The sequence below is a fragment of the Microbacterium sp. ISL-59 genome (assembly GCF_018613945.1).
GTDB lineage: Bacteria > Actinomycetota > Actinomycetes > Actinomycetales > Microbacteriaceae > Microbacterium > Microbacterium oxydans_B.
Map to the genome: position 1 here is coordinate 1 of NZ_JAGGPG010000002.1, position 457,071 is coordinate 457,071.

Sequence of the window (457,071 nt, forward strand, 5' to 3'; positions counted from 1 at the left end):
TTCGAACCCCGATAACCCCAGTTCAGAGCAATATTCTGGAACACGCGAGACGTCGACAATCCCTCCACGGAAACGACGTCAGGGCACTTGTCCACACTCGCCGCGAAACACCCGCGCCGCGAAACCCGCCCGAGCACCCTCACTCCCGCGTGTAGTCCTCGAAGATCAGCGTGGTCCGGGTCGAGCGGATGGAGGGGATCGCCTGGATGTCCTCGAGCACGATTCGACGCAGGTCGCGGGCGTCGTTGGCGCGCACCAGCAGGATCACGTCGAAGTCACCGCCGACGAGCGCCATGTGCTCGATCTCGGGGATCGCGCGCAGCCGGTCGCTCACCGCCTGCCACGTCGCCTGCTCGATGGCAAGGGTCACGTAGGCGCTCGCATGGTGCCCGAGCAGGACGGGATCCGTGCGGACCGTGTATCCCGTGATGACACCGGCGTCCGTGAGGCGCTTGATCCTCGCGTGCGCACCGGCACGCGAGATGTGCACGGCATCCGCGATCGCCGTCATCGACGAGCGCGCGTCGCGACGCAGCTCCTCGAGGATCGCTCGGTCCGTGTCGTCCAACGCGATCATGACACCCCTTCCTCGGGCCAGAAAATCTGACACTTCGATCAAGAATGCCGCATCTGCCGCTCCTTCATCCAATATTTCGCGGATGATCTTGGATGACTGTCGCCTACGGAGGCAAGCTGTCCCCACCGAGTTCGCCAAGGAGGACGAGCGCATGCTGCACACCGACATGCTTCCGCGAGACACCGCGGTGCAACTGATCGATGCGGACGGACAGCCTGTCGCGGACGAGCACTACGCGCTCCCCGACGGCGACACCCTGCTGGCCGCCTATCGCGGCCTCGTCGAGGGCCGGCGCATCAACGACCAGGCCGGCGCGCTCGTGCGTCAGGGACGCCTCGCCGTCTACCCGTCGTCGCACGGGCAGGAAGCGTGCCAGATCGCCGCCGCGATGGTGCTCGGAGGCACGGACTGGCTGTTCCCCACCTATCGCGACTCGGTCGCGGTGATCGCCCGCGGAGTCGAACCCGCCGACGCGATGGTGCTCCTCAAGGGCGACTGGCACTCGGGCTACGACGTGCGCGCCCACCGGGTCGCGCCGCAGGCCACTCCGCTCGCCACCCAGCTGCTGCATGCGGTCGGCTTCGCGCAGGCGGCCAAGCATCGCGGCGAGGACACGGTCGTGCTCGCGCTGTGCGGCGACGGCGCCACCAGCGAGGGTGACTTCCACGAGGCGATGAACTTCGCCGCCGTCTTCCAGGTGCCGGTCGTCTTCTTCGTGCAGAACAACGGGTTCGCGATCTCCGTCCCGCTCTCGCGGCAGACCGCGGCTCCGTCCCTCGCCCACAAGGCGGTCGGCTACGGGATGCCGGGACAGCGTGTCGACGGGAACGACGTCGCCGCCGTGCTTGCCGTGCTCGGCGAGGCGGTGGATCGCGCGCGTACCGGCGGCGGCCCTTCGCTCGTCGAGGCGCACACCTACCGGATGCAGGCGCACACCAACGCCGACGACGACACCCGCTACCGGGAACGCGATGAGGTGCAGGCCTGGATCGCCCGCGACCCGCTGCTCCGCCTGCGCGCCCACCTGACGGACACCGGAGCCCTCGACGCCGACGCCGAGGAGCGGTTCGCCGCCGGAGCCGAGGAGATCGCCGCGGCCATGCGGACCGCGCTGAACACCGACGCGGACCTCGACCCCGAAGACCTGTTCCGCTTCGTCACCGCGACACGCTCGCCACAACTCGACGAGCAATGGCACCTGCTGCGGGACGAGATCGAACGCTCTCGCCTCGCCGATGCGGGCGCCGGTACCACCTCGGACGGAGGCCACCGATGACGATCACACACGACGACACCCGCGCCGAGGTGGAGGCGGGCAGCGTGACCACCATGACCATGGCCGCCGCGCTGAACCGGGCTCTCGCCGACGCCATCGAGTCCGATCCGGACGTGGTCGTCTTCGGCGAGGACGTCGGGGCGCTCGGCGGCGTCTTCCGCATCACCGACGGCCTCACCGCGCGGTTCGGCGAGGAGCGCTGCTTCGACACCCCCCTGGCCGAGTCCGGCATCGTCGGCACCGCGGTCGGCATGGCCATGAACGGGATGCGCCCCGTAGTGGAGCTGCAGTTCGACGCGTTCGCACTTCCGGCATTCGAGCAGGTCGTCAGCCATGTCGCCAAGCTCGGCAACCGCACACGCGGTGGGATGCGGATGCCGCTGGTGATCCGCATCCCGTTCGGTGGCGGCATCGGCGGCGTGGAGCACCACTGCGACTCGTCCGAGGCCTACTACGCGCACACCCCCGGCCTCACGGTCGTCAGTCCGTCGACGCCGCAGGATGCCTACTCGCTGCTGCGCGCGGCGATCGCATCGCCGGATCCGGTGATCTTCCTCGAACCGAAGAAGCTGTACTGGTCGAAGGGCGAAGTCGACACCTCAATCACCACGGAGCTCGGCAGCGCCCGCATCGCCCGTCACGGCACCGACGTCACGCTCCTGGCCTACGGCGCCTCCGTGCCGCTCGCGCTCGAGGTCGCCGATGTCGCCGCCGCGGAGGGGCGCAGCGTGCAGGTGGTCGACGTGCGCTCGCTCTCCCCGTTCGACGATGCGACCGTGACCGCCGCGGTGAAGTCCACCGGCCGCGCCGTGGTCATCGCCGAGGCCCCCGGATATGTGAGCGTCGCCTCGGAGATCCAGGCCCGCGTGTTCGAGCGCTGCTTCGAATACCTCGCGGCCCCGGTGCGACGGGTCACGGGGTTCGACACCCCCTACGCACCCCCGAAGCTCGAACACTGGTACCTGCCCGACGTCGACCGCGTGCTCGACGCGATCGACACCCTGCACTGGGAGGACGACGTATGAGCGCCCCACTGAAGCCGGCCGCGCAGGTGTTCCGCCTGCCCGACCTCGGCGAGGGACTGACCGAGGCGGGCCTCGTGCAATGGCTCGTCGCGGTCGGCGACACCATCACGATCGACCAGCCGATCGCCGAGGTCGAGACGGCGAAGAGCGTGGTGGAGCTGCCGTCGCCGTTCGCCGGTGTCGTCACCGCCCTCCATGGCACCGCCGGCGACACGATCGACGTCGGCGCGCCGGTGCTCGAGGTCGCCAACGCCGGATCGGCTTCGGAGGTGGAGCCGGCGACTCCGGATGCTGCCGGGACCGCGGCATCGAGCTCCCCCGAGCACGAGGCGTACCGCGAGGAGGAACGCGCCGGATCCGGGAACGTGCTGATCGGCTACGGCACCACGGCGCACACGACGAAGGGGCGTCGCCGGCCACCCGTTGCGCCGGTTCGGACCGACCGCCCGACCTCGGCGACAGCGGCATCCGCACCCGCACCCGCACCCGCATCGGCATCCGCACCGAAGGCAGCCGCCGTCACCGTCCCCGACGCGACCCTCGCCGCCGCGTCCGCCCGCCGCCCCGTGGCCGTGCGCTCCCCTCTCGTCCGTCGCCTCGCCCGCGACCTCGGTCTCGATGTGCACACGATCGCCGCGACCGGCCCGGACGGGGCGATCACCCGCGCCGACGTGCTGCAGGCCGCGGTCGAGAACGCCGTCGACGGCGCCGCCGCGCATCACCGCGCCGCGAACGGGTCCGGAGAGTCGGTCGACGGGCTCGACGTCGTCTCCCGAGAGCGGATGTCGCCGCTGCGGCGCGCGGTCAGTGCGAAGCTCACGCGCAGTCGAACCGAGATCCCCGAGGCCACCGTCTGGGTCGACGTCGATGCCACCGCGCTGTGGGACCTCCGCGCGCAGATGGCCCCGGAGGGCGGCAAGGCCCCCTCGGTCACGGCACTGCTCGCGCGCTTCGTCCTGCTCGCCCTCGAGGACTACCCGGTGCTGGCCTCGCGACTCGACGAGAGCGGCGAGGAGCTGATCTCGTTCGACGGTGTGAACCTCGGGATCGCCGCCGACACCGAACGCGGACTCCTGGTCCCCGTCGTCCCCCGTGCGCACGCGCTCACCGTGGAGCAGCTCGATGCGTCACTGCGCGAGCTCGCCGCCACGGCCAGGGCGGGCACGATGCCGCCGGAACGGCTGCGCGGCTCGACCTTCACCCTCAACAACTACGGCGGGTTGGGCGTCGACGGCTCGGCGGCGATCATCAACCACCCGGATGTCGCCATCCTCGGCATCGGACGGATCATCGAGCGACCGTGGGTCGTCGACGGGGCGATCGTCGCGCGTCGCATCGTGCAGCTGTCGCTCGCGTTCGACCATCGCGTCTGCGACGGCGGGTACGCGGCGGGATTCCTGCGGCGTGTCACCGACCTCATCGAGCATCCGCTGCGGGCGTTCGTGCGGGTCTGAGACCGCCGGCGCACCTCGGGCCGACGCGGCGCCTGTGCCATAATTACCATACGATCGGTCAGTAATTCCTGGCCAGGCGAGAGGGCGACGAGCCCCCGCTGAGACGACGAAGTCAGGAGATCCGCATGACCGAGGCATTCCTCGTCGGAGGGGCGCGCACCCCGGTCGGGCGCTACGGCGGCGCGCTCGCCACCGTCCGCCCCGACGACCTGGCCTCGATCGTGGTGGCCGAGGCCGTGCGCCGGGCCGGCATCGATGCGACGCAGATCGACATCGACGAGGTGATCCTGGGCGCGGCGAACCAGGCCGGTGAAGACAACCGCAACGTCGCGAGGATGGCGGTGCTGCTCGCCGGGCTCCCCGACAGCGTCCCGGGCATCACGGTGAACCGGCTGTGCGCTTCGGGCATGTCCGCCGTGACGATGGCCGCACAGGCGATCCGCGCCGGAGATGCCGACCTCATCGTCGCCGGCGGCGTCGAGTCGATGACCCGCGCGCCCTGGGTGCAGGCCAAGCCCGAGAAGGCCTGGTCCAAACCGGGCGCGGCCTTCGACACCTCGATCGGCTGGCGTTTCCCGAACCCCCGTCTCCTGGCCCGCGACAAGGCGACCTTCACGATGCCGGAGACCGCGGAAGAGGTCGCCCGTCTCGACGGGATCACCCGCGACGAGGCCGACGCCTTCGCCCTCCGATCGCAGCAGCGCGCCGCCGCCGCGATCATAGCCGGAAGCTTCGCCCCCGAGATCGTCGGCGTGCCGACGGCGGCCGGAGAGGTGCGGGTCGACGAGGGTCCACGGCCCGAGACCACGCTCGAGGCACTCGCCCGACTGCGCCCCGTGGTCGCCGGCGGCCAGGTCGTGACGGCTGGGAACTCCAGCGCCCTCAACGACGGCGCCTCGGCGATCGTCGTGGCGAGCGCCGAGGCGGTCGAGCGCCATGGTCTCGTGCCCCGCGCCCGGATCGTCGTCGGCACCAGCGCCGGTCTCGCACCGGAGGTCATGGGCCTCGGCCCGGTGCCCGCGACGCAGAAGGCGCTCCGCCGCGCCGGACTCACCATCGACGACATCGGCTCCGTCGAGCTCAACGAGGCCTTCGCCACGCAGTCGATCGCCTGCATCCGGCGTCTCGGCCTCGACGACGAGCGCGTCAACGCCGACGGCGGTGCCATCGCCCTCGGCCATCCGCTCGGCTCGTCCGGTTCCCGCCTGCTGATCACACTGCTCGGGCGCATGGAGCGCGAGGGCTCGCGATACGGACTCGCGACGATGTGCGTGGGCGTCGGTCAGGGGGCGGCCGTGATCCTGGAGAAGATGTGATGCCGGCCCCGACGAATCCCGAAGAGCCGCTGCTCGTCGAGCGGCACCCCGACCGTGTGGTCGCGACCCTCAACCGTCCGCACAAGCGCAACGCGATCGACCAGTCCACGATCGATGCCCTGCACCTGCTCTGCGACGAGCTCGAGGAGGCGCCGCGGACCCTGATCCTCGTCGGCGCCGACGGCGTCTTCGCGGCGGGCGCCGACATCGCCGAGCTGCGCGAACGCCGGGCCGCCGACGCGCTGCGCGGCATCAACGCGCACGCCTTCGTCCGGGTCGCCGAGCTGCCGATGCCGGTCATCGCAGCGATCGACGGCTACGCCCTGGGAGGCGGTGCCGAACTCGCCTACGCCGCAGACATCCGCATCGCCACGCCCTCGCTCGCGATCGGCAACCCGGAGACGGGCCTCGGCATCCTCGCCGCGGCCGGCGCGAGCTGGCGGCTGAAGGAGATCGTCGGCGACGCCAGGGCGATCGAGATGCTGCTCACCGGACGCACGGTGAAGGCCGAGGAGGCGCTGCGCATCGGCCTCGTCTCGGCGATCCACGACCCCGAGGAACTGCTGGCTGCGGCCGAGGCGATCGCCGACCGGATCGCCCGCAACGACCCGGCCGCCACCATCGCGACGAAACGGGTGTTCCGCGAGCCCCGCGACCGCCACCCCGCCGCCGATCTGGAAGCCCAGGCCGAGCTCTTCGAGAGCCCGGAGAAGTTCCGACGCATGACCGACTTCCTGGAACGGAGAGACCGATGACCGAGGCCACGCCCCACGCTCCCGCGCACGTAGGAGTGCTCGGCGGCGGGCGCATGGGCGCCGGCATCGCCCACGCGTTCCTTCTCGCGGGTTCGCGCGTGACGGTCGTCGAACGCGATGCGGATGCTGCCGCGGCAGCCGCCCACCGCGTGCTCGAATCCGTCGACACCTCGATCGCCCGCGGCACCGCGGCCGAACCGGGAGACGCCTACCGTTCACGCTTCGAGACGGGCACGGAGGTCGCGCTGTTCGCTCCGTGCAACCTCGTCGTGGAAGCCGTGCCCGAGGATCTGGCCCTCAAGGTCGACGCCCTCACCCGCGTCGAAGCCGAGCTCGGACCCGACGCCGTCCTCGCCTCGAACACGTCGTCGATATCGATCGATGAGCTCGCCGCAGTGCTGGATCGCCCGTCGCGCTTTCTCGGCATGCACTTCTTCAACCCGGTGCCCGCGTCCACCCTCGTCGAGATCGTGCGCGGCGCGGCCACCGCTCCCCCGCTCGTCGACGATGCGAGGGTCTGGGTACAAGCCCTCGGCAAGACGCCGATCGTCGTGGCCGATGCCCCCGGGTTCGCGTCGTCGAGACTCGGCGTCGCGATCGGCCTGGAGGCGATCCGCATGCTCGAAGAGGGCGTCGCCTCGGCCGCAGACATCGACGCCGCCATGACGTTGGGCTACAAGCATCCGGTCGGGCCGCTCCGCCTCACCGACATCGTCGGGCTCGACGTGCGGCTCGGCATCTCCGAGTACCTCGCCGCGAACCTCGGCGAGCGCTTCGAACCACCGGCTCTGCTGCGCCGGCTCGTCGCCGAAGGACACCTCGGACGCAAGAGCGGCCGCGGCTTCTACGAATGGGACGCCTCATGAAGGGAACTGACATGACCGAGATCCTCCCCAGCTATCTGCAGGGATCCTGGTGGTCGCCGGATGCCGACGCCGAGGCGACCGAGGTGCACGACGCCTCGACGGGCGAGATCGTCGCCCGCGTCTCGACCGACGGCATCGACCTCGCGGCAGCTCTCGCCTACGCCCGCACCGCGGGGCAGGCGTCGCTCGGCGAACTCACGTTCCACCAGCGCGCGGTGCGCCTCAAGCAGCTGGCGCTCGCGCTCACGGAGCGCAAGGCCGAGCTGTATGAGATCTCGAGCCGCACGGGCGCGACCGCGCAGGACTCGTGGGTCGACATCGACGGCGGCATCGGGGTGCTGTTCGCCTACTCCAGCAAGGGCAGGCGAGAGCTGCCGAATGCGAAGGTCTACGTCGACGGCGCGGTGGAGAACCTGTCCAGGGACGGCTCCTTCCTCGGGCGCCACATCTACACCCGGCTCCCCGGCGTCGCGGTGCAGATCAACGCCTTCAACTTCCCGGTCTGGGGCTCGCTGGAGAAGTTCGCACCCGCTTTCCTGGCAGGTGTGCCGACCGTCGTGAAGCCCGCGACCCCGACCGGGTACCTCGCCGAGGCGATGGTGCGGATCATGGTCGAGTCCGGCCTGCTGCCCGAGGGCTCGCTGCAGCTCGTCTCGGGCAGTGTTCCCGGTCTCTTCGACGAACTGCGGCTGGGCGATCTGGTGGCCTTCACCGGATCGGCGTCGACCGCCGAAGGGCTGCGCGCCCACGATGCGGTGCAGACCGGTGGCGTGCGTTTCACGAGCGAGACCGACTCCATCAATGCATCGATCCTGGGGACGGATGCCGTCTCGGGCACGCCCGAGTTCGACGCGTACATCAAGCAGCTCGTCGCGGAGATGACCAGCAAGGCCGGACAGAAGTGCACGGCGATCCGACGCGCGATCGTGCCGGTCGGTGCCGTCGGCGACGTGATCAGCGCCGTGCGCGCACGGCTGTCCGAACGCATCGTGCTGGGCGACCCGCGGGCAGAGGGCGTCACGATGGGCCCGCTGGCCTCGACTGCCCAGCGCGACGAGGTGCTGCGCCAGGTGGCACGGCTGCAGGACGGCGGTGGTGAGTTGGTCATCGGCTCGACCGATGCTCCGGACGTGCGGCACGGCGACGGAACGGAGGGGCCCGCTCCGGATGGCGCCTTCCTCGCGCCGATGCTGCTGCGTTTCTCCGACCCGGAGAGCGCGGCGGTCAACGAGATCGAGGCGTTCGGCCCGGTCTCGAGCATCGTCGGCTATCGCACCCTCGACGAAGCGAGCGCCCTGGTCGCCCGGGGCGGTGGCTCCCTGGTGACCAGCGTCGCCACGCACGACCCCGAAGTCGCCGTCGCGCTCGCCACGGGCATGGCCGCCTACAACGGACGCGTGCTGTTCCTCGATCGCGACGACGCCCGCAGCTCCACGGGTCACGGCTCGCCGCTGCCGAACCTCGTGCACGGCGGCCCCGGCCGCGCCGGCGGTGGCGAGGAGCTCGGCGGCATCCGCGCGGTGCTGCACCACATGCAACGCACCGCGGTGCAGGGCTCCCCTGCGATGCTGACCGCCCTCACCGGGGTCTGGCATCAGGGCACGGTGGCGCGTCCGTACCAGGAGAGCGGGGGTGTGCATCCCTTCCGCAAGTCGCTGGCCGAGCTGCGCATCGGCGATCAGGTCGCCAGCGGCTCCCGCACGGTGACGCTCGACGACATCGAGACGTTCGCGGCCTTCACCGGCGACACCTTCTACGCGCACATGGACGAGGCGTCCGCCGCCGCGAACCCGTTCTTCCCCGGTCGCGTCGCCCACGGGTACCTGCTGGTCTCGTGGGCCGCCGGCCTCTTCGTCGACCCCGCGCCCGGACCCGTCCTCGCCAACTCGGGCCTGGAGAACCTGCGCTTCCTGACCCCGGTCTCGCCCGGCGACGAGATCCGCGTCGAGCTCACCGCCAAGCAGATCACCCCGCGTGAGACGGACGAGTACGGGGAGGTGCGATGGGACTCGGTGCTGAAGAATCAGCGCGACGAGATCGTCGCCACGTACGACGTGCTCACCCTCGTCGCGAAGGAGCAGGACGCGGCGGCCTGAGTCACCCCGCGGGCGCGCCGGTCAGGAGACCGGGGCGCTCGCGGGATCGTCGGCGCGCCGGCGCAGGCCGTCGAGGGCGATGGCGACGACGTCGTCGGCGAGACGGTCCGCGCCCTCGCGTCCGCCCGGTCGGTACCACTCCACGATCGAGTTGATCATGCCGAACGCCAGGCGGGCCACGACGCTGGCGTCCATATCGGCGCGCAGCGCGCCCTCGGACTGTGCTTCCGAGACGAGTGCGGTGATCCGGCGGTCGAATGCGCGACGGCGGGTGAGTGCTCGACGCTCGACATCGGTGTTCCCGCGCACCCGCAGCAGCAGCGTCACGGCGGGGAGCTGGTCGACGAGCACGTGCACGGCCCCGCGGAGGACGTGCTCGAGGCGGGTCACCGCATCGGTGTCCTCCCGGTCATCCGCAGCCGGCAAGGGGTTCTGCACCACGGCCTCGAGCCCGCCGAGCGCGGCGTCGAGGGCGAGCTCGAGCATCTCGTCCTTCGAACCGAAGTGATGGTAGATCGCCGACTTCGACAGGCCGAGCCGCTCGGCCAGCATGCCGATCGAGGTCGCGTCGTACCCGTACTCGTTGAACGCGGCGACGGCGACCGCGAGGATGCCCTGCTGGTCGTAACCGGGGCGGCCTCGTCGCGTGCTCTGCATCTCGGACATCCCCACAGTCTCGCATCGGATCACGCTGTCGGCCGGGAGCGGCAGCGCGAGGTCAGAAGGTCTGGTCGGTGGTGCGCGAGCGCCCACGGAACTCCGCGACAGGATCGCCGAGTTCGTCGACGACGGTCACGTCGTAGATGCCGGAGCGGCCGGTGCGGGTGCGTCGCACGGCCGTCGCGGTCAGCGTCTGTCCGGATACGGTCGACTTCAGGAACGAGATGTCGGCGCCGGCGGCCACCGTGACCCGGTCGTCCTCGTTGCAGGCGATCGCGAATGCCGTGTCGGCCAAGGCGAAGACGAAGCCGCCGTGCGTGATGTGGAACCCGTTGGTCATGTCGTCGCGCACGCGCATCGAGACCACGGCATATCCGGGATCGTCACGTTCGACGACGAGGCCCAGCGAGGCGGAGGCGCGGTCGCGCTCCATCATGGCGCGGTTGGGGCGCACCGCGTCCGTGGCCTGCGGCGTCGCATCCGTCATCGTCGACCTCCTCGTCGCGCGGATGCCACCGCAGCAGCGCCCGACAGGCCCATACTAACTGACCGCTCGGTCGGTAAAGAAGGGCTGCACGGGGCCGGCAACCTGCGCGCGGCTCAGCCGAAGATCAGCGGCTTTGCGAGCGTGGCGTCGTCGACCGTGATACCGGTGATCACCGCGGCGGGGTCTGCCGTCGAGTCGCGATCCAGGCGGAACCGCATGACGACCCCCTCGCGGCTGGACCACTCGTAGAAGTACTCGCCCGACGAGATGATGCGCAGTGCCGTCCCCTCGGGGAAGGCAGCTGCCGCGGCGCTGACCGGATCTCCGATTCGCACACCACCGGCGGACGGAAGCGACGCGCCCTCATGAGTCGGCTCGCCCGCGACGTTCCCGACGCCGACGGACACGGCGGAGACGACGCTCGTGCCCTCCTGCGTCCAGAGCAGCAGCGAGGCCGATTCATCGGGCGAGGTCAGACGCGTCGTCCCACCCACCCACTCGGGCTTGTCGACCCGAGCTCCGGGGACCGCGGCGATCGCCTCATCGAGCTCGACGCCCAGGCGCACGGGGCCGACCCCCGCCGTCGTGATCTCCCACTCGCTCCAGGGCGCCGCGGAGTCAGCTGCGGGGACGTCCACCGGAACCGGCGGGTTCTCCGTCAGCTCGTCGATCAGCTTCGCCCTCGCCTCGCTCGCGCGATCGCGCAGCTGGGCTGCAGCGGCCTCGGTGTCGAACGCGGGTTCCCCCGTGAAGGGCTGCCACATCTCGACGACCACGTTTCCAACCGAGGAGTAGGTCTTGTAGAGGGAGTGACCGTCGCCGCCCGGGTAGGTGAGGATCAGGGATCCGGCGATGGCGCGGACGCCCCCGTCGCCCTCTGCCGTCGACGAGGCGAAGGAAGAAGGCGCCCCGCCGAAGGTGAACTCGCCGCACTGCTCCGCGGCTTGGGCGTACTGGTCCATGCGCGCCGTGGCGGCCGCTTCATCGGCGAACTGCATCACGTGGAGCCAACCGTCTCGCCCTTCGGCAACGGTCGTCGTCCACGTGACGGACCGTGCACCGATGGAGCCCAGCGAGGCTTCGGCGTAGACCGCGTTGCAGATGGTGGGATCCGGCTCGTAGCCGCCCCCGTCGGACACCTGGATCAAGGAGGGCACCGCCGGGCTGACATCACCCACATCGGGAAGCAGGCCGGAGATATCCTCGGCGCTCATCAGGAACCAGTCCAGCTCGTCGCCGACGAAGGCGATCGGTCCGGCGTACGGATCGGGTGCCGGGGATTCCGGCGCGGCCGTGGGCTGGGGGGTGGGCGTGGACTGCGGAGTCGGAGCGCACCCGGAAAGAGCCACCAATGCCCCGACCGCGAGCACACCGATCAGGCCCCGCACGAACGTCCTCGACTGCGACATGTCCCACTCCGATCCACACTCGGCGCCGACGTCGGTGCCCCCCGTACAGCCGAGCCTAGAGCTTCGGCCCGGAGACACGAGGCGCATGCTCCATGTCGAGATCAGAATGAAATTCTGAGCATGCCGAAGCACGCATATGCGACGCGATCAGCGGGCAGCGGCACGCTGCAGAGCGGCGGCTCCCACGGCCCTGGCCTCCTCCGCGGTGGCGGCCTGCAGCACAGCCTCGGCAGCGTGGCGGCACTCGTCCTCGGTCACATCGCGGAGCGCCTCCGCGACTCGTCCGAGCGACCGCGGGGTCATCGAGAGCGACGTCGCTCCCAGTCCCACGAGCACCGGAGCGAGGGCCGGGTCCCCACCTGCCTCGCCGCAGACGCCGACCGGTTTCCCGGCCGCACGCCCCGCCGCTCCGACCATGCCGATCAGGCGCAGCACCGCGGGCTGCCACGGATCGTTCAGATCGCCCAGGTCGCTGAGCAGCCGATCGGCGGCGAGCGTGTACTGCGCGAGGTCGTTGGTTCCGAGGCTCACGAAGTCGACCACCTCGAACAGCTCGGCGGCGAGAAGTGCCGCCGACGGCGTCTCGATCATGATGCCGACGCTGCTGATCCCCGCCGCACGCGCGAGATCGGCGAACTCCCTGGCCTCGTCGACGGTGGCCACCATCGGGGCCATCACCTCGACCTCGGCCGACTCCGCGGTGGCGGCGAGCGCGAGTGCACGCAACTGGTCCGCGAGCAGCTCCGGCCGGCGGCGCGCGATCCGGAGCCCCCGCACGCCGAGCGCCGGATTGTCCTCGTCGTCGGAGTTCGCGAACGGGAGGGGCTTGTCGCTCCCCGCGTCCAGTGTGCGCACGACGACCTTGCGATCGGGGAATGCGGCCAGGACACCGCGGTAGGCGGTGGTCTGCTCCTCGACCGTCGGTGCTTCGGTCCGGTCGAGGAAGCAGAACTCGGTGCGGAACAGACCGATGCCCTCTGCTCGCGCTGCGGCAGCGTTCACCGCGTCCGGAGCACCGCCCACATTCGCCAGCAGCGCCACGCGGTGGCCGTCGGCGAGCCGCCCGGATCCGTCGAACTCGACGACGGTGGCGGCGGCCTGGGCGTCGGCGACGCGGGATGCCGGCGGATCGACCTCGACCGTGCCGCGCCCGCCGTCGACGAGGAGCGTCGAGCCGACCGGGATGCCGACCGCGCCGGTGACGCCGACGACCGCGGGAAGACCGAGCGATCGCGCGATGATCGCGGTGTGCGAAGTCGGCCCGCCCTGCTCGGTGACGAGGGCGACGCAGTGCCCTCCAGCGAGGGCTGCGGTGTCGGCGGGCGCGAGGTCCGTCGCGACGAGCACGAACGGCTCCTCACGCTCGGGCACCCCGGGCATGTCGACCTGGAGTATCTCGGCGATGATCCGGTCGCGCACGTCACGGATGTCGGCGACGCGCTCCGCCATCCGGCCACCCAGCGCGGCCACGGCTTTCTCGTGGGCGGCCGCGGTCTCCCAGATCGCACGCGCCGCACTGCGGCCCTTCGACCGGACGAGTGCCGTCGCCTCCGACACCAGCTCGGGGTCGGAGGCCAGCAGGCGAGACGCATCGAGGATTGCCCTGGTCTCCCCCGTCGCCTGCGACGTCCGCGCACGCAGCTGATCGGCCACGGCGACGGCGGCCCACTCGATCGCTGAGACCTCGGCGTCGCGGTCGGCCGAATCAACGACCGCGCCCGCTTCCGGCTCGCCGACCGCCGGTGCGAGATGCACGAGCGGTGCGGCCACCCGACCGGGACTGACGCCGCGGCCCTTCAGCACCGCGCCGGACGCGATGACGGTCGGCGGGACGTCCGGGCGCGGGCCCGTCGATTCCGAACCCGCCGCAGCCGCCGTCGGCGCCGCGTCATCCGTCCCCTCCCCGAATCCGTCGTCGAACAGGGCGGACAGCTTGTCCAGCACCGCGTCAGCTTCCGGGCCGCGCGCGACCAATTCCAGTTCGTCGCCCTGCCGAGCGCCGAGGATCAGGAGTCGCGAGAGGCTCGCGGCCGGCGCGTCAGGACCGTCCGGAAGACGCCGCAGCCGCACATCCGCCCCCGCCGAAGCCTCGGCGATCAGGGCGGCGGGGCGCGCATGGATGCCGAGCGGATTCCGCACCCGCACCCGCCGGACGACCTCCTCGCCGACCGACCCGCCACCCCCTGCGGCGCTGCCGTCGGTGGACTCGGCGTCGGACGACGGCGCAGCGTCATCAGGAATACCGAGCTGCCCGGTCTTCGCGCCGAGCGCAGCGGTCGCCTCCGCAGCGACCGCATCCAGTCCGCCCCCGGCCGCCGCCGACACGACCGCGGCGAGCAATCCCTCCACGAACGGAGCAGGCACGAGGCGCACGGGCACGTCGCTCGCACGCAGCTCGAGTGCGAGCTCGGCACTCAGCACGGCCGATCCGAGATCCATGAGGACGAGGACGCCGTCGCAGTCCGCCGCGAGCTCATCGATCGCTGCGGCCACCGCCACTGCATCCGTCCCGAGGATCGGTGTGCCGTCGCCGTCCACGCCCGCACCCGCCGCGACCTGCACGCGCACCCCTGCGCCCTGCACCATCTGCAGGGCAAGCTCCAGTGCCGCCTCCCCGAGCCGTGCGCTGTGGGAGACGGCGACGATGCCGATCATCCGGCGCCGCCCTCCACGGCCGCAGCGAGCGTGTCGAACAGGATCGCCGTCGATGCGGCCCCCGGGTCGAGATGCCCGGCGCTGCGTTCGCCGAGATAGCTGGCCCTGCCCTTTCGAGCGACGAGCGGGAGTGTCGCGTCACGGCCGGCCGCCGCCGCATCCGCTGCAGTCCGGGCGGCAACGGCGACGGACGCGCCACCGGCGAGCGCGTCGTCGAGCGCGTCGACGGCCGGAGCCATCGCGTCGAACATCGTCTTGTCGCCCGACTCGGCCTTGCCTCGCGCCACGATGCCGTCGAGGCCCGCGCGCAGGGCGGCCGCGAGCGCCGGCCCGTCGAGTTCGGGCACAGCCCCAGACGCCATCCCCATCCGCAGGAAGAAAGTGCCGTAGAGCGGCCCGCTGGCTCCGCCCACGGAGCTCACCAGCGTCATCCCGACGGTCTTCAGCAGCTCATCGACCGTGGCCGGGGTTCCTGCCGCGAGCTTCTCGCTCACCGCACCCATCCCGCGGGCCATGTTCGCGCCGTGGTCGGCGTCGCCGATCGCCGAGTCGAGTTCGGTGAGCCAGTCGCGCTTCTCCGTGACAGCCGCGCCGAAACGGGAGACCCAGTCGGCGAGCACAGCGGTGTCGACAGCCGCCATCACGCACCCCACCGCAGGCCGGGGGTGTTCACCGGGGCATCCCACAGGCGCAGCAGCTCGTCGTCGGCCTTGAGCACCGTGACCGAGCAGCCCGCCATATCGAGCGAGGTGATGTAGTTGCCGACCAGGTTCCGCGCGATCTGCACCCCGGACTTCTCGAGGATCGCCGCGACCTCGGCGTACATGAGGTACAGCTCGATCAGCGGTGTCGCCCCCATGCCGTTGAGCATCACGATCGCCGGACCTGCCGCATCGATGTCGGCGAGGATCGGCTCCACCAGCTGCCGGGCGATGTCGGATGCCGGAGCGAGCGGTTCGCGATGACGACCCGGCTCACCGTGAATGCCGATGCCGATCTCCATCTGGTCGTCGGGGAGGTCGAACGTGGGCTTGCCCGCGGCGGGAACCGTGCAGCTGGTGAGCGCCATGCCCATCGAGCGGCCCTGGCCGTTGACCTTCTTTGCCAGCTCCACGACGGCGGCGAGGTCACGCCCCTCCTCGGCGGCGGCTCCGACGATCTTCTCGAGCAACACCGTGAGTCCCACCCCTCGGCGACCGGCCGTGTACAGCGAATCCTGCACGGCGACGTCATCGTCCACGGTGATGCTGCCCACCTCGATCCCCTCCATGGAGGCGAGCTCGGCGGCCATCTCGAAGTTCAGCACGTCGCCGGTGTAGTTCTTCACGATGTGGAGCACACCGGCTCCACGGTCGACGGCCTTCGTGGCGACCTGGACGCGGTCGGGCGTCGGAGAGGTGAACACCTCGCCGGCGACGGCGGCATCCAACATCCCGGTGCCGACGAAGCCGCCGTGCAGGGGCTCGTGCCCCGAACCGCCGCCGGACACGATCGCGACCTTGCCCTGCGCCTTGGGCGTCGCCCGCGTGATGACGTGGTTCTCCAGGTCGACCGAAAGCTCCGGATGAGCGAGCGCGACCCCCTTCAGTGATTCGACGAGAACGTCCTCGGGGGCGTTGATGAGCTTCTTCATCGTTCGATCTCCTTTGATCCTCGGGACTTCTTTCGCGAAATCCGAAAGCAATTCGTTAATGTCGAATATGCTCGGACCCTGCCGGGTTGTCAAGATCATCCTGAAGACCGGCACGGCATACGCACCGGCTCGACGACGCACCGGAAGGAGGCTCCCCCGTGATCCAGGCGATCGACCGCGCGGCGAAGATCCTCGAACTGCTCCAGGGAGCACGCCACCTCGGCATCACCGACCTCGCTGCAGCCCTCAGCCTGCCGCCGTCGACCGTGCACGGGATCGTGAAGTCGCTGCGCTCGCACGGCCTCGTCGCGAAAGAGCGCGGTGGACAGCGCTACATGCTCGGACCCACGCTGCTGCGCCTGAGCAACGTGTACCTCGACACGCTCGACGTGCGTGCACGGGCCATGCGCTGGACGCAGGAGCTCGCTCGCCGCACCGATCTCTCGGTACGTCTCGGCGCCCCGCATTTCACCGACGTGCTCGTGATCCACCACAATCTGCGCCCCGATGACAGCCAGCAGATGCTGGAGACGGGCGTCGCCATCCCTGCGCACGCGTCCGCGATGGGCAAGGTGCTGCTCGCCTACGACCAGGGCTTCCAGCAGAGCGTCTTCGAGCAGCCGCTGCGCAGCCTCACGGGTGACACGATCACCGACGTCGCCCGCCTGACCCTGGAGCTCCCCGCGATCGCGGAGCGCGGCACCGCGGGCGAGTTCGACGAGGCCGTGCTGGGCGAGTCCTCGCTCGCCGCACCCGTCGCCGACGCCTCGAACGACATCGTCGCGGCGGTCGCGGTGGTGCTGCCGACCTCGCAGACGCCGGCATCCGACGCCATCATGAACGCGTTGCGCGAGACCGCCAGGAACATCTCGCGGGAGCTCGGAGCGACCTCGTGGCCGCCCCGCATCGCGCCCGCCGACGACTGAAGCCGCTCCGGCCCTGACTCAGCCGCGCAATGCCAGCGCGAACGGCAGCACCTGAGTCGCACCGGCCTGCCGCAGCACCCGGGCGGCCACCGTCATCGTCCACCGACTGTCGACCAGGTCGTCCACGAGAAGCACCGGTCCTGCGGGCACATCGAGGTGCTCGGCACTGAACCGGTCCCAGAGGCCACCGAGGCGGAAGACGCTGTTGCCGCCCGGTTGCCCGGTAGGACCACCGCCGACCGGTTCGAGCGCCCCGAGATAGGGCAGTCGTCCGACGTCGGCGAGGCCGCGCGCGAGCGAGTCGACGAGCAGCGGATGCGACCGCGACGGCAGGGCGACCACGGCCACCGGCCGCTCGTCCCAGCCCCACCCGGCGAGCACACGGATGCAGGCTTGCAGCAACTGCGGCGTCACCGGGGCATCCGTCGCCCCCGCAGCGAAGAGCTCGCGCAGCGCACCGCCCCACCCGAGGTCTGTGAGTCGAGCCAGCGCCCGTCCCTCTCCCGCCTGCTCGTCGGCGGGGATGCGGCCCTTGACCGGCACCTCCAGGCGATCGGCACCGGTGGGCCAGGCACGACGGGGTTCAATCGGGACACCGACCCGGTCGAGCGACTCCGCGGCCTGCGTGGTCGCGGACTCCCCGATCTCGCGCGGGAACCATCCGCCCGCGCAGTTATCGCATCGCCCGCACGGCGCGGCCGTGTCGTCATCGAGCGCGCGCTGGAGGAACTCCATGCGGCATCCGTCGGTCTGCTCGTAGTCGATCATGTGCTGCTGCTCGGCGAGGCGCTCGGCGGCGATGCGCTCGTAGCGCTCGGCGTCGTACGCCCAGGGCTCGCCCGTCGCGACCCAGCCGCCCTGCACGCGTCGCACCGCACCGTCGACGTCGAGCACCTTGAGCAGCAGCTCGAGCGGCGTCCGCCGGATGTCGACCATCGCCTCGAGTGCCGGCGTCGAGATCGGGGCGTCGCCGAGTGCACCGATCACCCGCTCCGCCCGCTCCCGGTCGGGCATCGACGCGGTGGCGAAGTAGTGCCAGATATCGCGGTCTTCGACGCCGGGGAGCAGCAGCACGTCGGCGCTCTCACTCGCGCGACCGGCACGGCCGACCTGCTGGTAGTAGGCCACGGGCGACGACGGCGCACCGAGATGCAGGACGAAGCCCAGATCGGGCTTGTCGAACCCCATACCCAGCGCACTGGTCGCGACGAGCGCCTTGACCTCGTTGCGCTTGAGCATCCCCTCGGACTCCGCGCGCTCGTCGGTGTCGGTCTGCCCGGTGTAGGCGCGGACGTCATGTCCGTGATCGCGCAGCAGCCGGGCCGTGTCGACCGCCGCGGCGACGGTCAGCGTGTAGATGATGCCCGACCCCGGCAGGTCGTCGAGGTGGCTCAGCAGCCACGCGAGCCGGCTCGCCGAGTCGCGCAGCCGCAGCACCCCCAACCGCAGCGACGTGCGGGCGAGCGGGCCGCGGATCGTGAGCACGGGTGCCGCGTCGCCCTCGGTCGTCTCTGCGGCCTGGAGGCTGCCGAGCTGCTCGGCGACATCGGCCACGACGCGGCTGTTCGCGGTCGCGGTGGTCGCCAGCACGGGCACATCCGCGGGCATCTGCGCGATCAGGTCACGCAGCCGCCGGTAGTCGGGGCGGAAGTCGTGCCCCCAGTCGCTGATGCAGTGCGCCTCGTCGACCACGAGCATCCCGATGCGACGCACGAGTGCCGGCAGCTGCTGTTCGCGGAAGGCAGGATTGTTGAGCCGCTCGGGCGAGACCAGCAGCACGTCGACCTCGTCGCGATCGAGCTGTGCGAGCACGTCGGACCACTCGTGCGCGTTGGTGGAGTTGATCGCGACCGCGCGTACTCCCGCCCGCTCGGCGGCGGCGATCTGGTCGCGCATGAGCGCCAGCAGCGGCGAGACGAGCACGGTCGGTCCCGCGCCCTGACGTCGCAGCAGCAGCGTCGCCACGAAGTACACCGCGGACTTGCCCCATCCCGTGCGCTGCACCACGAGCGCACGCCGCCGCCCCTCGACCAGAGCCTCGATCGCCTCGTACTGGCCGTCGTGGAAGTCGGCATCCGGTCGGCCGACGAGCTCCCGAAGGGCTGACAGTGCGGCATCGCGGGTGTCGGCAGGAGCGAGGGAGGTCATGCCTCCACTCTGCCTCACCCCGCCGACACGGCCGGCCCCTCATCCCCAGCCCGCTCGCATCCCGGGCGCGCATCCGTCGTCTAGCGTGAAGGAATGATCACTCGCGAGCTCGCCGTCACCCTTCGAGAGGCCGGACTCGTCTGGCACCCGGCGGAGGGCGACCGCTTCCAGCTCGATCTGCCCGACGAGGTCGAACTCGAGGCGGAGGCCGAGATCTTCACGGTCAGCGAGATGACGATCGAGGCCAGGCAGACCCCGAGCGGAACCGACCTCGCCTTCAACGGCACGACCGAGTGGGCGCTCGACGCGGTGACGCTCGCCGACGCGGTGTGGCTACCGCGGGAAGACCAGCTGCGCGAGCTCCTGCGCGGCACCTTCCGCTCACTGACGCGTGTCGAGGATGCCTTCCGCGTCGAGATCGAGATCGCGGACACCTCCGAGATCTTCGAGCATCCGGACCCGTCCGAAGCATATGGTCGCGCTCTGCTGGAGTTGATCTCCCGCTCGCACTGACCCGCGCTCGGGGGACGTGTTGAAACCGGCCATCCTCTGTGTCAGAATTACCTAACGATCGGTCAGTAAAGATGGCCTGATGCCGAGGAGTCGATGATGACCAGTCCCGCAGACCTGTCCCTCGTGGGCGAGATCTCCGATGAGGAGCGTCTCTTCGACGAACTCATCGCGAACGAGCAGCGCATCGAGCCGCGCGACTGGATGCCCGACGCCTACCGCAAGACCCTGGTGCGCCAGATCTCCCAGCACGCGCACTCCGAGATCATCGGCATGCAGCCCGAGGGCAACTGGATCACGCGCGCCCCGAGCCTCAAGCGCAAAGCGATCCTGATGGCCAAGGTGCAGGACGAAGCGGGCCACGGCCTCTACCTCTACTCCGCCGCGCAGACCCTGGGCACCACTCGCGACGAGATGATGGACCAGCTCATCAGCGGCAAGGCCAAGTACTCGTCGATCTTCAACTACCCGACCCCGACCTGGGCCGACATGGGCGCGATCGGCTGGCTCGTCGACGGTGCGGCGATCTGCAACCAGGTCCCGCTGTGCCGGGCGTCGTACGGCCCCTACGGACGCGCGATGGTGCGGGTCTGCAAGGAGGAGTCGTTCCACCAGCGCCAGGGCTTCGAGATCCTGCTCTCCCTGATGCGCGGCACCGACGAGCAGCGCGAGATGGCACAGGATGCCGTGAACCGCTGGTACTGGCCGAGCCTGGCGATGTTCGGGCCGCCCGACGACCAGTCCCCGAACTCCGCGCAGTCGATGAAGTGGAAGATCAAGCGCTTCACGAACGACGAGCTGCGTCAGCGCTTCGTCGGGATGCTCGTGCCGCAGGCCGAGATCCTCGGCGTGACCCTGCCCGATCCCGACCTGCGTTTCGACGAGGCGACCGGGCAGTACGTGATCGGCGAGATCGACTGGGACGAGTTCTTCGAAGTGCTGCGCGGCAACGGTCCGTGCAACGCCGAGAGGCTGGAGCGCCGTCGCACCGCGCATGAAGAGGGCGCCTGGGTGCGGGAGGCCGCGGCCGAGTATGCACGCAAGCAGTCCCTGAAGACGAAGGCGGTGGCGTGATGGCGACTCCGGGTGCCGACGAACGCGAACCCTGGCCGCTGTGGGAGGTGTTCGTCCGCGCGAACCGCGGACTGAGCCACGTGCACGTCGGTTCGCTGCACGCCCCGGATGCCGAGATGGCGATCCGCAACGCCCGCGACCTCTACACTCGCCGCGGCGAGGGCGTCTCGATCTGGGTCGCACCGGCAGAGGCGATCACGACGAGCGACCCCGACGCCAAGGGCGCCTACTTCGAGAGCCCCGTCGGCAAGAACTACCGCCACGCCGTGTACTACACGGCCTCCGAGGGGGTGCCGCACCTGTGAGCACCGCGCACCCGAACACCGCGCACGAGGACATCGACGTCCACGGCGACGTCTCGGTCGACGAGCTCCGTCTCTCGCAGGAACTCTCGGGCACCGGCGCCGTCGCCGCATCGGCCGACATCGCGGAGTATGCGCTGCGCCTCGGTGACGACGCGCTCATCCTCTCCCAGCAATTGGGCGCCTGGATCTCCCGCGCCCCCGAACTCGAAGAAGACGTCGCCCTCGGGAACATCGCCCTCGACTTGCTCGGGCACGCGCGCTCCTTCCTGCACTACGCGGGGTCGTACGACGGGCGCAGCGAAGACGACCTGGCCTTCTTCCGCGACGAGCCCGAGTTCCGGTGCGCCTGGATCGTGCAGCAGCCCAACGGCGACTTCGCCCAGACGATCGCCCGGCAGTTCGTGGTGGCGACATACATGTTCGAGCTCTATTCGGCCCTCCGGGCGAGCAGCGACGAGACGTTCGCGGCGATCGCGGAGAAGTCCCTCAAAGAGGTCGACTACCACCGGGATCACGCCGTGCAGTGGATATTGCGCCTCGCCGGGGGCACCGAGGAGTCCCGTACCCGGATCATCCGTGCGATCGGCGACGTCTGGCCGTATGTCGATGAGATGTTCCGCGACGACGACCTGATCGATCGTCTCGGTGATGCCGCGGTGCGCCCGTCGAGCCTCCGAGCCGGATTCGACGGCGTGGTCGACACGGTCTTCGCCGAGGCGGAGCTGTCAGTCCCGGCGGTCGCGGCATCCTCTGCCGGCGGACGGCACGGTGCCCACGCGACGCCGCTCGGCCACATCCTCGCCGAGATGCAGGTGCTCGCACGCCGGCATCCGGGGGCGTCATGGTGACCCTCACTCCGACCCAGGATGCCTGGCGCATCGCCGCTGCGGTCCCCGACCCCGAGGTGCCCGTCCTCACGATCGAGGACCTCGGTGTGCTCCGCGCGGTCGAGGCGGACGGCGATCGCGTGCGGGTCGACATCACCCCGACCTACAGCGGCTGCCCAGCGATGGACACGATCCGCGACGACGTCATCCTCGCGCTCACGGCGGCGGGATACGACCGGGTCGAGGTGCGCCTCGTCCTCTCCCCCGCCTGGACGACCGACTGGATGTCGGATGCCGGTAGGGCCAAGCTCGCCGCCTACGGCATCGCCCCGCCGTCCGGCCGCGCCGCGGTGTCGACCGGACCGATCCGGCTCTCGCTGAGCGTGCGCTGCCCGCGGTGCGGCTCCCTCGACACCCGTGAGGTCTCCCACTTCGGCTCCACCTCGTGCAAGGCGCTGTTCGAATGCCGGGCCTGCCTCGAGCCCTTCGACCACTTCAAGGTGCACTGACATGTCGCTCTTCACGTCCGCGCCGGCATCCGTCCCCCGCGCGACGACCGCCCGCGAGACCGCTCCTCGAAAGCGCGCCCGCTTCCACACGCTCACGGTCGAGGACGTGCGTCCGCTCACCGACGACGCGGTCGAGGTCACGTTCACGGTGCCCGCCGCCCTGGCCGCCGAGTACGACCATCTGCCCGGCCAGTACGTCGCCCTGCGCACGACCCTCGACGGGGTCGAGGTGCGGCGTTCCTATTCGCTGTGCCGCGCGCCGGAGCACCGCGATGACGGGCAGGACACGCGCCTCAGCGTCGCGGTGAAGCGCGACGAGGGCGGGCTGTTCTCGACGTGGGCGCAGACCGGACTCCAGCCCGGATTCGAGATCGACGTGATGAGCCCGCAGGGCACGTTCACCTCGGCGCTTCCCGACCTCGACGACCGGCACGTGGTCGGGATCGCCGCCGGCTCCGGCATCACGCCGCTGATGGCGCTCGCGCACACGGTGCTCACCCGGTCGGACACATCGCGGTTCACGCTGCTCTACACGAACCGGGCGACGCTGGACGTGATGTTCCTCGAGGACCTCGCCGACCTCAAGGATCGATACCCGACGCGGCTCGTGCTGCACCACGTGCTCTCCCGCGAGCAGCGGGCGGCCCCGGTGATGTCGGGGCGGATCGACGACGCGAAGCTGCGCACGATCCTCGGCACGCTCATCCCGCCGTCCACCGTCGACGAGTGGTTCCTGTGCGGACCGCTCGCCCTCGTCGACCTCTGTCGCGAGGTGCTCGCCGACCTCGGCGTCGACCGGTCGCACATCCGCTTCGAGCTCTTCACGACCGGCGACGAGCCCGCGCGCGCGGCCCGACCGGTGCAGGTGCGCGCCGGCGAGAAGACTGTGCGGATCGAGGTCACCCTCGACGGTGTCTCGTCGACGGTCGAGAGCCCGGTCGACGCGCACGAGTCGGTGCTGAACGCCGCGCTGCGCGTGCGCCCCGATGCGCCCTTCGCCTGTGCGGGTGGGGTCTGCGGCACCTGTCGCGCGCGGGTACTCGAGGGCAGCGTCACGATGACCGAGAACTACGCCCTGGAGCCGGACGAGCTCGAACGCGGGTTCGTCCTCACCTGCCAGTCCCACCCGACCAGCGACCGTGTGGTCGTCGACTACGACGTCTGACCAGGAGCCCTCATGATCGACCTCACCGTCGCCGACGACGTCGCGACGATCGTGCTGAATGCGCCGGCGAAGCTCAATGCTCTCGACGAGCGGGCGCTGGCCGAGTTGGATGCCGCCTACGGGGCCGCGGAGGTCGCCGGCGTGCGCGCGCTGGTGCTCCGCGGTGAGGGGCGTGCGTTCTGCGCCGGCCGGGACATCTCGGGCGTCGACCCGCGGAACGACGATGTACTCGGCTACCTCGGCGGGCTCGTCACCCCGCTGCTGCAGCGGATGGCGCGGTTCCCTGCGCCGACCTTCGCGGTCGCGCACGGCGCCTGTCTCGGCGTCGGCCTCGGCCTGTTGATCGCGACCGATGTCGTCTACGTCGCCGAGTCCGCGAAGATCGGCTCCCCGTTCGCCGCGCTCGGTGCGACCCTCGACTCCGGCGGCCATGCGCTCTTCCTCGACCGGCTCGGGGCGCACAAGACGCTCGACCTCATCTACACGGGACGTCTGATGAGCGGAGCGGAGGCCGTGGCATCGGGCCTGTTCTCGCGGGTCTTCCCTGACGACGAGGTCGTCCAGGCGACGACGGACGCCGCCGCGACGGCCGCCCGCGGCGCCACGGCGGCGTTCCTGGCGAGCAAGGAACTGATCGCCCGCATCCGCGACGAGCGGCTCGCGCTGTGGGACGCGGTCGGCATCGAGAACGCGGCGCAGGCCGCCCTGTGCGACACCGATGACTACCGCGAAGGGTTCGCCGCCTTCCAGGAGAAGCGGAAGCCCGAGTTCCGCGGCCGCTGAGACGCGGCACCGACCCGATGTCGGAGGCCGGTGCGAGAATGCTCGGATGAAGCTCGCAGAGCTCGTCACCACGACCGACCGCGTCGGCGCCACATCGTCCCGGCTCGCCAAGATCGATGCTCTCGCCGAGCTCCTCGCGCGCGCCGATACCTCCGAGCTCCCGATCGTCGTGGGTCTCCTCCTCGCGGCACCGCGCCAGGGCAGGCTGGGCGTCGGATGGCGCGGGCTCTCGGCCATCGAGATCGCCCACTCCGACGACTCCACCCTGACGGTCGGCGATGTCGACGACTCGCTCGATGCCCTCGCCTCGACGTCCGGTTCGGGCTCGGCGGCGGGCCGCACCGGCATCCTCATCGATCTCGGCTCACGAGCGACCGCGGCCGAGTGGGACTTCCTGGTGCGTGCGATGCTCGGCGAGCTGCGCACCGGCGCACTGTCGGGCGTCCTCCTCGACGCGATCGCCCGGGCGGCCGACCGTCCGGCGGCTCTCGTCCGACGGGCGGCGATGCTGTCGGGCGACCTCGGTGAGACCGCGCGCATCGCCCTCACGGGGGCTGAAGGCGACCTCGAGGCGGTCGGGCTCCAGGTCGGGCGACCGGTGCTGCCGATGCTGGCGTCGACGGCGGCGACCGCGTCGGAGGCGCTGCAGGTCACCGGTGAAGCGTCCGTCGAGTACAAGCTCGACGGGGCCCGGATCCAGGTGCATCGTCATGGCGACGAGGTCGGCGTCTATACGCGGAGCCTCGCCGACATCACCCACCGCGTGCCCGAGATCGTCGAGATCGTTCAGTCACTGCCGGTGCACGACATCATCCTCGACGGCGAGACGCTGTCGCTCGACGAAGACGGCGGGCCGCGACCGTTCCAGGAGACCATGTCGCGGTTCGGGGCCGAGGTCTCGCGGGAGCTCGTGCTGCGGCCCTGGTTCTTCGACGTGCTGCACGTCGACGGACGCGACCTGCTCGACGAGCCGCTCTCGACGCGGCTGTCCGAGCTGGAACGCGTGGCCGGCGAATGGCGGATGCCCGGCATCGTCACGGCCGATGCCGATGCCGCCGAGCAGCTGTCACGCGACGCCCTCGCCGCCGGACACGAGGGTGTCGTGGTCAAGGCGATCGACGCCCCCTACGCCGCCGGGCGCCGCGGCAAGTCGTGGGTCAAGGTCAAGCCGGTGCTGACCTTCGACCTGGTGGTCCTGGGCGCGGAGTGGGGCTCGGGGCGTCGTCGGGGCTGGCTCTCGAACCTACATCTCGGCGCGCGCGACCCCGACGGCGAGTTCGGCGACCCCGGCGGGTTCGTCATGGTGGGCAAGACGTTCAAAGGACTCACCGACGAGCTGCTGCGGTGGCAGACCGCCGAGTTCCCCGAGCACGAGTCGCACCGCACGGCATCCGCCGTGTTCGTGCGCCCCGACATCGTCGTCGAGATCGCGATCGACGGTGTGCAGCGCTCCCCGCGATATCCGGGTGGCATCGCGCTGCGCTTCGCCCGGGTGAAGGGCTACCGTCCGGACAAGACCGCGGCCGAAGCCGACACGATCCAGACGCTGCGGTCGCTGCTGCGGGGATGAACCGACGGGTGACCGTGGCTCAGGCTGAGGGTGCGAGCCCCAGATCCTCTTCGCGCACCGTGCCCTGGAACGACCACGGGAAGTTGATCCACAGGTCGGTGTCCTTCCAGGCGAAGTCGGGCTGGATGATCGTCGAGGGCTTGGTGTAGATCGTGACCGACCGCACATCGGCGCCCTTCTCCTGCAGCAGCTGCACGGCCAGCGCGAGCGTGCGCCCCGAGTCGGCCACGTCGTCGACCAGCAGCACCCGGCGCCCGTCGAGGTATGCCATGTCGAGCTCGGGCGGAAGCACCTCGGGCGCATCGAGTACCGTGCCGATCCCGGTGTAGAACTCGACGTTGATCGCTCCGCAGTTCTTGGCACCGAGCCCGTACGCGATGGCTCCGGCCGGGAGCAGGCCGCCGCGTGCGATCGCCACGACCACCTCCGGCTCGAAGCCGGTGGCGAGGATGCTCCGCGCCAGCTCTCGTGTCGCTGCTCCGAAGCCGTCCCAGGTCAGTGTCTCGCGCTCGAGCGCCGCATCCGTCATCTCTGCATTCTCTCGCATCCTGGTATGCACTCTCGCCGCTAGACTGAGCGGGTCCGGCCCGGCCGGTGCCTGAAAAAGAGGCACGAAGCACTTCGCGAAGACGCGGAGGCGAGACACATACGGATCCGCATTTCCTCCGTCCCTGTCTCGAAAGGCTTTCGCATGCCCACCGTCTCCGCGCACGTCGCCCTCACTCTCGCTCAGCACATCGACTCCGTGTTCGGCGTGATGGGCAACGGCAACGCCTACTTCCTCGACGCCATCGAGACGCAGACGGATGCCTCCTTCACCGCCGTCCGCCACGAGCAGGGCGCCGTGGTCGCCGCCGATGCCCACTTCCGCGCGTCCGGGCGCATCGCCGCGGGCACCTCGACGTACGGCGCCGGGTTCACCAACACGCTGACTGCCCTGGCCGAGGCCGTGCAGGCGCATGTCCCCCTCGTGCTCGTGGTCGGCGACGAGCCCACGTCCGGCCCGCGCCCGTGGGACGTCGACCAGATCGCGCTCGCCTCCGCCGTCGGCGCCCGCACCTATACGGTCGGCCGAGCGGATGCCGCAGCCACCACGATCATCGCCATCGAGCACGCCCTGACCTACCGCGTCCCGGTCGTCCTCGCCATCCCCTACGACGTCGCGGCGCTCGAAGCCGGCGACGTTCCGGCGGCCCCGTCGCCGCGGGTGCCCGCTCCGCTCGCGCCGCGTGGGGAGTTCGCCGAGGGGATGCTCGACGAGATCGCTGATGCTCTGCGCACCGCCCAGCGCCCGTTCCTCCTCGCCGGCCGCGGCGCATGGCTCTCCGGCGCCAGCACGTCGCTGGGCGAGCTCGCCGCGGCGACCGGCGCGTTGACCGCGTCCTCGGCTCTCGGACGGGGTGTCTTCCCCGACACGCAGTACGACCTCGGCGTCACCGGCGGCTTCGGCGCGGACGGCGCGATGGAACTCGTGCGCACAGCCGATGTCGCCGTGGTGTTCGGCGCCTCCCTGAACCAGTTCACGATGCGGTTCGGCGAACTCTTCGCGCCGGGGACGCGGGTCTTCCAGGTCGACATCGCCCCCGCCGCCACCCATGCCCACGTCGGCGGATTCGTACGCGCGGACGCCCGCCTGGCCGCCGAGGCTCTCGTGTCCCGGCTCGGTGGTTCCCTGTCGTCGAGCCCGTGGCGGGAGAGCGTCGACGTCGCGGCGGCCCGCATCTACGACGCCGGCGACGAACTCGCCACCGATGGACGCCTCGACCCGCGGTCGGCCGCGCGTCGCATCGCCGAGCTGCTTCCCGAGGACCGCATCGTGGTGTCCGATGGCGGCCACTTCATCGGCTGGGCGAACATGTACTGGCCGGTCGCCGCCCCCGACCGCATGATGATGATCGGCACGGCATTCCAGTCCATCGGGCAGGGCTGGCCGAGCGTCGTCGGGGCCGCTCTGGCCAGGCGCGAATCGACCGTCGTACTCACCTCCGGCGACGGCGGCGGGCTGATGGCGATCGCCGACCTCGAATCTGCGGTCCGCGCGGCCGGTGGCCGGGGCATGGCCGTCGTCTGGAACGACGCGGCGTACGGCGCCGAGGTGAACCTGTACGGTCTCAAGGGCCTGGCCGAGGGCCCCATGCGCATCCCCGAAGTGGACTTCGCCGCGTTCGGCGCCGCCGTCGGCGCCGAGGGAGTGGTGGTGCGCACGCTCGCCGACCTCGACAGGCTCGAGAGCTGGGCCGCCGAGGATGCCTCCACCCGCCGCTTCCTGCTCCTCGACCTGCGTATCTCCGGGGATGTCATCGCGCCCTACCAGCAGGAGATCATCCGCGTGAACTCCTGACGCGACTGGCAGACTCGGATGATGCCGGGTCTCCATCACGTCGAACTGTGGGTCGCCGACCTCGATGCCGTGCGCAAGGAATGGCGCTGGATCCTCGATCGTCTGGGCTTCACGCTCGACAGCGAATGGTCCGACGGGGAATCCTGGGCTGCGGGCGGGACCTACCTCACCTTCACGACCTCGCCGAACCTGTCGGATGCCGCGCACGACCGCCGCCGCGCCGGGCTCAACCATCTGGCGTTCCACGGTGGCGACTCCGCTGCTGTGGATGCGCTCATGGCCGAGGCCCCGATGCACGGTTGGCTCCCTCTCTACGCCGAGCGCTACCCGCACGCCGGCGGCGAACAGCACTACGCGGGTTGGCTCGAGAACGCCGCGGGCTTCAAGGTCGAGGTGGTCGCCGATGTCGCGTCGACACGGACGCAGACGCCGGCGACCACCGCCGTCTAGCCCTGAGCTCCGTAGTCGGGCAGTTCCTGCAGCGTCCAGGTATTGCCGTCGGGGTCGTCGAAGGACACGAACCGCCCCCAGTCCAGGTCTTCCACACCTTGCGCCTCTACGCCGAGACCTCGCAGGTGCGCCAGCGCCTCATCGGCGTCGGGCACCACGACCTGGATCGTGTTCTGCTGCCCCGGTTCCAGATCGTTCCCGAGGCCCGTGCCGAAGGCGATCGAGCAGGCTGAGCCCGGTGGAGTCATCTGCACGAACCGCAGCCCCTCGACGGGCGTCTGGTCATGGTCGGCGTTGAAGCCGATCTTCTCGTAGAAGGCCTTCGACCGGTCGACATCCGAGACCGGGACGAAGATGAGTTCGATCTTCCAATCCATCACGCACTCCTCCTGTCGGGCGCCGTCGCCCATCGGCGTCCACGGTACGCGCGGCCACCGACATCGCACCAGAGCGGTCGGTGACCGATACTGGTCGGGTGACGCGACGTCGAGAGCATGACCGGATGCCCCTGATTCTCGACGCCCTCTGCCTGGCACGTAACGACGCCCCCGTGCGTCGCCTGATCGATGCGTTCGGCGGCGACCCCGTGGCGACCACCGAGCGCCGGATCGGGGAGCCCGCCGTGCTCTCACAGCATCTGCGGTTCGAGTCGGGCGGAGAGATCGTGCTGCACGACGACGCGGTGATCGCCGTGATCCTGCATCTCACGCCGACGCCGTTCGCTCCGCGTGGCCTCGACGCCGCGGAGTGGATCCCGGGGGTCGACAACGATGCCACCTTCGCCGAGTTCAAGGCGATCTTCGACGTCCCCTGGAGGTTCGCCGACGGGGACCGCTACTTCGTCCTCGAGGCAGCGTATCTGCGCCCGGAGTTCGTGAAGCACGGGGGCCGTCGAGCCGGAGACCTGCAGCGGGTGGCGTTCACCCTGGACGATCCGAAGGAGACGTGCCGTCCGGCCGACGAGGACTGCCCGGTGTGCCGCAAGCTGATCGTGCGCACCGGCGATGGCTCCTTCGATGTGGACGGCACCGTCGACGCTCTCGTGGCCGGGGTCGAAGCAGGAGTCCTCAAGGAGTCCAGCGGAGCGGTCAGCCTCGCCGACCTCCGCCTGCTGCACGCCTCCGCCCTGATGGAGCGGGTGGAGAGCCAGGTCGCGTGCACCGCGTGCGGCCGGGTCGCCTGCCTCACTCTGTATCGCGACGCCCCTCCGACAGTCGGGTACCACCCGCTGGATGCCGCGATGCAACGGCCTCTCGAAGCGATCCCGCCCGTCGAGGAGTGGGGCGACGCTGCTCGCGTCGCCGAGGTGCGCGATGCGATGCGCTACGTCGATCATGAGCCGGGCCTGTGGTTCCTGGTCGAACAGCACGACGACCTGTACCTCGACTCCCGGTACACGATCACCTCGATGGCCGACGACTCGTGCCTGATCCGCCTGGATGAGGCCGAGCGCAAGGAGTACCGCGAAGCCGGCCGCGACAGCCTCACCGACCTCGCCCGGCGCATCGACCGCAGCGGGCCGCACCGGGAGGAGTCTCCCTTCCACGGGAGGAACCTCTTGCGTCACCCGGACGGCGGAAGAGACTACTCCGCCGAGGTCAGGGCCGCGATCGCCGGCCACACCTGGCTCGCACGGCAGAAGCAGGCCGCGGCACAGCGCGCACAGACGGCATCCGCTGCAGACGGCTGAGCGTCAGATCCAGCCCTTGTCGAGTGCGATCCGCACGGCCTGCGCCCGGTTCGCCGCGCCCGTCTTCCCGATCGCCGCCGAGAGATGGTTCCGCACGGTTCCGGCCGACAGGAACACCTCCGCCGCGATCGCCGCGGCCGGCCGGCCGTCGGCAGCCAGGCGCAGCACCTGACGCTCCCTGTCGCTCAGCGGATTCGCGCCGTCGAACAGGCTGTCGGCCGCGAGCGCCGGATCCAGCACGCGCAGCCCGGAATGCACCCGGCGCACGGCCTCCGCCAACTGCTCGGCAGGAGTGTCCTTCACGATGAACCCGCTTGCTCCGGCATCCAGCGCCGAGCGCAGATAACCGGGGCGCGCGAAGGTGGTCACGACGAGGATGCGCGTCTCCGCGCTCACCTCGCGGATGCGGCGCGTCGCCTCCACACCGTCCATGCCCGGCATCTGGATGTCCATCAGACACACATCCGGCCGAAGCTCTTCCGCGAGCCGCAGCGCCTCCGCACCGTCGGAGGCCATGCCGATCACGGTGAGGTCCGGCTCCAGATCGAGCAGCGCGCCCAGCGCCCCGCGCACCAGCGCCTGGTCATCCGCGATCAGCAGCCGGATGCCGCCGACCTCCCCGGCGGTCGTCACCACGTCACCTCCACGCGGGTACCCGACGCGCCTGTTTCCCGCGCCGCGGCGATCACGAAACCGGCACCCGCCTCCGCGGCGCGTTCGCGCATGCCGCGGATGCCGTTGCCGGTGCCATCACCCGCGCCCTCCGCCACGCCGATTCCGTCGTCTTCGACCACCAGGCGCCCCGGCGCCAGCAGCACCCGCACCGTGCGGGCCCCCGAATGACGCAGCACGTTGGTCGTCGCCTCGCGCAGGATCCAGCTCGCGGTGATCGCCTGCACGGGTGACAAGGCCGCCGGCTCGCCGTCGACTCGCAGGTCAATGTCCGCCGCACGGAGCGAATCCCGCGACGAGGTGAGCTGCTCGACGAGCGTCGTCGCCCGCGCACCTGCCACCGACGACCGCACGCCGGCGATCGCCTCCGCCGTCAGCCGCTCGATGTCGGCGAGCTCGGCCTTGGCGCGCTCCGGATCGGAGTCCATGAGGCGGCGCACGAGCTGCGCCTTGAGTCCGACGACGGTCAGCGAGTGGCCGATCAGGTCGTGCACGTCGCGAGCGACGGCTTCACGCCCTTCGCTCGTGGCCAGCTCGAGCCCCAGCTCTTCGGCCTCAGCGGAGCGGATGATGAGCCACGTCGACACCGTGTTCACCACGCCGAGCAGCCCGATGATCGCCAGCACCGAGAGGTAGCTGAGGCCTCCGGGAAGGAGGAACACACACAGAGCCGCGACGATCACGGCTGCGGCTGTCGTGATCCAGTGCCACACGCGCGTCAGCCCGTACGAGGCGAACGACATGATGAACGGCAGGAAGCTGAGCGCCGATCCGCCCTCGGCCGGCACCGAGACCAGCACGCAGACGATGAGGACCACGAACGTGGCCCACTGTCGTGTCGACGGCGGCCTCCCCAATCCTCCACCGCCCCGCATGCCGTGCATGAAACCGGTCACGTACAGCACGACGAAGACGACCAGTGCGATCCAGCCGACGACGATCCACGCGAGCGGCGCCTCGGAACGCAGCAGTGCGATCACCGGGTACACGAGGAAGACCAGCCAGATCACGGCCATCAGCCAGCCGAACCGCGCCCAGGGATCCTTTCCCACCGGCCCACGCGGGGCCCGCGCACCGGGAGCCGACCACGCGGCCGGCGGTGCTCCCAGGGCGGCGAACCGCCGGGCCTCCTCGGATGCTTCCGAGGAGGCCCGCTTCGAGTGCTGCGTCATCCGTCCAACCTACTGTCGTCGCCCGATCCGGCCGGCGTCTTACTGCCGCGCCCGGGAGCGCTTCATGCCCATGGTGACCAGCAGTACGAACAGTGCGAGCCACACGGCGACGTTGAGGAACAGCATCCACAGCTCATCCGTCTGTCCCGTGGTGAGAGTGCCGTCGGTCAACGGCCAGCGGCTCAGGGCGACGAAGCCGTAGAGAGGTGTGAACCGGGCGATGTCGAGCATCACCCCGTCGAGGGGCATGAAGACGTTGCCGAAGAACGCGAAGAACGTCATCGAGATCGAGGCGAGCGCCGCGGCCGAGTCGGAGCTGAAGAACAGGCCGACACCGAGCCCGAACAGTCCGTACATCAGGCCGATGCCGAGGATGATGCCCGCGGTCGCCACCCAGCGCCAGCCGTCCTCGACCTCCGCGCCGGTCATCATGCCTGCGGCGAAGACCGCCACCAGTGCCAGCGCCGCGAAGGCGACGGAGGTGAGCAGTTTCGTCAGCGCATAGCCCGCGGTCGTCAGCGGCGTCATGGCGAGTTGGCGCCCCCAGCCCTGCTTCGCCTCGGTCGCGGCGAGCGAGGTCAGAGAGCTCATCGCGACCGCCGTGCCGTACGCGGCCATCGAGGTCATCACGTAGAACGAGACGTTGCCGTGCCCGGCCGAGAGCGAGCCGAAGCCCATCCCGGCTCCGAACAGCAGGTACATCGCGACCGGCATCGCCAGGGTGAACGCGAGCGTGTAAGGGTTGCGCAGCTGGCGGACGCCTTCGATGCGCAGCATGGTGGGTGAGACGAGCATGTCAGTTCTCCGTCAGAGCCGTGAAGGCGGTTTCGAGGGTGGGTGCGGCGATCTCCAGGTCGTGAGCGCCGTGTTCGAGCAGGATGCGGGCGGCGGCGTCGGAGTCCGCGGCCCGCAGGCTGAGACGATCTCCGTCGAGCCGCACGTCGACCACGCCTTCTGTCGCGCTCAGCGTCGCGACGAGCGCCGCTCCGTCCTCTCCGACCGTCGCGGATACGCTCCGCTCCCCGAGGCTCGCTCGCAGCAGCGCGGTGGGCGCATCCGCGACGACGGCGCCGCGGTGCATCACCACGGTCCGACGGGCGAACTGCTCCGCCTCCTCCAGGTAGTGCGTGGCGAAGATGATCGTGCGTCCGGCATCCGCATCGGCCCGCATCACGTCCCAGAAGTGCCGCCGGGCCGTGACGTCCATCCCGGCCGTGGGCTCGTCGAGCACGAGGATGTCGGGGTCGGACACCATCGCGAGCGCGAACTTCACCCGCTGCTGTTCTCCCCCCGAGCACTTGGACACGCGGCGGCGGACGAGGTGTTCGAGGTCGGCGCGGGCCATGACCTCGGGCACCCGGGCGGCCGCTTCCGCTCCGTACAGCGAGGCGATGAGGCGCACGGTCTCGCCCACGGTCAGGTCGCCCAGCAGGCCGCCGGTCTGCAGCACCGCGCCGATCGCTCCGCTCGAGGTCGCCTGCTCCGGCGTGACGCCGAGCACCCGGACGCTGCCGCTACTGGGCTGCGTGAGCCCGAGGAGCATGTCGAGAGTCGTCGTCTTGCCCGCGCCGTTCGGTCCGAGCAGCGCGACGACCTCGCCGCGGCGGATCGACAGGTCGACCCCGCCGACGGCCTGCACACGGCGGTCGCCCGAGCCGAAGTGGCGCGTGACGCCCTTCAGTTCGAGGACGACCGGATCATGGTTCGGGGCTTCGGATGCCGGACGCGCGGTGACCCGCGTCGCCGACCCGTCCACGGAGGAGTTGTTCATGCCTCCAGCCTCGCGGGATGAGCATCACGACGCCGGAGGGAGGTGTCATCTCCTCGGCATGACACGTGTCATGCCGAGGAGATTCAGCGCGCCGGGAGCAGTGCCCCGTCGAGGAAGCCTGCGAACTCGTCCACCGCATCCAGCGGCAGGACGGCGGCGACGTACTGGTCGGGTCGCACGACGACCACCACGCCGTCACGTGAGAGCTCACGTGCCGCGAAGATGTCGGTCTCGCACCACTTGCTGGGGCCCGCCGCATAGACCTTCTCCCAGTCGGTGAGGCCGAGCGGACCCGTCTTCGGCTGGAACAGGGCCGGCGCCGAGGTGACCTCCACCTCCTCGAAGGACTGCTGGTACACGGCCTTCACATCGAACACGGCGTCGACGTCGGCATCCGCGGGAGTGAAGCGCGCGAACAACGGAGCGGCCTCCGCTGCCCAGGCGGCGAGCGCCTCGCCGGTGCGGTCGCCGAAGGCGTAGACGCGCCAGCGGCCGTCCGCCTTCGCGTGGTGTCCGAGGTGGGTGACGTTACCGTCGCCCACGCGCATGACCTCGGCCGACTTGAAGCGCTTGCCGAGGGGGTAGCCGACGGCGAGCGCCTGGTGGGCGTCGGCGCCGGTGATCATCGACGAGGTGTACTGCGTCATGAAGCCCGACGGGAACTCGGCCGTCGCGAGGTAGTAGGTCGCGAGGTCGCCGGGGTCGGAGATCTCCTCGGGCTTGCGCGCCATCAGGCTCGACCATTCGCGATCGAAGTCGATGAGCTGCTGCGCCACCGGACGTCGTTCCGCGCCGTACGTCGCCAGCAGCGCCTCCGGGGCGCGGCCGGTGAGCACCGAGCCGAGCTTCCAGCCGAGGTTGAAGCCGTCCTGCATCGAGACGTTCATGCCCTGGCCTGCCTTGGCGCTGTGCGTGTGGCAGGCGTCGCCGGTGAGGAACACGCGCGGTGTGCGTCCCGACTCGTCGATCACGTCGTCGAACCCGTCGGTGACGCGGTGGCCGACCTCGTAGACGCTGTGCCAGGCGACCTCGCGCACATCGAGGGTGTAGGGGTGGAGGATCTCGTTGGCGCGGCGGATGATCTCCTCGATCGGCGTCTGCCGCACCCGGTGGTCGTCGTCGGCGGCGACCTCGCCCAGGTCGATGTACATGCGGGAGAGGTAGCCGCCCTCCCGCGGGATGTGCAGGATATTGCCCGCTTCGGAGTTGATGGCGCACTTGGTCCGCCAGTCCGGGAAGTCGGTGTTGACGAGCACGTCCATAACACCCCACGCGTGCGCAGCGGAGGCGCCGACGTGCGTGCGCCCGATCGCCTGTCGCACGCCGCTGCGAGCGCCGTCGCACCCGGCGACGAACTTGGCGCGGATCGTCCGCTCCTCCCCTGCGCGCTCGCCTGCGACGTAGCGGATGCGCACCTCGACCGGGTACTCACCCTCCTCGTGCACGGTGAGCCCCACGAACTCGACCCCGTAGTCGGGGGCGATGCGGCCGGGGCCGTTCGCGGCCGCCTCGGCGAAGTAGTCCAGCACGCGCGCCTGATTGACGATCAGGTGCGGGAACTCGCAGATGTCGTAGGCGTAGTCGGCGGTGCGCGAGGTGCGGACGATCTCGTCGCGCTTGTCGGGGTTCGGGCCCCAGAAGTTCATCCAGCCGATGTTGTAGGCCTCGGCGATGATCCGCTCGGCGAATCCGAACGCCTGGAAGGTCTCGACACTGCGCGGCTGGATCCCGTCGGCCTGTCCCAACGGGAGGCGGCCGTCGCGCTTCTCGATGATGCGGGTGGAGATGCCGGGGTACTGCGACATCTGGGCGGCGAGGAGCATCCCGGCCGGTCCGGAACCGACGATCAGCACGTCGATCTCATCGGGGAGGTCGGTCGGCCGGTCGAGCCCGACGCCGGCGGCGTCCTGCATGCGGGGGTCTGCGGAGACGTAGCCGTGGTGGTGGAACTGCATCGTCGTCGATTCCTTCCGGACTTCTTCGTCGGTCCTGCGCTACGGGTCTTGCGCTCAGGGGTGATGTGTTCTATATTCGAACACACTGTTCTACTATTGAACACAGCTTAAACCGCTGTGCCGGTGATCGCAAGGGAGCGCACGCATGCCCGAGACGCCGAGCGCCTCCCCCGCCTCGCAGACACTGAGTCGCGGCATCCGCATCCTCGAAGTGCTCGCCGACGCCCGCGGCCCCCTCACGATCGATGAGATCGCGACCCGTCTCGGCGTGCACCGCTCGATCGCGTATCGCCTGCTGCGCACTCTCGAGGATCACGGGCTCGTCACGCGGGATGCGGCGGGGGCGGTGAGCCTCGGCGCCCGCATGGCGGCACTCGCGGCCGGTGTCGCGCACGATCTGCAGGCCGAGGCGCTCCCCGAGCTCACCGCGATCGCCAACGAGCTCGGGATGACGTGCTTCCTCGCCGTGCTCGACGGCGCCGAGTGCATCACGCTGGCCAGCGTCGAACCGCGGCACGCCGTCGCGAGCGTCGCCCAGCGCCCCGGCGCTCGGCATCCGATCACCGTCGGCGCTCCTGGCAAGGCGATCCTCGCCCAGCTGCCGAGCGCCGAATGGCCCGCCGAAGCTCCCGCGTCACTGCCCGCCGACGTGGAGGCCACCAGAATCCGCGGCTATGCCACCAGTCACGACGAGGTCATCCCCATGGTGCAGTCCGTGGCCGTGCCGCTGGTCCTGCGGAGTCAGCGCCTGGCCGCGATCGCCGTGGTGCATGTGGCGACGGATCTCGACGACGCCCAGATCGCCGCGCGACTGCACCGCTCGGCCGCCGTCATCCGCGAGGCGCTCGACGGCTGATCACCCGGTCGCGGCGGGGGCGGAACGACGAGAGCGTGCGCCCACTCGGGACGCACGCTCTCGATCGGATGCCGCGAGCAGCCGGCTCAGGCCTTCGCGAGTCCGTAGATCGGGCTGACGGACTGCTCTTCCTCGTGATCCGGCCCGAGCGGGATGCCGGAGCGGTCGCGCAGCAGGAGCGTGGCGACCAGGCCGATCAGCGTCATCCCGGCGAGGTACCAGGTGACGGCGTCGGTCGAGCCCGTGGCGCTCACGATGGCCGTGGCGATGGTCGGCGCGAAGGCCCCACCGGCGATGGCACCGATCGCATACGAGATGGAGACACCCGAGAACCGGATGCTGGCGGGGAACAGCTCGGCGTAGAGCGCCGCCTGCGGACCGTAGGTGAAACCAAGGCCGATCGTCAGGATCGCGAGACCCGCGAACAGCAGGCCGATCTCACCGGTGTTCACGAGCGGGAACAGCGTGAACACGCCGACCAGCTGCAGCACCCAGCCGATGACGTACGTCGTGCGGCGCCCGATGCGGTCGGACAGCCAGCCGGCCAGGAGTGTCGTGAGCAGCCATGTCACCGCGGAGCCTGCGACAGCCCAGAGCACCGGACCGCGCTCGAGGCCGATCGACCCCTCCGGGTTCGTGGCGTAGCCCTGGATGTACCCGCCCGTGGTCATGTAGCCGACCGCGTTGTTGCCGGCGAACACGAGCGCGGCGATGATCACGAGCAGCAGGTGCTTGCGGAACAGCTGCGCGATCGGCATCCGCGCCTTCTCCTTGCGCGCGGCGAGCTCGGTGAAGACCGGGCTCTCCTCGACCTTGCGGCGTACGTAGTACCCGACGAGGATCAGTACCACGCTGAGGAGGAACGGCACACGCCAGCCCCAGATCGCGAACTGGTCGCCGGGGGCGATCACGGTCATCAACGCCATCACGCCGGAGGCGAGCAGCAGGCCGAGGGGAACGCCGATCTGCGGCGAAGCCCCGAAGATGCCGCGCTTCTTGCGCGGTGCGTGCTCGACGGCCATCAGCACGGCGCCGCCCCACTCGCCACCGGCCGAGATGCCCTGGATGATGCGCAGGAGCACCAGCAAGATCGGCGCCATGATGCCGATCGTCTCGTATGTCGGGAGCAGGCCGATGAGGGCGGTCGCCGCACCCATCAGGATCAGCGTCCACATGAGCACGGTCTTGCGTCCGAGCTTGTCGCCGTAGTGTCCGGCGAGGAACGCGCCGAGCGGCCGGAAGAGGAAGCTCACGCCGACGGTGGCGAAGGCGATGAGCGCACTGTCCGCGCCGAGCGGCTCGAAGAACAGCTGGCCGAACACGAGTCCGACCGCCGTCGCGTAGATGAAGAAGTCGTACCACTCGACGGTGGTGCCGACGACCGTGGCGAAGACGACGCGGCGCCGATCGGCCGCTGTCGCGATGGTTCCGGTGGGTGTGAACCCATCCTGTGACTGCCCGCTCATGGGGTGTCTCCTTTGGTTGTGACCGCATTGTCACGGCGTGCAGCGGATGCGGATCCGGAGTGCTTGCCGAGGGGTGAACCGATGATATATGATTTCGAATACGACGCACAAGGCGTCCTGCACGACCACGCAGACGAGCGCGAGGAGGCGCCCCGTGACGGATACCATCGACCGCCCCGGCAAGATCATCGCGATTCATTTGAGCTATGCCTCCCGCGCCGATCAGCGCGGCAGGCGTCCCGCCGCCCCCTCCTATTTCTTCAAGCCGGCCAGTTCCGTCGGTGTCTCCGGCGGCTCGGTCGAGCGTCCCGTCGGCACCGAGTTGCTCGCCTTCGAGGGTGAGGTCGCCCTCGTCATCGGCACCGCCGCCCGGCGCGTCTCCCTCGACGACGCCTGGTCCCACGTGGGGTGGGTCACCGCTTCGAACGATCTCGGACTGTACGACCTGCGCGCGAACGACAAGGGCTCGAACGTCCGGTCCAAGGGCGGCGACGGCTACACCCCTCTCGGCCCCGACCTGATCGATGCCCGCACCGTCGACCCCACCGCCCTTCGCGTGCGCTCCTGGGTCAACGGCGAACTCCGCCAGGACGACACCACGGCAGGGCTCATCTTCCCGCTCGCGCAACTCGTCGCCGACCTCTCCCAGCACTTCACGCTCGAGCCGGGCGACGTCATCCTCACGGGCACCCCCGCGGGATCCTCGGTCATCGTCCCCGGCGACGTCGTGGAGGTCGAGGTGGATGCTCCCGATGCTCCCGGCGCACCGACCTCCGGCCGCCTGGTCACCACCGTGACCCAGGGCGACGTCCCGTTCGACGGCGACCTCGGGTCGCTCCCCGCCGTCGACGATCTGCAGCGCACCGAGGCGTGGGGCTCGGCCGAGGCCGCCGGGCTCGCGCCCCCCACCGGTGAGGGGTCGCAGAATGCCCCGCCCACCCCTGCCGACGCGGCGATTCCTGACCCTTCACGCCTCTCCCCCGAGCTGCGCGCCCAGCTGCTCGAGGCTCCGACAGCGGGACTCTCGGCCCAGCTCCGCAAGCGCGGACACCACTCCTGCTTCATCGACGGGGTGTCGGTGAACATCCCCGGCAGCAAGATCGTCGGCACCGCGAAGACCCTGCGGTTCGTGCCGTTCCGCGAAGACCTGTTCAAGGCCCACGGCGGCGGGTACAACGCCCAGAAGCGGGCGTTCGACGCTGTGGATGATGGCGAGATCATCGTGATCGAGGCCCGCGGCGATGCCACCACCGGCACACTGGGCGACATCCTCGCCCTGCGCGCGAAGGCCCGCGGTGCTGCCGGCGTCGTGACCGACGGCGGGGTCCGCGACTTCGACGCGGTCGCTGAGATCGGACTCCCCGTGTTCTCGCAGGGCGCGCACCCGTCGGTCCTCGGCCGCAAACACGTGCCGTGGGACGTGGATGTCACCATCTCCTGCGGGGGCGCGACCGTGCAGCCGGGCGACATCATCGTCGGCGACAGCGACGGCGTGATCGTCATCCCGCCGGCCCTGGCAGCCGAGGTCGCGGCGGACGCGGTCGCGCAGGAGGTCGAAGACGCGTGGATCGCCGAACAGGTCGCCGCCGGCCACCCGGTAGACGGCCTGTTCCCGCTCAACGCCGAGTGGCGCGCCCGCTACGAGGAGGCCACGGCCCACCGGAGCTCCCGATGACGATGACGACGGCCAGCAAGTCCGAGGTCGCGTACGAGTGGATCCGCTCGCGCATCACGGGACACATGTTCAGCCCCGGCTACCGGTTGGTGCTGGGCTCGATCGCCGAAGACCTCAAGATGAGCGTCGTCCCTGTGCGCGAGGCGATCCGCCGCCTCGAAGCCGAAGGTCTCGTCACCTTCGAGCGCAACGTGGGCGCGCGGGTGACACTCGTCGACGAGAGCGAGTACGCCCACACGATGCAGACGCTCGGCCTGGTCGAGGGGTGCGCCACCGCGCTCTCCGCTCCCCTGCTCGACGAGGCCGCCCTCGACGAGGCCGCCCGCATCAACGAGCGCATGGCGCAGATGCTCGACCACCTCGACGCCCACGCCTTCACCGAACTCAACCGCCAGTTCCACTCGGTGCTGTTCGAGCCGTGCCCCAACCCCCATCTGCTCGACCTCGTGCACCGCGGCTGGTCGCGGCTCTCCGGCATCCGCGACACGACCTTCGCGTCGGTCCCCGGGCGCGCCAGGCACTCGGTCGAGGAGCACACCCAGATCCTCGAACTCATCCGCGCGGGCGCCGACCCGCTCGAGATCGAACTCGCTGCCCGCAACCACCGCTGGCGCACGATGGACGCGTTCCTCGACGCCCTGCACGCCCGTTCCGCCCCGACGACCGGAGAAGACTCATGACCGATTCGCGCATCCCCGCAGACCTCCCCGACCACATCCAGCACTACATCGACGGTGCATTCGTCGATTCCGTCGACGGCGACACCTTCGACGTGCTCGACCCGGTCACCAACCAGACCTACACGACGGCCGCCGCCGGCAAGAAGGCCGACATCGAGCTCGCCGTCTCCGCCGCCAAACGCGCGTTCGACGAGGGGCCCTGGCCCCGGATGCTCCCTCGCGAGCGCTCGCGGGTGCTGCACAAGATCGCCGACCTGGTCGAGTCCCGCGACGCGCGCCTCGCCGAGCTGGAGTCATACGACTCCGGCCTTCCGATCACGCAGGCGCTGGGCCAGGCCCGCCGCGCCGCCGAGAACTTCCGCTTCTTCGCCGACCTGATCGTCGCGCAGTCCGATGACGCCTTCAAGGTGCCCGGGCGCCAGATGAACTACGTGAACCGCAAGCCGATCGGCGTCGCCGGCCTCATCACCCCGTGGAACACGCCCTTCATGCTCGAGTCGTGGAAGCTCGGCCCCGCGCTGGCGACCGGCAACACGGTCGTGCTCAAGCCCGCCGAGTTCACTCCGCTGTCGGCCTCCCTCTGGGCCGGCATCTTCGAGGAGGCAGGCCTCCCCCAGGGTGTCTTCAACCTCGTGAACGGCCTCGGCGAAGACGCGGGCGACGCGCTCGTGAAGCACCCCGACGTGCCGCTCATCTCGTTCACGGGCGAGAGCTCGACCGGTCAGCTGATCTTCGGCAACGCCGCGCCCTTCCTCAAGGGCCTGTCGATGGAGCTCGGCGGTAAGTCCCCCGCCGTCGTCTTCGCCGATGCCGACCTCGAGGCCGCGGTCGACGCCACGATCTTCGGCGTCTTCTCCCTCAACGGCGAGCGCTGCACGGCCGGATCCCGCATCCTCGTCGAGCGTTCCATCTACGAGGAGTTCGTCGAGCGCTACGCCGCACAGGCGAAGCGCGTCAAGGTCGGCTACCCGCACGACCCGGCCACCGAGGTCGGCGCGCTCGTGCACCCCGAGCACTACGAGAAGGTGATGAGCTACGTCGAGATCGGCAAGAACGAGGGGCGTCTGGTCGCCGGCGGTGGTCGCCCCGAGGGCTTCGACGAGGGCAACTTCGTCGCACCGACCGTGTTCGCCGACGTCTCCCCCGACGCCCGGATCTTCCAGGAGGAGATCTTCGGCCCGGTCGTCGCGATCACACCGTTCGACTCCGACGAGGAGGCGCTGTCCCTCGCGAACAACACCAAGTACGGGCTCGCGGCCTACATCTGGACCAACGATCTGAAGCGCGCACACAACTTCGCGCAGTCGGTCGAGGCGGGCATGGTGTGGCTGAACAGCAACAACGTGCGCGACCTCCGCACCCCGTTCGGCGGTGTGAAGGCCTCGGGCCTCGGGCACGAGGGCGGCTACCGCTCGATCGACTTCTACACCGACCAGCAGAGCGTGCACATCACGCTCGGCGGTGCCCACAACCCGACCTTCGGCAAGAACTGAAACCCGTCTGCCCGATCACGCAAGGACGCTGACATGACACACCGCGAAGACATGACCCTGACCTCCTCCGGCTTCTACGTCTCCCAGGAGGCGCCGATCCACCCGGAGAACCCCGTGGCGACGCCGAAGAGCACGCCGCCGGACATCCTCCGCTGCGCGTACATGGAGCTCGTGGTCACCGACCTCGCGGCCTCCCGTCAGTTCTACGTCGACGTCCTGGGTCTCTACGTGACCGCAGAGGACGACGAGGCGATCTACCTGCGCTCGACCGAGGAGTTCATCCACCACAACCTGGTGCTGCGCAAGGGACCGATCGCCGCCGTCGCCGCCTTCTCGTACCGGGTCCGCACGCCGGAAGAACTCGACCGCGCGGTCGAGTTCTACACCGAGCTCGGCTGCGACGTGCGTCGGAACGAGAACGGCTTCGTGAAGGGCATCGGCGACTCCGTGCGCGTGGTCGACCCGCTCGGCTTCCCGTACGAGTTCTTCTACGCCACCGAGCACGTCGAGCGGATGTCGTGGCGCTATGACCTCCACATTCCCGGCGAGCTGGTGCGCCTCGACCACTTCAACCAGGTCACCCCCGACGTGCCGCGGGCCGTCGGCTTCATGCAGGACCTCGGTTTCCGCGTCACGGAAGACATCCAGGACGAGGAGGGCACGGTCTACGCCGCGTGGATGCGACGCAAGCCCACCGTGCACGACACCGCCATGACCGGCGGCGACGGGCCGCGCATGCACCACGTGTGCTTCGCGACGCACGAGAAGCACAACATCCTCGCGATCTGCGACAAGCTCGGCGCGCTCCGCCGCTCCGATGCGATCGAGCGCGGCCCCGGCCGCCACGGCGTCTCGAACGCGTTCTACCTGTACCTGCGCGACCCCGACGGACACCGCGTCGAGGTGTACACGCAGGACTACTACACGGGCGACCCCGACAACCCGGTCGTCACGTGGGACGTGCACGACAACCAGCGCCGCGACTGGTGGGGGAACCCCGTCGTCCCCTCCTGGTACACGGATGCCTCGCTCGTGCTCGACCTCGACGGCAACCCGCAGCCCGTCGTCGCCCGCACCGACTCGAGCGAGATGGCGGTGACCATCGGCGCCGACGGTTTCTCGTACACCCGCGCCGAAGACGACAAGACCATGCCCGAGTACAAGCAGGGCGAGTACAAGCTCGGCCACCAGCTCTAGGAGGCACGGATGCTGTCAGACGAGACCATCTCGGCGATCGCGGCAGAGCTCGCCGAAGCCGACCGCACGCACAGCGTGATCCCGCGCATCACTGCACGCTACCCGGAGGCGACGGTCGAGGACTCGTACGCGATTCAGGGCGTCTGGCGAGACCAGAACCTCGCGGCCGGCCGCCGGCTCGTCGGGCGCAAGATCGGGCTGACGTCCAAGGCGATGCAGCAGGCGACGGGCATCACCGAGCCGGACTACGGCGTGATGTTCGACGACACGGTCTACGAGTCCGGCGCCGAGATCCCGGTGGACCACTTCTCGAACGTGCGCATCGAGGTCGAGCTGGCCTTCGTGTTGAAGACGCCGCTGGAAGGCCCCGACTGCACCCTCGAGGATGCTCTCGCGGCGATCGATTACGCCGTCCCGGCGCTCGAGGTGCTCAACTCCCACATCGAGCTCGAGGGTCGCACGATCGTCGACACCATCAGCGACAACGCCGCCTACGGTGCGATGGTGCTCGGCACGGAGCGTCGACGTCCGGACGAGATCGACCTGCGCTGGGTACCGGGCGTCCTCTCCCGCAACGGCGAGATCGAGGAGACCGGCGTGGCCGCCGGAGTCCTCGGCCACCCGGCGACCGGTGTCGCCTGGCTCGCGAACAAGTTCCATCAGCACGGCGCGCGTCTCGAAGCAGGCGAGATCATCCTGGCAGGATCGTTCACGCGCCCGATGTGGGTGTCGCGTGGCGATGAAGTGCTGTGCGATTACGGACCGATGGGAACAATCGCATGCCGCTTCGTCTAGACCCCTCCTTCCGCGAACAGCTCGCGGACTCCGATCGCCCGTTCGTGGGCATGTGGGTCTGCTCCGGCAGCCCGCTTCTCGCGGAGGTCGCCGCAGGGTCTGGGCTCGACTGGCTGCTGATCGACATGGAGCACTCGACGAACACGCTCGAGTCCGTGCTGCAGCAGCTGCAGGCCGTCGCCGCCTATCCGATCGCCCCGCTCGTGCGGGTGCCGTCGAACGACACGGTCGCGATCAAGCAGATCCTCGATCTCGGGGCACAGAACCTGATCGTCCCGATGGTGTCTTCCGCCGATGAGGCCCGCGCCGCCGTGGCTGCCACCCGCTACCCGCCGGAGGGTGTGCGCGGAGTGGGAAGCGCCCTGGCCCGCAGCGCCCGATGGAACCGCGTCGACCGGTATCTGCAGGAGTCCGCGCAGCATGTCTCGCTGACGGTGCAGATCGAGACGTCCGCAGGGGTCGAGGCCGCGGCCGACATCGCCGCGGTCGACGGCGTGGATGCCGTTTTCGTCGGACCGTCCGACCTGTCGGCATCGATGGGGCTCCTCGGTCAGCAGACGCATCCCGATGTCACCGCTGCGGTCGAAAAGGTCTTCGCTGCGGTGAAGGCTGCGGGCAAGGCCGTGGGTGTGAACGCGTTCGATCCCGCCGCCGCCGACGCGTACCTCGCAGCAGGCGCCGACTTCGTGGCCGTGGGCGCCGACGTCGCCTTGCTGGCCAGAGCATCCGAGGCCCTGGCCGCCCGCTTCATCGCCGCGGATGGAACGGCGCGCGCCAGCTACTGAACTGCTCACACGAACGGTGCGCGAGCTAGCGGATTCATAGCATTTGCCGCGAGACTGTCGGCATGACCTTCGCCGCGCTCCAGCCCCTCGCCGACCGTGCCGCCATCTTCGTGGCACTCCGACAGGACGCCCTCTCCGCCGCCGCCGACGCCCTCGGTGAGCACCGCTGGGACGCGGACATGGCCGCCGGCACGCTCACCTTCACGGCGAACGACGACCCCTCGAGGCAGCTCGTCGCCCGCGCGCACCTGATCGCGACGATCGCGCCGGGCCCCCGTTCGCTGCTGTGGGCCTGGGCGCACCCCAACGGCGATCCCCAGGGCGTCGCCGCCCAGCTGCACGCATACGGCACCGAGCACGGCATCGCGGCTCTGACGACCTCGGAGTTGCCGTTCCCCGAGGGCGCCGGCGACGACGACTGGATCGCACAGGCGGCGCACACCATCGGCGGGGTCGCCGTCGAACTGACCGGACGCTCTCCGTACTACTCCGCCCCCGTCGGCAACGGCACCCGCGCGGTCTTCCTGCTCGACGCCCCGCTCCCGCCGCTCACCGTCGCCGACGCGGTCGTCGCCCTCCCCCGTGTGCTCGCCGGAGCAGACCTGCCCGACGCCCGCACCGCGGTGTGGGACCTCGCCCGACTCGCCGGCTGGACGCTGACCTGGACCGACGAGGCCTTCTCGGGCGCGTCCGTGTCGGACACCACCGGCACGGCGACGTTCCGGTTCGACGAGCAGGCCCGCATCAGCGGCATCGAGAGCACGCTGCACCCACAGGGCTGACCGCACGGGGCGCCCGCTCCGCATCCGCGTCACCGCGATCTGTGGGATTCTGGTCGCATGAAGAACGGAATCGTCCGGTTCGCGGCGCTCTACGTGTTCAATGTCGCGGTGCTGCTGCTGATCGGTCTGCTGCTGCCCGGCGTCTCCGTCGGGTTCAATGCCCTGTGGGCATCGGTCATCCTGACCCTCGCCGCACTCTTCGTGAAGCCGCTGATCGCCGGCGCCTTCCGCAAGTCCGCCGCGAAGTCGGCCGCCGAACGCACGAAGACCGGCGAGAAGATCGTGCAATACGTGCTGGTCTACCTCGTCGAGCTCATCGTCTGGGTGCTCACCGTGTGGCTGAGCGGCGTGCGCGCATCCGGTTTCTGGGCGTTCGTGCTGCCCCCGCTCGCCCTGCTGTTCGGCTGGATGATCTACGACCAGATCGACGACAGGATGCGGGCCAAAGCCGGGGAGATCTACGACTCCGTGCAGGCGCGGGTGAAGGGCGGGCGCGCGAAGCCCGCACCCGCGACGACCACCGCCACACGCGCCGCACCGGAGTCCCCCGAGACGACCGCGGCACGCGACGAGCTCGCCGACGGACTCACGCCCGAGCAGCGCCGGATGCTCGACGAACTCGGCTGACCGCCCCTACGTCGCAGGTATACGACGATGTCGCAGGAATCTCACGGATTCCTGCGACATCGTGCGTATCTGCGACGACCCGGGGGGCTACACGACCCGCTCGGCTGCCTCCACGACATTCGTCATGAGCAGGGCGACCGTCATCGGCCCGACACCGCCGGGGTTCGGCGAGATGTAGCCCGCGACATCCGCGACCTCGGGCGCCACGTCACCGAAGACCAGGCTCTTGCCGGTCTCCGGGTGCGTCTCGCGCGTCACGCCCACGTCGAGCACGGCGGCACCGGGCTTGACGTCCTCGGCGCGGATCAGGTGCTTGACACCGGCCGCGGCCACGATCACGTCGGCCTCGCGCAGGTACCGCGGCATGTCGACGGTGCCGGTGTGCGTCAGCGTGACCGTCGCGTTGAGGTCGCGGCGGGTGAGCAGCAGCCCGATGGAGCGGCCGATGGTGACGCCGCGCCCGACCACGACCACGTGCTTGCCCTTGAGGTCGTAATCGTTGCGCAGCAGCAGCTCGATCACGCCGCGCGGCGTGCAGGGCAGCGGCGTGTGGATCGGACCGTTGACGTTCAGCACCAGACGCCCGAGGTTGGTCGGGTGCAGTCCGTCGGCATCCTTCGCCGGGTCGATCCGCTCGAGGATCGCATCCGTGTCGAGGTGTTTCGGCAGCGGCAGCTGCACGATGTAGCCGTGGCACGCGGGGTCGGCGTTGAGCTCGTCGATCAGCGCCTCGACCTCGGCCTGCGTCGCATCCGCCGGCAGCTCGCGCTGGATCGAGTTCATCCCGATCGCCTCGGACTGCCGATGCTTCATGCCCACGTACAGCTGCGATGCCGGGTCTGCACCCACGAGCACCGTCGCGATGCCCGGGGTGACGCCCCGCTCCTTCAGCGCCGCGACGCGTTCCGTGAGTTCGGCACGGATCGCTGCCGACGCTGCCTTCCCGTCGAGGATCTTCGCGGTCACTGCTGGAGGTCCGGGTAGAGCGGGAACGCGGCGGCCAGCGCGTCGACGCGGGCGCGCAGCGACTCGACATCGGCACCGGGGAGCAGCGCGAGGGCGATGATGTCGGCGACCTCGGTGAACTCGGCGTCGCCGAAACCGCGGGTCGCGAGCGCCGGCGTACCGATGCGCAGACCCGAGGTGACCATCGGCGGACGCGGGTCGTTCGGAACGGCGTTGCGGTTCACGGTGATGTGGATGTCGTGCAGCAGATCTTCCGCCTGCTTGCCGTCGATCTCGGCGTCGCGCAGGTCGACCAGCACCAGGTGCACGTCGGTGCCGCCCGAGCGCACCGCGATGCCGGCATCCTTCACATCCTGCTGCGACAGGCGCTCGGCGATGAGCTTCGCACCGCGCAGCACGCGCTCCTGGCGCTCCTTGAACTCCGGAGTGCCGGCGAGCTTGAACGCGGTCGCCTTGGCGGCGATCACGTGCATGAGCGGTCCACCCTGCTGGCCCGGGAAGACCGCGGTGTTGATCTTCTTGGCGAGCTCGGCGTCGTTCGTGAGGATGAAGCCCGAGCGGGGGCCGCCGATCGTCTTGTGCACGGTCGACGAGACGACGTGGGCGTGAGGAACCGGGTTCGGGTGCAGACCCGCGGCGACCAGACCGGCGAAGTGCGCCATGTCGACCCAGAGCAGCGCGCCGACCTCATCGGCGATCTCGCGGAAGGCCGCGAAGTCCATGGTGCGCGGGTAGGCCGACCAGCCGGCGATGATGACCTTGGGCTTGTGCTCGATCGCGAGGCGACGGACCTCCGCCATGTCGATGGTCGAGGTCGCGGGGTCGACGCCGTACGCGACGATGTCGTAGAGCCGGCCGGAGAAGTTGATCTTCATGCCGTGCGTGAGGTGGCCGCCCTGGTCGAGGGAGAGGCCGAGCAGCGTGTCGCCGGGGCGGGCGATCGCGTGCAGGACAGCAGCGTTCGCCGAGGCGCCCGAGTGCGGCTGCACGTTCGCGAACTCGGCGCCGAACAGGCTCTTCGCCCGCTCGATCGCGAGGGACTCCGCGACGTCGACCTCTTCGCAGCCACCGTAGTAGCGGCGGCCGGGGTAGCCCTCGGCGTACTTGTTCGTGAGCACGGAACCCTGCGACTGCAGGATCGAGACGGGAACGAAGTTCTCCGAGGCGATCATCTCGAGGAAGGTCTGCTGACGCTTCAGCTCACGGTCGAGGACCTGCGCGATCTCGGGATCGACCTCGGAGAGCGGGGCGTTGAAGTAACGGTCGGTCATGGTGACATGCTCCTCTGACTACGGATTCGAAAGGGGTGTTCCTATCGGCCCAGGCGCGCGGTCGAATTCCGTGGTCAGTCGCTCCCCGGTGGTAGTCCACCCAGACGCCAGTCGCGACGGTTACGAGCATAGCGGATGCCCGAGGCGGCGAGCGCGGTCGTTTCGACGACCGCCGCAGAATCGATTCGATTCCCCGTTCCGCTGAGAGGCCACGGCAGGTAGGTTTTGTTCATGGTCCTTCCTCATCCTCTTCCTCTCGTGCCCGTGCCCGTGTCCGCCGCCGCACGAGACGGGCGGATGCCGGTCACCGCGACGACGCGCGTGCTCGGCTCCTCCCCCGCCGCCGCCCAGCTGATCGACGCGGTCGAGCGCCGCACCGGCATCCGCCTCGCCGTCGCCGACGAGCCCTCCGCCGAGATCGAGCTGTTCGTCGACCCGAACTCGTCGGCACCGGAGGGCTACACGCTCGAGATCGGCGAGCGCGCCGTCGTCATCGGCGCCGACGAGGCAGGGCTCTTCTACGGCGTGCAGACACTGCTGCAGCTGCTCCGGCAGGACGACACCGGCTGGACGCTGCTCGGCGCCGACATCGCAGACTCTCCCCGCTTCGCCCGGCGCGGCGTGATGCTCGACGTGGCCCGGCACTTCTTCGGCGTCGACGACGTGAAGAAGTTCATCGACAGCACGAGCGCCCTCAAGCTCAACCACCTGCACCTCCACCTCAGCGACGACCAGGGATGGCGTGTGCACATCGACTCCTGGCCGCGGCTCACCGAGCTGGCCGCCGGCACATCGGCGAACGGCGACCCTGGCGGCTTCTACTCGAAGGACGACTACCGCGAGATCGTCGAATACGCCGCCTCACGCCACATGATCGTGATTCCCGAGATCGACCTCCCCGGCCACACGCACGCGATCGGCGTCGCCTACCCGGAACTCGTCGAGGAGCCGGTCATGAACGACAACCTGATCGCGGATTCGGTACGCCTCGGCCAGGCGCTGCCGGTCGCCGGCGCAAGCTACCTGGGCTGGGGGGTCGGGCACTCCAGCGTGCGCATCCACGAGGAGCGCACGTACGACTTCGTGCGCGATGTCGTCCGCGAACTGGCCGAGATGACCCCCGGTCCGTATATCCACATCGGCGGCGACGAGTCGCTCGGCACCCCCCAGGCCGACTTCGACCTGTTCGCCGAACGCGCCACCGCGATCGTGGTCGAAGCCGGCAAGACCCCCGTCGCCTGGCACGAGATGGGGTCGGCGGCGAACATCGCCGAGGGCACGATCGGGCAGTACTGGGGCAAGACGACCCCCGAGGGCACCCACGCCGAAGAGGCCGCGCACTTCGTCGAGCGCGGCGGCGCACTGATCATGTCCGCGGCCGATGTCACCTACCTCGACATGAAGTACACCGAGGACTTCCCGCTCGGACTCACCTGGGCCGCGATCATCGACGTCCGCTCCGCGTACGAGTGGGAGCCGACCGCGGTCCTCGACGTGCCGGATGCCGCGATCCTCGGCGTCGAAGCGCCGCTGTGGTCCGAGACCACGCGCACTCTCGGCGATGTCGAGCAGCTGGTCTTCCCCCGCGTGGCCGCCCAGGCCGAGGTCGCCTGGTCGCCGCGACGGGCGCCCGAGCGCGTCTGGGAGTCGTTCCGCGTGCGGGTCGGGGCGCTCTCACCGCTGTGGAAGGCTGAGGGGATCGATTTCCACCCCGCAGACGAGATCCCCTGGAGCGAACGTTGAGCACCCACTCCTCCGCGACCGGTTCGCTGGTCGTCCATTCGGCCAGGATCGTCGATCGCGGCGAGATCACCGAAGACGGCTGGCTCCGCATCGAGAACGGCACGGTCACCGCTCGTGGCACCGGCGCCGACTGGTCGCCCGCCGATGAGGTCATCGACGCCGCGGCGGTTCCCGGTCCCGGCGCCCTGCTCACCCCGGGGTTCGTCGACATCCACGGACACGGCGGTGCCGGTGCATCGTTCGACGACGGGGTGGAGGCGATCCGCACCGGGCGCGATCTGCATCGCGCGCACGGCACCACCCGGGCAGTCGTGTCGCTGGTGACGGCGTCGATCGACGATCTCGCCCGCAACGTCGCCACGATCGCCGACCTGACCGAGACCGACGCGGACATCCTCGGTTCGCACCTCGAAGGACCTTTCCTCGACCCGGGCCACCACGGCGCGCACGAGCCCACGCTTCTGCGCCACCCCGTCGCGGCCGACGTCGCGCGCCTGCTCGATGCCGGGCGCGGCACTGTGCGCCAGGTGACGATCGCTCCCGAGCTTCCGGGAGGACTCGATGCGATCCGGCAGATCGTGGCCGCCGGATCCGCGGCAGCCGTGGGACACACCGATGCCGATGCGGCGATGGCGGTCGCCGCGTTCGAGGCCGGCGCGTCGATCCTCACCCATGCGTTCAATGCCATGCCCGGCATCCACCATCGTGCTCCCGGGCCGGTGCTCGCCGCGGCGGCAGATCATCGCGTGGTGCTGGAGGCGATCGCCGACAACGTGCACCTCGACCCGCACGTCATCAAGCTCGTGTTCGACTCCGCGCCCGGTCGCGTGGCCCTCATCACCGACGCCATGGCCGCGGCCGGAAGCGCGGACGGCCACTACGACCTCGGAGCGGTGAGCGTCACCGTCGAGAACGGCGTGGCGCGGGCCGATGGCACCGGGTCGATCGCCGGTTCGACCCTCACCCAGGATGTAGCCTTGCGTCGGGCGGTGGCCGCGGGCGTGGAGCTCGCTGAGGCCGTACGGGCCCTCACCGAGACACCGGCACGGGCGATCGGCCGCTCCGCCGCACTCGGCGGACTCCGCATCGGCATGCTCGGCGATGCCGTGCTGCTGGATGCCGAGCTGCACGTCGCACGAGTGTGGTCTGGACCACGGCTGCTCGCCTAGAGGCAGCAGAACATCGCGCGACGCGCAACCCTGCGCTCTCCGGTCATTCAGGTTCGGGTGGGGGGCCGCCGGTCCCCAGATCGACGGCCCCGTTCCCCTCTCAGAGCCGGTGGCCGGGGTCTCCTCCCCCGAGGATCCCGACCGACCGCTGCCTGAATCCCGCCCCCCGGAGGGATTCGTACGGCTGTCTCTATGGGATGAGACGGCATCCCCACCGATTCATTACGCGACTTCTCGAAAATCTTCGAGAAGTCCCTTCGGTCCGAAAACCGACCCACGCGGGAGGCCGCCGGTCCCCAGATCGACGGTCTGTTCCTCGTGTGCAGAGATGGGGGGCCGGGGTCTCCTCCCCCGAGGATCCCGACCCGCCCGACCGGTGCATGTCCTTCACACCAGCACCTGAACTCCGCCCCCCGGAGGAGTTCGTACGGCTGTCTCTATGGGATGAGACGGCGACCCCACGAGTTCATTACGCGACTTCCGAAAAAACTTCGTACAACCGTGCCCATACGAGCCGTCGACTTCCGGTCGACCTGGCGGGAACCCTCATATCTGTTCAGAATCCGCAGGGAAGGGTGGCTTAGCTGGGAGATTCGCGAGAGAATGATGAAGTCGCGTGATGAGCGGCGCCCTCACGCGTCTCCCCCTGTAGAGACGTACATGCGCCCGCGACAGATGGATGATTGTGCACGAAGAGAACACGACTCACGACGAACCGATCGGCGACGCCGACCTGATCCTGCGCGCCCGCTCGGGCGACACAGGCGCGTTCGGCGAACTCTGGCGTCGCCACTACCCGTCCGGCCTCGCAGTCGCTCGCTCGGTGACCTCGTCGATCGACCCGGACGACCTGGTCCAAGAGTCGTACACCCGCATCTACCAGGCGATCCTCAAGGGCGGCGGCCCCAACGGCTCCTTCCGCGCCTACCTCTTCACGAGCATCCGCAACACGGCCGCAGGATGGGGTCGTGCCCGCCGGGAGACCGCGATCGATGAGCTCGATACCGTCGCCGACCCCGACACCACCGACCAGGCCGCGAACGAAGCGCTCGATCGGAGCCTCACCGCGCAGGCATTCCGCAGCCTTCCCTCCCGTTGGCAGGAGGTGCTCTGGTACACCGAGATCGAGCAGATGAAGCCGCAGGAAGTCGGACACCTGCTGGGCATGAAGTCCGGCGCGGTGTCGCAGTTGGCCTTCCGCGCCCGCGAAGGTCTCCGCGAAGCCTGGATCCAGGCCCATCTGCGCAGCGCCGACGAAGGCTCCGAATGCCAGTGGACGATCGAACATCTCGGCGCGTACTCGCGCGGCAACCTCAGCACCCGTGACCACAAGCGCCTCGAGCTGCACCTCGACGAATGCGCCCGATGCATGATCGTCGCGGCCGAGGCCAAAGACGTCTCCAAGCGCCTCGCCCTCGTCCTGCTCCCCCTCGTACTGGGTGTCACCGGCGCGGCGGGATACCTTGCGACCCTGCAGGGCGCCGGCACGCCCATCGTCGCGCTGGCTGCCATGCCGTCCGGCATCCCGGGAGCCGTGTTCGCCGGAGACCCGACGGGTCAGGCGGCGACGGGCATCGCCTCCTCGAGCGGCGGGACGACCGGGTCGGGCGGAGCAGCCGGCGGAGGCGGTGCGACCGCAGGAGCGGGCGCGACCGGCGGTGTCTTCACGGGAATCGGTGCGCTCGTCGGTGCCGGCTCCGCAGCTTTGGTCGTCGCGGGCGTCGTCGCCGCGGCCACCATCATCCCCGGACTCGCCGGGGCGGACCCGGCCACATCGCAGCCCAGCGCCGGAGACTCCGACCCGTCGTCGATCACTTCGCAGGTCGGGCCCGACGCCTCATTGAACCTCGACGAGCCGATCGTCATCGATGAGCCGGAGACCGTGCCGGATGAGACGCCCGTCGTCCCCCCGGTGGAAGACTCCTCGCGGGAGCAGCCTCTGGAAGACGCCGGTCCAGTCGTCGCTCCGCCCGTTCCTCCCGCGAATTCCGTCGACCCCGTGGACCCTGTCGACCCCGTAGATCCGGTGGACCCCGTGGACCCGGTCGATCCCGTGGACCCGGTCGATCCTGTCGATCCCGTGGACCCGGTCGACCCCGTCGATCCCGTGGACCCGGTCGACCCCGTCGACCCCGTGGACCCCGTCGACCCGGCTATCCCGACGGAAGCACCCACCTGGTCCGGTGCGAGCATCTGGTTCAGCGGTTTCACCATCCACTACAGCGTGCCGATCACCGGCGCACCGGGAACCACCGTCGAAGCGCTCCTCGATGGCAGCGGCGGCGGTGGCGACAGCATCGTCCTCGACGACGCGGGCACCGGGACGATCGATCTTCGCCCGAGCTTCCGGCAGGTCTGGAATGCCGACACGACTGTCATCACGTTCCGGTACGTCCTGGCCGACAAGGTCGGTCCGTCCGCCGACACGACGCTGCTGGCACTCGAATCCGGTGCCGCCGTCGAGGCCGTCCTGCAGGAGGCGGAGCAGGCCCTGGGGGGCGACGACACCACGACGGCTGTCACCGCCGCGGAGGCAGAGCCGGCCCCCGCAGAGCCCGCACCCGCTGCACCGGCACCCGTCGAGCCCGCCCCGGCACCCGCACCCGTCGAGCCTGCACCGGCACCCGTGGCACCCGCACCGGCTGCACCGGCGCCTGTCGCACCTGCTCCCGAGGAGCCGGTCGATTCCGCCCCCGCCGCCGAGGCTCCCGCCGCCGACACCGTCGCCGTCGCACCGGCCGAGGACGCTCCGGCCGCCGAATAGACTGGATGCATGTCCTCGGATCCCGCACCCGTTCCCGGCGTCGAGCGCCCGACCATCTCCGCCCTCGACGTCGTCCGCACCGTCGTCCTGGTCGCTGCCGTCGCCTCTCTCGCCCTGTGGGGTTTCGCCAGCTGGGACCTGCCATGGAACATCATCCTCGGCATCGGCGCACCGGTGATCGTAATCCTCATCTGGGCGCTCTTCCTGTCGCCGCGCCCGGTACTGCGCGTGCACCCGTTCCTCCGCGCCGCCGTCGAGCTGCTGATCTACGTCGGCGTCACGATCGCCTGGTGGTCGATGGGTCAGGCGCTGATCGGCACCGCGTTCGCCCTGGTGGCCGTCGTCGCGGGCGTCCTCAGCGGTCGGCGCGCCCTGTCGTGACCCTGCCGTCGAGCGCGCGGCCATGAGTGTCCTGACACTCCTGAAGGAGTCGCTCGGCGCGCTCGTCGACACCGACGAGGCGGTTCTCGAGCAGGCCAGAGCGGATCGCTCCGGCCATGCCGCCGCCGGACGCCCGATCGCCGTCGTCCACGCGGAACGGGTCGAGCACGTCCAGCAGACCATGCGCATCGCGTCGCACACGCGCACCCCTGTCGTGATCCGCGGAGCCGGCACCGGACTCGCCGGTGCGGCCAACGCCGGCAGTGGCGAGATCGTGTTGTCGCTCCGCCGGATGACCGCGATCCGCGAGGTGCGACCGGACGATCTGCTCGCGGTCGTCGAACCCGGCATCCTGAACGCCGACCTCAACGCCGAGCTCGCGCGACAGGGGCTGTGGTGGGCGCCCGACCCGGCCAGTCGCGACATCTCCACGGTGGGCGGCAACATCGCCACCGGTGCCGGCGGACTGCTCTGCGCCAAATACGGTGTCGTCCGCGATGCCGTGCTCGGCGTCGACCTGGTGCTCGCCGACGGACGGCTGCTGCACCTCGGACACCGCAGCGTCAAGGGCGTCACCGGCCTCGACCTCACCGCGCTGGTCGTCGGCTCCGAAGGAACGCTCGGCGTGGTGGTGGGAGCGACCCTCAAGCTGCGCAGGCTCGTGCCGGGTGAGACCTGCACGGTGGTCGCCACCTTCCCCGACGTGCGTGCTGCTGCTGCCGCGTCCGCCGCCGTCACCGCCGCAGGGGTGCAGCCGGCGATCATGGAGCTGATGGATGCCGCGAGCCTCACGGCCGTGCACGCGCTCCTCGGGCTCCCCGCCCCGACGCCGGGAGCGGCCCAGCTCACCATCCAGACCGACGGCCCTGCCGCCCGCGCCGAGGCCGACGCCATCACGGAGGTCCTTCGTTCCCACCACGGTGTGACGGTGGTCTCGCACGATCGTGCCGAAGGCGAACGGCTGCTCGCGATCCGCCGATCGATGCACGCAGCGATGGCATCGCTGGGCACCACGCTCATCGAAGACGTCTCCGTGCCGCGCAGCGCGATGCCCGCCATGTTCGACGAGATCGCGCGCATCGAGCGCGAACACGGGCTCACCATCCCGACGGTCGCGCACGCCGGCGACGGCAACCTGCACCCCAACTTCCTCTTCGAAGGCCCGGACGTGCCGCCCGGGGTGTGGGCGGCGGCCGACGAGTTGTTCCGCGCAGCGATCCGCCTCGGCGGGACGCTGACCGGAGAGCACGGCATCGGCGTCCTGAAGCGTCGCTGGCTCGCCGAAGAGCTCGGTGACGACCAGTGGCAGCTGCAGCGCCAGATCGCCGCGGTGTTCGATCCCCTCGGCATCCTCAACCCGGGAAAGGTGTTCAGCCCCGATGCCTGACATCCATGTGAGCGCGGCCGTGATCGTCGATGCCGAAGGCCGGGTGCTGGTCGTCCGCAAGCAGGGCACCACGCGGTTCATGCAGCCGGGAGGCAAGCCCGAGCCGGGCGAATCCGCGGCGCAGACTCTGATCCGCGAACTCCAGGAGGAGCTGGGGCTCACGCTCGACGAGAGTGAGCTTCACCCGCTCGGGACCTTCATCTCCGAGGCCGCGAACGAGCCGGGGCACCGTGTCGTCGCTGCGGCCTTCGCGACATCCGTCGACCCCGGAGCCGTCACGGTCCAGGCGGAGCTCGCCGAACTGCGATGGATCACGCCGGCAGACGTCGCGACGCTCCCCCTGGCGCCCCTGAGCGTCGAGCACCTGCTGCCGATCGCCTGGCCCACGCCGGCGGGATGAGCGCGCCGAGCAGGCGTCAGATGCCCTGCCAGGCCGGCTTGTTCGCGAACGTGTAGCGGTAGTAGTCGGCGAGTTCGAGTCTCGAAGCCGCAGCCTCGTCGACGACGATCGTCGCGTGCGGGTGCAGCTGGATGGCGGAACCCGGGAGGAGCGCGGTGAGCGGCCCCTCGACGGCACCGGCGACCGCCTGGGCCTTGCCTTCGCCGAACGCGAGCAGCACCAGGTGTCGCGCCTTCAGGATGGTGCCGAGGCCCTGCGTGATGCAGTGCATCGGCACGTCGTCGATCGAGTCGAAGAAGCGCGCGTTGTCCTCGCGGGTCTGCTCCGTGAGCGTCTTCACACGGGTGCGCGAGGCGAAGGACGACCCCGGCTCGTTGAAGCCGATGTGTCCGTCGGTGCCGATCCCGAGGATCTGCAGGTCGACCCCACCGGCCGCATCGATGGCGGCCTCGTAGTCGTCGCCGGCGTGCTGGATCGTCGCGAGAGCGCCGTTGGGAACGTGGATCCGCTGCGGGTCGAGTCCGAGCGGTTCCACAACCTCGCGCGTGATCACGGAGCGATAGCTCTCCGGGTGCGCCGGGTCGATGCCGACGTACTCGTCGAGGGCGAAGCCGCGCACCTGCGAGACGTCGCGACCCGCGAGCTGCGTGCGCAGCGCCTGGTAGACGGGGAGCGGAGTGGATCCGGTCGCCAGCCCCAGCACCGCATCCGCCCGGCGTTCGATCAGCTCGACGATCTCGGTGGCGACCAGGGCCCCTGCGGCCTCGGCATTCTCGACGATGACGACCTCAGCCATGCGGGACGATCTCCTTCTCGGTGATGGATGCGCCGACCAGTGCGGCGCCGAAAGCGGCAGCGGGAGACCCGGCCGGAAGCAGTTCGATTCTCTCATCCAGGCGGAGGGACCGCATGAACGGCGACGCGTCGGCGCCGGCATGGAGTGCCGCACGGATGCCGGCCTCCAGACGGTCACCGAGAGCCGTGAGCCCTCCTCCGATGACGACGGTCTCGACGTCGGCCGAGAGCACGAGCACCCGAACCGCGGCAGCGGCGCCGTGGAAGAGGTCTGCGCGGAGTGCGAGAGCGAGCGGATCGCCGGCGTCCGCGGCGTCGAAGATGTCTCTGATCGGCAGCGCGCCCGGGCGGCCCCACGCCTTGGCGAGCGCGCCGCCACCGCAGAACGTCTCGACGCAGCCATGCTGACCGCACCCGCACAGGCGTCCCTTCGGGTCGACTGAGAGGTGTCCCACCTCCCCGGCCGTGCCACGGGCCCCGCGCCAGATGTGGCCGTCGATCACGATGCCCGCGGCGACGCCCGTGCCGAGGTTGAGATACGCCATCGACCCGGTGACCCCGCTCAGGGCCGCCGCTCCGAGTGCCGCGGCCTTCACGTCGTTCTCCACTCGGAACGGCATACCGAGCGCCTGTTCGGCCCGATCGGCGAGTTCCAGAGATTCCACGCCGAGGTTGACCGCATGATCGACGCGCCCGGCGTCGGCATCGACCAGCCCGGGGATGCCGATTCCGACGGAGCCGATGTCCGACAGCGACAGGCCGACTTCATCGGCGAGCGCGCTGACGGCCGTCACGATGCTCTCGACGACGGCATCGTCGCCCCAGCCGGTGACCCGGCGGAGTCGCCCGATGATCTCCCCGGAGGAATCGACGGCCACGGCGTCGATCTTGGTTCCGCCGACGTCCAGGCCCACTCGAATCTGCCGACCGGTGGGGTCGGCAGCACTCGCACCGCTCATCGGATGCTGCTCCCCGCGGTCTCGGCGGTGGCGGTGAGGATCGTCACGACACGCCCAGCTGGCCGGAGAGCACCATCACGGCGGCACCGCGCAAGACGATGTCCTCCTGATGGGTCCGGCGCACGACCACGTCCTCGAACACGCCCTCGAGCGTGCGGGCATGCAGGGTCTCGATCGCGGCGTCGATCAGGATGCCGTCGAGCAGATCGGCGGGACCGGAGAGCACGACCTCGGAGAGGTCGAGAGCAGCGACGATCGGAGCGACAGCGATCGCCATCCGCGTTCCGGCATCGCGCAGGATCTCGTCGCGGGCATCGGGTTCGGACTCCAGCGCCGCACGCAGGCGGCTGACGCTCAGCCACGCTTCGAGACAGCCGTCCTTGCCGCAGGCGCATCGGGGACCGCCGTCGGTGCCGACGACGACGTGCCCGATCTCCCCCGCCGCGAAGCGGCTGCCCAGCAACGGCTGGCTGCCGGTGATGAGACCGGCACCGACGCCCTTGCCGATCTTGATCAGCATGAAGTCGGCCTTCGCGTCCCCGAACGTGTACTCGGCGAGCACTGCGGCGTTGGCATCGTTCCTGGCGAGGACGGGCAGGTCGAGGTCGATGCCGAGCTTCGCCTCGAGAGGGAAGTTCGTCCAGCCGAGGTTCGGCGAGCTCAGGACGAGCCCGTCGGGGCGCACGACACCCGGCGTACCGATGCCGACTCCCAGCAGCGGCTGCGTCGAGGCGGCGACCAGGGTCCGGGCGAGTTCGTGCAGGGCCGCATACGCCGCTTCGCCGTCGGGCGAGTCCGGGCGCGGCACCTCGCGTCGTTCGAGCACGTCGCCGTCCAGGCTCAGCACGGCACCGGTGAAAGCACTGGGACCCGAGAGATCGAGACCGAGGATCTGATGGCCGACGCGGTCGATGTCGATCAGGATCGGCGGCTTGCCCGGACCGACTGCCTCGCGGACGCCCATCTCGACGACGATGCCGTCGGCGATGAACTCGGCGACCAGGTCGGAGATCGTGACTCGGGTCAGCCCGGTCTCGCGCGAGAGATCCGCACGGCTCATCGCACCGGCGTGATACAGCGTCTGCAGGACCAGTGCGCGGTTGTGCCCGCGCGCGTGCTCGGGGAGCACTTTCGCTCGCGAGCGCAGGTGGCGCCCCGGGCCGAAGGCATGCGTGTTCGCGCCGAGGTACTCTACCGGCGGCGCGGGACGCTGTTCATCCGAAACGGACATGTTTGTTAGTAGACCTTACGAACAAAATTTGTGCAACCTCTCCCCGCAGTGGGGCGACGAGGGTTACCGAAACGTTACATTACTTTCGAAGCTCTGCGGAGGCATCCTCCGAACGCTCGAGAAGTCGCGTCACCAGGCCGGCGACGATGAGCTCGCGCGCCTCGACCGTGAGAGGTTTGCCGGGCACCCCGGGACGACGCTGATCGGGTGCAGGTCCGTCCAGTGGACGATACCGCACCCCCGCCGCGCGGAGGCGGCGCAGCTGCGTCGGCAGACGTCGCCCGAAGTCCGCATACGGTGCCGGGTCGCCACCCTCCCAGAGCCGCTCGGCGATCGCCGACAGGCGGGGGAACATCGCGAAGTCGACCCGATCACGGGTGGGCAGATGCTCGCTCCAGACGTTGGCCTGCCCACCGACGGCACCGTCCTCGACGCGCAGTGTGTAGGCACGCTCGATCGTCAGCGGCGGCCCGACCCGGATGGGCTCCTCCGCGGACTCGGACTGCGGGTAGTCGAGGTACGCCTCGAGGTCGGGGCAGGCCACGACCTCGATGCCCTGCGCGAGAGCCGCGCGCATCGCGACCGGGCCCCGCCAGGCGAGGATCCGGACGCCCTCGGGCACATCACCCTCGAGCACCTCGTCCCACGCGAGTGCCGTGCGACCTCTGGCGCGCACGTGGGCGACGAAGTGGGCCGTGAACCACGGCTGCACGTCGTGCGCGGTGGCGAGCCCGAGCTCCTGCATCCGCGTGGCGGCTGCAGCGCTCTGCGCCCATTCGGTCACCGGAACCTCGTCTCCGCCGATGCCGATCCACTCCGAATCGAACACGTCGCACAGCGCGTCGATGGCCGCACGGCCGAATGCCAGCGAGGCCTCGGTCGGCGCGAGCGTGCGCGGGTTCACACCGAACCGCTCCCACGGAGACGCGACCGGGTCTCCGACATCGATGTTCCCGAGTTCGGGATAGGCGGCGAGCGCGGCCTGCACGTGACCGGGGAGTTCGACCTCCGGGACAAGTGTCACGAAGCGTTCGGCGGCATAGCTGACGAGATCACGCAACTCGGCCGTCGTGTAGAAGCCCTCATGGACGCCGGGCTCGACGGTCGCGAGCGGACCGTGGCCGCGCTGCGTCGCCGCTCGACGGGCACCGACCTCGGTGAGCCGCGGGAAGCCCGGCACCTCGAACCGCCAGCCCTGGTCGTCGGTGAGGTGCAGGTGCAGGACGTTGAGGTGGTGGTCGGCCAGGAGGTCGATGAGGCGACGGACCTCGTCGGCGGTGCGGAAGTGACGTGCCACGTCGAGCATCGCGCCGCGCCACGCATAGGCGGGCGCTCCCTCCCACACCCCGGCAGGAATCGGCGTCGCCGCTCCGTCGGGGTCGCGGAGCTGCCGCAGCACGGTGGTGCCCCGGTACACGCCGGCGGGACTCGCACCCCGGACCTCGATGCCCGATGCCCTCACCGTCACGCGGAACGCCTCGGTGGCGATGCGCCCCGCCGCTGCAGCATCGGCGCCGAGCATCTCGTCGACCACGAGGCGGATGCACGGCTGTCCGTCGTCGCGACCGACTCCACCCAGCCGGCCCGCGACGGTGGCGAGCTCCGCGGGGGCGAGCACGGGGGTCTTCTCCGACCAGGCGAACCCGGGTGCCACCGGGTCGACGCGTGCGTCGATGCGCGGCACCGTGGCCCGATGGGGCGCCGGCGGCATCCGCAGAGCCCGCCCCGGAGTGGCACCGGTGGGCTCGCCGTCGGAGACCACGGGCACTCCGCCGACCAGCACCTCGACGATGCCGAGCGGTGCGGTGAACGGCGTGTCGAAGGTCGCGCCCGCGGCGATGGTCTCCGGATCGAACAGCACCAGGTCGGCGGTCGCACCGGAGCGGATGACACCGCGCGGAGCATCGTCGCGGTCGAGACCCAGCCGTCTGGCCGGCGTGCCCGCCAGGTGCTGCACGGCTTCCTCCAGCGTGAGGATGCCGAGCTCGCGCACATAGTGCCCGAGATAGCGCGGGAACGTGCCCCGGCCACGGGGGTGCGGCCGCGCGCCGATCAGGATCCCGTCGCTGCCGGCCGCATGCTGCGGATGGCGCATGATCGCGCGGACGTTCTCCTCGTCACCGATGTGCATCAGGATCCCGGTGGCACCGGCGTCGGCGACGATCGTGTCGAGCACCACGTCGACGGCTCGGCGCCCCGTGGTCTCGGCGATCTCGGCGACCGTCCGACCGACCAGGTCGGCGAGGGCAGGATGGGCCGTGCCCGAGATCTGGATCTGCGTCCAGTCGGCTCTCTCGCCGTGGAAGCCGTCACAGCCGACCTCCTCGAGCTCCACGCGGACCGCCTCCCGACCGGCCGCGTCGAGCTCGGCGACGGCACGCAACAGGTCGCCCGTCGCGGCGAGCCTGCTCGGCAGCAGTGCGGCGAGCGTGGTGGCTCCCGGCAGGTAGGGATAGGTGTCCAGGGTCACGTCGACGCCATCCGCGATGGCCTCATCGATGAGGGCGAGGAGTTCCGCTGCCCGCCCCCGGTTCGGGGTGAAGTTCATCGTGGCGTGGGTGAGGTGGATGGGGCACCCGGTGCGGCGGCCGATGTCGAGCGCCTCCCGATAGGCGTCGAGCGCTCCCCCGCCGTAGCTGCGCGTGTGCGGCGCCCAGTAACCACCCCGTTCCGCGACCACGCGGCACAGCGCCTCGAGCTCCGCCGTGTCGGCGTACATCCCGGGCGTATAAGTGAGGCCGCTCGACATCCCGTACGCACCGGCATCCAGCGCCACGCCGAGCAGGTCCGCCATGGCGGAGATCTCGGCCGACGTCGCCGGGCGGTTCTCATGCCCGACGACCATCATCCTGAGGTTCCCCTGCGGCACGAGTACTGCGGCGTTGGCCACCGCTGCGGCATCGATCGCGGCGAGCAGGTCGTCCATGGTCCGCCAGGGCACCTCGGCGGGCATGCCGTTCCATCCGGCGATCTGGCCGGGGATCACGGCGGCCGCGTGGTCGTCGAGCGGGGCATAGCCGAGGCCGTCCTGACCGAGCACCTCGGTGGTGACGCCCTGCCGGATCTTCGCCTCGTGGACAGCGCCGCTCAGCACGGCGAGTTCGCTGTGCGCGTGCATGTCGATGAATCCGGGCGCCAGCACCAGGCCGGCCGCGTCGACCTCGACCGCCCCCTCCGGAAGCTCGAGGCTCTCGGTGGCTTCCTTCGGCAGGACCGCGGCCACCCGCGCGCCCTCGACCGCGACATCGGCGACGTAACGGGCCGCCCCGGTCCCGTCGACGACGGTCGCTCCGCGGTAGACCCGCACCAGGCCCGCTGCGGCCTTCTCCGCGCTCAGAAGCATGTCGCGACCGCCCCGATCACGCGCGGATCCTCGGCGTCGGGGTCGTCGATCACGGCGACCACCCGCCACTTGTCGAACGCCGTACAAGGGTGCGAGAGCCCCAGACGCACCACGTCGCCGACCGCCGCCGAAGCGCCGTCCGCCAACCGCAGGAACGCGTGCTGATCGTTGAGCGCCGTGATCTCGCCGTCGACCGACTGCGGGACCGGCAGATCGAGATCAAAGGGCACGTCCCGACGGCCCGCATCCAACAGGGCGAGGCCCTCTTCCGGCGCCGAGACGACACGCGACCAGGCATGCATCGCGGAACGGAGCGACGCGGTCCCGGTCAACGGGCCGAACGGCGACATGCGGGCGTAGAACCCGTCGTCGTGGATCTGGAAGGCACCCGAACGCAGCACGACGTCGGCATCGGCGCCCTCGGGCGCGAGCACCGCTGCCGCTCGATCGGGGAACGAGCTTCCACCCGCGCTGAGCACGGGACGGATGCCTTCGGGGTACACCAGGCGCGTGTGCAGCTCGACAATGGTCCGGAGATAGGCGTCGACGGCCGCGACGGAAGCGTCGCTGCGATCCGGCCCGAACGGACCTTCGTACCCGGCGACACCGGCAAGTCGCAGCCCGGGAACCTCCGAGATCGCCCGCGCGATCCGCTCGCCCTCCTCCACGCTGCGGGCGCCGGTGCGGCCCTGCGCGCCGCCGAGTTCCACCAGCACGTCGAGCGGCCGCACGGCACCGCGCATCCCGTCCGCCAGGATCGAGACGCCGGCGAGAGAGTCCGCCCAGCACAGCACCCGCAGCCCGTCATCGGCGGCGAGCAGTGCGCTCAGGCGGCGCACCGCCGCTGCATCCGTGACGCCATTGGCGATCAGCACCGTCGGGACACCGGCGTCGACGGCGACCTCGGCCTGCCACGGTGTCGCGACCGAGATGCCCCACGCGCCCGCATCGAGGAGCCGCTGCCAGAGCGCCGGCGCCATCGTGGTCTTACCGTGGGGCGCGAGCAGCACCCCCTGCTCCCGCGCCCATGCGAAGACGGTTCCCTCGTTGTGCGCGAGTGCGCCCTCATGCACCGTGAGCACCGGAGTGACCAGGTCGGAGAGGTGCAGACCGGCGCCGGCCACCTCCGAAAGAGGGAGTCCCCCAGCATGCGCCGGGAAGCCCTTCGTCCAGGCGCCGAGAGCGGGATCCGGAATTTGTAGAGGCATCTAACAAGGCTACTAGGCTGGATGGCATGACCGCGAAGACCCGAGTTTCCACCGATGCCGCCCCCGCTCCCGCACACACCTTCTCGCAGGGTATCCGCAAGGGCCCGTTTGTCCAGGTGTCCGGCCAGGGACCGGTCGACCCGCAGACGAACGAGTACCTCTTCCCCGGTGACGTCGCCGCGCAGACCACCCGCACGCTCGAGAACGTCAAGGCCATCGTCGAAGCATCCGGCGCGACGTTCGACGACGTCGTGATGCTGCGCGTGTATCTCACCAAGCGCGAGGATTTCACGATCATGAACGATGCGTACGGCGCCTTCGTGACCGCGAACACCCCCAGCGGAGTGCTCCCCTCCCGCACCACCGTCTTCACCGGTCTCCCCCGCGAGGAGATGCTCGTCGAGATCGACGGCATCGCCATCGTCGACTGACCGGACGCGGGGAGGGACGATATCACGGACCGTTGCCTCCCCGTTACCTCCCATCCCGTACCATTGGACGTCAGGACACGTTTGAGATCCGGGGGGTGAAGTTCGTGACCGATCTGATTTCTGCGCCGGGCGCAGCAGCCGAGGCGCACGGCGACGACGCCACGCCCACCTCCGTACTCACGCCGCAGGAGTCGGCCACCGACGCCGTCCCACCCACCACGGGCGAGCAGCCGTTGGCTTGGGCCCCCGTCGAGCCGGCCCCCAAGAAGCGTCGCCTCGGCCTCTGGATCGGGCTCGGACTCGGCGTCGTCGCCCTCGGCGCAGGAGCAGCCTCGCTGGTGCTCATCGCCCCGGGAACCACCGTCGCCGGAATCCCGGTCGGCTGGATGACGCCCGGTGCCGCAGCCGAAGCGATCAGCACGCATCTCGCCGAGACCGAGGTCACACTCACCGGCGACGGAGACGACGCGGTACTGACCGGGGCCGACCTGGGCGCGTCCCTCGATGCGACCGCTCTCGCCGATGCCGCCTTCGCCGCCCGCCCGCTGTGGAACCTCGGCATGTGGATGGGCGACCCTGTTCCCGCCGACATCGCCCTCGACGCCGAGAAAGCCTCCGCGGCGTTGCGCAGCGCCGTGCCGACGAGCTTCCAAGACCCGGTGGACGCCGGTGTCGCGTTCGACCCCGCCAGCGGGAAGTACATCGTCACGGCCTCGGAGCCCGGCACCGGAATCGACGTCGACGACCTCACCGTCGCCTTCACCGATGCGGTCGCCGAGGGGAAGACGTCTCTCGAATACCCCGGCGGTCCTGCCGAGGCCCTGCCTGCCGTGTCCGACGACGATGCCACCGCCACCGCCACCGAGCTGAACACGATGCTCGGGACGATCGGCTTCTACGTCGGTGACGAGCGCACCGTCCCGGTCAAGCCCGCGGTCGCAGCCACCTGGCTCACCGTGGTCGACGAAGACGGACAGCTGCGCATCGAAGCCGACCCCCAGGCCATCCAGGCCACCGTCGACACGCTTCCGGGTCTCGTCGACCGGGCGCCGGTGAACGCCACGAACATCGTCGACTCCGCCGGCACCGTACTGCGCGCCGAGCAGGAAGGCGTCGTCGGCCGTGCCGTCGGCGACACGTCGGGCATCGCCGATCAGTTCGCACAGCAGCTCGCCGCCGGCGACGGGGTCTTCACGCTCACCGTGGGCGAGACCGCTTTCGAGACGGTGAACCTGTTCCGCCGCATCGAGATCAACCTGAGCTCGCAGCGCGCCTACCTGTTCCAGAACAACGAGGTCGTCCAGTCCTGGGCGGTGTCGACCGGCTTGCCCGGCACGCTGACCCCAGCCGGCAACTTCAAGGTGTTCGCGCACACGGCCATCCAGGACATGGGTTGCTACGAGGGCGCGCCGTACTGCACCGAAGACGTCCCGTGGATCACCTGGTTCGCACCGAACATCGGTTTCCACGGCACCTACTGGCACAACAACTTCGGCCAGCGGATGAGCCACGGCTGCGTGAACCTCCCGATCGATCTCGCCAAGTACGTCTACGACTGGTCGCCGGTCGGCCTCGAGGTCTCGGTCTACTACTGAACCGCTCTCCTGCGGACATGAAGAAGGGGGTGGATGCCGAAGCATCCACCCCCTTCTCGTGTGTCAGCGCAGTGCGTCGACGATGCCGTTCAGCGTCTCGGACGGACGCATGACCGCGGCGACGAGATCCTCGTCGGGACGGTAGTAGCCGCCGATCTCCACCGGCTTGCCCTGCACCGCGTTGAGCTCGGAGACGATCTTCTCCTCGTTCTCGGCGAGCGTGGCGGCGATCGGGGCGAACGCCGCTGCGAGCTCGGCGTCCTTCGTCTGCTTCGCCAGCTCCTGCGCCCAGTACAGGCCCAGGTAGAAGTGGCTGCCGCGGTTGTCGATCGTGCCCAGCGCGCGGCCCGGGGAACGGTCCTCCTCGAGGAACGTGCCGGTCGCGGCGTCCAGCGTCTCCGCCAGCACGCGGGCCTTCTCGTTGCCCTTCCGGTCGGCGAAGTGCTCGAGCGAAGCCGCCAGCGCGAAGAACTCGCCGAGCGAATCCCAGCGCAGGTAGTTCTGCTCGACCAGCTGCTGCACGTGCTTGGGTGCCGAGCCGCCCGCGCCGGTCTCGAAGAGACCGCCGCCCGCGAGCAGCGGCACGATCGAGAGCATCTTGGCACTCGTGCCGACCTCGAGGATCGGGAACAGGTCGGTCAGGTAGTCGCGCAGCACGTTGCCGGTGACCGAGATCGTGTCGAGCCCGTGGCGGAGGCGCGCGAGCGTGTAGCGCGTGGCCTCCTCAGGAGCGAGGATCGTGATCGTGAGGCCCTTGGTGTCGAGCGTCGCCAGCCCCTGGTGCACCTTCGCGATGATCTGCGCGTCGTGTGCCCGGTTGGCGTCGAGCCAGAACACGGCCGGCACACCGGACGCCCGTGCGCGGGTGACGGCGAGCTTCACCCAGTCCATGACCGGGATGTGCTTGGTCTGCGTCGCCCGCCAGATGTCGCCGGCGCCGACCGTGTGCTCGATGAGCACCGTGCCCTCGCTGTCGAGCACCTGGACGATGCCGTCCGCCGCGATCTCGAACGTCTTGTCGTGGCTGCCGTACTCCTCGGCGGCCTGTGCCATGAGCCCCACGTTCGGGACTGTGCCGATCGTCGCCGGGTCGAGCGGACCGTTCGCGATCACGTCGTCGATCACGGCCTGGTAGACGCTCGCGTAGGAGGAGTCGGGGATCACCGCGAGGGTGTCCGCCTCTTCCCCGTCCTTGCCCCAGAGCTTTCCGCCGTTGCGGACGAGCGCGGGCATCGATGCGTCGACGATCACGTCGCTCGGCACATGCAGGTTGGTCGTGCCCTTGTCGGAGTTCACGTACGACAGGCGCGGGCCCTCGGCGATGGCCTTGTCGAAGGCCGCGGCGATCTCCTCGCCACCTGCGACGTTCGCGAGGCCTGCGAGGATCGAGCCGAGGCCGTCGTTCGCGCTGAGCCCGGCTGCGGCGAGCTTGTCGCCGTACTGCGCGAACACGTCGGCGAAGAACGCCTTCACGACGTGACCGAAGATGATCGGGTCGCTGACTTTCATCATGGTCGCCTTGAGGTGCACCGAGTACAGCACGTCTTCGGCCTCGGCCGTCTTCAGCGTCTCGGCGAGGAAGGCATCCAGCTCCTTGGCGGAGAGGAAGGTCGCGTCGATGATCTCCCGCGGCAGGACCTTGAGGCCCTCCTTCAGCACGGTGACCGTTCCGTCTTCGGCCGTGTGCCGGAAGCTCAGCACGTCGTCGTGGGCGGCGACCCAGGAGCGCTCGTTGTGCTTGAAGTCGTCGTGCCCCAGAGTGGCGACACGCGTCTTCGATCCCTCGGCGAACGGCTTGTTGCGGTGCGGGTGCTTCTTCGCGTAGTTCTTGACGGCGAGCGGCGCACGGCGGTCGCTGTTGCCCTCGCGCAGCACCGGGTTCACGGCGGAGCCCTTGATGCGGTCGTAACGCGCGCGCACGTCCTTCTCTTCGAGCGACGACGGCTCGTCCGGGAAGTCGGGGATGTCGTAGCCCTGCTTCTGCAGTTCCGCGATGGCGCCCTTGAGCTGCGGGATCGATGCCGAGATGTTCGGCAGCTTGATGATGTTCGCCTCGGGGAGCGTGGCCAGGCCGCCCAGCTCGGCGAGCGCGTCGCCCACCTGCTGCTCCGGCGTGAGCTTCTGCGGGAAGGCGGCCAGGATGCGGCCGGCCAGCGAGATGTCACGGGTCTCGAAGTCGATGCCCGCCTGACCCGTGTAGGCCTGGATGATCGGCAGGAACGAGGCGGTGGCCAGTGCCGGCGCCTCGTCTGTGTGGGTGTAGATGATGGCTTCGTCGGTCACCGGGAGGTTCTCCGCTCTTGTGGTCTATTCGTCTCGATACCAAGATACCTGAGTGGCTTCGAGGCCGTTGCCCCGGCCTCTGCCCGGCGTCCGGTGAGTGGTGACGATCGGCCAGTTCTGGACGAAAAGTTCGACCGAGACGTGTCGGTTCCGGCCCGAGGGGTTAGCCTGGGTCCATGTCCGAACTGCGCATGGTCGAACTCTCCGCTGCGACGATCGTCGCCGTGAACAACCTGTCGCTCAAGCCCGGGCAGGAGCAGTTCCTCGCTCCCGTCTCGTACGGGATCGCAGCCACAGTCATCAACCCGCAGACGTCCTGGCAGCGGGTGATCCTCGATCGCAACGAGGTCGTCGGCTTCGTCAGCGCGAACTTCGATCCCGAAGCGCCGGAGGAGCACTTCCGCTCCGTGCTGTGGCGCATCAACGTCGACGCCGACGATCAGGGTCGCGGCGTCGGTCGCTTCGCCGTCGAGGCGCTGGTCGAAGAGGCCAAGGCGCGCGACGTCGACCACGTCAACGTCATCTACGAGGCCGGCGAGGGCGGGCCCGAGAATTTCTTCCACCGCGTCGGCTTCACGCCTGTCGGCGAGACCGCATACGGCGAGGTCATCGCCGAGATCCGCGTCACGTCCTAGGCCGGCGGCGGGGTCTCGAATCCCCTCCCCCATCGAGACCTCGTCGCCCCTGATCGCGGGATCGCTCCCACGGTCAGGGAAGTGGATTTGTTGCGCGTGACCACAAAAGGCTTGCGTCGACCCCCGGGTCGTGCCTATCATCGCTGGAGAAGCGTGAGCGAAGCGCTTCGACGATTGCTTTCCCCACGATGACGATGGAGTCCCGATGACGACGATCCATGAGGTGGCACGCGCCGCCGGTGTGTCGATCAGCACGGTCTCCTACGCACTCAGCGGCAAACGCCCGGTGTCGGAGAAGACCCGGATGCGCATCGAGGATGCCGTGCAGGCGCTCGGCTACGAGCCCGATGCCGGTGCACGCATGCTGGCCGGCCGCCGTACGCACATCTTCGCCCTGACCGAGCCGCTGCGCGCCGACACGCATGCCCCCACCCACATGGCCTTCGTGCTCGCGACCGCGGTCGCCGCACGGCGACAGGGCTTCGACATCCTTCTCCTCACCGACGAACAGGCGTCCGAGGGGATGAACCGCGTGGCGGCGAGCAACCTCGTCGACGCAATCCTCGTGCTCGACGTCGCTCCTGACGACGAGCGCGTCCCCATCGCCCGCTCGGTCGGCACGCCCACCATCTTCATCGGCCTGCCCGACGACCGCGAGGGTCTGACCTGCGTCGACCTCGACTTCGAAGCGGCCGGTCGGCTGGCGGTCGACCGTCTCGCCGACGTGGGTCACCGACGCATCGCCCTGCTCGGTCAGACCGAGGTCTCGTACCGCAAATCGAACTTCCCCCGCCGTCTGCTCCGGGGCGCGCAGGAACAGGCAGCCGCCCGCGACGTCACTCTCGACTGGTCAGCCTCCGGTTCGGCGGTGACGGATGCGTCCGCCGTGCGTGCGTGCACGGAGACCGCGCTCGCCCGCGGAGACCGCGCGTTCATCGTGCACGCCGTCGACGACGTGCACCAGGTGCTGCTGTCCGTGCTCGCCGAACACGGACTGCGTGTCGGCGACGACGTCTCGGTGATCTCCGCCGCCGCGTCCTTCGACACCGCGGCACTGCCGGTCCCCGTCGACACGATCCCACTCGTGCCGCAGCGATCGTGCGAACTCGCGGTCGACCTGGCGGTTCGCCGCCTGGACGACCCTCTCGCCCCCGCCGAGATCCACCTCATCCCGCCCGAGTACCGCTCGGTCGGCTCCGTCTCCCCCGCCCAGGACTGATCGTCCTCCTCACCCCTGCACAGGCATGTTCGCGGTCGAAACGCTTCGACGATGCCTCGCTCACAACTGAACAATCCGACCCAGTGAAGTGTCCGGCCCATGGGGCCATTGAGAAAGGAGTGCCGACGATGGCACGCAGCACCCGCAGGACGAAGGCGCTGGCCCTGGTGGCCGCGCTCACGACGACCGGCATCGCGCTGAGCGGCTGTACAGCCGGTTCGGGCGAAGAGGGCGGCGACGGTCAGACCCTCAAGCTCTGGCACTACGAGGGCGCCGACAGCGCGATGGGCAAGGCCTGGGCCGAGTCCATCAAGATCTTCGAGAAGGAGACCGGAGCGAAGGTCGAGTTCGAGGAGAAGTCCTTCGAGCAGATCCAGAAGACGGCGAGCCAGGTGCTCGACACCGACGCCGCGCCCGACCTCATGGAGTTCAACAAGGGCAACGCGACGGCAGGCTTCCTCGCCTCCACCGGCCTGATCGCCGACATCTCCGACGCGGTCGAGGAGTACGGATGGGACGAGAAGCTGGCGCCGTCGCTGCAGACCACCGCCAAGTACTCGGAAGACGGCGTGATGGGCGGTGACACCTGGTTCGGCGTTCCGAACTACGGCGAGTTCGTCGGCGTCTACTACAACGAGGATGCCTTCGCCGCAGCAGGGCTGGAGATTCCCACCACGTACGAGGAGTTCGTCGACGTGCTCGACGCCTTCGTCGCTCAGGGCGTCACGCCGCTCGCGGAAGCCGGCGCCGAGTACCCGCTGGGACAGCTCTGGTACCAGCTCGCGCTGCTCGAGGCCGACCGCGGCTTCGTCGACGACTACCAGCTCTACAAGGAGCCCGTCGACTGGCAGGGTCCCGAGGTCACGTCGGCGACGGAGACCCTGAAGGAGTACGTCGACAAGGGCTACATCGCCTCCGACGTGTCGTCGGTCAAGGCCGAGGACGCCGGCGTCTCGTTCATCAACGGCTCGTCGCCGATCTTCGTCTCGGGCTCGTGGTGGTTCGGTCGCTTCGTCGCCGAGGCCACCGGCTTCGACTGGTCGATGGCCGCGTTCCCCGGAGCAGACCTCTCGCTCGGCTCGTCGGGCAACCTCTGGGTCGTTCCCGAGAACGCGTCCAACAAGGACCTCGCCTACGAGTTCATCGACATCACGATGCGCCCTGAGATCCAGGCGATCATCGGCAACAACGGCGGACTGCCCGTCGCGGCCGACACCGCCGACATCACCGACGAGAAGAGCGCGGCCCTCATCGAGACCTTCAACGGGGTCCTCGACGCCGACGGCCTCTCGTTCTACCCGGACTGGCCCGCGCCCGGTTTCTACGACGTGATCGTGCAGGAGCTGCAGGGCCTCGTCACCGGCGTGCAGGACGTCGAGACCACGAACAAGAACCTCGGCGAGCAGTACGACGAAGGCACCGCCGACTTCCGTTGATCGACCTGCGGGGGCGGCATCCGCACGGACGCCGCCCCCGCACCTCCTGGAGATGAACATGTCACTCGCCACCCGCCGCGAGGGCCGCACGAAGCTGCCGCCCGAACAGCCGTCGATCCCGCAGCGCCGCGGTGGGACCGGGGCCTACTGGATCTACCTGCTCCCCGGCTTCCTGCTCCTGCTCGTCGTCGTGATCGTCCCGCTCATCTGGAACGTGTACCTGACCTTCACCAAGTGGAAGGGGGTGCGCACACCGGAGTTCATCGGCCTCGAGAACTGGCAGAAGATCCTCACCGACGACGACTTCTGGACGTCGTTCACGAACTCGGTGTGGATGATCATCGCGATGGTCGTGGTGCCCACGATCGTCGGCCTCATCGTCGCCGCGCTCCTGTTCGACGTCGTCGGACGCAAGTTCGGCGGCAAGGTCGGCAGCTTCCTCCGTGCCACCTACTACCTGCCGCAGATCCTCCCGATCGCCGTCGCCGGCATCGTGATCGGCTGGATCGTGCGCCCGGGCGGCGACGGCGCCCTCAACCAGATGCTCGGATGGTTCGGGCTGCCCGCCTACGACTGGCTCGGCCAGATGCCGTCGGCGCTCATCGTGCTGATGGTCGTGATGGTGTGGGTGCAACTCGGCTACCCCGTCGTGGTCTTCATGGCCGCGCTCCAGCGTGTGGACCCCGAGCTGTACGAGGCCGCCGAGCTCGACGGCGCGAACTGGTTCCAGCGGTTCTCGGCGATCACGATGAGCATCATCCGCCCCGAGATCTTCGTCGTCACCCTGACCTGCACGATCGCGGCGCTCAAGGTGTTCGGACCGGTCTACATCATCACCCGCGGCGGCCCTGCCGGTGCCACCCTGGTGCCCGCCTACTACGCCTATCAGGAGTTCTTCACGAAGCGGAACGTCGGCTACGGCGCCACCATCGCGACGGTGCTCACCATCGTGGTCGTGATCGTGTCGATCATCTTCATCCGCGTCCAGAACTCCCTCGAGCGCAAGGAAAGGGCGGGTCTGTGATGCACGCCACCACCGCCATCGTCACCGGAAAGCCCGTCAAGACGCGCCCGCGCGGCGGCATGACCAAGAAGCGCCCGATCGACTGGCTGCTGCTCGCGCTCGTCATCGTCGGCGCGCTGCTCGTCATCGCGCCGTTCTACCTGGTGCTCGTGAACTCGTTCAAGTCGCCCGTCGACTACGCCACCTCCGGTCCCCTCGCCCTCCCCGAGACCCTCGACTTCGGCGGCATCGTCAAGTTCTGGGAGCGGGTGAACTTCCCGGAAAAGGTGTGGAACTCGATCTTCATCGCCGGCATCGTGTCGGTGCTCGCGGTCGTCATCTCGATGCTCAACGCGTTCGCGATCGGCATCGGACGCATCCGCGGTCGCAGCTGGATCGTGCTGCTCTTCCTCATGGCGAACCTGCTGCCGCAGGAGGCCCTGCTCTACCCGCTGTACTACATGTTCAAATCGGTCGGCCTGTATGACAACGTGTGGTCGGTCATCATCGTGTTCACCGTCATCCAGGCGGCGTTCGGCACCTACCTGCTCTCGTCCGTGTACGGCACGTTCCCCAAGGAGATCCTCGAGGCCGCATCGCTCGACGGTGCGAGCCGCTGGCAGATCCTGTGGCGAGTGATCTTCCCGATCAGCCGTCCCACGCTCTCGGTCCTGCTGATCTTCTTCTTCATCTGGACGTGGAACGAGTTCCTGATCCCGCTGACGTTCCTCGCGTCGAACGCGAATCAGACCGTCCCCGTGGCCATCAGCGTGCTCCAGGGCGACCGCCTGATGGACGTCACCACCACGAGCGCCTCGGCCCTGCTCGGCATCATCCCGACGCTCATCTTCTTCCTCATCTTCCAACGCACCCTCACCAGGGGCATCACCGCAGGAGCAGTCAAGTAATGAAGTTCACCGACGGGTTCTGGCAACTGCGTCCCGGAGTCACGGCGCTCTACGCCCAGGAGGCGTACGACATCGCCGAGACCGACGAGACCCCCGACGGAACCGGCATCGTCATCACCGCACCCACGATGGTCATCGCGAAGCGCGGCGACACTCTCAACCGGCCCGTACTCACCACCACCCTCTCCTCCCCCGCGGAGGGCGTCATCCGCGTGCGGATCACGCACCATGCCGGTGGACGCTGGCACGGCGGCTTCTCGCTGCCGGGCGCGAGTTCGGGAACGGCCTCGATCTCCATCGGCGACGAGGGCGGCGTGCTGGACGCCGGGTCCCTGGTCGCCCGCATCGCCCCCGGCGATCCGTGGGATCTCTCCTTCGAGGTCGACGGACGCCGGGTGACCGGCAGCGGCCACAAAGCGCAGGGCTACATGCGGCTGGCGGACGACGCGCAGGTCGATCGCGGGATCGTCGGCAACGGACGGCAGGGCGGCGCAGCTCCGCGCGCATCCGCCTACGTCCACGAGCAGCTCGACCTGGGCGTCGGCGAACACGTCTACGGACTCGGCGAGCGCTTCGGACCGCTGGTCAAGAACGGTCAGACCGTGGAGATCTGGAACGCCGACGGCGGCACCTCCAGCGAGCAGGCCTACAAGAACGTCCCGTTCCACCTTTCGGACCGCGGCTACGGTGTGCTCGTGAACGACCCGGGCCATGTGTCGTACGAGATCGGCTCGGAGTCCGTCGAGCGTGTGCAGTTCTCGGTGTCGGGCGAGGTGCTCGAGTACTTCGTGATCGCCGGCCCGACGCCGAAGGACGTGCTCGGTCGCTACACGGCCCTCACCGGTCGCCCGCCCGTGGTCCCCGCCTGGTCGTACGGGCTGTGGCTCTCGACCAGCTTCACGACCGACTACGACGAGCAGACCGTGAACTCGTTCATCGACGAGATGTCCGCGCGGGAGCTGCCGGTCTCGGTCTTCCACTTCGACTGCTTCTGGATGCGCGAGTTCCAGTGGTGCGACTTCGAGTGGGACCCGCGCGTCTTCCCCGACCCCGAGGGAATGCTCGGACGCCTGCACGACAAGGATCTGCGGGTCTGCGTGTGGATCAACCCCTACATCGCGCAGCGCTCCCCACTGTTCCGGGAAGCCGCCGATCAGGGGTTCCTGGTGAAGCGCGCCGACGGCTCGGTGTGGCAGTGGGACCTCTGGCAGGCCGGTATGGGACTCGTCGATTTCACGAACGCCGACGCCACCGCCTGGTACCAGTCGAAGCTGCGGGGCCTCGTCGCGCAGGGCGTCGACTGCTTCAAGACCGACTTCGGCGAGCGCATCCCCACAGATGTGGTGTGGGCCGACGGCGCCGACCCCGAGCGCATGCATAACCTCTACACCGACCTGTACAACCGCGCGGTGTTCGACGTGCTCACCGAGACACGCGGCGCGGGCGACGCGGTGCTGTTCGCCCGGTCGGCGACCGCCGGCGGCCAGACCATGCCCGTGCACTGGGGCGGCGACTCCACCTCGACCTACACGTCGATGGCCGAGACGCTGCGCGGAGGCCTGTCGCTCGCCCTCTCGGGCTTCGCCTTCTGGAGCCACGACATCGGCGGATTCGAGGGCATGCCGGATGCCGGTGTCTTCAAGCGCTGGACGGCCTTCGGGCTGCTGGGCTCGCACTCGCGCTTCCACGGCTCGAGCTCGTACCGGGTGCCGTGGGCATTCGACGAGGAGGCCGTCGACGTGACGCGACAGTTCACGCACCTCAAGATGCGCCTCATGCCGTACCTGTACCAGCAGGGGCTGGATGCCGCGGCGACGGGGGTGCCGCTGATGCGTCCGATGTTGCTGGAGTTCCCCGAGGATCCAGCCACCGCCTACCTCGACCGGCAGTACATGCTGGGCTCCGACCTGCTCGTCGCCCCGGTGTTCACCGAAGACGGAGAGGTCGAGTTCTACCTTCCCGCCGGCGAGTGGACCTCGCTACTGACGGGTGAGACCGTCACGGGCGGCGGCTGGCGGCGAGAGAAGCACGGATTCGACTCGCTGCCGCTGTACGTGCGGCCGGGCACGGCGCTCCCCTGGGGTGCTCGGGTCGATCGCCCGGACTACGACTACCATGACGGACTGCGGCTCCGGGTCTTCCCCGGCGGCGCCGGCAGCACCACGGTCACGGTCACGGACCCCGATGGCCGCGCCGAGGACTACACCGTCGACCTCGAGGAGATCACCGTATGACCAGCCTGCTCACGCCCCGCGATGACTACCGCGGCTCCGGCCTGGTGTTCCCCGAGGACTTCACGTTCGGGTCGGCCACCGCCTCCTACCAGATCGAGGGAGCCGCCGCCGAGGACGGGCGCACCCCGTCGATCTGGGACACCTTCAGCAAGACGCCGGGTCGGGTCTGGAACGGAGACACCGGCGACGTCGCGTGCGACCACTACCATCGCGTGGACGAGGACCTCGATCTGATGTCCGACCTGGGGCTCGAGGCCTACCGGTTCTCGATCGCCTGGCCGCGCATCGTCCCCACCGCATCGGGCACGGTGAACCAGGCCGGGATCGACTTCTACTCCCGTCTGGTCGACGGGCTGCTCGAGCGCGGGATCCGTCCGGTGGCGACGCTCTACCACTGGGACCTCCCGCAGTACCTCGAGGATGCCGGCGGCTGGACATCGCGGGCGACGACCGACGCCTTCGAGCGCTATGCCGGGATCATGGGCACGGCACTCGGCGACCGCGTGCACACCTGGACGACCCTCAACGAGCCGTGGTGCTCGGCCTACCTCGGCTATGGCCAGGGCGGCCACGCACCGGGCCGCCACGAACCGGCGTCGGCGCTGTCTGCCGTGCACCACCTCAACCTCGCCCACGGACGCGCGGTGCAGGCGCTTCGCGCGACCTCCACCGGCGACCCGGACTACTCGGTCACCCTGAACTTCCACGTGCTGCGCGGCCAGGGAGACGGCGCCGCGGAGGCGATGCGCAGGATCGACGCACTCGCCAACCGCGCGTTCACCAGACCGATGCTGCGCGGCGAATACCCGGCCGATCTGCTCGAGGACACCGCGTCGGTCACCGACTGGAGCTTCGTGCAGGACGGCGACCTCGCCACGATCGCCCAGCCGATCGACGTGCTCGGTGTGAACTACTACTCGACCGCGACCGTGCGCCTCTGGGACGGCGTCTCGCCGAAGCAGCAGAACGACGGCCACAAGGGTGCCGCGGGCGGAACAGCCTGGCCCGGCAGCGACGAGCTGGTCGAGTTCGTCGAGCAGCCCGGCCCGTACACGGCCATGGGCTGGAACATCGCTCCGGAGGGACTGGAGGAGCTGCTGGTGTCACTCTCCGAGCAGTTCCCCGAGCAGGCGCTCATGGTCACCGAGAACGGCGCCGCGTTCGACGACGAGGTCACCGGCGACGGTGCCGTGCACGACGTGGAGCGCACCGACTACCTGCGCCGGCACTTCACCGCGGCGCACCGGGCGCTCGAGCGCGGCGTCGACCTGCGTGGGTACTTCGTGTGGTCGCTGCTCGACAACTTCGAGTGGGGCTACGGCTACGCCAAGCGCTTCGGCATCGTCCGGGTCGACTTCGACGACCTGGCACGCACCGTGAAGGACTCCGGCCTCTGGTACCGGGAGCTCATCCGCACCCGCACCGTGGAGGCCTGACCGCGCACCCGGGCTTCGCCGGGCGACCGTCAGGGGCGGTTGTCCGGCTTGCCGGGCTTCTTCCGGTTGGTCCAGGCGGCGATGGCTGATGCCGCCGCACCGGCAGCACGGTCGATCGCCTCAGCCGAGCGGCTGAGCATGTCCTGCGCCGCATCCTGCCAGGCCGCATTCGGCGGGGCCTCGCCGGCCTGGACTCGCGCGGCGTGCTCCGCCGCCTCGAAGGCGCGCTCGAGCTCGGCGACGGCGTCGCGGTAGGCCGCGAAGTCGCCCGGGGTGGTCTTGCCGGAGACCGCGCGCCGCATCTCGGCCGCGTGCCCGGCTGCCCGCAGGTACGCCGCCGTGGCGGGGAGCTTGACGTCGGTCATCGCGGGATAGGCGATCTGGAGCGCGGGGTCGGTCTCGTACCGCATCCACCGGACCGTCACGGCATCGTGCGCGGCATGCAGCCGTTCCACGGGGCCGGGCTCCGAGGCTGTCGGCACCGCCGCACGCGCGGCGTTCAGCCGGACCTGCCGGGCGCGCACATCGGCCGAGGCCGCCTTGGCGTCGCGTTCCCGTTCCTTGAGCATCCGTCGCGCTCCGGCCACCTGCTCGGCCGTCGCGCGCTGCGCCGCACGTTCGGCCGTGACGCGGGCCAGATCGGCGCGGGCGATCTTCAGGGCGATGCGTCGCTCGGACGCGATCCGCTGAGCCGTCCTGAGGTCGTGGCGCGCCGCGTCTACCTCGAGCCGGCGCCCGCTCATCGTGCTGCTCCGGCGACGCAGACCCATCGCACCGGCCGTTCCCGCAGCGACGGCGGTCGGCGCGATCCACCACCACTCGGTGGCGAGCAGCAAGGGGTCCATGATTCGATGCTACCCAGGCCCGGCGACGGACGGATCCCCCGAGCCGAACTGCCGGAGCCGATCCTCACCTCTGCGAGCACGGGGAGGTCCCGCGCCCGCAGAGGTGAGGTGATCGGCATCATCAGACCAGTGTCTCCTGCCAAGCCGCATGCAGCTGAGCGAACTTGCCCGTGCCGCCGATGAGCGCGGCCGGGGTGTCGTCCTCGATGATCTGTCCGTGCTCCATCACCAGCACCCGGTCGGCGATCGCGACCGTCGACAGGCGGTGGGCGATGATGATCGCGGTGCGGTCCTTGAGCAGGGTCTGCAGCGCATCCTGGATCAACCGCTCCGACGGGATGTCCAGCGACGCGGTGGCCTCGTCGAGGATCAGCACCGCCGGGTCGGCGAGGAACGCCCTGGCGAACGAGATGAGCTGACGCTGACCGGCCGAGACCCGTCCACCGCGCTTGTTCACATCGGTGCCGTAGCCGTCGGGCAGGGACGAGATGAACTCGTCCGCTCCCACCGCACGCGCGGCCGCCCTGATCTCGTCGAGCGACGCATCCGGCTTGCCGAGCGCGATGTTGTCGGCGACGGTTCCGCTGAACAGGTAGGCCTCCTGCGTGACCATGACGATCGCGCGGCGGAGGTCCTTCGGGTGCAGCGAGCGCAGATCGATGTCGTCGAGCGTGACCCGCCCCTCGGAGGGGTCGTAGAACCGCGAGATGAGCTTGGCCAGCGTGGACTTGCCCGCGCCGGTCGTGCCCACCAGGGCGATCGTCTCGCCGGCGGGGATGTCGAGGGAGAAGTTCGGGAGGATCGTCTTCTCGCCGTTGTAGCCGAAGGTCACCTCGTCGAACCGGATGTGACCGCGGGACTCCCACAGGTCGACCGGCTTCTCGGGATCCGGAACCGTGGGCACCTCTTCGAGCACGCCCGACACCTTCTCCAGTGCGGCCGTGGCCGACTGGTAGGAGTTCAGGAACATCGCGATCTCCTGCATCGGAGCGAAGAAGTTGCGCACGTACAGGACCGCCGACAGCAGCACACCCACGGTGAGCGCGCCCTCGGACACGCGGATGCCGCCCCACAGCACGACGATGCCGAGCACCAGCGCGGCGACGCCCATGAGACCGGGCTCGAACGTGCCGAACAGCAGCATCGAGCGGCGGTTGACATCGCGGTACTCGCCCGCGATCTCCTGGAACGCCTTGTCGTTGCGCGGCTCCTTGCGGAACGCTTTGACGGCGCGGATGCCGGTCATCGTCTCGACGAACTGCACGATCACCTTCGCGCTGATCACGCGCGACTCGCGGTAGACCAGCTGCGAGCGCGAGTAGAACCACTTCATCAGGAAGAACAGCGGCACGCCGCCGATCGCGAGGATCAGGCCGGACTGCCAGTCCCAGAAGCACAGGGCGATGAAAGTGAAGAGTCCGAAGAGCACGCCGGAGACGAGCTCGTTCAAGCCTCCGTCGAGGAGCTCCTTGATGGAATCGAGGTCACTCGTCTGGCGCGAGATGATGCGACCCGACGTGTAGGACTCGTGGAACTCCAGGCTCAGGCGCTGGGTGTGCAGGAAGATCCGCTTGCGCAGATCGAGCAGCACGGCCTGCGTGAGCTTGGCGGCGATGATGACGTACCAGGCGATCAGCACGGCGGCCAGGATGCCGGCGGCCAGATAGATGCCGCCGATCATGAAGGTCGGCATCCAATCGGCGTTCTTCAGCACCGCCGGTAGTGCGCGGTCGAGGCCGATGCTGATCAGGATCGGACCGGCGACCTGCAGCGCGGTCGATACGACCAGCACGGCGGCGGCCAGCACGATCTGCGGCTTCAGCGGGCGCACCAGCGAGCCGAGCAGTCGGAGGGACCGACGACGGATCTCCCTGCTCTCCTCGCGGGTGTATTCGGAACGATCCTCGTCCTGGGTTCCGGTGATGGCGGAGCTCATCGCTGCACCTCCTTCTCGGTGATCGGGTCTTCGTCGGCGGCCTCGGCTCTGCGGCCCTCACGGACCTCGTCTTCGACCTGGAGCTGTTCGTCGCGGATGATCGGGATCGCCCCGGTCCGCGCCGCTTCCTCGGCCTCGAGGCTGGAGATCACGTGGCGGTAGTGACGGCTGGTCTTCAACAGCTCGGAGTGGGTGCCCACCGCAGTCACACGACCGGCCTCGAGCAGCGCGACGCGGTCGGCGAGCGCGACGGTCGAGGGACGGTGCGCGACGATCAGGGCCGTCGTCTCGGCGAGAACGTGTCGCAGCGCCTCTTCGACGAGCGCCTCGGTGTCGACGTCGAGCGCCGACAGCGGGTCGTCGAGCACGAGCACCTTCGGCGCCGCCGCCACCGCGCGGGCGAGGGCGAGACGCTGACGCTGACCACCGGAGAGGCTGAGCCCCTCCTCGCCGATCACGGTCTCGACGCCGTCGGGCAGCGAGTCCACGAAGGATGCCTGCGCCACGTCGAGTGCTTCGCGCAGCACGCGCTCCCCCTCTTCGCTGTGCACGTCGAGGTCGGCGCGGCCGAGCAGCACGTTCTCGCGCACGGTCGCCGAGAACAGCGTCGCGTCCTCGAACGCCATCGCGATGTGCTGGCGCAGCTCGGACAGCGTCAGATCGCGCACATCGACGCCGTCAAGCGTGACCTTGCCACCCGTCACGTCGTACAAGCGGGTGGGCAGCGTCGTGAGCGTGGTCTTGCCGCTGCCGGTGAGACCGACGAGCGCCATGGTCTCGCCGGGGCGGAGGACCAGGTCGATGCCGTCGAGCAGGTCGCGCTCGTGCCCACCCGCGTCCTGGTAACGGAAGTGCGCGTTCACGAACGCCAGCTCTCCGCGCGGGCTCTCGATGTGCACGGGGTTCTCCGGGTCCGTGATGCTGTTGGTCTCGGAGAAGATGTCGAACACGCGGTCTGTCGCCGTGCGGGCGTCGAGCATGAACGAGAACAGGAAGCCGATCGACTCGATCGGCCAGCGGAGCACCACGGCCATCGCGAAGAACGCGAACAGCTGCGCTTCGTCGATCTGCCCCTGCGAGATCAGCCAGATGCCGGAGATCAGGCTGAGGCCGAACGCGATCTGCGGCATCATGTCGAGCCAGAACCAGATCGACGCGATCGCGCCGGCCTTGCTCATCTCGGTCTCGCGCAGCGTCTCGGCCTGACGGCTGAAGCGGCTGAGCGCGTGCTTGCCGCGGCCGAACGCCTTCAGGACGCGGATACCGTGCACGCTCTCCTCGACGCTGGTCGCGAGGTCGCCGGCCTGGTCCTGACTGCGGCGGGTGAGCGCGCCGTAGCGCTTCTCGAACAGGTAGCCGCGGATCCACAGCGGGATCGCCGTGACCAGGAAGATCGTGCCGAGCAGCCAGTGCCAGCGGAACAGCAGCACTGACCCGATGATGATGGTGAGGACGTTGACGACGAGCAGCACAAGCCCGAATGCCAGCCAGCGGCGGATGAGGCCGATGTCCTGCATCATGCGGCTGAGCAGCTGACCGGAGCCCCACCTGTCATGGAAGGACACCGGCAGCGTCTGCAGGCGCGAGTAGAGCTCGGTGCGCATCTTGTACTCGACCTCGGTCGAGGGGTTGAGCACGAACTGGCGACGCAGCCAGACCATGAGCGCCTCGCCGAGGCCGAGCGCGAAGACGGCGAGCGCGCCCCAGACGATCGCATTGAAGTCACCGGAGCGGACCGGTCCGCTGATGATCTGCTCGAGGACGATCGGGATCATCAGCGCGATGATCGCGGCGATGAGCGCGCTGGCAGCACCGCCGGCGAGCCGCCAGATGACCGGCTTGACGAAGGGCTTCAGCCGCCACAGTGCGGCCGGAGTGGACAGGGTGGACGAGGGATTCTGCGCGGAAGGCGAGGAAGACATGTCTCTCAGACGAGTTTCGTATGGAATGCGGTTGCGGAAGGGGACGGATGCGAGAGCGGACTCACAGAGTCCGGCATCCGGTGCAGAAGGGGCGGGGTGGCTCTAAATGAGCGGACGCGCCGGGGTCGAGCCGAGAGCTGCGATCCGCGCGGTGGCGATCGTGGTCATGGTGTCCTCCTCAGGGGCTCGGCTGTGTCGTCCGGTTGGCGCGACAGCCCACCAGCCTATTGCTGTGAACCAGCTGAAAGCAAGACTCATTCCCGATTTGTTCGGCGTCTTTCGCGGCGATCCCCTATCGCCCTGCCCGCGCACGCATCCGCCGCGCCGCCGGGGATCGGTGACGCGGCGAAGTGCAGTCGTTCAGGCGGCGATGCTCTCGCGCGCGAGCAGGCTCTCCTTCACGTCGAGCCCCCAGGCGAAGCCGCCGAGGCTGCCGTCGGTGCGCAGCACGCGGTGACACGGCACGAACAGCGCCGGAGCGTTCCGCGCGCAGATCGAGGCGGCCGCGCGCACGGCGTTCGGGTTGCCGAGCCGCGCCGCGAAGCCGGTGTAGGTGAGCGGTGCGCCGGGTTCGATCGCCCGCAGCGCCGACCATCCGGCGAGCTGCAGCACGGTGCCCGACTGCTTCACCGTGACCGCGTCGATCGCGGACAGATCGCCCGCGTAGAAGGCCAGTGCGGCGTCCGCAGCGTCCGTCTCCGCCTCGCGGAGCTCGACGGGGCTGTTCGCCGGAGACAGTCGCGTGAGGATCGCCTCCACGTCGGAGGTCCACCCCGACGACAGCACCCGCTGGCGCTCGTCGGCGAGGATCGTGAAGGCCCCGTCCGGGGTCTCGATGGTCTGGATGAGAGCGGTCATGAGGTCTCCTTCGATGTCGTGTCAGCTGTGGTGGCAGCGCGGGCGGTGGATGCCGCGCGCCGGGGCCCTGCCGGTCGCACCGGGGCGGCGCGCCAGAGATGCGCGCTCAGGTAGCTGCGCCAGGGGGCGGTGCGTTCCGCCCAGGCTGTGAGCGGTCGCGCCTCTCCCGGCAGCCCGGAAGCCGCGGCGCCCGCACGCAGCGCGACGTCGCCGGGAAGCAGGATGTCGGGGTCGCCGAGCACGCGCATGCGCACGTAGTCGGCCGTCCAGGGGCCGATCCCCGGCATCGCGAGGAGAGCTTCGCGCTGCTCGATACCGTCGTCACCGACCGTGAGCGTCAAGGAGCCGTCGGCGAGGGCCGCGGCGCCACCCGTGATCGCGCGGATGCGGGCGGCGGGTCCGCGCAGCACCTCGGCGCCGTGCTCGGCGATCGCGGTCATCGTGGGGAAGAGCAGCCCCTGCGCGGTGCGCTCCCCCAGTGCCTCGGTAAGCGCGATGAGGGCCGTGCGGGCGGCGACCACGGTGATCTGCTGCCCGACCATGGCGCGGATGAGCATCTCGTGCGGGTCGGCGGAGCCGGGAACCCGGATGCCGGGTGTGCGGGCGACGAGCGGCGCGAGCTCCTGGTGTGCGGAGAGCGCCTCGTCGATCGCCAGCGGATCGGCGTCGAGGTCGAAAATGCGTCGCACGGTCGACACCAGCGGGGCCAGGTCGCCGAGGCGCGCGACTCGAGCGCGCAGGTGCAGGCGCTCGGTCGCATCTTGACTCACCTCGAACCAGGCGGGACCGCCCGCCATCCGCAAGTGCCGGGAGAACGACGTGGCCGTGGTCTCTTCGACGCCGGGCACGGCGCGTGCCGCCATCCAGGTGAAGATGCCGCTCGCGTCGAGCGGACCCCGGTACGGCAGGACCAGGTCGATGGCCCCGGGCACCGCGGAGGCCGGCAGCCGTCGACGCGCCCGGAGCTCGCCGGGGGTGAGGCCGAAGACCTCGCGGATCGTGTCGTTGCACTGGCGGATGCTGGCGAAGCCGGCCGAGAAGGCGACGTCGGAGATGGGCATGTCCGTGCCGACGAGCAGCATCCGCGCCGTGTGCGCGCGATGCGCCCTGGCGAGGGCGAGCGGCCCGGCGCCGAGCTCTGTGGCCAGCAGACGGGTGAGGTGCCTGCTCGAATAGCCGAGGCGTGCGGCGAGCCCCGGCACGCCCTCGCGCTCGACGACGCCGTCGGAGATGAGGCGCATGGCCCTGGCCGCGACGTCGCCGCGGATGTCCCATGCCGGAGACCCGGGGGCGGCTTCGGGGAGGCAGCGCTTGCACGCGCGGTACCCGGCCTCGTGTGCGGCGGCGCTCGTCGGATAGAACGTCACGTTCTGCGGCTTGGGCGTGCGGGCAGGGCAGCTCGGACGACAGTAGATCCCCGTCGAGCGGACGGCCGTCACGAACTGCCCGTCGAAGCGGGTGTCGCGCGCGCTGATCGCACGGTAGCGCTCGTCGAAGTCGATCACGGGGAAGCTCATGCCTCCACCCTGCCACGCACCACCGACCTCGACTGGCGGAAATCGGACATCGCTGTGGGGAGCCCCCGGGGGGGGGCTGCCACCGCTCAGCCGCGGAGGTAGACCGTTGCCGTCTCGGTGAAGAACTCCCTGGCCGCCGCGCCCTGCTCCTTGGGGCCGAGGGCGCTCGACCCGCTGCCGCCGAAGGGGACGTGCAGGTCGGCACCAGCGGAGGCCGAGTTCACGTGGACGACACCCACGCGGATGTCCTCGATCGCGGCGAGCGCCGCCGCCAACCCCGTCGTGAAGACCGCGGTGGAGAGGCCGTATTCACTGTCGTTCACGAGCGCGATACCCGCAGCGGTGGACGAGACACGTCGGACCCCGAGGACCGGACCGAACAGCTCTTCGGTCCACAGCTCGCCCGGTTCCTCTTCGTCGAGCTCGAAGATCGACGGCGGGATGAAGTACCCCTCGGCGAGCTCGCCGGCGGAATACGGATCCGGGGCGACGACCGCCTTCGCAGAGGAGCGGGCGCGGACGAGGGCGGCCGCCACGCGGTCCCGGGCGCCGGCATCCACCACCGGCCCCACCTCCACTCGCTCGTCCTGCGCATCACCCACGACCATCCGCTCGGTACGGATCGCGAGTCGCCGCAGGAACTCGTCGGCCACGGCCTCGTGCACGATCACGCGCGAGGTCGCCGTGCATTTCTGTCCGGCCGTGCGGAACGCTCCGAGCGCCACCTGCTCCACCGCCACGTCGAGATCAGCGTCGGCCAGGACCAGGGCCGCGTTCTTGCCGCCGAGTTCCCCCTGGAACGGAACGCCGCGCGCCGCGAGCTGCGCCGCGATGATGCGCCCGACCTTCGTGGACCCGGTGAACGTCACGGCATCCACCTCCGGGTGCGACACGATCGCCTCCCCGACGGCGGCAGTTCCGTTCACGAGGTTCAGCACGCCGCGGGGCAGTCCGGCCTGCTCGAGCGCCTCGGCGAAGCGCATCGCCAGCACGGGGACGAAGGTCGCAGGCTTCCAGACCACCGTGTTCCCCCAGACGAGGGCCGGGGCGAGCTTCCACGCGGGGATGGAGATGGGGAAGTTGAAGGGGGTGATCGCCCCGATCACCCCGACCGGCCGACGGATCACGAGGATGCGCTCCCCCGGGCTCGGCGACTCGAACAGGCCGCCGCTCTGCCGCTCGACCTCCTGCGCATGGAAACGCAGGATGTTGGCGGCGTGCCCGGTCTCGGCGATCGCCTCGACGAGCGTCTTGCCCTCCTCGCGCGCGAGCTGACGTCCCCACTCGTCACGGTGGGCTTCGATGATGTCGGCCGCCCGCAGCAGGATGGCGGCGCGCGAGCGCGCGGGGGTGCGGCGCCACCCGTCGAACGCTGCCCGAGCGGCCGCGTAAGCGCGGTCGACATCCGCATCGGACGCTCCCGGGCCCTCGCCGACGACGTCGCCTGGGCGGCTCGGGTTCACGTCGATGAGCTGGTCACCCGAGCCCTCCACCCATGCACCGTCGATGAAGTGCCGGATTTCGAATGTGGTGGTCATCATGCTCCCTGGGAGGCGGTGCTGCGGAAGGCGGAGAAGCCGGTGATGTGGGCGCCGAGGACCAGCGTGTGGACCTCGTCGGTGCCCTCGTACGTACGCACGGACTCGAGGTTCGCTGCGTGGCGCAGCGGTGAGTAGTCACCCGAGATCCCGTTGCCGCCGAGGATCGTCCTGGCCTCGCGGGCGATCGCGATCGCCGCGCGCGTGTTGCTGAGCTTGGCGACGGAGATCTGGTGCGGTTGCAGCCTGCCGGCATCCTTCAGACGACCGAGCCGCAACGCGACGAGCTGCGCCTTCTCGATCTCGACGGCCATGTCGACGAGCTTCTGCTGGGTGAGCTGGAACGCCCCGATCGGCTGGTTGAACTGGATGCGCGTCTGCGAGTAGGACAGCGCCGTGGCGTAGCTGTCGCGGGCGGCGCCGATCACTCCCCAGCCGATCCCGTAGCGCGCCTCGTTCAAGCACGAGAAGGGGGCGCGCAGTCCTCTGGCCTCGGGCAGCTGGGCCTCCGCGGGGAGCCGCACGTCGGTCAGGGTGATGTCGCATTGGATCGAGGCCCGCATCGACAGCTTCGGGGCGATGGGGGTCGCCACGAACCCGTCCGAGTCCGTCGGGACGAGGAACCCGCGCACCCCCTCGTCGGTCTGCGCCCAGATGATCGCGATCTGTGCGATCGAGGCGAGACCGATCCAGCGCTTGGCGCCGTTGAGCACCCAGCCGTCGCCGTCGCGTCGTGCGAACGTCGTCATGCTCGACGGGTCCGAGCCGGAGTTCGGTTCGGTGAGGCCGAAGCAGCCGATGACCTCGCCCCGCGCCATCCGGGGCAGCCACTCCTGCTTCTGCGCCTCGCTGCCGTGCTTGTGGATCGCGCTCATGGCGAGGGAACCCTGCACCGAGACGAAGGTGCGGAGTCCCGAGTCGCCCGCCTCGAGCTCCAGGGCTGCCAGCCCGTACTCGACGGCGCTGCGACCGCCGCAGCCGTATCCGTCCAGGTGCATGCCCAGCACGCCGAGCTCCGCCAGCTCCGGGACGAGCTCCGTCGGGAAGACCGCCCGGTCGTACCAGTCGGCGATGTGCGGACGCACTCTCTCGTCGACGAAGGCCCGCACGCGGTCGCGGGTCGCCCGCTCCTCGTCGCTCAGCAGCTCGTCGAAGTCGAGCAGATCGGGAACGGTGCTCATGCGGCGGCCTCCTCGGCGGCGACGGAACGGATGGACGCGACGAGGATCTCGAGGCCCGCGTTCAGGACAGGCTCTTCGATCACGAGGGGCGGCAGCAGTCGGATGACGTTGCCGTGGGTGCCGCACGTGAGCGCCAGGACGCCCGCCGCATGGCAGGCCGCCGCGATCCGCTGCGCGAGGTCCGACCGCGGGGCGAGGGTGCCCGGGTCGGCGAACTCGACGGCCATCATGGCGCCGCGTCCGCGGACCTCGGCGACGGCATCGATCTCGGTGAGCAGCGGTTCGAGGTGCCGGCGAATGGTCTGCTCGATGCCGACCACCCTCGGCAGGAGGCCAGGCTCGTCGAGCACATCGAACACCGCGAGGGCGGCCGCGCAGGCCAAGGGGTTGCCCGCATAGGTGCCGCCGAGCCCGCCGGGGTGCGCGGCATCCATGATCTCCGCACGACCGGTCACCGCGCTCAGCGGCAGCCCGCCGCCCAGCGCCTTGGCGGTCAGCGTGATGTCTCCGGCCGCGCCTTCATGCTCGCTCGCGAACAGTCGGCCGGTGCGGCCGAGCCCGGACTGGATCTCGTCCACGACCAGGACGATCCCGTGGTCGTCTGCGAGACGCCGGAGCCCGGCGAGGAAACCCGGCGCGGGGACGACGAAGCCGCCCTCCCCCTGGATCGGTTCGACGACCAGGGCGGCGAAGTGCTCGCGGCCGTGCTCGACGATGAGGCGTTCGACCTCGGCGAGCGCGGACTCGGCCCCCTCTCCGCGCAGCGGGTTCGCGTTGGGTGCGCGCACCACGGCGTCGGGGAACGGGCCGAACGAGGTCTTGTACGGGTGCTCTTTGGCCGTCATCGCCATCGTGAGGAGCGAGCGCCCGTGGTAGGCCTCGTCGATCACGAGCACGGCAGGGCGACCGGTGTGGGCGCGTGCGATCTTCACGGCGTTCTCCACCGCCTCGGCGCCGGTGCTGAACAATGCCGTGCGCTTCTCGAAGTCGCCGGGGGTGTGCTCGTTGAGCCACTCGGCGACGCGCACGAAGCCCTCGTACTCGGTCACCATGAAGCAGGTGTGGGTGAAGAGCTCGAGCTGCGCGGCGACGTTGGCGCGTACCTGCGGGTTCGCCGCCCCCACACTGGTCACGGCGATGCCGGACGCCAGATCGATCAGGGTGTTCCCGTCGACGTCCTCGAGTGTCGAGGTGCCCGCCCGCGCGATGAAGACCGGGAGGGTGATGCCGAAGCCGGCGGCGACCGCGGCTTCGCGCTGAGCGTGGAGCTCGCGCGACCGCGGTCCGGGGATCTCGGTGCGCAGGAGAGGAACTGTCGTCATGGGGACGACGCTAGAAGGTGCAGGACTACTGCGGGTGAACACTTCGCCCAGTCTTGTCAGATTCACTATGCATCACGCACACTGAGGACATGGTCTCCCTCGGCGAACTCGTGCGCACGGCCGGCACCTCCTTGCGTCCTCTCGCTCCGTTCGACGCCGCCAGGACGATCACCGGCGTGCACGTGTCGGAACTCGACGACCCCGGCCGCTATCTCGACGGCGGCGAGCTGCTGCTCACCACCGGCATCCCGCTGCACGGCAGACCGGTCGACACCTACGTCGACAGACTCGAGGCGCAGGGCATCGGCGCGATCGGGATCGGGCTCGGCGAGGGTTGGGACGATGCGCCCGCCGCCCTCGTCGAGCGCTGCCACGCGGTGGGGATTCCGGTGTTCGCCGTGCCGGACGGCGCACCGTTCCTCGATGTCTCCCGGGCGTTCTGGTCGATCACCGGACGCAGTGGTCACGACGAGGCACTGCGCACCGCCCACGCGCACACGCGGTTGGTGCAGGCCGCGACGGCCGCCGATCCGATCGCCGGGATCGTCCGCCAGATGGCCCAGGCGATCGGCGGGTGGGTGGCGTGGCTCCCCTTCGATCCCGGAGCATCGGGCGGGACGCTACATCCTGCGTCGTTGGCGGGACTGCTGCCGACGGTGCGGGCGGATGTCGAGAGATCGCTCCTGCGCTCCGGCGTCGAGGCCGCGTCGTTCGTGTCACAGGGTTCGGTCGTGATGGCCCACGCGGTCACCGACGGCGAGCGCACCCGCGGTGCCCTGGCGCTCGGAGCCGGCAGGCCGCTGGCGAACGCCGACCGCCAGCTCGCGCTCACGGCCACCGCTCTCCTGCGACTCCTCACCGTGCGGGCGAATACGACGCCGGACGCCGGAGGGTGGTTCACGGCGCTCGCGCTCCGCGGTGATGCCACGGCCGCGCGGGCTCTGGCCGCAGTCGCCGCTCTCACGCTGCCCCTCGAGTTCCGCGTGCTCGTCGGTGTCGAGGCCGTGACGGGATTCGCGGTCGAGCAAGCGGGTGTGCCGGTCGGTCTCGTGCCCGCCGATGTGGACCCCGACGCCGAGATCCGGGCGAGCACCGGCGTGCTCAGCGCTCCCGTCGCGCTCGAGGATGTTCCGGCCGCCGCCGCCCGAGCGCTCGCCCTGCACCAGAGCGCGCCGGGGGCCGCGCTGGTGATCGAGTCCGAATCGAGGGCCACCCGCTGGGCTGCCACGCTCGCCGACACGGATCCGATGTTGCAGCGCACCGTGATCTCGTATCTGCGAAACCGTCAGCAGGCCGAGCGGACCGCGCGCGAGCTCGGCGTGCACCGCAACACCGTGCGGCCGCGCATCACAGCGGCCGAGCATCTCCTCGACGTCTCGCTGGACGACCCGGACGTCGCCGCCGAACTCTGGCTCGCGCTGCGGGATCACGCGGTCTAGGCGGGTTCGTCGAGCCAGGCGCGCACGCGCTCGTCGTGCTCCCCGAGGCGGGGCGGGGCGGCCACCGTCACCGGAACCTCGGGGATCCACGTGAGCGGGGATCGAATCTGGCGCGACCGCCGACCGTCATCCCCCACGCTGTCGCGGACGGGGTCGAGGCCCAGGCGTTCGGCGAGAGCGATGCCCTCCCCCACGCTGTTCACCACTCCGGCCGCGACGCCGATGCGGTTCAGACGCTCCGCCCAGGCCGCCGCGGTGTCGCCGATCAGCGCCGCCTCCAGCTCGACCACCAGCTCCTCGCGATTCGCGACGCGGTCGGGGTTACGGCGGAAGCGCTCATCGGCGGCGAGTTCCCGACGTCCGAGTTCCGCGACCATCTTCGCGAACTGGGCGTCGTTCCCGCACGCGACCGCGATCGGCGCATCCGCGCACCGCAGCGACTCGTACGGGGCGATCGACGGGTGCCTGTTCCCGAGCCTGCCCGGCTCCGTGCCGGCTCCGAGATGGGCGGACACCTGGTTGACGAGCGCGGCCTGGAGGCTGGAGAGCAGGTTCACCTCGACCCTGGAACCGCGTCCGGTCAGCTCGCGACGGCGCAGCGCGGCGAGGATGCCGATCACCGCATCCTTGCCGGTGAGCACATCGACGAGGGCGACGCCGGCCTTCATCGCCTGGCCGTCCGGCTCGCCCGTGATGTGCATGAGCCCGCCGACCGCCTGTGCCACGAAGTCGTAGCCGGGGAGATCCGCACCCGCGCCGAGACCGAACCCGCTGACCGACACGGAGATGAGTCCGGGGTGGGCTGCGGAGAGGTTCTCCCAGTCGAAGCCGAGCCGGGCGAACAGCCCCGGCCGGAAGTTCTCGATCACCACGTCGCTGCGCGCGATGAGCTCGAGCGCCCTGTCCCGATCGGCCGGGTCGGTGAGGTCGAGCGTGACCGACTCCTTGCCCCGGTTCGCCGACTCGAAGTACGTGGTCATGCCGGATTCGGCATACGGGGGTCCCCACGCGCGCGTGTCGTCACCGGTCTCCGGTCTCTCGACCTTGATCACCCGCGCACCCAGGTCGGCCAGCGTCATGGTCGCCAGCGGGCCGGCGAGCACGCGCGAGAAGTCCGCGACGACGATGCCGTCGAGGGGCGCGGTCATGCGCGCACCCGCAGCGGATGCGCGGTGGAGTCCCGCGCGACGACCGCGATCGGGAACTCCACGTCCGTTCCGGGCTCGGCCCGCCCCTCGAGCAGATCGATGAGCAGCTCTGCACAGGCGACGCCCGAGTCGCGCGGACGAAGGTCGATCGAGGTGATCGAGGGGGTCAGGAACGGCAGGGAGGGGTGGTCCACGCAGGAGACGACCGTGATGTCCTCGCCGATTGTCCGCCCCTGTCGACCGAGGACGGCAGCGACCTCGATCGCGCTCGAGTCCGGACCGCAGATGATCACGTCGGTCTCGGGGTGTGTCTGCAGGACGCGCTCGGTGGCCGCACGCACCGCGGGCCATGACGCCTCGAACGACACGGGAGCGATGACCGGTTCGAGGCCGCGCGCCGCACAACCCGCGCGATATCCGGAGACGAGCTGACGCGACCAGTCCGTCGCATCCGGGGCGACGAGCAGGGCGGGATGCCGCGCGCCGGTGACGTCGATCTCGTCGAACAGCCGCAGCATCCCGGCTTCGTGGGAGGACCAGACCACGCCGGCCGGCATACCCGCGACGTCTTCGGGCAGATGCTCCTGCGTGACCACCGGGATCCCCGATTCCATGAGCGAGGGCAGGCCGGGATCGCCGGACAGCGGGTCTCCGATGATGAGCCCGTCGGCGCGGATCGGTCGCGATCGTCCGGAGGACACGGAGGGGCTGACGATGGTCACGTCGATGTCGTGGGCGGCCGCGCTCGTGACGATGCCGAACGTGAACGCCATGTAGTACGACGAGCGGGAGACGACTTCGGGAAGCACGATCCCGATCGTTCCGATACTGCCGCCGCGCAGGTGCCGGGCGGCGGTGTTCACGGAGTATCCGAGCTCCGCCGCCGCCGCCAGGACCGCCTCGCGCGTGGCCGAAGACACGCGCCCACCGCCGCTCAGCGCATCGGACGCGGTGGTCTTGCCGACCCCTGCGCGCCGTGCGACGTCGATCAATCGGGCGCGCCGTGGCTCTTGCATGCGGCCGAGTCTAACCACACACAGCGAGCCGTAATCCACTCGAAACAGTTCGGGTCTTGCGCTGTAACACGTTCATCGCATACTTTTGCCGGAACGTTCCGGCACACAGACGTTCCCGAACCGACATCCGATGGAGACTCCATGAACTGCAGCTGTTCCCCGTCCGACCACACCTCGCGCTCGCGCTCACTCGGCGACGAGTCCGGTGCGCCGTACGCGACGCTCTCGGCGAGCGAGCTGCAGCGGGTCGCCGAGACGCTGCGTGCCCACGGCGCGCTGGACGAGGCGCACCGGATCGCGTACGTCGGACTCGACGAGCCGAACCGGGCCGAGGTCGCCGCCGGAGGACCCGTCCCCCGTCGCGCCCGGGTACAGCTCCTCGAGACCGACACCGGGCGCGCCCGCGCGATCTCGGTCGACATCGGCACCGGCGAGCTCGCGACGGACGTCGACATCGACCCGGAGCGCGACGGTCAGGTGCCGCTGCTCCAGGAGGAGCACGCGATCATCCGCGAGCTGATCGGCGCCGACGAGCGCTGGGCCACCGCCCTCGCCGCCCGCGGCATCGACGACCCGAGCACGGTCGCGTTGGCCGGGCTCTCGGCCGGCCGCTTCCCGATCGAAGGAGAGAGCGGTCGGCGACTCGCGCGCGTGCTCGGTCATCATCAGCCCACCCCGCAGACCATGCCCTGGGCACACCCGATCGACGGACTGGTCGCCTATGTCGACGTCGCGAGCCGCACGGTGGTCGACGTCATCGACGTGGGCGTCATGCCGATCCCCCAGGAGACCGGCGACTACCATGTGCCCGGCACCTTCGGTCCGGAGCGGACCACCCAGAAGCCCATCGTCATCACGCAGCCCGAGGGTCCGAGCTTCTCCTTCGACGGGGACGTGATCTCCTGGGAGAAGTGGTCGCTGCGCATCGGCTACGACATGCGCGAAGGGCTGATCCTCCACGGCATCGGCTTCGAGGACGACGGACGCGTCCGTCCCATCGTGCACCGCGCGTCGATCGCGGAGATGCTCGTGCCGTACGGCGACCCCGGACCGGTGCGGTTCTGGCAGAACTACTTCGACACCGGCGAGTACCTGCTCGGCCGGCTCGCCAACTCGCTGGAACTCGGCTGCGACTGCGTGGGCGACATCACCTACCTCGACGTCCCGATCGCCGATGCCCGCGGCGACGTGAAGGTCCTGCCGAACGTGATCTGCATCCATGAGGAGGATGCCGGAGTGCTCTGGAAGCACACCGAGCAGTTCACCGGATCGAGCGACGTCCGCCGCCAGCGCCGACTCGTGATCTCGTTCTTCGTCACCGTGGGCAACTACGACTACGGCTTCTACTGGTACCTCTACCTGGACGGCAAGATCGAGTTCGAGGCGAAGGCCACCGGGCTCGTGTTCACGGCCGCCTACGATGAGCGCACCAGCAGGTTCGCGAGCGAGCTCGCCCCTGGCCTCGCCGCCCCGTACCACCAGCACCTGTTCTGCGCCCGACTCGACATGGCGGTCGACGACGGTCCCGCCGTGATCGACGAGGTCGACGTGCGCGCACTCCCCGTCGACGACGACAACCTCCACGGCAGCGCGATCGGCTTCACGAAGACGCGACTGCGCAGCGAGCTCGAGGGTCGACGGCGGGCGGATGCGCGGGTCGACCGGACATGGCGGGTGAGCAGCGCGACGGCGACCAACCGACTCGGCCGCCCCACCTCCTACGTCCTGACCCCCGAGAGCAAGCCCGTGCTCCTCGCGCAGCCCGAGTCGGTCATCGCCTCGCGTGCGCGCTTCGCGACCGCCGACCTCTGGGTCACGGCCTACGACCCGGACGAGCGCTACCCCGCCGGCGATGTCGTCAACCAGTCCGCGCCGGAGCAGGGGCTCCCCGCCTTCGTCGCCGACGACGCCTCCCTCGACGGTGCCGACCTGGTGCTCTGGCACACGTTCGGCCTCACCCACTTCCCGCGCACGGAGGACTGGCCGATCATGCCGGTCGACTCCTGCGGGTTCACACTGAAGCCCCACGACTTCTTCGACCGGAACCCGACCCTCGACGTCCCGGTCTCCCCCCGCGCATGCGCCTGCGATCACGCCGGCGTCGGCGATGCACCACCCGAGCACCATCTGCATCACCTCTCTGTCCGCCCGTCGTCGCACGACGCCTGACCCGGCGTCGTCCGACATCCCGAAGGGAAACACCGACATGCACACAGCAGCTCGAGCGGGAGTGGCCGCCGCCACCGTCGCGATCCTCACCCTCACCGGATGCGCCGCCGGCGCATCCCCCGACGCCGAACCGACCCAGGACGAGGTGGCGCCCGGCTTCCTCGCCGTCGCCGACGAGGGGTTCGACGCCGGCGGCGACCTCGTGGTCCAGGTCGACTACGACACCGCCGAAGCGAGCGGCCTCGACCCGCAGGGGGCCGCCACGGCGCGGTCCTGGATGCTCGAAGGCCTCTCGTACGAGACGCTCACCACGATCGACGAGAACCTCGACGTCGCCCCGAAACTCGCCACCTCGTGGGAGACCCCGAGCGACACGGAATACGTCTTCACACTCGCCGACGACGCCGTGTTCTCGAACGGTCGCCCGATGACCGCGACCGACGTCGTCGGAAGCCTGCAGCGCCTGGTCGACACCCCGACCACGTGGACGGGACAGCTCGGTCCGATCGCCTCGATCGAGGAGACCGGGGACCTCGAGGTGACGGTCACCCTCTCCAGCCCGTACGCCCCGTTCCTCGCGGCACTCGCCAACACTCCGGCCGCGATCCTGCCCATGGCCGAGATCGAGGCCGGCGAGATCGACATCACGACCGAGATGGTCGGAACGGGGCCGCTCGTCGTGACCGCGCACCGTCAGGACGAGGAGTGGACGTTCGAGCCGAACACCCACCACCCGGATGCCGATGCGCTGGGCTTCTCGACCCTCACGATCGACATCGTCGGCGACGAGGCGACCCGTGCCGCAGCCCTCCGCGACGGATCGGCCGACTTCGCCGTGCTGAACTCCATCGACTCCGCCGAGCTCCTCGCGAATGCCGCGGACGTCACGGTGGTCGGACAGCGGAACACCGACTTCCACTACCTGATGATCAACTCCCTGAACGGAGACGAGGCGCTGCAGGATCAGAAGGTGCGCTTCGCGATCAACACCGCCATCGACCGCGACGCGATCAACGAGCTCGCGTTCGGCGGAGCGACGGCGGCGACCGGGGTCACCCCCGCCGGCCTGCCGGATTCCTGCACGGCGGCGGACCTGCCGTCGGCAGAGCGCGACGTCGCCGCGGCGAAGGCCGTGATCGACGGGGTCGGCGGACTCGAACTCGATCTCGTCGTGTACACGGACGAGCCGGTGCTCGCGCAGATCGCCCAGGTGATGCAGCAGAACCTCGCGGAGATCGGCGTGAAGGTCGAGATCCAGCAGGTCGACTACGCCACGTACTCCGACCAGGTGTACGGCAGCCCGGCCGACTTCGACCTCGCGCTCAGCTGGTTCGCCGGCTACGCGGACCCGGCGATGGTGACGACCTGGTGGAACCCCGAGGTCGCCGGATTCTCGGCGGTCTTCATGAAGGGGAGCGACGAGCTCGACACCCTCATCTCCGACGGGTACACCACCGCGCCGGGCGAGGACCGCGCTGCCGTCTTCCAGGACCTGTGCGCACTCGCCGACGAGCAGAGCGAGATGGTTCCACTGGTCCTGCGCCCCTCCACGATCGGGTGGAACACCGAGTCGCTCTCCCCGACGCTCAGCAGCGACGAGGGCTACGGCGACTTCCTCCGCTACATCACCGAGTTCCGCGCCAACTGACATGGCCGTCGCTCTGTGGTCCCTCCGGCGCATCGGCGCCGCACTGCTGACGCTGGTCGTCGTCTCGGTGCTGATCTTCGCGTCGGTCCGTCTGATGCCGGGAGACTACATCGACCTCGTCCTGGGTCCGCTCGCCACCGAGGCGCAGCGGGCCCAGGCGGTGGCCTCATCCGGGCTCGACGATCCGGTGGTCGCGCAGTACTTCCGGTGGCTCTTCGGCGTCTTCACCGGCGACCTCGGCTTCTCGTTCGTGTCGAATGTCTCGGTGTCGGAGGAGTTCGGCGCACGGCTCCCCGTCACCGCGACGATCGCGCTGCTGACGATCGTGGTGACCCTGCTCGTGGGGATCCCCCTCGGCTTCGTCGCCGCGCTCCGCTCCGAGGGATCGGCCGGAGCGATCGGCCGCATCGTCAGCGCGCTCGGCATCAGCATCCCGGAGTTCCTGCTCGCCGGACTCGTCGTCTTCGCCGTGTCGACTCTGGGACTCGGGGTCTCGGTCGGGCGGTTCGCCCCGTTCGCCGTCGACCCCGCGCGATTCTTCGGCGCGCTCGTGCTCCCGGTGACCGTGCTCGCCGTGGGCTGCGTGGCCGTGGTCGCACGGAACACCCGGGATGCGGTCATGAACGTGCTCGTCGAACCGCACGTGCAGGCGGCGGTGGCACGCGGCGAGACGCCCGGTTTCATCGTCCGCCACCACGTGCTGCGCAACGCGGCAGCGCCGATCCTCACGATCGTGGGCGCGCTCGTCGCCGTCCTGCTCGGCGGGACGGTCATCGTCGAGTTCGTGTTCGACATCCCGGGCATGGGCTCGTACCTGCAGACCGCCCTCGGCAGACGCGACTACGCGATCGTGCAGAGCGCGGTGCTGCTCGCCGCCATCGTCTTCATCGTCGCGAGCCTGCTCGTCGACCTCATCGCCAACGCGCTGGATCCCCGCCTGCGCCTCACCGGAGGGAGCCGCCGATGACCATCGCCCCCACGGCCACGCACCGCATCCGCGCCGCCGGAGAAGCGTCCAGGGGCGCGTGGCGCCGCAGCGACGCGGTCCTGCGCACCGCCGTCATCGTGCTGGGCGTCATCGTCGTCGTCACCGTTTTCGCGGTGCTCACCGGACTGACCGGCTCCACGGATGCCACCGTGGCCGGCCGCCTCGAAGGCCCGTCCGCACTCGCCCCGCTCGGCACCGACAACCTCGGCCGCTCCCTGCTGCCGCGGCTGTTCCAGGGCACCGCGACGACGCTCGTGGTCTCCATCGTCGCGGTGCTCTGCTCCGCGGTGGTGAGCACCCTCCTCGGAATGCTCGCGGGCTACTACGGCGGAGCGGTCAACGAAGCGGTCATGCGCGTCGCCGACGTCCTCTACGCCTTCCCCGCGCTCGTGCTCGCGATCCTCGTCTCGGCGCTCCTCGGCCCTGGACGACCGGCGGCGATCATCAGCATCGTCGTCATCACGATCCCCCTCATGACCCGGGTGGTCCGCATCGCGACGCGCGCGGTCGCCGAGCGGGACTTCATCGTGTCGGCGCGCATCAGCGGCGTGCGCACACCGGTGATCTTCGCCCGCCGACTCCTGCCGAACATCTCCGGCACGATCGCGGTGCAGGCGAGCTACGCCCTCTCCGTCGCGATCCTCGTCGAGGGCGGGCTGAGCTTCCTCGGATTCGGCGTGCAGGTGCCGGAGGCCTCCCTCGGCCTGCTCATCCAGCAGGGCATGCTCTACATGACCCAGGCTCCGCAGCTCGTCATCATCCCCGGCGTCGTGCTGGTCGTCTCGATCCTGTGCATCAACATCATCGGCGACGGCCTCCGCGACCGATTCGAACCGCGAGAGACGAGGTCCCTCCGATGACCGCCGTACGCATCAGCGACCTGGCCCTGGACTTCACCGGGGCGACGACCGTCCGCGCCCTCGACGGAGTCGATCTCGACGTCGCCGCCGGCAGCTCCGTCGCCATCGTCGGCGAGTCCGGATCGGGCAAGTCCACCCTGGCCGCGGTCATCGGCCGGCTGCAGCCCCGATCGGCGCACATCGTGCGTGGTGAACTCGAGGTCGACGGGATCGATGTGCTCGGACTCGGGCACGAGGCGCTGCGCACCTATCGCCGCGACACCCTGGCCTACATCGCACAGGACCCGATCGGCTCGCTCGACCCGACGATGCGGATCGGCGCGCAGCTGAAGCTCGTGCTCCGATCCGTCGGCGACGACGGCTCCCTGCCGCGCCAGATCGAGCTGCTGGAATCGATGCGCATCACGGATCCCGCCCGAGTGGCGCGGCTCTTCCCGCACCAGATCTCCGGCGGGATGGCGCAGCGCGTGGCGATCGCGATGGCCATGTGCCGTCGACCGAAGCTGCTGATCGCCGACGAGCCCACCGCCGCCCTCGACAGCCAGGTGCGCGAGGAGGTGATCCGGCTGCTGTTCACGCAGGCGCGAGAGCAGGGGACGACGATCCTCTGGCTGAGCCACGACCTCCCCGCCGTCGCCCGCTGGTGCGACGAGGTGGCCGTGATGTATGCGGGTCGCGTGGTGGAACGCGGACCCGCAGCGGCGGTGCTCGGCAGCCCCGTCCACCCCTACGCCCGCGCCCTGGCCGCCACCGATCCTTCCCGGGCCCGACGCGGCGAGCGCCTGTCGAGCATCCCTGGCTCCCCGCCCGTGTTGCACGGCGAGTCCGAGGGCTGCGCCTTCGCCGCGCGCTGCGCACACCGCATCGACGCGTGCGACGTGATCCGCCCCGAACCGGTGTCACCACGGCACAGCCTGTGCATCCGCACGGCCGAGCTCGTCGACGCCGACCGCCGGGCGCGCCTGCTGCCCGAGGAAGAGGTCTCCGCATGAGCGCTGCCGACGCCGTACCCGCACCCGTCATCGAGCTCGACGATGTCAACGTCGCGTTCACCTCCGGCTTCGGAGCAGGGCGCCGCGAGGTCAGAGCCATGTCGCACGTCTCCTTCTCGGTGGGGCCGGGAGAGACCCTCGGCCTCGTCGGCGAATCGGGATCCGGGAAGACGACCACGGGCACCGTGGTGCTCGGCCTGCAACGCCCCGACTCCGGGAGCGTGCACTTCCAGGGCGCGCCGCTCGCCCGCAGCCTGCGGTCGCGCGCCGGCCGTATGCAGGCCGTCCTCCAGCATCCGCGCTGGGCGCTGGATCCCCGATCCACGGTGCTCTCCTCGGTCCTCGAACCCGTCCTCGTGCGTGAGCGTCGCAGCGCCGAGGTCGAGGAACGCGCCCTCGCCATGCTCGACCGGGTCGGACTCCCCGCATCCTTCGCCGCCCGCCGACCGCACCAGCTGTCCGGCGGTCAGCTGCAGCGCGTGAGCGTCGCGCGGGCACTCGTGACCCATCCGGCGTTCATCGTGTTCGACGAAGCGGTCAGCGCGCTCGACGTCTCGGTGCAGGCACAGATCCTCAACCTCATCCAGGATCTGCAGGCCGAGCACGGCTTCGCTGCCCTGTTCATCTCGCACGACCTCGCTGCCGTGCGGTACATCTCCCATCACGTGGCGGTGATGCGCGCCGGCGAGATCGTCGAGCACGCGCCGACCGACGTGTTCTACGACCTCCCCAGCCATCCCTATTCGCGTCAACTGTTCCAGGAGCTCTCATCGTGACCGACACCCACCGCCTCGCCCCCGTCCTCCCCGCGGGCCCCCGTCGCTCGAACGGCGACTACGCCCTCTCCCCCGTGCACGGCACCGATCGCGGGCAGGTCGAGTACGACTTCCCCGGGGTGCTGCTCGGAACCGCCGAGTACGCCGAGGGACCGACCGGGGCGACAGTGGTGTCGATCCCCGCGGGCGCTCGGACGTTCTCCGACCGACGCGGTGGTGCGGTCGGCGCGAGCGGACTCTACGGCTACAACCATGCGATCTGCCTCGCGGGCGGATCGGTGTACGGGCTCTCGGCGGTGGCGGGCGTGTCGGAGGCCCTGTTCGAGCGGGCGGACCACCGGTCCGGCTTCGATCAGCTCCAGCTCGTGTCGGGCGCGATCATCTACGACTACTCGGTCCGCGACAACTCGGTGTTCCCCGACACCGCACTCGGGAAGGCCGCTCTGCAGGCCGCGCGTCAGGGCGTCGTCGAGGTCGGCCGCGTCGGCGGTGGCGCATCGGCCTCATCCGGCAAGGTCGATCCCGCCCGCGTCGAGTTCACCGGGCAGGGTGTGGCCTTCCGCCAGGTCGGCGACGTGAAGGTGCTCGTGGTGACGGTGCTCAACCCCTACGGCGTGATCCTCGACCGGGACGGCCGCATCGTCCGGGGGAACTACGACGACTCCACCGGCGAGCGCCGCCACCCGGCCCGCGACTACGAGGAGGCGATCGGCGAATCGCGCCTGCTGGACTCGATGTCCGGCAACACCACGATCACGGCCGTCGTCACGAACGTGCAGCTCTCCGACGTCGAGCTCAAGCAGTTCGGCCTGCAGGTGCACAGCTCGATGCACCGCGGCATCCAGCCGTTCCACACCCCTCTCGACGGCGACACCCTGTTCGCGCTCACGACCGACGAGGTCGCGCTGCCGGAGGACCCGGGCACCTCGCGCGGTCGACTGTCGCTGAACTCGACGGCGGTGGCCACCCTGGCGGGCGAGACCGCGTGGGACGCGATCCTCTGCGCGGCGGGCTGACCGTGTACGAGTTCGAGAAGTATCTCGCCCCCTCGCAGCACGAGGTGAACGAGCTCGTGCGTCGCCATCCGTTCGCGCTCATCGTGTCCAACGGCGGCGGAGAGGCCGGAGCACCGACGGTGACGCACACGCCGGTCATCATCGAGCGGATGGCGGACGACGGCGGTTTCGTCGGCGGCGAGCTGCTGGGGCACATCGCGCGCAAGAACCCGCAGTGGCAGCAGATCGCCGACGGCGACGCGGTTCTCCTGGTGTTCTCCGGGCCGCACGACTACGTCTCCCCGACGACCTATGCCGACGACCCGAACGTCCCCACCTGGGACTATGCGGCGGTGCACCTCACGGCGAGAGTGACCGTGCTCGAGGACCCCGCCGATGGCATGCATGTGGTGACCCGCACCGTGGCGGAGCTGGAGAGCCTCGAGCCCACCGCCTGGGACATGACGAGCTCACTCCCCACGTTCGAGCGCATCGTCGGGGGGATCGTGTCGTTCCGCTTCGAGATCCTCGAGCAGCGCGCCGTGTTCAAGGTCAGTCAGGACAAGCCGCGCGAGGTCCGTCAGCGCGTCGCGGCCGCCTCGCGCGCACGCGGCTGCCCCTACGGCGACGTCGCCGAGCTCGTCGAGCGCATCGGAGGAGAGGCGTGATCGTCCACGAGTGGACCTCCGAGACCGCGGACCAGCACGAGGAGGGCCGCCGACTCGGTGCGCACTGGGCGCCGCAGCTGCTCGCCGCACGAGACTCGTACCTGCGACTGTTCCTGCAGTCGGGCGTCTCCGCGGAGATGGCGCGGAGCATCGCCGAGGAGTGCCGGACGATGACCGAGACGCACGCTCCGGACGTCGCGGAGGAGTTCCGCGGCGTCGCCGAAGGAAGCGGACTGCCACTCACCGACGTGCACCTGCTCACGGCACGCACCGAGATCCTCGCGCGGATGACGCCGTCGATGGAGTGCTCCACCGTCGTGTACGTGCCGGATGATGCCACGCCGCCGCGCACGATGCAGACCTGGGACTGGCACGAGACGCTCTCGAACGAGACCGTCGTGCGGAGACTGCACTCGGCGTCGGGCGCCCGGGTGGTGACATTCTCGGAGTTCGGCCAGCCGGCGAAGATCGGTGTCAACGACCGCGGCCTGGGCCTGCACTTCAACATCCTCCACCATCGCAGCGACGGGTCTCGGGCGGGAGTGCCCGTGCACGTCCTCGCGCGGATGATCCTCGACGGGGCGCGCACCGTGGCCGAGGCGGTGGAGATCTCCCGGTCCGTGCCCCTCGCCGCCTCCAGCGTCCTCACGGTCGTCTCGTTCGACGGGACGACGCCCGAGGCCGCCGCCGTCGAGGTATCCCCGGCCGGCGTGGCCGTGCTGTCCGCCCCGCGGGGACGCACGCTCGCGCACACGAATCACTTCCTCGACGAGACCCTCGCCGCCGGCGAGTACTCCCCCTATGAGACGACGAGCGTTCCGCGGTACCGGTGCCTGACCGATGCGGGAGAGCTCGCCCGCATCGTCGACGACCGAGATCGGGCGCTCGCCTTCGGTGCGATCCCGGGTGCCCCGATCTCGGTCCGCGCGCGGCCGGAGCAGCCCGAGCATCTGCGCTGGGAGACGAAGCTCACGGTCGCACTCGACGTGGCGCACGGGGCACTCGCCTTCGCCGCGGCCGCACCGGCCGATGTCGCTGTTGCGGAGTGGCGGCGGGTGGGCATGGCGGACGAGCTCATGTCAGCCGGGCGGTGAGCGGCCTCCTCCACCTCGCCGCGCTCGTCCCCGCCGCGATCGGGGTCGGCGCCCTGGTCGGGATGCGCAGAGACGCCGGTCGAGCGGAGCTCCTCGCGGCCGCACTGATGCTCGTGGGCATGACCGACGTGATGACCGTGTCGCTCGTGCCGCCGGTCGTGTGGTTCGCCGCCCTGATCGCGGCCGGTCTCGCCCTCGCCGCAGGTCGCCGCGTGAGCCCGGTGGCGACGGCGCGGCCGGGCACGATGCTCTCCACCCACCTCGCCCTCGGCGTGATCTCGACCGCGGCGCTCATCCTCCTCATGCCCGCGATGCCGTCATCCGCCCCTGCCCTCCTCGTGTCATCGCACGAGCACGGTGCGAGCTCGACGATGCCGCAGCTGGTGGGAGCCGGCCTGGCGCTGGGCACCGTGGCCCTCGCCGTGGTCGCGCTGCGCGCCGAGCGCTCCTGGATACATCGGCTCCACCACGCGACGATGGCCGCGTCCACCGTCGCGATGTGCGCGATCGTCGCCACCTGAGGCTGCGGCGCCGCCCCGGCACCGCGAGACCCCGACACAACCACGAGACCCCGGCCTGCACACATCGGCAGGCCGGGGTCTCGGCGAGAAGCGGGGGTGTCGGCGCGGACGCCGGCCGCTCAGTGGAAGAAGTGGCGCTCCCCGGTGAAGAACATCGTGACGCCGGCCTTGCGAGCAGCATCCACGACCTCGCCGTCGCGCACCGAGCCGCCGGGCTGCACGATGGCCGTGACGCCGGCGTCGATCAGCACCTGGGCGCCGTCCGCGAACGGGAAGAACGCGTCCGACGAGGCGACCGAACCGGCCGCGCGGTCGCCGGCGCGCTCGACCGCGAGGCGGCACGAGTCGACGCGGTTGACCTGGCCCATGCCGACGCCGACCGTGGCGTTGTCCTTCGCGAGCACGATGGCGTTCGACTTGACGGCACGGCAGGCCTTCCACGCGAAGATGAGATTCTCCATCTCCTCGTCGCTCGGACGCTCACCCGACACGAGCTCCCAGTTCTTCGCGACGGAACCGATGTCGTCCGGGAAGCGGTCGGCGTCCTGCAGCAGCAGTCCACCCGAGACCAGGCGCACGTCCATGCGCTCCTGCTGCCAGTCCTGCGGCAGCTGCAGCAGGCGCAGGTTCTTCTTCGCCTTGAACACCTCGAGGGCGGCGGGCTCGAACGACGGCGCCACGATGACCTCGGTGAAGATGTCCTTGAGGTTCTCGGCCATCTTCAGGGTGACCGTGCCGTTCGCGGCGATCACTCCCCCGTAGGCGGAGACCGGGTCGCACTCGTGCGCGCGCAGGTGGGCGCTGGCGATCGGGTCGAGCGCGTTCGGGGCGGTCGTGGCGATCCCGGACGGGTTGGCGTGCTTGATGATCGCGACGGCCGGCTTGACCATGTCGTACGCGGCCCGCAGCGCGGCATCCGCGTCGACGTAGTTGTTGTACGACATCTCCTTGCCCTGCAGCTGCGTGGCCTGGGCGATGCCGTGGCCGCCGGCGCGCGTGTAGATCGCACCGCGCTGGTGCGAGTTCTCGCCGTAGCGGAGGGTCGCGAGACGCTCGGCCTGGATCGTCAGGTGTGCGGGCAGGTCGCCGGGTTCGGTGAGCGTGCCCTCGGCGAACCACTGCGCCACCGCGGTGTCATACGCGGCGGTGTGCGCGAACGCACGGGCGGCGAGCTCGCGGCGCTGCGCGACCGAGGTGCCGCCGGCGGCGACCGCGTCGACGATCGCGGGGTACGACTGCGGCGACACGACGATCGCGACGTTGGCGTGGTTCTTCGCCGCGGCGCGCACCATGGCGGGTCCGCCGATGTCGATCTGCTCGACCACGTCGTCGCCGACCGCGCCCGAGGCGACGGTCTCGACGAACGGATACAGGTTCACCACGACGAGCTCGAACGGCGCGATGTCGAGCTCCTCGAGCTGACGCTCGTGCTCCTCGAGGCGCAGGTCGGCCAGCAGGCCGCCGTGGACCTTCGGGTGCAGGGTCTTGACGCGACCGTCGAGCATCTCGGCGACCCCTGTGACGGCCGCGACGTCGGTCACGGTGAAGCCGGCATCGCGGATGGTCGCGGCGGTCGACCCGGTCGAGACGATCTCCACCCCGGCCTCGGCGAGAGCCGCAGCGAGGACGAGCAGGTCGGTCTTGTCGCTCACCGAGACGAGCGCGCGCCGGATCGGCACGGTGTCGCGATCGCGGTAGAGCGTGGGGTCGTGGCGGGGGCCGGCCATGATGGGCTCCTTCGTGCGGGGGCGTCGGGTGGGGGTCAGGAAGAAGGCGTGAGGGTGAGCTCGCCGGTGGCGATCCCGCGGACGACATCGATAAGCAGTCGACGTTCGACGGGCTTGATGCGCTCGTGCAGGCTGTGCTCGGTGTCGCCGTCGAGCACCGGGATGCGCTCCTGGGCGAGGATCGGCCCGGTGTCGACGCCGTCGTCGACGACGATCACGCTGGCACCGGTCTCGGAGACGCCGGCGGCGAGCGCATCGCGGACGCCGTGCGCTCCGGGGAACTCCGGCAGGAACGCGGGGTGGGTGTTGATGAGGCGCGGTGTGTACCGCGCGACGAGAGACGCGGGCAGCAGACGCATGAGTCCGGAGAGCACGACGAGGTCAGGATTCCAGACCGCGAGCTGGCGTCCGAGTTCTTCGCCCCACGCCTCACGGCTCTCGTGCTCGTGCCACGGCACGGTGAAACTGGGGATGCCGAACTCCTCGGCGTGGGCCAGCCCGTCGGCTTCGCGGTCGGCACCCACGACGATCACCCTGGCGGGGAAATCGGGATGACGAGCGGCCTCGAGGAGGGCGCGAAGGTTCGAGCCGGTGCCCGAGATGAGAACGGCGACCGTGAGCACGCGCCCAGTCTACCGGGGTGTGCATACTGCTCCCGCCCGGTGTCCGGGGCCGAGCGGACCCCGCCGTCAGTCGCGCGGTTCCGCCGGATCACGCGGCGGTGCGAGGAACCCGCGCACGTCATCGAGCGGCGCCGTGTCGTCGGCGGCTGACACGTCCGTGAAGGGCACAGCGGATGCCGCTCCCGCGCCGGCGACGACGACAGCATTCGGGTCGAGCTCGGTCATCTCGGCGATCCACCGGTCGGTGCGCTCCTCGGCGAGCTCATCGCGGTTCCGCGGAGACAGCAGCAGGATGGCCGCGCCCACGAGCACCTCCGCGCCGAGCGCGAGGGCGAACGGATAGACGGCCGGTCCGACGACGGCCAGTCGCCCCGGACCCATCGAGCCGTTCGCGAGAGCGGCCGCGAGCCCGCCGACGCCGGCGCTCAGGCCCGCGATCCCGACGGCGATCACCGCGCGCTGCAGCATCCCGAGGGGCGTGCCCTCCCACACGAGGCGCGAGCGGACCGCCCAGCCCGCGAACGCACCGGCGGCGATGGGGATGAGCACGACGATCAGCATCCAGATCGAGCTGTTCTCCGGCAGCAGCCCGAACACGGGGATGCCGGGGACGACGCCGAGCTGTGTGCCCGCGGGCGACACCGCTGTGCCGGCACCGACCGCGAATCCGGGACCGGCGAGCCAGGCCGCCGTCCACACGAGCATGGTCGGCAGGTAGGCGAGCTGGCCGAGGGTCATCACCGTCGCGCCGAGCGCGTCGACCCTGGCGGCCTGGAACAGCGCCACGACCTCTCCCCCGCGGAGCAGGGTGGTGACGGCGAGCGCGAGGGCGGACGCACCGACCACCCCGACGAGCGCGAAGGCCGCGCCGCGCACGATCGCCGCGGGAACGGGCGCCCAGTCCTCGCGGGCGTCCAACCAGTCGTGCAGTCGGTCGAGGATGCCGCCGTCGCCGTCTTCCCACGCGATGCGCACCGCACCGCAGAGCACACCGACGAGGTAGACCGCGGCAGGGAGGATGATCGCCGGCGCGAACGGCGTCTGCGCCGCGTCGAGTCGTGCCGTCAGCGCGACGCCGACGGAGATCAGGGTGAACACGGCGGCTCCGGTGAGCGAGCCGAGCAGCCACGCGCCTGCCTTCGCCGCTCGGCTGCCCGAACGCGCAGCGAAGAGCAGAGTGAACACCAGGAACGCGAGCGGTGTGATCGACACGACGAAGTTCGCCGCCGCCGGTGGGATCGCGAGGGCCACGAGGAGCGCATCCGGGATCGTGATCGTCAACGGAACCCCGTGGCCGAACTCCCAGAGCGTGCCGGTGAGCGGCCAGAGCGCGCCCCAGTCGGCCGTGATGCCGAAGGCGACGGTCCACAGCAGGGTCAACGGCGCGAGCAGCACGACGAGGCCGACTGCCGCGGCGATGGCGGCGTCGAAGGCGGCGAGGAGCGCGACGAGGAGGCGTTGCATAGCGTTTCGAGACTACGACGAGTTGCCGACGAAGCCCTGGGGGCGCGCGTGGGGTCGGCGACACGATAGCGTTTCTCCGGAGGTTTCCCGATGACAACTGCCCCGCCCGCCCCGGCACCCACCGAGCCCAAGAACTCCCTGGACCGCTTCTTCGAGATCAGCAAGCGCGGATCCACGATCGGCACCGAGATCCGAGGGGGTCTGGTGACGTTCGTCACGATGGCCTACATCGTGATCCTGAACCCGATCATTCTGTCCGGCAAGCCCGACGTCGCCGGGAACATGCTCGAGTTCAACGCCGTGGGAGCGGCCACCGCGCTGACCGCCGGTGTGATGACGATCCTGTTCGGACTCGTCACGCGTCTCCCCTTCGGCTTCGCCGCCGGCCTCGGCATCAACGCCTTCGTCGCGTTCTCGGTCGTCGGCCAGGTGACGTGGCCCGAGGCCATGGCGCTCGTGATGATCAACGGTGTCGTCATCGTGCTGCTCGCCGCCACCGGGCTGCGGAAGGCGATCTTCGACGCCGTGCCGTTCCAGCTGAAGATCGCGATCACGGTCGGCATCGGCCTGTTCATCGCCTTCATCGGCTTCGTCAACTCGGGCTTCGTGACCGCGACCGGCTCCTCGTCGCCGCCCGTGGGTCTCGGTGTCAACGGCTCGGTCGCGACCGTGCCGACGCTGCTCTTCGTGATCACGCTCCTGCTCACCGGCATCCTCGTCGCCCTCAAGATCAAGGGCGGCATGCTGATCGGCCTCATCGGCGGCACCGTGCTCGCCGTGATCGTCGAGGCCATCTGGCACATCGGAGCCCGCGGCTTCGACGACGAGGGCAACGTGGTCAACCCCGGCGGATGGGGACTCACCGTCCCCGCGCTGAACGGCTCCCCCGTGGGCATCCCCGACCTCAGCCTGATCGGCGCGGTCGACTTCAGCTTCGACCTGAGCAAGGTCAGCCTCGTGGCGATCGTGATGATCGTCTTCACCCTGCTGTTCACCAACTTCTTCGACGCCATGGGCACCATGACCGGCCTCGCGAAAGAGGCGAACCTCGCCGACGACAACGGCGACTTCCCGCGCATCAAGTCGGCGCTGGTCGTCGAGGGTGTCGGTGCGATCGCCGGTGGCGCGACCTCGTCGTCGTCGAGCACGGTCTTCATCGAGTCGGGTGCCGGCATCGGCGAGGGCGCGCGCACGGGTCTCGCGAACGTCGTGACCGGCATCGTGTTCCTCATCGCGATGTTCCTGACCCCGCTCACCTCGATCGTCCCGACCGAGATCGCCGCCGCCGCGCTGATCATCGTCGGAGCCATGATGATGGCGCAGATCCGCTTCATCGACTTCATCGACTTCCGCGTACTGCTGCCGGTGTTCCTCACCGTCTCGGTCATGCCGCTGACCTACTCGATCGCGAACGGCATCGGCGCGGGCTTCGTGAGCTGGGTGCTCATCCACGCCTTCTCCGGTAAGGCCAAGACCATCAGCCCGCTGTTGTGGGTCGTCGGCGCCGGCTTCCTGATCTTCTTCGCCCGGGGGCCCATCGAGGCGCTCTTCGGCGTCGGGATCTGACCCGAGGCTGCACGAGAGGGGCGGATGCTGCGGCATCCGCCCCTCTTTCGTGTCGATGCGACCTTTCGTGTCGATGCGACCTTTCGTGTCGATGCGACGCGGACGATGAGCCTCAGATGCAGGCGAGCGACTGAGGAGCCTGGACCATCATGTCGGCGTTCTGTCGCTGTCCGCCGCTGACGTAGGCAAGCGTGAAGGTGTACGTGAACAGCACGACTCCCGAGGCAGACGGCGTGAACGACACGACCGGCGACTGCGATGCCGCCAACGGCGCATATCCGCTGACTCCGGCGGGCTCGATGGAGATCGACTTCGTCCCGGCGAAGCCCTGCACAACACCGTCGAGCGCCACTCCTGCACCTGAGATCGACACGTCGAGGTATTGGGTGCCGAGGTAGCTCGCCGCCGTGTAGATCGGCAACGCGAACTGGTACCCCGTCCCCGAGGTCACCTGGACGGCGAACTGCAGGGTCACGGTCGTGGCGATCTCGGGAGCGGCGTCGGTGTTGTTGTTGTCGTCGAGCGACAGGAAGCCCGCACCGCTGACATCGCCGCCGCCCTGCCACCAGCTGGCGGGCGCAGGTGCGACCGCGTGATCGGTCTGCACGAATCCCTCGGACCAGTTGCCACTCGGCGCCTTCGCCGGGGTCCACCCCGTGCCGAAGTTGCCGTCGGCAGTCGGCGAAGTTCCCAGGGCGCCGTTGCTGCTCAAGGTGTTGCCGGCGATCTGGAACGCTCCGACCGGCACGACGACGCACTCGTCGGCCCGACCGACCGACGCCGCGGCCAACGGTGTGGCGACGGCGACAGCGACGACAGGCAGCGACCATGCGGCCGCCTTGAGCGCCGTGCGTCGGCCGATCCCACGATCAGATCCGCTGTGCGCGGGCGCGTCGAAATAACCCATTTTGTCCTCCCCAGACATGGAAATGCGGTCCCCGGGACGCGAAGATGGCGCCGCTCGACAGGACCGCCCAACCAGCCTACCGGTGTCACGCGCAGGGTGAGGCGCGCGGGTCGGCCGTCGGGGCGGCTGTGCTCTCACTCCCGGAACCGCGCATGACCGGGGACCCGGGCATGAAAGAAGGCCCCGGAGTGGAGTCCAGGGCCTTCAGATCAAGCGTAACTCAGATCAGAGCGACTCGATGATCGCGCGCATCAGGTCTGCCGTCTCGGACGGTGTCTTGCCGACCTTGACCCCGGCAGCCTCGAGGGCCTCCTTCTTGGCCTGAGCGGTTCCGGCCGAGCCGGAGACGATCGCACCGGCGTGGCCCATGGTCTTGCCCTCGGGAGCCGTGAAGCCCGCGACGTAGCCGACGACCGGCTTGGTGACGTTCGCCTTGATGTAATCGGCCGCACGCTCCTCGGCGTCGCCGCCGATCTCACCGATCATGACGATGGCCTTGGTCTCGGGGTCGGCCTCGAACGCGGCGAGCGCGTCGATGTGCGTGGTTCCGATGACCGGGTCGCCGCCGATGCCGATGGCAGTCGAGAAGCCCAGGTCGCGCAGCTCGAACATCATCTGGTAGGTCAGGGTGCCCGACTTCGACACGAGGCCGATCGGTCCCTTGCCCGTGATGTTCGCCGGCGTGATGCCGACGAGCGCCTCGCCCGGCGTGATGATGCCGGGGCAGTTCGGGCCGATGATGCGGGTCTTGTTGCCCTTGCTCTGCGCGTAAGCCCAGGCCTCGGCCGAGTCGCCGACGGGCACGCCCTCGGTGATGACGACGAGCAGCGGGATCTCGGCGTCGATGGCCTCGATCATCGCGTCCTTCGTGAAGGCGCCGGGGACGAAGGCGATCGACACGTCGGCGCCGGTCTCCTTCATGGCCTCGGCGACCGAGGCGAAGACGGGCAGCTCGACGGCGTTGCCGTCCTTGTCGGTGTGGGCGACCGTGGTGCCGGCCTTGCGGGCGTTGACGCCGCCGACGACCTGGGTTCCGGCCTTGAGCATCAGCGCGGTGTGCTTGGTGCCCTCGCCGCCGGTGATGCCCTGGACGATGACCTTGGAGTCCTTGTTGAGGTAGATCGACATTCTTCTAGTCCTTCAGTCTCAGGCGTTGGCGAGCTCGGCGGCCTTGTCGGCGCCCTCGTCCATCGTGGCGGCCAGGGTCACGAGCGGGTGCGCGTACTCGGCGAGGATCGCGCGACCCTCGTCGACGCGGTTGCCGTCGAGGCGCACGACGAGCGGCTTGGAGGCCGTGGCGCCCAGCGTCTCGAGGGCACCCTTGATGCCGTTGGCGACGGCGTCGCACGCCGTGATGCCACCGAACACGTTGACGAACACGCTCTTGACCTGCGGGTCGCCGAGGATGACGTCGAGGCCTGCGGCCATGACCTCGGCCGAGGCGCCGCCGCCGATGTCGAGGAAGTTGGCCGGCTTCACGCCGTTGTGGTTCTCGCCCGCATAGGCGACCACGTCGAGCGTGGACATGACGAGCCCCGCGCCGTTGCCGATGATGCCGACCTCGCCGTCGAGCTTCACGTAGTTGAGGCCCGACTTCTTGGCCTTGGCCTCGAGCGGGTCTGCGGCGTCCTTGTCCTCGAGCGCCTCGTGCTCGGGGTGACGGATCTCGGAGGCGTTGTCGTCGAGCGTGACCTTGCCGTCGAGCGCGATGATGTCGCCCTCTTCGGTGCGGACCAGCGGGTTGACCTCGACGAGCGTCGCGTCCTCGCCCTTGTAGACGTCGAAGAGCTTGACGAACACGTCGGAGACCTTCTCGACGAGGTCTTCGGGGAAGTTCGCCGCGCGAGCGATCTCGACGGCCTTCTCCTTGTCGATGCCCGTGAGCGGGTTGACCTCGACGCGCGCGAGCGCCTCGGGACGCTCCACCGCGAGCTCTTCGATCTCCATGCCACCCTCGACCGAGCAGAGGCTCAGGTAGGAGCGGTTGGCGCGGTCGAGCAGCACGGAGAAGTAGAACTCCTCGGCGATGCGCGCACCCTGCGCGACCATGACGCGCTTGACGACGTGGCCCTTGATGTCGAGGCCGAGAATGGCCTTCGCTGCTTCGTACGCCTCGTCGGGGGTCTTGGCGACCTTGACGCCGCCCGCCTTGCCACGGCCGCCGGTCTTGACCTGAGCCTTGACGACGACCACTCCGCCGATCTTCTCGGCGGCCGCCCTCACCTCTTCAGGGGTGTCCGCGACGATGCCGGCGAGGACCGGCACTCCGTACTTTTCGAAAACGTCTCGTGCCTGGTACTCGTACAGATCCACTGTGGTTCCTTCACTGGGCTGCTGTCTGGTAATTCTCTCGATGTCGAGACATCGACCAGTCCCCCAGCCTACTACCTCGGCCTGGACGCTCCTGCGGCAGCGGCAACGCCGGGTCAGCGGAGCGTCGGCACACCCCAGCGCCTCGCCGGCAGCGCGGCAAGACGGAGCTGTCGCGAGATCACGAGCGGGACGACGACGAGGGCCGCACCGACGGCGACGACCACGGGTCTCACCACGAGCACCGGCAGCGAGCCCCACAGGGCGATCAGGATCGAGCCGACGAGGACAGCCACGAGCACGAGTTCGGTGACGAGGAGCTGTCTGCGCACGGTCGCGCTCTCCACCGCCAGCGTGGTCGTCCGCCCTCGCACCGCGATGTGCTCGGTCCAGCGCGAGCCGTCCCACCACCGCAGAGTGCCGCGACGGCGCGTCTCAAACCATCCGGCCGCAATCCCGCGCTCACTCACGCTCCCAGTATGACGGCCTCACCTCGGCGTCTCCGCCCGCCGAGGTCTAGGCTTTCGCCATGCACGAATCCGCAGAACTGCGCACCGGCGTCGTGGCCGCAGCGCTCGAACTCTTCAGCGCCCAGGGGTTCGACCAGACCTCGGTGGAGCAGATAGCCAAGGCCGCCGGCGTCTCACGCTCGACCTTCTTCCGCCAGTTCGGCGGCAAGGAGGACGTGGTGTTCGCCGACCACGAGGTGCTCCTCGAGCAGCTCAGGGAGTTCCTCGACGAGGGGCACGACGACCCGTGGGGCGCGGTGTGCGCGGCATCCGAGTCGGTCTTCGCGCATTTCGCGCACGACCCCGAGCTCGCCCGCCGTCGCTACCAGATCGTGCGTGAGGTGCCCGTGCTGCGCGAACGCGAGATCATCACGGTCTTCCGCTACGAGAGGTTGTTCGACGAGTACCTGCGCGGTGCGCTACCCGGCGTCGACCCGCTGGATGCCGTGGGCTTCGCCGCCCTCGTGACCGCCGTGCACAACCACGTGCTGCGCCAGCTGCTGCGCGGGCGCAAGAAGGTGCCGCTGTCGACTCTGCAGACGGCACTGGCCGACGTACGCCGCCGCTACGGTGTGGCCGGCGAAGCCGCCACCGCCCCGGACGACATGGTCGTCGCGGTGTTCCCTCGTTCGATGCCGATCGCCGAGGTCAGCCGCCGCCTGCAGTCGGAGCTCGACTAGCCGCTCGAGGGTCGTGGAACCGAGTATCGAGGAGTACGATACTCAGGTCCACGAAGGAGCCCCATGAGCACTGCAGCCACCCCGTTCCCCGGCGAGCGGGTCTCGTCGTACGACATCACCGCGCGTCAGGACAGCGACTACTACGCCGTCTTCACCGACATCCCCGCCGCCGACCGCGAGGCGTGGGACCGGGCGAAGTCGTACGTCGACGAGGTCGCCCCGCAGATGGCGGATGCCTGGGACCGCGCGGAGTACCCGCTGGAGGCGGCCCGTCGGATGGGCGAGATGGACCTCGTCGTCGACGGCGTCCAGCACCCTTCACTCACGAGCCTGTCGCCCCTGGCCGCCGGGCTCGTCAACATGGAGATCTCCCGCGGCGACGGCTCACTGGGCACGATCCTCGCCGTGCAGGGCGGGCTCGCCCTGCGCACCCTCGCCCTGTTCGGCTCCCCGGATCAGCAGGAGAGGTGGCTCACCGCTCTCGCCGACGGCTCGGTCCTCGGATCCTTCGCGCTGACCGAGCCCGACCATGGCTCGGACTCCGTCTCCCTCGAGACCGTCGCCCGACGCGACGGCGACTCGTGGGTCATCCGCGGCGCGAAGAAGTGGATCGGCAACGGCGCGTCCGGCGGCATCACGTTCGTGTGGGCGCGGATCGACGACGAGGGCGCCGACGAGCACGGCGCGGTCCGCTGCTTCCTCGTCGAGCAGGACACTGCGGGCTACACCGGCAGCGTGATCCGCGGTAAAGCCTCGCTGCGGGCGATCCACCAGGCCCACATCGTCCTGGATGACGTGCGCGTGCCGCTGGACGCCGTGCTGCCGGGGACGAAGAGCTTCAAGGACGCCTCGACCGTGCTGTACGCGACCCGCTCCGGCGTCGCCTGGTCGGCGCTCGGACACGCGACCGCCTGCTACGAGGCCTCACTCGCCTACGCGACCCAGCGGGTGCAGTTCGGCAAGCCGCTCGCGAAGTTCCAGATGGTGCAGGAGCGCCTCACCCACATGCTCGAAGACCTCACCGCCATGCAGCTGTACTGCCGGCGGATGGCAGATCTGGAGACTGCGGGCGAGCTGCGGCCGACGCAGGCGTCGCTCGCGAAGTTCCACAACACGCGCGCCGCGCGACGCATCGCCTCCACCGCCCGCGACCTGCTCGGCGGCAACGGCATCCTGCTCGAGAACGGCGTCATCCAGCACATGGCCGACATCGAGGCCATCCACACCTACGAGGGTACGGAGAGCGTGCAGGCGCTCCTGCTCGGGCGTGACATCACCGGGATGAGCGCGTTCGCCTGAGACGCGACCCTGCGGGCCGGATCACCGACGGCCGGCGCGCACGTGGCGCTCCCGGCTCGCCGCTGCCCCGGCCACGGCCTGCACGCCGAGAAGCAGGACCAGCGCCGCGACGGGCACAGCCCATCCTCCGACGGCGGCGTGCAGGATGCCGAGGCCGATCGGCCCGAGACCCGCCAGCAGGTAGCCGATCCCCTGCGCCATGGTCGACAGATGCGCCGTGTGCCTTGCATCGGGCGCGCGGAGCACGATGTACGTCAGCGAGAGGGCGATGGCCGCTCCCTGTCCGAGCCCGAGCAGCGTCATCCATACCCAGGGCGCAGCTCCTCCCGGCGCGACGAGAAGACCGATCAGCCCGGCTGCGCACAGGAGTGCGGAGAGCACGACGGGAAGCCACGTCGGTCGGATGCGGCGCAACATCGTCGGCACGAGCAGCGCCGCCGCGATACCGGGAAGGCTCGAGTACGACAGCAGCAGGCCGGCATCGGACACCGGCACGCCAGCGTCCTGCAGGATCGTCGGGATCCAGGTCAGGGCCGCGTAGTAGCTCAGGCTCTGCAAGCCCATGAATCCCGTCACCGCCCACGCGACGGGGTCGCGCAGCAGCGCAGACATCCGCGGCTCGTCCCGTGGTTCCACGATCGCGTCGACGGGGGCACCGGGCGCGGTCGCTGAACCGGTGATCGCGCGCATCGCCCGGGGCAGCCAGATGAGCAGAGCCAGCACGGCGGGAATCGCCCAGATCGCCAGAGCACCCCGCCACGATCCGTCGAGCGCCGTCATGAACGGCACGGTCAGGGCGGCGGCCGCCGCGGCGCCGAGGAACAGCGCCGTCGAGTACAGCCCCATCATCAGGCCGAGACGGTGCGCGAAGTCCTGCCTGATCACGGCGGGCATGCAGACGTTGGCGACCGCGATGCCCGCCCCGACCAGCACCGTGCCGCCGAAGAGCGCCAGCGGAGAAGGAAGGAGGCGAATGCCGATGCCGAGTGCCACGACCACCATCGTCAGCGCGAGCAGCCGATGCAGTCCGATCCAGCGTGTCAGCGTCGGGGTGAGGAACGCGAAGGCTCCGAACGCGAACACCGGGATCGTCGTCAGGAGTCCGGCGGCCGCCGCGGGGATGCCGAGGTCGTGCTCGATCGCGGGGAGCACCGGTCCGACCGACGCGACGCCCATGCGCAGGTTCAGGGCGATCATCAGCAGGCCGATGCCCACGTAGATCCCGGTGAGGACGCCGCCGCGGCGAACGGACGGCGTGGTCAGCGGGGTCGGGGCGGTATCGAACGGCTCCTGCATCGTGGTCATGCCTCGAGTCCAGCATCCGGCCTACCCATCAGGAAACACGTAAACTACATCTCGATGTCGAATACTCGCCAATCCTCTCGACTGGTCGATCTGAAGCTCGTCGACTTCGATTCCCTCGGAACCCTTCCGATGGAGGGTGCCTACCGGTTCGCGCACGCGGAGACGTCGCCGCGCCACGTGCACCCGCTCGGGCACCTGGTGCACGCGGCCTCAGGAGTGTTGTCGCTGCTCACCGACGAAGGCGCCTGGATCGCGCCGTCGACGCGCATGGCATGGGTACCCGCCGGCGCCGAGCATCGTCATCGGGCGCACGGACGCACGGACATGCGCATCGTCCACCTGACCGATGAGCTGGCCGCCCTGTTGCCCACGTCCCCCGCCGTGCTCGTCGCGACGCCGCTCGCCCGCGAGGCCGTGCTGGCGATGACCTCCGACCGCTCACGCGCCGCGAGCGCGCTGGACCACCTGCGCCGTGTGATCGTCGATGAGGCGATCACCGCGCCGGAACAGCCACTGCACCTGCCCGAACCCCAGGATCCGCGTCTGCGTCGCGCGGCCCGCATCGTCGAAGACGACCTCGCCCTGCCGGTGAGTCTCGGCGAGCTCAGCGCGCGCACCGGCACGACCGAGCGGACGCTGAGCCGGCTGTTCCCACAGGAGACCGGCATGGGATATCGGCAGTGGCGTCTCCAGCTGCGCGTACACCGGGCGCTCGTCCTGCTCGCCGACGGCACCTCGGTGACCGACACGGCTGCCGCGTGCGGGTGGGCGACGACCAGTCAGTTCATCGAGCAGTTCACCCCGCTCGTGGGGATGACCCCCGGCCGCTATCGCCTGTCGCAACTCCTGCCGTGAGCCGGCGCTCGCGTCGGTGGCGGCGCGGGGCTCGCAGCCGGATCAGACCGGGCGCACCATGCACACGAGCCGCTCCCGGTCATCCCAGGACGGCACGCGCTCGAAGCCGCGCGATTCGTAGAGGCGCAGAGCACCCTGTCGCCAGTCCCAGACGGACAGCCGAACTTCGGTCGCGCCTGATTCGGCCGCCGCGTGCACGGCACTGTCGAGCAACGCCGACCCCACACCGCGGCCGCGGGCTGCAGGAACCGCCCAGAGACGTTTGATCTCCGCGATCCCGTCCCGTTCCGAGAGCACGACCACACCGACGACGCGTTCCGCGAGCTGCGCGATCAGCACCCGATATCCGGCGTAGGCGGCGGAGGGGTCCTCGACCTCACGGCGATAGCGTTCCGGGAGAGGGGCAGCAGGGTCCGGAACGGTCCCTTCCTGCTGGTGTTTCTCGAGCTCGGTCTGCAGCAGATACGCCCGCACGGCGGAGCCGACCTCGATCGAATCGGGGCCGGTCAGATCGGCTACGCGGATCACCGGTCGCTCGAGCGGACCCTGCGTGCCGGCGCTCACCGTCAGTCGCAGCCGCAGCCGCCGGCGGGGGTCTTCACCATGAAGCACACATCGCACACGCCGTACTCGCGCTCCTCGACCGGCTTCGGCGCCTTCCCGGCGCGGGGCGCAGAAACGCGAGGAGTCGTCGTGCGCTTGGCCGCGCGCGGTGGGGTCAGCGGGATGAACTCGCTCGGGTGGCTGACGTAGAAGTAGGGCGCGCGACCCTCGCTCGGCTGCAGACGAAGCGGAGCGGAACCGACGACGAGTCGTTCGTCCTCGGTGAAACCGTTCGTGTAGGTGCGTCCGATGTGCAGCGCGGCGCCCTCACCACGACGGATGGCCTCGATGTAGCGACCACGGTCGATGAACGAGCTGATTCCGATCGTCTGGGTGATCTCCGCGATGAACGCGTGGTTCGACGGGTCGATGCGGTGCGCGCGCAGCGCTTCCTGGAGCGAACGGTATGGACGGGAGGTGCCTGCGGGGGTCGGCCCTTGTACTTCTTTCATTTGTTCCAGGATCGCACGCCGCAACCCCCTCTTTCGACCACTCTGCCCGTGCGAGACTGGCCGCATGGCACGCGCGACGATCATCGGATCCGGACCCAACGGCCTCGCCGCCGGGGTGGCACTCGCCCGCACCGGCTATGAGGTCCGCGTTCTCGAGGCCGCCGACACGATCGGCGGCGGGCTGCGCACCCAGGAAGGGACACTTCCGGGCTTCCGCCACGACGTGTGCTCCGCCGTGCATCCGGCGGCGGTCTCCTCGCCGTTCTTCCGCGCCTTCCGGCTCGACGAGCGCATCGAGTGGATCCGTCCGGACATCTCGTTCGCCCACCCCCTCGACGGCGGCCGTGCGGCCGTCGCCTGGCGGGACATCGAGCGCACCGCCGCGGCCCTGGGAGTCGACCGCCACGCCTGGCTGACCCGGCTGCGCCCGCTCAGCACCCACATCGAAGGGGTGACGGATTTCACCGGTAACCAACTTCTTCGGATACCCGCGGACCCCATCACCGCGGTGCGCTACGCGATCCGGATGCTCGACCAGGGCACTCCTCTCGCCCGCGCCTCGTTCCGGGCCGAGGAGGCCGCCGCCCTGATGTCGGGAGTCGTGGCCCATGCGAACTCCCCGCAGCCGACCCTTGCCGGGGCAGCGGCAGGGCTCCTCCTCGCCGCTCTCGCACACGCGGGAGGCTGGCCATACCCGCGCGGCGGTTCGCAGACCATCGCCGACGCCCTGGTGGCCGACCTCGAGGCGCACGGCGGAACGGTCGAGACCGGCGCGCGCGTGAACGACCTGCGCACCCTCGACGCCGGCGACCCCTCACGCGGGGATGTTCTCCTCTTGAACACCTCGCCCCGGCTCGCGCTCACCCACCCCGACGTGCCGACCGGATATGCCAGAGCGCTGCGCGGGTACCGCTACGGCGCCGCCGCGGCCAAGGTGGACTTCGCGCTCGACGGCCCGATCCCCTGGTCGAACCCGGAGGTGCGGAACGCCGTGACCGTGCACCTCGGCGGCACCCGCGACGAAGTGTGGGCGAGCGAGAACGCCGTGGCCGCCGGGCGTGTGAGCGAACGCCCCTATGTGCTCGCCGTGCAGCCCTCCGTCTTCGACCCGACGCGCGCGCCCGAGGGCAAAGCCGTCCTGTGGGCATACATCCATGTGCCGAACGGCTCCGACCTCGATCCCACCGAGCTCATCACGGCGCAGGTGGAGCGCTACGCGCCCGGCTTCCGGGACTTGATCCTCGCTCATCACGCGGTTCCTGCGTCGTCTCGGGAGGCCATCAACCCCGGGGAGATCGGCGGCGACATCTCCGGCGGCGTGTTCGACATCCGGCAGGCGGTGCGGCGCCCCGTGCTGTCTCCGGCGCCCTGGCGCACCCCGATGCGCGGGGTGTATCTGGCGTCGGCGTCGACTCCGCCGGGACCCGCCGTGAGCGGCATGGCCGGGTGGCACGCGGCCCGCACCGTGCTGCGCGACGCGGGGATGCCGGCCGGGCTCGACGACGTGTTCGGCTGACGCTCGATCGGCGGCGACGCCGGGGTACCGGAATCGATGCCCCGCGGCCAGGATGGGACCATGCGCTACGAGATCCCCGCGCCGATGCTCGCCAAAGCGGTGCCGGCGGTTCCGGACCCGGCGAAAACCTCCGGTGGGCTCCTGTTCGAACCCAAGTGGGACGGCTTCCGCGGCCTCATCGCCTGGGACGGCGAGACCGTGGAGATCGGCTCTCGGGGCGCGAAGCCGCTGACACGGTACTTCCCCGAGCTGGTCGAGGCGATCCCCGAACTGCTGCCCGGACCGTGCCTGCTCGACGGGGAGATCGTCGTCGCCACCGGACCACTCGGCTCGCAGCGCCTGGACTGGGAGGCGCTGAGCCAGCGCATCCACCCGGCGGCCTCGCGCGTCGCGAAGCTTGCGGCGGAGACGCCGGCGATGTTCATCGCCTTCGATCTGCTCGCCCTCGGCGACGACGATCTGCTGACGCAGCCCTTCGAGACCCGACGAGCCCGCCTCGAAACGCTCATGGACGGCGTCGACCATCCGCTGCACATCACCCGCACGACCCGAGACCGCGACGCGGCCGTCCGCTGGCTCGCCGAGTTCGAAGGGGCCGGGCTCGACGGCGTCGTCGCCAAGCCCCTCGACCAGCCGTATGCGCCGGGGAAGCGGACGCTGTTCAAGATCAAGCACGCCCGGACGGCCGATGTGGTGGCGCTCGGCTACCGCATCCACAAGTCCGGGTCCGGCGTCGGGTCGCTCCTGGTCGGTCTGTACGGCGACGACGGCGTGCTTCGGCAGGTCGGTGGCGTCGCCGCCTGGAGCGACGCCCGACGGCAGGAGCTCGTCGAGGAGCTCGCTCCCCTGGTCGAGCGCGACGACAGCGGCGAAGCGGTGACCGCAGAAGGCGAGCGGTCGAGGTTCAGCGGCGGCAAGGACGTCTCGTTCGTGCGGCTGCGTCCCGAGCGGGTGCTTGAGGTGCGCTACGACCAGCTCGAGGGCGCCCGCTTCCGCCACACGGTGCAGTTCGAGCGCTGGCGGCCCGACCGCGACGCCCGCTCCTGCACCTACGACCAGCTCGACACGGTCGCGGGCTACGACCTCGCCGACATCCTCCGCTGACGGGGTCGCGCCGGCTCAGTCCTTCTCGGCAGGGGTGCCGTCTTCGTCCCAGTTGGCGGCGACCTTCTTGCTCGGCTGCACGCGGGGCGGCTCCCCCGGCATCTTCGGGAACTCCGGTGGGAACGGCAGCTCTCCCAGCCCGTTCTCCCTGTCGCGCTCCCACCACTCCAGCAGGGTGTCGATGCGGCCGGGAGAAGCCTGCATGGTCGCCCAGGGGTCGCCGACCTCCTCGAGGCGCTTCGGAATGCTGCGCACCGTGAACGTCCGGGGGTCCAGGCCGTCGAGCTCGTCCCACTCGACCGGCGTCGAGACCGTCGCCCCCGGCAGCGCGCGCGGGCTGTAGGCGCCGGCCATCGTCCGGTCGCGGTTGGCCTGGTTGAAGTCGACGAAGATCCGCTCCCCGCGCTCCTCCTTCCACCAGTTCGTGGTGACCTGCTCCGGCATCCGTCGCTCCAGTTCGCGCCCGGCCGCGATCACGCCGTGCCGCACATCCAGGAACTCGTGGGTCGGCTCGATGGGCGCGAAGACATGCAGACCGCGATTGCCGCTGGTCTTGGCGAACGCCTCGAGCCCCGCCTCGCGCAGCACCTCGCGCAGCGTGTGCGCCGCAGTCACGGCATCCGCGAAGTCCGTACCCGGCTGCGGGTCGAGGTCGATGCGCAGTTCGACGGGGTTGTCGGCGTCGGTCGCCAGCGACGCCCAGGGGTGGAACACGATCGTGTTCATCTGCACAGCCCAGACGATCGCGCTCGCCCTGTTGAGCACGATCTGCGGATGCTGACGACCGCTGTTGTACGTGACGGTGACGGCGTCGACGAAGTCGGGCGTCCCCTTGGGCGGGTTCTTCGAGAAGAAGCCCTCGGCACGCGGTCCATCGGACGCGCCGACGCCGTCGCGGAAGCGCTCGAGCGACACCGGACGGTTGCCGTTGGCCGCGAGGAAGGGAACCGCGACGAGCTGGGCGTACTCGGCCAGCTCCGCCTTCGTGATGCCGAGATCGGGCCACACCACCCGGTTCGGGCTCGAGAGGGCCACATCGCGCTCTCCGTCGGAGTCGGCGATGGTCAGGGTCACACGTTCTGAGGCCATGCTCCGACCCTAGAGCGATGCCCCGACCGACGGAACCCCGCGCCGGTAGGGGCGACGGGCTCCGGTACCGCTCAGTCGCCGAGGGCGACAGCCAACGCGAGAACCGGGGTGAGCGCATCCCGCTCGACGACGATCGACGGACCCGCGGAGTCGACGATCACGCCCGCCATGTCGGAATGACTCGACAGGACCTTCGCCAGCTGCTCCGGCTCGAACGGGAGCGGACGGTCGCCGCGGCCCAGCGCGATCACCTCGAGGGGGTGGGAGAACAGCTGCAGGAAGCGGCGCCCGTCGGTGGTCTGCGCCTCAGCGATGCCCGCCTGGCCGCTGCCGTCGCCCTCGTTCACGGCGACCCACATGCGCTTCACCGCGAGCGCTTCGCCGACCTTGAGCGTCGAGTCCTGCTCGCGCGGAGCGGCGAGGATGCTCTTGACCGTCATGTCGACGTCGGCCTGCTCGAGCGTCTTCTGCAGCAGATCGGTGGGGAACACCACGCGATGCGGGGCGGAGGCGTTGTCGACGATGAGGCCGGCGAAGTCACCGGACACGACCTGCTGGAGCACCGAGGTCACCGGCTGCGCGACGGCAGAGGTCGCGGCGGGGTCGGCCTCGAGCTGTACCGAATCGCGCACGGCACGGGCCGAGCTGAAGGCCAGCATGAACTGCCGGTCGTCGTTGTCGCGCACGACAGCGACCGACAGCGGCTTTCCTTCGCTGATCTGCGCACGCGCGTCGCCGTTCACGCGGATGTAGAGGTGGCCCTGGAGCGCCTGACGCATCACACCGAGGAGCTGGTCATTGCTCGCGCCCGCCTCGATCTCGGTGAGGGCTTCGCGGAGCAGGACGTTGTCCTTCATCCCGGCGACGGTCTCGGTCTGCTCGGGCGGCAGGGGCGAGGCGAGCGGAAGACGCCTTTCCTCGGGAGCTGCGGGCTGCGCGGAAGCAGCGGGCTGCGCCGGACGCGGGTCCGCGGCTGCCGCCTCGGGCTGCGCATCGGAGGTCGGCAGCGCGACCTCGGGACCGGCCTGGGCACCGACGCCACGGAACGCCTGCACCGAGATGCCGATCGACGGCGCCTCGACGGGCTGCTCGGCCTCGGTCGTGCCGTGATCGGCGTTCACGGCATCCGACCCGGTCGCGGTCTCCTCCGCGTCGGGGGCGGGGGCGACAGCATCGTCTGCGGACTTCTTGCGGCGGGAGAAGAGGGCCATAATCAGCCAGCCTAACCGGCATTCCCCTGCGCGCTCCGCCGTTGCCGGGCGCGCGGCGCGGGCTAGATCTTCTCGATCGGCGCGACCTTGATGAGCAGCTTCTTCTGCCCTGCCGAGTCGAACCGCACGTGGGCGATGCGCTTCGCGCCCTCGCCAGTCACGGCATCCACCCGCCCTTCGCCGAAGTCGACGTGACGGATGCGGTCGCCCGCAGTGAGCTCGAGGTCGCCGTTGTCGCGCATCTTGGCCGTGACCCGGTTGGGGAACTTGTCCATCGCGGTCGAGAGCGGCTTGAGGGAGTCGCGACCGGGCAGCGCCTTGACGGCGAACCGGTCGCCCGAGCCGGAGCCGCCGAAACCGCCCTGGCGACGGGCGTTCAGTGCCCGCGACTGCATGCCGCCGCGGGAGTTCACGTCACCGGGCGACTGCCTCCAGTCGATGAGGTTCGCCGGGATCTCCTGCAGGAACCGGCTGGGCATCGCCACGGTGACCTCGCCGAACTGCGCTCTCGTCATGGCGAGCGACAGGTGCAGCCGCTTGCGGGCGCGAGTGATGCCGACGTAGAAGAGTCGTCGCTCCTCCTGCGGCCCACCGGGCTCTCCCGCCGAGATGCGGTGCGGGATCAGGTCTTCCTCGACACCCGTGACGAACACGGCGTCGTACTCGAGGCCCTTCGCCGTGTGCATGGTCATCAGAGAGACCGAACCGGACTCGTCGTCGAGGTCGTCGGCGTCGGACACCAGCGCGACCTCGGTGAGGAAGTCGACGATCGTGCCCTCGGGGTTGTTGCGGGCGAAGTCGCGGGCGACGGCCACGAACTCGTCGAGGTTCTCGACACGAGCCTCGTCCTGCGGGTCGCGGCTGGCGCGCAGCGCGTCGAGGTAGCCGCTCTTGCCGAGCAGCACGCCCAGACCGTCGGCCACGCTCGTGGGAGGCGGCACCTCGCCGGTGGCGGGAGTCAGGATCGCGGCAGCCTCGGCGAGCACGGCGTCGAGCTGTCCGATCGCGGCCTGGATCTTCGGGCCGACGCCGAGCTGCCCCGGCATCGACAGCGCGTCGCGGAAGCTGATGCCATGCTCTTCGGCGAAACGGGCGATGGCCGTCTCGGTCACATCTCCGATGCCGCGCCGCGGCCTGTTCAGGATGCGTCGCACCGACATCTCGTCGGCCGGGTTCGCGACCGCCACCAGGTAGGCCAGCGCGTCCTTGATCTCGGCGCGGTCGTAGAACTTCGTGCCGCCCATGATCTTGTAGGGCACGGCCGAGCGGATGAAGATCTCTTCCAGCGCACGGGACTGCGAGTTCGTGCGGTAGAAGACGGCCATCTCGGAGTACGGCATGCCCGCACGGTGCAGCGCCTCGACCTCGTCGGCGACGAACTGCGCCTCGTCGTGCTGCGAGTAGCCGGTGAAGCCGATGATGGCGTCGCCGTCGCCCTTGTCGCTCCAGAGCTTCTTGTCCTTGCGGTCGAAGTTGTTGCCGATCACGGCATTCGCGGCGGAGAGGATGTTCTGCGTCGACCGGTAGTTCTGCTCGAGCAGCACCACACGGGCGCCCGGGAAGTCGCGTTCGAACTCGCTGATGTTGCGGATGTCGGCACCGCGGAAGGCGTAGATCGACTGGTCGGAGTCGCCGACCACGGTGAGCGAGGCGCCCGGTTCGCCGGCATCCGCCGTGGGCGCGGGATCGGGCTCGAAGATCATCATGCCGTTGGAGGCATACGGGTCGGGGGCCGTGCCCGCAGCACCGGAGACGGGGCGGGTGAGCTCGTGGATCAGCGAGTACTGCGCGTGGTTCGTGTCCTGGTACTCGTCGACGAGGATGTGCCGGAACCGTCGGCGGTACGTGTCGGCGACCTGCGGGAACGCCCGGAACAGGTAGACGGTCTGACCGATGAGGTCGTCGAAGTCGAAGGCGTTGGCCTTCTGCAGCTGCCGCTGATAGTCGGCGAAGACCTCGACGAAGACCCGCTCGGCCGGGTCGCTCATGTTGGCCTGCCGGGCGTAGGACTCGGCGTCGGACAGCTCGTTCTTCAGCTTGGAGATTCGCGACTGCACGGATGCCGGGGTGAGCCCGTAGGCGTCGGCCTCGTGCTCCTTGACCAGGCGCTTCAGCAGCGCGCGCGAGTCGCCGGAATCGTAGATCGTGAACGATTTCGTGTAGCCGAACTGCTGGGCCTCGCGGCGCAGGATGCGGACGCAGGCCGAGTGGAACGTCGAGATCCACATGCCGCGCGCGGCGTCGCCGATGAGGCCTTCGACGCGCTCCCGCATCTCGCCGGCGGCCTTGTTGGTGAAGGTGATCGCGAGGATCTGGCTCGGCCAGGCTTCACGCGCGCGGAGCAGCGAGGCGATGCGACGGGTGAGGACGCTCGTCTTACCCGATCCGGCACCCGCGACGATGAGGAGCGCGGGGCCGCGATAGGTGACGGCCTCGAGCTGTTGCGGGTTCAGGCCGGCGAGGAGATCGTCCTGCCCCGGGGCCCCGGAGGAGCGGGGGCCGACGGATCCGGGGACGATGAGAGGAGCTTCGGTCATGGCCTTATGAGTCTAGGCGTCGGCACCGACATTGCGGCACGAGCAGGCAGCGCCCACGACTGCTGCGGAGGGGTGTGCGGGCGAACCCGCGCACCCCTCCGATCTCAGACGGTGCGCGTGCGGCGGCGGACCGCCACCCCTCCCGCGACCAGGAGCATCAGCGCCAGCGCGATCGCGGCGACGGGGAACTCGGCACCGGTCGCGGCGAGCCCGCCCGCGCCCTCCGAGATGCGGATGTCGGCCCAGCCCAGCAGCGCTCCATCGGCGTCGTACACCGCGATCCGGTGCGCACCCAGCGCGGCATCGGTCGGGACCGTCACGGTGATCGACCCTGCCGCGGACAGCGCGCCTGTCGCGAGCTGCACCGGGTCGGAGTACATCCACACCGCGATGTCCTCCCCCGCCGCGTCCGCGCCGACGGTGACCGTGACCTTCTGACCGCGGGTGGCGACCGCGGGATCGACCGTCACGCCGTTGCGGTTGCCGTCGACCAGGTCCGTGCCGGGCAGCGGCGGGTTCTCCCCACCGGGGTTCTCGCCACCGGGGTTCTCGCCGTCGACGCTCGGCAACGTGCCGGTGCGCAGCGACTCGGAGGCGAAGCCGTCGGCGAACCACCACACCGGACGCTGACCGTCGACCGAGAGCGAGGCCGGCGCGGTCGCGAAGCCCTCGTTGTTGATGTCGGGCATGCCGGCAGGACGCGCGTACTGGACGATGCCCGGCTGGGCGGTGCCGTTGAGGGTGATCTCGGCCGAACGGCCCTGGCAGCCGTCGTCGCAGACGGCCCAGAGCGTGCCGCGCACACTGTCGTAGTCGAGAGCCATCACGCCGGCGAGCCCGGGAGCGACCTCCGAGACCAGCGTCGCGGTCCCGTCACCGCCGAGGGCGAAGGCGTACACGTGGCCGTTGTCCTCGACCGCGACCAGGAACAGCCCGCCACCGTGGCCGGCATAGTCCGTGGGCTTGTACGCCGCACCGGTGTTGTCGTCGAAGAGCTTTCCGGCGAGCGCGGCATCCGGCACCCACTGCACGGCCTCCATACCGAGGTTCGCACCGACGGAGGGCAGCAGCGCCGTGAGGTCCCACTCCTGCTGTGCGACGAGGTCGCCGTTCGCCGCCTCGGGGTCGACCTTCAGGACCTTGTTCTGGTTCACGCCCTTGGCGCTGTTGTCACGTTCCGAGGCCACGTACACGAAGCCCTCTCCGTCGACCGTGATGCCCTCGGTGTCCGGGCCTGCGGCACCCGCGTCTGCGGCGTCCTTCTGGAACCGGACCCGCTTGCCCGCATCCCAGCCGTCGACCTTCTCGACCGAGCCGTCGGCGTGCGCCTCGAGCTTCCAGATGCGGCCCTCGCCGTTGTCGACCGCCCAGAGGAACGCGCCGTCGGCGGTCTCCTGCACGTCGAGCCCCGAGCTGTCCTCGAGGAACGTCGGGATGCTGTCGAGCACGCGGACCTCGGCCGATCCGGGCCACGGCGAGACGGTGACCTCGCCGGCGCAGACGTTCGCGGCACCCTTCGTGGACTCTGTCGTCTCGGCGAACGCACCCGTCGTGTCGGGGCAGCGCCCCCAGGTGATGGCCGCGTGGCCCTCGCCCCAGCTGGTCTCGTCGACGAGCAGCTCGCCGTCGAACAGCCGCACCGCGTCGCCGCCGCCCAGGCCGAAGCCGAGCTGCTCGCGCTCGATGACGAGGTACTCCCCCGCGCCGATGCGGGTTCCGGCCGGGATCGAATACGCGTGGGTGTCGTCGTCGTCCTTCACCACGATGCCCGAGACGTCGAGGGCCGCGTCGGTCGGGTTCACCAGCTCCACCCAGTCGTCGGGCGAGCCGCCGTCGGACTCGACCTCGTTGATGCGCACCGGGTTGCCGCACGCGTTGCGCAGTCCCTTGGTCGAGACCGCGACATCGACGAAGTCGCCGGAGCCGTCGGCGCAGCGCGCCAGCACGCCCGCGGCGTGAGCGGTGTACACATGCTCGTCGACCGTGTTGCCGTTCGCATCGCGAACCGTCACGGTGTCGCCGTTGCCCAGACCGAAGACGAAGTTCGCGGGCTGGTCGAAAACGAAGTACGCGCCCGGCTGCAGCGTCGTGCCGGCCGGCAGCGGGGTGGTCTCACCCGCGTGACCGGTCGGGTCGTTGTCCATGACGGTCCAGCCGGACAGGTCGACGGCCGTGCTGCCGGTGTTCGTGACCTCGACCCAGTCGGTGGTGTCGCCGTTGGAGTCGATCTCGTTGATCACGACGTCGGGCATGACGCACGAGTTGGCGGCTCCGGGGGTCGAGTGCGCGAGAACGAACGCGCCGACGCCGTCCGGGCAGCGTGCGAGCGTGGCGGCGGAGAAGTCTCCGTCGATCGCCGCGTGCCCCTCCCATGGGAGGGTGTCGTCGATCTGCGTTCCCGCCGCGTCGAACAGGCGGATGCGGTCGGCGCTGCCGATGCCGATCGGGTCGCGGAAGGCCGCCTCGACCCCTCCGACGAGACCGATCGTGCCCTCGTCGACCACGAGGAACTCGCCCGCTCCGATCTGCGTGCCGGCCAGGAACCGCCAGCGGTGATCGTCGGAGTTGTCACGGATCTCGTAGCCCGAGATGTCGAGCGCCTCGGTTCCGGGGTTGTAGAACTCGACCCAGTCGGCGGGCTGCGAGTCGACCTCGTTGATCACGATGGATCCCGACACGGGTGCGATCGAGCAGTCGTTCGCCGCGCCAGGGGTCGCTGTCGTGGCATGCGCCCACTCGCCCGTGCCGTCGGCGCACCGCGCCCACACCGACAGCGGCGCGGTGTTCTCGTAGGCGTAGGAGTCGGCCTCGGCGCCGCTCGGATCGAAGAGCACGACCTCGTCGCCCTTGCCGAGACCGAACGGGAAGTCGACGTCCTTCACGAGCACGAGGAACTCACCGGGGGCGAGCGACGTGCCCTCGGGCGCCGCGCCGAAGCTGTCGCGCTTCTCGTCGGCGACCTTCCAACCGGCGAGATCGACCGTCTCGGTGCCCGCGTTGTAGATCTCGATCTGGTCGGCGAGACCGGTCGCCGCGTCGTCGTAGACGATCTCGTTGAGCACGAGGCTTGGCGCGGCCGAGACTGTCTCTGCGGGGCGGATGCCGGGATCGGCACCGATGGCGGCGGCGGGAGTGGCGAGCAGGGCGGCGGCGCTCAGTGCGCACACCGCCGCGACCGCGGCTGCGGATTGCAGGCGGGGCATGGAGGACTCCTGGGGGTCGGCCGGCAGGCCCCAGGCGGGGCCCGACCGGACTCAGTCGGGTACCAGCCCAGACCACCGATCCCGCGTGGCCGCGAAGAATCCCTCCGGTGCACGGAAGGTGAACGGGAGGTGGCGACTTCCCGTTCCCCCTTCCGTTCTCACGTCCTCAGGCGATGCGGGTGCCCGGCGGCAGACGCTTCGCGGGCGTCCGCGTACGCGCCCATGCTCCGGCGAACAGCGAGCCGGCGATGACGATCTGCACGCCGAGTCCCACGAACCAGCTGGGCACCGACGAGTCCATGATCTCCTCCGGCGTGCGGTAGCCGCCGTTCGGGTCGCACTCGTCCCAGCGCTGTTCGAGCGGCGACTGCTGCGCGCTGCGCACGCCGAGCTTGATCTGGCCGAACAGGTCGACCGGGTAGCCCTCGGGCGAGAACTCCGTGGGCGTCGCATCGGCGAGCACGACGAACGGGTTGGCCGACAGCGCCCACCAGACGTAGTCGAACCGCGGCACCTCGTAGGTGGTGCCGACCTCCCATTCGTCGCAGATGGGGGCGCCGTTCGCGTCGTACGGGCGCGAGTACGTCGTCGCCTCGCTACGCACGGCCATGCCACCCAGCCCGAAGGCGATGAGCGTGCCGAAGACCAGGCCGGCGACCACGAGATACGTCGCCGCGACCGAGAACAGCGGGCGGGCGATGAGTCCGCTCAGGCCGACGCCGATGGCCGCGACCACGATGATCTCGACCGCGAGCACGAGCAGCGAGACCAGCAGCACGAGCGCATCCGCTCCCCCGCCCAGGAGCGACAGGGCGAGGAACGGCACGGCGACGAGCAGGAAGGCCCCGCCGGTCGCGATGGCGGCGAGGAGCTTGCCGAGCATGATGTCGCCGGTCGACGCCGCGGTCACCTGGACCGCGGCGAGGGTCGCGGCATCACGGTCGCCGTTGATCGCGTTGCCGCTGAGGGTCGGCGACACCAGCACGACCAGCAGCAGCACGATGTTCACGACGATCGAATAGACGCCCGCACCGACGAAGTCGCCCCAGGAGTACACGGCGAACGCGAGCCCGGTGACCCCGAGCAGGATGAGGGCGAAGACACCCAGGAGGACGTACCAGCCGACGCTCCGCAGCCGCTGGGTCAGTTCGAGTCGGGCGATGATCCCGATGTTCGCGAGGCTCATGCTCCCGCCTCCGTTCCGGTCGGTGCCGCGGGGGCGGGTGGTGCTGGTGGTGCGGCCGGCGGCGCAGGATGCGGCGGGGCGGAAGCGGCGGCCTGCGGCGAGGGCGCATGCGGCAGGTTGAGGAACGTGTGCTCCAGGTCGCTCTGCGCGGGGGCGAACTCCGCGACCGGCAGGCCCGCCTCGACGAGCCGGCGCAGCGACTGCGCCGCAGCATCTTCACCGGCGAATCCGACCAGCACCGCACCGCGATCGGTGGCGAGGGAATCCGGCGAGAGACCGAGGTTCGACGCCACCTGCCAGGTGTCGGCGTTCAGACGCTCGGGAGTCGCGCCCGCCAGCCGCACGCGCCATGCGCGCACAGAGGTCTGCAGGGGAGCGGCGTCGACCACCGCTCCGGCCACGAGGAAGACGGAGTCGTCGACGACCTCTTCCAGCTCCGAGAGGATGTGGCTCGAGATCAGCACCGTGCGCCCCTCGGCGGCCAGACGACGCAGCAGCTCGCGGAGTTGGACCCGCGCCTCGGGGTCGAGTCCGGATGCCGGCTCGTCGAGGAGCAGCACCTGCGGATCGTGCACGAGCGCGCGCGCAAGGCCGAGCTTCTGCTTCTGCCCTCGCGACAGCACCTTCGCGGGCGAGTCCGCCAATTCCCCGAGCCCGACGAGCGTGAGCAGCTGCTGCGCCCGCGCGGCGGCATCCGGCTTCTCGATGCCGTACAGGCGGGCGGTCGTGACGATGGTCTCCCGCGCGGTGAGCGAAGGCCAGGCGCCGAGTGCGTCGGGCATCCAGCCGAGCAGACGCCGTGCAGCGAGCGGATCGACCGACGGATCGACGCCGCCGATGCTGATCGTCCCGCTGTCCGGGGCCAGAAGTGAGGCGAGCATGAGGAGCAGCGTCGTCTTGCCCGCTCCGTTCGGCCCGACCAGTCCGGTCACGCGGCCCGGCTCGGCTCGCAGGGTGGCCCCTCGCACCGCCTGCACCGTCCCGAACGCTCTACTGACGTCTTGCACCACGATTCCGGTCATGCGGTCAGTCTGGCATCCGGACCGCCACGCGCCCGGGACCTCGGGGCGGATGCTCAGACACCGAGCCGCGCGGGTGACACAATCTCCCCATGCGCACGATCCTCAACATCATCTGGGTCATCCTGGCCGGATGGGCCCTCTTCCTCGGGTACGTCCTGGCCGGCATCCTGCTGTGCATCCCGATCATCACGATCCCGTGGGCGATCGCCTCGTTCCGCATCGCCGCCTACGCGATCTGGCCGTTCGGTCGCGAGGTCATCAGCAAGCCGACGGCCGGCGTCGGCTCTTTCCTCGGCAACGTCCTGTGGGTGATCCTCGCCGGCTGGTGGCTCGCGATCGGCCACATCGTCTCCGGCATCCTGCTGTGCATCACGATCATCGGCATCCCGATGGGCATCGCCGACTTCAAGATGGTCCCGGTCTCGCTCATGCCGCTCGGCAAGGAGATCGTCTCCACCCGTCGCGGCGCCTTCGACCGCACCCTCTGACGCGGCCCCTGCCTACACTGGGGCGATGGATGCCGCCCGCCTGATCGCCTGGGATCACGAGCTCCGCTCGGCACACTCCCGTCTGCGCGCGGCACTCGCCGCCACCCGCGAGGCCCTCGAGCAGGGCGAAGCGGCACCGGACGCCACCTCCGAGCTCGTGCTCTACTGCATCGGCTTCTGCACGGCGCTCGACGGCCACCACGGCGCCGAGGATCACGCGCTCTTCCCCGCACTGCGCGCGGAGCATCCCGAACTCGGCGGTGTGATCGACAAGCTCATGCAGGACCACTCGATGCTCGCCCACCTCCTCGGCTCGCTGCGCACCGCAGCCGAGCGCGGAGACGATGCGCGCGCGATCGCCGGACACCTCGACGGCATCGCCGCGATCATGGAGTCGCACTTCCGGTTCGAGGAGCGCGAGATCCTCGAACCGCTGCGCGCACTCGCGCTCGACGGCGACGTGAAGACCGTCCTCGGTCCGCTCTGACCCGCGGCGGCCGGAAGACACCTCCGCTCAGCTGCGGAAGAACGCGACGCCCAGATCGGGGTGGTCCACGAACACGCCGTCGATACCCTGGCGCGCGATGACGCCCCACTCCGACTCGTAGTCCCCGAACGCCGAGCGTCCACCCGAGCCGCGGAACTCCGGCGACAGGAACGCGTTCTCCGGCCGGCACGTCCAGGTGAAGACCTGCAGGCCGCGCGCATGCGCATCGGCGACGATCGTGTTGCCGCGGTCGAGCAGCATCTTCTTGCTGACGCTGATGCCGTCGACACGGCCCACCAGACCGTCGAGCCCCTGCGGAGTGACGGTCGCCTTGTACGTGAGCGCCTGCTTCCCCTCGGCCACCAGCCGGTCGTACGGGCGGCCGGTCGCCTCGATGAGGTAGATGTACGACGCCGCGACGCCGCGCTCGCGCAACTGTCCGAGCACCGTCGACTCGAAGCACTCGATCACCAGGGGCAGCTCTCCGTCGGCCCACCCCGCATCGCGCAGCTCACGCTCGATCAGCGGAGCCAGGTCGAGGCCGATGCTCGCGAAGTACGTGGCGTGCTTGACCTCGAGCACCACACCGATCTCCCGGCCGTGCTCGACCGAGCCGTCGCGCACGATGTCGAGCACATCGCGCAGGCGGAGGATGGCCTGCGAATCGTCGAAGCTCGCGCTCGACACCCGCACCTCGGGCAGGCGCTCGCGCCCGCGCAGAGTCGACAGCTCCGCCCAGGTGAAGTCCTCGGTGAACCAACCGGTCAGCGCCTGTCCGTCGACGCGCTTGGTCGTCTTGCGGTCGGCGAACTCCGGATGCAGAGCGACGTCGGTCGTGCCCGAGATCTCGTTCTCATGCCGCACGACGAGGACGCCGTCCTTCGTGGCCACGACGTCGGGTTCCACGGCATCCACGCCCATGGCGAGCGCGAGCTCGTAGGAGGAGCGGCTGTGCTCCGGTCGATAGCCGGGCGCACCGCGGTGCCCGATGACGAGGGGTGATTTCCTGGGCACGCTCTCAGCGTAGAACACGCCTGGAGCGCCATCGCCCGAGTATCGTGGAGGAAAGAGACCTACAACCCCCTTTGGAGTGAGGCCCACCAATGAGCAACTTCGCTTTCAACAACCCTGCTTTCCAGCAGCAGGACCCGCGCAATGTCGCGACCTACCCGGGCGGACCTCAGGCTGCTCAGGGCGCGCAGAACGCCTCGCTCCAGCACGGGGCGATGGATGTCGCGGCCAACGCGCAGCTCGAGGGCATGTACGCCGCCCCGCCTGCCGGTGCGATCGAGACCGACCGGATGTCCGTCGAGGACACCGTCTGGAAGACCGCCGGCCTGTTCGCCATCCTGCTCGTCACCGCAGCCATCGGCTGGGTGTGGACGCTCGGTGGGATCGATGCTCCGCCGTACAACCCCCAGAACCCGGCGCCCGTCAACATGATGCCGTGGATCATCGGTGCGCTCGGCGGCTTCGTGCTCGCGATGGTCATCACCTTCACCTCACGCAAGAAGGTGCGCCCCGCGCTCATCTTCGGCTACGCCGCGCTCGAGGGCCTCTTCATCGGTGGCATCTCGGCGTTCTTCGAGGTCATCTACCCGGGCATCGTCTTCCAGGCGACCCTCGCGACCGTCTCGGTCGTCGGTGTGACCCTGGCCCTCTTCGCCAACGGCAAGATCCGCGCGTCGAAGAAGGCGACCAAGATCTTCATGATCGCCATGATGGGCTACCTCGTCTTCTCGCTGCTGAACCTGGTCCTGATGTGGACCGGCGTGCTGCCGCAGGACCAGGCGTTCGGCATGCTCAGCGCCACCATCATGGGCATCCCGCTCGGCGTCATCATCGGCGTCCTCGTCGTGATCATGGCCGCGTACTCGCTGGTGCTCGACTTCGACCAGATCCAGCAGGGCGTCCGCAACGGGGCTCCCCGCCAGTACGGCTGGCTCGGCGCCTTCGGCATCATGGTCACGGTCGTGTGGCTCTACGTCGAGATCCTCCGCATCATCGCGATCGTTCGCGGCAACAACTGACGCGAACCGTCTTTCGAAAGGCCCGTCTCCCCCTGGAGGCGGGCCTTTTGGCATACCCGGGGAGGTGTGCGCAAGGGGTTGTCGTGCGGTCTCGAAGAGCGGCAGTGTGGGTGTCACGAAGCCCTGGCACCCCGGGGCTCCCGACACATAGGAGCTGACCATGAGTTTTCTCGGCTTTCTTCTCCTCGGCCTCATCGCCGGGGCCATCGCCAAGCTGATCCTGCCCGGCAAGCAGGGTGGCGGGTGGTTCATCACCCTCCTTCTCGGCGTCGTCGGCGCCCTGCTCGGCGGCTGGCTCGGCAGCCTGATCCTCAACCGTCCGCTGACCGAGTTCTGGGATCTGGGCACCTGGCTCCTCGCCATCGCCGGCTCGATCGTCGTGCTGCTGATCTACGGTCTGATCGCCGGTCGCGGTCAGAAGGTCAACGACTGACGCTTCCCCGAAGTCCCACACGCCCGTCCCCTTCGGCAGCCTCGTGCTTCCCGAAGGGGGCGGGTCATTTCTCTGTCCCGGCGGCCTTCCGCTCGAGCAGCGACCGTTCGCGATCGTTGCCCGCGAGGCCGGCCGCGACGGCGAACTCGCTCCGTGCCTCCTCCTCGCGCCCGAGCCGGCGCAGCAGCTCCCCCCGAGTCGCGGGCAGCAGGTGGTACCCGCGCAATACTCCCGAGCTCGAGAGCTGATCGATGATGCGCAACGCGGATGCCGGGCCGGTCGCCATCGCGACCGCCGCCGCGCGGTTGAGCTCCACCACCGGCGAGGGGGCTATCCGTCCGAGCGCCTCGTAGAGCAGCACGATCCGGTCCCAGTCGGTGTCGTCGACGGATGCCGCCACGGCATGACACTCGGCGATCGCGGCCTGCAGGCAATAGGCACCGCGACCGCGGCCGAGCGCGTCGGCCGTCGCCAGCGCCGCTCGACCGCGGGTGATGCGCCCGCGATCCCACCGCCCACGGTCTTGATCGGCGAGCAGCACGGGATCGCCGTTCCGGTCCACGCGCGCGGCGAACCGCGCCGCGGTGAGCTCCATCAGCGCCAGCAGGCCGTGCACCTCGGGCTCGCGCGGCATCAGCGCCGCGAGCACCCGGCCCAGACGGATGGCCTCGTCGCTCAGCTCGGGCCGCATCCATTCCGGGCCGCTGCTCGCCGCATGCGCCTCGTTGAAGATGAGGTACAGCACGCCGAGGATGGCACTCAGACGCGCTGCATGTTCCTCGCGGGGCGGCACCTCGAAGGGAGCGTTCGCCGCGGCGAGGGTCTTCTTCGCCCGCACGATCCGCTGCTGCACGGTCGCCGTCGGCACGAGAAAGGCGCGGGCGATCTCCTCGCTCGACAGACCGCCGACCACCCGCAGCGTCAGGGCGACCTGCGCTTCCTTCGACAGCACCGGGTGGCAGGCGATGAAGATCAGACGCAGCACGTCGTCGTCGACGGCATCCGGGTCCCACAGCACGTCCGGCGACTCGGCCTGCTCCCGCTCCAGGTCGTGGGCGAGGGCGGCGACCCGAGCATCCAGGCGCTCGGCGCGGCGCCACCCGTCGATCGCCTTGCGCTTGGCGACCGCCGTGAGCCAGGCCCCCGCGTTGCGCGGCACCCCCTCGACCGGCCACTGCCGGAGCGCATCGACCAGCGCCTCCTGGGCGAGGTCCTCCGCGAGCCCGAAGTCGCCGACCATGCGGGTGAGCGCCCCCACGATGCGCGCGGACTCGATACGCCACACCGCGGCGACCGCACGCTCCGCCGACCCGTCCTCGGGGGCGGAGCGCGCCGTCTCGTCGTTCGCGGATCCGTCCATCACTGCTGGGCGCGCTGTGCCGCTTCCTCGCGCCAGCCGGCTTCCTTCTCGATCCACTCGTTGTCGGCCGGGAAGTCCTCCACACCGGTGACACGACGCACTTCGAGGAACGATCCGGCGCCCAGGGGTGCGCGGCTCGCCCATTCGGCGGCTTCCTCGCGCGACGAGACCTCGACGATCCAGAAGCCGTTGAACAGCTCTTTGGTCTCGCCGTAGGGGCCGTCGGTGATGAGCGGCTTCTCGGCGCTGAAGTCGACGACGAATCCCTCGGCGGCGTCGGTCAGGCCCTCGCCCGCGACCAGCACGCCGGCCTTGATCATCGACTCGTTGTACTTGCCCATGGCCTCGATGACCTGCTCGAAGGGCATCTCCTTGTATGCCTCGACGGCGGTGTCGTCTGCGCGCATGATGAGCATGAACTTCATGTTGTTCTCCTTGTTCGAAGGGCCGTCTCTCGACCCTCTCACTTCAGACGTCGAACGGGAACGGCCCGGATCGACATGCTCCCGGAATTCATTCTGAAAAGGTCAGGAGAGCGGAGACGAATCCTCGATGATCGCCTCCGCGGCGATCTCGACGAGCCGATGGTCACGGCTCTCCTCATGGGCTGTGATCGTGATGACCGCCTCGGAGTGCTCCGCCAGGTAGACGTACTGGCCGTACAACCCGTCGAGACGCCAGCCCGCCCGAGGACCGGCCCATGCGGCCATCCCGTACTGCGCGAAATCTCCGTCCCCGCCCGTGAGGTTCCAGGCCGAGTGCATGCCGTCGATCCACGACGCGCCCACCAGCTGATGCCCGCGCCAACGACCGCCATCGCGCAAGACGCGACCGATTCGGGCGAGCTCCTCGGTGCGCAACTCGAGCCCGCTGCCGCCGATGATCCAGCCACGCGGGCACCGATGCCACTGCGGATCGTCGATGCCGAGCGGGTCGAACAGTCGTGGGAGAAGCCAGTCGCGCACGTCGCCGACGAGAGCGCCGAGCATCCGCATCGCGACGTAGGTACTCGCGTCGGAGTATCGGAACCGTGATCCCGGCTCCCGGGCGGGGTGACGCAGCATCTCCTGGGCGAGGTCGGGCCACGGAGCCTCCTGACCGCCGAACCACTCGAAGTCGATACCGCTCGTCATGGTGAGCAGGTGACGCAGCGTCACGTCCTCGACGCCGCGGCCGAGTCGCAGGTTCGGCAGCGTCTCTGCGACGCGGGTGTCCAGTGTCAGAATCCGCTCATCCACGGCCATCCCGGCCGCCAGCGCGCTCACCCCCTTGGAAACCGAGTAGACGTTCACTCGGTCATCGCTGCGCCAGCGGTGCTGCGCCTCGTCGGCGCCGACGAGCACATGCACGCCATACGCGTGGAGCTTCTCGCCATCGATCGCCGAGACGATCCGGGCGAGGACGGATGCTGCGGGGGTCACGCCTCGAGGCTAGCCGCGATCGTCGCGACGGGAGGGGCGCCCGGCGACGTCGGCGATCACGGAGGCGAGGGCGTCGAGCGAGCGCTCCGGGCTCCAGGCAGCGGCGACCATCGGCGCCTCGGTGCTCAGCGCCGCGAGTCGATCGGAGTCGGTGAGCAATGCGCGGATCGCGTCTCCCAGCGCCTCGATGTCGCCGTCCGGGACCAGCACTCCCCCGCCGGCGCCGAGGACGTCGCGGATGCCGTAGCGCACGTCGTACGACACCACGGGCGTGCCGTGGAGGAGCGATTCGACCACGCCGAGCGGCTGCCCCTCGAACGCCGTCGAGGTGACGAGGAGCGATGCGCGATCGAGGACGGTGCCGGGGGTCTGCGTGTAGCCGGCGAGGACGACACGATCCCCCGCCGCGAGTTCCTCGATCAGCGCCTGCAGTCGTCCCTGCTCGGGGCCACCACCCCAGATCTCCATCCGGGTGCCCGGCACGTCGGCCGCGAGGAACGCGCGGATCGCCTGGTCGACGCGCTTTCCGGGTGCGAGGCGTCCGAGCATGATCACGAGGCCGTCCTCGCGCAGGTCGTCGCGGGCCTCCACCGGAGCGATGGGATTCGGCACCACGACGTGCGACGCCGCGTCCCCGAACCGGGCCACCACATCGTCACGCTGGGTGACGGTCGGCCAGACGACCGCGTCGAAGCGGTCGGCGAGACGGAACCAGCGGGTCCAGAGCGTGTTCATGGTCGCGTCCGGCGTGTACGGCGCCTCGACGTGCATGGTGTGAATGGTGTGGACGATGCGCACGCGCGGGTCATCCCAGTCCACGATGAGCTCTCCGAGCTGGCGCGACTCGCAGATCACGATGATGCGACGTTCGCCGAACGCGGCCGTCACGTGGTCGAGCCAGGCCCGGTACAGCCCGCGGAAACCGTGCAGGGCGCCGCCGACCTCACCCGCCGCGTCGTACACGAGTACCGGTTCCTCGGTGAGATGCCAGTCCGGGTTGCCCGGGATCACCGGGAGCGCCGCGAACGGTCGGCCCTCGGCATCCGTCAGCACGCGGTACTCGACGTCGGGATCGGGGGTCACCGCGGCGTCGGCGGCAGCGCGCAGCCAGCCTGCCGCTCCGCCATCCGGCTGTACCGCCTCGTCGAAGAGGTTGCGCATCCGCGACGCGTCGAGAAGCGAGCCCTGCTCGACGAACGTCCCGCGGTGCGCGGCATGGTCCGCCGCGGTACCCGGGTCGAACGTGAGCAGCTGCGGGCCGGCACCGTCGGCGACACCTGCGCCCGCCAGCTGACGGGCGCGCGCGAGCGTCGCGATCGTGTACCCGCCGTCCAGGCCCGGGATCAGCCGGCTGGACAGCACCAGGTACTCGGCGTCGGGCAGAGCCGGCGCCGCATCGGGGAGCATGGTGCTCCCTACTCCCACTCGATCGTCCCCGGCGGCTTCGACGTGACGTCGAGCACGACGCGGTTGACGTCGCGGACGCCGTTCGTGATGCGGTTCGAGATCTTCGACAGCACGTCGTAGGGCAGGCGCGTCCAGTCGGCGGTCATGGCGTCTTCACTCGACACCGGGCGCAGCACGATCGGGTGGCCGTAGGTGCGACCGTCGCCCTGCACGCCCACCGAGCGCACGTCGGCGAGGAGTACGACCGGGCACTGCCAGATCTCCTGGTCGAGACCGGCCTTCGTCAGCTCCTCGCGGGCGATGGCGTCGGCCTCACGCAGAATCTCGAGACGGTCAGCGGTGACCTCACCGATGATCCGGATGCCGAGGCCGGGCCCCGGAAACGGCTGACGTCCGACGATCGCCTCGGGGATGCCGAGCTCGCGGCCGATGGCACGGACCTCGTCCTTGAACAGGGCGCGCAGCGGCTCGATCAGCTCGAAGTCGAGGTCGTCGGGAAGGCCGCCCACGTTGTGGTGCGACTTGATGTTCGCGGTTCCCGCACCACCACCGGACTCCACCACGTCGGGGTAGAGCGTGCCCTGTACGAGGAACTTCACCGGAGCGCCGCCCGAGGCCTTGGCCTCGGCGACGAGGTCGAGCTGCACCTTCTCGAACGCGCGGATGAACTCGCGGCCGATGATCTTGCGCTTCTCCTCGGGGTCGGTCACACCCTCGAGGTGACCGAGGAAGGTCTCCGCCGCGTCGACCGTGATCAGACGCACACCGGTGGACTCGACGTAGTCGTTCTCGACCTGCTCGCGCTCACCCTTACGGAGGAGGCCATGGTCGACGAAGACGGCGGTCAGCTGGTCGCCGATCGCCTTGTGCACGAGTGCCGTGGAGACCGCGGAGTCGACGCCGCCGGAGAGAGCGGAGATGACGCGGGCGTCGCCCACCTGCTCGCGGATGCGCTCGATCTGCTCGGCGATCACGTTGCCGCTGTTCCAGTCGGACGCGAGCCCCGCGCCCTTGTGCAGGAAGTTCTCGATCACGCGCTGACCGTGGTCGGAATGCTTGACCTCGGGGTGCCACTGCACGCCGTAAAAGCCGCGCTCCTCGTTCGAGAACGCCGCGACCTTGGTCGCATCCGTCGTCGCGAGCACGTCGAAGCCTTCGGGGGCCTTCGCCACCTGGTCGCCGTGGCTCATCCAGACGTTCTGCTCCGCCGGCTGGCCGCCGAGCAGTGTGCCGCCGTCGCCCGAGATCACGGCATCCGTCGCGCCGTACTCACGGAGTCCGGTGTGAGCGACCTCGCCGCCGAGCGTCTGGGCCATGTACTGGAAGCCGTAGCAGATGCCGAGCGTCGGGACGCCGAGGTCGAAGACCGCCGGGTCGAGCTTCGGTGCGCCCTCTTCGTATACCGACGAGGGACCGCCGGAGAGGATGATCGCGACCGGGTTCTTGGCGGCGATCTCTTCGGCCGTGGCGGTGTGCGGCACGATCTCGCTGTACACACCCGCTTCGCGGACTCGACGGGCGATCAGCTGCGCGTACTGCGCGCCGAAGTCGACGACGAGCGCAGGACGCTGCTGGGTCTCGGACTGTTCGGTCAACGGACACCTTCCGGGGCGGGGGTGGAGGCCTCGGCGGCCTCTCGGGTGGCGAGATAGGTCTTGACCTCACGGGCGACGACCGCCTCCATGAAGAACGACAGCAGCGGGATGACGCCACCGAGCGCGAGGAGGATGAAGCGCGGGAAGCGCCAGCGCATCAGGCTCCACATGCGGAAGCACGCGAACAGGTAGACGACGTAGAACCAGCCGTGCGCCACCAGGATGAACAGCGAGAGGTTGAACCCGTCGCCCAGCGAGGTCATCTCGCAGGAGTTGGTCATCGGGGCGAACAGCGACCACCACTGGCAGTCGGGTCCGGCGAGCACGCCGGCGAACCACAGCGGTCCTCCGGAGCCTCCCAGGAAGAGCTCGAGGTGGATCGGCGTGTACTTCAGCACCATCTCGGTCAGCAGCAGGAGCAGCATGACTCCTGTGATGATCGACGCGATCTGGTAGAACTTCAGCGCACCGCGGATCGCCGGAAAGCTGGCGACTTTCGGTTCGGGCATGCGTCCAGTCTAGCCGCCGGGATTCGCCGCTCGATCCCGCGCGATCGGCCTCACGACGCCGGGGGCCGCGCGATCAGGAGCTCGGCATCGCCGCTGACCTCGATCGTGCCGGCGGCGGCCGGGATGAGGACTGCGGCGCCGGTCGGCAGCACCTCGCCACGGAGGTCGACGGTGCCGTCGGAGACGATCACGATCGCGAACCCGGTTTCGATGACCGACGGTCCGTGCACCGGACGCCGCTCGAGTCGGAAGTACCGATCCGCCGCGCGCGGGAAGACCGAACCTGACCGCCGCGCCGGATGCACGAGGACGGCGAGCTCCGCCGGGCTTCGCGCGGCGGTCGTGACGGCGGCGAGTGCGAGATCGAAGCCCAGCCCGAGGTGTCCCTCGCCGGGGCCGTCGATGGCGAAACCGTCCCACTCCAGCAGGATCGACAGGTCCTCCGGCTGCTGCAGTTCGAGCAGCAGCACCCCGGCACCGATCGCGTGGAGCTCACCCGGTGGCACCCAGACGACATCGCCGGGGCGGACCTCGACCTCGTGCAGCAGGCCGAGGAGCGCCGTCACATCCTGGCGCGAGACCAGATCGGCGAGCGCTTCGACCGTCGTCTCCTCGCGCAACCCGACGTGCACGGTCCCTCCCTCGAGGATGTACCAGGCCTCCGCCTTGCCATGCGCGCGGCCGAGATGCGAAGCGGCGAAATCGTCGTGCGGGTGCGCGTGCACGGGAAGCCGCTGTCCCGCGTCGAGGAGCTTCACCAGCAGACGCGTGTCCGCTCCCCACCGCTCGGCATGCACGGACCCGAGCCACGAGACGGGATCCTCGGCGATCGCATCGCGCAGGATCGTCCCGTCCGGGAGCGTCGTCAGCCCGAGCACCTGCTCGCCGCGGATCGTCGTGGTCGATCCGACCCAGTCCTCGGGCTCACGCGGTGCGGACTCGCGCTCCCCGCGGAAGGCAGAGATGCGGGCACCGCCGCGGTAGAAGCGTTCGGCCGGACGGTTCGACGCGAGCCGGATCGGTTTCACGGGTACTCTCCGTCCTGGGCATGGGCGGCGAGGAACCCGCCCACGAAGGTGTCACCGAGGCCGATCGTGGTCGGGTGTTCGACCTCGAGGGCGAATGCCGGGACGCCGACGGCATCCGGCACGGCCGCCGTGACGGCAGCGACGAGGGTGGCTCCCTTCCCGTGCCGGGGCATCCGGGCCGTCTCGGCTGCTTGCGCCGCCGTGAATCCGTCACCGAGCCGATAGCGGGTGGCCGCCACGCGCACGGCGCTCTCCAGCGCGACGCGGTGGCGGTCGGCCTCGGCTCCGATGGCGAGCGCCCAGTACCGCGTATGCACGACCAGCGCGGGGACGGGAATGATCCGACGGACGTCGGCCAGGGCGCGGATCACGTCTGCCGGATCGAGCAGGTCTACCGGCCGCCCGACGTACTCCTGCAGTTCGTCCTCGTTCATGCCGTACACGTCGATGCCGGGGAGCAGCCGGATGCGTACCGTCTCCGCGAAGGCGCGCGTGTAGAAGCCGGCGTCCTCGTAGTAGACCAGCGCATCCTCGGGCAGCCGGAGCATCGCCTCCTGGAGCTGCTCCAGGCGCTGCTCGAGCAGGGCATGGTCCTGCATGGTGTTGAAGCCGGAGACGAGGAGCACGGAGGCGGTGGCCAGCGTCTCCCCCAGCTCGGCCGCGAGCCGCATCTCACGGTTCGGCGGATCGTTGGCGAAGATCAGCCGATTGGGTCCCGGCGAGAAGACATCGCCGTCATGAAGTCGTATGCGTGCACCGGCCGGATACTGCACGATCAGGTGCGGATCCAGGGTGTCCTGCGTCGCCGAGCACACGAAGGACACCCCGGGAGGCAGCAGCCGGCGCACATTGTCGTCGATGCTCACCAGATGCTGGATGCTGGGGATTCCCAGGCTGTCCAGGACGAGCCCGGCCCGCACGCCGGTACCGCCCAGGGTCACCGCGTACTCGAAGTGCGAGGAGAACGCCTCGATCACATCGGATGATGCGACGAAGCGCTCCGCGCCCGTACCGGCGTCGACGAGGGCGAGGACGGCGACCAAGAGCGATCGCTCGTCGACGATGGGCGCCGTCGAGGTCAGCTCCTGCCGCCGCACGTGGTGCGCGGCGGCCAGCCGTTCGAGTACGGCGGCATCCCACCGCAGTTCGTAGTCGACCGTTCCCCCGAGCCCGAGTACGAGCCGCCTGTCCTCGCCAGCGCTCATCCGCCGATCGCCCTCCCCTTCGAGATCTGCCGTCCGGTCAGTACAGGTCGGCCTTGCCGTCTGCGCCGAACAGCTCGATCTTCTCAGCCGCCGTGGCCTTCAGTGCGGCCATCGGCTCGGGCTGGATCGCGTTCGGCTCGCGCAGGCGCTCGTCGGTGCCGAGGATCTCGCGCATGCGGTTGTGGTACGAGACCTTGATGTCGCTGGATATGTTGATCTTGTTGATACCGAGCTCGACCGCGCGGCGCAGCTCGGAGTCGGGATTCGCCGATCCGCCGTGCAGCACCAGGGGGATGCCGACCGCGGCCTTGATCTCCTGCAGGAGGTCGTGACGGAGCTCCGGGTTCTTCTCTGCCGGGTACAGCCCGTGCGAGGTGCCGATCGCGATGGCGAGGCTGTCGACGCCGGTCTCCGCGACGAAACGCACGGCGTCGGCGGGGTTCGTGTAGATGATCTCGGCGGCGCCCGACTCGCCGTAGCTGTCATTCGCGCCGATCGTGCCGAGCTCTCCCTCGACCTGGATGCCGACCGCGTGGGCGGCATCGACGACCTTTCGGGTGAGGGCGACGTTCTCGTCGAACGGCAGCAGGGAGGCGTCGATCATGACCGAGGTGAAGCCCGCCTTGATCGCGGTGATCATCTGCTCGTAGCTGCCGCCGTGGTCCCAGTGGATGGCGACGGGGACGCTCGAACGGTGCGCACGGGAGTGCATCGCGGCGATCAGGTCGGTGGTGATGTGCGAGACCTCGTCGGGGTGGATCGCGATGATGACCGGGGCGGCCTTCTCCTCGCTGATGTCCATGACGCCGTTGAACATCGCCCAGTCGCTGATGTTGAACGCGGGGATCGCGAAGTTGTTCGCGTTCGCGACGTCGAGGATGGATTTGCCGGTGTAGAGCACTTGTATCTCCTGTTTCGTGGTGGTCGGAGCCCCGGACGGGACGTCGTTCAGCTCTTCACGGACCCGGCCGTGAGGCCGCTGATGAAGTACCGCTGGAAGAAGAGGAAGAGGATGAGCACGGGGATCGACCCGAGCACGCTCATGGCCATGATCTGGTTCCACTCGTAGGAGTGCTGGCCCATGAGGAGCTGGATGCCGATCGGCACGGTGCGCATGTCGATCGTGCGCGTGAGCGTCAGCGCGAACAGGTACTCGTTCCACGCGATCATGAAGGTGTAGATGCCGACCGAGACGATGCCGGGCACCGAGATCGGCACCAGGATGCGCCAGAGGGCCGTCATGGATCCGGCACCGTCGACCCGCACGGCCTCGTCGAGCTCCTTCGGGAGCGTGTTGAAGTAGCCGGTCATCATGATGATCGCGTAGGGCAGGGTGAACACCATGTAGGTGAGGATCAGCCCCGCGTACGAGTTGTAGAGGCCCAGCCCGACCATGAGCCCGAAGTACGGGATGAGCAGAGTGATGGGCGGCACCGCCTGCACGCTCACGATCACCACGTTCAGGATCCGCTTGCCCCGGAACTCGAAACGGCTGAACGCATAGGCGGCCTGGATCGCGACGATCAGCGTGAGCACGGTGACGGAGCCGGCCACGATGTAGCTGTTCAGGAAGAACCGCATCGTCTCGGCATTCGTGAAGATCGCGACGTAGGCGTCGAACGAGAACGTGTCGGTCAGCAGCCGCGGCGGCAGTTCGAAGATCTGCGTGTTCGACTTGAACGAGCTGGACAGCATCCACAGCACGGGCCCCGCGGCGAAGACCGCACCGATGAGGAGTCCGATCATGAGGCCGGTCTTGCCGACCCGACGCTGGTTCCGGGCGGTGAGAGCCATGGTCAGTCCCTCGCTTTCTGATGACGGACGTAGAACACGGCGAGCACCATCGACATCAGCAGCACGAGCACGGCAGAGGTCGACGCGAGCGAGAAGTCGTATTTGGCGAAGGCGAGCTTGTAGGTGAAGGTGCTGAGCACCTCGGTGACGTCGATCGGGCCGCCACCGGTGGTCATCCAGATGAGGGCGAACTGCTGCGAGGTCCAGATCAGGTCGAGCAGCACGAGGCTCACGATGATCGGGCGCAGCTGCGGGATCGTCACGTTCCAGAAGCGCTGCGTGGCGCTCGCACCGTCGACGGTGGCCGCCTCGTGGAGTTCAGCGGGAACGCCCTGGAGCCCGGCGAGCAGGCTCACCATGAAGAAGGGGTACCCCGCCCAGATGTTGATGAAGATGATCGTGCCCAGAGCGAGCTGGGGCGAGGCCAACCACTCGATGTCGGTGTTGAGCAGGAAGTTGACCACGCCGTTCGGGGCGAGCAGCATGCGCCAGAGGACCGCGATGACCGCGACCGTGAACAGCCACGGCAGCACGTAGAGGGCCCGGAAGAGCGACCGCGAGAACCGTCCGAGGAGCGGGCTGTTCAGCATCATCGCGAAGGCGAGGCCGAGCACGAGGTGAGCGGCGACGCTCGTCACCGTGAAGAGGATGGTGTTGCCCGTCGCCTTCCAGAAGCGCGGGTCGGACAGGATCTCGACGTAGTTCGCGATACCGACGAACTCGGGCGACTTGTTCAGGATCACGTTGTCCTGGAACGAATAGCCGATCACCATGACGATCGGCACGATCATCAGCACGAACAGCAGGATGACCGTCGGCGAGAGGAAGGCGTACGACTCGCCGGTCTTGCGCAGCTGCCGTCGGCGCCGCGAGAGTGCGACTCCGGTGACGATCACCTCGGTGTCGTCGGTTGTTCTGAGACTCATGGGAACTCGAGCTCCTTGGTTGGTCGGGTGCCGCATCGCGATCGCGATGCGGCACCCCGTTCAGGCGGGGAGACGGGAGGTCAGAACTCCGCTTCCCACGAGGCCTGCGCCTTCTTGAGCGCGTCGGGGATCGACTGCTGCCCGTCGAGCGCGGCCTGGAGCTGCTCACCGAACTGGCGCATGAGGTCTTCGGCGACCGGGAGGCCCGTGAACTCGTTCGCCGGGTAGCCGGCCTGGTAGATGTCGAACGCCGTCTTGAAGAGCTCGTCGTCGTTCACGAAGTCCGGGACCGACTTCGAGTTTCCGGGGAAGGCCTTGGCCATCGTGGACAGCTCGGAGTTCGTCTGCTCGCTCATCAGGAACGACACCAGCTTGAACGCCGCTTCCTTGTGCTCGGAGTTCTCGGCGACGCCGATGCCCCAGGAGGCGTAGGGAATGCCGCGTTCGCCGTCGTAGCCGTCCTCGGCGGGGATCGCCGAGATCGAGAACTTCAGATCGGGGTTCGTCTCGCGGATCAGGTTGATGTGCGCGAGCGAGTCGATCATCATGCCGGCGCGGCCGTTGGTGAACTCCTCGACCTTGTCCTGCTCCTTCATAGTGAAGGAGCCCGAGGCGATGACGCCGTCGTCCCACAGCCCGCCGATGTACTCGACCGCGGAGGTCACGTCGTCGTTCGTGAGGTCGGGCTGACCGTCTTTGAGCATCGAGCCCCCGGATGCCCAGACCCACGACATGACGTCGTTCTGCACGCCGTTCGGCGATTCGAGGGACAGCGGGAGCACCCAGCCCGAGACATCGCCGCCGAGCGCCGACACCTTGGCCGCCGCATCCGCGAATTCGGTGCGGGTCTGAGGGGGCGCGCTCACCCCGGCCTGGGAGAGCAGGTCGTCGTTCGTGAACATCGGGTAGACGAAGTTCACGACCGGGATCATGTAGGTGCTGCCGTCGACCTGGATCTGGCTGGCCAGCTCGCTGTCGTCGTAGTCGTACTCCTTCATGAGCGCGCTCAGATCGGCGATGACGCCCTGAGAGGCGAAGTCGTTCACCCACGCGCCGTCGAGCCCGACCACGTCGGGCATGGTGCCGGATGCCGCACCGGCGAAGAGCTGCTCCTTGGTGGACGCGTACGGGCCGCTCACCAGGTCGACGGTGATGTCGGGGTTCGCCTCCTCGAACTCGTCGATGAGTGCGCGGAACTCGCCGTCGGGCAGCTCCGGCTCCCACCACTGCGCGAATTCGATGGTGACCTTCCCGTCACCGCCGCTGTCGCCATCCGAGCCGGGCGTGCAACCCGCCAGGGCCAGAAGGGTAACCGCCGCGGTTCCGGCGCCGACGATCATTCGGGTTCGTCGCTGCCCTCTTCCGACTGTGCTCATCACTTCTCCTCGTTGAGATCGTGCCGCATCACGCGCTTCAATGCTTGTTCATGCGGTTTTGAGCCATGTTATGCCGTCTCATGCCGATTCGTCAAGCGCATTCTTCACGCTTTCGGACCCGCACCCCCGGCTTTCCGCGACATAACCGGACGCCCCCGCGTTTCGTCGACATGCCGTTTTCTGCACGAGTATGCCGCGTTGCCTCTGTTCCTGTGCTAGATATGGGTGCATGGATGCTTCAGCGACCGGACAGCGACGCCGTCTCCCCGCCGGACGGAAAGCCGACCTCGCCACCTACGTCGAGCAGACCGGTCAGGTGACCGTGAGCGATCTGGCGGAGCACTTCGCCGTGTCGATCGACACGATCCGCCGAGATCTCGACCAACTCGATCGAGAGGGAGTCCTGATCCGCACGCATGGCGGAGCGGTCAGCGCAGCCAGCGGCCAGCTCAAGGACCGCGCCCTCGACGTGCGCCTGCGCATGCAGACGGAGGAGAAGGAGCGCATCGCGCGCATCGCCGCCGGTCTCGTCGAAGACGGCTCCGTCGTGATGCTCAACGCCGGGACGACGACGCTCGCCGTCGCTCGTGCGCTGCGCAATCATCACGATCTGACGATCGCCACGAACAACCTGCGCATCCCCGGCGAACTGTCACCGTCGGTCTTCCGCGACCTGTACGTCTTCGGCGGGGCGGTGCGGTCGATCACGCAGGCCACGACGGGCCCCGTGACCTTCACGATGACCCCGGGCGGCCCGGAGGTCGACATCCGCTGCGACCTCGCCCTGATCGCTGTGGGTGCGGTCGACGAGGCCGGATACTCGACGTCGAACCTCGGCGACGCCGCCATGATGTCGGAGATGATCCAGCGCGCCGAGCGCACGGCCATCCTCGCGGACTCCACCAAGCTCGGGCGTCGGTTCTTCGCCCAGATCGCGCTGCTCGAGCGCGCAGACTACCTGATCACAGACGCTCCCCCTCCGCCGCGCATCGCCGCTGCCCTCGCGCAGGCCGACGTCCAGGTACTCACCCCGTAGGACCCGACGCCTGTTCGCGCCCGTGGGGTACGCGCCTCGGACTCCGAAGCCGTGCGGGGGCGGAGGCAGGCCGCGCGACGGCGACGACGAAGGCCGCCAGGATTGCTCCCGGCGGCCTCCGCCTGTGTCATCCGACTAGCGGATCAGAACCACTCTTCCCCGATCAGAACCACCGGGTGAGCAGTTCCCAGAGCCAGTCGAGGATCGCGCCGATGATGCCGCCGGCGCGGTTGACCGTGACCGTGGCGGTCGCCGCATCCCCGTCGGCCTGAGAAGCGGCGACGGTGTACTTGCCCGACGGCGCGCTCTTCGGCACGGTGACCTGGGTGCTGAACGTACCGTCAGCCCCCACCTGGACCGTGCCGACCTGGACCGGCTTGCCCTTCTTCGGACGCAGCTCGATGTTCACCGTCTCACCGGGCACGTAGCCTTCACCGGTCACCTTGAGGTTCTTGCCCGCCGTCACCTTGGACGACCCGAGGGCGATCGTGCCGGCGAACTCCTCCTCACCGGCGATCGTGAACGGCACCTGCACCGTCGTCCCGGTTCCGGCGACCGCGACAGTGAGCGACTGCTCGCCGAAGACGCCCGAGGGAACAGTGAAGGTGAGGCTGGCGCGCCCACCCTCATCGGTGGTGTCGACGACTGCGGGGTCGACGGCTCCGGTGGCGAGCACCGTGTCGCCCAGCGAGAGCGTCACATCGCCCGGCGCCGGCTCGCCCGCGCTGAAGGCCAGCGAGGAGAGCGACACCGTCACCTGGTCGCCGGCGCTGTAGCCGTCGGCATCCGCCGCGCTGACGGCGACACCGACCGCGCGCTGAGCCTGGTCGGGGCTCGCGGTCTTGTTCGCGTCGAACCAGTCGACCATCGACTGCAGGTCGATCTTGCCGGTGTCGCGCTTGCCCGCGCCCTCCTTGAAGGTGAAGAAGTTGTCTCCACCCGCGGCGAGGAACGAGTTGGCGGCGACCGTGTAGTTCGCTGCCGGGTCGACCGGCGTGCCGTTGAGCGTGATCGACGTGATCCGCGAGCCCTGCGCCGCGGTGGGGTCGTAGGTGTAGACCAGCCCCTCCGAGACTCCGAGCTTCAGGAACGGACGCGCCGAACCCGTCGGCTGCCACTGCTCCTCGAGCACGCCCTTCAGCTGCGTGCCGGTGAGCGTCAGCGTCACCAGCGTGTTGGCGAACGGCTGGACCGTCGCCGCCTCGCGATAGGTGACGTTGCCGTTCGGGTCGTTCGCGTTGGACGAGGCGTAGGTGAGGTTCGCGCGGATGCCTCCCGGGTTCATGAGTGCCAGGTCGGCGCCCGTGGACCACTGCTGCACATCGGCGACGAAGTTGCCGATGGTGGACTCGCCACCGCGGTTCTCCGTCTTGCCGTCGCTCTGGCGTGCGCGGTTGAAGTCGGCCGTGATGTCGCCGACCTTGATCGCGCCCAGGACGTCGGCCTCGGCCTTGGCCTGGTCGACGATCGCCTGCACCTCCGGCACCGCCGGGTACAGCGGCTTGCCGGCAGCGGTGAGGGGCTTGATCTCGTTGGTGATCGAGATCAGATCCTTCGTCTTCGGGTCGACCTTGATGTTCATCAGGCCCAGGTTCTCGCCGTACTGCCCCGCCGAGACGACCGGGCGGCCGTCGATCACGTGGTTGTACGCGAGGTGGGTGTGTGCCGACACGATCGCGTCCACGTCGTCGTCGACACCGTAGACGATCTCGCCAAGCGGCGAATCCGGAGTGATGCTCGACAGCTCGACGCTGGAAGCGCCCTCGTGCACGAGCAGGATGACGACATCCGCCTCACCGTTGGACTCATCGCCGTCGCGCAGATCGTCGGCGACCGCGTTCACGGAGTCGGCGATGCTGCGGACCTCGAGGTCCTTGATGCCCTCGGGCGAGACGAGCGAGTCGAGGTCTTCGGTGACGGCACCGACGAAGCCGACCTTCACGCCGTCGAGCTCCTTCACCCAGGCCGGTGCGAGCGCAGGCTCGCCGGTCTCGGTGACGAACACGTTCGACGAGATGTACTCCCAGTCCGCACGTTCCTGCACGCGGTCGCGCAGGTCTTCCCAGCCCTGGTCGAACTCGTGGTTGCCCGCAGCACTGACATCGAGACCAGCCGCGTTCAGCGCGTCGATCGTCGGGTTGTCATCGTTGATGAACGAGGTGAACGTCGAAGCCCCGATCAGGTCGCCGGCACCGGCGAAGATCGTGTTCGGGTTCTCGTCGCGGAACTGCTTCACGGCTCCCGCGAGGACGGCGGCACCGGCGGCAGCACCGTCGGCCTCGATCCGTCCATGGAAGTCGTTGACCGTGACGACGTCGATGCTCACCGGCGGGATCTCCGAGGAGACGCCGACGATGATCGGGTCATGGTCGCTGGACCGGTAGGGCGTGCCCTCGTCGGTGGCGCCGTACGCGTAGCCGCGGTCGCTCCACTCCGGCGAGTTGATGCCCCACACGCCTGCGCCCGTGATCGACGAGGCGAGCGACGGCGACGCGATCACGTGGTCGAGCGAACCGAGTTCACCGTCGAACGTGTACGTGTACTGGCCATCGGTCTTGTCGGCGACGAGGTCGCTCCACCCGTTCGACGTGAACACGTTGATCGGGTCTTCCTTGCCGTAGGCGTTGAAGTCGCCGATCAGCAGCATGTCACTGCTGCCGGTGGTCTCCTCGAGGTCGGCAGTGAAGGCGAGGATCGCATTCGCCTGCTTCACGCGGTCGGCGTTGAAGAAGCCCTGGCCGTCGGCCGGCTCCGCGCCCGCCCCCTCGGGCGGCGACTTCGACTTCAGGTGATTCGCCACCACAGTGACGACGCGACCGTCGATGTCGAACGCCTGCGCGATCGGCTCGCGGGCGTTGCCCCACACGGTCTCGTCGGTGACGGTCGCGCTGTCGCCCACCGTCTCGACGGCGTCTTTCTTGTAGATGATCGCGTTGGTGATGAAGTCGGTCGTCGCCGCATCGTTCAGCGCGGCCGGCGTGGGAACGTAGCCCCACACCTCGCTGCCGGCGTCGGCGTTGAGGCCCGCGACCAGGTCTTTGAGGGCCGTGTCGACGGGCTTTCCGAGCTTGACCGAGTTCTCGATCTCCATGAGGGAGACGATCTCGGCGTCGAGTCCGTTGATCGCCGCGACGATCTTGGACTTCTGGATCGCGAACTGCGCCGCGTTCGCAGCCCCGCGGGCGTTCGAGTTCTCGCTCTTGAGCGTCGTGAAGTAGTTGTAGACGTTGAAGGACGCGACCTGCACGTCGCCGCCCACGTCGGGCGCGGATGCGGTGCGCGGGTTCGTCGCCTCGAAGCCGACCTTGAGGTCGGCGGACGAGGAGTCGTCGATCGGCACGACGGGCTGCAGACGCCAGTCGTTGAAGCCCCACTGCAGCACGTAGCCGTTGTCGCCGAAGTCGACCGTGTCGCCGTTGCGGACGACGGCATCCTTCGTGAAGTACGGCTGCTCGCCCGGGTGCCCGCTGTTCGACACCTGGATGGACCAGCCGTCGTCGAGCAGGATGCGGTTGGCGCGGTTGGCTGCGGCGATCGCCGCGGCTTCGTCGCCCGGACGCGTGGTCTCGGTGCTCTTCACCGCGAGGTCGGCTCCGGCGTTCAGCCACAGCGAGCCGAAGTTGAACAGCTGGTGGCTGGACGCGAGGCGGTAACTGCCCTCGGGAGCCACGTACATGTTCTCGTACTGCTCGCGGTCGGCACCCTGCACCGTGGCGGGCAGGGGCGTGACGGCGGGAACGCCGACACCCGCGGTGAGCACCTTGACGTCGGCGGCCGCAGCGGGGTTGAGCTGCGTCTGGCCGAAGTACTCGCTCACGGAACCGGTGACCGAGACGAGGTCGCCGATCTCGAGGCTCGGAGCCAGTGCGTTCAGGAAGACGAACACGCCGTCGGAGGCACCGGGCGTCGCGTCCGTCGCACCGCCGGAGCCCTGCGTCTGGATGACGATGCCCTTGTAGCCGCCGGTGCGGTAGTCGGCGGTGACGACGCCCTCGACCTGCACGGTCTTGCCGCTCAGCGGAGAGACGTCGGTCGTGCCCTGCACCTCGGCGATCGTCGCCTTCGTCGGCTCGCCGCCCGGGTCCGTGCCCGGGTCGGTGTCGCCGGAGCTCTGCGGGGTGATGGTGGCCGAGAGCGTGAAGTCGGCGCTGTTGTCGTCGGTGTCGACACCGTCGGTGCGATTCAGCGACTTCACGTCGGTGTTGCCGGCGGGCGGGGTGGCCGCCTTCGTCTCGAACGTGTTCGAGGTGCCGTAGCCGAGCAGGTCGACCACGCCGTCGACGCCCACGGCCGAACCCGGGGTGAGTGTCACGGCGGCCGTACCCTCGACCAGCGCCAGCGTTCCGGTGGTGCCGCTCGGGGTCAAGGTGCTGACCACGTCGGGAGCGGGCAGTTCCGCACCGTTCGCGCCGTTGCTGTTGCCCTGCACGAGGTAGTGACCGCCGGCCGGGATCACGCCGGTGAGCGCGGCGACGCCGTTGGCGGCGCCCGTGCCGGTGCCGGACCGGTACTGCAGCGACATGCCGTCGAGGGTGATCGGCGCCGAGGTCGGGTTGTAGAGCTCGACGAACTTGTTCTTGAACGCCGCCCCCGCGCTGCCGCCGGAGAGGTACGCCTCGTTGATCACCACCCCCGTGCCGGTGGTGTCGGCTGTGGCGGGCACAGCGGCCAGCGAGCCGAGGCTCAGCGCGGCGACGCAGGTCACGGCGAGAGCGCCGATGCGCCCCCGACTTCTACGGTGCGAGACGGAACCCATGCGGTTCTCGTCGTCTGGAGCGGACATCATCGGTGCTGTCTCCTCGGTCGGGTTCGACACTTCTCAGGACTGACGCTGCACACAGGGGAAACTCCCAGCATGCTCACATGGTGCGAGCATACGTAGCGGTCCGGACATCCTCAACGGAGTTTTCCGATTCGACATCCAGCGCTCACCGGATGGCCTCGACGACCCCTGACGAAGGTCGCTATCGCGAGGCGACGGCACGCAATTGCGCACCGAATCGCGCGCGGATGCGCGGATCGATCAGACGCTTTCCGCGGCCGCAGCGTCTTCGAACTCTTCGACCTCGCGCTCCCAGGCGTCTTTCGCGAGGCGATACCAGAGGTAGAACGCGAACCCGGCGAAGATCGCCCATTCCACGGCGTAGAAGACGTTGAGCCAGTTCACCGGCGACATCTCCTCGGGGGCCGGCGACGAGATGTCGACCAGCCCGGCCGACGCGGTGGTCGAAGCCAGGTAGGGGCGGTAGACGTCGAGCTGCTCGATGTCGTGCCAGCGGCTGAGAAGCGCGGCGGGCGACATCCTGTCCAGCTGTGCGGGATCGGAGTGCGGGGGGACCTTGGGGCCCTCGTCCGAGATGATGCGCCCGGTGATATCGACAGGAGAGCCGTCGGCACCCGCCTCGAGTTCCTCCACCGCCGCGTCGGCGGTGGACCGATCCGGCGCCCATCCGATCGCGACCGCGATGGAGGTGCGCTCGTCGACGCGCAGCTGACCGGTGACCCAGTAGCCTTCGACGTCGTCGTTGAACCGGCTCGACACGACGATGAAGTCCTCGGGAACCCACGCACCGGAGGTCTCCACCCGCTGTCCCACCAGGGGCTCCGGGAGGTATTGCGCCGGCTCGAGGACGTCAGTGAGTTGCTGCACCTGCTCGGTCGCGCCGGGGTCCGGCGGATCGGTCTCGATCGCGCGCTCGAGCTGCCACTGGCCGAGCCAGGCGAACACACCGGCGACGAGGAGGCAGAGCAGCAGCATGCCGATCCAGCGTCCCCGGAGCATGACCTCACGAAGGGTCGGGGGGAACAGAGCAGGTGTCGTCACGGTGGTGCGCTGAACCTCAGGCCTCGTACGGCGCGAGCACGACCTCGACCCGCTGGAACTCCTTGAGGTCGGAGTATCCGGTGGTCGCCATCGACTTCCGCAGCGCACCGATCAGGTTCGCGGTGCCGTCGGCGACCGGCGCGGGGCCGTAGAGGATCTCTTCGAGCGTGCCGATGCCGCCGACCTCGACCCGACGACCGCGCGGGAGCTTCGGGTGGTGGGCCTCGGGACCCCAGTGGAATCCGCGTCCCGGCGCGTCGGTGGCACGGGCCAGCGCGACGCCGAGCATGACGGCATCCGCTCCCATGGCGAGCGCCTTGACGATGTCGCCGGAGGTGCCGACTCCCCCGTCGGCGATGACGTGCACGTAGCGGCCGCCGGACTCGTCGAGGTAGTCGCGTCGCGCGGCGGCGACGTCGGAGACGGCAGTCGCCATCGGCGCGTGGATGCCGAGGGTCGCGCGGGTCGTGGACGCCGCTCCCCCGCCGAAGCCGACGAGCACTCCGGCTGCTCCGGTACGCATGAGGTGCAGGGCCGCGGTGTAGGTGGCGGCTCCGCCGACGATGACGGGGACGTCGAGGTCGTAGATGAATTTCTTGAGGTTCAGGGGCTCGGCGACGCTGGACACGTGCTCGGCCGAGACCGTGGTGCCGCGGATGACGAACAGGTCGACTCCCGCACGAGCCACCGTGTCGTAGAACTCCTGCGTGCGCTGCGGCGTGAGCGAGCCCGCCACCGTGACGCCGGCCTCGCGGATCTCGGCGAGGCGGCGAGTGATGAGCTCGGGCTTGATCGGCTCGGAGTACAGCTCCTGCATGCGGACCGTGGCCGTTGCCTCGTCGAGACCGGCGATCTCGGCGAGCAGCGGCTCCGGGTTCTCGTACCGGGTCCACAGACCCTCGAGGTCGAGCACACCCAGTCCGCCCAGCTGGCCCAGCATGATCGCCGTCTGCGGGCTGACGACCGAGTCCATGGGGGCTCCGAGCACCGGGATGCCGAAACCGAAGGCGTCGATCGTCCAGGCAGTGGACACGTCCTCCGGGTTGCGCGTGCGCCGAGAAGGCACCACCGCGATGTCATCGAACGTGTACGCGCGACGTGCGCGCTTTCCTCGGCCGAGCTCGATCTCCATGGTCACCCCTCCAGCCTACCCGGCGGCCGGACGCCTCCGTGCGGGGAGGTGGATCCGAGCACGGGAGCCATTCCGCGTCCTGAACCCGCGCCGTCAGCGGGCGCGAGCCACCCGCTTCTCATCCCACACGGGTTCGCCCGATTCATAGACGTCACCGTCCGACCCGAAGACCAGGAAGCGGTCGAACGACCGGGCGAACCAGCGGTCGTGGGTGACCGCCAGCACGGTTCCCTCGAACCGAGCGAGCGCCTGCTCCAGCGCCTCGGCGGACTCCAGGTCCAGGTTGTCGGTCGGCTCGTCCAACAGCAGCAGCGTCGCCCCGGAGAGCTCGAGCAGCAGCACCTGGAACCGCGCCTGCTGCCCGCCCGACAGCGAGTCGAACGTCTGCTGCGCCTGCCGCACGAGCCCGTACCGGTCGAGCGCCGAACTCGCGGCATCCCGAGGCATCCCCGCACGACGGTCGTCGCCGCGGTGCAGGATCTCCAGCAGCGTGCGCCCGACGAACTCGGGGTGCGCATGGGTCTGCGCGAACAGTCCGGGAACGACGCGCGCACCGAGAGTCGCCGTGCCGGTGTGCGCCACCGCGCTCACCTGCTCTCCGGTCGACGTGACATGACCGAGCGTGGCATCGGGGTCGCTACCGCCGCGGGCCAGCAGCCGGAGGAAGTGTGACTTACCCGATCCGTTGGACCCGAGCACCGCGACCCGGTCGCCGTACCAGACCTCCGCATCGAAAGCACGCATGAGCCCGGTCAGCTCGAGCCGCTGCGCGACGACGGCGCGCTTGCCGGTGCGGGAGCCGCGCAGACGCATGTCGAAGTCCTGCGCGGGCGGGCGCTCCTCGGGTGGACCCGCCTCCTCGAACTTGCGCAGGCGGGTCTGCGCCGCCTGATAGCGCGAAGCGAAGCCGTCGTTCGCCGACGCCTTGACCTTGAGATTCGCGACCAGGGTGCGCAGTTTCTCGTGCTGCTCATCCCAGCGGCGACGCAGCTCGTCGAGGCGGTCCATCCGGTCGGTCCGCGCTTGCTGGTAGGTGGCGAACCCTCCACCGTGCACCCATGCCGTGGCGCCCGCGCCTCCCGGCTCGAGCGTGATCAGCCGGTCCACGGCACGGGCGAGCAACTCCCGGTCGTGCGATACGAGCAGCACGGTCTTGGGCGTCTGCCGAAGCTGCTCCTCCAACCACCGCTTGGTCGGCACATCGAGGTAGTTGTCCGGCTCGTCGAGCAGCAGCACCTCGTCGGGTCCGCGCAGCAGAGCTTCGAGCGCGAGCCGCTTCTGCTCACCGCCGGAGAGCGTCGTGAGCTCGCGATATCGCGCCCGCTCGAAAGGCACGCCGAGTGCTGCGACCGTGCACTGATCCCAGACGGTCTCGTGCTCGTAGCCGCCGGCGTCCGCGTACTCGGAGATCGCCGACGCGTACGCCATCTGCGTGTCGTGCTCGTCGCGCTCGATCAGTGCGTTCTCGGCGGCCTCGAGAGCTTCGGCCGCCGCGCGAATACGGGCCGGGGCGACGCGCGTCAGCAACTGGTGCACCGTCTCGCCCGCCTCGCCGTGACCGACGAACTGATCCATGACGCCGAGTCCGCCGTCGATGGTCACGACGCCGTCATCGGCCGCCTGATCGCCGCGGATGATCCGCAGCAGGGTGGTCTTGCCCGCCCCGTTCGGTCCGATCAGGGCGCTGGTGGAGCCGGCGCCGACCCGAAAAGTCGCCTCGTCGAGAAGCGGTCTGCCGTCGGGGAGCGTCAGCGAGACGCTGGAGACATCGATGTAGCCCACGGTGCGTGGCCGTCCTTCCGCCCGCGCATGCCGAGCCGACCAGGCTATCAGGCGTGGACGCCACGCACCGAACCGCGCTCAGGCGAGAGCGCTCGATATCGGCACGGGCGCCGCGAAGAGATCGAACACGGGGCAGTGCGCATCGACGACGGTGCGCAGGTTCTCGTACTGCTCGGCGCTGTCCGGTCCAGTGATGTCGACCGAGACCCGGACATCGTGGAAGCCCGCCCTCCCCGACTCGTCGATGCCGAAGAGCGTGCGGACATCGAGGTCGCCCTCCGCGGTGATCTCGATCTCATCGATCGTGAGACCGAGCGCCTGCGCGTAGAGACGGTACACGACCACCTGACACGAGATGAGCGCACCCAGCGCGTACTCGACGGGGCTCGCCGCGACGTCGTCTCCGGCCAGCGCGCCAGGCTCGTCGACCAGGAACCGGTGCTTGCCCGCGCGGATCTCCGTGGCGACGGAGCCGATGCCCCGCCCGCTCACGCGGTACGTGAGCTGTGCGTTCGCGGCATCCGCGGCGATCCGCTCGTTCCATGCGGTTCCCGCGTCGGTGAGTCGCTGCGAGCGCTCGGCGGGAGTCACATCAGCGATGCCGGCGAGCTGGTCCTGGAGAAGAGTCATGGCCCGACGGTAACGATCCCTGTGCTCAGGCGGCATGAGCCCCGTCATCCGGCTTCACACCCGGACACGGAGCGTCACGAATGCGATGCTCCGCGGTTCAGGTCATCGCCGGAGCTGCTCGACGCGATCGGATTCGCCCCTGGCGCGATCCGCCGTGAGCGCGACCGCGTCGAGACGCGCCGCTACCGCGAGGCACAGCCGATCGCCGAGCGAAAGGCCGCTCCCGCGCTTCCACAACCGGGCCGCCTCCTCGGCGTCACGGTGCGACACCGGCTCGACGCGCAGTCGATAGCTGAGCAGCAGTCCGGACGCCACGCCCCAGTCGGCACCGGAGGCGCGCACCTTCTGCGCGACCTCGGACCAGTTCGCCGCTCCGACCACCGCTTCGTCGAGAACCTCCTCGACGCGATCGGCTCCGGGTTCGCCCTGCAGGAATGCGAGGAGTGCGGACGCATCCAGGACGATCACGCAGCGGCGTCCTCGGAGCTCGCGGCCGCCCGACGTTCGGCGAGAAGCGATTCCAGAACGTCCTTGCCTTCCAGTTGAGACCTGACGAGGGCCTTGGCCTGCTCGCGGGTGACCAGGATGACCCCACCCGCAGTCTCGATCATCAGCAGCGGCACACCCTGCTCCCAATGCTGGCGGCTGCGGAGCTCAGCGGGTACGACCAGTCGACCGCGATCACCCATCGGCGCAACGAATGTGGTATCCATGACCCCACGGTACCACTCGCGCTCCCGCGGTGGGATCTCAGTCGGCGCGACTCACGCTCGCCAGCACCTCGGTGCGGGGTGCCGATGGCAGGACGAAGCGGAACTCGGTGCCCACGCCCTCCTGGCTGGTGACATCCATGCTCCCGCCGTGCGCCAGGACGATCGCCCGGGTGATCGTGAGCCCGAGCCCCACGCCCGGCACGGCATTGCTCGTCGCGGTCGACGCGCGGAAGAAGCGGGTGAACAGCATCCCCTGCTCGTCTTCCGGGATACCGATGCCCGTGTCCTGCACGGCGAGCTCCACTCCCCCGTCGACCAGGCGGACTCGCGCATTGACGCGCCCACCACGCGGAGTGAACTTGATCGCGTTGGACAGCAGGTTGTCGAGAGCCTGACCGATCCGTCCGGAGTCGATCAGAAGGGGGATCGCGTCGGCACCTACCTCCGCCTCGATCTCGATCCCCTCACGCTGCGCATGCGGGCCCGCCGAGACCACAGCGGATCGGACCAGTTCGGCGATATCGACCTCTTGCCGTTCGAGCGGGAACCTCCCGGACTCGACCTGCGCGGTGAAGAGCAGATCGCCGACCAGATTGAGCAGACGCTTCGCATTGCGCTCGATGATGCCGACGAACTCGTGCTGATCCTCGGTGAGCGGCTGGCCTGGATCGTTCTGCAGCAGATCGAGGAATCCGATGATCGCGCTCAGCGGCGTGCGGAGCTCATGGGAGATCATCCCGACGAACTCGTCCTTCATGCGCGCGACCTCGACCGCCCTGGTCTCGTCGGTGAGCACGAACAGGTATCCCTGTTGCGCGCCGGCGACGTCCTTGTGCGGCGTGACGGTGACCCGAGCGGGAACCGTCGTACCGCCCGCGGTCGTCACCTCGATGTCACCGTCGACCGGGAGGCCGGCGTCGGCCTGGGCGAACAGCGCCTGGATTCCCGGCGAGAGATCCGCATAGCCGGGCAGAAGCTCGTGCTCCGGGCCCGGACGGTCGGCGTTGTCGGCAGCCAGCCTCGACAGGACGGCCGTCGAGAAGAAGCGGTCGACGCGCACGTCGTCGCGGGCCTCCTCGGCCGACAGCCCCAGCAGGCGCTCGGCACCGGGGTTCCACGCCGTGATCTTCCCGCCACAGTCCGTCGCGACCACCGCCTGCGCCGTGATCGACGCCCACAGACTCTCGAAGGAGTCCAGCAGTTCGCGGTACTGACGCTCCTTGTCGCGCAACTGCACGATCATCGCCACGTTCTCCGACAACGCTCTGGTGCGCTCGACGACGAGCTCCTCCGCCTGCTCGACGCGCATGCGCTGCTGTCGGGAGAGTTGGTTGATGACCGCGGCCACCGCGGAGAACACCAGCGGACCCACCACCCCGCGCAGCCACTCGACTGAGGTGTCCGGTGGGTTCGTGAAGTACGGCATCAGGAGCGCGATCGAGGTCAATCCGCCGACGACGAACACCCACCGGATGCCGGGGGCCGCGGCCAACCAGACCACAGGCAGGAGCACGAGCGAGGAGAAGAGCGAGGTGGCGCCGCCTGTGCCGGTGCGGAAGAGACCGAGACCGACGATATCGACGATGGGGATGAGCAACACGGCCCAGCCGTCATGCATCCCCCGCGTCGTGAGCACGGCGGCGAGCACAGTGGCTGCGAGGACGACGGCGATCCCTGCCACCGCGGGCATGACATGTGTGAACGGAAGGTCGGGGACCCACCAGGTCAGGATCGCCGCGACGACCGTGGCGATGACCGTCGGCGCCTGCTTGAGCAGCGGGCTCGGGTTGTCGAAGACCTGATACCAGCGGTTCTCTGCGCGGTCGAGCGGCGTCGCCCTCACTGCTTCACCTGCTCCACGATGCGATGCAGGTCAGCGCCCGTGATCGGCTTCGGCAGCGCGGCATCCGCCGGCGGGTAGTCGGCAGCATCGAGCACCGAGCTGATCACGAGGAAACAGTCGGGGAACCGCTCCTGCACGAGGCGCGCGCAGGCCTGCCCGGAGATCCCCGGGAGCAGCAGATCGAGCACGGCGACCACGGGATCGATGTCCGGGAAGGCCGCGATCGCCGACTCGGCGTCGTGCGCGATGAAGACGTCGAAGCCCTCACGGTCGAGATAGCGGCGCAGGAGCGCAGCCTGGTCGGGAGCGTCCTCGACGACGAGGGCCAACGGCCTCCCGGTCATCGAAGGAACAGCTCTCGCACGACGACCACGACGGCCACGACAGCGAGGGCGAGGACTGCCTGCGGGATCAGTCGTCGCTCGCGTCGGGCATCCGCGACGATCTCCTCCCGTTCGGCTTCGGGTGACGGTGCAGCGTTCATGAGTCGACGCGTCCGATCTTCTCGGTCTTGATCCAGGAGGCGTCCGCACGACGCCACTCTTTGATGTAGGAGTCCACGGTGATGGCGCACAGCAGGGAGCCGTAACCGCAGATGTAGAGCAGGAGCCCGGCGAAGAACCGCCCGCCGGGGAGCTTCTCGACCGCGCGCGCGAGCCAGATCCCGAGCATGGAGATCGGCCCCCACAGATAGAAGATCACGGCCCAGAGGATGCGCGTCTCGTCGGTGAGATCCAGCCCGACGGCTTCGAGGCCGGATTCGAATGCCCAGGGGAACAGCGCGATGGCCATCAGGATGAGCGCCCCGAGTCCCGGGAACATGATCGCCTCGCGCCAGGAGCGCCGGCCCGTTCGCGGATCGAGCTGCACCGCATACAGCATCGAGTACAGGTAGACGCAGGCGGCGGAGATCCACATGACGCGGAAGACGAACTCCGCGATGTCGCTGTGCAGGAAGAGCAGAGCGAGCATTCCCGCCGCAGCGAGCAGCATGAACGCGGGCAGGAGCAGGATGGTGAACCACGCCAGCCCGAACGTGAAGCTGCCCAGGTTGTGCTCGCGACTCGGACGGAACCACAGCTTGCGGTAGATCGAGGTCAGCTGCACGTTTCCGCGGGCCCAGCGCAGTCGCTGCTTCCACAGGCTGTCGATGGTCCGCGGCTCTTCGGCGAGCACGACGGCGTGCGGCTCGAAGACCATCCGGCGGCCCTTGAGCTGGCCCTCGAACGTGGTCATCGTGTCTTCGGCGAGAGTCCCCGTCGGGATGCGCCCGCCGATCGCCTCGAGGTTGGCCCGCGAATGCAGCTGGGCGCCGCCGGCGAGACACGCGATCGCGCCGCCGACGTTCTGCACCCGACGGGCGGAGAGCTGGCCGATCACGTATTCGATGGCGATGAACCGGGTGAGGTAGTTGCGGTCGCGGCTGCCCTCGGCGATGTACGCGGTCACCGCCCCGACCTTCTCGTCGGAGAGATGCCGGCTGAGCTTGCGCAGCGAGTCGCGCGCGAAGATCACGTCGGCATCCATGATGAGCACGGCTTCGGTCCAGGCATCGGCGAGCACCACGTCCAGGCCGTGGTTGAGCGTGTGCGCCTTGCCCTCGCCGCCCTTCTCGCGCCGCAGGTGCACGACGCGGCCGGGGTGGGCTTCGGCCTTCGCCGCGACGATGGCGGGCGTGTCGTCGCTGGACGCGTCGTCGACGACGAACACGCGCAGGCGCTCCGCGGGGTACTCCAGCTGGAGCAGCCGCTCGATGGCCGGCCCGATCACGAGCCCCTCGTTCCACGCCGGGATGATCACGGCGACGTTCGGGTGGTACGGCGCGGCCTTGCCGTAATGATTGCGGAACGCATGCACGGGCAGCATGAGGAACTGCCATCCCGTGTTGATGACCGGCAGCGTGCCGACCAGGACGCACAGCAGGAGGATGACCACGAACACGGTCTGCAGCCAGGTCAGATCGGCCATCAGGTGGCCTCCACCTCGTCGAGCAGCGGGATGACACGGGAGTAGCGGCCGACCTCGGCGGCGTCGTGGCTGTCGGTGGAGGCGACGATCACTCCCCCGGCGCGGCGGAGGGCCGACAGCGCTTCGACGCCGGGGCACCCCCACTTCTCATTGACCTCGACCAGGGTGTCGGTCTGCGCCGCGGCGAGCGCCCACGCCTGCGTGCGCTCCGGGCCGAGATCGAGCTCGGACAGACCGATCTTGGGGAGGATCGAGAAGCAGTGCGCAAGCTGATTCCCGGGGTACCGACGCATGGTCGCGATGAGCGCGTCGACGAACTGATCCAGCACGTCGTCCGGGGCCCACCCCGCGGCGATCCGATCGCGCACGGTCGAGGGGCCGAGGGGGCCGTCCGTCCCGGGGAACTGGTGGTCGGCGATCAGGATCCGGTCGATGCCCTCCGGCAGCACCGGGATGTCGAGCACCCCCGCGGCATCGAGGATCTTGGCCTCGACGCCCGAGAGCACGGTGAGTCCATCGGGCACCCGCAGCGCGCGCACGGCGGCCAGGTACTCGGGCACCCACGTGGTGCTCTGACGCACGTGGTCGACGAGACGCAGCGTGGTCAACCCGGCCGCGACCGCGGCATCGACGTTCTGGGCGAGCGTCGAGACGGCATCGTCCGAGAAGGTCGAGTGCACGTGGTGATCGCCGCGCAGCACGGCGTGGGTCACAGCTCCTCCTGATGACCCGCGTGCTCGGAGACCAGCAGGTCGTCGACCTCGACGATCACATCTTCGAGGAAGCGCACCGACGCGACTTCGCGGAACGGAACGCGCACCGGCAGCTCGCGTCCGAGGAACAGGTCGGCCACGAGTGACGGGATGTCGACACCGGCCGCGATCGTCAGCGGCAGCGCGCCGGGGAAGCGCGGATTGACCTCGAGCAGCACGGCCCGGCCGGCGCGGTCCCGGCGCAGCTGCACGTTCGCGACGCCGACGAGTCCGATGGCGCGGGCGATCGATGCCGCCGCCTCTTCGAGCTCCGGGTCCTGCACGGTGCGTCCGGCGATGGCGACCCCGGAGTCGACCCGGGCACGGGTGCGGGGCACCGCGGCGACCACGTGACCCGTCGCATCCGCGATGACGTCGACCGAGTACTCCTCCCCCGGAAGGAAGTCCTGCACGATCAGCCCCTCGTCCGTGGGGAGTGCCTCGAGTGCCGCACGATCGGGCACGAGACGCACGCCGCGACTGCCGGCGCCCTGGCGCGGCTTGGCGAAGACCGGGAACTCCCAGTCGACGGCCTGCGCGTCGGGTCCGGCGAGGACCGTGCGGGGAGTGAGACCGGTCGGCGCGCACCGTTCGGCGAGCGCGAGCTTGTCCAACGCCGTGTTCAGCGTGTCCGCCGACGGCGCGGCGAGCACGGCGGGTGCCAGTTCGTCCCGTCGCTCGGCCAGAGCGATGAGCTCGACGTCGACCGTGGAGATCACGAGATCGAGCCGATCGGTCTCGACCATCCGCGCGATCGCCGGCACGAAGTCGTCATCCCGCCCCGGAGGGACCAGGCGACGCTGCGCCGGTGGCACCAGATAGATGCCGCTCGCCCAGCCGTCCATGTCGGCGGCGAACACGGTCAGATCGGATCGGCGAAGGAGGGATCGGATCACGGCGACTCCGGCCGGCCCACCCGCTCCGGTCACCAGGACACGTTTGGTCATCAGCTCTCCCGTCGGCTGAGTTCGTGGGCGCCGATGAACTCGGCCGTCTCGCGCACCACTTCGAGGGGTTCCACGGCTGTTCCGCCGCCGAACCGCGACCAGTACCGCGCGGTCGCGGTGACGAACTCGGGAGCGAGGTAGTCACGATTCGCCGTCTGCGAGCCGAAACGCTCGAGCAGCCGGAGCTTGTCGTCGAGATACTGATCGATCCGCACGAACCGGGTGGGGCGGAAATCGATCGTCGACGACGGGCTCTGGTAGCAGGCGACCGTGCCCACACGGCGCGTCGCCACGATCGTGGCCTCGCTCACGGCGCGATGGTCCTGGTGCCGGTCATTGCTCGAGTGCGTATAGACGATGGTCGGCTGGATCTCCTGCACGACCTCCTCGATGAGGCGCACCGTCGAGCCGCCGCCCGAGATCTCGGTGTCCACGAGGTCCTTCAGGAACAGCCGGGCGCCGAGCATCTCCGCCGCCGCCAGCGATTCGTCCTGTCGGCTCGCGGCGTCGCCGCCGCGGGCCCCGCGAGACAGGGTGAGGATCGTGATCTCGTCCTGCGCCCGAGAATGAGCGGCGAGGAGTCCGCCGACCCCGATCTCGACGTCGTCGGGATGGGCGCCGATCGCGAGCACGCGCTCCGTCGGGCGCGCCTCTTCCCGGCGACGGCGTCCTTCCTCGACCAGTCGCATGACCGACTCGACGAGCTTGGCGTTGTCGAGGGGCTTGGTGAGGAACTCGTCCGCCTGTGCGCGCAGTGCCGAGACCGCATACTCGACCGACACGTGGGCGGTCATCACCACGACGGGCACGGTGGGAACCGTGCGCCGGAGTTCGGCGAGCAGTTCGAGTCCGTTGAGTCCGGGCATCTCGATGTCGGTCACGACGACGTCGGGGCGCACCTGCGCCACGCGTTCGACGGCGGCCCGCCCGTCTTCGGCGACGTCGACGATGCAGCCGGCCCGCCTCTCGAGCACGGTCTTCACGAGCAGGGCGACGTCGGCGTCGTCGTCGACGACGAGGACTCTGGGAGCATCCTCAGGCATTTGTACAGCTCTCCTTGGGGAGGTTCCCTGACCGATGGGGATCGGCGAGTGCGATCTCGGTGCCTTCAACACCGGACCGCTGGGAAAGTCGAGCGGGGTATGTCGATTCTGGCATAGCCCGTTCGCCACCCGGGCCCGCGCGGATCACGACCTCGCGGCAGCGGCCTTCTTCTCCTGTTGGTAGACCCGGATCGCCTCGTAGCGCTCGGCGGAGCGGGCGCGGCGCTTGGTCGCCTCCTCGTCGCGATTCTTGGGCGGCGCGGTCGTGACGAGCTCGTCGAGGAGGGCTCTCGTCGCCTGTGCGATCTCGGCGACGGCGCGGTCGAACACGGCCTGATTCGCACGCGACGGTGCGTTCGCTCCGGAGATCTTCCGGACGAACTGGAGGGCCGCGTCGTGGCACTCGTCATCGGTCGCGGCGGGCTCGAGGTTGTTCAGCGGGACGATGTTTCGGCACATACCGGCACGCTACGCCGCGCCCTGGACAGACGGAAGGGGCCGGATGCGCGCGGCATCCGGCCCCTCTGCGAGGATCCCGTCGGGATCCGACGTCACTTCTTGTAGTTCGGCGCTTCCACGACGATCTGCACGTCGTGCGGGTGCGACTCCTTGAGTCCCGCCGAGGTGATGCGCACGAACTTGCCACGCGTCTTGAGCTCTTCGATCGTGCGGGCACCGACGTAGAACATCGACTGGCGGAGTCCGCCGACCAGCTGATAGGCGACGGCGGCGAGCGGGCCGCGATACGGCACCTGCCCTTCGATGCCCTCAGGGATCAGCTTGTCATCGCTGGGGACGTCGGCCTGGAAGTAGCGGTCCTTGGAGTACGAGGTCTGCTTGCCGCGGGTCTGCATCGCACCCAGCGAGCCCATGCCGCGGTACTGCTTGAACTGCTTGCCGGAGCGGAACACGATCTCGCCCGGCGACTCATCGGTGCCCGCGAGCAGGGAGCCGAGCATCACGGCGTCCGCCCCGGCGACGAGCGCCTTGGCGATGTCGCCCGAGTACTGCAAGCCGCCGTCGGCGATCACGGGGACGCCGGCGGGTCGGGCTGCGAGGGAGGCCTCGTAGACAGCCGTCACCTGGGGCACGCCGACGCCGGCGACGACGCGCGTGGTGCAGATGGACCCCGGGCCCACGCCGACCTTGAGACCATCCACGCCTGCGTCGATGAGAGCTTGCGCGCCCTCGCGCGTCGCCACCTGACCGCCGATGACGTCGATGTGCTCGAACGAGGGGTCGGCTTTCAGACGACGCACGATGTCGATGACACCCTGCGCGTGTCCGTTGGCGGTGTCGACCACGAGGACGTCGACACCGGCGTCGCGCAACGCCTCGGCGCGCTCCCACGCGTCGCCGAAGAAGCCGATCGCGGCACCGACACGCAGACGCCCCTGGTCGTCCTTGGTGGCGAGCGGGTACTTCTCGCTCTTGTCGAAGTCCTTGATGGTGATGAGGCCCGCGAGCTTGCCGTTCTCGTCGATGAGCGGCAGCTTCTCGACGCGGTGCTTCGCGAACAGGGCGATGACCTCGCCGGCGGCCACCCCGACGGAGGCGGTGACGAGGTTCTCGCTCGTCATGACGTCTTTGACGAACGTGCTCTGACGCTCGAAGCCCGAGACGAAGCGCATGTCGCGGTTCGTGATGATACCGACGAGCTTGCCGTCGTCGTCGACCACCGGCAGTCCCGAGATGCGGTACTTGGCGCACAGGTTGTCGACCTCTTCGACGGTCGCGTCCTGCGTCGTGGTGATCGGGTCGGTGATCATGCCCGACTCGCTGCGCTTGACGCGGTCGACGTGCGCGGCCTGGTCGGCGATGGAGAGGTTGCGGTGCAGGATGCCGATGCCGCCCTCGCGCGCCATCGCGATCGCCATGCGGGATTCGGTGACCGTGTCCATCGCGCTCGACAGCAGCGGGGTGGCGACCGAGATGCGGCGGGTGATCCGCGACGAGGTGTCGGCCTCGCTGGGGATGACGTCGGTGTGCCCCGGCAGGAGCAGCACGTCGTCGTACGTCAGTCCGACGAAGCCGAAGGGATCGTGCTGTTCCATGGATTCTCCTTCTGCGCGAGTCGCGCATGTCCGAGTGCGAGGGGGGTGGTCGACGTCGGCCTTTGCGGGGCCACGGCCCGTATGAAGATTCTAAGCGCGACGCGCCCGAGAACATTCCCGGAGCCCGCCGTTATCGGACCGTTGACCGCGACCGTAGGTGATTCGGGGATCGCACACTACGCTCAAATGCGTCGTCCATCCCTGCGGTTCATACCCGATGCCGCAGTGACAGCACTCACAGTGGAGGTTGCGTGGGACCCACAACAATCGCCGTGCAGCGAAGGCGCCCCTGGGCCGTCATCTGCCTCGGTATCCTCATGGCGCTCATGGCGTTCCTGTTCCTGCCCCCCTCATCGGCCTCGGCCGAGACGACGGACGACGGGCAGGAGGTCACGGACTTCTACTTCGCCGGTGTCGTCACCAACGCGGATGAGCCGGTCGAAGGCGTCGTCATGTCCATCGAGGGCAACGGCTTCGAAGCCGAGACCGAGACCGACGCCGACGGCAAGTGGCGCCTCTACGTGCCGGAGATGGAGACGTACACCCTCACGGTGGATGAATCCACGCTGCCGAAGGGGGTCATCGTCGATGCGACGCAGCTCCCCGAGGGCATCCAGCCCGTGTCGGGGACGACCGCGTCGTTCGAGCTCGAGTTCGGCCTCACCGGCACCAAGATCGTCAACTTCTTCCTCGGAGCGGGCGAGCGGGTGACCGTGTCGTTCCTCGATCAGCTCCTGTCGCGCATCGTCGGGGGCCTGAACTTCGGTCTCCTCCTCGGACTCGCCTCGATGGGCGCCGCGCTCATCTACGGCACCACCCGCCTCTCCAACTTCGCCCACGGCGAGATGGTCACGTGGGGTGCGGTCGTCGCGCTGCTCTGCACGACGTTCTGGCATCTGCCGCTCTGGCTCGGCATCATCGCCGCCGTCATCGGCGGAGCCGCGCTCGGGTGGGCGCTGGATGCCGGGATCTGGAAACCTCTGCGCCGAAGAGGCCTCGGGGTGGTCCAGCTCATGATCGTGAGCATCGGCCTCTCCCTCGCCCTCCGCTACGGCATGCAGTACTTCATCGGCGGCAACACCTACCAGCTGCCGGGAGCGAGCCCCGAGCCCATCCGCCTCGGCCCCATCTCGCTGTCGTACATCGACATGATCGCGATGGGGACGAGCATCATCGTGATCCTCGGTGTCGCGTTCTTCCTCACCAGGACCCGCACCGGAAAGGCGACCAGGGCCATCTCGGACAACCCGCAGCTGGCCGCGGCATCCGGCATCGACGTCGACAAGGTCATCCGCACGGTGTGGATCCTCGCGGGCGCCCTGGCCGCGATCTCCGGCATCCTGTGGGCGTACTTCCGCCCCGGGGTGAAGTGGGACATGGGCATGCAGATGCTGCTGCTGATGTTCTGCGCGATCACGCTCGGTGGCCTCGGCTCGGCGATCGGCGCCCTGATCGGCTCGATCATCGTCGGCCTCGCCGTCGAGGTGTCGACCCTGCTGGGTGTGCCGTCCGACCTCAAGTACGCCACGGCACTCGTCGCGCTGATCATCATTCTGCTGGTGCGGCCGCAAGGCATCCTCGGACGCAAGGAAAGGTTGGGCTGACACATGGACTTCGGAAGCATCTTCGGCAACACCGCCTCCTATCTCTTCAGCCCGACGACGATCGCGTACGCCCTGGCGGCGACCGGCCTCGCCGTGCACTTCGGCTACACCGGCCTGCTCAACTTCGGTATGGCCGCGTTCATGGCCATCGGCGGCTACGGCTACGCGATCTCGATCCTGACCTTCGGGTTCCCGTGGTGGGCCGGCGTCCTCGTCGGCATGCTGGGCGGGGCGGCGTTCGCGCTGATCCTCGGTATCCCGACCCTGCGTCTTCGCGCCGACTATCTCGCCATCGCGACCATCGCCGCCGCCGAGGTGGTGCGGCTCATGTTCGTGACCGAGCTCTTCAAGGACTGGACCAACTCCGCCGGCGGACTCTCCGGGTATCACCAGAGCTTCCGCGACTCGAACCCCTTCCCCCCGGGCACCTACGGCTTCGGCCCATGGACCTACAACGCGACCGATCTATGGGTGCGCGTGGTCGGACTGATCGCGCTCGTGATCGCCGTGCTCGTGGTCTGGGCGCTCATGCGCAGCCCGTGGGGCCGTGTGCTCAAGGGCATCCGCGAAGACGAGGATGCGGTGCGCTCGCTCGGCAAGAACGTCTTCGCCTACAAGATGCAGGCGCTCGTGGTCGGTGGTGTGATCGGCGCCCTCGGCGGCATCATCTTCATCCTGCCGTCCGCGGTGATCCCCGGCAGCTACTCCACGTCGCTGACCTTCTTCCTGTGGACGATCCTCCTGCTCGGCGGCGCAGCCACCGTGCTCGGACCGACGCTCGGCGCGGTGCTGTTCTGGGTGGTGTTCGCCTTCCTCGGCGCGCTCCTCCCCGCGATGGCGAACGCCGGGTACCTGCCGATGTCCGGCGCACAGGCCGACGTCGTGCGGTACATCGTGATCGGCGTCGTGCTGATGCTGATCGTCATTTTCCGCCCGCAGGGCATCCTCGGAAACAAGAGGGAGATGACCTTTGTCAAGTAATGACGACGCGGTGGTCACGCCCGCGAAGAGCACGCCCCGCGCCAAGACCGGGGGCCTGGCCGCCGGTCCCGCCGCGCCCGGCGTCAAGAAGGTCGACCCGATCCTCATCGCCGATGCCGTGGAGCGCCGCTTCGGCGGTCTCACCGCGGTCGATGTCGACCACCTGGAGATCCCGCGCGGAGCCATCACCGCACTGATCGGCCCGAACGGCGCCGGCAAGACGACCCTGTTCAACCTGCTGTGCGGCTTCGACAAGCCGAACGCCGGCACCTGGTCGTTCGACGGGAAGAACCTCTCCGGCATCCCCTCATTCAAGGTCGCACGGATGGGACAGGTGCGCACCTTCCAGCTCACCAAGTCGCTGTCGCTGCTGACCGTGCTCGAGAACATGAAGCTCGGCGCGAAGGACCAGCGCGGCGAGGGCTTCTGGGCGGGGCTGTTCCCCTTCCTCTGGCGCAAGCAGGATCAGGAGATCGAGGCGCGCGCGCACGAGCTGCTCACCCGCTTCAAGCTCGATGCCAAGGAGCAGGACTTCGCCGCATCGCTCTCGGGCGGTCAGCGCAAGCTCCTCGAGATGGCCCGCGCGCTCATGAGCGACCCGACGCTCGTCATGCTCGATGAGCCCATGGCCGGTGTGAACCCCGCGCTCACGCAGTCGCTGCTGGAGCACATCCTCGACCTCAAGGATCTGGGGATGACGGTGCTGTTCGTCGAGCACGACATGCATATGGTCCGCCACATCGCCGACTGGGTGGTCGTGATGGCGGAAGGCCGTGTCGTCGCCGAGGGGCCGCCCGACCAGGTCATGGAGGATCCGGCCGTCGTGGACGCCTACCTGGGCGCACACCAGGACGTCGACCTCGGGGCCGTCACGGGCCGCCTTCCGGTGATCTCGGAAGAGGACGCGGTCCGCATCCGGGAGCAGATCGAGACCGAGGTCGAGGCCGAAGTCGAGGCCGAAGACGTCGAGGAGGAGAAGGCATGACCGACGCATCCGCCCCCACGCCCGCGCCCGCACCCACTGAGCGCAACGAGATCAAGAACGACGACGTGATCGTCGAGCTGAACGATGTGCACGCCGGGTACCTGCCCGGGGTGAACATCCTCAACGGCGCGAACCTCGTGGCCCACAAGGGCGAGCTGATCGGCATCATCGGCCCGAACGGCGCCGGCAAGTCGACGCTGCTCAAGGCGATCTTCGGCATGGTCGAGATCCGCTCGGGCGACGTCACGGTGAAGGGCGAGAGCATCGTCGGGCTCAAGGCCGACAAGCTCGTGCGCCGTGGCGTGGCCTTCGTGCCGCAGACGAACAACGTGTTCCCGTCGCTCACGATCCAGGAGAACCTGGAGATGGGGCTGTACCAGAACCCCAAGATCTTCGCCGAGCGTCTGGAGTTCGTGAGCAGCATCTTCGGTGAGCTGGGCAAGCGCCTCAAGCAGCGCGCAGGTTCCCTCTCCGGCGGTGAGCGGCAGATGGTCGCCATGTCGCGCGCGCTGATGATGGATCCGTCGGTGCTGCTGCTCGACGAGCCGTCGGCTGGCCTCTCCCCCGTGCGTCAGGACGATGCCTTCATCCGCGTCTCCGACATCAACAAGGCGGGCGTGACGACGATCATGGTCGAGCAGAACGCGCGCCGCTGCCTGCAGATCTGCGACCGCGGCTATGTGCTCGATCAGGGCAAGGACGCCTACGAGGGCACCGGGCGCGAGCTGCTGAACGACCCCAAGGTCATCGGCCTCTACCTCGGCACACTCGGCACCGACGCCGCCTGAGCCGCGTCACGCAGAAGGGGGATGCCACGCGGCATCCCCCTTCTTCGTTTCCCCGACGTGCGTGAGAGCATCCGTCGGGAGTTCGTGCATCCGTCGGGTACTCGATCGGCGTTTCTCCCGACATCCGTGCGAACTCCCGACGGATGAACCGGCGGCGGGGACGACGAAGGCCCCGGATGCCGAGCATCCGGGGCCCCGTCTGTGCGCTTACTTGAGGCGCGTGGTGGTGTTGTCGGCGCCGAACTCGTAGACGCCGATCGCGGCGCCCTTCGGGTCGTTGTTCTCGTCGAACGTGATCTCGCCGGAGAGACCGTCGTAGTCCGCCGTGCCGCCGCCGTTGATGATGTCGGCGCACTCGGCGTACGTGGTGCACTTCTCACCCTTGTCGCCGCCGCCGGACACGGTGCCCATCTGCTCAGCCATGTCGGCACCCTCGACGGAGCCGGCAGCCAGAGCCGACAGCGCCATGAGGATGACGGCGTCGTAGGCCTCAGCCGAGTAGGTCACGGCGTCGATCGGGTCGTTGCCGTCGGCCGTCCAGACCTCGTTGAGCTGGTCGAGGAAGTCCTGCGGCAGCTCAGCACCGGCGCGGGTTCCCTTCGAGCCCTCGAGGTTGACCGAGACGTCGGTGCCCCAGTCCTTCAGGTTGCCGTCGACGAGGTACAGCGAGCCCGTGTCGACACCCGCGTTGCCGAGCAGCGGCGCGATGGTCGCGAACTGGTCGTACGAGACGACCGCGACGGCGTCGGGCTTGGCGGCCGCGATCTCAGACACCTGAGCGTTGAACTGACCGTCGCCCTGGTTGAAGGATGCATCGGCGACGACCTCGCCGCCGGTGCCCTCGAACGTCGACTTGATGGCCTCGAACAGACCGGTGCCGTAGGGGTCATTCTGGTAGATGATGCCGAGGGTCTTGTGACCGTCTTCGGCGATCTGGTTGCCGAGGACCTCGCCCTGCAGGTTGTCGCTCGGTGCCGTGCGGAAGTACAGCGGGTTGATGCCCGAGAAGTCCGGCGACGTGTTCGACGGCGAGACGGTGAGGATACCCGCGCCGGCGTTGCCGTCGAGGATGAGCTTGGTGACGCTCGACGACGCGGCGCCGACCATCGCAGTGATGCCCTCGTTCTGGAGGTTGGTGATCGAGGTCTCGTACGCCTTGTTGTCGAGGTCGCCCTCGTCGGCGGTGGTGAGGTCGATGGTCACGCCGGCGTCGGCCTCGTTGATCTCGTTGACAGCCAGCTGCACGCCGGCTTCCATCGGAGCGCCGAGGAAGGCGAGCGAGCCGGTCGCGGGAAGCAGCGAGCCGAGCTTGAGCGTCAGATCGACGGCCGGCTTCTCACCGCCTTCGCTGGGCTCGGCGTTCGGCGTGCTGCTGCAGCCGGCGATGACGATGGCGGATGCGCTGATCAAAGCGATCCCTGCGAAGACCTTCGCGGTGCGCGAACCCTTCATTGCGTTCATGGTGCTCCCTTGCGTAACTGAACGTGGATTGTGACCACGGGCGAGTGCTCTAACACTAGGGCGTGATGCCCGCCCACAGGGGGTGCAAGTATCTCGGTGCGTTAACGATCCGATACCGGGATTCCGGGGCCGGAGAACCGCAGTTCACACCCGCTCGGGCTGCGCGATCCTGCGTCCTCGACGGGCGGCGATCAGCAGGTCGACGACGAAGACGCCGATCGCGATCCAGACGATGATGAACCCGGCCCAGCGCTCCGGCGGCATCGGCTCGTGCAGGATCGCGACGCCGATGAGGAACTGCATCACCGGGGTGATGAACTGGATCATCCCGATCACCGTGAGGTTGATCCGGCGGGTTCCCGCCGCGAACAGCAGCAGGGGCACGGCAGTCGCCACACCGGCGAAGGCCAGCAGCACCGCGTGCACCCACCCGTTGCCGCCCATCGTGATGCCCGCGGGAGTCGTCGCGACCACGATCAGCTGCACGACGGCGATCGGGATCAGCCAGAACGATTCGAGGGTCAGCCCGCTGACGGCGTCCACCGCCGGGCCGATCTTCTTCTTGATGAGCCCGTAGACCCCGAACGACGCGGTCAGCGAGAGCGCGATCCACGGGAAGTCGCCATAAGCCACGATGATCACGACGACGGCGATCGCGGCGATGGCGATCGCCGCCCACTGCAGTCTGCGGATGCGCTCTTTCAAGACGAAGACACCCAGCAACACCGTGGTGATCGGGTTGATGAAGTAGCCCAGGCTCGTCTCGACCACGTTGTCGCTGAGCGTTCCGATCAGGAACACCTGCCAGTTGATGTAGATCAGGACACCCGCGAGCGCAGTCCATCCCAGCAGCTTCGGCTGCCGCAGGATCACGCCGAACGGCGCCCAGCCGCGCGTGACCGTGAGCAGCAGGATGCAGAAGACGAACGACAGCAGCACCCGCCACGCGACGACCTCCCACGGACCGGTCGGAACCAGGAGGAGGAAATAGAGCGGGAGCACGCCCCAGAGGAGATAGGCGGCTCCGGCGTAGGCGACTCCGGCGGTCTGGGTGGCGCGGGTCGTCTCGGGGGTCACCGCACAACACTATGCCCGCGTCGACGGTCCGAAGAGCGACGGTGAGCCGTCCTCGCGGAGTTCGGCAGGAATCGGATGCTCGATGGCGGGATGCAGAAGGGGGCCCGGATGCCGAAGCATCCGAGCCCCCTTCGAGGACCTGGGCACCGCCTCTTCGAGAGCGGCGGAACCGGGTTCAGCAGATCAGCGGACGACGACCGCCAGGACGTCGCGAGCGGACAGGACGAGGTACTCGTCTGCGCCGAACTTGACCTCGGTGCCGCCGTACTTGCTGTACAGGACACGGTCGCCGACGGCGACGTCGATCGGAACGCGGTTGCCGTTGTCGTCGATGCGGCCGGGGCCGACAGCCACGACCTCGCCCTCCTGGGGCTTCTCCTTGGCGGTGTCGGGGATGACCAGGCCACTCGCGGTGGTCTGCTCGGCCTCGACCTGCTGGATGACGATGCGGTCTTCGAGCGGCTTGATGGAAACCGACACGGTCTACCTCTTCTTTCTTGACACTGACACGAAAGACTTGTTCGCACTCTCAACCCGAGAGTGCTAATCCAGTCTATGCGCTGGGCTGGCACTCATGCAATGCGAGTGCCAGCCCACACCGCGATTCACCGACGCGAGCGGGAATTAGGCTGAGGGCGTGGAGATGTCCGAGCTGCGTGCCCTGCTGACCCCCGCCGGTCTCGAACTGCTCGACGCGGTCGGGACGATCGGGTCGACCGCCGACGTCGCGCGGGCCGTGTCGCGGCTGCGTGCCGCCGGACACTCCCCCGAACTGGTCTCGGCGGTGGTCGGCCAGGCGCACCTGCGGTCCAAGGCGACGGCGAAGTTCGGCCCCTTCGCCGCGCGGATGCTGTTCACCAGAGCCGGGCTCGAGCAGGCGACGCGGCTCGGTGTGGCCGCACGGCACGCCCAGCGGATCCGCAGCGCGGGGTTCACGGCCGTGGCCGATCTCGGCTGCGGGATCGGCGGCGACGCACTCGCGTTCGCCGGAGCCGGACTCGACGTGCTCGCCGTCGATGCCGACGAGGTGACCGCCGCCATCGCGGCCTACAACCTCGCCCCGTTCGGTGAGGGTGCGGTGGTGCGGCACGGCACGGCGGAAGACGCCTTCGAGGGCGCGGAGGCGTCGGCCGCGCGCGCGATCTGGATGGACCCGGCGCGGCGCACCTCCGGGCACAGCGAGACCCGTCGTGTCTCTGCCGACGACTACTCCCCCTCGCTGGACTGGGCGTTCGACGTCGCCGCGCGCGTGCCGACGGGCATCAAGCTCGGCCCCGCCCACGACCGCGACGCTCTTCCCGCCGACGCCGAGGCGCAGTGGGTGAGCGCCGACGGCAGCGTCGTCGAGCTGGTCGTGTGGAGCGCCGCCCTCGCCAGAGAAGGCGTGCGACGCTCGGCGCTCGTGATCCGCGATGACCGGTCACACGAGATGACTGCGCCGGCCGACGTCGCCGACGAGCCCGTGCGCGAACTCGGCGCCTTCCTGCACGAGCCCGACGGCGCCGTGATCCGCGCCCGTCTGATCGGCGATGTCGCCCGGAGCCTCGACGCCGGGATGCTCGACGAACACATCGCCTACCTCACGTCGGATGCCGCGCTGACGAGCCCGTTCGTGCAGTCGTTCCGCGTGCGCGAGACCCTGCCCGCCAACCCCAAGGCGATCAGCGCCGCTCTCCAGGCGCACGGCATCGGTCGCATCGAGATCAAGAAGCGCGGAGTCGACATCGACCCCGCGGCGTTCCGGAAGAAGCTCGTGCTGCGCGGCGATCAGGAGGCCACGCTGATCCTCGCGCGCATCGGCGATCAGCGGCGGGCGATCCTCGCCGATCGGGTTCCTGCCGCCAGCTGACCGTCGCCGAGCCCCGCCGGGGTCAGCCGCCGTCGCTCGGGTCCTCGACCTCGATCTGCTCACCCGGCGAGACCTGGATCACGACGGGGTCGTTCTCGACGCCGGGCACCGCGGACTCGACGGAGACGGACAGGTACGGCGTCAGCTGGCCCGTGAACTGCAGGTCGAGCGCGGCGGTCGAGACCCGCGCGCCCGAGGGATCGACGGTCTCGAGTTTCACGGTGAGGCCCTCCGCGAATGCGGTCTCTGAGGGCTTGCACACCACGGGACCGGCGGCATCCACGATCAGGCATCGCTCCGTCGCTCCGGCATCCGACAGCCGATCCCCCAGCCACACCGGCGCGTTTCGGAAGGTACCCACCATCGAGAGGCCGAGCTCGAACCCCTCCGTGGTGAGCGATTCCGCTCGGTCGCGCACTTCTTCGGGGAACTGGGCCACGAGCGAATCGATCCCGCCCCATCGTTGGATCGCGACCAGCGGCTCCCCCGCCGTCGAGAGGAGCATCGTGGCGTGGATCGTGTCGGAACCCGTGTCTCCCGGGAGCGTCAGCGATGTGGACAAGCCACGCTCCGTCTCTTCCGCGGCGAGACAGTTGGTCTGCGACTGCACGCCGACGTCGAGGATCAGGCAGGCGTCCGATCCTTCGTCTTTCGTCGCGTACCAGACCAGTGCATCCTCGTCCTGCGCCACCGCGCGGATGGACCCGGGATCGAACGCCTCCGTGGCCAGCTCTCCCCGGCGCTGCTGCTGCTCCTGCGTCAACGGGATGCTCGCGGCCCGCGGTGCGAACAGTCCCCAGCCGACGCCGACCCCGATCGCGAGCAGGACGGCGGCCGTGGCGATCGACGTCACCATCGCCCGACGGCGCGTCACACCTCGAGCCGTCGTCGGCATCGGCGTCGACGTCGGCGATGCCTGCGAGTCCGGAGCGTCCTGTGGGTCTCTCCCGGCGGCAACGTCGGCGGCATCGGACACCGGGAGCGCTTCATCGACGAGCCCGATCACCCGTTCCGCCTGATCCTGTCTCGTCGGCCCGCCAGCGCTGCCGGATTCTCCGCCGGGCTCGATCCGCTCGGGTGGAACGACGGCAGAGCTCGAGCGATGCGAATCCTCGAGCGCGCGCAGACGCTGCGATTCCGCCTCGGTCAGCAGTCCACTCCGGCCATAGGCCTTTCGCTGCAGGACCCGAAGCTCTTCGGCCTCAGTCCCCGACGGCACCCGAGGCATCTCCCTCCCGGGTGATGGTCAGATACCCGGGCCCCCGGTTCGACATCATCTCGAGGGACGTCACTGCTCCGGTCTCGGCGTCCACGACGTTGAGCACGAGGCCCGAGGCCTGCTCCTGCATGGTCTCCGGGTCGGCGCAGGCCATCGGGGCTTCATCCGTCGACCCGTCGTAGATGAGGCACTGGTTCTGCGACTCGGTCTGCACGGCGGTCCAGACCGGCACGTCGCGGTCGTAGCCGACCACCCAGAGCGAGCCGGCCTCGAAGCCGTTCTCCGACAGCCGGGCCGCCGTCTCCGATTCCGCCTCGTTCGCGTAGGTGATGCCGCTCTCGCTCGTGTTGTAGTCGTAGGCGCTCACCGCGACTGCGGGTTCGCCCGACGCGGTGAAGAGCATCTGCGCGCTGACCTCGCGCTGCAGGTCCCCTTTGCCCTTGACCGAGATCGAGCCGTACATGCCGGTCGCGGCGATCATCTCGGTGCGTTCGCAGGTCGGAACCGTCGCCTCACCCGTGCCCAGGATCAGGCAGGTGCGCTCCTGGCCGCCCTTCGTCGCCGTCCAGATGACCACATCCTCCTCGACGCCGAGCGCGCGGATCGATCCGGGATCGTACACACCGGTCGCGACGAGATCGTTCTGCCATCCCTGCTGATCGGCGGTCAACTCCACCGCTGCGGCGCCGGATCGACCGAACGCGAGCCAGCCGATCCCCACTCCGATCGCGAGCACCACGACCGCCGCCAGGGCGACCGGGCGCCAGCGAGGACGCAGTGTGGAGAGCGCAGAGCGCCAGGACGACGATGCGGACGATGCTCCGTCCTCGACGTCTGCCGAGGGTTCGCCCGCCGGCACTCCGGCAGGGGCAGCATCGATTTCATCGGCGGCATCGTCGGCTCCCGCTGACTTCGCCGCAGACTCCGAATCCTCGACGGGTGGTCCGGCGACGACGCGCTCCGCGGATCCGCTCTCGGCGGCCGGTGCGACGCGGCGCTCCTCCAGCTCCCGAAGACGTTCGGCTTCGGCCTCCGTGAGCGCGGAATCACGACCGTACGCCCGCGCCTGCAGGGAACGCAGCTCCTCCGACTCCTCCGGCTCGAGCATCCGGTCAGCCGAGCTTCTCGAACTGCATGCCCGCCCAGACCAACCAGCCCAGGCTGTACACCGTGGCGCAGAGGCCGAGCACGAGCGCCCAGAGCGCGATCGCACGGCTCTCGAGCGGACGCCGCAGTGACATGATCGCGGCGATGACCGCGACCACCGCAACGGGGATCCCCCAACCGACGAAGAACGACGCTCCGAGGGCCACGATCGCGGCGAGCAGGGCCCAGGGCGCGAGCCGGGTGTCGTCGACGGGAATGGCGCCCGTCGTCGGCTCCCACTCCGCCTCGCCCGGGGCGTCGATGTCGGGTCCGCTCACCACCACCGGTTCGATGCCGACGGGGCCGGTGGGGAGTTTCGTGTACCCCTCGCGACGGGCACCGGGAAGCCGAGGCGCTGCCCCGGGATGCTGCTCGACCTCGTCGCTGGCGCGTTCGACGCGCGCCGGCGGCGTGGCGGGAGTCTTCGCATCGCGCGAGCCGGAGACGTCGCTCATGCGGGCACCGCCTCGTCGATCTGGATTTCGGTGACCGGAAGGGTGGAGTCCGCCCCGAACGCCAGAGTCGACGGGCGCCGGCCCGAGGAGATCAGCTCGGCGGCCAGCGCGGCGATCATCGCACCGTTGTCGGTGCACAGCGACAGCGGGGGGATCCGCACCGTGACGCCGGCCTCATCGGCACGCCGGAGCGCGACCTCGCGCAGCCGACGGTTCGCGATCACGCCGCCGCCCAGCAGCAGGCGCGGCACCCCGAGGTCGGCGCAGGCCGCGAGCGCCTTGGTCACCAGCACGTCGACGACCGCCTCGCGGAAGCTCGCGGCGACGTCGGCCACGGGTACCTCGACCCCGTCGGCCTCGCAGCGCTCGACCCACCGGGCCACCGCGGTCTTCAGCCCCGAGAACGAGAAGTCGTACCGATGCTTCGCCAGATCCGAGGCGCGGGAGAGACCGCGCGGGAACCGGATGGCGTTCGGGTCGCCGTCGGCCGCCGCCCGGTCGATCTCCGGGCCGCCGGGGTACGGCAGGGACAGGAGGCGGGCGACCTTGTCGAAGGCTTCGCCGGCGGCGTCGTCCATCGTCTCGCCGAGCAGCTCGACGTCGGTGGTGAGGTCGCGGACGTGCAGCAGCGAGGTGTGGCCACCGGAGACCAGCAGCGCGATGGTCGGGTACTCGAGCGGCGCGGAATCGGCGGTCAGGATGTCGGCGGCGATGTGTCCGACGAGGTGGTTGACGGCATACAGCGGCTTGTCGATCGCGACGGCCAGGCCCTTCGCCGCTCCCACTCCGACCATCAAGGCACCCGCGAGACCGGGGCCGCTCGTGACGGCGACCGCGTCGAGGTCGTCGAGACGCACGCCCGCTTCGGCGAGCGCCGCATCGATCGCGGGCTGCATCGCCTCGAGGTGCGCCCGCGCGGCGACCTCGGGCACGACGCCGCCGAATCGAGCGTGCTCGTCCATGCTCGACGCGATGGTGTTCGAGAGCAGGGTGCGCCCGCGGACGATGCCGATGCCCGTCTCGTCGCAGCTCGTCTCGATGCCGAGGACCAGAGGTTCGCTCATGCCTTCGCCTCCTCGGTCGTGCCGTGCGATGCCGGGTGGCGGCGCAGTTCCAGACGCATCACGATCGCGTCCACGTCGTCCGGCTGATAGTAGCGGGGGCGGCGCCCGATCTCCTCGAAGCCCTCCGCGAGGTACAAGCCCTCTGCGGCGGGGTTGTCGGCCCTGACCTCGAGGAACACCTCACGGGCGCCGCGCTCGGCCGCCGCGGCGAGCAGCCCGTGCAGGAGCGCGCGGCCTCGGCCCTGTCCGCGGTGCTCGGCGAGGAGCGCGATGGTCTGGATGTCGGCGTCGGCACTGCCACGCAGGGCACGCACGCCGCCGTAGCCGATGACCTGGTCGTCGTGCTCGTCGACCAGGTAGCGGCCGTGGATGCTCCCGAGCTCGGCGGCCATGGTCTCGCGGCTCCACGCGTCGGTCGGGAAGGAGCGCTCCTCGATCGCCATGATCGCGTCGAGGTCGTCCACGGTGGCGTCGCGGAGGGTCATGAGCCGACTTTCTTCGGCGCGCCGGGCACCGTCACGTCGGGGTGGCGCATGTACAGCGGCTCGTCGCCCGTGAGCGTGCGACCGGCGGCCAGGGCGCGTGCTCCGACGCGCGCCAGGTCCGGTGCCGACAGCGTGGCGACGTCGATGCGGCGGATGCCGTCGAGGTGCGCGTCGGCGTCGGCCGCCCGCACGAGGACGGTGTCGGCGATGACGCGCGGGATCCCGTCGGCATCTACCCCGTCGAAGACGGTGATCGCGACCTCACGGCGGCGGGCGTCGGTGACGATCGCGAACGGCTGCGACTCGGTCTCGAGTGCGGTGAGCGCGGCGGCGAGATGGCTGGGGACCGGGACGACCGGGATGCCGCGTCCGAGGGCGAAGGCGCGTGCCGCGGCGATGCCGATGCGGAGCCCGGTGAAGGGCCCCGGGCCCATGCCGGCGACGACATGCGTCACCTCGCCATCACCCGCATCGCTGAGCGCCTCGACGAGCAGGTCGCCGATCACCTCGGCGTGGCCCAGCGGGTCGATGGCGGCGGCCTCGGCGCGTCGCGCCCCGTCGGCATCGATGAGGGCGACAGCGGTGCCCAGGGAGGTGTCGACGGCAAGGATCACGTCTCCAGGGTAGCCGTGGTCGCGCTGTGAGAGCGGCCCGGAGTGCCCGCGGCCCGCGGCCCGCGCCTCAACCCAGCGGCGCGCGGAGCGGGTAGTCCTGATCCTCGAGGATCACCTGCGACGCGGCTCCCGTGGTGCGATTGACGATCACCGGCGCCATCAGGTTCACGCTCACGCCTTCGGTGGAGGGGTGGGCGACAACCAGGACCAGTGCGTCGTCGGCCGAGGCGAGCGCGAGGCTCTCGGCCTGCTCGTCGCTGAGGATCGGCGCATACTCGCCGAGCACGGTCCGGGGGTCGACGAGGTACAGGCGCAGATCCGCGTCGTCCACGGCTCGCATCGAGAACAGGCCGTCGGCACCGTCGACCGGTGCGAGAGCGAACTCGACGTGCGGCGCGAGTCCGGGAGGGGGCGTCAGGAAGCTGAGTGCCGCGGTCATCGCAGGAAGTCCATCAGCGAGGGCTGGAGAACGCGCGCGTTCACCGCGAGCGCGGAGCGGTACACGAGTTCCTGCGCCTGCAGACGCACGAGCACCTCGATCGAATCGACGTCCTCGACCGCTGTGCGGCGGGACTCGAGGGACACGGAATTCTGCACTGCCGCCTCCTTGGCGCGTTCGATCTGAGACTGGCGGGTTCCGACGGAACCCTGCACTCCGAGCATGGCGGTGCGTCGATCGTCGATCTCCGCGAGACGAGGACCGACGTTCGTTCCGGAACGGAGGTCGGCGACGATCTTGTCGACCAGGGCGAACACCGAGTCATCGCCGGTACCGAAGACCGCGGCGCCATCGGTGTCGACGCGGACCGATGCCGCATCCGAGACGCGACGGCTGACTTCGGAGCCCGCCACGCCGCTGTACGAGTAGTCCGCGGCGAACGCCGCCGTGTCCGAGGTGCCGGCGAACACCGAGCGACCGAGAAGTCGGGTGTTCGCCTGGGACAGGAGCTCCTTGCGGATGCCCTCGAGCTCGACGGCGAGCGCCTCTTTGGCGGTGGCATCCAGCGCACCGTCGTTCGCCCCCTGGGCGGTGAGGTCGCGGACCCGGCCCAGCAGCGACGTGCTCGCGGTGATCGCGACATCCGCCGCCGTGACCCAGGCGAGCCCGTCGTCGATGTTGCGCGCGTACTGGTCGTTGCGGCGCTGCTCCGCATGCAGGGCGAGGGCGGCGGCCGCGGCCGCCGGGTCTTCGGACGGAGTGGCGAAAGCCCGCTGCGACGTCGCCTGCTCCTGCAGACGCGCCAGCTCGGTGAGGTTGGACTGCAGCTGGCGCATCGCCGTCTGCGTCATGGATGACGATGTCACTCGAGAGATCACGATGCTCCTTTATCAGCGTCCGACGAGGCCGGTGCGGTTGATGAGGACGTCGAGCGCCTCGTCCACCGCCGTCATCACGCGGGCTGCGGCCTGGTAGGCGGTCTGGTAGGTGAGCAGGCTGATCGTCTCCTCGTCGCCGTCGACGGCGGCGACGGACTGCTGCGCCCCGACCGCGGCGACAGCCGCCGAATCGGAGACCTTCGCCCGCTGCACGTCGGCTGCCGTCGCCACGCCGAAGCGCGTGACGTGATCGGACCAGAGCGCGTCGGGCGAGGTGGCGCCGCGCCCGATCTGCGAGATCAGGTCGGCGTTGGTCGCATCCAGCGCACCGGCACCCGGTGCGGCGAGCGCCAGCTCGGACGGGGTCGTCACGGCGACCCGCAGTCCGAGCGCGGCCGACCCGGTGGTCGGAAGGGTGAAGAAGTCTCCACCCGGCTGCCCGGACGAGGTGACGCCTGCACGGTGCTGCGCGTTCAGTGCCCCGGCGAGGGCCGTCGCCACCGCGTCGTAGGTCGAGGCGAGCTGAGCGAGCATCCCGCCGTCGGCTGCCGGCGCGAGCACGGCGAGCGAGCCACCGAGCTCACCGCCGTCGATCGAGGCCGGGAGATCGGGGGCGGATGCCCACGAGACGGTGAAGCGCTGCCCCGCGTCGATCGTGGCCGGGCCGTTGAGGACGAGGTGGCGCGCATCGGAACCCGAGACCAGAGCGTTGCCGCCGACGCGGAGGGTCATCGACCCGTCGCTCTCGATCGTGGCCGCCGCCCCGGACATGCGGGCGATGTTCTGTGCGAGCACGCTCCGCTGGTCCATGAGCTCGTTCGCCGAGCGCCCGGAGGCGAGAGCGTCGCGGATCTCGCCGTTGAGCACCGCGATCTGGTCCGCAGCCGCGTTCACCTGCGTCACCGTGCGCTCGGCCGTCGCGCGCGCGTCGCTCCACTGGGTGGCCACGGTGCGGTAACCGCCGGCGATGTGGGAGGCGAGCTCCTTGGCGGATTCGAGGATGGTGGATGCCGCTGCACCGGAGTCCGGTGTGTTGGCGAGATCTTGCCACCCGGACCAGAACTTCGACAGCCGAGCCGCCAGTCCGTTCTCGGTGGGCTCGGCGAGCGAGGCCTCGATCGTGGTCGCGGCGACGGCGCGCGTGGACCAGAAGCCCGATGCGGCGAGCGAATCGCGGACGCGGGCGTCGAGCAGGGCATCGCCGAGACGGGCGACGCCGTCGATCGAGACGCCGTGTCCCGGCAGGGCGCCGACGCTGAATCGGCCGGTCTGGGCGATCGCGGCGATGGCCGAGGTCTGGACCCGCTGTCGCGTGTACCCCTCGGTCTTCTGGTTGGCGATGTTCTGCCCGACCACGTCCATGCCGCGTCGGGCGGCCGCGAGTCCGCTGGCCGCGGTGTTCAATCCGCTGAAGGTCGACATGATCCCCTTCCGGTCACATCTCGGTGTCGATGATGCGCGCTGCGTCGTCGCGTGCGCGGTCACCGTTCGTCGTGTATTCGCCCGTCTCGTGCCCCAGCGCGGCGAGCGTTTCCTGAGTGGCACGGAGCACGCCGCTGAGCTGCTCCGTGTTCGCGTCGCGCAGCTGCTCGACCTCGGCGGCGAGCTTCGTCAGCGCGCGCATGTGGTCGGCGAAGACCTCTTGCCACGCGCCCTCCGGCGCGTGTGCGACGAGTTCCCGGATCGTCGCACCCTCCGGAGCCCCCCATTCCTCGGCGACCGCGGCGACCTCGACGGTGCGCGCGAGTCCCGCGCCGCGCAGGCGATCGAGGACCTGATCGATCTCACGCGCGGCGAACTGGATCCACTGGGATCGTCCGGCCGCGAGCAGCAGCTGCTGTTCGTCTAGTTTGAAGAGCAGCATCTCGAGCAGTTCACGCTCGCGCCACAGCTGTATCGATAGTTCGTTGGCTCCCATGATCCCCTTTTCCCCAGTGATCGCCACGCCTGTTAACGCGGCCAAAGGTCACTATCGGCTGCCGCGCCCCTAAGGTTACTATGTGGAACGGCGGTGGGTAGTTCTCCCCATGTACAGATCACAAAAAGTGTGATAGGTGCATCTACTCGTCTCCTTGGAGCTTCCGGAGTGAATCCAGAGAGGTGGATCATCCCCCATGTCGTCGCGCGCTGAGCGCAATCTCCTTATCGAGAGCAACCTCCCCCTGGTCGGCTACCTCGCCTCTGAAACGCACAACCGAGCAACCCATATCCCCCGTGACGAGCTCGCGGCCGTCGGAGCGCTCGCGCTCGTGACCGCCGCCGATGCCTTCGACCCGTCGCTGGGCGTCCCCTTCGGCGCCTACGCGCGCCGCCGCATCCTCGGCGCGTTCGCCGATGAGATGCGTTCCATGGACTGGGCCTCCCGCGGCATCCGCAAACGCATCAAAGAGACGGTCGCCGTGCGCGAGACGCTCACCGCAGGACTCGGCCGGACGGCGACGGCGGCCGAGGTCGCCACCGCAATGGGCGTCGCGAAGGATGTCGTCCTCGAAGCCCTCGGCGATGCCGCCCGCACCGTCACCACGCTGGAAGACCCCGCCGCCCGCGATGTGACCGCCGACATCCTTCTGCCCGAGGAATCGGCGCTCGTCGGTGAGCGCCGCGAGGTGCTCGAGCAGGCCGTCGCCGCGCTGCCGGAGCGCATGCGCCGGATCGTGCAGGGCGTCTACTTCGAAGAACGCCCCGTCAAGGAGATCGCCGAAGAGCTCGGCGTGACCCATTCCGCCGTGTCGCAGCAGAGGTCGGAGGCCATCCGCCTGCTGCGCGACGCCCTGGACCGGTACTTCGCCGAAGGCGCCGCCCCCACCACGACGACCCGGGTGTCGGCCGGAGCACGGGACGCCTACTTCACGCGGATCGCCGATGCGGCCAGCGTGCGGATCGCCGGCGTCTTCCGCGAATCGGCCCCCGCCTAGCCCGACACCTCCGAAGGTCGCTCTCGCGATCGGAGAAAATCCGGGTAGTCGTCATCACCGGCGGTGCTGCCGGACATATCTCATGTAACGACCCTTCACGATGGGAGTGACATGGATACCCCAGACCCTCTGGACCTGCTTCTCGAGCGCTCGGCACCCGCGCCGTTGCGCATCGACGACGACCTCCGCCGCACGATGGACGAGGCTGCGCACACGGCTCGCGCGCAGACGTCGGCTGCGCAGCCGCGCGCCGCCCGACGAACACCGCGCCTCGTCGCGGGCTTCGGGCTGGCCGTCCTGTTGACCGGTGGCGCCGGTGCTGCCATTGCCGCGGGAGGCTTCGAGTGGTTGCCCTGGGCGCAGGAGCCCGATGCGGCCTACGTCTTCACGCTGCCGAGCGGCCGCGAATGCGAGCTGCGGGTCGTCGTCGAACAGACGGAGGACGTGGGCGACTGGAACGCGTTCGTCACCGACGTCGGACATCTCGCCGTCGAGAGCACCGCCGTCGAGCGGTGGGCGGATCGGATCCGGTCCGATCCCCACGCGATCATCCCGGTCTTGAACGACGACGGTCAGCGAGAGGACGCCGGGCCCGCTGCGGAGCCGTCTGAGGACGATGTGTACGCGACCGCTCATAACGTCGCGATGCGCGAAGCCGTGACCCAGCGGGCTGAGGAGGCCGGCGTCGTGTGGGGCTATGGCGGCGATGAGCAGCTGCAGTGCGAGGCAGTGACCCCGTGACCTCGATCAATCGCAAGAAACGGCTGCTGACCACGGTCCTGCGCGAATCGAACGGGGACCTCCTTCGGTTCCTGCACCGGCGCGTCGGGTCGGACGATGCGCCCGATCTGTTCGGAGAGACACTGCTGATCGCGTGGCGGCGCGTCGAGGATCTGCCCGACGACGCGACCGAGGCGCGGATGTGGCTGTTCGGGCTGGCCCGCGGCACGCTGTTGAACCACACGCGGGGCCAGCGCCGTCGCTTGGCCCTGGTCGATAAGGTGCGCGCCCACATGCCCGTGGCGGCGGCACCTCCGGCGGACGAGGGCGGTGAGGTCCGCGACGCCCTGGAGCGTCTGAAGCCGGAGCTCGCGGAGATCGTCCAGCTCGTCCACTGGGACGGGTTCACGCTCGGCCAGGCGGCCGACATCGTCGGCATTCCCGCGGCGACGGCGCGATCCCGATACGCCCGCGCCAAGGAGGATCTCCGAGTTGCACTGGGGGTCATCGCCTAGCGGCGCCACGCGCCCGGCTAACGCGCGCGCCGCCTCCGCCGATAGGTGTGTGCGGGAGACCACGGATGGTCTCTCGCACAATGAAATTCACGGAGGAGAACCCTTATGGGTATGCAGATCAACACCAACGTGTCGGCGCTCAACGCCTACCGCAACCTGTCCAACACCCAGAACGACGTGTCGAAGTCGCTCGAGAAGCTGTCGAGCGGTCTGCGGATCAACCGGGCAGCGGACGACGCCGCCGGCCTCGCGATCTCCGAGGGCCTGCGCTCGCAGGTCAACGGCCTGAACGTCGCGGCTCGCAACGCTCAGGACGGCATCTCGGTCATCCAGACCGCGGAAGGCGCCCTGACCGAGGTCCACTCGATCCTGCAGCGCGTTCGCGACCTGACCGCTCAGGGTGCGAACGACTCGAACAACGCGAAGTCGCGTGAGGCGATCCAGAAGGAGATCAACACCCTGGGTGACGAGCTCACCCGTGTCGCCGACAGCACGAACTTCAACGGCATCAAGCTGCTCTCGGGCGGCACGACGCTGACGTTCCAGGTCGGTGCGGGTGCGGTCGCCGCCGAGGACCAGATCTCGGTCGCCCTGACCGACTTCGACACCCTCGGTGCCGACATCAAGACGCTCGCGGCCACGATGACGGACGCAGCGACCTACGGTGCGGCGCTCGCGGGCATCGACACCCAGATTCAGGCGGTCTCGACCGCACGTGCCGGCTACGGTGCGCTGCAGAACCGCTTCGAGTCGACCATCAACAGCCTCAACGTGTCGGCAGAGAACCTCGCCGCCGCCGAGAGCCGTATCCGCGACACCGACATGGCGTCCGAGATGGTCAAGTTCACCTCGGCGAACATCCTGTCGCAGGCGGGCACGGCCATGCTGGCCCAGGCGAACCAGTCCAACCAGGGCGTTCTCCAGCTCCTGCGCTGAACCACGCCATAGGGTCCGGGCGACGGCTGCGATCGCCGCCCGGACCCCGTCCGCTCCCGACCTGCAAAGGCGAACATGTCTCTCTCGCTCGACGGCCTCGTCTCCGGCCTGAAGACCACAGAGGTCATCAAGGCCCTGATGGACGTGCAGGCCATCCCGCGCTCGCTACTCAAGGCGAAGATGGATGACAAGAACGGCATCGTCACCCAGCTGCAGACGCTGAACACCGCGATCCAGAACCTCGCGACCGCCGCCGGGAAGGCCGCGTCGCGCGACGGGCTGGCACGGTTCACGACATCGTCGTCGTCGAACACGGTCACGGTCGCGACCCGCACCGGCGCCGCCCCGGTCGCGGCGGAGATCGTCGTCGACAAGGTCGCCAAGAACCACACCATCGTCTCGGCCGCGTCGAACGGATGGCCCGTCGACCCGCCGGTGATCACCCTCGAGAACGCCCAGGGCGAGCGTCTGCAGATCGAAGCCGACGGTGCCTCGATGCAGGAAGTCGCCCAGGCCATCAACGAAGCGGGCTTCGGAGTCGTCGCGTCAGCAGTGCCCGCGGGCCGCGACGCCGACGGCAACCCCCTGCACCGCCTGCAGCTGCGCGCCGCAGACTCGGGCGAGGGCGGCCAGTTCCGCGCCTATCGCGGAGACGTCGCCGCGGTCGAGGCCGGCACCGCATCCGACATCGCCACCGAAGCGGGGGCCGCCGTGATCGCGGTGGGCGCCGACGCACAGTTGCGGCTGTGGGCGGGCACCAGCGCCGAACAGGTGCTGACCTCGTCGAGCAACACCTTCACCGATCTGTTCGACGGTGTCGACGTGACGGTGTCCGCAGCATCCGCCGACCCCGTCACGATCGGCGTGACGGTCGACACCGAGGCCCGCACCAAGGCCTCCGCGGAGTTCATCGCCGCGGTCAAAGACATCCTGACGCGTATCGACAACGGGTCGAAGGCCACCGTCGCCGCGAACCCGGGCGACAAGACCACCCTGGGCGTCTTCACGGGCGACAGCACGGTCCGCTCGCTGCGGACGGCGATTGCCGACGCCATCCAGCATCCGGTCGACGGCGTCTCCCCCTCGTCGATCGGCATCGAGACCGACATGTACGGCGTGCTCAGCTTCGACGAGGAGAAGTTTGCCGAAGCCCTCGCGAAAGACCCGGATGCGGTCGCCGGACTGTTCTCCGACGTCGCCTCGCGCGTGCAGGACACGGCGAAGGTGTACTCCGACAAGTACGACGGCCTGCTCACCTCCCGAATCACCGGCCAGGAGAGCGAGGTCAAGAGCCTCGGCGAGCAGATGGAGCGCTGGGACGTGCGCCTCGCCCAACGCAAGGCCAACCTCGAGCGCACCTACGCCCGCCTCGAGGTCATGCTCTCGCAGCTGCAGTCGCAGTCCACCTACCTGTCGTCGCAGATCGCCGCCCTGCCGACCTCGAGCTCGGGGAAGTGAGCATGAACGCCGCCCTGCGTGCGCAGCAGCGCTACCGTGACGATGCCGTGTTGTCGGCACCGCCCGAGCGTCTCGTGACGCTGCTGTACGACCGGCTGCTGCTCGACATCGAGCGCGGCGAGGCCGCCCAGCGGGCCGAGGACTGGACCGAGGCGAACGCCCAGCTGCAGCACGCGCAGGCCATCGTGTCGGAGCTGACCTCGTCGTTGACCGACGACTGGAACGGCAGCGCGGGCCTCCGCTCGGTGTACGTCTTCCTGTCGCAGACCCTGATCGGCGCCAACATCGGCCGCGATCCCGAGCGCACCCGGGCGTGCCACGGGATCGTCGCCCCGCTGCGGGATGCGTGGCACGAAGCCGCCAGGACCGTCGCGGAGACGCGCTCTTGAGCCCCGGCGACGAGTCCGACCGGGGGAACCCCGACGAGTGGACCGCGCTCCTGGATCGACTCGAGCTCGACGCCGACCGGATCCTCGCGGCCACCCCCGGAACCGCCGACACGGCCGTCATCGAACCGTGGACGCCGCCCTCCACTCCCCTGCCCGTGCATCTCGCCGATCGCGCCCGCCGGGTGGTCGAGCGTCAGCGCCTCGCGATGGAGCGCGCCCGCACCGATCTCGACGACCTCCGACAGCACCTCGGCGCCGTGGACCGGATCCCCGGAACGCGGCGTCCCGATGCGCCCGCATTCCTCGACGTCGACGGCTGAGACCGCTCCCTAACGTCGTGCGCGACCCTGCCGATAGAACAGGGAGAGCACGGATGGCTCGCAAGTCTCGGCCATGGATCGGCCACACCACCACACACGGGGAGCGGTCGTGTTCGATTCTGTGACCATCAACGCGCTGACGAGCGCGCTCGACGGCCTCGCGCTGCGCCAGCGGGCGATCGCCGACAACATCGCCAACATCAACACCCCCGACTATCACGCCAAGCGGGTGCGCTTCGAAGAGGCGCTCGCGGACTCGGTGCAGGCGGGTGACGGACGGGTCGGCTCGACGGTCGGCACCTCGCTCGAGCCGACGCGCCTGAACGGCAACAACGTCAACCTCGACACCGAGACCCTGTCCAGCGTCGACACGATGCTGCGCTACCAGTTCGCCACGCAGGCCGTGAACGGCTCGTTCGCGTCGATGCGCGCGGCGATGAGGACCTCATGACCTTCGACGCGATCGGCATCGCGAGCACCGGCCTGACCGTGCACCGCAAGTGGCTCGACGCCATCAGCGACAACATCGCGAACATCAACACCGTGACGGCGACCGACGGCGCCGCCTTCCGTGCGCGGTACATCACCGCCCAGACCAGCGACCAGTCGCCCGGTGTCTACGTCGCCGGCTCCGTGCAGGGCAGCGCCGAGGGGCGGCTCGTGCACCAGCCCGACCACCCGCTCGCCGACGCCGACGGCTACGTCCGTTACCCCGACATCGACCTCGGCGACCAGATGAGCCAGCTCATCCTCGCGCAGCGCGGCTACCAGGCCAGCGCCGCGATCGTGGACCGTGCCCGCAACGCCTACGAATCCGCCCTCCAGATCGGACGCAGCTGATGGATCCCCTCTCCGGCGTCGAGGGCATCTCCTCGGCGTTCACCCTCGCCCCGCCCACCGCTCCGACGAAAGCAGCGGACGACACCGCCTTCGCGAACAGCGTCACCGGTGCGATCGACGAGCTGCGCTCCCTGCAGTCAGAGTCCGACGCGCTCAAGGTCGCCGCCGTCACGGGTGACCTCGACGACATCCACTCGGCCATGATCGCCTCCTCGCGCGCATCGGTCACCCTGGAACTCGTCGCCGCCGTGCGCAACAAGGGCGTCGACGCGTTCAACGAGATCATGCGGATGCAAGCCTGATGCCGCAGGCCGTCACCAACGTCTTCCAGCGGATCGGACGCGTGATCGCGGGCTTCACGCTCGCGCAGCGCACCATCGCGATCATCGGCGTCGCCGTGCTCGCGCTCGGGATCGTCGCGCTCTCCAGCTGGCTGACCCGCCCGACCTACACCCCGCTGTTCTCGGGGATGAGCGCCTCCGATGCGAACGCCGTCGTCGAGCAGCTGCGTTCGTCGTCCGTCCCCTACGAACTCGCCGACGGCGGAGCCACCGTGCTCGTGCCGGAGAAGGACGTCTACGACCAGCGGCTCGCCGCCGCCTCCGCAGGTCTCCCCGGTGCGAGCTCCGGCGGATACTCGCTGCTCGACGACATGGGCGTGACCACTTCGGAGTTCCAGCAGTCCGTGACCTACAAGCGCGCCATCGAGGGTGAGCTCGCCGCGACCATCTCGTCGATCGAGGGCGTGACGGCGGCCTCTGTGCAGCTCGCCATCCCGGAGGAGAGCGTCTTCGTCTCGGAGACCGTCGACGCCACCGCATCGGTGTTCGTGGAGACATCGGGCAGTGCGTCGCTCACCTCGAAGCAGGTCGAGGCGATCGTGCACCTGACCTCCGCCGCCGTCAGCGGCATGAAGCCCGAGAACGTCGCCGTCGTGGACCAGAGTGGCCAGACCCTCTCGGCCGCCGGCGTCGGGGCGATCGGCGGCGTCGACCAGCAGGCCGGCGACTACGAGGCACGGGTGACCGCGAGCGTGCAGCAGATGCTCGACACCGTCGTCGGCCCCGGCAATGCGACCGTGACGGTGGTCGCCGAGATCGACCGCTCGGTCAACGAGCGCGTCGAAGAGACCTACACCCCGGCGGAGGGCGCGCCTCCGCTGACCGAGCAGTCTCGAACGGACACGCAGAACGGCTCGAGCTCGAACGCCGGCGTGCTCGGACCCGACAACATCGCGGTGCCGTCTGAGGGCGCGGACGGCACCTCCGAATCCACGGAGACGTCGAAGACCAACGCCGTCAACAAGAGCACCCAGAGCACCTCGACCCCCGCCGGCAACGTGCTGCGCCAGTCGGTCTCGGTCGCGGTCGACGCGGGTGCCGGTGGCGACCTGAGCACCGCGCAGCTGACCGAACTGGTCGAGACCGCCGCGGGGATCGACACCGCACGCGGCGACTCCATCGCGGTCGAACTCGTGTCGTTCAGCCAGACGGATGCCGAAGCCGCGCAGGCCGCCCTCCAGGCCGCCAAGGACGCCGAGGCCGCGGAACGTCAGTCGGTCCTGCTGAACACCGCGATCATCGCCGCAGCGATCGCACTGCCCCTGCTGCTCGCGGTCATCGCCGCCCTCGTGCGGATGCGGCGTCGCGCCAACTCGGCGACCGAGTTCGACCAGTTGTTCGGCGACCGGCCGGCTCCGCTGTCGGCGGCCCTCGGCCCCGGTGCGGCCACCGTCGCCATCGACCAGGCCGCCACGACCCCGCTGGCCTTCCTCGAGACGACGCCCGATCCCGAGCCGGAGCCCGACCCCGAGCCCGCGCAGGTGAGCCTCGAGCGCCGCCGCGCCGAGATCGACTCCCTCACGCGACAGGACCCGAAGCGCACGGCCGAGCTGCTGCGGACCCTCATCGACGACAGGCAGCACGTATGAGCGGGCTGACCGACCGGCAGACGGCGGCCGTCGTGCTGATGAACCTCGATCGCGCGCAGGCGATCGAGGTGATGAAGCATCTCTCGGAATCGGAGGCCGAGGCCGTCGCGGCCGAGATCATCGAGCTGCAGGACCTGGATGCCGCCACCACCGCTCAGGCGCTCGGACAGTTCCACCGGATCGCGACGGGACACCTGCCGCCCGCGCGCGGTGGCCGCGACCTCGCGGCCGGTCTGCTGGAAGCCTCGTTCGGTGCAGAGCGGGCCGCGGCCGTGCTCGGCAGGGTGGGTTCGACGTCGATGAACTCGTCGTTCGAGTTCCTCGGCTCCGCAGACCCGGCGCAGTTGGCGACGCTGCTCGACGGCGAGCTTCCGCAGACGGTCGCCCTCGTGCTCGCGCACCTGCCCACCGACCGGGCGGCGGCCGTGCTGGCAGCGCTCCCCGACCCGACCCGCACCGATGTCGCCCACGCGATCGCCACCATGGGCACCGCGTCGCAGGAGGCGATCGCGATCGTGGCCGACGCGTTGAAGACCCGCACCGGGAGCTTCGCGAGCCGCGACGCACCGGAGACCCTCGGCGGCGTCGAACCGCTCGTCGAGATCATCGCCCGCTCCGGAGCGACCGTCGAGAAGGCGCTGCTCGCGAGCATCGAGGACCGCGACAGCGCCCTCGCGGAAGACATCCGGTCGCGCATGTTCACCTTCGCCGACGTCGTCAAGCTCGACGACCGCGACACCCAGCGGGTGCTGCGCGGCATGGACATCCGCTCGCTCGCTCTCGCGCTGAAGGGCGCCAATCAGGGGATCGCCGACCTCATCCGCCGCAACGTCTCCGAACGCAACCGGGAGAACCTCGACGAGGAGGCACGGACGCTCGGCCCCGTGCGCGTCTCGCAGGTCGAGGAGGCCAGAGCCGAGATCGTGCGCACCATCCGCGCTCTCGAAGCGGCGGGCGATATCACGGTGCAGCGCACCGACGAGGACGAGTATGTCTACTGACGCGTTCGCTCCGGTGCTGTTCCCGCGTCTCGACGGACGCGGGGACGGCGCGGAGCATGCGCGCGCCCGGATGCGCGGCTACGCCGAAGGACACGCGGAGGGCTTCCGTGCCGGCCTCGCCGAGGCCGAGTCGGCACAACGGGTCGCGGCGGCGGAGCAGGCAGCCCGCGACGCGGCAGCAGCGCGCGAGGTGGAGACCGCGGTCTCGGCGCTGCAGGCCGCAGCCCGGTCACTGGGCGAGCGGGCGCGCGAACTCACCGGCGCCGCGGGCGATGAGGTGCTGCGCTGCGCGATCGAGCTGGCGGAGCTGATCCTGGCGGCCGAACTCTCGGATGCCGGTTCTTCGGCAGCGGCGGCCGCCCGGAGAGCACTCGCGGTCACCGACCCCGCCGATATCCGCGAGGTACGACTGAACCCCGACGACCTGCAGACGCTGCAGACCGCGGAGTCGGACCTGACCGCGTTCGCCCTCGTCGCCGACGACACGCTCGAGCGCGGCGATGCCGTCGCGACCCTGGCGCACGGACACATCGACGCCCGGATCGGCAGCGCCCTCGAGCGCGCCCGCCGCGCACTGGGCGAGGCCGGGTCGTGACGGCCTGGACCGCCGTCCGCGAGGCGGTTCGACCGGAACGAGTCGGCGTCGTCTCCCAGGTGCGCGGCCTGAGCGTGCAGGTGCGAGGGCTCGAAGGCGCCGTCGGCGATGTCGTGACGCTCGACGGGGTCGATGCCGAAGTCGTCGCGATCGGCGAGGGCGGTCTGCGGTGCATGCCCCTCGGCGCCGTCGCCGGGCTCACCGTCGGGGCGCCCGTGCGGGGTCGCGGTGGCCCGCTCCGTGTGCCGACCGGAAACGCGCTGCTCGGGCGGGTCCTGGACGGACTCGGTCGGCCGATCGACGGCAAAGGCCCGTTGACCGGCGCGATCTCGGTGAGCCTCGACCACGCTCCGCCCTCGATCATGGGGCGCGACCGGATCGACTCCCCTCTTCCGCTCGGGGTGCGCGCGCTCGACACGCTCGTCAGCGTGGGTCGCGGACAGCGCGTCGGGCTCTTCGCCGGCTCGGGAGTGGGCAAGTCGTCGCTGCTGTCGATGATCGCGCGCGGCACCGAGGCCGAGGTGACGGTGATCGCCCTCGTCGGCGAGCGCGGCCGTGAGGTGCGCGAGTTCATCGAAGACGACCTGGGGCCGGAGGGACTCGCTCGTTCGGTGGTCGTCGTCTCGACCTCCGATCAACCGGCGATGGCCCGCATCCGGGCCGCGTACACCGCCACCCGGATCGCCGAGGCCTTCCGTGACGAGGGCGCGCACGCCATCCTCATGATGGACTCGCTGACCCGCGTGGCGATGGCCCAGCGCGAGATCGGCCTCTCCGCGGGAGAGCCCCCGGCGACCCGCGGTTACCCGCCGTCGACGTTCTCGCTCCTCGCCGGCCTGCTCGAACGGGCCGGCACCGATCGACGCGGCTCGATCACCGGCATCTACACGGTGCTCGTCGACGGCGACGACCACAACGAGCCGATCGCCGACACCGTGCGCTCGATCCTCGACGGCCACGTCGTGCTCGATCGCGCGCTCGCGCTCTCGGGCCACCACCCGGCGATCGACGTGCTCGGCTCCGTCTCCCGCGTGGTGGGGAAGATCACCGCCCCCGGGCAGCGGGCGCACGCGGCGACGCTACGTGCGGTGCTCGCCGCGCGTCGCCGGGCCAACGACCTGATCGACATCGGCGCGTACCAGCCGGGTGCCGACGCCCGCATCGACGCCGCGATCGCCCACGAACGGGCGATCTCCGCCTTCCTCACCCAGTCGCTCGACGAGACGAGCGCGATCGACGAATCGTGGCGTCGACTCGACGAGCTCGTCTCCGGTTTCGGAGGAGTCTCATGACACGGTCGTTCTCCCTGGCGGGCCTGCTGCGTGTGCGCGAGATCCAGGAGCGCGCGGCGGCGCAGCGGCTCTCCCGCGCGGTGCTCGACGCCCGGCACACCGAGGCCCGCGATCGGTCCCTGCGCGCGCATCTCTCCGGCGCCGGGAGTGAAGCCGTGGACGTCCGCTCGCTCGCGGCACTCGCGGCCGCTCGTGTGGCCGGCCGGACGCTGCTCTCCGACCTGACGGTGCTGGCGGAACTGCAGGAGCAGACCGTCGACCAGGCCCGCGCGGAGCACTCGGAGGCACGACGAGCGATGCGCGGACTCGACCGTCTCGCCCAGGCGCACGCCGTGCGGGTGCGGGCGGCCGAGCTGCACGCCGAACAGGCGGAGCTCGACGAGATCGGATCGCGCACCGACACGGAGGGGCAGTCGTGACCGCGCTCGGCATCGTCGACATGCTCGACCCTCGCGCGTCGCGGCCGAGCGGTGCGTCGCCTTCGCGCGGCGTCACCCCGGGTGCCTCGGTCTTCGCCGACGTGATCCAGGATGCGGCGCGGGCGCAGCTCGCCGAAGACGCGCCTGCCGAAGGCGTCCCCACCGAGGGAGTGTCGTCGGGTTCCTCGACGGGAACCGAGACGACGGATGCGACCGCCGAATCCGCTGATCCGGTTGTTCCGGTGGCCGCATCGCCTCTCCCACCCCTCACGATCCCGAGCGGGTCGGGGACGGCGGCTCCCGTCGACGGAAGCACCGCGGGAGCGGCCCCCGACCTCGACGGGACCCCGCCACCGGTGGATGCCGCGGAAGACACCGGAGCGGCGGATGCCCCTGCGGAAGCCGCCGACGCCACCCCGATCGCGGCGTCCGGCGCTGTCGCCGCATCGGTCGATCCGGCACGCACCACCGCATCGACGGCAGCCCTGGCCGCCTCCTCCGTGCCGCCCGCCGCGACCGGCGCATCGTCGCCGCGCGCCTCGACCGGGCCCGCCGCCGTCGGTGCGGCATCGGCTCCTGTCGGCAGCGACGGTATCGGCGGCGCATCCGGTGCGACCAGCACGACGGCGGATGCTCCCGCCGATGTGACTCTCCGCCTTGTGCCCGTCGCCGCCGGGCCGCACGGTGCCGTCGCCGCGGCGGCCTCGACGGAACCGGCACCGGGGACGAACGCCGACCCGGCACTCTTGGCCGGGGCAGCCACTGCCGCCGACACGGCACCCGACGCCGCGCCGTCCCCTGCAGGCTCGACTCCGGTCGCCACTGCCCCCGCCGCATCGGCACCCGCGACCGCGGATGCCACCGGCTCGACGGCCGCCGTCACGGCACCGGCATCCGCCTCACCGCCCCCGATCGCCCCGGCCACGCCTGCCGCCGCCGCCGTCGCCCGCCCGGTACTGCTCCCCCAGATCACAGCGCCCGTCGTCTCCCTCGCCCAGGCCGCAGACGGCGATCACAGCCTCACGCTGACCGTGTCGCCGGAGAACCTCGGCCCGGTGACCGTGCGCGCGCACATCTCCGGCGGGGCCATCCACATCGAGCTGCACGCCCCGAACGACCTCGGACGCGAGGCGCTGCGGGCAGTGCTCGCCGACCTGCGGCGGGATCTCGCCGCAGCGGCTCCGCACGCCTCGCTGATGCTGTCGACCTCGGACGACGGCCCGGGCTCGTCGAATCCGCAGACATCACCGAACGGCGGCGGCTCCGCGAACGGCAACGCGACGAACGGCAATGCGGCGAGCGCGGGCGGCGGCCAGGCCCGCGGCGACGCACCCGCCGACCGGAATGCCGGCGCGCGGCCGAACCCGGTCGTCGTCCCCACCGCACCGGACGGCGCACCGTCCGGCCCCCTCGACTCGCCGCTCGGCGGCATCGATGTCTTCGCCTGATCCGAGAGGAACCCCATGACCACGGTCGACCCCATCACCGGCACCATCCCGCCCACCGGCGTGCAGACCGGCAGCACCACGCCCCCGATCGAACGCAAGAAGACGCTCGACTCGGAGGTGTTCCTGAAACTGCTCGTGACGCAGTTGACCAACCAGGACCCCAGCTCTCCGATGAACACGAACGAGATGATCTCGCAGACCACGCAGCTCGCGTCCATGGAGCAGCTGACCGCGCTGTCGGCCACCTCGACCGAGAGCTTCGCGCTCAGCATGCGGCAGACCGCCGCCGCGCTCATCGGCCACGAAGCCCAGTACGTCGATGCCGACGGTGTCACGCAGAAGGGCATCGTCACCTCGGTCTCCTATGCGGGCGCCGTGCCGCTCGTGACCATCGGCGAAGCATCCATCCCCCTCGACGCCGTCTCCGGCGTCTCCCTCGTCCCCAAATCCTGATCAGCCCCGCACCCAGAAAGGCACCACCATGCTCCGCTCCCTCTTCGCCGGAATCTCGGGCCTGCGCTCGCACCAGACCATGCTCGACGTCACGGGCAACAACATCGCCAACGTCAACACGACCGGCTTCAAGGCCTCGGCCGTGCAGTTCCAGGATTCGCTGTCGCAGCTGCTGCGCAACTCGATGATGCCGCAGACGAACCTCGGCGGTCAGAACCCCGCCCAGGTCGGTCTCGGTGTGCAGGTCGCCGGCATCAGCACCAACTTCGCGTCGGGGGCACCGCAGCCCACCGGCGTCCCCACCGACCTCATGATCGCCGGCGACGGCTTCTTCGTGGTGCGCTCCGGCGGCGAGACGCTGTACACCCGCAACGGCGGCTTCTCGTTCGATGCGAGCGGCAAGCTGGTCTCGGCCGACGGTGCGCTCGTGCAGGGCTGGACCGCGCGCGGTGGAGCCATCGTCCCCGGTCAGGGCATCGGCGACATCACGCTCCCCGTTGGCGCTCTGAGCCCGGCCGCCGCGACGACCACCGCCCGGGTGACCGGCAACCTGCCTTCGGGCGCGGCCGTCGGCGACACACTCGTGCGCGACATCAAGACCTACGACGCGCAGGGCACGGAGACCTCGATGCGTCTCACCTTCACCCGCACGACCGCCGGCTGGGACGTCACCGACGCTGCCGGCGCGCGCACCCCGCTGGCCTTCACCGACGGCAAGCAGGCCGGCGCCTCGTCGATCGTGTCCGGCGGCATCACGGTCGACCTCTCGGCGGTCACCGGCTTCGCCGACGTCAGCGACATCGCTATCAAGGAGCAGAACGGCAAGCCGGCCGGCACCCTGAGCTCCTACGCCTTGACCAACGACGGCAGCCTCGTGGGCACGTTCAGCAACGGCGACACGGAAGTTCTCGCGCGCATCGCACTGGCCGGCTTCGTGAACCCCGGCGGGCTCGAGAAGACCGGGTCCTCGCAGTTCCGTCCCAGCGGCAACTCCGGCCAGCCGACGCTCGGCGAGGCCGGGACCGACGGCCTGGGCGGCATCATCAGCGGCGCCCTCGAGATGTCGAACGTCGACCTCTCGCAGGAGTTCACCAACCTGATCGTCGCGCAGCGCGGCTTCCAGGCGAACGCCCGCATCATCACCACGAGCGACGAAGTGCTGCAGGAGCTCACGAACCTCAAGCGCTGAGTCACGGCCGCTCGCTGCTTCCCCGGGAGGGTTCTCCGCGTGATCGCGGGGAGCCCTCCCGGTCTGCGTTCCGGCACTCAACTCAGACGTCGCACCCGAAACTAAGGGTTAGCACCCTTAACCACGAGTAACGGAGCGACTACTCGTGGTTACAGCACCAACGCGCCGGTTCCCCGCGCCCACCGGCCCCGTCGCTAACGCCGGACGCTCACCGGCCGACAGTCACCTCCGACAGCCCAGGACGGGCCGTCGGGTCCGCGCTCCCCGGAACGCGGACGGATCTTTCCAGGATGGAGCCCATGATCGTCCTCACGCGCCTGAACCGTTCCCGGTTCGCGGTGAATCCCGACCTGATCGAACGTGTCCAGGCAACGCCGGACACGACGCTCATCATGGTCGACGGTGCGACGTTCGTCGTCACCGAGACGATGGACGATGTGATCGCGCAGATCACCCGCTTCCGCGCCGGAGTGCTCGCCGCGGCCGCCGCGATGATCACGGCGGCCGACGACGCCCCCGCAGCTCCCACCGACCCCGAGGCGGGTCGCTGATGGATCCGTCCCTCATCCTCGGGCTGGTCCTCGCGTTCGGCGCCCTGATCGCCATGATCAACCTCGAAGGCGCGACCATCGGCTCGCTGCTGATCCCCGCCCCGATGGTGCTGGTCTTCGGAGCCACGATCGCCGTCGGCATAGCGAGCGGCACCGTGCGCGATGCGCTGCATGCGGTCAAGTCGCTCCCCCGCGCCTTCCGCGGCGAGCGCCGCACCGCGTCGAGCATGATCGACACGGTGGTCGGCTACGCCGAGAAGGCGCGCGCCGAAGGGCTCCTCGCCCTCGAGCAGGGGCTGGAGGACGAGAAGGACCCGTTCCTGCGCCAGGCACTGCAGAGCATCGCCGACGGCACGGACGCCGAAGACCTGCGAACCCTGCTGGAGGATGAGCTCACCTCGACCGCTGCCCGTAACCGCACCGCCTCGCGCTTCTACATGACCCTCGGCGGCTTCGCCCCGACCGTCGGCATCATCGGCACGGTCGTCTCTCTCACGCATGTGCTGGAGAAGCTCGACAAGCCGGACACCCTCGGTCCCATGATCGCGACGGCCTTCGTGGCGACGCTGTGGGGTCTCCTGTCGGCCAACTTCATCTGGCTGCCCATCGGCGGACGCCTCCAGCGTCTCGGCGAGCTCGAGCTCGAACGCATGACCGTGCTCATGGAGGGCATGCTCGCGATCCAGGCCGGCGCCCCGCCGCAGTTCGTCGGAGAGCGCCTGCGCGCCCTCGTGTCCGAGCGCCCCTCCGCCCGCTCGGGCCGTCGCACCCGCACTCGCGCCGCGGAGGAGACGGAGACGGAGCCCGCGTCGTGAGCGTGCGCGCCCGACGCCGAGTACCGCAGGAGGAGCACAGCGGTCCGGACGAGCGGTGGATGGCGTCCTACATGGACATGGTGACCGTGCTGATGTGCATGTTCATCGTGCTGTTCGCGATGTCGACCGTCGACCAGGAGAAGTTCGAGGCTCTCAGCGCGTCACTCGCGACCGGCTTCGGCCAGGAGCCCTCGGAAGACGTGGATGCCGTCACGGGGGTCGTGGTGCCGCCGGGGCTGGTCGACGAGAAGGGCGAGGACTTCGCCGACATCGAGCTGGCCGCGGCGCAGACCGAGTTCGACGAGCTCTCCGCGCTCCGCGAGCGGCTGCGCACGGTGCTCGCCGACAACGGCCTCGAGGCCGACGTCACCTTCACGATCGACGAGCGCGGCCTCACGATCGGACTCGTCAGTGCCGAGACGTTCTTCACCACGAACAGCACCACCCTCAGCTCGAAGGCCGTGCTGGTGCTCGATGCGCTCGGCTCCGTCCTCGTGACCGCCCCGAACGAGATCTCGGTCGAAGGCCACGCCGACGTCCGCGGATCGGTCGCCCCGTTCCCCACGAACTGGGAGCTCTCGGCCGGTCGATCCACCCAGGTGCTGCGGCACCTCGTCGAGGCGTCCGGGCTCCCGCCGGCGCATCTGAAGTCGGTCGGGTTCGGCGACACCCGACCTGTCGCGGCCGGTTCTTCCCCCGCGGCGCTGGCACAGAACCGGCGCGTCGACATCGTCGTCCTCTCCGATGCGAAGGAGGAGGTGCGAGCACTCATCCCCGAAGCACAGGCTGCGCAGCCGGCCTCCTGACCGTTCCCGCCTAACGCACGTCGATCACCACCCGATAGTCGGGTTCGTGGTGATCGAGGACAGCGTGCGCTCCGACGTGCGCACAGCGACGGCGACGAAGACCGCCGAAGTCGAGGTGTACGACTTCGGCCGTTCGGCGACCCTTTCGCGCGAGCACACCCGCGCCCTCGAGCTGGCCTTCGAGACGTTCTCCCGGCAGTGGTCGGCGCAGCTCTCGGCCAAGATCCACGTGCGCGCCACCATCGCCGTCGAGCATGTCGGCATGCTGACCTACGGCGAGTACGCCGCCTCACTGCCGACCACGACGACCCTGATCGTGTGCGCGCTGCCCGACTCCGACGAGCGACTCATCGTGCAGCTGCCGACCTCCGCCGCCACCACGTGGATCGTGCAGATGGTGGGAGGACGAGCGTCCGCGACCTCGGAGGACCGCACGTTCACCCCGATCGAGCAGGCGCTGATCCGCTCGCTCATCGTCGACGCGCTCGACCACCTGACCGGCTCGCTGGACGGGCTGCTCCCCGCCGGTGTCACCGTGAGCGGCATCCAGTACAGCTCGCAGTTCGCCCAGGTCGCCGCATCGGGCGAACCGGTCATCGTCGCCCGCTTCTCGATGCGCCTCGCGGGTCGGGCGGTGCCGGTGAGCGTCATGCTGCCGGCGTCGGTGCTCGCCGGCTTCACCGTGCGCACCTCGGATGCCGACCGCGCCGCAGCGCCCGGCCTGGTCCGACGCCAGGTCGAGGTCTCCCCCATCGAGCTCTCCCTGCGGCTGGCCCCGCGCGCCGTGCTCCCCCGCGAGGTGCTCGACCTCGCCGTCGGCGACATCGTCTCCTTCCCGCATTCCGCCGACCGCCCGATGCTGCTCGCCGTGGGCGATCAGACGGTCGCCACCGCCGCCGTGGGCAGCGCCGGCGCCCGTCTCGCGTGCGTCGTCGCCACCACCGTCCCCGATCCCGTCTTCGCCGAGGAGCCCGCGTGACCAGCACCACCACCTACGAGTCGGCCGTCGCCGCCGCCTTCGCCGCGTCGTTGCCGACCGCCGCTCCCGTCACCGCCCGCGCCTCGCAGGTGTCCGGGGATACCGGCGACGCCGTGATCGTGCAGTTCGTCGGCGAGGCGAGCGCGCAGCTCGCCGTGCAGCTCTTCGACGCCGAGACCCTGGTCGACGGGCTCTCCGGAGCACCCCTCGCCGATCGGCTGCGCGACGCGCTGGAAGCCTCGACGACTGCGCTCGGAGCCGGCGCGCTCGGGGATGCCGTGATCGGCGATGCCTCTCCGCTCTTCTCGAACCCCACCGCGCAGCTCTTCGACCTGCAGGACGACGCGGATCGCACGATCGGCCGCCTCGCCGTCGTCGTCACGCGCACCCCGGCAGCGGCATCGAGCTCGACCCGGCGTCTGCACCGCATCGCCAGCGTCGAGATGGAGCTCACGGTCGAGATCGGCCGCACCCGCATGTCGGTGCGCGATGTGCTCGACCTCGAACCCGGCCGCATCGTCGAGCTCGACCGCTCCGCCGGCGCCCCGGCCGACATCAAGCTCAACGGCCGCATCATCGCGCACGGCGAGGTGGTGGTGGTCGACCAGGACTACGCGGTGCGGATCACCCGCATCCTCGAGAACGTCGAGGCCTGACCCTGGACGACCTCCTGCTCGGCCTGCGGGTCGTGCTCTCGCTCGCCGCCGTGCTCGGGGTGCTGTGGTTCCTGCAGCGCCGCGTCGCACGCACGCAGGCGCGTCGGCGCGACGGCGAGGTCATCACGGTGCTCGGGCGGCAGGGCGTGGGTCCGAAGGCGCAGGTCGTCGTGGTCCAGACCGAGGACGCCCGTTACGTCCTCGGTGTCACCGAGCACGGCGTGAGCGTCGTCGACAAGCTGCCGGTCAGGGCCGCGGCGCCGTCCGATGAAGACACCCGCCCGGTGTGGTCGGCGGCGACGACGGAGGCGGCATCCGATGCCGAGGAGTTCGACCGCATCCTCGCCGCGACCGCACTGACCGAGACGACCGTGGCAGCGCCGGCCGACCGTGCCCCGCAGCGCCGGGTCCGTCACCGCAACGATCCGCTGCGCGGCTCTATCCTCTCCCCCGAAACCTGGCGGCAGACCGCCGAGGCCATCCGGCGCACGCGATGAGCGCGTCCCGTGGGGTCGTCGACGGCCGCGCGCTGCGACGGGTCGCACTGATCTTCGTCGCGGTCTTCGCACTGGTCGCCGTTCTCACGCTGCTCACCGGCACCGCGGCCCATGCCGAGGTCACCCCCGACGATCCGGGCGAGGGCGTCACGATCGACATCAACGGCGTCGACGGCGGCCCCTCGGGTTCGATCCTGACCCTGCTGGGCATCACGCTGCTCTCGGTCGCCCCGGCGCTCCTGCTGATGATGTCGTCGTTCACGAAGATCTTCGTCGTGCTGGCGATGACGAGGAACGCGCTGTCGCTGCCCACGATCCCCCCGAACCAGGTGCTGGCCGGACTCTCCCTCTTCCTGTCGCTGTTCATCATGTGGCCGGTGCTGACCGAGATCAACACGGTCGCCGTGCAGCCGTACATCGACGGCACGCTCACGTTCACGCAGGCGATCGACGTCGGCCAGCTGCCGCTGCAGGAGTGGATGCTGCGCTTCACGCGCGAAGAGGATCTGGCCCTGATGACGCGGATGGCGGGTCAGCCGAACCCCGAAGATCCCTCGAGCGTGCCGATGTACACGCTCATCCCGGCGTTCATGATCTCCGAGCTGCGTGCCGCCTTCATCATCGGCTTCGTCATCTTCGTCCCGTTCCTGGTCATCGACCTGGTCGTCGCCGCCGCACTGATGTCGATGGGCATGATGATGCTGCCGCCGGTCATGATCTCGCTGCCCTTCAAGATCCTGCTGTTCATCCTCGTCGACGGCTGGGGCCTCATCATCCGTGCCCTGCTGGAGAGTTACGGGGGTGTCGGATGAGCCCGGAAGCGGTCATCGACATCGGCACCCAGGGCCTGATCATCGCGGCGAAGCTGGCGGCCCCCATCCTCGTCACGGCCCTCGTGGTGGGCTTCGCGATCTCGCTGCTGCAGTCGATCACCCAGGTGCAGGAGGTGACGCTGTCTTTCGTGCCGAAGATCGTCGCCGTCGGCATCGCGCTGCTCATCGCCGGCAACTGGATGATCGCCGAGATGATCGCCTTCACGAACGAGATGTTCGCCCGCATCCCCACGCTGCTGAGCGGGTGACCGCGTGTTCATCCCGATCGACTTCGCGTGGCTCGAGGCGACCATGCTCGCCGCCGTGCGCATCACCGCGTTCATCATGATCGCCCCGCCGTTCTCCTACGGAGCCATCCCCGTGCGGGTCAAGGCGATGCTCGCCATCGGCCTCTCCCTCGCCGTGGGCACCGCGGTCGCTCCCGGCTACGAGAATCTCGACACCGGGCCGTTCCTCGGAGCCCTCGTGCTGCAGGTGCTCACCGGAGCCCTCCTCGGCTTCCTCGTGCTCCTGTGCTTCTCGGCGCTCCAGGCCGCCGGCAGCCTGATCGACGTGTTCGGCGGGTTCCAGCTGGCCCAGGCGTTCGACCCGCACTCGCTCGTGAACGGCGCCCAGTTCACCCGGCTCTTCCACATCACCGCGCTGACACTGCTGTTCGCCTCGGGCGGGTATCAGCTGATCCTCGCCGGTCTCGCCCGGAGCTTTGAGGCGGTGCCGGTCGACGGCATCTTCGAGGTGGCCGGGCCCGCCGAACTCCTCATCGACGGGGTGTCGCAGATGGTCCTCGCCGCCGTGCAGATCGCAGGTCCCCTGGTGCTGGTGCTGTTCCTCGCCGACGTCGGGCTCGGACTGATCACCCGGGTCGCGCCGGCGCTCAACGCGTTCGCGATGGGCTTCCCGGTGAAGATCCTGCTCACCCTGCTGCTGGCCGGTGCCGTGTACGCCGTGCTCCCCGGCATCGTCGACGCCCTTTCCGGGCAGGCGCTGAAGATGATGCAGGGGGTGCACGAGTGAGCGGCACCGACAGCGGCGAGCGCAGCGAGAAGGCCACCGACAAGCACCTCAACGAGGCCCGTAAGAAGGGGCGCCTCTCGCGCAGCCAGGACCTCACGGCGTGGCTCGGCATCGGGGCCGCGGCGATCGCCATGCCGGCAGCGATCGCCCTCGGCGCAGGCGCCGGGACCGAGCAGCTCCTCACCGTCACCTCCCTGGTGTTCAGCCCCACACCGGAGGCGGCACTCGGTGCGCTCGAGCGCGGCCTCGCCTCCGTGCTCCCGACCATCGCGGTGATGCTCGCCGCCGTCGCGATCGTCACTCTGATCGGCGCGGTCATCCAGGGCGGCGTGCATCTGAAACCGCTCACCGGGCGCTTCGAGCAGTTCAACGTCGTCAGCGGCATCCGTCGCGTGTTCGGTCTGCAGGCGCTGTGGGAGGGCGCCAAGGCGCTGCTGAAGACCGCCGCGATCGGCATCGCGCTCTGGGTGGTCATCGCGGGGCTGATGCCGGTGCTCACCGCCAGCGGCGCCCACTCGATCTCGCGCCTGCTCGGCACGGCTTCCGAGGGCACGGCCGCGCTGCTGCAGACCGCGATCGCCGTCGGGCTGGTCCTCGCCGCGATCGACATGTTCGTCGTGATGCGCCGCAACCGCAAGCACACGCGCATGACCAAGCGCGAGATCCGCGACGAGAGCAAGAACTCCGAGGGCGATCCGCTGATCCGTCAGCAGCGGCGCTCTCGACAGCTCGCCGCCAGCCGCAACCGCATGATCGCTGCGGTCGCCGGGTCGGATGTCGTCGTCGTCAACCCCACGCACATCGCGATCGCACTGCGGTACGAGCCCGGTCGCGCCGCCCCCAAGGTCGTCGCGAAGGGCAGCGGTGTGATCGCCGAGCGCATCCGCGACGAGGCCGTGCGCGCCGGTGTGCCGCTCGTGCGCGAGATCACGCTCGCCCGCGCCTTGCACGCCGCGTGCGAGCTCGGCCAGGAGATCCCCGAAGACCTGTACAACGCCGTCGCGCGCGTGCTGGTGTTCGTCGACGCCCTGCGTCGGCGCGGCGCCGCCCGCGGCATCCACACCCTTCCCTACCGGAGGACCGCATGAGACAGCTGTTCGTCAAGCTCATGGTGCCCATCGGGGTCGTCGGCATCATCATGCTGCTCGTCGTCCCGGTTCCGCCGTTCCTGCTCGACATCCTCATCATCCTGAACATCATGTTCGCGCTCGTGATCCTGCTCACGTCGATGTTCGTCAAGAAGCCGCTGGACTTCTCGGTGTTCCCCTCGCTGCTGCTGGTGGCGACGCTGTTCCGGCTCGGACTGAACGTCGCCTCGACACGGCTGGTGCTCGGCGAGGCGTATGCGGGTCAGGTGATCGAGGCGTTCGGCGCGATCGCCGTCGGCGGCTCCCTCATCATCGGCGCCGTGGTGTTCCTCATCCTCGTCGTCATCCAGTTCGTGGTCGTCACCAAGGGTGCGGAGCGCGTGGCCGAGGTCGGCGCCCGGTTCACCCTCGACGCCATGCCCGGCAAGCAGATGGCGATCGACGCCGACCTCAACGCCGGTCTCATCACGGATGCCGAGGCCCGCGAGCGCCGTGCGGAGGTCGCGGCGGAAGCCGACTTCTACGGGGCGATGGACGGTGCATCGAAGTTCGTGAAGGGCGATGCGATCGCCGGACTCGTCATCATCATCATCAACATCGTCGGCGGCATCGCGATCGGCCTCGTGCAGCACGGCATGTCGGTCGACGAGGCCGTGAGCACCTACAGCCTCCTCACGATCGGCGATGGGCTCGTCACGCAGATCCCGGCACTGCTGATGGCGGTCTCCACCGGCATGATCGTCACCCGCTCCACGGCGGAGGCCGAGATGGGGACGGCGGCGTCGGCACAACTCGGTCAGTCCCGCAACGCGCTCATCATCGCCGGATGCGCCGCGATCATCATGTCGCTGATCCCGCACATGCCGATGCTCCCGTTCGTCGCGATCGGCGCCCTCCTGCTGCTCGTCGCGCAGCGCATCAAGGCCAACCAGCAGCGGGAGGAGGCGATCGCGGCGCAGACACCGACGGCCGCCCCGACCGACCAGCCGGAGGAGCTGATCGAGAAGATGCGCGTGCATCCGCTCGAGATCCTGCTCTCCCCCGACATCGTCGATCTGGTCACGGGTGGTCCGGACGACCTCCTGGCCCGGGTGAAGGCGCTCCGTCGCCGGATCGCCCTCGACCTCGGCCTGATCACCCCGCCGGTGCGCACCCGCGACAGCATCGAACTCGCGCAGTCGACGTACGTGATCCGCATCGCCGGGGTCGAGACCGGGAGGGGTACGGCACCGATCGGCTCCGTGCTCGCGCTCGGGCAGGGCCTGGAGTCCCTTCCGGGCACGGCCACGCTCGACCCGGTGTTCGGACTGGAGGGCAAGTGGATCCCCCTGGAGATGCGGCACAGCGCCGAGTTCGCCGGGGCCACTGTGATCGACCGGGCCAGCGTCATCATCACGCACCTCTCCAGCGTGATCCACGCCCACGCCGCGCGTCTGCTGAGCCGGGAAGATGTCCGGCAGCTCACCGACGCCCTCAAGCAGGCCTCCCCCGCCGCGGTCGAGGAGCTCACGCCCGCCCTGCTGTCGCTCGCCGAGGTCCAGCGCGTGCTCCAGGGGCTCCTCGCCGAGCGGGTGCCGATCAACGACCTCAGCCGCATCTACGAGGCGCTCGCGCTGCGGGCCCGGACGTCGACCGACCCCGAGGGCCTGATCGAGGCCGCGCGCGCCGCACTCGGCCCCGCGATCGCCGCGCGCTTCGCCGACGCGGGCATCCTGCGCGTGGTGATGATCAACCCGCTCCTCGAGCAGGCCATGCTCGAGAGCCTGCGCCCCGGCGACGAGGGCACCCAGATCGTCTTCGACCCGCAGCGCATGGAGTCGGTCGTGGAGTCGGTGAAGCAGGCCGTCTCCTCAGTACGCGAGGGCGGCGAGCCGGTGCTGGTGTGCGCCCCCTCGCTGCGCCCCGCCGTGCGACGACTCGTGTCGGCGCAGACCGACGGCCTTCCCGTGCTCTCGTACACGGAGGCGACGGCCGCCGCGCTCACCATCGAGACGGTCGGTGTGGTCCGTGATGCCCCGGCCCCGTCGGTCGGTGCCGTCTCCGCGGCAGTAGGCTGATCGAATGCTGGTTTTGACGAGGCGGATCGGTGAGAGCGTGCGCATCGACGGCGACATCGAGATCACGCTGCTCGAGATCAAGGGCGACAGTGTGCGCATCGGCGTGAAGGCGCCGCGAGAGACGCGCATCCAGCGCACCGAGATCATCGAAGCCGTGGTCGCCGAGAACGTGTCGGCCGTCGCCGAGACCGGTGCCGATGCCGAGGACGCGATCGTCGCCGCCCTCGCCAGGGGCCGCGAGTCCCGCCCGCACTGACCCGCATACGGATCGTCGGCCGCCGTCGGCGACCTGAACCTGTCAGGCGACCGTCACGTCGGCCTCGGCCGCTCGCTTCCATTGATCGCCGCCGGCGTCTCGTGCCCGTGCCGCCGCCCGTCCTGCAGCGGCCACCAGCACGTCGTAGTCGTAGCCGCAGGTGTCGGCTGTCGCCCATCCGATACTGGCGGAGGCGCGGACGCCACCGACGGCCCGGTCACGATCGATGTCGGAGATCCGGCTCAGCACCGCCCGGACGTGGAACCTGACCGCTTCATCGCTCGCACGGATCACCACGACGGCACAGTCGTCGGCGATGCGCTCGGCATCGGCCAGGGGCGGAAGCGCCTCCTGGATATCGTCGTGGAAGCGCTCGACGATGCGTGCGAACTCCGAGCCGGACATCGCCTCGCGGAGGTCGGCAGGATCGTCCAGACGCACTTCGAGAATCGACCAGCCGTGGTCGTTCTGCGCTTCCGCCTTCCGGAGCCGCCGGCGGGCGCGCTGCGCGACGCCATCCACCTCGGCGGGTCGGGAATCCCCCGCCCGCACGAGCAGCACGAGTGTGAAGGCCGCGCAGGTCGACACGACGATGGTGCCGACGGCGTTCATGCCGCGCAGTGCATCCAGCTGCTCCGCGGAGCTCGCCGTGCCGATCGTGAGCGCACTGACCGTGCTGGCGACCGCCACGATCACGAAGCCGCAGGACGCCAGCGCGAGCGGGAGAACGATGTCGCGCGAGACCGGCTGCCGGCGCAGCAGCTCGTAGGCGACGAGCCCGGCGAAGACGCCGCTGCCGACGAAGACGAGGTTGAAAGCGGGCAGATACCAGGGCGAGTCCGAGGTCGCGACGAGCAGCACGGGAGCGACGACCACGAACACCAGCACGATCCACCGGGGAGCGGGTCGTCCGAGATGCATCCGCAGGCCGATCCAGATCAGCGGTTCGAAGCAGAGCAGCAGCGCCGACGCCGCGCTTCGAAGGGGCTGGAAGTCGTTCTGGTGCCCCGCGAGCCAGAGATACGCGCCGAGCATGCCGAGCCCGAACGCGGCTCCCCAGATCACCGTGGCACGCGAAGGGCGGGCGAGTGTGGCGAGGCCGAGCACCAGCACGGTCAGGACGGTGACGACCGCCACCATGCTCGTGGTGATGTCGACGTTCACGGGCACGAGAGGCGTCATGCCTGTACCTCTTTCTTACGACGGCGGGGAAAACGGAGTGTGACGGTGGTGCCCTGCCCCACGTCGCTCGTGACCTCGATGCTGCCCTCATGGGCGACCACGATCTCGCGGGCGATCCCCATGCCGAGACCGGTGCCGGCGATGCCGCCGCGGATGGCGGCGTCTGATCGGAAGTACGGCTCGAACAGCCGGGGCAGCTCATCCGGGGCGATGCCCATGCCGGTGTCGGAGAGGACGAGCTCGGCCTGCGCGCCCATCGCGCGCAGCCGGGCCGTGATGCGCCCACCCGAGGGCGTGTACTTGACAGCGTTGCTGAGCAGATTGTCGAGCACCTGACGCAGCCGGAAGGCATCCCCGTGGATGACGAGGGTGTCCACGCCGACGATTTCCAGCATCTGGCGATTCACGGCGATCAGCGGCGCCGCGGATGCGGCGGCGGCGTCGAAGATCTGACGAAGGTCCACGGGCTCGAACGGGTCCTCGGTCGGTGGCACGGTCTGGTCCAGCATGGTCGTCACGAGCTCCTGCATCCGTTCTCCCGCATTCGCGATGACCTCGAGCTGCGCGGGGACCCGGCCCGGCAGATCCTCGCGCTCGCGCAGCAGGTCGACGTGGCCGACGATCGCGGTGAGGGGATTGCGCAGCTCGTGGGAGACGATCGCGGTGAGTGCACGTCGCTCCTCTGCCGCCTCGAGGAGCATCGTGACGTCGTCGATGACGACGAGCGTGATCTGGTCGCGTGCGTTCGCACTGGCCACCGTCTGCGTCGTCACCTCAAGCGCGCGCCACTTGCCGGTGCCGTCGAAGAGCCAGACGCGCTCGTCCTGGAGATTCTCGCCCGCGGCCGCCCTGGCGAGGGTCGTGCGTTCCGGCGGCACGGTCGCACCGCGCCGTCCGTCGTACTCCACGGCCGCCGTGGGCAGTGCGGCTCCGAAGCGATCCCGCCCGTACAGCACCCGGTAGGCGTCGTTCATCTGCAGGATGCGTCCCTCCGCCGTCACCACGACGAGGGCCACCCCGAGCGCATCGATGATCTGCGTCACCCGATGCTGATTGGTCTCGGCACGCTCCGCGGCGCGGTTGATCTGCTCGGAGCGACGCTGGAGGAGCCGCCGGGAGGCGCGTGCCCGCTGCGCCCCGATGCGGACCGTCACCCCGAGGAAGCCCAGCGTGATGATCGCGGTGAGCACGCGCAGCAGAACGTCGGCCGGCGTGCCGGTGCGATCGGAGAACACCACCAGACAGAGGCCGATGAAGGCGATGCCTCCCACCACCCACGGCATCGTGAAGTACGACGCCAGCCACACCACGGGGAACACCCAGAGGAAGCCGAGCCGAAGGTCGGGAGCGTTGGTGGTCAACCCCACCGCGAGCGCGTCGAGGAACGGCACGACGGTCACCGCGTTCGGGGGGAGGCGGTGCCACGGGACGAGCAGCGTGGCGATGGTCGTGACGACGATCAGCGTGATCCCCGCGAGGAAGAAGGGTATGCCGAGAGTCTGCGGCTTGAAGGCGGCGACCATCACGACGATCGCCACCATGCTGCCGGTGAAGACCAATTGCCAGCGCCAGATCGACACAGTACGGATCATCGACGCTCGCCCTCCCCCAAGAACCTCAGCTTTACCGCAAGATTACTCAAAGATCGCGGGAGCCGGCTCTTCAGGCGTCCCCGCAGCCCTAGCATTCTGAGTGGAGGCCGACACTGCGACTGGGGAACAACGCAGACGCTGGGGCCACGCGAATGGGGATTCGCAGGCACCGGGGCCGCGGCTGGGGAGCCGCGGCCCCGCCCCAGTCAGGTCGCCGTGTCATCGGCGCGAGCGAGGCGATAGCCCACACCGCGGACTGTTTCGATGTAGCGGGGTCGCGCAGAGCTGTCACCGAGTTTGCGACGCAGGTTCGCGATGTGCGTCTCGATCGCGCGCTTGTCGGGCTCGCTCACGTAGTCGTTCGAGCCGTCGGGTGCGCCACGCAGTCCGCGGGCGAGGTCCGCCTTGCTGCGCACCCGCTGCTTCGCACCGAGGATGTCGGCGAGCAGGTCGAACTCGGTGGGGGTGAGGTCGATCCGCTTCTGCCCGATCAGCACGAGCCGCGTGTCGAGGTCGACGCTGAGGTCGCGGTGCACCAGGCCTCGCCAGGTCAGCACGGTGGCGCCTTCCGCCGACGGCTCGTGAACGACGGTCGGGGTCGGCTCCGGGCGCGTGTCGGCGACCCGGGGGCGCCGGAGGAGCGCCTGGATGCGCGCGCGCAGTTCGCGCGGCCGAAACGGCTTCACGAGGTACTCGTCCGCGCCGGAGGTGAGTCCGAGGACCACGTCCGACTCGTCAGAGAGCGCCGACAGCATGATGATGAACGTGTCGCTCACCCGACGGATGCGTCGAGCGACCTCGAACCCGTCGATGCCGGGGAGGTTGATGTCGAGGGTCGTGATCACCGGCTGGTGCTGCTCGATCGCGGCGATGCCTTCCGGCCCGGACCCGGCGAGGTGGGTCTCGAACCCGGCGGCGAGGAACACCTCGTCGAGGAGCGAGCGCACACCGGGGTCATCTTCGATGATGACGGCGACGAGCACGGATCGTGCAGCCGCCGTCACGTGATGGCCTCGCGCACGATCGTGACGATGCGCGGAGCGTCGGCGTCGAGTTCCGAGGGGTCGAGCTCTGCGGGGTCGAGGTCCGAGGCGCCGACCGGCCGTTCGAGCTCGATGTCCCACCACGAATCGGCGAGCTCTTCGGCCATGCCGCGGCCCCACTCGATCACGACCACCGAATGCTCCAGGTCCAGGTCGAGGTCGTCGAGCTCCGCAGCGGAGCCGAGGCGGTAGGCATCGACGTGCACGAGCGGAGCCCGGCCGGTGAGGGACGGATGGGTGCGTGCGATCACGAAGGTCGGACTCTGCACGGGCCCGCGCACGCCGAGCCCCTCGGCGAGGCCGCGGGTGAAGGTGGTCTTCCCGGCGCCGAGAGGGCCGGTGAGGATGAGCAGTTCGCCCGCCTCCAGCTGCTCACCGATGCGGAGGCCCAGCTGTTCCATCGCCTCGGTCGTCGCGATCTCCCGTCGGCCGAGGAAGGCCGGGTCGACGCTCACGAGGCCCGCCGGGGGACGCGGGGACCGATGCGCGTGACGATCTCGTAGTTGATGGTGTCGGCGGCAGCGGCCCAGTCGGCGGCCGAGGGAACGCCGAGGGTGGGGTCGCCGAAGAGCACGACCTCGTCGCCGATCGAGACCGGGGTGTCGCCGACGTCGACGACGAACTGATCCATCGCGATCCGCCCGACGTTCACGAAGCGGCGTCCGGCGATGGAGACGGGGAGCTTCCCCGACGCGTTGCGCGGCACACCGTCGGCGTATCCGAGCGGGACGAGGACCAGCGTCGTGTCGCGGTCGGTGCGGTGGTCGTAGCCGTACGAGACGCCCGTACCCGCCGGCACTCTGCGCACGGCGGCGATCGCACCGCGGAGGGTCATCGCGGGCCGCAGTCCGAGTTCGGCGGAGCTGCGGTCGTCGAAGGGAGACAGGCCGAACAGGCCGACGCCGATGCGCACGGCGTCGAGTCGCATCTCGGGCAGGTCGATGGCGGCGGCGGTGGCGGCGATGTGGCGGATCTCCGGATGGATGCCGAAGGATGCGGCCGCGGCGACCCCCTCTTCGAACTTCGCGAGCGCGGCCCTGTCGTCGTCCACCGACGTGTTCGAGAGGTGGCTGAACAGCCCGACGATGCGCAGCCGTCCGATGCGTTCGAGTCGCGCGGCCTCGGCGAGCACACGCCCCCAGTCGGCCGGGGCGATGCCGTTGCGCGACAGCCCGGTCTCGAACTTCAGGTGCACGCCCACCGGGCGGTCGACCGTGGCCGCGGCGGCAGCCGCCTCGAGCTGGTCGAACGAGGAGATGCCGATCTCGATGTCCTGCGCGGCCGCGTGCTCGAACCTCTCCCCCGGTGCGTGCAGCCACGCCATGAGGGGCGCGTGCACGCCCTGCCTGCGCAGTTCGAGCGCCTCGGGGATCTCGGCGACGCCGAGGCGCGTGGCTCCGGCGGAGAGCGCGGCCACCGCGGTGGCCGCGGCGCCGTGCCCGTAGGCGTTGGCCTTGATGACGGCGATGACCTCGACGCCCGTGAGTCGGCGGAAGTGCCGCACGTTGTCGGCGATGGCGTCGAGATCGATGGTCGCCTCGCGGAAGGGGACGGTCACAGCGGGGCTCCTTCGGCGACGACGAACGCCGCGGCGAGACCGGCGTCGTGGGTGAGGGTCAGATGCAGTGTGCGGATACCCCGCTCCTCGACGACCGCGGCGGTCGAGCCGGTGAGCACGAAGTGCGGACGCCCCGACGGTTCGGAGGCGATCTCGATCTCGGTCCAGTGCACGCCGTCGGAACCGCCCAGTGCTTTGATGAGCGCCTCTTTTGCGGCATATCTCGCCGCGAGCGAGGGCAGGCGCAGCGTGCGCTCGGAGGGGGCGAAGAGCCGCTCCCTGAGGCGCGGCGTGCGGGCCATCGTCCGCTCGAATCGCGGGATGTCCACGAGGTCGATGCCGGTGCCGATGATCACCTGTTCAGCCTAGCGATCCTGCATCCCGGTGGAATCGTGCGAATGGCCTCGCTTCCGTGGAAACAAGGCCATTCGCGCGATTCGAAGACGGGCTTACTCGACCGTGACCGACTTCGCGAGGTTGCGGGGCTGGTCGACGTCGAGTCCCTTGGCGGTGGCGAGCGCCATCGCGAAGATCTGCAGCGGGACGACGGCGAGCAGCGGCTCGAACATCGCACCGGCCAGCGGGATGTGGATGACCTCGTCGGCGAACGGCAGCACGGCCGCGTCGCCCTCTTCGGCGATCACGATCACCCGGGCGCCGCGGGCGCGGATCTCCTGGATGTTCGAGACGACCTTCGAGTGCACGAGCGCGGAGTGACGCGGCGACGGCACCAGCACGAACACCGGCTGTCCCGGCTCGATGAGCGCGATCGGCCCGTGCTTGAGCTCGCCGGCGGCGAAGCCCTCGGCGTGGATGTACGAGATCTCCTTGAGCTTGAGCGCGCCCTCGAGCGCGATCGGGTAGCCCACGTGGCGACCGAGGAACAGCACCGAGCGGGTGTCGGCCATCCAGCCGGCCAGCTGGGTGACGTGCTCCTGCTCGCTCTCGAGGACCTTCGCGATCTTCTCCGGGAGAGCGGCGAGCTCGGCGACGTCGGTCGACGCGTCGGCGATCGCTCCGCGTACGCGGCCCATGTGCAGGCCGAGCAGCAGCAGTGCGGTGATCTGTGCCGAGAACGCCTTGGTCGACGCGACGGCGACCTCGGGGCCGGCGTGGGTGTAGACGACGGCATCCGACTCGCGCGGGATCGTGGCGCCCTGCGTGTTGCAGACCGACAGCGTGCGTGCGCCGCGCTCGCGGGCGTACTTCACGGCCATCAGCGTGTCCATGGTCTCGCCGGACTGGCTGATCGAGACGACGAGGGTGTCGGCGCCGATCACCGGGTCGCGGTAGCGGAACTCGTGCGCGAGCTCGACGTCGACCGCGACGCGCGCCCACTGCTCGATCGCGTACTTGCCGACGAGCGCCGCATAGGACGCGGTGCCGCAGGCGGTGATGATGATGCGGTTGATGCCGATGAAGAGCTCGTCGAGTCCGTCGAGCTCGGGGATGACGACCTGGCCGTCCTGGATGCGACCGCGGATCGTGTTCGCGACGGCCTCGGGCTGCTCGGAGACCTCTTTGGCCATGAAGCTCGACCATCCGCCCTTCTCGGCGGCGGCGGCGTCCCACGACACGTCGAACGGCTCGGCCTCGACGGGCGTTCCGGCGAAGTCGGTGACCGTGACGGCCTCCGGCGTGATCGAGACGATCTGGTCCTGTCCGATCGACAGCGCCTTGCGGGTGTATTCGATGAAGGCGGCGACGTCGGAGCCGAGGAAGTTCTCGCCCTCGCCGAGTCCGATCACCAGGGGCGAGTTGCGGCGAGCGCCGACCACGAGACCGGGGTGGTCCTGGTGCATAGCCAGCAGGGTGAATGCGCCCTCGAGGCGGTTCACGATGCTGCGGAAGGCCAGCTGCAGGTCGCCACCGTTGCCGGCGTACTCCCGCCCGAGCAGGGCGGCTGCGACCTCGGTGTCGGTCTCGCTGCGGAACACCACGCCATCGGCGAGCAGTTCCTCACGCAGGGCCGAGAAGTTCTCGATGATGCCGTTGTGGATCACCGCGAGCTTGTCGTCGTCGGCCAGGTGCGGGTGCGCGTTGACGTCGGTCGGTCCGCCGTGCGTCGCCCAGCGGGTGTGACCGATGCCGGTCGACCCGTCTGGCAGCGGCGCGTCGGCGAGCGAGTCGCGCAGCATGGCGAGCTTGCCCGCCTTCTTGCGCATGCCGAGCGAGCCTTCGCCGTCGATCACGGCGACGCCCGCGGAGTCATAGCCGCGGTACTCGAGGCGGGCAAGACCGGCGAGAAGGATGTCCTGGCTGGGGCGCGGGCCCACGTATCCGACGATTCCACACATGCGATCAAGAGTAAGGCGGGTTTTTTGCGAGTCGTCCGTACATTCTCTCGCCCCGAACGGCGCTCAGAGTTTGCGCAGCAGCACGGTCTCCACGTCGTGATCCGCGCCCTTGCGCAGGACCAGTCGCGCACGGTGCCGCGTCGGCATCACGTTCTCGACGAGGTTGGGCATGTTGATCTCATTCCAGTATCCGAGCGCAGTGGTGATCGCCTCCTCGTCCGTGAGGTGTGCGAACACGTTGAAGTAGGACGACGGGTTGGCGAACGCGGCCTGGCGGAGGGCGAGGAAGCGGTCGACGTACCACTTCTCGATGTGCGAGGTGTCGGCGTCGACGAAGATCGAGAAGTCGAAGAGGTCGCTCACGGCGACGTCGTTCGGCGCGGGCGGCGGCTGCAAGACGTTGAGGCCCTCGACGATGACCACGTCGGGACGACGCACGACGACGTTGGCGTCCGGCACGATGTCGTACCGCATGTGCGAATAGAAGGGAGCGCGCACCTCGGTGGCGCCGCTCTTCACGTTCGTGAGGAACTCGATCAGCGCGCGGCGGTCGTACGACTCCGGGAAGCCCTTGCGGTCCATGATCCCGCGGCGCTCGAGTTCGGCGTTCGGGTAGAGGAAGCCGTCGGTGGTCACCAGCTCGACGCGCGGAGTGCCGGGCCAACGGCTCATGAGCTCGCGCAGCAGGCGCGCGATGGTCGACTTGCCGACCGCGACCGATCCGGCGACGCCGACGACGAACGGGGTGGTGGTGTCGTCCTCCTGGAGGAACGACGACGTGGCCGCCCCCAGACGCTTGGTGGCGGTCGCGTAGAGGCTGAGCAGGCGACTCAGCGGCAGGTAGACCTCGCGCACCTCGGTGAGGGAGAGCCGGTCGCCGATGCCGCGCAGCTCCACGACCTCGGTCTCGGTGAGGGGCTGCTCGAGTCCGGCGGCGAGCCGGGCCCATTCCGCGCGGCCGATCTCCCGATAGGGCGAAAGCGGCAGCGTGGGGTCGACGGTGGTCACGGAGTACATCGTATCCGCGTGCTCGCACGCGGGATGCGCCGGACGCCCCTTCCCCCGTGGGAGGGAAGGGGCGTCCGGATGCGACGTGCGTGCGTCAGGATGCCGACGCCGCTCGACGGCGAGCCACCAGCAGACCGCCGGCGCCGAGCAGGACCAGGGCGGTCACGCCGCCGGCGATCAGCAGCCCGGCATCAGCTCCCGTGTTCGCCAGGCCCGAGGCGGCCAGCGTCACGGAGGTGCGAGCCACCTCGACGCCGTCGACGAACACGACGACCGCGTGGCCACCGGCCGGGACGGATGCCGGGATCGTGGCGTTCAACGCGAACGTGCCGTCGGCCGCGGCGGTCGTGCTGCCGAGCACCGTGGGCGTGGAGTGCAGCTCGATGCGCACGGCGTCGGAGTCGGGGTCGACCCCTTCACCCTCGACCCTGATCTCGCCGCCGGGACGCAGATCGCCCGTCACGGTGACCGAGGCGTCACCCGTTGCGGGAAGCTCCCCCTCGCCGCCGCCCGGCTCACCGCCGCCGGGCTGGTCGCCGCCCACGGTGACGGAGGCGGTGGCGGAAGCGGGCGAGCTCCCGATCTCGTTCCGCGCCGTCACCGACGCCGAGTGGGTGCCCACCGGGACCCCGGTGAAGGTGTGGCTGGTGACGCCCACCGCGATGTCGACGGTGGTGGCACCGAGCGTGACGGAGTATCCGGTGAGCGGCGATCCGCCGTCGGATGCCGGGGCGGCCCAGCTGACCGTGACGGCATCGCCCACGGCGGTCACCGTCGGAGCCGACGGCGCCGCGGGAGCGGTCACCACGGGCTCGACCCCGAGTCCGAAGAACTGATCGAGCTTCGCGAGCGCCTCGTCGGCGAACGCGAGGTTCGTGAGGCGACCGGCCTCGTACTGCTCATCGGTCTGGTTCGGCCGCTTCGCGGGACCCTGCAGGTCGGAGATCCACCACCACTCGGTCATGTACTCGCGGAAGCCCGCCTCACCGTTGTCCTGGATCCAGTTCTTCGTGATGGGGGCGGCCGTGGCGGAGCCGTCGTAGTCGAAGAGGTACGGAACCTGCAGCTTGCGGGCTGCCACCTTGTCCGCCGCGGTGTCGCCGCCCGGGTGGTACTCGACCCGCTGGCCGGCGCTGCCGTTCAGGACGTACTGGGTCTGCAGGTTCGGGAGGTGCTTCTGCACCAGGTCGCCGTAGAGGTGCGCGATCGACGAGTTGGAGTCGCGGATGTGAGCGTTCGCCCCGCTCCAGCCGTCGAGGCGCAGGTCGAACACGTACACGGTCTGCACGCCGGACTCCGCGGCCTTGTGGTTCACGTCGCGGATCACGGCGCGGGTGTTGTGGCACCAGGTGCCGCCGAACAGGATCGTGTGCTCCCCGTCCGACTCGAGCAGGTCCACGAGCTCGGGGTACGTGATCGACTGCAGCACGAAGTCATCGGCGTCGGCGTCCGTGAAGATGGTCTCGCCGTACGCGGTGAGGTTGGTGCTGTACGCCGCACGGTGGCGGGAGTTGACCGCGGTCGAGAAGAACTCGTACTGCGACTGGGTGTCCAGCGTCGCATGGCCGTTCACGGCGACGGCCTCGAACACCGATGCCACCTTCTGGCGGTACCCGTCCGTCGCCGCCGAGGTGGTGTCCTCACTGCCGCCGAGCGACGAGACGATGCGGTCCTCGACGCCCTCCACGCGGCGGTCGCCGTCGTAGACGAAGAGGTAGGGGTCGGTGCCTGCGCCGAACTCGGGGGTCGTGTCCTTGTTCAGGTACCCGTCGACGAGGCGCGTGTAGAGCGCGCCCGCGGCCTCGCCGGCGACCCCCGTGACGAACGTCCGGATGTCGACGGAGGCGCCGTCCAGCAGCGGATCGAACGTGTAGATCGCGTCGACGCCGTACTGCTGAGCGACCTGGTCGATCTGCGCCGCGGTGGCGACGGTGGTCGGATCGCTCGGACCGCCGAGGAGGAACGCGTAGGTGCCGTCGCTGTTGAGAAGGCTCTCGAACCGCTCGAACGTCACGGACTCGAAAACCGAGCCGGCGCGGAGGCCCGGGACGGTGTCGGCGAAGTAGTCGAACGTCGGGGTGGGGACCGGGGCGGCTGCTGCCGGGAGGGCCGTGAGACCCGCGGCTCCGCCCGCGACGAGCGCCGCGATGACGGACCCCGCGGCGAGACGTCTGCCTCGTGCTGTTCTGGACATGATGAAGGTTTCCTGTTCTCGGTGCGTGTGCGTGATCGGGTCAGAGGATGGGGGTGCCGTCGTCGGATGCCGCGGACGGGACGGTCGCTGTCGCGCTGGAGCGACGACGCAGCCACCACCAGGTGAGCAGCCCGCCGGCGACGACGACGATGCCGCCGAGCGTCAGCGGCGCCGCCAGGGGGATCCCGGCTTCCACGGGCGCTTCGGTCGTGACGGTCGCAGCGGTCTTCGCCGTCTCCGTCTCCTCGCCGGCGATCTCCACGCCCGCGATCGACTCGGACGCCGGAGAGTCGCCCACGGCGTTCGTCGCGATCAGCGTGAGGTCGTACGTGCCCTCACCGAGTTCGATCTCGTACTCGGTGGCATCTGCCGGAAGGGCGATCGGCGTGCCCTCGTTCAGGACCAGCTTGTAGCCGGTGAGCGCGGAGCCGCCGTCGGCCGGAGCCGTCCAGGCGAGCGAGAGCGTCGTGCCGTCGATCTCGTGGGAGAGGCCGCTCGGAGCCGTCGGAACCGTGGCCGCGACCGCCGCCTTCTCCGGGGTCGTGCTCGTGTTCGTGGTCGTGGAGTTCGATGTACCGGCCGCCGGCTTGTCGTTGCCCGTCGCGGGTGGCTGCGCGGGCTTGGGCGCCGGAGCGGGGGCCGGGGCCGGCTTGGGCGCGGGAGCGGGAGCCGGCGCGGGCTTGGGCGCGCCGCCACCGCCGGAGACTGCCGCTGGGGGCGCCTCCACCGTGGAGTCGTACGGGTAGCCGCCGAGGCCCTCGCAGGCTCCCAGGTCGAAGTTGATCGAGCACAGGTCGCAGACGTCGCCCGCGGCGTGCGCAGCGGTCGGGATCGCGATCGGGGCGAGCAGGAAGGCGGCGGAGACCGCGAGGGCGGACAGTACGCGGGAACGGCGGACGGATTTCATCGGGAGACTCTCTCGTGGATCGGACGGGCGGCGGGCAGCTCGCACTGCCCGAGGGGGAGGTCGGCGGGGATGCCGAGGTCGGAGACGACGGGTGTCGGGCCGGTCTGCGCACGTCGACGCTCCCGCCGCGATGCGGGCTCTGCCGGAGCCTCGACGGGCGGCCGTTCGCCGCGGAAGACGGCGTCGTCGAGCACACCCAGGCGGCGTGCCACGATGGTCGCCGCCGTGGCCGCCGCGGTGACGTTGGCCATCGTCGATGCGGTCCCGGCGACCGCGCTGATCGGGATGAGGACGACCAGCACCTCGATGGGAAGACCGGAGGCGCTGAGCACCGCGGTGGCGGTGATGATGGCGGTGCCCGGGACCCCGGCGGTGCCGATCGAGACCAGCAGGCAGAGGAGTGCGAGGGCGACGTAGTCCCACACCGAGTACTCGATGCCGAGGACGTTGATCGAGAAGACCGCGACGATGATCGGCCAGATGCCCGCGCACCCGGGCATCCCGATGGTCGTGCCGATCGGTGCGGTGAACGCGGCCACGTCCTCGGGCACGCCGACCTTGCGGGTGAGGGTGGGGATGGTCAGCGGAAGCGTCCCCACACTCGACTGGGTCGTGAACGCCGTGTACTGGGCGGGGGTGAGGAGGCGGAACCACCGGATCGGGTTCACGTCGGCGAAGACTCGCAGCAGCACGCCGTTCACGACGTAGGCGTCGATGAACGCGATCCCGAGTGCCAGCACCAGAACGAGCGCCAGCGCCAGCACGGTCTCGATGCGCGTGACGGCGGTGGCCGTCGTCGTGGCGACGAGGGCGAGGACCGCATACGGAGTGAGCTCGATGATGAAGCCCACCGCGGTCATGATGACCTTCTTGGTGCCGTCGATCACGCTCTTGAACGAACGCAGGTTCGGGTCGTCGCTCCGGTTGGCGACCAGGTAGGCGACGGCGAAGAGCAGGGCGAACAGGATGATGCCGGTGATGTTGTTGCTGACGAAGTCGCCGGCGATGTTCGAGGGAAAGAGTCCGAGCAGCACCTCGTCGAGCGGCTTGATCAGCCCGGTCAGAGTGTCGCCGCTGCCCTCCTGCAGATCGAGCTGCACTCCCTGGCCGAGTCCGACGCTCAGCGCGATGGCGAGTGTGAGGACGATGGCGATCGCGTTGGTGAGGAGCAGCCAGAAGGCGCTCGACAACCCGATCGTGCGCAGCTTCACGGCCGATCCCAGCGAGGTGACGCTGGACAGGATCGAGATGAAGATCAGCGGAGCCACGATCGCCGTGATCACCTGCACGTAGAGGTCCCCCAGAACGGCGACGAACTCGAGGCCGTCGCGGAACCCGATGCCGATCCCGATGCCGACGCCCAGGGCGATCAGGACGAGCGAGGTGAATCCCGCGCCGCGGCGACGAAGCAACGCGATGCCGACGAACGCGACGAGGGTGACGGTGAGCGCTGCGATGGGCAGGAGGACGGCGCTATCGGGCATGGCGCGAGATTATCGATCTGCTGTGAGTCGCCTTTCGGGCGGGTCGATCTGTTGCCATGTGTGACGAACCGTGTCCGTGCCCTGTTTCCGAGGTCGGCCGTACGATACGAGCGCGATGGCGGCTCCGGGCGCGAGTAGTCTCTTCCCGTGCGCCTGGGAGTCCTCGACATCGGATCCAACACCGTCCACATGCTGGCGGCCGACGTCCGCCCCGGTGGACGTCCGCTCGCGACGACGAGCGACAGGACGGTGCTGCGCCTCATGCGCTACCTCACGCCCGACGGCGCGATCTCGGAAGAGGGCGTGGTCGCGCTCGAGGCCGCGGTCGCCCAGGCCCGTCGCGTCGCCGAGACGGAACGGGTCGATGCGCTGCTCGCGACGGCCACGAGTGCAGTGCGCGATGCGCGCAACGGAGCCGACGTGATCGCGCGCATCGAGGCGGCTCTCGGGCAGCCGCTGCAGGTGCTCGACGGCGAGACCGAGGCCGAGCTGACGTTCCTCGCCGTGCGGCGCTGGTTCGGCTGGTCGGCGGGGCAGCTGCTGCTCCTCGACATCGGCGGAGGCTCGCTGGAGATCGCCGCGGGTGCGGAGGAGCTGCCCGATGCCGCGGCATCCGTCCCCCTCGGCGCCGGACGCATGACCGTGCAGTTCCTGCCGAACGACCCGCCCGGCGAGGCCGATGTCGAGAAGCTGCGCACGCACGCCGCCGAAACGCTCGCCACGGTCCTGCCGCAGTTCGCCGCGCTCCCCCGACCCGACCACGTCGTCGGCTCGTCGAAGGCCATCCGCTCGCTGGCACGTCTGGTCGGTTATCCGGCCCCCGGATGGTCGGGGACCGAACGGATGCTGCTCCCCCGGGCCTCGCTCGGCTCGTGGATCCCGCGGCTGGCGCGGCTGCCCGCGTCGGCCCGGCAGGAGCTCCCCGGCATCACCCCGGACCGTACGTTCCAGATCGTGGCTGCGGCGGTGTCGCTGCACGCCGCGATGACGGCGCTGAAGGTGGAGGAGCTCGAGGTGTCGCCGTGGGCGCTGCGTGAGGGTGTGCTGCTGCGCTACATCGAGCAGCTGAGCTGGAGCGACGCCCGAAGCTGAGAGTCGCACCGGGGCGCCGCGGATACCATGACGGGATGTCCTCCGCCACCGCTGCCCCCGTCCGCGCCGGGGCTGCGACGGCGCGGGTCGCACTCGTCGGCTACCTGCTCTTCATCGGCTTCACGGTGTGGCTGCCGGCGAACGTCTCGGCGAAGGTCACCGGTCTGGTCGGAGTGATGGCCCGGTGGGTGTCCGACGCCGGCATCGCTCCCTACTACCAGAGCGCCGTGGTGTTCGAGTTCCTGGCGAACGTCGCCCTCTTCGTCCCGGTGGGTTTCCTGCTGCCGTTCGCCTGGTCGCGCCTGCGGCTGTGGCAGGTGGTGCTGATCGGCGCCCTGATGAGCGGGCTGATCGAATCGGTCCAGGGGCTCATGCCCTCGCGTTTTCCCACGATCTCCGATGTGATCGCCAACAGTCTCGGAACGCTCGTAGGCGGGGTGATCGCGGTGCTGCTCATCCTGATGCTGCCGTCGCGTCCCGCACGGAGCCCTAGGCTGGTGGCGTGAACCCGCAGCACGACGATGGACCGCCGGCCGGCATGAGCCGCCGGGAATGGCGCGAGAAGCAGAATTCCGCCACCGCCCCCGAAACGCCGCCCGCTCCCATCCTCTCCGCTTCCGCCCCGTCGACTCCGCCCGCCCCCGCGGAGGATGCCGCACTCCTCGACGCCATCCTGGGCGCCCCGGAGTCGGACACCCCTTCGTCGCGGCTCACGATCCTCACCGTGTGCACCGGCAACATCTGCCGGTCGCCGCTGGCCGAGGTCATGCTGCGGGCCGACCTCGAACCGCTCGGCGTGCGGGTCCACAGCGCGGGCACTCATGCGCTGGTGGGTCACGGCATGCCCGAGCCGGCGCTCGAGCTGGCCGCGCAGGCGGGCGTCGATCCCGCGACAGCATCCGCCCACCTGGCCCGCTACCTGGTCGAGCCGCTTCTCGAAGACGCCGACCTCGTCCTCACCATGGCGCGCGAGCATCGGTCGCACGTGGTCAAGATGATGCCGAACCGGCTGCGTCGCACCTTCACGGTCCGCGAGTTCGCGCGCCTCGCCTCGACGTTGAGCACCGACGACGCCCGCGCTGCAGCCGACGCGGCCGGCTCGTCCTCCCACGATCGGTTCGCCGCCGTGCTGCGTGCGGTCAACGATCAGCGCGGCGTCACCGCCTCCTCCGGGGATGACGACGATGTGATCGACCCCTACCGTCGGTCGCGTGAGACCTATGCCCGGTCGGCGGCGGAGCTGACTCCCGCGCTGGTCGAGGTCGAACGAATCGTGCGCGCCGCCCTCACGTGAGCCGCGTGCGCCTCCGGCGGAGGGGTGTTCGCCGTATGCTCATTCTCATGTCTGCATCCCGACCTCCCCGCGGGATGTGCGAGGGGATGAAGAGTTGGAACTGAGAGACTACGCGCGCATTCTGCGCGCGCATTGGATCGTCATCGTCGCGGCCACGCTGGTGGGTGCGGCCCTGGCGTTCGGCTGGAGTTCCCTGCAGCCGCGGGTGTACTCGGCCGACACGACAGGCATCGTGACGGCCGTGGGCGGCGACGGCACGAGCGGTTCCGCGCTCGTGGGCAACCAGCTCGCTCAGAGCAGGGTCAAGTCCTACCTCAATCTCGGTTCCTGGCGGGCGGTCGCCGAGCACGCGATCGACGAACTCGACATCGACGCCTCCCCCGACGTGCTGGTCAACCGGGTCACCGTGACGAACCCCGTCGACACCACCGCGCTGAAGGTCACGGCCACCGGGCCGACGCCCGAGTCGGCGCAGGCGCTGGCACAGGCCTGGCTCGACGGCATGGCGATCGAGATCGAGAAGCTCGAGGGCGGCACGGCGGAGACGCCGGCGGCGATCTCCCTCATCGTCGGTGACTCCGCACGCCTTCCCAGCACCCCGTCGTCGCCGAACACGCGGCTGAACGTGATCATCGGCGCTCTCGCCGGTCTCGCCCTCGGTCTCATCTACGCGTTCGTGCGACACACCGTCGACCGTCGTGTGCGTCACCCCCGCGACATCGAGCGCGAGACGGGCGTCTCCGTCATCGGCACCCTCCCGCTCGAGAAGTCGATCGCCGACGAGCGACAGGTGATCGATTTCTCCCTGGAATCGCAGCACGGGGTGTCGCATCACCTCATCGAGTCGATGCGCGAGCTGCGCACGAACCTGCAGTTCATCGACGTCGACAACCCGCCGCGCGTGATCGTGGTCACGAGCTCGGTGCCCGGCGACGGCAAGTCCACCGTCTCGGTCAACCTCGCGTCCAGCCTCGCCGCAGCAGGACAGTGGGCCATCCTCATCGACTGCGACCTTCGTCGCCCGGTGATCGCCGACATCTTCGGGATGTCCCACGACGTCGGCCTCACCGATGTGCTCGCGGGCCGCGCCGAGCTGCAGGATGTGGCGCATCGCCCGTCCCGCGACATCCCGCTGGCCGTCGTCGGCGCCGGGCGCATCCCGCCGAACCCCAGCGAGCTGCTCGGGTCGCAGCGCATGCGCGACTTCCTGGCGGAGATCAGCAAGTCGGCGATCGTCATCCTCGACTCGCCGCCGGTGCTGCCGGTGACCGACGCCGCGGTGCTGGCCGCGAACGCAGACGGCGTGCTGATCGTCGTCTCGTCGGGGAAGACCACCTTCGACATGCTGCAGCGGGCGATCGACAACATCACCCGCACGACCGGCCGCGTGCTCGGCGTGGTGCTGAATCGTGTGCCCCGCAAGGGTGCCGAGTCGGCGTACTACGGCCGCGAGTACTACGGCGCCTACGAGCGCTACGCGAAGGACGGCGCGGACAGCGAGAGCGCGGAGTCCGAGGCAGCAGCACCCGGCGTGCGCCGGCGCGGCACCGCTCAGGTCTGAGGCACCGCTCAGCGCGGGGTCGGCGGCAGCAGGAGACCATCGTCGATGAGCACCTGCACGGCCGCCTGCACGATCGACGCCGGGTCTCCGTCTGCGGGCTCTCCGTGCACGGTCACCACGGCGTCGACGAGCTGAGCGAGCGTGCTCCCTCCGGCGGCAGCGGTCCAGATCGTCGGGCCGATGCCGTCGAGGACGTGCACCTGTCCCCCGGTCGGCGTCCGCCGCAGCACGGCGATGCGGCCGTCGAGCACCAGCTCGTCGACGGTCTCCGCGCGGCGGTATGCGTCCGCGGCTGACGCGTCGACCACGGGTGCGGTACGGGTGACGATCGACCGAACCGGAGCCGGCTCGACGTCGAGCAGATCATCGATGATCCCGTCGATGCCCGTCACCTCCCGGTAGCGCAGTCGCACGGCACCACCGGTGGCTTCGAGCACCGCAGCGATCCGCTGCAGGGGTGCCGGCCCGTCGGAGAGATAGCTGGTCTGCGGCCCCAGCAGCGCCAGGGCATCCGCGATGTCCAGCGGTTCGATCTCGGGCACGTCCGGGCCCTCCGGCGAGCGATCGATCACGACGATCTTCGCCACCCGCAGCTCGGCTGGCAGGGCGTGCGCGCCGCCGATGCTCGACAGCGCGACCTGCGCCTTGGGGACGGCATCCTGTTCGATGATCGACAGCGGCTTGCGGTAGGGCACCACGCGACCGGTGTCGTCGATGCCGATGGTCTCGTCGCTCACGTACGCGTAGCGCTGCGAGAGGTGTCGGGCGGCCGTCGTCTTGCCGGTGCCGGATGCCGCGCTGAGCACCACGACGCGACCGTCGTCGGCGGCGAGTCCGGCGGCGTGCAGCATCCAGATCGGGTCGTGTCGGCGGTGCGCGAGGGCCTTGATCGTGACGTCGGTCGAGAGCGCGGAGAGGGCTGCGGCGTCCTCCGTGTCGGCCGGAACCACGGCGACCGCATCGGCGACTCGATCGCCCTCGTAGCGCGCGTCTGTCCAGGCGACGAGGGTGCGTGCGCGGAAGTCTTCGTCGCGCCGAGAGGCGTCGATCTCGATGACGGCTCCGACCGCGTTGACGAGGAAGCGATCGGACATGGCAGCAAGCCTATCCACGTTCTTCGACTCGGCGAGCCGCGCAGGCGAAAGCACATTGCGCGCAGGAACAACGCACATTGCGCGCTTTTCTTCCATTCGCCGGACATTCCCCGGCGGGCGCTCTACGGTGGCTCGCAGTGAGGCTCCTGGGGGATGCAGATGAGGTTCGTGTCGTCTCACTACACGAATTCAGAATCTGTGTTGACAGGAGGGGCCGGATGATTGAATCTGTATTCAATACACCACCGTATCGAGGCATCGGGATGGCGAACCCGGCAACGCGACGCGTTGATGGGAGCAGGTTCGGCACCCCGATCGCAGAGGCGCCGCAGTTGTTCGCAGGCACCCTGAGGGGGAACGTCTCGTGAGTCACTCAAACGCTCAGGTCATCGACGACAGAGAGCTCGCGAAGCATGGTGTTCGGCGGGTCGGTGACCGCCCCGGACTGCGTTCCCGGGAGCGCGCCTCCGGCGGTGTGCGACTGCTCAGCACGGGCGGAGGGACCTCCGAGCTCCACGTCGACACGGTGACCCGGTACCCCGACCACTCGGTCTTCGCGTTCGTCGAGGCACAGGCGCTCTGGTCGCGAGTAGAGGGTGAGCCCTGGGTCGAGACCGAGGGCGGTCTCGTCGTCGCCGCACACGGCATCACACGCCGGTTGCGGTGGGCAGGGCAGTGGCGCTTCGTCGCCGCACTCGTGCCGCGCTCGGCCATCGCCTCGTTCGTGCCGTCGCTGCCTCCCGACGCGACCGTGTTCACGGACCGCCGACTCCTCGACACCTCGATGCAGCAGTTCGTCGGGTGCCTGCTCGACACCGACGACAATGCATCGGCGATCGAGCAGTACGCCATCGAGCAGTTGGTGATGGAGATGTGCGGCGCGGTGCTGCTCGACCGGATCGGCGGGGTCAGCGCCCAGGGCTCGCCGCATGCCGTGCTGCGCGAGCGTGCCATCGCCGTGATCTCGCAGCAGTGCGGTGACCCGTCGCTGAACCCGTCGCGCGTCGCGCACGAGGTGCAGTCGTCGCTGCGGCAGCTGCAGCTCGTCTTCTCCGAATCCGGCAACAGCGTCGCGGCGGAGATCCGTCGGCAGCGTGCACGGCTGGCCCACTCGCTACTCGTCGACAGTCGCTACGACGTGCTGAGCATCGACCAGATCGCGCAGCGTGCCGGATTCCACTCTCCGATGAGCATGCGTCGGGCACTCGACGAGACCTATCAGGCCACCCCGCGCACCCTGCGCTCCTCACGCCGGGCGTAGCTCCACGCCGCCAGAACGCACAGATCGCGCAGGTTGAGCGCACCCTGCGCGTAGTTCACCGAAACCCTCTTCCTCCCCCTCTTCCTCTCCCTACTTTGATGACCACGAAGAGGCTCCTGGGGGATGCAGACAACGTGTCGCCTCTTCACGACACAGCGGGAAACCGCATCTGCATCGAACAGGGAGGGCACTCACGTGACCGAAGAAATCCAGAAGAACAAGGGCATCTCGCGCCGCACGATCGTCAAGGGCGCGGCATGGTCGGTCCCCGTCATCGCGGCAGCCGTCGCCACGCCGCTCGCGGCCGCGTCGCTGGTGAACGACGACCTCGTTCCCGCGCTCAGCGGCCCGATCTCGCTGAACCTCGGTCTCGCGACGGTCACCGCGGTCAACACGCTGACGATCACGAACAGTGGCACCGATGCGTCGCCTGCCGGTGCCACGGCCGTCGTGCAGTACAACTCCTCCCTGCTGTCGCTGAACATCGCGGCGGTCGGCGGTGTCACCGTCGGAGGCGCGGACGGCAACTACACGCTGACCCTCCCGTCGATCCCCGCCGGAGGCAACATCGTGATCGGGCTGGGAACCACGCTCGACTCGCTGCTGAACATCACGCTTCTCACCACGCTGCTCGGCGGCCCCCAGCAGGTCATGACCGCGACCGTCTCGGGCGACTCGGTCACGGGCAACAACTCGACCTCGTCGAACATCGGCATCTCGCTCCTCTGAGCCAAATCTCGATGGGAGCGCCGGGCCCAGCACCGACGCTCCCATCGTCGCTCCGGCCACTGCCGATGGTGGCGGCAGGGCGACGCGCAGCACCGAGCGGACGGATCCTTCCAGGATCCGTCCGCTTTTCCCATCCGGGAGAATCGACGCATGAGCGCATTCCTCGTTCCGCTTGCCTTCCTCCTCGCCGTCGTCTTCGCCGTGAGCGCCGTGGGCAAACTGCGCTCTGCGGATCGCGGACAAGCGGCCTTCATTGCCCTGCGCATCCCGGTTCGCCACTCGAAGACCGCGGCCGGGGTGCTGATCGCGGTCGAGGCGGTTGTCGCCGTGGGCCTGCTCGTAACCGTCAGCTGGCTCTTCGTGGGCTTCGCCACGGCGGCACTCCTACTGACGTCCGGCCTCCTGATCGCCGTCGCCCGGGCGCACCGGCTCGGCGCCACCGATGACTGCGGCTGCTTCGGCGACTGGCTCCCCTCCGCGATCGGACCTCGACTCATCGTGCGCAACGCGGTCCTCACCGCCATCGCCGCCTCGGTACTGGCGGGGGCCGTCACCGCGGCCGCCGTCTCCGAGCCCGTCGGGATTCCGGTCACGCTCTTCACAGGGCCTTCCGCGCCGCTCGTGCTGGGCGCGGTCGGCTCCGGGTTGCTGATCGCCGTCGGCGTCTGGTCCCTGGTCCGCGCATCGCACGCCACCGGGCGGACGGACGCGCAGATCCCCCGTGGAGCCGGCGCCGTGCTGCTGCCCGCCACGGCAGAGATCGTCGACGTGCTCGTCCCGGCAGCCCGCGCTCGCCTCCTGGTGTTCGTCGCGCCCGGGTGTCATGCGTGCGCGACCGCCCTGGCATCGCTCAAGGCCGCAGAGGCCCCTCTGGCGGCCGTTGTCGACGTCTATGTGATCCAGCGCGCCGTGAGCGTCGCGGCGAGCACAGAGCCGCCGCACGACCTCCCCGCTTCGACGCGGTTCGCGCTCGACGTCGGCGGTTCTGTTGCGGCGGCGCTCCGCATCGGAGCGGAGACCCCCGTGGCCGCACTCATCGGCACCGACGGAACGCAGGCCGGGCCGCTGGCGGTCGGCAGCGACGAAGTACGGGTGCTGATCGACAGCATCCGCGCGGCGGTCGAGGTCTCCCCCGCCTGACGCGATATGTCGGCGCCCTGCGTCTCGGCGCCGCTTAGCCTCGCATGGCTCCGCGTACTTCGCGTGTGTCGACGGTCTGACCGCGGAGCCTTGGGCGGGGTCGACCGCCTGCGCGGCCTCACAAACATCCCCAATGATGCGCTGGTCACCAGGATCGTGACGCGGCTAGCCCCTCAGTAAGGCGCCTGTTCGGACCGATCACTTGTCGCGGCACCGGATACCTCGCCGGTCCCGGCCCTCTGACCGGCACGTGCGCGGCCACCGGGCGCGAAATGGCCAGGCTGTGCACTTCCCCTCCGGCGCGCGTTCGGCCCCTCGTCCTTGGTTGGACCGCCTCCAGGCCCGCGGTCCCCGCGGGGTACCAGCGCCAGAAGGAGAACAGCTGCCACGAGGCCGTGCGAGAGCATCGCGGTGTGGAGGGCCGTGTTTGCCATAGTGACGGAGGGCATCACGACCACGGATGCCACCATCCAGATGGGAAGTCGCCCCGCAGCCCGGTCAAGCACACGCAGGTAGATGCCAAGCAGGACGCCGACTCCGAGCAGGCCAACCCATCCGAACTCTGCGAATCCGGCCGCGAAGATGTTGGCATTGAGGGAAGATTCGGACGAACCTGTGGCGTAGATCGCGATAGTTCGGGCCGGGCCAAACTCGTACTCGGTGTCGATGAACGGCGCGAGGATGGAATTTGCCAGCATCGACAGCGGGTTGTGGCTATACCACTCGAAGTAAAGCCCGGAAAGACGAGCCGGGGTGTAGAGGAAGCGACGGCCGAAGAGTGACGTGAGGGCCACTGAGTCGGTCTGCCGATCGATGAACCAGCAAACGAGGAGAAGCGCCGAAGCTCCCCAAAGGAGCGTGATCATCCGCGGCCGCTTTCGCTTGAACAGGATGATCATGAGCGTGATCGCGACTAGGGAGAACAGCACGGACTTGAACCCGGTCGCGGTGTAGAGAACAAGCTGTCCGAGCACGACGAACGGGATGAAGCCCCAACGTCGTTGCTGAATGAGGCGGACGAGAATCAGAGGGTTGACGACGTTGGCCTGGTTGGAGACGAGGTAGCCGAGCGCAGTCGATTCCGCGATCGCCTCGCGATAGTCAGCTCTTTGGTCGTAGATATCCGCGAGCTGGAGATAAGACAAGCTGATGCCGGTCGTCGCCGCGACGTACAGGTAGGTGAGGGCGGTGAAGCCCCCCACCACGATCCAGAAAGTGTTCGCGGTCATGCGGATCGGCAGGGGTTCAGGGTCCTTCTTCCGCGCCGCGACTATCAGCGCCAAGGTGAAGGATGCGCCCAACCCGAAACCGAACTCGACGGCTTGCCAGGGTCCCATAGGCCCGAGGTAAGGAAGCATCAGCATCGCGGGGCAGACCACCACCACGTACAGCACCCACAAAATGACCGTAGACGGGCGGCGGGGAGCTCGCGGGAGGAACCAAGCGACGACGGTTACCGCAAACCAGGAAATAAGTGTGATCTCGAAGGGAGCTTCGGTGTAGCGGTATCCGGCGTACGAGAATTTCGGTTGGATGAGTGTGACGAAGACGTGGTGCAGAACAATCGCGTAGGTCATCGTCGCTGCGGGGACGATAAGAAGGGTGCGCGCCAATCCCTTGACGACATCGTTCTCTATCACCCGACGAGCATATCGTCACGGTCGGGTGCGGCCATCTCGTCGACCGGTGCGGTCAGTCAGTCGACAAGCCGATCGACTCGACAGCGACGCCCTGCTCGGTGCGCTTGCGGGGGCGTCCGGTGAGCCAGCCCATGACCCATTCCACAGGGCCGGTGCCGACGAAGCGCCACCAGAGCCATCCGACGAGGATCATCACCGGCACGATCACGGCCCATCCGAGCCAGAGGTTCTCCGTGGGGCGGCCGTGGCTGGTGTTCCATGCCGCGATGAGTCCGACATGCAGGAGATAGAGGGACAGCGCCACCTGACCGCACGCGATGAGGGGGGTGAAGACGGCGCCCCAGAACCGCTTCGCGCCCGCTCGCTGCACTGTCGCGGCCAGTACGACGCAGACGTACACGACGAAGACGAGTCCGAAGTCGCGAAGCGTGTCGACGTAGTCTCCCGACTGAGCGCGAACGATGTCGAAGTACTCCAGGAGCCCGCGGGCGATGAAGGCAAGGGGCGCCGCCACGGCGAGCACCCAGAGGAGTCGATCCCGCCGGAAACCGTGTCGGACGAGGACCGCGCCGATAAGGAACATCGGAAGCAGGTTGACCACGCGATACTGCGGCCCCAGAAAGGTCCAGACCATGAGGTCGCGAACGGGTGCCGGCGCGGTGTAGACCCATGTCCACGTCCGCGCGAGCTCGAGGAGCGGCTCACTGATGGCGAAGAGCAGAATGGTGATGCCGATGACTACCGGAGTGCGCGCCAGAAGCAGAGGGGCGCCCACGATGATCAGCACCCCGAGGTAGGCGAGCACCACTGCGACCCAGGACCCCCAGGTGGCCATCCAGACGCCGAGCACGACGAGGAAGAGACCGCGGAGGCACTGGTGGAGCAGAGTCGTGCCGATCTTTCCACCCCGCCGCCAGACGAGCTCCGCCGACATGCCCATCACGAGCGCGAAGAGCGGCGACGCCACAGCGCTGAAGTTCGAATTCAGGAAGTGCACCGCGGAGGGGACGTTCGGGATGAAAGGCGCGGCGTGCGCGATGAGCATCGCCACGATCGCGAACCCTCGGAGAACGTCGGGCACTACGAGCCGCCCGCCCTGGGGAATCGCCGCGGGGTCGCTGCTCGCTTCACGCGCGACGGGTGCGGAGTTCTGAGGCATGTCCTGACAGTATTGGGTCTACCGAGAACTCGCGACCCGGAGGCCGAGATGACGACATCTGAGTCCCGCCCTGATCGCCGACGCCGATCCAAACTCTGGATCCATCTCGCGCTCGCGCTGGGCCTCACCGCTGTCGTGATCGCTTTCTTGGGGCAGCCGTCATCAGGCTCGATGTCCCCGACGCTCGAACCCGGCGATCGGCTCATCGTGAATCGCCTCGCCTACGTCGGCTCCGACCCCGCAGCAGGCGACATCGTCCTGTTCCGTCCCGGCGATGCCTGGGGAGAGCGCCCGACACCCGCGAACGGGCTCAGCGCAGCGGTCTCCTGGGTCGGGGAGACGACAGGGATCCGCCCGTACGTCCTCGTCAAGCGAGTGATCGGCGTTCCCGGCGACACGGTCGAATGCTGCAGCGCCGAAGGTGCTGTCCGTGTCAACGGTGTGGAATTGGACGAGCCCTACGTGCGCAAGGACCTCCCGTTCATCGACGGGGAACTCGATTGCGACTCCCAACCCGCGTCGTTGCGGTGTTTCCCCCCTGTCACGGTCCCCGCCGAGTCCTACCTCGTACTCGGCGACAACCGGGCGAATTCTGCCGACTCGGCCTACCTGTGCCGAGGCGGCGGCGCGGACGATTGCTGGCGTTGGGCGGAGAGAGACCTCGTCGTAGGCGAAGCAGGGCCGATCCTGTGGCCGATCAGCCGCTGGGGTGGGCCGTAGCGACGAGCGGCGGTGCGCTCAGCGGAGAGATCCGGCCGAGAGTACCTCGACCACCCGCTCCGCGGCATTGCCGTCGCCGTAGGGCGCCTCGAACGTCGTCGCCGGCATCGGCCGGCGCACGGCGTCGGCGATCTCCGCGGCGCTGTTGGCGAGCACATTCCACCCGAGCTGCACGGTTTCGACCCACTCGGTTTCGGTGCGCACGGTCGTGCACGGGATCCGAAGCAAGAAGGCCTCTTTCTGCAGACCACCGGAGTCGGTGACCACCCCCGCGCTCGACATCACCGCATTGATGAGATCCGGGTACGCCAGCGGCGCGTGCGTGAGCAGTGTCCCGCGCTGGAGGTCGATCCCGTGCTCCGCAGCCTTCGCGACCACCCGAGGGTGTGCAAGAAGCACTGCGGGGCGGTCGAGAGCAGACAGTGCGTCGACGACCGATGCCAGACGCTCAGGATCGTCTGTGTTCTCCGCGCGGTGAATCGTTGCGACATAGTATTCGCCCGGCTCGAGCCCCAGCTCTGCGACGAGACGAGAGGGCTCGGCGCCGACCTTGTCCCGCATCTCGAACAGGACATCGGTCATCACGTCGCCGACCATCACGCTGCGGTCTTCGAGGCCTTCGTGCGTGAGGTGTCCCATGGCGACCTCGGTCGGCGCCAGCAGGACGTCGGCAGCGTGATCCGTGAGAACCCGGTTGTGCTCCTCGGGCATGCGTCGGTTGAAGCTCCTCAGGCCGGCCTCGAGGTGTGCCACCGGGATGTGCATCTTCACCGCGCTGAGGGCAGCCGCGACGGTGGAGTTCGTGTCTCCGTAGACGAGCACCCAGTCGGGGCGATGCTCATCGAACACGGCGTCCAGGGCGGCGAGCATGCTGCCCGTCTGGACTCCATGAGAACCGCTGCCCACGCCGAGATGCACATCGGGGTCCCCGATCCCGAGGTCTTCGAAGAACACGTCCGAGAGCATCGGGTCGTAGTGCTGGCCGGTGTGGACGATCACGTGATCCACCCCGGCGGCCTTCATCGCCCGATGGATCGGAGCGAGCTTCACGAACTGAGGACGGGCGCCGACGACACTGATTACCTTCACGGAACAAGCCTATGGCGTGACGACCCCTCGCTCATCCGGACACCTTCCGCGGCTAACCGCATCCAGGGGCGTCGAGAGTCACCGGCGTCTCCCTCACCATCGCGGTGTGCTTCACCTCGGGTGCACCATAGCCACTCGCGGGCTCGCCCTCGGCGCCGCGGAAGGTGGCGACGATGTTCTGAGTGGAGTTCGGCGGCGACAGGATGCTGACCCGCACGGCCCCTCGTCCGAGATGTGTCGCGCGGGTGCCGGCGGTCTCCACTCCGTCGACCGTCAGCGATTCAATTGATGCGCCCACCGGCGCATACAAGATCACGTCGGTCGCGATGTCACCCGGCCGGTAGTACGGACCCGTGATGTAGCTCGGGAGCGACTCGGCGTCACCGCGACTGATGCCGTTGGTGAAGCTGATGGCCGTGGTCCATGTCGGCTCGGCGGTGCTCGCCGTGCACTGATCCGTCGTGAGATTCACGGACGCATCGACGTAGTAGTCCATCTTCGAGCCGGTCGTGTCGTTGAAATAGACGCCGACGGCTGTCACGTCATCGTTGGTCGTCGGCAGTGTGCCGGAGAGCGCCGTGGCACCTATGGCCGCTCTCTCGTCCTCGTTCGCTGACCAGAAGTGGATCCGACCCTCATCGACCGACTGCAGAAGCCCCTCCAGGAATGCCTTCGGCTCTGGCGCTCCTCCGAGCACCTGGGCGAAGATCGCAGCGGCTGCACCATCGAAGAATGCGTTCGAGTCGACGCCCTTCGGGTACGCGAAGTAGACCTCGTTGAGCAGCATGCTCACGGCGTTCTCCGACGACAGCGTCTCACCTGTCGGCACGGATATCGGTCCGGTCGCGGGCAGCAGGTAGCTGAGGGCGACCGGGTCGATCGACATCACGCCATCGATCTGATCGTCGAACTTCTCGGCCCACCACGCCTGCGCCAGCCCGGCGCTCGTGGGGAAGTCGGCAGTTCCGGTGAGGTTGGCGATCCAGCGTCCGAGGATGTCGGAGTAGAGCGCCTCCGACTCGGCATCCAGCGGCGCGATCGGCTCCGCTCGGGCGCTGGTGAACTCGGTCGCAGCCGCTTGCCTGACGACCGACAGAGCGCCGTCCTCCGCACGCACCTGGATGAATGATCCCGGGCCTCCCCCGCCCGCACGGAGTTCCGCATTGCCCAGGAACATCAGGAGGTAGTTCCGAGGCTCATCAGCCCCGAGGATCGCGGGGAGAAACTCGAGGGTGTCAGACGCCGCGGTAAGGATGGGCTGCAGTTCGGCGATCGCGTCGACGATCTGGCTGACCCCTTGCTTCACCTGCGGCAGCAGCGCCGACTGATCGATCCCGCCCACCCGCTCCGCAAGCGCACTGACGGAACGATCCGCCTCGCCCACGATGGAACCGACGGCCTCCAGCTGCGCCACGTCGATACGACCATCCTGAGGGGTCAGACTGGCAAGGCCGATCGAGCTCGCCGGGACGAAGACCCGAGCGCCCATCTCCTCAGCCGCCTCGGCGACCGTCTTCACCGCACGCAGATTCTCAGCGGGCGGGAGCGGGATCGACTCGAGCACTCCCCAGATCCTGCCTCCGGTAGCGGAAGCCGCCTGCGCGGCTTCCGCCTCGAACGCATGAGCTGCCGCTTCCGAGGCCGCGGTATCACCGGCGAGCAATGCGGTGCGGAACTCAGCCGCGTGCGGCATCGCCGCAAGAAGGTGCGCACGAGCGTCCATCGCCTGCGCGTACACTTTCGAACCCGCCCACGCCAGCCCGGCTGCCGCCACGATCAGCAGCGCGAGGCACGAGAGCGTGATCCACAGCGCGCGCCGCTTTCGGCGAGGACGCCGTCCGCGACCGCCGGTCCTGCCGTCGTCGTGTGACCGCGGTGGACGTGCGTCAGGGTGCGCCAGCTGCTCGTCTCGCCCTCCGGATGGCTGGTCGCCGAACAGCCCTGCCAAACCGTCGGACTGCTCCGGCGCCGCCTGCGCGTTCTGCTGGGCTTGAATTTCTCGCAATTCGCGGCGCGACGGAGGGGGCGAGCTGTTCTCGGGCATCTCACGATCCAATCATCTGAAGCTGCATAACCCCTATTTCCCCCCGAGGAGGGCACGCACGGCGCGGGAGAACCGGCGGACACGGGCAAGCACCAGAGTCCGAGCGGGAGCATCTGGAGCATCCTCGACCGACAGCATCATCGCGGTCGATGGCCAGATGAGCCGCCCGAGCACGCGGGCGCGGTGGCGCCATGGCACGGTGAGGAACGCCTTTACGTAGCGGCGCGGGCCCGAAGCGGATCGCCATGCCCAGTCCTCGGGTCGCGGGGTGGCCAGTCCGTGGATACTCGACTCGCCGTATGCCTCACGGAGGACTTGTCGAAGCACGTACCCTGCCCCGAGATCATTCGCGGAACGGATCGTGTCGTGGCCGGCGGCTTCCAGTGCGTGGCGGGCGTTCGCCGCCTGCACCGGGTTGGGCTGCCGTCCGTGGGTCGGGCGGAGTTCGTGCAGGGCCGTGATCACTGCGTGCTCGGACCTCGAGGGCGTCTGCACTCGCACTCCGGCGTAGGCGCGGGACTCCGAACTCGCCTGCACATACTCGAATGCGACTTCGGGACTGATCGCCATTCCAGGGAATCGCGAGTGCACATCGATAGCGCACCCCCACTCCGCTGGCTGCAGCGTGAGGGAGTGTGGCACTCCCGTCCCGAGAAAAGCCGAGTAGAGCGGTGTCCATCCCCAAGCCACCATGGCCTCGGCGAGTCGCACCTCGTCTCCGGGGCGAACCCAGCAGTCCACGTCGCCGGAGTGCTCACGAGCTCGCAGCCCCTGAGCATGCAGGGCCGGGCCCTTGATGAAGACGATCTCGATCGCGTTCTGTCTCGCCACCTCGGCGAGCAGCGCATAGACGAGCTCATGTTGCGGGGACCGCAGCCACGGCGGCGACAACTCGACCGCGCCTCGGTCGACATGAGGCGATGCGGTGGCGAGTCCCATCTCCTCCAGCTGACGCACGACGTCGCTGGTGTGCTCATCGAGTGTCTCGTCAGCTGCGGGATGCTCCAGCAGGCGTCGCCAGGCGGCTGCCCCGTCACCCCACAGGTAGGCGGGGGCGCCTGCGTTGATGGGAAGCAGCAGCAGCTCGTAGCCCTCTTCGCCGATCGGGTGTCCGACCAGGTCGAGAGCGCCTACGGCGACCGAACGCCAGGTTTTCGCCGGTCGGCTCCCCGCGCCCGTGCTCATGCCCATTCCGCCTCCGCGCGGCGGGATGCGAAGAGGCACAGCAGGAACAGGGCAGCGTACATGGCGACCTGAACGATAGTCAGCACAATGAGTGCGGCCTCCAGCCCGAAGCCCCACAGCCCGGGAAGGAGCACGGCAGCGCAGATCAGGACCGTCCGGCTGACATCCCAGGCGAGCTGGAGGTACTGCCGCTCGAGCACGAGCAGCGCGCGAGAGATCGGAGCCACGACGAATTGAGCAAGATAGAAGAGCACGGTTATCTGCGCATACTGACCTGCCACCGCCCACTCCGCACCGAAGACGAACCCGAACAGCACCGGCCCGAAGACAGCCACCACGATCGCCGGGACCACTGCCACGGCCAGCAGACGCGTGGAGATTCGAAGAAGCAGGGCGGAGAGGCGTCCCGCCCTCTCTCGCCGCCGCGTCGCGAACGTGCCTTCGAAGTACTGGCTGACGGCATCGACGACCATGCCGATCGGCGTCGCCAGAACGCGGATGGTCAGCGCATAGAGCCCGGCCTCGATCGATCCGTACATCGCGATGACGATCAGCGGCGGGAGTTGAAGCCCGAGGATGTTGAGTACCCGAGACCAGGTGACGACGAGCGGAAAGCGCCGGTAGCGGCGGGCCACTACTCGCACGCGCAACGGGGATGGCCATTCGCGACGTTCCCCCCGAGTCCCCGCCATCCCGACCGAGCTCGCCACCCGCCCGACGAGAATGCTCGACAGCAAGCCGAGCGGACCCACCGCGAGCAGGCCGAGGACGACGCTCGAAAGCGCCTGAGACGTGCCCTGGATGCCGTTTCGCACGGCGAGCCGACCATAGGCGGCATCGCGGACGAGCGTCGAGGACAGCGCGGAATACGTCCCCATCGCCATGGTCGTCAGCGGCAGCAGCCACCAATAGGCGGAGAAGATCCCCGCCGTCTGGAGCAGCGTGTCCAGCCAGGGACCACCGAACCACATGAGCACGGCCAGAAGCGCACTCATGACAGCGGTGCTGCCGAGAGTGAGGATCGCGAGCGCACGGGCGCTCAGCTCAGCGCGCGGAATGACGATCGCCCGTTCCCAGCTGAGGCTGACGATACCTCCCGCCACCGTCGCCAACGCCGTGAATGCGGCGAGCGCCCCGAAGTCAGAGACGTCGTAGAGACGGGTCAGCAACGGCGAGACCGCAAGCAGGGTCCCCTGACCGATGAGGGTTCCGGTCAGAATCCGGGACACTCCGGATTGCAGGAGCGCGCTCAACCGTCGGAACACGAACGTCTCATCTCCAGCGGAACCGATCATAGGTGTCGACCAGCCGCTTGCCCTCGGCCTGCCAATTTAGTTGCTCGACGGCCAGCCGCCGGGCGTTGCGAGAGTGGGCGGAGAGCAACTCGGGCTTGCGCGCATACTCCGCCAGCGCGGCCGCCACCTCGGCCGGTGACGATGGATCGACGAGCAGACCGCATTCGTGCTCGGCCACGATGGTCCGCCACAGCGGGAAGTCCGAGGCGATGACCGGAACACCGGCGGCGAAATACTCGAACATCTTCGTGGGCAGTGCGTCCCTGTGCGCCTCTGTGTCGGCGAACAGTACGAGTCCGACTCGACTCGAGAGGATGATGTCGCGTGCTTGCTCGGGGCCGACCTGGCCCACGAAGTCGACCTGCCCCCAACCCGGGAGCGCCCGGAGCGAGCTCAGATGCGCTTCCGAGAGCGAACCGGCAAGATTCAGTCGCCAGCCCTCGGGCGCGCCGGGATCCCCGAAAGCGCCGATCATCGTGTCAGAGCCACGGCGGCTCGCGATACCCCCGACATACACAGCGGTCTGGGCGCGCTCGTTGATGTCGACCTCGTCGGCCGACGACTCGCTCTCCCGCAGCGGCGGATAGTTGTGCACGACGACGACTCGGTCGGTCGGAAGATGCGCCGCGATCGTCTCGGTCGCGGCGACGCAGACATTGGCGGAGCGCACAATCTGTACGAGCCCTGTCGCGAACCAGCTGACGACCTTTGCCCGAGCGGGCGAGAGATAGGACTTGGTCATCACCTGTATCGGAAGGTCCTCATGCGCGTCGTACACGACGGTACGCCCGAGCATCCGGAGGACGGGAATGTAAGGGATCAGTTCGGGGTCATGCAGGTGCACCACCGCGGCGCGCGTACGAATCGCCATCGTGACGGCCTGCAGGCTCGAGAGCAGCATCCGGGCAATGCGCCGACGCCGCGGAATGGTGAGCACCGTGACGCCCGAGGGCGGCCCTTCGATCGGGCTCTTCACCGCAATCAGGGTGACCTCGTAACCCGCCTCGACGAGACTCGCGCACTCACGGTAGTGGATGCGGTTGTCCGTCGACGGGTGAACCGAGCTGACGTGAGCAACGGACCGCCGACGTCGGCGGCTCGAGGCGCTCGCGAGCGGCGCCTTCGCCAAAGAACCGAGGGCCGACGCGAGGCGCGCAGTCAGCACCTCGTGGGTGTAGGTGGCATTCACGTACTCGTGACCCTTGCGGGCCAGCGCGGCGCGTTCCGCAAGCGGCATGCTGTAGATCTCGAACATCGCCTCAGCAAGCGCGGGACGATCATCACCGGGAACAGTCAGACCCGATCCCGCTTCGCTGATCGGGTTGTTCGGAGCGCTGCTGGCGAAGATCACCGGACGTGCGGCGTTCAAGTACGTGAAGAGCTTGTTCGGGCTGATCCCGTAGTTGTAGACCGGACTGTCGTGGAGGCTTGCGACCAGACAGTCCGCTTCCCTCGCCCGAGCGATCACCTCGCTCTGCGGGATTCGATCCTCGAAGGCGATGCGCGAGGAACTCGACAGACTCTTCGCGAAGTCCTGGAGCTGCGGTTTGAGAGGCCCATTCCCGACGAATCGGAGGCGGGCGTCGATGTCGGGGTGCGCAGAGCAGAACCGATCGAACGCCTCCATCACCCCATCGAGGGCGTTGGCATTGCCGTGAGCGCCGAGGTACATGAAGGTGAACGGCGATTCGTTGTCCTCGGGGAGGTCGAGCGCTGTCGAGTCGTCGAACCCGTTCGACACCCAGCAGAACTTCGCCGGGTCGATGCCGTTCTCCTCGAGATAGCGGTCCACGTGCGGCAGCGGCGAGACGACCATGTCCGCGACTCTCGCCAGCTTGACGGACAGACGGCGCATGAAACGCGCAGGCAGCCCCTGCGGCGTGAGTTTGCCGAGGTGGACGAGAGCATCGGGCCACACGTCACGAATCTCGTACACGAACGGCACCCGGTTGCGCTTGGCGAGACGATAACCGACCCAGGCAGCCAGCAGATGGACTGTGCTCCCCATCACGACATCGGGTCTGCGGAGCCCGCGCGTCATGCCCGGGAGCAGAGCGATAGCTGTGAAGACGAACATTCCGATGAATCGCCGCGCCATGCTGCGGCCATATGCGCTGGCCCGCACCCAAAGGACAGGGACTCCATCCTCCGAGGTGATCTGGCGCAGCTTCCATCCAGGCATCGCCTGCGCACCGCGCGCGTGAACCGTGCTCGCCACGATCAACGAGGCGCTCCATCCGTGGGCGGGGAGGTAGCGCGCCATGTTGAGGTGACGCCCGGAGCCCCCGTCTTTCGACGGCACGAGGGCGTGGTGATTGACCAGCCAGATGTGCCGGTCGCTCACGACGCTGCGGTCTTCGAGTGTCATTCAGCAGCTCCTACAATTGCCTCGTACTTGCTCGATGCGACGCCCACGTCGTACCGGAGGAATTCGCCCAGTTCCGCTCCGTACCCGCCGTTGAGCTGCGCGACGAAGAGTGCGGGCAGGTCGGCACCCGCCAGATGGTTGAAGGGATACCCACCACCGAAGCGCGGATTGATGTCGATCACGCTCGGCACGCCGTCATCGGCCACGATGACGTCGACATCCACGCTGCCCCGGTGGCCGAGCCACGTCGTGAGGCGCTCGCCGAGCGGCAGGAACGGCGACGCGTCCGCCGAGATCGCCTGGTCCGTCTCACCCGACCGCATGCGCAGCTTTCGCCTCGCGAGAACCGCGACCGGGTGCGCGCCCACCTTCAGGGGAGCGACCACGTCGAGACCGAACTCGATGCCTTCGAGCGCTGGCTGCGCGATGAGGCCGTCGGGCACCAGGCCACCGGATCTCGTCGCCCACTCCACGGCGAGGGAAAGGTCGCCCGCAGCCACGTTGATGAGTCCCGACGAGCCGCTGCCGAAACGGTCCTTGATGATGATCCGCGGCGCGGAGCGGGCGAGCTCGGCAAGGCCTTCGAGGTCTGTGAGCAGAACCGTACGCGGCGTCGCGATCCCTTCCTGAGTCAGAGCACGGGACATGAGGAGTTTGTCGTGCACGAGGTGGTGCCGATCACCGGGGACGCCGAGCACCTCCGTACCGAGCTCCGTAATCCGCTGTCCCAGCCCGGAGGTCGCCAGCGCCTCGATCTCATAGTCGTTGACCGAGAACAGCAGTGCAGGGCGCAACCGGTCGGCCAGGTTCACCATCGCGGGGAAGTACTCGTCAGACGCGTACGCCGGCATGAGGTGTCGGTGCGTCGCATGCGAGTATGTCGCAGATCGAGCGTCAGCATCGGTGACGTGCACCTCACCCGATACGCCTGCGCGGGAGAGCGCCTTCTCGAACCAGTCGTGAAGGTAGATTCGGCGCCCCGCGGACCCGATGACGATCCGGAACGTCTGGCTGTCATCCATTCGCGTGCCCTGCCGTGATGTCTTTGGTGAGGTGGAGCTTCTTGCCGTCCTCGCGGGTCCCGACGATAGAGAAACCGAGGCTCTCGTACAGACGACGGGCCGGCTCGTTGTCTGCCGGTGTCTCCAGTTCCAGCCTGTCGAAGCCGAGGCGTCTGGCGTTGGCGATGAGAATGCTCATGGTGTCTCTGCCGAAGCCGTTCTTGTGCTGATCGGGATCGACGTAGATGTACAGCGACGCGGTGCTCTCTTCCACGCGCAGCAGACCGCACATCGAGACGGAGACTCCGGCGGGAGTGACTCCCACCCAGTCCCATCGGTCCGATGAAGACCTCGTCGAGGCGAACCACCGCACCGTCGAGTCGATGTCCGCTGCGAAACTGATCGAGATGCCCGCCCTCACGCGGTCGTCGTTCAGCCAGCTGACCCGCGTCTCGAGGTGCTCCTCCGCGAGGGGCGCGAGAGAGAGCCTGCTCGTCGATTCCGGGCCGAAGAACTCGCTCATCGTGGCCTGGCCTTCCGCCGCGACATCGCGAGGGGTGATGACGGCCTTCGCCGTGAGGAACAGGATCCGAGCATCGAGCAGGAGGCTTCGCTGTTCCACATACTCCTGGTCCAACCGCAACCTGTCATCCCAGGTCAGCGCGTTGCGACCGCTCACCTGCGCAAGCCCGGTGAGTCCCGGCCGCATCGAATGGCGGCGCTGCTGCTCAGCCGAATACCGCTCGAGGTAGGCCAGACGAAGGGGTCGAGGACCGACGAAGCTCATGTCTCCGACGAAGATGTTCCACAGGCTCGGGATCTCGTCGATACTGGTTGCGCGCAGCACTCGCCCGAACCTGGTCATCCGCTCTTCGTTCGACACGCGGCCGCGAGCGGCGTCGATCGACCGCATCGATCGGAACTTGAGCAGCGTGAACGGCACCCCATGCCGGCCAGGGCGCTGCTGCTTGAAAATGGCCGGATGGCCCAGAGCCAACGTGACGACGACATACGCAACGAGGAGAACGGGACCGAGCACGACGAGTCCCACCGCAGCGGCTGCCGCGTCGAGCCCTCGCTTCACCACGTCGTACGGACGCACCCGCGCCCTCATCGCTTCAGGAAGCCGCGGATCGCGGTGACCACGCGCTCACGCTGCGCATCGGTCAGAGCCGAGCCGCTCGGCAGGGTTAGACCGCGTGTGAACAGTGCCTCCGACGCCCCGTTGGTCTTGCTGCGCGCACCGTCGAAGACGGGCTGAGCATGCATCGGCTTCCAGAGCGGGCGGCTCTCGATGTCGTCGGCGGCGAGCGCTGCGGCGAGTTCGGAGGGCTCCCAGCCCGTGACGGACGAGTCGATGAGGATAGACGTCAACCAGACGTTGTCCGCGTCGTCCCCCTCGGCACCGAAGACCTCCACGCCATCGACCGCGGCGAAGAGCTGCTTGTACAGCTCGCGCATCTCGCGACGGCGGGCGATCATGGCGTCGAGGCGAGCGAGCTGCGCGCGGCCGAGCGCCGCGAGCAGGTTGCTCATCCGGTAGTTGTAGCCGATGTCGGTGTGCTCGTAGTGCACCACCGGCTGCCGTGCCTGGGTGGCCAGGTACCGCACGTGTTGCGCGAAGTCGGCGTCGTCGGTGAGCAGCATTCCGCCACCGGACGTCGTCATGATCTTGTTGCCGTTGAACGACACGATGGATGCGCGTCCGAAGCTGCCCGCCGCACGACCGGCGTGCGTGGCGCCCAGCGACTCCGCCGCATCCGCCACGACCGGCACACCGAACTCGTCGGCGATCGCGAGGACCGCGGTGTAGTCGATGGCCTTGCCGAGCAGGTCGACCGGGACGATGGCCGACACGTGCTCGCCGGCCTCGCGCAGCTCGACGAGAGCCTCACGCAGCAGTGCCGCGTCGATGTTCCCGGTCGCGGGATCGGCGTCGATGAAGTACGGCTCGGCGCCGGTGTAGACGATGGCGTTGGCCGTCGCCGCGAAGGTCATCGACGAGGTGAGCACCACGTCACCCGGCTTCACGCCGAGCGTGAGCAGTGCGAGGTGCAGAGCCGCGGTCCCCGAGCTCAGCGCCACCGCATGCGCAACGCCGACGCGCTCGGCGAGCTCGCGCTCGAAGGCGTCGACATCGGGGCCGAGAGGTGCGATCCATCCGGATCGCATCGCCGCGACGACCGCCTGCTCCTCTGCTTCGCCGACATCGGGCGAAGACATGTAGATCCGCTCGCTCACGCCTCTGACACCTTTTCCGCACGGATGGGCTCGATCGCCACCGTGTCATTGATCCGCGGGCTCGCGAACATCCGGTCCATCCAGCCCGCCTTGTCGAGCCGCTCGGGCGTGATGATGTCGGCCCGTGTGTGCGACACCTTCGGGTGGAAGGGCCGCTCCAGGTTCTCGCGCGAACCGACGAGCTCTTCGTGCAGCTTCTCGCCGCGACGGAGCCCGGTGAACACGATCTCGACGCTCTTGCCCGACATCGCGATCATGCGCTTGGCGACCTCGAGGATCGACACCGGCTCGCCCATGTCGAGGATCAGCACCTCGCCCGCGCGCCCGATGCCGCCCGCCTGGACGACCAGCTGGCACGCCTCGGGGATCGTCATGAAATACCGCGTCGCCTCGGGATGGGTGACCGTGATCGGCCGCCCCTCGGCGATCAGCCGCTGGAACGTCGGCAGCATCGACCCGCGGCTTCCGATCACGTTGCCGAACCGCACCGAGAGGTACCGCATCCCGGTCACGGATCCCGCCCAGGCGGTGAGCTTCTCGGCGACGCGCTTGGAGTGACCGAGCACGCTCGTCGGGTTGGCCGCCTTGTCGGTCGAGATGTTGACGAAGGTGTCGACGCCGACGGCACGCGCGGCGTTGATCACGTTGAGCGTGCCCAGCACGTTCGTCTTCCACGCCTCGTCGGGATACTGCTCGAGCATCGGCAGGTGCTTCAGAGCGGCGGCATGGAACACGACCTCGGGGCGACGGTCGACGAAGATGTCGAGCAGATTCTGCTCCTCACGGATGTCCGCGAGGACGACGTCGCGAGAATCGAGCAGCCCGTGGCCGAGAGTCCCGAGCTGCGCCACCTGAAGGCCGGTCTCGTCGCGGTCGACCATGATCAGCTCGCTCGGACCGTACTTGGCCAGCTGTCGGCACAGCTCCGAACCGATGGAGCCGCCGGCGCCGGTCACGAGCACGCGGCGACCGGTGATGTACCCGGCGATGAGCTCGACGTTCGTGTCGACGGGGTGGCGTCCGATCAGATCCTCGATGCTGATGTCGCGCACGTCGGTGACGGACTGCTCCCCCGACGCGAGAGTCGCCAAGGTGGGAGTGACCGCGACCCGCAGGCCGGCGCTCGCGGCACGGTCGCTCAGCGCACGCAGCAGGGTGCTGTCGGCATTCGGGATGGCGATGACGGCGAGCTTCGCGCCGGTGCTCCGGGCGGCCGACGCGATGTCGCGTGTGGTGCCCAGCACCGGCACGCCCCGCAGACGGAGGTTGCGCTTGGCCGGGTCATCGTCGAGCAGGCCGACGGGTCGGATCGGCGAAGACGGGTCGGTCGTGACGTTCGCGAGCAGCTTGTCACCGAGGAACCCCGCACCGATGATCAAGGCCGCCTCGGCATCAGCACCGGGCTTGCGTGCACGCTCGATCGCGAGACGAGCCACGTACCGCACGCCGAACATCAGCAGCAGCACGAACGGGAAGGCGAGCAGCAGCGTGCCGCGCGGGATGCCGACGATCGGCCCGATAGGAATGACGATCAGCGACAGCAGCACCGCCTCGACCACGACGATCAGCGCCACCGCACGGACCTCGTCGAAGGAGCCGTAGGTGAATCGCCCGCGGTAGAGGGCTGTCGCGAATCCGACGCCCATCTGGATGACGCCGGCGGCGAGCGCGAGCACGATCGTCGCGATCCACCCCTGGGGGTCCATCATGAACTCGAAGCGGAGCGCGATCGCCAGGACGACGCCGAAGGTCCAGGCGAGCCCATCGACCGCCGCGGCGAGCATCCGGCGTCGCCGCTGCTTCACGGACACCTCGGACAATATTGGAATATTGCCGGTAGACACGTCGACAGACCCATCCGGAATCAAGATACGGAGCCCCCTCAGACTTATTCAATCCCCAGGAGATATGTTCTCACAGCGAACGAGCAGGTCTGTGCGTTAGGGCGTTCCCTCGCCATCTACCGGCGGATCGGTGCCGGGGTCAGTTTCGCCGCCACCGGGGTTCGGGACAGGCGGAGTAACGCCGGTTCCCGGGTCGGTGCTTCCCTCCGTGGGCGGATTCTGAGTCCCGTCGCCCTGCTGCTGCTGTTGCTGCGGCTGCCACTGGTTCATGTCCTCGCGCTGGTCGCGCTCGATCTCGAACCGCAGCTGGTCCGCAGCCAAAGCGACGAACGCATCCCGGTAGGCCGCCAGCGCCGAACGTCCCTCGACCGTCCACAGATCCGCGGCAGCGACGCGCGCCGCCGCATCGGTCACAGCCGCACGCAGCGACTCCTCGGCATCCGGGTAGCGGCCGAGCGCGGCCTGGGCAGCGGGCACGAACGATGCGGCGTACGCATCCACCGCCACGTCGGCGGTGGGCCGAAGCGCATCGAACTTCTCGCGGACAGCCCGCGCCTCGGCGGTCGCGTCGTCCATCGCGACCAGACGCTCCTGCACGCCGTCGATCGCGCCGCCGACCTCCACGAGCGAATCCTCGTCGATGTCGGCACGTACGTACTCCGTCGGAAGCTCCGGAACGGTGATCGCCGCCAGCCCCGAGGCATACGCATCGACGGCCGTGAGCGCCGTGGCGAGCGCGGCGGCGTCGGTCACCGCGATCGGCGCATCGTCGGCTCCCCCGGCCGGATCCGGCGCGGTGCTCGTCCCGGTGAGCGCGCTCCGCAGCGGGGCGACCTCCGCCGTCTGCGCGTCGATGTCGGCGATGAGCCGGTCCTGAGCCGTCTTCAGGGACTGGTGAGCATTCAGAAGGGCGGCCTCATCGGCCTCCAACGAGTCCACGGCACTCGCGGCCGGGCTGGCCGTCGCCATCTGGATGCCGCCGACGGTGCCGGCGACGACCAGCGCCACGACGGCGAGCGAGGCAGCCGACAGCGTCACGGCGTCGACTGAGCGCCTCGGCCGCTTCTTCGAACGGGAGGACTCCCCGGAACCTGCACCGACCGGAACGGCGGTGCGCGCGGCGGCCTGAACCATGTCGGCGAGAGCTCGAGCATCTGCGTCGGACGTCGCCGCTGCGCCACTCTGCCGCGGCTCGCCGATCATCTCCCGCAAGCGGCGCGCAGTGTGGTGGTCGTCCAGCACCACGCTCCCTGCGTCGCCGGCGCGGGGCCCGTCAGGGAAGAGATCGTTGAGGTGCGTCATGTCGCCTTCATAGGAATCGGTAGTCTCGGAAGACGATACCGCCGATCGCACTCGACCACGCTGGAGAGCTTTGGACATCCATGACTACCTTCGGGTGTTCCGCCGACAGATCGTCGTGATCGTCGCGAGCGTTCTGATCGGGCTCTCCACGGGTGCGCTGGTCGCGATGCTCACCCCTCTCCGCTACCAGGCTTCGACCGAGGTCATGGTGGCCGCGCAGGTCGCCGACACGGCCACGCCCGCGGAACGCTCGCTCGCCACCGGGTACGCGAAGCAGGCCGTCGAGACCTACCGCTCGCTCATCACGAGCTCCCTCGTGCTCGACCCCGTCACCGAAGACCTCGGCCTCACCACAGCCCCCACGGGCATCAGCGCCTCCGCACCCCTCAACAGCGCGATCATCACGATCACGGTCGACAACCGCAACCCGGGGCAGGCCGCCCGCATCGCGAACGCCGTCGCCGAGAGTTTCGCCACCGTCGTCACCGACACGCTCGAGAGCCGCGAACAGGCGGCTGCGTTCAGCATCCGGATCGTCACGCTCGAACCCGCTCAGGTGCCGACGAATCCCGTCGCGCCGAACCTCTCCCTCTCTCTCATCATCGGCTCGCTGCTCGGGCTCGCCGTCGGCGTCGGCGTCGCCCTCCTGCGGGCGACGCTCGACCGCCGGGTGCGCGTCGCCGCCGACGTCGAGGCCGCCGTGCCGGTTCCCGTCCTCGGACAGATCCCGCTCGACCCGGACACGGGCGAGCACCCCCTCGCCATGAGCACCGCGCCGCACGGCCTCCGCGCCGAGGCCTACCGCAGCCTCCGCACCAACGTGCGCTTCTTCTTCTCCGGCAACCAGGGCGTGTTCGTCGTGACCAGCTCCGGCCCGGGCGAGGGCAAGTCGACCACGGCGGCGAACCTGGCACTCGCCTTCGCCGACGCCGGTCAGCGCGTGGCCCTGCTCGACGGCGACCTCCGCCTCCCCCGCGTGGCCGAGTACTTCGGCATCGAGGGCGGCATCGGGCTCAGCGATGTGCTGGCCGGTCGCGTGCAGCTCAACGACGTCATCCAGCGCTGGGGCCGCAGCGCCCTGTTCGTCCTCCCGGCCGGCACTGTGCCGCCGAACCCGGCCGAGCTGCTCGGCTCTTCCGCGATGGAGGGCCTGATCGAGACGCTCACAGAAGCCTTCGACGTCGTCATCATCGACGCGCCACCGCTGCTGCTCGTGACGGACGCCGCCGTGATCGCGCGCGTCACGACCGGAGCCCTGCTGATCGCCGCCGCCGGATCGTCGCAGGCGAACCGGCTCGCCGACGCGGCCAAGAGCATCGAGTCGGTCGGAGCCCGAGTGCTCGGAACCGTGTTGACGAAGGCACCGGTCACCGCGGCCGCGAGCACGACTTACAGCGCCGCTGCGCCGACCACGACGAACTGACCACACGCAGCGGCCGGTCGTCCCACCGCCGCTGTGGAAGAATACCGGGATACCGTTTTCACGGCCCGCCTTGATCGGCAGAGGTCGCATTGCATCAGGGGGAATCTGCCGCGTGGAACTTCGCGACTATGTGCGTGTGCTGCACAGAAACTGGATCCTGATCCTCGTCCTGATGGTCCTCGGCCTCGCCGGCGGTGCCGGCTATGCCGCACTGCAGCAGCCGAAGTACGTCGCATCGACGCAGCTGTACGTCTCGGTCCGCACCGAAGGCGCCGCCACCGGTGACCTCGTGCAGGGCACGACCTTCGCACGACAGATGGTCACGAGCTACGTCGACGTCGTCGGCACGGCGCTCGTGCTCGAACCCGTGATCGAGGAACTCGGCCTCGACGACTCGGTCTCGGGCCTCAGCAGCCGCGTCACCGCGACCACGCCGCTCAACACGGTCCTGATCGACGTGAGTGTGACCGACGGCGACCCCGAGCAGGCGGCGGCCATCGCCAATGCCGTCGCAGTGAGCTTCCAGGACGCGGTGCAGAAGACGCTCGAGCAGCCCGCGACCGAAGACGCCGTCAGCCCGGTGCGCATCACCGTGACCGAGCCCGCCATCGCCTCCTCCACGCCGACGAGCCCCAACGTGCGCCTGCTGATCGTCCTCGGCGGCATCATCGGCCTCGCTCTCGGGCTCGGCATCGCGATGCTGCGCACCGTGCTCGACAACCGCATCCACACGCTCCACGACATCGAGACGCTCACCGATCGCCCCGTCCTCGGTGGCATCGCGTACGACCCGGATGCCACCAAGCGCCCGCTGATCGTGCACGCCGACCCGCGCAGCCCGCGCGCCGAATCGTTCCGCAGCCTGCGCACGAACCTGCAGTTCCTCAACCTCGACTCGGGCCCCCGCATCTTCGTCGTCTCCAGCGCCGGCCCCGGCGAAGGCAAGTCGACGACCACCGCCAACCTCGCGATCGCCCTCGCCGAGACCGGAGCCCGCGTGGCCCTGGTCGACGGCGACCTGCGACTGCCCCGTGTGGCCGACTACCTGGGCATCGAGGGTGGCGTCGGACTCACCGACGTGCTCATCGGACGCGTGGACGTGGCCGATGCGCTGCAGAAGTGGGGCACGTCCGACCTGTACGTCCTGCCGAGCGGGCAGGTCCCGCCGAACCCGAGCGAGCTGCTCGGCTCGGCCGCGATGGATCAGGTGCTCAAGTCGCTCGGCGACTACTTCGACTACGTGCTGATCGATGCCCCGCCGCTGCTGCTGGTGACCGACGCAGCCGTGGTGGGAAGCAAGACCCGCGGAGTGATCCTCGCCGCGGCCTCCGGCAAGACGAAGAAGCAGGAGCTCTCCGGAGCACTGCGGGCACTCGAGAACGCCGGCGTGCAGATGCTCGGCGTGGTCGTCACGATGCTGCCGACCAAGGGACCCGACAGCTACGGCTACGGCTCGTACACCTACGGTTCGACGCACGACCTCGACGGCGAGACGTCGACGGATCGCCGGAAAGCGAAGAAGGCCAAGAAGGCGAAGAGCGCCAAGAAGCGCGAAACCGCCCGAGCCTGACCTGCCCGCGACCGAGCCGCACCACTACTTGGTCGGCGCCACCCGGAAGACGATGCCGTGATAGAGCACGAAGCGCAGCAGGACCACGATGACGATGCTCGTCAGGTTCACGAGGTTGACGGCGACCGCCCCGGGCTCTCGGCCGAGCACCGCGGCGACCGCTTCGACGCCCACCCAGACGAGCACGGCGCCGATGGCCGTGCAGACGGCGTTGGTCACGAGGAACAGCGTGACCTCGGAGACCCGTCCGCGACGATCCCGGTGACGGAACGTCCACTCGCGGTTGCCGATGTACGCGTTCACGAGCGCGACGAGCGAGGCGACGATCTTCGCGGCGACCACATCCCATCCCCACACGTAGACCAGCAGGTTGAAGACGCCGACCTCGATGAGGGTGCTCAGAGCACCCACGACGAGAAAACGGCTGCCGACGCTGGCGATGCGACGGATGCGGGAGGGAGGGTTCATGGCTCAACTAGGCTACTGGCTGATCCCCGCGCCCTCCGCCACCCCAAGGACCCCGTGACCCTTCGCCACCTCGCCGTCGTCATGCCCGCCTACAACGAGGCCGAGGGCATCCAGGGCTTCATCGACGAGATCCGCGACTGCGTCTCTCCCCTGGCCGACCGCATCACCTTCCACGTCGCCGACGACCGCTCCACGGATGCCACCGCCTCGGTGTTCGACGGCGTCTCCGACGTGACCGTCGCGGTTCAGCCCCTGAACCGCGGCCACGGCCCGACAGCCCTCGCGGCTTACCGCGCTGGACTTGCCGCCGACCCCGACGTGCTCGTGCATGTGGACGGCGACGGGCAGTTCTACGGCAGCGACTTCATTCGGCTGATCAACGCACTCACGACCGAAGACGCCGACGTCGTCCACGGCGTGCGCGACGGCCGTACCGACCCCTGGTACCGCAAGGTGCTCACGGGGGCAGTGGGCCTGCTGATCGCCCTCGCCGCCGGACGCCGCATCCCCGACGTCAACACCCCGCTGCGGGCCTACCGCCCCGATGCCCTGCGACTGCTCGTCGACGCGACCCCGGCCGACGCCACGGTGCCGCACGTGCACTTCTCCCTCGCCGAGGCGCGCGCGGGCTTCACCGTGCGCTACCTGCGCGTCGCCAGCATCCCCCGACGCGGAGCATCGACCACCGGCACCATGTGGGGGCGAGGCAACTCCGTCACCCTGCCGCCGAAGCGTCTGCGCCGGTTCGTGCGCGTCGCCCTCGTCGAGGCATGGACGCTCTCTCTGCGGCCGTCCGCTCCCCTGCGCAGCATCCGTCGGCCGGAGACCGTCGCGCGATGACCCGCGCACGCACGATCGCGTTCTGGGCGGCGGCCGTCGCCCTGCTGATCGGGCATGTCATCATCGCGTGGCACAGCCTCCTGGTGTGGCGCTTCTGGGAAGACGAGGCCTTCAACCTCACCGTCCCGCTCAACCTGCTGGACGGTCTCGGATACTCCAGCGACGGCGCCCTCTCCGGCTCGACCATCACACCCTTCGACCCGCGCATCTCGACCGGGCCCGTCGTGCTCCTGCCCGTCGCCGCGCTCCTCGCGACCGGGATGGACCCGGTGCTGGCCGCACGACTCGTCCCCTTGGCCTTCTGGGTGGCGCTCCTCGCCGGCCTCGCCGTGATCGGGCGACGCATCGGCGGACGCTGGGCCGCTCTGCTCGCGGTCGCCGTTCCCCTGGCATTCACGGCGGATGCCGGCTTCTCCCCCATCCAGGGCCCCGCCGACCTGCTGGGCGAGATCCCCGCGGCCGCGCTCCTCGTCTGGGCCCTCACACTGCTTCCCCGACGCGCCTGGCTGGCCGGGCTTCTCGTGGGCCTCGCGATCCAGGCGAAGCTCATCGCCGCCCTCGCGCTGCCCGCCTTCGCCATCGCCCTGTGGGTGCTCTCCGACGGCACCGGCTGGGCGCGCGTGCGCGACGCCCTCCGGCGATCGTGGCTGCCCCTCCTGCTGGCCGCCGTGCCCACGCTGCTCCTCGAGCTGGGGGCGCTGCTGTCGCTGGGGTTCTCCGGCTATGTGCAGCACGTGCGCGACTTCGCCCACTTCCTCCGCACCGGCGGGCAGGGTGACGCCGCGACCACGGTGCTGCAGAAGCTCGGCACATTGGCGGACTCGTGGTCGCTGCCCGGTTTCGTCGCCGTGATCGGAGCGGTCATCGCCCTCGGCCTCGCCCTCACCGGCATCGTGCTGCGCTGGCGTGACGCGAACGCAGCGGACCGGATCGTGATCGCCTACGCCCTGGCGGCGATCGTCGGCGCACTCGCCTTCGTGGGCTGGTGGGCGACCGCCTACCGCTTGCCGCTGTGGGTGCGGCACCCCGCACCCGGCATCCTGGCGTTCTTCCCCGTCATCGCCGCGGTCGCCCTGTGGGCGGTGGCGGCCCTGCCCCGCCGCAAGGGCATTCGTGCCATCGGCATCGTCGCCGCCTCCGCGCTGGCCGCCGTGATTGCCGGTGGCGGCGTGAGTCATGTCGCGTCGACGTACGAGCCCCGCACCACGTTGGAGAGCCAGCGCACAGCCCTCGTGCCGCTCACGGCCTGGGTCGAGGCGAACGACGTCGAGTGGCTGGCCGCGGAGCCCTGGGGGTATGCGGTCGCGCCCATCGTGCTGACGGGTGCGCACGTCGGGCTCTTCGACGCCCCCGCGATGGCCGACGTGCCCCGACTGACCACGCAGCCGTGCACGACCGAGACGCTCGTCGACGCCGGCCAGTACCGCATCTGCGCGGCACCCTGACCGTCGCACCTCGGCGCCCCTATACACAGAGAACCGGCCGACCGCTGAGATCAGCGACCGGCCGGTTCCGAGGTTCTGCGAGTGTCAGAGCGAGAGGCGCTCCTGGACGACCTCCGCCAGGCGTCCGGCGTAGGCGTGCACCGACTCCGCATCGGCGGCTTCGACCATGACGCGCACCAGGGGCTCGGTGCCGGACTTGCGCAGCAGCACGCGGCCGGAATCACCCAGCTCGTCCTCGATGTCGCGCACAGCCTGCTGCACGACCTCGTCGTCTGCGACCCGATCCTTGTCGACGTCGCGCACGTTGATGAGCACCTGCGGGTACACGGTCATGATCGACGCGAGCTCGGCGATCGACTTCTTCTGTCGTGCCATCTCGGCCACCAGGTGGAGGCCCGTGAGGATGCCGTCACCGGTGGTGGCGTACTCGCTCATGATGACGTGTCCGGACTGCTCGCCGCCGAGCGCGTATCCGCCCTCGTTCATGTCTTCGAGCACGTAGCGGTCGCCGACGGCGGTCTGACGCACCGTGATGCCGTGCTCGCGCATCGCGACATGCAGGCCGAGGTTGCTCATGACGGTCGCGACGAGGGTGTCGTCGGTGAGGCGTCCGCGCTCCTTCATCGACACCGCGATGATAGCCATGATCTGGTCGCCGTCGATGTGATTGCCCTCGGCGTCCACGGCGAGGCAGCGGTCGGCGTCGCCGTCGTGGGCGATGCCGATGTCGGCTCCCAGACGCACGACAGCCTCAGCGAGGTTGTCGAGGTGGGTCGAGCCGACTCCGTCGTTGATGTTCCAGCCGTCGGGATCTGCCCCGATGACCGTCACCTCGGCGCCCGCATCGCGGAACGTCTCGGGCGAGACGCCGGATGCCGCGCCGTGGGCGCAGTCGAGCACCACGTGGATGCCCTCGAGACGATTCGGCAGCGAGCCGAGGAGGTGCACGACGTAGCGGTCCTCCGCGTCGGAGAAGCGGTCGACACGGCCGACGCCCGCGCCGGTCGGGCGCAGCATCTCGCCGTGCATGGCCTCTTCGATGCGCTGCTCGACCTCATCGGGGAGCTTGCGGCCCCCACGGGCGAAGATCTTGATCCCGTTGTCGGGAGCGGCGTTGTGCGACGCCGAGATCATGACACCGAAGTCGGCGTCACGGTCGGCGACGAGGAACGCCAGCGCCGGGGTCGGGATGACGCCGGCCTCGAGCACGTCGACTCCCGAGGAGGCGAGCCCGGCCGAGACGGCCGAGGTCAGGAAGTGTCCGGAGACCCGGGGGTCCCGGGCGACCACTGCGGTGAGTCGCTTGCCTTCGGCCTTGCGAGCCTCCGCAGTACGGCCCTGGCCCAGGACGACAGCAGTCGCCTGGGCCAGGGTGAGCGCCAGGTCGGCGGTGAGGACGCCATTGGCAAGTCCTCGCACGCCGTCCGTGCCAAAGATCGGCATCGGAGCAGTGGACCTTAACGCTTCGAGTACTGAGGCGCCTTACGGGCCTTCTTGAGTCCAGCCTTCTTGCGCTCCTTGACGCGAGCGTCGCGCGAGAGGAAGCCGGCCTTCTTCAGGGTCGGACGGTTGTTCTCCTCGTCGATGCCGTTCAGCGAACGAGCGATGCCGAGACGGAGCGCGCCGGCCTGACCCGAGGGGCCACCACCGGAGATGCGCGCGATGACGTCGTATGCACCGGTGAGGTTCAGCACCGTGAACGGGTCGTTGATCAGCTGCTGGTGCAGCTTGTTCGGGAAGTAGTCCTCGATCGTGCGGCCGTTGACCGTGATCGTGCCCGAGCCGGGGACGATGCGCACGCGGGCGATGGCCTGCTTGCGACGGCCGACAGCGGCACCCGGGACGCTGAGGACGGGGCGGGGAGCCGCCTCGACCACGTCGGTCTCCGGAGTCGACGTCGAGAAGTTCTGGGGGGTTTCGGTGGTGTCCTGGATGTCAGCCACGAGTATGTCCTTAAGTCTTTACGGCGCTTACTGGGCGACCTGGTCGAGGGTGTACGTCTGCGGCTGCTGCGCGGCGTGCGGGTGCTCAGCACCGACGTACACCTTGAGCTTGGACAGCTGCTGGCGGCCGAGGCTGTTCTTGGGGAGCATGCCACGGATGGCCTTCTCGACAGCGCGGACCGGGTTCTTCTCCATCAGCTCGGCGTAGGTGACCGACTTGAGGCCGCCCGGGTAACCCGAGTGGCGGTAGGCCAGCTTCTTCTGGAGCTTCTGACCGGTGAGCGCGACCTTGTCGGCGTTCACGATGATGACGAAGTCACCCGAGTCGATGTGGTTGGCGAAGGTCGGCTTGTGCTTGCCACGCAGGAGCGTAGCGGCGTGCGAAGCCAGACGGCCGAGAACGACGTCGGTGGCGTCGATGACGACCCAATCGCGCTGGACTTCGCCAGCCTTGGGGGTGTAAGTGCGCGTCACGATAGTGCTGCTTTCTTGTGTCGAACGGAGAAGTTCGTGAATCCCACTCCGGGGTGGTTCTTCCCTACAGGGAGGAACACGCCAGTGGAGGGCTCACGTTCGGACGATGCCCCCATCCCGCGAACGGGAAAGGCACCAAAGGGAAATCATACGCCACCGGGCGCGGATGCTCAAACCACCGGGTCAGTCGGGCTTGACAGTGACCAGGATCGGGCGGTGGTCACTCGACCCCTGCGGCAGCGTCGTGATGCGTTCGATCTCGAACCCGGCCGAGGTCGCGAAGTCGTAGTGCCCGCGGAACACGCGGTAGCGCGTGTAGGTGTGGTCGTCGCTGAGCGAGAGCGCGTACCCGTGGTCACGCACGGCCTGACCCAGGTTCTCTTTGAAGATCGGGTAGTTGTAGTCGCCGACCATGAGCTGCGGCAACCCCTCGCCGAGCGTCGCGAGCTCAGTGAGCGCCGCGCGGATCTGGTGCCGACGCAGTGAGTTCAACGCCGTCAGCGGCGCGGCATGGAAAGAGGCCACGATGAAATCCTGCGCGTCGTCGATGTCACGCAGCCGCGCGCCCAGCACGCGTTCATGAGCAGGTTTCGCGATGCGGTCGTGCAGCGACTTCTTCAACCCGAGAGTGCGGATCGACTGCAGGTGGTAGGCGCTCGACCGGTAGAACAGCGCGAGCCCGAGACGGTTGCCCTGCGTCGCATCCGCCAGCACGAGGTCGCCGATCTGCGCGGGCAGCTCGGGCACGTCGCACTCCTGCAGACACAGGATGTCGGGGTCGTGCTCGCCGACGATGGCGGCGAGTTCACCGGCCGCCCGGTGCTTCTGGAGGTTGTACGAGATGACCTTCATGACCGTTCCACGCTACTCGCCCCTGCTGTGCCTCGGCTCCGGATCGCGAACGCGGCTCGCACCGTCACGTCGAGCCCGCGTCTGCTCCGCGCGCGTGGCGAGCAGCTCGTCGGCCGGGTACCCGACCTCGGCGAGGATCAGTCCGCGGGCCGCCAGGACCTTGAACTCGCTGGTGCGCGTCAGGGCGTCGCGCAGCACCACGACGTCCTCGACGTCGAGGCGTCCCTCCCCCACCGCCGCGCACGCGCCGACGAGTGCGCGCACCATGCTGTGGCAGAACGCGTCGGCCTTGACCTCGGCGACGAGAACGCCCTCGGCATCACGTACCCAGCGGTAGTCGAGCAGCGTGCGGATCGTCGTCGCCTCTTCGCGCGGCTTGCAGTACGAAGCGAAGTCGTGCAGGCCGATGAGGCTGCGGGCCGCGGCATCCATCGCCTGTTCGTCGAGATTCCCGCGGATGTTCGTCGTATCGTGCCGGCGCAGTGGATCGAATCCGGCCTGCGCATCGGCGAGACGGTAGCGGTAACGCCGCCACACCGCCGAGAACCGGGCGTCGAAGCCCTCGGGAGCGATCGACGTCTTCGTGACGGTGACGTCGGAGTAGGCACCCAGCACCCCGCGCATGCGCCCGGCGATGGTCTCCGCCGGAGCCAGCGGAGCTCGCCCCTGCCTGGCCTCGATGCGCGACCACTGCTTCTCGTCGAGATCGACGTGCGCGACCTGACCGCTGGCGTGCACTCCCGCGTCGGTGCGGCCCGCGACGACGAACTGCACGTCGGAGCCGACGATCCGCGCGAGAGCCGCCTCGAGAGTCCCCTGCACGGTGCGGAGCGTCGGCTGCTTCGCCCACCCTCGGAAGTGGGTGCCGTCGTAGGCGATGTCGAGCCGGATGCGCACGGAGCAAGCCTAGGACAAGCCCGTCCGGCGCCTGGTCGACCCTCAGATGCCGCCGTCGATCGAGCGGATCGTGACGCTGGGCTCGTCCGGCACCATCACCTGCGTCTCGCGGTTCAGGCTCTCGCCGCGGAAGAACCGCTTCGACCGCGGGAACAGGTACCAGACGAACATCAGCACCAGACCGAACGCGAGCGAGCCGACGCCGATCACGAAGGTGCCGCCGATCCCGAACAGCACCGTGTAGCCATAGTCGACGTCCCACATGTCGATCGCGGACTGCACGAACGCCCAGGTGAGCATCAGCCCGCCCAGCAGCGGGAAGAGCCCCTTGAAGAAGAAGTCCCGCGGCGACGACGTCAGATCCTTGCGGAAATACCAGACGCACGCGAAGCCCGTGATGGCGTAGTAGAACGCGATCGCGAGCCCGAGCGAGAGGATCGAGTCCTGCAGGATGTTGTCGCTGATCAGCGTCATGCCGATGTAGTAGGCCGAGGCGACGACGCCCATCACGATCGTCGAGAACGACGGCGTCTTGTAGGTGGGGTGCACCTCCTTGAACTTCGCCGGCAGCGCGCGGTAGACGCCCATCGCCAGCGTGCCGCGGGCGGTCGGCAGGATCGTGGTCTGCGTCGACGAGATCGCCGAGATGATCACCGAGACCACCAGCACCCAGCCGAACGGGCCGAGCAGCCCGTCCTTGATCGCGAGGAAGAAGTCGTCGGCGTTCGCCTCGTTGCCGAGGCCCGTGCCGCTCTCCCCCAGCCCTGCGTACATCATGGCCGCGATGGTGACGGCGACATACGTGACCAGCAGGATGACGGTGGTCAGCAGCGCAGCGCGGCCGGGAATGCGCTTCGGGTCCTTGGTCTCCTCGTTCAGGGCGAGGCAGGTGTCCCAGCCCCAGTAGATGAAGAGGGCGAGCAGGATGGCCTCGGTGAAGCCCGACCAGTCGGTGAAGGCGAAGGGGTTCATCCACTCCCAGGAGAAGGGAGTGGGGTTCGGTGCCGTCCCGGCGAAGAACTGCCACAGCGCGGTCACCACGAAGATCGCGAGCGCCAGGTACTGGATGCCGAGCAGGATGTTCTGGATGCGCTCGCCGATCTCGACGCCCCGCCAGCTGACCCAGGTCATCGCGGCGATGAAGAGCACGGCCACGACGACCACGCGCCAGTCGTTGTTCTCGAGGTCCTGTCCGATCAGCGACCAGAAGTAGACCGAGGCGATCTGGGCGAGGTTGGCGAGCACGACCATTCCGGCGACCGCCACGCCCCAGCCGCCCATCCAGCCCACCCACGGCCCGAACGCCTTGGTCCCCCAGGTGAAGGTCGTGCCGCAGTCGGGCACGGCGTTGTTGAGCTCTCGATACGCGAAGGCGATCAGGAGCATCGGGACGAAGGCGATGATGAAGGCGATCGGCGCCTGCGCACCGACGGCGAGCACCACGAAGCCGAGCGTCGCGACGAGCGAGTAGACCGGGGCCGTCGAGGCGAGACCGATGACGGTCGACCCCCAGAGTCCCAGGGTTCCCGCAGCCAGACCCTTGCCGTCGGGTCGTTCCAGATGAATGGGCGTCGTTGCTGCCATGTCAGAACAGTAGAGCCACCACGGTTATCGCGTCAACGGTTTCTTCGACCGACCGAATCCGCAGCGAACGGCGCACGCTCGCGACGGATTCCGCAGGTTCAGGCCCTTCCGAGCATCCCGTCGGCATGGTCGGCGACCCATTCCATCAGCGGCAGCATCCGCTCCATGAGATCGCGGCCGAGCGGAGTGAGGCTGTACTCGACGTGCGGCGGCACCGTCGGGAGCGACTCCCGATGCACGAGCCCGTCCTCGGCGAGCGTGCGCAGCGTCGAGGCGAGCATCTTCTCGCTGATGCCGTCGACCTCTCGTCGCAGCTCGCCCCAGCGATGGGTGCCGTCGGACAGGCAGGAGAGCACGAGCACACCCCACTTGCTCATGATGTGGTCGAGGACGACCCGCGTGCCGCAGTTCTGATCGAACACGAACGGTGTGGATTCCTTTATCTGCGCGAAACTAACCGTCATGTGGGTACCTTACTTCAAAGTGGGTACCCGCAGATCGGAATGCGCAATGCCCGTCTCGAGGTTGTCGAGGGTGTCACTTACGAAAGGACCCTCATGACCATCCTCGTCACCGGCGCGACCGGCAACCTCGGACGCCTCATCATCGCCAGCCTTCTCGAGCGCGGCGCCGACCCGCAGTCGATCGTCGCCGGAGCCCGCGACACCGCGAAGGCCGCCGACCTCGGTGTGCGCGTCGTGCGCCTGGACTACACCGACCCCGCCTCGGTGGCCGCGGCCGTCGAGGGCGTCGACACCGTCGTGCTCGTGTCCGGATCGGAGGTCGGACAGCGGGTAGCCCAGCACCAGGCGGTCATCGACGCCGCGAAGGCCGCCGGGGTCTCCAAGTTCATCTACACCAGCGCGCCGAAGGCGACCACCAGCGACCTGGTCCTGGCGCCCGAGCACAAGGCGACGGAAGAGCTGATCGCCGCCGCGGGACTTCCCGCCGTGATCCTCCGCAACAACTGGTACACCGAGAACTACGCCGCCGACCTCGCCCGCGCCGCCGAGACCGGCGTGCTCACCTCGGGCACCGGTGACGGACGGATCGCCTCGGCCAGCCGCAAGGACTTCGCAGAGGCGGCGGCGGTAGTCGCGCTCGAAGACGGACACGTCGGCGAGGTCTACGAGCTGGGCGGCGACGTCGCCTGGACCTACAGCGATCTGGCCTCGGCCCTCTCCGAGGTCACGGGGCGCGAGGTCGCATTCGTCCCGGTCTCGTTCGACGACCAGCTCGCGGCCCTCCGCGAAGCCGGTCTCGATGAGGGAACCGCCGGATTCGTCGCCGCGCTCGACGCCGGGATCCGCGATGGCGCGCTGGCCGAGACCGACGGGACGCTCGCGCGCCTGATCGGACGCCCCACCACCCCGCTCGTCGAGGGACTGCGCGCGATCGCCTGATCGCCACCGGGTTCCGAGGGATGCCGCTCTTCTCCGAGGGCGGCATCCCTCGTCTCACCCTGCAGGCGCTGCTTCTGCAGGCTGCACGTGCACGACCGTCAGGGTGACACTGTCCCGCCGAAGGCCCCGCGTCGCGAGCACCGCATCGATCGCGGCATGCACGGCGCGAAGGGTGTCCGCCGATCCGGCAGCGGAATCCACCCCGATCGATGCCTCCACCGCAACGCCGTCGCCCACGGGAGCGACCGACACGAGCGGCTCGTCCTCCGGTCGCCCGCCGAGTGCCGCCGCTCCCGCGCGCAGCAGGTTCGAGATGAGCGAACCGGAGCGGTACACGGAGCGCACCCCGGGGGACGCTCGCACCGCCGTCTCGAGGTCGGCAGCGAGTTCGACCTGCACGTCCGCCGCCTTCAGCTCTCCTGCGTCCATGACGACACCTCCCTGATGTCCCGGATCGCGATGTCGATCGCGACGACGTTCAACTCCGTGTGCGCGCGAAGGGCCCGATCGACCTCGGCGCGGAGGCGGTCGGCGATCACCGGGATCGGCTGACCGTGCAGCGCGCTGGCGTCGATCTCGACGCGGATCGGCTCATCCGCGACCGTCACGTCGCCGATGAGGCGGCAGCGCCCGATGAGGAGTCCCTGCACGGTGCTCTCGGCCGAGCGGATGAGTCCGCGCACCGCGCCCTCGGTGATCCCGAGATCCGTCGACGGATCCGGGGACTCGAACGGGATGCGCCGACCCGAGCGCGCATCCATGGCGATGCCGCTGAGGATGCGGTCGACCCAGCTCGCATCGACCTCCGGTTCTGCGGCGGTCTCGGCGGCTATCAGCTCCGCACCGAGGCCGTGCAGTCGTTCGAGCGCGTCCAGCGCCAGCTGACAGCCGGGCGACTCGTCGATCGAGCGGTCGGAGGGCTGTCGTCCCGCTTCGAGGTAGTCGGTGAGCTCGTCGAGCGTGTGCCCGTCGAGATCGCTCGGTTCCAGACCGAGACGGCGGACTTCGGGGATGTCTCTCTCGTCGGTCATCGCCACTCCTCCATCCGTACGATCATGTATTTCCGGGCCCGCGCGAGCAGCCCTCGCGCGGTCGAGACGGGAATGCCCAGCTCTTCCGAGATCTCCTCGTAGGAGGACCCGCCGATCTCGCGAAGGACCCAGCATTCGCGCTGAGCCTCCGGCAGCTCGCGCAGCGCGGCACCGACGGCGGCGACCCCGGCGCGCACCTCGACCACCGCCGAGGGCGAGGCATGCAGCGGCGCCGGGCGATCGATCGAGTCGATGTCCACGACGGGTCGGGTCGCGCGGATGCGATCCACCGCCTTCCGGCTCACGATGCGCATCAGCCAGCTCTTCACCTTGGACGGGTCGTCGAGCTCGCCGAACCGCTGCCAGGCCGTGACGAACGACTCCTGCACGATGTCGTCGACGTCGGCCGAGGCGTTCAGCATCCGCTGCGTGTAGGCGCGCATCATCGGCGTATATCTCCGCACGAGCACGGCGAAGGCTTCGACGTCGCCGTCCATCGCGCGTCCGGCGACGATGCCGTCGTCGGCGTGCTCGAGCGCTCTGCGAAAGCGTTCCTCTTCCATCTGTTCCCCACCCCTCGATCCGAGTCCCACAGGAGATTCGGAACCGACGCCTCACCGGATCGGATCCTCGCCGACCGACCTGGGAGTGATCGGGGAGGGAGCCGTTCGGATCCCTCCCCGCACCCGTTACTTCTTGAACGCATCCTTGACGTTCTCGGCCGTGTCACGGACCTCGCCCTTGGCCTGCTCGGCCTTGCCCTCGGCGACGAGCTTGTCGTCGTTGGTGACCTTGCCGACGGCCTCCTTCGCCTTTCCGGCGACCTTCTCCGCAGCGGCCTTGATCTTGTCTTCAGCGCCCATGGCGTCTCCTTTTCTCATCGCACCCGGATCTCGGGTTCGTTTACTCACGCACGTGGTCCGTGCGTTGGTCTGTGTCGCCGTCGCGCCCGATCACCGCACCCTGATCGGCGAGCGGAATCCTTCGCGCCAGCGCCGATCCGAGAGGTGCAGCAGGATCGGGATGCGGGACCCCAGCAGTTCGTCCCATTCGTCGATCGCCGCCTCGGCCGCCGCGACGACGGTTGCCAGCGGTGCCCCCGGCCGCACGATGACCGCCAGCTCGACCGCGCGCGTCTGACCGACACGGTAGGTGCCGGTGCGGGCCGAGAGCACATCGGGTCGCCGGACCAGAGGCCCGGTGAGCACGGCGTCGACCACGTTGCGATCGACCGTCGTCCGCCCGGTGGCGGTATGCACGTCGAGCAGGGTCTTCGAGCGCCCACGTCGGCGCGAGATCAGGAACACCACCAGCAGTACTGTCAGCACCAGCACGGCGGCCACCGCGAGCAGCAGCAGCACCGACACCGGGCCGATGCCCATCACCTGCCAGGTCCAGCCGCGAGCGGATTCCCACGCGGCCGCGACTTCTGACGCCGGCCGCCGCACCCAGGGCGGCGGATCCCCCGCGGCGAGAACCCCTGCGGCGAGCGCGACGACTCCCGCGATCAGCAGTGCCGCACCCACGAGGAAGAGCACACTGCGGTTCACGAATCGGTTCGTCGCGTTCATGCCACCACTCCGTTCGGTTCGACGACCACGCGCGGGGTGGCCGAGAAGCCGATCCCGGCGAGGATGTCGCTCGCCGCGTCCTCCGCGTCGGCCACCCGGACGAAGACGCCGCTGGTCGGAGTGATGCGCACCTCGACCGTGCGTCGGCCGACGAAGACGGACACCCGGCTGCGGTCGACTCCGGCACGACGGGCGACCGCCGCAGCGATCGAATCGGCGATCACGCCATCGTCCACGAGCAGCGCGGTCCGTTCGGTGATGCGTGCCCGCCGTGCCCGTCGCCCCGGGAGCAGTGCGAGCGCGAGGAGCACGACGGCGAGCACCGTCAGCACTCCGCCGACGCCGAACAGCACTGCCGGCTGCTGCACCCCCATCGCGATCTCTTCGAGCCGGCGAGCCGCCGTGTCGCGGAAGCCGCCGTCGACGAGCCACCACACGGCGCCCGCGAGCAGCGCGATCAGGAGCACGGCACCGATGGATGCGACCCCCATCGACGAGGCCGTCCGGGACGCGTGCGTCTCCCGGCGCAGGACGCGGCGATACGTCGCCTGTTCGTTCGTCATCGCACTCTCCTCTCGGTGCTCCGCCGCACGCCCGAGTACCGGACGTCCACGGCGCCGACCTCACGGCCGGCCAGTTCTCGCATGCCCTCGATCAGACCGTTGCGGAGATCCTCTCCGCTGGTGACCAGGTCCGTTCCCCGCTTCGATGCCCTGGCCACGGGCACGGTGACCGCGATCCGCAGTGCACCGTGCTCATCCGACAGCTGCACCCCGACATCGCGGGCCGATACCCGGGCGACATCGTGCGCGATGCCGACGGCGAGCCGCTGCAATGCGCGGGCGGTGAAGGTCGTCGTCCCCCGGACGGCGTCTGCCTCCGCCCGGGATGAGCTGTCGGCCGTCATGAGGAGGAGCGCCGGCCCCGGAAGACCTCGGCGAGCGCCCGCAGGTCGAGCCGACCGTCGATGATGCGGCCGACGACCGCGCCCACCAGCATCGCCAGGGCCACGAGCACGAAGGCCCAGAAGCCCAGGGCCACCCAGGTCAGCACGAGGGCAGCCGCGGCCGCCGCGCCGATCACCGACGCGGTCACTGGACTCGCGTCTCCTGCGTGCCGTCGCCCTCGTCGTCGGAGGGGATGTGCACGTCGTTGACGGTCACGTTGACCTCGGCGACCTCCATGCCGACCAGTTCCACCATGGCGCGGTGGATGGCGGCGCGGACGTCATCCGCCACCTTCTGCAGCGAGACCGGGTACTCGGCGACGATCGTCACGTCGACCGCGACCTGCGTCTCGCCCACCTCGACGCTGATCCCCTGCGAGAGATCGGCCGTGTTGAGCGCCTCGCGGATGGCTCCCACCATGCGTGCGGCGCCTCCACCGAGTGCGTAGACGCCGCTGACCTCGCGAGCAGCGATGCCGGCGATCTTCGCCACCACCGCGTCCTCGATCGTGGTCTTGCCCGCAGCAGCCCCCAACTGCGGTGCGACGATCTGGGTCTTGGGCTGAGTACTGCCGGTCACATTCGCCATCTCGAGCTCCTTCATCCGTGTATCCGATCCCCCTGCGGAGTGCGGGTCGCCGTTCAGCGACACCACTAGGACGGATGCCGCGAGAAGAACGTCACAGATTCGTCAGAACTTTTCCGTCTCCGCTCGAGTCGACGCTCACAGTGCACTCCAAGGAAGAGAGTGCAATATTGCACTCCATGAGCGACAGTGCAGATTCATTGCGGGAGCAGCGCAAGCGCGAGACGTCCCGCGCACTCACCGATGCGGCACGCCGACTGACGACGGAGCAGGGCTTCGCGGGTTTCACCATCGAGGAGCTGTGCGCCGAAGTGGGTGTGTCCCGACGCACCTTCTTCAACTACTTCGAGAGCAAGGAGAACGCGGTCTTCGGGTTCGCCACCATCGACTCGCGCCAGGAGGCCCTCGAAGAGGAGTTCGCCTCTCAGCAGGGCGACCTGCTCGACGACTTCATCCAGCTGACGATCCGACGCTTCGAGCTGTTCAACCCGGTCGAGGATGCTCCGGCGATGTTCGCCGTGATCGAGCAGGAGCCGCGTCTGCTCAAGGCCGCGTTCGAGCAGCTCGCGAAGAACGAGCGTCGCGACATGGGCTTGATCGTCCGCCGCACCCGAGACGACGCCGACGCCGAGCTCCGCGCCGAGGTGATCGTGCACACCGTCGGCGCGCTCGTCCGGATGAGCATGGACCAGCTCCTGCACCACCAGTCCACCGAGCCGTTCAGCGACCTCATCGCCCGACGCCTCGACCTCGCCCGTTCGCTCTACGCACCGTCACAGAAAGCCCACTGAATGTCCGCCACCGCCACGAAGGATGCGCCCTTCCTGCTCACGAAGCGCCGCATCTGGATCATCTTCAGCGCCCTCATCGCGGGCATGCTGCTCTCCAGCCTCGATCAGACCATCGTCTCGACCGCCATGCCGACCATCGTCGGGCAGCTCGGTGGCGTCGACCACCAGGTCTGGATCACCACCGCCTACTTGCTCGCCACGACCATCGTGATGCCGATCTACGGCAAGTTCGGTGACGTCCTCGGCCGACGCAATCTGTTCCTGGTCGCCATCGCGCTGTTCACTCTGGCCTCGGTCGGCTGCGCCTTCGCCACCGACTTCTGGATGTTCGTCGTCTTCCGCGCCCTGCAGGGCCTCGGCGGTGGCGGTCTGATGATCCTGTCGCAGGCCATCATCGCCGACATCGTGCCCGCCAACGAGCGCGGCAAGTACATGGGCCCGCTCGGCGCCGTGTTCGGTCTGTCGGCCGTCGCCGGTCCGCTGCTCGGCGGCTACTTCGTCGATCACCTGACCTGGCAGTGGGCGTTCTACATCAACATCCCCGTCGGCATCGCCGCGTTCATCATCGCGCTCGTCGCGCTGAAGCTGCCGAGCAAGAAGGCCGAGAAGCCGATCGACATCTTCGGCGTGATCTTCCTCTCCATCGCGACCACCTGCCTGATCTTCTTCACCGACTTCGGCGGCGACAAGGAGTTCGGCTGGGACTCGCTGGCCACCTGGGCCTGGGGCGCCGGCCTGATCGTGGCAGCCACGGCTTTCGTCATCACGGAATCGCGGGTCAAGGACCCGATCATCCCGCTCAGTCTCTTCCGGAATCCGATCTTCGTGAACGCGACCGCGATCGGGCTGGTGCTCGGAATCGGGATGTTCGCGGCGATCGGCTTCGTGCCGACCTTCCTGCAGATGTCGTCCGGCACCTCGGCGGCGGAATCCGGTCTGTTGATGATCCCGATGATGGTGGGCCTCATGGGCACGTCGATCTTCTCGGGCATCGCGATCTCGAAGACCGGCAAGTACAAGATCTATCCGATCCTCGGCACGATCATCACCGGCATCGCGATGGTCTCGATGACCACGCTGTCGGCGGCGACACCGATCTGGCTGATCTGCACGTTCCTGTTCGTGTTCGGCGCCGGACTCGGGCTCATCATGCAGGTCGTCGTCCTGGTCGTGCAGAACGCGGTTCCCGCGGGCGAGCTCGGCACGGCCACCAGCACGAACAACTACTTCCGCGAGGTGGGGGCGTCGCTGGGCACCGCCGTGTTCGGCACGATCTTCACCACGCGCCTGACCGAGAACCTCACCGGGGTCTTCGCCGGGGCCGGCGCCTCGCCGGATGCCGCGTCGCAGGCCGCATCCACGATCGACCCCGCGACTTTGAGCACGCTCCCCGACGAGGTGCGCGACGGCATCGTCACCGCCTATGCGGATGCCCTGGCACCGGTGTTCTGGTACCTCGTGCCCTTCATCGCGCTTGCACTCGTGCTGTCGCTGTTCCTCAAGCAGATCCCCCTTTCCGATCAGGCAGGGCTCGTCGCCCGCGGCGAGGCGATCAGCGGCGAGGAGGCGGAGCGGCTGGAAGCAGAGCAGCGCGGCATCGCCCGTCCGGACGATCTCGCGACGGCGGATGCCGGGCCGACCGACACCGCCCCCACACCGACGGTCCGCTGACGTCCCGGCGCCCTCGCCCTTTCGATGAAGGGTGAGGGCGCTGCGCTGTCAAGCCCCTCCCTTTCCGCGAAGCGAGCGGTCATCCTTCATCGTGGGGACAGGTAGGAGAACGATGGAGCACGACCCGGACCGCAGGTTCGCCCTGGTGCACGTCAGTGACACCGACTGGGCGATCCACGATCTGCACTACCCGGAGGGCGATCACCGCCGGGTGGTCTGCACGATCTTCGAAGACGCCGCGACGGAGTTCGAGGTGCTGTGGCGGCGCGACCTTCCGCTTGCCCTGCGGTACAGCTCCGCCGAGGACGTGCTCGACGCCGTCCGGAGGTTCCAGGACGCCTCTCGGGCGACGCGGCCGATCCCGATCCCGCACCTCCCGCCGACGCGCAACCGGGGTGCGGGTCGAAGCACTCCTCGCTGACACGCCGAGACGCCTCCGCTGGACGCGAAGCGCCGGTCTGCGCAAAACTGACGTGAACACGCTGGCCTTCCCCCACAGCCTGGAGTCCCCATGACCTCTCCTGCACCCACCGCCACGTTCTGGAAGAGGTTCTGGGAAAAGGGTGGCTGGTGGCGAGCGCTCCTGCTCACGGCCGCGTACTTCGTCCTCTTCCAGCTGCTCTCGTTGTCGTTCACCCCGCTCGCCCTGAACATCGAGGAACCGAGCAGCGCGGCGGGCATCGTCGTGTTCTACGTCCTGCCCGAGCTCGTCGGTGCCGTCATCCTCGTCGCCTTCACCCTCTCGGTCGGGTGGCGGCGCGAGGTCTTCGGCCGGCAGCCGATCCGCGGCCGGGGGTGGATGTGGATCGCCATCGTGGTGGTGCTGCTGTTCAACATCCTCCGCTTCGCGACGATCGACTACGGCAAGGCGGGCTTCGACGTCGTGCTGACGTGGCTCCTCGCCGGGCTCCTGATCGGCTTCACCGAAGAGGTGCTCACTCGCGGTCTGGTGGTGAACCTGATGCGCAAGGCGGGTTACCGCGAGGTCGTGGTGGCCGTGATCTCGGCCGCGCTCTTCGCGGGACTGCACGCCGGCAACCTGCTCAACGGGCAGAACCTCCTCGCGACCGGATTCCAGCTGATCTACACCTTCGCCTTCGGCATCCTGATGTACCTCGCGCTCCGCGTGACCGGAACGATCATCGCGCCGATCCTGCTGCACGCGAGCACCGATCCGAGCATCTTCCTGCAGACCGCCTACCCCGCGGAGGGCGCGCTCACGGGCTTCGCCGGTCTCGGCAACATCGTGGTGGTCGTCGCCGGCTTCGTGACGATCTTCTTCATCCGCGGCCGCGTCGGCGGCACGCAGCCGGACTTCGCCGAGCAACGTCCGGCCTGACCCCGGTCACGCGTCGGTGCCGCGCTGCACCGACAGCGCCCACACCTGCTCGATCGGCGCGACCGCGTCTTCGCCGTCGACGCCTCGGAAGCCCTCGACGAAGCCCCCGATGTCGGCCTGCCAGGCGTCGTTCACCGGCGAGGCCTCGACGACACGCATCGCCGCTTCGAAGTCGTCGCATTCGACCAGGTGGAACAGGTCGCGACCGGAGCGCCAGATCGTCCAGTCGTGGATGCCCGCGACGCCGAAGAGGTCGCGTAGCGCATCGGGGATCCGGGCGTGGTGGGATCGGTAGTCGTCGACCGCACCCTCGGCGATGATCGAATGCAGTGCGATGCGCATGTGGTCCCCTCCGCGCTCAGATCGATTCCGGTGACAGGATATGCCCGGCGTGCTCCAACGCGGTCCACAGCGACTCCGGGATGCTCGCCGTCGCGCGGGCGACGGCCTCCGTCACCTGCTGAACCCCGCGCATCCCCACGACGGCCGAGACCACCTGCGGCATCCGCAGCGGATACTGCACGGCGGCCGAGGGCAGCGTCGTGCCGTGCGCGCGACAGATCTGCTCGATGTCCCGCGCCCGCTCCACGATGTCCTGCGGGGCGTCGGCGTAGTCGTAACTCACCCGATCGGGAACGGAGTCGCGCGCCAGCAGGCCGGAGTTGTAGACGGCGGCCGCCACCACGGCGACGCCGCGCTCGCGCGCGAGCCGCAGCATCCGCACGCTCGCGCCCTGCTCGAGCAGCGTGAGCCGGCCGGCGCACATCACGATGTCCGTGTCGGTCTGCTCGATCAGGTCGGCGAGCATTCCCGCCTGGTTCATTCCGGCGCCGTAGGCCCCGATCACGCCCTCGTCACGCAGTGCCGACAGTGTCTGCGCGCCCGTGGTCCTGGCGGCGTCGAAGTGGGCGTCCGGGTCGTGCATGTACACGACGTCGACCCGGTCGAGTCCGAGTCGCTCCAGGCTTGCCTCGACCGAACGCAGGATCCCGTCGCGGCTGAGGTCGTACACGCGCCGCACATCGGACGGCACGTCGAAGAGGTTGTCCAGGTCGCGGAGATGGGCGGTCTCCGGGCTCGGGACGAGGAGGCGCCCGACCTTCGTGGAGAGCACGTACTCGTCACGCGGATAGGCCGCGAGCGCGCGACCGAGTCGGCGCTCCGAGAGGCCGAGACCGTAGTGGGGCGCCGTGTCGAAGTAGCGGATGCCGGCGTCCCAGGCCGCGCGTACCGAGGCTTCCGCCTCCTCATCGGTCAACACACTGCCGAGATTGCCGAGCTGCGCGCACCCCATGCCGAGGATGCTGATGTCGAGCCCGCGATGCGCGCGAACGGGGATCATGAAGCCTCCACTGCGGATCCGTGGATGTGCGCCATCACGGCCGCACTCATCGGCTGGTAATCGTGCGTGTTCTCGACGACGCCGCGCACGATGAACTGGTCCATGACGACGATGCGGTCGGCGAGCGTCACCATCTCGGCGAGGTCGCTCGAGATGAGGAGGATCGCCATGCCGTCGTCGGCGAGCTGCCAGATGAGCTCATAGAACGCCCGCTTGGTGCGCACGTCGATTCCGACGGTCGGCTCGTCGATGATGAGCACCCGGGTCCGGGCGGCGAGCCACTTGGCCAGCGAGACCTTCTGCTGGTTGCCTCCGGAGAGCTGGCCGGCGAGCTGATCCTGGGAGCTGATCCTGATGTCGAGGGCGTCGACGTGGGTCTGCACGGTGTCGCGCTCCGTGCGCCCGGGGACGAACCCGAGCACCTTCGAGATCTCCGACCAGATGGTGACGGCGACGTTGCGCGTGATCGACTGCAGAAGGAAGACACCCTCCTCCTTGCGGTTCTCGGTGACGTAGCCGATGCGGAAGCGGCGCAGGGCATCGCGCACGGAGCGGATCCGCACCGGCCTGCCGTCGACCTTCACCTCTCCCCCGACGACCCGGTCGAGTCCGAGGATCGCTCGCGCGAGCTCGGTGCGACCGGCGCCGACGAGCCCGTACATCCCGAGCACCTCTCCGGGATGCACGGCGAGCGAGATGCGACGATGCCCGGCGGCGGTGCTGACGTCTGTCAGCTCGAGCGCAGGCGTGACGGTGCGGTCGACTTCGCGCTCCTCGACCTCGAGGTCGGCGAGGGTTCGGCCGACCATCCGCGCGACGACCTCGTCACGGGTCGTGTCCGCGATCGGCTGCGACGGCATGACGGTGCTGCCGTCGCGGAGCACCGTGATCGCGTCGCAGTGCGCGAACACCTCGTCGAGCTTGTGGCTGACGAGGACGATCGCGGTGCCCTCGGCGCTGAGCTGGCGCACCACCTTGTAGAGACGGTCGGCCTCGTCGTTGCTGAGCGAGGCGGTCGGCTCGTCGAGCAGGAGCACTTTGGCGCTCCGGTACAGGCCGCGGGCGATCTCCACGAGCTGGATCTGCGCGGCCGAGAGCTCACGCATGGGCGTGCGGGGATCGATGTCGAGGTCGAGCATGTCCAGGCAGCGCTTCGACTCCCGCCACACCTGCCGCCAGTCGACCGTGCCCGCGCGGCGGGGCATCGCGGAGAGGGCGATGTTCTCCCCCACGGTGAACTCGCGGACGACGTTGCGCTCCTGATGCACGACCCCGATTCCGGCGGCCATCGCCTCCAGCGGGTTCGAGAACGAGACCTCCTCACCGTCCAGGATCAGGCTCCCGGAGTCGGCGCCCTGCACACCGGTGACGATCTTGATGAGCGTCGACTTGCCCGCGCCGTTCTCTCCCATGAGCGCGTGCACCGAGCCCGCCTCGAGGGTCAGGTTCGCGTCGGCGAGCGCGGTCACCCCGGGGAACGTCTTGCGCAGGTTCCGGACTTCCAGTGCGACGCTCATCGCTTCACCTCCGCCAGTGCGGCTTCCGCTCGCAACGATCTGATCCTGCTGGCATGTCGTGATGCCTGCACCTCACGCAGCTTGCCGAGTGCCACGGTACCGAGCACGACCGCACCGACGACGAAGTTGACCACTTCGGCGTCGAAGCGGAAGATCGGGCTGGCAGCATCCACGAGCCGCACGACCATGGCCGCGAGCACGGTGCCGAGGACGGCCACGGTGCCTCCGGCGAGAGCGACGCCGCCGATGATCGGTGCAGCGAAGCTCGGCAGCAGCCAGTCGCCGCCGACGGTCGTGTTGACGCCGGGGAGGAACGAGATGCTCACCATCGCGGCGACGCCGCACAGCAGTCCGGAGAGCGTGTGGGCCACGATGAGAGCGCGGTCGGTCGAGATTCCGGCGAGCTGCGCGGCCGAGGCGTTGCCTCCGCTCGCGAGGAGTTTTCGTCCCGACACCGTCTGCGCGAAGTAGAGGGCGACGATCGCGGCGACCACGAGCGTCATCAGGAAGATCGTCGGGATGCCCAGGATCTCCGACCGCCCGAAGGCGGCGAGCTCGGGCCACGCCTTGCGCTCGATCGTGCGGGTGCCGACGAGGGCGTACTGCACACCGATCAGGATCTGCGACATCGCGAGAGTAACGATGAAACCGTTGATCCTGGTGCCGACGACCAGCAGACCGTTGACGAGGCCGAGGACGGCGCCGGTGAGCACGGCGACGAGGGCGCCGATCCACGGCGGGACGCCCCAGGAGGTGACGATCACGCCGGTGAAGCAGGCCGCGACACCGCCGATCGCTCCGACCGCGAGGTTGAGCTGCCCGACGCAGAGCGTGATCATCTGGGCGAGTCCGATCAGGATCGGCACGCTGACGAAGCGGAAGAAGCTCGTCATCGACACCGGACCGAAGAACTGTCCCGATGTCGCCATGCCCAGCACGGCGGCTCCGACCACGACGATCCCGACCAGCAGGAGGTTGTTCGCGCTGATGATGCGTTTCATCGGTGGGCCTCCGCCTCTTCGAGTTCGACGGCGAGGGTCGCGGCGGACTCCGTCGCTTTGGCGGGGCGGCGTCGCGCGAAGAGCAGCCGCAGCCGGTCCGTGGCGAGTGCCGCCAGGAGGATGACGCCGAGCAGGACGTTGAGCGTCTCGAGCCCGACCCCGAACAGCTCGAGCCCCTTGCGGATCACCGAGGTCAGTGTGATGCCGAGCGCGGTGCCGACGATCGAGACCAGTCCACCGGCGAGCAGGGTGCCGCCGAGGATCGGGCCGAGGAAGGACGAGAGCATGAACTCGCTGCCGATGGCCGGGGTGAACGATCCCGTGCTCGCGGCGAGCAGGAACCCGGCGATCGCCGCGAGCAGTCCGGAGAGGGCGTGGGCGAGGATGGTCCGGCTCGCGGTCGGGATGCCCGAGAGCTCTGCGGCCTTCACGCTGCTGCCGGTCATCAGGACTTCGCGTCCGCTGCGGGTGCAGGTGTAGAAGTACCAGATCACGGCCATGCAGCCGAGTGCGGGCAGGACCATCAGCGGCACGGCGTTCGACCCGCAGTAGCCGAACATACAGACGTCGGCGAAGGTGCCACGCCCGATGGTCTCGAACCCGGCGGGCGAGACCGTGAAGGCCTGGCCGGTGCTCCACGACTTGTACAGCGTGGGGATCAGCCCCAGCAGCGTGAAGCTCATCGCGAGAGTCACGATGAAGGAGTTCACTCCGGTCTTGGCGATGATCCATCCGGCGAGCGCGCCGAGCGCCGTACTGGCGAGCACCCCGAGAGCGAGTCCGGCGAGGAGTGGCAGGCCGAAGTTCTCGAACGCGGCACCGGTGACGAGCGCTCCGATCCCCGCGAGCTGTCCCACTGCGAGGTTCATGTGGCCGATCGAGAGCACGACCATCTGTGCGAGCCCGACGACCGTGAAGATCGCGATCGTCGTGAGCAGCGGCGCGATGACGAAGGGACCGTTGAGGAACGCCGGCTTGAGGATGGCCAGCGTCGTGACCAGGACGACGATCAGGACGACGAGGAGTGCGCGTGGTGAGCGGAGCTCGGCGCGTGCGGCAGTGCCCAGACGCGACATCAGAGCACGATCCTGTCGTCCATCGCATCGCGATCCCAATCGATGCCCAGACCGAGCGTCTCCGGCGCGAGGGCCTTGCCGTCTTCGATGGTCATGCCGGTCCGGGTGATCGCGCGCAGCTGCGGGATGTGCTCGACATAGCGTCCGTTCGGGACGGCGGCGACCAGGCTCACGTGCAGCTCCATGAGGAAGTGCGGGCACACGTGCACGTTGAACGACTCCGCGAGGTGCGCGACCTTGAGCCAAGGCGTGATCCCGCCGATGCGGGCGACGTCCACCTGGACGACTCCCGCGGCGCCGCGGTCGAGATACTCGCGGAACTGCGCGATCGAGTACATCGACTCCCCCACCGCGATCGGTGTCGATGTCGATGCCGCGAGGCGGACATGCCCCTCGATGTCATCGGCGGGCAGGGGCTCTTCGATCCAGCCGAGGTCGAGTCCGTCGAACAGTCGAGCACGACGGATGGCCTCCGCGCCGGTCAGGGACTGGTTGGCGTCGACCATGATGTCGAAGTGCGCGCCGACCGCCTCACGAACAGCTGTCAGCCGCTCGCGGTCCTCCTGTCCGCTCGGCTTGCCGATCTTGACCTTCACGCCTTTGAGTCCGGCGTCCTTCGAGGCGAGCGCTCCGGCCACCAGCTCGTCGGTGTCGAGGTGCAGCCACCCACCCTCCGTGTCGTAGAGGGGGATGTCACGGCGGAACCCGCCCGCGAGCCGCCAGAGCGGGAGCGCGGCACGACGCGAGGCGATGTCCCACAGCGCCGTGTCGACCGCAGCCAGTGCGAGCGAGGTGATGGCCCCGGTCGTCGTCGCGCGGGTCGAGGCGAACAGGCGGTACCAGACCGCCTCGATGCGGTCGGCTTCCTGACCGACGAGGATCGGGAGCAGGTGGTCGCGCAACATCGACAGCACTGCGCGACCTCCCGTTCCGATCGTGTAGGAGTACCCGAGGCCGTGCAGGCCATCGCTCGTGGTGAGTTCGACGAAGATCGTCTCCTGAGACACGAAGCTCTGCACGGCATCCGTGCGCTCGGTCTCGACGGCGACGTCCACGAGGAACGCGCGAGCATCGGTGATCGTACTGGCCATCGGGTACATCTCCTGGTGTGGGTCAGATCACTTGCAGGTGAGCAGCTCGTCGTCGAACTGCTTCTTCACCTTCTCGGCGAACGCGACGCGCTCGTCGTCGTACGTGTCGACGTTGTCCTTCGTGACGACGAACGAGCCGGAGTCGACGATCACACCGGGCTCGGCCATCTCGCAGGTGCCGCTCGCGAGCTGAGCCAGCACCCAGCTGCCCACATAGGCCTGGCCGGCGGGGTTCTGCGCGACCGTTCCGTAAACGGAGCCGTCGCGGATGCCGTCGAGGATGGTGGCGTCGTCGTCGATCGCGACGAGCTGGATCTCGAGGCCGGATTCGGCGATCGCCTCGGCGCTCGCGACGGCCGGGTTGTAGGCCGTGGTGACGATCGCGTTGATCTCGGAGCCGCTTGCCGCGAGGAGATCGGATGCCGCCTTCTGGGCCGTGGCGAGGTCGGTGTCGACGTCGGTGATCGTCTGGAGCAGGGTGACGGCGCCGTCGGTCTCGTCGATCGCGCGCTGGACGCCCTCGATACGGCGCTGCGTGTTGGAGTCGACGTTGTTGCCGGTCATGTGCACGATCGTGCCCTTGCCGCCGATCGCCTCGATCGCCGCAGCGGCAGCCTGGTACGCGGCCTCCTCGGTGTCGGTCGAGAGGCAGAAGGCGGCGAGGTTCTCGTCGCCGGCCGGACAGGAGGCGATGGATCCGACCGCGACGCCCGCGTCCGTCAGCTTCTTGAAGGTGGAGTTGATGTCGGTCGGCGAGACGCCGAAGATGCCGAACGCGTTGTAGCCGTTGGCCACGAGCGAGTTGATCACGTCGTTCTGCTTGGTCTGGTCCCATTCGGCGGTCTCGTTGAACGTGACCTCGCCGAGGCCAAAGTCCTTGGCCGCCTTCTCGCCTGCCTCGATCCAGGGCTGGAAGTACGGGTGGGCGCCGCCAGGAACGAGGGCGACGTGCACGTCGGACAGATCTCCGCCGGCCCCGTCACCGCCGGCGTCCGGATCGGCGTTCTGCGGGGTGCACGCGCCGAGCGCGAGGGTGAGGGCGGCGGCTGCCGCAATGACGGCGCCGAGCCGCACGTGCTGTGTGATGCGCATCTTTGAGCCTCCAGGAAAAGGGTTCCTTTTGAAATATCGTATTTGATCTTTCAAAGGATATGATGGCTGCACTCCGCCGCTATGTCAAGGGAAAGGTCGGATGTCTACGCTCGGTCAGTTGCCCTCCTTCACCCCCGGTGCGCGCACGATGCTCGGCGACGAGGTCTACGGCGCGCTCCAGCAGTCGATCCTCGACGGCACTTTCCCACCCGACGCGCGCATCAACGCGGGCGAGCTCGCTCGGCAGTTCGAGGTGTCGCCGACCCCCGTGCGCGAGGCGCTCGCCCGACTCGAGTCGGACGGGCTCGTCGAGAAGCTCCCCCTGCGCGGCTACCGCACGACCGATCTGCTCGACCGGACGCGGCTGACCGAACTCTTCGAACTGCGACTGCTGCTGGAGCCGGGAAGCGCAGCGAGCGCCGCCGAACGCCGCTCGGCCACGGATCTGAAGGAACTCGCTCACGAGGTCGAGGCGGGACGGACCGCGGTCGGAGAGGCGGACGCCTACCGTCTGCTCTCCCGTCATGACGTGCGGCTGCACGACCTCGTGTTCCGTTCGGCGCGGAACGAGACGGTCCGTCAGGCGTATGCGCGCACGCACTGCCACCTGCACACGTTCCGACTCGCCTACACGGGCGCGTACGTGTCCGACACGGTCGACGAGCACGCGGCCATCGTCCGCGCCATCACCGATGGCGATCCGGTCGCGGCCGCGGAGTCGATGCGCACGCACATCGAGCGCTCGCGCGACCGACTGATGCGCGTCGTCGACTGACGCCGAACTGCGGCGGCGGGGCGAGGGACACTTTATCCTCGGCCGATGCGACCGTCGCCAGAAACGACAAAACCCCCGGGATGACCGGGGGTTTAAGTCTGTAGCAGGAGCGGGGCTTGAACCCGCGACCTCACGATTATGAGTCGTGCGCTCTAACCAGCTGAGCTACCCTGCCGCGAGGCATCCGTCCGCGTGAGAAGAATGCTGCGAGCCCCGAGTCAGGATTGAACTGACGACCCCTTCCTTACCATGGAAGTGCTCTGCCACTGAGCTATCGGGGCGTGCTGCCCCTCGCGGGGCAACCGTACGAGAATACCATCACTGTGGCGTCCTCATGAAATCCGGGCCGTCAGTAAGACGTCCGCCCGGCGTTCTCCTTGAGCCACGGCATCGGATCGATGGTCGACCCGTTGACGATGAGCTCGAAGTGCATGTGCGCGCCGTAGGAACGGCCCGTGTTTCCAGTCTTGCCGACGACCGTGCCGACCTTCACGGTCTCGCCGGCCTTGACCTGCAGCGAACCGTACTGCATGTGCGAGTAGTGGCTCGTGATGACCGACCCGTCGATGACGTGGTCGATGTAGACGGTCACGCCGTAGGCGCCGCCCTGCTCGGTCGCGATCCGGACCGTGCCGTCGGCGATCGCCTGAACCGGGGCGCCGTCGCCGGGAACGAAGTCGATGCCCTCGTGCAGACGGCCGCTGCGCATGCCGTACCCGTAGCTCATGCCGACGCCGACCAGGAAGGGCCACTGGATGGCCGCATCGGGGTCGTTCGTGAAGATCTCGCCCGAGTAGTTGATTCCCTGTTCGGCGGCCACCTGGACCAGCGAGACGGTGCTGAAGTCATCGGACCGCGCGAGCGGCTCGTTCTCGACACCCGAGGGTGCGACGAACGCCTGGATCTCGTCATCGGCCGCTCCCTTCGCGTCGGCGGCAGCAGCCGAGACCAGCGAGGTGGCCGCGACCGAGGTTCCCTGAACCGCGGCGACAGCCTCGGCGGGAAGAGTCATGGAGACGGCGAGGAGGCCCGCGAGGCTCATCACGCCGACGCTGGCACCGACGGCCACGACCTTGCGGAAGTTGCGCGGGCGGCGTGCAGCGACGTGGACGGGAGCCTCGGGCTGCGTGGAGTACGCAGTGGACGGCGTGTGCGCGGCCGAGGAGTCGACCGTCGGGATCGAACCCGTACGGAAAGCTCGGGATGCACGCTCGAAGGCGTCGACATCGCCTTCGAGCGGCAACTCACTCGCCGGCTCCGGCGTCGAGTCGGCCGGTGCGGCGTCGATCTCATCGGCGGTCGCGATCTCGATGATCTGCTCCCCCGCGTCGACGACGACCGGGGTGGCGGGAACATCGGCGATGATCGGCTCAGGCGTCGCGGCGATGAAAGGCTCGACGGGTGATTCGACGACGGCGTCATCGGAGGCCTGTCGCTGGCGAGCGGTACGACGGGAAAGCGGCGCGACGGCCGCGAGCGCGACGGCTGCGGCTTCTGCGGCCAAACTGGGTGCCGTCGTTCCCGCCGCGGAGGCTTCGGGGGCCTCGGTGCGGAGTCGGCTGGACCGGCGCGTGGGCGCAGAGGCAGCCTGGGAATTCTCGAAGGGCAAAGCGTTTCTCTCGGTTGTGCGTCAAGCTTCGGGCGCAAACTCAGACTTTCACCTTCGGGTGGCGAAAGTAACGATCGGGTAAACCCTACCCTGATCAGCCTGGGAATGCCATGAATCGGTCAGTGTTTCGGGTCGAGGATCTCGAGTAGTCGGGCGTGCACATCGCGACCTCCGGCCACCAGCATCGGCCGCGTCGACTCGACGTCGATCCGGGAGACGCGGCCCCCCGCCTCCGTGATCAGAAGTGCTCCGGCGGCGTGGTCCCAGGGGCGGAGCCCGCGCTCGAAGTACCCGTCGAGCCGCCCGGCGGCGACGTAGGCGAGGTCGAGCGCCGCGGCACCCATGCGTCGGAGATCACGCGCCATCGGCATGACACGCGCCACCGTGGCGAGATCGCCGTCGTGGGTCGCGGGGTCGTAGCCGAACCCGGTGCCGAGCAGCGCTCCCGCCGGAGTCTCCTCGGTCACCGCGAGCCGGCTCCCCTCCAACCATGCTCCGTGGCCACGGGCCGCCGTGAAGACCTCTCCGAGCGCGGGCGCGTTGACGGCTGCGGCGAGCGCCACCCAGGTCTCGGGGTCGGGCTCGCCCTGCACCGCGGCGATGCTCACGTTGTAGGCCGGGATGCCGTAGGCGTAGTTCACGGTGCCGTCGATCGGATCGACGACCCACGTGATCCCGCTCGCACCCGGCTCGGCATCCGACTCTTCGCCGAGGAAGCCGTCTTCGGGACGGGCGGCGCGTAGGCGCTCGCGGATGAGCGCCTCGACCTCGCGGTCGGCGTCCGTCACGATGTCGGCGAGGGTCGTCTTGGTGGCGGCGAGACGCACCCCGTCGCGCCGACGGGCTCGGGCGAGCGCTCCTGCTTCCCGGGCGATCTCGGTCGCGAGTTCGCCGAGCTCGAGTTCGGTCGTCACTGCGCAGGCTGCTGGGGCGCGGGCGGCGGCGGCGGGAACGCCGGCGGTTCGCCCTGCTGTGGGGCCGACGGCTGGCCTCCGGCAGCGGCGGGCGCGGGAGGAACGAGGTGGCCGCCGGGAGCGGTAGGCGGTGCGAACTGCGGCGGCGCCGACTGCGGCAGCGTGGGCTGCGGAGGTGCAGGCTGGGGCGCGACCGGGAAGCTCGACGTGGGCGCGGCAAGCTGCGGCTGTGCCGGAGTCGGGTACCCGGTGTAGTAGGCGTTCCAGTCCGGCGACGAGTCGGGCAGCGCCGGCAGCGGGGTGACGCCGTCGGCGTAGGTCGGCCACGACGGCGCCGGCGCGACGCCGCGAGCGGGCGACGCCTTCTTCTTCGGCGCGAACAGCGCGTTGAGCAGCGGGATGAGCGTGGTTCCGACAGCGACGAGGATCGTGAGCGCGACGACGATCCGCCAGTAGAGCTCGCCGTAGTGGAAGGTGTTCGGGAAGGCGAGGAAGAACACGAGCATGCCGACGAGTCCGACCAGGAAGGTGATCGTGACGATGTAGATCACACGGGTGAAGGTCGTGATGTGCCGCTGCGCGGCCGGAGTGAACAGCCGCACGTGCAGGAGGGCGAGCTGCAGGATGCCGATGACGAGCAGTAGCTGGAAGAAGCGCTCGGCTCCGAAGAACATGCCGTCTTCGGGGAGCCAGATCTTGACGGCGCCGACGAGCAGCGCGACGATCCAGCTCACCATGCTGGCCAGTTGCAGCCAGTCAGGGCGATTCGGGGCGAGGCCCGCCTCGAGGATCGCGATCCCTGCGAAGGCCGCCAGGAGCAGGATCGTGAGGAAGGCTCGTCCGATCAGCCCGTCCTGATCCCCCACGAGCACCCAGATGACGCACACGAGCGCCGCGGCGATCAGCGCGCCGATGGCGATCCAGAGGGAACCCCTGATCAGCAGCGACATATTCTTCTTCTCACCCTGCGGCTGCGTGGTGATGTCCGGCTGGGACATGGTGATCCTCTCGTCGAGCGGCGATGCCTTCATCCTGCCACGCGCATCGCCGCAGGCGACGGTCCAGCGCCGCGCTGAGGAGAAGTCTCCACTCCACGCCGGCGCGGGGAGGAGAAGTCAGCCCGACTTCCTTGCGGACGCGGCGGCGAAGGCCGCGACCCTCGCCTGCGCATCCGGAGTCTCCAGGGCTGCGCCGATCGAGCGCGCCTCTTCGGTCAGCTGCTCGACGAACGAGCGCTCGGGCTGCGAGCGCACGAGCCGCTTCGCCTGTCCGTACGCGTCGGCCGCTCCGGCGAGCCAGAAGCGTGCGATCTCCTCGCCGCGGGTCCGCACGGCATCCGCCTCAGCAGCACCGTCCGCGCCTTCCACGGACTCGGCGACGAGCCCCCACTCCACGGCCTCCGCTGCCGACAGCAACCGGTCTTGGAGCACGAGCTGCAACGCGCGGCGCTGGCCGACCGCCCTGGCGAGCTGCGCCGAGACCGAGAGGTCGGGAGTCAGTCCGATGTTCGCGTACAGGCTGCCGAGCTGGGAACGCGACCCGACGACGGCGTAGTCACTGGAGAGCAGGATGCCGAGGCCTCCGCCGGCGGTAGTGCCGTGTGCGGCGGCGACGACGGGCACCGCAGACTCGGTGAGCGACCGGATACCGGCGTTGATCACCTCGGCGAGCGCGGTGATCTCCGCCCCGGATGCGCCCATCGTCGTGGCCATGTCGATGACGTCGCCGCCGGCGCAGAAGGCCGGACCTGCCGCATCGATCAGGATCGCCTTCACGTCGGGCCGCGACGTCGCCTCGGCGGTCGCATCCTTCCACGCGTGGGCGAGGTCGGCGTTGAAAGCGTTGAGCCGGGCGGGACGGTTCAGCGTGAGCCGGGCCATACCCTCTTCGACGGTGAACAGGATGGCATCACTCATGGCTTCTCCTTCGAGCGCAGGACGTGTGGTCCAGCGTAGCCGCGATCAGTTCTGCTCCCAGACCTGCGAGACGAAGCGCTCCATCCGGCGCCGCGTGCCGTCGAGGCGGAAGTCGACCTGTCCTGGCGTCCTGATCTCGTTGGGCGCGAGCGGATGCGCGAGGCGCACGTTCTCGTGGCAGGACAGGTCGGCACACATGTACGTGCCGAACGAGTCCCCTCGGTGCCCCGCCTCGCCCGCGCGCCGAGCGGAGAGGAGTGCGATCTGGTTGCCGGGCTGCATGGTGTGGCAGATGTTGCACAGGCCGGAGCGTCCGCGTCCCGGCTCGGTGGCGCGGAGCACGATGCCGACGACGCCGTCCTCGTGCGGGATCAGCACATAGCCGCGGCGAGTGGCGCTCGGATCCTGCCAGGCGAAGAAGTCGAGGTAGTCCCAGTCGACGAGCAGGAAGTCGTGCGGCATCTCCATGGTCCGCAGCTCATCGGCATCCGCATTGACGAACGATGCCCTGACGTCGGCCTCTGTGAGCGGTCGCATCGCTCCAGTCTATGAACGGGCGGCACCCGAAGGCGCCGCGACGCCCTCCGCGCCCTCACCCGACCGATCCCGGATGAGGAAGCCGAAGCCGAACGCGATGAAGAACATCAGCACCCCGTAGACGGCGGCGGGCAGGCTCAGCTCCACGGAGCCGAGCACGGACTGCGCGATGACGATCGCGAGCGTCGCGTTGTGGATGCCGATCTCGAACGACGTGGCGATCGCCTGCCGCTTCCCCACCCGCAGCATCCGCGGGATCAGGAACCCGATCGTGAGGCTGATCAGGCAGAACAGCACGGTGATGAGGGCGAGCTGCGTGAAGTTGGCCACCAGCAGCGTCCAGTTCGAGGCGACCGCGCCCGCGATCACGACGATCAGGATGATCACCGAGGCGATGCGCACCGGCTTGTCCATGCCGGTGGCGAACTTCGGCCAGTAGCGCCGCACGATCATGCCCAGTGCGACCGGCAGCAGCACGATCGCGAACACCTCGAGGGCCTTAGACCACTGCAGGCCGAGCCGGTCGTCGAATGGCTCGAAGTAGGCGATGGCGAAGTTGGTGATGACCGGCAGCGTGATCACCGCGATGACCGAGTTCACGGCCGTGAGCGAGATGTTCAGCGCGATGTCTCCGCGGAACAGATGGCTGTAGAGGTTGGCGGTGGTCCCGCCCGGGGATGCGGCCAGCATCATCATGCCGACGGCCAGGATCGGGGGGAGTTGGAACGCCAGCACGAGTCCGAAGCAGATGGCCGGCAGCACGACGAGCTGACAGAGCAGCGCGATGATCACCGCCTTCGGCTGCTTCAGGACCCTCGCGAAGTCGGCGAGGGTGAGGCTGAGACCGAGGCCCAGCATGATGATGCCGAGAGCGACGGGCAGTCCGATGGTGGTCAACGCTGATCCCATGGGACTCAGTGTGGCGGATGGAGGACCTCGGTGCCACCCATATATCGCGTCGAGACGAGCACACGAAGTAGCCTGCAGGAGGTCCCCACCGCTCGATGCGGGAGCGGGGCGACACGGAGGAAGAAGGATGGTGCGATGGGAGACTCACACGCGTGGCGCCCGCTGATCGCCCTGTTCGCGAACCCCGAGACCCGCCGCGTCGCCGCCGAGGTGATGCTGGGCGGAACTCTCACATCAGCCGTGGAAGGCCTCTCGCCCTCTCGACGTCGACACGTGACGGAGGCGGTCGTGCAGAGCGGCCTGGTCGACGCGGAGACCCAGGCGCTCGCGCCCGACGTGTTCCGCGAGATTCTGGCGTCGGCCGCGGTTCCCCGACGGGAGGGGATCGAGCGGTTCACCGATGGAAAGCGCATCCGCCAGTACCCGGCCAACCTCGAAGAACGCGGAGCGCTCCTCGCCTGGGTCGCCAGAGCGGTGTTCGTCGCAGACGAAGTCCTGACCGAACGCGAGGTGAATGCGCGACTTCTGCCGTATTCCGAAGATGTCGCCGTGCTCCGCCGCTACCTCGTGGACGACCAGCTCGTGGAACGTCGCGCAGACGGCACCCAGTACGCGTTGGCCGTCAGTGGACCGGTCGTCCCGACCGACGAGTGACAACTACCGCTCTGAGGAGCGTCAGGGGTCGACGAGTTCGAACGTCATCTCCTCCGGCCCCGGCCCCCAGGGGTCGAAGGTGATGTCGGGGTCGTAGACGTCGAGCGGATGTTCGTCCATCGGCCCGATGAATCCCTCCGCGTCCATGGCTCGGAACGTGAACCAATACCAACCGCGTGAGTTCAGTCGCAGCCGCTTCACCGCGTGCCCGGTGTCGTCGAGCGGGATGATCGCCGAGTGCCCCTGCATGGTGGTGACGTAGATCGTTCCGTTCGCAGGGCCGGTGGCGGCGATCACCACGCCCGTAGTCCTCGCCTCCTCCACCTGCATGTCTTCGGTGCCGACGATGTTCTCGAAGCCTTCGATGACGATGGGACGGACGGTGAAGCTGCCCGTCGTAGCCGGGGACTGGCCAGCGGCATCGAACGCCCAGGCCCGATAGTCATACGTGCCGGCGGCGAGATCCAGGGCGCGAGGGTCGAAGGACCACTTCCCGTCGGCAGCGACCGCTGGGGTGTAGCGCTGGCCGGCGACCTCGATCGCGACAGCGGACCCTGGCGTGGCGGTACCCGCCACCACCGGAGCGAGATAGCCGGAGGATGCCGTGGGGCTGGTGACACCGGGGCCGAGGGCCGAGCCCGGAGTCTCCCCCGGGTCGGGTGTCGTCCCGGGCGCCGTTCCCGGCCTCGTGGGGGTGAGCGGCCCCGGGGCATCCGGATCGTTGACGAGGTCGATGGAATCGATCGCCGGGTCGGAGTTCCAGCGTCCGGTTCGGGGAGGCGACGGCGATACGGACGGTGCGGGCGTGGCCACCGTCCCGTCGGGCGCTCCGACGACGGGTGCCGGCACTCCGACGTGAGGAACGGACCGCGCCACGCTCCACGTCTTGTCACCCTCGGCGGCGGGCGTGGATGCTGCCGGCGCGGCTCCGGGGAGCAGGAAGGATCCGAGTATCAAGGTGCCGGCGGTGAGCACGCCCAGGCCGCCCGCCAGAAGGCTCGCGAGACCCGCCCCTGCGCCGGTGGCGATGACCGCGGCCGCCACCGCGGTGCCGGGAGCGAATGCTCCGGTGGACGGCAGGATGACTCCCAGTGCGCCGAATCCGACGGCGGAGAGGGTGACGCCATGCAGGCGCTGCGCGTCGCTGCGAAGGCCGATGAGCAGTTCGCCGCACACGTCGCATGACGACACGTGCCCGGCAACTTCCTGCGCCACGGCCTCGTCGAGCGGCTCGGTGAGGTGTCGCGGGAAGAGTCGGGCGACGTGAGCCTCGTCGTCTCTCAGCGCGAGCGGCACCTGCGACGTGAGCCACTGGACCTTGAGTCCGGAACGGGCTCGGCGTTGCAGGGCGGAGACGGCGTTGGGCTTGATGCCGAGCTCGCGCGCGACCTCCGGGCGGGGTACATCAGCGACCTCGGTCAGCCACAGCACACGTTGCCAGCGTTCGGGGAGCTCTTGGAACGCCCCGAGGAACTGCTGAGCGTTCGTCTCTCGTTCGACGAGGCTGAGCGCGTCACGGAAGTCGGCCCGATCGGGCTCGACCGTGTCGTCGATGTGGTCGGCATCCTTGCGCCACCGGATCGCGGTGTTGCGGATCACCGCCTTGAGGTACGACCGGAACGCGAACTCGGGCCCGGAGCCGGTGGTCGTCACCTGCTGGTAGATGGCCAGGAGCGCCTCGGAGGCGAGATCTTCGGCCCGCGACGGGAAGAGTCGGTGCGCGTACCGAAGAGCCGCGCCGATGTGCCGCTCCCACAGCACGGCATACGCCGCCTGATCGCCGTCGCGAAGCGCACGGAGGAGTTCGGCATCGCCGCGAGAATCTTCCACGTCTTCCCCTCCAGAAAGAACGCCCGCTCATCTGCGACGAGCAGTTGACCGCGGGCAGACCCACGCGATCGATCCACATCTGAACACGTGTTCAACGACGGCGCTGCGCTCATACTAGCGGCAGCGGACAGGGCCGCGGAGTGGAGATATCCGCGGCCCTGTCCTGTCGGAGAACCGGTCAGGCGTCGAGCCTGCGTCGCCTCGCCAGCATCAGAACCGCACCGGCCAGAACAGCGAGCACTGCGGCAGCGATGCTCGCGATCGGCGCCGGGGCACCGGTGACCGCGAGGTTTCCCTCCCCGCCCGGAGCCGGTGTCGTGGGAACACCGGAACCCGCCGCGTCGACCGCGACCGTCTGCGCCGCGTCATCGATGTCGGTGTGCACCGCGACAGGGTCGCCGGTGACACCTGGGCCGACGAAGAGCCTCTCGAATGCCACCAGCACCGTGCCGGCGAACTCCCCCGTGACGCGGAACGACACCTCGACCGAGCCGTCCGCAGTCGTCGGCGTGAACGTGGTCGATCCCGTGATGCCCGTCGACTCGTTGTTCGCCTTGTCCATCAGCACGCCCGTGGCCGTGTACTCGGTACCCGGCGTGAGGTTGCGGTAGGCGATCGTGTCGATGAGCGTCCCGCCGCCGGCAGCCAGCACGTGGTCCTGGTCAGCGGCGTCGACCAGCGAGGTCCCGATGAACGGCGCCGGCGCTTCCGGGGCCGGCGCCACCGTGACCGTCTGCGCGGAGTCGTCGATGTCCTTGTGCTCCGCCACCGGCTCGCCGGAGGCCTCCGGACCTTCGAAGAGCTCCTCGAAGGCCACGAGCACGTCACCGGCGAAGCCCTCCGGTACGACGAGAGTCACGCCCACAGAGCCGTTCGCGGTCGTCGGAGTGAACGTCGTCGAACCCGTGATGCCGGTCGGCTGACCGTCGGACTTGCGCATCAGCTCACCCGAGACCGTGTACACGGTCTCGGAACCAGGTTCTGATACGTGACGGTATCGATCACCGTTCCCCCGTTCCATCCCAGCACCCGGTCGCCGTCGGCTGCGTCGACCAGCGACGTGCCGATCACCGGCTCCGCGGCACCGGGCTGAGCGGCCCACTCCACAGTGGCCTCCCCCGTCGTCTGCGTCGCCTCGGGCGCCACCAGGATGATCGACTGCGCGTGGTCCTCCGCAGTGGGCGTCCCACCCGGCACGTTCGGTACCGAGACCACCATGCCGGTGCTGCTCGATCCCTCGGCCGTGACACGGACGGTCGCGCTGCCCGCTGCCGTCGAAGCGCGCAGGTCCAGATAGAGTTCCTGACCGTCGACGACCGCGTCGAGGGCCACTGCCGCTCCGTTCACGTCGGTGACCGCCACGGCGGGGTCGACGGAGACGGAGGCCGAGGCCCGGTTGGTGTTCACGACGAACGGCCCGATGAGCGTCCCCGCGACCTGCGCCGCATCCGGCGCCGTCACAGTGGCCGTGACCTCGAGATCCTCCGGGGTCAGCCCAGGACTCGCGTTCGCGCCGTTCACGAGGTACCAGTACGCGGCCTCCGAGTCCGGCGTCTCCCATGGCCACGCGGCATCGAACGTGAGGTCCGTATAGCGCCAGATCGCATACTGCGTGGCCTCGATCGCATCGTTCCGCGAGATCTGCGCGACCCCGGCCGACGCTGCGAGATCTGCGAGGCTCACCGCGGGATAGCTGTGGGCGAGCACCCACAGCACCTTCCCCTGCACGGCAGGATCCACGAAGTAGTTGCTGCCGAGGAAGTCGCCGCCGTCGCCGACAGTGCCTACCCGGCCCGTCTGCGCCGTCACCTGGTTCTCGAGGCAGTACGCCCACAGGTCGGGGTCCCCGCTCGGGATCCCCTCAGACCAGATCGGGAAGACCCCCGTACCGCTGTAGCCTTCCTTGCTGCCGATGTAGACGGAGTCCCCCGGGGCGACCTCTGCGGCTGCTGCGGCGCTGACGCCCGCGGGTGCGATGAGCGCACCGAGGACGAGCATCGCCCCTGCGACCCATCCCGCCGACCGAGTCGACGGCATCATGCGAGGCAGGCGGGGTTCACCGCGGTGAAGCTGAACGGGCCCACCCAGATGTTCTGGTTCGGCCGATCCGTGCCGGCACGACCCGAGTTGTTGGCGACGAAGGTGAGGTCGAATGCACCGACCGTCGCTGCGGTGACCGCGATGTTGCCTCCCGTGTTGGTGGGAATGACCTCGACGTTCGGGGCGCCGGTGAACGGCCGCCACGGGTTGGCGGCCGTCCCCTGTCCGCGGATCCAGTCGGAGTTGTAGACGCCGGTCCCGGCCCCCGCCGAAAGGTAGACGCGCTCTGCGCCGCCGAGGGCATCGACTGCCTGGAAGCCGTCGATGTCCTTGATCTTGTACGTCAAGTTCTCGACGATGGTGGGCGCGCCATCCAGGGCGAAGCTGAATGTCACCCGCTCGCCTCCGCCGATGTTGTTGAGGTTCACGGTGTCGAGCGACAACCGCACGCTGGGCAGCGACTCATTGCCCTGCGTGCTGGAATCCAGAACGAAGTTGTTCGTCGTGTTGATGGTCATGTTGGCCGCCCCGTTGGGCACGGCGTTGAGCGTGAGCGTGAAGTCCTTGCCGTCGCCGAAGATGTCGGTCCACGTGAACACGGCCGAAGTGGCGCTCAGCCGCGAGTACGTGGCGGTGCTCGTGCTGACCGTCGCCGTGCAGTTCGCCGTCGACGCGGCCGCCAGGGGTGTTGCCACGGCGGCGGCGATCACGGGCAGCGACCATGCTGCACCCTTCACGATCGTCCTTCGCGACAGGCCACGCCCTGCGACTGCTACCTCGTTCTCATTCATCTGTTCCGAATCCCCTCGATTGGACGCCGATGCCTCCGGTGTGGACGCCTGTGCGTCGATACACCTGGAAGGAGTCCGGCGGTTCCCGAAAGTGACGCGATGCCGAGGAAAAAGTTTCGGAATGGCCGCGAGAGCGACGTGGACCGGCTTACATGGCCTCCTCGCGTCACATCCGCCTGCGTTTCGACTCCTTACCGAGGGACGACAGAGAGCCCACGAAACAGAGGGCTCGTCTGAGCCGGATAAGGAACGAACATGCAGGAAGAACTCGACACCCAGGGCCTCTCGCGCCGGACACTCGTCAAGGGCGCAGCGTGGTCGGTGCCGGTCGTCGCCGTGGCGGTCGCCACTCCGCTGGCTGCGGCATCCACCACGGCACCGCCCGCCACGTTCTGGGCGACCGGCGCGACCGTGAGCGTCGTCAGCGGCAACGTCACCAACTTCACGGTGGAGGGCAGCGACGCGGACGGGAACCTCGCCCTGCTCCCCGCCGGCACCAACGTCACGATCGTTCCGCAGCTCGGCGTCACCCTGGTGCTCACCAACGCCATCGGCATCGTGGTCACGACCAACCCCGACGGCTCGATCACGGGCATCATCACCGCGAACGACATCACCAACATCCGCATCCAGTTCCGCCCCACGGGCGCGTCCGGTTCCGGCTACGCGATCACGACCAACATCGACATCGACCCGTTTACCGAGACGATCGACGTCAAGCTGCGCTGATCCGGTCAAGAGGAGTTGGTCGGCCCGCCGATGCGGGCCGACCATCTCTGCGTCACGCCGCCCGAGCATTGACCGGCAGCGGGGCCGGAGGCGTTATCCCGCGAGGAGTCCGAGCCCGCGGATGCCGTCGACGACGTTGTCGTGGTCCTCTGCAGACGGCAACCCCGACATCGTCGCGACCGCGACGACACCCACGCCCTCCACGCGGATGGGCACAGCACCGCCGGCGACGGCGTATTCGGAGGGATCGAGCCACCCCGGTTCGTGCATGTCGCGCCCGCCGTTCTCGATACGCGCTTCCAGCAGCGCGGTGCTGGTGTCGAAGCGGAGGGCCGTCGCGGCCTTCTTCTGCACCCAGGAGTCGTTATCGGCGGTCGCGCCCGGCAGCGACGCGCAGAACAGGATCCCTGACGAAGTGCGCACGTCGACCGCGACCGGATGACCAGCTGCGAGTGCCCGTTCTGCGATGGCACGTCCGAGCTCCCATGCGTCTTTGCGATCGAACCGCCGCAGGACGAGATCGAGATGTTCCTTCTCGAGCTGGGCGAGCCTTGCTTCATCGGCCATCGGTGCTGCCTCTCGTAGGTGGTTCGCCTCAGACTGTAGCGGGCGCCGACCAGGTGCAGAGCACTTCGACGCGGGCTCAGAGACCGAACACCCCCGTCAGGCCGAAGCTGCCTCACCCGCCCTCATCTTCGCTCTGATGACCGCGAAAGCGGCCGACCACCCGCTGGCCAAGGCCGCGAACATCGCGCTGGCCGCGGCCATCTGCACGCCGGACGTATCGGCGACAGCGAACCCGAACCAGACGACGGCAGCGCCGACTCCGACGAGCGCGACGACGGTGACCAGCCGGAGCACCAGCCGCAACCGCGGAACACTGCGAACGTTCATTTCTCCCCCTCGAAGCATCGATCAGACGGTCCCACGACACCACACGCGTCACGACCACGCATCCCCCTGCAGGCGGACCTACTGCTGTGGACGCACGCATCGTCCGCAGAAACTGCCCGCTGCGGCTGCGTCAACAACATCTGGAACAATTCTCGTAAGTCCTGGGGACTCGACGGATAAGGAGCCCATCCCATGCCCGCCATCGTCTGGATCTGCGTCATCGCCGCCTCGTGGATCGGGGGAACGTGCGCGCAGCTCAGCAGCGTGCTGAACATGCCGTCGCCCACCGTGGGGGCCGCTTTGTACTGGCTCGCGATCCTGCAGATGGGCAGCATCCCCGTGACCTTGCTCGCCACGCTTCCGCTGCTCTTCCTGAGTGGAGCATTCGAGAAGCGGGACACTCCGCTGCGAACACGGAGCATCGCGGTCACGCTCGTCGCGCTGGGCACTCTCGCCATCTCCATCCTCGGATACGTGCTCTTGAACGGAGCCTCTGCGGGCCCCTTGGACGAAGGGGATCCATTCAACGGCATCGCTCGCGACGCCGCCACGCTCGCGGCCTTCCACCTCATGCCGTTGCTTGTGCTGTTGGCCGTGCAGGCAGTTCGGCCGGTGCGGGGACAGGGATCGGGTGGACGTGCGTCCCGTGGCGGAAGTCGAGAGCCGACGCGGTTGACGTAGCGCGGACCGAGCCAAGAACGGCTTTGTCGAGCCGTCTGCGCGACGCCAGCAAAAGGAGAAGAGCCGCCGAGAATCCCGGCGGCTCTTCTGCGGCATCTCGATCTGGGTAAGTTACAAGAACATCACCCGCGAGATCCGAGAGCACTTCACGATGGTGGGTTGTTCGTGAAACTCACTTCGTCGCGTTTTTTTCGCGGACCTCGGCTGCCCGATTTCTCGTGATCCTCCGGAGATCAGAAGATAATCCTCTGATCTCGTCGGCCTCAACCCTACAGGCACCAAGACTGTCTGGGCCCTCGCCGAAGAACTACAAGGATCTACTTTGCAGGCAGCCTCCGCGGATTCCGCCGAGGGCTCCAGCCCTACCCGCAACACTCCTCGCCGAGGACTGGATCTGCTGCGCGGCGAAGCGCGCGGCCTACCGGAGTTGCCTTGGTACTCATTCCAGCACTACTACGCCAGCGCCTGCGCCGCAGCTGGATATATCATCCACACCGTAGGGGCACGAGAACATCCAGCTCACCCACAAGACCTATATGCACCTGTTCAGCGCAGACCACGACATGAGCCGCCTGGACGCTCTGGATGCAATTGCGCCACTGCAGCCACCACGCAGCCTCGCCCGCAACTAGATGTTGATACTGCGGACCGGCTCACCGATCGCTCCGGTCTCGTCAGTCGAGTCTTCCGTAGCGTCCTCCGGGTTCGGGTCTGCCTTGACCATCGTGTCGTCCATCTCGTACGCCAGTTCCAGAAGCTTCTGAGTGAAGGTAGCAACGTCCAACGCTGCGTCCTTCCCGACTGGCGAAATCTCGTGGTTTGCTTCGTTGCCTACCTCACGGATGCGATCGATCCATGGCTCCATGCGCTTGGTCACAATGCCCTCCACGACGAGGTGGTCAACGCACTGCGTGAAGTTCGGCGCACGGTCCTTCCCATCCTTTGCGGGCAGCCCGTGGGCGACAGCGACGTGCATCAACAGCTTTCGACAGAGCATGACCGCCGCCGTGTAGGCGCCAACACCCAAGCACTCCCGAATCTCGTCCCAAACCTTGGCTTCTTCGCCTGGGAGCCCTGCCGGAACGCGTAGCGGCTTCTGGGCAGGTGAGGCGATGCCCTCGTTGACCGCGATCGCGAGCTTGCAACTGATGCACCGCAACCAGATTCGATCCCGATTCTTGGTCACAGCGATCACAATGAACTGCAAGGCTCCGCAACTTGGGCAGGTGCCGCGGGCGTATGCCCGGTCTTCATGTTTACCGAAGCTGCTGTGGGCACCGATTGTGAGTACGTCGTCGGTCGGGTTTGCCATGTTCACATCATGGACCACACGCCTGACATTGCATCTTCATGCGCGGCACTCCATGCTGCTAGCCCAGATGAATCTCTGTAGCGCACAACGCAGCGGCATCCGGGAGTTTCATGTTCGCGATCGGCCCGTAGTCCGTCACGCAGAGCATCACGTCCATCGGCCGCGCGTTGAGTTCCTTGGTCACCGAGAGAACCGAGCTCCAGGCTCGCGACCGATTCTCGTCATTTACGGCTGTGTTGGTCGCCGTCAAAGCCGCATCAGTCGTCTGCTTGACCTGCTCGTACGTGTAAGCACCGCCGAGCACCACACGAGCCTGCTCGATTGGATCAGTACTGCTGGAGGAGGTGCCACTCCCTCCGCTCGCCCCGTCCGGAGACTTACTGATCTGGGAGCCAATAGCGGCCGCAATTCCAAGCACGACCGCAACCCCGATTACGCCAAGACACCCAATACCGAAACACCCAAGCCTTTTCTTCGCTGGGGGTTCGGGGGTTGAACTGTTTGCGGCAGCAGGTACTGAAGGCCTTGCAGCAGGACGCTCGTTTAGTGGGCGCTCGTAGCTCATACCGTCTCGATCACGGCGGTGAGGTTGTAACCATGCATGACGCCGCTGCCGGTGACCGACACGATCCGGCAGTCGGGATAGCTGGCTAATGCCAGGCGCAGCTTCTGCACAGCAGCGTTCTGAGTGCTCTGCCCCTTGGCCAATGTGTACGGTCCCTCAACGACGACAATGTCCTGCTGCGGGATGAGTGGCAACTCTACCTCCAAGTGAAACTGGCGCTCTCTGCGGCACAGCCTAGCGGGGCAACGCATCCGGGGACCTACCGGGGATGCGCTGGCTGCCCAAGGGAACGAGAAAGGCCCGGACGCTGAGAGATCTCAGTGATTCCGGGCCTTTTCTGGTGTGGTGGTGGTGGCGAGTGAGGGATTCGAACCCCCGAATGCTGAGCAGTCTGATTTACAGTCAGATCCCTTTGGCCGCTTGGGTAACTCGCCAGAGCGCACCCGTCCGACTTGAACAGCCAACCGGGGGCACGAAAGACAAGCATACCTGCCCGAGACGGGTCGAAGAAATCGAACCGTCAGCTGCCCCAGACCCCGCGCTGGGCGTCTGCCAACGACTCCGGAGTGCGCAGCAGACCGCCCTCCGCGCGACACGTCGCGGCCGCGATATCCATGGCGCGGAGAAGGAGCACCCGCCACTCCCCTGACTCGGTCGGCGAGGTGGAAACCAGCCCTTCAGCAACGGCTGCGAGCGTCGCGTCTCCCGCGCCCACCGTGTCGATCACGTCACCGGCGAGCGGGGTGATCGGCGCGGACACGATGCCCGCTTCCGTGTCGAGCGTGGCGCCATCGGCCCCCGCGGTCGCCAGCACCGCAGCGGCGCCGATCTCGCGAAGGTGCCTGCGCAGTCCGTCGAGATCGCCGTCGTAGAGGAGCGCCGCATCGTCGGCGCCGACCTTGACAATGACTGCCGACGCAGCGAGTCGCTCGAACCCGCGCACGAACTCGACGCGATCGCGCAGCATCCCGAGGCGCGGATTCGGATCCACCGCGACATGGGTATCGGCGAGAGCATCGACAAGCGACTCCACCTCTGTCGGCACGTCGAAGGGGAAGCAGCTGATCGCGACGAGCCCGGCATCCGCGATCGCCGCTCGCGCCGCGTCCGAGTACCGGATGCTGCGCTGCCGGGCCGCCTCGTTGAAGACGTACTCCGGCTCACCGTTCGCCGCCCGTCGCACGATCGCGCGGGAGGAGCCGAGTGGAGCCTCGCTCGAGATCAGACGCACCCCCTGGTCGGAGAGGTACTCGCGGATGTGTGCGCCGGCCTCATCTTCGCCCACCATGGCGATCAGGGTCGTCTCGATCCCCAGTCGACGCAGGCCCACGGCGACGTTCAACGCGGCCCCGCCGACCAGTTCACGCACCCCCGCGGCATCGTGGATCTCGTCGATCAACGCATCGCCGATCACGACCACGGACCGGGCGGAAGATGTCTCGTTGCTCACCCGCCGACACTACCGCCCCCGCTTCCCCGTCGCCCCCTCGCCGAGTGCACGGCTTCGTGGTGAGTGCACGGCTTATCCGCGCGAACATGCCGTGCGCTCGGCAGCAAGCCGTGCACTCGGCGGGACCCACCACATCATCGAGGGTACGAAGAAGGCCCCGGGGCGAACCCCGGGGCCTTCCTCAATCACTCAGTACTCAGTTGTAAGTACCGGGGGTGATGTCGTCCGTCGAGAACGCGTCGAAGTCGACGTAGCCGAAGTCGCCGTCAGCGTACGCACCGTCGGATGCGAAGATCCGGTTCGGGTAGCGCTCGCTCTTGGCTTCCTCAGTGGCCTCGACCGTGACGTCGCGGTACTTCGAGAGACCGGTTCCGGCGGGGATGAGCTTACCGATGATGACGTTCTCCTTGAGACCGACCAGCGGGTCACGCTTGCCCTGCATCGCAGCCTCGGTGAGCACGCGGGTCGTCTCCTGGAAGGAGGCGGCCGACAGCCACGACTCGGTCGCGAGCGACGCCTTCGTGATACCCATCAGCTCCGGTCGGCCCGACGCGGGGCGCTTGCCCTCTGCCACGGTCTCGCGGTTGATCGACTGGTAGCGCTTGAGGTCGACCATCTCACCCGGCAGCAGGTTCGTATCGGCGTGATCGACGACCGTGACCTTGCGGAGCATCTGACGGACGATGACCTCGATGTGCTTGTCGTGGATCGGCACACCCTGCGAGCGGTACACGCCCTGGACGCCGCCGACGAGGTAACGCTGCACCTCGCGAGCACCCATGACACGCATGATCTCCTTGGGGTCGAGCGTGCCCACCAGGATCGGCTGACCGACCGTGACGTGCTGCCCGTCCTCGACGAGAAGCGTCGCACGCTTCAGCACCGGGTAGATGACCGGCTCTTCACCGCTGTCGGGCGTGAGGATGACCTTCTTGCCCTTGTCGGTCTCGTCGATCGCGATGCGGCCATCGGCCTCGGCGATCGGCGACGCGCCCTTGGGGGTACGCGCCTCGAAGAGCTCCTGCACACGGGGAAGACCCTGCGTGATGTCATCGGCCGATGCCGAACCACCCGTGTGGAAGGTACGCATCGTCAGCTGGGTACCGGGCTCACCGATCGACTGGGCCGCGATGATGCCGACGGCCTCGCCGATGTCGACGGTCTTACCCGTCGCGAGCGAACGGCCGTAGCACTGCGCGCAGACACCGACGGCGGAGTCGCAGGTCAGGACCGAGCGCACCTTGATGGTCTCGACACCCAGAGCGACCAGCTTGTCGATCAGCACGTCACCCACGTCGTCGCCGGCAGAGGCGAGGACCTCGCCCTTGCTGTCGACCACGTCGGAGGCCAGCGTACGAGCGAACACCGAGTTCTCGACGTTCGCGTCGCGCACCAGCTCGCCCTGCGAGTTCGGAGCGGCGATCGGGAGCTCGAGGCCCTTCGACGTGCCACAGTCCTCTTCGCGGATGATGACGTCCTGCGAGACATCCACCAGACGACGGGTCAGGTAACCCGAGTCGGCGGTACGCAGAGCGGTGTCGGCCAGACCCTTACGGGTACCGTGCGTCGCGATGAAGTACTCCGCAACCGACAGACCCTCGCGGTACGAGGAGATGATCGGACGCGGGATGATCTCACCCTTGGGGTTGTTCACCAGACCACGCATACCGGCGATGTTCCGGATCTGCAGCCAGTTACCACGGGCGCCCGAGGACACCATGCGGTTGATGGTGTTGTCCTCCGGGAAGTTCGCCTTCATCGCAGCCTGGACCTCGTCGGTCGCCTCGGTCCAGATCTTGATGAGTTCCTGGCGACGCTCGGAGTCGGTCGTCAGACCCTTCTCGTACTGCGACTGGACCTTCGCGGCCTGCTTCTCGTAGCCGGCGACGATCTCCGCCTTGTTCGGCGGGGTGAGGATGTCGCTCAGGGCGACGGTCACACCGGAGCGCGTGGCCCAGTAGAAACCGGCGTCCTTGATGCGGTCCAGCGATGCAGCCGTCTCGACCTTGGGGTACTCCTCGGCCAGCTTGTTGACGATCTGCGACAGCTTGTTCTTGTCAGCCTGCTCGCGGACGAACGGGTAGCCCTTCGGCAGCGTGTCGTTGAAGATCGCCTGACCCAGCGAAGCGTCCACGAGACCGTGGCGCTCGTAGCCCTCGGGAGCTTCGCCCTCGAGGAAGGTCAGACCCGGGATGCGGATGCGGATCTTCGCCTGCAGGTCGAGGGTGCCCTCGTCCTTGGCCAGGATCGCCTCGCCCACCGAACCGAATGCACGGCCCTCACCGGCTGCGCCCTCCTTGACCGTGGTCAGGTGGTGCAGACCGATGATCATGTCCTGCGAAGGCAGGGTGACCGGGCGTCCGTCGGACGGCTTCAGGATGTTGTTCGACGCGAGCATCAGCACGCGGGCCTCGGCCTGAGCCTCGACCGACAGCGGCAGGTGCACAGCCATCTGGTCACCGTCGAAGTCGGCGTTGAACGCCGCGCAGACGAGCGGGTGCAGCTGGATGGCCTTGCCCTCGACGAGCTGCGGCTCGAACGCCTGGATGCCGAGGCGGTGCAGCGTGGGTGCACGGTTCAGCAGAACCGGACGCTCACGGATGATCTCCTCGAGCACGTCCCAGACCTCGGGACGGGTGCGCTCGACCGCGCGCTTGGCGGCCTTGATGTTCTGCGAGTGACCGAGGTCGATCAGACGCTTGATGACGAACGGCTTGAAGAGCTCCAGTGCCATCTGCTTGGGCAGACCGCACTGGTGCAGCTTCAGCTGCGGGCCGACGATGATGACCGAACGGCCGGAGTAGTCGACTCGCTTGCCGAGCAGGTTCTGACGGAAGCGACCCTGCTTACCCTTCAGCATGTCGCTGAGGGACTTCAGGGCACGGTTTCCGGTACCGGTGACGGGACGACCGCGACGGCCGTTGTCGAACAGTGCGTCGACGGCCTCCTGCAGCATGCGCTTCTCGTTGTTGACGATGATCTCGGGGGCACCGAGGTCGATCAGACGACGAAGACGGTTGTTGCGGTTGATGACGCGGCGGTACAGGTCGTTCAGGTCGGAGGTGGCGAAACGGCCACCGTCGAGCTGGACCATCGGGCGCAGCTCCGGCGGGATCACCGGAACGACGTCGAGGACCATCGCGGCCGGGCTCATGCCGGTCTCGAGGAACGAGCTGACGACCTTGAGGCGCTTGATCGCACGGATCTTGCGCTGGCCCTTGCCCTCGGAGATCTGCAGACGCAGGTTCTCCGCCTCGGCGACCAGGTCGAACGCCGCGAGGCGACGCTGGATCGACTCGGCGCCCATGTAGGCCTCGAAGTACTGACCGAAGCGGTCCTGCAGCTCGTGGAAGACGTCGTCCTCCGGGCGCAGTGCACCGACCTCGAGTGTGCGGAAGTCTTCCCACACACGCTCGAGCTTGGCGATCTGCTCGTCGGCACCCTTGCGGATGAGGGACATCTCCTTCTCGGCGGCGTCCTTCACCTTCTTCTTGGCGTCGGCCTTGGCGCCCTCTGCCTCGAGAGCAGCGAGCTCCTCCTCCAGCTTGGCCAGGCGCTCCGCGATCTTGGAGTCACGGCGGTCGCCGAGCGTCTTCAGCTCGAGACGGATGTTGTTCTCCTGCGTGCCCAGGTCGCGGTGACGAGCATCCTCGTCGACCGAGATGACCATGTAGGCGGCGAAGTAGATGACCTTCTCGAGGTCCTTCGGCGCCATGTCGAGCAGGTAGCCGAGACGCGAGGGCACACCCTTGAAGTACCAGATGTGGGTGACGGGAGCGGCGAGCTCGATGTGACCCATGCGCTCACGACGGACGGAGCTCTTGGTGACCTCCACGCCGCAGCGCTCGCAGACGATGCCCTTGAAGCGGACACGCTTGTACTTGCCGCAGGCGCACTCCCAGTCGCGGGACGGGCCGAAGATCTGCTCTCCGAAGAGACCATCCTTCTCCGGCTTCAGGGTGCGGTAGTTGATGGTTTCGGGCTTCTTGACCTCACCGTACGACCACGCGCGGATGTGGTCCGCAGTGGCCAGGCCGATGCGAAGCTCATCGAAAGTGTTTGACTCGAGCACTGATTCTCCTGTGTCGGAATTCTTTTTGAGAAGTCTGCTGTGGTGTGCTCGGGAGCGGGGCTCCCGAGCACATCAGCGGATTAGATCTCGTCGATCGAGGCGGCCTCGAAGCGGCTGGAGATGTTGATACCGAGTTCTTCTGCGGCGCGGAACGCCTCATCGTCGGTGTCGCGGAGGTTGACCAGCGTGCCGTCGGCCGAGAGGACCTCGACGTTCAGGCAGAGCGACTGCATCTCCTTCATGAGCACCTTGAAGGACTCGGGGATGCCGGGCTCCTGGATGTTCTCGCCCTTGACGATCGCCTCGTACACCTTGACGCGGCCGAGGATGTCGTCGGACTTGATCGTGAGGAGCTCCTGGAGCGCGTATGCGGCGCCGTAGGCCTCGAGGGCCCACACCTCCATCTCACCGAAGCGCTGTCCACCGAACTGCGCCTTACCACCGAGCGGCTGCTGGGTGATCATCGAGTAGGGACCCGTGGAACGTGCGTGGATCTTGTCGTCGACCAGGTGGTGCAGCTTCAGGATGTACATGTAGCCGACCGAGATCGGAGCCGGGAACGGCTCACCCGAGCGGCCGTCGAACATCTGGGCCTTTCCGGTGGAGTCGATCAGGCGCACGCCGTCGCGGGTCGGGGTGGTCACGTCGAGGAGACCGGCGATCTCCTCCTCGCTCGCACCGTCGAACACCGGGGTGGCGACCTTCGTACCGGGAGCCGCCTCGAAGGCCTGCTCCGGCAGACGAGACGCCCACTCCGGGGTGCCCTCGACCTTCCAGCCCTGCTTGGCGATCCACCCGAGGTGGGTCTCCAGGACCTGACCGAAGTTCATTCGACCCGGGATACCGAGCGGGTTCAGCACGATGTCGACCGGGGTACCGTCTGCCATGAACGGCATGTCCTCGATCGGGAGGATCTTCGCGATGACACCCTTGTTGCCGTGACGGCCGGCGAGCTTGTCACCCTCGGTGATCTTGCGCTTCTGGGCGATGTAGACCACGACGCGGCGGTTCACGCCGGAGCCGAGCTCGTCGTCGCCGTCCTCGGCGTTGAACTCCTTGACGGCGATGATCGTGCCCTGCTCGCCGTGAGGCACCTTCAGGGACGTGTCGCGGACCTCGCGGCTCTTCTCGTTGAAGATCGCGCGGAGCAGGCGCTCCTCGGCCGACAGCTCCGTCTCGCCCTTCGGCGTGACCTTGCCGACGAGGATGTCGCCGGGGCGGACCTCGGCGCCGATGCGGATGATGCCGCGCTCGTCGAGGTCCTTCAGCAGCTCCGGGCTGACGTTGGGGAGGTCACGGGTGATCTCCTCCTTGCCGAGCTTGGTGTCGCGGGCATCGACCTCGTACTCCTCGATGTGGATCGAGGAGAGGGTGTCGTCCTTCACCAGGTCCTGGCTCAGGATGATCGCGTCCTCGAAGTTGTAGCCTTCCCACGTCATGAACGCGACGAGGAGGTTCTTTCCGAGGGCCAGCTCACCGTTCTCGGTGGCGGGACCGTCAGCGACGACCTCTCCGACCTCGACCCGGTCGCCCTCGTTGACGACGACCTTCTGGTTGTACGACGTGCCCTGGTTCGAGCGGTCGAACTTGCGCAGGTGGTACTCCTGCGTTCCACCCTCGTCGAGCATGACGACGACGCGGTCCGCGGAGACCTCGGAGACGACTCCGGCCTTGTCGGCGGTGAGCACGTCACCGGCGTCGATGGCCGTGTAGCCCTCCATACCGGTTCCGACGAGCGGCGAGTCGCTGCGGAGCAGCGGCACAGCCTGACGCTGCATGTTGGCACCCATGAGGGCGCGCTGTGCGTCGTCGTGCTCGAGGAAGGGCACGAGCGAGGTCGCGACCGACACCATCTGGCGCGGGGAGACGTCGATGTAGCCGATGTCTTCCGGAAGGAACATGTCGACCTCGCCGCTGCCGCCCTTGGGGCGGGCCAGGACGTGGCTCTCGATGAAGCGACCCTTGGCATCGAGCGGGGCGTTGGCCTGCGCGATGTTGAAGTCGACCTCTTCGGAAGCCGTCAGGTAGTCGATCTGATCGGTGACGACGCCACCGGTGACCTTGCGGTACGGGGTCTCGATGAAACCGAACGAGTTGATGCGCGCGAACGTCGCGAGAGCACCGATCAGACCGATGTTCGGGCCTTCCGGCGTCTCGATGGGGCACATGCGGCCGTAGTGCGACGGGTGGACGTCACGAACCTCGACGCCGGCGCGGTCACGCGAGAGACCACCGGGGCCGAGCGCGGAGAGACGACGCTTGTTCGTCAGACCCGCGAGCGGGTTGTTCTGGTCCATGAACTGCGACAGCTGCGACGTTCCGAAGAACTCCTTGATCGCGGCGACGACGGGGCGCACGTTGATCAGGGTCTGCGGCGTGATGGCCTCGATGTCCTGCGTGGTCATGCGCTCGCGGACGACGCGCTCCATGCGGGACAGACCGGTGCGGACCTGGTTCTGGATCAGCTCGCCGACCGCGCGGATGCGACGGTTGCCGAAGTTGTCGATGTCGTCGGTCGCGAGACGGATCTCGGCCTTCTTGCCACCGCGGATGCCCGAGAAGGTCTCCTCGGTGCCGGCGTGCAGACGGACGAGGTACTTGATCGTGGCCACGATGTCTTCGACGGTGAGCACCGACGAGTTCAGCGGCTGGTCCAGGCCCAGCTTGTGGTTGATCTTGTAGCGACCGACCTTGGCCAGGTCGTAGCGCTTCGGGTTGAAGTAGAAGTTGTCCAGCAGCGCGCGGGCAGCCTCGGCGGCCACCTGCTCGCCCGGACGGAGCTTGCGGTAGATGTCGCGGAGCGCATCTTCCTTCGTGACGATCGTGTCCTTCGCGAGCGTCTCCTCGATCGAGGTGTAGCCGGCGAACTCGGCGAGGATCTCCTCGCTGGTCATGCCCAGCGCCTTGAGGAAGACCGTGACCGACTGCTTGCGCTTGCGGTCGACGCGCACGCCGACCTGGTCGCGCTTGTCGATCTCGAACTCGAGCCATGCACCACGGCTCGGGATGACGCGAGCCGACACGATGTCCTTATCGGACGTCTTGTCAGGGGTCTTGTCGAAGTAGACACCCGGCGAGCGCACGAGCTGCGAGACGACGACGCGCTCGGAGCCGTTGATGATGAACGTGCCCTTGTCGGTCTGCAGCGGGAAGTCGCCCATGAAGACCGTCTGGGTCTTGATCTCACCCGTGAGGTGGTTCATGAACTCGGCCTCGACGTACAGCGGAGCGGCGTAGGTCTTGCCACGCTCCTTGCACTCCTCGATCGAGTACTTCTCCGGCTCGAGGTACGGGTTCGTGAACGACAGCTGCATCGTTTCGCCGAGGTCCTCGATCGGAGAGATCTCCTCGAAGATCTCGCCGAGACCGCTGTTCTCGTTGACGTCGGTCCGACCCTGCTTCTTGGCCTCGGCGACGCGCGCCTTCCAGGCGTCGTTTCCGACCAGCCAACCGAAGGACTCGGTCTGCAGGGCAAGAAGGTCTGGGACAGTCAGCGTGTCGGAGATCTTGGCGAACGAAAGACGGGAAGCTCCGCGTCCGTTCTTGGTGGTGGTGGATGTGGATGCGTTGCGAGCAGCAGCCAAGGGAATAACCTCCGTGAGCCCCGCAGGGCTTCTCGATTCCTTTGTCGTCAGGTGGAGTGTGCGCCCGGGAACTCAACAGATGCCGACCACCATATGAGGGCAGGGAGAAGCGAGCGCAACTACCAACTATACGCACGATTGTGCGACATGGCAACCTCAATCCTTGACCAATCTCGGATGCTGCGGTATGAGCATCCGATCGCCGGGTCGGCGCTCGGCCGACCCGGCGATGTCAGGACGCGATGTTCAGCTCGTTGCCCGGGATCGACGCCAACAGACGCCGCGTGTACGGGTCGCGCGGGTTGGTGAAGATCTCCTCCGAGGTCGCCGCCTCGACGAGCTTGCCGTCCTTCATCACGCACACGTAATCGCTGATGAGGCGCACCACCGCGAGGTCGTGCGAGATGAAGAGGTAGCTCAGCCCGTACTCGCTCTGCAGGTCGCCGAGCAGCTTCAGGATCTGGTCCTGCACCAGCACGTCCAGCGCCGACACCGGCTCGTCGCACACGATCAGATCGGGAGACAGCGCGAGCGCCCGGGCGATCGCGACACGCTGCCGCTGCCCGCCGGACAGTTCGGACGGATACCGGCGCAGCATCGACTGCGGCAGCGCCACGTCGTCGAGCAACTGCCGGACGCGCTTTCGCCGGTCGGCGCTGCTCCCCCTCTTGTAGAAATCGAGCGGCTCGGCGATCAGACGTTCGATCGTGAACATCGGGTTCAGACTCGAGTACGGATCCTGGAAGATCGGCTGCACTTGCTGCCGGAACTCCTTCGTCTCCGCTTTGCTCAGCGACGCGATGTCCTTGCCCTCATAGCGGATCAGTCCGCTCGTGGGCTCGATCACCTTGAGCAGCATCCGCGCGGTCGTGGTCTTGCCCGAGCCGGACTCCCCCACGATCGCCACGGTCTCCCCGCGCGGGATCACCAGCGACACGTCGTCGACGGCCACGAAGTCCTCGCCGCGCCCCCGCACCGGGTACACCTTGGTGAGGTTCTCGATCTCGACGATGTTGTCGACCGGTGCCGCCGCGCTGGAGGCGTCTGCTCCGGCCACCCGTTCCTTTACTTGGAACGCCTGAGGTTGCAGCCGGGCGACAGCGACCGATGGGGCCGCCTGCACGAGCGACTTCGTGTACTCATGCTGCGGATCCTCGAGGATCTGTCGCGCTTCGCCCTGCTCGACGACCTTGCCCCGGTGCATCACGATCACCCGCTCAGCCCGCTCGGCGGCGAGGCCCAGGTCGTGCGTGATGAGCAGCACGGCCGTTCCCAGCTCGCGTGTCATCGCGCCGATCTGGTCGAGGATCGTCTGCTGCACCGTGACGTCGAGCGCACTGGTCGGCTCGTCGGCGATCAGCAGCCGTGGCTTGCACGCCAGGCCGATCGCGATCAGGGCGCGCTGGCGCATGCCGCCGGAGAACTCGTGCGGATACTGCTTGGCACGCCGCGCCGGATCGGGGAGGCCGGCGGCGGTCAACGCCTCGACCACCTTCGCCTGCACATTCTGCCGCGTGGCGAGTCCGTGCGCGAGCAGCGTCTCCGCCACCTGCGTGCCGATCTTCGCGACCGGGTTCAGGTTCGACATCGGGTCCTGCGGCACGAGGCCGATGTCGCGACCGCGGATCGTGCGCAGTTCGTGCTCCGGCGCGTGGGAGATCTCCTTCCCGTCGAGCCGGATGCTGCCGGACGCGATCTTCCCTCCCCCGGCGAGCAGACCGATGATGGCCATGGCCGTCGTCGACTTGCCCGAACCGGACTCGCCCACGATCGCGACGGTCTCGCCGGGTCGGATCTCGAGGTCGACACCCTCCACGGCGTGCACGACGCCGTCCATGGTGGCGAAGTCGACGGCGAGCCCCTGGACCGCCAGCAACGGCTCGGTGGACATCTGATTCTCCTTCGCGGCGCGCATCGCGCCTTCGTCGCGGGCGTTCATCGTGCCCTCGTGCGTGGATCCATCGCCTCACGCAGCGCTTCGCCCAGCAGGGTGAAGCCGAGCGCGGTGACCGCGATGCAGATTCCGGGGAGGAACGCCAGCCACGGCGCGATCGCGAGCTCGGCCTGCGCGTACGTGAGCATGCGCCCCCACTCGGCACTCGCGGGGCCGCCTCCGCCGAGACCGAGGAACGACAGCGCGGCCGCATCGATCACAGCGGTCGCCAGCGTCAGGGTGCCCTGGACGATCACGGGGCCGATGGCGTTCGGCAGCACGTGCGACATCGTGATGCTGCCGCGGCCGAGACCGAGCGTCTGCGCCGAGAGCACGTAGTCGCTCGAGCGCTGCTGCAGCATCGACGCACGGAGGAGCCGGGCGAAGATGGGCACCTGCGAGGCACCGATCGCGATCATCACCGCGAACGGGGTCTGCCCGAGGATCGCGGCGATCGACACCGCCAGCAGCAGGTTCGGCACCGAGAGGATGATGTCGACGACCCGCATGATCAGGGTGTCGACCCACCCGCCGAACGTGCCGGCCAGGAGCCCCAGGATCATGCCGCCGACGAGTCCCATGGCGGTGGAGATGACGCCGATCATGAGGGAGGCCTGCGCACCCCAGATGAGCTTGGACAGCACGTCGCCGCCGAAACGGTCGAGTCCCAGCGGGAACCCCGGCACCTCACCCGGACCCGGGATGTAGGTCGGCGTGATGTACTTCGCGCCGGGCAGCGCCGTCTCCGGGTACGGGGCGAGCCACGGAGCGAGAGCGGCGACCAGGAGGAACAGCAGCACGATGACCGCGCCGATCCACGCGGTCGGATTGCGACGGAGCCGGCGGAACACATCCCGCCAGAAACCGCCGGAGCCCTTCTTGAGGTCGGCCTGGGCGATCGCGACGGTGTCGATGTTGCCGCCGCTCTCGGCCGATGGGCCCTGGGCGGGTGGGAGCGCGATGCTCATGAGACCGCCTCCTTTCGGACGATGACGAGGGACATCACTGCACCCTCACTCTCGGGTCGATGAAGCTGTAGGAGACATCGACCGCCAGGTTGATCAGCGCGTACGCGATGGCGATGAAGATGATGAATCCCTGGAGCACCGGGAAGTCCCGCGTGAAGATCGCCCTCGCGAGGAACGAGCCGATGCCGGGGAACGCGAACACGGTCTCGGTGAGCACGGCGCCCGAGATCAGGAGTCCGGTCTGCAGGCCGATCGTCGTGATCACCGGCAGCATGGCGTTGCGCAGGATGAAGCGGTTGCGCAGAGTCGGGGATCCGACGCCCTTCGCCCGTCCGGTGCGCACGTAGTCCGCGTTCTGTACCTCCAGGACGCTGGCCCTGGTGATGCGGACGATGATCGCGAGCGGGATCGTGCCCAGCGCGAGCGCCGGGAGGATCAGATGCAGGATCGCATCCCACGAAGCATCGAACTCGCCCGTGATGATGCCGTCCCACACGTAGAACCCGGTGGGATGGGTGGCGTCTATTCGCGGATCCTGACGGCCGTCCGACGGCAGCCATCCGAGCTGCACGGCGAAGACGTACTTCAGGATGAACGCCAGGAAGAACACCGGAATGGTGATACCGATCAGGCTCAGCACCACCGACGCGTGGTCGGTGAGCTTGCCGTGACGGCGGGCAGCCCAGTATCCGAGCGGGATGCCGACGCCGATCGCGAAGATCAGCGCCATGACGCTCAGCTCGAGCGTCGCCGGGAAGCGGCGCATGAACTCCTCGACGACGGGGCGGTTCGTCTGGATGGACGTTCCGAAGTCGCCCTGGAGGAGTCGCCCGATCCAGGTGAAGTACTGCTGGATGAGGGGTTCGTCGAAGCCGTAGAGCTCGTTGACCCTGGCGACGGCCTCCGGTGTGGCCTTCTCGCCGAGTAGGGCGACCGCGGGGCCGCCGGGAAGGGCTCTGACCCAGGCGAACAGCAGGATGCTGAGCCCGAACAGAGTGGGAATGAGGAACAGCAGTCGCCTGCCGATGGTGCGCAGCACGAAGATCTCCGTCGATCAGAAGGTACGCCGTGCCCCGGTCCCGCGGATGTGTGCGGGACCGGGACTCGGCATATCAGGTGGTCAGGCCGACTACTTGGTGAGGACGATGTCCGTGAAGACCTCGTCGTTCACCGGGCTGGCCGGATAGCTCTTCACGCGGGGATCGAACGCCAGAGTCGGCGCCGGGTGCGCGAGCGGGACGCCGGGGATGAACTCGGCGACCATCTCGTTGATCTCCTCGTACAGCGGCGTCTGCTCCTCGAGGCTGGAGACGCCGCGGGCCTCGGTCAGCTTCTGGAACAGCTCGGGGTTGTCGAAGCCCCATTCGGAGCTCTTCTGTCCGAAGAACACGCCGACGAAGTTGTCGGTGTCGTTGTAGTCGCCGGTCCAGCCGAGCAGGTGGATGCCGTGATCCGCGGTGCCGGTGGTGCGGTCGAGGTACTCGACCCACTCCTCCGAGACCGGGGTGGTCTCGACGCCGACCTCGGCGAGCTGCGACGACAGCACCGTGTAGATCTGCTCGGGGTCCGGCATGTAGGGACGCGAGACGTTGACCGGGTAGTTGAACGTGAGCTTCAACGGGTTGGCCTCGTCATAGCCGGCCTCGGCCAGCAGGTCCTTGGCCTTCTCGGGGTCGTAGTCGTAGGTCGTGACATCGGGGTTGTACCCGTTGACGACCTCCGGCACGAACTGCGTCGCCTTCTCGGTGCCCTCAGGGAGCACCTGGGTGATGAGCGCGTCCTTGTCGACCGCGTACGACAGCGCCTCACGGACCTTCGGGTCCTGCAGCTCCGGGATCGCCTGGTTGAACGCCAGGTAGAGGATCGTGAACGGCGGACGCGACACCATCGTGAAGCCGTCGTCGTCGAGCGCCTTGGTGTCGGCGGGGCCGACCAGGTCGTAGCCGTCGATCGAGCCGGACTCGAGCGCCTGGCGGCGGGCGGTCGGGTCGTCGATCGTGCGGAAGATGATCTCGTCGATCTGCCCCGCCTCGCCCCAGTAGTCGTCGTAGGCCTTGAGCGTGACCTGCTCGCCCGGTGCCCACTCGTCGAACTGGTACGGGCCGGTGCCGACCGGGTGTCCCATGGCGTACTCCGACAGCTGCGGGGCCTCGGCGGAGCCGGCGACCTCGTCCGCACCGAACTCCTGCAGCGCCGACGGGCTCTGCATCGCGAACGACGGCAGCGAGAGCGACGGGATGAAACCGGCGAACGGCTTGTTCAGCTCGATCGTGACCGAGTAGTCGCCATCGGGCGTGCACGACTTGTACACGGCATCGGCCGCGTTGGCGGCGTAGCCCTTGAACAGCTTGTTGTAGTAGTAGCCGAACGCCTCAGAGGCGGCGAGACCGGTCCAGTTGAACCAGCGGTCGAAGTTGACGCAGACGGCCTCGGCGTTGAACGGGGTGCCGTCCTGGAAGGTCACGTCCTCCTTCAGCGTGAAGGTGTGCGACATGCCGTCGTCGGATGACTCCCACTTCTCGGCGAGGAGCGGTGCCGGGTCTGCCGTGCCGGGCTTGGTGCCCACCAGACCCTCGAAGATCTGCCGCGAGACGCGGAAGCTCTCGCCGTCCTGCGCGAAGGCGGGATCGAGGCTGGCCGGGTCGGACGATGCCGCGAAGACGAACGTCCCGTCGACATCCCCTGCGGGTTCTGCGCCGTCGTCGCCTCGCTCACTGGCGACGCACCCTGCGAGGGCGATCGCGGCGATCGTGGCTCCGGTTACGGCGATGAGTCCTCGCCGACGCTTGACTGATTGGTGCATTGTGTGACCTTCCCTGTCGGGCGCTTCATTGCGCGTCCCGAGGCTTCTTCGCCTCGGGGACGGTGATGACTAGACCGTACCCAGCGGATCCTCAGATGCCAAACGGTTCCACGTTGCAATCCGGTATCGGCGTGGGCCCTGCGTTTCGGGTAGTGTCCAGACCGTGTCCGACTCCACCCCCCTCGCCATCTGCTTCGGTGAGGGCATGGTCGCCCTCGTCGCCGCCACCGCCGGACCGCTGGAGGACTGCCGCACCTTCCACCGATCCCTGGCCGGAGCGGAGTGGAACACCGCCATCGCTCTGGCGTCGGCCGGCATACGCACCGCTGTGCTCTCCCGGGTCGGCGATGACGGTTTCGGCCGCTTCCTCACTGCAGAGTTGCGCGCACACGGCGTCGACGATGCGGCCGTGGAGATCGACGACGACGCCCCGACGGGGCTCTACGTGAAAGAGCTCGTCGCCCGAGCGGACGGCGCTGTCGACGGGACGATGCACTACTACCGCGCGGGCTCCGCCGCGGCCGCGATGTCGCCCGAGACGCTGGCGGCGCCGGTGGCATCCGCCCTGCTCGCCGAAGCCGCGCTCGTGCACACCTCGGGGATCACGCCCGCCATCTCGGCATCCGCGCTCGCTGCCCAGGAGGCGCTGTACGCCGAGCGCCGTCCCGACCGGCTCGTCAGCTTCGACCTCAACTGGCGCCCCGCGCTGTGGCGTGGCCGCGAGGCGGAGGGCAGGGAGATCGTGTCCGACTTCGCCCGCCGCGCCGACATCGTGTTCTGCACGCGCCCCGACGCCGAGGCCGTGTTCGGGACCAGCGATCCCCAGGAACTGCGCGCGCTGTTCCCCCAGCCGCGATACCTGGCGGTCACCGACGCCAGCGGGGCCGTCGCCTTCGACGGCGAAGAGCGTGCCGAGAGCGATGCGCTCGACGCGCCCGTCGTGGAGACCATCGGTGCGGGAGATGCCTTCGCCGCGGGTTTCCTCGCCGGAGTGCTGACGGGGTTGTCTCTCACCGGGAGCGTCGCCCGCGGGCACCGCATCGCGACCCGCGCGCTCCTCAGCACCCGCGACCACGTCGACTGAGCCGCACGCCGTGGGGCGGAGAACCCGCCATGGGGCGGCGTTTCGCCCCGGGTTTCTCCGCCCGACACGGAGGACGCCTCCCCACGCGGGGAGGCACGGCGTTCAGCTGCGGCGACGGCGCGCCGGAACCGCGTCGTGGGTGCGCTGCAGCGACACGGCGACCGGTTCGCCGCTGTGCTGCACGACGCGCACGAACAGCACGTCGACCAGAGCGAGCTGGGCGATGCGGCTCGACATCGCCGCCATCCGGAACGGCGACTCGTGCGCGTGCGTGAGCAACACGACATCCGCCGCGAGTGCCAGGGAGGATTCCGCGACGCTGGTGACCGCGACAGCCAGCGCACCGGCATCTCGGGCGACCTCGAGCGCCCGCAGGGTCTCCGCGGTCTCACCGCCGTGCGAGAATGCGATCGCGACGTCGTCCGCTGTCCGCAGCGCGGCCGTCGTCGTCGCGAGATGCGGGTCAGACGAATGCGAGACGGAGCACCCGATGCGCGACAGCTTCAGCAGCAGATCCTGCGCGGTCAGCGATGACGCCGCCTGTCCGAAGAGGTCGACGTGCCGGGCATCGACCACCGCACGGGCGACCCGGTCGAGGGCTGCCGCATCGAGAGCGATCGCGGTCTTCTCGATCGCGTCGATCTCCTGCGCGGCGAGCTTGGCGGCGATGGCCATCGGTCCGTCGTCCGGATCGATGGCCGTCGTGTCCAGACCGAACCGCGCCTGCTGCGCCTGGGCGAGTGTGATCGCACGCGCGACCGCCACGCGCAGCTCCCGGTAGCCGCTGTATCCCAGCGACTGGGAGAAGCGGGCCACCGTCGACAGCGAGGTGCGACAGAGCTGGGCGAGATCGTTGATCGCCAGGTCGACGACGAGCGTGGGGTCCCCGAGGATCGTCTCCGCGACACGCGCTTCTGCCGCGCTCAGCTTCGGGAGCGAGCGCCGTACACGTGCCAGAACGTCATCGTCCATGGAGTGATCCTGTCCTCAGCCGGCGCTGGTCCTCTGCTGCACGGCGAAACGCCCGAGAAGCGCATCGCGCGCCATCTGCGCACCGAGCCTACTGGCCGCGGCGACCTCGACGGTCGGCAGCGGCAGCGGGTTCGCCGTCGGAAGACCGACATTGACCACGACTGCTGCCGGATCGCGCACCGCCGCCCGTTCGACGAGCGCCCGCTGCGCGGCATCCGTGTCGGGTCGGTCGATCAACAGCACCGTCGTGCCCGCAGCGGCGGTGACCTCTTCCAGCACGCGGTCCTGTTCGGCGAGCGGGGTGGATGCGACATCGAGGCGCACCCGCAGGCCGTCGTCTGCGAGCGCGTTCGCGACGTACGAGCCCGCGCTGTCGACGGCGAGTGTCGAGCGGCGACGGGCATCGATCACGGCGAGCTCGGATGCGGCAGCGGGAGTGTCACCGGTGACCGTCAGCACGCGACGCACGATGTCCGCGGCGTCGAAGTCGTCGGCGGATTCCTGGTCATGGTCGGCGGCGGCGCGGAGCTTGGCGGCGAGGGCAGCCACCCGACGGGCAGCCTCTTCCACGCGCTCACGCGAGAGCGAGCCGTCGCGCAGTGCCGCGACGATCCCGTCACGGGTCGCGCGGAAGTCCCGCTCGTCCTGATCGGGAAGCGCGGCGTCGCCGGGGTTGGTCGGGTTTCCGATGCAGAGCAGGTCGGCGCCGGCGGCGAGCGCCAAGGCTGCTCCCCCACCGAGTCCGACCGTCTCACGGATGGCGGCCATGTCGAGCGCATCCGTGATGATGACACCGTCGTAGCCCCAGTCCCGCAGCATGCCGAGCACACGCGGGTTGAGGGTCGCGGGCTGTTCGCCCCACGCGGGGACCACGATGTGCGCGGTCATCACCGCGTCGACGCCGGCATCGACGGCCGCGCGGAACGGCTCCAGATGCACGCGTTCGAACTCGTCGAGGTCGAGCGTGATCTCCGGAAGGGAGTGGTGCGAGTCCATGTGGGTGTCGCCATGACCCGGGAAGTGCTTGACGCACGCGGCGACCGCCGCATCCTGGATGCCGTCGATCGTGGCGACCACATGCCGCGAGACGAGCGCCTCATCATCGCCGAACGCGCGCACGCCGATGACGGGGTTGCGGGGGTCGGTGTTGACGTCGGCGACCGGGCCGAGCACCACGTTGGCACCGACCGCACGCACGCGCCGGGCCAGCTCCGCCCCGGTCTTCTCCGACGCCACCAGGTCGTCGAGGAGGCCCAGCTGGGCCGCTCCGGGAACCGTCGAGCCGGTGGCCGACTCGAGCCGGGTGACGCTGCCGCCCTCTTCGTCGATGCCGATCAGGGCGTCGGGGTTCGCGTCGAGGATCGCCGCGCTGAGCGCCGGGAGCCCTTCGCCCACGTTCTGACCGAAGTACACGACCCCGGCCAGTCCGTCACGCAGTTCGGCGCGCAGCCACTCCGGTGCCTCGGTGCCGAAGAATCCCGGCCACAGCACGCCGTTCGCGAGGCGCTCGAGCTCGTCGGTCATCCCTTCACGGCTCCCGCGACCATGCCGGAGGCGAGCTTGCGCTGCACCAGCACGAAGAAGATCATGACGGGGACGGTGATGATGGTCGACGCGGCCATGATGCTGCCCCAATCGTTGGAGTGCAGGCCGAAGAACGACTTGAGACCGATCGAGACCGTGTACTGATCTGTCTGGGCACCGAGGATCGTCATCGCGAAGATGAACTCGTTCCACGCCGTGATGAAGCTGAAGATGCTCGTCGCGACGAGGCCGGGCATGACCAGCGGCAGCAGCACCGAGCGGAACATCCGCCACCAGCTGGCACCGTCGATGTAGGCGGCCTCCTCGAGCTCGACCGGGACGGCGGCGACGAAGCCGCGCAGCATCCAGATGCCGAACGCGAGCGACAGGGCGACGTAGACGACCATGAGGCCGAGGATGCTGTTGAGCAGGCCGAGACTCTTGACCTGGAGGAACAGCGGGATGACGAGCGCCTCGAGCGGCACCATCTGCACCACGAGGATCATCATCAGGATCATCGTGCGGAACTTGAACTTGAACCGCGCGACAGCGACGGCAGCGAGCAGGCACACGAGGGCGCTGACGAGGACGGTGACGAGAGCCACGATCGCCGAGTTGCGCAGGTACGTGCCGAAGCCGCCGTCGGTGAGGACGAACGCGAAGTTGTCCCACGTGAACTCCTGCGGGATCAGCGACTGCCCACCGCTGGAGGCCTTGCCGTCGAACGCGCTGGAGACCATCCAGTACACAGGGAACAGCGTGAAGATCAGGACCGCGGCGACCGCGATGCCGAGTCCGATCCGGGAGCGGAGCCGGGGGCGCGGGTTCACAGCTCGTCCTCCTTCATGAGGGAGCGGATGTAGACGATGGTGATGCCGATCAGCACGAGCGTGAGAAGCACCGCGAGCGCCGCACCGAAGCCGTAGCGGTTCTGGCCGAACGACTCCACGTACGACCAGACGCCGAGGTTCAGCACCTGGCGGTTTCCGCCGCCACCGCCGGGCATCAGGTAGACCTGCGCGAAGACTTTGAAGTCCCAGATGGTCGAGAGGATGATCACGACCGAGAAGACGGGGCGGAGCGTCGGGAAGATGATCTTCCAGAAGCGGCGCCAGGCGCCGGCGCCATCGAGGGCTGCCGCTTCGAGCATCTCCTTCGAGACGCCGAGGAGACCGGCGAGCACCGTGATCGCTACGAACGGGAAGCCGTGGTGCACGACGTTGAGGAGCACGATGGCGTAGAAGGACCACTGGTTCGTGAACCAGTTGACCGGGTCGTCCATAAGGCCGAGGTCGCGCAGCACCGCGTTGAAGATGCCTCGGTCGGCATCGAAGATGAAGGTCCAGACGTACGTGCCGGTCACGGCGGGCATCGCCCACGCGACCATGATGCAGCTGGAGACGATGACGCGCCACGTGGTGCCGAGCCGCGCGAGCAGCAGGGCCACGAGCGTGCCGACGGCCACGGTGACGAAGACCGCCACGGCGGCGAAGCCGACCGTGTTGGGCAGCACCACCGTCCAGAGAGTCGGGTTGGTGAGCGCCTCGACGTAGTTGTCGAGACCGATCCAGTTGTTCTCCCCGGTGTTGATCTCGCGCAGGCCGTAGTCCTGCAGCGAGAAGATGAACACCTGGATGAGAGGCCAGAGCATGAGCACCGCGAGGATGACCAGCCCGGGCGCGAGAAGAAGCCAGGGGCGGGCTGCGACGATCGAGAGACCGCGTCGCTTCCGGCCGCCGGCCACGGAGGCGGAGGTGGACTCCGCCTCCGTGGCCGGCAGTGGCGCTTGCACCATCGACATGGAAGGGATGCTTCCTTACTGGTTGAGCAGTTCGGTCATCTCAGCGGAAGCGTCCTTCGTCGCGGTCGCGACGTCCTTCTGTCCGCTGAGGATGGCCTGGATCATGGAGTTCGTCGTCTTCTTCGCCTGGACGGCGCCGAAGTTCGGGGTGACCGGGACGGATGCTCCGCCGTCGACCATCTGCTCGGCGAACGGTGCGACCAGCGGGTCGGTCGAGGCGAGGGCCTCTTCCATCGCGGACTGCACACCCGGGAAGTAGCCGGTCTCGTCCGACCACTGCTCGGCGAACTCGCCGGTCGTGACGAGCTTCACGAACTCCCACGCCAGGTCGGCGTTCTTCGTCGTGTTGAAGATCGAGAGGTGCGATCCACCGAGCACCGACGGGGCGATGCCGCCGTCCTGGCCGGGGATGACCGCGGCGCCGATCTTGCCCTCGAGGTCGGGGTTCGCCTCGATGAGCGAGTTCGGCGTCCACGAGCCCGAGAGCATCATGGCGACGTTGCCCTGCGTGAACGCGTCGCGGAGGTCGGTCTCCTTCCAGGTGGTGGCACCTGCGGAAGAGAAGCCGTGCTCGGTGGCGAGGCCCGTGTAGAACTCGATGCCCGCCTGCGACTCGGCGCTGTCGAGCTCGCTGGTCCAGGTGTCGCCGTCCTTCGTGGCGATCTCGCCGTCGGCGCCCCAGACCCAGGGGTAGACCTGGAACTCGGCGTCACCCGGAACCGGGAACGGCAGCATGTCGGGCTTGGCGGCCTTGATGGCGTCACCCGCGGCGACGATGTCGTCCCACGTCTTCGGAGCCTCGAGACCGAGCTCCTCGAACACGTCGGCGCGGTACATGAGCGAGCGGACACCGGCGTACCAGGGCATGCCGTACAGCTCGTCTTCGTAGGTGCCGGCGACCTCGAGGCCCTCGACCAGGTCGTCGCGCAGGCCCTTCTCACCGTCGACGTACTCGTCGATCGGGAGGAGCGCGCCCGCGTCGGCGAACTCGGCGGTCCAGGTGGTGCCGGTCTCGGCGATGTCAGGAGTCGTGCCACCGGCGATGGAGGTCACGAAGCGGTCGTGAGCGTCTGCCCACTGGATCTCATCGATCTTGACCGTCGCGCCGGTCTCCTTCTCGAAGGCTTCGGCGACGTCGTCGTAGAAGGCCGTCGCGTCAGGGTTGGTGCCCTTCATGATCCAGACGGTGAGCTCTTTGCCCTCGCCGTCGGTAGAGCCGGTGTCACCGCCGCCGGCGCAGCCGGCGAGGGCGAGCGTGGCCACGGCGCCGAGCGCCACGGCCGGAAGAATGCGCTTGTGCATGCGGGGATCTCCTCTTTGAAAAGTCCAGGCGAGTATCAGGTATTCGCCGGGGGTTAGGAAAAAGTATCCACGACTAACTAATTACCTGCAAGTTCCTCCCACAATCGTCATGCGGCCGTAACATCGCCATCACCGCGGTCTCTCCCAGGTGTTGCCCAGGCTCGGCCTGCGTGGCGCCCGCAGGGTCCGCCGGTAGGCTCGCGGGCATGCGCCGCCACGACGAAGCCGACCGCTCCACGGTCGCGCGCCATGCGACTCTCCCCACTCCCGGGCCCGCCAAAGGCTTCCTGAAGATCGCCGGGATCACGCTGGGCGTCATCCTCGTCTCCGCGATCGCCGTCGCCGCGTTCATCGTGACGGACTACTTCAATCGCTTCAGCGACGGTGCCGTCACCCTCGAAGACGCCCCCGAGGTGGAGCCTCCCCAGATCGGCGCCTTCCCCGGCGAGTTCAGCATGCTCATCATCGGCACCGATGAGTGCGGCGAGGTCTCGACCGGACTTCTCGGCGAGCGCTGCTCGGAGGCCGACGGCGGCATCCTCAATGACGTGAATCTGCTCGTGCACGTCTCGGCAGAGCCCCGCAACGTCACGGTGGTCTCGCTCCCCCGCGACCTGATGATCGAGACCCCGGAGTGCACGCTCCCGGACGGATCCGTCGCCTCGGCCACGAACAAGACGCAGATCAACTCGATCTTCCAACGAGCCGGGCTCTCCTGCGTGGCGAAGACGGTCACCCAACTCACGGGCATCGAGATCCCGTTCGCCGCGAAGATCGCCTTCGACGGAGTGATGGAGGTCACCGACGCGATCGGCGGTGTGGAGGTGTGCATCGGTGGAGAAGGCATCCGCGACCGGCACACGGCTCTCGACTGGGAGCCGGGACCGCGCACCGTCTCGGGCTACGAGGCGCTCCAGTTCATCCGCACCCGGCACGGTGTCGGCGACGAGAGCGACATGGCCCGCGTCTCGAACCAGCAGCAGTACATGTCGCGCCTGGTGAAGAAGATCATGAGCGACGAGGTGCTCAGCGACCCGGGCAAGGTGCTGGGACTCGCCAATACCGTCGTCGACAACATCGACCCGAGTGACGAGCTGGCCAATCCCGTCCGGCTCGCGCAGCTCGCGCTCTCGATCAAGGACGTGCCCTTCTCGGACTTCGTCTTCCTGCAGTACCCGGTGTTCGGTGACCCGGACGACTCCGACCGGGTCGTCCCGAACTATGACGCGGCAGCCACCATCTGGGACGCGCTGAAAGCGGGTCAGCCCGTGCAGCTCACTGGCGGCGTCAGCAACAACGGGGGCGTCGAGCTGGTCGAGCCCGCTCCGGGCACCGAAGGTGAGACACCGGCCACCCCTCCGTCCACGGACGCGCCCGCGACCCCGGCGCCGCGCGCGACGCTCGACCCGGCCATCTCCGGCCAGACGGTGGAGCAGGAGACCTGCGCCAACGGCCGGCTGCGCTGACCTTCCCACCCGCCGCGTAGGCTCGGGCCATGGGCCGAAACCGATCGCGCGACGCCGAGCATCCGCAGGTCCGCCTGGACCACGGCGGCATCGCCAGCATCGTGCCGTCGGAGTTCACCACCGGGTTCGAGCTCATCGTCGACGACACCCCGCAGTCGCACGTAGACCTCGATGACCCCACGCACCTGCACTTCGAGTACATCGTGCGCATGGGCGCGGTGATCGATCAGCTGGCGCCCGGGCCGCTGACGGCCGTGCACCTCGGCGCCGGCGCCCTCACGATTCCGCGCTACATCGACGCCACACGACCCGGCTCCCGCCAGCAGGTCATCGAACTCGAAGCGCCGCTCGCCCAGCTGGTCCGCGAACATCTGCCGCTGCCGAAGGGCGCGGCCATCCGCATCCGCATCGGCGACGCACGGGAAGGGGTGAGCCGGCTGCCGGGCGCCCTGCAGGCGAGCTGCGACCTCGTGGTCTCGGATGTCTACTCCGGAGCGCAGACGCCCGCCCACCTCACGAGCATGGAGTTCTACCGCGAGCTCTCCGGCCTGCTCGCGCCCGGAGGTGTGCTGCTCGTGAACGTCGCGGACGGCCCGGGCCTCGCCTTCGCCCGCCGCCAGGCCGCGACGATCGCCGAAGTGCTGCCCGAGATCGGCATCCTCGCCGATACCCAGGTGCTCAAGGGGCGGCGCTTCGGGAACCTCGTGATCGCGGCATCCGCTTCTCCGCTGCCGACCGAGTGGCTGCCGCGGATGCTGGCGGCCGGCCCGCATCCCGCGAAGATCGCGCAGGGGACTGAGGCCGCGGCCTTCCTGCAAGGCGCACGGGTCGTCACGGATGCCGATGCGGTCGCATCGCCTCGCCCCGACGCCTCGCTCTTCCTGCGCTGACCTCGACGGGATCGATCGAGCGCGGCCCGACGCCGACCGCGCCGCGGTATGTCGCAGCTCGGATGCGCCGACCAGGGCGCGCCGCCCCGACGAGCGCTCGACCGGAAGGCAGACTGGACGGGGACGCTGCGGAAGGAGAGCAATGAGTTTCATCCGGGGATACGACCAGGAGACGCTCCGCGAGAAGGTCGATCTCGACGAGTGCGCGACGCGCCTTGCCGAGATCGAGTCGCAGCGCAGCCTGCCCGCACTGCTCGAGCGGGTGTGGCTGCTGAAGGTGCTCGACCGTCTGGACGAGGCACTCGTGCTGGCCGACGAGACCGTGCGCCAGGCGCGCATGGCCGGCACCCGCAAAGACGTGCTGCGCGCTCGGGTGCTGCACGCCACGATCCTGCAGTACCGGGGTGCGCACGCCGCCGCCGAACAGGAGCTGGCCACCTGCGCGACCGAGGCCGAAGGCCAGCGCTGGCTGTCGATCGCGGCATTCGCGTATCAGCACCACGGCAAGAACGCTTACGAGGCCGGCGACTACGAGACAGCGCGGGAGAGCTTCAAGCAGTCGCTGTTCCTCCGGCGGGAATCCGGCGCAGAGGACCGCGAACTGGAGACCGTTCTGCTGGCGATCGAGGCCGCTGAGCGTCGCCGTCCGTCGCAACTCGTCGCGGGCTGAACCCGTGCTGCGACGACGATGTCGGTCGCAGGGCATAATCTGGGCGCATGGCGGAACTCGACCGTGTGCGCGTCTGGGGCGAAGCACTGATCACGCTGCATCTCGATGACAGCTGGACCTTCGGGTTCGACCATGCCAAGCGCCGGGCCGGACAGTGCGATTACACGAAGAAGCGCATCACGGTCTCGCGCTACCTCGCCGCCCGCTTCGAAGACGACGACATCCACCAGGTGCTGCTGCATGAGGTCGCGCACGCGCTCGCCGGACATGCGGCCGCGCACGGCCCGGTATGGAAACGCGTCGCGCAGGACCTCGGCTACGTCGGCGGCACGACCCATCACGGCGAGACCGCTGTCGAACTCGCACCGTGGGTGGGACAGTGCCCCTCCGGGCACGTGACCTACCGGCATCGGCGGCCGACGAGGGCCACCTCCTGCGCCCGCTGCTCACGCACGTTCGATGCCAGGCATGTGTTCGCGTGGACCCGCCGCGAGATCCCGTCCGACGTGCGTCTCGCCGCTCAGATGCCCCGCTGACCGCTGCTCATCGTGGCAGGTCGTCGGGGTACTCGTCCTCGAGCGGGACGGAATCTTCCTGCGCCTCCGCGGCAGCGCGGCGTCGACGCAGCAGTGCGGTGATCGCCCGCCAGCCGACCAGGAACACACCGAGCACGATCGTGGCCACGATGATGAACGGCACCTCGGCGGTGTCGCCGCTGAGCACGCGGATGAGCATGCCCCCGGCGACCGTCACGACCCAGACCACCGTGCCCCACAGCACCGACCACGGCCGGCGGGGCCTGGCGGGGAGCAGAGCCGCGAGAACATGGCCGATCGCCAGAGCGATCAGGAACGGCCAGGCGGTGAGCAGGAACCCCGCCGGATTCTCATCGTGCGAGGCACGACCGATCGCGGCGAAGACGAGCACGAGCACGATGTCGACGATGACGGCGGGGAGGTACCTCATGCCACGACCCTACGTGGCGACGGCCGAACCATCGTCTCCCGCGCGGCGTCGGACGGAGATCACTCGAACCTCGTGAACAACCCCTCGCGCAGAACGGGAACCACGTCGACGGCGTCGAGCACGGCGGCATCCGTCGTCGATGTCGGCGTCAGGCCGGATGCTTCGATACGAGCGGTGGACGCCACACCATCGGCGAGCTCACGCCCCGACCCGCTTGCGCCGATCATGTGCCGCAGCGCGCCGCGGAGGGCACGGAATCCCTCGGCGGCGACCGCCGCATCCGGCGAGGTGTGATCGATGCCCCGATCCGAGAGAGCCAGGACGATGGCGCCCGCACCGAGCTGATCCTCGACCGCGAACCGCAGCACACCGGCGGCATCAGCCTCTCCCGCCGCGATGACCGCGACCGACGTGCGCGCCTGTCGACGCTCCTGCACGGTCTGCACTGCGCGGGCGACAGCAGTGGCGTTGCGGATGCCGCCGACGAGGACGATCGCATCCGGGGATGCCGCGGCGGCGACCGCTGCGCCGTTCCGCGACCATCCCTCGGCCTCGGCCAGAACCACCTCGGTGTCGGCGACCGCGGCATCGATCACGGTGGACGAGAATCGCAGGACATCCACGACCACGACGATGTCGGCGGGTGCGAGACGGGCGAGACCCGCGGTGCCCCAGTCGAGACGAACCTGGTACGTGGACTGATCGAACGGCGACGGCATCCGACCAGCCTAGAGCCGTCAATCCGCAGCGAGTGCCTCGACCGGAGCCACCCGGGTGGCCAGGCGCGTGGGCGTGGCAGCCGCGACCAGCGTGAGCACCGCCGTGGCGACGACGATGATGGCGATAGGGATCCACGGGACCTGCGGGGCCACGAGCCCGGCAGGAGTGAATTCCGGCAGGGTCGGAACGGAGCCCAGCAGCGACTGCGCCGCGATCCACCCGTACACGATGCCCAGCACGAGACCGGTCAGCGTTGCGGCCACCGTGATGTGCGTGGCCTCGAGCAGCACCATCCGCCGCACCTGACGGTTCGACAGCCCGATCGAGCGCAGCAGACCGAGCTCACGGCGACGCTGCACCACGCCGATCGTGAGCAGGTTCACGAGGCCGACGGCCGCAATGACGGCGGAGACGGCGACCAGCACCATCATGACCGCGGCGAATGCGTCCATCGGCGCGAAGAACTCCTCCGGCACCTCCCCGGTGACCTGGCTCATCATCAGGCTTTTCGCGGACTCGAGCGCGACGGCGAACATCGTCACCAGAGTCACCCCCATCACCACGCCGATGGCCATGCGGGACGACCGTTCCGGATAGCGCAGCGCGTTTTCGGCCGCGAGGCGGGCAGTCGCGCTCGAGCCGAACATCCGCCCCACCAGGCGAAGCACCGGCGGCATGAACAGCACGGATCCGAGAGCGAGCCCCGTGAAGGACAGCACACCCCCGAAGAAGGCGATGACGACGCCGAGCGGCGTCACGAGCCCGACGACCACGCCGGCAGCGAGGAGCACGGCTCCGGCGATGAGCAGGATCCACGCACCGATATGTCGGCCGTGCTTGCCCGACACCTCGTCATGGGTCCGCTCGACCGATCCGCCCAGTGCCTGCAGCGGCGTCACCGAGAGCACACGCCGAGAGCCGGCCCACGCCGCAGCCCAGGTCGTGAGTGCGACACCGATCGCGGGCAGCGCGACGAACGGCTGCGCGAGCGAGAAGGATGCCGGGGCGTTGTCGATCAGCTGCGCCCCGATCTGCACACCGATCACCGCCAGCGCGAGTCCGACGAGCAGACCGATCGCCGCGCCGAGTAGGCCGACGACGAGACCCTGCCTGCCGACCTGAGCCCGCTGCGAACGTGCGGTCGCCCCGATCAGACGCATGAGCGCGATCTGGCGCGTGCGTCCGGCGATGATCGTCGAGAAGGTGTTGGCCGTGACGATCGCGGCCACGTACATGGCGACGACGGTGAGCAGCACCGACAGCAGAGCGACCACGAACGCGAGCGTCTCACTGTCGCCGATGAAGGGGTCGGCCTGGAGGACCGCCCCGATGTAAGCCGTGATCTCTACGAGGAGCACACCGAACGCGGCCGACAGCGCGGCGACGAGGATGCTGGCACCCATGCCCCGGTCTCGCAGCCACGCCAGGCGAGGACCGGTCACCCGCGTCTCGGGGACGACCGTGGCGACGGCGGTCATGCCGCCACCTCCGCGGCGAGCATGTACGCCGAGATCTCCTCCGCGGTCTGACGGGGGTGGTCGGCGACGATCCGCCCGTCGCCGAGGTAGAGCACGCGGTCGGCGTGGCTCGCCGCGATCGCGTCGTGCGTCACCATCGCGATGGACTGTCCGTGCTCGCGGCTCGCGGTGGCGAGCAGGCGCAGTACCTCGCGCCCGGTCTTGGAGTCGAGGTTGCCGGTGGGCTCATCCGCGAACACGAGGTCGGGGGCGGTCGCCAGGGCGCGAGCGATGGCGACACGCTGCTGCTGCCCGCCGGACAGCTGATGCGGACGGTGGTTGAGGCGCGAGCCGAGCCCGAGCGTCTCGATCAGTCCGTCGATGCGCGCCCTCTCGATCGCGCTCGGGCGGCGTCCGTCGAGCTCGAACGGGAGCATGATGTTCCCGAGCGCGTCGAGGGTGGGAACCAGGTTGAAGGCCTGGAAGATGAAGCCGACCCGGCGGCGGCGCAGGATCGTCAGGTCGATGTCGCCGAGACCGGTGATCTCGGTGTCGCCGATCCACGCGCGCCCCTCCGTCGGGCTGTCGAGCCCCGCCATGATGTGCATCAGCGTGGACTTGCCCGAGCCCGAGGGGCCCATGATCGCGGTGAACTGTCCGCGGCGGATGCCGACGCTGACGTCATCGAGCGCACGGACGGTGCCTTCGCCCGAGCCGTACGTCTTCTTCAGGTGCTGGACGCGGGCGGCGAGCCCCAGGTCGGTGGTCGTGATCTCCATGCTTCGACGCTATTTCCGCAGCCCCGCGCCGGTCATCGCCCGCCCGGAGCATCCTGATACATCGCAGGGATGATCTGCACCCGACCACTCGCCGGCCGATCGCCGGTCAGGCGAGGCCGTGCTCGAAGGCGAAGACCACCAGCTGCACACGGTCGCGCAGCGCGAGCTTGGTGAGGATGCGACTGATGTGCGTCTTCACGGTCGCCTCGCTCAGGAACTCCCGGCCGGCGATCTCGGCGTTCGACAGCCCCCGGGCAGCGAGCGCGAAGATCTCCTTCTCCCGGTCGGTGAGCGTCGTGTACTGCGGCGGGACGGGCTTCGGCGCCTCGGCGAAGTGGGCGAACAGATCGCGCGTCGCCGAGGCCGCGATCACGCTCGACCCGGAATGCACGGTGCGGATCGCGGCGAGCAGGAACTCCGGATCGGCGTCCTTGAGGAGGAAGCCACTGGCGCCCTGCCGGATCGCCCGAGCGGCAGCCTCATCGAGGTCGAACGTCGTGAGCATCACGATGCGGGGCGGCTCCGGCCGGGTGAGGATCTCGGCGGTCGCCGTGAGACCGTCCATGACCGGCATCCGGATGTCCATCAGCACCACGTCGGGCCGCGTGGCACGGACGACGTCGAGCGCTTCCTGTCCGTTGCCGGCTTCGCCGACGACTTCCAGGTCGGGTTGTGAGGCGACGAGCATGCGGATGCCGGCGCGGAAGAGCGCCTGGTCGTCGACGAGCACGACTCTGATCATTCGGCTGCTCCGATCGGAAGCGAGGCGTGGACGACGAACTGAGCCCCTCGGAGCTCGGCTTGCAGACTACCGCCGACGAGCTGTGCCCGCTCGCGCATGCCGATGACCCCGTGCCCACCGGGTGCGACCATCGTCTCCCGCTGCACCGTGTTCCGCACGTCGATGTCGACCCGATCGGGAAACCAGGCCAGGTGCACGTCCACGGCGCCGTCGCCGTGGCGGATCGCATTCGTCAGCGCCTCCTGGAGGATGCGGTAGACGGCGAGCTGGATCGCTCCCGGCGGCTCCCCCGGAGGCATCGGGTCGACGGTGACCCGCGGCTCGATCCCTGCCTGCCGCACCTGCGCGAACAGAGCTTCGAGGTCGGCGAGCGTGGGCTGCGGGCCGTCGCCCTGCCGGTGCCGGAGCTGGGTCAGCAGCATGCGCACGTCGCTCAACGCGCCGCGCGCTGTCTGCGCGATCGTTCCGAGGGCCTCGGTCGCCATCTCTGGTTTCGCCGCAGCCGCGTATCGCGCGCCGTCGGCCTGCGCGATGACGACGGCCAGGGAGTGCGCCACGATGTCGTGCATGTCGCGGGCGATGCGCACGCGCTCCTGCTCCTCGACGGCGAGCGACTCGGCCTGCAGCTGGGCGGCTCGGGTGCTGCGCGCGCGCAGCACGACCCGCCACAGCAGGCCGCAGACCCAGGCGAACCCGAGCGCCATGACGGAGACGATGAGGAGGAGCGTGCCCGCCGTCACCTTCTCCCATCCGGTGCCGACGCCGAAGGCGACGCCATTCACGACCACCATGTAGAGGGCGGCGACGAGTCCACCGGCGAGCGCGGAGGCGAAGCCCCACCAGAGCACCCGCCGAGTGCCCCACGCCGCCGTGGCGTAGAGGATGAGCAGGATGGCGAAGTCGATCGGCAGCGGGCCGAACCCGGCGATCATCTGCAGGATCGCACCGGACCACGCCGCGGCCAGCGCCCAGCCCGGCGCGAGGCGGCCGATCGCCACGCCGCCGAACATCAGCACGGCAGCGAAGACCACTGCCACGACCGATATGCCTCCGATCGCCGTGTTCCCGGTGCCCGGCCCGTAGAACACGAGCGACGTCGGCATCAGGACGAGGAAGAGCAGCGTCGCCCCGACGATGTCGAGCGCGAGCGCCGTGCGGGAGAGTGGCCGGATCACTCCCCCACGCTACGCGAGCGCACCGCACGGACACATCCGTCCGTGGATGTATCCGTGCGGTGTCACACGCGGGCGAGGATCTCCCGTCAAGCGGTCGAGGAATCGGATTCCACGGGCGCCCATCGCCTCGAGCGCAGGAGCGCCGCCCCGCCCATCATGAGCAGAAGGGCTCCCAGGGCGATAGCCGCAGAGCTGTCGGCACCGGTGGTTCCCAGCGTGCCGCTGCCCCCGCCGGACGGCTGCGGGACGTACGGCGTCACGGGAGCGATCGTGGGCGTCGAGACGTTGCCTGCCGCATCGATGACCGTGATGGTGACCGCCTGCGGGTCGGCAGGACCGGACGACGTGCAGCTCCACTCCAGCATGACCGCAGCGGTGCGGCACAGTTCCGTGCCGTCCGGCGCAGTGACGACCACGGTCGTCCCCGGCTCGCCGGTGCCCGAACAGGTGATCGTGAGATCCGGGTTCTGGACACAGACCGGGTTCAGGACCGGAGCGGGCGGCACCGTGTCGACGACCACGTCGATGGGGCCGCCCGCGGTCGTGTTCCCGGCGGGGTCGGTCGCGGTCGGCGTGATCGTGTTCGTCCCCTCCGGCAACGGATCGGTCGGGGTGCAGGACCACGCGCCGTCGACGACGGTGGTCGTGCAGAGCACGGTGCCGTCATCGTCGGTCAGAGTGATGGTGTCGCCGTCATCACCGGTACCCGTGAAGGTGGGCGTGGCATCCGTCACTGCAGCGCCATCCGCCGGGCCTGTGATCACCGGGGCCGTGGGGGCGACCGCGTCCACGGTCACGTCGATCGGGTCGCCCGCCGTCGTGTTCCCCGCCGGGTCCGTCGCCGTCGGCGTGATCGTGTTCGCGCCCTCCGGCAACGGATCGGTCGGGGTGCAGGACCAGGCGCCATCGACGACGGTCGTCGTGCACAGCACAGTGCCGTCACCATCGGTCACGGTGATCGTGTCGCCATCGTCACCGGTTCCGGTGAACGTCGGCGTCGCATCCGTCACCACAGCACCATCCGCCGGACCGGTGATGACCGGAGCGGAGGGGGCCACGGTGTCCACCGTGAGATCGATCGGATCGCCCGCCGTGGAGTTACCTGCGGGGTCAGTCGCCGTCGGCGTGACAGTGCTCGCACCTTCCGGCAGCGGGTCGGTCGGCGTGCAGGACCAAGCGCCATCGACCACGGTGGCCGTGCACAGCACGGCCCCGTCACCATCGGTCACCGTGATCGTGTCACCGTCGTCACCGGTTCCGGTGAACGTGGGCGTCGCATCCGTCACGACAGCACCATCAGCCGGCCCGGTGATCGCCGGCGCCGACGGGGGCTCCGTGTCGACCGTGAGATCGATGGGATCGCCCGCCGTGGAGGTACCCGCCGGGTCTGTCGCCGTGGGCGTGATCGTGTTCGCGCCCTCCGGCAGCGGATCGGTCGGCGTGCACGACCAAACGCCATCGACCACGGTCGCCGTGCACAGCACCGTGCCGTCATCGTCGGTCAGAGTGATCGTGTCGCCGTCATCGCCGGTGCCCGTGAAGGCGGGAGTCGCGTCCGTCACCACAGCGCCGTCAGCCGGGCCGGTGATCACCGGAGCGGAGGGGGCCACCGTGTCCACCGTCACGTCGATCGGGTCACCCGTTGTGGGGTTGCCCGCGGGATCGGTCGCCGTCGGCGTGATCGTGTTCGTCCCCTCCGGCAGCGGATCCGTGGGCGTGCACGACCATTCGCCGTCGACGACGGTCGTCGTGCAGAGCACGGTACCGTCATCGTCGGTCAGAGTGATCGTGTCCCCGTCATCACCGGTACCCGTGAACGTCGGCGTCGCCGTGTCCACCACGTCACCATCCGCCGGCCCCGTGATCACGGGTGCGGTGGGGGCTACCGTGTCCACCGTCACGTCGATCGGATCGCCCTCCGTCGTGTTCCCGGCCGGGTCCGTCGCGGTGGGCGTGATCGTGTTCACGCCTTCCGGCAGCGGATCGGTCGGCGTGCACGACCAGGCGCCGTCGACGACGGTCGTCGTGCACAGCACCGTGCCGTCACCATCGGTCACCGTGATCGTGTCGCCATCGTCACCGGTGCCCGAGAAAGTCGGCGTCGCATCCGTCACCACAGCACCATCCGCCGGGCCAGTGATGACCGGAGCGGACGGGGCCACCGTGTCGACCGTCAGGTCGATCGGGTCGCCCGCCGTCGTGTTCCCCGCCGGGTCCGTCGCCGTCGGCGTGATCGTGTTCGTCCCCTCCGGCAACGGATCGGTCGGCGTGCACGACCATTCGCCGTCGACCACGGTCGTGGTGCAGAGCACGGTGCCGTCACCATCGGTCACGGTGATCGTGTCGCCATCGTCACCGGTACCGGTGAAGGTCGGCGTCGCGTCCGTCACCACAGCACCGTCAGTCGGACCGGTGATCACCGGGGCCGCAGGCGCAACGGTGTCGACGGTGAACTCGACAGGATCGCCCTCCGTCGTGTTCCCGGCCGGATCCGTCGCGGTCGGCGTGATCGTGTTCGTCCCCTCCGGCAGCGGATCGGTCGGAGTGCACGACCATTCGCCGTCGACCACGGTCGTCGTGCACAGCACCGTGCCGTCGTCATCGGTCACGGTGATCGTGTCACCGTCATCACCCGTACCCGTGAAGGTGGGCGTCGCCGTATCCACCAGATCACCCTCCGCCGGCTCGGTGATCACCGGGGCAGACGGAGCTTCCGTGTCCACGGTCAGCTCGATCGGAGTACCGTCCGTCGTGTTCCCTGCCGGGTCGGTCGCTGTTGGCGTGATCGTGTTCACGCCTTCCGGCAACGGATCGGTCGGCGTGCAGGACCAGGCGCCGTCGACCACGGTCGTCGTGCAGAGCACGGTGCCGTCACCGTCCGTCACCGTGATCGTGTCGCCGTCATCACCCGTTCCGGTGAACGTCGGAGTCGCATCCGTCACCACCGCACCATCAGCCGGGCCGGTGATCGCTGGAGCCGACGGAGCCACCGTGTCGACCGTGAACTCGATCGGGTCGCCCGCGGTAGCGTTGCCGGCCGGGTCCGTCGCCGTCGGCGTGACCGTGTTCGTCCCCTCCGGCAACGGATCAGTCGGCGTGCACGACCACGCACCGTCGACCACCGTCGTCGTGCACAGCACGGTTCCATCACCGTCGGTCACGGTGATCGTGTCACCATCATCCCCAGTACCGGTGAACGTCGGCGTCGCATCCGCCACGACATCGCCATCCTCGGGGCCCGTGATCACGGGGGCCGACGGGGCGACCGTGTCCACGGTCAGATCGATCGGAGTACCCGCCGTCGAGCTTCCGGCCGGGTCCGTCGCGGTCGGCGTAATCGTGCTGGTGCCCTCCGGCAGCGGATCCGTGGGCGTGCAGGACCAGGCGCCAGCCGCCACGGTCGTCGTGCACAGCACCTTTCCGTCACCATCGGTGACGGTGATCGTGTCGCCGTCATCCCCAGTGCCGGTGAATGTCGGCGTCGCGTCCGTCACCACATCGCCATCGGCGGGGCCAGTGATCACCGGCGCGGACGGCGCCACCGTATCCACCGTCACGTCGATCGGAGCACCCGCCGTCGAGTTCCCCGCAGGGTCGGTCGCGGTCGGGGAGACCGTGTTCGTGCCTTCCGGCAGTGGATCGGTCGGGGTGCAGGACCACTCCCCATCGACCACAGTCGCGGTGCAGAGCACGGTGCCGTCACCGTCCGTCACGGTGATCGTGTCACCGTCATCACCGGTTCCGGTGAACGTCGGCGTCGCCGTGTCCACCACATCGCCATCCGCCGGGCCCGTGATGTCCGGCGCCGACGGGGCGACCGTGTCCACCGTCACCTCGATCGGTTCCCCCGGGGTGGAGTTCCCCGCCGCGTCCGTCGCCGTCGGCGTGATCGTGCTCCCGCCCTCCGGCAACGGATCGGTCGGGGTACACGACCACGCGCCATCGACCACAGTGGCCGTGCACAGCACGGTGCCGTCGTCATCCGTCACGGTGATCGTGTCGCCATCATCACCCGTGCCGGTGAATGTCGGCGTGGCATCCGTCAGCACCGCACCATCCGCTGGACCAGTGATCACCGGCGCCGAAGGGGCCACCGTATCCACCGTGAACGCGACGGGCGCACCGGTCGTGCTCGTGCCGTCGATGTTCGTCGCCGTCGGCGTCGCCGTGGCTGCACCTTCGGGTAGCGCCGTCGTGGGCGTGCACGACCATGCACCGTCCACCACGGTCGTCGTGCAGAGCACGGCACCACCGCCATCGCGGACCGTGATCGTGTCGCCATCGTCTCCGGTGCCCGTGAAGGTCGGCGTGGAATCCGCCACCGCGGTGCCATCCTCAGGTCCGGTGATCACCGGCGTCGACGGCGAGGGGACGGTCACGGTGATCGCGTTGCCGGCGAACGCCTGGCCGTTGACCACGGTGTACGGCTGCACGACGTTGGCGCCCACGGCAAGATCCGACATCGACGTGCAGCTCCACGTCCCCGCCGCGGTCACCGTCGCGGTGCAGAGCACCGCGCCCGAATCGTCGCGCATCTCGACCACGTCGCCCGGTGTTCCCGTGCCGGAGAATGCCGGTCGAGGCGGAACCGTGGCTCCATCGGCAGGGCCGGTCACGACGGCTGCCGCACCCCACTGGAGTCGCACGGTCCCATTTCCGCCGCTCGCTGCAGCTCCGCCGCCGGCTGCTCCTCCACCCAGTGTCAGCGCCGCGCCGACCACACCAGGAGCCGCAAAGCCTGACCCGCCGCCGCCTCCGCCGTCGCCGATACCCAGCAGAGCCAGACACCGACCGCCACCGCCCCCGTAGTAGCCGCCACCACCGCCACCGCCGCCGTCGATGCTCAAATTCGAAGCGCCCCCACCGACACCTCCCGCATATTGCGCCCCCGCCGCCGGAGCACCAGCCGTACACGCACCCGTCCCCGCTGCTCCGCCCGCAGTCTGGCTACCGCCGCGTCCGGTTTCGGCTAGCCCTTCTGCGGGCGCCGGGGCTCCCGCGGTGCCTCCTCCGGCGCCTCCGGCGGAACCGGCCGCACTGCTTCCTCCGGGTGCACCACCTCCACCGCCTGCGATGAGCAAGGGAGTGACGCCGTACCCGCCTTGCCAGATCGCGCTCATGCCTCCACCGGCTCCACCAGGACGCACGTTTCCGGTGGCCGCGCCGCCACCGACGGCACCGCCGCCGTAAGTCGGAGCCCCCGGCAACGGCGCACCGCCCTGGCCGACGGTGACCGTGAGAGATGCTCCCGGCGTGACGGATAGGACGCCGACCGCCTGCCCACCCGCGCCGCCGCCCTGCGTGCCCTGACCCGCGCCCGCCCACTGGCCCCCGCCGCCGGCACCCGTGAGCGTCGCGCTCACCTGCGTGACGCCTGTGGGGACGGTGAAGGTCTGGTCGCCGCCGGTGTAGGTGAAGTCGACGCAATGCACGTACGCGCCCGTCGGGACACACGCGACCTCCGCTGCCGAAGCGGATTCCGACCCGCCGAAGCCCGCGGTCAACGCCGACGCCACGCCGAGGAGCAGCGCCAGAGTCGCAGCCATCTTTCGTGGGGCCGCGGCACGAGGGGCCGCAGTGGCCACGGCAGCCCGGCGAACCGGACCTGTCCCGCGAGTGATCCGCTTCATTGCTCTTTCCCCTCAACTGTTCCGCGCTGGGGCACACGTAACGATCGAAGAGTATTACGACACTCAGCGGAAACATAGGGTTACCGCAAAAATACCGATATAATGCGCCGCGCCCGGCACGGGCGTCTTGTCAGACGCGGGCGAGGATCTCGCCGTGCGGCACGACGTACCAGCCGTCGCCGTCGTCGGCCCAGCGCTTCCACGCATCGCTGATCTCCTGCAGATCCGCAGGAGTCGCCATGTCACTGTCCACCAGCTGCCGCGCGAGTGCCGACTCGAGGATGCGGTCGGCCCACATCCCACCCCACCAGGCGCGCTCAGCCGGCGATGCGTAACACCAGGTGGATGCCGTCGCGGTCACGTCATCGAAACCCGCGGCCCGCGCCCACGCCAGCAACCGGCGCCCGGCATCCGGCTCGCCGCCGTTCGCACGCGCCGCCGCCTGGTACAGCGCCAACCACCTGTCGAGCTCGGGCAGGACGGGGAACCAGATGAAGCCCGAGTAGTCGGCATCGCGGGCTGCGACGAGTCCGCCGGGAACGGTCACCCGACGCATTTCGCGAAGCGCCTGCACCGGGTCGCCGACGTGCTGCAGAACCTGGTGCGCGTGTACGACGTCGAACGAGTCATCAGGGAAGCTCAGCGCGTGCACATCCTCGACCGAGAAGGCGAGGTTGCTCAGGCCGCGTTCCTCGGCGAGGCCACGCGACAGCGACAGGGCGTTCTCGTCGATCTCGGTGGCGGTGACATGCCCGACGGCCCCGGCGAAGTCGACGGTGATCGTGCCGGGGCCGGCCCCGACATCGAGGAGCCGGGTCGTGTCCGTGAGGTGCGGACGGAGGTAGGCGGCGGAGTTCGCGATGTCGCGCACGTTGTGCGAGCGGAGAACTGATTCGTGGTGTCCGTGCGTGTACGAGGCCATGCGTTTCAGTCTGGCAGAGCGGCCAGACCGGCCAATTCCCGCACTCTGTCGACCACCTGCGTCACCGTGGACGTCGGCATGTCGACGAGGATCTCACCGATGCGCAACGGCGACGCGCGCTGACGCGCCCCGACCGCGAGGATCCTCTCGATCGCGTCGGCATCCGCCCCGATCAGGTCGTCACCGGCGAGCACCGCGCCGTCCGCTCCTTCCGCCCTCCGGACAGCGTGGCCGCGGCGCGTGCGATCGTCGGCATCGAGTCGGAAGAACCGGACGTCCGCTCGCGGGAAGGCAGCGTGCACGTCTTTCGGCGAGATCTCGAACGGCGCGACCGCGATCACGGTCTTCGCCCCCACCTCAGCGAACACCGCCTGCAGCACCGCTGCGGCCGCTGCTCCGTCCACAGGATCGGCATTCCACACGAAGCTCAGTTGGGCGCCATCGAGGAACCCCGTGCGCTCGCCCCCAGCCCATTGCGTGCGAGCCAGCTCCCAGCCGACATGTGAGGCACCGGCGCACCTCGGACCGGTGATCCAGATGACTCGACCGGTCGCATGCGCTTCGAAGAATACGACGTCGGATGCCACCTCCGCCCCGACTGCCGGCCGCGCGATCACTGCCTGCACCGACTCCTCGATGGTCGACCGCTCGGTGTCCAGAAGTTCCCAGGCGGGGTGCGCGGCGCTCGCCTCCTCGGTGCCGGCCGCGAGCGCGGCATCCACCTGTTCGCGTTCCCACCGCCGGGGAGCCAATCGTCTCCGTCTCGTCTCCTCGTCCGCATCCAGCCACAGGGAGAGCGTCGGATGCCCGTTCACCGGGGGCGGTTGAGATGGATCGGCGACTCCGGATACGACGAGGCGCTCGACGCCCGCGTCGCGGAACCGCACGGCGAGCCGGGCGAGCGCCGTCTCCTTCAAGGCCCAGCGGTCGCGGTCATCGGACGGAGCGGGGTAGCACATGCCGAGCTGATCGATATCGAGGTACCCGGTCGGCACTCCGTCGGATGCGAGACGCTCGGCGACAGCCCACGCGACGGTGCTCTTTCCCACACCCGGCGCTCCGGCCAGCCGCAGCACATCCATGCGACTCAGTCTGGCAGTGGATCGCACTCAGTGCAGGTCGGCGACGGCCCGCCGGATGGCCTCGCGATCGGGCTTGCCCGACGCCAGGACATCCATCTCGTCGACCAGGATCAGGCGGGAGGGACGCGCGTGCTTGCCGAGTTCTTCCGCGACAGCGTCACGGGCCTGAGTGAGTTGCTCAGACTCGCTCCGCCTCAGTACCTCACCACGCGCGGCGACGATCACGGATGCCTCGCCCCAGTGCTCGTCCTCCACGCCGACCACGACGGCCTCGTGCAATCCCGGGACCCGCCGGACGATCCGCTCCACCCGATCGAGGGAGATGTTGATGCCGCCCGACACGATCACGTTGTCGGCTCGGCCGTGCACGCGCACCACGCCGTCTTCGACCAGACCGAGATCGCCCGTGCGATACCAGCGGATGCCGTGCTCATCCCGGACAAAGGTGCGGGCGCTCAACGAGGCGTCACCGAGATACCCCTCGGCGAGCATGGGGCCGGCTATGCGCAACTCCCCCTCGACCGTGCGCACGCCGACCGTGTCGAGCGGCACGCCGTCGTAGACACAGCCCCCACTGGTCTCGGTGGAGCCGTAGGTTCGGACCACCCGTACACCCAGGTCGGCCGCGCGCTCGCGAAGCGGCTCCGGCAGCGACTGTCCGCCCACCAGGATCGCCCGGTACGCCGTGAGCGCGGCACGCACGGCCGTGTCGTCGGCGGCGTCGAGCAGCGTCGCGATCTGTGCGGGGACGAGCGAGGTGTAGAGGTCGGGAATCCCTGTCCCCGACGACGGACGCATCATCGCGAGTGTCGCCTCGGCGAAGGACGCGGGAGAGAATCTGCCGTCGATGACGGCCGGCCGAGTGCCCGCGAGGATCGACCGCACGATCACCTGCAGCCCCGCGACGTACCCGGCGGGCAGTGCGAGCAGCCAGCGCCCGCTCCCGATCCTCGCCGCCGTGGCTTCGGCACTCGCGCGCAGCGCCTCACCGCTCAGGGCGACACGCTTGGGTATGCCGCTCGATCCGGAGGTCGCGATCACCGCCGCGATGCCGTCCGCCACGTTCTCGGGCGCACCGTCCAGCATTCCGAAACCCAGCGCCGGTCCGCCCTCGAGCGCGCGCTGCAAGGCGTCCCGCAGCACATCCGGATCTTCGGCATCCGTGGGGGTCAGGGCGGTCATGCGGGTCTCCGGCTCAGTAGTGCCAGGGGAACGACGACCAGTCGGCGTCCCGCTTCTCGAGGAAGGAGTCGCGACCCTCGACCGCCTCGTCCGTTCCGTAGGCCAGACGGGTCGCCTCACCGGCGAACACCTGCTGACCGACCAGGCCGTCGTCGACCGCGTTGAAGGCGAACTTCAGCATGCGGATCGCCGTGGGCGACTTCGTGAGCACGGTGCGCGCCATCTTCAGCGCCTCGCGCTCAAGCTCGGCGTGCGGTACGACGCGGTTCACGGCACCGGCCTCGTAGGCGCGCTGCGCCGAATACTCCTCGGCCAGGAAGAACACCTCGCGGGCGAACTTCTGCCCGGTCTGCCGTGCCATGTATGCGGAGCCGTACCCGGCGTCGAAGCTTCCCACGTCGGCATCCGTCTGCTTGAAGCGGGCCTCTTCGGCCGAGGCGATCGTGAGGTCGCACACCACGTGCAGCGAGTGCCCTCCGCCGGCAGCCCACCCGGGAACGACCGCGATGACGACCTTGGGCATGAAGCGGATGAGCCGCTGGACCTCGAGGATGTGCAGGCGTCCGACCGCCGCGCGGCTCGCACCGTCGACGATCGCCGTCTCGGCATCCGAGTACTTGTACCCGTCGCGGCCGCGGATGCGCTGATCGCCACCCGAGCAGAACGCCCAGCCGCCGTCCTTCGGGCTCGGACCGTTTCCGGTCAGCAGCACCGCTCCGATGTGCGCATCCTGCCGAGCGATGTCGAGCGCGCGGTAGAGCTCGTCGACGGTGTGCGGGCGGAAGGCGTTACGCACCTCCGGACGGTTGAAGGCGATGCGCGCGACTCCGCCGTCGTGCGAGACATGCGCGGTGATGTCGGTGTAGTCCTCGGCGCCGGGCGCGAGCACCCATTCGGCCGGGTCGAACAGATCGGAGACGAATGCGCTGGTCACGGCATCCACCCTATTCCTCGCCCGCCCCCGGCCACGGAGGAAGCGCCGCCCCGACCGGGACGGCGCTTCCTCGATCGCACGTGTCAGCGGCGACGAGCACGGACCGTCTTGATCCAGCCGTCGACGATGTCCCAGCCGACGCCGAGCGCGATACCGAATCCCAGCAGCACGGCGAGGATGCGGAACACCCCGCCTTCGTCGGCCGATTCGGCCTGTCCTGCCGCGAAGCCCTCACCGCCGGCCGCCGTGACCTGCGCCACGAACTCCGGATTCACCAGGTCTCCGGTCAGCAGCGGAACGAGCACCCAGGCGAGGAATGCGACGGCGAGGATCGTGTTCGTCACGGCCAGCCCCGTGGTCCATCGTCCCCTGCGGTAGAGCACGACCGCGAACACGGCCTCCGCGGCGATGAGCAGGAACAGGACGCCGATCCCCCACGGCCACAGCTGCGGGTTCAGAATCGGCAAGGTCTCGCCGTCGACGTGGACGAAGCCGCGGTAGCGATCCCAGAGGAGAGCGCCGATCGCGATGCCGAGGAAGACGAGCGACGCGATCAGCTCGCTGCGCCCCACTCCCTTATCGGTCGGCTCCGGCAGCTGGTCGAGATCCCACTTCTCGATCGCCGTCGTGCTGTTCGAACGCTCGAGGATGACGAAGACGAGCGTGGTCCAGAAGCAGATGTGGAGGATTGCCCCGCCGGTCGCCACGATCGACGTCGAGATGATCTCGCCCACCGGGGCACCGGAGATGGTCTGCCCCAGTGCGACGCCGCCGAGGACGCAGACCGGAACGATCATCAGCAGCAGCTTGAGCAGTCGCCACCAAGTCAGATAGAAGCGCGGGCCGAGGAGGTACAACGGGCGATCCGCGTACCCGGCGGCCAGCGCCCCGGGGTCGCCGAGCTCGGTGAGGACGGCACGTTCGGCGTCTTCCGGCGCCTCCCCCTGCTCGAGCCTCGCCTCGATCGCATCGGCGATGGAGGCTTCGAGCTCGGCACGGACATCGTCCTGCGCCTCAGGTCGGAGGCTGCGGATCGTCGCGCTGATGTAGCGCTCCGTGAGCGTGGCTGTCGTGGTCATGTCAGTTCTCCTCTGCTGTGAGGGACGCGATCGCCGTGGTGAGCGAACGCCATTCGTCGGTGAGGGTGTCGGCGAGGCGGATGCCGGCATCCGAGGTGCGGTAGAACTTGCGGGGCCTGGCCTCGTCGGTGTTCCACTCGCTCGTGAGGTACTCCTGCTTCTCGAGTCGGCGAAGCAGCGGATACAGCGTGTTCGCGTCGGTCGCGAAGCCTCGTTGCTCGAGCTGCTCGAGCAGCGAGTATCCGTATCCCGGCGTGCGCAGCAGCTGCAGGCAGGCCAGCACCACCGTGCCGCGCCGCAGTTCCTGCAGGTGCGTGTCGAGCGTCTCGTTCATGTCGATCACATTACTGTGCGTTACACACCATTGTCAATCACACATCTATGCCTGACCTACCCCCTCCCCCTTGGGATCGCCGAGCGCACGGCTTCTCGTCGAGCGCACGGCTTCGTCGCGTCTACAAGCCGTGCGCTCGGCAGCAAGCCGTGCGCTCGGCAGGGGGCGGGGCGGGGCGACTCACCCGGAAGACGAGCGGCGCGCGGACGCTTCCACGGAGCAGAATGGGCACATGATCCCGCCGCTCGCAGACCTGATCGACTCGGCCAGGGTCGTCGCCCTCCCGATGCACAGCCGCTTCCGCGGCGTCGAGGTGCGGGAGGCCCTCCTCTTCGAGGGGCCGGAGGGATGGGCGGAGTTCTCGCCGTTCACCGAGTACGAGGATGCCGAGGCCTCGACCTGGCTCGCTGCGGCGATCGACTTCGCGTGGCGCGAGCAGCCGGCGCCGCTGCGTGACCGGATCGGCGTGAACGCGACGATCCCCGCGGTGGAAGCCGCCCGCGTCGCCGAAATCCTGGAGCGGTTCCCCGGATGCCGCACCGCCAAGGTCAAGGTCGCCGAGCCTGGTCAGAGCCTCGCCGATGACGTGGCGCGGATCCGCGCCGTGCGTGAGGCGATGGGGCCGGAGGGACGCATCCGAGTGGATGCGAACGGCGCCTGGAACGTCGACGAGGCCGAACACGCCGTCCACGCCCTGGGCGAGTACGACCTGGAGTACGTGGAGCAGCCCTGCGCGACCGTGCCGGAGCTGGCTGATCTGCGCAAGCGGGTCAAGTACATGGGCATCCCGGTCGCCGCCGACGAGAGCGTGCGCAAGTCCTCCGACCCGCTCGCCGTCGCCCGCGCCGGTGCGGCCGATCTGCTCGTCATCAAGGCCCAGCCGCTCGGCGGCATCACGCACGCACTGCAGATCGTCACCGCGGCGGGGCTCCCGGTCGTGGTCTCGAGCGCACTCGACACGGCGATCGGCCTGTCGCAGGGCGCCGCACTGGCCGCAGCCCTCCCGACATTGGACTACGACTGCGGACTCGGCACCGCCTCACTCTTCCTCGACGACGTGGCCGACCTGCGTCCGGTCGACGGCTCGATCCCGGTAGGCCGCGTGACGCCCGACTCCGAGGCACTCACCCGCCTCGCAGCATCAGACGAGCGTCGCGAATGGTGGCTCGCCCGGCTCGCCCGCTGCCACTACGAGCTGACGTCCACCGCGAACTGAACCGATACGGGCCGGCGCGCGACATCCCACCGGAGGTCAGTGCGTCTCTCCCACCTCGCCGAGCATCTCGGCGAGGTGACGCGTCGCAAGGTCAGCAGCCCGCGGGCCATGGTCGCCGTCCGCGCCGAAGATCGTGAGGATCTCCGCATCCTGCTCGCCGTCGGCGCCGAACCAGTGCGGGGTGCGCGTGTCGAACTCCGCGACCTCGCCGGCTTCCAGAATCACGTCGCGGTCCCCCACGATGAGGCGGATGCGGCCGGTGAGCACGTACATCCACGATGACCCGTCGTGCGCGGTGAGCTTCGGCTCCGACGCCTCCCGCGGCACGAGGATCTTCCACGCATGCCTCTCCCCGGGCTGGCGGGTCAGCGCGACCACGGTGCGGCCGTTGACCCTCCGCGGGCGCAGCCGCACCCGCGGGTCGCCGGTCTCCGGAGCGCCGACGAGGTCGTCGAGCGAGACGCGGTACATCCGCGCGAGCGGCAGCAGCAGCTCGAGGCTCGGACGTCGCTGACCGGTCTCGAGCCGTGACAGTGTGCTCTTCGAGATCCGGGTGGCTGTGGCGACTTCGGTCAGCGTGAGGCCGCGGCGAGCGCGCAGCGACTGAAGACGGGGACCGATCTGCTCCAGCGTCGCGTCGAGCACCGATTCCCGCTCTTCCATGGCTTCATAGGACCACGGGCGTCCCTGTTTCGGCCACGTGAGTTGCTGGTCGAGCGTTCCGCGATCGATGCTGAGGACATGACGGAGACTTCCACCCCCACGCCCCTCCTTCACGCGGGCACGGCCGGGCTCGCCCTCAGCGTCCTGGTCGCATCGCTCGGGACCAGCGCCGCGAACGTCGCGCTCCCCACGATCGCCGCGGAACTCGACGGCACCTTCGCGCAGACGCAGTGGGTGGCTCTCGCGTACCTGCTGGCGATGACGGCGACGAGCCTCACGGTAGGACACCTGGGCGACCTGCTCGGCCGGCGTCGGGTGCTGCTGCTCGGCATCGCAGTCTTCACGATCGCGGCCGCGCTGTCTGCGATCGCGCCGACACTGTGGATGCTGATCGCCGCCCGCGCACTGCAGGGCATCGGCGCCGCCGTCATGATGGCGCTCCCCCTGGCGCGCGCCCGCGACCTGGTCCCGCCGGATCGTCTGGGGCGCGTCATGGGCCTGCTCGGCACCACGGCAGCGGTGGGGACCGCCTCCGGTCCGGCGCTCGGCGGTCTCCTGATCACGGTGGCGGGTTGGCCGGCGATCTTCGCCGCCATGGTGCCGCTCGGACTCCTCGCCGCAGCCCTGGCGGCCGCGACCGGCGCGGAAGCACGGCACACAGGCAGCCCCCGTCGCGGCTTCGACCTTCCGGGCATGGTCCTGCTGACGGTGGCCGTCGCCCTCTACACGCTCGGCGTCACCGCACCGGGCGATCAGGCCTCGTGGCCGACGCTGTCACTCCTCGGCGGCGCCGTCGCCGCCGCCGTGCTGTTCGTGATGTGCGAGCGTCGCGCGAGCCACCCGCTGCTGCCGCCGGTGCTGCTCAGGAACCGCAGCATCTCGCGCGGCGCGATCCTGAACCTCATCGTCGGCACCGTCATGATGAGCACCCTCGTGGTGGGCCCCTTCTTCCTCACGGGCGCGCTGCACCTGCCTCCCGCGGCGATCGGCGTCGTCATGGCGGCCGGACCGCTCGCATCGATCTGCACCGGCGTGCTGGCGGGACGCGCGGTCGACCGGCTCGGCACGCACCGGATGACATCGGTCGGACTCGGCGGGATGCTCCTCGGGGCGCTCGCGCTCGCCCTGCTCCCTGCCTGGTGGGGGCTGCCGGGATACGTCACGGGCACCGTGCTGCTCGCCCCCGGCTACCAGCTGTTCCTCGCCGCCAACAACACGGGCGTCCTGAACGCCACGCCCGCCGACCGTCGCGGGGCGGCGTCAGGACTGCTGGGTCTCTCCCGCAATCTCGGTCTCGTCACGGGGGCCTCCGTGCTCGCGGCACTCTTCGCCGCAGCATCCGGTTCCGGCGAGATCGCCGCCGCCTCCCCGGACGCGCTGACCGCTGCGCTCCGGACGACGTTCCTCGTCACGGCCGCGCTCCTGGCGGCCGGCGCCCTGCTGTCGCTCGCGCCGAATCGCGCCCGATCGAGCGATTCCGCGCCCGATGCCCCGGCGACTCGCGCTACGACTCGATGATCAGCTGCACGAGCCGCCCGAGCTGCTCGCTGCCCGCCTGGCGCAGCTGCGCGTCGTCCTGGCCGGCCATCGCCCCGCGCACGGTCATGCCCTCCCAGAGGATCATGAGCATGCGTGCTGCAGTCTCGGCCGGCAGGCGCAGCTTCAACGCACTGACCGAGACGATGTCGTCGATGATCTGCGCGATGCTCGACACCATCTCGCTCTCCTGCGCGAGGTACGCCTCGCCGAACTTCGCGTCGCGCAGAGCCCGGATGCGGATCTCACTCAGCAGCATCACGCCCAGGCGGTCGTCGCCGCCGAGCTCCATGATCTGCTGCACGAGCTCGATCGGATCGCACCCCTCGACCAGCGCACCCTCCGCCGTCAGTTCCTCGACGCGGGTGCGAACTCCGCTCACGCGCACGTCGGAGACGCTCGCGGCGAGCATGAGGAACAGCTCGTCCTTGGATTCGAAGTTCGAGTAGAACGCGCCGCGGGTGAATCCGGCTCGCTCGCACACGGCCTCGACCGAGGCGCCGTCGAGACCGACCTCGGCGAAGACCTGCGCGGCGGCCTCGAGCAGACGGGCACGCGTGTTCTCACGGCTGCGGGTTGCGGGTGTCGACATCGAAACCTCCTGACCCTTCACTCTCGCACGATTCACACCCGGCACACAGATTCCGACGTGCCGGTCAATTTACGATACATGTATGTATCGGATACACCTGTGTATCCAATCAGTACCCCTCGGAGGAACGCGTGTCCACACTCCTGTCCTCGCTCGGCCGCTGGTCCTTCCGGCACCCCTGGCGAGTCCTCGTGTCCTGGCTGCTCGCGCTCGGCATCGCCGGAGCAGGAGCACTCGTGCTGGGGGCGGGCACCGACAACACGTTCTCGATCCCCGGCACTGAATCACAGGCCGGCCTCGAGCAGCTCTCGCGCTCGTTCCCGCAGGTGAGCGGCACGAACGCGCAGTTCATCGTCGTGGCCGCCGACGGCGACGAGATCACTGCCGACGACTACCGCGACCACATCGAGGATGCCGTCGACGAACTCGGCGACCTCGACGGCGTGCTCGCCGCCACCTCGCCCTACGACGAGATGGTCGAGGGCATGATCAACGACGACGACACCGCCGCCATCGTGCGCGTGCAGTTCGACGGCGAGTCTACCGATGTCTCGGACAAGACGAAAGACGCGCTGCGCTCCGTCGTGAGCGACCTCGACGCCGAGCTCCCCGATGGTGCGCAGACCTCGCTGGGCGGCGACCTCTTCGCGATCTCGATCCCCGGTGTCACGCTCACCGAGGCGGTCGGCCTCCTGATCGCGCTGCTCGTGCTGATCGTCACCTTCCGCTCCTTCGTCGTGGCCGGCCTGCCGCTGCTCACCGCCATCCTCGGTGTCGGCATCTCGATGGCGGGCATCTTCACCGCGACCGCGTTCGCCACCGTGTCGTCCACCACCCCGCTGCTCGCGCTCATGCTCGGACTCGCGGTCGGCATCGACTACGCGCTGTTCATCATGGCGCGACATCAGGACCAGGTCCGTGAAGGCGTCGACCCCGAAGAATCCGCCTCGCGCGCCGTCGGCACCGCCGGATCGGCGGTCGTCTTCGCCGGCGTCACGGTGCTCATCGCACTGATCGGCCTCGGCTTCGCCGGCATCCCGTTCCTGACGACCATGGGCATCGCGGCCTCCGTCTCGGTGGCGGTCGCCGTCGCGATCGCGGTCACCCTGACGCCGGCCTTCCTCGGCTTCATGAAGGGGAAGGTGGTCGGTCGCCCGAGGCGCGCCCCGAAGGCGAAGAAGAAGTCCGCTAGCGACGATTCCGGCGACGTGCCCGCAGCCCCCGCCCGCGCGAAGGGCAGCGCGCGGTGGGTGAACGGCGTCACCAAGCGCCCGATCCTCGTCTCGCTCGCCGTCGTGATCGGCCTCGGCATCGTGGCCATCCCGGCACTCAGCCTCAACCTCGCACTTCCGAACGCCGGCGTGCTGCCGAAGGACTCGGAGGCGCGTCAGACCTACGACCTGGTGGCCGAGGAGTTCGGACCGGGCTTCAACGGCCCGATGATCCTCACCGGCACCATCGTCACCTCCACCGACCCGCTCACCCTGATGGAAGACCTCGGGGATGCCGTCGCCGAGGTTCCCGGCGTCAAGGAGGTCGCCCTCGCGACGCCGAACGAGACGGCCGACACCGGGATCGTGCAGATCGTCCCGGAGACCGCCCCGGACGACCCCGCGACCGCCGACCTCGTGCGCGAGCTGCGGAGCCACCACGACGAGTGGCTCGATGAGTTCGGGATCGACCTCAAGGTCACCGGCTTCACCGCCGTCGGCATCGACATCTCCGACCAGCTCGGCAACGCGCTGCTGCCGTTCGGCATCTTCGTGATCGGGCTCTCGCTCATCCTGCTCACCATCGTCTTCCGCTCGCTGTGGGTGCCGATCACCGCAGCCGCCGGCTACCTGCTGTCGATCGTCGCCGCGTTCGGGGTCGTCGGCGCCGTGTTCGAGTGGGGCTGGTTCGCCGACCTGCTACACGTCGCCAAGGTCGGTCCGATCATCAGCTTCATGCCGATCATCCTCATGGGCGTGCTGTTCGGGCTCGCGATGGACTACCAGGTGTTCCTCGTCTCGCGGATGCGCGAGGACTTCGTGCACGACCCCGACTCGAAGAGCCCTGATCGGGCCACGCGACGCGCTGCCGCGCTGCGCACCGTCCGCAGCGGCTTCACGGGATCGGCCAAGGTCGTCACCGCCGCAGGACTCATCATGTTCGCGGTCTTCGTGGCGTTCGTCCCCGAGGGCGACTCGTCGCTGAAACCCATCGCCCTGGGCCTCGCGGCCGGCATCGCGATCGACGCCTTCCTGGTTCGGATGACGCTGATCCCCGCCCTCATGGCGATCCTCGGCGAGCGCGCCTGGGAGCTGCCCGCGTGGTTGGAGAAGATCCTCCCCCGGGTCGACGTCGAGGGCGAGGCCGTGGAGCGCGAGCGTCACCTGGCCCAGTGGCCGGGAGACGGTTCGATCGTCGCGGCCGATGATCTCGACATCAGCGCCGATGCGCCGATCGTCGAGAACCTGTCGCTGCGCATCCCGGAAGGGGGCGCTCGTCGCGACCGGTGGCGACGTGCGCGCCCGACGCGCACTGGCGCTCACGATCGCGGGCCGGGTGACGCCCACCGACGGACGGCTCCGCGTCGCGGGCCATCTGCTGCCCGGACGCGGCGCCTGGGTTCGCGCACACGTCGGCTGCGTGCTGGTCGACGACGCCGACGCTGCCCTCGCGGACCTCGCCGAGGCACTGCGCGGAAAGTCGAAGATCGTCGTGATCGACGGGATCGACCGCCTGACCGGCGGCCAGCGCGACCAGGCGGCCGCGATGCTGCGCGATGCCGCGGCCTCCCGCACGCTCGCGGTGTTCGCCACCGCCTCCGATGCCGACGTGGCACGGACCACTCTCGCGGAGGCCGGTTGGCCCGCCGCCGAAACTCTCGACACGCGCGCTCCTCGCCGGAGCACCGCCGAATCCACCGAGGTGACCGCATGACCCTCCCCATCGAGCGCGCGCGCTCCCGCAAGCCCATCACGTGGCTGACCATCCTCGGCGTACTGCTGCTCCCGGCAGCGGTCGGCGGCATCCTGGTCGCGGCCCTGCAGAACCCGACCGAGCGTCTGGACTCGATGACCGCGGCGATCGTCAACCTCGACGAGCCGGTCACCATCGACGACCAGGTCACCCCGCTCGGACGGCAGTTGGCCGCAGGTCTCGTCGAGGGCTCGGACGACCTCGACTCGAACCTGACCTGGGTGATCTCGAACGAAGAGGATGCGGCCGACGGTCTCGCCGACGGCTCGTACCAGGCGGTCATCACGATCCCGGAGGAGTTCTCCGCGGCGGCCACCTCGGCCGGTCAGGCGATCTCGGACGGCGGCGGTGAGGCTGAGCAGGCCACCATCACCGTGACCACTCCCGACGACGGCCTCGTCGCCGACGACCTCATCACCGGCCAGATCGCCGATGTCGCGGCCTCGACGATGGGCACCATGCTGTCCGAGGCGACGACCGAGAACATCCTGGTCGGCTTCACCACGATCGGCGACCAGATCGGCGAAGCCGCCGACGGGGCGCTGAAGCTCGCGAACGGTGCGCGGGATGCCGCGACCGGTGCTGCGGCGATCCCCGACGGCGCCACGAAGCTGGCATCGGGGGCGGGCGAGCTCGGGACGGGTGCGTCGTCGCTGGCCACGGGCCTCGACACGATCGCCGGGAAGACGCGGGAGGCTGCGGCGGGTGCTGCGCAGATCGGTTCGGGGCTGACCGGCGGCGGCAACCAGCTGCAGCAGAGCGTCGGTCAGACCCAGCAGCTCGTCGGGGCGATCCAGGGCGCGTCCGCATCGGCGAAGAGTGCAGCGAGCGGCTCGGTCGCGCTCGCACAGAAGCTGGGCGGGCTGGCGCAGACCGCCTGCACGCCGCCTGTCGCCGACCAGGATGAATGCGACCTCCTGACCTCGCTCGCCACGGATGCGGGCGCGGTCGCGACCTCGGCAGGAACCGCCTCCGGTGTGCTCAACAGCCCGAAGGTCGCCGGCGGAATCGCCGCCCTCCCCGGCTCGCTCAGCACGATCGCCTCGAGCATGACCCAGGCGGGCGCGGGAGCCACCCAGCTCTCCGGCGGACTCACCCAGCTCGCTGACCAGGGCATCGCCGCCTCCGCCACCGGAGCACGCGGGATCGCGACCGGTGCGACCCAGCTCTCCACCGGCGCGACCGCACTGGCCGACGGCACGACCGAGCTGGCGACCGGGATCGACACCCTGGCGACCGGGACCGGTGACCTCGCCGGCGGGCTGCGCACGGCATCCGACTCCCTCCCCTCGTTCAGCGACAGCGACTCGAAGTCGCTCGCCTCGGTGATCGCCGACCCCGTGTCGTCGAACTCCTCGATGGACACGATCTTCGGGCCGACCGCTATCCCGCTCCTCGCCGCCGTCGTGCTGTGGTTCGGCGGACTCGCCACCTTCATCGTGATGCGCGCCCACACCGCCCGCACTCTCACGTCCCGTCGCTCGTCCGCCGCGCTGACGCTGCGTGCGTTCGCACCCGCCGCCCTGATCGGCGCGGGCCAGGGGCTGCTGGTGTCACTGATCGTGCAGATCGTGGCGAGCTACGACGCTGCCGCGTGGTGGGCGTTCGCCGGAACAGCCGTGCTCGCCGGCGTGGCGTTCGCGGCCGTAAACCAGGCGCTCGTGGCGCTGTTCGGTGGCGTCGGGCGCTGGATCTCCGCCCTCGTCGGAGTGCTCGCCGTCGCGACAGGTCTCATCTCGACCGTGCCAGGGTGGCTCTCCAGCATCGGTGCCGCGCTGCCTACCGCTCCGGCGTTCGCCGGCTTGATCGCGGGAAGCGGCTCGGCCGTCGCTGCCCTGGTCGTCTGGGGCGTGCTGTCCCTGGTGGCGACCACGCTCGCGGTCACCCTGCGCCGAACGACCTCGGCCAAGGCGGTCCTCGCCACCGCCTGATCCGCCCGTTGCCCCCTCACCCCTGCCAAAACGGAGACCATCCGCTGCCGGCCCGGCGCGTCACATCATGACACGCCGGGCCGACCGCATTCGGTCTCCGTTTTCGCCGCGCCAGCGAAGCCGAGGAGGTCAGGATGCCGGCGGGAACGTCCGGGCCGCCTCCAGCAGCAGCCGCGCCCCGAACCCGGTGGCTCCGGCGGTGCGCCAGGAGTCGTCCTTCTCGGTCTGCATCGTGCCGGCGATGTCGAGGTGCGCCCAGGGAGTGCCGCCGACGAAGTGCTCCAGGAACAGCGCCGCCGTCGTCGCCCCCGCGAACGGACCGCCGAGGTTCGCGATGTCGGCGATCTCGGAGTCGAGCTGTTTGCGGTACTTCTGCTCCAGAGGCAGCTGCCACACCGACTCGTCGACGGCCTCGGAGGCCGCGCGCACCAGGTCGACCGTCGCCTGGTCGTTGCCGAAGACCGGAGCGGTCGCGGCGCCGAGCGACACCAGCGCGGCACCGGTCAGCGTCGCGATGTCGACGATGGCATCCACCTCGTCTTCGGTCGCGAGCACGAGCGCATCGCTCATCACCAGGCGCCCCTCGGCGTCGGTGTTCTTCACCTCGATCGTGGTGCCGCCGCGCGCAGTCAGCACATCACCGAGCTTGTATGCCGTGCCGGAGGGCATGTTGTCGGTGCACATCAGCCAGCCCGTCACCTTGGCGGCGACCCCGGCGTCGCGGAGCCCGACGAACGCGCCGAGCACGGCCGCCGCACCGCCCATGTCCATCTTCATGAGCAGGTGCATCGGGTCGCTGGGCTTCAGGCTGATGCCTCCCGAGTCGTACATGATGCCCTTGCCGACGAGCCCGAGATGACCGGCACCGCCGCCGTCGGGGGTGTACACCAGCTTGATCATGCGCGGCTCCTCCACCGAGCCCTGGTTCACACCGAGCAGCCCGCCGCAGCCGAGATCGATGAGCGCCTGCTTGTCGAAGAGCTCGACCTCGAACCCGAAGCGGGCGCCGAGCTCGACGGCGATCTCGCCCATGTTGACCGCGGTCAGATGCCCGGGAGGGGTGTTCGCCAGGTCACGGGCGACGACGGCGGCGCGCACGCCGGTGAGAGCAGCGGCGACGGGCTCGGCCGTCCCTCCGGGGACGTCGATCGTGAACGCCGCGAGCGGGACGTGCTTCGACGACCCGTTCAGCACCGTGTAGCGGTAGCGGGCGAGCAGAGCCCCTTCGGCGAGCGCACGCATGGCAGCAGCGGCATCCACTCCCGCGAGGTCGTCGATCCGCAGGCCCAGATTCTCCCGCCGCGAGGCGGCCCTGGCGAGGGTCGCGGCGGCGTCACGCAGTCCGCCGGCCCCGGCATCCGCCCTCGCCCCCAGTCCGACGGCGACGAGGTCGGGTTCCCCGGCGCGCGGAAGCACGATCGAGGTGCCCGGCTTCGCCATGAACCCGGCGTTCTCGAGTGCGTCGCGATCGAACCCGAGGTCTGCGGGCACCTCACCGTCGGAATACACCCCGATCCCGATCGCCTCGACATCGGCGGCGATCTCACCCACCCGGATCCGGGCCGCATCGACGGCATCCAGCCCCGGGGTGGTCTTCAGATCGGCGGGGATCAGCTTGTTCGGCCTGCGGTCCATGAGTCTGCTCCTTGTTCTGCGATGCGGCGTCGAGATCCGTCCCTGCACCCTGCCGGGACGGGAGACGGGTCAGCCGACCATGTCGACCGGTGAGCCGGGGCCCCAGGGGATACCGAGGAGGAACCAGACCACGTACAGCGCCGTCCACGACAGCAGCATCCACACGGCGTACGGGATCATCAGCGCGATGATCGTGCCGATGCCGGCCTCCTTCTTGTAGCGCTGTGCGACGGTCACCATGAACGGCAGGTAGACCATGAGCGGGGTCAGCACGTTCACCGGCGAGTCGCCGACGCGGTACGCGGCGAGCAGCGTCTGCGGTGCCACATCGAGCGACGCGAAGATCGGGATGAAGACCGGGGCGAAGATCACCCACTTCGGAACCAGGCCGGGAAGGATGAAGTCGAGGATCACGATCACGACGATGAACGCGAGCAGCAGCACGATCGCAGGCACGTTCGCCTGCTCCAGCAGTTCGGCGGCCGAGATGGCGGCGACGGTGGGGAGATTGCTCCAGTTGAACAGGGCGATGAACTGGGCGATCATCAGGAACATCACGAGCAGGCCACCCAGGCTCCCGAACGTCTTCGCGATCGCACCGACCGCGGCCGAGCCACCGCGCAGTGTCTTCGCGCCCGCCCCGTATGCGAGGCCGCACACGAGGAACGCGAGCGAGATGATGAAGACCAGACTGGCCATGAACGGCGTGGTGCCGATGATGTCGCCCGTCTCCGGGTCGCGCAGCGGTGCGCCGGGCGGCAGGGTGAGCGCGAGGATCACGGCGACGAAGCCCAGCAGCGCCCAGAACGAGAACTTCAGCCCGCGGGCCTCGGCGTCGTGGTCGACGTTCTCGGCCTCGTCCGCGATCGTCATGTCTTTGCGGTCGTACTTTCCGAGCCGCTTCTCGGTGACGAGGACGGTCACGAGCAGCGCCACCGCCGTGAGCAGGAACGTCGACACGATCCCGAAGTAGAAGTTCTGCGTCACCTCGATCGGCTGCATCCCGGCGCTGGTGAGCACCTCGTTCGTGATCTCGGTGAGCATGCTGTCGCTCGGTGTGATGAGGAGGTTCGCGCCGAACGCCGCCCCGACGCCGGCGAACGCACCGGCGAGACCTGCGAGCGGATGCCGGCCCACGGTGAAGAACGCGGCGGCGGCCAAGGGAACCAGGATCAGGTAGCCGGCATCCGTCGCCACCGAGGAGAGCACACCGACGAAGATCAGGATGAACGCGAGCCAGCGACGCGGCGCGACCTTGACCACGCGGCGGATCATCGCCCCCATGAGTCCGGCGTGCTCCGCGACCCCGACACCGGCCATCGCGATCAGCACCACTGCGACGACGCCGAAGCCGGCGAAGTTGTCGACGAAAGACGAGAAGAAGAAGCGGATGCCGTCGATGGACAGCAGGTTGCGCACCTCGAAGGTCTGCTCCTCGATCGTGTAGTCGGGGACCTCCGCGGGCATTCCTGTCGTGGTGTCGTAGATCTCCCAGTTGCCGCCGAACTGCTCGTTGACCTGGGAGAACTCGTCCTTCGGGACCGGGATCACGACGTCGTCCGTGACCGACACCCCCACCCAGGACAGAATGGCGGAGAGCACCGCGATCAGACCGATCAGGTAGACGAACATGATCGTCGGGTCCGGCACCTTGTTGCCGACCTTCTCGATCCAGTTCAGGAATCCCTTGCTCTCGGCATCCGAGGCACTCACCGACTTCTCCGCAGCCATAGCCCCCATGATCGTGTCGAGCGAGAAGCTCCTGCAAGCACACCCCCTAGAACTAGGGGGGTCGCCGCGATCCGGAGCGCGCCCTATCGTGGGGCCGTGGACCCGATCGTCGCGACCCTCGTCATCCTGCTGTGCGCGGTGATCGCCTTCGTCTCCAACCGCATCCCCCTCGGTGTCGTGGCCGTCGGCGTCTCGGTGGCTCTCTACCTGACGGGGGTGCTCGATCTGGGGTCGGCTCTCGCCGGATTCGGCGACCCGACGGTGCTCTTCATCGCCTCCCTCTTCGTCGTCAGCGAGGCACTGGAATCGACCGGCATCATCGCGTGGGCGGGGCAGGAGGTGGTCGCCCGCTCGGGCACCGGTCGGCGGCGGCTGCTGCTCACGATCGGGCTGCTGACCGCCGCGATGACGGCCGTGATCAGCGTGAACGGCTCGGTCGCCTCGCTCCTGCCGCTCGTCGTCGTGGTCGCCGCGCGCGCGGGGATCCGCCCCTCGCAGATGCTGATGCCGCTCGCCTTCTCGGCCCATGCCGGGTCGATGCTCACCCTCACCGGCACTCCGGTGAACATCATCGTGTCCGAGGTCGCCACCGACAACGGCGCCCGACCGTTCGGCTTCTTCGAGTTCGCGCTCGCGGGGCTCCCGCTGCTCGTCGGCACGCTCGCGATCATCCTGCTCCTGGGAAACCGGCTGCTGCCGGAGCGCACGCCGGCCTCCGCACCGATCGACCTCGAGCGCCTCGCATCCCTGCTGCGCGCCGACTATGCGCTCTCGCCCGACCGGGCACTGGTGTCCGCCTCGCGCGGAGTCGCCGAGGTCGTCGTGCCGCCGCGCTCCAGCCTGATCGGCCTGCACGTGTTCCCCGGCATGTGCACACCGTCGGGCGACCTCGTCGTGCTCGGTGTGCGGCGCGGGCAGGAGGCGCTGGACGAGTCCGGCACCGATCTGCAGGCCGGCGATGCCCTGCTCCTCGACGGCTCCTGGGACGACCTCCAGCGGCACACGTCCAGGCGCGACGAGGTCCTGGTGGTCGACGCGCCACTCACCCTCCGCCGCTCCGTGCCGCTCGGTGCGGGCGCGAAGCGGACGGCGGTGATCCTGCTCGCGATGATCATGCTGCTCGCGACGGGGATCGTGCCGGCCGCGATCGCGGGGCTGCTCGCCGCGGGAGCGCTGATCCTCACCCGCGTCGTCTCGATCACCCAGGCCTACCGCGCGATCTCCTGGACGACGGTGATCCTCGTGGCGGGAATGATCCCGCTCTCCACTGCTTTCCAGGAGACCGGCGCCGCGCAGATGATCGCCGACGGGCTGCGCTCGTTCCTCGGCGACGCGGGTCCGCACGCGGCCGTGGCGGTGATCGTGCTGATCACGCTGGTGCTCGGGCAGCTCATCAGCAACACCGCGACCGTGCTCATCGTGGCTCCGGTCGCCGTCGCTCTGGCCACCGCGATGGAGGCGTCGATGCTGCCGTTCCTGATGGCTCTCACGATCGCCGGAGCGGCCGCATTCCTCACCCCCGTCGCAACGCCGGCGAACCTCATGGTGATGGAGCCCGGCGGCTACCGCTTCGGCGACTATGCGCGCTTCGGCTGGCCGCTGACGATCTTGTTCTTCGTGGTCGCGGTGTTCTACGTGCCGCTGATCTGGCCGTTCACGGGCTGAGCGCGTCCGGGCTCCCTCACAGGTCCTGCAGGACCAGCCCGTCTTCCACGGCCCGGCGGAACAGGTCGACCTTGGTCGGTGCCGCCCGGTCGACGGCCGCGTACTTCGCCCGGATGCGTCGGATGTGATCGAGCACGGTCTCGCGCGACAGGAACAGTGTCCGTGCGACCCGCTCGGCCGTCTCCCCCGAGGCGTAGAGCGACAGCACCTCGGACTCGCGGCGGCTGAGGTGCGCCGCGACGAACTGGTGATCCGAGTCGAGGGCGGCCGCCCACTCCGCCGTGGCGAGGATGTGGCCCTGCGCCGCACGGCGGACCGACGAGGTGATGACCTCGAGCGAGTCGGACTTATTGATCATGCCCACGGCCCCCGCACGCGCGGCCTCGCGGAGATGATGCGGCTGATCACCTGCGGTGTAGGCGACGACGCTCGCGCCGAGGGGTTCGAGGGTGCGCAGGTTCTCGGCCGGAGTGGAGCCGTCGGACAGCGCGAGATCCAGCAGGATCACGTCGAGTCGTCGGGCGCGGCTCACCAGCTCCTCGGCCGTCGCACCGCTCGCCGCCACTCGGATGCCGTCGCTGCTGTTGAGGATCGTGGCCATACCGAACAGCATCGCGGGATGTTCTTCGACGATTCCGACGAGTACGGGCATGTGGGCTCCTGCCTCCGGCGCGCTCCCCTGCGATGAGCATACAACCGCGTATTCGCGGTTTCGGCGGCATGTGTCCGCGCGCGTCGGACGCACGAGACCCGTCCGCGCGGATCGTGCCGCGGACGGGTCTCGGGTGTGCCAGTCGGCGAGACTCAGCTCAGGCCGGAGTAGGCGTGCAGGCCCTTGAAGAAGACGTTCACGATCGTGAAGTTGAAGATCACGGCCGAGAAGCCGACGATCGCGAGCCACGCCGAAGGGTTGCCGCGCCAGCCGCGCGTCGCACGCGCGTGGATGTACCCCGCGTAGATGACCCAGATCACGAAGGTCCAGGTCTCCTTGACGTCGAAGCCCCAGAACCGGCTCCAGGCGTAGTACGCCCAGATGGATCCGGCGATCAGCGTGAAGGTCCAGAGGATGAACCCGATGATCGTGAACATGTACGCCAGGCTCTCCAGCCGCACCGACGTCGGGAAGGTGCGGAGGAACCCGGGGCCCGTCTTCGCGGCGCCCTCTGCGACGAGACGCTCACGACGCGACTGCATGAGCTGGATCACCGAGAGGGCGAAGGCGAGTGCGAAGAACGCCGTGGCGAGCGAGGCGACGAACACGTGGATGACGAGCCACACGCTCTTGAGCGGGTCCATCAGCGGCGAGACGTCGACGTAGAAGTTCGTCGCTCCGAGGCCGAGCAGCACCACGACGAGACCGGTGATGAAGGTGCCGAGGAAGCGCAGGTCGAGGCGCATGAGGACGACGAGGAAGACGGCCACGATGAGCAGCGTGCCCATCATCGCGAACTCGTAGAGGTTCGCCCAGGGCACGCGCCCGGCGGCGATACCGCGGGTGACCGCTGCCGCGAGGTGGAAGACGAATCCGAGCACCGTCAGCGAGGTGCCGATCCGTGCCATCACGAAGCGCTGCGGCGGCACCTCTGCACCAGGTGCGCCCGTGGCGGTGACGGCGGTTCCCCCGCCGGCGCCGACGAGCGCCGGCTCGCGAACGGTCTGCGCGTCGGCCGTGGCCTGCGAGCGCCGTGCGAGATCGAAGGCGTAGGCCACGAAGGCCGCCGCGTAGATCGCGATCGCCGTCCACAGCAGGACCGGCGAGATCACGTTGAGCTCGAGCATGGTGTCAGTCTACTTTCCGGGTGTCGGGAGCCGGGGCGTCCGGCGCTGCGGACTCCTCCGCGGTGTCGTCGGCGGCGGCATCCGTCTCGGTGCGCACGGCGGTGCCGCCCGCCGCGTCGAGGAGTCGGGCGTGACCGGCGACGAGGTCGTCCACGGCGGCGGCGAGCGTGGGGTCCTCACCGCGAGCGAGCGCGGCGTACTCCAGCGCGATCTCCCCGTCGTGCGCGGTGGCCTTGACCCACACACGTCGACGCGGCACGAACAGCGCGATCATGAGCCCGCCGAGCGCCAGCAGCGCGAAGCCGAGCACCCACACGCCGGACTCGTCACGGTGGATCTGCAGCGACGCGAACCTCTTCACCGATTCCGAGGAATCCGTTGCCCCGGCCGGGGACTCGTCATCGAACGTGACCGAGCCGAGGCCGTTCGGCAGCTGGGCCGTTTGCCCTGGGACGAGTTCGATCGATTCGACGTCGGTGCTGCGGCCGGTGAGCTTGGTCATGCCGGTGGTGTCGAGCACGTAGACCGAACGCGGCACGCCCTCGTTGATGCCGAGGTCGCCGGTGTACACGTCGAGCGTGAGGGTCGGGTTGGTGAGGTCGCCGTAGGCGGAGAAGAAGGCTCCGCTCTCGAGCACACCGGTCGTCGGGTAGAAGAACCCCACGAGCCCGATCTGCTCGGCCAGGCCGTCCGGAATCTTCAGCACACCGAGCGAGGTCATGTTGGTGTCCTGCGGGAGGAACGGCGTGCTGTTGGTGAAGACCACGTTGCCGTCCGGGTCGCGCACGGTCACGGTCGGCGCGTAGCCGTTGCCGAGCAGGAACACGTCGTCGTCGGCGACGCCGAGCGGCTCGTTGACCTTGACGGCTCCCGTGCGCTCCTCGCCGTTCTCCTGCACCGTGACGTTGGCCGAGAAGTCGCCTGCCTGTCCCGAGCCCGGCTCGCCGAAGGGCTGATAGGTCACGTCGAACGAGTCGAGGCGCATCGAGTACGGCGAGAAGGCGTCGTCGCCCACGAAGCGGCCGCGGTTCATCGAGTCGTAGTCGAGCAGGGTGTTCGCGAAGGTCTCGCCCTCGACCAGCACCCGCTGTCCGGTATAGGAGAAGCCGCCGCCGACGCCGACCGTGACCAGGACCCCGACAAGCGCGAGGTGGAAGAGCAGGTTGCCGGTCTCGCGCCAGTACCCGCGCTCGGCGGAGACCGAGAACGTGCGGCCGCGGTCATAGCGTTCCACGCGGTAGCCGAGAGCCTTGAGCTGCTTGGTGGCGACGTCGATCGACGCAGCGGCCTCAGCCTCGGCGTCGCCGGTCTTCGTTCCCGAGTCGGCAGCGGGATCGCGCGTGACGGCACGGTAGTCCTCGAGCCGCTGCAGTCGTGCGGGAGTGCGCGGCGGACGGGCACGCAGCGCCTTGGCGTGGTGCTTGATACGCGGGATCACGCAGCCGACGAGCGAGGCGAACAACAGCAGGTAGATCGCCGAGAACCACGGCGACAGGTACACGTCGAACATCTTGAGGCCGTCGAGCACCGGGAAGAGATCGGGGTTGTCGCGCTCCCACTGCGTGACGCCGTTCGGGTCGGCCATCCGCTGCGGGAAGATCGAGCCAGGGATCGCCGCGATCGCGAGAACGAGCAGCAGCACCAGCGCGGTGCGCATCGACGTCAGCTGACGCCAGCCCCAGCGCATCCAGCCGACGAAGCCGAGACGCGGCTGGGTGATCGAGTCGTCGCCGTCGACGTGGTCGGACGGGCGGAGCGGATCGCTGGAGTCGCTGTTCACGGCACCCTTGTTCTTGGTCGTGTTCTTCTCGGGGCGGTTCTTCTCGGAACGGTCAGAGTGCTCAGAGCGGGAGGATGACACTGCCCATCACCGCCGTCAGTCGAGACATGATGTCGGTCCATAGCCCGGTCACCATCAGGACGCCGAGCACGATCAGCAGCACCCCTCCGATGACGTTCACCACGCGGATGTGGCGGCGGAGGAAGCCGATCGCCTTCGTCGCCCAGCCGAAGCCGAGCGCGACGAGCAGGAACGGGATGCCGAGCCCGAGCGAGTAGGCGAGCCCGAGGAACCCCGCGCGCACCGGGTCGCCGGCGTTGAACGACAGCGCGAAGATCGCCGTGAGCGTCGGGCCCAGGCACGGCGCCCAACCGATGCCGAGCGCGATGCCCAGCAGCGGAGCGCCGATGATGCCGGCCTTCGAGTCGACGTGGAAGCGGAGCTCGCGCTGGGCGAAGCCGAACAGGCCGAGGAAGACCAGCCCCATGGCGATGATCACGACGCCGAGGACCCGGGTGATGATCTCGCCCCACTGCAGCAGGAAGACGCTCGCGACGCCCCCGAGGGCGGTGATCGAGACGAAGACCAGACTGAAGCCGAAGATGAAGAGCAGCACGCCGAGGACGAGCCGGCCGCGAGTCGCGGTCTCGGTCGTCTGCGTCGTGGCGCGCCCTTCGCCGCCGCCGGAAGCGACCTGGCGGGGCGCCACGGCACCGCCGAGGAAGCCGAGGTAGCCGGGAACGAGCGGCAGCACGCACGGAGACAGGAACGAGACGAGTCCCGCCAGCATCGCGACCGGGATCGCGATCCAGAGGGCCCCGGAGCCGATGATCGCTTCGGGGTTCACAACGCTCCCGGGCAGCTCACGAGTCCTCCGCGAGCGCGTCCTTGACGAGCGTCGAGAGGATCGAGGGGCCGTCGATCGGTCCGATGATGCGTGCGGCGACGCGTCCCTGCTTGTCGAGCACGAGCGTGGTCGGCGTCGCGGCGATCGGCGTGACCTTCGCGAAGGCGAGCTTGGCCTCGGCGGTGTCGACGTCGATCAGGCTCGGGTACGTGATGTCGTACTCGTCGGCGAACGCGACGGCGGTGTCGGCCTGGTCGCGGGTATTGATGCCGACGAACGAGACGTCTTCGCCTGAGAAGTCCTGCCACACGGCTTCGAGGTCGGCGGCTTCGAGCCGGCACGGCGCGCACCCGGCGTACCAGAAGTTGACGACGGTGACGTCGCCGGCGATGTCGGCGCTGTCGAACTTCTCGCCGGTCTCGGTGACTCCCCCGAACTCCACAGGCTCGCCGCGCTCGGCGACGGGGATCTCGACGATCGCGCCGTCGGCCGCGACGTAGCCGGTGTTCTCGCCGCTCAGGAAGGATTGGCTGACCGGATCGGGAGCGCAGGCGCTCAGACCGATGGCGAGCACCGCAGCGAGCGCGGCACCGACCGCACGGCGTGAACGCCGGGTGCGGGAGGAGCGGCCGCTGCGGATCTGACGGACCGTCGAATCGCGTGGCACGACTCCGAGTTTACGCAGAGGATCCTATGCACGAGGTGGATGCGGAAGGGCCTGATACCCCGGTCAGAAGCGCGCCAGGACGTCGTCGACGCCGGCCCGGAACCGCGGGCAGGTGGCGATGTCGTGAGCCCGGCATCCCATCGCATGTTCCGTCATCTCACGCGACCGGCGCATCTCCTCCATGCGCCGGTCGAGGTCGTCCAGATGCTGCTGCAGCACCTGGTGGCGACCTGCGCTGCCGTCGTCGAGCAGCACGGCGATCTGTTCGAGCGTCATGCCGGCGGCCTTGCTGCGCTGGATCACGGCGATGCGCACGACCTCGTCCTCTCCGTAGCGACGGCGTCCGGCAGAGTCGCGCGGCGGCTGCAGGAGACCCACCGACTCCCAGTGCCGCAGCACGTTGGTGGGCAGCTCGAAACGGGCGGCGACATCGCCGACGGACCACGGATGCTCAGCGCTTGACTTCATGTTGACATGAAGTCACAGACTGACGGAGAACGCAACATCCACCGGAAGGACCACCATGTACGACGCCATCGTGATCGGCGCAGGACCGGCAGGACTGCAGGCCGCTCTGACCCTCGGACGCATGCACCGCTCGACGCTCCTCCTCGATTCGGGCGAGTACCGCAACGGCACCGTCCTGCACATGCACAACATGATCGGCGAAGACGGAGCACCCCCGGCGGAGCTCCGCGCCACCGCCCGCGCCGAGCTCGCCGCCTACGCCGACGTGGAGATCCGTGACACCAGTGCGACCGGCATCTCCGGAAGCGACGGGGCATTCCAGGTCGTTCTCGCCGACGGCTCGACGGTCGACGGACGTCGCGTGATCCTGGCCACGGGAGTCGCGGACGATCTGCCCGACATCCCCGGACTGCAGGACCTGTGGGGCACGCGCGCGTTCAGCTGTCCGTTCTGCGACGGACATGAGCACGCGGGCAAGGCCATCGGCATCCTCGGCGCCGCTCCTCGAGCCGAGCACCTCGTCGGGCTACTCGGTCGTATCGTCGGCGACATCACCGTCTTCCCCGTCGGCGAGGCGTTCTCCGATGAAGACATGCGGACGCTGGAGGCGAAGGGCGTGCGGGCGAGCAGCACCCCGGTCACCTCGGTCGAGAAGGACGCCGACGGTGTGCGGATCCGCACGGCCGACGACGAGCGCGTGGTGGCCGGCATCTTCGTGGCCGCGGGATCGATGCGTCAGCGGGCGCCCTTCGCCGCGGACCTCGGGCTGGCGATGCTCGAGTCCGGCTCGATCGAGATCGACGAGTTCGGCCGCACGTCGACCCCGGGTATCTTCGCCGCCGGCGACCTCGCCCACCGCGCCAGCCTCCCCGGCCCGATGGCGTCGGTGCTGCTGGCGGCAGCCGCCGGTCAGCTCGCGGCGGTCGGCATCATCCAGTCACTCGCCTGAGCGGGTCAGACCGCGCCGACGTCGACGGCGGAGCCCGTCGCGGCGGGCTCCGCGTACGCCACCTCGCGCCAGACGTCACCCACACGCTCGAACGAGGTGACGCTCGACAGCGCGCAGCGACGGGTGCGCGGGTCGTGCCGCAACGGCAGACCCGCGACCCGGAGGTGCGTGATCCAGATCGGCGCCTGGTGCGAGACCATCACGAGGTCCCCCTCCGGCGCCGCGTCCCAGGCCTCGTCCATCACGCTGAGCATCCGCTCCGCGATGGAGGTGTACGGCTCGCCCCAGCTCGGCACCGAAGGCTGGCGCAGGTGCCACCAGTTCATCGGGTTCATCAGGGAGCGACGCATCTGCGTGCCCTCGAACACGTTGGCCGGCTCGATCAGGCGGATGTCGATCTCGGGCACGAGGTCGAACCGCTCGGCGAACGGTTCCGCCGACTCCTGCGCCCGCTCGAGCGGCGAGGCGTACAGGGCGACGACGGGGCGATCGAGCGATCCCACGTGATCGGCCGCGGCCGCCGCCATCCCCCGGCCGGCCTTGCTCAGGTGATAGTCGGGAAGCCGCCCGTAGAGCACGCGAGCAGGGTTGTGCACCTCACCGTGTCGGACGAGGTGCAGACGAGACGCCGTCATGTCACGCCTTGCGGTAGCGGGAGTCGCCGAAGCCGAGGATGAAGTATCCGATGAACGAGAACACGAAGAGCAGGAAGAACGAGAAGACCCCGCCCTTGCCGAAGCGCGCGCCGACCTTGACGGCGACGACGATCGCGAGCACCACGTTGGCGATCGGCACCAGATAGAGCAGCACCCACCAGCCCGACATCCCGGCGATCCGCAGCAGGAAGATCGCGTTGACGATCGGGATGAGGGCGAGGATGCCGGGGTATCCGGCCTTGGTGAACACCTTCCACCACGCGACGGCCAGGAGGATGTAGAAGATCAGCGCCACCACGCCGGAGGTTCCGGAGAAGATCTGGCTGACGAAGTCGGGGACGACCGGGACGTCGGCCGCGGGGACGAGGGCGAGATTCATGGGGGCACCTTCCGTTCACAGACACCCTACTGATCGATCGCCCACCCCGCCGGGAGGAGTCGCGCACCCCCGTAGAATGGCCGGGTTCCCCATTTCCCAGATCAGAAGGAATACTCCGTGCTTCGCACCCACTCGGCAGGCTCTCTGCGAGCCGAGCACATCGGTCAGACCGTCACCCTCTCGGGTTGGGTCGACCGCCGTCGTGACCACGGAGGAGTCGCTTTCATCGATCTGCGGGATGCCTCGGGCATCGCCCAGGTCGTCATCCGCGACGAGGAGATCGCCCACCCGCTGCGCAACGAGTTCGTCCTGAAGGTGACCGGCGAGGTGTCGCGACGCCCCGAGGGCAACGCGAACCCGAACCTGCCGACCGGCGAGATCGAGCTCATCGCGACCGACGTCGAGGTGCTCAACGAGTCCGCGCCGCTTCCGTTCCAGGTCTCCACGGCTGTCGCCGACACCGAGACCGTCGGCGAGGAAGCCCGCCTCAAGTACCGCTACCTCGACCTGCGTCGTCCTGCCCAGGCAGCGAACCTGCGCCTGCGCTCGAACGTCTACAAGGCGATCCGCGACGTGCTGCACGCCGAGGACTTCACCGAGGTCGAGACGCCGACTCTCACGCGCTCGACCCCGGAGGGCGCCCGCGACTTCCTGGTGCCGGCACGTCTGAGCCCGGGCAGCTGGTACGCCCTGCCGCAGTCGCCGCAGCTGTTCAAGCAGCTGCTGATGGTCGGCGGCGTCGAGAAGTACTTCCAGATCGCGCGCTGCTACCGCGACGAGGACTTCCGCGCCGACCGCCAGCCCGAGTTCACCCAGCTCGACATCGAGATGAGCTTCGTCGACCAGGAAGACGTCATCACGCTGATGGAGTCGCTCATCGTCGCGATGTGGCAGACGATCGGTGTCGAGGTCGCGACCCCGCTCCCCCGCATCACGTACGCCGACGCCATGGCCAAGTACGGCTCCGACAAGCCCGACCTGCGCTTCGGCCTCGAGCTCGTCGAGGCGACCGAGTACTTCCAGGACACGCCGTTCCGCGTGTTCCAGGCGGAGTACGTCGGTGCCGTGCGCATGCCCGGTGGCGCGAGCCAGCCGCGCAAGCAGCTCGACGCCTGGCAGGACTGGGCCAAGCAGCGCGGCGCCCGTGGTCTCGCCTACGTGCTGTTCAACGAGGACGGCTCGCTCGGCGGCCCGGCCGCGAAGAACCTGTCCGAGGCCGAGCAGGCCGGACTCGCCGCCTTCGTGGGCGCTGAGCCGGGCGACTGCGTGTTCTTCGCCGCCGGTTCGACCAAGGAGAGCCGCGCACTGCTCGGCGCCGCCCGCGTCGAGATCGGTCGCCGCCTCGGCTACCTGAACCCGGACGAGTTCGCGTTCACCTGGGTCGTCGACGCTCCGATGTTCGAGCCGGCCGCCGACGCCGTGGCCTCGGGCGACGTGGCCGTGGGTGCAGGCGCCTGGACTGCCGTGCACCACGCTTTCACCGGTCCGAAGCCCCAATTCCAGGACACGTTCGACACCGACCCCGGCTCGGCCCTCGCCTACGCGTATGACATCGTGTGCAACGGCTCCGAGCTCGGCGGCGGCTCGATCCGCATCCACCGCGAAGACGTGCAGAAGCGCGTGTTCGAGGTCATGGGCATCAGCGACGAGCAGGCCGACGAGCAGTTCGGCTTCCTACTCGACGCGTTCAAGTTCGGGGCCCCGCCGCACGGCGGGATCGCGCTCGGCATGGACCGCGTGCTGCAGCACCTGTCCAAGACCGAGTCGATCCGTGAGGTCATCGCGTTCCCGAAGTCCGGCAACGGCTTCGACCCGCTGACGTCCGCTCCCGCGCCCATCACCGACGCGCAGCGCGCCGAGGCCGGCGTCGACTTCGAGCCCGAGGACGACGAGGCCTGAGCCCGTCGCAGTCTCGCGCCCGGGTCGCACGCGCTCTTCGGAATCGTGCGACCCGGGCGCTTTTCTGCGCGTTCAGCCGAGGAGCGCGAACGCGGGGACGATGTTCTCGTTCCACACGTCGACGCCGAGCTTCGCGATCAGGGCGACCACGACGACGAGGAACACGACGCGGATGAAGGTCGTCCCCCGCGAGATCGCCATCCGCGACCCCAGGTAGCTGCCCGCGACGTTCGCCACCGCGAGGATGCCGCCCAGCAGCCACAGCACCGCCCCGTGCGGGATGAACAGCATCAGCGCACCCGCGTTCGTCGCGAGGTTCACGATCTTCGCCTTCGCGCTCGCCTGCAGGAAGTCGTAACCGAGCAGCGCGACGAGCGTGATGACGAGGAAGGTGCCGGTGCCGGGGCCGATCATCCCGTCATAGAACCCGATGCCGAGCCCGGCGGCTCCCGCCATGATGTGGTGCTTGTGCCCGTGGAACCGCAGCTTCGTCGCCGCGCCCATCTGCGGCCGGAACGCGGTGAACAGAGCGACGACCAGCAGGGCGATCACGATGATGGGCTTGAACGCGGCGGGCGGCAGTATGGTCGCGACGGCCGCACCCCCGAACGAGCCGATGAACGCGATAGCCGCCATCGGCAGCGCCGTGCGGATGTCGGGTTTGGCGCGGCGGTAGTAGGTGACACTGCTGGTCGCGGTGCCGAAGACGGAGGCGAGCTTGTTGGTCGCCAGCGCCTGCACGGGCGAGATGCCGGGGATAAGCAGCAGCGCCGGCAGTTGCACCAGGCCTCCCCCGCCGACGACCGCATCGATCCAGCCGGCGCAGAACGCGGCGATGACGACGAGGAGGAGCATCCCCCAGGTGAGCTGCTCCAGTCCGAGCACGGCGCCGATATCCACTCGGCCATGATTCCAGAGAGTCGGCCGCGCGCCGGCATCCGCTCCGCCCGCTGGCAGACTGGTCGCATGCTCGACGCCCTCCCGCTGCCCCATTCGTTCGACTCGCGCATCGGGACGGCGGTGCTCCGCCGTGCGGTGGTCGATGACGCGGATGCCGTGATCGCGTTGCTCGCGGACGACCCGATCAGCGCGGCGCGAGGCGATGTGGCATCCGACGAGGATCGCCCTGTCTACGCTCAGGCTCTCACCGAGATCCTGGCCGAGCCCTCGAACGACCTGCTCGTCGTCGAGCTCGACGGTGCGGTCGTCGGCACGCTGCAGGTCACCTCGATCCCCGGGATGTCTCGCCGCGGCGCTCGGCGGCTGCTGATCGAGGCGGTACGCGTGCACAGCGGTCTGCGGTCGTCGGGCATCGGATCCGCGGTGATGCGCTGGGTGGGCGAGGCGGCGGCCCCCGCTGTCGGCGCGTCGATGGTGCAGCTCACCTCGGATGCCGCCCGCACCGACGCCCACCGCTTCTACGAGCGTCTGGGCTACGTGGGCTCGCACCGCGGCTTCAAGTACAACGTCCCGCAGGCCTGACCCCGCACCCGTCCCGCCACCACCGCGACACGCGCCGTTCACCCGACCCGGGACGGTCGGCAACCTGCGCCTCATAGTGTCCTCTCGCAACCCGAAACCGGCGCACCCTCGCCGGACACCGAGAGGACACTCATGGCTCGCTTCACCCGCCGCGCGCGCATCGGCGCCGGCATCGCCCTGGCCACCACGGCCGCACTCGCGCTGACCTCCTGCGCGTCCGCCACCGACGCACCGGCTTCGAGCAGCGAGGGGGTCGACGCCGCCGCGGCCACCTCCGTGGAGGACTTCGGCACTTTCGCCGATCTCGAGGCCGCTGCCAAGGAGGAGGGTTCGCTCAACGTCATCGCCCTTCCCCGCGACTGGGCGAACTACGGCGAGATCCTCGACCTGTTCGCCGAGAAGTACCCCGAGATCACGATCAACGAAGCCTCGCCCGACGTCTCCAGCGCCGAAGAGATCCAGGCCGCCGAGACCAACAAGGGCCTCGACACCGCGCCCGATGTGTTCGACCTCGGTCTGACCGTCGCGCTGCAGAGCACCGACACGTTCGCTCCCTACAAGGTGCAGACGTGGGACGAGATCCCCGACGAGCTCAAGGAGCCGACCGGCCTCTTCGTCGGCGACTACGGCGGATACATGTCGATCGGCTACGACTCGTCGAAGTTCGATGCGCCCTCCGAGCTCGCCGACCTGCTGTCGGCCGACTACAAGGGCTCCGTCGCGATCAACGGTGACCCGACCCAGGCCGGCGCCGCGTTCGCCGCCGTGGGCCTCGCGGCCGTGCAGTCCGACGGAACGCTCGACGACTTCCAGCCCGGCATCGACTTCTTCTCGGAGATGCAGAAGGCCGGCAACCTGCTCAAGGTCGATGTCACGACGGCGACCATCGCGAGCGGCGAGACCCCGGTCGTCTTCGACTGGGACTACCTGAACGCCTCGCACACGGCCGACAACGACGACTGGAAGGTCGTCGTGCTCGACGGCACCGGCTACGCCGGCTACTACAACCAGGCCATCAACGTCGACGCCCCGAACCCGGCGGCGGCACGCCTGTGGCAGGAGTTCCTCTACAGCGACGAGGTGCAGAACCTGTGGCTGAAGGGTGGAGCGCGCCCCGTGCGCATGGAGGCCATGACCGAGGCCGGAACCATCGATGCCGACCTCGCGGCGGCACTCCCCGACGCTCCGGACGAGACCGTCGTCCCGACCGAGGAGCAGTCGACGAACGCCGGCACGCTGCTCGGCGAGAAGTGGGCCGCGGCCGTCCAGTGACGACCCTCTCCCTACCGGGGGTGGATGCTGCGGCATCCGCCCCCGCCACCCCCGCCGGGTCTTCGCCACACGCGAAGGCCCGGCAGTCCGGCCCGTCCCCGGCCTGGCTCGGGCTCGTCCCGTTCGCGGCCTACGTGGTGCTCTTCCTCGCCGTGCCGACGGTCCTCGCGATCGGGTCGGGCTTCTTCGACGACGACGGCGCCTTCACCTGGACCAACGTCGCGGCCCTCGCCGACCCGGTCGTGCTGAACACCTTCGCGAACTCCGCCTGGCTCTCCCTGCTCACTGCCGTCGTCGGCGCGGTCGTCGGCGCGCTCGTCTGCTACGCCCTCCTCGGCATGAATCCCGACGGGGCGATGCGCCAGTCGGTGGATGCTGCGGCCGGCGTGCTCGCGCAGTTCGGCGGGGTCATGCTGGCGTTCGCCTTCATCGCCACGATCGGCATCCAGGGCGTCGTCACCCTGTTCCTCCAGGACGCGTTCGGCATCGACATCTTCGCGAACGGCGCCTGGTTGTACGAGCTGCCCGGGCTGATCCTGCCCTACATCTACTTCCAGATCCCGCTCATGGTCATCACCTTCATGCCCGCCCTCGCCGCGCTCAAGCCGCAGTGGGCCGAGGCCAACCTCACGCTCGGCGGCAGCCGCTCCAGCTTCTGGCTGCGCATCGGCCTCCCCGTGCTCGCCCCCTCGTTCCTCGCCAGCCTGCTGCTGCTGTTCGCCAACGCCTTCTCCTCTTATGCGACGGCCGCCGCTCTCGCCAGCCAGGGTTCGCAGATCGTGCCGCTGCAGATCCGCACCGCCCTCACGAGCGAGACGCTGCTCGGGCGGGAGAATCTCGCCGGAGCCCTCGCACTCGGCATGATCCTCGTGGTGGCGGTCGTGATGTCCCTGTACTCGCTCATCCAGCGCCGCGCGGCACGGTGGCAGTCGTGAATCGCCTCGGCCCCTCCCGCGCGACCCGCTGGGTCATCGGCATCCTCGTCGGTGCATTCTTCGTCATCCCCCTCGCCTCGACCTTCCTGTTCACGCTCCGCGGAAAGGAGGGACCGACTCTCGAGCACTGGGCCGCCCTCTTCGATCCGGCCGCCTCCGCCGCCATCAAGCCGATCTGGACGGGCCTGGGCAACTCGCTCATCCTCGCCGTCGTCACGGTCGCGATCGTGCTGCTCGTGCTGGCGCCGACCATGATCCTGGTCAACCTGCGCTTCCCGAAGCTCAAGCCCGCTTTCGAGTTCGCGGCACTGCTGCCCATCTCGATCCCCGCGATCGTGCTCGTCGTCGGGCTCGCGCCCCTCTATCTGCAGATCGGACGCACGCTGGGCACGGGCACCTGGACCCTCGCTTTCGCGTACGGCATCCCCGTGCTCCCGTATGCTTCCCGATCGATCCAGGCCTCGATCGATGCGGCCGACCTGCGCACCCTCTCGGAGGCGGCGCGCTCTCTGGGCGCGAGCTGGCCGACCGTGATCCTGAAGGTGCTGGCGCCGAACCTCCGGCAGGGACTCCTGGCGGCATCGCTGATCTCGATCGCGGTCGTGCTGGGCGAGTTCACGATCGCCTCGCTCCTGAACCGCCCGGTGTTCCAGACCGCCATGGTCGTCGTGCAGAAGCAGGATCCTTTCGCGCCGGCGATCTTCACCCTGCTGGCGCTGGCGTTCGTCTTCTTCCTGCTCCTCCTCATCGGCCGCGTCGCGCGCGGCACCCGAAAGGCCCGCTCATGACCCTCGACCAGGCGCTGCCGCGCACCAAGGACAACCTGCTGCTGGCGAGGGCCGGCGAGGGCACCCGCGTCGAGCTGCAGGGCATCGTGAAGAGCTATGCGGGCACACGCGTGTTGCACGGGGTGGACCTCGACATCGCACCCGGGGAGTTCGTCTCGCTGCTCGGCCCCTCGGGATGCGGCAAGACCACGCTGCTCCGCGTGCTCGCCGGGCTCGAGGGCGCCGACGAGGGTGCGGTGCTGCTCGGGGGCGGCGACGTGTCGCGCGTGCCGACGAACAGGCGCGACATCGGCATGGTCTTCCAGTCGTACTCGCTGTTCCCCCATCTGCGGGTGGTCGACAACACGGCTTTCGGTCTGCGGCGGCGCGGCATCGGCAGGCAGGAGGCGCAGAAGCGCGCGCTCGATGCCCTCGCGCTGGTCGGCCTGGCGGACTTCGCCGACCGCTTTCCGCACCAGCTCTCCGGCGGGCAGCAGCAGCGGGTCGCGCTCGCGCGGGCTCTCGTCACCGAGCCCAAGGTGCTTCTGCTCGACGAGCCGCTGTCGGCACTGGACGCCAAGGTGCGCGTGCAGCTGCGCGATGAGATCCGCCGCATCCAGCTGCGCCTCGGCATCACGACGGTCTTCGTCACGCACGACCAGGAGGAGGCGCTGGCCGTCTCCGACCGGATCGCCGTGATGAACGCGGGGCGGATCGAGCAGATCGGCTCCCCCGAGCAGTTGTACACGACCCCTTCGACGGCGGGGGTCGCGGCCTTCGTGGGGCTCTCCAGCGTCGTGTCGGGTGTTGCCGAGGGCGATCACGTGCTGGTCTGGGGGCAGCACCTCCCCCTGCAGTCACCGGCCGACGGTCCGGTCGATGTGTACCTCCGACCCGAGAACGTCTACTTCGCGTCGGAGGCGGATGCCGCCACCGATGCCCTGGTCGAGGAGAGCACCTTCCTCGGCAGCATGCGCCGCACCCTCGTCCGCACCGAGTCGGGCGAGCTCGTCCGGGTGCAGCATGCCCCCGGCATCCATCCCTCGTTCGGCGACCGGGTGCGCATCGCCGTCGCGCCGGAGCCGGTCGCGGTGCACCCACGCGGGTGAGGCCGCTCTTCCCACCGATATACCGGGACCGATAGCGTGAGCCGCGAGGGCGGGTTCCCTCCATCCGAAAGAGAAAGGACGCCTCATGGCAGGCACGTTCGAGCTGTACACCGACAAGTCCGGTGAGTACCGGTTCCGTCTGAAGGCCGGCAACGGCGAGGTCATCGCGACGGGTGAGGGCTACTCGTCGAAGTCCGCCGCGCTGAACGGCATCGACGCCGTCCGCCGCAACGCCGCCGACGCCGAGGTCGTCGAGGTCGACTAGCTCGACACCCCCACTTCACGACGAGACCCCCTGGTGCAGACGTCTGCACCAGGGGGTCTCGTCGTGAAGGCGGGGTCTCGGCAGACCGTGCCGCCGCAACCTCAGAGCACGCGCGCCAGGAAGTCCTTCGTGCGCGGATGCTGCGGGTTCGCGAGCACCTCGCGCGGGTCTCCTTCTTCGACGATGTGTCCGCCGTCCATGAAGATCAGGCGCGAGCCGACCTCCCGCGCGAAGCCCATCTCGTGCGTGACGACGAGCATCGTCATCCCCTCGTCGGCCAGCGAGCGCATGACCTGCAGCACCTCGCCGACCAGCTCGGGGTCGAGTGCCGAGGTCGGCTCGTCGAACAGCATCATGTCCGGGTTCATGCACAGCGCACGCGCGATCGCGACGCGCTGCTGCTGCCCGCCGGACAGGTGTCCGGGGTAGGCATCCGACTTCTCGGACAGTCCCACGCGCTCGAGCATGGCGCGCGCGATCAGCTCGGCTTCCTTCTTCGAGCGCTTCTTCACCCGCTGCTGGGCGACCGTGAGGTTGCCGAGCACATCGAGGTGCGGGAAGAGATTGAAGCTCTGGAACACCATGCCGATGCGCGTGCGCACACCGTCGATGTCGACGTCGGGATCGGTTATGTCGATCCCCTCGATCAGCACCTTGCCGGCGGTCGGCTCCTCGAGCAGGTTCACCGACCGCAGCAGCGTCGACTTGCCGGAGCCCGATGGCCCGATCACGCAGACGACCTCGCCCCTGGTGACGGTGAGGTCGATGCCCTTGAGCACCTCGTTGTCGCCGAACGACTTCACCAGCCCCTGCACGTCGATCGCCGGGGCATGCACATCGATCAGTTCGGTGATCATCGCTGCCTCGCCATCCGACGTTCCAGCCACGCGCTGAAGCGCGTGAGCGGGATCGTCACGATCAGGTACAGGATCGCCGCCATGATCAACGGCGTTCCGTTCGCGTTCTGGGTGCTCGCGTCACGCGCGAAGTTCGTGAGCTCTTTCGACCAGATGAAGGACCCGGCGATGAACAGCAGGGACGTGTCCTTCAGCAGCAGCACGAACTCGTTGGTGAGCGGCGGGATGATGATCCGGAACCCCTGCGGCACGACGATCCAGAAGGTCGTCTTCATGGGCGACATACCCAGCGACCGCGCGGCCTCCGTCTGCCCCTTCGGGACCGCCTGGATGCCGGCGCGGATCGTCTCGGCCATGTACGCCGAGGCGACGAGGATGAGACCGATGAGTCCGAGCACAACCGGTCCGCCGAGCTTCGTCCCGGGAACGCCCACGGCGATCGGCAGGATGAAGGCGATGGCGAAGATCGTGAGGATCGCGGGGAGCCCCCGGAACAGCTCGATCCAGCACGTCGCGATCCAGCGGAACGGCGCGATGACCGACAGCTTCATCAGGGCCAGCAGCACACCGAGCAGCAGGCCGCCGACGAACGCCACGGCCGTGAACCACAGGGTGTTCACGAGTGCGGTCGTGATGATCCCGGGGAACATCTTCGCCGCGATCTCGGGGTTGAAGAACAGCGGTCCGATCTTCGCCCAGTCGGTGGTCACGATCGCCCAGACGGCGATCGCGATCAGCACCGCATAGACCGAATACCGATATAGCTTGCCCTTGGTGGTACGCCTCAACGCCATCGTCGAGGTCCTCCCGCTCTACCGACGCCGCCGGTCACTTGGCCGCGAGGTACTCGTCGTAGATCTCCTGGTATCCGCCGTCGTCCTGGAGCTCCTTGAGCGCCTTGTTGATGGCTTCACGGAGCTCGTCCTTCTCGCCCTTGGCGAAGGCGAAGCCGTACGACTCGTCGGTCGGGTAGGTCTCGACGATCTTGTACGCGGGGTCGTCCTGCTCGTGCACGTAGTTGACGGGCTGGTCCTGCAGGATCGCGTCGATCTGCCCGGCCTGCATCGCCGGCCACAGCTCACCGTCCGACGGATACTGCACGAGCTGGGCGCCCTTGGCGTTCTCGGTCGCGTAGGACTCGCCGGTGGTGCCCTGCTGCACGCCGACGTTCTTGCCGTCGAGGTCGTCGATGGACTTGATGTCCGAATCGGCACGGACCAGCAGCGACTGCAGCGAGTCGACGTACGGGTCGGAGAAGTCGATGTTGGCCTTGCGCTCCTCGGTGATCGTCATGGCCGACGCACCGATGTCGCACTGACCCGAGACGAGGATCGCACCCGACTGCAGCGGGTCGAAGCCCACGTCCTGCACGGAGACCTTGAGATCGAGCTTCTCGGCGATCGCCGCGAGGAGATCGATGTCGAATCCGGAGTACTCGATGTCGCTGGACGGGTCCTCGACCTCGAAGGGCGGGTAGGGAACGTCGGAGCAGACCGTGAGCGTGCCGGCCTCGATCAGACCGTACTCATCGCCCGCGGCGGGAGCGTCACTGCTTCCCGCATCGGACGAACCGGTCGCGCAGCCGGCGAGCGCGAGAGTGGCGGTCGCCACGAGGGCGAGACCGGCGATGAGGTTACGACGAGGCATGTCGGCTCCTGTAAGACGAGGGCGGGGTGTGCCCACGGACGGGTAGGAGAACATCTAAACATGCGGCTCGTCGCGTGACCAATGACATCAGTCGGTCGACGTATCACGTTTGCGTTGCAAGTGCACGTCAGTGGCGACGTGAAATCAAGTGCCGCAGCGCGTGCGACGCGGTCTCAGACCTCGAAGTCGACCGCGGCGCGCGAGGCGACCACCGAGCGGATGTAGCCGGCGACCTCCTCATGCGCGGGGTGCACCTGGTACGCGTCGATGTCGGCGACCGAGTCGAAGTCGGCCACCAGCGTCACGTCCCAGTTCGTCTCCGGGTAGGCCGCATTGGCACCGGCGGAGATCGTGAGCAGCTGCGGCACGACACCCTCCAGGGCGTTGAGGCGACGAGCGACCTCGGCCGCCTGCTCGGCACGCACGGCGGCATCTTCGGCCGCGAGCTTCCACATCACGACATGGCGGATGGTCACAGGGATTCCTTCGTCTCGGTTCGCGCCGCACCGCGGACCGCGGCCTCCAGCGCCTCGCGCAGTCGTTCGGGCGATACGCGCCAGTGCGCGTGCAGATCGCCGTCGATCAGGACGACGGGGATCTTCTCCCACCACAGCTCATAAAGTGCGGGGTCGTCCTGGATGGACGCCTCGACGATCTCGATCTGCTCCGCGGCGGCGTCGGGCAGCTCGGCGACGACAGCGTCGATCACGTCGGAGGCCACCTCGCAGAGATGACAGTCGGGCTTGCGGATCAGGGTCAGCGTGGTCACGCCGAAGGCACCTCGACAGCGCGCCCCTGGGAGATCCACTCCCCCGTGCCGCCCTCGACGTTGGTGGCATCGAAGCCGCGGGACTCCAGCGCCTCGACGACGCGGGCGGAGCGACCGCCGGCCTGGCAGATGACGTCGAACGACTCCGCCGGCAGCTCCTCGAGCCGGTTGCCGATCTCGGACATGGGGATGTTGACGGCACCGGGCACATGGCCTGCAGCGAACTCGTCCACCTCCCGCACGTCGATGAGCGGAACACCCGACCGCTCGGCGAGTTCGGTGACGGTGATCGACTTCATGACATCCTCTCGGCGGTACGGAACTGCGGGCAGAGACACAAAGCGCCCGTCCGAAGACAGGCGCTCGTGTCTGGTCGCTTACTTCTTGTTGCGACGCTGGTGGCGAGTCTTACGAAGCAGCTTGCGGTGCTTCTTCTTCGCCATGCGCTTGCGGCGCTTCTTGATGACAGAACCCACGGAAACCTCACTAAGTCAGTGGCTGGGTGTCGCCGAAATCGGACACCCGGGTACGGGCACGGAAAATGCCTCGGGTCAGTCTAGCAAACCCGACGGCCTGAGCTGTGCGCCTTCACTCCGGAACGTCCTCCGTCACCAGGAACCGCCACACGAGGGCATGCCCGAGGGCCACGAGCGCGATCAGCAGGAGAGCCTCAACCTGGATGCCGGTGAGCCCGAGCGGAGCGACGATCTGGGGAGCCACCCCGATCACGGCGACCGCCGCATAGACGACCACGGTGCCGGCCTGAATCCAACGCACCGACGCCGGGGTCCCGTCTCCCCTGGCCTGTGCGACCAGACGAACCATGGAGGCGCCCCCCACGATCGCGACGACCAAGAAGGACAGCCGCCACAGGATCGGGGTCTCGGTGCCGCCGACCTGGGCGAACAGCCCCATCAGGGCGGGGAGCAGGAAGGAGAGGTAGATGCCGCCGATGGTCCGGCGCATCGCGGGGTTCGCGGTCCAGTCACGCCGAGCGCGGACGACGTTCCACCAGAGCCCGGTGAGCGTGAAGCACGTGGTGGAGAAGAGAGCGTAGAACGTGCTGACGTCCACGGTGTCTTCTCCGCGGATTCAACCGACGTCGGCGATGGGCCGCTGCAGCGCGTCGGCCACGGCGGACTCGGGCACGCGATAGCTGCGGCCGAAGCGAACGGCCGGCAGCTCCCCGGCGTGGACCAGCCGGTACACGGTCATCTTGGACACGCGCATCAGCTCGGCGACCTCAGCCACCGTGAGGAATCGGACATCTGGAACCTCGGGCATCCCACGTACCCCTTTCTCGATGTGCACACTCTATGGGGTAGCTGGGACGCATGTAAACCCATGTGGCCCGTGTGATCAGCGGGACGAAGCGCACACGGGCCACGCCGCGAGCGGGGTCAGGCCGGCTTCTTCACCTTGGCCAGTCGTTCCCGCGCCTCGCGAAGCGCCTGTCGCTCGACCTTGTGAGCCGCGCGCAGAGCCTTCTCCGCGTCGCGCACCGCCCTCTGTGCTTCTTTCAGGCGGCGGTCTCCCGCGAGCTCGGCGGGCTCGAGGTCGACCCACTCGGTTGCCGCGGACCGCGTCTCGCCACGGTCGAGTCCGGCGATGTAGGCGGCCACGCCGTCGAGCGTCCGCTCGACCCCGAAGCGGAACGGATCGGCGACGGAGAGGAACACATCATCCTGGATCGCGCGTCGCAGAGCCGGGAACTCCTCGGCAGTGATCACCCGATCGAAGAGTGCGGCCTCGCGCGCGGAGACCTCGTCAGGCGTGAGCCCGCTGCCGCGGGCCTGTTCCGTGTAGCCGGCCTGCACGATTCCGCACCAGCGGGCATGCCCCGTCATGGCGAGCGCGACGGCCAGCCGCTCCTCGGCGGTCAGCGGGGTCTCTTCGAGAGCGGCGAGTCCTGCATCGAGCCAGGCGGAGCTGTTCGGGGTGATCGGCGATCCGGTGATCGGCAGCGAGAGCATCCAGGGGTGGCGCAAGTAGAGCATGATCTGCGCCTCGTAGAGCGCCAGCAGCCGCCCGCGCCATCCGTCCACCTCGAGGTGGCTCTCGGGCGGAAGCCCTGTCGCCTCCTCCTGCATCAGCAGCAGCAGGTCATCCTTGGCCGTCACGTAGCGATAGAGGGACATCGGCGTGAAGCCGAGCTTCGCCGCCACCGCCGCCATCGACACGGCGCCGATCCCCTCGGCATCGGCCAGCTCGACGGCGGCGTCGACGATCTTCTCGACGCTCATCTCCCGCTTGGGTCCGCGCTGCGGATTGGCGGCGACGCCCCAGGCGAGCGCGATCCCCCGCGGCAGCTCCGGCGGTTCGGTCTCAGTCATGGCCTCATCCTACTTCTGTTTATTTAATAAACAGTGTGTTACCGTCATACACAGTTGCGTTGCTCGTACACAGTTTTGTCATACGCAGAAAGGAATCGCCTGATGGACACAGCCATCGAGGTGCGAGGCCTGCACAAGGCCTTCGCCCAGAAGACCGTCGTCGACGGCTTGGACTTCGCCGTCGGACGCGGCGAGGTCTTCGCCCTGCTCGGACCCAACGGGGCCGGCAAGACGACGACGATCAACATCCTCACCACGCTCACCACCGCGGACACCGGTGTGGCGACCGTCGCCGGATGGGACGTGCGCACGCACGCGGTCGACGTGCAGCGCCGCATCAGCCTCACCGGTCAGGCAGCGGCCGTCGACGACGCACTGACGGCGACGGAGAACGTGGTCATGTTCGCCCGGCTCGCCGGCCTCGGCCGCGCCGCCGCCAAGCGTCGCGCCACCGACCTGATCGCCCAGTTCGACCTGACCGATGCCGCCACCCGCACCGTGCGCACATTCTCCGGGGGGATGCGCCGCCGACTCGACCTGGCCCTGAGCTTCGTCGTGACGCCGGAGGTGCTGTTCCTCGACGAACCGACGACCGGTCTCGACACGCGGAGCCGCCGCGATCTGTGGGACATCATCCGGATGCTCGCGGCGTCGGGCACCACGGTGTTCCTCACGACGCAGTACCTGGAGGAGGCCGACCAGCTCGCCGACCGGATCGCCGTGCTGCACGACGGCCGCATCGCCGCGCTCGGCACACCCGCGGAGCTGAAGGCGCGCATCGGCGGAGACACCGTCGAGCTCCATGACGACGGTGGCGCACTCACCCGCCAGATCCCCACCGATGGCACGGTCGCCGACCTGCGGCGAGCGCTCGACCTGCTCGACGAGGAGGGCGCCGACGGCGTCGTCACGCTGCGACGCCCCACCCTCGACGACGTGTTCCTCGCCGTCACCTCGCCCGCCTCCACCCCTGGCCCCGTGAAGGAGAACGTATGAACGCCACCCTGGCTGCGCCTCGAGCGACGGCATCCGCCCACTCCGCGCCCACTCCCCGACCGAGGCTGCGCGGATTCACCGCCGAGGCCGTCTTCGTCGGACGGAGCCTGCGGCACTCCGTCCGCGACGGTGAATCGCTGCTGATGGCGATCATGCTGCCGGTGATGCTCATGCTCATGTTCACCTGGGTCTTCGGCGGCGCCATCGACCCGTCGGGCGCCTACGTCGACTACGTCGTGCCGGGCATCATCCTGACGTGCGCCGGCTTCGGGGCATCGTCCACCGCCGTGTATGTCGCGAACGACATGCGCACCGGCATCATCGATCGGATCCGCACCATGCCGCTGCGTGCGGGCGCCGTGCTCACCGGGCACGTCGTCGCCAGTGTGCTGCGGAACCTGATCGCCACCGCGATCGTGATCGGCGTCGGCGTGCTGGTCGGGTTCCGACCCACCGCGAGCCTCGGGGAATGGATCGCGTTCGCGGGCCTCATCACCCTCTACATCCTCGCGATCACCTACCTGTTCGCGGCCATCGGTCTCGCCGCGGGAAGCCCCGAGGGCGCGAACGGCTACGGATTCGTCCTCCTGTTCCTGCCGTATCTCTCCAGCGCATTCGTGCCCGTCGCGAGCATGCCGGAGTGGCTGCAGCCGATCGCGGCCAATCAGCCGATCACGCCCATCGTCGAGACGATCCGCGCCCTCCTGATGGATACGCCCCTACAGGGCGAGGCATGGTGGGCGATCGGCTGGTGCCTGGTCATCCTGCTGGTCGCGGTGACGTGGGGCGCGTGGCTCTTCCGCCGCAAGGCGGGACGTCGCTGAGGATGCCTGGACGGCTCAGGCGCCGAGGCGCTTGAGCGCGTTGGCGACGGCATGCTTCGCGGAGGCCGCGGCACGACCGACGACCTCGGCGGCGTGCGCGGCGCTGTCGTGCACGGGGTAGTCGATGTCGGGGGCCTCGTCGCCGTACGCATCGACGAGGAAGGGCACCAGCCAGTCGTCGACGACCTCGAGCGGTTCGACGGCGAGACTGTAGAAACGACGCTGTCCGTCTTCGCGCACCGAGACCAGCTCGGCGTCGCGCAGCACCTTCAGATGCTTCGACACGGTGGGCTGGCTGATGCCGAGATCGGCGACGATCTGGCTGACGCTGGTGCCCGTCTCTCCTTCGTCCGTGCGTCGCAGCAGGAGCTGGAGGATGTCGCGCCTCGTACCGTCTGCGATCACGTCGAAGATGTCCGTCATGTGATCAGGGTAGTCGGCTCCGGCACGGAGTACCATGACGAAGGCTCGGCGACTGGCGCCGCGTGTCCGCGGCGCGCGGGCGAGAGAGAATCACGAGGGGGCAGCGATGTCGGGCATCGTTTCGGCGTCGTCCCCACGACAGGCCCTCAAAGGCGCCGCCGGCCGGGTGAAGCACCTCGTCACCTCGTCGCCGTCCCGCTTCGCGATCGTCGTGTTCGCGCTCCTGATCCTCGTGTTCACGGTGCTGCTGTCGCTGCCGATCGCGTCCGCGAGCGGCACGGTCACACCGCTGAGCGATGCGCTCTTCACCGCCGTGTCGACGATCTGCGTCACCGGCCTCGCCACCGTCGACATGGCCAACCACTGGTCCCCCTTCGGCCACGTCCTGATCTTCCTCGGCGTGAACATCGGCGCCCTCGGCGTCCTCACGCTCGCGTCTCTCATGGGGATGCTGATCTCCAAGCGTCTCGGCCTGCGGGCCAAGCTGCTGGCAGCGGGCGACACCAACCCCCTGCGCGCGCATGGCGGAGTGGTGAACGAGAGCCAGACCGTGCGACTCGGCGAGGTCGGCCAGCTGCTGACCACGGTCGCCGTGTCGGCCCTCATCATCGAGGCGTCGTTGGCGGCCCTGCTGTACCCGGCGCTGGTGATGGCGAAGGTCGACCCCATCGCCGCACTGTGGGAGGCGCCCTACTTCGCGGCCATGGCGTTCACGAACACCGGGTTCGCGCCGAACGACGGCGGCGTCGCGGTGTTCGCGGACGACTACCTCGTGCTGTTCCTCCTCATGGTGGGCGTGTTCCTCGGCAGCATCGGCTTCCCCGTGATCTACACCCTCGCCAAGCACGTCTGGCACGTGAAGCGGTGGTCGCTGCACACCAAGCTGACACTCGTCACGACCGTGCTGCTGTTCATCCTGGGCGCCGTCGTCTTCGTCGTGCTCGAGTTCAACAACCCGAAGACGTTCGGGTCGATGGATGCGGCGGACACCACGTTCCAAGCCTTCTTCCTCTCCGCCATGACCAGATCCGGCGGCTTCAACGTGATCGAGATGGACGATCTGAACGGCTCGTCCCTGCTCGCCGCCAGCATGCTGATGTTCGTCGGTGGCGGCTCCGCCTCGACCGCCGGCGGCATCAAGGTCACCACTCTGGCCGTGCTCGCGATCGCCGTCTGGTCCGAGGCCAAGGGCCGCCAGTCGGTCGAGGCCTTCGGCCGCCGCATCCCCAGCGACGTGCAGCGCGTGGCGCTCAGCGTCGTCGCGTGGGGCGCCACGATCGTGGCGCTGTCGACCATCACCATCGCCCAGATCACCAAAGACGACATCAGTCATGTGCTGTTCGACGTCATCTCGGCGTTCGGCACGGTCGGTCTGTCCACGGGCCTCACGGCAGAGCTCCCCGATTCGGCTTCCTACGTCATGGCCGCGACCATCTTCATGGGGCGCGTTGGTACAGTGACACTCGCCGCGGCGGTTGCCGCGACATCGCGAACGCAGTACTACTCACTGCCCGTGGAAAGGCCGATCGTTGGTTGAAGTCCTCCGGGGCGACGCTCCCGTCCTCGTCATCGGTCTCGGTCGGTTCGGCGCTGCCTGCGCGGGAGAGCTCGACCGCCTCGACCGCGAGGTGCTCGCGATCGACGACAACCTCGAGCTCGTGCAGAAGTGGTCCGACCGGGTCACCCACACGGTGCAGGCCGACGCGAAGAACATCGACGCCCTCCGTCAGATCGGCGCCCAGGACTTCCAGGTCGCCGTCGTCGCGGTCGGCTCCTCGATCGAGGCGTCCGTGCTGATCACCGCGAACCTCGTCGACCTGAAGGTGCCGCAGATCTGGGCCAAGGCCGTCTCGCAGTCCCACGGCAAGATCCTTGCCCGTGTCGGCGCGAACCACGTCATCTACCCGGAGCGCGAGGCCGGTGAGCGCGTCGCGCACCTCGTGAGCGGGCGGATGCTCGACTTCATCCGCTTCGACGACGACTTCGTCCTCGCCAAGATGTACCCGCCGAAGTTCATCCGCGGCGTCGGTCTGAACGAGTCGGGCGTGCGCTCGAAGTACAAGGTCACGGTCGTCGGCGTGAAGAGCCCAGGCAAGCCGTTCCGCTATGCCGAGGCGAACACCATCGTCACGAACCACGACCTCATCATCGTCTCGGGGACCAACAGCGACATCGAGCGCTTCGCCGGCCTCGACCGCTGACCTCGGAGACGTCCGATCCCTCGACTCCCCCTCGCGGCGGATGCACCGTCGTGCACGGCCGTGGTGGGATGGGACGCATGACCGACAACGCAGCGGCCCCTCCCGTCCTCGCCCTCCGCGGGCTCCGCAAGCACTTCGGGCAGAAGATCGCGGTCGATGACCTCTCCCTCGATGTGCCGGCCGGATCCATGCTCGGGCTCCTCGGCCCCAACGGCGCGGGCAAGACCACGACCCTCGCCATGACCACGGGTCTGCTGCGGCCGGATGCCGGCGCCGCGTGGGTCCTGGGCGCCGACGTGTGGCAGAACCCTGCCGACGCGAAGGCCCGGATGGGCGTGCTCCCCGACGGAATCCGCATGCTCGACCGCCTCACCGGTGCCGAGCTGCTGCGCTACACCGGGCTGCTGCGCGGCATGGCCGAAGCCGAGGTCGTCTCTCGCAGTGACGAGCTCCTCGCCGCGCTCGGCCTCACGGACGCTCGAGACCGGCTCGTGGTCGACTACTCGGCGGGCATGCGCAAGAAGATCGGTCTGGCCTGCGCGCTGATCCACGCGCCTCGCCTGCTGATCCTCGACGAGCCGCTGGAAGCCGTCGACCCGGTGTCCGGCGAGACGATCCGGCAGATCCTGCGGGCGTTCGTCGACGGTGGCGGCACCGTGGTGCTGTCCAGCCACGTGATGGAGCTCGTCGAGTCGATGTGCGATCGGGTCGCGATCGTCGCCGAGGGACGCCTGCTCGCGAACGGCACGCTCGACGAGGTGCGCGCCGGACTGTCGCTGCAGCAGCGGTTCCTCGCCCTGGTGGGGGCGCATGACCTCGGGACGGAGACGCTCGCATGGTTGCGCTCCTCGTAAGCCTGCGCTGGCGCCAGCTGCGCCATCAGCTGTCCCGCAATCCCTGGATGATCGTCACGCTGGTCATCACCGGGCTGTTCGCGCTCGGATTCCTCGCCGCGCTGACGGCAGGACTGGTGGCACTGCGGTTCGCCGCCCCCGACGCCGCCGTCACCGCGCTCGTGCTGGCGGGCGCGGTCATCGTCCTCGGGTGGTGGATCGGGTCGATCCTGGTCAGCGCCGACGACTCGCTCGCACCGGAACGGTTCGCACTGCTCCCCCTGACCGCGCGCTCCCTGCTGCCGGGCTTCGTCGTCGCGGGGGCGACGACGGTGGGCGGCATCGGCACCACCGTCGCACTCCTGCTCATGCTCCTCGGCTGGTCGGTGAGCCTGCCCGCGCTGTTGACCGCGCTGATCATGATCCCCGTCGCCGTCGCCACCTGCGTGCTGGGTGCTCGCGTGGTCAGCGGTGTGCTGGCCGGCTGGCTCGCCCGCCGCAGCGCCCGCGACCTGGTCGTGATCGTCGGCGTGGTGCTCCTCTCCTCGTCCGGCGTCCTGCTCAACGTGGGGATCGGCGCGCTGGTCCGGGTGAACGATGTCGGCGGAGCGTTCACCACCATCGCCGACATCGCCGCGTGGACACCGGTGGGCGCCGTCTTCGGCGTATCCGGATCCGTCGCTCAGGGCGACTTCCTCACCGCGGCACTCCGTCTGCTCATCGCCCTCGCCACGGTCGCGGCACTGTGGTTCGCGGCACAGGGCCTGCTCGCTGCCCGGCTGGTCGCCCCCATCCAGGACACCGGCGGCGGACGCGTGCGCTCGGTCGGACTGCTCGATCGGATACTGCCGGCCAGCCCGGTCGGGGCGATCGCCGCCCGCACGCTGCGGTACTTCCGGCGAGACCCCCGGCAGATCGTGAACATCGTGATGCTCCTGCTGCTGCCCGCGATCTTCATCGGCCTCTCCCTGATGAACGGCTTGCAGGACGAGTCCATCGGATTCGGTCCGGCCATCATCCTCATCCCGACGATCAATGCGCTCCTCACCGGCACGATCATGCAGATGGCGATCGCCTACGACAACGACGCGGTCGCCGCCCACATCCTGAACGGCGTCAGCGGTGCGGCGGACCGGGCAGGGCGACTGCTCGGATTCGGGCTGATCGCGATTCCCGTGACGCTGCTGCTGTGCGCGGCCACCTGCCTGATCGCCGGCCGATGGGACCTGCTCCCCGCAAGCATCGGGTCTGCCTTCGGCCTGACGGCGATCTCGGCAGGCGCCGGGGCCTGGGTGGGCAGCTTCCTTCCGGGTCGGGCGCCCGCACCCGAGGCGAACCCCCTCGGCCGCGGTTCGTCCGGTGGTGTGCAGTCGCTGCTGGCGATGATCATCATCGGACCGATCACGCTCGTGCTCGGGGCGCCGGCGCTCGGTTTCGCGATCGCCGGCATCTGGAATCCTGCGCTCGGCTGGGTGAGTCTCGGCTGCGGTGTCGTGCTCGGCGCCGCGGCCCTGTGGGGCGGGGCGGTGCTGGGCGGCAGCATCCTGAACCGGCGCTGGCCGGAAGTTCTCGCCGAGGTCTCCAGCGAGAGCTGAGCGGGGGTCGGGCGGTCAGGCGTCGATGTCGAGGACGAGTTCGACCACGTCGTCGACGCCCAGACCCTCGCGGTCCTGGAGCACCTTCTTGATCGGCACGATGTAGCCACCCTCCTTCGGCCAGAGGGCCGTGGTCACGGTGGTGGAACCGATGGTGACGGATGCGGGGATCATCCCCCACCCGTATGTGACGATCGACGCGACATCGTGGATCATCTCGCTCTCGGCCGGCGGCACGGTGACGAAGTGGAACGGCGCCGGCCCGCGCCAGTACCAGATGACTCCCTCGATCCGCAGCTGCATGACTCAGGCCCCGGCGGCGAGTTCCTTCGCCCGTGCGAGGGCAGCGGCCGCGGCATCCGCGAAGGTGCGGTCGAGGTGGGCGTCCTGCAGAACGGCGACCGCACGCTCGGTGGTTCCCTTGGGGCTCGTGACACGACGCCGCAGCTCGGCGGGGTCCTCCCCCGACGCGTCGAGCAGAGCGGTCGCGCCGATGAAGGTCTGCTCCACCATCAGCCTGGCGTCGGCCTCGGCGAAGCCCATGTCGATAGCGGCCTTCGTGAACTCCTCGATCAGCAGGTACACGTAGGCGGGGCCGGAGCCCGAGATCGTGGACAGCGCGTCGATCTGCGACTCCGGAACCTCGACGACCGCGCCGACGGTCTCGAACAGCCGGCGGACGAGGGCGAGATCCTCGGCTGTGGCGGCGGAACCGGCAGCGAGCCCCGTGACGCCCTTGCGCACGGTCGACGGCGTGTTCGGCATCGACCGGATGACGCGAGCATCAGGCCCGAGAATGCCCGCGAAGGTGTCGAGTGTGACGCCGGCGGCGACGCTCACCACGATCGCGTCGTCCGTCAGGTGCGGAGCGATCTCGCGCAGCAGATCGGGCACCATCGCGGGCTTGACGCCGACCAGCACGATCCGCGCGCTTGCGGCGGCCTCGGCGTTGCCATCCGGCCGTTCGGCGAGCGCGATACTCGTGACGCCGTCGAGGCCGGTGAACGCCTCGGCCTTCTCCGCGGTGCGGTTCGTCGCGGTGATCCCGCCGTCGATCCGGATGCCGGAGGCGACCACACCCCGGAGGATCGCACCGCCCATCGAACCGGCACCGAGAAAAGCGAGCGAAGGAAGCGAGTCAGCCATGTCGTCATCCTACGGCGGGCACTCCCGCAACCTCGGGCGGGCGGTTCTAGACTCGTCCCATGAGTGCATCCGGAGGCAACAAGGCCATCGTCGCGGCGTTCCTGGCGAACCTGGGTATCGCCATCGCGAAGTTCATCGCCTGGGCCCTCTCCGGCTCCGCCTCGATGCTCGCCGAGGCCATCCACTCCGTCGCCGACTCGGGCAACCAGCTGCTCCTGATGCTCGGCGGACGCAAGGCCAAGCGGGAGGCCGACCGCGCACACCCGTTCGGCTACGGCCGGGAACGCTACGTGTACGCGTTCGTCGTCTCGATCATCCTGTTCTCGGTCGGTGGCCTGTTCGCGATCTACGAGGGCATCGACAAGCTCACGAACCCGCACGAGCTGGACAAGACCTGGTGGTGGCTGCCCCTGGTCGTGCTCGTCGTCGCGATCGGGCTGGAGTCGTTCTCCCTGCGCACGGCCGTGCGCGAGAGCAACCTCGTGCGGGAGAAGGGGCAGTCGTGGGTGTCGTTCGTGCGCCGTTCGAAGGCCCCCGAGCTGCCGGTCGTGCTGCTCGAAGATGTGGGCGCTCTGACCGGTCTCACCTTCGCTCTGCTCGGCGTCGGGCTCACACTGCTCACCGGAAACCCCGTGTTCGACGCACTCGGCACCGTGATGATCGGTGTGCTGCTGGTGCTGATCGCGATCGTGCTGGGCATCGAGACCAAGAGCCTGCTGGTCGGTGAGGGCGCGACCCAGGCCGACCACGACCGGATCGTCGATGCCATCAACGCGGGCGACGAGATCGAGAAGATCGTCCACATGAAGACCCTCTACCTCGGCCCGGACGAGCTGTTGGTCGCCGCGAAGATCGCCCTCAACGCCGACAAGCCGCTGCGCGAGGCCGCCGACGACATCAACGCCATCGAGGCACGCATCCGCGAAGCCGTGCCGGTCGCGCGCATCGTGTACATCGAGCCGGATGTCTACCGCCCGGCGATCGACCCCGAGCCGTCGACCGACGTCTTCGTGCTGAAGTCGTCGGACTGATCGTCGGCTCCATGAAGCGCACGAGACTGTTTCTGAGCGTCGGAACCGCGACTGCCCTGACCGTCGCGCTGTCGTCGTGCTCGATGGACACCGTGATCTGGGGTGCGGACGGCGCCGGGGTGATCCAGACCACCGAAGACCTGATCGATGCGGCCGCTTCCGGTGACGCCGACTCGTACGTCTGCAACGGCGAGGAGCCGGAACTGCGAGAGCCCGCCGATTGGTCGGGGCTGTCGGCCGAGGAACCCGGGGACTTCGTCGCCGAGTACTGGCCGGACCAGGCGCTGCGAGACCCGGACTGGACCATCAACCTCTCGCTCCCGGAGGAGCGTGTGGCCGGCGGCGAGGAGTTCCCCGGCGACGTCTTCTATCGCGAGACGGAGGACGGGCTGTGCCTCGTCGACGTCGTCTGGTCGACCGTCGAGACCGAGGGCTGACGCTCCCCCTCCCGCTCCCGCTCGGGAGAGACGTCGCCGAAACTCAGCGCCGCTGCTCGAAGAACGCCCGCAGCAGTGCGGTCGCCGCATCCGCCTCGACGCCGCCGATCACTTCGGCCCGATAGGGCAGTCGCCGATCGCGCAGCACGTCGTACATGGAGCCGGCCGCGCCCGCCTTGTCGTCCCACGCGCCGAAGACCACCCGACCGACGCGGGCCTGCAGGATCGCACCGGCGCACATGATGCACGGCTCGAGGGTCACGACCAGCGTGTGCCCCTCGAGATTCCAGGAGCCGACGGACGCCGCCGCCCGCCGCAGCGCCTCGACCTCGGCATGCCCGGTCGGATCGTTCGTGGCCTCGCGGGTGTTGCGTCCCTCAGCGATGAGCCGTCCGGCGGGATCCAGAATCACAGCGCCGACGGGGATCTCCGACGCCGCAGCGGCCTCGGCAGCGAGCTCGAGCGCATGCCCCATCGCGAGGTCGTCGGCAGCGGTCATGCGTCGAGCCTACGACAGCCACCGGCCACCGTCGGGGGCCACGATGTCGTTCCCGGAGGCGCGGCGCATTACCCTGTATCCATGCGCGTTCACGTGGCCGACCACCCTCTCATCACTCACAAGCTCTCGGTGCTGCGCGATGTGCGCACCCCCTCACCGGTGTTCCGGCAGCTGACGGAGGAGCTCGTCACGCTGCTCGCGTACGAGGCGACCCGCAACGTGAAGGTGAGCCCGATCGAGATCACCACCCCCGTGACCACGACGATGGGCGTCAAGATCTCGGAGCCGCGACCGATCGTTGTGCCGATCCTGCGCGCAGGCCTCGGCATGCTCGAGGGCCTCGTCAAGCTGCTTCCGACCGCCGAGGTCGGGTTCCTCGGCATGGTCCGCGATGAGACGACGTTCGAGCCGACGACCTACGCCGAGCGTCTCCCCGACGATCTCAGCGACCGTCAGTGCTTCGCGATCGACCCGATGCTGGCCACCGGCGGTTCGCTCGCCGCGGCGATCCAGTTCCTGTTCGACCGCGGCGCGAAGGACGTCACCGCGATCTGCCTGCTGGGTACGCCGGAGGGCGTGGCCGCGATCGAAGCCATGGCCGGCGACCGCGATGTGACCCTCGTCCTGGGTGCACTCGACGAGCGTCTCGACGAGAAGGGGTACATCGTGCCCGGGCTCGGCGACGCCGGCGATCGGCTCTACGGCACGGTCTGACCCGGCTCTCTGCACTCCGCACCACGGTCGTTCTGCACGCCGCGGCTGCACTCCGCACCGCCGTTGTTCTGCACACCGCGCCGCGGTCGTTCTGCGCGGTCGCGGGGCCGCAGAGGCCGCTCGAGCGCGCGGTACTCAGTCCGCCGCACCGACCAGACGCGCGAAGGCGCTGAGGCGGGCCACCCCCTCCGGGGTATACGGAAGATCGTCGAGCAGTGCGGGCGAGTGGATCAGATAGGCGACGGCCTGCGCGCGGGAGATCGCGACGTTCAGTCGGTTCTGCAGCAGCAGGAACTCCGGGCCCCGCGGGGCGTCCCGACCGCTCGAGGCCGCGAGCGAGGTGATCGAGACGACCGCCTCCTTGCCTTGGAAGTTGTCGACCGTGCCGACCGGGACGTCGTGGTACCCGGCCGCCGCGAGCGCGTCGAGCACGAGCTGACGCTGCGCGTTGTACGGCGTGACCACGATGATGTCGGTGGGCACGAGCGGCCTGGCTGACCGGGACTCGTCGTTGTCGGTGAAGGTGCGACCGACCAGGTCGCGGACCAGCCGGACGACCTCGGCCGCCTCCTCGGGCGACTGCGTCGAGTTGCCGCGGTGCCGCAGCGGCACGACGTGCAGGCCGGGGTCGATCCCCTGGACCGAACGCAGCTCGGTGCCGGGGGCTGACGCCAGCTGCCCCGCGTAGGCGAGCTTCGACACTGGGGCCGCGACGAACGGATGCATGCGCCAGGAGCGCGCGAGGAAGTAGCCGTACTCCGGCCGCACGACCGGGTCGCCGTCCATCACCCAGCCGAGCGCGGAGGCATCGACCGGTTCGGGGTGGGCTCCCTGACTCACCTGCGGAAGCTGCTGCGGATCGCCGAGGAGCAGGAGCCGCTTCGCCCCGGCGGCGACCGCGATGGTCGAGGCGAGCGAGAACTGCCCCGCCTCGTCGATCACGAGCAGGTCGAGGCCGTCTCGCTCGACGCGCTGGGTGTTGCTGAAGTCCCAGGCCGTCCCGCCCACGACGGCGCCCTCACCGGCATGCTCGGAGAGGAACGCCGCCATCCCCGTCTTCGGGATGGTCGTGTAGGAATGCTCCCCGTTCGGGTCCTTCGGGGCCTTGGCGACCTGAGCCGGCGCGACACCGTCGGCTACCACTCGCTCGAGGAGCGTCTCGATGATCGCGTGCGACTGCGCGACGACGCCGACCTTGAAGCCGTGCTCGTTCACGAGGCGTGCGATGACCCGGGATCCGGTGTAGGTCTTGCCCGTTCCCGGAGGGCCCTGCACCGCCAGATAACTGTGGTCGAGGTCGAGCACCCCCGTCACGATCGCGTCGACCGTGTCGTCGCCCGGGGCGGGCAGCGGCGCGCCCGATACGGTGCGCGGGGGGATCCGACGGAGGATGTCGGTCGCCGCATCGTCGGGGAACCCCGGAGCCGCGGTGTGCACCGCATCGGCCCACTCGTCGATCGCGCCCTGGAGGGACACGACGCGTGGCGGTGCGGCCGGGGTGAGGGCGAGCGGCAGTTCGTCCCAGGTCTGCCCCTGCACCGCCGACTCGGTGATGAGGTAGCCGTCGTCGAGCACCTCCGCCACCGTGACGGTGTGCGGCACATGCACCGCCCGCGAAGGGACCTCGGTGTCGAACGGCGCCGGAACGCCGTAGAGCGCGAACGGCTGCGACCCGGCGCCGAGCGTCGTGCCGGGCGACACCTCGCCACGGATCTCGACGTCACGAGACATCACCCGACGCCCCTCACCGATGCTCCAGTCACGACGGACGGTCGAGGACGGGCGGTCGACCCGCACCACATCGCGCGTACCGTCCCACATGGTCACCGGCTCGCGAAGCCGCTGGAAGTGCGACACCCAGAAGCTCTTCGCCTCGCGCGGGAAGTAGTCGATCGCGGCGGCCGCGAGCCGATGAACGAGCCCGTCACCACCCGCCTCGACGGCGCGCTCGGCATCTGCGAGGAGGGCGACCGAGCGCGGCGACGGCTCGTAGATGACCTCGTCAGCCTCGTCGGGCGGGGCCGGGGTGACACCCTCTTTACGCGCGATGTCGATCAGCCAGTTGCGCAGGCGCCTGGTCGACACGCAGTCGTAGCGGTTGTAGTCGGCGAGGTCTGCCAGGACCGCGTCGGCCCCGGCCTGCTCCCCCGCAGCCGCGAGCTCACGAGCCGCGACGTACTGCACGATCGAGTCGTCGCCCTTCTGCACGTCGCTGGTTCGCACGTCGGCGCCCATGTACAACGGCTCGAGCTTCTTGATCGAGTACGAGCGCGAACCGACGCGCACCGTCCGCAGCACGAGCGGATACAGGTCGACGAACACGCCCTCGCGGAGCAGCCGATCCACCTCACCCTCGCGCACCCCATGCCGTGCCGCCATCGCCACCAGGTGCGAGGTCTCGTAGGGCGCGTAGTGGTAGATGTGCATGCCGGGGTGGGCGATCCTGCGCGCATTCACGAAGTCGAGGAACGTCTCGAGCGCGCGCTTCTCGTCGGCGAAGGTATGCGCCCAGAGGGCCGAGTACTGGTCGGCGTTGTCGACCCACCCGAAGAGGTAGTCGATTCCCCAGTGCCCCTCGCCGTCGGCGGCCGGCTCCGTGTAGAGGGGGTCGCCCTCGAAGTCGAAGAAGATGTCGCCGTGGCTGGGCAGCGGGAGGGTGTGGATCGCCGGCGCGTAGTGCACGTCGTAGGTGGGCCGCCCCTCGGCATCGGCGCGCAACTGCAGTCGTGCCTGGTCGCGGAGCGTCTCGAACGTGTCGATGTTCATCCCCGCTGGCGGCCCCGATGCCTCCGCCAGGGCATCGATCGTCTCGATCCCGGACGCCCGCAGTCGCGCACGCTGCACCGGGCGCATCCTCGCGACCATCAGCAGGTCCCGGTGCGCCAGCACCTGTTCCTCGCAGGTCGCGCAGCGTCCGCAGGCCACGATCTGCAGGTCGCCGCGATCGTCTCCCCAGGCGAGCGGCGCACCCGCCGCCCCATCGGCGATGCGCCGGTCGGCGATGAGCGCCCGCAGCCGAGCGCGCCGCACCTGGAAGAGCGGAAGGAGATCATCCACCTGATGGGTGCTGAGCGTGCCGTCGCCGAGGATCAGGTCGACCTCGTCGGACCGGGGGATGCCGAGGCGGTCGAGCTGGTCGACGTATGCCGCGAGCTGCATGAGGGCAGTGACTCGCGCCTTGCGCGCGAGCTTGGAGTCCTGAACGCGCCACCGGCCGTCGTCGTCCTTGCGGAGGAAGTCGGCGAATCCGACGAACTCGTCGGTGGAGAAAGCCGCCTGGAACACCACGAGCGCATCGGAGCGCAGCGCCGCGACCGTCTCGTCGATCGCGGCCGCCAGCGCCTCGGCATCGACCGACGAGACCTTCTCGATGCGGTGGACACTCGCATCGCCGAGTTCATCGATGTACCGGGCGAGCACGTTCTGCTCATGCACGTCGCCGAGCTCGGCGGCCCGCTTCAGCGTCGCGTCTTCGGGCTCTTCGACGGCAGGGACCCGTCCCAGCTTCGCGTCGATCGCCCGACACCACGCGAACTCGCATTCGGCGGCCGCCTTGAGGTCGCTCGCGCTCCAGATGACGCGCTGCGCCTGAGTGTCGATCCGCACGATGCTCCCGTTCTGTCGGATGCTTCGACACTATCCGCGGCATCCGACACGACGCGAAGCGGCGCCTCCGCAGATGCGAACGTGCGGTCAGCGCCACCAGGTGTCGTCGGGGGTCACCGGGAGGTGCCGCTTGTGCTGCGTGGCGAGGTATCGCGCCTCGATGCGACCGGCGACCTCGGGATCGACGGAGCGCCCCTCGAGGAAGTCGTCGATCTGCTCGTAGGTGAGACCGAGCTCGTCCTCATCGGCACGACCGGGCTGCCCGTCGAGCAGATCGGCGGTCGGCACCTTGAATGCGAGCCGATCCGGCGCATCGAGGAACTGCAGGAGCGAGCGCCCCTGACGCTTGGTGAGGCCGGACAGCGGAAGGATGTCGGCCGCGCCGTCGCCGAACTTCGTGTAGAAGCCGGTGACCGCCTCGGCGGCGTGGTCGGTACCGATCACGAGGAGCCCGTCGTGACCTGCGAGCGCGTACTGCGTGACCATGCGGAGGCGGGCTTTGATATTGCCGCGATTGAAGTCGCTGATGTCGCTCGTGACCGCGAACTCGATGTCCTCCTCGACACCGTCGACGCCGTTCTGGATGTTGACCTCGACCGACGAGTCCGGGGCGATGAAGGCGAGTGCGGCCTGGGCATCGTCGGCATCGTGCTGCACGCGGTAGGGCAGACGCACGGCGAGGAACTTCGCCTCGCCGCCCTCGGCCCGCACCCGCTCGACCGCGAGTTGGGCGAGGCGACCGGCCAGCGTCGAGTCCTGCCCGCCGGAGATCCCGAGCACATAGCCCTTCGCTCCGGTCGTGCGCAGGTAGTCGGCGAGGAAACCGATGCGACGCTCGGTCTCGGCTTCGGGGTCGACCTCGGACCTGACACCGAGGTCCTCAGAGATCTGCTGCTGCAACGACATGTGATCCTCCGCTCGTTTCCTCGAATCAGTATCCCGCTTCCGTGTTACGTCGGGGTGACGCCGCGGCGTTCGCACGTTCCTGTCAGTCACGACCTGAGAGAATGGGGCAGTGAAACTCCTCGTCGCCGCGCTCGCATCCGAACTGTCCGCATTCCCCGAGGAACTCGAGGGCTTCGACCGTCTCGTGACCGGCCCGGGCAAGCTGCAGGCGACGTACGCCCTGACGCGTGCGCTCGACGCCACCGTCTACGACGAGATCGTGGTCGTCGGCACGGCCGGCGCGATCGATCCCGACCTGGAAGCGACCGTCCACGAGGTCGGCACCGCGTTCCAGCACGACGTCACCGACCTCGACGGCGTGGCCGGCCAGCACGTCTCGCTGCCGGCGCGGGTCGCCACCGGACGCGACGGCGTGCTGATCGCGACAGGCGACCACTTCGTCGAGGATGCCGAGGTCACCGCCGTGATCCGTCCGTCGGGAGCGGCACTGGTCGACATGGAGACCTACGCGTACATCTGGGTCGCCGGACAGTTCGGCGTGCCGATCCGCGTGTTCCGAGCGGTGTCGGACCAGGCCGAGGACGGCGCTCTGACCGACTGGCGCGAGGCGGTCGCCCGCTGCAGCGTGCAGCTGCGCGACTTCATCCGCACCGAGTACGGGGTCTGACCCGGCGGAGGCCATCGGCTTCCGCGTAGGCTCAGCGGGCCTCGATGATGCTCGGACCGTTCGGCAGCGCTCGCACGGTGAGCTGCGCCGGGATCTGCTCCTGCATGGCCTCGACGTGACTGATGACTCCGACCGTCCGGCCGCCCTGCCGCAGTTCGTCGAGCGTGCGCATGGCGACGTCGAGCGTGTCGCCGTCGAGGGAGCCGAAGCCCTCGTCGATGAACAGCGTGTCGAGGCGGATTCCGCCGGCCCGCGCAGTGACCACCTCGGCGAGACCGAGTGCAAGCGCGAGTGAGGTGAGGAACGTCTCGCCGCCCGACAGCGACTGCGGCGGCCTGGTCTGGCCGGTGAAGGCATCGGAGACCACGATCCCGAGCCCGGATGCTGCCCCTCGAGCCGCGAGCGCGTCGGAGTGCTGCAGCTGGTAGCGGCCCGTCGACATGTCGTGCAGACGCCGGTTCGCCGCTTCGACGATCTCTTCGAGCTCGGCCGCGAGGACGAACGTCTCCAGCGTCATCTTGCGGGTGTTGGCGCCTCGCCCGGCGATCGTGTCCGCGAGATTCTGCAGCACCTCGAACTCGGCGGCATCGGTGGCGGTGCGCGCGTGCTCGGCGGCGGCGGATTCGATCAGACCAGCCAGCCGTTCGGCCGTGCCCGCCGCTCGAGCCGCCGCGTCGACCGCGTCGGTCCAGATCGCTCGGGCGGCCTTTGAGGCCTCTTCGACGGGCGTGAGGTCGATCGGCTCCTCCGGCAGCGTCCGCAGCTCCAGATCGAACAGGATCGCCCGTTCCTTCTCCCGCTGCACGGCGTGCTCAGCGATCCGCGCATCCAGAGCTTCCTGCGTCGCCGCCGGGCGGAGGGCACGTTCGGCGGACTCCACATCGTCGAACGTGGAGTCGGCGAGTGCCGCATCCCTCTCGGCCTCTGCCTCGGCGAGAGCCTGCGTCCTCCGCAGACGTTCTGCGGTCGCCTGAGCGACCCCGCGGGCGGCAGAGATCTTCGCGGCCGTGTCGGCAAGACGCTCGGCGACCGTGTCGAAGACTCCTCGCGCCGCGGCGATCAGCTCGCAGGCCTCGGTGCTCCGCTGCTGCAGCAGAGCGTGCTGCTCCCGCGCCTGAGCGAGCGCCGCCGTGCCCTCGGTCTTCTCGGCGTCGAGCTGCGCGACCCGGGCGACGAGTTCGCTCAGTTGCACGTCGAGCGTCTTCAGTTCGTCGACGGCGGACAGACTGCGCGCATGCGCTGAGGCGGCCGCCTCGTGCTCGGTCTCGGCCTGGTCGACACTCCGCCCGTCGGCACGGGCAGTCACCGCCGCGAGTTCGGCTCGCAGGGTCGAAGACGCCGAAGAGAGTTCGCGCTCCCGCTGCGCCGCGGCGTCGCGGGCCTCCTCTGCCTCAGCGATGTCTTCGGGTGACACGGGGTCGACGTGCGTGGCCGGAGCCGGATGCTCGAGCGAGCCGCAGACCGGACACGGATGCTCGGGGCGCAGGTTCGACGCGAGTTCGCCGGACATCCCGTCCATGCGACGTTGCCGCAGGCGTGCGAGGTCGGTCTGCGCGGCGGCGTGCACGGTCGTGGCATCGGTGAGCTCGATCTCGGTCGCGGCCTGTGCTCTCTGCAGCCGCTCCGCCTCGTGGGCCGCCGCTCGTCGAGCGTCTGCCTCTTCCTGGGCCGCTCGGGCATCGCCCACCCGGTCGGCCAGGCGGCGTTTCTCGTCGCGTTCCGCGGTCAGCGCGGTGATCGCGGCGGGGAGAGTGGCGCGTTCGGCTTCTCCGGCCTCGAGGCGTGCGGTCGCCGCCGCCACGGCATCCCCGGCGGATTGCAGCTCGGCATCGAGCGCCGGCGCCTCCCCCTCGAGCTCCCGCGCGCGCTCCCAGGAACCGCTCTCCCTGGTGCGTGCAGCCGCCCACTCCTCGAGGTCGCCGGCGACGGGGACCTCGAATGCCTCCCACACTTCCCGTGACCGCTGCTCGTCTTCGGCCGCGACGGTGACCGCCGTCTGTGCTCGGGCTGCGGCAGCGATCGTCGACCGCACCGCCTCGGCGGCGCGCGCGGCCGCGAGTTCTGCACGGGCCGCATCGATTGAAGGCGCGTCAGCATCCAGCCGCGCGAGAGCTGCCCGGGCGCGATCGCGTTCCCGCTGGGCGTGCTGTTCTTCGCGAGCCGTGGCGAACGCCGCGTCGGCATCGGCCGCACGCTTCTCCGCCTCCGCCCGCTCCGAGGCGCGGCGCTCCGCCCGATAGTCGGCCCGCGCCCTCGCACGCCGCAGTGCCTCGAGACGCTCTTCGACCGACGAGGGCGCGGATGCCGCCGGGCGCTCCGCCGGCGGAGTCCCGTCCTCGGAGTCGCCGGACAGCCCGCTCGTGCTCACGAGCTGCTCGGCCTCGTCGATACGCGCGTTCACCGTCGCGAGCCGAGTGCCAAGTGTCTGTTCCGCCTCCCGGCGCCGCTCGTCGAACCGTGCCTGCACGTCTTCGAACCGCTGTGTGCCGAACAGCCGCCGCAGCAGTGCCTGGCGGTCTCTGCTGCCCGCGAGCAGGAACTCGGAGAATCGGTTCTGCGCGAGGAGGATCACCTGGAGGAACTGCTCGCGGCTGAGCTGGAGGATCTCGTCGAGCTCGCCTGCGACATCGACGGCTCGAGCGGCGCGACCCACCCAGCCGGCATCGGTCCACTCGTCGAGGGCGACGGCCGAGGCCTGCTTGGTCATGCCGCCGCCACGTTTGGCGGGACGCAGGTACTCGGGCGAGCGGGTCACGCGGAAGCGGCCGGCCGGCGTGCTGAACTCGACGACCACCTCCGACGGATCGTCGGGCTCGCAGTGATCGCTGCGCAACCGCTTCTCACCGCCGTCGTAACGCGGCACACCTCCGTAGAGTCCGAAGCACACGGCGTCGAGGATGCTCGACTTGCCCGCTCCCGTCCGGCCGGCGATAAGGAAGATGCCGTCGTCGGCGAACGCGTCGAAGTCGACGACCTGCCGCGAACGGAAGGGACCGAACCCTTCGACCTCCAGGCGATGGAGACGCATCTAGACGAGTGCCTCCGCGCGCACGCGCTCATCGAGCACCGCGCGGATTAGCTCGTGCTCGACCTCGGTGGGCCCGTGTCCTGCCCGCACATGCTCGAGGAACGCCTCGATGCGGTCGGCGTCGGTGACGGCGGAGCGCAGGCGCTGCACGTAGGACTTCTCCTCCACCTCGGCGACGGCGGCGGGCTGGTGCTGCACCATCGCGCAGTGGGGATAGCTCTCTCGAAGACGCCTCATCGGCTCGGACTGCGGCACCGCATCCGTATAGATGGCGCAGACCCAGTCGTCGGCGTGCGCGGCGACGTTGTCGGCTGCGAGGATCTCTTCGAGCGAGCCCGTGAGCGTGACGAGCCGACGCGGCACCGGCAAGTCGAGCCACTCGACCGCGGCGAGGCCGTCGGCGTCGAGGTCGACGAGCCAGGATCCGCGCGGCTTGTCCTGCTCGCCGAAGCTGTAGTGCAGCGGAGCACCCGCGTACCGGACGCGCTCGCTGATCTGCTGGCGCCCGTGGATGTGCCCGAGCGCGACGTAATCGGGGCCGTCGAAGACGCTCAGCGGCACGACGTCGAGTCCGCCCTGGCGCACCTCGCGCTCGAGCCCGACGGTCGCGTCGACGCCGGCCGCGAAGCAGTGCGCGATCGCCATCGAGCGCCCCTCGTGCTCGCGCATGCCCGCGCGGACCAGGTCCATCGCATGGGCCATGGTCTGCGCCTGCGTGCGCAGCTGCCGCCCCGAACTGTCGCCCTCGGGCCAGTGCTGACGGACGATCGCCGGTTCGAGATACGGGATGCCGAAGAAGTGCACCGGCCCCTCGGCATCGGCGATGGTGACCGGAACGCCGACCGCGAGCGGATCGGTGAGCACGTGGATGCCGTCGCGGAGCAGCCGCGCCTGGAAACCGAGCCGCGCGGCCGAGTCGTGGTTGCCGCTCGTGACGATGACGCGGGCGCCCGTCTCGTGCAGGGACACCAGAGCATCGCCGAGCAGCGTGTAGGCGGCGCCCGACGGCGTGGCGGAGTCGAAGACGTCGCCCGCGACGACGACGACGTCGACCGCGTTCTCGCGAACCTGCTCCGTGAGCGCGCCGAGCACCTCGGCCAGCGCGTCCATGGTCGAGTTGCCATGGAACGTCCGGCCGATGTGCCAGTCGGAGGTGTGCAGGATTCGCATACTCACACGGTACGAACACCCTCGGACATTACGTCCGAGGCGTGCCGCGGCATCCGTTCCCGGGGCGGGAATCAAGCGATCTGCGCCCGGGCGGATGCCGCGACCACGGATCAGTGCGCGGCGAGGGCTCGTTCGCCCTGCGCCGGCATCAGCTCGTCCTTGGTGCCGCGCACCAGGAAGACCGCGATCACCGAGGCGGCGACCATGAAGATCGCTGCGGCGATGAACGTCCAGCCGTACGCATCGGTCAGCTGCGACGGCGTGAGGTCGGCCTGAGCATGACCGCCCACGGAAGCCGCGTACACGGCGGTGAACACCGACAGCCCGATCGATCCGCCGATCTGCATGGCCGAGTTCGCCATGGCCGATGCGACACCGGCGTCGTGCGGGGCCACCCCCGACAGCGCCAGGTTCTGCAGCGGGATGAAGATGAATGCCATGCCGACACCGAGCGCCACCAGCGCAGGGGCGACCTGCAGGGCATATGCGCCATCGGGCGTGATCCCCGAGAGGTACACCATCCCCGCCGCGGCGAGCAGCGGTCCGACGATGAGCATCGGCCGCGGTCCGATCACCGGCAGCAGCCGGGTCGCGATCGGCGCGATGATCATCGTCGCGATCGGCAGGGGCAGCGTGGCGAGTCCCGCCGGGAACGCCCCCATCCCGAGCACGAACTGCAGGTGGAACGTGAGGTACATCGTGGCGCCGATCATGATGGCGCCGGCGACACCCTGGATGAGGAACGCCCCACCCCGGACGCGGTCGGCCACGATCCGCAACGGCAGCAGCGGCTGCGCGACCCGGCTCTCGATCCAGACGAAGACCGCGAGCAGGACGACACCGAGCACCAGGAACGTGATCGTCAGCGGATCGCCCCAGCGGTGCTCGGCGAGGCTGAACCCGTAGACGAGTGCCCCGAGCCCGAGGGTCACCGTGATGGTGCCCCAGACGTCGTACCGGTTCTCGCCTTCGGCCTTGCTCTCGGTGAGGAAGAGCGCGCCGCCGATGAGCCCGACCACGACGAAGAAGAGGTTGACGAAGAGGCACCAGCGCCAGTCGGCGAACTCGGTCAGCAGCCCGCCGAGCAGGAGACCCACCGCTGCCCCCGTTCCGGCGACGGTTCCGAACACGGCGAAGGCGGTGTTGCGGTCGCGGCCGGAGGGGAACGACACCGTCAAGAGCGCCAATGCCGCCGGAGCGAGCAGCGCCGCGAAGACACCCTGGAGTCCGCGCGCGAGGATGAGCTCCCACCCCTGCTGTGCGAATCCGCCGTACAGAGATGCCGCGCCGAATCCGATCATGCCGATCATGAAGATGCGCTTGCGGCCGATGTAGTCGGCGAGGCGTCCGCCGAAGAGGAGGAGCGCACCGAACGCGAGGGCGTAGGCCGTGACGACCCACTGCCGCTGCCCGTCGGTAAGACCGAGAGCGGCCTGTGCGCGCGGCAGCGCGATGCTCACGATGGTGCCGTCGAGCACCACGACGAGCTGAGTGAGGGAGATGACGATGAGTGCCCACCACCGGGAATGTGGATGGGCGCGCAGGGATGAAGACATGGAAAAACCTCCGGTGTCTGATGAGGATGCCGGAGGTTTCGAGCCTCGGATCAGCACGCCTCTCGGCGCCTGACCACCTCAGCCAACGGGGCTGAGCAGAACTCCATTCTATCGCATGATGTTCGAGGAGGAAGCGGAAGGTCCCCTGACCCACCCTCGTCGCGACGATCGGCACGCGGTGATGCGAGATGCGCTGTGCACCTTCACCTGTGCGGCGTGCGGGGCTGCGCGATGCGATATCAGGGCTGCCCTCCGCCCAACAGGTGCCGGCTTGCCCCGCCGGCTGAGGGTTGTGCCCGCTTCGTCGTGACTACCGACTTCCGCTCTCCTCCTCGAGGTCGTTCGACCAGTTCGCCTGCTGGATCCGGTTGTCGAGCTCACGCAGCTCCTGCGCGACGGCGTCGGCCCTCGATCGCAACTGCGCGACCGGCAGCGCCGAGACCTGCCGCAGCTCTGACCGCATCTGACGCAGGTACTGGTCGTTCGATCCGGATGCCGCGGCGGCCGCATCCGTCAGCACGGAGTGGCGCAGACGCAGCACATCGCGGGCGGCGAGCGCATCCGTCATCGTGCCGTCCGCGCCGAGATCGAGTCGTGCGTTGGTCGCGTTGATGCGACGGATCAGGTCGCGCAGCTGGGTCAGTGCGGCGTCGGCTTCGACGATGAGGGCCGCGGCATCCTCAGCCGGCTCCTCACCCTCCTGGTAACGGGCGTTCGCGACGATGCGGGCACGCAGCTGCTCGATGCGGCGCTGCAGATCGGCGCGTGCGGTGAGGGCCTCAGCGAGTTTCATGGGCCCATCCTCGCAGCAGGCGTCCGTAACACGGCGTCATACAGCAGGCGAGTCAGCGCGAGCGCAGCAGCGGGGCGTGCTCGGGGTTCGCTGCGAACCAGTCCGCGACGTACCAGCAGACAGCGTCGACCTTGCGGTCTCCGCGCTCCTCGATGTCGGCGACGGCCCCCTCGACGACCTTCCCGGCATAGCCGTTGCCGCGGAAAGTCGGGACCGTGAAGGCCCTGGTCAGAGCGATCGTGTGTCCGTCGTCGCGGTAGTCGAGAACGCTCACGAGCTTTCCGTCGCGCATGAGCGTGTAGCGCGACGCGTCCTTCTCGTCGGTCAGGATGAAGCCGCCGACAGTGTGCGAGATCGTCATCCGCACAACGTTACGCCCGCTCTCCGACGCCCGGGCGTTTTGACATGAGCGGTCACGATCGGACATAATCCCCCCATGACCACCAACGCAAGCCCTTTGTCCGCCCAGGAGGCGAACAGGACTGCCGGGATGATGATGCCCGGTCGCGTTGGCATGTGTTGCCGAATGTGTCGCTGAACGAACAGCCACCCCGCCTGACCTGACGCCTCGCCATCTGCGAGGTCAGAGTCACCGAGCATCCACCCTTTGCTCGCTTCCCGGCTCCGCCGGTCATTCATGCAACGCATCAGAGCCCCGCTCGATCCGGGCTCACGTCCTGAGGACTCATCATCATGTCGAACACCGCACTTCTCGAGCGTCCCGCCACCACCGCCGCGATCCGCACGCAGCCGGACGCCGCTGCTCCCCTGGCCGCCGCCGGAGCCGATCTGCCCGCCGTCCGCTCGCCCCGCGGCTTCGCCCTCTACGTCGGACTCGACGAGATCAAGGCAGCCGAAGCCGGAGTGAGCCTCCCCCTCCTCGTCGACGCACTGCGCCGCACGCTCGCCGAGCTCGCACCGGGCGCCGAGACGCACGCCACGGTCGCCCTCGCTCCCCACGGCTCGGGAGGCCGCGACCTCGACGTCGTCCGCCTCGCCCTGCAGGAGCCGGGTGCGATCGCTCGCACCAAGGCCGCCGCCGAAGAGGAGATCGTGGAGGAGGAGACCGGCGTCACCGTCGACATCTCCCGCAAGCGCGTGCTCATCGACGGAGAGTCCGCGGCATTCACCTACAAGGAGTTCGAGCTTCTGCAGTACCTGGTGCTCCGCGAGGGACGCACGATCGAGCGCAGCGAGCTGGTCTCCGCGCTCTGGCAGGCACAGGACGATGAGACGCCCGGCGAGCGCACGATCGACGTGCACGTCCGCCGTCTTCGCGCCAAGCTCGGCCGCTACGAGGACATCGTCCGCACCGTGCGCGGCATCGGCTACCGGTTCGACCGCCACGCCGACGTCGTCATCCGCTACGGCCACGGAACCCCCTCGCCCGACCGCTTCTGAGCTACCCGGGGTCGGTGTCAGGACCGGCGCGTAGGGTGGGCGCATGACCCTGATCGAGCATCCTGCAGCGGCCGGTGCCGCGTCCGCGGATGCTCGCCGGGAGACGGTCTACCGGCCACCGCACCCCCTCGATCTCCGCCGTACCGTCGGCATGCTGCGTCGCGGCGGCACCGATCCGACGACCGTCATCGACGGCGCCGTCATCTGGCGTGCCGTGCGCACTCCGCTCGGCCTCGCGACACTCGCCCTGCGCATGTCGGGCGACGAGGTCAAGGTCTCGGCCTGGGGACCCGGCGCCGAGCATGCACTCTCGCTCGTTCCCGCTCTGTGCGGCGCACACGACGAGCCCGGTGACTTCGATGCCGCACGGCATCCGCTCATCGCCGAGTCGGCCCGCCGCCATCCTGGCCTCCGGCTCACGCGCACCGACGCGGTGTTCGACGCTCTCGCGTGCGCGATCATCGAGCAGAAGGTCACCGGCATGCAGGCCTTCGGCGCCTGGCGGTGGCTCGTCTCGCGCTTCGGCGAGCGCGCACCCGGCCCCACACCGCGGCCGATGTTCGCCGCACCGACAGCTGCGCAGTGGTTCCGCATCCCCTCGTGGGCCTGGCACCGCGCGGGAGTGGAGCCACCGCAGTCCCGCACGATCGTGCGCGCGGCCGAGCGCGGCGACCGCATCGCCCGTGCCGTGAGCGCGGCGACGACCGGCGCCGACCGCGACCGCGTGCTCACCAGCCTGCCGGGCGTCGGCGTCTGGACGTCGGCCGAGACCCGCATCCGCGCGCTCGGAGACCCCGATGCCGTCAGCGTCGGCGACTACCACCTGGCGCACGAGGTAGGGCACGCGCTCACCGGGAAGCGCACCGACGACGACGGGATGCTCGAGCTCCTCGAACCCTGGGCCGGTCAGCGGCAGCGCGTCATCCGTCTCATCTTCGCCAGCGGGGTCCAAGAACCGCGCCGCGGCCCCCGTCTCGCTCCCGAGGACCATCGCGGCCGCTGACTCCGTCGGCCTATGCTGGGGCCATGTCCCGCAGAGCGCTACGCATCTCCATTACCGTCGGCCTGCTGATCGTCGGCGTGGTGGTCGGGCTGATCTTCCAGAACGTCTGGCTCGGTGTGCTCCTCGCTGCGATCGTCTGGCTGGGATGGTTCCTCGGCTACGAGTCGCGCCGCGGCAACAACGCCGGCGTCAACGACGAGGACCACGGCATCGAGCTCTGAGCGCCCCCTCGCGCGCCGCATCGGTCCGCTCAGTAGTAGACGGCGAGCGGCCCCGACGGCCCCTCGACGACACGGACCGGGGTGTCGAACACCCGCGTGAGCACATCGTCAGTCATGATCTCGGCCGGTGGCCCGAACTCCACCACCGCTCCGTCCTTCATGGCGCAGATGTGGTCGGAGTAGTGCCCGGCGAAATTGATGTCGTGCAGCACGATGACGATCGTCCGTCCGAGCTCCTCTGCCGCCCGGCGCAGGTGCTTCATCATCTGCACCGCGTGCCGCATGTCGAGATTGTTCAGCGGCTCGTCCAGCAGGACGAACTCGGTGTCCTGCGCCAAGACCATCGCGACGTAGGCGCGCTGGCGCTGCCCGCCGGAGAGCTCGTCGAGATAGCGCCCCTCGAGAGGCCCCAGATCGAGGAAGTCGATCGCCTGGCTGATGATCTCCTCGTCCGCCCGAGTCAGCCGCCCCTTCGAGTGCGGAAAGCGTCCGAAACCCACCAGCTGGCGCACGGTGAGCCGGGTGACGAAGTGGTTCTCCTGGCGCAGGATCGACACGACCTTCGCCAGGTCCTTCGACTTGGTGGAGGCGACATCGAGTCCGGCGATCTCGATCGTGCCGGCATCCATGCCGTTCAACCGACCGATCATCGTCAGCAGGGTCGACTTGCCGGCGCCGTTGGGTCCGATGAGCGCGGTGATACCGCCGGCGGGGATCTCGAGATCGACGGGGCCGATCGCGACCTCGCTGCTGTAGTCACGGCGGACGCCGTCGAGTGCGATCACAGTCTGCCCTTTCTGAGGATGACGATGAGGAACACGGTGCCGCCGACGAGCTCGATCAGGATCGACACCATCCCCTGCGCGTAGAAGACGTTCTTCATCACGAAGTACGCGCCCGCGAGGATGGTGAACGCCGTGAGCACCGCGACGGGAAAGATGAGCCGATGGTCGTGCGTGTCGGCGAACTGATACGCCAGCGTCGCCACCAGGAATCCGAGGAACGTCATCGGACCGACGAGCGCGGTCGAGGTCGCCATCAGCACGGCCACCAGGAAGAGCACGATGAAGAGCTCGCGGCGATGGTCGACGCCGAGGGAGCGCGCGGCATCCGGACCCAAGGCCATCAGGTTCAGCCGGCGGGACCGCAGCCAGAGCAGCGCGGATGCCGCGATGACGAGCGGGACCGCCAACGGGAGGTAGGAGGGATCGGCGTTGGAGACGTTGCCGAACAGCCGGGCGGCGAGCACGTCGAACTCGCTCGGGGTGAGCAGTCGCTGCATGAACGTGGCGATCGCGCCCAGCCCCCCACCGATCACGATGCCCACCAGGAGCATGATCTGCAGGTTGCCGTAGCGCCCGGAAAGCAACCAGCCGTAGAGCGCGACCGCGAGCCCGACCATGATCACGACCTGGATCGCGAACTGGCCGACTCCCTGGATCGCCACGAGCCCGGCAACCCCGAACAGGTAGACGGTCGAGGTCTGCACGACGCGATACAGCGACTCGAAGCCCATGATCGATGGGGTGATGATGCGGTTGTTGGTGACCGTCTGGAAGCTCACGGTGGCGATGGCCTGCGCGACCGCGACGAGCGCCATCACCGTCACATCGATCGCGCGATGCTGGGCGATGCGCCAGAACCCCGTCGAGCCGACGGGCATGGGGTTCCCCCACGCGAGGAGGCCGAATCCGGATCCCACGGCCAGGACGATGAGGATGCCCAGCACGATCAGGTAGCGCCGACGCGCACGCGGGGTCGTGAACGAGCCGGCCGAGCGCGTCGCCGGGGGTGTCGCCATCCGCTGCCCCACGCCGCTAACCACGTCGACGCTGCCTCAACAGGAGCAGCACGAACACCACGGCGCCGACGACACCGAGGATCAGTGACACCGGGACCTCGAACGGCATGATGATGGTGCGCCCGATGATGTCGCACACCGTGACGATCGCGATGCCGAGCAGGCACACCCAGGGCAGGTTGCTGCGCAGGTCATCACCGCGCACCATCGAGACGATGTTCGGCACGATCAAGCCGAGGAAGGGCAGGTTGCCGACGACGACCGTGACCACCCCCGTCGTCACGGCGATCAGCACCGTGCCGAGCAGGATGATCCGGTTGTAGTTCACCCCGACGTTCGTGGCGACCTCTTCGCCGAGCCCCGCGATGGTCAGGCGGTCGGCGACGAGGAAGACGATCACGCCGATGATCGCGACGATCCACAGCATCTCGTACTGGCCGCGCATCACCGAGGTGAAGCTGCCGGCGAACCAGACGCCCAAGATCTGCAGGGAGTTGGTGGCGAGAGCGAGATAGGTCGACAGGGCGCCGACGACCGCGCCGAGCATGATGCCGACGATCGGGACGATGAGCGAGGACTTGAGGGCGACGCGGCGCAGGAAGGCGAAGAACACCATCGTGCCGACGAACGCCGCGAGCACCGCTCCCGCCATCCGCAGCGGGAGCGACGGCTGCGGGACGAGGATCATGACCGTCAAGAGCCCGAGCCCTGCCCACTCGGTGGTTCCGGTGGTGGTGGGCTCGACGAAACGGTTCTGGGTGAGCAGCTGCATCACGAGGCCCGCCATCGCCATCGCCGCGCCCGAGAGGACGAGGGCGATCGTGCGGGGAACGCGCGTGATCTGGAACATCTCCGCGCCGTCGTCGGCTCCGGCGATGTCGTACACGCCGGTGAAGAGCGAGATGACGAGGAGCACGACGACGACGAGCACGCCGATGAGCAGCGTGCCGTCGAAGAGCCGCCCGGCGTTCCGGGACGGCTGGGTGATGTCGGTGGAGACCATGATGACGGTGCGGCGGCACCCGGGTCATCCGGATGCCGCCGCGTTACCTCAGTTCTTCGCGGCCTCAAGTGCGTCGGCGAAGTCCTCGAGGAACGTCGTGTAGGTCTGGATGCCCTCGTTCAGGTAGGTGTCGGTGGGCATGTAGACGATCTGCTCGTCCTTCACCGCCGTGACGCTGGCGAGCGCCTCGGAGCTCTCCAGGATCTCGGCCGCCTGGACGTAGTCGGGGGTCTCCGCGGCGAACACGGCGTCGCGGTCGAGCACGAGGATCCAGTCGGGGTTCGAGGCCGCGATCGCCTCGACCGAGATGTCGTCGCCCTGGTGGTCGTCGGTCGCGTCCTCGACCTCGAGAGCGGGAGTCAGGCCGAGGATGTCGTAGATCGGGCCGAGCGAGCGGCCGACGGTCGGGGCGAGGTACCCGATCTCGCCGCCGGAGGTGTTCACGGCCATGACGGTGTCGGCCTCGCCGTAGGCGGCCTGGGCTCGCTCGACGGCCGCGTCGAAATCGTCCACCAGCTTCTTCGCCTCGTCCTGCTTGCCGAAGATCTCGCCGAGAACGGTGACCTGGCGCTTGAGCTCCTCGTCGAAGGGCTCGCCCTCGCGGGGCTCGAGATCGATGATCGTCGCGTCGGGGACGACGTCGGCGATGGCCGCGTTGTGCTGGGTGAAGCGCTGGCCGCTGATGATGAGGTCGGGTTCGACCGCGACGACGGCCTCGAGGTCGGGCTCGCTGTGCAGACCGATGTCGACGATGCCGTCGTCCTTCACGTACGACACAGTCTCCGGCATGAGCGCGACGGCGCCGGCCGAGAGCTCGACTCCCCAGTCCGAGAGCGTCTGGAAGGTGCGGTTGTCGAGGGCGACGATGGAGGCCGGAGGGGTCGCGATCTCGTGCGTGCCGGTGTTGTCCTCGATCGTGACGGATGCCGCCGCGGGTTCGTCCTTCGCAGGTTCAGCCGTGCTGCCGGAAGCGCAGCCGGCGAGGGCGAGGAGGCCGACGAGCGCGGCGCTCGTGGCGGTGAGGGTTCTGGGCACGGACATGGAGAGACTCCTGTTCTGCGGGATCTGTGCGCACACGATGGCGCCGGGACGTCGAGGTTAGGGTGCCCTTCCCTCGACTTATTTAGGTTAGCCTTACTTCATGAGCAATACGAAATTCGGCTTCTCGATCGAGCGTCGCGGCCTCGAGCTGCGCTTCCGCACCGTGACTCTGAGCGCCCGCGAATGGCTGGCTCCGGACTTCGTGCGGGTGCGGCTGACCGGCTCCGACCTCGCCGGCTTCGAGTCGCTGGGCTTGGACGACCACATGCGGCTGTTCTTCCCGGCGGGGCCGGTCGGCTCCGCCGAGGAGCTGCGTGCTTCTCCGAGCCGTGAGTACACGCCGCTGGACTGGGGCGACGACTGGCTCGACGTCGAGTTCGCCGTGCACGGCGATCAGGGCGTCGCGGCGCCATGGGCGGCGACGGCTCCGCTCGGTTCGTCCATCGGCGTCGGCGGCCCCCGCGGGTCGGCCGTGCTGGTCGGCGAGCCCGGTGGATGGCTGCTCGTCGGCGACGAGACGGCGATCCCCGCGATCCGCCGCTTCGCCGCGCTGATCCCCGAGGGAACCCCGGCACGCATCGTGGTGGAGACCGTCAATCAGGGCCGCGAGTTCGACATCGAAGCGCCGGTCGAGGTCGAGTGGCTGCACCGCGGCGATGCTCCTTCCGGCTCCGCGCTCATCGCCTTCCTCGAGCGCCTGACCGCCGAAGACGCCGTGGGCTCCGACCCGTTCGTCTTCATCGCCGCCGAGCAGTCGATCGTCAAGCCAGGCCGTGCACTGCTCGGCCGCTGGGGCGTCGACACCGCGAACGCGGTCGTGAAGGGCTACTGGAAGCGTGGCGAAGCCGAGTACCACGCACCGCACTGACCTGCGTTCCCGGCTCCGCAGCCGCCTCTGTCGGTGCGGGTGAGTACGGTGGTGTCACCGTGGTTCTCATTGTCTCGAGGGTGGAGTGCTCATGAAAGGTGACCGCCTGCAGCAGTGTGCGCGCGACCGCGCCGAGGAACTGCCGGGGGCTCGACTCGAGCATCCTTTCGGCCCCGAATGGGACGTGTTCAAAGTGCGCGACAAGGTGTTCATGCTGCTCACTTCGGCCACCGGCGAGGCGATGGTGACCCTCAAGTCGGCACCCGAAGACGGCGACGCGCTTCGCCGGCAGTTCGATGACATCATCCCCGGCTATCACATGAACAAGAAGCACTGGATCTCGCTCCGCCCCGGCGGCACGCTGCCGCAGGACCTCGTCCGGGAGCTGGTGACCGAGTCGTACCTCCTCGTCGTGGAGAACCTCCCTCGTCGCCAACGGCCCGTCGACCCCGCCACGTTCGGGAAGATCGCCCCCTGACGGGATCGGGTGTTTCTGGGAGACTGGGCCGCATGGCACTTCTGGATCATCTGGGCATCACTGTCGACGACCTCGAGCGCGGCCGCGCGCAGTTCCATCCGGTCCTCACCGCCCTGGGCTATCAGAGCGGCGGCGAAGACGACCACTCGGTCTCGTGGAACAACGGCGACGAGACCGAGATCATCCTGTACACCTGGGACGAGGACTCCTCCCCCCACCGGCACGGCAAGATCGGCTGGCAGCACATCGCCTTCGCCGTTCCGACGCGCGACGAGGTCGAACGCCTGCACACGATCGCGTTGGATGCGGGCTGGACCGCCGTGCGCGACCCCAAGGAGTATCCCCGTTACTCCGAGCGCTACTACGCCTCTTTCGTCGAAGACGCCGACGGCATCCGCATCGAGTTCATGTACAACCCGCCGCGCGAGACGGCTTGACTCCCGGGCGTGTCGCGCCCTAGTGTGGCAAAGCTGTGCCGATCGGCCCAGCACGCCAGCCGAGGAGTCGACGGATGACCGCCCAGCGGAACCTTCCCATCGGAGCGGTGTTGCAGCTTCAGTCGAAGCGCAATGACCGCTACGAGTCGTACCCTCCGGCGCGCGCCGTGTGACAGCATCCGCTCTCGCAACGCCCCGCACCGTCAGGTCCGGGGCGTTTTCCGTTGGAGAGCGCCCTGACCTGTGGCTGACCACCACCACAAGGAAAGGAATCATGGAGAGGCTCTCCGCACGGCTGCTGTCGTGGGCGTCGCTGATCGACGAGAAGACACTCGCTCAGGCGCACACCACGGCCCGCATGCCGTTCATCCACCCGCACCTGGCGCTGATGCCGGATGCGCACCTCGGCAAGGGGGCGACGGTCGGCTCGGTCATCCCGACGCTCGGCGCGATCATCCCCGCGGCCGTCGGTGTCGACATCGGCTGCGGCATGATCGCCGTCCGCACCCAATTCACGAGGAACGACCTCGAGGGTCGCGACCTCGCCGAGCTTCGGGAGCAGATCGAACGCGCCATCCCGCTGTCGGCCGGCCGATACAACCGCAAGGTCGTCGCGACCGCGGAGCCGCGCATCGCCGAGCTCGAGCAGCTCGCCGCGAAGAACGGCTTCGACCCCACGAGCTACGCCGGCAACTGGCGGCTGCAGCTGGGCACGCTCGGTTCGGGCAACCACTTCATCGAGGTGTCGGTCGACGAGCTCGACCGGGTGTGGCTGTTCCTGCACTCGGGGTCCCGAGGCGTCGGCAACAAGATCGCCATGAAGCACATCTCGGTCGCGCAGCGGCTGTGCAAGCAGTGGTGGATCGACCTCCCCGACCCCGATCTGGCGTACCTGGTCGAGGGCACCGAGGAGTTCACCCGTTACATCCGGGAGCTGCGGTGGGCACAGCACTTCGCCCTGCTGAACCGGGAGGAGATGATGGACCGGGTCATCCGGCAGGTGTCCGAGTTCCTCGGCACCGGCGTCGACGAGCAGGAGCGCATCAACTGCCACCACAACTTCACCGAGTCGGAGAAGCACTACGGCAAGCAGGTGTGGGTGTCACGGAAGGGCGCGATCCAGGCGGACGCCGGTCGGCCGGGGCTCATCCCCGGATCGATGGGCACCGCGTCCTACGTGGTCGAAGGACTCGGCGACCCGCAGTCGCTGAACTCCTCGCCGCACGGGGCGGGTCGGGAGTACTCCCGGTCGGCCGCGAGGCGGGCGTTCACCCACGACCAGCTGCGGGAGGCGATGACGGGCATCGAGTTCCGTGACACGGACGCCTTCGTCGACGAGATCCCGCAGGCGTACAAGCCGATCGACCGGGTGATGGCGGATGCCGCGAGCCTCGTATCGATCCGGCACACGCTGCGGCAGCTCGTCAACGTGAAGGGCGATTGAGACAAGGAGCCGGGCGGCGGAGATCGCGCCGCCCGGCTCCGGCGGCATCCTCGTCGCCCTCGTCAGAGCGGCACGACTACTCCTCCCCCGACACGCTCGAAAACGTCCTGTCCCCACCTCCCGGGTCACCGATATCTTCGCTGCCCGTGGCCTGGCAAGCTTGCGGAATCGATGCGACGATGACGGGGTGGAATTCATGAATGACGCGCAGATCTGGACCATGATCGGGGCGTTCAGCGCGCTGATGTTCAGCACTCTCACCGTGGTCTCCACGCTGTTCATCCACGTCGTCCGCAGTGAGATCGGCGGACTCCGCAACGAGATGAACGCCCGATTCGATGCGGTGAACACGCGGTTCGACGCCGTGGACACGCGGTTCGATGCCGTGAACACGCGCATCGACGGTCTCGACGGCGACGTGCAGGCCATCGTGAAGCGCACGTTCGGTCTCGATCGGGAATGATCAGACCCGACCTCAGACGACCGGGGCGACCTCCGCGTCGACCGATCGGTCGGTGAATGCGGTCTTCGGCACGAACACGAGGATGACGGCTGCGACGAGCGCGGTGACACCGCAGACGATCCAGACGGTGAAGTACCCCGCGAGCGAACCCGCGGTCCCCTCGGTCGCACCGGCGGTGGTGGCGACACCGTGCAGCAGCGCGATGCCGAAGACGCACGAGGCGATCGCCCCGCCCACGGTCTTCACCGAGTTGGTGAGACCCGTCGCGACACCGGTCTGCGTCGCGGGCGCGGCAGATGCGGCGGCAGCGGGGAGAGCCGCGACCAGCGCGCCGGAGCCGAGGCCCACGACGACCATGTTCGTGATGACCTGACCGTAGGTGTCATGGAACGGCAGGAACAGCAGGAAGCCGAGGCCGACGAGGACCGAGGCACCCATCAGCGTGACCCGTGGTGTCGCCCATCGTGCGATGGTCGGGAAGAGCAGCGCACCCGCGATCATCGCCACGAGATAGACGCCGATGATGAGCGAGGTCGCGAACCCGCTCGTGCCGAGACCGTAGCCGTAGATCGACGGGTCGGTGCGCGCGAACGTCGACAGTGGAGCCTGTGCACCGAGCACGCTGACGCCGAAGAGGCCCGCGGTGAGGAACACCGGTCCGAGCGCGGGCGAGCGGAACATGCGCACATCGATGAGGGGGTCGTCGCAGCGCAGCTCCCAGAGCACGAACGGGATCACCAGCAGCACGCCGAAGACGACCACGGCCCAGGACCACGGATTCACGAGACCACCCTCGAGGCGGAGCAGGCTGAGTCCGCCGGTGAAGCAGACGAGGGCCAGAGAGATCAGCACGAGGCCGACGGTGTCGAAGATGCCGCCGGTGGGCTCGGGCGACTCCTTGACTCCGAACAGGATCACGAAGAAGCACACGACGATGAGCACGGCCGGAACCAGGAGGACGACCGTGAGCGGCAGAACGTCGATCAGTGCGCCGCCGACGAGAGCGCCGATGATCGCACCGCCTTCGAGGGCAGCGACCAGGAGACCGGCCGCCTTGGCCGTGATCGAGGAGCGTCCTTCCATGCGGCGCGACCGCGACCAGATCAGGGCGATCTCGAGCGGGAGCCAGACGACGTAGAAACCCATGAGCGCCCAGGCCGCGAGGAACACGCCGAAGGAGTCCGTGAACGGCAGCACCAGGGCCGCCGCCGCGGTGACGGCGGTGGAGATCAGCAGCATCCGCTTATGGCCGACCATGTCGCCGAGCTTCGCGAACGCCGGGACGACCAGCGCCGACAGCATGAGCTGCGCACCCTCGAGCCAGTTGACGTCGGCGTCGTGGATGCCGAGGTGGCGGGCGATATCGCTGAGCATGGGCGTGTAATAGCCCTGCAGCACGCCGCTCGTGAACTCCACGAACGCGAGGAAGCCGACGACGACGGCGAGGGTGCCCAGAGTGCGGGTGCGCGTCATCGCGTCTCCTGCTTCTTGTTCGGGTACTCCCGCTCGAGGCGGGAGGAGGGTGAGATCACCCTAGCCGTTCGAGAAGCGCGCGATGGAATCGCTCTCCGCGCTCCAGCGCGGCGATCTCGACGCTCTCATCGACGCCGTGGATCGAGGCGCGCTGCGCGTTCGACATGTCCAGCGGAGCGAAGCGGTAGACCGCCGGCGAGAAGCGGTGGAAGTGCCGGGAGTCGGTGGCGGCCATCATCACGTACGGCACCGCCGGAACCCCGGGATGCGAGACCTCGAGCGCGGCCCCGAGCAGGGCGAACTGCGCGTTGTCGGTGGGCGATTCCGGCGAGGGCTCACTGGCCTCGACCACCTCGACGGACACGAGGGGATCGCGGATGCGGCGGCGCACCCGGTACACGGTCTGCTGCGTCGTCTCGCCCAGCGCGATGCGCAGGTTGACGGTCGCGGAAGCCTGGGAGGGCAGCACATTCGCGGCCGTCCCGCCGGACTGCATCGTCGGGGCGACGGTCGTGCGCACGAGCGCCGCCGGTTCACCGCCGAGCGCCGCGAACACCTGACCGGTGACGAGCGGCGCCGCTCCGAGGAACCGCAGCAGGTGGTGGGCCGGCCCCGGCGTCTGCGCCGCCAGCTGCGACAGCATCCGCAGGACCGCTTTCGAGACGCGAGGGCGGAAGGTGGCGGGTCCGAGACGGTCGACGGCCCTCCCGATGCGTCGCACAGCGGTGAGTGACGGCGGAGCCGAGGCATGACCGCCCTCGCCGCGCGCCGACAACCGGAGCGTCATCACGCCCTTCTCGCCGACGCCGATCATCGCCGCCCGACCGGGGACGAACGGCAGGGGCGCGTCGACGACGGCACCGCCCTCATCGACCACGAGCCAGGGCACGACGCCGCGCTCCCGCAGCACACGCGCGATCTCTTCGGCTGCCTTCCCGTAGGTCTCCTCGTTGCCGCCGAACGAGAGGTACACATCGCGGGGCGGGGTGAACCCGTCGGCGAGCAGATTCTCGACCGCTTCGAGCACGACGATGAGCGGACCCTTGTCGTCCAAGGCGCCGCGGCCGAACACCGAACCGTCGGCGATCACGCCGTCGAAGGGCGGATGGGTCCAGGCGTCGCTCTCATCGACCGGGACGACGTCGTAGTGCGCCATCAGCACCACCGGTCCGCCCGATGCTGCGGCCGTGCCCTGCCAGTGGAACAGCAGACCGAAGTCGGTGTGCCGTTCGAGGCGCAGGTGCTCGTGCGTCAGGGGATAAAGCTCGGCGATCAGTGCGACGAACTCCTCGAACGGTGCCGCACCGCGCTCATCGAGCTCAGCCGAGACCGTCGGGATGCGGATCATCTGCGAAAGCCGCTCGGCGATACCGGGGCGCACGGTCGATGTGGTCACAGTCGCCATCGTACCGAGCGCCCCGGCTCCGCCCGCATCCGCCCGGACGCAGCGCCGCCGGGCGGTGCTTACGCGTAGTGCCAGAGCACCGTCATGCGTGCCGGACGCGACTCGTCCCACGGAAGCACGTGCCAGATCTCCCGCGGCGGGCCCACCCTGGTCGCCTTCTGCTCGTCGATCCACTCGCAACCGCGGTCGTAGGCGGCGAGGATCGCGGGGAACTCCGTGTCGTCTCCCTCGACCGTGACGGCGACGGCCGCACCGCCGCTGAGGCGATGGCTCCGGATTCCCTCCGGGGTGTCCCGGATGACGCGGTCGACCGGAAGGCACACCTCGATGGGACCGTCGCTGTCGGCGGTGATCGGGGCATGGAAGATCCCGAACGCGTCGGAGGGGACGGTGAGATCGCGCTCGGCCGCCAGCGCGCTCAATCGCTCGTGCGCCTCGCGGATGCGTTCGTCGAGCTCGCCGACGTAGGTCGTGACGAGCAGACTGAGCACCGCCTGCTCGGGGCGGATGTCGGTCGTGAGGGACTTCGTGTTCATCGGTGATCCTCTGAAATGGCCACGCGCCTGGTCGAGGAGCGTGGCGGTCGAGGCTGCGGACGTCCGCACCTGATCCCGGAATGCATCCAGAGCCGCGATCGCGTCGCCGTCAGGCAGCGCGAGCACCTCCTGGATCGCATCGAGGCTCATACCCGCCGTCCGCAGCAGGGAGATGAGCCGCCCCGTCCTCGCCTGCTCGATCCGATAGAAGCGGTACCCGTTGTCCGGGTCCACCGCATGCGGCACCAGGAGCCCCCGCTTCTCGTAGAGGCGCAGGGCTTTCGGCGAGAGCAGGGCCGCCTCGGAGAAGGGACCGATGCTGAGGAGGTCGATGGAGTGGCTCACAGGATTCACGATGCTCTCTGCCCTCGGGACAAGGTCAAGCGGTCGCCCGCTCTGAGGAATCGTAGCGAGCAGTTTCTGCGGACGTCTCACATTTCGAGCACCTGTCCGGTCAGCCATGGAGAAGGATGTACCGAGAAGAACAAGGAGCAGTCATGAGAATCGCTGTCGCAGGAGGAACCGGGACGGTCGGTCGTCACACGGTGGAGGCGGCGCGCGCCGCCGGGCATGAGGCGATCGTGCTCAGCCGGTCACGGGGAGTCGACCTGGTGACCGAGCAAGGCCTCGATGCCGCTCTGGCGGGCGCCGACGCGGTGATCGACGTCGCGAGCATCCAGACGCTCAAGGCGAGCGCGGCGATCGAGTTCTTCACCGCCGCGACCGGGAACCTGGTGTCGGCGGCGGCGGACGCCGGAATCCGCCACATCGTGCTGCTGTCGATCGTCGGGATCGATCGCATCCCGTACGACTACGACGCGGGGAAGGTCGCGCAGGAGAAGGTCGTCGAGGCCTCGCGCGTGCCGTGGACAATCCTCCGCGCGACGCAGTTCCATGAGTTCGCGGGTCAGATGTTCGAGCGCGCGAAGGTGGGCCCGCTGCACCTCGCTCCGAACGCGCGGACGCAGCCCGTGGCTGCCGCCGAAGTGGGCGCACGCCTCGCCGCGCTCGCTGCCGGGTCGCCGCAGGGTCGCGTGCGCGACTTCGCAGGCCCGCGCGAGGAGAGCCTGTCCGACATGATTCGCGCCTTCGCCCGCCGCGAGGGATATCGCGGTTGGATTCCGGCCCTGAACGTGCCGGGGCCCCAGATGGCGGGGATGCGCGCGGGACATGCTCTGCCCGGTCCCGATGCGGACCTGGGTGTCCAGACGTTCGACGAGTGGCTCACGTCCTAGCTCGGGGAACAGCCCGGCGCGGTCTGCGGTTGCACGAGGGAGAAGCATCGCGGATCCGAGGAGGTGGGGATGGAGCTGACCCTGGTGTCATCGTCGTTCTGCGGCGCCTGCGCGCGGACCCGATCCGTGTTGGCTGACGCCGCTCGATTCCTGCCGGATGCGACGGTGACCGAGATCGATGTCGCGCAGGATCCCGATGCCGCAGAAGCACTCGACATCGACGTCACGCCGACCGTGATAATCCGCGATTCCTCAGGAGTCGAGGTGTTCCGCGCCACGGGCGTACCCACCGTTCCGCAGGTGCTCACCGCGGCGGTCAAGGCGCTGCCGGCCTGAGCGCGGGCGACCTCGTCGGACCTCTTGCGGAGGCAAGACACCCGGCGCAGACTGAGCGTCAGCGGTGCCGTCTCACCTCTCACCTCCTGGAGTCCTTATGCCTGCTCTCAACCCGTATCTCTCGTTCCGCACCGAAGCCCGCGAGGCCATGGAGTTCTACCAGAGCGTGCTCGGTGGCGAGCTCGTGATCAACACCTTCGGGGAGTTTCCGGACATGGCGCAGGATCCGAGCCAGAAGGACCTCGTGATGCACGCACAGATCGATGCTCCCGGGGGCCTCGTCCTCATGGCGTCGGACTCTCCCGACGGCATGCCCTACGAGAAGCCGCAGGGGTTCTCGGTGTCGCTGAGCGGCAACTCCCAGGACGCCACGCGGGCGGTCTGGGAGAAGCTCGCCGACGGGGCGACGATCACGATGCCGCTGGATGTGCCGCCGTGGGGCGGACTCTTCGGGATGCTGGTCGACCGCTTCGGCATCCCCTGGATGCTGCACGGCGACCCCGAGGAGTGAGCACCCCGAGGATCAGTGCAGCGCGTTCGTCTCGATGAAGGCGCGGAGAGCCTGCTCGTCGTCACCCATCTCGGTCACGTGCTGGGGCGCGTCGAGCATCTGCTGCAACTCCGGCGCGTAACCGAGCTCGACACCGATGGCCTCGTGGATCGTCTCCGCGAACTTCTCCGGCTTGGCCGTCTCGAGCACGAGCATCGGAACACCCGGCTCGACGAATTCGCGCGCGACCTTGACACCGTCGGCCGTGTGCGGGTCGATGACCTCACCCGTCGTCTCGTACACCGAGCGGATCGTCGCCAGCCTGTCCTCGTGCGTCGAGGTGCCGCTGACGATGCCGAACTCCTCGAGGAAGCGCTCCTGATCGGCCGAGAAGTCGAAGTACCCCTGGGCCTCGAGGTCGCCCCAGGCCCCCACGACGCGGGCGGGGTCGCGGCCGACGAGCTCGAAGATGAAGCGTTCGAGGTTCGAAGCCTTGGAGATGTCCATCGAGGGGCTCGAGGTCGCGAGCGTCTGTGCGGCGCTGCGCGGGCGGTAGACGCCGGAGCGGAAGAACTCGTCGAGGACGTTGTTCTCGTTCGCGGCGAGCACCAGGCGCCGGATCGGGAGACCCATCTGCTTGGCGAAGAAGCCGGAGAGGATGTTGCCGAAGTTCCCGGAGGGCACCGTGAAGGACAGCTCGGTCCAACCGCCGGCATCCGTCGCCCGCAACCACGCCCAGAAGTAGTAGACGGTCTGCGCCGTGATGCGCGCCAGGTTGATCGAGTTCACCGCGCCCAGGTGCTGCGCGCGCTTGAAGTCGAGATCGCCGGCGAGCTTCTTCACGAGGTTCTGGCAGTCGTCGAAGACACCCTCGACCGCGATGTTGTGCACGTTCGCGTCGTCGAGCGAGAACATCTGCGCCCGCTGGAATGCGCTCATGCGGCCCTGCGGCGACAGCATGAACACCGCGACGCGCTCCTTGCCGCGAAGGGCGTGCTCGGCCGCAGAACCGGTGTCGCCTGAGGTCGCGCCGAGGATGTTGAGCACCGCGTCGTTGCGCTCCAGCGTGTACTCGAGCACCTGACCGAGGAACTGCATCGCCATGTCCTTGAAGGCGAGCGTCGGGCCCTCGGAGAGTCCGACGAGCGTCAGCTCGTCGTCGATGGCTCGCAGCGGCACGACACCATCGGGGAAGTCGGCGTATGCCGCGTCGGTCATCCGGGCCAGATCAGCGCGCGGGATGTCGGTCGCGAAGAGTCCGAGCACCTCGGTCGCCAGCTGCGGGTAGGTCAGTGCCCGCCAGCGTTCGAGCGTCTCACCGTCGACGGTCGGCATGACCTCGGGTACAGCCAGTCCGCCGTCGGGCGCGAGGCCCTCCAACAGCGTCTCGCTGAACGACTGCGGCTGCATGCCGCCGCGGGTGGAGATGAACTGCACGTTGGCTCCTCGGCTCGGGACTCGGCACGTCCATTCTCGCAGGGTGTTCGTCGGTGAAATGACGGGATGACGGATGCCGTCGCTCCTGCTCAGAACAGCGAGGTCGGCAATGCCCCCTCATGCTCCAGCAGCCAGCGCTTGGTCTCGAGCCCCTGGCCTTCGTCGCCGCCCGAGTATCCGCCGAGGCCGTCGCCGGCCACCACCCGATGGCAGGGGACGATCAGGGGGACGGGGTTCGCCCCCATGATCGAACCGATCCCCCGGGCGGGCACCTCGGTGCCGCTGCGCGCGGCGAGCCCTCCGTAAGTGATCGTCTCGCCGTGCCCGACCGTCTCGTGGAGCGCGGTGAGCACTGCTCTGGTCGCCACGGTCTGCACGCCGAGATCGACCGGTACGTCGAAGCGGCGCAGCGTGCCCGCGAAGTAGGCGGCCAGTTGCGCGAGCGCCTCGGCGAGCAGCGGATCGGCGGTCGGGCCGGCCGGGAGTGCGCTGCCCTCGGGCGGAGTCGACCGCCACATGACGCGGGTGATCGCCACGCCATCACTCACCACCCCGATGACGCCGACCGGCGAGGCGAGCGTGGCGAAGGCGGACATGCGTCGAGGCTACCGCCCGCCTCAGACAGACGGATCGACGGCCCGGGACACAGCGGTGTCGCAGACCGGGGTGGTGTCGCCGACTGTTCAGGACGACCCTGGACTCAGGGATTCGGCACACGCCGTCCGATGACCACGACGACAAGGAGCACCCATGAGCATGACCACCGCGGCACTCGACCTGCCCGACGTGCGTCTCCACTTCGAGCTCCGCGGCGAGGGACCGCTGATGGTCCTGATCGGTGCCCCGATGGACGCGGATGCCTTCGCCCCGTTCGCGGACGAGCTCGCCGCCGACCACACGGTGCTGACGACCGACCCGCGCGGCATCAAGCGGAGCATCCTGCACGACCCGTCCCAGGGCTCGCCTCTGGAGCGCCGGGCCGCCGACCTCGCGGCACTGATCGAGCACGTCGACCTCGGCCCCGCGATCGTCTTCGGCTCGAGCGGCGGCGCCGTGACCAGCCTGGCGCTGGCGCAGGCCCGCCCCGACCTGGCTCCCACGGTCGTCGCCCACGAGCCACCTCTGCTCGAGCTGCTCCCTGACCGCGTCGAGCAGCGGCGGATCACCGATGAGCTCACGACAGCAGCGCTCTCGGGCGATCGCATCGGCGCCTGGCGTCTGTTCTTCGCGCAGGCCAACATCCCGATGCCCGAAGAGGCCCTCGTGCAGTGGTTCGGCGGTGAGGTCGATCCGCAGCACCACGCCGACGAGCAGTTCTGGTTCCGATACGAGCTGCCGGCGAGCGTGCGCTGGCTGCCTGATGTCGAAGCGCTGCGCGCACGCGCGGACCACCTCGTTCTCGGCATCGGCGAGGAGTCGGTCGGTCAGCTGTGCGAGCGCACGACGACCGCGCTCGGCGCACAGCTCGGCATCGCGCCGACGCGTTTCCCCGGCGATCACACCGGGTTCGTCGATCACACCGCGGAGTTCGCGGTCCGGTTGCGGGAGGTGCTCGCGGCGCTCTGAGCGCGTCGACGCCACGACGGGACCGTCGAGCAGATCGCGTGCTCGACGGTCCCCTGCGTCATCGCTGCGAGACCTGATCCCAAAGGGCGGCCCAGTGCTCCGGGCGCAGGTCGCGGGGAAGACGCCGGTCGTCGGCACCCGCCGCTGCCACCGCTCGTCGCGCACGGGACATCGGGATGCGTGCCGCCGTGGCCAGCACCGCAGCGAGGTTCGATCCCCGCCCCGTGAACATCGACCGCATGAACGCCTCGTACTCCCGGCGGTCGGATGCCGGGACGAGCGGTGAGCCGCGACGGGTGATGGCCAGCACCCCACCGTCGACGCTCGGCTGCGGCGAGAACCCCCAGGCCGGAACCCGGCCCTCCAGGGAGAATTCGAACCACGGCGCGGACTGCGCGGTCATCATCGTGCCGCCGCCGACGCCTGCCCGCTTGCGGGCCACCTCCCACTGCGTCAGCAGGACCGCCTGACGCCACCGACCGCTGGACAGCAGTCGCCGGAGGATGGGCGTCGTCACATGGAACGGGATGTTGCCGACGACGACCTCCGCGTCGAGCGGATGGCGCGTCGCATCCGCTATCTCGATGCGCACGTCGGGCAGCGCCTTTCGCAGGCGATGCACCCGATGCTCGTCGATGTCGATCGCCGCGAGGGGTCGCCCCAGCCTCGCGAGCGAGCGGGTGAGTGCGCCGTCACCGCAGCCGAGCTCGAGGATCGAGCCCGAGGTGCGTCCGACGAGGTCGGTGATGCGGGCGAGGGTCGGACGATGGGTGAGGAAGTTCTGGCCGAGTTCGTGGCGGCCGCCATGGATTGAACGAGGCATGAGTGCGCTCCAGAAGAAGAATCGGAGCACCTCGAAGGAGGGGAGGACGCGAAGAGGCGTCAGTGAGGGCTGCCCGTCCCGAGGTGCGATGACATCTCGGTGGACGGCGCGCAGATGCGTGCGGAAAGCGAGCGCGCCGTCAGGCGCGGCGGTCGCGGATCACGAAGTTGCGCCCCATCATGGGCGCTGCGCATATGGTTCCCATGCCTGCCAGCATAACGGCAGTCAGATCCAGCCGCGCTCCTCGGCGATGAGCACGGCCTGTTGACGGCTGCCGACAGAGAGCTTCCCGAGGATCACCGAGATGTGGTTGCGCACGGTGCCGGGCGCGAGGGCGAGGGCCCGCGCGATCTGTCCGGTCGTCTCGCCGCGGCGACCGGCGCGCAGCACGTCGAGCTCCCGGTCGGTGAGCGGGGAGCGCTCGTCGCTCAGAGCGTCGGCGGCGATCTCGGGGTCCACATAGCGAGCACCCGCGGCGACCCGGCGGATGACCGCGGCGACCTCGTCGGCACCCCGGGACTTCGGCAGGAAGCCGGAGACGCCGGACGCGAGAGCGCGACGGAGCACGCCCGGTCGCGCATGGCGGGTGACGACCACGCAGCGCGTCGCGATCGCCCTGTTCAGCTTCTCGGCGACCTGCACGCCGTCGAGTCCCGGCATCTCGAGGTCCAGCAGGCACACGTCCGGCTGCAGGCGCAGGGCTTCGGCGACGGCCTGCTCGCCGTCGGCGCATTCGGCGACCACCTCGATGTCCGGCTCCAGGCGCAGCAGCGCCGCGAGAGCGGAGCGGATCATCGCCTCGTCGTCAGCGAGCAGCACGCGGATCATCGAGCACCCTCACCCTGCGTCGGCACCGTCACGACGACCACGAAATCGTCGCCGTCGCGTCGCACCTCGAGGGAACCGTGCGCCTCTTCGATCCGGCGGCGCACGCCCTCCAGACCGGAGCCGTCGTGCTCGACCTCGGCGCCGGGGACCACGTCGTTCGCGATCTCGTACCGCCACGCATCCGCGGTCCTGTGGAGCGCCAGCCGTGCCCGCGCTCCCCCGCCGTGCCGCAGCACGTTCGTCGTCGTCTCCCTGATGACGGGACCCAGCGCGGATGCCGGAGCGGAATCGGCATCCGCGTCGATGGCTGATTCCACCTCGAGCCCGGCCGCAGTGAGAAGGTCACGGGCGTTGGCGAGCTCATCCCCCAGCGGCACCGAGCGGAAGCGGGTCGCGAGGTCCCTGGTCCCCTGGCGCGCCTCGTCGACGCTGACCCGCGCGGCACGGAGCTGCTCCATCCCCGCGTCGGGGTCGGTCGGCAGCAGACGCTCCGCGAGTTCCAGCTGCAGCGCGATGACCTGCAGGTGGTGCCCCTGCAGGTCGTGCACATCGGTGGCGACCCGCAGCCGCTCCTGCGTGGCGGCGAGCTTCGCCTCGGATGCGCGGGCGCGGTCGAGCGTGATCAGCACGTCCCACCACCACAGCGAGCTGACCAGCATCACCGGGAAGAAGACGGTGTACACGGCGGGGATCAGGAACGGGTTGCCGTCGGCGACGTCGAGAGCGGAATCCGCGATGCCGAGGAGGATGAGCGCGATCGTCGCCGTGATCACCACCTTGTACCGCACCCCGCGCGGCCAGTTCAGCAGCACGAGCGTCAGCACGAGGGGCATCACCGCGAGCTGCCAGCTGCCGACCACGACACCGGCGACAGCTCCGTAGACGACGGCGACGACCAACGGCAGCGCCAGACGCATCCAGCGCACGCCCGGTTCGGCGTCCAGCCGGTGCCGATAATCGAGCAGCAACGGAATCGTGGACGCGCACCAGAGGATGCCGCCGACGCCGACGACCAGGCCGACGAACCCCTCGAAGTCGTCAGCGAGAGACGTGAGCGTCCACGACGCGATCAGGGCGAGCTCGAACGCGATCACGGCGGTCACCGTGTACCACCACGTGGCCGTGACCCCGCGGGACAGCTGTCGCGCCCCCGGACTCGGCTCGACGGGGGCGAGGGGCTCGACCTGGCTGCTCACGCACCCCACGATACGGCCGTGACAGTTGTCACGGCTGTCTCGTGCGATCCACCCGGGAAGCGGTGACGGCTCGACACTGCCGCAGTGCCCGCCCTTCGAGTGGACTGGAGTCATCGCGGCGGAGACTCCGTTCGCACCGACATCCAGGAGCACCCCATGAACCTCATCGAGACGTTCCAGAACCTGGTCGCCCAGGTTCCCGAGCTCGTGCAGCCCCTCATCGTCGCCCTCGCCGGCGCGATCCCCTTCATCGAGGGCGAGGGGGCGGTGAGCATCGGCATCATCGGCGGCATCCCACCCGTGGTCGCCGCGATCGCCGCAATGGTCGGCAACTTCCTCTGCGTGGTGGTCGTGGTGCTGGTGAGTTCGGGGGCCCGACAGGCCGTCGTGAACCGCTCGCGGGCCAAGGCGGTCGCCCTCGCCGGTGGCGGCACGACGGAGGAGGCGGCAGCGGGCACGGCGGACACCGCGCACGGCACCCCGCGTCGCGAGAAGTTCCAGCGCGCGTTCGAGCGCTACGGCGTCCCCGGAGTCAGCCTGCTCGGCCCCCTCCTGCTGCCGACGCAGTTCACGGCGACGATGCTCGCCGCCTCCGGCATCGGCAAGGCCCGCATCCTGTTCTGGCAGGCGCTGGCGATCATCGGTTGGACGACCATCTTCGCCGTCATCGTCGGCAGCGCGGTGTACGCGATCCGCTGAGCAAGTCAGGGTGCGGGGGCGTGACATCTCGTCGCCTCCCCGCATCTTTGAATTCAGCCTGTTCTGAATTCATTGTTTTCTGTACAGTGGTCACGTGACCACCGCCCTCGCCTCCTCCCCCACGCACACGGCCGCCGTCGCTCGCCTCGGGCACGCGCTCTCCGACCCCACACGCGCCGGTGTCCTGCTCGCCCTGCGGGAGGGTGCCGCCTATCCCGCCGACCTCGCCGAAGCGCTCGGCGTCTCGCGCCAGGCCATGTCGAACCATCTCGCGTGCCTCCGTGGATGCGGCCTCGTCGAGAGCGTGCCGGACGGCCGCCGCAGCAGCTATCGCCTGGCAGACCGGCACCTCGCACCCGCGCTCGACATGCTCATGCGGGTGACACTCCTCGTGGAACCGGACTGCTGCTCCGGCGAAGGCTGCACCTGCTGATGACCGCCACGCTCGCCCTCACCCGCCGCGAGACCCTGCATCGCCGCATCCGCCTCATCGTCGGCATCACGATCGCCTACAACCTGATCGAGGCGGTCATCGCGATCGCCGCCGGATCCGTCGCCTCCTCCGCCGCGCTCATCGGGTTCGGCCTGGACTCCACGATCGAGGTCCTCTCTGCGGGGGCGGTCGCCTGGCAGTTCACCCGCCGTGATCCGGAACGCTGGGAGAAGCCGACCCTGCGCGTCATCGCGGTCGCCTTCTTCGCCCTCGCGGCCTACGTCACCGCGACCTCGGTGGCAGCGCTGGTCACCGCCGAGCGCCCGGAGCACAGCACCGTCGGCATCGTGCTGACCGCCGTCAGCGTCGCCGTCATGCCGTTCCTGTCGTTCGCCGAACGCCGTGCAGGTCGCGAGCTCGGCTCCGCCACCGCCGTCGCGGACTCGAAGCAGACGCTCATCTGCACCTACCTCTCGGCCGCTGTCCTGATCGGACTGGTTGCGAACTCCCTGCTCGGGTGGTGGTGGGCGGATGCCGTCGCCGGACTGGTCATCGCGGCCTTCGCCGTGCGCGAGGGCATCGAGGCGTGGAAGGGCGACGCCTGCGCGACCTCGGTCGGCATGCTCCTCGAAGACGATGACGACGAGCACCACGACCATGACCACTGAGGTGGGAGACATCCGCGCGGCCTAGGTTGGAGGAATGGATGCCGCTCCTCCCGCCCGTGATCTGCTCGGGCGCACCATGCTCGTCACCGGAGCGAACGCGGGCATCGGGTACTGGTGCGCGGAGCAGCTCGCCGCACGGGGTGCGCGGGTCCTGCTCGGATGCCGTTCCGCCGAACGCGCGGCGACAGCGGTGACGGCGATCCGCGCGCAGGTGCCGGACGCCGACCTCCGGGTGTTGCCGCTCGACCTCGGCTCCCTCGACAGCGTGGCCGAAGCGTCAGCCGACGTCGGCGAACGGATCGACGCGGTCATCTGCAATGCCGGCGTCAAGGCTGCCGACCGCTCGGCACGCACGAGCGACGGTTTCGACCTCATGGTCGGCACGAACTTCCTCGGGCACTTCGCCCTCGTGGCGCAGCTCGAGCCGGTCCTCGCGCCGGACGCCCGCGTCGTCGCCGTCGGTTCTATCGCGCACCGCTTCGCGACCCTCGCCCCGGCGACCCTCGACGCCCGGTGGACCGGCTCCTCACTGCGGCAGTACGGGCGATCGAAGGCGGCGCTGATGTCGTTCGCCTTCGAGCTGTCCCGGCGCTGGTCGGGCTCCTCCAGAATGGCTGTCTGCGCGCACCCGGGCTATGCGGTCGATCAGCTCACGCCTTCACGTCCCGGTCTCGCCGAGGTGTCCGGCTTCGTCCGCGCGCTGTCCGCGCCGAGTCGCGCGCTCGTGCAGGGCAAGGACGGCGGCGCGCTGCCGATCGTGCATGCGGCCACGGCCGCGGAGGTCGTCAGCGGCGAGTACTGGGGCCCCGGCGGTCTGCTCGAGTTCCGTGGAGCGCCGGCGCGGGTGGCCGCCTCGGACGAGGTGCGCTCCGCGGCGATCGGGACGGCGCTGTGGGCAGCGGCGGAGAGCATCACCGGGGTGCGCTTCCCGGCCTGACCCCCCTCCGAATGTCCGATGCCCGGGGCAGGATGCAGGCATGATCACGTTGCTGTCGGCTCCGTCCAACCTCGGCCTGCGTCCGCCCGAGCCGGGCAGCGTCCCCGGTGCAGCGAAGGCACCGGAGGCTCTGCGCGAGGCCGGCCTGTTCGCACGGTTCGCCGAGCTCGGGGCGACCGACTCCGGCGTCGTCCTGGCTGGCCGCTACGTCGACGACGATGCCACGAGAGCGCCGGGACACGTGCGCAATGAGAGCGCCACGATCGACCATTCGCGGCGTCTGGCGGCACGCATCGGCGCGGCGCTCGACAGGGGCGAAGCTCCGCTCGTGATCGGCGGCGACTGCGCGATCCTGCTCGGTGCCGGTCTCGCGACCGTGCGCCGCGGCGGCATCGGGCTGGTGCATGTCGACGGCCACACCGACTTCCGCCATCCGGGCAACAGCGACGAATGCGCGAGCCTGGCCGGAGAGGCTCTCGCCGCGGCGATCGGCAGACACTGGCCCGCCGTCGCCGACATCGACGGGCTGGGTCCGTCCTTCGCGACCGAGCACACCGCGCACATCGGCCACCGCGACGATGACGAAGATCTGCCGGAGGTTCGCGGCATCCTGGGCGGTGTCTTCTCTTCCGCCGACGTCCTCTCCCTCGGCGCCGCCCACGTCGGTGCGGAGGCCGCCGCCGTCGCGGGCTCCGCATACTGGCTCCAGGTCGACGTCGACGTACTCGATGCCGCGATCATGCCCGCCGTCGACAGCCCCGACCCCGGCGGGATCGGGGCGGCGGAACTCACAGCCCTGCTGCGCGAACTCGCACCGGGCGCGATCGGCGCCTCGATCACGGTGTTCGACCCCGACCTCGATCCCGACGGGCGCTATGCCCGCCTGCTGGTCGATATCCTCACCGAAGGCCTCAGCGAACTCGGCAGCCGCGTGCAGCGGCCCTGATCACCGGCCGGTCGCGTGGTCAGACCTGCGGCTCCACGACCTGCTCGAGTGTGACCCGCACTCGCGAGATCCGACGCCGGTCGAGCTCGGCGACCTGGATCGTCGCCCCGGGCACCTCGATCGTGTCGCCCACGACGGCGAGTCGACCCAACTGCTCCGTCACGAACCCGGCGATGGTGTCGGACGAGCCGCGCGGCATGGCCAGCCCTGTGGCCTCCTCGAAGTCCTGCAGGTTGAGGCGCCCGTCGAGTCCGTCGTCCGCAGAGATGAACACCTCGGCGTCGTACTCGTCGAAGATCTCGCCGACCACCTCCTCCACGAGGTCTTCGAGGGTGACGAGGCCGTCGGTGCCGCCGTACTCGTCGACGACGACCGCGATGTGGTGCCCTTCCGCGCGCATCCGGGTGAGGGTCGGCAGCACCCGTGCGGACGAGGGGATGTACGGGATCTCGCGCATGAGCGCGCGCAGCGGACGCGTCGGATCATCGGACACCGCCTCGAACAGATCGCGCACGTGCACGAAACCGGTGATGTCGTCGATCGAGGTCTCCGAGACGGGATAGCGCGAGAACGGAAGGTCTCGCACCTGCGCCATCACCTCGCCGACGCTCGCGGCCTCGTCGAGGGCGACGACCTCCGGGCGCGGGCGCATGACCTCGCTGACCTGCCGCCCCCGCAGGGAGAGCACGTCGTCGAGGATGCGTCGCTCGTCATCCGGCAGCCCCTGATGGCTGGCCACGATGTCGCGCACCTCCTCATCAGTCATCTCGTCGCTCGTCTTGTGCGGGTCTCCGCCGAGCAGCCGGACGAGGGCGTTCGTCGACACCGAGAGCACCCAGATCACCGGACGCATGACCGTGGCGAAGCCGTTGAGAGCGGGCGCGACCGCGTAGGCGAACTGCGCGTTGCGCTGGATCGCGAGGCGCTTGGGCACGAGCTCTCCGAGCACGAGCGACAGGTAGGCGATCACGAGCGTGAGCACGAGTGTCGCGACCGTGAGCGCGAGAGCGGGGGCGAGACCCCACGACTCGAGCACGGGCGCCAGCGACGGGGCGATCGATGTCGCACCGTACGCGGCCGAGGCGAACCCGGCGACGGTCACACCGATCTGCACGGCCGAGAGGAAGGTGTTGGGGTTGCGGGCGAGAGCCGCGACCTTGGCCCCACGGCGCCCGCGTTGGCCGATCGCGTTGATCTGGCTCTCGCGCAGCGTGACCAGCGCCATCTCCGTCGCAGCGAAGACACCGCCGATCAGCACGAACGCGAAGACGAGGGCGATGTTCCAGAGCAGGTCGCCCATCAGCGGGCCGCCTCGTCTGTGGTGGGGTGAGCGCCCGGGATGAACCGGGCGCTCGTACTGTCAGAGTCCGAAGAGTCAGAACAGCGCTGCGCGCTCAAGAGTGCTCCTTCTGCGTGATGGTGGGGGTGGTGTCGGTGGAAGCGGTGACGGCGTCCGGCGCACGGCGGGTCTTGATGAGACTCGCCGCCGTGGCCACCGCGATGGTCGCACCGATGAACAGCAGCGAGAACCAGATCGGGATCTCGGGCGCCCACTCGACGCCCTGACCGCCGTTGATGAAAGGTAGCTCGTTGACGTGCAGCGCGTGCAGGACGAGCTTGACGCCGATGAACCCGAGGATGACCGCGAGTCCCTGGGCCAGGTAGACGAGCCGCTCGAGCAGTCCTCCGATGAGGAAGTAGAGCTGTCGGAGGCCCATGAGCGCGAAGGCGTTGGCGGTGAAGACGATGTAGGCCTGGTCGGTGAGACCGTAGATCGCGGGGATCGAGTCGACGGCGAACACCAGGTCGATGAACCCGATCGCGATGATCGTGAGCAGCATCGGCGTCACGAAGCGCTTGCCGTTCTTGACGACCGTCAGCTTGTCACCGTTGTACTCATCGCTGACTGGCAGGTGCCGACGCACGAACGTCATGAAGCGCCCGTTCGCCGGGTTGCTCTCATGGTTGCTGAACGCCTGACGGTAGGCGAGCACGAGGAGCAGCGCACCGAACAGGTAGAAGATCCAGGAGAAGTTCTCGATGAGCGTCGCGCCGACGGCGATGAAGATGCCACGGAGGATCAGCGCGATCACGATGCCGATCATCAGCACCTTCTGCTGATAGATCTTCGGAACCGCGAAGCCGGTCATCAGGATGAGGAACACGAAGAGGTTGTCGATCGACAGCGCCTTCTCGGTGAGGTAGCCGGCGAAGTATTCACCGCCGAACGTCCACCCGGAGAAGACGCCGATCCCGACGCCGAACAACAGCGCGAGGCTGATGTAGAAGATCGACCAGCGGGCGGACTCCGCGATCGTCGGCGCATGCGGCGTGCGCACGTGCGCGAAGAACTCGTAGACGAAGAAGGCGATCGTGACCGCGATCGTGATGATCCAGATCAGGGGGGTGATATCCAAACGGGGACTCCAGACTCGGGGCGCGAAAGCACCGCCAAAGTCTTCTCCATTCCTGAACAGGAACCGGTGGCCCGGGATGCGACGTGCATCCGTAATGACGACCCGACCGTATCGGAGTACTCCCCTTGGGATCTCCAGGCTAGAAGACGACCCTTTGCAGTTCCTGTGGGTTCGCCTGGAATGCCGGCGACGGTGGGATCAGTCCTCGTCGACGATGTCCACACCCGCAGCTTCGGCACGGTCGATCGTCGCGGGGAGCACGTCGTCGAAGAGCGTGACGAGCACTGCTCGGGTCTGGACCGCATCGCGCGCGTTGATCGCTTCGCGGATCGCGACCGCGAAAGCTTCGATCTTGTCCCACTCGAAGGCGTCCCGCGAGTGCTCGCCGAAGCGCCGGATCTGCGGCCCGAGCCGTTCGATGATCACCGCGCGCGCCGCGTTGCCCTCGATGCGGGCGAATCCGGTGGCGATGGAGCGCAGAGCGACTCCGAAGCGCGCGACGTCGCGCGCTTTGACCGCCCTCGACATGTCGTCGGCGAGGTCGGTGAGGTAGACGATGTCGTCATCCTGGATCACGGGCATCACGTGGCGCACGGAGCCGATCCAGATGTCGCCGAAGAGGTCGACGGCGTTGCGAACCCGATCGAGGTCGATCGGCGCCACCCGCGTGTAGCGGTTGCGCTGCATCTCGACCAGGCCGTGATCGGCCAACCGGTCGAGGGCGTGCCGGATCGGAGTCTTCGACGTGCCGAGCCGCTCGGCGAGCTCGTAGTCCCGCAGCCGCTCCCCCGGACGCAACTCACCGCTGATGATCGCATCCTGCAACCGGGCATATGCCTCGTCGCTCATGGACCTGCGCTCGAGGGGTCCGCCTGAGAGTGCCAATTTTCCTCCACTGAGCCTGCAGCGACGTAGAGCCTGAAGTTCTACCTACCATGCAATGTATCGCATTCCAGAGGCCGACGACCGTGGAAACCGCCGCGAGGGGTGCTTGTCGTCTCAGAGCGCACGCAGGTTCGCGGCGTACCCTGCCCCCGAACCCACCAGCGAAGGCCGCTTCCGACGACGACCGGGAATCGCTGAGGCACGGGTCGCAGAACGCGCCGCCGCAGAGGTCGGCGTGGAGAAGAGGTCATCATGGACGGCATCCGTCCGACCATCCGCACGCGCCCGCCCGACAGCGCGCCACGCACGTCGAGCGCGTTCACCGAACTCGCGCAGCAGGTCCGTGGACGCGGGCTGCTGCACCGTCGGTACGGCTACTACTGGACCAAGCTCATCGCCGCGCCGCTCATCCTGGGCGTCTGCCTCCTCGCCTTCGTCTGGATCGGCGACACCTGGTGGCAGCTGTTCACGGCCGCCGTCCTCGCGATCGTGTTCACGCAGATCGCCTTCCTCGGGCACGACGCCGCGCATCGGCAGATCTTCGTGTCCGGACGCTGGAACGACTGGATCAGCCTGATCCTGGGCGATCTTCTCGTCGGCATGAGCTACGGGTGGTGGCAGCACAAGCACACCCGCCACCACGCGAACCCGAACAAGCTGGGGTCCGACCCCGACATCGAGCTCCCGGTCATCGCCGTCTCCCCCGAAGCCGCAGCGCGGCATCATGGACCGGTCATCACCTGGCTTCGCGGACACCAGGGAGTGCTGTTCTTCCCGATCCTGCTGCTCGAGGGCCTGTCGCTGCACGCATCGAGCGTGCGGCGGATGTTCGCACGCGGGCGACTGGAGCGACGGTGGGCGGAGATCGCCTTCCTGAGCATCCGCATGATCGGCTACCTGGTGCTGGTCTTCCTCGTGCTCTCCCCCGGCATCGCGTTCGTCTTCCTCGGGGTGCAGCTCGGGCTGTTCGGCTTCTACATGGGCATCGCCTTCGCGCCCAATCACAAGGGGATGCCGGTGGTGCCGAGGGAGATGACCCTCGACTTCCTCCGCCGGCAGGTGCTGATGAGTCGGAACGTCCGCGGCAATCGCTTCCTCGACATCGCGATGGGCGGTCTGAACTATCAGGTCGAACACCACCTGTTCCCGTCGATGCCGCGCCCGCACCTGCGGCGTGCCGCACCCCTCATCGCCGAGTACTGCCGGGACCATGGCGTGCCCTATACCCAGGTGGGCCTGTTCGCCTCGTACGCGATCGTGGTGCGCTACATCAACCGCGTCGGACTCGGCGAGCGCGACGTGTTCGCGTGCCCGCTCGTGGAACAGCGAAGCTTCGGGGCGGCGGTCGGGTGATTCGCTGATCCAGCGTGCATTCGACGGGTTCGCTCTACGCCCCTTCTCCAGTTAGTCTACGATGTAGATCTACGAAGGGGAACCATGAGCGACACACGATTGCGGTTGAGCGGCATTCGGCGATCCTTCGGCGAGCGCGCGGTGCTCTCCGGCGCCGATCTCGACTTGCCCGCGGGTGAGATCCTCGGTCTCCTCGGCCCCAACGGCGCAGGCAAGTCCACGCTGATCGCCATCGCCAACGGGTCGCTGGCACCCGATTCCGGGTCGGTCACCGTCGACGGCATCGACCTCGCCTCCCGCCGAGAGACCGCCGCCTCCCTGATCGGGAGCGCGCCGCAACGACTCGGCATCTACCCCTCGCTCACCGTGCGCGAGAACGTCGAGGGGTTCGCTCGTCTTCACGGCGTGCGCGGGCGAGGGCTGCGCGCACGATGCGCGGCGGTGATCGAGGGACTGGGGCTCACCAAGAGCACCGGCGTCCGCGCCGAGCAGCTCAGCGGCGGCCAGCAGCGCCGACTGCACCTCGCAATGGCGCTCACCCACAGCCCACGCCTGTTGTTCCTCGACGAGCCGACCGTCGGCGCCGACGTGGAGTCGCGCCAGCAGATCCTCGACCTGGTGCGCCGCATCGCCGACGACGGAGCATCCGTGCTCTACACCACCCACTACCTCACCGAGCTCGAGCAGCTCCCGTCACGACTCACTCTCCTGCACGACGGCGTGCTGCGAGATCTCGGAGACGTCAGCGAGGTGGTGAGGTCGCAGGGCGACGGCGTGCGCGTGCGCCTGCAGACGAATGCTCAGCCGCCGGCCGGCTGGGTGCGCGAGGGCGACTGGCTCGTGAGCGGATCGACGGGAACCAGCGCGGGTGAGCAGCTCGCCGACCTGATCGCCCGCCTCGGCGAAAGCGCGAGCGCGATCATCGATGTGCAGTTCCCTCGCCCCACCCTCGAGAGCGCGTACGTGCGCCTGCTCCGCGCACAGGAGACACCGGCACTCGACGACGCGGAGGTGCACGGTGTTGCGGCATAGTCTCGCGGTCGCAGCGATCGACGCACGGATCCTGTGGCGCGACCCGTCTCCGGTCGTGGTCATGACGGTGATTCCGCTCGTGTTCGTCCCGTTCTTCGTCCCCGGTGCGCGCGGGCAGCTGGCCACCGCGGGCTACGCCTCGGCGTCCGGTGTCGAGTACGCCGTCCCCGGCCTGGCCGTGCTGTTCGCCCTCCTCTGCGTCCAGCAGGTCGTCACGGCGTTCTTCCGCGATCAGCAGTGGGGCACGTGGGACCGGCTGCGGACATCACCGGCCCGCGGCGTCGACCTCCTCCTCGGCAAGTCATTGACGGCATTCGCCGCGCAGCTGCTGCAGTTCGTCGCGGTGCTCCTCGGCGGCGCGCTCCTCTTCGGGTACCGCCCCAACGGCTCCGCGCTCGGGCTGGTCCTGGTGCTCGTGGCGTTCTCGGCGGCGATGATCGGCTTCGGACTGCTCCTGGTCTCGGCATCCCGATCCCTCGAACTCGCCCTGGTCATCGGCAACGTGCTGGCCATGCTCATGGCGGGGGTCGGCGGCGCGTTCGGACCGGTCGAGGCGCTGCCGACCTGGATGCAGACCATCGCTCCGGCGTCGCCTGCATACTGGGCTCTGCAGGCCATGCGGTCGCTCACCCTGGATCGCGCCGGAGCTCTCGACGCGCTCGGTCCGTCGATGGCACTCTTCGGCTTCGCTGCGGGCTTCGTCCTGCTCGCCGTCGCTCTGCTCGCCCTGCGCAGGCGGAAAGGAATCTCATGATGACACCTCGACCGGAGCGGATCTCCCGCGCCGACGTGCTGTCGGCGGCTCTCGAGCTCATCGACGCCGACGGCCTGGATCAGCTCACCATGCGCCGCCTGGGCACCGCGCTCGGGGCGGATCCGATGACCGCCTATCGGCACTTCGCCGGGAAGTCGGACCTCGCCGACGCACTCGCCGACGAGTTCTGGACCGGACTCTCGCTACCCTCCGCCTCCGGGGTGCCCGACTGGCGCGCCTACGCGCACGAACTGATGCGGGCCATCCGCGCCGAGCTCGCCGCGCATTCCGGACTCATCCCGATCGTCGCGACGCATCCGATCACCTCACCGGCGGCGCTCGCCGTGGCCGACGAGGCCATCGGCATCCTGCTCGATCTCGGGGCTCCGGTCGACCCGGCCCTCGGCGACCTCGTCAACGTGCTCGTGATGATCACCGTCGCCTCGGCGATGGGAGAGTTCAGCGCTCCTGCGGGGTCGGAGTCCACCGCTGCGGAGACGGCCGAGGGCGAGCACGAAGACACCGAAGCAGCACTGCTCTCGCAGCTGCCCCACCTCGGCCGGATCATCGCCGCAGGGTGGGCGCCGTCGGCCGAACGGCAGTTCGAGGCGGGCATCGGCGCCATCCTGCACGGCTGGCCGTTCCCCCTCCCCCCGACATCGTGAGGGCGGCCTCGACCGCGTGGCGGATGGCATTCGCTCGCATCCGCAGGAATCCCGTGAGCAGCGTCTCGCTGATCCTGCTGATGGCGATCAGCTCCGCCACCGCCGGCGCGGGTGTCGCCACCCTCGTCTCGACGATCGGGGCGACCGAACGGCTCTTCGCGCTCGCGGAAGCACCGGATGCCGTGCAGATGCACGTCGGCCCCCTCGAGACCTCCTCCCTGGATTCCTTCGCCGCAGCCCACCCGGACATCGTCGACCACCACCAGGTGCAGGATGCGCTGCAGCTCGACAACCAGGATCTCCGGATGCACGGGATCTCGGATGCCGCGCGCGACGGCGTGATGGACCTCCTCCTGGTCACGCAGAGCCCGCGATTCGACTTCCTGCTCGGACCGGACGGCACGCCGACGAGCGTCCGCGACGGCGAGATCGCCGTGCCCGACTACTACGCCGACGCCTACGACCTGGTGCGCGGTGACACGGTCGAGATCTCCGTGCACGGCGACGTGCAGACGTTCACCGTCGCCGACGTCGTCCGCGACGCCCAGATGGGGCCGAGTCTGGTCAACTCGAAGCGATTCGTGCTTTCCGAAGGGGATTGGAACGACCTTGCCGAGCGGCTTCCCGTGGAGCACATCCTCACCTTCCGCCTGGTCGACGACGCGGGTGATCGATTCACGGAGGCATACCGTGCGGCCGGACTCCCGGCCAACGGTGCGGCCGTCGACGGGAGCCTGCTGCGTCTGATCGCCGCGCTCACAGACGGCCTGGTCGCCATCCTCACCATCCTGGTGAGCATCGTCCTGCTCGCCATCACGCTGCTGTGCCTGCGGATCATGGTCCTCACCGCCCTCGAACAGGACGCACGTCGGATCGGCGTGATGCGGGCGATCGGCTTCTCGCACCGCGAGGTCTCGTCGACCCTGCTCCTCGGATACGCCGTGCACTCGGGCGCCGCGGTCCTGGTCGCCCTGCTCCTGGTCTTCCCCGCGTCCGCACTCCTGCGAGGCGGCGGCGCTCCCTCGGACGGGCACGGCAACGCGGTGACGCTCGTGATGCTGTTGGCCGTCGTGGTCGCGTCCGCGATCCCGACCGCGCTCGCGGCGCACCTGCTGCGCCGGGTGCGCCGCATCAGCCCGTTGCTCGCTCTGACCAGGCCCGGGGTGTCGGCGCAGACCCGAGGTCGTCCGCGTGCGCTGCGTTGGGATCTTCCGATTCCGGTCAGCATCCGCCTCGCCGTCCGCGGACTCACCACCCGGGCCACCACCGCCGTGCTGCTGATCGTCATGGTCGGCTTCGCGGTCGTGCTGGCGGCCCTGCCCCAGCGTGTGACCCAGACGATCGCGGCACCCGACTTCGTCACCACCATGGGCGTCGGCCAGAGCGACCTCCGTGCGTTCGTCCGCGAGGGCGCGGAGTCCGGCGCGGGCGAAGCGCTCGAGCGGTCTCTGCGCGATGACCCGGACATCGCCCGGTTCGCGAAGGCCACCAGCTTCCGGGTCGCGCTCATCGCCGCGGCGCGCACCGATGACGTCGCTCTGGAGGTGGGCGACACCTCGGCCTTCCCCCTCGCCTATGCCCGTGGCGAAGCCCCCGCACTGCCCGGGGAGCTCGCGTTGTCGACCCTCGCCGCACAGAACGCGGGGGTGGAGGTCGGACAGTCCGTCCGGGTGGACTCGGCCGGTTCGACCCATCGGTACCGCATCACGGGCGTCTATCACGACATCACCAACGGTGGCCGATCGGGCAAAGCCGTCGAGCTGCCCGGCGGTCAGGGCATCCCCCTGTGGCAGACGTTCATGGTCGACCTCCGAGACGGCGTCGACCAGGGCGAGAAAGCCTCGTCACTCGCGCTCGATCACCCCGCGGCGACGTTCACCGAGCTGGACAGGTTCGTCCACTACACGCTGGGCGACACGGTCGAGCGTCTGAAGACGGCGTCGATGATCGCCTGGGCAGCCGCTGCCGTGGTGATGCTCTTGGTGTTCGCTCTCCGGGGGCGGCTCGAGGCGACTCGCGACGAGTCCGATCTGCGTCTGCTGCGGCTCCTCGGATGGTCTCGCGGCGGGCTGCGCACGATCCCCCTGCTCCGGGCGGTGGGTGTCGCCGGGGCCGGTCTTCTCCTCGGGTGGGTCGCGACGGAGTCGCTCGGGCCCGGCGTGCTCGGTGCCACCCTCTCCTCGTTCGGCGGAGGCGCCACCGACCTCGTCGCGGCCAACGGCTGGAGCCTGATCACCGGACCCGTGGTGGCTGCCGCCGCCGTGGTCGGCGCCCTCATCGCCTGCGCCCACAGCCCCGCACTCCTCAACGAAAGCTGACCGACATGCAACGATCGCCCGCACTCATCACGGCGCGCGCCGTCACCCGCCGCTTCGAGTCGGCCGCGGGCGACTTCGCGACCGTGCTCGACGGAATCGACCTCGATGTCTCCGAAGGCGACTATCTGGCCCTCACGGGTCCCAGCGGCTCCGGCAAGACGACTCTGCTCTCGTGTCTGAGCGGCTTGGACCAACCGTCGTCGGGGTCGGTATGCATCGGCGACGACGATCTCTCCGCGCTCGACGACAAAGCCCTCGCACACATCCGTCGCACCACGCTCGGATTCGTGTTCCAGCGCACCGACCTCCTCGACGAGCTGTCCGTGATCGACAACATCCTCCTCCCGGCGGTGCGACGACACGGCCGGGTGGCGGCAGACACTCTGGCGAACACCGCGCACCTCATGGATCGGCTCGGGATCGGACACCTCGTCGCTCGCGCACCGCACGAGCTCTCCGGCGGCCAGCGGCAGAGGGTCGGCATCTGTCGCGCCCTCGTGAATCGCCCGCCGATCCTCATCGCGGACGAGCCGACCGGCGCCCTGCACCGGGAGGCCACCGACGACGTGCTCGACGTGTTCGATGAGCTGAACGCGTCAGGCATGACCATCATCGTCGTCACGCACGACGATGTGGTCGCTCAGCGGGCGCGGTCCCGCCGTCATCTCGTCGACGGGCGGATGCTCGACGCCGTTCCCGTCTAAACGACCCCTACACACGCACACCCACACCCACACCGCAATGACACGGAGGAGAACGACCATGCAGATACCTGCCCTGCCGACGCTCGAATGGACCAACGGCGAACTGGATGCCAGCTACGACGGCGATACCGGCGAGCTCGTGCTGCACGCGGCCCCAGGAGGGGACTGGACCAACGACTCGCTCGGCGGCCCCGCACAGCACCGCGCGAGCTTGCTGGGCTTTCGGACCGATGGTGATTTCACGCTGAGCGCCAGAGCTCGCGTCATCGGGGAGCGGACGACGTTCGACGCCGCCGTGCTGGGCCTGTGGTGCGATGAGCAGTACTGGGCGAAGCTCTGCTTCGAATATTCGCCCGACGGACCGGCGATGGTCGTCAGCGTGGTGACCAACGAGTTCTCCGATGACTGCAACTCCACCCTCGTCGAGCGCGAGTTCGTGTACCTCCGCGTCGCCCGCATCGGAGACGCGTTCGCCTTCCATGCCTCCGACGACGGCGACCGGTGGGAGTTCGTCCGGGTGTTCCGCCTGAAGACCGATCTCCCTGTGACGGTGGGCTTCATGTCGCAGGCGCCGATGGGAGAGGACTGCGACTCGCGCTTCGACCGGATCCGGTTCTCGGCGGGAGCCCCGGTCGACCTGCGCGACGGTTCCTGAGGCCGGCTCGTTTGCGCGGAGGGATGCTCACCCCTCGGAGGTGAGACGAGGCCCCGCGGAGCTCCTGCACGTGCTGGCATGGACCCAACGACAGCTTCACACTTGGGGGTCCGCATGGGCAGAAAGTTCACCGGCGTCATCGATCTCGATGTTCGCGATTCGCAAGCAGACTGGGATGCCTTCCTCCCGCAGAAGGCTCCGGCGGGTGCCCCGAACGTATTGGTCGTGCTCTACGACGACACTGGCCTGGCGGCGTGGTCTCCCTACGGCGGACGGATCCAGATGCCGACGCTCGACCGGCTGGCGGCCGATGGACTCACCTACTCGCAATGGCACACGACGGCGCTGTGCTCGCCGACGAGATCGACGTTCCTGACCGGACGCAATCATCACTCGAACGGTTTCGCGTCGATCTCGGAGTCGTCGACGGGTTTCCCCGGCTACAGCTCCCACATCCCGCGCGAGAATGCGACCATGGCGACGGTCCTCCGGCGCGCCGGCTGGAGCACGTTCTGGGTGGGCAAGAACCACAACGTCCCCGTCGACGAATGGTCGATGGGAGCATCGAAGGAGCGTTGGCCGCTGGGACAGGGGTACGACCGCTTCTACGGTTTCATCGGCGGCGAAACGAACCAGTGGTACCCCGACCTCGCTGAAGACAACCACTACACCGAGCAGCCGTATCAACCCGAGGACGGGTACCACCTGTCCAAGGACCTCGCTGACAAAGCGATGTCGTTCATTCGGGATTCCAAACAGTCCGAGCCCGACAAGCCCTGGTACCTGTGGTTCTGCCCCGGCGCGAACCATGCCCCGCACCAGGCACCGAAGGAATACATCGACAAGTACAAGGGCGTGTTCGACGACGGCTACGAGGCGTACCGCGAGTGGGTGCTGCCTCGCATGATCGAACGCGGCATCCTGCCGGAGTCCACGGCGCTCACGGCACTGAATCCGATGACCGAGGGAACTTTCGCCGACGGCGATCATGTTCGGCCCTGGGCCACGCTCACAGAGGATGAGCGGCGGCTGTTCAGCCGAATGGCCGAGGTGTACGCCGGCCTCTCGGAATACACGGATGCACAGGTCGGGCGCATCATCGACTACCTCGAGGAGTCGGGACAGCTCGACAACACCCTCGTCATCTACTGCGCCGACAACGGCGCGTCCGGCGAGGGGTCCCCGAACGGTTCGGTGAACGAAGGCAAGTTCATCAACGGATACCCCGACCTGATCGAGGACAACCTCGCCATGATCGACGATCTCGGCACGGTGAACTCGTACGGGCACTACCCGACCGGGTGGGCGGTGGCGTTCTCGACGCCCTTCCGCATGTTCAAGCGCTACACATATCAGGGCGGCATCTGCGACCCGCTCGTGGTCTCCTGGCCGAAGGGGATCGCTTCGCGCGGCGAGGTGCGATCCCAATACCATCACTCGACGGACATCGTGCCGACGATCCTCGAGGCCTGCGGTGTCGAATTCCCGGATGTCGTCGACGGGGCCACGCAGAACCCGCTCGCGGGCGTATCGATGTCGTACTCGTTCGACGATGCCGAGGCACCGACGCAGAAGCGGGTCCAGTACTACGAGATGTTCGGCCAGCGCGGCATCTGGCAGGACGGCTGGAAAGCCGTCACCGAACACGGTCCGATCTCCGGGATCAGCGACTTCGTCAACGATCGATGGCAGCTTTTCCACACCGACGTCGACCGCTCCGAATCGACCGACCTCGCCGCCGAGCACCCCGAGAAGCTGCAGGAGCTCATCGCGCTCTGGTTCGAGCAGGCGAAGGAGAACAACGTCCTGCCCCTCAACGACATGCAGGTCGCCGGAAAGGACCTCGCTGCCTTCCTCGCGATGGAGTTCAAGGTGCCCGTGCCTCCCAGCGGCACGTACACGTACTATCCGGGCACGAGCGAGGTTCCGGAACGGTCGGCCGCGAACACGCACGGCGTCTCATGGAAGGTTCTCGCAGAGGTCACCACGACTCCGGACACGTCGGGGGTGATCTTCGCGCACGGGGCGAGATTCGGCGGTCACACCCTGTACGTCAAGGACGGCAGCCTCCGCTACGTCTACAACTTCCTCGGAATCCCCCCGGAGCAGATGATCGAAGCGCCCCTGCCGGAATCCGGAGCACACGTCTTCGGCGTCGAGTTCCAGAAAGAGGAGCGCGGCGAGCACGGCGAGTGGTTCGGCACCACGACCCTCTACATCGACGACGAGGCGGTGGCGTCAGCGCGATTCCGGACGATGGCCGGGCATTTCGCACTCTGCGGCGAGGGCCTGTGCATCGGCTACGACGGAGGCGACGCGGTCACGTCCGGATACGCACCCGGATTCGGCTTCACCGGAGGCGATCTGCGGAAGGTGATCTTCGACGTCGCGGACGACGTGTACATCGATGTCGAGCGACACCTCGCGGCGGCCATGGCCAGAGACTGAGAGGAAGGCCGCGCCATATCCTGACTGTGTGATCCCGCGCCCACTGCAACCAGACCTCGAGACCGCCGAAGCGCGGTACGACGCTGTGCTGCGTGAGCTGCACGCGTATCCGCGATTCGTCGATGAGCATGGCGACGAGGACGGATCCGCGTACGAGTCGCTGTCGGCCCGGGTCCGACAGCTGACAGGAAAAGACACCAGCTCCTTCAACCTCGCGGAATGGTGGGAAGGCGAAGGCGCCGAGGTACTGGCCTTCCGGCTGTCGCTTCCGGACCCCCCGACCGTCGCACTCGGAAGCGACGATATCCGTGCCGTCGTGCACTGGCTGAAGACGCCCCGGCTGCCGCGCTCCGGTTCCTTCGCCGAGGAGTTCGAAATCTATCTCGATGACTTCTACTACGAACTTCTCCGCAAGAACTGCAGCCACTATGACCATCGGGTGCTGTTCGGCTCTCGGCGGAGCCCCGACGGTACGAGAACCGAGATGACGGTGGAGGAAGCGGTCGAGTGGTTGCGGGCATCCGGGAAGCCGTGAGCAATCATGTCCGATCTCACGAAAGTTGTCAGTGGCTGAGACACGACATCCCCGGAAAGACGAGTGGGCGGTGCGCTGCCGCGAGCCCTGGTTGTCTCACAGAACTTGTCGGAAATCGCGTTTCATCCCGTCCTGCCGGAAACGCCAAGCGGACGGTTTCGGCGCAACAGGTTTCGGCAGGGGGTTTCGGTAGGCGTGCGACCGGCGTGTCGCGCGGTCAGCCAGCGACCTCGGCACGGGGTGCCGAAAACGATCGTTTTCGGCAGCTGCGGCACGAGCGGTCACCCGTATCCACCGATGAGCCCCGCTCGCTCGCCTGCAGCTCGGGGGTTATCCCCCTGACGGTACGATGGGAGAGGCGCGTCGGGAAGTCTGGTCGACACCTCTTCAGTCGACCACTTTCCAGGAAGTTGCCCATGAACCGCGAGAACTCGCCGTCCACCGCGTCCCGTTTCCCTCGCTGGCCAGGAGCCTCAGAGGCCGGACGCATCAGCTCGCTGCTACGCAAAGAGGCCGTGGGCGGAATCCTCCTCGTCGTCGCTGCCGCGATCGCGATCGTGTGGGCGAACTCGCCGGCATCCGAGTCCTATTTCGCTCTCCGAGACTTTACCTTCGGCTACGAACCGTGGCACCTAAACCTCTCGCTCGGCACATGGGCCGCAGACGGGCTCCTGGCGGTGTTCTTCTTCCTCGTCGGCCTCGAGCTCAAACGGGAAGTCGTCGCGGGCGACCTTCGCCGCTTCAGCACCGCCATCGTCCCCATCACCGCGGCCATCGGCGGAGTGATCGTCCCCGCTCTCATCTACACTGCGGTCGTCTGGCAGCAGCCGTCGCTGCGCGAAGGGTGGGCGATCCCCACCGCCACCGACATCGCTTTCGCGGTCGCGGTCCTCGCGCTGGTCGGCTCCCACCTACCCAGCCCCTTGCGGGTGTTCTTGCTAACTCTCGCCGTCGTCGACGACCTCATCGCCATCCTCATCATCGCCGTGTTCTACACGAGCGAGATCGATGTGCTCATGCTGGTGATCGCCGTCGCGGTCATCGCCGTCTACGGCTTCCTCGCCCAGCGCTACCGGACGTTCTTCCGCGAGAAGGCCTTCGCGGCATGGCTCATCCTGCTCCCTCTCGGCTTCACCGCCTGGGCCTTCCTGCACGCCTCCGGCATCCACGCGACGATCGCCGGCGTCGCCCTGGCGTTCACGATCCCCGTCCGCGCGAACCGGCGCGACAAGAATCATTCACCCGGCACGGGTCTCGCCGAAGAGTTCGAACACCGCTTCCGCCCCCTCTCCGCCGGCGTCGCGGTGCCGATCTTCGCGTTCTTCGCCGCAGGGGTGTCCGTCGGTGGAGGCGACGGCATCCTGCGCGCCGCCACGGACCCAGTCACCATCGGAGTCGTCGCCGGCCTCGTTCTCGGCAAGCCCATCGGTATCGTTCTCTCTGTCCGCGTGCTGACGTGGGTCACCAGAGTCCGACTCGACCCCGCGCTGCGCTGGATCGACCTCATCGGTGTCGGGTTGCTCGCCGGCATCGGATTCACCGTGTCGCTCCTGATCGCAGAACTCAGCTTCGGCGCAGAGAGTCTGCACGGAGACGACGCGAAGATCGCGATCATGATCGCCTCGCTCCTCGCATCCCTCCTCGCCTCGAGCATCCTGGTCGCCCGCAACCGCCGCTACCGCGCGATCGCGCTCGAGGAAACCATCGACGACGACGGCGATGGAACCCCGGACATCTACCAGGACGCTCCCCCGACGAACCCCGCCCGCTAGAGGCGGCCGAGCTTTTCGATGAACTCGTCAGCCATGGCGAGATGGTCGGTGAGCTTCTGACGTCTCTGGTCGGCGCCGTCGCGGATGTCGTCGATTCGGGCGCGTAGCGCGATATCGCTCGGGTCGATGGTGAGTGCGTCGACAACGTCGAGGAGTTCGCGCATCTCGTCGAGGGTGTACCCCAGTGGTTTCATCCTGCGGATGATGAGGATGCGTTCGACGTCTTTCTCGGTGTAAAGCCGGAACCCGCCCTCAGTGCGCGCGGACGGCTGCACGAGCCCCACGTCGTCCCAGTGTCGAAGCGAGCGGAACGAGAGTGCCGTGCGCTCAGCCACCTCGCCGATCCGCATCGTCTCGTCGGTCACGTGTTCGTCTTCCACTGATTTCCCCACAACACTCACGTTACGTTAGAGTCTAGATCGGCGCGGCTCTCGCGCCCGCTCCCCCATATCTTCTCGTGTCGGCCTGACCGACGCCTGCGCACTGCTGCGCTCCTCTTCGTTTCCCGCGCTCTCACGAGAGAGCCCCACACCCTGGAGGGCACATGACTGCCGTCACCCCCACCCGCGACTCCGCGTCGCGTTACCGCATCGAACCCACCGTCATGCAGGCGCTGCGCAGCCCGCGCCTGCTCACCCGCGAAGTCCTCGCCGGCCTCGTCGTCGCCCTCGCCCTGATCCCAGAAGCGATCGCGTTCTCGATCATCGCCGGTGTTGACCCGCGCGTCGGCCTGTTCTCGTCCTTCATCATGGCCGTCGCCATTGCGTTCCTCGGCGGACGCCCTGCCATGATCACCGCGGCCACCGGAGCAATCGCGCTTGTCATCGCGCCCGTTGCTCGCGAGTACAGCATGGATTACTTCATCGCCACGGTCCTGCTCGGCGGACTCATCCAGATCGTCCTCGCGTTGCTCGGTGTCGCCAAGCTCATGCGCTTCATCCCGCGCTCCGTAATGGTCGGCTTCGTGAACGCGCTCGCGATCCTGATCTTCACCTCGCAGTTCCCCCAGCTCATCGGCGTCCCCTGGCTGGTCTATCCGCTCGTCGCGGTCGGACTGTTGGTGATGTATCTCATGCCGCGGATCACCAAGGTAATCCCTGCGCCTCTCGTCGCGATCGTGCTGCTCACCGCGGCGGTCGTCGTCTTCTCCTGGAACGTCCCGAATGTGGGCGATCAGGGAGAGCTCCCCGAGAGCCTGCCAGCGCTGTTCATCCCGAATGTGCCGCTCACCTTCGAGACGCTGCAGATCATCGCCCCCTACGCCCTCGCGATGGCCGTAGTCGGCCTGCTCGAGTCCCTCATGACCGCGAAGCTCGTCGACGACATCACCGACACCCACTCCCGCAAGACCCGCGAAGCTCTCGGACAGGGCGCCGCGAACGTTCTCTCCGGCGCGTTTGGCGGCATGGGAGGCTGCGCGATGATCGGCCAGACGATGATCAACGTCAAAGCCTCCGGCGCCCGAACCCGCATCTCGACGTTCCTCGCCGGTGTCTTCCTGCTCATCCTCGTGCTCGCACTCGGAGACGTGGTCGCGATCATCCCCATGGCCGCGCTCGTCGCCGTCATGATCCTCGTCTCGATCGCGACCTTCGACTGGCACAGCATCCGCTGGAACACCCTCAAGCGCATGCCGAAGAGCGAGACAGCAGTCATGCTCATCACCGTCATCGCCACAGTCTGGACCCACAACCTCGCCGTCGGCGTCATCCTCGGAGTCATCGCCGCGATGATCATGTTCGCCCGCCGGGTCGCCCACTTCGTCAGCGTCACCCGCACCCTCAACGCGGACACCGCCACCGCGCACTACGCCGTCAACGGAGAATTGTTCTTCGCCTCCAGCAACGACCTCACCACCCAGTTCGAGTACGCCGACGACCCCGACACCGTGATCATCGACATGAGCCACTCCCACGTCTGGGATGCCTCAACCGTCGCTGCCCTCGATGCCATCGTCACCAAGTACGAAAACCACGGCAAAACCGTCACCATCGAAGGCCTGAACGACACCGCGGCAGCGTTCCACGGTCGTCTCACCGGCAACCTCGGCGCCGGGCAGTAGCACCAATAGAGCAGAGGTAGGGACCGCGGTGAGCGCTGGCCCCTACCTCTTCTTCCCTGCGTCAGCGGCGATCAGATGAGTTCGCTCACCAGTTGCGCGATGCGGGCGCGGATATCGTCACGGATCGGACGGACGGCCTCGATCCCCTGCCCGGCTGGGTCGTCGAGCTTCCAGTCCTCGTACCGCTTGCCTGGGAAGAACGGGCAGGCGTCGCCGCAGCCCATCGTGATCACGACGTCGGATGCCTGCACGGCTTCGGCCGTGAGTATCTTGGGCTGCTCGGCGGTGATATCGATGCCGAGCTCACCCATCGCCTCGACCGCTGTCGGGTTGATCTGATCGGCGGGCATGGAGCCGGCCGAGCGGACCTCGATGCGGTCGCCCGCGATGTCGCGCAGGAATCCGGCGGCCATTTGGGAGCGTCCGGCGTTGTGCACGCAGACGAAGAGGACGGAGGGTTTGGTGGTGTCGGTCATGGTTGCTCCTGAGAGTGAGGTGTCGGTCAGTTGACGAGGTCGTCGACGAGGGCGCGGACGCGAGCAGCGATGTCGTCGCGGATGGCTTCGACGCCTTCGCGTGAGGCGAGAGCGGGGTCTCCGACGGTCCAGTCGTCGTAGCGGACGCCGGGGATGATCGGGCAGACGTCGCCGCAGCCCATCGTGATAACGACGTCGGCCGCGCGCACGGCGTCGTCGGTGAGCGGCTTAGGGAAGCGCTGTGCTGCCTGATTGCCTTCGATCTCGGCGAGGATCGAGCGGACGTGCGGGTGAATGACGTCCGCCGGAGTGGATCCTGCCGACCGGGCGACAACCTTGCCGGCGGCGAGCTTGTTGACCAGCGCGGCGGCGAGCTGCGAACGCCCAGCGTTCGCGACGCAGACGAACAGCACCTGAGGCACCGACGCGTCACGGTCACGGGTGAGGTCGGCGAGACGTTGACGGGCAAAGCGTTCGGTGAGAGGCACCAGAGCCGAGGTGACGCGGGCCGACCGGGCAAGCGACGTGTACGACTCGCGGACGATCGACAGCACGACATCCTCATCAAGCTCAGGAACCTCTCCTGCCAGCTCTTCCGCGAGCCGCGTTACCCGTGCATCGAAGTCGGGGCGAAGCCCCTCTTCCCCCGTGTCAGTGCCGTCCGGGCGGGCGATGGACGCGGGAGCGAACGAGTCCAACAGTGCGGTCACCGCGGCGCGCCGGTTCGGATTGATCCGGTACCAGACCCATGTTCCCCGTCGCTCGGAGGTGAGCACGTCGACGTCCTTGAGCACCTTGAGGTGGTGTGACACGGTCGGCTGGGCGACGTCGGCGAGCTCGGCGAGGTCGCACACGCACGATTCTCCGCGGGGGTCGGACGCGATGGCCGACAGCATTCGCAGCCGCAGCGGATCCGATAGAGCCTTCAACGTCGCCGCCACCGCGGAAGCTGCTTCCAGTCCGATCGCATGTGTGGCGATGGGACTGCAGGTGTCGTCTGCGGTTGTCGGGGTGACGTTCATGACGAGATCCTCTCAGCGGTGTATGGGTCGGTGTGGAACCAGCGGCGGGCCGCCCAGAGTGAGACGTAGACGAGCCCGACCAGGACCGGCACTTCGATCAGGGGGCCGACGACTCCGGCGAGGGCCTGACCGGACGTCGCACCGAAGGTGCCGATGGCGACGGCAATGGCGAGTTCGAAGTTGTTGCCGGCGGCAGTGAATGCCAGTGTCGACGATCGTGCGTATCCGAGCCCGAGGGCCTTGCCGGTGAAGAGGCCGATGAACCACATGACGCCGAAGTACACCAGCAACGGGAGCGCGATCCGGGCGACGTCCCAAGGGCGGCTCGTGACCTGCTCGCCCTGCAGGGCGAACAGCAGCACGATCGTGAACAGCAGTCCGTAGAGAGCCCATGGGCCGATCTTCGGCAGGAAGCTGTCTTCGTACCAGTCGCGTCCCCTCGTGCGCTCCACGATGAAGCGGGAGGCGAATCCCGCGACAAGGGGGATCCCGAGGAAGATCAGCACGTTCATCGCGATCTGCCAGACCGAGATATCGAGGCCTTGGGAGTCGAGGCCGAGCCAGCCGGGGAGGACCGTGAGGTAAAACCAGCCGAGCAGCGAGAAGGCGATGACCTGAAAGACGGAGTTAATGGCAACGAGCACCGCCGCGGCTTCGCGGTCGCCGCAGGCTAGGTCGTTCCAGATGACGACCATGGCGATGCAGCGTGCGAGCCCCACGATGATGAGGCCGGTGCGGTATTCCGGTAGGTCGGGTAGGAATGCCCACGCGAGTGCAAACATCAGCGCCGGACCGACGAGCCAGTTGAGGACCAGCGACGAAATCAGGAGTCTCTTGTCGCCGGTGACGGCGGCGACCTTGTCGTAGCGGACCTTGGCGAGGACCGGGTACATCATCACCAATAGGCCGAGGGCGATCGGGATCGAGATTCCACCGACCTCGAGGCTGGCCAGGAGGCCGGAGACGCCGGGGATGAAGCGGCCGATGACGATGCCGCCGACCATGGCCAGGCCGATCCAGAGCGGCAGCCACCGGTCGAGGGTCGACAGGCGGCGCGTGGCCGGCGCGGTAATGGGTACGGTTGCGGTGCTCATGCGAGAAGCGCCTCCATCTTCTCGGCGATGGCGGGCTTCGGGTGGGCGCCGATGAGCATGTCCACCCGTTCGCCTCCCCTATAGAAGCCGAGTGTGGGAATGGAGGTGACACCGACTGCGGTGACGGTCTCAGGGTTCTGGTCGGCGTCGAGCTTGACGATCTTCACGCGACCGCCGTATTCGACGGCGAGTTGGTCCAGGATGGGCGCGACCTGCTTGCACGGGCCGCACCAGGTGGCCCAGATGTCGACAACGACGGGAATCTCGGAGTCGATGACCTCGGCCTGGAAAGTGGCATCGGTGACAGTGATGGGCACGCTCATGCGAAGACCTTCTCAGTCTCCGTTGATACTGGTGCGGCCTCGTCACGCGCCGCGAGGTAGTGCTGGGCGTCTTGTGCGGCGGCGCATCCGGTCCCTGCGGCGGTGATTGCCTGGCGGTAGGTGTGGTCGACGAGATCGCCGGCAGCAAAGACGCCCGCGAGGTTGGTGCGGGTTGAGGGGTGGTCAACGAGGACGTAGCCGTCGGCATCCGTGTCGACGAGGCCAGCGACGATCTCGGACCGCGGATCATGACCGATCGCGACGAAGACTCCTGTGGCCGGCAGCTGCCGCTCGGCGTCGGTGACGGTATCGCGCAGTGTGACCGCCTCCACCCTCTCCGCGCCGATGAGGCCCGCGACCTCGCTGTTCCAGACGACCTCGATCTTGGGATGGTCAAGCACCCGCTGCGCCATGATCTTCGAGGCCCGAAACTCACCACGACGGTGCACCACGGTGACTTTCGAGGCGAAGCGGGTCAGGAACAACGCCTCCTCCATCGCGGAGTCCCCACCGCCGACGACGACGATCTCCTGGTCGCGGAAGAAGAACCCGTCGCAGGTGGCGCACCAAGAGACGCCGCGGCCGGTGAGCCTCTCCTCATCGGGAATACCGAGCTTGCGGTAGGCGGACCCCATCGTCAGAATCACCGCGCGGGCAAGGAAAGTCTCACCAGAGCCTGTCTCGATCGTCTTAATGGAGCCGTCAAGGTCGACGCGGACGGCGTCGTCGAGGAGGATACGGGCGCCGAATCGTTCGGCCTGCGCGCGCATGGCCTCCATGAGCTCGGGTCCCTGCACGCCGTCGACGAAGCCAGGGAAGTTCTCGACCTCTGTCGTCGTCATCAGTGCGCCGCCAGCAGTCACCGAACCGGCAATCACTACCGGAGCGAGACCAGCACGCGCGGCGTAGACGGCCGCCGTGTACCCCGCGGGGCCGGACCCGACGATGACTAGTTCAACCTCTTGTATCGACATGCTTTTATATTGACGCACCTCGATATAGAAGCGCAAGCCGCGGCGCGGTTGTTCACCGAGGCGTCATGAAAGCGATCGCCCCGACATGGACACACGTCAGCGATGCCCGCACCTCCGTCACCGACACCGCCGGCAACTCCCGCCAGAAACGTCCGCCGAATCCGCGTTTCGGTAAGCCTTTGCGGCAGGCAAAATCTGCCTCGCTTCGTAAAGCTGCCGCAAACGATCGTTTTCGGTTGGGAACGAGCGTGTTGCCCTATAACGGATGCCAGTATCGATCCCCGGGACTGCGGTGTGGCAACCGCTTCCGGTTGGCCCAGGTCTCGGAGTCTCAGCGACTCACCGCGTCGATGATCAGTTCGGCGAGACGGTCGGGTACGGAGAACTGCGGCCAGTGGCCGGAGCCGATCGTGAGGACCTCGATGTCTTGGATCGCGCGGTACTCGGCACCGAAGCGCACGACGTCCTCGGCGATCTCGGCCTCGAGTCCGGCACGGTCAAGGCTGCCCATCAGCACCGTTGTGGGAATCGATGACCGAGCGGGATTCCTGAGCCGGATTACCCCGGCGGACACGCCCGACGGCGCGCTGCGCGTCACAGCAGCCGCCCGGGTCGCGGCATCCAGATCGGCCACCTCCGCATCGGGGAACGAATCCCAGCCGATGAATGGAATCACGCCGTCCACCAGCGTGAACGACGGAAACGGTGCACCGTCAGCAGAGGGGACCGTGTCGACGAAGATCACCCGTGCGACGCGATCTGTCCGGGCATCCGCCGCTCCCCACACCGCGTTCCCGCCCGCGGAGTGACCCACCAGAACCACGTGGCCGTCGCACTCGTCGATCTGCTTTACCACGGCATCGATCCAGTCGGACATGCCGATGCCCGATGATTGCGGTGCAGGCACGCCCACGCCGGGGAGCGTCATCGCATGCGCCTGATGGCCCGCGGCCGTGAGTGAGGAAGCGACGGCATCCCAGCAGGAGGCATCGAGCCAGAGGCCGGGAACGAGAACTATGTCCACGCAGCTAACACTATCCACAGTCTGAACGGAAGCGATTGAAAGAAGACGCCCACGCTCGGCGACGTCTTTTGGGTCAGCCGCGGCCAGCCGAAAACGATCGTTTACGGTGGAAGTGGCCGGGCAAGCTCTGCTTGCCGAACTCGGTGCGGGATGCCCGTGTCTGGCGGGCATCCCGCAACCGATACTGGGTTTAGGGCAGGTCAGAATCCGAGTCGACCGCCGATGCCTCCGTCGGGAACAATCGCCTGGATGCGGGCCAGGTCGTCAGCGGTCAGCGCCAGCTCCGAGGCGGCCGTGTTCTCCGCCACCCTGGTCGCGCTGCGCGATCCAGGGATGGGGACGATGAAGTCCCGCTGCGCGAGCAGCCAGGCCAGGGCGAGCTGCGAGATGGTGGCGTTCTTACTCTCGGCCAGCGCGGTGAGTTCGGCGATCGCGGCCTGGTTGGCCTCGAAGTTACCGGGAGCCCACCACGGGGTCATCTGTCGCGCGTCGTCGGCGGCGTACTCGGTGCGGGGTTTGGCTGCGCCGGTGAGGAATCCCCGGGCGAGCGGCGAGTAGGCTACGAGACCGATGCCAAGTTCCTCCAGCACCGGCAGTACCTCCTCGGACTCCCGGGCGAAGAGGGAGTACTCGGTCTGCAGCACGCTGATGGGGTGCACAACGTGAGCCCGACGGATGTTGTCGGGGGTGGTGTTGGACAGTCCGAGGTACGAGACCTTGCCCGCCTCGACGTACTCCTTCATCACGCCGACGACGTCTTCGATCGGCACGTTCGGGTCATCGATGTGCTGGTACAGCACATCGATGTGGTCGACGCCGAGGTTGCGGAGGCTCGCGTCGACGACCTCGCGGATGTGGGCGGGAGCGGAGTTCGTGCCATATTCGGGGGTGAAGCCGAATTTCGTGGCGATGGTGACGTCGTTGCGGATCGGGGCGAGCGCGGTGCCCAGAAGTTTCTCGCCTTCGCCCCAGCCGTAGAGCTCGGCGGTGTCGAAGTGGGTGACGCCGAGTTCGTGCGCGCGGCGGATCGCGGCGATCGACTCGGTGTCGTCACTCGGGCCGTACGCCATCTTGGTGCCCATCGCTCCGTAGCCGATGGCTGAGGTGCTCAGACCCTGCTGGCCGAGTGTTCGCTTCTGCATGGTGTGCCTTTCGGTGAGGTGTGGGAAGAGTGAGCCGCTGATTCATCGGCGTCGTTGAGCACTATACGCCTAAGTTGTCAGTGCCTGCCACAAAGTTCGCTGTATGCTGATTTCATGAGCGAAAGCCGACGACCGAGCTTGCGCGAACGAACGCGTCACGCCGTGCGCGAGCAGATCGCCGAGGCGGCGCTCATCATGTTCGACGAGCAGGGCTTCGAGGAGACGACGGTCGACCAGATCGCCGCCGCCGTCGACATCTCGCCCCGCAGCTTCTTCCGCTACTTCGCCGCAAAAGAAGACGTCGTGCTCGGCGACCCGATGATCCACGGCGAGCCCGTCCGCGCCGCGCTTGCCGAGCACGTCGAGACAATGCCGCTCTGGGACGCGCTGCGTGCATCCTTCGACTCCATCGTCAGGATCACAGAGGCAGACCCCGTGGGAACGTTACGTGCGACCCGGGTGATGATCAGCACCCCGACACTCCGTGCGCGAAACACCGAGAAGCACCTGGCGTGGATGTTGGTACTCGTCCCCATCGTCGAGGACACCCTCACCGGAACCGAGGACGACCGCGGATACCGCGCTCGCGCGATCACGCTCGCCGCCCTCAACTGTCTCGACGTCACCTCAGCCGAATGGGTCCACCGCAACGGAGCCGTCGGCAACGGCGCACTGCTGGACGAGGCCTTCGCACTCCTCAAGCCCGCGGTTCTCGCCGACTAGATCAACAGCGTCAGGGGGATTTCCCCGACTCAAGGACGATGTATGCCGGCGAACGTGTCAAGCATCTGGGCAGCGTGGGTGGTGGGGTCGTACGGCGGGTTGCCGATGCCCTTCGTGATCGGTTCGGTCGTTACCTTGTTCCACAGCTCGTCTGTCTTGCCTTCGGCGAGTGTCAGAACGGCGTCGCGGACGAAGTTGTCGCGGGTGATCTGTTCGTCGCTGGCGCCGGGCTTCGTCTGTCCGACGATCCCGTACATCTCCGTCCCGTGCACGGCTGGTTCGTCGTTGACAGGCCCGACGCAGAGCAGGTGCGCGTTTCCGCCGGCCGCAGCGTGCGCGAGTGCCCCTCGGGCTTGGGGCAGGGTGAAGGAGAAGTTGGTGAGCAGGTCACCGCGTACTTGGACGGGGGTGCGCCCGTCGACGTCGAATGCGGAGATGATCTGGCGGGCGCGGGTGAGGGTGATGCGGTTGCTGTGTGCGAACTGCTTCACGAGGGCGTCGATGCTGCCCGGGTCGAAGTCGGCGGTGCGGTGCAGCACCCACCAGTCGGTCTCGGCGGTGGTGCTGCTGAAGAGGATGTCGATGTCCTTATGCTGGCCGGACTCGAGGACATTCATGGGAAGGTCGGCGAGGACGCCGTTCGGCTGGTCGCGGTCGTCGACGATTGCAATCACTTCGTTGTCGACGCCGTGTGCGGCTCCGGGGTCGGCCGATTGTGTCTTCGCCATCGCTTCTGCGAGCTCGTATGCGTCGACGTTGAGGAGTTGTTCGGGGTCGTCCACCAGTCCGAGGGCGGTGAGGACGGCATGGGCGCGCTCCTCCGCACCCCAGGCTGGCACCTGTCGGGCGGGCATCCCCGAGAACGCGGCCAGGTGATGGTAGAGACCGTCGGCGGATGGTGCGCCGAGCAGGCTCAGAGCAGAGTACGCGCCGGCACTGTGCCCTGTGACTGTGACGTTGTTCGGGTCGCCGCCGAATCGGCGGATGTTCTGCTGGACCCATTGCAGCGCGGTGATGATGTCCTGGAGGCAGAGGTTGGACGCCTCCGCGAGTGCGCCGCCGTACTGCGACAGGCTGAGCGCTCCGAATGCGCCGAGACGGTAGTTGATGGAGACGCCGATCGCCCGTCCAGTGGCGGCAAGTCCGGAGGCGTTGGAGGTGGTTTGGGTGTTGGAGCCGAGCATCCATCCGCCGCCGAAGATGTACACGATCACCGGGAGCGGCTCGTCGCCGGCGTCTTCGGGAGCCCACACGTTGAGGTTCAGGCAGTCCTCGCTGAATCCGTTGTCGGCCTCTAGCCAGCTGGTGTCGCCAGCTTGCAAGGGGGCGGGGGCCTTCTGGTCGTAGGGCAGGTCGGGGTTGAACGGCAGCAGCTGCGGTTTGCGGAATCGTTCGGCGGTCGCGTAGGGGATGCCGAGCCAGGAGCGAACCGGGTGGGTCTGGGTGGTGTCAGTCATTGGATGAGTCCTTTCGATGAGAGGTATCGGTGGGATTGGTGTCCGCGTCGCTGGTGGCCGCGAGGTTTGATCGGAGGTGCGCCCAGTGGCGGAGGCGTTCGTCGATGGCGCGTTCGTACCCGTTGGTGGTTGGTTCGTAGAACGTCTCCCGGGGCAGGCCGTCGGGGAAGTAGTTCGCGCCGGAGAACCCGGTGTCGGTGTCCGGGTCGTACTGGTATCCCTGGCCGTAGCCGAGGTTCTTCATCAGCCGGGTGGGTGCGTTGAGGATGTGGGCGGGGGGCATCAGGGAGCCGGTGCGTTTCGCGGCGGCCCACGCCTTGTTGAAGCTCCGGTACACGCCGATCGACTTCGGCGCGGTGGAGAGATACAGCACGGCCTGGGCGATCGCGATCTCTCCCTCTGGGGACCCGAGGCGTTCGTACACGTCCCATGCTGCGAGAGCCTGCTGCACGGCGTTCGGGTCGGCCATGCCGATGTCTTCGTTCGCGAACCGGGTGATCCGGCGCGCGATGAACAGGGGGTCTTCACCGCCGAGCAGCATCCGTGACAGCCAGTAAAGGGCGGCGTCTGGGTCGGAGCCGCGCATGGATTTGTGGAGCGCGGAGATGAGGTTGTAGTGCCCCTCTTGCGACTTGTCGTAGAGCGGTGCGCGCTTCTGCACGGCAGCCGCGAGAGCGGTGGTGTCGACGGGACTGGGGAGAGTCTGGACTTGCTCGATCATGTTCAGCAGATACCGGCCGTCGCCGTCGGCCATCGCGATCAGCGCCTGGCGCGCATCGGGGTCGAGCGGGAGGGGCGTGCCGGCGAGGTCTTCGGCGCGGTTGATGAGGGTGTCGAGTGCGGCGTCGTCGAGGCGCTTCAGGACGAACACCTGACTTCGGGACAACAGAGCGCCGTTGAGTTCGAAGCTCGGGTTCTCCGTCGTCGCACCGACGAGAACAATGGTGCCGTCTTCGACATACGGCAGGAACGAGTCCTGTTGTGCGCGGTTGAATCGGTGGATCTCATCCACGAACAGCAGCGTGCCCTGTCCGATCTCCCGCCGCTGCGTCGCCGCCTGGAACACCTTCCGCAGATCCGCGACTCCAGAGAAGGTCGCCGAGAGCGGCGCGAACGCAAGATCGGTCTGTTCGGCGAGGAGCCGGGCGATGGTCGTCTTCCCGCAGCCGGGCGGCCCCCACAACACCATCGAGACCAGACGCTGCCCGGTGACCATTCGCCCGATTGGTGCGTCCGCGGCTAGGAGGTGATCCTGTCCGACGACATCGGCGAGAGTTCGAGGCCGAAGCCGGTCAGCCAACGGGCGCGACTCGTCATCCACGTCGAATAGGGACGGAGCGTCGGTCACGATGGCTCCGGGTGGTGCGCGTCTGCAAGCTCGTACGAGGTGTGGACAAGGTTCTCGATGAGCTCCGCCGTGATGCCCCGGCCGGGGCCGATGGAGATCCAGTGCTTCTTGTCGAGGTAATGCCCCACGGTGATCGAGTCGTGGTCGCGGCGCAGCGCGTCACCGTGATCCGGGTCGGCTTTCACCGTGATGATCTGCAAGTCGGGGTCATCGTCGGTGACGATCAGGAACACCTTCTCGCCCGCTTTCCACACGTCCAGGTGCGGGGTGAACGGGTGCCCGTGTGACACTTCGGGGAGAGACGCCGCGGTGTCGCGGGCGATCTGCTGCAGCCGTTCCCCGGTCAGCGTCATTTGCCGCCCTGCCCGAACGTGGCGGGGTCGACCGGCCGCTTGGCGCGCGGAACGTTCTCAAGAACTCGCAGATACGACTCGGTGACCAGATCCTCGACCAGCGACGGGGAGAGGTCGCCCGAGGGGTTCAGGGTGATCCAGTGCTTCTTGTTCATGTGGTAGCCGGGGGTGATGTCCTCGTGCTCGTCCTGCAGCGCCTTGCTCTCTTCCGGGTCGGCTTTGAGGATCACGATCGGTGCACCGGTGGTATCGGTCATCAGCATGAAGACCTTGTCGACCACCTTGAAGACCTCCCACCCTGGCCCGAACGGGTGCTCGAGACGGGCACCGGGAAGTTCCTGCACTCGATCTCGAGCGCGCGCCTGCAGTTCGTTGCCGTCCATGCGAACTCCTTCGAGGTGAGTTAGATTTAAGTAATTACGTACCACTGTACGCACTTGGTCTGACATTGGAGAAGTTGTGCGACGAGGGAAGCCAAACGACCCGGGCCGGAGGGCACGTATCCTGCAGGCCACGCTCGAGGTGATCGCCGCTGACGGCGTGGCCGGCGCGTCATATCGGGGTATCGCGACGCACGCCGGGGTTCCGCTGGGGTCGATGACGTATTACTTCCCCACCCTCGAAGGCCTCATCGTCGATGCGTTCGACTCGACCCGCAGCCACCTCGGACCCCGCTACGACACCCCACTCCGCGACGCCCGGACACCGGCCGATATCGTCGACGCGCTCGTTGACGCGACCGTCGGTCCGACGAGTCCCACACTCGACGACATCCGCCTGTATGCGGAGATCCGGCACTACGGCATCCGCCACCCCGACGTGGCGGCGGTCCTGCAAGCCGTCGAGGATGACGCCTTGGCGATGACCCACGGCCATATGTCGGACAGCACCGCGCTCACCATCAACGCACTGCTATGGGGGTGGTGGAGCCACCGCCTCGCCCACCCCGACACCCCCCTCGACGAGGCCACAGTTCGTCGGTCATTCGAGGCCCTGGTTGCCATCCCCGCGACCGATCACCCCGTTCGCACGAAGGAGCAATCTCATGTCTGACACCATGCGCGCAATCCGCCTCACCGGCCCCGTCGACCTCGACGGTCTCGCCGTCACCGACGTCCCTCTCCCCGAGGTCCGCCCGGGCTGGGTGCGCATTCAGGTGAGGGCGTTCGGCGTCAACGAATCCGAGGTCACCAGCCGCCAAGGCGAGTCCGACTCCGACTTTACCTTCCCCCGCATCCTCGGTATCGAAGCTGTCGGCGTCGTGGATGCCGTCGGTGACGGCGTCGACCTCCCCGTCGGTCAGAAGGTCGCCACGATGATGGGCGGGCTCGGCCGCACCATCGATGGCAGCTACGCCGAATACACCGTCGTCGATGCGGCGAACGTTATTCCGTTCGACACGGACCTCGGGTGGGACGTCATCGGCGGCCTCCCTGAAATGCTGCAAACCGCCCACGGATCACTCACCACGGGGCTGAGGCTGCAGGCAGGGCAGAGCGTCCTCATCCACGGCGCGACCTCGACCGTCGGGCTCACCGCGGTCGCGATCGCCCACCAGCTCGGCGCAACTGTTCTCGCCACTACCCGCAACCCCCACCGGGCAGACCTCCTCACCTCCGTCGGTGCCGACCATGTGCTCGTCGATGACGACACCCTCACCGACGCGATCCGCGCAATCGCGCCCGACGGCATTGACGCGGCGCTGGAGCTCGTCGGCGCAACAGCCCTCCCCGCTGTCCTGTCCGCGATCCGCCCCGGCGGTGTCGTTTGCTTCGTCGGAGCACTCGGCGGTAACTGGACCATCCCCGACTTCGACCCGTTCACGATCCCCACCGGCGTCCGCCTCACCAGCTACGCCGGAGAAGCCACTGACCTTTCCACCAACGCCCTCGACACCTACCTGAAGGCGATTAAGGCCGGCACATTCGACCCCGTCATCGCCGGAGTGCACGAGGGCCTTGAGAAGGTCACCGACGCGCACCGCGTTCTCGAAACCCGCCACCAGCCCGGTAAGCACGTTATCGTCGTCCCGACCCGCTGAAGCCCCCATCGCGTCCGCGCTGGGAGGGCGTTTCAGGTGCCGAGCCGCCCCACAAAGGGGCTCCTGACGCAATCAACTCATGCGCATCTGCCCGGCGATGAGATGATTCGTCAATGACTGATTCCGTCCCGCAGATCCAGGAATTGTTGGGGCGCAACCTCAGCGCGGAAGCAATCCTCAGCGCGGGCACGCGGATACAGGCCAATCCCCGCGCCGCTGATCTTCGAAATGCCTTATACCTGGACGTCGGCGAAAGCGCACCCGCGAACGTGCGGGTCGCCCTCGCAGGGGAGCTCCGCCGTGCCCTCGAGTCGATGACGCTAGACGTTAATCATCTTGCGTGGATCCTGGGCCTCTCCGAGCTCAGCCCCGACGACGCCGTCGAAATCGCTTCTGCTTTGTCGGCCCTCCGTTTAGAGGTCTACGGAGAAGCACCGGTGCCGCTCCGCGCTAACTCCGGCTCCTGGGTCACCGTCGCAGGTCCTGACATCCTCATTGACCTACTCATACAGCCCCTCGCAGTCTTCAGCTCCTTCGTCAGAGGCATCTTCGACACCTGGCAGCATGCTGTGGACCTCGGCCTGAATACGTACTGGCAGAACAGGCTCCCCGACGACGTACTCACCGTGATTGAGCTGTTCGTACTGCGCGAATGGGGCCTACCGCTGATGCCATTCGGAGCCGATGCGCTCAAAGCCGTCGGCGCCTCGAAATCCGATGTCCCTTCGACACTCGATCTCGAGCCGGTCGCCGACGTGGAAGACCTACCCTGGGAGAAGAATCCCGAGCCCACCCTCAATCCGATGGCATTCGTGACGCTGCCCGCCCGCGAGCGAGGTGCACACGTCGATCCCTTCTACGGCCACGTTTTCAGCAACGATTTCTGGCGCGACAACAAGGCTCCCTACCGTCCGCGCAGAACAGTCCCCGCCCCGCATGGCGTGCTGTCCGTGCCTTTCCGTGAGATCCCGCGCTACCGCGCAACCTCCGCTCGCGAAGTCTTGGCGCTCAGCACACTTATTGCGCGCGACCTCGAGAAAGGGAGCCCGCCGGGAACCACCGTTCTGTTCCGAGGGCAAACCCGCGAGTACACCCTCGCCCGCAACACCGAGACTCTCGAGAGACTGTACGGACGCAGCGACGTTATTGAACCCTCACTGCTTCCTAGCGCCTCTCGACGCACACCGTCAGCCAGCACGAGAATGGCGTTCGGCTCACTCGTCGAATTGATGAACGCACCTCAGACGCCCGATCTGAGAGCAACATGGAGCTCGTTCCTCGGAGACCAGCGCAAGGTCGCGTTCGCGCAACACTACGGCCTCGCCACTAATGCGCTCGACCTCACGGATCACCTAGGCATTGCCCTCTGGTTCGCGCTCACGCGCCTCGGAGCCGCCAGCGGATCCGACTTCACAACCACGCCGGTGGACCCCGACAACGAAAGCGTCATCTACATCCTCCGCTCAGGAGAGTTCGATAGTCGAGCGATCGACGTCGTGCGCTCCCGTACCTCGCGCCCGGCACGTCAACGAGGATGGGTGAGCGCAGGGTCATGGGGATGGCAATCGAATCGAACAGCCAAGCACATAGCCGCGGCCGTGTACTTTCCCGGGGCGATCCGGAAGGATCTCCCTCTCCCGGCAACGACCGACTTGTTTAGCCCGCCAGACGCGGAGCCCCTGACCCTTCACGCCGAGACCCTCCGCACACGTGCCCCGCAAAACCCGATCAGTGGCGAAATGGCTCACGACCTTTACTCGGTTGTCTTGTAATGGGCGGCTAAGTCAGCACACTTCGCCAACAAACTCGCGCTCGCTCGAAACCCCTGACCTACCAACTCGCGACACCGCGGGCTGGGCCTAGTCGATAGGCGTGCGAATCCACAGAAGTCGCTCATCAAGCGCGACCTGATGCCGGGTGCCGTTCGTCCGCCACCGCATGCCGCGAGTGCGCAACACCTCCGATTCGGCCGCGAAATAGCCCAACTCTGTCGCCGCCGTCTCAATGAGCTTGGGCGTATCGACATACACGCCGTAGGGCGCACTATCTCCGACCACCCACCCTGTCCATGACCCGGGTTCGAGGTGCGCGCGCAACTGCGTCAACACGTTGACGATGCCTTGCGTGTAGGACGGGAGCACGCGATCATACGCCTTCCCCGCGCGACGCGTGCTGCGCTCGTGAGCGAGACGTGTCACCAGATCAGAGACCATCGACTCCGTCGTCGGCAGCTCCGACAGACCAGACAGTGCCGCCGCCGCCGCACCTACCGTTGTCTGCTGCGTCGTCGCGATGATCATCTCCGCGCGCACGTCAGCGACCATGTCCGCCCAGCTCGCGTTGCGCCCCCAAAAGAACATCTCCAGCCGAGTGGCGTCCGCATAGTCGAAGTTGTTCAAGTAAGGCGGGCTTGTCAGCGCCACCGTCCCCGTCACCCCAGCGGCCCGCATCGGCGCCCAGGTTTGCGCATCCCCCGAGTCTCCTTGGAGAACACGCGCCTCCGGCGTTGTGTGTCGTCCCGCCAGGTCCGCGATCATCCATCCCAGTCGCACACGAAACCGGTGCGCGACATCCAGATGAGGAGGAGTGCGACTCAGCCCGGGACGGAGGTACGGCCACCCCACCTTCACGTTTGCGACGTCACGAAGCGTCGCAAGAAGCGCCCACTTCAAGTACTTCTGAGTGGGATCATCGACCTCGATGATCGCCGTGCGCAATGCGACAAGAACGGTCAATGCCTCCGGGGTGAAACACCGACGGACAAGGTCGTGTTCAGCGTCGATGCTCACCGGCAGTGTTTTCGCCTGCGCGATGCGGTCGCCGAGGGCGCCTAACTCATCCAGGTCCGGCGGTGCAGCGAGTTTCACCCTGCCCAGTTCCGCGACCTCAGGATGCGCCTCCACACCCACGAAGCCCCATCCATGCCGCGCCGCACGGGTTCCCACCGTGGCTGCGCCACAGAACGGATCCACCACCGTTCCCTGCGTCGGATTACGACGCGAGTCAAACAAGCGTGTCAGGGCATCCTGCGAGAGACCGGCCGGGTAACGAAACCACCGATCGAATGCGGCTTTCGAGCTGGTGCCGTTCGACACCCCCACCCCGGGGGCTACACGTGCTTCAATCAAGGTCACCCCCTCATCATAGGTCGCACCGCGGTGCGCACGCCATCACCGCGGTGCGACCCTGGTCGCCCCGTCGATAGTGTGAGTGCATGGATGGCGACGCAGAAAAGGTGACGAGGCTGTTGACGAGTCTGGCGGAGGGCTCGGACACCACGTCCGCGTCCCTGGCAACCATGCTCTCCGCTCTCGCCGATAACGACTACAACGTTGTGGCGGCGCTCGCAAGGCTGAACCATGTCGATTGAGGTCACTATCTCCGCGGAGCCCCGTGGAGGGCTGAAGCTTATCGACAAGATCCCCGCGCATCGTCCCTGCCGCCTTGAGGGACGTAACGGCATCGGCAAGACCGCAACCATCAAGCTTCTCAGTCTCGCCGCCGGCCAGCAGCCCTACGCCGACGACCCCGCCGCATGGGATTCCCTTCGGACGCTTCTCCCCGATGGTGCGACCGTCACGTTCGCCGGTCTCGCAGGCGACCTCACCGCCAGCCTCACGCTAACCCCGAGCACGTGGCCCGAGCAGCCCTACGCCGAGATCGGCAATCTTCTGGGCAACTTGACCGTTAATGGGGAACCTCGCCCCGCATCGGAACTCGCGACACTCGTGACTATCCATCACCTCTCAGGGACCGAACGGTTGATCGACACTCTGAAAGGCCGCATCACCGGGTATGAAACCTCCCTGTCGGTCGTCCACTCGCGGCTGAAGGGTCTCACGGCGACGCGAGAGGAAGTCGGTGAGCTCGCGGACCGCCTCGAGTACATCAGCCCTCAGCACGACGAATCCGAACAGAACCTCGTCGCCATGCTCTCCACGTCCCGGGACCGGGGCCGGGCACAGGCCATCGAAATCCGTCGGCGACTCACCACGCTGCACCGAGGCCTCGCCCTGCATGCGATGCTCCAGGACTCCGACTTTCAAGAGCATGCGCGGACTCTTGCCGACTCCATCGCAACCGCAGAACGAGCACGGGCAGAAGCTGAAGAACTCGATGTCCTCATCGAAGGCATTCTCGCCGAGTTGGACTCCGGGGACAAAGCACAACGTCTCCTCGCGAGCGCAGAACGTAAGCTCAACGCCCTCATCCGCAAACGCAACACCCGGCTGGCCCGGCTGCACACCCTCTCTCAACAGCTCGCAGCCCACGACCTCTCTCTGACGAACGAGAACGGGACTCTTGATTCCGCCCTCGTGTCGCAAATGGCCGAACAGGCCCGCACCAAATACCGGCAACTGGAATGGCGGCATCGACAAAGCCAAATGTCGGACGCCCAGCGTCGCCTGCACAACGAACTGTCCGTCGCCTTGGACCTTGCTATGGAGGCAGGGCTGGCGCAGTTCTCGGTCGTGGTCCTAAACGGTGCCGAGGTGACCGTCGAGGAGCTCGCACGTGCCCTCACTGATCCCGCCTCGACGACCGCGATGACACCGGAGGATGTCGACGTCGCACAAGACCTAGCGTCTCTCCTTGAGGAGGCCGCCACTTTGCTGCGCGAACAGGAGGCGTTCGTCGCGACCCACGACGAGGAGGAGCAACACGTCGCCCAACTGCGCGAGGACACACCCGAACAGGACGATCTTCGGGCGCGGCTTGCGGATGCCATGAGTCGCCGGGACACCGCCGAATCTCAGGCGCTCTCCGCAACACAGATCATCGGACGCCTCCAGGCACGCGGAGTCACGAAGGACGGAGCCGATGCGGCGCAGGCCGAACTCGCCGAGATCCTCTCCGGCGAGGACCTCGAGGATGCTGCGGAGCTGCACCCTCGAACCATGGACCTCACCGCCGAGCTGAGCCACCTGGACGAGCAGATCGATCAGGCCATCGCAGAGCTGTCTGAGGTGGAACGTCGGCAGGCCAGCCGTCAACTTCGCCGACGCGAGATGCAGTTAGCCGTCGCCTCTGAGCCGTCGCTGGCGTGGCTCCGCACACCCGGCGATGAGAGCACACCCGGCGATCCCGTCGACAATCCGGCATGGTGGCTCACGGCCGCAGAGCGTGCGCACGTGTTCGCGGAACGCCTGGACCAACTGGTGACGGAAGTTGCCGCCCTTGAGTTCGCCGCCTCCACCGACAAAGTGGCCTCAGCCCACCGACGCGCCATCGAGGCCGTCGTGGAGCAAGATGCCCTCGCAGATTTCGCAGAACCAGCGATCCGCGACGCGCTCTTCGACGGTGGCGAGGCGCTGTCCGTCGACCTGCAACGCAAAACGATCACCTGGAGCAGCCTCTCGGGAGCCCGTCAAGAGAAGCCCCTGTCCACGTTCTCCTCCGGCCAGCAGGCGCTCGGGTTCATTCGTGCGCGTCTGCGTCAGCTCGCCGATCAAGAAGCTGGCGACCGGATCGTCTTTCTCGACGAGTTCGGCGCGTTCGTTGCGGCCGACCGACGACACCCGCTCGCAGAACTCCTCAAACGCGACCAACTCGCGGCGCTCTCCGACCAAGTTGTGATCGTGCTCCCGCTGCAGGTCGACTACGGCGCTCAACTCGACGACGTGACCGGCCCGCTCAAGGAGCGATACGCTGCCCGCGCAGCCAGCATCAGCGCGCACGGCTACTTCACGGAAGAGTTCGACGAATGACCACGAACACGCTCTTCGGCGCCCCGTTGGGCTTCACGCCGACGGGACTGCAGGAATGGGTGGACTCGCTGACCTCCTGTTGGAGGGCCTATGCCGGGCAGGGCCCACAGTCGCTTCTCGGCGACCTGAACACGCTGAAGACGATCTACGCGCACGGGGCCAGCGCGGCGAAGCTACGCACGACGTTCGCCGAGCTGCCAGACGACGCCCTCCAGATGGACCTCCCCTCCGAAGTCGCTCTGTCTGCCGATGGGAGGCAGCTCATCACTCCCGAAGGTCGGATCCTTCTGGACGTTCTGCTTCGATTGCGCCGCACGGAAGACCACGTCATCGGTCCGGACGAACAAGTCCGGGCACTCGCTCTGGCCGCCAGTACACGCAGCAGCTGGTACGAAGCCTGGGCAATGAAACAGGTGGCTGGCTCTCTCAGCCCCGCCCCGATTGCCGCTGCGATTCTCGTCCTCGTCAACGGGTCCACCACCCCCGATCGAGGGTTCTATCTCCCCGATGTGGACGCGCAGGCGACCGAGTATCAAGAGGCCGTCTTGCGACTTCTCGGTGACTTCAGCTCTACCCTTGGCGGGAAACGCCCGACCCCTGCCCCGTTGCAAAGCCATTGGGTGTTCACCCAGGCCACTCGAGTGCTCTCGCGCGACCTCGCCCGGCTCAACGACACCGGCAGCGGCAGCGGATCCCGCGTATACGTGCGCCCCGAGAGAGAAGAACACCTGCTTCATGACCTGACCGCACGCCTGGACCGCTACCCGGCCCTCATGGTCGCACGCGGATTGCGAGCCCTCGTCGAGGGATACCACCAGCATCGCGGCCTCATCGCCGTCGTCAGCGGGTCTTATGAGCGCGCCGCGAACACGCGCATGGTCCTCGCCTCCCTCACCCACGGGGGAATGTAGCCGTGGATCATTGGCCCACGCTCGGACTGCTGCTCCAGCTCCTCAAAGACCACCAAGCAGCCGCCGACGAAGCTCACCTCATCACCTGCATCCACCACGATGCGTCCGCCGAGATCCCGCTCCTCAAGAACGCCAGCGAACGCTACGACGGACAGTTATACGACCTTGGCGCGACCGATGATGACTGGGTGGCACCACCCGCCCCGCTAAACGCGCATCGGGCCGAAGTGCTCAAGGGAGTCGTGTCAGGAATCACGCACGCACTGCCCGGCCCCCTGCAATTCGCCGAAACCGGCGGGCACATCACCGCCCACATTGAAGGTCGACCGGACGCCGCGAATTCCGCGTCACTGCAGACGGTGCTGCGGGCAGCCGCGGTCATCGCGAGTAGCGCACTCGACAGCTCCGCGCTCACCCTCATCGTGGCGGGGACAGAGGATGCAGACGCCGATCGACGAGAACTTCTCTGGCGCCTACTCACGGTCCCGCCGGAGTCCCTCAACCTCCAAGGGAAGCGCTCGATCATTCCGATCTTCAGCGGCCCCCTCGACCCTGCCATCGACTTCCACCGCCGCGCGTGGACCGACTACGTCATCCGGGAAGATCGCGTGCTGCGCAGAACGCCCTGGCATGAGGAATCAGCGCTTCACACGCTGGAGTCTCACACAGGACCCATCGTCTTGTTTCTCGGTGCCGGTGCGTCTGCGAGCGCCCAGATCAGTCTCGGGGACAAATACCGCGACATCGCGCTGCAAGACCTTCTCGGCCCGACCGTCGAGAGTCAGGACCTCGGCGACAAGTTCTTCGAGTACGTGCACGCAATGGATCGCTTTATCGGCGAGGAGCGTGAGGACCGCGCCAAGTTCGTTCGCACACTCACCCTCGAACGCGTTCTGCGGGAAACCTTCCATCGCCTCGGCGATCAACCCCGCGACACCACCAAGATCGTGCAAACGATCGCCGACGAGTGTGAGCAGGCACTCCAGAGGAAGACACGGGGGCACACCGCGCTGCGTGAGCTCCTCCGGACACGCACGCGACCGATATTTGTGATGACGGTGAACTTCGATCAACTCATCGAGACCGGCCTCGATGATGTCGTGCAAGTCCTCAGCACACCGGACGACTTCGCGGCTGCCCAGGACGACATCCGCAAGTACGCCAACGGTGATCTGTCCATTCGACCGCCGATCTTCAAACTTCACGGCTCCATCGAGGACCCCTCGTCGCTCGTTGCCAGCATCGATACCACCGCCGCCGGACTGGAAGACGCCGTCCGCGACGCACTAAACATCGTGGTCAGCGCGGGGACGGGCACTGTCCCGTGGATCTGGATCGGCTGCAGCATGCGGGATCAAGACATCAACGCCTGGCTCAACGGCATCGGCAGCGCAAGCATCGATGAATGGTGGGTGGATCCGTTCCCCGGGACATCTCTGGACGCGTTCTTTACGGCGTATCGCGAGGCCGCCTGGCAGCGCACAGCCCGCCCCCTCGCCACGCGGCTCATCGTGAACAGCTCGGACAACTTCCTACATAGTCTGTCGACTCGCCTCGCCAGCACACCCACACGGTGACCTCTGCGCGGGGAGAGGCCCGCGGTGGATGCCGCTTCGTGGGCCACTCCCCGACCAATTCGCACGCTAGTCGCTCGATTCAATCGCGGATCTCGTCGTCAGCACCGATTCACCTTCGCTCCTGCTGAGATGCCGGACATCTACGCGGGCCCGCTGCCGTCTTCTCGAGCGTTCACGGAATTCTCGCCCCACCCTCAGACTTCGCATGACGCCGTGATCGAAGCTGATCATTCCTCGCCGCCGCCATTCGATCGAGGCGTGGCCACGAAATCCCGCCACAGCCCGGCGTCGCTCAATGAACTCGAGACTCCGAGGCAGAGGGGCGGGTAAGCCATCAGTGTCCGGGAGCAAGTGGGTGAAGAGCTCAGCGAACGTCGGGCCCGTCGAGGTACGCCGCCGGGTCTGGGCGATGAAGATCGCTGCTGCCAACGCCCATTGGTCGGCGGTATCTTCGCCTGTGAAGCCCTCAAACACGTAGGCCCACTCGGCGGGTGGCGGAGATTCGATCCCCTGCCACCAGATCGGGTACGACTCAGACATCTCAACCATCACAATCGCGGTCGCCGGCGCGGGCCCGCCCCGTGACGCGACCGCCTGTCATCGGGATGGGCAGCACACGTGCAGGGAACAGCGGAGAGATCCGACGAGAACGAGATTGTTTCGTATGGCCTTCCGAATTATGCCATACCGATTAGGCCGTACGACCTCTTGCGATTCAAGACGCTGGGTGAGTGCCCCGTCGGAACGAAGAGATTGAAGTGGAGTGGAGCGCCTACTCCCAGCGCCTCGCTACCTCACTTCGTTCTGCGCGTGAGCGCGCCGGGCTTAGCCAGGAAGACGTCGCTTACCGTTCCGGACTCACTCGGTATACGTACCAGAAATATGAGAAGGGCGAGTCTCGCCCAGGGTTTCCAGCGAACCCGACGCTACGAACGATCATCACTCTCTCGCAGGTACTCGGAACTTCGTTGCACGACTTGATTCCTGAAGGATTCCCCGATCTGCGGAGCCGGTAGTCGAAGTCGCAGCGCGATACGCCCGCGATGCGGCAGCACCCCCCCTGCGCCGGTGGAATCGGTGTTCGCTCTCGATTTAAGGCGACAATCGTTGCATCAGCAACTCGACCTGGAGCCTTCCGGCAGTGTGCTCTATCTCGTGCGGGGCTCCGGATCCGGACGCGGGGCCACCCACGAAGGATCGTCCCCAATCGACGTCTGGAGCGTGTGGCGCACTAGCGGCGCGGCGTGCCGGTATGACACTTCGACGATCCGTTCGACGAACAGCCAGCGCGGGCACTCGGCGCCGGCCGCCGGGTGCATTGCTGTCACCTTACGTAGAGCATTTCGGTGACGCAGGACCGACTGCCGGGCGCGCTGCTCAAGCGCTGGCGTGCTGGAGCCAAGGCCGGAGCTCGCACTGACCGTCAGCCCGATAAGTTCCTCAATCTGGAGGTGCCTGGATGCCCGATGTGTGACCAGACGGCTGGAAGTGCCGCCGTCTGTGAGGGTGGAGACGAGTTGGATCGCTGCGGGGTACAACTCACTAGTCGGAGGCGACTTTTCGTCGCTCGCCGAAGCGACGCTGGCGCGAAGCAGAAGCATGGCAAGCGCCATCTCCCCCGTATGCATTGTGACTCCGCGGCACCACAGATGACCAGTTAGCAGTTGCTCAGCACGGAGATAGGGACGCCGACCCACCAATCGAAGATCTTCGGCTCCTTGGTGCCAACGACTGTGCCGCACGCAGAATGCTCCACCCGGTGTGATCACTTCCGTCGCCACGCCTTCACTGCAGACCAGGCAGGCACGCCTTGGCCTATCTACCACGTTGCACTTTTCACACGGGCCAAGGAGCCAGGCATGGTGGCCGCAGCGACGCGGTAAGAGAAAGCGAGCTCGCTCGCGCGCGAAGTACCCAGGCGGCAGCCCGCCCAGCTCCTCAATCCGCCGAATAAACCACGGGTCAACGACTTCTCCACGCCGGAGCCATGGTCGTCGGCTAGTGCCGGTTGTCAGCAAGTATCCTCTGGCGAGGCCGTTGGCGGCGGCGAGTCGACGCACGTAGCCTCCAGGGGTCTCCCCAGTCAGAGGAATCACAGGGCAAGGGAGGCTTCTCACTTCATCCCGCCAGCAGCGCATTGCGATGCCGAAGCAGCCTCGCGGTGATCGTCGGCATCCGTGCGGCAAGGGCCATGGCGAACTCGGATGCGGGGCTGGCTTGGCCTCGGCCGGTCTCCCGTCTGACGCCACCATCGCGATCGCTCGTTGAGCCGCCTCCGCGAGAAACCGCGTCTCCAAGCGTTGTGGCGACGATGTGCTCGATTTCAGACGCGCGCGAGAGACGGCTCATTCTCCGTTGTGTGAGCATGTCCAGTGCGCTCGGACAGGTAAGCGCACCCATGATCTCCGCAACGATCGGGAAGTCATCCAATTGGGATACCTGGGCGCTGCAGGCAATTCCACGGCCCGTAGAACGATATCGGGCGAGTATGTACCTGGCCACGAGACCCTCGCTACTTTGATAGCTGACTCCGCGCAATCGAAGCGAACCGTTCAGAGCACGTTGGCTCGTGAGGTGGCGCGGATAACCGCTGACATCGATGTCGAGATAGTTGTCGTGCCATCTTCGGTGACGGATGCAGATCGGGCCGGTGGTTCGCGCGACGCTTACTTTCTCTCCGGATGAGCACCTAAGACACATAGACACCACCGACGGTAACAACTGGCACCGGCGACACCTGACACGTTGACTACGGACCCCATGCCCACAGGCCTGGTCGCTCTCACCATAACGAAACCGATGACCCGAGAGATCCGCGACCTGCGCGGCGCTTTGGCGAGGCGTGACGGCGATCGGCAGCGTTCGATCATCTCGACGGAGGCTGAGCCATAGGTCCTTCTCGTCGATTTCGTTCGCAGCGCACAGTCTTCGCCAGTAACTGTCGATCGTCTCGCCTGGGAAGGCAATCACAGCCACCGGCAAAGCCCGCACCGCGGTCACGCCGACACCGCCTGCCGTGTGCGCTGACGTCCGGCCACTTCACTGGCGAACTGCACCTGGTTGAGTTTCTCGGTCCTGCCTTCGATCGCTCGAAGCGCCGAGAGCTGAAGCAGGTCAGCCAAATCACTATTGCCCGACCGCCAGATCCGATAGCGAACGCAGATAAGCCCGTGCACCCGGGTGACCATGACCTTGACTCCAGCTGCCCGTCGCCCGCATAGCGATACGGCGGCAGGAATCATCCGGCAGGTGGGGCATTCGACTTGACGCTTTGCTCCGCCGCGTCTGCATGCCACTCCACCCGAGTCGCGGAGCAGGGCGCCATCAGCGAGTCCACCCAAGACTCCGATGTGCACGAGAGCGCTTCTCGGCTTCACCAATATGGGGAACGTTCGATCTTCTTGTCTAAGAGAAAGCCAAGCGTCTTTCGGCTTGATCTCGTTCGCTTCGCAGAGCCGATCCCAATAGCTAGGCGCCGTTTCCGTTTCGTCTGGATAAAGGTTCACTGCGATCGGAAGCGCCGGAAGCACGGTCATCTCAGGGCTGCGCGCTTTCGCGAGCGCACCGCTGGGCTAGGAAGCAACTTGGTTGCGGTCTGACGACGGCGAAGGTCGTGCTCGAGCGCTCTCAGATCAAGCATCTCCGTCCCATCTTCGATCGCCCTGAGAGCGGCGAAGTGGAGGAGGTCTTTGAGCAACCCGATCTCGCCGCCCGTCAACGCGTGCAGTGTCACCGCCGCCGACAGGATGGATCCCGGTCGCTGATCCGCCAAACACAGCGAGTTCTCCATGGCGAGAAGCAGATCCCCCCATCGTGCTTTCTCCTCGTTGCCGATCAGAGGGAAAGGCACCGCAACGTGCACTTCGAATCTCTTGCCGATCTGACCGCCGCGCTCCCCGTCGAGGAGGCCGGTACGTTCGACCGCGATCCCGGCATAGACGAACGTTCCGCCGCACCGCTCCGAAAGTTGTTTGAGCATGTCGGATGCTTCGATGTTCTGGCGGTAGTTGAGGTCGAGGTGATGCACATCGTCGATCAGGACGAGCTCGGTTGAACACTTCCGCAGAGCATTCGCGACAGCCTCCAGCAGTCCGCCGTATGTCATGCGATTGAGGACTGGGAGCCCTAGGAATCGAGCAAACTCGTGCATCAGTGCCTTTGCGGAGCACTGCGCTGGCACCGCGACGTAGACGACCGGAATCTTGCCTCGCGCCCCCGCTGAATGGTTGGTCTCGCGCCGCCGACGTTCATGTGCTCTGCCGACCTCGACTATAGAGGTGGTCTTGCCCTGACCCGGTTCGCCCGACAGAATCAGCCCAAGCTTCCCAACCCGCCGATAAGCGTTGAGCATCACTCGATCGCGCACAGCACGTTGAAAGGCCTCGAACTGAGGCGTCCTCACGAATGCACCTGCCTGGGAATACTGCGCACGGCCCTGGTTGTACGAAGCTCGGTCGCCGAAACTCATTGCTTGAAGCTCCTGCAACGTGATCGGCGCAGGCCGTTCAAATACGGTGTCAACGTGCTCGCGCCAACCCTCCTTGGTGGCGATCTCGATCATTCGGCGATCCTCCGCTTCACCTCATCGAGGACCTCCCCGATGAACGGGAAACCACCCGTGTTTGGCCATTCCTCGACCACACTGTCCTCGGCCAACGCTTCGCCAACTTCAGCAGATGCCTCCTCGCCCTCAGTGATTTTCGCGCTCGTGAGGTTCATCGGATCGTCAGCGATCGCCTTCATCCGGGCGCGCTGTCGAGCCGTTCGCCTGTGGCCTGCGTTACGCGGGGCCGGATTCCCTTGACCAGCGAATGCTCTGATTGCCAGCGCAAGCTCACGACGTTCAGCGTCGAGGTCATCGCCCCGGCTGGCGTGCTCGGCGCGCGCGTACCGCCACACATCACCGAGTAGCGGAAGCTCATGGACTTGGTTCGACCACCGGAGCGGGACGAACTCGTCGTCCTGCTCAATCCACACGACATGCAGATTGTACGGATCCACGCGGATTGGCCACCGGCCGTTTCTCGCCTTGTCGTCAGACTTGCGTCGCCACAGACCCTTGAGTCGCTCTGAGGTATAGATGCGATGATCGATGCGCACGCCGTAGCGATTGAGTACTCGATACTGCACGGGAAGCAGTGCGATGTAGTCATCTCGCGTCAGCGGAACGTGGAGTTCAGGCATATACGCACGGAAGGCACGACACATCTCGTTCGGTGACAACTTGATCCGTGGATGCAGCGGGTCCCGTAGACCATCGTGCGGTCGGTTCTGCCACTCCACCGCAATCCAGTCCTCGATCAGCTCCTGCGCCTGAGCGATCGTCA

Annotated in this window: 430 protein-coding genes, 3 tRNA genes and 1 riboswitch (1 of these 434 only partly in view); of the genes, 185 read left to right on the top strand and 248 right to left on the bottom strand. The window is 68.7% G+C overall.

Annotated elements, in window-relative coordinates; translation table 11 throughout:
• Window positions 1-139: 139 nt before the first annotated feature.
• Window positions 140-577 carry an Lrp/AsnC family transcriptional regulator gene (locus J7E45_RS04200; protein WP_029262374.1) on the bottom strand — a complete coding sequence of 146 codons (438 nt, stop codon included), beginning with the start codon at window positions 575-577 and terminating at the stop codon, window positions 140-142.
• Window positions 578-728: 151 nt separating this feature from the next.
• Between J7E45_RS04200 and J7E45_RS04205 the strand changes: the two genes are divergently transcribed.
• From J7E45_RS04205 to paaZ, 7 genes are all read left to right on the top strand, one after another.
• On the top strand, window positions 729-1,853 hold the full coding sequence (locus J7E45_RS04205; protein WP_215067348.1) for a thiamine pyrophosphate-dependent enzyme: 1,125 nt from the start codon (window positions 729-731) through the stop codon (window positions 1,851-1,853).
• Entirely contained in the window at window positions 1,850-2,878 is a 1,029-nt protein-coding gene (locus J7E45_RS04210; protein WP_215067350.1) for an alpha-ketoacid dehydrogenase subunit beta, read from the top strand. Before J7E45_RS04205 ends, J7E45_RS04210 begins: the two co-directional genes overlap by 4 nt.
• Window positions 2,875-4,332: a dihydrolipoamide acetyltransferase family protein gene (locus J7E45_RS04215; RefSeq protein ID WP_215067352.1), complete on the top strand. Its 1,458-nt coding sequence runs from the start codon at window positions 2,875-2,877 to the stop codon at window positions 4,330-4,332. The genes J7E45_RS04210 and J7E45_RS04215 overlap by 4 nt, the downstream gene beginning before the upstream one ends.
• A 125-nt stretch (window positions 4,333-4,457) precedes the next feature.
• Entirely contained in the window at window positions 4,458-5,648 is a 1,191-nt protein-coding gene (locus J7E45_RS04220) for an acetyl-CoA C-acyltransferase (RefSeq protein ID WP_215067354.1), read from the top strand.
• On the top strand, window positions 5,648-6,403 hold the full coding sequence (locus tag J7E45_RS04225) for an enoyl-CoA hydratase/isomerase family protein (RefSeq protein WP_215067356.1): 756 nt from the start codon (window positions 5,648-5,650) through the stop codon (window positions 6,401-6,403). Before J7E45_RS04220 ends, J7E45_RS04225 begins: the two co-directional genes overlap by 1 nt.
• Complete coding sequence (locus tag J7E45_RS04230) at window positions 6,400-7,269, top strand: 3-hydroxyacyl-CoA dehydrogenase family protein (RefSeq protein ID WP_215067358.1); 870 nt, start codon at window positions 6,400-6,402, stop codon at window positions 7,267-7,269. Before J7E45_RS04225 ends, J7E45_RS04230 begins: the two co-directional genes overlap by 4 nt.
• A gap of 11 nt (window positions 7,270-7,280) precedes the next feature.
• Window positions 7,281-9,365 carry a phenylacetic acid degradation bifunctional protein PaaZ gene (gene paaZ / locus J7E45_RS04235; RefSeq protein ID WP_215067360.1) on the top strand — a complete coding sequence of 695 codons (2,085 nt, stop codon included), beginning with the start codon at window positions 7,281-7,283 and terminating at the stop codon, window positions 9,363-9,365.
• Between the two features lie 21 nt (window positions 9,366-9,386).
• Here paaZ and J7E45_RS04240 read toward each other — a convergent pair whose 3' ends face one another.
• The 6 genes from J7E45_RS04240 to dhaK all read right to left on the bottom strand — a co-directional run bounded on the left by J7E45_RS04240 (window position 9,387) and on the right by dhaK (window position 16,209).
• Window positions 9,387-10,031, bottom strand: a complete 645-nt coding sequence (locus tag J7E45_RS04240) for a TetR/AcrR family transcriptional regulator (RefSeq protein WP_215067362.1) — start codon at window positions 10,029-10,031, stop codon at window positions 9,387-9,389.
• Window positions 10,032-10,083: 52 nt separating this feature from the next.
• A complete protein-coding gene (gene paaI / locus J7E45_RS04245) occupies window positions 10,084-10,512 on the bottom strand; it encodes a hydroxyphenylacetyl-CoA thioesterase PaaI (RefSeq protein ID WP_215067364.1) in 429 nt (142 codons plus the stop codon).
• Window positions 10,513-10,625: 113 nt separating this feature from the next.
• Window positions 10,626-11,921, bottom strand: coding sequence for a sensor domain-containing protein (locus tag J7E45_RS04250; protein WP_215067366.1), 1,296 nt, complete (start codon window positions 11,919-11,921; stop codon window positions 10,626-10,628).
• A gap of 147 nt (window positions 11,922-12,068) precedes the next feature.
• Window positions 12,069-14,576, bottom strand: coding sequence for a phosphoenolpyruvate--protein phosphotransferase (ptsP, locus tag J7E45_RS04255; RefSeq protein ID WP_215067367.1), 2,508 nt, complete (start codon window positions 14,574-14,576; stop codon window positions 12,069-12,071).
• Entirely contained in the window at window positions 14,573-15,217 is a 645-nt protein-coding gene (dhaL, locus tag J7E45_RS04260; protein ID WP_215067369.1) for a dihydroxyacetone kinase subunit DhaL, read from the bottom strand. The genes ptsP and dhaL overlap by 4 nt, the downstream gene beginning before the upstream one ends.
• Window positions 15,217-16,209, bottom strand: a complete 993-nt coding sequence (gene dhaK, locus J7E45_RS04265; RefSeq protein WP_029262361.1) for a dihydroxyacetone kinase subunit DhaK — start codon at window positions 16,207-16,209, stop codon at window positions 15,217-15,219. Before dhaK ends, dhaL begins: the two co-directional genes overlap by 1 nt.
• A 158-nt stretch (window positions 16,210-16,367) precedes the next feature.
• Between dhaK and J7E45_RS18155 the strand changes: the two genes are divergently transcribed.
• Entirely contained in the window at window positions 16,368-17,135 is a 768-nt protein-coding gene (locus tag J7E45_RS18155; RefSeq protein WP_091034617.1) for an IclR family transcriptional regulator, read from the top strand.
• Between the two features lie 18 nt (window positions 17,136-17,153).
• Here J7E45_RS18155 and J7E45_RS04275 read toward each other — a convergent pair whose 3' ends face one another.
• Window positions 17,154-19,283: a RecQ family ATP-dependent DNA helicase gene (locus J7E45_RS04275; RefSeq protein ID WP_215067371.1), complete on the bottom strand. Its 2,130-nt coding sequence runs from the start codon at window positions 19,281-19,283 to the stop codon at window positions 17,154-17,156.
• A 93-nt stretch (window positions 19,284-19,376) separates the two neighbouring features.
• Here J7E45_RS04275 and J7E45_RS04280 point away from each other — a divergent pair, with 93 nt between their 5' ends.
• From J7E45_RS04280 to J7E45_RS04315, 8 genes are all read left to right on the top strand, one after another.
• Window positions 19,377-19,796 (top strand): pilus assembly protein CpaE, encoded by a 420-nt coding sequence (locus J7E45_RS04280; RefSeq protein ID WP_091034623.1) that lies wholly within the window; start codon window positions 19,377-19,379, stop codon window positions 19,794-19,796.
• A 96-nt stretch (window positions 19,797-19,892) separates the two neighbouring features.
• Entirely contained in the window at window positions 19,893-20,867 is a 975-nt protein-coding gene (paaA, locus tag J7E45_RS04285) for a 1,2-phenylacetyl-CoA epoxidase subunit PaaA (RefSeq protein ID WP_091035850.1), read from the top strand.
• Window positions 20,867-21,172 (top strand): 1,2-phenylacetyl-CoA epoxidase subunit PaaB, encoded by a 306-nt coding sequence (gene paaB, locus J7E45_RS04290; RefSeq protein ID WP_091034626.1) that lies wholly within the window; start codon window positions 20,867-20,869, stop codon window positions 21,170-21,172. The genes paaA and paaB overlap by 1 nt, the downstream gene beginning before the upstream one ends.
• Window positions 21,169-22,020: a 1,2-phenylacetyl-CoA epoxidase subunit PaaC gene (gene paaC, locus J7E45_RS04295; protein ID WP_215067373.1), complete on the top strand. Its 852-nt coding sequence runs from the start codon at window positions 21,169-21,171 to the stop codon at window positions 22,018-22,020. The genes paaB and paaC overlap by 4 nt, the downstream gene beginning before the upstream one ends.
• Window positions 22,014-22,508 carry a 1,2-phenylacetyl-CoA epoxidase subunit PaaD gene (gene paaD / locus J7E45_RS04300; protein WP_215067375.1) on the top strand — a complete coding sequence of 165 codons (495 nt, stop codon included), beginning with the start codon at window positions 22,014-22,016 and terminating at the stop codon, window positions 22,506-22,508. Before paaC ends, paaD begins: the two co-directional genes overlap by 7 nt.
• A 1-nt stretch (window position 22,509) precedes the next feature.
• Window positions 22,510-23,673, top strand: coding sequence for a 1,2-phenylacetyl-CoA epoxidase subunit PaaE (gene paaE, locus J7E45_RS04305; protein ID WP_215067377.1), 1,164 nt, complete (start codon window positions 22,510-22,512; stop codon window positions 23,671-23,673).
• Window positions 23,674-23,685: 12 nt separating this feature from the next.
• A complete protein-coding gene (locus tag J7E45_RS04310) occupies window positions 23,686-24,456 on the top strand; it encodes an enoyl-CoA hydratase/isomerase family protein (protein WP_215067379.1) in 771 nt (256 codons plus the stop codon).
• A 46-nt stretch (window positions 24,457-24,502) separates the two neighbouring features.
• Window positions 24,503-26,026 carry an ATP-dependent DNA ligase gene (locus J7E45_RS04315; RefSeq protein ID WP_215067381.1) on the top strand — a complete coding sequence of 508 codons (1,524 nt, stop codon included), beginning with the start codon at window positions 24,503-24,505 and terminating at the stop codon, window positions 26,024-26,026.
• Between the two features lie 19 nt (window positions 26,027-26,045).
• On the opposite strand, the gene J7E45_RS04320 is transcribed toward J7E45_RS04315, so the two are convergent.
• A complete protein-coding gene (locus J7E45_RS04320; RefSeq protein ID WP_091034642.1) occupies window positions 26,046-26,555 on the bottom strand; it encodes a phosphoribosyltransferase in 510 nt (169 codons plus the stop codon).
• Between the two features lie 162 nt (window positions 26,556-26,717).
• Here J7E45_RS04320 and J7E45_RS04325 point away from each other — a divergent pair, with 162 nt between their 5' ends.
• On the top strand, window positions 26,718-28,367 hold the full coding sequence (locus J7E45_RS04325) for a thiamine pyrophosphate-binding protein (RefSeq protein WP_215067383.1): 1,650 nt from the start codon (window positions 26,718-26,720) through the stop codon (window positions 28,365-28,367).
• A gap of 21 nt (window positions 28,368-28,388) precedes the next feature.
• Complete coding sequence (locus J7E45_RS04330) at window positions 28,389-28,817, top strand: VOC family protein (protein WP_215067385.1); 429 nt, start codon at window positions 28,389-28,391, stop codon at window positions 28,815-28,817.
• Here the strand turns inward: J7E45_RS04330 and J7E45_RS04335 are convergent.
• Window positions 28,814-29,194: a VOC family protein gene (locus tag J7E45_RS04335; RefSeq protein ID WP_215067387.1), complete on the bottom strand. Its 381-nt coding sequence runs from the start codon at window positions 29,192-29,194 to the stop codon at window positions 28,814-28,816. The genes J7E45_RS04330 and J7E45_RS04335 overlap by 4 nt on opposite strands.
• Window positions 29,195-29,319: 125 nt before the next feature.
• Between J7E45_RS04335 and J7E45_RS04340 the strand changes: the two genes are divergently transcribed.
• Window positions 29,320-30,507: a hypothetical protein gene (locus J7E45_RS04340; RefSeq protein WP_215067390.1), complete on the top strand. Its 1,188-nt coding sequence runs from the start codon at window positions 29,320-29,322 to the stop codon at window positions 30,505-30,507.
• A 3-nt stretch (window positions 30,508-30,510) separates the two neighbouring features.
• Here the strand turns inward: J7E45_RS04340 and J7E45_RS04345 are convergent, their stop codons facing one another.
• The 5 genes from J7E45_RS04345 to J7E45_RS04365 form a co-directional block, all read right to left on the bottom strand.
• Window positions 30,511-31,140, bottom strand: coding sequence for a response regulator transcription factor (locus J7E45_RS04345; RefSeq protein ID WP_215067392.1), 630 nt, complete (start codon window positions 31,138-31,140; stop codon window positions 30,511-30,513).
• Window positions 31,137-32,351 (bottom strand): sensor histidine kinase, encoded by a 1,215-nt coding sequence (locus J7E45_RS04350; protein ID WP_215067394.1) that lies wholly within the window; start codon window positions 32,349-32,351, stop codon window positions 31,137-31,139. Before J7E45_RS04350 ends, J7E45_RS04345 begins: the two co-directional genes overlap by 4 nt.
• 39 nt (window positions 32,352-32,390) lie before the next feature.
• A complete protein-coding gene (locus tag J7E45_RS04355) occupies window positions 32,391-33,146 on the bottom strand; it encodes an ABC transporter permease (RefSeq protein WP_215067396.1) in 756 nt (251 codons plus the stop codon).
• A gap of 1 nt (window position 33,147) precedes the next feature.
• On the bottom strand, window positions 33,148-34,122 hold the full coding sequence (locus J7E45_RS04360; protein ID WP_215067398.1) for an ABC transporter ATP-binding protein: 975 nt from the start codon (window positions 34,120-34,122) through the stop codon (window positions 33,148-33,150).
• Window positions 34,123-34,205: 83 nt separating this feature from the next.
• Window positions 34,206-36,077 carry an FAD-dependent monooxygenase gene (locus J7E45_RS04365; RefSeq protein ID WP_215067400.1) on the bottom strand — a complete coding sequence of 624 codons (1,872 nt, stop codon included), beginning with the start codon at window positions 36,075-36,077 and terminating at the stop codon, window positions 34,206-34,208.
• 145 nt (window positions 36,078-36,222) lie between these two features.
• Here J7E45_RS04365 and J7E45_RS04370 point away from each other — a divergent pair, with 145 nt between their 5' ends.
• Entirely contained in the window at window positions 36,223-36,933 is a 711-nt protein-coding gene (locus tag J7E45_RS04370; protein WP_215067402.1) for an IclR family transcriptional regulator, read from the top strand.
• An 86-nt stretch (window positions 36,934-37,019) separates the two neighbouring features.
• Here J7E45_RS04370 and J7E45_RS04375 read toward each other — a convergent pair whose 3' ends face one another.
• Window positions 37,020-38,399 carry an MFS transporter gene (locus tag J7E45_RS04375; RefSeq protein ID WP_215067404.1) on the bottom strand — a complete coding sequence of 460 codons (1,380 nt, stop codon included), beginning with the start codon at window positions 38,397-38,399 and terminating at the stop codon, window positions 37,020-37,022.
• A 154-nt stretch (window positions 38,400-38,553) separates the two neighbouring features.
• Here J7E45_RS04375 and J7E45_RS04380 point away from each other — a divergent pair, with 154 nt between their 5' ends.
• From J7E45_RS04380 to J7E45_RS04415, 8 genes are all read left to right on the top strand, one after another.
• On the top strand, window positions 38,554-40,074 hold the full coding sequence (locus tag J7E45_RS04380; RefSeq protein WP_215067406.1) for a fumarylacetoacetate hydrolase family protein: 1,521 nt from the start codon (window positions 38,554-38,556) through the stop codon (window positions 40,072-40,074).
• Window positions 40,071-40,754 carry a GntR family transcriptional regulator gene (locus J7E45_RS04385; RefSeq protein ID WP_215067408.1) on the top strand — a complete coding sequence of 228 codons (684 nt, stop codon included), beginning with the start codon at window positions 40,071-40,073 and terminating at the stop codon, window positions 40,752-40,754. The genes J7E45_RS04380 and J7E45_RS04385 overlap by 4 nt, the downstream gene beginning before the upstream one ends.
• On the top strand, window positions 40,751-42,247 hold the full coding sequence (gene hpaE / locus J7E45_RS04390; RefSeq protein ID WP_215067410.1) for a 5-carboxymethyl-2-hydroxymuconate semialdehyde dehydrogenase: 1,497 nt from the start codon (window positions 40,751-40,753) through the stop codon (window positions 42,245-42,247). Before J7E45_RS04385 ends, hpaE begins: the two co-directional genes overlap by 4 nt.
• A gap of 33 nt (window positions 42,248-42,280) precedes the next feature.
• Window positions 42,281-43,444 carry a 3,4-dihydroxyphenylacetate 2,3-dioxygenase gene (gene hpaD, locus J7E45_RS04395; RefSeq protein WP_091034676.1) on the top strand — a complete coding sequence of 388 codons (1,164 nt, stop codon included), beginning with the start codon at window positions 42,281-42,283 and terminating at the stop codon, window positions 43,442-43,444.
• 9 nt (window positions 43,445-43,453) lie between these two features.
• Window positions 43,454-44,239 carry a fumarylacetoacetate hydrolase family protein gene (locus J7E45_RS04400; protein ID WP_091034677.1) on the top strand — a complete coding sequence of 262 codons (786 nt, stop codon included), beginning with the start codon at window positions 43,454-43,456 and terminating at the stop codon, window positions 44,237-44,239.
• On the top strand, window positions 44,224-45,024 hold the full coding sequence (locus J7E45_RS04405; protein WP_215067413.1) for an HpcH/HpaI aldolase/citrate lyase family protein: 801 nt from the start codon (window positions 44,224-44,226) through the stop codon (window positions 45,022-45,024). Before J7E45_RS04400 ends, J7E45_RS04405 begins: the two co-directional genes overlap by 16 nt.
• A gap of 62 nt (window positions 45,025-45,086) precedes the next feature.
• Window positions 45,087-45,806 carry a DUF6882 domain-containing protein gene (locus J7E45_RS04410; protein WP_215067415.1) on the top strand — a complete coding sequence of 240 codons (720 nt, stop codon included), beginning with the start codon at window positions 45,087-45,089 and terminating at the stop codon, window positions 45,804-45,806.
• Between the two features lie 57 nt (window positions 45,807-45,863).
• Entirely contained in the window at window positions 45,864-46,433 is a 570-nt protein-coding gene (locus J7E45_RS04415; protein WP_215067418.1) for a hypothetical protein, read from the top strand.
• 87 nt (window positions 46,434-46,520) lie between these two features.
• On the opposite strand, the gene J7E45_RS04420 is transcribed toward J7E45_RS04415, so the two are convergent.
• Both J7E45_RS04420 and glyA read right to left on the bottom strand, forming a co-directional pair.
• Window positions 46,521-47,399, bottom strand: coding sequence for a bifunctional methylenetetrahydrofolate dehydrogenase/methenyltetrahydrofolate cyclohydrolase (locus J7E45_RS04420; RefSeq protein ID WP_091034687.1), 879 nt, complete (start codon window positions 47,397-47,399; stop codon window positions 46,521-46,523).
• Entirely contained in the window at window positions 47,396-48,670 is a 1,275-nt protein-coding gene (glyA, locus tag J7E45_RS04425) for a serine hydroxymethyltransferase (protein WP_215067420.1), read from the bottom strand. Before glyA ends, J7E45_RS04420 begins: the two co-directional genes overlap by 4 nt.
• 40 nt (window positions 48,671-48,710) lie before the next feature.
• Window positions 48,711-48,795: riboswitch (ZMP/ZTP riboswitch) on the bottom strand.
• Window positions 48,796-48,901: 106 nt separating this feature from the next.
• Here glyA and J7E45_RS04430 point away from each other — a divergent pair.
• The 6 genes from J7E45_RS04430 (at window position 48,902) to J7E45_RS04455 (ending at window position 56,514) form a co-directional block, all read left to right on the top strand.
• Window positions 48,902-50,413, top strand: a complete 1,512-nt coding sequence (locus J7E45_RS04430) for a family 20 glycosylhydrolase (RefSeq protein ID WP_215067422.1) — start codon at window positions 48,902-48,904, stop codon at window positions 50,411-50,413.
• On the top strand, window positions 50,410-51,582 hold the full coding sequence (locus J7E45_RS04435; RefSeq protein WP_215067424.1) for an N-acetylglucosamine-6-phosphate deacetylase: 1,173 nt from the start codon (window positions 50,410-50,412) through the stop codon (window positions 51,580-51,582). The genes J7E45_RS04430 and J7E45_RS04435 overlap by 4 nt, the downstream gene beginning before the upstream one ends.
• Window positions 51,583-52,267: 685 nt before the next feature.
• A complete protein-coding gene (locus tag J7E45_RS18040; protein ID WP_215067426.1) occupies window positions 52,268-54,346 on the top strand; it encodes a sigma-70 family RNA polymerase sigma factor in 2,079 nt (692 codons plus the stop codon).
• Between the two features lie 9 nt (window positions 54,347-54,355).
• Window positions 54,356-54,727: a YrdB family protein gene (locus J7E45_RS04445; RefSeq protein WP_091034699.1), complete on the top strand. Its 372-nt coding sequence runs from the start codon at window positions 54,356-54,358 to the stop codon at window positions 54,725-54,727.
• A gap of 22 nt (window positions 54,728-54,749) precedes the next feature.
• Complete coding sequence (locus tag J7E45_RS04450) at window positions 54,750-56,114, top strand: FAD-binding oxidoreductase (protein WP_215067428.1); 1,365 nt, start codon at window positions 54,750-54,752, stop codon at window positions 56,112-56,114.
• Entirely contained in the window at window positions 56,107-56,514 is a 408-nt protein-coding gene (locus J7E45_RS04455; protein ID WP_215067430.1) for an NUDIX domain-containing protein, read from the top strand. The genes J7E45_RS04450 and J7E45_RS04455 overlap by 8 nt, the downstream gene beginning before the upstream one ends.
• A 16-nt stretch (window positions 56,515-56,530) precedes the next feature.
• Here the strand turns inward: J7E45_RS04455 and nagB are convergent, their stop codons facing one another.
• From nagB to J7E45_RS04480, 5 genes are all read right to left on the bottom strand, one after another.
• On the bottom strand, window positions 56,531-57,310 hold the full coding sequence (gene nagB / locus J7E45_RS04460; protein WP_091034706.1) for a glucosamine-6-phosphate deaminase: 780 nt from the start codon (window positions 57,308-57,310) through the stop codon (window positions 56,531-56,533).
• The gene (locus tag J7E45_RS04465) at window positions 57,303-58,268 is read right to left on the bottom strand and encodes an ROK family protein (protein WP_215067432.1); all 966 of its coding nucleotides are present in this window, start codon (window positions 58,266-58,268) and stop codon (window positions 57,303-57,305) included. Before J7E45_RS04465 ends, nagB begins: the two co-directional genes overlap by 8 nt.
• Window positions 58,269-58,311: 43 nt before the next feature.
• Window positions 58,312-59,499, bottom strand: coding sequence for an ROK family transcriptional regulator (locus J7E45_RS04470; protein ID WP_167634921.1), 1,188 nt, complete (start codon window positions 59,497-59,499; stop codon window positions 58,312-58,314).
• A gap of 79 nt (window positions 59,500-59,578) precedes the next feature.
• Entirely contained in the window at window positions 59,579-62,842 is a 3,264-nt protein-coding gene (locus J7E45_RS04475) for a family 20 glycosylhydrolase (RefSeq protein WP_215067434.1), read from the bottom strand.
• Window positions 62,833-64,050, bottom strand: coding sequence for an alanine racemase (locus J7E45_RS04480; RefSeq protein ID WP_251053476.1), 1,218 nt, complete (start codon window positions 64,048-64,050; stop codon window positions 62,833-62,835). Before J7E45_RS04480 ends, J7E45_RS04475 begins: the two co-directional genes overlap by 10 nt.
• Window positions 64,051-64,076: 26 nt before the next feature.
• Between J7E45_RS04480 and J7E45_RS04485 the strand changes: the two genes are divergently transcribed.
• Together J7E45_RS04485 and J7E45_RS04490 are read left to right on the top strand one after the other, a co-directional pair.
• Window positions 64,077-64,481: a RidA family protein gene (locus J7E45_RS04485; protein WP_091034715.1), complete on the top strand. Its 405-nt coding sequence runs from the start codon at window positions 64,077-64,079 to the stop codon at window positions 64,479-64,481.
• Between the two features lie 104 nt (window positions 64,482-64,585).
• Window positions 64,586-66,076, top strand: a complete 1,491-nt coding sequence (locus J7E45_RS04490) for a L,D-transpeptidase (RefSeq protein ID WP_308162056.1) — start codon at window positions 64,586-64,588, stop codon at window positions 66,074-66,076.
• A gap of 63 nt (window positions 66,077-66,139) precedes the next feature.
• Here the strand turns inward: J7E45_RS04490 and J7E45_RS04495 are convergent, their stop codons facing one another.
• A complete protein-coding gene (locus J7E45_RS04495; protein ID WP_215067438.1) occupies window positions 66,140-68,359 on the bottom strand; it encodes an NADP-dependent isocitrate dehydrogenase in 2,220 nt (739 codons plus the stop codon).
• 176 nt (window positions 68,360-68,535) lie between these two features.
• Between J7E45_RS04495 and J7E45_RS04500 the strand changes: the two genes are divergently transcribed.
• From J7E45_RS04500 to J7E45_RS04530, 7 genes are all read left to right on the top strand, one after another.
• Complete coding sequence (locus J7E45_RS04500; protein WP_091034723.1) at window positions 68,536-68,994, top strand: GNAT family N-acetyltransferase; 459 nt, start codon at window positions 68,536-68,538, stop codon at window positions 68,992-68,994.
• Between the two features lie 205 nt (window positions 68,995-69,199).
• Window positions 69,200-70,213 (top strand): LacI family DNA-binding transcriptional regulator, encoded by a 1,014-nt coding sequence (locus J7E45_RS04505; RefSeq protein ID WP_215067441.1) that lies wholly within the window; start codon window positions 69,200-69,202, stop codon window positions 70,211-70,213.
• A 128-nt stretch (window positions 70,214-70,341) separates the two neighbouring features.
• Window positions 70,342-71,649, top strand: a complete 1,308-nt coding sequence (locus J7E45_RS04510; RefSeq protein WP_167634915.1) for an ABC transporter substrate-binding protein — start codon at window positions 70,342-70,344, stop codon at window positions 71,647-71,649.
• 58 nt (window positions 71,650-71,707) lie between these two features.
• Window positions 71,708-72,673, top strand: a complete 966-nt coding sequence (locus J7E45_RS04515) for a carbohydrate ABC transporter permease (protein WP_215067443.1) — start codon at window positions 71,708-71,710, stop codon at window positions 72,671-72,673.
• The gene (locus tag J7E45_RS04520; protein ID WP_215067445.1) at window positions 72,673-73,560 is read left to right on the top strand and encodes a carbohydrate ABC transporter permease; all 888 of its coding nucleotides are present in this window, start codon (window positions 72,673-72,675) and stop codon (window positions 73,558-73,560) included. Before J7E45_RS04515 ends, J7E45_RS04520 begins: the two co-directional genes overlap by 1 nt.
• Window positions 73,560-75,794: an alpha-xylosidase gene (yicI, locus tag J7E45_RS04525; protein WP_215067447.1), complete on the top strand. Its 2,235-nt coding sequence runs from the start codon at window positions 73,560-73,562 to the stop codon at window positions 75,792-75,794. The genes J7E45_RS04520 and yicI overlap by 1 nt, the downstream gene beginning before the upstream one ends.
• Window positions 75,791-77,230, top strand: coding sequence for a GH1 family beta-glucosidase (locus J7E45_RS04530; RefSeq protein WP_215067449.1), 1,440 nt, complete (start codon window positions 75,791-75,793; stop codon window positions 77,228-77,230). The genes yicI and J7E45_RS04530 overlap by 4 nt, the downstream gene beginning before the upstream one ends.
• 29 nt (window positions 77,231-77,259) lie before the next feature.
• Here the strand turns inward: J7E45_RS04530 and J7E45_RS04535 are convergent, their stop codons facing one another.
• The 8 genes from J7E45_RS04535 to gabT all read right to left on the bottom strand — a co-directional run bounded on the left by J7E45_RS04535 (window position 77,260) and on the right by gabT (window position 88,349).
• Window positions 77,260-78,075 carry a hypothetical protein gene (locus tag J7E45_RS04535; protein WP_215067451.1) on the bottom strand — a complete coding sequence of 272 codons (816 nt, stop codon included), beginning with the start codon at window positions 78,073-78,075 and terminating at the stop codon, window positions 77,260-77,262.
• Window positions 78,076-78,196: 121 nt separating this feature from the next.
• A complete protein-coding gene (locus J7E45_RS04540; protein WP_091034741.1) occupies window positions 78,197-80,011 on the bottom strand; it encodes an ABC transporter ATP-binding protein in 1,815 nt (604 codons plus the stop codon).
• Window positions 80,008-81,933 carry an ABC transporter ATP-binding protein gene (locus tag J7E45_RS04545; RefSeq protein ID WP_215067453.1) on the bottom strand — a complete coding sequence of 642 codons (1,926 nt, stop codon included), beginning with the start codon at window positions 81,931-81,933 and terminating at the stop codon, window positions 80,008-80,010. Before J7E45_RS04545 ends, J7E45_RS04540 begins: the two co-directional genes overlap by 4 nt.
• Window positions 81,934-82,293: 360 nt before the next feature.
• Window positions 82,294-82,791, bottom strand: a complete 498-nt coding sequence (locus J7E45_RS04550) for a methylated-DNA--[protein]-cysteine S-methyltransferase (protein WP_215067455.1) — start codon at window positions 82,789-82,791, stop codon at window positions 82,294-82,296.
• Window positions 82,788-84,308, bottom strand: a complete 1,521-nt coding sequence (locus J7E45_RS04555; RefSeq protein ID WP_215067457.1) for a DNA-3-methyladenine glycosylase 2 family protein — start codon at window positions 84,306-84,308, stop codon at window positions 82,788-82,790. Before J7E45_RS04555 ends, J7E45_RS04550 begins: the two co-directional genes overlap by 4 nt.
• A gap of 86 nt (window positions 84,309-84,394) precedes the next feature.
• Window positions 84,395-85,846, bottom strand: coding sequence for an aldehyde dehydrogenase (locus J7E45_RS04560; protein ID WP_215067459.1), 1,452 nt, complete (start codon window positions 85,844-85,846; stop codon window positions 84,395-84,397).
• Window positions 85,846-87,027: an acyl-CoA dehydrogenase family protein gene (locus J7E45_RS04565; protein WP_215067461.1), complete on the bottom strand. Its 1,182-nt coding sequence runs from the start codon at window positions 87,025-87,027 to the stop codon at window positions 85,846-85,848. The genes J7E45_RS04560 and J7E45_RS04565 overlap by 1 nt, the downstream gene beginning before the upstream one ends.
• Window positions 87,024-88,349 carry a 4-aminobutyrate--2-oxoglutarate transaminase gene (gene gabT / locus J7E45_RS04570; RefSeq protein ID WP_215067463.1) on the bottom strand — a complete coding sequence of 442 codons (1,326 nt, stop codon included), beginning with the start codon at window positions 88,347-88,349 and terminating at the stop codon, window positions 87,024-87,026. Before gabT ends, J7E45_RS04565 begins: the two co-directional genes overlap by 4 nt.
• 89 nt (window positions 88,350-88,438) lie before the next feature.
• Between gabT and J7E45_RS04575 the strand changes: the two genes are divergently transcribed.
• Window positions 88,439-89,788, top strand: a complete 1,350-nt coding sequence (locus J7E45_RS04575; protein ID WP_215067465.1) for a PucR family transcriptional regulator — start codon at window positions 88,439-88,441, stop codon at window positions 89,786-89,788.
• Here J7E45_RS04575 and J7E45_RS04580 read toward each other — a convergent pair.
• The gene (locus J7E45_RS04580; protein WP_215067468.1) at window positions 89,785-90,936 is read right to left on the bottom strand and encodes a CaiB/BaiF CoA-transferase family protein; all 1,152 of its coding nucleotides are present in this window, start codon (window positions 90,934-90,936) and stop codon (window positions 89,785-89,787) included. The two genes, J7E45_RS04575 and J7E45_RS04580, sit on opposite strands and share 4 nt — an antisense overlap.
• The gene (locus J7E45_RS04585; protein ID WP_215067470.1) at window positions 90,933-91,952 is read right to left on the bottom strand and encodes a LacI family DNA-binding transcriptional regulator; all 1,020 of its coding nucleotides are present in this window, start codon (window positions 91,950-91,952) and stop codon (window positions 90,933-90,935) included. The genes J7E45_RS04580 and J7E45_RS04585 overlap by 4 nt, the downstream gene beginning before the upstream one ends.
• Before the next feature lie 141 nt (window positions 91,953-92,093).
• Between J7E45_RS04585 and J7E45_RS04590 the strand changes: the two genes are divergently transcribed.
• From J7E45_RS04590 to J7E45_RS04635, 10 genes are read left to right on the top strand one after another with little or no spacing between them, the layout of a single operon-like run.
• A complete protein-coding gene (locus J7E45_RS04590; RefSeq protein ID WP_215067472.1) occupies window positions 92,094-94,121 on the top strand; it encodes a primary-amine oxidase in 2,028 nt (675 codons plus the stop codon).
• 37 nt (window positions 94,122-94,158) lie between these two features.
• The gene (locus J7E45_RS04595; RefSeq protein ID WP_215067474.1) at window positions 94,159-95,769 is read left to right on the top strand and encodes an ABC transporter substrate-binding protein; all 1,611 of its coding nucleotides are present in this window, start codon (window positions 94,159-94,161) and stop codon (window positions 95,767-95,769) included.
• A 1-nt stretch (window position 95,770) separates the two neighbouring features.
• Complete coding sequence (locus J7E45_RS04600; RefSeq protein ID WP_215067476.1) at window positions 95,771-96,736, top strand: ABC transporter permease; 966 nt, start codon at window positions 95,771-95,773, stop codon at window positions 96,734-96,736.
• A complete protein-coding gene (locus J7E45_RS04605; RefSeq protein ID WP_105711829.1) occupies window positions 96,733-97,617 on the top strand; it encodes an ABC transporter permease in 885 nt (294 codons plus the stop codon). Before J7E45_RS04600 ends, J7E45_RS04605 begins: the two co-directional genes overlap by 4 nt.
• Window positions 97,614-98,609: an ABC transporter ATP-binding protein gene (locus J7E45_RS04610; protein ID WP_215067478.1), complete on the top strand. Its 996-nt coding sequence runs from the start codon at window positions 97,614-97,616 to the stop codon at window positions 98,607-98,609. The genes J7E45_RS04605 and J7E45_RS04610 overlap by 4 nt, the downstream gene beginning before the upstream one ends.
• Entirely contained in the window at window positions 98,606-99,385 is a 780-nt protein-coding gene (locus tag J7E45_RS04615) for an ATP-binding cassette domain-containing protein (protein WP_215067480.1), read from the top strand. The genes J7E45_RS04610 and J7E45_RS04615 overlap by 4 nt, the downstream gene beginning before the upstream one ends.
• Entirely contained in the window at window positions 99,382-100,401 is a 1,020-nt protein-coding gene (locus J7E45_RS04620; protein ID WP_308162057.1) for a P1 family peptidase, read from the top strand. Before J7E45_RS04615 ends, J7E45_RS04620 begins: the two co-directional genes overlap by 4 nt.
• Window positions 100,371-101,048, top strand: a complete 678-nt coding sequence (locus tag J7E45_RS04625) for an FMN-binding negative transcriptional regulator (RefSeq protein WP_215067482.1) — start codon at window positions 100,371-100,373, stop codon at window positions 101,046-101,048. The genes J7E45_RS04620 and J7E45_RS04625 overlap by 31 nt, the downstream gene beginning before the upstream one ends.
• Entirely contained in the window at window positions 101,045-102,142 is a 1,098-nt protein-coding gene (locus J7E45_RS04630) for a C45 family peptidase (RefSeq protein ID WP_215067484.1), read from the top strand. Before J7E45_RS04625 ends, J7E45_RS04630 begins: the two co-directional genes overlap by 4 nt.
• Window positions 102,139-102,663 (top strand): hypothetical protein, encoded by a 525-nt coding sequence (locus J7E45_RS04635; protein WP_215067486.1) that lies wholly within the window; start codon window positions 102,139-102,141, stop codon window positions 102,661-102,663. The genes J7E45_RS04630 and J7E45_RS04635 overlap by 4 nt, the downstream gene beginning before the upstream one ends.
• A gap of 119 nt (window positions 102,664-102,782) precedes the next feature.
• On the opposite strand, the gene purH is transcribed toward J7E45_RS04635, so the two are convergent.
• From purH to J7E45_RS04650, 3 genes are all read right to left on the bottom strand, one after another.
• Window positions 102,783-104,390, bottom strand: a complete 1,608-nt coding sequence (gene purH / locus J7E45_RS04640) for a bifunctional phosphoribosylaminoimidazolecarboxamide formyltransferase/IMP cyclohydrolase (RefSeq protein WP_215067488.1) — start codon at window positions 104,388-104,390, stop codon at window positions 102,783-102,785.
• A gap of 35 nt (window positions 104,391-104,425) precedes the next feature.
• Window positions 104,426-105,013 carry a phosphoribosylglycinamide formyltransferase gene (gene purN / locus J7E45_RS04645; protein ID WP_215067490.1) on the bottom strand — a complete coding sequence of 196 codons (588 nt, stop codon included), beginning with the start codon at window positions 105,011-105,013 and terminating at the stop codon, window positions 104,426-104,428.
• A 66-nt stretch (window positions 105,014-105,079) separates the two neighbouring features.
• Complete coding sequence (locus J7E45_RS04650; RefSeq protein ID WP_215067492.1) at window positions 105,080-106,477, bottom strand: DUF6350 family protein; 1,398 nt, start codon at window positions 106,475-106,477, stop codon at window positions 105,080-105,082.
• Window positions 106,478-106,567: 90 nt separating this feature from the next.
• Here J7E45_RS04650 and J7E45_RS04655 point away from each other — a divergent pair, with 90 nt between their 5' ends.
• Window positions 106,568-108,043, top strand: coding sequence for an NCS2 family permease (locus J7E45_RS04655; RefSeq protein WP_215067494.1), 1,476 nt, complete (start codon window positions 106,568-106,570; stop codon window positions 108,041-108,043).
• A gap of 112 nt (window positions 108,044-108,155) precedes the next feature.
• Here J7E45_RS04655 and J7E45_RS04660 read toward each other — a convergent pair whose 3' ends face one another.
• The 4 genes from J7E45_RS04660 to J7E45_RS04675 form a co-directional block, all read right to left on the bottom strand.
• Window positions 108,156-108,950 (bottom strand): hypothetical protein, encoded by a 795-nt coding sequence (locus tag J7E45_RS04660; RefSeq protein ID WP_091034762.1) that lies wholly within the window; start codon window positions 108,948-108,950, stop codon window positions 108,156-108,158.
• A gap of 225 nt (window positions 108,951-109,175) precedes the next feature.
• Window positions 109,176-110,078 carry a succinate--CoA ligase subunit alpha gene (gene sucD, locus J7E45_RS04665; protein ID WP_215067496.1) on the bottom strand — a complete coding sequence of 301 codons (903 nt, stop codon included), beginning with the start codon at window positions 110,076-110,078 and terminating at the stop codon, window positions 109,176-109,178.
• Window positions 110,079-110,096: 18 nt separating this feature from the next.
• Window positions 110,097-111,263: an ADP-forming succinate--CoA ligase subunit beta gene (gene sucC / locus J7E45_RS04670; protein ID WP_167634783.1), complete on the bottom strand. Its 1,167-nt coding sequence runs from the start codon at window positions 111,261-111,263 to the stop codon at window positions 110,097-110,099.
• Window positions 111,264-111,376: 113 nt separating this feature from the next.
• Window positions 111,377-111,730, bottom strand: a complete 354-nt coding sequence (locus tag J7E45_RS04675; RefSeq protein ID WP_244176012.1) for a DUF2510 domain-containing protein — start codon at window positions 111,728-111,730, stop codon at window positions 111,377-111,379.
• 59 nt (window positions 111,731-111,789) lie between these two features.
• On the opposite strand from J7E45_RS04675, the gene J7E45_RS04680 reads away from it, so the two are divergent.
• Window positions 111,790-112,449: a TetR/AcrR family transcriptional regulator gene (locus tag J7E45_RS04680; RefSeq protein ID WP_091034875.1), complete on the top strand. Its 660-nt coding sequence runs from the start codon at window positions 111,790-111,792 to the stop codon at window positions 112,447-112,449.
• Between the two features lie 63 nt (window positions 112,450-112,512).
• Complete coding sequence (locus tag J7E45_RS04685; protein ID WP_215067498.1) at window positions 112,513-113,748, top strand: acyl-CoA dehydrogenase family protein; 1,236 nt, start codon at window positions 112,513-112,515, stop codon at window positions 113,746-113,748.
• 21 nt (window positions 113,749-113,769) lie between these two features.
• Here J7E45_RS04685 and J7E45_RS04690 read toward each other — a convergent pair whose 3' ends face one another.
• The gene (locus J7E45_RS04690; RefSeq protein ID WP_215067500.1) at window positions 113,770-115,053 is read right to left on the bottom strand and encodes an MFS transporter; all 1,284 of its coding nucleotides are present in this window, start codon (window positions 115,051-115,053) and stop codon (window positions 113,770-113,772) included.
• Between the two features lie 54 nt (window positions 115,054-115,107).
• Between J7E45_RS04690 and J7E45_RS04695 the strand changes: the two genes are divergently transcribed.
• Window positions 115,108-115,908, top strand: coding sequence for a helix-turn-helix transcriptional regulator (locus tag J7E45_RS04695; RefSeq protein WP_215067502.1), 801 nt, complete (start codon window positions 115,108-115,110; stop codon window positions 115,906-115,908).
• Between the two features lie 42 nt (window positions 115,909-115,950).
• Here the strand turns inward: J7E45_RS04695 and J7E45_RS17880 are convergent, their stop codons facing one another.
• Both J7E45_RS17880 and J7E45_RS04705 read right to left on the bottom strand, forming a co-directional pair.
• On the bottom strand, window positions 115,951-116,472 hold the full coding sequence (locus J7E45_RS17880; RefSeq protein WP_215067504.1) for a GNAT family N-acetyltransferase: 522 nt from the start codon (window positions 116,470-116,472) through the stop codon (window positions 115,951-115,953).
• A gap of 2 nt (window positions 116,473-116,474) precedes the next feature.
• Window positions 116,475-116,963, bottom strand: coding sequence for a hypothetical protein (locus J7E45_RS04705; RefSeq protein WP_091034884.1), 489 nt, complete (start codon window positions 116,961-116,963; stop codon window positions 116,475-116,477).
• A gap of 64 nt (window positions 116,964-117,027) precedes the next feature.
• On the opposite strand from J7E45_RS04705, the gene J7E45_RS04710 reads away from it, so the two are divergent.
• Window positions 117,028-118,479: an NAD(P)/FAD-dependent oxidoreductase gene (locus J7E45_RS04710; protein ID WP_215067506.1), complete on the top strand. Its 1,452-nt coding sequence runs from the start codon at window positions 117,028-117,030 to the stop codon at window positions 118,477-118,479.
• A 60-nt stretch (window positions 118,480-118,539) separates the two neighbouring features.
• Window positions 118,540-119,583, top strand: coding sequence for an ATP-dependent DNA ligase (locus J7E45_RS04715; RefSeq protein ID WP_215067508.1), 1,044 nt, complete (start codon window positions 118,540-118,542; stop codon window positions 119,581-119,583).
• A 15-nt stretch (window positions 119,584-119,598) separates the two neighbouring features.
• Here the strand turns inward: J7E45_RS04715 and ligD are convergent, their stop codons facing one another.
• The 6 genes from ligD to J7E45_RS04745 all read right to left on the bottom strand — a co-directional run bounded on the left by ligD (window position 119,599) and on the right by J7E45_RS04745 (window position 129,831).
• The gene (gene ligD, locus J7E45_RS04720) at window positions 119,599-120,672 is read right to left on the bottom strand and encodes a non-homologous end-joining DNA ligase (RefSeq protein ID WP_215067510.1); all 1,074 of its coding nucleotides are present in this window, start codon (window positions 120,670-120,672) and stop codon (window positions 119,599-119,601) included.
• Between the two features lie 71 nt (window positions 120,673-120,743).
• Window positions 120,744-121,883: an SseB family protein gene (locus J7E45_RS04725; protein ID WP_215067512.1), complete on the bottom strand. Its 1,140-nt coding sequence runs from the start codon at window positions 121,881-121,883 to the stop codon at window positions 120,744-120,746.
• 62 nt (window positions 121,884-121,945) lie between these two features.
• Entirely contained in the window at window positions 121,946-124,420 is a 2,475-nt protein-coding gene (locus J7E45_RS04730) for an ATP-dependent helicase (protein ID WP_215067514.1), read from the bottom strand.
• Window positions 124,421-124,524: 104 nt separating this feature from the next.
• Window positions 124,525-127,623 carry a lamin tail domain-containing protein gene (locus tag J7E45_RS04735; protein ID WP_215067516.1) on the bottom strand — a complete coding sequence of 1,033 codons (3,099 nt, stop codon included), beginning with the start codon at window positions 127,621-127,623 and terminating at the stop codon, window positions 124,525-124,527.
• Window positions 127,624-127,789: 166 nt separating this feature from the next.
• Entirely contained in the window at window positions 127,790-128,809 is a 1,020-nt protein-coding gene (locus J7E45_RS04740; protein WP_105711594.1) for an ABC transporter permease, read from the bottom strand.
• Window positions 128,806-129,831: an ABC transporter ATP-binding protein gene (locus J7E45_RS04745; RefSeq protein WP_215067518.1), complete on the bottom strand. Its 1,026-nt coding sequence runs from the start codon at window positions 129,829-129,831 to the stop codon at window positions 128,806-128,808. The genes J7E45_RS04740 and J7E45_RS04745 overlap by 4 nt, the downstream gene beginning before the upstream one ends.
• Window positions 129,832-129,920: 89 nt before the next feature.
• Here J7E45_RS04745 and J7E45_RS04750 point away from each other — a divergent pair, with 89 nt between their 5' ends.
• Window positions 129,921-130,319, top strand: a complete 399-nt coding sequence (locus J7E45_RS04750) for a YccF domain-containing protein (RefSeq protein ID WP_046748802.1) — start codon at window positions 129,921-129,923, stop codon at window positions 130,317-130,319.
• Window positions 130,320-130,344: 25 nt separating this feature from the next.
• The gene (locus J7E45_RS04755; RefSeq protein ID WP_215067520.1) at window positions 130,345-130,806 is read left to right on the top strand and encodes a hemerythrin domain-containing protein; all 462 of its coding nucleotides are present in this window, start codon (window positions 130,345-130,347) and stop codon (window positions 130,804-130,806) included.
• 27 nt (window positions 130,807-130,833) lie between these two features.
• On the opposite strand, the gene J7E45_RS04760 is transcribed toward J7E45_RS04755, so the two are convergent.
• Entirely contained in the window at window positions 130,834-131,820 is a 987-nt protein-coding gene (locus J7E45_RS04760; RefSeq protein ID WP_167634791.1) for a glycerophosphodiester phosphodiesterase family protein, read from the bottom strand.
• Window positions 131,821-131,909: 89 nt separating this feature from the next.
• On the opposite strand from J7E45_RS04760, the gene J7E45_RS04765 reads away from it, so the two are divergent.
• Together J7E45_RS04765 and J7E45_RS04770 are read left to right on the top strand one after the other, a co-directional pair.
• The gene (locus J7E45_RS04765) at window positions 131,910-132,836 is read left to right on the top strand and encodes a Bax inhibitor-1/YccA family protein (RefSeq protein ID WP_215067524.1); all 927 of its coding nucleotides are present in this window, start codon (window positions 131,910-131,912) and stop codon (window positions 132,834-132,836) included.
• Window positions 132,837-132,996: 160 nt separating this feature from the next.
• Window positions 132,997-133,269 carry a GlsB/YeaQ/YmgE family stress response membrane protein gene (locus tag J7E45_RS04770; protein WP_028502343.1) on the top strand — a complete coding sequence of 91 codons (273 nt, stop codon included), beginning with the start codon at window positions 132,997-132,999 and terminating at the stop codon, window positions 133,267-133,269.
• A gap of 64 nt (window positions 133,270-133,333) precedes the next feature.
• Here J7E45_RS04770 and J7E45_RS04775 read toward each other — a convergent pair whose 3' ends face one another.
• The 12 genes from J7E45_RS04775 to J7E45_RS04830 form a co-directional block, all read right to left on the bottom strand.
• The gene (locus J7E45_RS04775) at window positions 133,334-134,629 is read right to left on the bottom strand and encodes an RNA polymerase sigma factor (RefSeq protein WP_215067526.1); all 1,296 of its coding nucleotides are present in this window, start codon (window positions 134,627-134,629) and stop codon (window positions 133,334-133,336) included.
• Window positions 134,629-135,054: a YciI family protein gene (locus tag J7E45_RS04780; protein ID WP_091034915.1), complete on the bottom strand. Its 426-nt coding sequence runs from the start codon at window positions 135,052-135,054 to the stop codon at window positions 134,629-134,631. The genes J7E45_RS04775 and J7E45_RS04780 overlap by 1 nt, the downstream gene beginning before the upstream one ends.
• Before the next feature lie 102 nt (window positions 135,055-135,156).
• Window positions 135,157-136,050 (bottom strand): serine hydrolase, encoded by an 894-nt coding sequence (locus J7E45_RS04785; RefSeq protein WP_215067528.1) that lies wholly within the window; start codon window positions 136,048-136,050, stop codon window positions 135,157-135,159.
• 9 nt (window positions 136,051-136,059) lie between these two features.
• Window positions 136,060-137,457: a glycosyltransferase gene (locus J7E45_RS04790; RefSeq protein WP_215067530.1), complete on the bottom strand. Its 1,398-nt coding sequence runs from the start codon at window positions 137,455-137,457 to the stop codon at window positions 136,060-136,062.
• Window positions 137,458-137,465: 8 nt separating this feature from the next.
• A complete protein-coding gene (gene guaA / locus J7E45_RS04795) occupies window positions 137,466-139,052 on the bottom strand; it encodes a glutamine-hydrolyzing GMP synthase (RefSeq protein ID WP_167634794.1) in 1,587 nt (528 codons plus the stop codon).
• Window positions 139,049-139,561: a DUF3817 domain-containing protein gene (locus J7E45_RS04800; protein ID WP_029262271.1), complete on the bottom strand. Its 513-nt coding sequence runs from the start codon at window positions 139,559-139,561 to the stop codon at window positions 139,049-139,051. Before J7E45_RS04800 ends, guaA begins: the two co-directional genes overlap by 4 nt.
• Window positions 139,562-139,611: 50 nt before the next feature.
• Window positions 139,612-140,589 carry a class I mannose-6-phosphate isomerase gene (locus tag J7E45_RS04805; RefSeq protein ID WP_215067532.1) on the bottom strand — a complete coding sequence of 326 codons (978 nt, stop codon included), beginning with the start codon at window positions 140,587-140,589 and terminating at the stop codon, window positions 139,612-139,614.
• Window positions 140,586-141,794, bottom strand: coding sequence for an ADP-dependent glucokinase/phosphofructokinase (locus J7E45_RS04810; RefSeq protein ID WP_215067534.1), 1,209 nt, complete (start codon window positions 141,792-141,794; stop codon window positions 140,586-140,588). Before J7E45_RS04810 ends, J7E45_RS04805 begins: the two co-directional genes overlap by 4 nt.
• Window positions 141,795-141,831: 37 nt before the next feature.
• Complete coding sequence (locus J7E45_RS04815; RefSeq protein ID WP_091034927.1) at window positions 141,832-142,695, bottom strand: ketose-bisphosphate aldolase; 864 nt, start codon at window positions 142,693-142,695, stop codon at window positions 141,832-141,834.
• Window positions 142,696-142,742: 47 nt separating this feature from the next.
• Window positions 142,743-143,588, bottom strand: a complete 846-nt coding sequence (locus tag J7E45_RS04820) for a carbohydrate ABC transporter permease (RefSeq protein WP_091034929.1) — start codon at window positions 143,586-143,588, stop codon at window positions 142,743-142,745.
• A gap of 2 nt (window positions 143,589-143,590) precedes the next feature.
• Complete coding sequence (locus J7E45_RS04825) at window positions 143,591-144,514, bottom strand: carbohydrate ABC transporter permease (protein WP_215067536.1); 924 nt, start codon at window positions 144,512-144,514, stop codon at window positions 143,591-143,593.
• An 80-nt stretch (window positions 144,515-144,594) separates the two neighbouring features.
• Window positions 144,595-145,890 carry a sugar ABC transporter substrate-binding protein gene (locus J7E45_RS04830; protein ID WP_091034933.1) on the bottom strand — a complete coding sequence of 432 codons (1,296 nt, stop codon included), beginning with the start codon at window positions 145,888-145,890 and terminating at the stop codon, window positions 144,595-144,597.
• Between the two features lie 229 nt (window positions 145,891-146,119).
• Here J7E45_RS04830 and J7E45_RS04835 point away from each other — a divergent pair, with 229 nt between their 5' ends.
• Window positions 146,120-146,926, top strand: a complete 807-nt coding sequence (locus tag J7E45_RS04835; RefSeq protein WP_215067538.1) for a DeoR/GlpR family DNA-binding transcription regulator — start codon at window positions 146,120-146,122, stop codon at window positions 146,924-146,926.
• 163 nt (window positions 146,927-147,089) lie between these two features.
• Here J7E45_RS04835 and J7E45_RS04840 read toward each other — a convergent pair whose 3' ends face one another.
• The 16 genes from J7E45_RS04840 to guaB all read right to left on the bottom strand — a co-directional run bounded on the left by J7E45_RS04840 (window position 147,090) and on the right by guaB (window position 165,614).
• Window positions 147,090-151,712 carry an ExeM/NucH family extracellular endonuclease gene (locus tag J7E45_RS04840; protein WP_215067540.1) on the bottom strand — a complete coding sequence of 1,541 codons (4,623 nt, stop codon included), beginning with the start codon at window positions 151,710-151,712 and terminating at the stop codon, window positions 147,090-147,092.
• Window positions 151,713-151,949: 237 nt separating this feature from the next.
• Window positions 151,950-152,708, bottom strand: a complete 759-nt coding sequence (locus J7E45_RS04845; RefSeq protein ID WP_215067542.1) for an SURF1 family protein — start codon at window positions 152,706-152,708, stop codon at window positions 151,950-151,952.
• A 58-nt stretch (window positions 152,709-152,766) separates the two neighbouring features.
• Complete coding sequence (locus tag J7E45_RS04850) at window positions 152,767-153,882, bottom strand: GuaB3 family IMP dehydrogenase-related protein (protein ID WP_091034943.1); 1,116 nt, start codon at window positions 153,880-153,882, stop codon at window positions 152,767-152,769.
• Between the two features lie 93 nt (window positions 153,883-153,975).
• Window positions 153,976-155,664, bottom strand: a complete 1,689-nt coding sequence (locus J7E45_RS04855) for an ABC-F family ATP-binding cassette domain-containing protein (protein WP_215067544.1) — start codon at window positions 155,662-155,664, stop codon at window positions 153,976-153,978.
• 78 nt (window positions 155,665-155,742) lie between these two features.
• The gene (locus J7E45_RS04860; RefSeq protein ID WP_215067546.1) at window positions 155,743-156,294 is read right to left on the bottom strand and encodes an OsmC family protein; all 552 of its coding nucleotides are present in this window, start codon (window positions 156,292-156,294) and stop codon (window positions 155,743-155,745) included.
• 102 nt (window positions 156,295-156,396) lie between these two features.
• On the bottom strand, window positions 156,397-156,762 hold the full coding sequence (locus tag J7E45_RS04865) for a type II toxin-antitoxin system VapC family toxin (protein WP_215067548.1): 366 nt from the start codon (window positions 156,760-156,762) through the stop codon (window positions 156,397-156,399).
• Window positions 156,759-157,007: an AbrB/MazE/SpoVT family DNA-binding domain-containing protein gene (locus tag J7E45_RS04870; RefSeq protein ID WP_215067550.1), complete on the bottom strand. Its 249-nt coding sequence runs from the start codon at window positions 157,005-157,007 to the stop codon at window positions 156,759-156,761. Before J7E45_RS04870 ends, J7E45_RS04865 begins: the two co-directional genes overlap by 4 nt.
• Before the next feature lie 37 nt (window positions 157,008-157,044).
• Entirely contained in the window at window positions 157,045-158,850 is a 1,806-nt protein-coding gene (locus J7E45_RS18160; RefSeq protein ID WP_215067552.1) for a cell wall metabolism sensor histidine kinase WalK, read from the bottom strand.
• The gene (locus J7E45_RS04880) at window positions 158,847-159,194 is read right to left on the bottom strand and encodes a response regulator (protein ID WP_215067554.1); all 348 of its coding nucleotides are present in this window, start codon (window positions 159,192-159,194) and stop codon (window positions 158,847-158,849) included. Before J7E45_RS04880 ends, J7E45_RS18160 begins: the two co-directional genes overlap by 4 nt.
• The gene (locus tag J7E45_RS04885) at window positions 159,191-159,334 is read right to left on the bottom strand and encodes a hypothetical protein (RefSeq protein ID WP_215067556.1); all 144 of its coding nucleotides are present in this window, start codon (window positions 159,332-159,334) and stop codon (window positions 159,191-159,193) included. Before J7E45_RS04885 ends, J7E45_RS04880 begins: the two co-directional genes overlap by 4 nt.
• Entirely contained in the window at window positions 159,331-160,818 is a 1,488-nt protein-coding gene (locus J7E45_RS04890) for a glycosyltransferase (protein ID WP_215067558.1), read from the bottom strand. The genes J7E45_RS04885 and J7E45_RS04890 overlap by 4 nt, the downstream gene beginning before the upstream one ends.
• Window positions 160,818-161,531, bottom strand: coding sequence for a PHP domain-containing protein (locus J7E45_RS04895; protein ID WP_215067560.1), 714 nt, complete (start codon window positions 161,529-161,531; stop codon window positions 160,818-160,820). The genes J7E45_RS04890 and J7E45_RS04895 overlap by 1 nt, the downstream gene beginning before the upstream one ends.
• The gene (locus J7E45_RS04900; protein ID WP_215067562.1) at window positions 161,528-162,517 is read right to left on the bottom strand and encodes an ATP-grasp domain-containing protein; all 990 of its coding nucleotides are present in this window, start codon (window positions 162,515-162,517) and stop codon (window positions 161,528-161,530) included. The genes J7E45_RS04895 and J7E45_RS04900 overlap by 4 nt, the downstream gene beginning before the upstream one ends.
• Complete coding sequence (locus tag J7E45_RS04905) at window positions 162,517-163,560, bottom strand: response regulator (RefSeq protein ID WP_091034962.1); 1,044 nt, start codon at window positions 163,558-163,560, stop codon at window positions 162,517-162,519. The genes J7E45_RS04900 and J7E45_RS04905 overlap by 1 nt, the downstream gene beginning before the upstream one ends.
• A 144-nt stretch (window positions 163,561-163,704) precedes the next feature.
• Complete coding sequence (locus J7E45_RS04910; protein ID WP_091034964.1) at window positions 163,705-164,019, bottom strand: DUF2277 domain-containing protein; 315 nt, start codon at window positions 164,017-164,019, stop codon at window positions 163,705-163,707.
• A 92-nt stretch (window positions 164,020-164,111) separates the two neighbouring features.
• Complete coding sequence (gene guaB / locus J7E45_RS04915) at window positions 164,112-165,614, bottom strand: IMP dehydrogenase (RefSeq protein WP_215067564.1); 1,503 nt, start codon at window positions 165,612-165,614, stop codon at window positions 164,112-164,114.
• A gap of 251 nt (window positions 165,615-165,865) precedes the next feature.
• Between guaB and J7E45_RS04920 the strand changes: the two genes are divergently transcribed.
• The 4 genes from J7E45_RS04920 to J7E45_RS04935 are packed head-to-tail and all read left to right on the top strand — an operon-like array spanning window position 165,866 to window position 169,972.
• The gene (locus J7E45_RS04920) at window positions 165,866-167,218 is read left to right on the top strand and encodes a branched-chain amino acid ABC transporter permease (protein WP_374225446.1); all 1,353 of its coding nucleotides are present in this window, start codon (window positions 165,866-165,868) and stop codon (window positions 167,216-167,218) included.
• A 3-nt stretch (window positions 167,219-167,221) separates the two neighbouring features.
• Window positions 167,222-168,199: a branched-chain amino acid ABC transporter permease gene (locus tag J7E45_RS04925; RefSeq protein ID WP_091034972.1), complete on the top strand. Its 978-nt coding sequence runs from the start codon at window positions 167,222-167,224 to the stop codon at window positions 168,197-168,199.
• Window positions 168,189-169,184 carry an ABC transporter ATP-binding protein gene (locus J7E45_RS04930; protein ID WP_205829191.1) on the top strand — a complete coding sequence of 332 codons (996 nt, stop codon included), beginning with the start codon at window positions 168,189-168,191 and terminating at the stop codon, window positions 169,182-169,184. The genes J7E45_RS04925 and J7E45_RS04930 overlap by 11 nt, the downstream gene beginning before the upstream one ends.
• Window positions 169,181-169,972, top strand: a complete 792-nt coding sequence (locus J7E45_RS04935; RefSeq protein WP_251053477.1) for an ABC transporter ATP-binding protein — start codon at window positions 169,181-169,183, stop codon at window positions 169,970-169,972. Before J7E45_RS04930 ends, J7E45_RS04935 begins: the two co-directional genes overlap by 4 nt.
• A 207-nt stretch (window positions 169,973-170,179) precedes the next feature.
• Here the strand turns inward: J7E45_RS04935 and J7E45_RS04940 are convergent, their stop codons facing one another.
• The 3 genes from J7E45_RS04940 to groES form a co-directional block, all read right to left on the bottom strand.
• The gene (locus J7E45_RS04940) at window positions 170,180-171,433 is read right to left on the bottom strand and encodes an ABC transporter substrate-binding protein (protein WP_091034977.1); all 1,254 of its coding nucleotides are present in this window, start codon (window positions 171,431-171,433) and stop codon (window positions 170,180-170,182) included.
• Window positions 171,434-171,577: 144 nt separating this feature from the next.
• Window positions 171,578-172,510: an EamA family transporter RarD gene (rarD, locus tag J7E45_RS04945; protein WP_215067575.1), complete on the bottom strand. Its 933-nt coding sequence runs from the start codon at window positions 172,508-172,510 to the stop codon at window positions 171,578-171,580.
• Window positions 172,511-172,693: 183 nt separating this feature from the next.
• Window positions 172,694-172,990: a co-chaperone GroES gene (groES, locus tag J7E45_RS04950; RefSeq protein ID WP_028502311.1), complete on the bottom strand. Its 297-nt coding sequence runs from the start codon at window positions 172,988-172,990 to the stop codon at window positions 172,694-172,696.
• Between the two features lie 163 nt (window positions 172,991-173,153).
• Between groES and J7E45_RS04955 the strand changes: the two genes are divergently transcribed.
• Window positions 173,154-174,359 (top strand): class I SAM-dependent methyltransferase, encoded by a 1,206-nt coding sequence (locus tag J7E45_RS04955; RefSeq protein ID WP_205829223.1) that lies wholly within the window; start codon window positions 173,154-173,156, stop codon window positions 174,357-174,359.
• 22 nt (window positions 174,360-174,381) lie between these two features.
• Here J7E45_RS04955 and J7E45_RS04960 read toward each other — a convergent pair whose 3' ends face one another.
• From J7E45_RS04960 to flgN, 10 genes are all read right to left on the bottom strand, one after another.
• Entirely contained in the window at window positions 174,382-175,578 is a 1,197-nt protein-coding gene (locus J7E45_RS04960) for a hypothetical protein (RefSeq protein ID WP_215067577.1), read from the bottom strand.
• Window positions 175,562-176,686: a hypothetical protein gene (locus J7E45_RS04965; protein ID WP_215067579.1), complete on the bottom strand. Its 1,125-nt coding sequence runs from the start codon at window positions 176,684-176,686 to the stop codon at window positions 175,562-175,564. The genes J7E45_RS04960 and J7E45_RS04965 overlap by 17 nt, the downstream gene beginning before the upstream one ends.
• Before the next feature lie 4 nt (window positions 176,687-176,690).
• Window positions 176,691-177,179 carry a hypothetical protein gene (locus tag J7E45_RS04970; RefSeq protein ID WP_167634805.1) on the bottom strand — a complete coding sequence of 163 codons (489 nt, stop codon included), beginning with the start codon at window positions 177,177-177,179 and terminating at the stop codon, window positions 176,691-176,693.
• Window positions 177,176-178,243, bottom strand: coding sequence for a tRNA (adenosine(37)-N6)-threonylcarbamoyltransferase complex transferase subunit TsaD (gene tsaD / locus J7E45_RS04975; RefSeq protein WP_215067581.1), 1,068 nt, complete (start codon window positions 178,241-178,243; stop codon window positions 177,176-177,178). Before tsaD ends, J7E45_RS04970 begins: the two co-directional genes overlap by 4 nt.
• The gene (gene rimI, locus J7E45_RS04980; protein WP_215067583.1) at window positions 178,240-178,728 is read right to left on the bottom strand and encodes a ribosomal protein S18-alanine N-acetyltransferase; all 489 of its coding nucleotides are present in this window, start codon (window positions 178,726-178,728) and stop codon (window positions 178,240-178,242) included. Before rimI ends, tsaD begins: the two co-directional genes overlap by 4 nt.
• Window positions 178,725-179,342, bottom strand: a complete 618-nt coding sequence (tsaB, locus tag J7E45_RS04985; RefSeq protein WP_215067585.1) for a tRNA (adenosine(37)-N6)-threonylcarbamoyltransferase complex dimerization subunit type 1 TsaB — start codon at window positions 179,340-179,342, stop codon at window positions 178,725-178,727. Before tsaB ends, rimI begins: the two co-directional genes overlap by 4 nt.
• A 67-nt stretch (window positions 179,343-179,409) precedes the next feature.
• A complete protein-coding gene (locus J7E45_RS04990) occupies window positions 179,410-179,781 on the bottom strand; it encodes a flagellar assembly protein FliW (protein ID WP_215067587.1) in 372 nt (123 codons plus the stop codon).
• Complete coding sequence (flgL, locus tag J7E45_RS04995; protein WP_029262232.1) at window positions 179,778-180,659, bottom strand: flagellar hook-associated protein FlgL; 882 nt, start codon at window positions 180,657-180,659, stop codon at window positions 179,778-179,780. The genes J7E45_RS04990 and flgL overlap by 4 nt, the downstream gene beginning before the upstream one ends.
• Before the next feature lie 12 nt (window positions 180,660-180,671).
• On the bottom strand, window positions 180,672-182,081 hold the full coding sequence (flgK, locus tag J7E45_RS05000; protein WP_215067589.1) for a flagellar hook-associated protein FlgK: 1,410 nt from the start codon (window positions 182,079-182,081) through the stop codon (window positions 180,672-180,674).
• A 13-nt stretch (window positions 182,082-182,094) separates the two neighbouring features.
• Window positions 182,095-182,577: a flagellar export chaperone FlgN gene (gene flgN / locus J7E45_RS05005; RefSeq protein WP_029262230.1), complete on the bottom strand. Its 483-nt coding sequence runs from the start codon at window positions 182,575-182,577 to the stop codon at window positions 182,095-182,097.
• 196 nt (window positions 182,578-182,773) lie between these two features.
• On the opposite strand from flgN, the gene J7E45_RS05010 reads away from it, so the two are divergent.
• The 30 genes from J7E45_RS05010 to csrA all read left to right on the top strand — a co-directional run bounded on the left by J7E45_RS05010 (window position 182,774) and on the right by csrA (window position 206,631).
• Window positions 182,774-183,574 carry a sigma-70 family RNA polymerase sigma factor gene (locus J7E45_RS05010; protein ID WP_215067591.1) on the top strand — a complete coding sequence of 267 codons (801 nt, stop codon included), beginning with the start codon at window positions 182,774-182,776 and terminating at the stop codon, window positions 183,572-183,574.
• A 111-nt stretch (window positions 183,575-183,685) separates the two neighbouring features.
• Window positions 183,686-184,315 carry a hypothetical protein gene (locus tag J7E45_RS05015; protein ID WP_215067593.1) on the top strand — a complete coding sequence of 210 codons (630 nt, stop codon included), beginning with the start codon at window positions 183,686-183,688 and terminating at the stop codon, window positions 184,313-184,315.
• On the top strand, window positions 184,312-184,809 hold the full coding sequence (locus J7E45_RS05020; RefSeq protein WP_215067596.1) for an RNA polymerase sigma factor: 498 nt from the start codon (window positions 184,312-184,314) through the stop codon (window positions 184,807-184,809). The genes J7E45_RS05015 and J7E45_RS05020 overlap by 4 nt, the downstream gene beginning before the upstream one ends.
• 105 nt (window positions 184,810-184,914) lie before the next feature.
• The gene (locus J7E45_RS05025) at window positions 184,915-185,745 is read left to right on the top strand and encodes a flagellin (RefSeq protein ID WP_215067598.1); all 831 of its coding nucleotides are present in this window, start codon (window positions 184,915-184,917) and stop codon (window positions 185,743-185,745) included.
• Window positions 185,746-185,820: 75 nt separating this feature from the next.
• Window positions 185,821-187,203, top strand: coding sequence for a flagellar filament capping protein FliD (gene fliD, locus J7E45_RS05030; protein WP_215067600.1), 1,383 nt, complete (start codon window positions 185,821-185,823; stop codon window positions 187,201-187,203).
• Window positions 187,204-187,205: 2 nt separating this feature from the next.
• A complete protein-coding gene (gene fliS, locus J7E45_RS05035; RefSeq protein ID WP_029262226.1) occupies window positions 187,206-187,592 on the top strand; it encodes a flagellar export chaperone FliS in 387 nt (128 codons plus the stop codon).
• Window positions 187,589-187,912 carry a hypothetical protein gene (locus J7E45_RS05040; protein WP_215067602.1) on the top strand — a complete coding sequence of 108 codons (324 nt, stop codon included), beginning with the start codon at window positions 187,589-187,591 and terminating at the stop codon, window positions 187,910-187,912. The genes fliS and J7E45_RS05040 overlap by 4 nt, the downstream gene beginning before the upstream one ends.
• A 109-nt stretch (window positions 187,913-188,021) precedes the next feature.
• A complete protein-coding gene (locus J7E45_RS05045; RefSeq protein WP_029262224.1) occupies window positions 188,022-188,363 on the top strand; it encodes a flagellar basal body protein in 342 nt (113 codons plus the stop codon).
• The gene (locus tag J7E45_RS05050; protein WP_105711629.1) at window positions 188,360-188,752 is read left to right on the top strand and encodes a flagellar basal body rod protein FlgC; all 393 of its coding nucleotides are present in this window, start codon (window positions 188,360-188,362) and stop codon (window positions 188,750-188,752) included. The genes J7E45_RS05045 and J7E45_RS05050 overlap by 4 nt, the downstream gene beginning before the upstream one ends.
• Window positions 188,752-189,054, top strand: a complete 303-nt coding sequence (gene fliE, locus J7E45_RS05055) for a flagellar hook-basal body complex protein FliE (RefSeq protein WP_215067604.1) — start codon at window positions 188,752-188,754, stop codon at window positions 189,052-189,054. The genes J7E45_RS05050 and fliE overlap by 1 nt, the downstream gene beginning before the upstream one ends.
• Window positions 189,054-190,682, top strand: a complete 1,629-nt coding sequence (gene fliF, locus J7E45_RS05060) for a flagellar basal-body MS-ring/collar protein FliF (RefSeq protein ID WP_215067606.1) — start codon at window positions 189,054-189,056, stop codon at window positions 190,680-190,682. Before fliE ends, fliF begins: the two co-directional genes overlap by 1 nt.
• Window positions 190,679-191,683, top strand: coding sequence for a flagellar motor switch protein FliG (gene fliG, locus J7E45_RS05065; protein WP_091035019.1), 1,005 nt, complete (start codon window positions 190,679-190,681; stop codon window positions 191,681-191,683). Before fliF ends, fliG begins: the two co-directional genes overlap by 4 nt.
• Window positions 191,673-192,278 (top strand): FliH/SctL family protein, encoded by a 606-nt coding sequence (locus tag J7E45_RS05070; protein ID WP_215067608.1) that lies wholly within the window; start codon window positions 191,673-191,675, stop codon window positions 192,276-192,278. The genes fliG and J7E45_RS05070 overlap by 11 nt, the downstream gene beginning before the upstream one ends.
• Window positions 192,275-193,570, top strand: a complete 1,296-nt coding sequence (locus tag J7E45_RS05075; RefSeq protein WP_091035024.1) for a FliI/YscN family ATPase — start codon at window positions 192,275-192,277, stop codon at window positions 193,568-193,570. The genes J7E45_RS05070 and J7E45_RS05075 overlap by 4 nt, the downstream gene beginning before the upstream one ends.
• Entirely contained in the window at window positions 193,567-193,989 is a 423-nt protein-coding gene (locus J7E45_RS05080) for a hypothetical protein (RefSeq protein WP_091035027.1), read from the top strand. The genes J7E45_RS05075 and J7E45_RS05080 overlap by 4 nt, the downstream gene beginning before the upstream one ends.
• Window positions 193,986-195,437 (top strand): flagellar hook-length control protein FliK, encoded by a 1,452-nt coding sequence (locus tag J7E45_RS05085; RefSeq protein WP_215067610.1) that lies wholly within the window; start codon window positions 193,986-193,988, stop codon window positions 195,435-195,437. The genes J7E45_RS05080 and J7E45_RS05085 overlap by 4 nt, the downstream gene beginning before the upstream one ends.
• 15 nt (window positions 195,438-195,452) lie before the next feature.
• Window positions 195,453-195,890, top strand: a complete 438-nt coding sequence (locus tag J7E45_RS05090; RefSeq protein WP_215067612.1) for a flagellar hook assembly protein FlgD — start codon at window positions 195,453-195,455, stop codon at window positions 195,888-195,890.
• 28 nt (window positions 195,891-195,918) lie between these two features.
• Complete coding sequence (locus J7E45_RS05095; RefSeq protein ID WP_029261090.1) at window positions 195,919-197,079, top strand: flagellar hook protein FlgE; 1,161 nt, start codon at window positions 195,919-195,921, stop codon at window positions 197,077-197,079.
• Between the two features lie 299 nt (window positions 197,080-197,378).
• Window positions 197,379-197,630, top strand: a complete 252-nt coding sequence (locus J7E45_RS05100; protein ID WP_215067614.1) for a flagellar FlbD family protein — start codon at window positions 197,379-197,381, stop codon at window positions 197,628-197,630.
• A complete protein-coding gene (locus J7E45_RS05105; RefSeq protein WP_029261095.1) occupies window positions 197,630-198,445 on the top strand; it encodes a motility protein A in 816 nt (271 codons plus the stop codon). Before J7E45_RS05100 ends, J7E45_RS05105 begins: the two co-directional genes overlap by 1 nt.
• Window positions 198,442-199,251 carry a flagellar motor protein MotB gene (locus tag J7E45_RS05110; RefSeq protein WP_215067616.1) on the top strand — a complete coding sequence of 270 codons (810 nt, stop codon included), beginning with the start codon at window positions 198,442-198,444 and terminating at the stop codon, window positions 199,249-199,251. The genes J7E45_RS05105 and J7E45_RS05110 overlap by 4 nt, the downstream gene beginning before the upstream one ends.
• Window positions 199,252-199,297: 46 nt before the next feature.
• A complete protein-coding gene (locus tag J7E45_RS05115; protein ID WP_091035041.1) occupies window positions 199,298-200,230 on the top strand; it encodes a flagellar motor switch protein FliM in 933 nt (310 codons plus the stop codon).
• A complete protein-coding gene (gene fliN, locus J7E45_RS05120) occupies window positions 200,227-200,886 on the top strand; it encodes a flagellar motor switch protein FliN (protein WP_215067618.1) in 660 nt (219 codons plus the stop codon). The genes J7E45_RS05115 and fliN overlap by 4 nt, the downstream gene beginning before the upstream one ends.
• A gap of 32 nt (window positions 200,887-200,918) precedes the next feature.
• Complete coding sequence (locus tag J7E45_RS05125; protein WP_308162058.1) at window positions 200,919-201,383, top strand: flagellar biosynthetic protein FliO; 465 nt, start codon at window positions 200,919-200,921, stop codon at window positions 201,381-201,383.
• The gene (fliP, locus tag J7E45_RS05130) at window positions 201,380-202,195 is read left to right on the top strand and encodes a flagellar type III secretion system pore protein FliP (RefSeq protein WP_091035046.1); all 816 of its coding nucleotides are present in this window, start codon (window positions 201,380-201,382) and stop codon (window positions 202,193-202,195) included. Before J7E45_RS05125 ends, fliP begins: the two co-directional genes overlap by 4 nt.
• Complete coding sequence (fliQ, locus tag J7E45_RS05135) at window positions 202,192-202,464, top strand: flagellar biosynthesis protein FliQ (protein ID WP_091035049.1); 273 nt, start codon at window positions 202,192-202,194, stop codon at window positions 202,462-202,464. The genes fliP and fliQ overlap by 4 nt, the downstream gene beginning before the upstream one ends.
• A gap of 4 nt (window positions 202,465-202,468) precedes the next feature.
• On the top strand, window positions 202,469-203,230 hold the full coding sequence (locus J7E45_RS05140; protein WP_167634820.1) for a flagellar biosynthetic protein FliR: 762 nt from the start codon (window positions 202,469-202,471) through the stop codon (window positions 203,228-203,230).
• The gene (locus J7E45_RS05145; RefSeq protein ID WP_215067620.1) at window positions 203,227-204,318 is read left to right on the top strand and encodes a flagellar biosynthesis protein FlhB; all 1,092 of its coding nucleotides are present in this window, start codon (window positions 203,227-203,229) and stop codon (window positions 204,316-204,318) included. The genes J7E45_RS05140 and J7E45_RS05145 overlap by 4 nt, the downstream gene beginning before the upstream one ends.
• Window positions 204,315-206,375, top strand: a complete 2,061-nt coding sequence (locus tag J7E45_RS05150) for a flagellar biosynthesis protein FlhA (RefSeq protein WP_215067622.1) — start codon at window positions 204,315-204,317, stop codon at window positions 206,373-206,375. The genes J7E45_RS05145 and J7E45_RS05150 overlap by 4 nt, the downstream gene beginning before the upstream one ends.
• Window positions 206,376-206,379: 4 nt before the next feature.
• Window positions 206,380-206,631 carry a carbon storage regulator CsrA gene (gene csrA / locus J7E45_RS05155; RefSeq protein WP_091035061.1) on the top strand — a complete coding sequence of 84 codons (252 nt, stop codon included), beginning with the start codon at window positions 206,380-206,382 and terminating at the stop codon, window positions 206,629-206,631.
• Window positions 206,632-206,673: 42 nt separating this feature from the next.
• Here the strand turns inward: csrA and J7E45_RS05160 are convergent, their stop codons facing one another.
• From J7E45_RS05160 to J7E45_RS05210, 11 genes are all read right to left on the bottom strand, one after another.
• Window positions 206,674-207,813, bottom strand: a complete 1,140-nt coding sequence (locus J7E45_RS05160; protein WP_215067624.1) for a hypothetical protein — start codon at window positions 207,811-207,813, stop codon at window positions 206,674-206,676.
• A complete protein-coding gene (locus tag J7E45_RS05165) occupies window positions 207,810-209,405 on the bottom strand; it encodes a cell wall metabolism sensor histidine kinase WalK (RefSeq protein ID WP_215067626.1) in 1,596 nt (531 codons plus the stop codon). The genes J7E45_RS05160 and J7E45_RS05165 overlap by 4 nt, the downstream gene beginning before the upstream one ends.
• Before the next feature lie 206 nt (window positions 209,406-209,611).
• On the bottom strand, window positions 209,612-210,409 hold the full coding sequence (locus tag J7E45_RS05170) for a response regulator transcription factor (RefSeq protein ID WP_215067628.1): 798 nt from the start codon (window positions 210,407-210,409) through the stop codon (window positions 209,612-209,614).
• Window positions 210,406-210,903, bottom strand: coding sequence for a tRNA (adenosine(37)-N6)-threonylcarbamoyltransferase complex ATPase subunit type 1 TsaE (gene tsaE / locus J7E45_RS05175; protein ID WP_308162059.1), 498 nt, complete (start codon window positions 210,901-210,903; stop codon window positions 210,406-210,408). The genes J7E45_RS05170 and tsaE overlap by 4 nt, the downstream gene beginning before the upstream one ends.
• Complete coding sequence (gene alr, locus J7E45_RS05180; protein WP_215067630.1) at window positions 210,900-212,006, bottom strand: alanine racemase; 1,107 nt, start codon at window positions 212,004-212,006, stop codon at window positions 210,900-210,902. Before alr ends, tsaE begins: the two co-directional genes overlap by 4 nt.
• On the bottom strand, window positions 212,003-212,362 hold the full coding sequence (locus J7E45_RS05185) for a holo-ACP synthase (RefSeq protein WP_091035074.1): 360 nt from the start codon (window positions 212,360-212,362) through the stop codon (window positions 212,003-212,005). Before J7E45_RS05185 ends, alr begins: the two co-directional genes overlap by 4 nt.
• Window positions 212,363-212,455: 93 nt before the next feature.
• Window positions 212,456-214,303 carry a glutamine--fructose-6-phosphate transaminase (isomerizing) gene (gene glmS / locus J7E45_RS05190; RefSeq protein WP_091035077.1) on the bottom strand — a complete coding sequence of 616 codons (1,848 nt, stop codon included), beginning with the start codon at window positions 214,301-214,303 and terminating at the stop codon, window positions 212,456-212,458.
• Window positions 214,304-214,366: 63 nt separating this feature from the next.
• Window positions 214,367-215,320, bottom strand: coding sequence for a type I pantothenate kinase (coaA, locus tag J7E45_RS05195; RefSeq protein ID WP_091035079.1), 954 nt, complete (start codon window positions 215,318-215,320; stop codon window positions 214,367-214,369).
• Window positions 215,321-215,405: 85 nt separating this feature from the next.
• Window positions 215,406-217,505 carry a fibronectin type III domain-containing protein gene (locus J7E45_RS05200; protein WP_215067633.1) on the bottom strand — a complete coding sequence of 700 codons (2,100 nt, stop codon included), beginning with the start codon at window positions 217,503-217,505 and terminating at the stop codon, window positions 215,406-215,408.
• Between the two features lie 40 nt (window positions 217,506-217,545).
• Complete coding sequence (locus J7E45_RS05205) at window positions 217,546-218,412, bottom strand: fibronectin type III domain-containing protein (RefSeq protein WP_215067635.1); 867 nt, start codon at window positions 218,410-218,412, stop codon at window positions 217,546-217,548.
• Window positions 218,409-219,896, bottom strand: a complete 1,488-nt coding sequence (locus J7E45_RS05210; RefSeq protein ID WP_215067637.1) for a dicarboxylate/amino acid:cation symporter — start codon at window positions 219,894-219,896, stop codon at window positions 218,409-218,411. The genes J7E45_RS05205 and J7E45_RS05210 overlap by 4 nt, the downstream gene beginning before the upstream one ends.
• A gap of 147 nt (window positions 219,897-220,043) precedes the next feature.
• Here J7E45_RS05210 and J7E45_RS05215 point away from each other — a divergent pair, with 147 nt between their 5' ends.
• From J7E45_RS05215 to J7E45_RS05230, 4 genes are all read left to right on the top strand, one after another.
• A complete protein-coding gene (locus tag J7E45_RS05215) occupies window positions 220,044-220,988 on the top strand; it encodes a Ppx/GppA phosphatase family protein (protein WP_029261189.1) in 945 nt (314 codons plus the stop codon).
• Window positions 220,989-221,023: 35 nt separating this feature from the next.
• Window positions 221,024-221,494, top strand: coding sequence for a VanZ family protein (locus J7E45_RS05220; protein ID WP_215067639.1), 471 nt, complete (start codon window positions 221,024-221,026; stop codon window positions 221,492-221,494).
• On the top strand, window positions 221,491-222,282 hold the full coding sequence (locus J7E45_RS05225) for a low molecular weight phosphatase family protein (RefSeq protein WP_308162060.1): 792 nt from the start codon (window positions 221,491-221,493) through the stop codon (window positions 222,280-222,282). The genes J7E45_RS05220 and J7E45_RS05225 overlap by 4 nt, the downstream gene beginning before the upstream one ends.
• A 94-nt stretch (window positions 222,283-222,376) precedes the next feature.
• Window positions 222,377-223,843, top strand: a complete 1,467-nt coding sequence (locus tag J7E45_RS05230; RefSeq protein ID WP_215067641.1) for a polysaccharide biosynthesis tyrosine autokinase — start codon at window positions 222,377-222,379, stop codon at window positions 223,841-223,843.
• Between the two features lie 8 nt (window positions 223,844-223,851).
• Here J7E45_RS05230 and J7E45_RS05235 read toward each other — a convergent pair whose 3' ends face one another.
• Entirely contained in the window at window positions 223,852-224,937 is a 1,086-nt protein-coding gene (locus tag J7E45_RS05235) for a hypothetical protein (protein ID WP_215067643.1), read from the bottom strand.
• Window positions 224,938-225,301: 364 nt separating this feature from the next.
• On the opposite strand from J7E45_RS05235, the gene J7E45_RS18165 reads away from it, so the two are divergent.
• The 3 genes from J7E45_RS18165 to J7E45_RS05250 all read left to right on the top strand — a co-directional run bounded on the left by J7E45_RS18165 (window position 225,302) and on the right by J7E45_RS05250 (window position 228,067).
• The gene (locus J7E45_RS18165; protein WP_215067645.1) at window positions 225,302-226,198 is read left to right on the top strand and encodes a helix-turn-helix domain-containing protein; all 897 of its coding nucleotides are present in this window, start codon (window positions 225,302-225,304) and stop codon (window positions 226,196-226,198) included.
• Between the two features lie 195 nt (window positions 226,199-226,393).
• Window positions 226,394-226,927 carry a hypothetical protein gene (locus tag J7E45_RS05245; RefSeq protein ID WP_091035106.1) on the top strand — a complete coding sequence of 178 codons (534 nt, stop codon included), beginning with the start codon at window positions 226,394-226,396 and terminating at the stop codon, window positions 226,925-226,927.
• Window positions 226,928-227,077: 150 nt separating this feature from the next.
• Window positions 227,078-228,067 (top strand): MauE/DoxX family redox-associated membrane protein, encoded by a 990-nt coding sequence (locus J7E45_RS05250; RefSeq protein ID WP_215067647.1) that lies wholly within the window; start codon window positions 227,078-227,080, stop codon window positions 228,065-228,067.
• Between the two features lie 173 nt (window positions 228,068-228,240).
• Here J7E45_RS05250 and J7E45_RS05255 read toward each other — a convergent pair whose 3' ends face one another.
• The gene (locus J7E45_RS05255; RefSeq protein WP_215067648.1) at window positions 228,241-229,707 is read right to left on the bottom strand and encodes a hypothetical protein; all 1,467 of its coding nucleotides are present in this window, start codon (window positions 229,705-229,707) and stop codon (window positions 228,241-228,243) included.
• A 52-nt stretch (window positions 229,708-229,759) separates the two neighbouring features.
• Window positions 229,760-230,866, bottom strand: coding sequence for an acyltransferase family protein (locus tag J7E45_RS05260; RefSeq protein ID WP_215067650.1), 1,107 nt, complete (start codon window positions 230,864-230,866; stop codon window positions 229,760-229,762).
• Between the two features lie 48 nt (window positions 230,867-230,914).
• On the opposite strand from J7E45_RS05260, the gene lepB reads away from it, so the two are divergent.
• On the top strand, window positions 230,915-231,586 hold the full coding sequence (gene lepB / locus J7E45_RS05265) for a signal peptidase I (protein WP_215067652.1): 672 nt from the start codon (window positions 230,915-230,917) through the stop codon (window positions 231,584-231,586).
• An 18-nt stretch (window positions 231,587-231,604) separates the two neighbouring features.
• Here lepB and wecB read toward each other — a convergent pair whose 3' ends face one another.
• The 10 genes from wecB to J7E45_RS05315 all read right to left on the bottom strand — a co-directional run bounded on the left by wecB (window position 231,605) and on the right by J7E45_RS05315 (window position 245,955).
• Complete coding sequence (wecB, locus tag J7E45_RS05270; RefSeq protein WP_215067654.1) at window positions 231,605-232,675, bottom strand: non-hydrolyzing UDP-N-acetylglucosamine 2-epimerase; 1,071 nt, start codon at window positions 232,673-232,675, stop codon at window positions 231,605-231,607.
• 52 nt (window positions 232,676-232,727) lie between these two features.
• On the bottom strand, window positions 232,728-234,719 hold the full coding sequence (locus J7E45_RS05275) for a DUF4012 domain-containing protein (RefSeq protein WP_215067656.1): 1,992 nt from the start codon (window positions 234,717-234,719) through the stop codon (window positions 232,728-232,730).
• Window positions 234,720-234,752: 33 nt separating this feature from the next.
• The gene (locus J7E45_RS05280) at window positions 234,753-235,904 is read right to left on the bottom strand and encodes a nucleotidyltransferase family protein (protein ID WP_215067658.1); all 1,152 of its coding nucleotides are present in this window, start codon (window positions 235,902-235,904) and stop codon (window positions 234,753-234,755) included.
• Window positions 235,901-237,169: a lipopolysaccharide biosynthesis protein gene (locus tag J7E45_RS05285; protein ID WP_215067660.1), complete on the bottom strand. Its 1,269-nt coding sequence runs from the start codon at window positions 237,167-237,169 to the stop codon at window positions 235,901-235,903. The genes J7E45_RS05280 and J7E45_RS05285 overlap by 4 nt, the downstream gene beginning before the upstream one ends.
• A gap of 7 nt (window positions 237,170-237,176) precedes the next feature.
• Entirely contained in the window at window positions 237,177-239,567 is a 2,391-nt protein-coding gene (locus J7E45_RS05290; RefSeq protein WP_215067662.1) for a glycosyltransferase family 4 protein, read from the bottom strand.
• Window positions 239,564-240,589, bottom strand: coding sequence for an ATP-grasp domain-containing protein (locus J7E45_RS05295; RefSeq protein ID WP_215067664.1), 1,026 nt, complete (start codon window positions 240,587-240,589; stop codon window positions 239,564-239,566). The genes J7E45_RS05290 and J7E45_RS05295 overlap by 4 nt, the downstream gene beginning before the upstream one ends.
• Window positions 240,582-241,670 carry a GNAT family N-acetyltransferase gene (locus J7E45_RS05300; RefSeq protein ID WP_308162061.1) on the bottom strand — a complete coding sequence of 363 codons (1,089 nt, stop codon included), beginning with the start codon at window positions 241,668-241,670 and terminating at the stop codon, window positions 240,582-240,584. Before J7E45_RS05300 ends, J7E45_RS05295 begins: the two co-directional genes overlap by 8 nt.
• A gap of 8 nt (window positions 241,671-241,678) precedes the next feature.
• Entirely contained in the window at window positions 241,679-242,809 is a 1,131-nt protein-coding gene (locus tag J7E45_RS05305; protein ID WP_215067668.1) for a DegT/DnrJ/EryC1/StrS aminotransferase family protein, read from the bottom strand.
• Window positions 242,806-244,620 carry a nucleoside-diphosphate sugar epimerase/dehydratase gene (locus J7E45_RS05310; protein WP_308162062.1) on the bottom strand — a complete coding sequence of 605 codons (1,815 nt, stop codon included), beginning with the start codon at window positions 244,618-244,620 and terminating at the stop codon, window positions 242,806-242,808. Before J7E45_RS05310 ends, J7E45_RS05305 begins: the two co-directional genes overlap by 4 nt.
• A gap of 129 nt (window positions 244,621-244,749) precedes the next feature.
• Entirely contained in the window at window positions 244,750-245,955 is a 1,206-nt protein-coding gene (locus J7E45_RS05315; protein WP_215067670.1) for a hypothetical protein, read from the bottom strand.
• Window positions 245,956-246,025: 70 nt separating this feature from the next.
• Between J7E45_RS05315 and J7E45_RS05320 the strand changes: the two genes are divergently transcribed.
• Window positions 246,026-247,378 carry a polysaccharide biosynthesis tyrosine autokinase gene (locus J7E45_RS05320; protein ID WP_215067671.1) on the top strand — a complete coding sequence of 451 codons (1,353 nt, stop codon included), beginning with the start codon at window positions 246,026-246,028 and terminating at the stop codon, window positions 247,376-247,378.
• Window positions 247,379-247,514: 136 nt separating this feature from the next.
• Window positions 247,515-248,948 (top strand): polysaccharide biosynthesis tyrosine autokinase, encoded by a 1,434-nt coding sequence (locus J7E45_RS05325; RefSeq protein ID WP_374225448.1) that lies wholly within the window; start codon window positions 247,515-247,517, stop codon window positions 248,946-248,948.
• Between the two features lie 24 nt (window positions 248,949-248,972).
• Here J7E45_RS05325 and J7E45_RS05330 read toward each other — a convergent pair whose 3' ends face one another.
• On the bottom strand, window positions 248,973-249,416 hold the full coding sequence (locus J7E45_RS05330; protein WP_215067673.1) for a GtrA family protein: 444 nt from the start codon (window positions 249,414-249,416) through the stop codon (window positions 248,973-248,975).
• A 54-nt stretch (window positions 249,417-249,470) separates the two neighbouring features.
• Here J7E45_RS05330 and J7E45_RS05335 point away from each other — a divergent pair, with 54 nt between their 5' ends.
• Both J7E45_RS05335 and J7E45_RS05340 read left to right on the top strand, forming a co-directional pair.
• Entirely contained in the window at window positions 249,471-250,256 is a 786-nt protein-coding gene (locus J7E45_RS05335; protein WP_215067674.1) for a glycosyltransferase family 2 protein, read from the top strand.
• A complete protein-coding gene (locus J7E45_RS05340; RefSeq protein WP_215067676.1) occupies window positions 250,253-251,701 on the top strand; it encodes a hypothetical protein in 1,449 nt (482 codons plus the stop codon). The genes J7E45_RS05335 and J7E45_RS05340 overlap by 4 nt, the downstream gene beginning before the upstream one ends.
• Window positions 251,702-251,785: 84 nt before the next feature.
• On the opposite strand, the gene glmM is transcribed toward J7E45_RS05340, so the two are convergent.
• The 7 genes from glmM to J7E45_RS05375 all read right to left on the bottom strand — a co-directional run bounded on the left by glmM (window position 251,786) and on the right by J7E45_RS05375 (window position 257,915).
• The gene (gene glmM / locus J7E45_RS05345) at window positions 251,786-253,144 is read right to left on the bottom strand and encodes a phosphoglucosamine mutase (RefSeq protein ID WP_215067678.1); all 1,359 of its coding nucleotides are present in this window, start codon (window positions 253,142-253,144) and stop codon (window positions 251,786-251,788) included.
• A gap of 14 nt (window positions 253,145-253,158) precedes the next feature.
• Window positions 253,159-253,644, bottom strand: coding sequence for a 30S ribosomal protein S9 (rpsI, locus tag J7E45_RS05350; RefSeq protein ID WP_028502255.1), 486 nt, complete (start codon window positions 253,642-253,644; stop codon window positions 253,159-253,161).
• Window positions 253,645-253,671: 27 nt separating this feature from the next.
• The gene (gene rplM, locus J7E45_RS05355; protein ID WP_091035162.1) at window positions 253,672-254,118 is read right to left on the bottom strand and encodes a 50S ribosomal protein L13; all 447 of its coding nucleotides are present in this window, start codon (window positions 254,116-254,118) and stop codon (window positions 253,672-253,674) included.
• Between the two features lie 183 nt (window positions 254,119-254,301).
• Window positions 254,302-254,970: an endonuclease/exonuclease/phosphatase family protein gene (locus J7E45_RS05360; protein ID WP_091035164.1), complete on the bottom strand. Its 669-nt coding sequence runs from the start codon at window positions 254,968-254,970 to the stop codon at window positions 254,302-254,304.
• 12 nt (window positions 254,971-254,982) lie between these two features.
• Window positions 254,983-255,867: a tRNA pseudouridine(38-40) synthase TruA gene (truA, locus tag J7E45_RS05365; protein ID WP_215067680.1), complete on the bottom strand. Its 885-nt coding sequence runs from the start codon at window positions 255,865-255,867 to the stop codon at window positions 254,983-254,985.
• A gap of 42 nt (window positions 255,868-255,909) precedes the next feature.
• On the bottom strand, window positions 255,910-257,451 hold the full coding sequence (locus tag J7E45_RS05370) for an APC family permease (RefSeq protein WP_091035170.1): 1,542 nt from the start codon (window positions 257,449-257,451) through the stop codon (window positions 255,910-255,912).
• A gap of 98 nt (window positions 257,452-257,549) precedes the next feature.
• Window positions 257,550-257,915, bottom strand: a complete 366-nt coding sequence (locus J7E45_RS05375; RefSeq protein ID WP_215067682.1) for a helix-turn-helix domain-containing protein — start codon at window positions 257,913-257,915, stop codon at window positions 257,550-257,552.
• 93 nt (window positions 257,916-258,008) lie between these two features.
• Between J7E45_RS05375 and J7E45_RS05380 the strand changes: the two genes are divergently transcribed.
• Complete coding sequence (locus tag J7E45_RS05380; protein WP_215067683.1) at window positions 258,009-258,854, top strand: SDR family oxidoreductase; 846 nt, start codon at window positions 258,009-258,011, stop codon at window positions 258,852-258,854.
• A gap of 54 nt (window positions 258,855-258,908) precedes the next feature.
• Here J7E45_RS05380 and J7E45_RS05385 read toward each other — a convergent pair whose 3' ends face one another.
• From J7E45_RS05385 to J7E45_RS05425, 9 genes are all read right to left on the bottom strand, one after another.
• Window positions 258,909-259,283 carry a hypothetical protein gene (locus J7E45_RS05385; RefSeq protein ID WP_215067685.1) on the bottom strand — a complete coding sequence of 125 codons (375 nt, stop codon included), beginning with the start codon at window positions 259,281-259,283 and terminating at the stop codon, window positions 258,909-258,911.
• A complete protein-coding gene (locus J7E45_RS05390) occupies window positions 259,265-259,885 on the bottom strand; it encodes an Asp23/Gls24 family envelope stress response protein (RefSeq protein WP_215067687.1) in 621 nt (206 codons plus the stop codon). Before J7E45_RS05390 ends, J7E45_RS05385 begins: the two co-directional genes overlap by 19 nt.
• A complete protein-coding gene (locus J7E45_RS05395; protein WP_215067689.1) occupies window positions 259,882-260,448 on the bottom strand; it encodes an RNA polymerase sigma factor in 567 nt (188 codons plus the stop codon). The genes J7E45_RS05390 and J7E45_RS05395 overlap by 4 nt, the downstream gene beginning before the upstream one ends.
• 126 nt (window positions 260,449-260,574) lie before the next feature.
• Window positions 260,575-260,748, bottom strand: a complete 174-nt coding sequence (locus tag J7E45_RS05400) for a CsbD family protein (protein WP_167634864.1) — start codon at window positions 260,746-260,748, stop codon at window positions 260,575-260,577.
• A 90-nt stretch (window positions 260,749-260,838) separates the two neighbouring features.
• Window positions 260,839-261,456, bottom strand: a complete 618-nt coding sequence (locus tag J7E45_RS05405) for a hypothetical protein (RefSeq protein ID WP_215067691.1) — start codon at window positions 261,454-261,456, stop codon at window positions 260,839-260,841.
• Window positions 261,453-262,019, bottom strand: coding sequence for a hypothetical protein (locus J7E45_RS05410; protein ID WP_215067694.1), 567 nt, complete (start codon window positions 262,017-262,019; stop codon window positions 261,453-261,455). The genes J7E45_RS05405 and J7E45_RS05410 overlap by 4 nt, the downstream gene beginning before the upstream one ends.
• Window positions 262,016-262,363, bottom strand: coding sequence for a hypothetical protein (locus tag J7E45_RS05415; RefSeq protein WP_167634861.1), 348 nt, complete (start codon window positions 262,361-262,363; stop codon window positions 262,016-262,018). The genes J7E45_RS05410 and J7E45_RS05415 overlap by 4 nt, the downstream gene beginning before the upstream one ends.
• Window positions 262,360-262,551: a hypothetical protein gene (locus tag J7E45_RS05420; RefSeq protein WP_215067696.1), complete on the bottom strand. Its 192-nt coding sequence runs from the start codon at window positions 262,549-262,551 to the stop codon at window positions 262,360-262,362. The genes J7E45_RS05415 and J7E45_RS05420 overlap by 4 nt, the downstream gene beginning before the upstream one ends.
• Window positions 262,548-262,991, bottom strand: a complete 444-nt coding sequence (locus tag J7E45_RS05425; protein WP_237682523.1) for an Asp23/Gls24 family envelope stress response protein — start codon at window positions 262,989-262,991, stop codon at window positions 262,548-262,550. Before J7E45_RS05425 ends, J7E45_RS05420 begins: the two co-directional genes overlap by 4 nt.
• A 176-nt stretch (window positions 262,992-263,167) precedes the next feature.
• Here J7E45_RS05425 and J7E45_RS05430 point away from each other — a divergent pair, with 176 nt between their 5' ends.
• The 4 genes from J7E45_RS05430 (at window position 263,168) to J7E45_RS05445 (ending at window position 266,789) form a co-directional block, all read left to right on the top strand.
• Window positions 263,168-263,779, top strand: coding sequence for a TetR/AcrR family transcriptional regulator (locus tag J7E45_RS05430; protein ID WP_215067699.1), 612 nt, complete (start codon window positions 263,168-263,170; stop codon window positions 263,777-263,779).
• On the top strand, window positions 263,780-265,450 hold the full coding sequence (locus tag J7E45_RS05435) for an MDR family MFS transporter (RefSeq protein ID WP_091035189.1): 1,671 nt from the start codon (window positions 263,780-263,782) through the stop codon (window positions 265,448-265,450).
• Between the two features lie 112 nt (window positions 265,451-265,562).
• Window positions 265,563-265,871 (top strand): hypothetical protein, encoded by a 309-nt coding sequence (locus tag J7E45_RS05440; protein WP_215067701.1) that lies wholly within the window; start codon window positions 265,563-265,565, stop codon window positions 265,869-265,871.
• A 90-nt stretch (window positions 265,872-265,961) separates the two neighbouring features.
• The gene (locus J7E45_RS05445) at window positions 265,962-266,789 is read left to right on the top strand and encodes a type II CAAX prenyl endopeptidase Rce1 family protein (protein WP_215067703.1); all 828 of its coding nucleotides are present in this window, start codon (window positions 265,962-265,964) and stop codon (window positions 266,787-266,789) included.
• A 6-nt stretch (window positions 266,790-266,795) separates the two neighbouring features.
• Here J7E45_RS05445 and J7E45_RS05450 read toward each other — a convergent pair whose 3' ends face one another.
• The 7 genes from J7E45_RS05450 to J7E45_RS05480 are packed head-to-tail and all read right to left on the bottom strand — an operon-like array spanning window position 266,796 to window position 273,908.
• Window positions 266,796-267,131 (bottom strand): L-rhamnose mutarotase, encoded by a 336-nt coding sequence (locus J7E45_RS05450; protein ID WP_215067705.1) that lies wholly within the window; start codon window positions 267,129-267,131, stop codon window positions 266,796-266,798.
• Between the two features lie 16 nt (window positions 267,132-267,147).
• A complete protein-coding gene (locus J7E45_RS05455; RefSeq protein WP_215067706.1) occupies window positions 267,148-268,131 on the bottom strand; it encodes an aldo/keto reductase in 984 nt (327 codons plus the stop codon).
• Complete coding sequence (locus J7E45_RS05460; RefSeq protein ID WP_215067710.1) at window positions 268,128-269,648, bottom strand: sugar ABC transporter ATP-binding protein; 1,521 nt, start codon at window positions 269,646-269,648, stop codon at window positions 268,128-268,130. Before J7E45_RS05460 ends, J7E45_RS05455 begins: the two co-directional genes overlap by 4 nt.
• Window positions 269,645-270,649: an ABC transporter permease gene (locus J7E45_RS05465; RefSeq protein ID WP_167634852.1), complete on the bottom strand. Its 1,005-nt coding sequence runs from the start codon at window positions 270,647-270,649 to the stop codon at window positions 269,645-269,647. Before J7E45_RS05465 ends, J7E45_RS05460 begins: the two co-directional genes overlap by 4 nt.
• On the bottom strand, window positions 270,646-271,725 hold the full coding sequence (locus J7E45_RS05470) for an ABC transporter permease (protein ID WP_215067712.1): 1,080 nt from the start codon (window positions 271,723-271,725) through the stop codon (window positions 270,646-270,648). The genes J7E45_RS05465 and J7E45_RS05470 overlap by 4 nt, the downstream gene beginning before the upstream one ends.
• A complete protein-coding gene (locus J7E45_RS05475; protein WP_251053481.1) occupies window positions 271,725-272,816 on the bottom strand; it encodes a mandelate racemase/muconate lactonizing enzyme family protein in 1,092 nt (363 codons plus the stop codon). The genes J7E45_RS05470 and J7E45_RS05475 overlap by 1 nt, the downstream gene beginning before the upstream one ends.
• 27 nt (window positions 272,817-272,843) lie before the next feature.
• Complete coding sequence (locus J7E45_RS05480) at window positions 272,844-273,908, bottom strand: substrate-binding domain-containing protein (RefSeq protein WP_215067716.1); 1,065 nt, start codon at window positions 273,906-273,908, stop codon at window positions 272,844-272,846.
• A 100-nt stretch (window positions 273,909-274,008) separates the two neighbouring features.
• Here J7E45_RS05480 and J7E45_RS05485 point away from each other — a divergent pair, with 100 nt between their 5' ends.
• Complete coding sequence (locus J7E45_RS05485) at window positions 274,009-274,683, top strand: GntR family transcriptional regulator (protein ID WP_091035208.1); 675 nt, start codon at window positions 274,009-274,011, stop codon at window positions 274,681-274,683.
• A 101-nt stretch (window positions 274,684-274,784) separates the two neighbouring features.
• On the opposite strand, the gene J7E45_RS05490 is transcribed toward J7E45_RS05485, so the two are convergent.
• The 8 genes from J7E45_RS05490 to J7E45_RS05525 all read right to left on the bottom strand — a co-directional run bounded on the left by J7E45_RS05490 (window position 274,785) and on the right by J7E45_RS05525 (window position 280,568).
• Window positions 274,785-274,858 (bottom strand) — tRNA-Met (locus tag J7E45_RS05490).
• A 34-nt stretch (window positions 274,859-274,892) separates the two neighbouring features.
• Window positions 274,893-274,964 (bottom strand) — tRNA-Thr (locus J7E45_RS05495).
• Window positions 274,965-275,032: 68 nt separating this feature from the next.
• Window positions 275,033-276,187: a M23 family metallopeptidase gene (locus tag J7E45_RS05500; protein WP_251053482.1), complete on the bottom strand. Its 1,155-nt coding sequence runs from the start codon at window positions 276,185-276,187 to the stop codon at window positions 275,033-275,035.
• A gap of 224 nt (window positions 276,188-276,411) precedes the next feature.
• Window positions 276,412-277,206 (bottom strand): inositol monophosphatase family protein, encoded by a 795-nt coding sequence (locus J7E45_RS05505; RefSeq protein WP_215067720.1) that lies wholly within the window; start codon window positions 277,204-277,206, stop codon window positions 276,412-276,414.
• Complete coding sequence (locus J7E45_RS05510) at window positions 277,203-278,204, bottom strand: hypothetical protein (RefSeq protein ID WP_215067722.1); 1,002 nt, start codon at window positions 278,202-278,204, stop codon at window positions 277,203-277,205. Before J7E45_RS05510 ends, J7E45_RS05505 begins: the two co-directional genes overlap by 4 nt.
• A gap of 117 nt (window positions 278,205-278,321) precedes the next feature.
• A complete protein-coding gene (locus tag J7E45_RS05515) occupies window positions 278,322-279,122 on the bottom strand; it encodes an enoyl-CoA hydratase/isomerase family protein (protein ID WP_215067724.1) in 801 nt (266 codons plus the stop codon).
• A gap of 45 nt (window positions 279,123-279,167) precedes the next feature.
• Window positions 279,168-279,659: an FBP domain-containing protein gene (locus J7E45_RS05520; RefSeq protein WP_215067726.1), complete on the bottom strand. Its 492-nt coding sequence runs from the start codon at window positions 279,657-279,659 to the stop codon at window positions 279,168-279,170.
• A gap of 9 nt (window positions 279,660-279,668) precedes the next feature.
• On the bottom strand, window positions 279,669-280,568 hold the full coding sequence (locus J7E45_RS05525) for a bile acid:sodium symporter family protein (protein WP_215067728.1): 900 nt from the start codon (window positions 280,566-280,568) through the stop codon (window positions 279,669-279,671).
• 135 nt (window positions 280,569-280,703) lie between these two features.
• On the opposite strand from J7E45_RS05525, the gene J7E45_RS05530 reads away from it, so the two are divergent.
• Window positions 280,704-281,222 carry a DUF2087 domain-containing protein gene (locus J7E45_RS05530; RefSeq protein ID WP_215067730.1) on the top strand — a complete coding sequence of 173 codons (519 nt, stop codon included), beginning with the start codon at window positions 280,704-280,706 and terminating at the stop codon, window positions 281,220-281,222.
• 21 nt (window positions 281,223-281,243) lie between these two features.
• Here the strand turns inward: J7E45_RS05530 and J7E45_RS05535 are convergent, their stop codons facing one another.
• The 4 genes from J7E45_RS05535 to J7E45_RS05550 all read right to left on the bottom strand — a co-directional run bounded on the left by J7E45_RS05535 (window position 281,244) and on the right by J7E45_RS05550 (window position 285,829).
• Window positions 281,244-283,052: a sigma-70 family RNA polymerase sigma factor gene (locus J7E45_RS05535; RefSeq protein ID WP_215067732.1), complete on the bottom strand. Its 1,809-nt coding sequence runs from the start codon at window positions 283,050-283,052 to the stop codon at window positions 281,244-281,246.
• 178 nt (window positions 283,053-283,230) lie between these two features.
• Window positions 283,231-283,992 carry a VaFE repeat-containing surface-anchored protein gene (locus J7E45_RS05540; RefSeq protein WP_215067734.1) on the bottom strand — a complete coding sequence of 254 codons (762 nt, stop codon included), beginning with the start codon at window positions 283,990-283,992 and terminating at the stop codon, window positions 283,231-283,233.
• Window positions 283,992-285,092 carry a Cys-Gln thioester bond-forming surface protein gene (locus tag J7E45_RS05545; protein WP_215067736.1) on the bottom strand — a complete coding sequence of 367 codons (1,101 nt, stop codon included), beginning with the start codon at window positions 285,090-285,092 and terminating at the stop codon, window positions 283,992-283,994. The genes J7E45_RS05540 and J7E45_RS05545 overlap by 1 nt, the downstream gene beginning before the upstream one ends.
• Entirely contained in the window at window positions 285,089-285,829 is a 741-nt protein-coding gene (locus J7E45_RS05550; protein ID WP_091035249.1) for a hypothetical protein, read from the bottom strand. Before J7E45_RS05550 ends, J7E45_RS05545 begins: the two co-directional genes overlap by 4 nt.
• Before the next feature lie 309 nt (window positions 285,830-286,138).
• Between J7E45_RS05550 and J7E45_RS05555 the strand changes: the two genes are divergently transcribed.
• Entirely contained in the window at window positions 286,139-286,612 is a 474-nt protein-coding gene (locus J7E45_RS05555; RefSeq protein ID WP_215067738.1) for a hypothetical protein, read from the top strand.
• A 93-nt stretch (window positions 286,613-286,705) separates the two neighbouring features.
• Here J7E45_RS05555 and J7E45_RS05560 read toward each other — a convergent pair whose 3' ends face one another.
• Window positions 286,706-287,179 carry a heme-binding protein gene (locus tag J7E45_RS05560; protein WP_215067740.1) on the bottom strand — a complete coding sequence of 158 codons (474 nt, stop codon included), beginning with the start codon at window positions 287,177-287,179 and terminating at the stop codon, window positions 286,706-286,708.
• A 96-nt stretch (window positions 287,180-287,275) separates the two neighbouring features.
• A complete protein-coding gene (locus J7E45_RS05565) occupies window positions 287,276-287,506 on the bottom strand; it encodes a hypothetical protein (RefSeq protein WP_215067743.1) in 231 nt (76 codons plus the stop codon).
• Between the two features lie 192 nt (window positions 287,507-287,698).
• On the opposite strand from J7E45_RS05565, the gene J7E45_RS05570 reads away from it, so the two are divergent.
• Window positions 287,699-288,187, top strand: coding sequence for a hypothetical protein (locus J7E45_RS05570; RefSeq protein ID WP_215067745.1), 489 nt, complete (start codon window positions 287,699-287,701; stop codon window positions 288,185-288,187).
• Between the two features lie 628 nt (window positions 288,188-288,815).
• Here the strand turns inward: J7E45_RS05570 and J7E45_RS05575 are convergent.
• From J7E45_RS05575 to J7E45_RS05625, 11 genes are all read right to left on the bottom strand, one after another.
• Window positions 288,816-289,499, bottom strand: coding sequence for a DUF4145 domain-containing protein (locus J7E45_RS05575; protein WP_215067747.1), 684 nt, complete (start codon window positions 289,497-289,499; stop codon window positions 288,816-288,818).
• Between the two features lie 58 nt (window positions 289,500-289,557).
• Window positions 289,558-289,806 carry a hypothetical protein gene (locus tag J7E45_RS05580; protein ID WP_215067749.1) on the bottom strand — a complete coding sequence of 83 codons (249 nt, stop codon included), beginning with the start codon at window positions 289,804-289,806 and terminating at the stop codon, window positions 289,558-289,560.
• A 254-nt stretch (window positions 289,807-290,060) separates the two neighbouring features.
• Entirely contained in the window at window positions 290,061-290,258 is a 198-nt protein-coding gene (locus tag J7E45_RS05585; protein WP_215067751.1) for a hypothetical protein, read from the bottom strand.
• A gap of 155 nt (window positions 290,259-290,413) precedes the next feature.
• Window positions 290,414-290,498, bottom strand: a tRNA-Tyr gene (locus tag J7E45_RS05590).
• Between the two features lie 86 nt (window positions 290,499-290,584).
• Window positions 290,585-291,514: a PfkB family carbohydrate kinase gene (locus J7E45_RS05595; protein ID WP_215067753.1), complete on the bottom strand. Its 930-nt coding sequence runs from the start codon at window positions 291,512-291,514 to the stop codon at window positions 290,585-290,587.
• A 196-nt stretch (window positions 291,515-291,710) separates the two neighbouring features.
• A complete protein-coding gene (gene rpoC / locus J7E45_RS05600) occupies window positions 291,711-295,586 on the bottom strand; it encodes a DNA-directed RNA polymerase subunit beta' (RefSeq protein WP_029261838.1) in 3,876 nt (1,291 codons plus the stop codon).
• Window positions 295,587-295,666: 80 nt separating this feature from the next.
• The gene (locus tag J7E45_RS05605; RefSeq protein ID WP_091035268.1) at window positions 295,667-299,170 is read right to left on the bottom strand and encodes a DNA-directed RNA polymerase subunit beta; all 3,504 of its coding nucleotides are present in this window, start codon (window positions 299,168-299,170) and stop codon (window positions 295,667-295,669) included.
• A 232-nt stretch (window positions 299,171-299,402) separates the two neighbouring features.
• Window positions 299,403-301,109 carry an ABC transporter ATP-binding protein gene (locus J7E45_RS05610; RefSeq protein ID WP_215067755.1) on the bottom strand — a complete coding sequence of 569 codons (1,707 nt, stop codon included), beginning with the start codon at window positions 301,107-301,109 and terminating at the stop codon, window positions 299,403-299,405.
• Window positions 301,106-302,071, bottom strand: a complete 966-nt coding sequence (locus J7E45_RS05615) for an ABC transporter permease (RefSeq protein ID WP_091035275.1) — start codon at window positions 302,069-302,071, stop codon at window positions 301,106-301,108. The genes J7E45_RS05610 and J7E45_RS05615 overlap by 4 nt, the downstream gene beginning before the upstream one ends.
• Window positions 302,072-302,105: 34 nt before the next feature.
• Window positions 302,106-303,110 carry an ABC transporter permease gene (locus J7E45_RS05620; protein WP_091035281.1) on the bottom strand — a complete coding sequence of 335 codons (1,005 nt, stop codon included), beginning with the start codon at window positions 303,108-303,110 and terminating at the stop codon, window positions 302,106-302,108.
• 90 nt (window positions 303,111-303,200) lie between these two features.
• Complete coding sequence (locus J7E45_RS05625) at window positions 303,201-304,874, bottom strand: ABC transporter substrate-binding protein (RefSeq protein WP_215067757.1); 1,674 nt, start codon at window positions 304,872-304,874, stop codon at window positions 303,201-303,203.
• A gap of 163 nt (window positions 304,875-305,037) precedes the next feature.
• On the opposite strand from J7E45_RS05625, the gene J7E45_RS05630 reads away from it, so the two are divergent.
• Window positions 305,038-305,958, top strand: a complete 921-nt coding sequence (locus tag J7E45_RS05630) for a sugar kinase (protein WP_215067759.1) — start codon at window positions 305,038-305,040, stop codon at window positions 305,956-305,958.
• 102 nt (window positions 305,959-306,060) lie between these two features.
• Here J7E45_RS05630 and J7E45_RS05635 read toward each other — a convergent pair whose 3' ends face one another.
• The 5 genes from J7E45_RS05635 to J7E45_RS05655 are packed head-to-tail and all read right to left on the bottom strand — an operon-like array spanning window position 306,061 to window position 311,557.
• Window positions 306,061-306,930, bottom strand: coding sequence for a MurR/RpiR family transcriptional regulator (locus J7E45_RS05635; RefSeq protein ID WP_215067761.1), 870 nt, complete (start codon window positions 306,928-306,930; stop codon window positions 306,061-306,063).
• Window positions 306,931-306,945: 15 nt separating this feature from the next.
• Window positions 306,946-308,454, bottom strand: a complete 1,509-nt coding sequence (locus tag J7E45_RS05640) for a glycoside hydrolase family 3 N-terminal domain-containing protein (RefSeq protein WP_215067763.1) — start codon at window positions 308,452-308,454, stop codon at window positions 306,946-306,948.
• The gene (locus J7E45_RS05645; protein ID WP_029261829.1) at window positions 308,451-309,284 is read right to left on the bottom strand and encodes a carbohydrate ABC transporter permease; all 834 of its coding nucleotides are present in this window, start codon (window positions 309,282-309,284) and stop codon (window positions 308,451-308,453) included. Before J7E45_RS05645 ends, J7E45_RS05640 begins: the two co-directional genes overlap by 4 nt.
• Entirely contained in the window at window positions 309,281-310,255 is a 975-nt protein-coding gene (locus J7E45_RS05650; protein WP_215067765.1) for a carbohydrate ABC transporter permease, read from the bottom strand. Before J7E45_RS05650 ends, J7E45_RS05645 begins: the two co-directional genes overlap by 4 nt.
• 15 nt (window positions 310,256-310,270) lie before the next feature.
• Window positions 310,271-311,557, bottom strand: a complete 1,287-nt coding sequence (locus J7E45_RS05655; RefSeq protein WP_091035297.1) for a sugar ABC transporter substrate-binding protein — start codon at window positions 311,555-311,557, stop codon at window positions 310,271-310,273.
• Between the two features lie 206 nt (window positions 311,558-311,763).
• Between J7E45_RS05655 and J7E45_RS05660 the strand changes: the two genes are divergently transcribed.
• From J7E45_RS05660 to J7E45_RS05675, 4 genes are all read left to right on the top strand, one after another.
• A complete protein-coding gene (locus J7E45_RS05660) occupies window positions 311,764-313,023 on the top strand; it encodes an LCP family protein (RefSeq protein ID WP_091035299.1) in 1,260 nt (419 codons plus the stop codon).
• Window positions 313,024-313,052: 29 nt separating this feature from the next.
• Window positions 313,053-313,913, top strand: coding sequence for a spermidine synthase (locus tag J7E45_RS05665; protein ID WP_215067767.1), 861 nt, complete (start codon window positions 313,053-313,055; stop codon window positions 313,911-313,913).
• Between the two features lie 142 nt (window positions 313,914-314,055).
• Window positions 314,056-314,583: a hypothetical protein gene (locus J7E45_RS05670; protein WP_029261824.1), complete on the top strand. Its 528-nt coding sequence runs from the start codon at window positions 314,056-314,058 to the stop codon at window positions 314,581-314,583.
• Window positions 314,584-314,630: 47 nt separating this feature from the next.
• Entirely contained in the window at window positions 314,631-315,119 is a 489-nt protein-coding gene (locus J7E45_RS05675) for a SprT-like domain-containing protein (protein WP_215067769.1), read from the top strand.
• Between the two features lie 7 nt (window positions 315,120-315,126).
• On the opposite strand, the gene J7E45_RS05680 is transcribed toward J7E45_RS05675, so the two are convergent.
• The 13 genes from J7E45_RS05680 to J7E45_RS05740 all read right to left on the bottom strand — a co-directional run bounded on the left by J7E45_RS05680 (window position 315,127) and on the right by J7E45_RS05740 (window position 331,585).
• Window positions 315,127-315,549, bottom strand: coding sequence for a DUF3054 domain-containing protein (locus J7E45_RS05680; protein ID WP_215067771.1), 423 nt, complete (start codon window positions 315,547-315,549; stop codon window positions 315,127-315,129).
• 59 nt (window positions 315,550-315,608) lie between these two features.
• Window positions 315,609-316,268 carry a 2-phosphosulfolactate phosphatase gene (locus J7E45_RS05685; protein ID WP_215067773.1) on the bottom strand — a complete coding sequence of 220 codons (660 nt, stop codon included), beginning with the start codon at window positions 316,266-316,268 and terminating at the stop codon, window positions 315,609-315,611.
• An 18-nt stretch (window positions 316,269-316,286) separates the two neighbouring features.
• Complete coding sequence (locus tag J7E45_RS05690; RefSeq protein ID WP_215067775.1) at window positions 316,287-317,747, bottom strand: ABC transporter permease; 1,461 nt, start codon at window positions 317,745-317,747, stop codon at window positions 316,287-316,289.
• Window positions 317,744-318,505: an ABC transporter ATP-binding protein gene (locus J7E45_RS05695; protein ID WP_029261819.1), complete on the bottom strand. Its 762-nt coding sequence runs from the start codon at window positions 318,503-318,505 to the stop codon at window positions 317,744-317,746. Before J7E45_RS05695 ends, J7E45_RS05690 begins: the two co-directional genes overlap by 4 nt.
• 106 nt (window positions 318,506-318,611) lie before the next feature.
• Entirely contained in the window at window positions 318,612-319,247 is a 636-nt protein-coding gene (locus J7E45_RS05700; RefSeq protein WP_215067777.1) for a response regulator transcription factor, read from the bottom strand.
• Window positions 319,244-320,422: a histidine kinase gene (locus J7E45_RS05705; protein WP_215067779.1), complete on the bottom strand. Its 1,179-nt coding sequence runs from the start codon at window positions 320,420-320,422 to the stop codon at window positions 319,244-319,246. The genes J7E45_RS05700 and J7E45_RS05705 overlap by 4 nt, the downstream gene beginning before the upstream one ends.
• 86 nt (window positions 320,423-320,508) lie before the next feature.
• Window positions 320,509-325,968, bottom strand: a complete 5,460-nt coding sequence (locus tag J7E45_RS05710) for an Ig-like domain-containing protein (protein WP_215067781.1) — start codon at window positions 325,966-325,968, stop codon at window positions 320,509-320,511.
• Window positions 325,969-326,182: 214 nt separating this feature from the next.
• On the bottom strand, window positions 326,183-326,974 hold the full coding sequence (locus J7E45_RS05715) for a methyltransferase domain-containing protein (protein ID WP_215067783.1): 792 nt from the start codon (window positions 326,972-326,974) through the stop codon (window positions 326,183-326,185).
• A 5-nt stretch (window positions 326,975-326,979) separates the two neighbouring features.
• Window positions 326,980-328,056 (bottom strand): AAA family ATPase, encoded by a 1,077-nt coding sequence (locus tag J7E45_RS05720; RefSeq protein ID WP_215067786.1) that lies wholly within the window; start codon window positions 328,054-328,056, stop codon window positions 326,980-326,982.
• Window positions 328,057-328,083: 27 nt separating this feature from the next.
• Window positions 328,084-329,238, bottom strand: a complete 1,155-nt coding sequence (locus J7E45_RS05725; RefSeq protein ID WP_091035333.1) for an AMP-binding protein — start codon at window positions 329,236-329,238, stop codon at window positions 328,084-328,086.
• A 13-nt stretch (window positions 329,239-329,251) separates the two neighbouring features.
• Window positions 329,252-330,172: a 1,4-dihydroxy-2-naphthoyl-CoA synthase gene (locus tag J7E45_RS05730; RefSeq protein ID WP_091035886.1), complete on the bottom strand. Its 921-nt coding sequence runs from the start codon at window positions 330,170-330,172 to the stop codon at window positions 329,252-329,254.
• Between the two features lie 83 nt (window positions 330,173-330,255).
• A complete protein-coding gene (locus J7E45_RS05735; RefSeq protein WP_215067788.1) occupies window positions 330,256-331,251 on the bottom strand; it encodes a permease prefix domain 1-containing protein in 996 nt (331 codons plus the stop codon).
• 1 nt (window position 331,252) lies between these two features.
• Window positions 331,253-331,585, bottom strand: coding sequence for a PadR family transcriptional regulator (locus tag J7E45_RS05740; RefSeq protein ID WP_029259789.1), 333 nt, complete (start codon window positions 331,583-331,585; stop codon window positions 331,253-331,255).
• 232 nt (window positions 331,586-331,817) lie between these two features.
• Between J7E45_RS05740 and J7E45_RS05745 the strand changes: the two genes are divergently transcribed.
• Complete coding sequence (locus J7E45_RS05745; RefSeq protein WP_215067790.1) at window positions 331,818-332,801, top strand: o-succinylbenzoate synthase; 984 nt, start codon at window positions 331,818-331,820, stop codon at window positions 332,799-332,801.
• Window positions 332,802-332,837: 36 nt separating this feature from the next.
• Here the strand turns inward: J7E45_RS05745 and J7E45_RS05750 are convergent, their stop codons facing one another.
• On the bottom strand, window positions 332,838-333,464 hold the full coding sequence (locus J7E45_RS05750; protein ID WP_215067792.1) for a helix-turn-helix domain-containing protein: 627 nt from the start codon (window positions 333,462-333,464) through the stop codon (window positions 332,838-332,840).
• A gap of 78 nt (window positions 333,465-333,542) precedes the next feature.
• Here J7E45_RS05750 and J7E45_RS05755 point away from each other — a divergent pair, with 78 nt between their 5' ends.
• Entirely contained in the window at window positions 333,543-334,982 is a 1,440-nt protein-coding gene (locus J7E45_RS05755) for an MFS transporter (RefSeq protein WP_215067794.1), read from the top strand.
• Here J7E45_RS05755 and J7E45_RS05760 read toward each other — a convergent pair.
• Complete coding sequence (locus J7E45_RS05760) at window positions 334,969-335,592, bottom strand: TetR/AcrR family transcriptional regulator (protein ID WP_091035346.1); 624 nt, start codon at window positions 335,590-335,592, stop codon at window positions 334,969-334,971. The genes J7E45_RS05755 and J7E45_RS05760 overlap by 14 nt on opposite strands.
• Before the next feature lie 131 nt (window positions 335,593-335,723).
• On the opposite strand from J7E45_RS05760, the gene J7E45_RS18245 reads away from it, so the two are divergent.
• Entirely contained in the window at window positions 335,724-340,487 is a 4,764-nt protein-coding gene (locus tag J7E45_RS18245; RefSeq protein WP_374225449.1) for a YhgE/Pip family protein, read from the top strand.
• Between the two features lie 129 nt (window positions 340,488-340,616).
• On the opposite strand, the gene J7E45_RS05775 is transcribed toward J7E45_RS18245, so the two are convergent.
• Together J7E45_RS05775 and J7E45_RS05780 are read right to left on the bottom strand one after the other, a co-directional pair.
• On the bottom strand, window positions 340,617-342,122 hold the full coding sequence (locus tag J7E45_RS05775) for a M17 family metallopeptidase (RefSeq protein WP_215067798.1): 1,506 nt from the start codon (window positions 342,120-342,122) through the stop codon (window positions 340,617-340,619).
• Between the two features lie 69 nt (window positions 342,123-342,191).
• Window positions 342,192-343,853 carry an AbgT family transporter gene (locus tag J7E45_RS05780; RefSeq protein WP_167634278.1) on the bottom strand — a complete coding sequence of 554 codons (1,662 nt, stop codon included), beginning with the start codon at window positions 343,851-343,853 and terminating at the stop codon, window positions 342,192-342,194.
• A 96-nt stretch (window positions 343,854-343,949) separates the two neighbouring features.
• On the opposite strand from J7E45_RS05780, the gene J7E45_RS05785 reads away from it, so the two are divergent.
• The gene (locus J7E45_RS05785) at window positions 343,950-345,518 is read left to right on the top strand and encodes an SLC13 family permease (protein ID WP_215067800.1); all 1,569 of its coding nucleotides are present in this window, start codon (window positions 343,950-343,952) and stop codon (window positions 345,516-345,518) included.
• 16 nt (window positions 345,519-345,534) lie between these two features.
• Here the strand turns inward: J7E45_RS05785 and J7E45_RS05790 are convergent, their stop codons facing one another.
• The 6 genes from J7E45_RS05790 to J7E45_RS05815 all read right to left on the bottom strand — a co-directional run bounded on the left by J7E45_RS05790 (window position 345,535) and on the right by J7E45_RS05815 (window position 351,059).
• Window positions 345,535-346,170, bottom strand: coding sequence for a response regulator transcription factor (locus J7E45_RS05790; RefSeq protein WP_215067803.1), 636 nt, complete (start codon window positions 346,168-346,170; stop codon window positions 345,535-345,537).
• Between the two features lie 152 nt (window positions 346,171-346,322).
• On the bottom strand, window positions 346,323-347,297 hold the full coding sequence (ccsB, locus tag J7E45_RS05795; protein ID WP_215067805.1) for a c-type cytochrome biogenesis protein CcsB: 975 nt from the start codon (window positions 347,295-347,297) through the stop codon (window positions 346,323-346,325).
• A gap of 4 nt (window positions 347,298-347,301) precedes the next feature.
• On the bottom strand, window positions 347,302-349,077 hold the full coding sequence (locus J7E45_RS05800; RefSeq protein ID WP_308162063.1) for a cytochrome c biogenesis protein ResB: 1,776 nt from the start codon (window positions 349,075-349,077) through the stop codon (window positions 347,302-347,304).
• A gap of 61 nt (window positions 349,078-349,138) precedes the next feature.
• Entirely contained in the window at window positions 349,139-349,924 is a 786-nt protein-coding gene (locus J7E45_RS05805) for a cytochrome c biogenesis CcdA family protein (RefSeq protein WP_215067809.1), read from the bottom strand.
• A 16-nt stretch (window positions 349,925-349,940) separates the two neighbouring features.
• The gene (locus J7E45_RS05810) at window positions 349,941-350,591 is read right to left on the bottom strand and encodes a TlpA disulfide reductase family protein (RefSeq protein WP_215067811.1); all 651 of its coding nucleotides are present in this window, start codon (window positions 350,589-350,591) and stop codon (window positions 349,941-349,943) included.
• A 63-nt stretch (window positions 350,592-350,654) separates the two neighbouring features.
• Window positions 350,655-351,059: a MerR family transcriptional regulator gene (locus J7E45_RS05815; RefSeq protein WP_215067813.1), complete on the bottom strand. Its 405-nt coding sequence runs from the start codon at window positions 351,057-351,059 to the stop codon at window positions 350,655-350,657.
• Window positions 351,060-351,114: 55 nt separating this feature from the next.
• Between J7E45_RS05815 and J7E45_RS05820 the strand changes: the two genes are divergently transcribed.
• Window positions 351,115-352,008, top strand: coding sequence for an NAD(P)/FAD-dependent oxidoreductase (locus tag J7E45_RS05820; protein ID WP_215067815.1), 894 nt, complete (start codon window positions 351,115-351,117; stop codon window positions 352,006-352,008).
• A gap of 5 nt (window positions 352,009-352,013) precedes the next feature.
• Here J7E45_RS05820 and J7E45_RS05825 read toward each other — a convergent pair whose 3' ends face one another.
• On the bottom strand, window positions 352,014-352,643 hold the full coding sequence (locus tag J7E45_RS05825) for a histidine phosphatase family protein (protein ID WP_091035372.1): 630 nt from the start codon (window positions 352,641-352,643) through the stop codon (window positions 352,014-352,016).
• A 1-nt stretch (window position 352,644) separates the two neighbouring features.
• Window positions 352,645-353,043 carry a DUF5684 domain-containing protein gene (locus J7E45_RS05830; RefSeq protein ID WP_205828997.1) on the bottom strand — a complete coding sequence of 133 codons (399 nt, stop codon included), beginning with the start codon at window positions 353,041-353,043 and terminating at the stop codon, window positions 352,645-352,647.
• Between the two features lie 117 nt (window positions 353,044-353,160).
• Here J7E45_RS05830 and aspS point away from each other — a divergent pair, with 117 nt between their 5' ends.
• Window positions 353,161-354,942, top strand: a complete 1,782-nt coding sequence (gene aspS / locus J7E45_RS05835; RefSeq protein ID WP_215067817.1) for an aspartate--tRNA ligase — start codon at window positions 353,161-353,163, stop codon at window positions 354,940-354,942.
• 72 nt (window positions 354,943-355,014) lie between these two features.
• Here the strand turns inward: aspS and J7E45_RS05840 are convergent, their stop codons facing one another.
• Window positions 355,015-355,797 (bottom strand): TSUP family transporter, encoded by a 783-nt coding sequence (locus J7E45_RS05840; RefSeq protein WP_215069693.1) that lies wholly within the window; start codon window positions 355,795-355,797, stop codon window positions 355,015-355,017.
• Between the two features lie 111 nt (window positions 355,798-355,908).
• On the opposite strand from J7E45_RS05840, the gene J7E45_RS05845 reads away from it, so the two are divergent.
• From J7E45_RS05845 to J7E45_RS05870, 6 genes are all read left to right on the top strand, one after another.
• The gene (locus J7E45_RS05845) at window positions 355,909-356,424 is read left to right on the top strand and encodes a GNAT family N-acetyltransferase (protein ID WP_215067820.1); all 516 of its coding nucleotides are present in this window, start codon (window positions 355,909-355,911) and stop codon (window positions 356,422-356,424) included.
• A gap of 132 nt (window positions 356,425-356,556) precedes the next feature.
• A complete protein-coding gene (locus tag J7E45_RS05850) occupies window positions 356,557-357,696 on the top strand; it encodes an ABC transporter substrate-binding protein (protein ID WP_215067821.1) in 1,140 nt (379 codons plus the stop codon).
• On the top strand, window positions 357,693-358,631 hold the full coding sequence (locus J7E45_RS05855) for an ABC transporter permease subunit (protein WP_215067823.1): 939 nt from the start codon (window positions 357,693-357,695) through the stop codon (window positions 358,629-358,631). The genes J7E45_RS05850 and J7E45_RS05855 overlap by 4 nt, the downstream gene beginning before the upstream one ends.
• Window positions 358,628-359,419, top strand: a complete 792-nt coding sequence (locus J7E45_RS05860) for an ABC transporter permease (protein ID WP_215067825.1) — start codon at window positions 358,628-358,630, stop codon at window positions 359,417-359,419. The genes J7E45_RS05855 and J7E45_RS05860 overlap by 4 nt, the downstream gene beginning before the upstream one ends.
• Window positions 359,416-360,507, top strand: a complete 1,092-nt coding sequence (locus J7E45_RS05865; protein ID WP_167634260.1) for an ABC transporter ATP-binding protein — start codon at window positions 359,416-359,418, stop codon at window positions 360,505-360,507. The genes J7E45_RS05860 and J7E45_RS05865 overlap by 4 nt, the downstream gene beginning before the upstream one ends.
• Window positions 360,508-360,592: 85 nt before the next feature.
• Entirely contained in the window at window positions 360,593-360,772 is a 180-nt protein-coding gene (locus tag J7E45_RS05870; protein WP_167634258.1) for a YegP family protein, read from the top strand.
• A gap of 101 nt (window positions 360,773-360,873) precedes the next feature.
• Here J7E45_RS05870 and J7E45_RS05875 read toward each other — a convergent pair whose 3' ends face one another.
• The 10 genes from J7E45_RS05875 to J7E45_RS05920 all read right to left on the bottom strand — a co-directional run bounded on the left by J7E45_RS05875 (window position 360,874) and on the right by J7E45_RS05920 (window position 366,378).
• Window positions 360,874-361,629: an amino acid ABC transporter ATP-binding protein gene (locus tag J7E45_RS05875; protein ID WP_029263861.1), complete on the bottom strand. Its 756-nt coding sequence runs from the start codon at window positions 361,627-361,629 to the stop codon at window positions 360,874-360,876.
• Window positions 361,626-362,423: an amino acid ABC transporter permease gene (locus J7E45_RS05880; protein WP_029263860.1), complete on the bottom strand. Its 798-nt coding sequence runs from the start codon at window positions 362,421-362,423 to the stop codon at window positions 361,626-361,628. The genes J7E45_RS05875 and J7E45_RS05880 overlap by 4 nt, the downstream gene beginning before the upstream one ends.
• Window positions 362,424-362,457: 34 nt before the next feature.
• On the bottom strand, window positions 362,458-363,276 hold the full coding sequence (locus J7E45_RS05885) for a basic amino acid ABC transporter substrate-binding protein (protein WP_167634256.1): 819 nt from the start codon (window positions 363,274-363,276) through the stop codon (window positions 362,458-362,460).
• A 173-nt stretch (window positions 363,277-363,449) separates the two neighbouring features.
• On the bottom strand, window positions 363,450-363,752 hold the full coding sequence (locus tag J7E45_RS05890) for a Dabb family protein (RefSeq protein ID WP_091035392.1): 303 nt from the start codon (window positions 363,750-363,752) through the stop codon (window positions 363,450-363,452).
• On the bottom strand, window positions 363,749-364,045 hold the full coding sequence (locus J7E45_RS05895; RefSeq protein WP_091035396.1) for a glutaredoxin family protein: 297 nt from the start codon (window positions 364,043-364,045) through the stop codon (window positions 363,749-363,751). The genes J7E45_RS05890 and J7E45_RS05895 overlap by 4 nt, the downstream gene beginning before the upstream one ends.
• Entirely contained in the window at window positions 364,042-364,344 is a 303-nt protein-coding gene (locus J7E45_RS05900) for a rhodanese-like domain-containing protein (protein WP_091035398.1), read from the bottom strand. Before J7E45_RS05900 ends, J7E45_RS05895 begins: the two co-directional genes overlap by 4 nt.
• Window positions 364,345-364,422: 78 nt before the next feature.
• Entirely contained in the window at window positions 364,423-364,521 is a 99-nt protein-coding gene (locus tag J7E45_RS05905; RefSeq protein WP_003792170.1) for a 30S ribosomal protein bS22, read from the bottom strand.
• Window positions 364,522-364,633: 112 nt separating this feature from the next.
• A complete protein-coding gene (locus J7E45_RS05910; RefSeq protein WP_215067827.1) occupies window positions 364,634-365,119 on the bottom strand; it encodes a hypothetical protein in 486 nt (161 codons plus the stop codon).
• Window positions 365,120-365,137: 18 nt separating this feature from the next.
• A complete protein-coding gene (locus J7E45_RS05915; protein WP_017204627.1) occupies window positions 365,138-365,329 on the bottom strand; it encodes a helix-turn-helix domain-containing protein in 192 nt (63 codons plus the stop codon).
• A 116-nt stretch (window positions 365,330-365,445) separates the two neighbouring features.
• Window positions 365,446-366,378 (bottom strand): TetR/AcrR family transcriptional regulator, encoded by a 933-nt coding sequence (locus tag J7E45_RS05920; protein ID WP_215067829.1) that lies wholly within the window; start codon window positions 366,376-366,378, stop codon window positions 365,446-365,448.
• A 102-nt stretch (window positions 366,379-366,480) separates the two neighbouring features.
• On the opposite strand from J7E45_RS05920, the gene J7E45_RS05925 reads away from it, so the two are divergent.
• Together J7E45_RS05925 and J7E45_RS05930 are read left to right on the top strand one after the other, a co-directional pair.
• Window positions 366,481-367,374 (top strand): ATP-binding cassette domain-containing protein, encoded by an 894-nt coding sequence (locus J7E45_RS05925; RefSeq protein ID WP_215067831.1) that lies wholly within the window; start codon window positions 366,481-366,483, stop codon window positions 367,372-367,374.
• The gene (locus J7E45_RS05930) at window positions 367,371-368,198 is read left to right on the top strand and encodes an ABC transporter permease (protein ID WP_215067833.1); all 828 of its coding nucleotides are present in this window, start codon (window positions 367,371-367,373) and stop codon (window positions 368,196-368,198) included. The genes J7E45_RS05925 and J7E45_RS05930 overlap by 4 nt, the downstream gene beginning before the upstream one ends.
• 15 nt (window positions 368,199-368,213) lie before the next feature.
• On the opposite strand, the gene J7E45_RS05935 is transcribed toward J7E45_RS05930, so the two are convergent.
• Window positions 368,214-368,621: a helix-turn-helix transcriptional regulator gene (locus J7E45_RS05935; protein WP_215067835.1), complete on the bottom strand. Its 408-nt coding sequence runs from the start codon at window positions 368,619-368,621 to the stop codon at window positions 368,214-368,216.
• Between the two features lie 106 nt (window positions 368,622-368,727).
• On the opposite strand from J7E45_RS05935, the gene J7E45_RS05940 reads away from it, so the two are divergent.
• From J7E45_RS05940 to J7E45_RS05955, 4 genes are all read left to right on the top strand, one after another.
• The gene (locus J7E45_RS05940; RefSeq protein ID WP_215067837.1) at window positions 368,728-370,158 is read left to right on the top strand and encodes a TrkH family potassium uptake protein; all 1,431 of its coding nucleotides are present in this window, start codon (window positions 368,728-368,730) and stop codon (window positions 370,156-370,158) included.
• Entirely contained in the window at window positions 370,151-370,822 is a 672-nt protein-coding gene (locus J7E45_RS05945) for a TrkA family potassium uptake protein (protein ID WP_021198064.1), read from the top strand. Before J7E45_RS05940 ends, J7E45_RS05945 begins: the two co-directional genes overlap by 8 nt.
• A 77-nt stretch (window positions 370,823-370,899) precedes the next feature.
• Complete coding sequence (locus J7E45_RS05950; RefSeq protein WP_215067839.1) at window positions 370,900-371,676, top strand: ABC transporter ATP-binding protein; 777 nt, start codon at window positions 370,900-370,902, stop codon at window positions 371,674-371,676.
• Window positions 371,658-373,250 carry a hypothetical protein gene (locus J7E45_RS05955; protein ID WP_215067841.1) on the top strand — a complete coding sequence of 531 codons (1,593 nt, stop codon included), beginning with the start codon at window positions 371,658-371,660 and terminating at the stop codon, window positions 373,248-373,250. Before J7E45_RS05950 ends, J7E45_RS05955 begins: the two co-directional genes overlap by 19 nt.
• A gap of 15 nt (window positions 373,251-373,265) precedes the next feature.
• Here J7E45_RS05955 and J7E45_RS05960 read toward each other — a convergent pair whose 3' ends face one another.
• The gene (locus tag J7E45_RS05960) at window positions 373,266-373,553 is read right to left on the bottom strand and encodes a DUF1905 domain-containing protein (RefSeq protein WP_215067843.1); all 288 of its coding nucleotides are present in this window, start codon (window positions 373,551-373,553) and stop codon (window positions 373,266-373,268) included.
• 3 nt (window positions 373,554-373,556) lie between these two features.
• Window positions 373,557-374,396, bottom strand: coding sequence for a pyrroline-5-carboxylate reductase (proC, locus tag J7E45_RS05965; RefSeq protein ID WP_215067845.1), 840 nt, complete (start codon window positions 374,394-374,396; stop codon window positions 373,557-373,559).
• A gap of 59 nt (window positions 374,397-374,455) precedes the next feature.
• Here proC and J7E45_RS05970 point away from each other — a divergent pair, with 59 nt between their 5' ends.
• Both J7E45_RS05970 and J7E45_RS05975 read left to right on the top strand, forming a co-directional pair.
• A complete protein-coding gene (locus tag J7E45_RS05970) occupies window positions 374,456-375,427 on the top strand; it encodes a cation diffusion facilitator family transporter (RefSeq protein WP_215067847.1) in 972 nt (323 codons plus the stop codon).
• A gap of 11 nt (window positions 375,428-375,438) precedes the next feature.
• Window positions 375,439-375,864 (top strand): hypothetical protein, encoded by a 426-nt coding sequence (locus tag J7E45_RS05975; protein ID WP_215067849.1) that lies wholly within the window; start codon window positions 375,439-375,441, stop codon window positions 375,862-375,864.
• A gap of 43 nt (window positions 375,865-375,907) precedes the next feature.
• Here the strand turns inward: J7E45_RS05975 and J7E45_RS05980 are convergent, their stop codons facing one another.
• Window positions 375,908-376,363, bottom strand: coding sequence for a nucleoside deaminase (locus J7E45_RS05980; protein ID WP_215067851.1), 456 nt, complete (start codon window positions 376,361-376,363; stop codon window positions 375,908-375,910).
• A gap of 81 nt (window positions 376,364-376,444) precedes the next feature.
• On the opposite strand from J7E45_RS05980, the gene upp reads away from it, so the two are divergent.
• Entirely contained in the window at window positions 376,445-377,077 is a 633-nt protein-coding gene (gene upp / locus J7E45_RS05985) for a uracil phosphoribosyltransferase (protein ID WP_091035426.1), read from the top strand.
• Window positions 377,078-377,212: 135 nt separating this feature from the next.
• On the opposite strand, the gene J7E45_RS05990 is transcribed toward upp, so the two are convergent.
• Both J7E45_RS05990 and nadE read right to left on the bottom strand, forming a co-directional pair.
• The gene (locus J7E45_RS05990) at window positions 377,213-380,683 is read right to left on the bottom strand and encodes a bifunctional RecB family nuclease/DEAD/DEAH box helicase (protein WP_215067853.1); all 3,471 of its coding nucleotides are present in this window, start codon (window positions 380,681-380,683) and stop codon (window positions 377,213-377,215) included.
• Between the two features lie 87 nt (window positions 380,684-380,770).
• Window positions 380,771-381,589 (bottom strand): ammonia-dependent NAD(+) synthetase, encoded by an 819-nt coding sequence (gene nadE, locus J7E45_RS05995; RefSeq protein ID WP_215067855.1) that lies wholly within the window; start codon window positions 381,587-381,589, stop codon window positions 380,771-380,773.
• Between the two features lie 109 nt (window positions 381,590-381,698).
• Here nadE and J7E45_RS06000 point away from each other — a divergent pair, with 109 nt between their 5' ends.
• Window positions 381,699-382,256, top strand: coding sequence for a nucleoside phosphorylase (locus J7E45_RS06000; protein ID WP_029263839.1), 558 nt, complete (start codon window positions 381,699-381,701; stop codon window positions 382,254-382,256).
• A gap of 31 nt (window positions 382,257-382,287) precedes the next feature.
• Here the strand turns inward: J7E45_RS06000 and J7E45_RS06005 are convergent, their stop codons facing one another.
• From J7E45_RS06005 to J7E45_RS06025, 5 genes are all read right to left on the bottom strand, one after another.
• A complete protein-coding gene (locus tag J7E45_RS06005) occupies window positions 382,288-385,284 on the bottom strand; it encodes an AAA family ATPase (protein ID WP_215067856.1) in 2,997 nt (998 codons plus the stop codon).
• Window positions 385,285-386,454 (bottom strand): exonuclease SbcCD subunit D, encoded by a 1,170-nt coding sequence (locus J7E45_RS06010; protein WP_215067858.1) that lies wholly within the window; start codon window positions 386,452-386,454, stop codon window positions 385,285-385,287. It lies immediately after the preceding gene.
• 110 nt (window positions 386,455-386,564) lie between these two features.
• Complete coding sequence (locus tag J7E45_RS06015; RefSeq protein WP_215067860.1) at window positions 386,565-388,010, bottom strand: MFS transporter; 1,446 nt, start codon at window positions 388,008-388,010, stop codon at window positions 386,565-386,567.
• Between the two features lie 310 nt (window positions 388,011-388,320).
• Complete coding sequence (locus tag J7E45_RS06020; RefSeq protein ID WP_215067862.1) at window positions 388,321-388,803, bottom strand: DIP1984 family protein; 483 nt, start codon at window positions 388,801-388,803, stop codon at window positions 388,321-388,323.
• A 52-nt stretch (window positions 388,804-388,855) separates the two neighbouring features.
• Window positions 388,856-389,164 (bottom strand): GNAT family N-acetyltransferase, encoded by a 309-nt coding sequence (locus J7E45_RS06025; RefSeq protein ID WP_029263834.1) that lies wholly within the window; start codon window positions 389,162-389,164, stop codon window positions 388,856-388,858.
• A gap of 332 nt (window positions 389,165-389,496) precedes the next feature.
• On the opposite strand from J7E45_RS06025, the gene J7E45_RS06030 reads away from it, so the two are divergent.
• Genes J7E45_RS06030 through J7E45_RS06040 form a run of 3 tightly spaced genes read left to right on the top strand, consistent with a single transcriptional unit; the run spans window position 389,497 to window position 391,428 of the window.
• Entirely contained in the window at window positions 389,497-390,204 is a 708-nt protein-coding gene (locus J7E45_RS06030) for a winged helix-turn-helix domain-containing protein (protein ID WP_167634229.1), read from the top strand.
• Window positions 390,205-390,247: 43 nt separating this feature from the next.
• Window positions 390,248-391,207 (top strand): DNA-3-methyladenine glycosylase, encoded by a 960-nt coding sequence (locus J7E45_RS06035; RefSeq protein WP_215067864.1) that lies wholly within the window; start codon window positions 390,248-390,250, stop codon window positions 391,205-391,207.
• Between the two features lie 23 nt (window positions 391,208-391,230).
• The gene (locus J7E45_RS06040) at window positions 391,231-391,428 is read left to right on the top strand and encodes a hypothetical protein (protein ID WP_091035449.1); all 198 of its coding nucleotides are present in this window, start codon (window positions 391,231-391,233) and stop codon (window positions 391,426-391,428) included.
• 29 nt (window positions 391,429-391,457) lie between these two features.
• Here J7E45_RS06040 and J7E45_RS06045 read toward each other — a convergent pair whose 3' ends face one another.
• The 4 genes from J7E45_RS06045 to J7E45_RS06060 are packed head-to-tail and all read right to left on the bottom strand — an operon-like array spanning window position 391,458 to window position 395,273.
• Window positions 391,458-392,213 (bottom strand): ABC transporter ATP-binding protein, encoded by a 756-nt coding sequence (locus J7E45_RS06045; protein ID WP_215067865.1) that lies wholly within the window; start codon window positions 392,211-392,213, stop codon window positions 391,458-391,460.
• On the bottom strand, window positions 392,210-393,229 hold the full coding sequence (locus J7E45_RS06050) for an iron chelate uptake ABC transporter family permease subunit (protein WP_215067866.1): 1,020 nt from the start codon (window positions 393,227-393,229) through the stop codon (window positions 392,210-392,212). Before J7E45_RS06050 ends, J7E45_RS06045 begins: the two co-directional genes overlap by 4 nt.
• A gap of 16 nt (window positions 393,230-393,245) precedes the next feature.
• A complete protein-coding gene (locus tag J7E45_RS06055; RefSeq protein WP_167634221.1) occupies window positions 393,246-394,232 on the bottom strand; it encodes an ABC transporter permease in 987 nt (328 codons plus the stop codon).
• A gap of 48 nt (window positions 394,233-394,280) precedes the next feature.
• Window positions 394,281-395,273 (bottom strand): siderophore ABC transporter substrate-binding protein, encoded by a 993-nt coding sequence (locus J7E45_RS06060; protein WP_215067867.1) that lies wholly within the window; start codon window positions 395,271-395,273, stop codon window positions 394,281-394,283.
• Between the two features lie 100 nt (window positions 395,274-395,373).
• Between J7E45_RS06060 and J7E45_RS06065 the strand changes: the two genes are divergently transcribed.
• The 5 genes from J7E45_RS06065 to J7E45_RS06085 all read left to right on the top strand — a co-directional run bounded on the left by J7E45_RS06065 (window position 395,374) and on the right by J7E45_RS06085 (window position 398,963).
• A complete protein-coding gene (locus J7E45_RS06065; RefSeq protein WP_215067868.1) occupies window positions 395,374-396,141 on the top strand; it encodes a siderophore-interacting protein in 768 nt (255 codons plus the stop codon).
• Window positions 396,142-396,232: 91 nt separating this feature from the next.
• A complete protein-coding gene (locus J7E45_RS06070) occupies window positions 396,233-396,619 on the top strand; it encodes an MmcQ/YjbR family DNA-binding protein (RefSeq protein ID WP_215067869.1) in 387 nt (128 codons plus the stop codon).
• 32 nt (window positions 396,620-396,651) lie between these two features.
• A complete protein-coding gene (locus tag J7E45_RS06075) occupies window positions 396,652-397,056 on the top strand; it encodes a VOC family protein (protein ID WP_091035463.1) in 405 nt (134 codons plus the stop codon).
• Between the two features lie 274 nt (window positions 397,057-397,330).
• Complete coding sequence (locus J7E45_RS06080) at window positions 397,331-398,500, top strand: RtcB family protein (protein ID WP_215067870.1); 1,170 nt, start codon at window positions 397,331-397,333, stop codon at window positions 398,498-398,500.
• A gap of 196 nt (window positions 398,501-398,696) precedes the next feature.
• The gene (locus J7E45_RS06085) at window positions 398,697-398,963 is read left to right on the top strand and encodes a hypothetical protein (protein WP_205829010.1); all 267 of its coding nucleotides are present in this window, start codon (window positions 398,697-398,699) and stop codon (window positions 398,961-398,963) included.
• A 12-nt stretch (window positions 398,964-398,975) separates the two neighbouring features.
• On the opposite strand, the gene J7E45_RS06090 is transcribed toward J7E45_RS06085, so the two are convergent.
• The 3 genes from J7E45_RS06090 to J7E45_RS06100 form a co-directional block, all read right to left on the bottom strand.
• Complete coding sequence (locus J7E45_RS06090) at window positions 398,976-400,436, bottom strand: MFS transporter (protein WP_091035471.1); 1,461 nt, start codon at window positions 400,434-400,436, stop codon at window positions 398,976-398,978.
• 55 nt (window positions 400,437-400,491) lie between these two features.
• Window positions 400,492-401,832, bottom strand: coding sequence for a M20/M25/M40 family metallo-hydrolase (locus J7E45_RS06095; protein ID WP_215067872.1), 1,341 nt, complete (start codon window positions 401,830-401,832; stop codon window positions 400,492-400,494).
• Window positions 401,833-401,900: 68 nt separating this feature from the next.
• Window positions 401,901-402,722 (bottom strand): MerR family transcriptional regulator, encoded by an 822-nt coding sequence (locus J7E45_RS06100; RefSeq protein WP_215067874.1) that lies wholly within the window; start codon window positions 402,720-402,722, stop codon window positions 401,901-401,903.
• Between the two features lie 152 nt (window positions 402,723-402,874).
• On the opposite strand from J7E45_RS06100, the gene J7E45_RS06105 reads away from it, so the two are divergent.
• The 3 genes from J7E45_RS06105 (at window position 402,875) to J7E45_RS06115 (ending at window position 404,459) form a co-directional block, all read left to right on the top strand.
• Window positions 402,875-403,612: an SDR family oxidoreductase gene (locus J7E45_RS06105; protein ID WP_215067876.1), complete on the top strand. Its 738-nt coding sequence runs from the start codon at window positions 402,875-402,877 to the stop codon at window positions 403,610-403,612.
• Window positions 403,613-403,681: 69 nt separating this feature from the next.
• Window positions 403,682-403,948: a glutaredoxin domain-containing protein gene (locus tag J7E45_RS06110; protein ID WP_167634189.1), complete on the top strand. Its 267-nt coding sequence runs from the start codon at window positions 403,682-403,684 to the stop codon at window positions 403,946-403,948.
• Window positions 403,949-404,045: 97 nt separating this feature from the next.
• Window positions 404,046-404,459, top strand: a complete 414-nt coding sequence (locus J7E45_RS06115; protein ID WP_091035482.1) for a VOC family protein — start codon at window positions 404,046-404,048, stop codon at window positions 404,457-404,459.
• Window positions 404,460-404,471: 12 nt separating this feature from the next.
• Here J7E45_RS06115 and thrC read toward each other — a convergent pair whose 3' ends face one another.
• Complete coding sequence (thrC, locus tag J7E45_RS06120) at window positions 404,472-405,875, bottom strand: threonine synthase (RefSeq protein ID WP_215067878.1); 1,404 nt, start codon at window positions 405,873-405,875, stop codon at window positions 404,472-404,474.
• Window positions 405,876-405,964: 89 nt separating this feature from the next.
• Window positions 405,965-406,471, bottom strand: a complete 507-nt coding sequence (locus tag J7E45_RS06125; RefSeq protein ID WP_091035487.1) for a methylated-DNA--[protein]-cysteine S-methyltransferase — start codon at window positions 406,469-406,471, stop codon at window positions 405,965-405,967.
• A gap of 154 nt (window positions 406,472-406,625) precedes the next feature.
• Here J7E45_RS06125 and J7E45_RS06130 point away from each other — a divergent pair, with 154 nt between their 5' ends.
• A complete protein-coding gene (locus tag J7E45_RS06130) occupies window positions 406,626-407,441 on the top strand; it encodes an alpha/beta fold hydrolase (protein WP_091035489.1) in 816 nt (271 codons plus the stop codon).
• 58 nt (window positions 407,442-407,499) lie between these two features.
• Here the strand turns inward: J7E45_RS06130 and erm are convergent, their stop codons facing one another.
• The 3 genes from erm to J7E45_RS06145 form a co-directional block, all read right to left on the bottom strand.
• The gene (gene erm, locus J7E45_RS06135; protein WP_215067880.1) at window positions 407,500-408,264 is read right to left on the bottom strand and encodes a 23S ribosomal RNA methyltransferase Erm; all 765 of its coding nucleotides are present in this window, start codon (window positions 408,262-408,264) and stop codon (window positions 407,500-407,502) included.
• Between the two features lie 225 nt (window positions 408,265-408,489).
• Window positions 408,490-409,092 carry a response regulator transcription factor gene (locus J7E45_RS06140; protein ID WP_215067882.1) on the bottom strand — a complete coding sequence of 201 codons (603 nt, stop codon included), beginning with the start codon at window positions 409,090-409,092 and terminating at the stop codon, window positions 408,490-408,492.
• Window positions 409,089-410,288: a histidine kinase gene (locus J7E45_RS06145; RefSeq protein WP_308162064.1), complete on the bottom strand. Its 1,200-nt coding sequence runs from the start codon at window positions 410,286-410,288 to the stop codon at window positions 409,089-409,091. Before J7E45_RS06145 ends, J7E45_RS06140 begins: the two co-directional genes overlap by 4 nt.
• 156 nt (window positions 410,289-410,444) lie before the next feature.
• Here J7E45_RS06145 and J7E45_RS06150 point away from each other — a divergent pair, with 156 nt between their 5' ends.
• The 5 genes from J7E45_RS06150 (at window position 410,445) to J7E45_RS06170 (ending at window position 413,971) form a co-directional block, all read left to right on the top strand.
• Window positions 410,445-410,987 (top strand): small multidrug efflux protein, encoded by a 543-nt coding sequence (locus tag J7E45_RS06150; RefSeq protein WP_167634176.1) that lies wholly within the window; start codon window positions 410,445-410,447, stop codon window positions 410,985-410,987.
• Between the two features lie 94 nt (window positions 410,988-411,081).
• Complete coding sequence (locus J7E45_RS06155) at window positions 411,082-411,420, top strand: helix-turn-helix transcriptional regulator (RefSeq protein ID WP_167634174.1); 339 nt, start codon at window positions 411,082-411,084, stop codon at window positions 411,418-411,420.
• Window positions 411,420-412,088, top strand: coding sequence for a cation transporter (locus J7E45_RS06160; RefSeq protein ID WP_215067887.1), 669 nt, complete (start codon window positions 411,420-411,422; stop codon window positions 412,086-412,088). Before J7E45_RS06155 ends, J7E45_RS06160 begins: the two co-directional genes overlap by 1 nt.
• A gap of 34 nt (window positions 412,089-412,122) precedes the next feature.
• A complete protein-coding gene (locus J7E45_RS06165; RefSeq protein ID WP_215067889.1) occupies window positions 412,123-413,025 on the top strand; it encodes an SDR family NAD(P)-dependent oxidoreductase in 903 nt (300 codons plus the stop codon).
• A 40-nt stretch (window positions 413,026-413,065) separates the two neighbouring features.
• Complete coding sequence (locus J7E45_RS06170) at window positions 413,066-413,971, top strand: arginase family protein (RefSeq protein ID WP_215067892.1); 906 nt, start codon at window positions 413,066-413,068, stop codon at window positions 413,969-413,971.
• A 19-nt stretch (window positions 413,972-413,990) separates the two neighbouring features.
• Here the strand turns inward: J7E45_RS06170 and J7E45_RS06175 are convergent, their stop codons facing one another.
• The 3 genes from J7E45_RS06175 to J7E45_RS06185 form a co-directional block, all read right to left on the bottom strand.
• Window positions 413,991-415,271: a hemolysin family protein gene (locus J7E45_RS06175; RefSeq protein ID WP_215067894.1), complete on the bottom strand. Its 1,281-nt coding sequence runs from the start codon at window positions 415,269-415,271 to the stop codon at window positions 413,991-413,993.
• A 94-nt stretch (window positions 415,272-415,365) separates the two neighbouring features.
• Window positions 415,366-416,388 (bottom strand): TerC family protein, encoded by a 1,023-nt coding sequence (locus tag J7E45_RS06180; RefSeq protein WP_215067896.1) that lies wholly within the window; start codon window positions 416,386-416,388, stop codon window positions 415,366-415,368.
• A gap of 198 nt (window positions 416,389-416,586) precedes the next feature.
• A complete protein-coding gene (locus J7E45_RS06185; RefSeq protein WP_091035518.1) occupies window positions 416,587-417,237 on the bottom strand; it encodes a GntR family transcriptional regulator in 651 nt (216 codons plus the stop codon).
• Between the two features lie 288 nt (window positions 417,238-417,525).
• On the opposite strand from J7E45_RS06185, the gene J7E45_RS06190 reads away from it, so the two are divergent.
• From J7E45_RS06190 to nhaA, 10 genes are all read left to right on the top strand, one after another.
• Window positions 417,526-418,626 (top strand): acyl-CoA desaturase, encoded by a 1,101-nt coding sequence (locus J7E45_RS06190; RefSeq protein WP_215067898.1) that lies wholly within the window; start codon window positions 417,526-417,528, stop codon window positions 418,624-418,626.
• 84 nt (window positions 418,627-418,710) lie between these two features.
• Complete coding sequence (locus J7E45_RS06195) at window positions 418,711-419,658, top strand: ABC transporter ATP-binding protein (protein ID WP_215067899.1); 948 nt, start codon at window positions 418,711-418,713, stop codon at window positions 419,656-419,658.
• On the top strand, window positions 419,648-420,412 hold the full coding sequence (locus J7E45_RS06200; RefSeq protein ID WP_215067900.1) for an ABC transporter permease: 765 nt from the start codon (window positions 419,648-419,650) through the stop codon (window positions 420,410-420,412). The genes J7E45_RS06195 and J7E45_RS06200 overlap by 11 nt, the downstream gene beginning before the upstream one ends.
• Window positions 420,409-421,077 carry a TetR/AcrR family transcriptional regulator gene (locus J7E45_RS06205; RefSeq protein WP_215067901.1) on the top strand — a complete coding sequence of 223 codons (669 nt, stop codon included), beginning with the start codon at window positions 420,409-420,411 and terminating at the stop codon, window positions 421,075-421,077. Before J7E45_RS06200 ends, J7E45_RS06205 begins: the two co-directional genes overlap by 4 nt.
• A 53-nt stretch (window positions 421,078-421,130) precedes the next feature.
• A complete protein-coding gene (locus tag J7E45_RS06210) occupies window positions 421,131-423,395 on the top strand; it encodes an FtsX-like permease family protein (RefSeq protein ID WP_215067902.1) in 2,265 nt (754 codons plus the stop codon).
• Window positions 423,396-423,400: 5 nt separating this feature from the next.
• Window positions 423,401-424,099, top strand: coding sequence for an ABC transporter ATP-binding protein (locus J7E45_RS06215; RefSeq protein WP_215067903.1), 699 nt, complete (start codon window positions 423,401-423,403; stop codon window positions 424,097-424,099).
• A 58-nt stretch (window positions 424,100-424,157) separates the two neighbouring features.
• Entirely contained in the window at window positions 424,158-424,754 is a 597-nt protein-coding gene (locus J7E45_RS06220; RefSeq protein WP_251053485.1) for a DUF1349 domain-containing protein, read from the top strand.
• Window positions 424,755-424,868: 114 nt separating this feature from the next.
• Window positions 424,869-427,202, top strand: a complete 2,334-nt coding sequence (locus J7E45_RS06225; RefSeq protein ID WP_215067905.1) for an arylsulfatase — start codon at window positions 424,869-424,871, stop codon at window positions 427,200-427,202.
• Between the two features lie 28 nt (window positions 427,203-427,230).
• A complete protein-coding gene (locus tag J7E45_RS06230; RefSeq protein WP_215067907.1) occupies window positions 427,231-427,737 on the top strand; it encodes a hypothetical protein in 507 nt (168 codons plus the stop codon).
• A gap of 416 nt (window positions 427,738-428,153) precedes the next feature.
• Complete coding sequence (nhaA, locus tag J7E45_RS06235; RefSeq protein WP_215067909.1) at window positions 428,154-429,509, top strand: Na+/H+ antiporter NhaA; 1,356 nt, start codon at window positions 428,154-428,156, stop codon at window positions 429,507-429,509.
• On the opposite strand, the gene J7E45_RS06240 is transcribed toward nhaA, so the two are convergent.
• Window positions 429,506-429,874, bottom strand: a complete 369-nt coding sequence (locus J7E45_RS06240; RefSeq protein ID WP_308162065.1) for a MerR family transcriptional regulator — start codon at window positions 429,872-429,874, stop codon at window positions 429,506-429,508. The two genes, nhaA and J7E45_RS06240, sit on opposite strands and share 4 nt — an antisense overlap.
• Window positions 429,875-430,053: 179 nt before the next feature.
• Between J7E45_RS06240 and J7E45_RS06245 the strand changes: the two genes are divergently transcribed.
• Window positions 430,054-431,571, top strand: a complete 1,518-nt coding sequence (locus J7E45_RS06245; RefSeq protein ID WP_215067911.1) for a SulP family inorganic anion transporter — start codon at window positions 430,054-430,056, stop codon at window positions 431,569-431,571.
• A 71-nt stretch (window positions 431,572-431,642) separates the two neighbouring features.
• Here the strand turns inward: J7E45_RS06245 and J7E45_RS06250 are convergent, their stop codons facing one another.
• From J7E45_RS06250 to J7E45_RS06280, 7 genes are all read right to left on the bottom strand, one after another.
• Window positions 431,643-432,047, bottom strand: a complete 405-nt coding sequence (locus tag J7E45_RS06250) for an arsenate reductase ArsC (protein ID WP_215067913.1) — start codon at window positions 432,045-432,047, stop codon at window positions 431,643-431,645.
• A 26-nt stretch (window positions 432,048-432,073) separates the two neighbouring features.
• The gene (locus tag J7E45_RS06255; protein ID WP_215067915.1) at window positions 432,074-433,069 is read right to left on the bottom strand and encodes a metalloregulator ArsR/SmtB family transcription factor; all 996 of its coding nucleotides are present in this window, start codon (window positions 433,067-433,069) and stop codon (window positions 432,074-432,076) included.
• Window positions 433,066-434,163: an ACR3 family arsenite efflux transporter gene (gene arsB, locus J7E45_RS06260; protein WP_215067917.1), complete on the bottom strand. Its 1,098-nt coding sequence runs from the start codon at window positions 434,161-434,163 to the stop codon at window positions 433,066-433,068. Before arsB ends, J7E45_RS06255 begins: the two co-directional genes overlap by 4 nt.
• Window positions 434,160-434,486: a thioredoxin gene (gene trxA, locus J7E45_RS06265; RefSeq protein ID WP_215067919.1), complete on the bottom strand. Its 327-nt coding sequence runs from the start codon at window positions 434,484-434,486 to the stop codon at window positions 434,160-434,162. The genes arsB and trxA overlap by 4 nt, the downstream gene beginning before the upstream one ends.
• The gene (trxB, locus tag J7E45_RS06270) at window positions 434,483-435,460 is read right to left on the bottom strand and encodes a thioredoxin-disulfide reductase (protein ID WP_215067921.1); all 978 of its coding nucleotides are present in this window, start codon (window positions 435,458-435,460) and stop codon (window positions 434,483-434,485) included. The genes trxA and trxB overlap by 4 nt, the downstream gene beginning before the upstream one ends.
• A 331-nt stretch (window positions 435,461-435,791) precedes the next feature.
• On the bottom strand, window positions 435,792-436,484 hold the full coding sequence (locus J7E45_RS06275; RefSeq protein ID WP_215067922.1) for an alpha/beta fold hydrolase: 693 nt from the start codon (window positions 436,482-436,484) through the stop codon (window positions 435,792-435,794).
• A gap of 200 nt (window positions 436,485-436,684) precedes the next feature.
• Window positions 436,685-437,626 (bottom strand): aldo/keto reductase, encoded by a 942-nt coding sequence (locus tag J7E45_RS06280; RefSeq protein WP_215067923.1) that lies wholly within the window; start codon window positions 437,624-437,626, stop codon window positions 436,685-436,687.
• A 114-nt stretch (window positions 437,627-437,740) separates the two neighbouring features.
• On the opposite strand from J7E45_RS06280, the gene J7E45_RS06285 reads away from it, so the two are divergent.
• Window positions 437,741-438,349 (top strand): TetR/AcrR family transcriptional regulator, encoded by a 609-nt coding sequence (locus tag J7E45_RS06285; RefSeq protein WP_215067924.1) that lies wholly within the window; start codon window positions 437,741-437,743, stop codon window positions 438,347-438,349.
• 29 nt (window positions 438,350-438,378) lie between these two features.
• Here the strand turns inward: J7E45_RS06285 and J7E45_RS06290 are convergent, their stop codons facing one another.
• The 4 genes from J7E45_RS06290 to J7E45_RS06305 are packed head-to-tail and all read right to left on the bottom strand — an operon-like array spanning window position 438,379 to window position 441,890.
• Window positions 438,379-439,806: a carboxylesterase family protein gene (locus tag J7E45_RS06290; RefSeq protein WP_215067925.1), complete on the bottom strand. Its 1,428-nt coding sequence runs from the start codon at window positions 439,804-439,806 to the stop codon at window positions 438,379-438,381.
• Window positions 439,799-441,154, bottom strand: a complete 1,356-nt coding sequence (locus J7E45_RS06295; protein ID WP_308162066.1) for a replication-associated recombination protein A — start codon at window positions 441,152-441,154, stop codon at window positions 439,799-439,801. The genes J7E45_RS06290 and J7E45_RS06295 overlap by 8 nt, the downstream gene beginning before the upstream one ends.
• Window positions 441,151-441,507: an MmcQ/YjbR family DNA-binding protein gene (locus J7E45_RS06300; RefSeq protein WP_215067926.1), complete on the bottom strand. Its 357-nt coding sequence runs from the start codon at window positions 441,505-441,507 to the stop codon at window positions 441,151-441,153. Before J7E45_RS06300 ends, J7E45_RS06295 begins: the two co-directional genes overlap by 4 nt.
• The gene (locus J7E45_RS06305; protein WP_215067928.1) at window positions 441,504-441,890 is read right to left on the bottom strand and encodes an MmcQ/YjbR family DNA-binding protein; all 387 of its coding nucleotides are present in this window, start codon (window positions 441,888-441,890) and stop codon (window positions 441,504-441,506) included. Before J7E45_RS06305 ends, J7E45_RS06300 begins: the two co-directional genes overlap by 4 nt.
• A gap of 76 nt (window positions 441,891-441,966) precedes the next feature.
• Here J7E45_RS06305 and J7E45_RS06310 point away from each other — a divergent pair, with 76 nt between their 5' ends.
• From J7E45_RS06310 to J7E45_RS06320, 3 genes are all read left to right on the top strand, one after another.
• Window positions 441,967-442,560: a TetR family transcriptional regulator gene (locus J7E45_RS06310; RefSeq protein ID WP_308162067.1), complete on the top strand. Its 594-nt coding sequence runs from the start codon at window positions 441,967-441,969 to the stop codon at window positions 442,558-442,560.
• On the top strand, window positions 442,553-443,548 hold the full coding sequence (locus J7E45_RS06315) for a zinc-binding dehydrogenase (protein WP_215067932.1): 996 nt from the start codon (window positions 442,553-442,555) through the stop codon (window positions 443,546-443,548). Before J7E45_RS06310 ends, J7E45_RS06315 begins: the two co-directional genes overlap by 8 nt.
• Window positions 443,549-443,661: 113 nt before the next feature.
• Window positions 443,662-445,320: an FRG domain-containing protein gene (locus J7E45_RS06320; protein ID WP_215067934.1), complete on the top strand. Its 1,659-nt coding sequence runs from the start codon at window positions 443,662-443,664 to the stop codon at window positions 445,318-445,320.
• Window positions 445,321-445,407: 87 nt separating this feature from the next.
• Here J7E45_RS06320 and J7E45_RS06325 read toward each other — a convergent pair whose 3' ends face one another.
• Complete coding sequence (locus J7E45_RS06325) at window positions 445,408-446,682, bottom strand: hypothetical protein (RefSeq protein ID WP_215067936.1); 1,275 nt, start codon at window positions 446,680-446,682, stop codon at window positions 445,408-445,410.
• Between the two features lie 80 nt (window positions 446,683-446,762).
• Between J7E45_RS06325 and J7E45_RS06330 the strand changes: the two genes are divergently transcribed.
• The 5 genes from J7E45_RS06330 to J7E45_RS17910 all read left to right on the top strand — a co-directional run bounded on the left by J7E45_RS06330 (window position 446,763) and on the right by J7E45_RS17910 (window position 452,760).
• A complete protein-coding gene (locus J7E45_RS06330; RefSeq protein WP_215067938.1) occupies window positions 446,763-446,918 on the top strand; it encodes a hypothetical protein in 156 nt (51 codons plus the stop codon).
• Window positions 446,908-449,256 (top strand): hypothetical protein, encoded by a 2,349-nt coding sequence (locus J7E45_RS06335; RefSeq protein WP_215067941.1) that lies wholly within the window; start codon window positions 446,908-446,910, stop codon window positions 449,254-449,256. The genes J7E45_RS06330 and J7E45_RS06335 overlap by 11 nt, the downstream gene beginning before the upstream one ends.
• Window positions 449,253-450,167: a hypothetical protein gene (locus J7E45_RS06340; RefSeq protein ID WP_215067943.1), complete on the top strand. Its 915-nt coding sequence runs from the start codon at window positions 449,253-449,255 to the stop codon at window positions 450,165-450,167. Before J7E45_RS06335 ends, J7E45_RS06340 begins: the two co-directional genes overlap by 4 nt.
• 2 nt (window positions 450,168-450,169) lie before the next feature.
• Complete coding sequence (locus J7E45_RS18170) at window positions 450,170-451,744, top strand: SIR2 family protein (RefSeq protein ID WP_215067945.1); 1,575 nt, start codon at window positions 450,170-450,172, stop codon at window positions 451,742-451,744.
• A gap of 758 nt (window positions 451,745-452,502) precedes the next feature.
• Complete coding sequence (locus J7E45_RS17910) at window positions 452,503-452,760, top strand: helix-turn-helix transcriptional regulator (protein ID WP_308162123.1); 258 nt, start codon at window positions 452,503-452,505, stop codon at window positions 452,758-452,760.
• Between the two features lie 1,980 nt (window positions 452,761-454,740).
• Here J7E45_RS17910 and J7E45_RS06355 read toward each other — a convergent pair.
• From J7E45_RS06355 to J7E45_RS06365, 3 genes are all read right to left on the bottom strand, one after another.
• Window positions 454,741-454,932, bottom strand: coding sequence for a hypothetical protein (locus J7E45_RS06355; RefSeq protein ID WP_215067950.1), 192 nt, complete (start codon window positions 454,930-454,932; stop codon window positions 454,741-454,743).
• Between the two features lie 344 nt (window positions 454,933-455,276).
• Window positions 455,277-456,305: an AAA family ATPase gene (locus tag J7E45_RS06360; protein ID WP_215067952.1), complete on the bottom strand. Its 1,029-nt coding sequence runs from the start codon at window positions 456,303-456,305 to the stop codon at window positions 455,277-455,279.
• Window positions 456,302-457,071: the 3' end of a Mu transposase C-terminal domain-containing protein gene (locus tag J7E45_RS06365; protein ID WP_215067953.1), read on the bottom strand. The gene runs 1,234 nt beyond the window's last position; only the last 770 of its 2,004 coding nucleotides appear in the window; its start codon lies beyond the right edge, outside the window; the stop codon is at window positions 456,302-456,304. Before J7E45_RS06365 ends, J7E45_RS06360 begins: the two co-directional genes overlap by 4 nt.

Bases quoted from the DNA above. Each gene is read 5' to 3' on its own strand.
- J7E45_RS04370 (WP_215067402.1), top strand. From the start codon at position 36,223: ATGCCCGAGACGCCGAGCGCCTCCCCCGCCTCGCAGACACTGAGTCGC.
- J7E45_RS06300 (WP_215067926.1), bottom strand. From the start codon at position 441,507: ATGACGCTGACCGGGGAACGGCTGCAGCAGATCGCCCGCGACACCGCG.
- J7E45_RS05210 (WP_215067637.1), bottom strand. From the start codon at position 219,896: ATGCCCGATAGCGCCGTCCTCCTGCCCATCGCAGCGCTCACCGTCACC.
- J7E45_RS04690 (WP_215067500.1), bottom strand. From the start codon at position 115,053: ATGACCACGATGCAGGAGCCGTTCGATACCGCCCCGACCCCGCTGACC.
- J7E45_RS04310 (WP_215067379.1), top strand. From the start codon at position 23,686: ATGATCGACCTCACCGTCGCCGACGACGTCGCGACGATCGTGCTGAAT.
- J7E45_RS05445 (WP_215067703.1), top strand. From the start codon at position 265,962: ATGACCTCTCCTGCACCCACCGCCACGTTCTGGAAGAGGTTCTGGGAA.
- J7E45_RS05105 (WP_029261095.1), top strand. From the start codon at position 197,630: ATGGATCCGTCCCTCATCCTCGGGCTGGTCCTCGCGTTCGGCGCCCTG.
- J7E45_RS05440 (WP_215067701.1), top strand. From the start codon at position 265,563: ATGGAGCACGACCCGGACCGCAGGTTCGCCCTGGTGCACGTCAGTGAC.
- J7E45_RS05455 (WP_215067706.1), bottom strand. From the start codon at position 268,131: ATGATCCCCGTTCGCGCGCATCGCGGGCTCGACATCAGCATCCTCGGC.
- J7E45_RS04810 (WP_215067534.1), bottom strand. From the start codon at position 141,794: ATGAGCGCTGGCGAGGACAGGCGGCTCGTACTCGGGCTCGGGGGAACG.
- J7E45_RS05295 (WP_215067664.1), bottom strand. From the start codon at position 240,589: ATGGATGACAGCCAGACGTTCCGGATCGTCATCGGGTCCGCGGGGCGC.
- J7E45_RS04320 (WP_091034642.1), bottom strand. From the start codon at position 26,555: ATGACGGATGCGGCGCTCGAGCGCGAGACACTGACCTGGGACGGCTTC.
- J7E45_RS05555 (WP_215067738.1), top strand. From the start codon at position 286,139: ATGCAGGAAGAACTCGACACCCAGGGCCTCTCGCGCCGGACACTCGTC.
- J7E45_RS04450 (WP_215067428.1), top strand. From the start codon at position 54,750: ATGAGTGTCCTGACACTCCTGAAGGAGTCGCTCGGCGCGCTCGTCGAC.
- J7E45_RS04315 (WP_215067381.1), top strand. From the start codon at position 24,503: ATGAAGCTCGCAGAGCTCGTCACCACGACCGACCGCGTCGGCGCCACA.
- J7E45_RS05680 (WP_215067771.1), bottom strand. From the start codon at position 315,549: ATGAGGTACCTCCCCGCCGTCATCGTCGACATCGTGCTCGTGCTCGTC.
- J7E45_RS04445 (WP_091034699.1), top strand. From the start codon at position 54,356: ATGTCCTCGGATCCCGCACCCGTTCCCGGCGTCGAGCGCCCGACCATC.
- J7E45_RS05700 (WP_215067777.1), bottom strand. From the start codon at position 319,247: ATGATCAGAGTCGTGCTCGTCGACGACCAGGCGCTCTTCCGCGCCGGC.
- J7E45_RS06055 (WP_167634221.1), bottom strand. From the start codon at position 394,232: ATGGTCTCCACCGACATCACCCAGCCGTCCCGGAACGCCGGGCGGCTC.
- J7E45_RS04585 (WP_215067470.1), bottom strand. From the start codon at position 91,952: ATGCAAGAGCCACGGCGCGCCCGATTGATCGACGTCGCACGGCGCGCA.
- paaE (WP_215067377.1), top strand. From the start codon at position 22,510: ATGTCGCTCTTCACGTCCGCGCCGGCATCCGTCCCCCGCGCGACGACC.
- J7E45_RS05685 (WP_215067773.1), bottom strand. From the start codon at position 316,268: ATGCCGTCGCCGTTCGATCAGTCCACGTACCAGGTTCGTCTCGACTGG.
- J7E45_RS06080 (WP_215067870.1), top strand. From the start codon at position 397,331: ATGGAGAGGCTCTCCGCACGGCTGCTGTCGTGGGCGTCGCTGATCGAC.
- J7E45_RS05290 (WP_215067662.1), bottom strand. From the start codon at position 239,567: ATGACACTCGAAGACCGCAGCGTCGTGAGCGACCGGCACATCTGGCTG.
- J7E45_RS06025 (WP_029263834.1), bottom strand. From the start codon at position 389,164: ATGACGATCTCGCACACTGTCGGCGGCTTCATCCTGACCGACGAGAAG.
- J7E45_RS04520 (WP_215067445.1), top strand. From the start codon at position 72,673: ATGCACGCCACCACCGCCATCGTCACCGGAAAGCCCGTCAAGACGCGC.
- J7E45_RS05845 (WP_215067820.1), top strand. From the start codon at position 355,909: ATGCTCGACGCCCTCCCGCTGCCCCATTCGTTCGACTCGCGCATCGGG.
- J7E45_RS05820 (WP_215067815.1), top strand. From the start codon at position 351,115: ATGTACGACGCCATCGTGATCGGCGCAGGACCGGCAGGACTGCAGGCC.
- J7E45_RS04710 (WP_215067506.1), top strand. From the start codon at position 117,028: ATGGCACGCGCGACGATCATCGGATCCGGACCCAACGGCCTCGCCGCC.
- csrA (WP_091035061.1), top strand. From the start codon at position 206,380: ATGCTGGTTTTGACGAGGCGGATCGGTGAGAGCGTGCGCATCGACGGC.
- J7E45_RS04780 (WP_091034915.1), bottom strand. From the start codon at position 135,054: ATGAAGTTCATGCTCATCATGCGCGCAGACGACACCGCCGTCGAGGCA.
- J7E45_RS05980 (WP_215067851.1), bottom strand. From the start codon at position 376,363: ATGACCGCTGCCGACGACCTCGCGATGGGGCATGCGCTCGAGCTCGCT.
- J7E45_RS04820 (WP_091034929.1), bottom strand. From the start codon at position 143,588: ATGGCTCTCACCGCCCGGAACCAGCGTCGGGTCGGCAAGACCGGCCTC.
- J7E45_RS04705 (WP_091034884.1), bottom strand. From the start codon at position 116,963: ATGAAAGAAGTACAAGGGCCGACCCCCGCAGGCACCTCCCGTCCATAC.
- trxB (WP_215067921.1), bottom strand. From the start codon at position 435,460: ATGTCGATACAAGAGGTTGAACTAGTCATCGTCGGGTCCGGCCCCGCG.
- J7E45_RS04505 (WP_215067441.1), top strand. From the start codon at position 69,200: ATGACGACGATCCATGAGGTGGCACGCGCCGCCGGTGTGTCGATCAGC.
- J7E45_RS05250 (WP_215067647.1), top strand. From the start codon at position 227,078: ATGAGCGCATTCCTCGTTCCGCTTGCCTTCCTCCTCGCCGTCGTCTTC.
- J7E45_RS04880 (WP_215067554.1), bottom strand. From the start codon at position 159,194: ATGACCGGGAGGCCGTTGGCCCTCGTCGTCGAGGACGCTCCCGACCAG.
- J7E45_RS04375 (WP_215067404.1), bottom strand. From the start codon at position 38,399: ATGAGCGGGCAGTCACAGGATGGGTTCACACCCACCGGAACCATCGCG.
- J7E45_RS04730 (WP_215067514.1), bottom strand. From the start codon at position 124,420: ATGACCGAAGCTCCTCTCATCGTCCCCGGATCCGTCGGCCCCCGCTCC.
- nadE (WP_215067855.1), bottom strand. From the start codon at position 381,589: ATGTCGTTGCAGCAGCAGATCTCTGAGGACCTCGGTGTCAGGTCCGAG.
- J7E45_RS06065 (WP_215067868.1), top strand. From the start codon at position 395,374: ATGAGCAATACGAAATTCGGCTTCTCGATCGAGCGTCGCGGCCTCGAG.
- J7E45_RS04205 (WP_215067348.1), top strand. From the start codon at position 729: ATGCTGCACACCGACATGCTTCCGCGAGACACCGCGGTGCAACTGATC.
- J7E45_RS04695 (WP_215067502.1), top strand. From the start codon at position 115,108: ATGTCGAATACTCGCCAATCCTCTCGACTGGTCGATCTGAAGCTCGTC.
- J7E45_RS04470 (WP_167634921.1), bottom strand. From the start codon at position 59,499: ATGTCCGTTTCGGATGAACAGCGTCCCGCGCCGCCGGTAGAGTACCTC.
- J7E45_RS04660 (WP_091034762.1), bottom strand. From the start codon at position 108,950: ATGGGTTATTTCGACGCGCCCGCGCACAGCGGATCTGATCGTGGGATC.
- J7E45_RS04565 (WP_215067461.1), bottom strand. From the start codon at position 87,027: ATGAGCACCGTTCCCGATCTGCTCGACTTCGACGAGCTGCTGAGCGAC.
- fliQ (WP_091035049.1), top strand. From the start codon at position 202,192: ATGAGCCCGGAAGCGGTCATCGACATCGGCACCCAGGGCCTGATCATC.
- J7E45_RS04755 (WP_215067520.1), top strand. From the start codon at position 130,345: ATGGATGCCGCCCGCCTGATCGCCTGGGATCACGAGCTCCGCTCGGCA.
- J7E45_RS06170 (WP_215067892.1), top strand. From the start codon at position 413,066: ATGATCACGTTGCTGTCGGCTCCGTCCAACCTCGGCCTGCGTCCGCCC.
- J7E45_RS05050 (WP_105711629.1), top strand. From the start codon at position 188,360: ATGACCTTCGACGCGATCGGCATCGCGAGCACCGGCCTGACCGTGCAC.
- J7E45_RS05865 (WP_167634260.1), top strand. From the start codon at position 359,416: ATGACCCTCGACCAGGCGCTGCCGCGCACCAAGGACAACCTGCTGCTG.
- J7E45_RS05485 (WP_091035208.1), top strand. From the start codon at position 274,009: ATGTCTACGCTCGGTCAGTTGCCCTCCTTCACCCCCGGTGCGCGCACG.
- J7E45_RS04800 (WP_029262271.1), bottom strand. From the start codon at position 139,561: ATGCCCGAACCGAAAGTCGCCAGCTTTCCGGCGATCCGCGGTGCGCTG.
- J7E45_RS04650 (WP_215067492.1), bottom strand. From the start codon at position 106,477: ATGCAACGCCTCCTCGTCGCGCTCCTCGCCGCCTTCGACGCCGCCATC.
- J7E45_RS05850 (WP_215067821.1), top strand. From the start codon at position 356,557: ATGGCTCGCTTCACCCGCCGCGCGCGCATCGGCGCCGGCATCGCCCTG.
- J7E45_RS05200 (WP_215067633.1), bottom strand. From the start codon at position 217,505: ATGTCCAGAACAGCACGAGGCAGACGTCTCGCCGCGGGGTCCGTCATC.
- J7E45_RS05790 (WP_215067803.1), bottom strand. From the start codon at position 346,170: ATGCCCGTACTCGTCGGAATCGTCGAAGAACATCCCGCGATGCTGTTC.
- J7E45_RS05450 (WP_215067705.1), bottom strand. From the start codon at position 267,131: ATGCGCATCGCACTGCATTCGATCATCGCCGAGGGTGCGGTCGACGAC.
- J7E45_RS04555 (WP_215067457.1), bottom strand. From the start codon at position 84,308: ATGAGCTTCCCCGTGATCGACTTCGACGAGCGCTACCGTGCGATCAGC.
- J7E45_RS04925 (WP_091034972.1), top strand. From the start codon at position 167,222: ATGGACTTCGGAAGCATCTTCGGCAACACCGCCTCCTATCTCTTCAGC.
- J7E45_RS05570 (WP_215067745.1), top strand. From the start codon at position 287,699: ATGCCCGCCATCGTCTGGATCTGCGTCATCGCCGCCTCGTGGATCGGG.
- J7E45_RS04465 (WP_215067432.1), bottom strand. From the start codon at position 58,268: ATGAGCGGTGCGAGTGCTGCCGACCCCACCGGTCGGCAGATTCGAGTG.
- J7E45_RS05920 (WP_215067829.1), bottom strand. From the start codon at position 366,378: ATGACTGAGACCGAACCGCCGGAGCTGCCGCGGGGGATCGCGCTCGCC.
- J7E45_RS06030 (WP_167634229.1), top strand. From the start codon at position 389,497: ATGTCGAACACCGCACTTCTCGAGCGTCCCGCCACCACCGCCGCGATC.
- J7E45_RS05400 (WP_167634864.1), bottom strand. From the start codon at position 260,748: ATGGGCGCTGAAGACAAGATCAAGGCCGCTGCGGAGAAGGTCGCCGGA.
- J7E45_RS05575 (WP_215067747.1), bottom strand. From the start codon at position 289,499: ATGGCAAACCCGACCGACGACGTACTCACAATCGGTGCCCACAGCAGC.
- J7E45_RS05665 (WP_215067767.1), top strand. From the start codon at position 313,053: ATGGGCCGAAACCGATCGCGCGACGCCGAGCATCCGCAGGTCCGCCTG.
- J7E45_RS06140 (WP_215067882.1), bottom strand. From the start codon at position 409,092: ATGATCCGCGTGCTGCTCGCTGACGACGAGGCGATGATCCGCTCCGCT.
- erm (WP_215067880.1), bottom strand. From the start codon at position 408,264: ATGCCTCGTTCAATCCATGGCGGCCGCCACGAACTCGGCCAGAACTTC.
- flgK (WP_215067589.1), bottom strand. From the start codon at position 182,081: ATGTCGACCTTCAGCGGATTGAACACCGCGGCCAGCGGACTCGCGGCC.
- J7E45_RS05815 (WP_215067813.1), bottom strand. From the start codon at position 351,059: ATGAAGTCAAGCGCTGAGCATCCGTGGTCCGTCGGCGATGTCGCCGCC.
- J7E45_RS05315 (WP_215067670.1), bottom strand. From the start codon at position 245,955: ATGACGCACCTCAACGATCTCTTCCCTGACGGGCCCCGCGCCGGCGAC.
- J7E45_RS05470 (WP_215067712.1), bottom strand. From the start codon at position 271,725: ATGTCGCGTCTGGGCACTGCCGCACGCGCCGAGCTCCGCTCACCACGC.
- J7E45_RS06220 (WP_251053485.1), top strand. From the start codon at position 424,158: ATGCAGATACCTGCCCTGCCGACGCTCGAATGGACCAACGGCGAACTG.
- paaZ (WP_215067360.1), top strand. From the start codon at position 7,281: ATGACCGAGATCCTCCCCAGCTATCTGCAGGGATCCTGGTGGTCGCCG.
- J7E45_RS06035 (WP_215067864.1), top strand. From the start codon at position 390,248: ATGACCCTGATCGAGCATCCTGCAGCGGCCGGTGCCGCGTCCGCGGAT.
- J7E45_RS05640 (WP_215067763.1), bottom strand. From the start codon at position 308,454: ATGACCGACGAGCTCGAGCGCCTCGCGAACGGCGTGCTGTGGCCGGGA.
- J7E45_RS04990 (WP_215067587.1), bottom strand. From the start codon at position 179,781: ATGACCGCGGCACTCAGCTTCCTGACGCCCCCTCCCGGACTCGCGCCG.
- J7E45_RS04230 (WP_215067358.1), top strand. From the start codon at position 6,400: ATGACCGAGGCCACGCCCCACGCTCCCGCGCACGTAGGAGTGCTCGGC.
- J7E45_RS04575 (WP_215067465.1), top strand. From the start codon at position 88,439: ATGGTCTCCCTCGGCGAACTCGTGCGCACGGCCGGCACCTCCTTGCGT.
- J7E45_RS05150 (WP_215067622.1), top strand. From the start codon at position 204,315: ATGAGACAGCTGTTCGTCAAGCTCATGGTGCCCATCGGGGTCGTCGGC.
- J7E45_RS05070 (WP_215067608.1), top strand. From the start codon at position 191,673: ATGTCTACTGACGCGTTCGCTCCGGTGCTGTTCCCGCGTCTCGACGGA.
- J7E45_RS04365 (WP_215067400.1), bottom strand. From the start codon at position 36,077: ATGCAGTTCCACCACCACGGCTACGTCTCCGCAGACCCCCGCATGCAG.
- J7E45_RS05755 (WP_215067794.1), top strand. From the start codon at position 333,543: ATGACGGAGACTTCCACCCCCACGCCCCTCCTTCACGCGGGCACGGCC.
- J7E45_RS04225 (WP_215067356.1), top strand. From the start codon at position 5,648: ATGCCGGCCCCGACGAATCCCGAAGAGCCGCTGCTCGTCGAGCGGCAC.
- J7E45_RS05330 (WP_215067673.1), bottom strand. From the start codon at position 249,416: ATGAACCCTCCCTCCCGCATCCGTCGCATCGCCAGCGTCGGCAGCCGT.
- J7E45_RS05940 (WP_215067837.1), top strand. From the start codon at position 368,728: ATGTCGGGCATCGTTTCGGCGTCGTCCCCACGACAGGCCCTCAAAGGC.
- J7E45_RS05430 (WP_215067699.1), top strand. From the start codon at position 263,168: ATGAGCGACAGTGCAGATTCATTGCGGGAGCAGCGCAAGCGCGAGACG.
- J7E45_RS06020 (WP_215067862.1), bottom strand. From the start codon at position 388,803: ATGAAACTCGCTGAGGCCCTCACCGCACGCGCCGATCTGCAGCGCCGC.
- J7E45_RS05385 (WP_215067685.1), bottom strand. From the start codon at position 259,283: ATGGACGCAGGAGAGCTGAAGGCGGCGGACGTGCAGGTCGAACTCGCT.
- J7E45_RS05695 (WP_029261819.1), bottom strand. From the start codon at position 318,505: ATGGAGATCACGACCACCGACCTGGGGCTCGCCGCCCGCGTCCAGCAC.
- J7E45_RS05370 (WP_091035170.1), bottom strand. From the start codon at position 257,451: ATGGCAGCAACGACGCCCATTCATCTGGAACGACCCGACGGCAAGGGT.
- J7E45_RS05415 (WP_167634861.1), bottom strand. From the start codon at position 262,363: ATGACGGCCGACAGCTCATCCCGGGCGGAGGCAGACGCCGTCCGGGGG.
- J7E45_RS05690 (WP_215067775.1), bottom strand. From the start codon at position 317,747: ATGACCGCCGTCGCCACGGTCGTCCCCGAGACGCGGGTGACCGGTCCT.
- J7E45_RS05825 (WP_091035372.1), bottom strand. From the start codon at position 352,643: ATGACGGCGTCTCGTCTGCACCTCGTCCGACACGGTGAGGTGCACAAC.
- J7E45_RS06190 (WP_215067898.1), top strand. From the start codon at position 417,526: ATGGACGGCATCCGTCCGACCATCCGCACGCGCCCGCCCGACAGCGCG.
- J7E45_RS06015 (WP_215067860.1), bottom strand. From the start codon at position 388,010: ATGTCTTCATCCCTGCGCGCCCATCCACATTCCCGGTGGTGGGCACTC.
- nhaA (WP_215067909.1), top strand. From the start codon at position 428,154: ATGAACCGCGAGAACTCGCCGTCCACCGCGTCCCGTTTCCCTCGCTGG.
- J7E45_RS05625 (WP_215067757.1), bottom strand. From the start codon at position 304,874: ATGCACCAATCAGTCAAGCGTCGGCGAGGACTCATCGCCGTAACCGGA.
- upp (WP_091035426.1), top strand. From the start codon at position 376,445: ATGCGCGTTCACGTGGCCGACCACCCTCTCATCACTCACAAGCTCTCG.
- ccsB (WP_215067805.1), bottom strand. From the start codon at position 347,297: ATGCTCGAGCTCAACGTGATCTCGCCGGTCCTGCTGTGGACGGCGATC.
- dhaK (WP_029262361.1), bottom strand. From the start codon at position 16,209: ATGAAGAAGCTCATCAACGCCCCCGAGGACGTTCTCGTCGAATCACTG.
- J7E45_RS06150 (WP_167634176.1), top strand. From the start codon at position 410,445: ATGAACCTCATCGAGACGTTCCAGAACCTGGTCGCCCAGGTTCCCGAG.
- gabT (WP_215067463.1), bottom strand. From the start codon at position 88,349: ATGACGACAGTTCCTCTCCTGCGCACCGAGATCCCCGGACCGCGGTCG.
- J7E45_RS04430 (WP_215067422.1), top strand. From the start codon at position 48,902: ATGGTCCTTCCTCATCCTCTTCCTCTCGTGCCCGTGCCCGTGTCCGCC.
- J7E45_RS05235 (WP_215067643.1), bottom strand. From the start codon at position 224,937: ATGTCCGATCGCTTCCTCGTCAACGCGGTCGGAGCCGTCATCGAGATC.
- J7E45_RS06355 (WP_215067950.1), bottom strand. From the start codon at position 454,932: ATGGTCACCCGGGTGCACGGGCTTATCTGCGTTCGCTATCGGATCTGG.
- J7E45_RS04790 (WP_215067530.1), bottom strand. From the start codon at position 137,457: ATGCTCCCCGATGCGGCGCCGGCTCTGCCCGACGCCGAGTACCTGGTG.
- tsaD (WP_215067581.1), bottom strand. From the start codon at position 178,243: ATGAGCGAACCTCTGGTCCTCGGCATCGAGACGAGCTGCGACGAGACG.
- arsB (WP_215067917.1), bottom strand. From the start codon at position 434,163: ATGAGCACCGCAACCGTACCCATTACCGCGCCGGCCACGCGCCGCCTG.
- J7E45_RS05840 (WP_215069693.1), bottom strand. From the start codon at position 355,797: ATGCTCCTCCTCGTCGTCATCGCCGCGTTCTGCGCCGGCTGGATCGAT.
- J7E45_RS04385 (WP_215067408.1), top strand. From the start codon at position 40,071: ATGACGATGACGACGGCCAGCAAGTCCGAGGTCGCGTACGAGTGGATC.
- J7E45_RS05930 (WP_215067833.1), top strand. From the start codon at position 367,371: ATGAACGCCACCCTGGCTGCGCCTCGAGCGACGGCATCCGCCCACTCC.
- J7E45_RS05900 (WP_091035398.1), bottom strand. From the start codon at position 364,344: ATGAAGTCGATCACCGTCACCGAACTCGCCGAGCGGTCGGGTGTTCCG.
- J7E45_RS05745 (WP_215067790.1), top strand. From the start codon at position 331,818: ATGATCCCGCCGCTCGCAGACCTGATCGACTCGGCCAGGGTCGTCGCC.
- J7E45_RS04350 (WP_215067394.1), bottom strand. From the start codon at position 32,351: ATGACGCAGCACTCGAAGCGGGCCTCCTCGGAAGCATCCGAGGAGGCC.
- paaD (WP_215067375.1), top strand. From the start codon at position 22,014: ATGGTGACCCTCACTCCGACCCAGGATGCCTGGCGCATCGCCGCTGCG.
- purH (WP_215067488.1), bottom strand. From the start codon at position 104,390: ATGGCCGGCCCCCGCCACGACCCCACGCTCTACCGCGATCGCGACACC.
- J7E45_RS04275 (WP_215067371.1), bottom strand. From the start codon at position 19,283: ATGACCTCCCTCGCTCCTGCCGACACCCGCGATGCCGCACTGTCAGCC.
- fliS (WP_029262226.1), top strand. From the start codon at position 187,206: ATGAACGCCGCCCTGCGTGCGCAGCAGCGCTACCGTGACGATGCCGTG.
- J7E45_RS05655 (WP_091035297.1), bottom strand. From the start codon at position 311,557: ATGCACAAGCGCATTCTTCCGGCCGTGGCGCTCGGCGCCGTGGCCACG.
- lepB (WP_215067652.1), top strand. From the start codon at position 230,915: ATGACGACATCTGAGTCCCGCCCTGATCGCCGACGCCGATCCAAACTC.
- J7E45_RS06110 (WP_167634189.1), top strand. From the start codon at position 403,682: ATGGAGCTGACCCTGGTGTCATCGTCGTTCTGCGGCGCCTGCGCGCGG.
- J7E45_RS06125 (WP_091035487.1), bottom strand. From the start codon at position 406,471: ATGTCCGCCTTCGCCACGCTCGCCTCGCCGGTCGGCGTCATCGGGGTG.
- J7E45_RS05465 (WP_167634852.1), bottom strand. From the start codon at position 270,649: ATGAAACGCATCATCAGCGCGAACAACCTCCTGCTGGTCGGGATCGTC.
- J7E45_RS04775 (WP_215067526.1), bottom strand. From the start codon at position 134,629: ATGGACGGATCCGCGAACGACGAGACGGCGCGCTCCGCCCCCGAGGAC.
- J7E45_RS04560 (WP_215067459.1), bottom strand. From the start codon at position 85,846: ATGACCACCACATTCGAAATCCGGCACTTCATCGACGGTGCATGGGTG.
- J7E45_RS04200 (WP_029262374.1), bottom strand. From the start codon at position 577: ATGATCGCGTTGGACGACACGGACCGAGCGATCCTCGAGGAGCTGCGT.
- J7E45_RS05975 (WP_215067849.1), top strand. From the start codon at position 375,439: ATGAAGCGCACGAGACTGTTTCTGAGCGTCGGAACCGCGACTGCCCTG.
- J7E45_RS05720 (WP_215067786.1), bottom strand. From the start codon at position 328,056: ATGGATGTGCTGCGGCTGGCCGGAGCGCCGGGTGTGGGAAAGAGCACC.
- J7E45_RS06305 (WP_215067928.1), bottom strand. From the start codon at position 441,890: ATGGACGGCAACGAACTGCAGGCGCGCGCTCGAGATCGAGTGCAGGAA.
- J7E45_RS05090 (WP_215067612.1), top strand. From the start codon at position 195,453: ATGACCACGGTCGACCCCATCACCGGCACCATCCCGCCCACCGGCGTG.
- J7E45_RS05725 (WP_091035333.1), bottom strand. From the start codon at position 329,238: ATGACCGCCCTGACCCCCACGGATGCCGAAGATCCGGATGTGCTGCGG.
- coaA (WP_091035079.1), bottom strand. From the start codon at position 215,320: ATGTACTCCGTGACCACCGTCGACCCCACGCTGCCGCTTTCGCCCTAT.
- J7E45_RS05380 (WP_215067683.1), top strand. From the start codon at position 258,009: ATGACCATCCTCGTCACCGGCGCGACCGGCAACCTCGGACGCCTCATC.
- J7E45_RS04355 (WP_215067396.1), bottom strand. From the start codon at position 33,146: ATGCTCGTCTCACCCACCATGCTGCGCATCGAAGGCGTCCGCCAGCTG.
- glyA (WP_215067420.1), bottom strand. From the start codon at position 48,670: ATGACCGACCGTTACTTCAACGCCCCGCTCTCCGAGGTCGATCCCGAG.
- J7E45_RS05205 (WP_215067635.1), bottom strand. From the start codon at position 218,412: ATGAAATCCGTCCGCCGTTCCCGCGTACTGTCCGCCCTCGCGGTCTCC.
- J7E45_RS05740 (WP_029259789.1), bottom strand. From the start codon at position 331,585: ATGAACGAGACGCTCGACACGCACCTGCAGGAACTGCGGCGCGGCACG.
- ptsP (WP_215067367.1), bottom strand. From the start codon at position 14,576: ATGATCGGCATCGTCGCCGTCTCCCACAGCGCACGGCTCGGGGAGGCG.
- J7E45_RS05635 (WP_215067761.1), bottom strand. From the start codon at position 306,930: ATGGACGATGACGTTCTGGCACGTGTACGGCGCTCGCTCCCGAAGCTG.
- dhaL (WP_215067369.1), bottom strand. From the start codon at position 15,217: ATGGCGGCTGTCGACACCGCTGTGCTCGCCGACTGGGTCTCCCGTTTC.
- J7E45_RS05515 (WP_215067724.1), bottom strand. From the start codon at position 279,122: ATGAGTGATGCCATCCTGTTCACCGTCGAAGAGGGTATGGCCCGGCTC.
- J7E45_RS05545 (WP_215067736.1), bottom strand. From the start codon at position 285,092: ATGATGCCGTCGACTCGGTCGGCGGGATGGGTCGCAGGGGCGATGCTC.
- J7E45_RS05080 (WP_091035027.1), top strand. From the start codon at position 193,567: ATGACACGGTCGTTCTCCCTGGCGGGCCTGCTGCGTGTGCGCGAGATC.
- J7E45_RS04765 (WP_215067524.1), top strand. From the start codon at position 131,910: ATGAGCAACTTCGCTTTCAACAACCCTGCTTTCCAGCAGCAGGACCCG.
- J7E45_RS04770 (WP_028502343.1), top strand. From the start codon at position 132,997: ATGAGTTTTCTCGGCTTTCTTCTCCTCGGCCTCATCGCCGGGGCCATC.
- paaI (WP_215067364.1), bottom strand. From the start codon at position 10,512: ATGACGGATGCGACGCCGCAGGCCACGGACGCGGTGCGCCCCAACCGC.
- J7E45_RS04970 (WP_167634805.1), bottom strand. From the start codon at position 177,179: ATGAGCGACGTCTCCGGCTCGCGCGATGCGAAGACTCCCGCCACGCCG.
- guaB (WP_215067564.1), bottom strand. From the start codon at position 165,614: ATGGAACAGCACGATCCCTTCGGCTTCGTCGGACTGACGTACGACGAC.
- J7E45_RS05675 (WP_215067769.1), top strand. From the start codon at position 314,631: ATGGCGGAACTCGACCGTGTGCGCGTCTGGGGCGAAGCACTGATCACG.
- J7E45_RS04610 (WP_215067478.1), top strand. From the start codon at position 97,614: ATGACCGCCGTACGCATCAGCGACCTGGCCCTGGACTTCACCGGGGCG.
- J7E45_RS05410 (WP_215067694.1), bottom strand. From the start codon at position 262,019: ATGACGAACGAACAGGCGACGTATCGCCGCGTCCTGCGCCGGGAGACG.
- J7E45_RS04750 (WP_046748802.1), top strand. From the start codon at position 129,921: ATGCGCACGATCCTCAACATCATCTGGGTCATCCTGGCCGGATGGGCC.
- J7E45_RS04860 (WP_215067546.1), bottom strand. From the start codon at position 156,294: ATGACTCTTCTCCAGGACCAGCTCGCCGGCATCGCTGATGTGACTCCC.
- J7E45_RS05220 (WP_215067639.1), top strand. From the start codon at position 221,024: ATGTCCTCCGCCACCGCTGCCCCCGTCCGCGCCGGGGCTGCGACGGCG.
- J7E45_RS04500 (WP_091034723.1), top strand. From the start codon at position 68,536: ATGTCCGAACTGCGCATGGTCGAACTCTCCGCTGCGACGATCGTCGCC.
- J7E45_RS05565 (WP_215067743.1), bottom strand. From the start codon at position 287,506: ATGAACGTTCGCAGTGTTCCGCGGTTGCGGCTGGTGCTCCGGCTGGTC.
- J7E45_RS04405 (WP_215067413.1), top strand. From the start codon at position 44,224: ATGCCGCTTCGTCTAGACCCCTCCTTCCGCGAACAGCTCGCGGACTCC.
- J7E45_RS05875 (WP_029263861.1), bottom strand. From the start codon at position 361,629: ATGATCACCGAACTGATCGATGTGCATGCCCCGGCGATCGACGTGCAG.
- J7E45_RS04250 (WP_215067366.1), bottom strand. From the start codon at position 11,921: ATGTCGCAGTCGAGGACGTTCGTGCGGGGCCTGATCGGTGTGCTCGCG.
- J7E45_RS04280 (WP_091034623.1), top strand. From the start codon at position 19,377: ATGATCACTCGCGAGCTCGCCGTCACCCTTCGAGAGGCCGGACTCGTC.
- J7E45_RS04835 (WP_215067538.1), top strand. From the start codon at position 146,120: ATGGATGCTTCAGCGACCGGACAGCGACGCCGTCTCCCCGCCGGACGG.
- J7E45_RS04655 (WP_215067494.1), top strand. From the start codon at position 106,568: ATGACAACTGCCCCGCCCGCCCCGGCACCCACCGAGCCCAAGAACTCC.
- J7E45_RS04965 (WP_215067579.1), bottom strand. From the start codon at position 176,686: ATGCTCGAGCCGGAGGAGTCGGAGGAGCTGCGTTCCCTGCAGGCGCGG.
- J7E45_RS06050 (WP_215067866.1), bottom strand. From the start codon at position 393,229: ATGGCGACACCCCCGGCGACGCGCTCGGCCGGCTCGTTCACGACCCCG.
- J7E45_RS05540 (WP_215067734.1), bottom strand. From the start codon at position 283,992: ATGCGCAAGTCCGACGGTCAGCCGACCGGCATCACGGGTTCGACGACG.
- J7E45_RS04745 (WP_215067518.1), bottom strand. From the start codon at position 129,831: ATGACCGGAATCGTGGTGCAAGACGTCAGTAGAGCGTTCGGGACGGTG.
- J7E45_RS04735 (WP_215067516.1), bottom strand. From the start codon at position 127,623: ATGCCCCGCCTGCAATCCGCAGCCGCGGTCGCGGCGGTGTGCGCACTG.
- fliE (WP_215067604.1), top strand. From the start codon at position 188,752: ATGGATCCCCTCTCCGGCGTCGAGGGCATCTCCTCGGCGTTCACCCTC.
- J7E45_RS06315 (WP_215067932.1), top strand. From the start codon at position 442,553: ATGTCTGACACCATGCGCGCAATCCGCCTCACCGGCCCCGTCGACCTC.
- J7E45_RS05775 (WP_215067798.1), bottom strand. From the start codon at position 342,122: ATGGACCGCAGGCCGAACAAGCTGATCCCCGCCGATCTGAAGACCACC.
- J7E45_RS04940 (WP_091034977.1), bottom strand. From the start codon at position 171,433: ATGAACGCAATGAAGGGTTCGCGCACCGCGAAGGTCTTCGCAGGGATC.
- J7E45_RS04870 (WP_215067550.1), bottom strand. From the start codon at position 157,007: ATGGATACCACATTCGTTGCGCCGATGGGTGATCGCGGTCGACTGGTC.
- glmM (WP_215067678.1), bottom strand. From the start codon at position 253,144: ATGCCGATCTTTGGCACGGACGGCGTGCGAGGACTTGCCAATGGCGTC.
- fliP (WP_091035046.1), top strand. From the start codon at position 201,380: ATGAGCGCGTCCCGTGGGGTCGTCGACGGCCGCGCGCTGCGACGGGTC.
- J7E45_RS05395 (WP_215067689.1), bottom strand. From the start codon at position 260,448: ATGGAAGAGGAACGCTTTCGCAGAGCGCTCGAGCACGCCGACGACGGC.
- J7E45_RS05390 (WP_215067687.1), bottom strand. From the start codon at position 259,885: ATGACCGACGAGAGAGACATCCCCGAAGTCCGCCGTCTCGGTCTGGAA.
- J7E45_RS04415 (WP_215067418.1), top strand. From the start codon at position 45,864: ATGAAGAACGGAATCGTCCGGTTCGCGGCGCTCTACGTGTTCAATGTC.
- J7E45_RS05960 (WP_215067843.1), bottom strand. From the start codon at position 373,553: ATGCAGCTGCGGATCGAGGGAGTCATCTGGTACTGGCGCGGGCCGGCG.
- J7E45_RS05095 (WP_029261090.1), top strand. From the start codon at position 195,919: ATGCTCCGCTCCCTCTTCGCCGGAATCTCGGGCCTGCGCTCGCACCAG.
- J7E45_RS04400 (WP_091034677.1), top strand. From the start codon at position 43,454: ATGCTGTCAGACGAGACCATCTCGGCGATCGCGGCAGAGCTCGCCGAA.
- J7E45_RS04680 (WP_091034875.1), top strand. From the start codon at position 111,790: ATGCACGAATCCGCAGAACTGCGCACCGGCGTCGTGGCCGCAGCGCTC.
- sucD (WP_215067496.1), bottom strand. From the start codon at position 110,078: ATGTCGATCTACCTCAACAAGGACTCCAAGGTCATCGTCCAGGGCATC.
- J7E45_RS04475 (WP_215067434.1), bottom strand. From the start codon at position 62,842: ATGCTTCTGAGCGCGGAGAAGGCCGCAGCGGGCCTGGTGCGGGTCTAC.
- J7E45_RS06165 (WP_215067889.1), top strand. From the start codon at position 412,123: ATGGATGCCGCTCCTCCCGCCCGTGATCTGCTCGGGCGCACCATGCTC.
- J7E45_RS05760 (WP_091035346.1), bottom strand. From the start codon at position 335,592: ATGTCGACACCCGCAACCCGCAGCCGTGAGAACACGCGTGCCCGTCTG.
- J7E45_RS05510 (WP_215067722.1), bottom strand. From the start codon at position 278,204: ATGTCCCAGCCGGACATCACCACGCAGCCGCAGGGTGAGAAGAAGAAT.
- J7E45_RS04240 (WP_215067362.1), bottom strand. From the start codon at position 10,031: ATGTCCGAGATGCAGAGCACGCGACGAGGCCGCCCCGGTTACGACCAG.
- J7E45_RS05970 (WP_215067847.1), top strand. From the start codon at position 374,456: ATGAGTGCATCCGGAGGCAACAAGGCCATCGTCGCGGCGTTCCTGGCG.
- J7E45_RS06280 (WP_215067923.1), bottom strand. From the start codon at position 437,626: ATGCAGAAGCGAACACTCGGCCAGCAGGGTCTGAGCACCTCAGCCATC.
- J7E45_RS06130 (WP_091035489.1), top strand. From the start codon at position 406,626: ATGAGCATGACCACCGCGGCACTCGACCTGCCCGACGTGCGTCTCCAC.
- J7E45_RS05615 (WP_091035275.1), bottom strand. From the start codon at position 302,071: ATGAGCATCGCGCTCCCACCCGCCCAGGGCCCATCGGCCGAGAGCGGC.
- rimI (WP_215067583.1), bottom strand. From the start codon at position 178,728: ATGACCCTCCGCGACGCCACCGTGGACGACCTCGACGCGATCATGGCG.
- J7E45_RS04605 (WP_105711829.1), top strand. From the start codon at position 96,733: ATGACCATCGCCCCCACGGCCACGCACCGCATCCGCGCCGCCGGAGAA.
- J7E45_RS05870 (WP_167634258.1), top strand. From the start codon at position 360,593: ATGGCAGGCACGTTCGAGCTGTACACCGACAAGTCCGGTGAGTACCGG.
- J7E45_RS05480 (WP_215067716.1), bottom strand. From the start codon at position 273,908: ATGCGCATCACACAGCACGTGCGGCTCGGCGCCGTCATTGCGGCAGCC.
- J7E45_RS04220 (WP_215067354.1), top strand. From the start codon at position 4,458: ATGACCGAGGCATTCCTCGTCGGAGGGGCGCGCACCCCGGTCGGGCGC.
- J7E45_RS06250 (WP_215067913.1), bottom strand. From the start codon at position 432,047: ATGACCGACACCACCAAACCCTCCGTCCTCTTCGTCTGCGTGCACAAC.
- J7E45_RS06075 (WP_091035463.1), top strand. From the start codon at position 396,652: ATGGCACTTCTGGATCATCTGGGCATCACTGTCGACGACCTCGAGCGC.
- J7E45_RS06005 (WP_215067856.1), bottom strand. From the start codon at position 385,284: ATGCGTCTCCATCGCCTGGAGGTCGAAGGGTTCGGTCCCTTCCGTTCG.
- J7E45_RS04360 (WP_215067398.1), bottom strand. From the start codon at position 34,122: ATGAACAACTCCTCCGTGGACGGGTCGGCGACGCGGGTCACCGCGCGT.
- J7E45_RS05165 (WP_215067626.1), bottom strand. From the start codon at position 209,405: ATGATCCGTACTGTGTCGATCTGGCGCTGGCAATTGGTCTTCACCGGC.
- J7E45_RS04890 (WP_215067558.1), bottom strand. From the start codon at position 160,818: ATGGCCGATCTGACCTGGCTGCAGACCGTGTTCGTGGTCATCCTCCTG.
- J7E45_RS05475 (WP_251053481.1), bottom strand. From the start codon at position 272,816: ATGGCCAGTACGATCACCGATGCTCGCGCGTTCCTCGTGGACGTCGCC.
- J7E45_RS05435 (WP_091035189.1), top strand. From the start codon at position 263,780: ATGTCCGCCACCGCCACGAAGGATGCGCCCTTCCTGCTCACGAAGCGC.
- J7E45_RS06040 (WP_091035449.1), top strand. From the start codon at position 391,231: ATGTCCCGCAGAGCGCTACGCATCTCCATTACCGTCGGCCTGCTGATC.
- paaB (WP_091034626.1), top strand. From the start codon at position 20,867: ATGGCGACTCCGGGTGCCGACGAACGCGAACCCTGGCCGCTGTGGGAG.
- J7E45_RS05650 (WP_215067765.1), bottom strand. From the start codon at position 310,255: ATGTCGATGGTGCAAGCGCCACTGCCGGCCACGGAGGCGGAGTCCACC.
- J7E45_RS06360 (WP_215067952.1), bottom strand. From the start codon at position 456,305: ATGATCGAGATCGCCACCAAGGAGGGTTGGCGCGAGCACGTTGACACC.
- J7E45_RS04410 (WP_215067415.1), top strand. From the start codon at position 45,087: ATGACCTTCGCCGCGCTCCAGCCCCTCGCCGACCGTGCCGCCATCTTC.
- J7E45_RS06225 (WP_215067905.1), top strand. From the start codon at position 424,869: ATGGGCAGAAAGTTCACCGGCGTCATCGATCTCGATGTTCGCGATTCG.
- J7E45_RS04600 (WP_215067476.1), top strand. From the start codon at position 95,771: ATGGCCGTCGCTCTGTGGTCCCTCCGGCGCATCGGCGCCGCACTGCTG.
- J7E45_RS06060 (WP_215067867.1), bottom strand. From the start codon at position 395,273: ATGTCCGTGCCCAGAACCCTCACCGCCACGAGCGCCGCGCTCGTCGGC.
- J7E45_RS04725 (WP_215067512.1), bottom strand. From the start codon at position 121,883: ATGGCCCTCTTCTCCCGCCGCAAGAAGTCCGCAGACGATGCTGTCGCC.
- proC (WP_215067845.1), bottom strand. From the start codon at position 374,396: ATGGCTGACTCGCTTCCTTCGCTCGCTTTTCTCGGTGCCGGTTCGATG.
- J7E45_RS05610 (WP_215067755.1), bottom strand. From the start codon at position 301,109: ATGAACGCCCGCGACGAAGGCGCGATGCGCGCCGCGAAGGAGAATCAG.
- J7E45_RS05340 (WP_215067676.1), top strand. From the start codon at position 250,253: ATGACCCGCGCACGCACGATCGCGTTCTGGGCGGCGGCCGTCGCCCTG.
- J7E45_RS04325 (WP_215067383.1), top strand. From the start codon at position 26,718: ATGCCCACCGTCTCCGCGCACGTCGCCCTCACTCTCGCTCAGCACATC.
- J7E45_RS06105 (WP_215067876.1), top strand. From the start codon at position 402,875: ATGAGAATCGCTGTCGCAGGAGGAACCGGGACGGTCGGTCGTCACACG.
- J7E45_RS04545 (WP_215067453.1), bottom strand. From the start codon at position 81,933: ATGTCTTCCTCGCCTTCCGCGCAGAATCCCTCGTCCACCCTGTCCACT.
- J7E45_RS04485 (WP_091034715.1), top strand. From the start codon at position 64,077: ATGACCGCGAAGACCCGAGTTTCCACCGATGCCGCCCCCGCTCCCGCA.
- J7E45_RS05780 (WP_167634278.1), bottom strand. From the start codon at position 343,853: ATGGCTGCGGAGAAGTCGGTGAGTGCCTCGGATGCCGAGAGCAAGGGA.
- J7E45_RS04455 (WP_215067430.1), top strand. From the start codon at position 56,107: ATGCCTGACATCCATGTGAGCGCGGCCGTGATCGTCGATGCCGAAGGC.
- J7E45_RS05750 (WP_215067792.1), bottom strand. From the start codon at position 333,464: ATGGAAGAGCGGGAATCGGTGCTCGACGCGACGCTGGAGCAGATCGGT.
- J7E45_RS04595 (WP_215067474.1), top strand. From the start codon at position 94,159: ATGCACACAGCAGCTCGAGCGGGAGTGGCCGCCGCCACCGTCGCGATC.
- J7E45_RS04510 (WP_167634915.1), top strand. From the start codon at position 70,342: ATGGCACGCAGCACCCGCAGGACGAAGGCGCTGGCCCTGGTGGCCGCG.
- J7E45_RS05660 (WP_091035299.1), top strand. From the start codon at position 311,764: ATGCGCCGCCACGACGAAGCCGACCGCTCCACGGTCGCGCGCCATGCG.
- J7E45_RS05530 (WP_215067730.1), top strand. From the start codon at position 280,704: ATGGGAGACTCACACGCGTGGCGCCCGCTGATCGCCCTGTTCGCGAAC.
- J7E45_RS05525 (WP_215067728.1), bottom strand. From the start codon at position 280,568: ATGGGATCAGCGTTGACCACCATCGGACTGCCCGTCGCTCTCGGCATC.
- J7E45_RS05405 (WP_215067691.1), bottom strand. From the start codon at position 261,456: ATGAACGCGACGAACCGATTCGTGAACCGCAGTGTGCTCTTCCTCGTG.
- J7E45_RS04685 (WP_215067498.1), top strand. From the start codon at position 112,513: ATGAGCACTGCAGCCACCCCGTTCCCCGGCGAGCGGGTCTCGTCGTAC.
- J7E45_RS04335 (WP_215067387.1), bottom strand. From the start codon at position 29,194: ATGGATTGGAAGATCGAACTCATCTTCGTCCCGGTCTCGGATGTCGAC.
- J7E45_RS04330 (WP_215067385.1), top strand. From the start codon at position 28,389: ATGCCGGGTCTCCATCACGTCGAACTGTGGGTCGCCGACCTCGATGCC.
- J7E45_RS05100 (WP_215067614.1), top strand. From the start codon at position 197,379: ATGATCGTCCTCACGCGCCTGAACCGTTCCCGGTTCGCGGTGAATCCC.
- J7E45_RS06070 (WP_215067869.1), top strand. From the start codon at position 396,233: ATGAAAGGTGACCGCCTGCAGCAGTGTGCGCGCGACCGCGCCGAGGAA.
- trxA (WP_215067919.1), bottom strand. From the start codon at position 434,486: ATGAGCGTGCCCATCACTGTCACCGATGCCACTTTCCAGGCCGAGGTC.
- J7E45_RS04830 (WP_091034933.1), bottom strand. From the start codon at position 145,890: ATGAGCACAGTCGGAAGAGGGCAGCGACGAACCCGAATGATCGTCGGC.
- J7E45_RS05915 (WP_017204627.1), bottom strand. From the start codon at position 365,329: ATGCCCGAGGTTCCAGATGTCCGATTCCTCACGGTGGCTGAGGTCGCC.
- J7E45_RS05360 (WP_091035164.1), bottom strand. From the start codon at position 254,970: ATGAAGGTCATCTCGTACAACCTCCAGAAGCACCGGGCGGCCGGTGAA.
- J7E45_RS05375 (WP_215067682.1), bottom strand. From the start codon at position 257,915: ATGACGGTTAGTTTCGCGCAGATAAAGGAATCCACACCGTTCGTGTTC.
- J7E45_RS05880 (WP_029263860.1), bottom strand. From the start codon at position 362,423: ATGGCGTTGAGGCGTACCACCAAGGGCAAGCTATATCGGTATTCGGTC.
- J7E45_RS05025 (WP_215067598.1), top strand. From the start codon at position 184,915: ATGGGTATGCAGATCAACACCAACGTGTCGGCGCTCAACGCCTACCGC.
- J7E45_RS05950 (WP_215067839.1), top strand. From the start codon at position 370,900: ATGACCGACAACGCAGCGGCCCCTCCCGTCCTCGCCCTCCGCGGGCTC.
- J7E45_RS06330 (WP_215067938.1), top strand. From the start codon at position 446,763: ATGGATGGCGACGCAGAAAAGGTGACGAGGCTGTTGACGAGTCTGGCG.
- J7E45_RS05735 (WP_215067788.1), bottom strand. From the start codon at position 331,251: ATGACCACGACAGCCACGCTCACGGAGCGCTACATCAGCGCGACGATC.
- J7E45_RS04340 (WP_215067390.1), top strand. From the start codon at position 29,320: ATGCCCCTGATTCTCGACGCCCTCTGCCTGGCACGTAACGACGCCCCC.
- J7E45_RS06115 (WP_091035482.1), top strand. From the start codon at position 404,046: ATGCCTGCTCTCAACCCGTATCTCTCGTTCCGCACCGAAGCCCGCGAG.
- fliF (WP_215067606.1), top strand. From the start codon at position 189,054: ATGCCGCAGGCCGTCACCAACGTCTTCCAGCGGATCGGACGCGTGATC.
- J7E45_RS06320 (WP_215067934.1), top strand. From the start codon at position 443,662: ATGACTGATTCCGTCCCGCAGATCCAGGAATTGTTGGGGCGCAACCTC.
- J7E45_RS06205 (WP_215067901.1), top strand. From the start codon at position 420,409: ATGATGACACCTCGACCGGAGCGGATCTCCCGCGCCGACGTGCTGTCG.
- fliG (WP_091035019.1), top strand. From the start codon at position 190,679: ATGAGCGGGCTGACCGACCGGCAGACGGCGGCCGTCGTGCTGATGAAC.
- J7E45_RS05670 (WP_029261824.1), top strand. From the start codon at position 314,056: ATGAGTTTCATCCGGGGATACGACCAGGAGACGCTCCGCGAGAAGGTC.
- J7E45_RS06175 (WP_215067894.1), bottom strand. From the start codon at position 415,271: ATGGGCGACCTGCTCTGGAACATCGCCCTCGTCTTCGCGTTCGTGCTG.
- nagB (WP_091034706.1), bottom strand. From the start codon at position 57,310: ATGGCTGAGGTCGTCATCGTCGAGAATGCCGAGGCCGCAGGGGCCCTG.
- J7E45_RS05710 (WP_215067781.1), bottom strand. From the start codon at position 325,968: ATGGCTGCGACTCTGGCGCTGCTCCTCGGCGTGGCGTCGGCGTTGACC.
- J7E45_RS06195 (WP_215067899.1), top strand. From the start codon at position 418,711: ATGAGCGACACACGATTGCGGTTGAGCGGCATTCGGCGATCCTTCGGC.
- J7E45_RS04540 (WP_091034741.1), bottom strand. From the start codon at position 80,011: ATGAGCTCCGCCATCACCGGAACCCAGGACGAGGATCGTTCCGAATAC.
- J7E45_RS05715 (WP_215067783.1), bottom strand. From the start codon at position 326,974: ATGGCCTCGTACACGCACGGACACCACGAATCAGTTCTCCGCTCGCAC.
- J7E45_RS04850 (WP_091034943.1), bottom strand. From the start codon at position 153,882: ATGGAGATCGAGCTCGGCCGAGGAAAGCGCGCACGTCGCGCGTACACG.
- J7E45_RS06085 (WP_205829010.1), top strand. From the start codon at position 398,697: ATGAATGACGCGCAGATCTGGACCATGATCGGGGCGTTCAGCGCGCTG.
- J7E45_RS05460 (WP_215067710.1), bottom strand. From the start codon at position 269,648: ATGAGCGTCGCACTGGAAGTCCGGAACCTGCGCAAGACGTTCCCCGGG.
- yicI (WP_215067447.1), top strand. From the start codon at position 73,560: ATGAAGTTCACCGACGGGTTCTGGCAACTGCGTCCCGGAGTCACGGCG.
- J7E45_RS05925 (WP_215067831.1), top strand. From the start codon at position 366,481: ATGGACACAGCCATCGAGGTGCGAGGCCTGCACAAGGCCTTCGCCCAG.
- J7E45_RS06090 (WP_091035471.1), bottom strand. From the start codon at position 400,436: ATGACGCGCACCCGCACTCTGGGCACCCTCGCCGTCGTCGTCGGCTTC.
- J7E45_RS04530 (WP_215067449.1), top strand. From the start codon at position 75,791: ATGACCAGCCTGCTCACGCCCCGCGATGACTACCGCGGCTCCGGCCTG.
- J7E45_RS06340 (WP_215067943.1), top strand. From the start codon at position 449,253: ATGACCACGAACACGCTCTTCGGCGCCCCGTTGGGCTTCACGCCGACG.
- J7E45_RS04580 (WP_215067468.1), bottom strand. From the start codon at position 90,936: ATGACCGCGCCCCTCGACGGCATCGTCGTCGCGGACTTCTCGCGCGTG.
- J7E45_RS04840 (WP_215067540.1), bottom strand. From the start codon at position 151,712: ATGATGTCCGCTCCAGACGACGAGAACCGCATGGGTTCCGTCTCGCAC.
- J7E45_RS04590 (WP_215067472.1), top strand. From the start codon at position 92,094: ATGAACTGCAGCTGTTCCCCGTCCGACCACACCTCGCGCTCGCGCTCA.
- J7E45_RS05280 (WP_215067658.1), bottom strand. From the start codon at position 235,904: ATGAGCACGGGCGCGGGGAGCCGACCGGCGAAAACCTGGCGTTCGGTC.
- J7E45_RS04740 (WP_105711594.1), bottom strand. From the start codon at position 128,809: ATGAGCCTCGCGAACATCGGGATCATCGCCCGACTCGAACTGACCCAG.
- J7E45_RS06010 (WP_215067858.1), bottom strand. From the start codon at position 386,454: ATGCGAATCCTGCACACCTCCGACTGGCACATCGGCCGGACGTTCCAT.
- ligD (WP_215067510.1), bottom strand. From the start codon at position 120,672: ATGGCCTCAGAACGTGTGACCCTGACCATCGCCGACTCCGACGGAGAG.
- J7E45_RS05260 (WP_215067650.1), bottom strand. From the start codon at position 230,866: ATGCCTCAGAACTCCGCACCCGTCGCGCGTGAAGCGAGCAGCGACCCC.
- J7E45_RS06255 (WP_215067915.1), bottom strand. From the start codon at position 433,069: ATGAACGTCACCCCGACAACCGCAGACGACACCTGCAGTCCCATCGCC.
- paaA (WP_091035850.1), top strand. From the start codon at position 19,893: ATGACCAGTCCCGCAGACCTGTCCCTCGTGGGCGAGATCTCCGATGAG.
- J7E45_RS04210 (WP_215067350.1), top strand. From the start codon at position 1,850: ATGACGATCACACACGACGACACCCGCGCCGAGGTGGAGGCGGGCAGC.
- J7E45_RS05160 (WP_215067624.1), bottom strand. From the start codon at position 207,813: ATGACGCCTCTCGTGCCCGTGAACGTCGACATCACCACGAGCATGGTG.
- glmS (WP_091035077.1), bottom strand. From the start codon at position 214,303: ATGTGTGGAATCGTCGGATACGTGGGCCCGCGCCCCAGCCAGGACATC.
- J7E45_RS04515 (WP_215067443.1), top strand. From the start codon at position 71,708: ATGTCACTCGCCACCCGCCGCGAGGGCCGCACGAAGCTGCCGCCCGAA.
- flgN (WP_029262230.1), bottom strand. From the start codon at position 182,577: ATGGGAGCCAACGAACTATCGATACAGCTGTGGCGCGAGCGTGAACTG.
- J7E45_RS06185 (WP_091035518.1), bottom strand. From the start codon at position 417,237: ATGAGCGACGAGGCATATGCCCGGTTGCAGGATGCGATCATCAGCGGT.
- J7E45_RS04845 (WP_215067542.1), bottom strand. From the start codon at position 152,708: ATGCTCCGGGGACGCTGGATCGGCATGCTGCTGCTCTGCCTCCTCGTC.
- hpaD (WP_091034676.1), top strand. From the start codon at position 42,281: ATGACACACCGCGAAGACATGACCCTGACCTCCTCCGGCTTCTACGTC.
- J7E45_RS05520 (WP_215067726.1), bottom strand. From the start codon at position 279,659: ATGCGACCGCTCACAGAGGCCGACGTCAGGGCATCGTTCGTCAATGCG.
- hpaE (WP_215067410.1), top strand. From the start codon at position 40,751: ATGACCGATTCGCGCATCCCCGCAGACCTCCCCGACCACATCCAGCAC.
- J7E45_RS06290 (WP_215067925.1), bottom strand. From the start codon at position 439,806: ATGACTGACACCACCCAGACCCACCCGGTTCGCTCCTGGCTCGGCATC.
- J7E45_RS05275 (WP_215067656.1), bottom strand. From the start codon at position 234,719: ATGCCCGAGAACAGCTCGCCCCCTCCGTCGCGCCGCGAATTGCGAGAA.
- J7E45_RS04535 (WP_215067451.1), bottom strand. From the start codon at position 78,075: ATGGACCCCTTGCTGCTCGCCACCGAGTGGTGGTGGATCGCGCCGACC.
- J7E45_RS04550 (WP_215067455.1), bottom strand. From the start codon at position 82,791: ATGACCGCTCTCATCCAGACCATCGAGACCCCGGACGGGGCCTTCACG.
- J7E45_RS04825 (WP_215067536.1), bottom strand. From the start codon at position 144,514: ATGAGTCTCAGAACAACCGACGACACCGAGGTGATCGTCACCGGAGTC.
- J7E45_RS06285 (WP_215067924.1), top strand. From the start codon at position 437,741: ATGAGCGAAAGCCGACGACCGAGCTTGCGCGAACGAACGCGTCACGCC.
- J7E45_RS04885 (WP_215067556.1), bottom strand. From the start codon at position 159,334: ATGAACGCTGCACCGTCACCCGAAGCCGAACGGGAGGAGATCGTCGCG.
- J7E45_RS04615 (WP_215067480.1), top strand. From the start codon at position 98,606: ATGAGCGCTGCCGACGCCGTACCCGCACCCGTCATCGAGCTCGACGAT.
- J7E45_RS05425 (WP_237682523.1), bottom strand. From the start codon at position 262,991: ATGGCGAATGTGACCGGCAGTACTCAGCCCAAGACCCAGATCGTCGCA.
- J7E45_RS04910 (WP_091034964.1), bottom strand. From the start codon at position 164,019: ATGTGCCGAAACATCGTCCCGCTGAACAACCTCGAGCCCGCCGCGACC.
- J7E45_RS06335 (WP_215067941.1), top strand. From the start codon at position 446,908: ATGTCGATTGAGGTCACTATCTCCGCGGAGCCCCGTGGAGGGCTGAAG.
- J7E45_RS05560 (WP_215067740.1), bottom strand. From the start codon at position 287,179: ATGGCCGATGAAGCAAGGCTCGCCCAGCTCGAGAAGGAACATCTCGAT.
- J7E45_RS05885 (WP_167634256.1), bottom strand. From the start codon at position 363,276: ATGCCTCGTCGTAACCTCATCGCCGGTCTCGCCCTCGTGGCGACCGCC.
- J7E45_RS06215 (WP_215067903.1), top strand. From the start codon at position 423,401: ATGCAACGATCGCCCGCACTCATCACGGCGCGCGCCGTCACCCGCCGC.
- J7E45_RS05935 (WP_215067835.1), bottom strand. From the start codon at position 368,621: ATGACGGACATCTTCGACGTGATCGCAGACGGTACGAGGCGCGACATC.
- J7E45_RS05955 (WP_215067841.1), top strand. From the start codon at position 371,658: ATGGTTGCGCTCCTCGTAAGCCTGCGCTGGCGCCAGCTGCGCCATCAG.
- J7E45_RS04900 (WP_215067562.1), bottom strand. From the start codon at position 162,517: ATGACCAAACGTGTCCTGGTGACCGGAGCGGGTGGGCCGGCCGGAGTC.
- J7E45_RS05830 (WP_205828997.1), bottom strand. From the start codon at position 353,043: ATGAATCTCGCCCTCGTCCCCGCGGCCGACGTCCCGGTCGTCCCCGAC.
- J7E45_RS04715 (WP_215067508.1), top strand. From the start codon at position 118,540: ATGCGCTACGAGATCCCCGCGCCGATGCTCGCCAAAGCGGTGCCGGCG.
- J7E45_RS04480 (WP_251053476.1), bottom strand. From the start codon at position 64,050: ATGCCTCTACAAATTCCGGATCCCGCTCTCGGCGCCTGGACGAAGGGC.
- fliD (WP_215067600.1), top strand. From the start codon at position 185,821: ATGTCTCTCTCGCTCGACGGCCTCGTCTCCGGCCTGAAGACCACAGAG.
- J7E45_RS04955 (WP_205829223.1), top strand. From the start codon at position 173,154: ATGTCCGAGCTGCGTGCCCTGCTGACCCCCGCCGGTCTCGAACTGCTC.
- J7E45_RS05010 (WP_215067591.1), top strand. From the start codon at position 182,774: ATGTCGTCGCGCGCTGAGCGCAATCTCCTTATCGAGAGCAACCTCCCC.
- J7E45_RS06160 (WP_215067887.1), top strand. From the start codon at position 411,420: ATGACCGCCACGCTCGCCCTCACCCGCCGCGAGACCCTGCATCGCCGC.
- J7E45_RS04215 (WP_215067352.1), top strand. From the start codon at position 2,875: ATGAGCGCCCCACTGAAGCCGGCCGCGCAGGTGTTCCGCCTGCCCGAC.
- J7E45_RS06245 (WP_215067911.1), top strand. From the start codon at position 430,054: ATGACTGCCGTCACCCCCACCCGCGACTCCGCGTCGCGTTACCGCATC.
- J7E45_RS04905 (WP_091034962.1), bottom strand. From the start codon at position 163,560: ATGCCTGAGGATGCTCCCAGAGTCCTCGTCGTCGACGACGACGCCGAC.
- J7E45_RS04935 (WP_251053477.1), top strand. From the start codon at position 169,181: ATGACCGACGCATCCGCCCCCACGCCCGCGCCCGCACCCACTGAGCGC.
- J7E45_RS05015 (WP_215067593.1), top strand. From the start codon at position 183,686: ATGGATACCCCAGACCCTCTGGACCTGCTTCTCGAGCGCTCGGCACCC.